Origin of the sequence: Helicobacter apodemus, from assembly GCF_003097575.1 — a bacterium.
In the GTDB taxonomy this organism is placed as follows: Bacteria; Campylobacterota; Campylobacteria; order Campylobacterales; family Helicobacteraceae; genus Helicobacter_D; species Helicobacter_D apodemus.
The window spans coordinates 1,324,112-1,785,484 of sequence record NZ_CP021886.1; the positions used below are offsets into that span (position 1 = coordinate 1,324,112).

A 461,373-nucleotide genomic window follows, 5' to 3' on the forward strand; every position below is an offset into this window, starting at 1 on the left:
CTAATAGTAACAACAATACCATCGGGTCTTTTTGAAATTGCTGATTGCATTAATCTTGCCAACTCCGTTAAATCTCCTGTTGGGGAATTGCGATAATCTGTTTTGATATTTAGTTCTTTACCCGCATCTTGAAAACCATTTTTCACAACATTCCAAAAAGGATCAGTATCCTTCCCACCACTAATAAACACGATATTGACATCCTTTGCTAAAGCCATACAACAAAATATGCTAACTATTAAAAACTTTTTTAACATCACTAACACTCCTTATCACTATTTAAAAATAAAATGTTATTGTTATTATGATAGAACTTCATAAATAAAGAAAAGTATTTTGAAAATTTGTAACAAACTTGATTTGTGGCAGTGTATTTTTGTAACATATATTTTTGATAATATTAAGATTTCTTTTATGTATATTGTCAATTTTTTAACATTTAAACTATAGTTTTAAAACACAAATACTTAAAAAGGGAGAATGTCATAAATACCATATATTCTTTATTGAAATTTGCCAAATAAAAATAGTTTGACATACTTTATTTGGTATTCATTGAAGTGCTTTATGTATCACAAAAATAGATATTCCTAAAATTAAAAATATATTTAGCAATAAAGAAATGAGATGAATAATTTTTATAGGATGCTAAGTGAAATTTTATTAAAGTTTTCATGACTTTAAAGAATATTAAAGGTTTAAGAGAAATAACTTAAATTATTTTAAGGGCAATTTCAATACAAAGTATTTTTGCAATATTTTAATTTTAAGGATGTGATTCTTATGGAAATTATCAAAGCATTAGTCAATGGAAATTTTATTGAGAGCCAAACAAAGCAATTTGTTGATGTGCTATCTCCACTCACTCAAGAATGTATAGCCAAAGTTCCTTGTATGCTAGAAGAGGAGATTAATGAAGCAATTAAGTTCGCTAATGAGGCTTATTTACAATGGAAAAATACGCCTATTATGGCACGAACAAGAGTTATGTTAAAATACCAAGCATTAATAAAAGACAATTTAGAAGAGCTTGCTACAATTCTTTCAATGGAACAGGGTAAGACTTTTGATGATGCTAAAGGCGATTTGACACGTGGCTATGAAGTTGTAGAATTTGCTTGTTCTGCACCCACTTTAATGATGGGAGAAACCATTGAAAATGTCGCAAAAGAAATGAATACATTTTCTTATAAACAACCTTTAGGCGTATGTGCAGGAATCACACCTTTTAATTTTCCGGGCATGATTCCTTTATGGATGTTTCCTTTAGCTATTGTCGCTGGTAATGCTTTTATATTAAAACCTTCTGAAATGGTTCCAAAAACTGCTATGAGATTAGCTGAATTATTTTTAGAAAGTGGAGCACCCAAAGGATTATTACAAGTTGTCCATGGACAAAAAGAACAAGTAGATATGCTTTTAGAACATCCTCTAATAAAAGCTTACTCCTTTGTAGGCTCTCCAAAAGTCGGAGCCTATATTTATTCAAAAGCTACTCATAATCTTAAAAGAGCTCAAGCTTTAGTTGGGGCGAAAAATCATATGGTAATTATGCCTGATATTGATGAAACACAAGTAATTAACGCTCTAATTGGTGCTTCAATGGGTGCAGCTGGACAAAGATGTATGGCTATATCCGTTGCCATTTTTGTTGGTGATTCTAAAAAATATATTCCACGCCTAATAGAAAAACTAAAAGCTATTAAACCCGGTGCTTGGAATGATCCTAATGCAGCTTATGGTCCGCTTATTACTAAAGCATCTCTTAAGCGTGTAAAAGATCTAATTGAAACAGGCATTAAAGAAGGAGCAAACCTAATACTAGATGGTCGAAATATTCAAGTTGAAGGTTATCCAGATGGAAACTGGCTAGGTCCTTGTGTTTTCGCTCAAGTAAAAACACATATGGAGATTTACAAAAGAGAGATTTTTGCTCCTGTCTTATGTATCATAGAAGTCAATAATATCTATGAAGCTTTAGAAATTATTAATCAAAATGAATTTGGTAATGGCACTTCAATTTTTACGAATTCACTCTCCTGTGCAAATTACTTTATAAAAGAAGTAACTGTAGGGCAAGTCGGGGTTAATGTACCTATTCCTGTTCCATTACCTTTCTTTTCATTTACAGGTTGGAAAGGTTCATTTTATGGAGATTTACACGCTTATGGAAAACAAGCGATTAATTTTTATACCGAAACAAAAACTGTTACGCAAAAGTATTTCTTGGAAGAAAACAAGGAAGATATTGTTTTCAATTTTCAAGAAAATCACTCTAAGTAATAAATTATGTTTTATTATCAATATATTCATTAAAGGGTATTATTTTTATGTATGGAGATTCTGCTTTAAGTTTAGTTGTTCCTCTTTGTGTGATTGCACTTGTATTTATCACCAAAAGAGTAGTTTTGTCTTTATTTATTGGTATAGCTATAGCCGGTGTTATGGTAACTTATCATAACGCTACCACAAATGGGAATTCGTTTAATATTGGTAGTCTATGGGATGTGCTTGTTTATATTTATAAAAGCATTTCTAGTGTTTTTTATAGTTTTGATGAAACTGGTAATATTCAATGGGAAAGTTCTAATCTCTATGTATTTGGCTTCTTAATCATCTTAGGAATCATCACACAAATGATAGCCTACTCTGGAGGAATAGCCGCTTTTGTGCAATGGGCAAGGAATAAAGTCAATACCGCAAAGGGTTCAGAATTTTTAGCTTTTATTGCTGGTATTGTAATTTTCATTGATGATTATTTTAATGCTTTAACCGTTGGACAACTCACAAAGTCTTTAAATGATGCTAATCACTCTACACGTGAGAGACTTGCTTATATTATTGATTCAACCTCAGCCCCTGTATGTATTTTAATGCCTATTTCAAGCTGGGGAGCCTATATCTTAGGAATAATGGCAACATTAGGTGAAGGGCAAGATTTTTTTGTTTTGCTCTCAAGTATCTGGGGGAATTATTATGCTTGGTTTGCTCTTTTTGCAGTTTTTTTGACCATTTATTGGCAAATAAATCTCCCTGCTATGAAAAAATACAAAAATAGAGGAGTTCGTGACTTTCTCTCTACCACCCAAAAAGAAGGTAGTCATATAGGATTATTAATTATCCCCATTTTTGCTTTAATTGGTTTTATTACACTTTTGATTTTATGGACAGGCTATAAAGAAAGTGGTAAGCTTGATTTATTGGAAATGTTAGCAAATACTCAAACAGGATTCTCTCTCTTTTGGGGCGGATTTGCAGCTTTAGTCCTTAATCTTTTAATTTCGTGGAAATATTTAGAAAAAAGAGCCTTCTTCCCTATTTTCAAAATAGGCACTTATTCGATGATTCCGGCAAGCTTTATTTTGGTGCTTGCTTGGAGTATTGGTCCAGTTATCAAAGGAGATATGCAAACAGGAATCTACTTAGCCAATCTTACAAAAGTCTGGCTAGAGGGCGGGGTAGGCTATGCTTCTGTAGCTATTCCTTTAGCAGCTTTTATTATCTCTGCATTTATTGCATTTTGCACGGGCACAAGCTGGGGAACTTTTGCAATTATGCTACCTATTGGTTTAAATTTAGCAACCACTAATAATGTAGAATTTGCATTTGTAATGTCTGCTGTGCTTTCTGGTGCTGTTTATGGAGACCACGCTTCACCTATTTCAGATACTACAATATTATCAGCAACAGGTGCAGGTTGTTCGGTAGAAAGCCATTTTATCACACAATTGCCTTATGTAAGCACAACCGCTTTAGTAGCTTTTGTTAGCTTTGCTATAGCAAGTTATTTTAATTCCATTCTATTAGGCTATGGATTGGGTGTTTTACTATTATTGGGAATTTTTGGATTGTATAAGAAAGCCTACGCTTAATTAAACAAGCAAATTGGTTGCGCCTTTCAACCAATAGCGTAAATTTATAATAACAAAGAATTTTTCACGCTAAAGCTATAAGGTGTATCCTCTAATGTGCTTTTGAGATTTTCTAGCACAAAGTCTTTGAAACTCTCGCTTGTGAGCATTGGAACTCTTTTATCTTTTGAGATTCCTGCGGTGTATTATAATTTTTGCATTAAAGTAATTAAGATATGGATTTAAGCTGATTTTGTATCTCCTCCTCTGTAAGATATATGCCAATGATTCTTTGTAGGCTGCTACTATCGCCAAGTTTGATAAGCATATCTCCATTGCCTGTGAGCTTTTCTGCTCCTGTTTCATCTAAAATAATTTTAGATTCTTTATAGTTACTAACCTTTAGGGCGATTTGACTAGGCAGATTTGAGCGCAAAACTCCAAGTGTGTTGAAATCTGGTCTTTGCGAAGCTACGATAATGTGAATCTTGCTCTCTCTACCCTTAACGCCCAACCTTTTAAGAAAATGCAAAACCTCTTTATCTTGCATAATGAGGTCATTTACCTCATCAATGATTAAAATTTTATATGAGAAATTATCCCAACTTTGACCTTGCTCGTGGGCTGCATAGCGAAAATCCATTTCCTTTGCAAGAGATTCTACAAAAGCATTTGCGCTATCTACATCACCTAAAATCTCTATATTTTCCCTGCCACTAAACTCTGCAAAACTTGCTCCCGCCTTTGGGTCAATGATAAAAATCTCAATATTTTGATTGCGCAATAAACACAAAAGTATGTTTTTTAAAAGTATACTTTTTCCACCTCCTGTTTGTCCTGCTACAAGCAAATGTGGCGCAGCTTTTAAATCAAAGCAAACAGGCTCTTTCTCCACACTCATTCCGGCAAAAACGCCAAGTTCAAAATTTTGCTTATGCAAAACTTCTAAGCCTTGCTTAAATTCGGACAAACCAAGTTTTCGCCATTGCTCTTTAGGCTTTGAAATCTGCACACTATATGTTCTACTGATGCCCTTAACTTGCTCAATACAAATGCTCTGCCCTAACTCACCATCAAGATATTGACTTTTTGTTTTAAAGGCTTGAATCTTAGCAGAATCCAAAAGCTCAATTTTGCAAATATGATGCCGATAGGAATCCTCTTCATTTATCAGTCTAATGCCAATTCCTTGTTTTTTGAAATAATCTTGCAGTTTAGGAAAGTAACCCGCATCATTGTTTTTGAGATTTTCTTTTATTTGCCTCTCTTGCTTAAAAGATAAAGATAAATTATCCAAACACCATTGATAAAAGCAATCACTTGATTTATAGGTATTATCAAGCTCATAAAGCCCCCTTTGAATATAGCGACTTAAAATCTTCAAATATTCTTTTTCATCACTGAAAATATCTTTTTTCTCCCTATCTAACTCCTCTTTGTGCTTGATATACAGCATTGAGCGAATGAGCAAATCAAAATCCTCTTTTTTGTCCTTGCCCTTGCCTGTGATTTGCTCTAGGTGATATTCTTTGCCTCTCTCTCCCTCTAGCCTTTTGCGTTCCCAATCTGGAGATTCTAATGGCAAACAAGGTACATTGAGTGCCCAAGCTAGAGCCACTCTTAAAGCAAAATATTTTGAAAAATCATTTTCTTCTTTGAAGTCAAACCCTTCTCTCACTCTACTTATCACAAGTTCTTCGCGATGATTTGTATTAAAATCTGCCATTTTCTCTCCTTATAAAATTTCTTCTTTTCTTGCCCTTTTAATAGTGGCGTGTTTTCTATCTGCTTGGTTATCTATCTTATAGAGTTGCGCAAGGTAACGCTCTGCATATCCATATTCCCTCTCTCCCATTTCTCCACTATGGGGCAGAATAATCACCTGTGCATTGCTCGTATAATAATTTTGTATAATTCTTGCCCTATTTTCCCTATCTATCCTGCTTAGTGGTGTATCAATGATAATGGGTAGATTAGAGTTTGATAATTTGCTTAAAGCCCAAAAAATCGCAATCGCTAGAATCTGCTTTTGCCCACTGCTTTGATTTTCTACAATAATAAGTTCTCCATTTTCATCTTTGAGTGTTATTTCAAAATCCTCACGAATGCTTAATTCCTTGATATTATCATTGGGTAAAAGTTTTTGATAATTTTCCAAAATAAGTGAATGCAGCTCATCTCTTAGCTTATCATTCAACTTTTCTCTATATTGAATTAAGCTAGTTTTTAAAGATTCCAAAATCCTTAACTTACTATCAATGCGCTCTGTATTGATATTTTGCTTTAAAGAATCAATCTCTTTATCAAGCTGTTCTTTTGTTGATTCTAATTTTCTTAAATCATCTTTTAACCTTTCTTTTTCCTCCTCTTTTTGGGATTTTTCACTCTCTAATGCGCTTACTTCCTCTTTGAGTGCTTTTTGTTTTTCTCTTGTGCTATCATCACTGCTTAATTCATCTATGTAATTTTTTACTTGTGCGAGTTTATTTTTTGCGCTTTTTATCTCTTTTATATCTTGTGTTAAACCCACATTTTCAAGTCTTGCTAAAGATTCTCTTAATGGCATAAGCATATTATGCGTAATAAAAGAATGGGCAAATCCCTTGCTTTCTAGCTTATTTGGAAATTTATCTATAATCTCTTCTATGCTTTTTATATCAAGTGCTTTAAACAACTCGCTGTTTTCAAGCTCTTCATTCATAAATGCTTTAAATTCAGGTAAAAGCCTTTTAAGTGTTTCAATATCACTTGCAGAATTGTTTGATTGTAATTTTTGTATTTGCGCTCTTAAATCTTGCAAAAGTGCTTCGTTACTTACAAAAATCACACTTTTTATGCTTTCCTTTAATCTCTCTTTTAAAGCAACAAGTTCTTTATCCAACTCATTTTTTTCGCCAATAAGCTCTGCTTGTTCTTTGCTAGAATCTGCACTTAGTTTTTCAATCCTTTTTTGTGTTTGTGTTATTAGGCTAGACTTTTCCTCAATAAAATGCTCAATGCTTTTAAGTTTTTCTCTGTTGTGGCTCAAGTCTAACTCACATTTTTGTCTATCTTGTATTTTGTCCTCAAGTGCGTGTTGTTGCTCTTTGCTCGTTATTTCTCTTGTCATTAGCTCATCTTTATAATTGTGAATTTGTTTAATGAGCGTATCTAATGGCTTAATTTGCAATATTTCCTCAATTTTTCCTTGAAACTCTTTGCGCAAATTATTACTCAATTCTCCCAATTCCTCGCCATCAAAAAAGAAAAATTCTGTTAAATTTGGAGGTAAAATTGTGCCAATTCTCTCTTGTGCTTCTTCGTCATTCAAAATTTCTTTATCAAGATTTAATATTAATTTTTCCTCAATTTCACCATAAACATTTGTAAAAGCACGAGTGAGGACAAAGCTTTTATCTCCCAAAGTGCCCTCAAAAGAGATAAAAAAATCCTCTAATCCCTCTTTTGTCGCTGCTTTGTTTAAGATTCCAGCCCAAGTTTTTGAATCGCCTCTAAGTAATTGTCTAGTCGATTTAATATGCGGTGCAAATCTTTGGATAACATTTGGAATCTCTGCTTCTTTCACACCAGCACCCAAAAAAAGCAATTTCGCGCAACGGATAAAGCTTGTTTTGCCAAAGCCATTATTGCCATAAATGCAATAGAGATTCTTTCCCTCAACCTTTTTAAACTCTATCTCCACTTTTCCATAGTAAGCAAAAAGATTGGAAATGGTGATTTTTGATATAAACATTTATGCCTCCTTTCTTTGCTTGCTTGTTTTATCTTCTACAAGCTTTTCTATTTCTTTCTTTATTTTGCTTGAAGCATTATTTTTACCCCTTAAACCTGTGGTATTATAAATGTCTATACAAGTGCTAATGAGATTCTCTAGCTCTTTAGAATCCAGCCTGTCTGCCACTTCTGCCAAAATCTCCTTATGCAAAACCCTGCTTTGTTTTAATTTTTCATCTTTCATTCGTCCTACCTCCTGTGCAAGTTGTATTGCTTTATTTTCAAAATCAAATTCCTTGTTCCACTGCTCTTGTATCGCATAAATTTGTGAATCTGTGATGAGCCTACTGCCGCCATTTTGTATAAATTCTTGCTCTGTTTGCAAAAGTCTTTTTAGAATCTCCACACGAATATGGCTTAAAAATGGACCAAGTCCTCCAACCTTATACACCGCTCTGCCATCGCGTTTATAATCTGCCCTTGCATTGCAATCCTCCCTTAAATCTTTAATGTAATTTCTAAATTCATTGAGGGGTTTTAGATTCTCCTCTCCAGATTCTATAAAACCCTGCATTGATTTATCCTCACTTACCACCGTGCATACCCAGCAACCAAATCTTGAGCCACCACAACTGCTTTGACTTAAATCTGTGATAAACTGACACTCCTCACCACTTGCTTTGGCATAGAGCAAAAATAATTCGCTATGGTCTTTGTCCCACAAAGGCTTATGTGTGCTAAGATACGCCCATACTTCATCGGTGTTCCACTCTGCAATGGGTGAAAAAGTAAGCGTATCGGGGAAGTCGTGATGTTGGGAATAACCCTCTTCGTTTAGGATTCTCTTTTCTATGGATTTTTTACGATTGCTTGATTCTGCCTTTCTTGAACCTAGTATCAAAAGAGCCGAGCCATATTTTTGTGTGATTTTAGCAACTTCTGCTTTAGTTGGAGTGATTTTCAACCTATCAGTGCACCACCGAAAAGTCCTTGTCGGGCTAGGGTAACCTTTGCCAATGAGATTGACCCAAAAATCATCTTTCAAGCTTGGGCTAACTTGCAGGATTTCAAAGGGGATATTGTTTTTCTTTGCGTGGGAGTTGATAGAATGGATTACTTCTTTTAAAAATCTATCAATATGTGGGGCTTCTACAAGCGTATTTGAAGCAATGGCATAAGTCTGTCTCCTTTGATGTGGTTGCAAAGAGACGAGCATTTCATAGACAAGTTGCAACGCACAAGTAGAATCCTTACCACCGCTAAAAGCAACAACCCAAGTGCGCTTTGAGGCAAGAAATTTAGTTTGTAGTTCCTCTAAGGTAGATTGAATGAGTGAAAATTTATTTTTAGGATTTTGTGGGCTTGAGATAGGCTCAAAGCCATTTTCAAAGGCTTCCATTATCCCGCATTCTAAATAGTAAATGGTATTTAAGGGATAGAGTGAGATAAAATTTTGGTTTTGAATGATATTTTGGGCTAGGGTTTTAGATTTTTTAGAGCTAAAGCAGACGATGAGGAGAGGCTTGATAGAGGTATTTTTACCCCCCCCCCCCGCTAAATGCTCTAAAGATTCTATGATTTCTCCCTCATCTTTTGCGTGGAATGAACCTTGTAATTGTGCGCTCAAAAAGGCTTGGGTTGAACGAATATCAAATATATGAAAGTGGGGCAATCCATTTTCTTGCAACAAAGAAAGCGATAAGCCTTCAGCAATAATATTTCCCATTTTCACGCCTCCAAAAAGTGTATTATAACATTAATCATCTAAATTACGCATATTCTAGTGGCATTTCACTGCTTGATAGCTTTTGTAGATTCTTTCTAACTTTAGTAACTAAGTTTTGTATTCAAATCTTTCTATATAGCTACATTAGAACATCTTAAGGTTGTGTTTGTTGGGTGCGCAAAAGCTCCTTTTCATATTCACTCGGTGGATAGAGTAAAATAGTTGGACGCCTACAAATAACTGGAAAGGAATAGGCGGTGGAAGAAAGTGTGCTTACAAATACAATGGCTCGACTAAACTCTTCTTCGTTTAATCGCGGTTCATACTCGTAATATACAAAATTCTCCCTCCCTATAAGTTCTCTCACAAAATCATCCTCTAAATGCTTACATTCGCAATGTGATGGGTCTGGCTTAAAAAGCACACGGAACCCCTCATCCAAAAGCATATTAATAAGATTGTGGAATCCCTGCAATAGATCAGTATAAGGCGTGGAGGATATAAAAACTATCGTATCCCTCACAATATCATGCTTCACTTGCATTTTGCTCTGCTTATCAATACTTGGATAACCCCCTTTGATAAAACGCGGGGAGGGATTTGGGAATATATCATAAAACTTCTGTCGCTCTAGCACTTTATCATAAATACTATTAAAATGGATATTGATATAAGAAGCCCAATTAAAGGAGAGATTCTGTGCTTCGCAGTAGCTTCTAGGCAAAAGCAGAGCATTATGTAACTGCTCCATACTTGTAAAAATCTTTAAACTCTTAACTGCACTATTTACCTTAATCGCATCGGCTTGTTCAATCAAAAATGGAAAAAAATCTAAAGCTTCTAAAAACTCAAATTCAGCAACAATATAATCCTCTCCACTTTCATCTAATTTGGCTTTAAGTCCGTTAAACCAACGACTTGAAAAAGCAATTATATAGATAATTTTAAAGCCACACATTTTTAGCCTCTCTAGTATGTCCCCTAAGTGTTTTTGCTCTAATTCATAACCATTTTAACATTATCGCAATGAGTCGTTTTTCTCCTGCAAACTTTGTTTTGAAGTGTGTATTTATGCGATTTGCTATTAACTCTATGCCATTAAAACATTCTGTAATGCCACATTCAAGAGCGTTTTGTAACAATATGTCAAAATAATTAGGTGATGAGAGTAGAAGCTGTGCGTGATTCTCGTTTATTGCTTGTATGATTTTGAGTGCATTGGATTTTAGGGAAGTGGATGATTCTTTATCGTCTAAAAACTCGTAGGAGTGAGTATTTATATTATTCTGCCCCCCCCCCCGCTTGGATAAATAAAATAGTGCATCATTACTCCTTTATATTAATATGATTCTATCAAAAGAAACTTGAATGCAATTGTAAGGTATTTTCTTGCTTCATTCTAGTTCCTTTTAAAAATTCATTATAGAAATATCACAACTTTAGATCTACTTTTAAAATCTAAAAATTCAGATTTAGTTGCCAGATTAAATAAAAAAATACAAAAACTTAAGTATAAGCTCTATCGCAAAACTTCTCCTAAAAATAAAAAATTTATCATTAATGTTGGTATTAGATAATGTTACACTTATAACCCCTTTAGTTAATCCACTGCTTTTAGACAATAGCAAAGACTTTCAAAAGTTAAAAGAATAATCTCCTAAGAAAGTGAGGATAATATCACCAATTTTTCGAGACAAGAATCTTAATATTTTGCAAACAATGGTTTCTTTATATTAGTATCGCTTTTATTGCGATTTTTTTCTATTTTCTCTTAAATGGTTAAAAGATGATACATTAGAGAAGTTATGATAAGTATTTTTCGGGGATTTTTATGTTTGCAGCCTTTTGCGCTTTATGTCTTTATACCCCTATTATAATTTCTAATCCAAAGGATTAAACCATCATTTCACAAACATCACAACTTAAAGCTTTATACTAACTACAAACATTCCACCAAAACTACAATATAAACATTTTTACTTTCATCCAAACTTAAAGAATTTTGTTTATTTTCTCTGTTTGCAAGAATACTTCTGCTTACTTTAATAAAAAGCTTACAAGAAAAAATCAAACAAAGACCAGGCAATCTTTATAAAACCTCATTGCACCTCTAAGCTTCCCATCATTCCTAAATCTTCGTGCTCTAAGATATGGCAATGATACATCCGTATGCCTTTGAAGTTCTGCACCATTCTTAGCCGCACTTCTTCATTAGGACGCACATTGATTGTATCCCTTAAACTTCGAAATGGTGCTTTTGTTACTATCCCATTGAGCTTTGAACTTATAAGTTCAAATTGTGTGCCATGTATGTGAAAGGGGTGGTCCATATCAGAATCATTAATAATAACCCACTCCTCCACTTCATTAAGCTTAGAATACAAATCAGTGCGTTTAATATCAAAGCTTTTTCCATTAAGTTGAAACATTGAAACCAAAGCTGTTTTAATTTCTTTTTCATTGTTATCGTTTAAGCCTTGCATTGCTACCATATTTGCTTCACTCATTATAATTTCTTTAAAGGCCTTTGGGGGTTTAAGTGGCTCGAATTTTCTCAAAGTTTGAGGAAATTCGTTAAGAGTGTATTGTAAAGAAATATCCGCAAGCACAAGACTATTTTGGCTTTCTTTAGTAAGCATTTTATTCCTATTGTAATAGAGACTTTCAAGTTTAAATTTGCCTTTTTGTGTAGGTTTTATAAGCACTTCTACACGTGAAGCAGGATTTAAATAAATCTCCTTAAGCGTTTGGGCTTGTTCTAAAAGTCCTCCATCTGTCCCAACAAGGATAAATTCTGCTCCTTGAATACGCAAATTAAGATAACGTGCAGCACAACAATTATAAATGCGGATTCGTTGAATTTCGTTACAAATTATTTGAGGTTGAAACTGCCCATTAATTAACACAAATTCTCCCTCTCGTCCATCCACCCAATCAGAAAGAGTATTTTCAGGGATTTGAGCTTTTTCATCAAGACGCAAATCACTTATCATTAAATCCTGTTCTTTTAAATGCGATAAAACATCTTTTTTTGCTTTAACGACAAAAACTCCTGCCAAACCTCTAGCAACTTGTTTTGAGGTTAAATAATGTGGGTGCGGATGATACCAATAAGTGCCTGCTGAATTTTCAGGTAACTTAAAACGATATATTCTTTCTCTATTTGGTAAAATAGGATCGTGCGGGTTCCCGTCTTGTTCAGGAGACACAGGAAGCCCATGCCAATGAATGGTTGTAGCTTCTTTAAGTTTGTTTTTTACGAGAATTTCAACCGTATCGCCTTCATACACTTCTATCTTAGGTCCTGGAACCAAGCCATTATAAGTAAAGCAAAGCGTTTTCTTACCTTTAACGAATTCTTTTTCACTTTCTGCAATTATTATACTTGCACGAAAAAAATTTTTCTCTTTGCTTTCATTTTCCAAAAGTTTTAAGGGAGCTAAATTTTCTCCACTTAGAAAGACTTTTCGATTTAAAAGCCTGGTATTATCTGGAGCAAATTGGATAAAAGAAGTATCAATATCACCCATATTCATAGCACCCATATTGTGTGTCATAGGCATATTCATCATATTTTTCATATTATGTTCTGACATCCCGCTTGCTGCATAACCTAAAGAAGCACTTGCTAAAGTAAGGGCATTAAACTGCAAAAATTGCCTTCTATTCATTGTTTTCTCCTTATATATTTTGATTTTTTCAAGAAATTTTTATTATAAATATTTCACTTAAACATTAGGTAAATATTTTTAAATTTAACTACAATTTATTCATTTTACTATAATTGCAATTCCAAGGAAAAATATACCAACTACCAACCTAATATATCAAACAATTTTAGTCGCTTATTAAATTCTTTTATGGTAAAATATTTATAGTTGTCTCACTACTAGAATATTTGTTTTAGCTGCTTGTTAAATTCTTTTATGGTAAAATTGCTAAGTTATTAGGCGTTATCCCCGTTGGGTTTTAGCTGCTTGTTAAATTCTTTTATGGTAAAATTTAGTCCATAACACCATCAACAATGTAGAGTTTTAGCTGCTTGTTAAATTCTTTTATGGTAAAATTCTACGTGTGGAGATGAGTTCTCGTAAAAGGTTTTAGCTGCTTGTTAAATTCTTTTATGGTAAAATTTTAACTTGTTTGAATAAAGGACAAACAAAGTTTTAGCTGCTTGTTAAATTCTTTTATGGTAAAATTAAAGGTTAGTACAAATGATGGTAAAATATGTTTTAGCTGCTTGTTAAATTCTTTTATGGTAAAATCTTAAGCTTATATTATTCAAAAGCTTCTAAGTTTTAGCTGCTTGTTAAATTCTTTTATGGTAAAATAAGTTGAATATCTATACCCTTTTCTTTAGAGTTTTAGCTGCTTGTTAAATTCTTTTATGGTAAAATTAGATGTGTTTTTTGAGGCTAGATATTCTGTTTTAGCTGCTTGTTAAATTCTTTTATGGTAAAATTTCTATTTGTATTTTTGTTTGCGAGTGTTTGTTTTAGCTGCTTGTTAAATTCTTTTATGGTAAAATACATTATTTTAGAATGTCTAAAATGTTTATGTTTTAGCTGCTTGTTAAATTCTTTTATGGTAAAATCCATATTGTTATAACTATCATTCAAAGACAGTTTTAGCTGCTTGTTAAATTCTTTTATGGTAAAATTAAAAGCCAGAATAAACGATTGTTTTTTTAGTTTTAGCTGCTTGTTAAATTCTTTTATGGTAAAATAAGGCAATCGTGGGTTAAAAAACGCTGCAAGTTTTAGCTGCTTGTTAAATTCTTTTATGGTAAAATTGGGGGACTAAAATCCCGGGCATTACTGTTGTTTTAGCTGCTTGTTAAATTCTTTTATGGTAAAATACACTTTCCAAATTATCGTATTTTGCGGTATTTGAAAGACTTTAAGGGTGTAAAATATCCTAAATGAGTGATTTTTAAGAAAATCTAAGATATAATCCTAAGGAATTTAACAAGCGGCTAAAATAAGGGAAGTGAGCTTCCTGCAGGGTTAAGCTAACACAAGGGTGTTAGCCTAGTTAATCCCTAAGCTCACCCGTTTTATTTTTTAGCAAAGATTATCTCCTACTTAAAAAGTTGATTTATTTTCTCTAAAACATTCTTTAATTGCAAATCTTTTAGTGTCAAAACCAACCTTCAAAAAAGCGTAAGTTGTCTTGGTGCATTTGCTTTTTCGTTTTCACTTCTACCGCCTAGCAATAACCGCATATTATCAAATTGTTTTTCAGTAAGGATTAATGCCCTAATATGCCCTTTGGGAGGCACAATCAAACCTACCTTATCCAAATAATTATTGGCACTTGCTACACCTTTGCAGATTCTCATATACACGCTATATTGCAACATCATAAATCCATCTTTGATAAGACTCTTACGGAATCTCGCATAATCTTTACGCTCTTTCTTGCTACAAGTTGGCATATCAAACATCACTAACACTCTCATAAATTTTTCTTCCATCACTCTTTTCCTCGCAAAATAGCGGCAGTCTAAGCTTAAGATTTTCTCTCTCAAGGCATTTCACTACACTTTGCGCACTCACCACACCCGCGCGAGTAAGTGGATAAAGCTTATTTTCTATCATAACCGCACTCTGCAAAATACTTACCAGCTTTACGCGATTTTGCAAACTTAAGCTCTCCTCTAATTCCCCAACTTCAACCATCTGCACGACAACAGAATCCGCAAAGATTCTATAAGGTTCTATCAAATCATCTGCTAGATTAAAAGCATTAAACTGATTTTTATGATTGAATCCTAGTGCAGGATTTAGTCCGCTTACACAAAGGCTTCTTGTAATCACTCCTCGCATAATTGCATAAGCGAAATTTAGTGCAGCATTTATCGTTCCCATTTTGCCATTTTCAAAGATTTGCACCTTGCGGGAGAAGTTTTTGCCAAAAAGAGCCTTGAAATAAATTGCTGCGGCTTTAGCTTCGTTATTGCTTGAATCTCCTAAATTCACACTTTTTGCTAAAGATTCTAATTCCTCACTTTCTTTTTTGTTTTGCATTTTTAGCAAAAAGGCTTGATTATTAATTTTTGCCTTCACTATTTGCTGCCACAAAATCGCCTTTCTTTGTTTGCTCAAGTTAATTTGGGATTGCAACACGCTAAAACTTCTAAAATGCCCTAAAAATGGCATAAATAGCCCACTTGGTAGGTGGGATTCATCGCAGGTAAAAACAACGATTTTATGCAGAGCAAACGCATTTAGCAGTGCATTAGTAAGCGTGATTTGATGAGATTCTAACATCACGCACAAAATATCCACAAGCGGAATCTTTACATTTTCTTTGTCCTTTTGGGCTATGCAAAGATGTTTGTCTTGTAGGCTTAAGTAAGCAGGTGTGCTTAAAAATAAGGTGCGAAAGGCTGAATCAAACATTTCTCGCCCTCCTTATAGAATCTTAGCCTTTTCGTTTAAGACTGCTTTTGAGCTTAATCCCTTGGCGAGATTCAGGCACTGCCTTTTGCACTTTTCCCAAAGGAGAGACTTGCCATTTTTCAAAGATTTCAAGGTTTTGGATTGATATTAAACTCTTATCTAATATTTTTTGATTATTTTCAAGCTTCACTTTAAATATTTTTTCTTGATTGCCATTTAAATTGTCTGCCCTATTATCGTGCTTGACAATTTCTATTGAAGCACCAGAAGTTTTAAATCTTTTAAAATAACAAAACTCCGCCTCTTTCATTTTCTTTTTCTTCACCTTAATTAAATCGTCTTTAAAAAGACTAAAGCAAAAATCATAGTCAGAATCCATTTCTATCCAATCTTTAATTACGCCGTCTTCATCTTTACCTGTGGCTACTGCTTTATTGGGCCATTCTCCGAATGCAAAGTCCATTGTGTAGATTGGCACAGCATAGAATTTGCCTTCTTTGTGTTTAAAAATATCTACACGCACCATTGCACCATTACTCACAATTTTTGTGCCTATTCGGCGGATTTTCCCAAGATCAATCGCCCTTTGCACACCCTGTTTCCCGCCATAACTTTTTAAAAGTTTTTCGTCCTCAAAAGAATAGAATGTCTCCTTGTGTAACGCCCCTCTAGCCCTTTTTCTAGGAGGTTTGGAGACAAAAATAGAATCAAGTTTTTTTAGCACCTTATCTCTAAAATTCTCACAAGGCTCAAAAAATGCTTTTTTAGCTTTGTATTCCGATTCTGCAATTTGCTTAGCATAGAATTTTGCTTTATTTTGTTCTTGATTTTTCCTAAAATTTGCAAATGCTTGAATCATTGTATCATTTACATAAGCTAAGATGATTGCATCCACTGCGTGGTGGAGGTGATTGTTTCTATCCTTATCGCCCAAGCCCCAATAATGCCGCAAGGTTGCAGTCAAGCTTCCGCTTACCACCTCTATATGCACACTGCTACCCTTTTCTCCTGTGATGGTTACTTCATTTTCCCTTAAATCTTCAAATTTTAGGCAATGATTCGTCCATTGACTTGCTAATCTTGCAATATAGCCTGTATCAACGATATTCCTTGCAAGAAATCCGCCCTCTTTATCCTTAAAGTTTGTATTGCTGATTCTTCTCTGTTTTTGTTTAGGGAGTTTTGCGCTAAGGCTTAGAATCCTATCCCATTTCTCTTTATCACTTCCAAAGGCTTCAAAGGGTGTTTTATTAAGCTTATTTTGATTTTCTTTTGAAAAAACAAGCACCTTATTCATATAGCTATCATCAAAACTGCGTGAGTAAGGATAAATATGGTCAATTTGTAGCTTGTTAGAATCCTTTAAATCCTCCGTTGTAATTTTCTTGACACTATACGCACAATATTCCCCTTGCTCTATCCAAAGCTTCATTTTAAGAATATTTGCACCATTAAGACGCAAGTCTAATTTCTCACATTGTTTGATTGCATTTTGGTTTGCTTCAAAATGTTCTCTTTGTTCCTTTTCATATTTTTGCCTCTCTTTTGCACTTAGTTTTGCTTCACGCGTAAATTCTAAATGAATCTTATGCACTTTTCCATATTTTTTTAAAAGTGCGTTTAGCACCTTCCGATACTCACTTAATGCCCTTGCCACAACAGGATTTGCTAAATAGGGTTCATACTCTTTTAGTGGGATTAAAAACTCGCCCTTTTGCTTATGCTTTCTATGCTCTTGCAATCCTGCCTTTTTCACCGCCTCATCATAGCGCAACCCCTCACGCATCAAGGGTAGGATCTTATCAAGTGCCTTCAGGCTTAAATCAATATGTTTTGCAAAATTCAAATTACTTAGGGCTTCTACTTGCTCCTTGCTTAATGCGGGATAGTTTCGTAATCTTTCAGCTAAGTTTTCTTTGCTTTTAATGAGGGCAATATGAGTAGCAATCAAATCTAGCTCTTTTCTATCAAAAGATTCAAGACTCACCTCTATTGTTTTTTTCGTTTTCTTGTTAGCTTTTTGTTCAGTCTCTCCACCCATTGCTTTTTTAAAAGCTTTAAGATTCTTTAGCTCAATAAACTTTGCCTTTTCCGCTTCTTGCACTCCTTTGGTATAATCTAGTTTAGGATCTTTAGCAAATAAAATTGACTCATTAAGTTTAAGGATTTTTCGCAATTCTTTATAACTCATCTCGCCTTTATCAAGCACGATTTTTAGAATCTCTTGAATCTTATCTTTGCCATAGGTTTCACCAATACCAAGATTCTTACTTTTTTCCTCAAGGTTTTTTAAGGTGTTGATAATGCGTGTGAGAGCAACAAATTCCATAACACTTAAGGAATCTTTGGGTGCGCGATTTTCATTTTCATAAAATACACATTTGCCGACTTTATCTTCAAAACTCTTTAAATCTCTTTGGTAAAAGGCTGTTTCCATAATTGCAGAGGCAAAATCTAGCTCTTTTGTCTTATTGTTTTCGGTAGCAACCTTATAAAGCTTCTCACTAAAGGGGAATCCAAATTCTCTTTGCTTTGCAAAAATAAACTCTAGCTCATCTTTTAACCATTCTTGTCGCATTGTGTGCTGATAATTGTTGGTTGTATTACGGATTCTTTGCCCTTTGTCCTGAAACTCTTTATAGAGGTATTTACCAACCAAAAAGATAGTTTTATTATTAGTTTCATCATTGGTTTGATAATTGATTTGATAATTTTTAAGTAATGTTTCATTTTGATACAACGCCTTTAGCACTTTCTCTTGCTCTTTTTTAGAATCTCCATTTGTTGTGGTAGATTCTTTTTCTTGTGGGACTTTTTCTGCTGCCTTTTTTGCTTTCTCCTCTGCTTCTAAATCGCGTTTTGCGTGTTTGTTCCCATAGCCACGATGTTTGGCAATGTGTAAAATCACCCGCGCTAAGTCTTTAGGCTCTAACTTTTGCTCCAAAGCAAGAGAGCGCAATTCATAGGGGCTTTTGGTATCTTTGGTTGTCTCATATGCCTTTGGTAATTCCCCATCATTTGCAAAATAATCGCTTAAATTTAGCCCAAACTCTTTACAAAGCAATCTTTTAATCACATTAAGCCTAACTTTTCTCCGTGCTAATCTTCGTCTAACCCCTCGTGCTTCTCTACGCGGAGCAGCAAGTGAATCACCATTTTCTGGATTCTCCGCTTTAGTGAAGATTCTCACCCCACAATCTTTTAATTTTTCTCCCTCTACATAAGCCCAACCAATGCTTGTAACGCCTATATCAAAACTTAAAATTTTCACCTGTAAACCCCTTTTAGATTAAATTCATCAATAATACAATAAATACCATTAATAATAACTCTTAATTTTTCTATTAAACCTATTACCCTAAATATCAATAACCCACTACAAAAATCAATAAAAGTGAATTTATTCCCTTGCTTTGCCCGCTATTATAAACCGCAAAGCATTAAGCTTTATAAATCCTGCCGCATCCTTTTGGTTATACACAGAATCCTCTTCAAAGGTGCTATAAGCCGCATTAAAAAGCGATCGCTTAGATTTCCTGCCAAGAATAGTTACATTCCCCTTATAAAGCTCTAATCGCACTTCCCCCTCTACCTTTTGTTGTGTTTTATCAATTAAGGCTTGTAAAGCCTCTCTCTCTGGGCTAAACCAATATCCATTATAAATCAAACTCGCATATTTTGGCATTATTTCATCTTTCAAATGCGCTTCTTCTCTATCAAGACAAAGGGATTCCATAGCACGATGTGCTTTAAGGTAAATAGTCCCCCCCGGCGTCTCATAACAACCCCTAGACTTCATACCTACATAGCGATTTTCGACTAAATCTAACCTCCCTATACCATTATTCCCGCCTAATTCATTAAGTTTAGCCCAAAAATTTGCTGGACTTAAAGCCTCTCCATCAATAGCCACTCCATCTCCATTTTTAAAGCCAATAGTAATAATAGTTGGGGTATCGGGTGCATCTTTTGGTGAGACGCTCCAACGCCACATATCTTCATTAGGTGCGACATTAGGATCTTCTAAGATTTGCCCCTCATAACTAATATGCAATAAATTTGCGTCCATTGAATAGGGGGATTGATTTTGTTTTTTTTCTATAGGAATCCCTGCAGATTCCGCATAAGCAAGTAATTTCTCACGACTATTTAAATCCCATTCTCTCCAAGGAGCGATAATCTTAATATCTGGCTTCAAAGCATAAGCCCCAACCTCAAAACGCACTTGGTCATTTCCCTTACCTGTCGCTCCGTGTGCAATAGCATCCGCTCCTACTTTTGTAGCGATTTCTACCAATCTCTTAGCTATCAATGGACGCGCAATGCTTGTCCCTAAGAGATATTCACCCTCATAAATAGTATTTGCCCGAAACATAGGGAATACAAAATCCCTAATAAACTCTTCTCTCAAATCTTCAATAAAGATATTTTCGCTCTTGATTCCTAGCTTCTCTGCCTTTGCTCTTGCGGGTTCTACTTCTTCACCTTGTCCAATATCAGCAGTAAAGGTTACCACCTCACAATGATAATTATCCCCAAGCCATTTTAAAATCACACTCGTATCAAGCCCCCCACTATAAGCAAGAACTACTTTATTAACCGATTGCTTCATTTTCACTCCTTAAAAGTTTTCATAATTATATCACGAACGATAAATTAATATTCTTTTGGCTACAATTATACAAAAACAAGGAGATAGATGCGGATTGACAAATTCCTCAATGCAGTAAATATAACAAAACGACGCACCATCGCTCAAGATATGATAGACAATAAAGTTATAAAAATAGCTGGAATCCCTGTTAAAGCAAGTCGCAATGTGAAAGTTGGAGATATTATTGAAATTGCTTATTTAGAAAAATCAAGATTTTTTGAAGTGTTGCAAATCCCCTCCCAAAAAACTATTAAAAAAGAAGAATCTCCTCTTTATTATAAAGAGATTCAAAAACCCAATTAAGGAAAGATTATGTTTTATTGTGCGGGAGATATAGAGACTTTCTCATTTGCAAAACCCATTGGCATAGGATTAATACAAAGTAGCATTCAGCTAACTTATTCTATTTATAAGGATAAACCTAATGAAATTATTTTCATTGGAACTTGTGGTTGTTATGATGATTCTAAAAGCCTTTTAGAGGTTTTTGAATCTAAAAGTGCTAGTAACATCGAGTTATCCTTTTTACAACAACAATCCTACACACCTTTAGACAACTGCATTACCCTAGAAAGTGTTTCACATGAAACACTATCACAATCAACCCCCATAAAATCATCAACTCTAGCAACTACATTAGCACAGATAATCAGCTAACAAAAAATCTACTAAAATTTGGAATTGCTTATGAAAATATGGAGTTTTTTAGTATCTTACAGGTAGCAAAGTATTTTAATTTACCCGCTCTTGGAATATTTTGCTCTACTAATCACATTCATAAAGAATCGCATCAAGAATTTCTAGCCAACCATAAAATAGCCATGAAAAAAATAGAATCCTATGTTAAAGACAGACAAAATGGATAAACTCTATATTTTTAACTACACTTTAGAAGAATTTGCAAAATCCCTCAAAGAGCATTTTCCCGCATTTAGAGCCAAACAAATTTACCACTGGCTCTATGTGCATTATGAAAGCCACTTTGAAAATATGGTTAATCTACCCAAAGACTTAAGAGAGTTTCTAGCACAAAACTATACAAGCACATCTACAGCCTTATTAAAAAAGGAAGAAAGTAAAGATGGGAGTATCAAATACCTCTTTAAAACCTATGATAATCATAGCTATGAATCGGTGCTAATAAGAATGAAAGAGGATAAATTTACGCTTTGCCTTTCCTCACAAATTGGTTGCAAAGTGGGCTGTAGCTTTTGTCTCACTGCTAAAGGAGGATTTATCCGCAACCTAGAAGCAGGAGAAATGGTTTATCAAGTTTTTGCTATCAAAAAAGACCAAAACATTCCACCAAACAAGGCTATTAATATTGTTTATATGGGTATGGGGGAACCTTTAGATAATTTAGAAAATACCGCAAAATGTATCCGAATATTATCCGAGCTTGATGGCTTAAATATCTCACCGCGTCGTCAAACTATCTCTACTAGCGGAATCGCACCAAAAATCAAAAAATTAGGGGCTCTCAATCTAGGAATCCAACTTGCAATTTCTTTACACGCTGTTGATGATGATTTACGCACAGAGCTTATGCCCATCAATAAAGCCTATAATATCCAATCTATCATTCAAGAAATCTCAAACTTCCCTCTTGATAGCAGAAAACGCATAATGTTTGAATACCTCATAATTGATAATCTCAATGATGATTTAAAAAGTGCGAAAAAGCTCGTAGCCTTGCTTAATAAAATCAAGGCTAAGGTCAATCTCATTTATTTCAATCCTCATCAAGGAAGCCCCTATAAAAGACCCAGCAAAGAAAAAGTAGAAGCCTTTAGAGAATATCTCCTCCAAAAGGGACTTTTATGCACCATTAGAGAATCCAGAGGCTTAGATATAAGTGCTGCTTGTGGGCAACTTAGAGAAAAAGTGCAAGAGCAAATAGAAGTCAAGGTATAGACAAAATGAGTAGCTTAGATATTGTTTTGGTGATTTTTCTAACTTTTGTCTTTATCATAGGAATGGGAGCCTTTTTGTATTATGCTTATAAAAAATAAACCCTTATAATTATAAAGAAGCCAATGCATAAACAATAAGCTATCTAACACTTCATACCGCTTAAATACTAATCTAATCCTAATTTTGGGCTTCCACCTATGTTAAAAAAGGCACAAGACGAATTTAGACTGCTTAAAATAATTGCATTGCCCAATTTATAGAATATATTTAACATCAAGCCTATTACTTTTTATCTATTTCTACGCTATGACAAACAATTGCTTAGATTCCCTGCATAATATTATTTTCATATTACAACAAGCCTTATGATAAACCCTTATAAATTCTAAAAATCCCCATACAAATAAGAAAAAACTATAAAGAGCATAAAAGCTATCACCACTAATACAAACAAACACAAATAATCTTTATTTTTGCATAGCATAAAGGATTCTATAAGGCTACCAATAAGGCTTTCTAACATTACCAACGCCAACCGTGTATTCCAACTCCACTATTAATTGGATGTCTTTCATTAAAAGCACCCCAAGTGGTATATCTAATCCCCCAACATTACACCTTGCTTTATTCCCCAAGCTACAATAGGTGCGATTCTATCTTGTTGCATTCTTTCCACAGCTTCATTAGCATTGGCTACACCAATAAACCCTAAAGCAAAAATTGCAGTTAAAAACACTTTTTTCATTAGAATCTTCTTTAAAAATATTTTGTTAGGCTTCAAACTCTAATATGCACTAACTTAAAAAGTATTAAAATAAAAATTTTTCTTAAAAGCCTTAAGATTCTTTTTATAGGCTTGTTTATTTTTGTTACAAAAAAATAAATGGAACACCCTTTGCTTATAATTTCTACAATACTTCAAAGGGGCGATAATGAAAAAGATCTTTCTTATACTTTTAGCAATATCTAGCTATCTTTTAGCCAGTGATGAATTAAACATTGATAATCTTTTCAAAAAACAATTAGGATTAAGGAGCATTACAAACTTTTCTTTGCTTAGCACAGGAAATTCAAATTCCTATGCCCTCTATCCCACCCTTTCAATCCAAGGGGATACAACGATATGGAAAGATACTAAGCAAATCTCCCTCAATCAAACCTTTATTTACACCTTGACACCAAAATTTGATGTTTTAATATCTGGTGGAGGAAGTTACGCAAGGAGAGAATACACAAATGCTTTCAATGGCAATTTTTCAAACGAAAATAATTTAAGCTTTGATTCCCTATGGCTTGGATTAATTTATACTTTTGATAGTGTTGCAGATTTTGTGCCACAAGTTAAATTTCAAAGTGCAGTAATACAGAGAGAAACAGCCATAGAACACACAAAAAATTTCTATTGAAAATCCCAAAATTTAGAGATGGCTCTAAGAGAATATAGCGACCCTGTAGTGTATTCTGCCTATGCAGGGGTTGGATACAATCAAGATAGAAAGTTTAAAATGGGCAAGATTGATTATGGGAATAGCATTTATATCGGGGGAAATCTCTCTATTATCTTAAGCCCAAAAATCACTTTAGATTTAGGAGTAGAACAAAGATTCCAAACAGAGAGGAAGATTAATGAAAATCAAAGTTCGGAATTGCGTTCTATCCCCACCCTTTCTTTAGGTTCCACCTATAGCCTAAATGCTACCAACAGCGATTTCTATTAGTGGTAGCTTTGGGGGAAGTTCTGCTGCACCTGATGCGATTTTTGGCTTCAGCCTATGGAAAAAATTTTAAAAATAACCCTTAACAAAAGGTAACAACATAAAGACTTTTAAAATGATAAACCCAAAAAAGAACTTTTTAAGATTGGTTCCATTATAGTGAGATTCAATCTTAATAATTTCAAAGGAGATTCAAAATGAAAAAACTTTTCAATGTAATGGCTATTCTAAGCTTCCTTTCTATGGTTGCTTTTGCAGAGGATTTTTTAGCAAAGGTTACTAATGGTGCCTTAAGTGATTATGATGAGGGTGTGAGACTTTTGAGTGCAGAGGAGGAAGGAAAAGTTGTTGGGGGAATATATATATACAGACCATTTGATCGTAGAATATCAAACTATGGTTTTCCAGTGCGATATACGGTGTATGGAGAAATAGACCTTTTTGGCGACAAAGTCAATCGAAACAACCCCATAGAAGTTTTAAAATTTAAGCGAGATACTTATCAGAATGGACGACATCTTGGACTTAGACAAGAATATCGTCCGCAAGCACGGAGTGATGCTATTGGAGTTACTTGGGGACAAGTAAAGCAAATTTATGTGCAATCTAACTATCACTACTCTAGAAGTGTTCCTTTCAATCACAAATACACTTACAGCGTATTCTACACTTTGGTAGGGAGCAATAAACTTTATGAAGCTTATACTAAAAAAGCAAGAGACTTAGCAAACTTCTATCAATTTAGGGCTAAGCACGCCTTAGATTCTAAGAGATACTAGGAGGTCCTATGCGTGTAGAAAATAGAACGAACCCTTTAGGTTATTTAACAAACAATGCAACCCAAAGCAGTAATTCTAATGATTCCTTTGCAAAGATGCTAGAGAAAAGTTCAAATCTCTACTTACAAGGGGACTTCAATCCCGCTTTATCCCTCTTTAATCCGATGAAAAACAATGAGGATACTATAGATAAGGTGCAAGAAGTTAAAATTGATAAAGAAAGGATCAACGAATTAAAAAAACAATTAGAGGCGTTAAAAAAAGAAAATAGAAGGAGGAAAAGCCCAGAGGAAACAAGCCTAGAGGAAATGATTAAACAGAATTTTGAGATTACACAGCTTAGTATGCAGATTGATTTATTACAGGGCATTGCTTTTGGAAAATACAGCATAGATGAAAAGGGCTTTATGGGAGAGGATTTTAATGCTGCCGCTGGACTTCCGCTAGATTATAAAATTGTTTATAAAGATTTAGGTGAATTTTATTATGATAACACCAGTCATTATGATTCTGACTATAAAGAAATTGATATGGCAAAGACACTCAAGAATGCGTTTGCTTCTTTTCAAGATTTCGTTGGTGATTTAAGCCAAAGTAATGCGATGCTTAAGCCCGATGAGGTGAGAGCGTTACCCCATAGATATATCTATACTTTAGGTTCTAGTAGAGAAAATAGCAAACCTGTTATGCAATTAAATCTGCAAGAAAGTAGAAAATTTATGGAAGTGTGGGACAAAATCGGGAAAACGGGTATTTCTGTTCCATTCTCTATTCATCATGGCTTAATAGATATTGATGAAATACTCCAACAGAGACAAGACCATAGATTCCACATAGAAGAGCGTTACTTTGAGGGAGATAAAATCTCTATGAGTGGGCTATTGATAATGTCTTTCCTAGGAAATGAAATCGTTGGGGAACATTCGGATTTTTTCTATGAAGTAGAAGAATATAACAAACTTCTCGATGCTCAAATACAAAAAACAAAGAAATTTCCCAATACTTATGTGATTAATTATGATATAGATGAGAGATTTTGGGATTTGTTAAATGGTAAAATCTCTGTAGAATCCCATCTACAAGAATTGGTAGATTTAGGTTATACACATAATGGCACGATTAACTGGGGCGAAGATAAAGATAAATTTTTTAATGCTTTATCGTCATTTCTAAAAGTCTTTCAAGAGATTTTAGATTCTCATTCGCTTAATGCACAAGAGCTTCAAGCATTAAACAAGCAAGAGTCTTACCAAAGCACACAGATCAAACAAGATTCCAAAGAATCTAAACCCTATGAGGCTAAAACCCAACAAGAAAAAATGAATACTTTTTTAAATAATTTATTAAAGGTGAGCTAGATGGAATCCCTTTCTTTAAGTTCAGCCCTTAACAAAAGGTAACAACATAAAAATTTTAAAAATAATAAACTCAAAGAAAAGAGCTTTTTAAGATTGGTTCCATTATAGCGAGTTTCAATCTTAATAATTTCAAAGGAGATTCAAAATGAAAAAACTTTTCAATGTAATGGCTATTCTAAGCTTCCTTTCTATGGTTGCTTTTGCAGAGGATTTTTTAGCAAAGGTTACAAATGGTGCCTTAAGTGATTATGATAAGGGTGTGAGACTTTTGAGTGCAGAGGAGGAGGGGAGAGTTGTTGGGGGATACAGCTTTACTAGGGATCCTCTATATGATCATTATGGATATGGTAGATCCTATGCGTATGTTGTAACTGATAATTTAGATAATCCCCATAGTGTGGCTAGAGAATTTGGCTTCAATGGCTTAATTGTAGCACAATATAGATATATGAGTGGGCAAAAACAATATTATTTAACTTATGCTACTCCTAGTGGTAAAACTTATGAATTTTGGCAACATTATCGCAATGCACAGGAAGTGTTAAAGCAATTTAAAGCCCAGTATTAATATTAGGAGGATAGAATGAAAGTTTCAAGTCATAATGTTTATAGCTTTAGCCCTAGTACTATAAATCAAGCTACTAATGGGAAATCTCAAGAGATTCTAAAGCCCAATGTTACTACACAAGAAGTTTTAGATACTTCACATTCTGTGGATACTAAAAATCTTATGGTGAAGCATTCCCTATCCGACTTTATCCAATATATACCTAATAGCCTAACTACTATAGAACATAAAAAGACAGATATAGTAGCAGAGTTATTAAAAGATGAATTACTCATAAGAAATGCTAAGACAAACAAATCCCAAATACAAGAGGTAAGCACACAAAATGAGTTTTATGGTTATAGTGTAGATAAGCAAGGTTATCTAGGAGAGGATTTTAATGCTGCTGCTGAACTTCCAAGTGGGTTTAAATTGCATAAAAGCACCTTAGAGGAAATCATTAGAATTGGGACAAGGAATTATGGAGGATTGGCTACTGGATTGTTCGACCCTAATTTAACCAATGAAGAAGTATTCAAACATATAGATATAGCTAACACCCTTAAACAATACTATAATGTCTTTACACAAATTATGCCAGAAATCAAAGAATCTTATTCTGCAGGGGAAATTGAAAAACTACCCAAGGGTTTTAGTGATAAAAGATATATGGCAAATGAGCCTGGGATAGAAGATCTTGAGATACTGAAAGCATTTAGCACCATGAGAAGTTGGGATCATTTTAAAGTTACTAATCTTTATAATAGAGAGACTTTTAGGGAAGCTAAAGTTTTAAGCTCTCAATTACAAAGCATTGGTTTAAACCTAAGAGTATATGAACTTAACTTTTCTGCAAAAGAGATGAAAAACTTAAACTTCTATCCACAAAAAGATACAAATTTCTCCCAAGAAGCCTTATTTGTAAGCTTCCTAAACTCACAATATGCTGAGATTTTAGGTGGAGGCAAAACACAATTTACGGAGAAGATAGAAAATCGCTTAAATGAGATACTTAGTGAAAAAGTTAGCAACAGGAGCAAAAAATTATCTTTAGAAGAGATTAACCTAAGAAGACAAGCCTTACAAAGCCCAGAGAAGCTCAAAGAACTCATCAAGTTTAAATTACAAGATTCTATGGAACTTTTGGGAAAATCTAAGATTTTTACACCTAATGAGATTGCTGCAAACTTTGGAGGTGTTACAATGGATATTTATGCCTTTACACAGCTTGGACATTATCGCTCTAGCTTAGATTCTATGGCAACAGGCATTGATTTAACGATGAAATTTACAAAAGCAGTGCATAATAATTGGACTATTAGCCAACAAGATATTCATAACTATACTCAAGATTTATACAAAAGGGTGCAAAATTTCTTGCATCAAACCAATGCATAGTGGAAATAAAATTCAACCCCAATAACAGAGATTAACGATGAAAAAACTTTTAAAGGGAATCACTATCGTGGCTTTTCTTTTTACTGCAACCTTTACAAATGCAGAATTTATCGTGCAATCCTATCAAACAATAAAAAACAAAAGGGTAGTTAGGCAAAACTATGAAGAATCTTGTGGTGCTTCCTCTCTTGCTACATTGCTAAATATCTTAGACAATAGAAACTTAACCGAGTTAGAAGTTTTAAGGGTAATGAACGAAAAAATAAATACCGATATGGTAAGCTTCACAGAGCTAAAAATAGCCCTCCAAAAGCTAGGCTTTGTAGCTAATTCCTACGCTTTAAATAGAGAGATTTTAGATAAACTTACCAATATTCCTCTGCTTGTCAAAATTGAGGATGATCCAAGATTCCCTCATTTTGTCGTTATTATTAATCACAAAGGTAATTATCTGCAAATCCTTGATCCAAGCTATGGGGAATATATCAGCTCTAAGAAAGAATTTTATAGTATATGGGATAGAGATAAAAAAGGTGGATATGCTTTAATCATAGCACCCAAGAAGTCTTTAAATGCTTTTGATTTAAAATTTCCCCATTCACTCAATTTTACTTTTTCGCCTTTTAGTTTGCATTAAATTCAATCTCAATCTTTTCTATTGCCTTAAACACTTCTTTAAAACTTCCGCTAAAGAGTAAAGCCAAAAATCGCATCAGGTGCGGCAGAACTACCACCTAAAGAAGCACTAAGGGATACGGCTGTATAGGAATAAGTAGAACTTAGTGTAGCGATAGAACGCGATTGTGAATTTTGCTATCCATTAATCTTTTGCTTAGAGTCTCTGTCCTACCCCTAAGTCTAATGTGATTTTTGGAGACGATAGAAAATACACCACAAGGTCGCTATATCCTCTTAAGTTTGCTTCTTAAGTTTTGAGATGTTAAGTAAAAGCTTTTATACTCATTGACTGCGATTTCTCTTTGTGCTACTGCACTTTGAAATTTAATGTTAGCATTCCCTGTACTTAGGATCTGCAAGCTTGTAATGCTTCTTAAGTCCAATTTGTTTTTTGAAAAGATTATCAATATTAATTCATCTGACGCTAAAAGCGGCAAAAACTAGACAAAAACTCCCAATGATATTTTTTAAACATTGAATCCTCCAAATCAAAATTACATATAGTAACTTTTATTCTAGTTTCAAAACAAATATTTGATAAGAATCTTTGGTTTTGGTTAGAATAGACGATATTTAATTAAGAATATAACAATGTTTAAAAAGCTTTTTAGTGTTGCAATAATAAGGGGATAAGGACAATCTAATCAGGGAGCAAAAAAGGGCTAAAAAGAAGATTTTAAAATCCTTTTAAGACTTTACCCTAAAGAATGCTTGTATTTTATTTTCCCTTTAAACTTAAGCTTGTAAAAAGTTCCCTTTTAGGATTTAATGCTTATAATACCAACAAAAAAGGCTTATAAATGTCAAAAATTCCTTATGATTTTAGCCAACAAAGCACGACTTTAGTCCATATTTGTTGCAGCGTAGATAGTCATCACTTCCTTACCCAACTTAAAGAAAAATACCCCCAAAAAGCATTTTGCGGATATTTCTATAACCCCAATATCCACCCTTATGAAGAATACCTTATGCGTTTAAAAGATGTGCAAAGAAGCTGTGAAATGCTAGGAATCCCACTTATTGAGGGAGAATATGATTTACAAGAGTGGTTAAAGGGTGCTAGAGGATTAGAAGATGAGCCAGAAAAGGGAGAACGATGTAGTTATTGCTTTGATTATCGTTTAGAAAAAAGTGCGAAAATAGCCCAACAAACCCATTGCATAGAATTCACCACAACCTTACTCGCAAGCCCTATGAAATCCCAAAATGAGCTATTCTCACAAGGTGAAGCCATAGCACAAAAATACCAATTAGGATTCCTCCCCATTGATGTTAGGAGCAATGGAGGCACACAAATACAAAACCAACTTGCTAAAGAAGCAAACCTTTATCGCCAAAACTATTGTGGTTGTATCTTTGCTCTCCAAAAGCAAAGAGAAGCGGCAAATAAAATACCCCTAGAGCTACTCTCTAGTCTTAATACCCCAAAGTCTTCAAGCAATCTCCCCGCATTGCGTTTAAAAATATTCCAAACTCGAGAGGAGTTAGAAAAATCCAATAAACCCTACCAAAGCATTAAAAGAAAAATCTTGCATTACCAACTTATTCAAGGCTTATTAACGCAAGAAGGCAAAGCTATCCCTAGCTTTATCTGTAATTATTCCATGCTCTCTAAAAAAACAAAAGCAAAAATAGAATTTTGGGATAATGGGATTGGTTATGCTAATAAAGAGGGGATTTTGTTTTTAGCATTTGAACCTTTGAAAGAATACCTTGCTAAAGAAAACTTCCACCAACTCCTAAAAGAGGGATTAGCCACACACAAACAAAGCGATTTGCGGCATAAACTCTATCCTTATGGATTCTTCACCTCCCCCATTATTATCCTACAAGAAGCTTTCATAGGAAATTTTACGCTAGAGATACAATCTCATCTACAAGAGGAAGTTTTAGAAGACTTCATCCCCTCTAACGCCAAGAATCCTCTTATCTTTAAATAATATTTACAAAAAATATATTACAATTTCTCATTTTATAAAAGGATTAACATTGAAAAAAACCATTACCCTATTAACCCTCATTCTAACACTAGCAAATGCTGATTTTGAGACTAATTTTAAAAAGAGCATTAAAGAGCTAACCGATATTGATGTACAAGTGCAATTCAAAAAAGAGCTAGTCAGCTTCCCCTCATCATTTTTTGTAATTGGCAAAACAAAAGGAGGCGATATTTTCCCTGTGATTGTCAACAAAGAGGGAAATTACTTCATTGGCTTAAGCAATGTCTTAAATCTAAGCCAAGCTGATTCTGCCATGATTAAAGAAGAAATTACTAAGGCTACTTTAGTTAAAGAAGAGCAAGATACTTTAGCCCTAAACAAACTCTTTAAAAGCTTCAAAAAGACAGATTTTGTTTATCTTGCGGGGAATGGCGAAAACTTGCCAACGAAATTTGTTATAACAGACCCTGATTGTCCCTATTGTAGAGAACATTTAAAAAATATAGAAAAAGACCTAGAAGAGTCTAATCTGAAGCTAATTTTTGCTCCAGTGCATGATAAAAAAGCTTTTATCAAAGCTCAACTCATAATGCAAGAAATTGCAAAACTTCCTAAGGCTAACACCCAAACAAAAATTAATATTTTAAGAAAATATTATCAAGACTTTGAGCTAAATAACCAACAATTGAAAACGGATTATTCACAAATTACCGCCAATACAAAAAAAATCTTTGATAGTGGAATAGTTCGTGGAGTTCCTTTTATCTTTGAAGAAAGATAAATGCCTATCCTAGCTTCTTTAGATGTCCTTATAGAAGAGAACATCACCCTAACATTAGGGGGAAACTGGAATTATAAAATCTCCAAATCTCTCCTCTGCAAACTTAATAAAATCCCAACCAATAAGCCCATAATAATCCTTTTGCAAAAGGATTTTGATTTAGATTTTTGTGGAGGAGAGATTCTAAATATTTGGCTACAAAACCCTCAATTAAAAATTATTAAAAATGAGCTTTTAGACAACCCAAAAAGCAAAAAAATCCTTACCATCTTACAAGATAATCAACTCACAAACAACACTTCACCTAAAAAATCCTCTAACAAGATTACAATACTGCAAAGTCTATTGCACAATACGCTCTTTATTGTAGGTTTCATAGGAGAAATTCTTTATACGTTAGGCTTCATAAGCTTTAAAAATATCCGCCTAAAAGCAATTTTATACCATATACAAGAATCTTTGATTAAAGCTATTGGCATTGTGAGTTTAGCTTGTTTTTTAATTGGCATTGTTATAGCCTATCAAGGCTCTATCCAATTAGAACAATTTGGTGCTAATATTTTAATCGTAGAGATGAGTTCCATATTAACCTTACGTGAAATGGCGCCTATTATTACCGCAATTATCATTGCTGGACGCAGTGCTTCTGCCTTTAGTGCAGAGATTGGTATGATGCGTGCTACTCAAGAAATTGATGCGATGAAAACGATGGGCTTTAATCCCATAACCTTTTTGGTTTTGCCCCGAATATTAGCGCTTTGTTTAGCCTTTCCTCTAGTTGTTTTTATTGCTGATATATTTGGACTTTTAGGTGCCATATGTATTAGTCAATTAGAGCTTAGCATCAGCTATGGGCAATTTATAGAGAGATTGTTAGATAACGTTAATATCAAGCATTTTTGGGTTGGTATTTTAAAAGCACCGTTTTTTGGCTTTATTATATCATTGATTGGTTGTTATCACGGATTTATTGTAGCTAAAGATACAAGAAGCATTGGAATCCATACAACCAAAAGCGTAGTGGAAGCGATTTTTTGTGTGATTGCTTTTGATGCGATCTGTGCGATGATCTTAACAGAGGTTTTCTAAATGGAAGCAATTATAGAAGTAAAAGACCTCACGACTAAATTTGGAGAAAGGGTTATTCACGATAATATTAGTTTTCAAGTCTTTAAAAAGGATATTTTTGCGCTTTTAGGAGGAAGTGGAAGCGGCAAAAGCACCCTTTTAAACACGATGATTGCTTTAAATCAACCTGCTAGTGGTGTAGTGAAAATTTTAGGCAAAAATATCTTAGAATTAAACCCTCAAGAACTACTAAATATGCAGTTAAATTTTGGAGTATTATTTCAATTTGGCGCACTCTTTAGCTCACTAAATATCCTAGATAATCTCACATTGTCTTTAAGGGAATATACAGCACTGCCACCAAAAGCCATAAAAGATATAGCGATGATGTGGCTTAAGCAAGTAGGTTTAAAGCAAGAAGTTGCAGACCTCTATCCTAATGAGTTAAGCGGGGGAATGATAAAAAGGGTGGGGCTTGCTAGAGCCTTAAGCTTAAGTCCTAAAATCTTATTTTTAGATGAACCAACAAGCGGATTAGATCCAAAAGGTGCTAGAGAATTTGATAATCTCATTAAAGAATTAAGGGATTTATTGGAGCTAAATGTTGTAATGATAACACACGATATGGATAGCGTGAAAGGAATAGTTGATAGAATGATTATTTTAAAAGATAAAAAAATATTTTTTGAAGGCTCTTTAAAAGAATTAAGCCAACAAAGCGATTCTATTGATTTGTTTTTATACCAAATTTAGGAGGAATAATGGAATCACGATTAAATTATATTGTAATAGGTGCATTTTTCTTATTCTCACTCATAGCTCTAAGTAGCTTTATTTTTTGGTTTGGTAAATATGACAGAAGTATTGATGAATACAATCCCTATTATTTGTATGCTAAAGAACTCCCAAAAGGCATAAGAATAGAAACCCCAGTTAGATACCTAGGGATACCTGTAGGATTTGTAAAATCTTATAGGATTGTAGATAATAATGTAGAAATTATTTTATGGATCAAAAAAGACATCATAGTCCATAAAAACTCAAAAGTAATGGTAGAAGCACAAGGATTAACTGGTGGAAACTTCTTTGCACTCTCTCAAGGAGATGGTGCTCCCTTTAGGGCTAATGAAAAAGCAGTTTTAAACCTTGAAGCCAATTGGATAGAAAAAATCAGTGATAAAACCCAAATTGCTATGGAGCAATTAGGCATTAGTCTGTATAAATTTAATAATCTCTTAAATGATGAGAACATAGAGAATTTTCATACAATCCTTAAAAATCTTGCCATTGCTTCAAACAACCTCAACACAACCCTAAGCACGATAGAATATGAACTCAAAGACTTTGGCAAAACAAGAGAGCAATTTGAACAAACCTTGCTTAGAGGGGATTATAATCTTAGAGTTTTACTTACTCCTTTGTTGGTTAGCATAGAACAAAACTCTAAAACACTCCAACAACTACTTTTAGAAGGCAAAGAAACTTTGCAATCCCTAGAAAAATCTCCCACTGACTTTTTATTAGGCACTAGGAAAGAGAAATTAGGACCCAAGGAATAGGCAGATTGAATACAGCATTAAAACAAAATAAGCACAAAAATATAAAAATGTTACAATCTAGCCTTAAATAAATCCTAATATATAAGAGAAATTATGCATACTTTAACAACTTATCTTACACAACTTCAAAATATTAACCCACAGACTAAAGAACAAACTCACCGCATACATTTGCAAATTTTTTTAGAATCCTTAAAAGCAAATCTACGCAACAAAGACTTACAATCTCTCCATATCAAACACGAGCCAAACAACAACAAAAAAGGCAGAGGTGCACCTGATTTTCTTATCCAAAATCAAGGCTTGGTGATTGGTTATATTGAAAATAAACGCGATTTGGGAATATAAAATCGGCGGCTATGCTGTGCTAGATAAATATCTCAAATCCCATAAAGGCGAGGAGATAGACTATAAATATTTTGAAAAAGTCATCCAAAGCTTATATAAAAGCTTGAAAATACAAGCACAAATCGCTAAAATCACATTATTAAAGGAATAAAAATGCTAAAACAAATTTTTACCGCCTTACTAATACTCCTTTTTAGTGGTTGCTTAAATCGAGAATTACCCCCCATAAACCATTATGAACTATTCATTAAAGAATCCTCTAACACTTGTAAAAGCTACCAAAATTATCAATGGCTAGGGGTTGAAGTAGCCCAAAAGATTAATAGCAAAAATATAGCCTATAAAGAAAGTCCTAATAAAATAGAATATTTTTCTAAAAATCAATGGATTACTAATCTCTCTGATATGCTAAATACCCTCATTCCCCAAATAGCAAAGAATCATTGTATTGCTCTTTTGCAAACCCCAAATATTCCCAAATCCTTAAAAATTTCAGTTTTTGATTTACATTTTGAAGACTCTCAGGTCTTCTTTAACGCACAAGGCATCACACTTAAAAATAATGTAACCTATTCTTTACCTATAAGGACAACTATTAATGTCAAAGAAGGGGGATTTGAAACCATTATTGAAGCGATGAATAAAGCTATTGTAAATAGCCTTAATGATTTTTTTAAAAGCATTCAATGATGTATTATGAAATCTCCTTAGAGAACCTGTGCTTTGAAACCATTATAGGAATTTTACCCTATGAGCGAGTAAATAAACAAAAAATCCAAATAGATTCTTATTTTACTTATTACACACATTCAAAAAATGACTTTTTAGATTATTGTCTATTAAAAAACTTCTTACAAGATTCTTTTAAACAAAATTTCAATCTACTAGAAGATGCTTTAAGGTATTTTTTAGAAGAAATCCCCAAAAAATTCCCACAAATTACCTATTTTTGCATTAAAATTACAAAATTAGAAATTTTTAATAATTGTAAAGTTTCTATGCAAATCCAATATCCAAAGGAACAAAATGGAATTAACAATCAATCAAGAAGCTCCACTTTTCACACTACCTAATCAAGATAATGCAGAAATTTCCCTTAAAGACTTTAGAGGTTCTTATGTTATTGTCTATTTCTACCCCAAAGACAAAACACCCGGTTGCACCACAGAAGCTTGTGATTTTAGGGATAATTTAAAAGACTTTCAAAACCTCAACGCCATTGTGCTTGGTATTAGTCCTGATAGTCCCAAATCCCATCAAGGTTTTATAGAGAAAGAAGATTTAAACTTCACGCTTCTAAGCGATACCCACAAAGAAGTCTTAAAGCTCTATAATGCGTGGGGGGCTAAAAAGCTCTATGGCAAGGAATATGAGGGAGTGATACGTTCAACCTTCATCATCAACCCAGAGGGAAAAATAGTTGCGATATGGAAAAATGTCAAAGTTAAAGGACATATTAATGAAGTTAAAGAAAAGTTAGAATCTTTACAAAACCAATCACCAAGTTAAGACTTCTTTTTTAATTTTATTTAGGCTATCAATTGCCTCCTTAAGCCTTGAAACTTCATTATCAATTTGTTGAAGATTCCAAGCACCTAAGCCCTCTGGTATATCTTGTGAGCCTCTTTTTATCATCACATAATCCACGAAAGAAATCTTTGCTAATCCTAAAAGCAAAGTAATCTCCGCTTGCGCCTCTTCAATTTCTCGCAAAATGCCATCAATGCGTTCAAACATCCATACTCCTTGGTTACCTACTCATAATACCTTTAAAAAGCATAAAACCGCAAAAATCAACTACTTTAAATATACTGCACAATTTTTTCTAAGTTTTGTCTGCTCTTTGGGCGATTTGCGTTTTTATCATTATCCCTATAACCAAATGCGACCATAACACAAACACCAAAATGCGTAGTATCCATAATCCCCGCATCGCTTAAAATCTTATTAGCACCCTCTTCATTAAAGCCCTCAATGGCACAAGAATCAATGCCTAAAGCCGCTGCAGTTGTTAGCATATTAGCCAATGCTATATAACACTGCTTTCCAGCCCAATCAAAAATCTTTCTATCATCCTTTAATAATGCAAATTCCTCTGCTAAAAATCGATGAAAAAACTCTTTTTTAATCTTTTGAATCTCACTAGGAAGCTTCTGCACCTCTTCTACCATATACTGAATATAAGCACTATCTGCGACTAAATCTACCTTTTTTCTAGCAAGAATAACAACAAACTCACTAGCATTGTCTAAAGCATTTTCTCCACCCCAACATACAGGCTTTAAAGCATTTTTTAACGCCCTATCGTTAAGAACAAGAAATCTCCAAGGCTCAAATCCAAAGGATGAGGGGCTAAGTCTAGCAGACTCTAAAATGACCCCAAAATCTTCTTGTGAGATTTTTTGAGTAGGATTAAATCTTTTGCACGCATAACGAAAATTAAAAACCTCTAAAAGCTTATTTCTTTCTATCATCTAAAATATCCTTTATTATTCTCTTTTATCAACACAAATAATAGGATAATAATAATATCTAAATCTCTCTTAATATCAACAAAGCGGCCCCCGCCCCTAGATTATCCCAACTACCCACAAAATGCTTCTTCAATTAAATCACAAATAATATGTGCCATAAGCAAATGCATCTCTTGAATCCTTGCAGTATCATCACTAGGGGAGATAAGCAAAATATCGCATAGCTCTTTCATTACTCCACCATCTCTACCGCTAAACCCCAAAGTTTTGCACCCCATTTCTTTAGCAAGTTTTAAAGCATTGACTACATTAGCACTCTTCCCACTAGTAGAAATACCCCATAACAAATCTCCCTCCTTTGCTAAGGCTTCCAATTGTCGAGAAAATACGAACTCATAGCCATAATCGTTACCAATGGCACTTAATGCACTTGTATCTGTTGTTAGGGCAATAGCAGCTAAACCTTTTCGTTCCCTTTTATATCTGCCTGTAAGCTCTGCGGCAATATGTTGAGAATCCGCGGCACTACCACCATTTCCACAGATGAGAATCTTCCCACCATTTTTTAAGGTTTGTATAGCACTATTAGCAGCTATCTCTATAGAGGGAACTAAATTTGTCATAGCATTTGCGACCTTAATATGAGCGTTTATTTCATCTAAAATATGGCTTATCATAATATTTCCTTGATTAACTAAATGCCTTTATTGGTTGGTATCATAGCAAAATTTATGAAAATTTGGGTAATTTTTATACAGCAGAAAGAGACAATCTTAAAAAGATTGTCCCCCATAATAAAAACTTAAGAAGCTTGTTTAATTTCTTATTTAAGTTTGTAGTATTTGTTATTGTAATTTCTTATTGATGTTATCTCTTAAAACTTATATTTAAGTCCTGTATTTATGCTTAAATAAGTTTCATTAGTGGAGTTAGATTTACCCACTAAGATTTGCTTGATACCTCCTCCGATATTTAAAGAGAGATTTTCTTTAATATAAACATTCCCCCCAAAAGTAAGTTGTCCATAAGTCTTTTTCTTTTCATCATTACTGATTTTAAAGACAGAAGTAGAACCTGCAAATCTTGCTATATAATCATCCCCATTATTAACAACATATTGCTCTAGCTTAGGAGTGATATAAAGATAAGAGTTAGCCCCAAAGTATTTCCTAGCCTCTAATCCTGCTTCTAAGCTTAGAGCATTGTTTGTTAAAGAGCGAATCTTTTTAGCTAAAGGGGTTCCGCTTTGTGCATAATTAGGGGTGAAACTATAATAGTAATTCACGCCACCAAAGGGTTTAATAAAAAATGCATTAGAAATTTGGAATACTTTTCCTATGCTTCCATTAAAGCCAAAGAGCCTTCTTGTAAAATCTGCAGAATCTGTTCCTAAGGAATTATAATCATATTGCTTAATGGGGCTAAGTTGTGTATAGGCTTTTCCACCTACTTCCCAATCTTGTGCGAATTTTATGAGAGTATAAAGCCCTAATTGGTAGTTATTGCTTTGTTGCTTATTAATTATGCTCTTAAGGGTAGAGTTTGCATAAGTAAAGTATCCACCAAGTAAGAGATTAGTATTAATGTTTCTATCAATCCCTGCAGTGATACCATAAAGTCCCCCATCATTATCCCCAATGATATTTAATCCCCCAAAGGCATTTGCCCAAAGACTAGATTTATACGCATCATAATAACTATAAGCTGCATCACTACTTAAGGCTGCAAATCGTTTAGTTTCTATATAGGGATTATTAAATCTTGCAATTCTATCCCCAATTGCCATATCATTAGCCACATTAATAGCCCCTAGTTGGCTAGAAGCATTAGAAGTTTGTGTGGCTACTTGTCCTTGTGTTCTTGTATCTTTAAAGAAGGAGAATTTATTAACTTTATCGCTAGTTTTACTATCATTTATACCATTACTTATAGCTTTTATTAGAATATCATAATCGATACTAGAACTGATAAGAGAATCTAAAATGCTTAATGCTTCTTGCGTGTTTCCGCTTTGGGAGATGGAAACTTTAACCTTCTCATCATTCTTTAAGTCGGCTTTTGTTTTACTAGATGTAGATGTGTCTTGTGCCATAGCGGTATAACCTGTGATAGCACTTAAAGCACTAAAACTTATTAAAGTTCTTGATACCATTGGTGAGATTTTCATTTATACTCCTTAATTTATTTAATAAAATTATAATTTTACCCTCCCCCCCGCTGAATATTTGATTAAATCCTGCCTTTTTGTGAAAATTTTTAAAAATTGTGGGATTTGGTAATGTTTAAATGAATATAAAAACATTACAAACTCTAATATCAAGTGACTTGTAGTATTTCTTATTTGCAGTATTTCTTAAAACCTATATTTAACCCTGTATTTATGCTTAAATAAGTTTCATTAGTGGAGTTAGATTTACTAGCTTAAATTTACCCGTAAGGATTTGCATTATACCTAATAGAAACTATGGTTAATACCTTTGTTTATGGGCTAACGCTTATGCAAGTTAGTCCCTATAAAATCTCTATTTAGGGATTTACAACATTCAAACACACTAAAGCTCCCACTTGCAGGGTCTAGCACTAAATCTCCCTCACTCGTGCAAGATTCTATCAACGCCTTTTGTAAGCCTTTTGGTTTGCTATGCGGGTGTAGCTTTAGCTCCTCACTTAGTATCTTTTCGCTCCATATATCGCGTATGCTATGATTTTTCCAAGTGTCTTTAGCTTTAATCGGGGCTTTTTGTAAGATAAGCAAATATTCACATTGTTTGCGTGTGCGATACCCCATACCCATTTTGCCCTTATCCCAAGTGATTAAATCTACAATGTGTAAATTTGTCCCTTTAAGCCAACCCTTAATGCCCTCGCATAAGTGAAACTTATCAACCCAAAGCATTAAATAGCAACTATTCTTTAGAACTCGATCAATCTCTGTGATAAATTCTATAATTGTCTCATTACTCATTTGGTGGAGTGTTGCTCTGCCTTTTTGTCTCTCTCCCTCATTGCCATACTTCATTTTATCTAGCACACCTCTATACTGCGGGTCAAAAAAGCATAAATCCACGCTTTGAGATTCTAGGCTTTGCATAAGCCTTAGTCCATTGATTGTGAGTTTGGTATTTTTTTTGATACGCATAGCATTGTCCTTATCTAATGAGTAAGCTTTTGATGTATTTTGCGAGATACGACCGATATATGCAATAACTCATCAATTACAAAATCAATATTTTTTTCGCAGGCTAAACTCCTTTGTTTATCAATATCCGCCTTATTAATACTCAAAAGACGACAAAATTCTTCTCCATTCATTGCCTCTGTTTCTGTAATACAAGATTTGAATCCACTCACAATTTTTGTTTTATCATTTTGATTAAACATACAAACTTTAATTTGTGTTTTCCAAGGGTAAGGAACTTTATTTGCAAGTGCCTTAGAATAGGTTTTAAGATTTTGCACCTCACCTTTAGATTTTTTCGTATCAAAATTATCACCATCTTTAAGTTCTATAACATACAAAAAGTGTTGAGTGCAATCTACGATAATATAATCTGGCTCTATAACACTTTCCATATTTAAATAAGTAGTAATGTATTGCTTGATAACTTTTTTATTGATAAGAAAAATACCTTCCTTAAGAGAATTATCAAATATTTTCGGTATATCATTTGGTGGCAAACTAGGTGCAACAGAAACTATATAGTTTTCTAAAAATGTGCCGGCACTAATAGAAGTAGCGTGTATTCTACTTATTAATGCTCCAAGGTCTTCATCACCAAGTAATCTTGAATATGCTCCGTCTTTTCGTCCCTCTCTAGTTTTTTCTACAAGAATCTTGTCGATTAGTTGCTTCATCTCCCCTCCCCAAAAACCCGCTTAAAAATTGCATCAACATTTTTTGTATAATAACCATACTCAAAGCATTCCTTGATAGCTTCCTCGCCAATAAGCTCCACTAATTCAGAATCTGTAAGCAAATACTGCAAATATAAGCTTTCCCCTTTTTCATTCACCGCTGCCTTACCCTCTTGTAAATCCTGCCACACTTTCATCGCGTTGCGTTGCACGATTTTATACGCATCTTCACGCGATACACCCTTTTTAGGCAATTCTAATAGAATCCTTTGTGAAAACACAAGCCCACCGGTGAGGTTAAGATTTTTCATCATATTTTTAGGATAAACAACAAGCTTTTCAATCAACCCCTTAAGGCGATGAAGCATAAAATCCGTAGTGATAAAGCTATCAGGCAAGATAAATCGCTCCACGCTACTATGGCTAATATCACGCTCGTGCCAAAGGGCGACATTCTCCATAGCAGGAAACGCAAAAGAGCGTATCATACGACAAAGCCCCGTGATATTCTCACTTAGCACCGGATTGCGCTTGTGTGGCATTGCACTACTGCCTTTTTGCCCTTTTTCAAAATATTCCTCCGCTTCATACACCTCTGTGCGCTGCAAATGCCGCACCTCAACAGCAATTTTTTCACAACTACTAGCCAAAAGGGCTAAATCACTCATTAATCTTGCATATCTATCCCGCTGAATGACTTGATTACTCACAGGCGCGGCTTTCAATCCTAAATCCTTGCATACAATCTCCTCTAGCTCCATAGGTGTATGGGCGAGATTTCCCATTGCGCCGCTTAGCTGCCCCACAGAAATGACTTCTAAAGTAGATTCTAAAGCCTTTAGATGTCGCCCTAACTCATCATACCAAATCGCTAAAACAAGCCCAAAAGTGATAGGCTCTCCGTGGATTCCATGAGAGCGTCCAACCATAAGTGTATCTTTGTGTTCCATTGCCTTTTTTTTAATCACTTCACGCACCTGCTTAATATCCTCTAAAATAATCTTTAAAGAATCCCGCATTTGTAACGCCACAGCAGTATCAATGCAATCACTCGAAGTTATCCCATAATGCACCCAACGCGATTCTTCACCCAAAGATTCCGCAACACTTGTAGTAAAGGCAATCAAGTCGTGTTTAGTAATTGCCTCTATTGCATCAATACGCGCAATATCAAATTTCGCATTTTTGCATATTTTTTCACAATCACTATCAGGGATTAGACCTAGCTTATTCCACCCACGCACTAAAGCTTTTTCTACCTCTAGCCAAGCAGAATATTTAGCATTTAAATCCCATAAGCTTTTCATTTCTTCTCGCGCATATCGCTCTACCATCGAATCTCCTTTATCTTGATTTTACTTTTATAATTTAACCTCATCTCTTGCAATATTTGCACTTCGCTTTTTAGATTCCATTCTTGCGTGGTTTCATCAAAAGTTGCTAGTTTTGGAAGTGTTTTGGTTATGCTATTACCCTCGCCTATATCTACGAGATTCCTTAGTAAAAACTCTACAATTTCTTTTTCACTAGTCAAACAAGCTCCCTTGTGTGCCTTTTTTGTCTTTTAATCGCCATTCGCCTGTTTCATAATTTGGCGTGGCAATATCCTCCAAAATCTCTTTAATAAGTTCATCGCTAGGGCTTACGCCATTTTTAAGCAAAGGGATAATCTCTAAGCAAATATCATCAAAATAAGCCTTTTTGCCTTGTCTTTCCGCACCGCACAAATAAGAAACTAAGAAATACCTTGCTCTTTTCTCAAGTGAGATTTTATGACTTTTAAATTTTTCACCCTTTTTGATATGATACTTGCCACTTGTTTTATCAAGATCAAAATGCTGATTAAGCAAAACAGCTAAATCTGTGCATTCATCGCCTAACTCGTGCAAAAATCCAAGCTCCATCCCCTTAATAGTAATTTCTGCGTGAATATCATCAAGTGTTGCACCATTATCCCTTACGATGATGGCTTCTGCGTGATTTAATGCAAAGACTATAACATCATCGCCCAAATCCTCTTTTATTCTAGCCTTTGGATTATCCACCTTTTTAAAATACATTACAAGTTGTCCGCTAAGGACTGAAAATTTATATTGTCTTTTCTTAAAAGTTGTTTGTCCATTGTTTTGCCTTACGCTACCAACATATTCAAAGCCGATATTTTGTGCCTCATCTATTAGTGTTTGGAATAATGGATAATCTTGGTGCTGGAACACAAAGGCTAACCAACGATTCCACTTCAGCACACGATACATTTCTTTAAGGCTTACTATCATTAGTACGTGGTATTCCTCTCTACTCTTTTCTAAACTCCCCTTTTCTATGCACTCTTTTTCTTTTAAGGCGTTATCCACAGGTAAATCTAGCCAGACATTCCACATCGTGCTTAAATCCAAATAGGGAATCTTCGCACCATAAGGCGGGTCGATATAGATGAAATCTATACTTTGGGTTTCTATCTCTTTTAAGTCTGTGGCGTCTGCTTGAAAGATTTTTTCTCCATCGGTTCTATCAAGGATAGAATCTTGTTTTTCTATATTTTTCCTTTGGTTTATCATCGCACCGCTAAAGTCCTTAATTATGCCCTTTACTGGATAAAAATAGCTTTGGCAAAATAAATCACTTGGGGCATATTCCAATTCTCTTTTTCCTTTAATGACACGCTTAATTTTCTGTCTATAAATTACTGCAGTATCTAAAAAATGAGGAATTTTTGCAAGTCTATAACGACCATAAAATGCAAAATAGTTACCTGCACTCCCTTTGCGTGATTTAGTTTCGTGATAAGTCAAATTTATTAAACTCAATGTATTATAAAACGCCAACATCAAAGCATAGCGCAGATTCCTTTTGTGGATTCTATTTTCTTTACTCCCACTTGGTGTCGTGTGCTTGAAAATAAGCTTTCTTAAAAGTGCAAGCTCGGCAAGTTGAGTTTTGCTAAAAAGCCCTAATACAGAATTTACATCGCTTCCCTTTGGCAAAATCTCATCTTGGGGAATCCAAAGTATGCTATCTTGGCTTTTTTGCGTGGCGACTTCTCCAAACTCGCTATCTAGTGCATTAGGATAATATTTCGCATCTCTTAGAATCTGCCTTGCCTCTTTTTCATTTTTAGGCTTAAGATTCTCAAACCCTTTTAAAATCTCTTCACTTAAGTCTAGCAACGCACTTAAATCCACTTTCACGCTTAATGCCTTTGTCATAAAAATGCTTAGAGGGTTTAAATCGGTGTGAATTCCGATTCTGCCTTGCATCATCTCTTCAATCGCAGTTACGCCACTTCCCCCAAAAGAATCTAGCACGACATCACCCTCATCGGTGAAGTTTTTGATATTTTGGGTTACAATATCCCAACTTTGACGCGTGAAATAGGCGGTGCAGCCAAAATAACGCGCCTTTGCTTGTTTTTTGGGATTTGTAATTGCCCTTGGTAGTTCCCTGCTTAAATACCAACTATCAGGCTTTTTGGACGTTTTAGAATCTCGGGCTAGAGTTTGCTTGAGCGATTCTGTGGGAGCAGTAAGGTATTGCTTCAAAAATGCAAAACTATTGTTATATTGAGGCAAAGCCGAAATATCTTTTTTAGATTCTTCGGCTAACCCCTCAGAATGACAATTCAAAGAATTAAACAACTCCTCGCAAGAAAATTCCCTTAAAAGATTCTGCCCATTGGTCTCAAAAAGGGTGAAGCTTCTGCCATTACAAAGTGCGTAAAATGGAGCTTTCAACTCGGGGTTGATTGCGCAATAAAATGCTTGTCGCCCTGTTTTACTTTGTGTGCTAATCTCTACTTTTGGGACTTTTGCATCTAGCACACAATGCGGCTTAGAATCCACATACAACACATAATCAGGGAAGCACATAAAAGTGATTTTTTCATTACCGCCTGTTATTGTGGGGCTTGTAAGCTTTAGTGATAAAGCCATTTCTAGCTTAGAGTTTTTTTGCGATTGCTTAGAATCTTTTAGCACAAAGCCTAATTCTTGCAAAAATGGTGCGATAATAAACTCCCGCACAGAATCCTCTTTAAAGTCCTCATTCTCTAAAGTGGTAAAATCAAAAGTATTCATTTGCTATCTCCATTCAAATCTACACAAAGATAACAAAATCAAGGCATTTTCCACTTCTTTCTCTATCATAGAATCTCCTCTTCCATACATGAAGTAAATTCTAACAAAACTTATCTAAAGGGATTTGTAAATCCTAAGGGCTTTTTATAAATATTAAATGACTTTTAAGCATCTTAAAGAATTTGTTTTTTAGAGCTTTTTGCTTATAATACTCTCTTTATAACCCCGCTAAAAAGTTGCCAAATGCCCTTTATAAGACAAAGATTCTCTATCCAAACACCTATAAAAGCCTATCAATTTTTAATCCACAATCTAGGGCTTAGTATGGCTAAAGCCCAATCACACATTAATAAAGGAAAGGTTATTTATAAAGGTAAGCCCCTTAATAACAATGAAAAAAATAAAATTCTTGAAGATTATGTAGAGATTATTCTTTTCAAACCTCTATCCCAAGGTCTAAAACCATTTTTTGAAAATGAAGATTTTGCACTCTTTAACAAACCCGCCCAAATGCTAATCCACCCAAAAGGGAATTTTCATCATTATAGTCTTATCGATGAGATAAAGTTCCATTGCGGCAAAGAAGCTACACTTATTCATAGAATCGACAAAGAAACTAGCGGATTAGTTCTTGTTGGAAAACACCAAAATGCTATTAAAGCCTTAGGAGAATTGTTCGCTAAAAGAAAAATTGTAAAAGAATATTTAGCCCTGACAAAAGGACAAATTCCCTATGAAGCCTTTTGTATAAACTGCCCCATAAGCACACAAAAAAGAGGCGAGGATTTAAGTATCCGCTCCCTTTATCTAGGACAGATTCCACACAAAGAAAACCTATCTTTTAAAACAGCAAAGACTACCTTTGAAACCCTAGGGCATTATGGAGATTCTACCTTACTTAAAGCTATCCCTATTACAGGGCGAACACACCAAATAAGAATCCATCTCTTAAGTGCGGGATATCCTGTATTAGGAGACCCTCTTTATGGTTGTGAAGATAAATATGCAAGAGAATATTTAACCCGTGAATTTATTAGCGAGATTGAATCAATCCCTTTAAGTCCAAAAAAAAGATTACAATATTTTCATAGCACACGATTAATGCTCCACGCTTATAGCTTAAGCTTTACTTATAAAAGCCAATCTTACCATTTCAAAAGTCTCCAAAACTTTGAAATAAAAAGCGAATATTCTTAGAATATTCCTACAATTTGTGTAGCGATCTTATCCTCTAAGACTTGCACGACTTCATCAAATTTCAAATTTAGCTTTGTAGCCTCTGCTAACATTGAAGTCTGTTTTTGGGAAAAATCCGATTTAAAAACTTGCTTATCATAGTTTATTTGGTCGTCATTAAGCTTACCACCACCTTGCGTAGGAGCTACATCTCCAGCAAAACTATTAAAAAACCCGTGCCTTCTACCATCTTTAACTTCTGCTTGTTGATTAGCAGTTGCGTTAGTGCGAGTCGTTCCACCTTCAATCTTTTGTTGGATATTAATATCCACCTGCATTTGAATGATTGTATCCTCCATAAGCTTTCCTGCTAATGCTCCAACAGCAGCTCCCAATAACCCGCCAACAACAGTTCCTGTAGCAGAGCCATGGTTATATGCTCCAACCCCAGCACCCGCAACTCCTCCAACTGCTCCAGCAGGTGCTGCATTATTTTCTTTTTTCACATCAACATAAAGCACATTGACTTGCAAAATATAAGTAGCCTTTTGGGGATCATCAGAGATGCTATAACCCTTTGCTAATAATTCCTTAATAATCTTATTCTCTAAATCTACTTTCTGTCCGCTCGTATTATGGGTAGAAACAAAAATATTCTTTTTATCCTTAGAAACTGGGTCGATAAAAACACTTTGACTCATTGTTACTTTGCTTTGTATTTGCGTTGTTAAACAACCACTTAATAATACAAGAGCCGCTAAACCTAAAATTATTCTAATCATAAAATTCTCCTTAATAAATTTGCAATTTCTTTAGCGTGATAAGTAATAACAATATCCGCCCCCGCCCTCTTAAAACTCACCATTGTTTCAAGCAAAACGCGTTCATAATCAATAATGCCTGCTTTTTGTGCGAATTTTAGCATCGCATATTCACCACTAACATTATAAACCGCTAGAGGCAATAAAGTTCGCTCTCTAATATCCCGCACAATGTCTAAATACGCTAAAGCAGGCTTTACCATTAAAATATCGGCCCCTTGCTTCTCATCCTCTAAACTCTCCAAAATAGCCTCTCGCCTATTGGCTGGATTTTGCTGATAGCTTCTCCTATCTCCAAAAGATGGTGTGCTTTGGGCAATATCCCTAAAAGGTCCATAATACCCACTTGCAAACTTCGTAGAATAACTCATAAGCGGTATATGACTAAAACCCTTAGAATCTAAAGCCTTTCGCAAACTCTCAATCATTCCATCCATCATTCCACTAGGTGCGATCAAATCTGCCCCGCTTTGGGCTAAGATTAAAGCCTGCTGATTAAGTATCTCTAGGGTTAAATCATTATCCACACTTTGCAATTTAGGGTTTAAAATCCCACAATGCCCGTGATCTGTATATTCACAAAAACATAAATCAACGCATATGAGTAAATGAGGAAATTTTGACTTTATACTACGCACAGCTTGAGGGATAATACCCTCTTCACTCAAAGCTTCACTCCCTATACTATCTTTAATCCTTGGAATCCCAAATAACATAATAGCGTTTATCCCTAAAGCTTCTAAGGTCTCGCATTCCCTTAAGATATTATCAAGACTTAGTTGAAAAACATCAGGCATACTCTCAATGGTATTTTTAATATTTTCTCCATAGGTAACAAATAAGGGATAAATCAAATCTTGCGTATGGATATTATTCTCACTTACAAGAGTGCGTATATTAGGATTAAACCTTAATCTCCTTAATCGCCTAAACATAGAACTTCATTTCCTTTTTGAAACTATCTCCTGCAAGATTACATTTTTTATAATAAAATTATTCTTATTATTCCAATGAAAATACTCTAAAACTAATCCTTGTGTATCTAAGATACTTTGAATGATATAAATCCCAAGCCCTAAACCACCCCTTTGGTCAGATTTTTTATTTTTAAAAAATGGTTTAGAAAGATCTTGCAAGCTATAAGGCAGTGGGGGAGCATAGTTTTTAATGATTAAGTCCTTCTCTTTAACTTTTACTTCCACTTTACCTTTACTTTTATATTTCAAAGCATTATCCATAAGATTTTTTATCGCTAAAGCAATCATTTCTAAATCCACATGCAAAATAAAATCCTCTTTAGGTAAAACAAATAATTCTTCGACCTGCTCTTTATCTAACAAAAGCATAGTAAAAACTTGATTTAAAATATTACTTAATTGATAATCTTGCTTATCTAAAGAATAATTATGGGAGCTTAATTCTTCAATTTTAGCAAACTCATTAATAAGTAAATTTAAACGTTCAAACACAGAACAAAGTCGCTCTTTATGCATTGGATTATCAATCATCTCTGCAGTAATTCTACCCTTAGTAATAGGGGTTTTTAGCTCGTGCATAATAGTACGCAAAAAAAGATGCCTAGATTGGTTAAGGGCATTAATCTTTTGCACCGCATTATCAAACTCCCTAGCTAATTCCCCTATTTCATCATTTTGATAAACTTTACACGAAATACCCATCTCCCCATTAGCAAACTTTTTAATTTCTTTGCGTAAAGTCTTTAGCGGAAGAATACTTTTAATAACCAATACAAACAAAAAAATTACAATAAAAAAAGCAACAATAATAATGATATAGTAATTAAAAAGCCTATTCATATGAAAATCTCCATAGAGTTTCCACTCTCTGGGAGTTTGCAAAAGCAAATAAACATTATTTTTCTTTTTAATAATCTTAGCAAGCACTTCATGATTCAAATAAGGCACCAAATACATTTGAAAACCCTCCAAGACTTTAGGGTCTTCAATAAGCTCTAAATCAAGATCATTAAGATATTTTTCAATCAACTCCATATCTCCTCTAAAATGGACAAGTTGATGAATAGTGGCTAAAAATTGTGTATATTTTAATTGATTCATTTGCATTTCTTTTTCAATTTCTTTATTTACAAAATAATAAGAAAATGCACCAAGTCCAAGGATAGCAATGACAAATAGGATAATAATTTTTACAAAAATGGAATTAATCATTATCTTTTAATTGCAACTTATAACCAATTCCACGCACAGATACAATATACTTCTTTTCATTTTTTTCTATTTTAGAACGCAATCTCCCAACAATAACATCAATACTCTTATTACCAGAATCAGGACTAATAGAATCAGAATGAGAGGCTATAGATTCTCTTGTTAGAGCTTGATTTTTATTTTCTAACATAAAACTCAAAATTTCATATTCTGCTTTGGTTAAATCTAATAATTCATCATAAAAATAGATTTCTCTACTTCCCTTATTCAAAACAAAAGGATAAGTAGAAAGCCCTAATTCATCGCTTTTTTTAACTAGATTATAACGACGAAGCACACTATGGATTCTAGCTACCATTTCTTTGGGATCATAAGGTTTTGAGAGATAATCATCAGCACCATATTCTAATCCTAAAACTTTATCATTAATATCATACCGTGCAGAAGTTATTATTATGGGGATATTCTTTTCTTTTGCGACCCTCTTGCAAACTTCAAGACCATCTAAATTTGGGAGTGTTAAATCTAAAAGGAGGATGTCAAAATGTTGAGTATTAATTGCACTCATACCCGTATATGGTTCATCATAATTGGTAACATTAATATTATGAGCCTTTAAATATTCGCTAAGAATGATCGCTAATTCTAAATCATCTTCTATCATCAGTACTTCTAGCATAACGTTTTCCCTACAAAAAGGAGGATTGGGTATTTAGGGGGTTCATTAAAAATTTAGGAAAACGCCCGCTAGAACTGATAATATTTTCAAAGAACTTACTCACACTAAGTGTCCTTAAACAAAGGAGGAGTGGATGAAAAAATCTTATTTCTAAGAAAAAAACAAACTTTCGTTTGTATCTCAATTCATCCAATTGAGATAGTGAAATTATAAAAAAAGAAAGTAAATCAAGAGTAAATAAAAAAACTTTTTTCATTTTGCATTCTTTTTTTCATCAATAATAGCTAAAGTAAATTCTAAAAAATTCAAAATCATATCCACTTTGTTTTCAATATTTCTATTATTTGGAGACTGCAGCCCCTCAAATAAAACTAAAATTCTCTCTTGAAGTGTATTAAGAAATTTTTCCTCATCTAAATAATGTTTTTTAAGAATCTCCTTTAAAGCTTCAACATCTTTAAAATTAAGCTTTTCTATTTTTCTTTGATAAGGTTTCAATACTTCTACCTCCTTTAAAGATTCCTCTTGTGTTGGCGAAACATCAAGTAATTCATCTCTTTCTAACTTCATTTCTTTTAAAGGCTTCTTTAAATTTGTATCCATCTCTGCTAAAGTTTGTAAAATCGCTTCTTTTAACTCCATACTTGTAATAACCACCTTTCAAACTCATTAAACTCTACTTCACTATCCATTTGCACAAATAAATTTAACATTGCTACATCCGCCTTTCCATAACTTTTACGATCACTCATTAATCGCCTTAAAGCAATTTTTGCTTCTGCATTATTAGGATCTCCTTGTAAAATGGTTTTATAAATTTCTGTGGCTTCGTGCTTATATCCTTGAATCTCATAAATACTTGCAAGTGTTAATGTTTTCATAATCTTTTGTCCCTTTATGCAGAAATTGTAGCAAATTTAAACGATAATTTCCATCTAAATTTTTCTTAATTTTGCTATTTCATCACGCAACCTAGCAGCCTCTTCAAACTCTAAAGCTTTTGCGGCTTGTTGCATTTTTTTAGTCAGCTCTTTAACCATTTTCTCCCTTTCAGCCTTTGGCATTTTCTCTTTATTTTTAGTTCTTTCATAAAGCATTCCTAAATCCTGCATTTTCAAATCCTCATCAAGTTTTCTTGAAACACTTTGAGGCACAATATTATGCTCTTTGTTAAAAGCCTCTTGCTTATTCCTCCTATAATCTGTTACCTCCATTGCTTTTTTCATAGAATCAGTGATTTTGTTAGCAAAGAGCAAAACTCTCCCATTGACATTCCTAGCAGCTCTCCCCATTGTTTGGATAAGGCTTGTCTCGCTCCTTAAAAACCCCTCTTTATCAGCGTCTAAAATAGCAACTAAAGAAACCTCTGGCAAATCTAACCCCTCACGCAAAAGATTAATACCCACTAAAATATCAAACTCTCCAAGCCTTAAAGCCCTAATAATTTGGTTACGTTCAATAGCATCAATATCAGAATGCATATAACGCACTTTTAATCCTAAATCCACATAATATTTAGTTAGTTCCTCTGCCATTTTCTTTGTCAAAGCCGTTACAAGCACGCGTTCCCCCTTTGCAACAACCTTTTTAGCTTCATCATAAAGAATCTCCACTTGATTATCGCATTCTAAAACCTCATAAAGAGGATCTAACAATCCTGTTGGGCGAATAAGCTGCTCGGCAATATGATTTTTACTTAATTCTAGCTCCCTTGAAGCGGGAGTAGCAGAGACAAAAAGAAAATGCGGGGCTTTTTGTATAAACTCTTCATACTTAAGCGGACGATTATCCAAAGCACTAGGCAGTCTAAAGCCATATTCTACAAGCACTTCTTTACGACTCCTATCTCCAGCATACATACCCCCAAACTGCGGTAAGCTTACATGAGATTCATCGACAATGAGTAAATAAGGTTTATTTTTTTGCTCGAAATAATCCAAAAGAGAATAAGGAGTTTCACCGGGCTTTTTACCCGTTAGATGCCTAGCATAATTTTCTATTCCTTTACAAATCCCTGTGGCTTGTATCATCTCTAAATCAAACTCTGTGCGACTTTTTAGCCTCTCATATTCAACCATCCTACCCTCTTTTTTAAAAAAGCTCAAACGTTTATGTAATTCCTCCTCAATCCCCTTTAGAGCAATATTCAATCTATCCGCACCCACAATAAAAGGATTTGCCGCATAAAGCACAAAAGATTCTACTTTTTTTAAGGGCTTTTTATCGATACTATCCAAAAAAGTAATAGATTCTAATTCATCGCCAAAAAACTCTAAACGCACGACCTCATCTTCACTATAAGCAGGATAAATATCAATAACCTCCCCATTGACACGAAAATCTCCCCTATCAAAAAAATTATCATTGCGTTTATACCCCATATCCACAAGCCGCAAAAGTAAAGATTTTTGAATATAGCTACTTCCAACCTCAAATTTTTCTATCATTTCTAAATATTCTTTAGGATTCCCCAAACCATAATTTGCCGAAACAGAGGCTACAACGATACTATCATCATACGCCAAAAGCGAAGTGGTAGCAGAAAGTCTTAATCGCTCTAATTCCTCATTGATACTTGAATCCTTTTCAATAAATAAATCTTGACGCGGTATATAAGCCTCTGGTTGGTAATAATCAAAATGAGAGATAAAATACTCCACATGATTTTTAGGAAAAAACCCTTTAAACTCGCTAAAAAGCTGTGCTGCTAGGGTTTTATTATGTGTCATAATAAGCGTTGGCATTTGAATCTTTTGAATAATCTGTGCCATAGTAAAAGTCTTGCCACTTCCTGTAACACCAATAAGCGTTTGATACATACTTCCGGATTTTATAAAACCACTTAAAGTTTCTATGGCTTGGGGTTGGTCTCCTGCTGGGGAATAAGAAGAATTAAGAATAAATTTTTGCATCCCATACTTTCTAAAAATAATTTCATCAAATTATAGATTTTAATGCTTATTTCTCACTTACAAAACCACCAAAGATAAATTTTTAAATACCCTAAATGATAATCTAAACTATTCTTAACCAAATAATGTTAAAATGTAGTATTTATTTTTTAGGGATACAAAATGGAAGAGACACAAAACATTTCTAACAAATTACTACAAAGTATTGATGATTTACTCAATGAGCTAAAAAAAGTCCGCGAGGAAAATCAACAATTACGCAAGCAAATCGTGCTACTAAAAGCAGAAAATGAAGCAAAAAATTCAGAAATTAGTTCGCTTTATGATGAAATTAGTGCTAAAGAAAGAGAGCTAGAATCGGTATTAAGCAAAATCCAAAATGTTCTTGGTCAATAATGGACAATACCTTTCGTGTTTGCATTACGGGTCGCTATTATGAGATACCCACAAGTGATATTTCAGCCACTACCCTAGAAGCACTCCATAAACTAACAGACGAAAATGGTTCTATCAATCCTCGCGATTTACTAAAGGCTTTTTTAGAGGCTTCTGAAATTTCTAATACCCTACAAAATGCAATAACACAAGCCCACACAAAAATACAAACCATAAAAAACACGGACAATATTTCTTAACATTGTTTTATTATCTCATTGCACTGCTTAAACAAAAATCTCCACTTTTAGCTTATGAGAGCATAACTCCTTTAAACATTGGTGAGGTCGTAGAAGTTCCCTTGCTTAAAAGAAGCCTTAGGGGCGTTATCCTAAAAGCAATCCCAAAGCCTAACTTTGAGTGCAAACCCCTAAAACCCCTAAAAGAATATTTTTCACCCTCACAATTCCAGCTTGCAGAATTTATCGCAAATTATTATTGTAGCAGTTATGCTTCAAGCTTTGGGGTTTTCATACCCTTTAGACAAGACTTCATACAAGACTTCCCCTTCCTTAGTTTTGAAGTCAAACCCCTAAATGAAAACCAAAGTAAAGCACTAAACTTTATTAACTCCAACCAAAGCACCCTTTTATTTGGCGATACAGGAAGTGGCAAAACAGAAATTTATATCCACTTACTCAACCAAACCCTACAAAAGGGTAAAAACGCTATTTTTCTTATGCCCGAAATTGCTTTAACCCCACAAATGGAAAAACGTCTTAAAGCCATCTTTGGCGAATACATAGCCTTTTGGCATTCTAAAGTTAGCACGAAAAAAAAGCAAGGAATTCTTCAAAGGCTCAAAGAGGGCGAACTTAGAATCCTAGCTGGCTCTCGCTCAAGCTTCTTTTTACCCCTTAGCAAGCTTGGGCTAATCATCGTAGATGAAGAACACGATGACGCCTATAAATCTGCCTCCTCCCCGCGTTTAAATGTGCGTGATACCGCCCTATTCCTCGCACAACAAAACCATATAAAAATCCTTTTAGGAAGTGCCACCCCCTCACTAAATACCTATTACAAAGCCCTACAAAAGCAAAACATCTTCCGCCTCAAAGGCTCTTTTTATAACTCCCAAAAGGAATTTATCTTTTGTGAAAGCCACGATTATTTTCACCCCCTTATTATAGAAAATCTCACAAAAAATCTAGAATCCAACAAACAAGCTATCGTTTTCTTACCTACAAGGGCGAACTTCAAGCATTTGCTTTGTAGCCATTGTGGAGAAACGATACAATGCCCATATTGCAGTGTTTCTATGAGTTTGCACAAAAAAGATTCTAGCCTTAAATGCCATTACTGCCATTATGTTAGCCCACTCATATCCACTTGCCCTTCTTGTGGTTACGAACTAAAAAGCCTAAGGATTGGCACACAAGAGTTTGCCAAAGAACTCTCTACCTACTTACCCAATGCTAAAATCGCTTGTTTTGATAGGGATTCCATTACGACCCAAAAACAACTTACCCAAACTCTAGAATCCTTTAATCGGCACGAAATTGATATTTTAGTAGGCACACAAATGCTCTCCAAAGGGCATGATTACCATAAGGTTGCTTTAAGCGTTGCTTTAGGCTTAGACTATCTCCTAAAGGGGAGTGATTATAGGGCAAGAGAAAAAACCCTCGCTTTAATGTATCAATTAGCAGGGAGAAGCGGCAGGAAAGAAGACGGCAAAGTCATCATCCAAACTTTACAAAAGGACTTTTTTCAACGATACTTACAAGATTATGAAAACTTTCTACAAGAAGAGCTACAAATGCGGCAAAATCTCTATCCCCCCTTTGTGCGTCTAGCCCTTATTAAAATATCCCATAAAAACAAAGAAAAAGCCCATTTGCTTATGCAAAAAGCACTATCCACCCTCCCTCCGCACAAAAAAGTAGAAATTGTAGGCTATGGTGATGCCCCCATTGAAAAGATTGCGAACAAATGGAGATGCGTTATCTTATTGCGAAGTATAGAATCTAAAGCCTTGCATAGTATCTTAAGAAGCTTAAGCGATTTCCCTTGTGAAATAGACATTGACCCCCTAGATTTCACTTAAGCACATAGGCTTTAAACCGCTCACCCCTTTGTTTATAAGAACTAAATTGGTCTAAACTAGCAGCAGCAGGAGAAAGCATAGCAACGCTTTGTAAATTATGATTTTGTTTAATAGCATTAACCGCATTTTCTAAAGTATGGCAAAGAGCACAAGGTTTTTGATACCTTTTTGCTAAAGAAGCGATTTTCTCCGCATTAGAGCCAATAGCATAAAGGCTAATCTCCAAATCCTCCATAGCCACAAAAAGTGGGGTTAAATCCGCACCTTTATCATCTCCCCCTAAGATAAGATAAAGAGGCTTATCCTCATAACATTTAATCGCCTCTAAAGTCGCTTCCACATTCGTCCCCTTGCTATCATCCACCCATAAACGATGCGAACCATCATAAAACTCTTCGATTTTATGTGCCCCGATTTTAAAGGTATTTAACAAATCATAGTCCAAAATATCAAAGAGTATCTTAGTAGCACTTAAGGCAAGCAGACTATCTAGCAAAAAAGGCTCTTTAAAAGCAATGCGTTGCGTATCTATCCCAAAAGTCTCCGCAAGACTTTGAGAATCTTCATAAAAAATAAGTGTAGCAAGAGAGTTTTTAGCATAAGAGTGGTTTTCAAACACTTTAGGCAAAATAGCAATCTCCTTATCCCTTAAACACAAAAGAGGCTTAAGCTTATCCTTAATATAATCCTCATAGCTACTATGCCAACTAATATGATCCTCTGAAATAGGCAAAAGCAAATACAAATTAGGTTTAGCCCTATGGGTGTAATGCAAGGTAAAAGAACTAGTCTCTAAAACCCAAATGGACGCATTAAGGGACAAATCCGCTAGAGGTTTGCCTATATTACCACCACTAATAGCCCCTTTATGGGCTAAAAGAAAGGTTAGCATTTCTGTAGTCGTGCTTTTTCCATTGGTTCCACTAATCCACACACTAAAGGGCATACAATGGCTAAAAAAATCATATTCACTCATAGGATGACTAGCAGTAATAAGGGGATTATTAGGCGGGATACCCGGACTTGTAACAACTTTAGCATTAGGGTATTTTTCTAATACTTCTAAAAGCCTACAAGGAGGGAGCAAAGTATTACCAAAGCGATCTTGACTTTCTTCTTTAAAATTATCATCAAAGATAAAACAAGGGCTAAACTTCCTAGCAATAGCTTGATTAGTTAATCCAAATCCTAGCAAAATCAGCATAAACACTCTTTAAAAATAAAGTATTATACCCTAATTAACTCACCCCACCCTCCTTTAAAAGTTAAATTAAGAATTAAATTAATTTTAATGGTATCGTATTGGTTACTGCAAAGAGCATAGAAAAGACCAAAAAGAGCATTAAAATTTTTCATTGTAGAATCCTTTGTAATAATTTGTGAGATTATAAAACAAAACAAGTTTTTTTGTAAGCTTAAAAAAAAGGGGGGGTTAATTATCATAGCTATACTGTAGAAAGTTTGTTTATTAAAAAGAGAATTTATGTCTTTAGAGTTCTTTTTGAGTTTTATTTAGTATTATTAAAACTTTTTTATTTCAATCTTCTAGTTTTAAGTATAAAGAATCTTAAAAGAGTAGGATTTCTTGTAATAAATGATGACTACTTAGTATTTAGGATTTTATTAAGTAGTGAATAACTCATTCTTATGTTTCATTTGTAGATATTCTAAAAGCAAATGATTCCCCTCATTAAAATTCGTATGAAAGGAGATCTTTTGGATTTTTAATTCTTGCCTTAATAAATTTTGGGTATTAAAAAATATAGCCCTTGCTTGGTATTTATCCAGCAAATTTTGCTGTGGAAAACTTTTTTGGGGTTTAAGGGTTTTAGGTTTTTGGGGTTTGCTTAAGGAAAATTGCTGCTTTTTTTCTTGTGGTTTAGAATAAGTTGGGGTAATTTTATAAATGCTAGTATTAATTTTAAATGCCATTTCAATCCTTATAATCCTTAAAAACTAGAAGCAAAAATTATTCCTTACATTCTTAAATTTTTAATCTCTGCAAACTACCTTAGTTTCAAGGTTAAAAGTGCAATAAGATTACTCATTAAAGCAACAATCCAAAAACGCACGATAATCTTACTTTCACTCAATCCTTTTTCTTCAAAATGATGATGCAAAGGTGCCATTAAAAATATTTTTTTACCCCGCGTTTTGTAGCTTCCAATTTGTAAGATTACAGAAAGTGCCTCAATAACAAAAACAAACCCAATCACAAAAAGTAAAATCTCATTTTTCGAAATAATTGCCATATAAGCGATAAATCCTCCCAATGCTAAACTCCCACTATCTCCCATAAAAACTTGAGCGGGATGGCAGTTATACCATAAAAAGCCTATTAAAGAACCCACAAGAGCCGCAGAAATAATCGCCACTTCTCCACTTCCAGCAACCTTAGGCCACAAAAGATAATCGCTTAAGCCAGAGTTTCCTGCAATATAAACAAAAATCCCTAAGGAAGTGAGTGCATAAATAGAAGGAATGGTTACTAAGCCATCTAAACCATCGGTTAAATTCACCGCATTAGTTGTCGCAACAAAGACTAAAATCCAAAAGATAATACTAATTGCTCCCCAATGCCAAAGCGGATTTTTGATAAAAGGCACATAAAAAGAATCTTCAAAACCTACCATATATAAGCCCAAAGCTAATAAAAAAGCACTCAGTATTTGCAAAGAGAATTTAACCTTTGCATTCATTCCAGCATTTTTTTTGCGTAAAACTTTGGATAAATCATCTTTAATACCAATTAAAGAAAAAAAGACAATACACAAGATTCCTAATATCACATAAGCATTATCTAGCTTCGCACAAACCAAAACCCCTATAAGTGTAGAAAAGATAAAAATAATGCCACCCATAGTAGGAATATTAGTTTTTTGTTTATGATTCTTAGGAACATATTGTGAAATAGGTTGGTTTGCCTTTTTATTCCTAGCCCACAAAATATATTTTGGCATCAAAATAAGCACAAGAATAAAAGCAATAAAAAACGCACCAGCAGCTCTAAAGGTTATGTATTGAAAAATATTAATACTAAACAGAGAATAAAAATAATAAAGCATTACCCTAAAACTTCAAAAAAGATTTAAAAAACTTAGGATAGGATTTTATCTAAATAAACTTTAAAAATGGGAACGTTATGAAAACAATCTTAATTATAACCGATGGTATTGGTTATAGCAAACAAAAAAAATATAATGCTTTTTTTAATGCGAAAAAACCAAATTATGAGAAATTCTTTAAAGAAATTCCTTTTGGGATGATAAAAACTTATGGGGATTTTGTAGGGCTTCCAGATGGACAAATGGGGAATTCAGAAGTGGGACATATGTGTTTAGGGAGTGGAAGAATCCTTTATCAAGATTTAGTAAAAATTAATAAAGCCATTGAAAATGGAAGCTTATTAAATAATCCAGCTTTAGAAGTTTTACACTCTAAAAAAAGGATTCATTTAATAGGACTTATGAGCGATGGAGGGGTGCATTCTCATATTAATCATATTTTAGCCCTTGCTTTAGGGTTGCAAAAAGACTTTGAAATTTATCTACACCTTATTACCGATGGGAGAGATGTATTACCACAAAGTGCTTTAGGTTTCTTAGAAAAGCTACAAAATGCTATTGTGAATAAAAATATCAAAATCGCAAGTTTATCAGGGAGATTCTTCGCTATGGATAGGGATAATCGCTGGGATAGGATAGAGAGAGCTTATAATACGATAGCTTTAGGAGAAAATTTCATAAACACTTCACCAAAAGAATACCTACAAAATCAATACCAACAAAAAATTTTTGATGAATTTATAGAACCTGCTTGTTTTATAAAAGATTCTATCCAAAAAGAGGATGGCATTATTTTTGTTAATTTTAGGAGCGATAGAGCAAGAGAGATTGTAAGTGCTTTAGGCAATAAAGATTTTCAACACTTTCAACGCAAAGATTGGGTAGAAGTTCCACTCGTTACAATGACTCCTTATGACAAGACTTTTGATTTTCCTATTCTTTTCCCTAAAGAAATCATTACCAATACCCTAGCAGAAGTTATTTCTAAACATAATTTGCGACAATTCCACACCGCAGAAACTGAAAAATACGCACATATAACCTTTTTTTTCAATGGTGGATTAGAAGAGCCTTATATCAATGAAACAAGAGTTCTAATCCCCTCACCCAAAGTAAAAACCTATGATGAAAAACCCGAAATGAGTGCAAAAGAAGTAGGTGATGCGGTTTTAAAAGCCATCGAAGAATCTTATGATTTTATCGTTGTAAATTTTGCTAATGGGGATATGGTAGGACATACAGGAAACTTTAATGCGGCTATTTTAGCAGTAGAAGCGGTCGATAAAGAGCTTGGCAGAATCTATAAAAAGGCAAAAGAACATAATTATGCCTTTGTTTTAACAAGTGATCATGGAAACTGCGAGGAAATGCAAAATGAAAAAGGAGAAATCTTGACTAACCATACTATTGGCGAAGTATGGGGATTTGTCGATGCACCTTGCGTAACAAAAGTTAAAAATGGAGGCTTAAATAACATCGCACCAACCATTCTAAAACTCTTAGAAATTGAGATTCCCAAAGAAATGGATGAAGCATTATTTTAGATAATTTCCCTACTCTTTGCTTAAAAAATTGATAATTTTTGTTAAAATGTAACACTATTATTTGAGGCAGATTCATAATCCCCTCCCGTAATATCTATTAAACTATCTACGAATTTTTCCTTTTTAATGATTTGAATGATGTCTTTTAAATAATCTCTCAACTCAGCACTTAAAGTAGTATTTAATTGAAGTTCTTTTATTTGTTTTTAGAAACTACTCTAAAAACACTTTATTTCAAGTAAAATATATCCCTCCTTACATTTTGCTTAATTTTACTCAATAAATTTATTTTAGCAGAGTCCTATGCCTTTATATTGATACACAAAAGCAAAGACCCCACACTTAAGAGATTAGCTATAAAGTTATAGGTTTTAGGACTTGGTAAGTTATTTAGAGAGTTTGATTAGTAATATAAATAATACATTAAATGACTCTTTGTTCCTTTTTTTGAATCAAACGGACAATATTAGGAATATGTTTATAAAAGATAACAATAGTGATTAAAACAAGAGGCGTATGCGTATGGATATAAGGAATATCAGGATGTAGAATAAAACTTATTCCAACTCCAAATAATACTCCAAATAAGGAAGCTAAAGAGGAAATTTTAAAAAACTTTCCAATTAAAAACCAAACAATTAAACCTAAAATCGCTTCTAATGGTAAAAATACACCAATAACCCCCACACTTGTAGCAACCCCTTTTCCACCTTCAAATTTCAAAAAAGGAGAAAAACAATGCCCAATTACTGCTAAAAAGGCTATCATCCATTGTGCCTCATAAGTTAATCCCATAGATTTTGCAAATAAAAGCACTAAAATTCCTTTGAGAGCATCACTTAAAATTGTTAAAAAAGCGACTTTTTTTGCAATTTCTGGTTTTTTTTCTTTTAAAGCTCTTAAAACATTCGTTGCACCAATACTTCCACTTCCTACTTTAAGGATATTAATTCCACCAAAAATCTTGCCATATAAAAATCCAAAAGGAATCCCGCCCACTAAATAAGCTAAAACATAAAAAATCCCATTAATACTCGTAAAAAAATCTATTATTATTGTCAAAACAACCATTATAAATCCTAAAAATTATTTTTATTTCTTTAACAACTAATATCCTTAAACATCTAAGTGTTTTACATCTTTAGCGTGTGTTTGGATATACTCTCTCCTTGGTTCAACCTCATCTCCCATAAAAAGTGAAAAAATATCACTGGCTTGTATTTCATCGTTTATCTCTACCCGGATTAAACGACGATTTTCAGGGGTCATTGTAGTTTCCCAAAGCTGCTCGGGATTCATCTCTCCTAATCCTTTATATCTTTGGATATAAGCTCCTTTTTTACTACTCTCTTCTATAGAATTAAGCAAATTAATAGGATCTTTACCCTCTAAAAATCCTAAATCCCATTCTTTAAGCTTATTAAAAACTAAATACGCTTCTTCAAATAATGGATGAGAAAAAAGCTCTTTATCAATTTTTATATCTACTAAACCTACATCTGTTTGCACATATAAATGAATTTTTTCTTCATCAAGTATTTGGTTTAAAATATTATAATTTAAAGCTTGTATTTTTTGTAAAATCGCCTGGTATAAGGCTTGGTATTCTAATTGTAATAATTCCTTATTTTCAACTAAATAACGTATCACTTCAATAAGAGGAAAACGTTTTTGTAAGTGGTTAAGGGTTAAACGATAATGAGCAACAATTTTAAAAAAATCTATCAAATCCTTTGTCCCAATGCCTCTAAATTCAAAATTTTCAATCCCATTTTCTATTAAATATTCACTTAAAGCTTTCTCATCTTTAAGATAAATTTCTTTTTTGCCCTTTTTAAAACGATAAAGCGGTGGTTGAGCAAGGTATAAATACCCCGCTTCAATAATCCCTTTTAGGTATCTAAAGAAAAAAGTCATCAAAAGTGTTTGGATATGGCTTCCATCTACATCTGCATCTGTCATAATGATAATTTTGTTATAACGAATCTTTGTAATATCAAAATCCTCACCAATCCCACAACCAAGAGCAATAATAAGATTCTTAATTTCTTCAGACTTTAAAATTTTATCTAAACGACTTTTTTCTACATTTAAAATCTTTCCTTTTAAGGGCAAAATGGCTTGAGACACCCTATCTCTCCCTTGTTTAGCAGAACCACCAGCAGAATCCCCCTCTACAAGATAAATTTCAGAAATACTTGGGTCCTTGCTTTGGCAATCCGCAAGTTTTCCAGGTAGTGTGCCTACGCTAAAATTCTCTTTTTTACGCGTTAATTCTCTAGCCTTTTTAGCAGCCTCTCTACCTCTTGCTGCAAGTAGAGCTTTTTCCATAATTGCTCTTGCTTCATTAGGATTTTCTTCAAAAAATTTTACAAGTTTTTCAAAAGTGAGTTTTTGCACGATAGGACGCACAAAGGAGCTACCTAATTTGCCTTTGGTTTGTCCTTCAAATTGCGGGTCAATAACCTTCACAGAAACAATGGCAATTAGTCCCTCACGAATATCATCACCGGTAATTTTAAAATCTTTTTCTCTAGCATTAGCATTAGCTTCAATATAATTTGTAATAGCCCTTGTTAATCCTGTGCGGAATCCAGTCTCGTGGGTGCCTCCATCATTAGTTTTAATGTTATTAACAAAACTTAATACTCTCTCTTCAAAACCATCATTATAAGCAAGAGCAATTTGCATTTCTACATCATTTTCTAAACCTTCAAAACTTATGATAGAAGAGATAAGATTTTTTTTATTTAGATCCGCTACAAATTGGTTTAAACCTCCATCAAAATGATAAACTTCTTTAAATCCATCCCTTTCATCTATGAAATAAATGGTGATTTGTTTATTTAAATAGGCGAGCTCTTTAAATCTCTTAGTTAAAATATCCCTTTGAAAATCTATAACTTCAAAAATTTCATTATCAGGAATAAATTCAATAATCGTCCCACTTTCTTTACTATTCCCAATGATTTGTAATTCATCTTGGGGGATTCCTTGTTGGAAGTTTTGTTGGTAGGTATTGCCATTTTTATAAATAGTCATTTGTAAATTTTTTGAAAGTGCATTAACAACAGAAACCCCAACTCCGTGTAATCCACCAGAAACCTTATAAGTCTCTTGGTCAAACTTACCCCCAGCGTGAAGCACTGTTAGAACAACAGTGGCTGCAGGAATCTTTTCTGTTGGGTGAATATCTACAGGAATCCCTCTTCCATTATCTTTAATAATAGCACTGCCTTTTTTTGTAAGGGTAATATGGATTGTATCACAATAACCAGCCATTGCTTCATCGATGGAATTATCAACAACTTCATAAATTAAATGATGAAGTCCATTAATATTAGTATCTCCAATATACATTCCAGGACGTTTTCTAACTGCTTCTAAACCTTTTAAAACTTTAATACTACTTCCAGAGTATTGTTTATTTTCCATTATGTTCCTTAAGAGCTTAAAAATTTTATAAAATAATTGGCATTATGACGGTTGAAAAGTTTTCACTCTTTAGCATAAAAGGATTATTTTTACCATTTAAATACCAAGTAAATTCCACGGTATTAATTTGGCTTAAAAAATCTAAAACATGGCGAGAGTTAATACCAATTTCAATATCTTCATTTAAAGGTAAATTAACTTCTATTTGGGTTTTAGCTTCTGAATTATCTTGGCTTAGGGATTCAAATAAAATTTCATTAGATTTAAAAGTGATTTTAACATCATTAGTTACAGAATTAATAACTTTAATGCTTTCAATAATAGCTGATTTAGAAAGTGTAAGCTCTGTTTGCACCTCTTTAGGAATTATTCTTTCATAATCAGGGAATTTCCCATTAATTAAATGGGAAAAGAAAATGTAATTTTGGGATTTTATAATAAGGTTTTTTTCATTATAGAAAAGTTCTATATTATCCGAAAAAAGTCTTTGGATTTCTGTAATGGCTTTTTTTGGAAATATAAGGGCTAAATTATTTCCTGTGGCATTTTCAAATTTTATAATAGCTAAACGTTTAGTATCAGTTGCTATGAAATTGTAAGAATATTCTCTAATGTCAAGTAGAGCACCATTTAATTCTCTTTTTTGGTTATTAATGTCAATTACAGGAAAAATTTTTTTCATAGAAGTAATAAGTTCTAAAGAGTTAATTTCTAGTTTTGGTAAATTTTCATATTCTGGAAATATTGGGAATTCTTGAGCATTAAAAGTTGCAAGTTTAAAAGAGCTTTTATTTTGTTGGATATGAAGATTTTCTTCGTTTGTGTAGATATTAACTTCCCCATCTTTTAAATGTTTAATAATATCTAGAAGTTGTTTTCCATTAGCTGTTGCTATTCCTTGTTCTTTAATAGTTAAAGAATCTGTAATAGTGGATAGGCCTATTTCAAAATCAGTTGCTTTGCAAATAAGCTGATTATTTTTAGTTTCTAGATAAATGTGCGAAGTAATTTGACTAGAGTCTTTTTTATCTAAAAAAGGTTGTAAGGAAGTGAGTATATTATCTAATACACTATTTTGTATGGTAATATTCATAAAAGCTCCTTTAAATATTAAAATTTAGAAGTATTAGTAGGGAACTTGAAAAGTTGAATAACTTTATTAAATTTCCTAAATTCAATCTCAATTTTTTAAATGTTTGTTTGTAAAGTTTTTCACATTTATTCAACATATTCTAGCAAAACTTTGTTTTTTAATGGATTAATTTTGTTTAATTTTGTTTTTTAATTCTTCAATAATAGTTTTTAAATTTCCATTTTTATTAATTTCATCTTGGATGCTTTTCATAGCTTTACTAATAGTGCTATGGTCTTTCATACCAAAAAAGTTCGCTAAATAGGGCATAGAATTAGGTGTGAGTGTTCGTGCTAAGTAAATGACTATTTTTCTGGCTATAACGATATTTTTAGAGCGGCTTTTGCTCCTAATTTCTGAAGGTTTTATATTAAAGTATTTAGAGACAGTTTCAATAATGCCCTCTAAATTGATATTTTCTTTTGATTCTTTGATATATTCTTTTAAAATATCTTTGACAAAATCAATAGTAACTTCTTGAATATTTGTAACATTAATAGAAAAATTTAATTTTACTAAAACACCCTCAATTTCTCGGATATTGTCATTAATATTTGCAGCAATGAAATTAATAACTTCTGGATTTAAAATAATCCCATCCAATTCACATTTTGCATTAATGATATTAATTTTAGTTTCTAATTCTGGAGGTTGAATATCTGCTAATAATCCTGAAGTAAATCGTGTTTTTAGCCTTTCTTCTAAACCATCCATATTTTTTGGAGGTCTATCTGAAGTTAAAACAATTTGTTTATAATTTTCTTTTAATTCATTAAAAGTATGAAAAAATTCTTCTTGGATTTGATTTTTCCCACTTAAAAATTGAATATCATCAATTAAAAGATAATCGCAAGCACGATATTTTTGCCGGAATCTTTCCATTGAATTATTACGAATATGGAGTAAATAATCATTAAGGAATTGCTCACTTGTTGTATAAATAACAATTTTTCCAACAGAAGCATTAGCATTCCCAATGGCATTTAATAAATGTGTTTTTCCTAATCCAGTGTTTCCATAAATAACTAAAGGATTATAAGAAGCACCTTGATTTTGTGCAACCGCTTTTGCAACATTAAAAGCAAAACTATTAGAATTTCCAACAATAAAAGAATTAAAAGTTAAAGAGGGATTTAAATTGGTCGCAACATTAATCTTTTTTTGGTTATTTGTAATTGCCTTTTTTGCAGTTTGGTTATAAACTTCTATAATGACTTCGGGTTTAAAGCCATTTTGTATTTCAAATAAATGTGTGATTTTATGGATATATTTTGTCCTAATAAAGCTTGCGATAAAAATATTAGGAGCATTAAAAATGATTCTATCATCACGAGAATATTTTTCATTATAAATAATTTGGCTAATATAATTTTCAAATTCAAAAGGTGAAATTTCTTTTTTAAGTTGTAATAAAATAGGGTGCAATTTATATCCTTTTATTTCACATCTGTGAATAAAATGTGAAAAACTAATGAAAAATACTAAAATAATTTTATAATTGTAACGAAGAGTTATTAAAAGTCTTATGGTATTATTCTAAAACTTTTATAAAGGATATTTTCTTAAATCATTTTATCCTTAATAAAAATGAAACTATCTAAGATAAAGGGAAGTTTTGAATATCTTAGGCATTGATCCTGGAAGTAGAAATTGTGGTTATGCCATTTTAGCCTTAGATAAAGGCTCTCTAAAACTTCTTGAAGCAGGTTTGATTAAAATTAAACAAAGAATATTACAATACCAAATTTTAGAATTTGTAGAAGGTATTGATTTGGTTTTAAAAAATCATAAAATCCATTCTGTAGCGATTGAAGATATTTTTTATGCGTATAATCCAAAGACTGTTATAAAACTTGCCCAATTTAGAGGAGCCTTGAGTTTAAAAATTTTGCAAGAATTAGGGAATTTTGCTGAATATACTCCTTTACAGATTAAAAAATCTCTAACAGGAAATGGAAAAGCTAAGAAAGAACAGGTTGCTTTTATGGTAAAAAAATTTTTAGGCATTAAATCTGAAATTAAGCCTTTAGATATTACTGATGCTATTGCTATTGCTATTACTCACGCACAAAGACTAAAGTTTGAAAAAAGGAATTTTGATGCAAATTACACTTCTAAATTGTAATGAACTTTCTATTTGTTCGCACGCCATTAGAACTTGTTGGCAAAGCTTTGAAAGAGGAGATAATGGTGGAGAAAAGGATAAAGAGCTTATTGATAGAGTAGGGAATAAATTTAAACATGCTTCTACTTTAGAACATCTTTACTATACTTTTTATATACAAGGTATTTCAAGGGCAACTTTACAAGAATTAGCAAGACATAGAATTGCTTCTTTAAGCGTAAAAAGTAGTCGTTATACTTTAAAAGAATTAAAAAATGAAGCAAGTTTTTTGCCTATTGATTCGAATAATCTAAAAAGAGCAGAGAAATTTTTAGTTTTTACTTCTAATGCTTTAGTCAATGAGGCATCTGTTTTTGCCTTAGAAAATTTGCGGAATCTTTTATTGCAAAATATTAGTAATGATTTAGCAAAATTTGCAATGCCAGAATCTTATAAAACAGAGCTTACTTGGAGCATTAATGCTAGAAGTTTGCAGAATTTTTTAAGTTTGCGGAGTTCTAAAAGTGCACTTTGGGAAATTAGAAAACTTGCTTTAGCAATTTTTGATACAATTCCACAAAACCATCAATTTATTTTTAAAGATTTTATGGAGGAGATAAAATGAAAGTTTTAAAATTTGTCGTATTATTTTTTTGTTTGCTAACTATGCAATCCTTTGCTAATAATTTGACATTAGGGGTAGATTATATTATTTTAGATAAACCTTTAAAAGATTCTCAAAATAGCGTTATAGAGCTTTTTAATGTTGGTTGTCCTCATTGTGCCTATTATAATGGATTGTTACCAATGATTTTAGAAATGCTCCCACAAGATACGAAATTTTTACCTTATCATTTAACCACAGCAAGTAGATTCCACAAAGAATTTTCTGATATTGTTGTTGTAGCTTTATTGAAAGATAAACATAATAATACTGATACAAAATCTCCTAATGCTCTTTATAAAAAAGTTTTAAATTATTATTTTAATGCTATCCACAAAGAGAGAAAAAATTGGAAAAATGCACAATTATTTTTAGAAGATTCTTACCCTTTAATAAATGTTAATCAACAAGAATTTCAACAACTTTTAAACTCTAAAGAGGCTAAAGAAATATTACAAGCTATGCCAGAAGCTATGGCATATGCTAGTATTCAAGGTGTTCCTAGTTTTATCGTTAATGGTAAGTATATGATTATGTCGCGAAATATTAAAAGTTTAGAAGACTTAATTTTTAAAATTAATGTTTTATTAGAAAAATAATTTTATTTTTTCTTTTCATCATTGATTTTACGCACTTTAATTAAAACTTCAACCATTGCTTGATAAAGGGATTGGGGAATCTCTTTATCAATATCTACATCTTTATAAAGTGCCCTTGCTAGGGGAGGATTTTCTATAATGGGTATTTCGTGTTCTTTGGCAATTTCTTTAATCTTTTGGGCTAAGAAATCTATCCCTTTAGCAAGCACTCTAGGTGCTTTTTCTTTAGTATTATTATAACGTAAGGCTACTGCATAATGTGTGGGGTTAGTTACTACAACATCAGCATTTGGAATATTTTGCATCATCCGTTTTTTAGCAGCTTGAAACATTAAAGAGCGAATCTTTCCTTTGATTTGTTGATCCCCTTCTTGGTTTTTAAATTCATCTTTAACTTCTTGTTTAGTCATTCTTAGGGATTTATAATATTGATAACGTTTAAGAAAATAGTCTAAAGTCGCCATAATTAAGAAAAAAGTTAATAAAATCGCAATAAGAATAAGGGCTTTATCTTTAAACCAAATCATTTGTTCCCCAACAGGAAAAAGTGAGATAGTGGTAAGCTCTTTTATAAAACTTAAAAATACAAAAAAAGCAATAACAAAAGCGGTTAGGACTTTAAAAGTAATTAAAAAACCATCTAGGAGTTTTTTCATAGAAATAAGATTTTTAAGTCCAGAGATAAAATTGAGTTTTTGTAACTTTGGTTGGATGGCTTTTGTTGTTAGTAAAAACCCGCTTTGGAAGATATTTGCTACTATTCCAGCGATCATTAAAGAGGTAAAAATTGGTGCAAGCAATAATAACATTTGAAAGGCTAATGAGATAGCTAAAGACATAGCGTTATTGCGTGAAAAATCTTCGTTAAAATAGCTATAAACATTTTCAAAGATATTACCAACGCCTTTAATCCAAAAGTTAAAACATAAAAAAACTAATATAAGCCCTACGACTAACCCTAAAAAGGCATTAACATCTGGGCTTTTTAAGACATTACCCTCTTCTCTTGCTTTTTGAATTTTACGTGCAGAGGGGGCTTCGGTTTTTTCTTGTTCATCTGCCATTTATTATGTCCTTAATTGCTTGTTGGTAGTCTTTTGGGTAATTTAAATTGCTACTTTCTTGATTGCTTATTTTAATAAATTCTAAAGATCCCATATTTTTTAATAAGTCCATTAGCTTATAGTTGCCCTTTTGAATTTGGGAGTTAATAAGGGATAAGGAATCTTTGGGATAGATTCCAATAAGTGGATGAATCTTTGCATTTTTTGCAAAGGTCGCGTTTTGGTGTTGTTGAAAAGATTTTATAATTTTTAAAACAGAATTTTTCTGTAAAAAAGGTGTATCTATAGAGATAACAAAAATATTTTGTTGCAAGGTTTCTAAGACACTTTTTAGCCCAAAAATGGGTGCAAAAGTATTTTCATTATCTAAAATGGTTGGGATATTATAATCATTACTGATAGGGGTTTTGCTAGAGAAATATAAATCTTTAAAAATTTGACAAAAGTTTTTAGCTTGAAAATTCGCCAGACTCTCTCCAAAGAAATCCAAATTTTGCTTTAATATACCCATTCTTGAGCTTTTTCCACCAGATAAAATAATACAAGTTAGCAAAATTGTCCTTTAAAGTTTTAGCAAATTATAGCTTTTTTTAATATTCTTAAGACTATGATTTGCAATAAAATTTTAGGAGTTTTATTGTTAGTAGATAGCTTTGGACGCACTATTGATTATATACGCATTAGTGTTACACAACGTTGTAATTTTCGTTGTGTTTATTGTATGCCAAATATTCCTATGAATATAGGAAGTGAAGAAGAGGATGTGCCTTTAGAGGGCGTATTAAGTTTTATTAAAGTTGCTATTAATGAAGGAGTGAAAAAAATACGAATTACTGGAGGAGAACCACTCCTCAGAAAAGGTATTGTAGATTTTATCGCACAAATTTATCAATTAAATCCAGATATTGATATTGCCCTAACAACTAATGCTTATCTTTTAGCTCCTCTTGCAAAGCCTCTAAAGGAAGCAGGATTAAAACGTATTAATATTTCTTTAGATTCTCTAAAGAAAGAGACGATTCAATGTATCTCTAAAAGAAATGGATTAGAAAAAATTCTACAAGGCATTGAGGCTGCTAAAAAGGAAGGGTTTTTGATAAAACTGAATATGGTTCCTTTAAAAAACATTAATGACGATGAGGTTTTGGATATTTTAGAATATGGAATGCATTTATGTGTTGGTGTCCGTTTTATTGAATTTATGGAAAATGCTCACGCTAAAAATGATACAAAAGGATTAAAGGCAAGAGAGATTTTAGAGAAAATTGAGAAAAAATACACTTTTAAACTATTACAACAAGATATTTTTGGACCTGCTACACTCTTTGAGATTACACAAGCACAAGAATCCTATATTTTTGGAATTATCGCTCCTCATAATGATGACTTTTGCAAAACTTGTAATAGGATTCGCTTAAGTAGTGAAGGTAAATTAATACCCTGTCTTTATCACGAAAATGCTATTGATATTAAAGAAGCAATGTTGTATGGGGATAGTCAAGAGATATTAAAAAGCTTGAAGCTTTGTATAGAAAATAAACCAGAAAAAAATGATTGGAATGAAAATCAAACTTCAATGCGTGCGTTTTACAAAACAGGTGGATAAAATCACAAAATAAAGTTTAATAATTATTAAATAATAATAATTTTCTTTTAATAATTATTTAAATATAATTTCATTAGCTTTTATTCGTAAAAGTGATATAATAAAACGAAATTTTAATAAGGAGTTTATATGAGTAAAGTTGTTCCAATACTTAAACAAATTCAAGCAGATTCTGCAGTTTTTTATATCAAATTGCATAATTATCACTGGAATGTAAAAGGAATGGATTTTCATCCTGTGCATACAGCATTAGAAGGTATGTATGATGATATGGCAGATTTGATGGATGATATGGCAGAGAGGATTTTACAAATTGGGGAGAAACCTTATGTAACAATTAAAGATATGCTTTCTCATAGTAAGATTAAAGAAGAGAGTAAAACAAGTTTTGATTCCAAAACTATTGTAAAAGCTATTCTCCCAGATTATGAATATTTTTTAAAATCTTTTAAAGAATTATCAGATGCCGCAGGAAGCACAAATGACAAAGCAACAACTGCCTTAGCAGATGAAAAAATTGCAACTTTAGAAAAAGCAATTTGGATGTTAAAAGCCCAGCTTGCCTAAACTTTAGCACCGCTTTGGTGCTTGTGTTAATCCCCCCCCCTTTTTTTTTAAAAAAAATCATAGTTTGTTAATAATACTTCTATAAATTTATTTAGATTATTTATTTAAATAATAGTTATTCTTAGTATTAATAAAAGTTAAAGAATTGTTTTGTTACATTTCCACATAGAATCATCGTTAGATTTTTAAAGGGGTAATTAATGAAAAAATTTTTAAATTTTAGTATAGCGTTATTAGTCGGGGGGGGGGCCATTTGTAGCTTAAATGCCGCAGAAACTTACAGGTTAGATTCTTCAGTTGTAAGTGCTAGTGGTTTTTCTCAAGATTTAAAAGACGCTCCAGCAAGTATTTCTGTGGTTACAAAAGAAGAGCTGCAATCCCGACCCATTAGGGATATAGCAGATGCCATTAGAGATGTCCCAGGAGTAGATGTTACAATGACAAAACTTGGGACTTATACTTTTAATATTCGAGGCTATGGCTCAACTTATGTTTTAGTGCTTATTGATGGCAAAAGAACTAATACTGTAAGAGGATTTCAAAATAATGGTTTCGGGGAGGCAGATAATGCCTACCTCCCTCCTATTTCTATGATTGAGAGGATTGAAGTGATTAAGGGTCCAGCTTCCACACTCTATGGTGGTGATGCGGTAGGTGGTGTGATTAATATCATTACTAAAAAGAATCCTAGCCAATTCACAGGTTCAATCTCATTAGAAACTCAAGCCCAACAACATTATAATGTTTATGGTCATATGCGCGGAGTCAGTGGATATATGGCGTTTCCTTTATCTGAAAGTTTATCCTTATCCTTAAGAGGTTCTCTAAAAAGTAGGGAAAAAACTGAATTAAAATGGCCTACATTGACTAATCCTAACAATCCAAATTCTATCTATGCTAGTCATTCTCCCGGAGCTTTTAATATAGGCAATATCGGAGGAAGGTTAAATTGGAGCTTAAACCCACAAAATAACCTTTATCTTGATGTGGAGCATTATACACAAAAGACAGATACTAATAACACTTCTGGAGCACTTATTTCTTCGCATAGAAAATTTTATAGAAATGGAATAGTCCTTAATCACGATGGCTCTTATGGATTTGGCACAACCAATACTTATTTGCAAGCAAATTTAACCAAAGAAAAAGGAAGCTCTTCTAAAAATTATCAAACCAATGTTACAACCCAAGGTGCAAGAGTAGAAAGTCAAGTGTATGTTGCAGAAAGCAGGGCGGTTGTTCCTCTTGAGTTAGCAAGTTTTGGTGGAACGACTTTAAGTATGGGAGTGCAGTATTTGTATGAAAACTTTAAAACCTTTGCCGATAATGCAGGAGTGCTTAAAGGCAAGAATCAAGACCAAAATACTATATCTCCTTATATGGAAGCAGAATATTTTGTAACGGATAATCTCATTTTAACAGGGGGATTGCGCTATACACAGAGCAATTTATTTAGTGGGGAATATATTCCTAGGGGTTATTTGGTTTATAATATTACAGATTGGGTAACTCTTAAAGCAGGTATTGCTAAGGGATATAAAACACCTGAAGCGAAACATTTGAGCAACTCTGAATTTAGTGCAGGAGCTTATGGGAATCCTAACTTAAAGCCAGAATCTAGTCTTAACTATGAAGTAGGAATGATTTTTGATATTTTCAATTATGGAAATGCAAATATTACAGCATTCCAAACAAACTTTAAAGATGAACTATCTTCTGATACCTATACCGATGGAACTACTTTACCTAATGGGATTGTTTGTAGTAATAATGGATCAGATTGTAGTTACCGCATTAATAGGGGCAAGAATCAAGTAAGGGGCTTAGAGGTTGGGTTAAATAGTGCTACTTATAGAGGGTTTAGTGCTACGGCAAATTACACTTATACGATGAAAAAATACCAAGATGGTGTAAAAAATGCCTTAGGAGGGGATAGGGTAGAGAATATCCCTAAACATATTGCAATGCTTAAATTAAACTATAAACAAGGAAAATTTAATAGTTTTTTAAAAACTACGGCACGTTTAGATACTATTGCTATTTCTAAAGGTGGTGGTCGGAGAGCAATACCTGGAATGGATAAATATAAGGATTTTTGGGTTGTAGATTTAGGAATGAGTTACAAAATGACAAAAAATTCTAGCATTAGTGTGGTGGTTAATAACCTCTTAGATAAAAACTTTTTTCTCCCTTATGAATATAAATCTGGAAGGAATGGAATTGCTTATGCCAATTCTTACCAAGATTATACAGAACGTAGGAATTTTTGGATTAATTATAAAATGGATTTTTAGGGTTTTTTATGCGATTAATTAAAAATAAAACTTGGATGCAAATCCATCTATATGTTAGTTTGTTTTTTATACCTATGGCACTTATTTATGCCATTACGGGATCTTTATATATTTTTGATATTCGTCAAAATGCTGGAGCAGAAATTTCAGAAATCAAAGTATTTCAAGATATACCAAAAGGAGAAGAGAGAGCTGTTATGTTAGCGACATTAGAGGCTAATGGTTTAAAAATACCCAAAAAAACAGAAGTGCGTTTAGCAAGGAATTCTATAATTATGGGAACTTTAAAGCATCAAGTAATACTTAGTAAAGACAAAGATGGTGGGTATATTTTGCGAAGTATCAATAGAAATTTGTATGGAGTGTTGTTATTATTACATAAGTCTGCTGGGAAATATTATTTTGATATTTTAGCGGTTGGATTTTCTATAGCCTTGGTTATTTTGTATCTCTCTGGTCTTTTTATGACCGCATTTTGCAAAAAAGATAGAAAAGGTTCTTTGATTGCCGTTATTTTAGGATTTGTTATCACTGCTTTAGCGGTTTATTATAGTATTTAATAGAATTGCTAAAAACCCAATTCTTTATAAAGGGCTATGGCATATCTATCCGTCATTGAGGCGATATAATCTGCACATATTCTATGGGTTTTTGCTCCTTGCTCTATTTTAAGTTGTAAATCTTTAGGCAATAGGGCGGTATCATTACTTAAGCATTCATAGAGCTTTTTAATGCAAAGTTTTCCCATAAACATTTTTTTATAAATCTCTTCGTGGCGGTAAAGATGTTTAAAAAGAATTTTTTTAAGAATCTTTATCTCTTTTTGTATGCTTTTTGTATGGGTTATAGGTAAAGGGCTGTGGGACGGATAAACAAAGCATTGTGGAGTTGTTTGTTTAAAAGATGGATTATGCTCTAACAAATCATACACAAGCAAGGTAATAAGTCTTGAAGTGAAGCGGTGGCGAAAAATAGATTCTTTAAAAGAAATTTTTTCCTCCTTTTGCACATATTCTATGCAGCTTTTTACAAGAGTGCTTTCTGCTAGGGTGTCAAAATCAATAAGGTGGTATTTAATTCCATCATCAATATCGTGGCTAATATAAGCGATTTCATCGGATAAATCTACAATAATAGCTTCTAGGCTTGGGTGGAAGTTTAGCTTAAAAGTTTCTTTATAATAATCACTTAAAAAGGGTTTTTCATAAGGATAAGAATGCTTGAGTATGCCCTCTAAGGTTGCAAAACAAAGGTTTAGTCCATTAAAGTTTTGGTAACGTTTTTCTAGGTTTGTAACCACCCTAAAAGATTGAAAGTTATGCTCAAATCCACAACTATATCCATCAGCTTTTAAGACTTTATCAAGTTCATCTCCTCCTGCGTGTCCAAAGGGTGTATGCCCTAAGTCGTGGGCTAAAGCAATGGCTTCTGCTAAATTTTGGTTAAGCCCTAAATGGCAAGAGAGGGTTCTAGCAATTTGGCTAACCTCTAGGGAGTGGGTTAAGCGGGTGCGAAAATAATCCCCACTAGAGTTTAAAAAGACCTGTGTTTTGTATTCTAATCTCCTAAAATAAGAGCTATGAATAATCCTATCCCTATCTCTACTAAAGGCATCTCTAAAATCCTCCGTAGAAGGGTAAAAACGATAATGGGGTTGCATTGCAATCCTTGTTTTTGTTTTTATTTTATCGCCTTTATGCTAAGATTTACGAAAAACTTAAGGAACTTTTATGAATGTTTTTGAAAATAATGCTTTTAAAGTCTTAATGCAACCTTTTGGGGAGTATCAGACAAATTGTTATGTAGTCTTTGATAAAAATACTCAAGAATCTTTGATTATTGATGCGGGGATTAATGCTATAAATTGGGTGTTGCAAAATGTTAAAAAGCCATTAGCGATTTTAAATACGCACGGACATTTTGATCATACTTGGAGTAATGCTGCTTTAAAAGAATATTTTGCACAAATTCCTCTTCTTTGCCCCTTTGAAGATGCTTTTATGCTTAAAAGTGATTGTTTTAGCACGGGATTGCCCTCATCAACGCCGGATATTTTAGTGGGTGCAAAAGAGGGAGAAAAAATAGAAGAAAAGATGGCAAATATCCAAAATCTTAATCGTAAAAACTGCTATAGCTTTAATAATTTTTCTATAGAGTTTATTTGCTATCCCGGACATACTCCGGGTTGTAGTGTGATTATCCTATCCCATAAAGAGGCAGAGGAGAAAATAATGTTTAGCGGGGATTTTATTTTTTATCGTTCTATTGGTCGTAGTGATTTTCCTTATTCTTCTTCAGAGGTGATGAAAAAGAGTTTAGAATCTTTTTTGAACTTTGAAGAAAATATGCCTGTTTTTCCCGGACACGGAGGCAGCACAGATGTGTTTTCAGAAAAGGAGAATATCCCTTATTGGTTGGCTAGGATTTAATAGCGTATAACAAGATAAAAAGTAACATTTTTGAGATTTTTTATCATTAAAATAAAGTAAATATTTTTTTATCCCTGCTAATTGCGATAGAATTAGGGCATATTAAATTTTTAAATGAGATTTAGGGAGCTTTGTGGTTGCTTATTTGCCCTTAAAAGAAATTACTTTTTATTCACTAGAGATGAATGAACAAAGACTGAATAAAGAGTGTTTGCGTGATAGTTTGGAAGAGCAGATTTGTTTAATTTTTGGTTTAAAGCGAGATCGTGAGTATTTTTTAAGCTTTAATAATGCCTTAAGTCCTAATTTATTCCATTGTATTGTGGCTTGTGTAGATAATTTTACTCAATATATTACTAAAGAAACTACATTTTTAACTAATCCTATTTTTTTAACCCAAGCTTTTTTACCCAATGATAAAGACTTTAATGTTTTTATTCTTGCAGATTGTATTAATCCCTTAGAGTTTGGCATTATTGTTTATTATCAAGAATCTATTGTTTTTTTAGATATTTTAGAGCATAAAAAAATTATGGAATCGCTTGATAAGATAGAGCAAGAAATAACCAAGGATTTTTATCTTTGGTGTGGAAGTGATAATCTAAGACAGGGTTTAAAAGGGTATATTAATAGAGAGATTGGATTGGTTGATGTTTATACACAGGAGCTAAATTTATTAAATCACCCTAAAGTGTTAAACTTTATTACGACTAAAGAGAGCACTCCCTTTTGGAGACAAAATATAGGAAAACTAGTTTTAGTGAGTGCTGTGGGAATGTTTTTGGGAATGGGTTATCCTTTGGCTTTAGAGTTTTTGACGCTCTTAGAGAAAAGACACAATGAAGATTTAAAAAAACAAATCCAATTACAACAATTAGAATACCAAAGATATAGTGGGAATGAAAAGGATTTTAAAGCATTGAGCGAGAAATATTTTGAGCTTCAAGAAAAAATAGCGTTTAATGAAACCTATTTGCAGAAGTTTATGCCTAAACAATCTCTTATGGTATTTTTTACAAAAGCTCGTGAATCTTTAGAGAAAAATAATATTAAAATTGCTTATTTTCATTATTCTCAAGATACTTATGAGATGCTGCTTATGGGAGAATATACTTTAGAGTTTATTGAGTTTTTAGAGCAAAAGGGGTTAGGAGTTTTAGAAGCCTTAGAGCCTATTTCGTCTTTTTATTTTGTGAGGCTTAAGAGTTGGTAGGGTTTTTAGAGCTATTAGAGATATGGATTAAGCAAAGAACTCTTAGGGAGAGGATTTTACTTTTTTGCTTTTGTTTTTTTGCCTTTGCTATGCTTCCTTTGTGGGGGTTGTTACAAAGGGCGGAATCTTCTTGGTATTATCAAAAAACACAATCTAAAGAGCTTCAAAGTTATTTATCCCAATTACAAAAGGAGTTTTTAAAAGTTGTTGAAGAAAATAATATTCACCAATTAGAACAAACTATTGCGGATTTAGAGGTAACTTTATCCGCACAAGAGAAACAAAAGTTTCTCATCCAAACAAATTCTAGTGTTATTACACAATTTAAGTTATTTGCTCAAGAATTTGCTTTAGAGAGGTTTATTTTAGCACAAGAGAAACAAATATTTTTAGAGGGGAGTGGAACTTTTAAAAATGTTTTTGGGTTTCTTTTTAAAATGGAAAGTTTTTTTAAAGCTTTAAAAATCATAGATTTTTCTATTTATCCTAATGCTAATAATTTAGATTTTATTATGCAAATAGAGCTTTTAGATGTTAAGGAAGAGTTTTGAGGAGATATGCTTTTTTGCTTATTGCGTTGCAAGTTTTGAGTGAAGAGTTTTTTTCTTATGATCCCTTTTTTTATGAGGATAGGGATTTTATTAAATTGTTAGGAATTATGGATGAAAAAATAAATCTTAATGGAAAATGGTATCAAGTAAAAGATGCTTTTGAGGGATTATCCATTAAAAAGATTGAAGGAGATTGCGTTATTTTGGGCGAAAAGAAAATTTGTTTGATGAAAAAGAGGTTTTTGGAGGAGTAGTATGCGATTTTTGTGGATTATATGTTTTTGTAGCATTGTCTATGGAAATTGTGAAAATCGTTTATTTAATCTCTCCTTAGAAGATGCAAGTGTTAAAATTATCGAAGTTTTAAATGAATTTGCTAAAGAATGTTATTTTAGTGTTATTTATAAGGATTTACAAACGCAAAAAAGCCTTGATAAGCTTTTGCCATTAATAAATTTTAAGCAAAAAAACTTAGATTTTGTTTTTGATTTATTATTTGGTGTGGCAAATTTACATTATACATATGAAAATAATCTTTTAACCTTGCAAATAGAAAAAATAAAAACCTTTAAAATTAACTATGTTGGCACTAATAGACAAGGTTCTAGTAGCACTTCAGTGTTTATTAATAATGATGAAAATTATGCAAATGCCTATAAGGATTCTATGGCACAGGGTTTGAGTAAGTCTGGTATTGATATTAGCAGTGAAGATGGTTTTAATTTTTGGGATATGATTGAAGAGGAGATTTTATCGCTTTTAAATAAAACACAAAAAGATTCTAGTGTGATTGTTAATAGAGGGGCTGGATTAATTAGTGTTAGGGCAGATAAAGAGAGTTTGCAAAAAGTTGAATCTTATATTCAGAGTTTGCACCAAAGGCTACAAAAGCAAGTTTTAATTGATGTGAATATTCTAAGTATCTCCCATAATCATAATAATACAACAGGGATTAATTGGAATGAATTATATAATTTGCAAAACTTCGTAATACCTTCATTTACTCAAAATCCTAATTTTGGAGGAAGCGGAGAGGTTGGGAATGTTAGCGGATTGAATGTAGTTGGCGGGAGTGGTAAGGATTTGGTTTCTTATGGGATAAATATTTTTTCACAAGGGTTAAGCTTAGAGCGGATTATTGAATTTTTAAAGACTTATGGCAAAGTTCAATCTATCTCTAACCCAAAGATTCTAACGCTTAACAATCAGCCTGCTATGATTAGTGTAGGGGATATTTTACGTTATAAAAAAAGCTCTATTTACCAAAATATTAACGCACAAACAACCCTTACTAATGTAGGTAATGAATACCCAACCATTTTTGCTGGGGTTTTACTTGATGTTACGCCTTTGGTTTTTGGTGATGAGATTATGCTTAAAATTAACCCCTCTATTACTAAAACAAGGGAGAATAAGTTAGAGTTGCCAAGTAATGCTTTTGAAACCCCACCTAATTTAACGACTAATCAACTCTCTTCTATTGTAAGGGTTAAAAATAACCAAAAGATTATTTTAGGGGGACTCATTTCGCAAAATATTTCTAAAAAAGAAAATAAGATTCCCCTCTTAGGAGATATTCCTCTTCTCAAAACCTTCTTTTCTTATTCTCAAGATATTCAAAATACCGAAGAGATTGTTTTTATTATAGAGCCAAAAATCATTAATGAAGATTGGGTGTTTAGTTTAGAATCTTTAGGTTATAAACTTATAGAGGAATAGCAATGTTAAAACTAGCATTTATTTGTGTAGTATGTGGTTGTGTTATGCTCTTAGGAGTATTTTTTGATAAAAAGCCTTTTAAGCCTTGTTTGTATGTAGCAGCACAGACTTTAAATATAAGAGAGTCTCCTAATATGCACGCAAATATTGATGGGAAACTTTATAGTAATGATGTTATTTGTGAGTATTTTTCTATTCAAAATGGTTTTTTAGAAACAAAATTAGGTTGGGTATCGTTGAAGTATTTACAATTAAGCCCAATAATAGAGCATAAAGACTTAATCCAAGAAGAATCTAAAATGGCTTTTAAAACAGAGACTAAGAATCTTAAGAAATTTTCTTTTAGTAGCATACAAAAACCCACTATGCTCTATGAGGCTCAAGAATCTTTAGCAAATGCAGATTATAAGCGGGCAAAAACCCTAGCCTTGCAAATCAACCAAGCAGATCCTAAAAATATAAAAAGTTGGGAGATTTTTATAAAAAGTGTGTATTTAGAGGGCAATAAAGAGGAGGCTATTTCTATTTTAGAGCGGTTTTTAGTGCATTATTATGATGAAAACCTTGCTATGCTTTTAGAGAAAATGCAAAAAGGGAATAAAATTTAGTGAAAACTTTTTGTTTAGGGGATATTGAAGCAGAAGCGGCTTTGCTGTTAAATACAGAGCAAATAGAGTATTTTCAAGCAATAATTGTTAAAAATGATGATGAGAAATTATTTGTTGGATTAAAAAACGCTGATGAATTTAAATATCACGATTTCTTTAAAAAGCATTTTAATGCAAAAACTTTAGAGTTTGGGAGAATTAGTAGGGAGGATTTTAATAAAGCCTTATTGTGGTTAAAGTTAGAGGAGCGATTAAAAAGGCTTTTGTCCCAAATTTTTGATGAGATTCAAAAGGTTTCAGAGGGCAAAAATTCTAGTATTTTAGAGTTAGTTACATTAATTTTACAAGAGGGAGTATCTAAGAGGGCTAGTGATATACATTTTCAAAAAGATTTTGAGAATTGTCGCATTTGTTTTCGCATTGATGGTGTTTTAATAGAGCGATTTAGTTTTCAAGGATGGGTTTTTGCTCCCCTTAGCTCTTCTTTAAAATTATTAGCTAATCTTAATATCACAGAGACTACGATACCTCAAGATGGGAGATTCTCTTTAGAATTATTAAAAGAAAATTCTAAAAGAGTGTTAGACTTTAGGGTTTCTGTTTTGCCCTTAATTGAGGGAGAGTCCATAGTTTTGAGAATCTTAGATAAGCAAAAGACGTTTTTCCCCTTAGAGGATTTAGGTTTTTTACCTCTACAAATGGAGAAAATTAAGCGACTTTTTTCACTTCCTTATGGATTAGTTTTTATAACAGGTCCTACTGGGAGTGGTAAAAGCACGACAATGTATGGGATTTTAAATATTATTAAAGATAAGAATCTAAAAATAATCACCCTAGAAGATCCTGTGGAATATCGGCTTCATAGGATTGCTCAAGTGGTAGTTGGGCAAAAAATGTCTTTTGTTAATATTTTAAAAAATGTTTTGCGGCAAGATCCTGATGTGATAATTCTAGGGGAGGTGCGGGATAGAGAAACTTTACAAATAGCCATTCAAGCAGCTTTTACAGGGCATTTAGTTTTTGCGACTTTGCATACTAATGATTCTTTAGATACGATAGTGCGTTTGTTGGATATGGGGTTAGAGCCTTATTTTATTGCTCAATCACTAAGTGGAATTATTGCTCAAAGACTTATAAGAAAGCTTTGTGTGTGCAAGGTTTTAGAGGATAATTCTTTTGTTTCACGAGGTTGTGTAATTTGTAATAACACCGGATATAATGGGAGAGAAGTTATTGCGGAGGTTTTAGAGATGGATAAGGTTTTAGAGGATTTTATTTATCAGAGGATAGATAAGCAGAGGGCTTTGGAGTTGTTAAGGCAGAGGGATTTAGATTTTAGTCTTTATCAGCAAGGATTAAAAAAGGTAGAGCTTGGAATTACCGATTTAAAAGAAGTTTATCGGGTTGTTAAATAATGTGTTTTTTGGTACGTTTTAAAAAAGAGGGGAGAATCTATACACAAAGATTTTATGCTATGGATGAAAAATCCCTTTATGCAAGATTGCAAAAAGAGAAGGTTTTTGTTTTAGAGATTTTGCCTAAAGGGAGCTTTTTAGAGGACATAATGATTCTTAATCCTCCTAAACTTAGGGAGCTTATTAGTGTATTTTATCAATTAAAATTGGGCTTAAGTGCAAAGATACCCTTATTATCTGTGTTAGAGGATACTATTTTGCAAATCCATAATCCTCTTTTAAGGCTAAAATTTAAAAAAGTCCTTTTTGGGCTACAAAAGGGTAAAACATTACCGCTTTGTTTTTTAGAAGCAGGCTTTGAAGATTTTATTTGTTCGATGATTGAAATAGGGCATAAAAGTGGAAAACTTATTGAGGCTTTAGAGTTTATTATTTTAGGGCTAAAAAATCGTCAAAAAAACCAAAAGCTTTTTAAAAAAATCTTATTCTATCCCTTGTTTGTTAGTATGGTTATGGTGTTGGTGTTCTTGGGGATTACGATTTTTGTCCTCCCACAATTTGAATCTTTGTTTTTAGATTTTCAAGCACATTTGCCTTTAGTGAGTAGAAGTTTATTATTTATGCACTCTTTAATTATGCAATGGGGAATGGGGATTGTTTTTGGGATTTGCTTAATAAGTCTTATTGGGATTTGGTTTTATAAGCATTCTATTTTGCTTCAAGAGAAGTTTTCTAAACTCGCTTTATCTTTCCCTCTTTTAGGAAGGGTTATTTATCATTATACAATGAGTCAATTTTTGCTAAGTTTTTATTGGCTTTATCGGAGTAAAATTCCTTTAGAGCAGGTTTTAAAAATCTCTTCAAAAGGTATTGAAAATACTTATTTGAGGCTTAGGGTAGAAGATATTTATGGATATATCTTAAAGGGGGTTTGTATAGCAGAGAGTTTTGAGAAAAGCGGCATTTGGGATAGATTGACTTTAGGATTAATCCATAGTGCTAAAGATGAGGAGGGGTTTTTAGAAGCCTTAGAAGTTATATTAGAACTTCATAAAGAGGAATTACAAACCAGAAGCGAATCTTTAATGGCTGCTTTAGAACCTGTGATGATTGTATTTTTAGGACTGCTTGTATTATGGCTTGCTTTGGGGATATTTTTGCCCCTTTGGGAGTTACCCTTACAGATGAAAGCATTTTAATGAAATTTGCACCAAATTCTTTTAGGGCATTTTCTCTTATAGAGTTATTGATGGCTTTAAGTATGGTTAGTTTTAGCTTTATCTTTTTTGCTAAGGTTTTATTGCAAGAAGAATCTTCTAAAGCTCAATCTTTAAAAATACCTATTTGTGATACCCTTAAAAAGCAGTGTGTTTATCATTTATCTGCCAATAAATCCCTCCCTCTTATTAATGTCCAATGAAAAAATTTAAAGCCTTTAGCCTTGTTGAGGTATTAATTACTGCTTTAATTGTTGGAATAATAGCAGGAATAAGTGGAAAGAGTATTTTAGCTATTTATGCAGATTATCAAAGTAGCGAGCAAAAGTATTTGTTAGAAATTTCTTTACTTAATACTATGGCACAGATACAAAAGATTCTTCAAAAAGCTGTTTTTGAAAGTATTTTCTTGCAGGATAATACTCTAGAGTTTTTAGAAAAAAGCAATCAATGGGTGAATCTTGGGGATTATTCTTTGCCTTGTTTTAGCTCTCTTATTGCTAGGGCTACAATGAGTAATACTTTAGAGCTTGCAGTTTTACCGCTTAATCAACAATTTCAGGAGCGTCTTAATGCCTTATGCACTCTTTATTCACAGCCCTTTGAATTATTGTTTTTATGCCCTAATAATAGTCCTAGAGATTACTATACTCCTAAATTTAGAGCAAAAATATTGTCCCAAAATGCCTATGAAATCATTACACAAATACCAGAATTTTTAATAAATAATGCTTCCCAAACATTCTTTTCAAAGGTTTATCTCCTAGATTCTAAGAGGGCTCATAAAAAAATTGTTTTAAAGGATAATCAACTCTTTTTATTCTCTGATAAATCCTACCTTTTAGATGATTTTATAGAGAGTATGGAGCTAGAGAGGGTAGAATTTGGATTTAAACTCACACTTTGTAAAGAGCCTAAAGATTTACTTTGTAAAAGCCATATTATTTTAGAGGAGAGTTTTTGAGGAGGGGTTATATTTTGTTTTCTTTTGTTTTGCTTATTGTGGTGGGTGGAATGATATTTTTCTTAAGTCTTAAAAAGACTGCTTTAATCCAAAGTATTTTGCAAGAAAGCCAAAGTCAAGTTTGGCTAGTGTTGCACATGCAGAGTTTTAGGAATGTTTTAAAAGAAAAACTTCAAAATCAGCAAATTGCTTTCTCTAAGTCCAATTTTGCAGAATTTTCTATGCGTTTTGATAGGGTTTATCATTATAAAGCTATTCTAACAAGGGTTGAAAATACTTTGGGGAGTGAGATTTATTGGGTGGATATTTTGGGAACACAAGAGGGAGCATCACAAAAATATTCTATGAGTTTTCAAAGTTTTCTTTATTGGTAATGTCGTAATTTAGCAACATTTTTCAACATTAAATCAAAGAATAAATTATGCACTTTTGCCCTCTCTTTGCATTTATCTTAATTTGTGGTGCTTTAAACTAATCAACATATGCCTTAAGAATGAATCTAGGTGATGATAGAAAATATAGAAAAGCATATTTTAATTTATTTTTATGAATAAGCTTGATTTATGGGGGTAAGCAAGTATGAGTTCGGACTAAAATGCAAAGTTTAAGTTTTTAGAATCCTATCCATACATTGACAATTAAAAATTCTTTAGTTAATGTTTGAAACTTTAAAAGAAAGGAATTCTTATGCAATGGAATAAATTTGATACGCGTTGGATGCTCTCACTCTTTGGCACAGCAGTAGGAGCTGGGATTTTGTTTTTACCCATTAGAGCTGGAACAGGTGGGTTTTGGCCTGTAGTGGTTATGACTTTATTAATTTTTCCTATGGTGTGGTTATCCCATAGAGCCTTAAGCCGCTTTGTTAATGAATCTAAAAGCACAGAGCATGATATTACTCACGCTGCTGAAGAATATTGGGGAAGGGGAGTAGGCTTTTTTATTACCATTTTGTATTTTTTTGCGATTTATCCTATTTGTTTAGCCTATGGCGTTGGTATTACTAATACCTTTGCAAGTTTTTTCGTGCATCAGATGCAATTAACTAGTTTTTATGATACAGAAACTTTAAACCTTTATCCAAGCGTTAGAATGGTTTTAGCCTTTGTATTGGTAAGTTTAATGATGAGCGTTATGGTTTTAAAAGAAGAATGGGTAACTAAAGTTTGCAATATCCTTGTATATCCTCTTTGTTTTGTGTTGTTCGCCTTTTCGTTATATTTAATCCCTTATTGGAAGCTAGAGATTATTCAAACTTCTCCAAGTATTAAGGAGTTTGTTGAGGTTGTATGGCTTACTTTACCTGTGCTTGTTTTTGCTTTTAACCACTCTCCTGCTATTTCTACCTTTACGCTAAGTGTTCGTCGTAAGTATGGTAAAGATTCTGAAAATAAGGCTAATCAGATTCTTTTTAGAACCTCTATAATGTTGTTGGTTTTTGTAATGTTTTTTGTTTTTTCCTGCATTTTATGTTTAGAGCCTAATGATTTTCAAGCAGCAAGAGAGGCGAATATTCCTATTCTTTCTTATTTTGCTAATAAGTTTGAAACACCCATTATCGCTTATGGTGCCCCACTTGTTGCTTTTTTGGCAATTGTTTCTTCATTTTTTGGGCATTATTTTGGTGCTTATGAGGGATTAAATGGAATTGTGCGGAAAGGGCTTAAAATATTTGGGTTTAAAGATATTTCTATAGGGAGTATCAAGATTTTTAGCACACTTTTTATGTATATCACTATCATCATTGTAAGTTTTATTAATCCAAGCATTTTAGGTTTTATTGAGGATTTAGGGGGTCCTATTATCGCAGCAATTTTATTGATTATGCCAATTATTGCGATTTGGAGTGTTAGTAAACTTAAGAAATATAAGAATCCTCTTTTAGATATTTTTATTTTTATCACGGGGTTTTTGACTATTGCTAGTATAGTATATAAGCTTTTTTAAAGTATTTAAAATAAACTTAAATTAAGTTATAAATAAGACAAGTTTGTTATAATCCTCGCTTTAAAACTAAATCCAAACAAAGGGTAAATAATGAATATTACCAAAATGGCAAAAGCCAACGAAATCAAACGCGATTGGATCGTTCTTGATGCAGAGGGTAAAATATTTGGTCGGCTTGTTGCAGAGGTTGCGACACTTTTAAGAGGTAAGCATAAGCCTTGTTATACCCCAAATATAGATTGTGGAGATTTTGTTGTTATTATTAATGCACCTAAGGCTAAATTTAGTGGAGTAAAACTTGAAGATAAAGAATATTTCACACATTCAGGCTATTTTGGAAGTACAAAATCTAAAACGCTTAAGGAAATGCTAGAAAAACATCCAGAAAAGCTTTATAAATTAGCGGTTAGAGGAATGCTTCCTAAAACAAAATTAGGTAGAACAATGATTAAGAAATTAAAAGTATATTGTGATGGCAATCATCCCCATAGTGCACAAGTATCAAAGTAAGGACAAATAATGGCAAAAATTTATGCAACAGGAAAGAGAAAAACAGCAATTGCTAAAGTATGGCTAACTTCAGGGAGTGGAAAATTAAGTATTAATCAGACGAGTCTTAATAATTGGTTGGGAGGACACGAAGCTATTAAAATGAAAGTTATGCAACCCCTGCTTTTAACTAAACAAGAAAAAAGTGTTGATATTATTGCTGTAGCAATGGGGAGTGGATATTCTGCACAAGCAGAAGCCTTAAGGCACGGAATTGCTAAGGCACTTGTAGCTTATGATGTGAATTTTAGAGCCATTCTTAAGCCAAAGGGTCTATTAACAAGGGATTCAAGGGTTGTTGAGCGTAAAAAATATGGAAAAAGAAAGGCAAGAAGAAGCCCACAATTTTCAAAACGATAATCAAGATTCAAGCTTTGCTTGGATTTTACCAATATCCTTTTTCTTACACAAAATCCTATATCTGCCTATTTCATTAATGACACAAAAGAATTATGCTAATAAAAATTTTACAATAATTTAAGAGTCCTAGTATGAGTGAAAATGTATGGAGTTTTGTAGGTGCTCTTTTAGAGAAAATTTAATAAATATCAATTTTTTTGTGGGATGGGGTAATGCAATTAATTTAATGCGACATTCTTTGTATTATGAGGAATCTCTAGTGGGTTGGGTTCTAAAATGCTATAAAAGGATATTTTATTTCAAAATGTAAAATTTATAGAGTGAGTAGTTTGGAATTTAGATAAAATGGTAATTTGTTTTGTACATTAGATTGAAATAGAAAATTAAGGAAATTTTTTAAAAATCCCATCTAAAAAGTAACTTTAATTGTATTAAAGAGGGTTTAAACTACCCATAAAAATTGTCACAATTCAGGGACGATTCTTTAAGGATTGAGTCGAGAGTTTTTGGTTTTAGAGATAGATTTCTTAGGATAATGAGGCATTTAGGAAGTATTCTAGCTAATTGCAAAATTATTAATTAGGGGACAATGGCTTTAAGAATAAAATCTTGCGGTAGTGTGGATATAGAATCTCCTATCTAATAATAGGTAAATCCTTAAAAGAGATAAGCCTAAATGTTTTAATAAAAAAGGGCGGGGATAATATCATCGTTTAAGGTTTAGGATGGAGTTTTAGATTGATGAATAGATTTTTCTTAATTGGGAGAGGAAATAATCGCTATCAACTTTTAGGGCAGTAGCAAATTTCTGCAAAGTATTATTTGTGGGGTTTGTTTTTCTTGTTTCAAGTTTTTTATGTTTTGCATAGATTTCACTATACTTTGTCAGCTCATCTTGTGTGATACCAAGATTATTTCTAACTATTTTTATTTTTCTCTCAAATTAGATTTCTCTATGTAAAGTGTTTTGATAGAAAAACCTTAGAATCCACTTTGGATTCTAATAGAAAATAACATTAACAAGGATTGAGGGATAACGTTTTAGTTTCTTAAAGAGTATTTTTCTTAAAGAATTACGGATTTCATTTTCCATAGCTTTTTGGTTGCTATAAAGTTCTTTTTTACAATTTTTTACAAAAAGCTCAAAGAAATCTTCAATTTCTTTATTAAAATTCATCGTGTCTTTATTAGAGATAATCCCCATAGAGTAGATACGAGGTCTTTGGATAAGAGAGTTTTTTGCCTTATCAATTTGTGCAGTTACTACGAGAATACCATTTTCTGCAAGATTTTGTCGATCTAGGACAACATCATTAGTAACTATCGCACTAATTTGGTTATCAATATAGGTTTTTCCTGTTTTTACACTACGCACTTTGCGTAAGTAATTATGTGCAACTTCTATTTGGTCGCCATCTTCCATAAGATAAATATTTTTTTCATTAACACCACAAGAAATAGCGGTTTCTTTATGCTTTAGGATATGGTTGTATTCCCCATGGACGGGCAAGAAAAACTTAGGTTTTACAAGTCTAAGCATAAGCTTTTGTTCTTCTTGTGCAGCGTGTCCGCTAGTATGGATTTCTCCAAAATCTTGATAATAAACTTTTGCTCCTGCTTTGTTAAGGAAATTTAAGACATTAGAAATTGAACCTTCATTGCCCGGAATAGCCTTGGCTGAAAGGATAATAATATCTGTGGGTTTGATTTTAATATGCCGATGTTCATCTGTTGCCATACGATAGAGCGCACTCATTGTTTCTCCTTGGCTACCTGTGGTAACGATTAATACCTCTTCATCGGGGTATTTGGCTACTTCGTGGGCTTCTATAAAAACATTTTGTGGGATTTCAATATAGCCTAATGTTCTAGCAATTTCTAGGTTTTTCTCCATAGAGCGACCTATAACAGAAACCTTTCTTCCATATTTGATTCCGTGTTGAATGGCTTGATAGACACGATGAATATTAGAGCTAAAAGTGCTCATAATAACGCGTCCTTTGGCACGCGAAAAAAGTAAATCAAAAGCTGGTCCTACGCTTGCTTCACTAGGTGTATAGCCTGCTTTGTGGGAATTAGTAGAATCGCTAAGTAGCAATAATACCCCTTGTTCTCCATAATAAGCGATTCGATTTAAATCTGTGGGATAGCCATCAATAGGCGTGTGATCAATCTTGAAATCTCCGGTGTGAAAGATTAGTCCAGCCTCTGTTTTAATAGCTAATGCACTAGAATCTACAATAGAATGGGTAATATGAATCCATTCAATTTCAAATTCTCCTATTTTGATGGGCTTACGTTTCTCAATAGGTCTAAAGAGGGAGCGGAATCGCTTTAAGCCATGTTCATCAAACTTAGATCCAATAAGTCCTAAGGGTAAAGAAGTCCCATAGATGGGAAATTGGTATTTTTTAAACAAATAAGGCATTGCACCAATATGGTCTTCATGGGCGTGAGTAATGATGATGCCAACAATTTTGTCTTTAATGGCTTCTAAATAACTAAAATCTGGCACTAAAATATCTACACCGTGCATGTTATTATCAGGAAAGCTCATTCCTGCATCAATGATTATAGCCGAATTTTGTGTCTCAAGCACTGTCATATTTGCACCAATCTCACCTAATCCTCCTAGTGGAGTGATTCTTATTTTTCCATTAGGATTAAACTGCACTTGTGAGTGTATAGATAAAGAGCTTTGGTGAATCTTTGCATTAATTTCAACATTTTTTTTCAAATCCACATTGGATTGTTGCGTATCTTTGTTGTTGTAATTTTTATTGTAGGGTTTGGATTTATCATTATTGGGGTTTTGCCCATCTCCTTTTTTATTGTATCGCCCTTTTTGGTTTGGAATACCATCGTTTTTCTTTTCTTTTGGGCGGGGTTTGAAGTATTTTTTGTTTTGCTCTTTGTAGTCTTTTGAAGCATTATTTCCTTTTTGTGTTTCTAGTTTATTTTCTTCCATAGTTCTGCCTTTATAGGAATTTCAAAAGTTGGTGATAAAAGAAAGTATCAATCTCGTGAGGTCTTTTATTAATGCCAATACCAAGCTTTTGCAAGCATTCTAGAATCTTTGCCTTTTCATAGCTTTTTGCAAGATTATTAAAAAGCGTTTTTCGTGGCATATTAAAGGCTATTTTTAATAATTTTTCTAATTTTTCCAAAAAGTCTTTTTCTTCATATTTTGTTTTTGTGAGTAAAAACACTGAAGAAGTAACTTTAGGGGGCGGATTAAAAGATTGTGGAGAAACATCAAAAAGTAATTTTGCTTCCCCTATACTTCTAGCCAAAACGGATAATGCACTAAAATCACTTTCGCCTGTATCTGCACAAAACTTTAATGCAACCTCCTTTTGTGCCATTACTAAAAACCCTCGGCACATAGAATCTTTTATCGCTTTTATTATAAGTGGTGTTGCGATGTAATAGGGGAGATTAGAGATGAGAAAATAAGGTTTTTCTCTTAAATTCTCTTTCTCCCATATTTGTAATATATCACCCACTTCTAATTGTAAAGCCCTCACGCTTAATGCTTGTTTGAAACGTTCCTTTAAATAAGGAACCAACTCCTTATCGACCTCATAAGTAGTGATACTTCCTAAGCTTAAAAGCTTATTTGTTAGATCACCTAAGCCAGCCCCAATTTCGATAACTTCAAGGGTGTTTTGTAGTTTGGGAATGGATTGGATTATCTGTGTTAGAACACTCTCATCTTTCAAGAAATTCTGCCCAAAATGCTTTTTTGCAAGAATCTTATTCATTTTGTAAAAAACCTTGAAATTAATGCGACATTGTAGCATTTTTTTATTAAATTAACATTTTTTGATAAATCCACTTTGTAAAATACAGATTTTTGCACTTCTTTTAAAATCATCAAATAGCTCTATAATAACCATATCAGTTGGAAAACTCACAGGTTTATTAGCAATTTTGCAACGCAAAAACCCTAAATCATCAAAAAGTATTCTTCCACCCTCATATTCCCCGCACCCACCTTTTGTTCTAATGTTGCTTATTTTATAACGTTTTTGTAAGGATAAATCCCCCTCTCTTAAACCATTAGCAAATTTGGTATTATTGTAAGTATAAACGCTTAAATACTTATTGTCAAAGGGATTTCTAGCTATTTCAAAAGAGTCCATAGGTCTATTATCAAAATTTTTTGTTTTAGCCTTTCTAGCACTATCGCTAAAGATGGAATAAGCCCAACCAATATTTTTAAGATTGGTAAATTGTAATCTCCAAAAGCTATCTTCAAAATGTTTTCTTTCTTCTTGACAAGAATCGCTTTGACAAAAGGGGGCTTGATGGATAGTCTTTGTCGTGTGAAGTGCAAGGTATTTTGTAAAATGTAAATGGTTAATAATCTGTTCTTGTGCTTCTTTTAGGTGGGATTTTGGGTAGGCAATAAGGGCTATGGAGCTAAAAATACTAATAAGGGATAAAACTAATAAAATCTCAAAAAGGCTAAAGCCATTAAAGCGGTGTTTCATAGCTTTGAGAGGCAAAAAGAATGGTATCGCGCAAAAGCATTAAAGGCTTGCTAAAAAATAGCCCAAAAGTGAAAGCTAATAAGACAATAAAAGTTATAATAAAGGGGGCTTTATAACGCATTCTAAATTGAGGTAACCGCACTCTAAGCCCACAGAAATAAAGTTTTGTCATTAGGGGTAAGCTAACTATTAATAAAGGGGCAAAAGAGGGTATATCGACTTTTTGTCTTAAAGAGAGTAACAAAATAAAGCACAAAGTGGTTATGGAGATATACCAAATAAGCGGTTTATTTTGCGTATTTATAAAGCGATAAAGCACATAGAGAAAATAAAGAAAAACTAAAGGAGAGAAAAGAAAGAGCAAGTATGCACTAGTGTCTATAAAATATCCTCTAGGGTATCCCCCTATATTTAAACCAAAAAGATACATATTTAAAGCAAAAAATGCAAGGGAGGAGAGGATTAAAAAAGTATCTTTTTTAGAGATGCCATAAAAGATAAGTGCTAAAAAAACTAGTGAAAAGCTTTTATCAAGTATTGCCATTATAGCGAGTAACCAGTAGGGAATCTTTTGACTTTTTTGTTGCAGTAAGCACAAAAGTAAGGGAAAAAAGATGATGACTTGTCCTTTTAAAAACATTATTATATCAAGATTAACACCGGGCAATAATAAAAATAAGAGTGTGCAAAAAAGTGCATCACTAGGACGCTTTAAGAAATTTTTGGAAAAGACAAAAAGCAAAAGTGCATTACAAAAATGAAGGAATAAAAAAATGCTCCTAAAAGTAAATTCATTGAAGCCCATATATCTAAAAGTTTCTATTTTGTAAGTTTCAATACTAAGAATATTGCTAAGAGAAAATATCAATAAAGCATCTAAAAAGAGTAAAATCCCTAAGTAAAGATAAACCTTCTTTTCTTCCAAATTTGACCTTCAAGATTCTGTAAATTTATAGCCATTAAGTAATAAAGCTTTGCGGATTTGTTCTTGGTGTTCGGCTCCTTTTGTTTCTAATCTTACAGAAATATTGGCATCTCCATAGACTAAAGAAGCAGAGACTCTATCAAAATCTACTTTTACAATATTAGCTTGGAGATTAGAAAGTAGATTACTTAGACGTTCTAAACTCCCGGGTTTATCAATAAGTGTAACGCTAAAGCTCATTTTGCGATGAGAACGGACTAGTCCTTTTTCTATGATAACCCCAAGCATATTTACATCGATATTCCCACCACTTAAGACAAGCCCAACAGATTCTTTTTCTTTGATGGTAAATTTATGGTGCAAGAGTGCGGCAACTACACTTGCACCAGCACCTTCTACAACAAGTTTTTGTTTCTCTAAAAGGTATAAAATCGCATTAGCAATTTCCTCGTCATCAACCATTACAATCTCATCAACGCTCTCTAAAATATAATGAAAGTTCTTTTCATTGACATCACGCACTGCTATGCCATCAGCGATAGTTCGGACATCTTTTGTGCTTTGAATACTTTTTTGATAAAAGGAGTGATACATTCCCGGTGCTCCTTTAGCAACAACTCCTATAATTCTTGTGTTAGGAAGCATTTGTTTATACACGGAGGCTATCCCAGAAATTAATCCACCACCACCAACAGGGACAACAATAGTTGTTAAGTTGTTTTGGTCTTCTATCATTTCTAAAGCAATCGTTCCTTGTCCGGCTATAACTTCATCATCGCTAAAGGGATGAATGAAATGAAGCTCATTTTCTTTAGCATAATTGATTGCATAAGCATAAGCTTCATCGTAATTATTGCCATATAAGATAGCCTCTGCCCCTAATTCTTTAACCCCCATAACTTTTAGTAAGGGTGTAGCCTCTGGCATTACAATCACCGCTTTTATGCCATAGTGTTTTGCGCTATATGCTACGCCTTGGGCGTGATTACCAGCACTTGCCGCAATCACTCCTTTTAACCTTTGGGATTGGCTTAAAGTGGAGATTTTATTAAAGGCACCCCTTAGTTTGAAAGAGCCGGTGTTTTGAAGATTTTCTTGTTTAACATAAACTTGGGATTGGCTAATTTGACTAAGTTTTGGAGCAAAAGCAAGTTTTGTATGTTGGGAGATACCCTCTAAACGCTTTTTAGCATCAATAAACTTAGCTAAAGCAATCATAAACATAGCCTTTCATATTCAAGCTTAATACAAGTATTTTCAAGATAAAATAGATTATTTTGCTCTAAAATATCTTTAGCCTCTTTACTTTGTAATCCTAATTGAATCCATACGCATTTAGGTTTGTTAGGAAGCCCTATAATTTCTTTAGCGATTCCTGATAATGCCTCACTTTTTCGGAAAATATTGAGTATTTCTATTGCTCCATTTTTTTTGATAGATTCTTCACTAAAGGCTTCTTGCAAAGAATGATGGGCTTGTTTGCCTAAAATTTCTCCCCCTTTTGGATAAATAGGGATGATGTTAAACCCTTTTTGGAGGAGATATTTAGCAACTTGATGGCTTGTTTTTGTAGAATCAGGAGAGAGTCCTAAAATGGCTATGTTTTTTGATGTCTCTAGAAGTGTTTTTTTGAGATTGTCTTGCATATAGTTGTCCTAATTTGTGATTTTAAGCTTTTTATAGAATTTTAAAAATATTGTAACAAAAAATTCTAATAATATTATCTTTAATAGTGATAAAATTAAAGAAATAATGGCTAAACTAGGCTATAATTGAAAATATTTTGGTTGTTTAAGGAAATGAAAATGGCGTTAAGCACAGAAGAGCTAGAAAGGTATAATCGGAATATTTTATTAGAGGGTATGGGGGAAGAAGGTCAGCAGAGATTAAAGAGGGCTAAAGTTTTGGTAGTAGGTGCAGGTGGGCTTGGATCTCCTGTGTTGTATTATCTAGCAGCAGCGGGTGTAGGTGAAATTGGGATATGTGATGGGGATGTTTTAGATTTAAGTAACCTTCAAAGACAGATTTTACATAATACGCAAGATTTACAAAAAAATAAAGCACAATCTGCTAAGGAAAAGCTAGAGATTTTAAACCCAACCCTTAAAATTAATACTCATAAAGAGCGATTAAATGTGAATAATATTTTAGGGATTTTGAAAGATTATGATTTAGTGATTGAAGCCACAGATGCTTTTGTTTCAAAGTTTTTAGTCAATGATGCCTGTGTTTTGGCGAATAAAGTTTTAGTAAGAGGGAGTGCTTTACACTTTTGCGGACAGGCTATGAGCATTAAACCCAAAGAGAGTGCTTGTTATGCTTGTCTTTTTGATAAGCCCCCTAAAGGAGCTGTTTTAACAAGTGCTGAAGTAGGGATTTTAGGTTCAGTAGCAGGCCTTTTTGGTTGCATTGAAGCTAATGAAGCTATTAAAATACTTACAGGGGTTGGCAAACCGCTTTTTAATCAATTGCTAAGCTGCGATATTAGAGATATGGAGTTTAGAAAAATTAATGTAAAACGCAATCCTTGTTGTAGAGTATGTGGAGAGAATGGCTTAAATGCTCTTGATTCTAAGTTCTATACTTAGAATTATCGGAGTGTTTCTATATAATATCCAATATCCTCCATATCTTTTTTGGTGTAACGTTGGGCGATTTGGTTTTTAATAAAACGTGATTGTCCTTGAAAGGTTTGGTTTTGGTAGTTTTTAAGTTCATCGGCAATATCTGTGGCTTTCCAAGTGTTAATAGGGGGCTTATTAGCAACAGAAACTTCTGCATTTTTTCCATGACAGGTCGCACAATCTCTTCGAAAAAGCTTTTCCCCGTTTTCTAAATTCGCTTGTTTATTGGTAGAATTAACTTTACCTGTGCCAATTAAGCTTTCTAAAAAATTTTTTTCTTGTAGGGTTAAATCCTCATCTTCACGAATAACTTGAATATCTTTTGCACCTAGATTTTTAGAATATTTTTTTAAGATAGCTTTAATTTCTTCTCCAAACTCACCTTTGAGTTCAAAGCAAACACAATCTTCAGCATTTAAAAAACTAAGGCATACAATAACCCATAAAAAGAATTTTTTCATATATGTGCTCCAAAAGATTTTAAAATAATTTTGCAATTCTGCCAAAAAAATATTTAATTTTTTATTTCTATATCTTACAATAATTAAAAGCTACTTTAGGTAGGATATTTTATAATTCTAGTTGCCTGAGTGAAACGTAATTTTATTTTGGGTCCAACACATTGAGTAGTGCTGGTCATATAGACTTCTTTGTGTGATGGTGTTTTCGTTATTAGTCTCTTAAGTTGAGATGAGAATCTGCCGCCTAATAAGAAGCTTATGATTGGAATTTTTGCCATTTATGGGCTTACACGAATAGAACGTTCACTTGGGTTTTTAATTTTTAAAGTTTTTAGGTTAAAGATTTTAAAGATTAAAAACAAAGGTGAAATATGGAGATTGTGATTGTTGGAAGTGGTGGTAGAGAATATGCCATTGGTTTAGCATTACAAAAAGAATGCAGGATTGATGGAATCTATTTTTATCCCGGCAATGGCGCAACAGAAAAATTAGGGAAAAATATTAACTTTAAAACCGATAAAGATTTTGTAGAATTTGCAGTAAGGCAAAAAATAGGGCTTGTTGTAATAGGTCCTGAAGCTCCTTTAGTAGAAGGTTTAGCGGATAGATTAAGAGAAAATGATATTTTAGTTTTTGGTCCTAGTGCGAAGGCTGCTAGATTAGAGGGTTCTAAGGTTTATATGAAAGAATTTGCAAGAAAATATGATATTCCAACAGCAACATTTTTGCAAACACAAGACTATGCAGAAGCTTGTAGGTTTATAGAGTCTTTAAATCTTCCTGTTGTTCTTAAAGCAGATGGTTTATGTGCGGGTAAGGGCGTAATCATTGCTCAAAGTTATGCAGAGGCAAAAGCTACCGCTAAAGAGATGCTAAGTGGTAAGGCTTTTGGGGATTCTGGTCGAAAAATCGTGATTGAAGAATATTTAGAGGGTTTTGAATTATCCGTCTTTGCAATGTGTGATGGTAAGGATTTTATACTTTTGCCTGCTGCACAAGATCATAAACGACTATTAGATGGTGATAAGGGTCCTAATACTGGAGGAATGGGGGCTTATGCTCCATCTTCTTTGGCAACTCCTGCACTCCTTGAAGAAATTAAAGAGACGATTATTGATCCTACTTTAACAGGTATGGAAAGAGAGGGAAATCCCTTTAGCGGTGTTCTTTTTTGCGGTATTATGGTGGTGAAAGATAGACCTTATTTGTTGGAATTTAATGTCCGCTTTGGGGACCCAGAATGCGAAGTATTAATGCCTTTATTTAAAAGAGGGCTTTTAGATTGTTTTATGGCTTGTGCTAAGGGTGATTTGCAAAAAATTGATTATGAATTAGAGGAGAATGTTTGCGTTGGTGTGGTGGTTGCTTCTAAAGAATATCCTTATAAAAATTCCAAAAAAGAAAAAATTACTTTTTTAGATACTGCTACTCCTTTGGAAAATGCTTCTATCGTTTTTGCTGGGGTAGAAAGAGGTGGAAAGTATCTTTTAGCAAGTGGTGGAAGAGTTCTTGTATGTGTGGGTAAGGGTAGAAATGTCAAAGAAGCGGCTAAAAATGCTTATGGAATAGTGAAAACTATAAAGTTTGATGGAATGCAGTTTCGTAAAGATATTGCCCATCAGGTGTTGGAGAAATAATGAAAGTAGAGCAAATTGAAGAAATACTTGCAAGAGAGGAGCTACAAATAGCTCCCTTATGGAAACGATTTGTTGCTTTTGTAATTGATGAATTACTTATAAGTATGATAATAATTGGGATTGCTTGGGAGGCGATCTCGCAAAACTCTCAAGATATAGAAATTGTCTTAAAGATTGTATCAGATTATACATTCTCAATGCTTGGGATTGCTCTTGTTTATCATTGGCTTTTTGTCAAACTTTATGGGGCAACAATAGGCAAAATGGTAGTTAGGATTAAGGTTATTGAAGTGGCTCTTTTAGATAATCCTAGTGTTATGCAATCCTTTTTACGCTCTTTAATTAGATTATTAAGCATAATCTTGACTTATATTCCTTTTATATTCATTCTAAGTAGTAAGATTTATCAAGGTTTGCACGATAGAATTGCCAATACTATTGTTATAGAGATTAAGTAATGTTTTTGAGAAAAAGTGCTTCTTTAATTGCCCTTGCAACCCTTATAACGATGTCTAGCATTATAAATGCTAGACCTTCTATTAAGCATTTTGGTAAAAATCAAGAAGTTGTTTTTGAGTTTTTAGCCGATGATGTGGAGTATGATAAGGCACAAATTATAGGAAAAGGCAATGTCACTATTATCAATTTAGATTATTTTGTAACGGCTAATAAAGCCATTTATGATACACAAACAGGAGAAATAACGCTTATAGATAGTGTTAATGCCTATAAAGGAAATTCGCTTTATTTAAAGGCACAAAAGGTGAAGATTAAAATCCAAGAGGATTATTCTTTTTTAGAGCCTTTTTATTTGCAAGAGTTACAAAGTGGTTTATGGGTAGATTCTAAGAGTGCGGAATTTGATGGTAGTGTTTATCAGCTAGAAGATGCTACGCTTTCAGCTTGTAGTGTACATAACCCTATTTGGAAGATTCAAGCCTCACAAGGGGAATATGATGCTAATAAAGAGTGGTTAAAAGTGTGGCACCCTCGTTTGTGCGTGTATGATATACCTATTTTGTATTTTCCTTATTTATCTTTTTCAGCGGGTTACCAAAGGAAAAGCGGTTTGCTCTATCCAATAGTTGGGAATTCTCGTAATGATGGTTTGATTTACTCACAGCCCATCTTTGTTGCTCCAAATAATTGGTGGGATATGACTTTCTCTCCACAGATTAGGACGAAAAGAGGTGTAGGATTTTATGATGAAATTCGGGTGGTTGATGATAAAAATCAGATTTTTTGGTTAAATTTTGGAATTTTTAGAAATACGGATAGTTATCAAAATACTTATAATTTAGAAAATCAAGAACATTATGGAGTGCAGTTTGAATATTCACGCAAAGACTTATTGACAAAATCGCATAATTATTTCCGTGAAGATGGTTTATATGCAGATATTTCTCAAATTTCTGATATTGATTATTTTAAAACTCAAACAGAGAGGGTAAGGGAGAGGGCAGATTTACAAGGTAGTTTGCTTACTTCGCGTTTAAATTATTTTTTAAAAAGCGATAATGATTATATAGGGCTTTATGGTAGATATTATTCTGATTTAGAAAAAACAAGCAATGCAGAAACTCTGCAGACATTGCCAGAGATTCAATATCACCGACAAATAGATAGTATTTTAGTGGATAATTTTTATTATTCCTTTGATTATGGTGTGAAAAATTATACAAGGCCCATAGGTTATCGTGCGATTCAACAAGAAGCGAGATTGCCTTTTATTTATACGCAAAGTTTATTTGATGATTATATAAATGTTTCTGTATCGCCAGTATTTTATGGAACAATGGTAAATTATAGTAATACTTCTAGTTTGCATTTAGAAAATGGAAGATATTTTAGCCATCATTATGTTTTTAGTGGGGATATGGATTTGGTAAAAAAATATACTAATTTTGGGCATACTCTAAACTTGGGCTTGCAATATACATTGCCTGGAGCTGATAATAAAAAGGGAAGCTTTACGGATTTTTTTGAATTGCCCGGAGATAGACAGGAGTTTTTATTAAGTGGCTCTCAATATTTTTATGATTTAGAGAATGTTTTATTATTATCCCATAGAATTAGTCAGGCTTTTTATTTTGAGGGTGCTAATCAACGCGTAGGGGAACTTCAAAATGAAGTCCAGTATTTTTATAATCATCGTTGGAGATTTTTAAGTAGTATTTTTTATTCCCATTCAAGAGGTAAAATATCTGAGGCTACCCATCAAGTTGAGTATAAAGAGGATTTTTTAACAGGAACATTTAGCCATTTTATTCGTGAGCAATTTGCTAGAAATGATATTGTAAAAGGGAGATTTGGAGAGGCAAATTATATTAATGCAGGATTTAAAAAAGAATTTGAAAATTTTAATTTATATGCTAATGTTGGTTATGATTATAAAGAAAATTATTTCAAGACTTGGCAAATTGGTATTGATACAGAAATTCGGTGTTTTGCCTTTGGGATTAAATATGTCAATACAATCAATCCTGTGCTAACCACTAGAGGGGCTGAAGCAAGAAATGATAAGCATGTTCTTTTAACGGTTAAGTTTATACCGCTTTTAAGTAGTGATGTAAAGATTGGTAATTAAGAAGGGGTAAGGATTTGGATTTGTTAGGGAACTCACAGCATTCTCCAAGACGTAAGATCTTTTTTGAGAATCGTGAAGATGCTTTAGCGAAGTTGTTAAATAATTTACCTCTAAATTTTTTTCTTAAAGAAGATTGCGTAGTAGTAGGAATTTCATTTGCGGGAGTTTATTTTGCTCACAAATTAGCACAAACCATAAAGGCCCCTTTGGCTGTTCTTTTTACTGCTTCTATTTATGCTCCTAATAATCCAGAATGTGAAATTGCTATGGCAACAGAAACTAAAGATGTTGTTATTAATGATTCTTTAGTAGAATCTTTTGGGATTAGTTTGGATTATGTTTATGGTGAAGTAGAGAGGCAATATGACGATAAAATGTTGCCTCTAATTTATCAGCATCGTAAAGGGAATCCTCTGATGTCTTTTAAAGATAAACATGTTTTATTGGTTGATGAAGGTATTGATAGTGGCATTACTGCTTTTGCGTCAATTAAATCTATGGTTACCCTGCAAGCTAAAACAATTTATTGTGCAACACCTGTAGCTCCTTTAGAAGTTGCTAAAGCCATTGAAGAGACAATAGATGGTGTTTTTTGTCTTTATAAATTAAAAGATTTTGTAGATGTTGGGTATTATTATAGGGATTATACAGAAATACCTGTATCTATTATTGAGGAAATTTTTACCCAAATACAATAGCCTTAAGGAGAAATAATGCAAGCGGTGAATCTATCATTTTTAAATCAGCAAGAAAAATACACTTTTGATACTTTTGCACAATCAACAAGCGGAAGCGTATATTATCAACAAGGCAATAATGTCCTTTTAGCTACCATTGCTATTGATACTGATGAGATTGTAGAAGAGGATTTCTTGCCTTTAACTGTGCAATACATAGAAAAAGCTTATGCCGCAGGAAAGTTTCCGGGTGGTTATGTAAAAAGAGAGGCTAAACCTGGTGATTTTGAAACCCTAAGTGCTAGAATAGTAGATAGAAGTTTGCGTCCGCTTTTTCCTAAAGATTATTGTTACCCTACACAAATTACGATTTTAGTCTTAAGTGTAGAGTCTGATGCGGATTTACAAATTTTAGCTTTAAATGCTGCAAGTGCGGCACTTTTTGTTTCAGAAATACCCATTAGTATTCCTGTTAGTGCTGTGCGTATAGGTAGGATTGATGAAAAGTTTATTGTTAATCCTAGTGCCAAAGAATTAGAGCGAAGCACTTTAGATTTATTGGTTAGTGGGGCTAATGAAGATTTATTGATGATTGAAATGCGTAGTTTTGGAGGTATTCAAGCCAAAGAAAATTCTAATCCTCTTAATCTCACTAATACATTTTTAGAAAATGAATTGGCTTATTTTAGTGCGAATGAAGTTGATGAAGAAACAATTTTAGAAGCTTTAAGGTTAGCACAAGAGATGATAGTGCAAAAAAATAAGCTTATTATTCAGCATTTTTCTCCTTTTCTAAAAGCAGCTATCAGTTTAAAAGAGGGTAGAAAAAATTTTGTATGCGATAAAATAGAATCTTATATTAGGCAAAACCATTTAGAAGAATTAAAGGCAGTAATTTATTTGCTTAGTAAAACAGAACTTAATAGTAAGCTTAATGCTTTTGTAAAGAAAATATTGCAAGAGTGGAGGGAGAAAAACCCACAAGATATAGAATATTTACAAGAAAGAGCCTTAGAGACAACTTTGAGGATTAAAAAAGAAATTGTGCGAACTATGATATTAAAAGAGAAAAAAAGAGCGGATGGGAGGAGGCTTGATGAAATCCGCCCTATTAGTATCCAAACTAATATTTTGCCTAATGCACACTCTAGTGCACTTTTTACAAGGGGGCAAACCCAAGCTTTGGTTGTAGCAACTTTAGGTGGAGAAATGGATGCACAAAGTTATGAGTTATTAACCGATAAATGTTCCTCTAAAGAGAGGTTTATGGTGCATTATAATTTTCCTCCTTTTTGTGTTGGGGAGGCAAGTAGTGTATCAGCACCTGGAAGACGAGAGTTGGGGCATGGAAATTTAGCAAAAAGAGCCTTAGAATCTAGTCTTATAGAGGGAAGATTCAAGACTATTCGTCTTGTTTCTGAAATTTTAGAATCTAATGGTTCTTCTTCTATGGCAACGGTTTGTGGAGGTTCTTTAGCTCTTGTAGCAGCGGGTGTAGAATGCACTAGTTTAATTGCAGGAGTGGCTATGGGATTAGTTTGTGAGGGGGAAGAGTATGCAGTTTTAACAGATATTATGGGCTTAGAAGATCATGATGGTGATATGGATTTTAAAATAGCGGGTTCAAAAAATGGTATTACAGCTATGCAAATGGATATTAAATTAGCGGGATTAAATATAGAAATCTTAAAAGCAGTATTATTCCAAGCCAAAGAGGCAAGAATGCGTATTTTAGAAATTATGGAAGAGGCTAAAAGCAACATTGTTTTAAATGAATCCGTGTTGCCAGCTTTAGAGGTTTTTTCTATCCATCCAAGCAAAATCGTTGAGGTTATAGGACAAGGAGGAAAAACCATTAAGGAGATTATTGAGAAATTTGAAGTTGCTATTGATTTAAATCGCGATAATGGGGAAGTGAGTTTAAGTGGGAAAAATAAACAAAAAGTTTATGATGCTAAAGAATATATTTTAGGAATTGTCAATAAAGAAAAAGAAGAGAGATTTAATCCTTGGGAAGTTTATAAGGTAGGAGATGTTTATACAGGGAAGATAAAAAAAATCGTGGAGTTTGGGGTATTTGTTGAGTTACCGCAAGGGTATGATGGATTATTGCATATTTCAAGAGTTGTGAATAAGGGTGAGGGGAAAATTTCTGATTATGTAAAAATTGATGAGGAGATAAAAGTAGAAGTTTTATCAGTGAATAAAAATAAGGTAGAGCTTGATTGGATAAGGGGATAATTTTTATTAAAGTTTTAGTAAAAATACTATAATATGTGTGCTTACAAAGCAATAAGTAGGGGATAGATCCGAACAGGCTTTGAAATATTAAGGAGAAAATATGAAAAAGTTACTTTTGGCTTTCTTTGCATTAGCAAGTGTTGTGTTTGCCGCTGATGGTGAAACATTATTATCTTATTCTGTAGAGGGCGAAACCTTATTGTCTTATTCTGCCATTGCTGCAGGTATTGGTTTGGGTATTGCTGCATTAGGTGGTGCGATTGGTATGGGAAACACAGCTGCTGCTACAATCTCTGGTATGGCTAGAAATCCGGGAATTGGCGGTAAATTAATGACAACAATGTTTATTGCTTTAGCAATGATTGAGGCACAAGTTATTTATACACTTGTTATAGCACTTATTTTACTCTATGCAAACCCGTTTTTGGCAATTTTAGGTTTGTAGGATTCAAGGAATCCTTGAATCTATCACTCTTGCGCTGGTGGTGGAATGGTAGACACACCATCTTGAGGGGGTGGCGGGGAGACCCGTGCGAGTTCAAGTCTCGCCCAGCGCACCATATCTTTTCTTTTATCTTTCTTTGTTAAATATTATTTATAAAATTTTATACATTTTCACATAAGCTTTAAATTTTTATAAACAATAATAAAAGTGTTTCTTATTATTAAATAATTATGCTATAATCGTCAAAATATTTTATAAAAATAAGGATTATTAGTAAAATGGAATTTTTGAAAGAAAGCGTCGATTACGCAATTTTTGGAATTTTAGGAATTATGGGGTTTATCGCACTTTGGCTTAGTATTGAGAGGGTTATATTTTTTGCAAAGATTGAATTTGAAGAATACCCTACTTTAGAATCTTTTGAAGATTCTATTACTAAGCATTTAACAACACTTTATATTATTTACTCTAATGCACCTTATGTAGGTTTATTAGGGACAGTTATAGGGATTATGATTACCTTTTATGATATGGGATTAAGTGGGAATATTGATACCAAAGGAATTATGACAGGTTTATCTTTAGCACTAAAGGCAACTGCATTGGGGCTTGCTGTGGCTATTCCAACATTAATTGTTTATAATGCCTTTTACCGAAAGGTTACACTTCTTAGTAATCTTTATAAAACAAGGAATAGCGATGTTAAAGATTCCTAAAAATGAATCCTTAAATATTGTCCCTTTTATTGATATTATGCTAGTTTTATTAGCAATTGTTTTAAGTGTTTCTACTTTTATTGCTCAAGGAAAGATACCTATTGATTTGCCGCAGAGTTCTAATTCTATACCTAATCAAGACGAAAAAAAGATTCAAATCCTTATTGATAAGGAGAATAAACTTTATTTAGAGGATACTTTGGTGGATTTAGAAACCCTTAAAAACGAGTTAGTAAATCTTAACCCTAAAACTTTAGTAGAATTAAGGAGTGATAAGGATGCTAAATTTGATACTTTTGTCCAAATTATTGATATTTTAAAAGGAAAGGCTCATGAAAATTTCAGTATTGTTACACAACAACAATAGAATATTACATTCTTTTCTCCTAGCAAGTGGAATCTATGGACTCCTTGCTTTTAGTATTTTTTATGTGAGGGAAAATTTTATACTCAAAGATGTGGGTTTGCAGAATCAAAGTATTGCTATTTCCTTAAATCAATTTATTCCTAATACTCCACAAATGCAACCTCAAGCCCCAATGCCTCCACTTAAACCTATAGATAAGATTAAGCCTTTACCTAAGAAAGCTAAACCAAAGCATCATCGTAAGGAGGCTAAAATGGTTCAGCCAATTCCTAAAGAAGTTGTAGAGCCACAGATTCAAAAGGTTGCCACTAATCCTAATCCAACCCTTACAAATGCTGCACCTACTACACCCCAGATGCTAACTTTTGGTAAAAATAATGATCCCCTTTTACTGGCTATTAAACAGGCTATTGATAAGAATCTTCATTATCCAAGAAAGGCTAGAATGATGAGGGTGGAGGGTATTGTTACCCTAGAATTTACTTTGCTTGCAAGTGGGGGAGTTCAAAATGTCAGGATTATAAATTCTTCAGGAAACCCTATTTTAGATAAATCGGCTTTAAGAACTATTTTTGATTCGCAAGAGAGTTTTCCGCTGGTGCAAAATAATATGATTATCCAAATCCCTATTCAATATCACTTAAAGAGCTAAAAACTCTTTAATGTTTTTGACTATCCCTTCAATTAATGCTTCTTTGCTTTGCTCATACCCCCAAGCATTGTGAGGGGTAAGTAATAGTTGATGGGCAATGCTTTTATCTAATAAGGGGTTATTTTCTTGCATAGGTTCTTTAGTAAATACATCAAGCCCTACATAGAATCTTTGTTGCTTTAGCACTTGTGCTAAATCTTCTTCATTGACAATCCCGCCTCTTCCGATATTGATTAAAATACTATTTTCTTGCAGGAGTGAGAGATTTTTTGCGTGCAGTAGATTTTGTGTCGTTGGGTTTAAAGGTGCGTGGATAGAGACTACAAAGCTTGTTCTTAAAAGCTCTTCTAAGGGTAAGGATGGGTAGTCTGTATTGTTATTTTTGCCACTTGTTGAGTAATAGCACACCCTAGCACCAAAAGCTGATGCTAATCTAGCAACCTCTTTTCCAATAGAGCCTAGTCCAATGATTCCCCAGTTTTTGCCATTTAAAAGCTCCAGAGGTAAAGAAAGATTTGTAAAAAGAGGGTTGTTAGCATATTCTTTGCTCTTTACATAAGAATCATAAAAGGGTAATTTGGCACAAAGCCCTAATGCTAACATTAAAGTATGTTGTGCCACACTCTGAGTAGAATATCCCGCAACATTTTTCACAGCTATACCCAATGCTTTTGCGGCTTCTAAATCTACATTATTGGTTCCTGTTGCGGTAATACAAATAAGTTTTAAATCTTGCTTGAGGGCTTCTAAAATCTCTTTATTTAAAACTACTTTATTACTAAGGATGATATTAGCTCCTTTAGAGCGTTGCAGGGTTTCTTCGGGTTTGGTCGTGGGATAGGCAGTGTAAGCTCCAAAAGATTCAAGTTTTGATTGGATATTACTCTCCCCTAAACTTAAAGCATCTAAAAATACGATTTTGTTTTGCATTGGCTATCCTTTTGGTATAATTTGGACTATTTTACTACAAAAAGGAAAAAAATGCGTAATCATTCTAGAATCGTTTCTGTTTTGCTTGATTCGCTTCCCTATATTAGGCTTTTTAGGGGTTCTAAGATTGTGATTAAGTATGGGGGTGCTGCACAAATTAACCCCCATTTAAAAGAGCAATTTGCTATTGATATTGTTTTGCTTTATATGTTGGGGATTAAACCTATTATTATCCACGGTGGAGGAAAAAGGATTAATGAATTATTAGAAATGCTGCAAATTAAAAGTGAGTTTATTAATGGGCTTAGGGTAACGAGTATAGATGCTTTAAAGATTGTTGAAATGGTGCTTAGTGGTGAAATTAATAAAGAAATTACGGCTTTTTTAAATTTTAATGGTGCAAATGCCATTGGTATTAGTGGAAAAGATGCTTCTTTGTTACAGGCTAGAGAAAAAGATAATGGGAAATATGGTTACACAGGAGAGATTACAGAAGTTAGGGCAGAAGTGATTGATAATCTCTTAGAGCAAAATCTTATTCCTGTGATTGCTCCTATTGCTAGTGGCGAGGAATCAGGACATCCGGGGTTTAATGTGAATGCAGATAGTGCGGCAAGCTCTATAGCAATTGCAACCAAAGCTAAAAGAGCTATTTTTTTAACAGATACTAGAGGGGTTTTAGGGGAGGATAAAGAAATTTTAGAGAGTTTGAAACTCCAAGATGCTCAAGAATTAATTACAAAGGGTGTGATTGTTGGAGGTATGATACCTAAGGTGGAGGCATGTTTGGAATGTGTAAAGCAAGGTGTAGAAAAGGCACATATTATTGATGGCAGAGTTCCACATTCGCTTTTATTAGAGCTTTTTACCTCTGCTGGAATAGGAAGCCAGTTTATAGCAGAGTAGAAAATTTTTAGATTTATTTTAGGGATATTAAGCCTTTAATATAAGAGCATTTAAGGGAGATAATTTAGAAGTATCTCTTAGGATTATTGTTTTAATCCTAAGAGAGTGTTGAGAATCTGATCGGCTGTAGTAACAGATTTAGAGTTTGCTTGGAAACCTCTTTGCACGACAATAAGTTGCGTTAATCCTCTACTAAGGTCTGTATTACTCATCTCTAATTTAGAAGCTTCTACAGCTGCCCTACCTCCTGTTCCAGCTGTTCCTATGGTAGCTCGTCCAGAATTTGGACTTTCTGAATAGAGGTTGCTCCCTGATTCTTGCAAACCTTCATAATTTGCAAATGTTGCAATAGCTACTTGGGCTAAAGCGAGATTGCGTCCATTGTTAAAAATGCCTATCATTGTGCCCGTTTTATCAAAGTAGAACTCTTTAAATTGTCCTGATGGATAGCCATCTCCATTAACATTTGTAGCCGCAGACTCTGAACCTGTGCTTGTAAGCCCAGAGTGTCCTCCTGCTGTCCCAAAATCTAAATTAATATTTTGCGGAAAAGCCGCTCCATTGTTAGGTTTAAATTGGATAGTAGAGGGGTTAAACCCTAGTAATTCGCCTTGATCCCCAAAGGTTACACTACCCCCTTCTAAGATATTCGGTCTTTGTGCACTAGCCCCAAGTAATTCGGCAGGTTCTGGAACGGTAACTTTCCAACTCCATTCTTTATCCCTAACTTTGGTGAAGTCTATGGTTAAATTGTGTTTATTCCCAAGGCTATCATAAATGGCAATCGTTGAAGCAAACTTAGCCATTCTTAAGCCACCAGAGGTTGTAACATTTCCTCCTTCTACTAATACCCCTGTATTTAAGGCTTTCATTTGATTTTTGAAAAGAACATTCGTAGTTGTCAACGTATCATTATAAGCAGAGACAAATATGTTAAGGTTATCATATGCAGGTTGGGTTAAACCAGTTCCTATACCTATTGCATTGGCACTTGCATTAAAACCATCTTGTTTATTTTCAATCGCAAATTGCCCACTATTATTGAGTATTACTTTAACGCTAAAAGTTGATTGCACAAAAGTTCTATTAGCAGCGGCAGCCGCTGCTGCAGCGGAATCTCCCCCAAATTGTTTCACCTTGTTTGCATCTTGTTGTAACAAGGCTCTTAGATCTTCTGTCGTGCGGAAATTTCCAGAGGCAGAATCCGCGTCTGTTTGTTGAGTGTAGGTGTATCTAAAGGCAGTAGTTACAGCAATAGTAGAGCTATCGGTAAAAGCTGTTCCACCTGTGATTTTAGCCCTTATATTTTTTTTGCTTACATCGCCATCAATTTGGTTGGTATTTTGCAAGATAAGTTGTCCGCTTCTAATAAGGGCTTCTACCCCAGTCTTATCTTTTTGGTTATTAATGGCTACTTGTGCAGTCAGTAAATTTGAAGATCTAGAAGTTTGTGGATTATTTGTCCAAGTAATATTGACTTCATTAATGGTAATAGTAGTAGAACCCACATAAGCACTATCAATTCTTAGGGGTTGTGAAGTAGCGGTTTGATAGCTTACCCATATGCCTTGACTTTCTTGTAGGCGCATTGCTTCTCCCGCATCATTAAACATAACTCCCATATCTTGTTCAACTTCAAGTTGTCTATCTTTCGTATCATAAATTCTATCTAAACTGCCGGCTAAGTAGTTATTGGTCGCTGTGCTATCTAGTGAGCTTGGGAGGGTAGTATGCTCTGTTTTTACCCCACTTGTTAAATTAATAGCTCCTGTAAGATTTCTAGTCGCTTTTGCTGGGATAGTAAGGCGAGGGTCAATGGTGATGTTTCCAGTGGGTCTAGTAGAATCGACAGTTCCTGCACCCGATGAATTAGATGAGCTAATTTCCCCTAAATCTCTAAGCCAACCTTGAACTATGTATCCACTTGTTGTTACAAGGTTTCCCACCGCATCAAAGGAAAATCCTCCATCTCTTGTATAAAGATGAGATATACCTCCATTTCCACTTACTACAAACATACCATTTCCTGTTAGTGCTAAGTCTGCCTTTCTGTTAGTGTTTTGTAAAGATCCTTGTGAGAAAACTTTTGTTGTGGTTTCTATCCCTGTTCCAAGTCCTACAGAATAATCATTAACACCACCAAAACCTGCATAGGGAACCGTCGCACCGCGTTGAGTTTGGACAATCATAGTAGAGAAATCTGCACGGGAGTATTTAAAGCCATTTGTATTGACATTGGCAATATTGTTAGATTCGACATCTAATGCAACTTGATGAGCCTGCATACCGCCGACTCCTGACCATAGAGATCGTAACATTTGCAATCCTTTCTATAAAAAGTATTTTGTGGTGAGTAAAGCAAATAGTATTCCAACTTTGTAGTGTGCTTAAAGGCGATAGATTATGTAGGGGTTAAGAGAAATTTTTAGATAAAAGAATTTGTGAAATCTCTTGAGTGCTGCCACAAAAATGTTCTTGAAATTGTGTTTTATTAAAGGTTTTTTGCCGTTTTGCTAGTTGTAAAGTATGGGTTGTAATGAGTGATTGTAAATGCTCTTTTAGAATCACTCCTTTTAAAAATTGTCCTACTTCTTTAATCCCTATACTTTTAGCCCATTGGTGGGTATTTCCAAAGTCATTTAAGAGGGTTGTTGCTTCCTCTATAAGACCTTTTTGTAGCATAAGATGTGTTCTTTTTGTAATGTTTTCTTTAAGTTCTTCTTTGCATAAGAGTATTTCATAAATTTCGCAATTCTTTAAAAGGGGTATTGGAGGATTTTGTTGAAAATATTGTGTAGGGGTTAAAGAGGTGCCAAAATAAATCTCTAGGGCTTTATTGGTGCGGTAGGCGTCATTGGGATGGATTTTTGTCGTCTTATCTATAGAGTTTAGATACATAAAGCGGGATTCTTGTGTTGGGAATCCCTTGATTTTTTCTTGTATTGTTATTTTTTGCTCTTGGGTGAGTTTGGGGAATGTTGAGAGACCCTCTAAGAGCATTTTTAAATAAAAACTTGTTCCACCAACAATTAAGAGGTTTTTTTGATAGTTTTTTGCATAGGCTTTAGCCCTTTGGTATTCTTGAATAAAAATTTGTGCATTATGTGCTTCTTTTGGGTGTAAAACATCTATGCCAAAATGGGGTATTTCTCCTCTTTGCTCTTTAGAGGGTTTTGCAGAGGCGATATTGATTTGTTGGTAAATGCTTAAAGAATCTAAAGAAAGTATAATGGCATTTAATCTATTTGCAAGATTTAAAGATAGGTCGGTTTTGCCAGAGCCACTTGCTCCTAAAATGGCAATTTCTCTCAAGCAAAATTCTTAGAAGCTAAAATGGCTTCAAAAAAGGCATTCCTTAGAGCATTTTTTTCTAGACTTGCTATTCCTTGAGCAGTAGAGCCTCCAGGACTCATTACGCTTTCTTTTAAAAGTGTGGGATGTTGGGCTTGAAGCAGTGTTCCAAAGCCATCAAATAATGTTTTAACTATTTTAGTGGCTTGCTCTCTAGTTAGTCCATTAGTTACTCCAGAATCTATCATAGATTCTGCAATAAGGGCTAGAAAAGCTGGGGAGCAACCACTAAGAGCTGTTGCTATTGGGAATAATGTTTCTTCAAGCCAAATGCAGCTCCCAATGGCATTGAAAATTTCAAAGGCTTCGTTTTTGTAAGATTTATCACCGCATAAACTTGTAATAGATTTACCAACACTAGCACAAACATTAGGCATTGCACGGATATATTGTTGTGATTTTATGGTTTTTTGTAGGGCTTCTAAGGGGGTGGCATTTAGTATGGAGTAAAGACATTTTGCTTCTCCTAGGAATTGAAAGCTATGAAGTGCACAAGGCTTTATACAGAGTAAGACTTCTTGGTTATCTATTTCAATCTCTTGGGGAGTATGCTTGGGGGTTGCTTGGATTGGTAGGCAGAAGTCTTCAATCTTTTTAGAATCTCTGCCACACACCTGTATTTGAAACTTTCCTTTTAAGCCCTCGCAAATGGCTTTTGCCATTTTTCCATAGCCTATAACAAGGAGTGTTTTCATATCTTAGCATTAAAATCAAAAAACTTTGAGATAGGTTCTGATAAGCCAAAATTTTCATATCTAAAACTCTCTAAAATGACTTGAGCCATAGTGAGGTTTTCAAAGTTAAACAATAAGGGTGCTAGGAAATTTACCGTAGATTCTTCAATAGGTTCTCTAATGCAGACAATGTTTAGTATCGCAAGTTTGGTATTTGCTGGGTCTATATTGGTTTTTCCTGGTAATTCTAAAAGTGCTTTAATGGGAGAGGGAATTTCAAATTGATAATCTGTTCGCATTGTGTAAGGATTAACTAAAGTAAAAGAAATCCCATCATCTCCGCAACTTTTTAGTTGCATAAAAGTTTCATCATCTTTTGCAATTTTTTCTAATGTCATTTTTTGGATATGCTCAAATCCTAAGATTGGAGATTTTACTAGAAATTCCATACGCTTGAACCTTGTAAAAATCATTTTAAAGAATAAAATTTTATACCAATATTCTAGCGTAATAAAAGCAAAAAATCAATTTTTGTTTAGAAATTTATAAAACCTACATAGAACTTAAGTTATAATTGCAAATAAATCCAAAAAATATTATTGATATATTTTAGGCAAAAAATATCATTTCTCATCTCTATTTTTAAGGAATAAAAATGATGAAGTTTTTTAAAATTTGTTTTTTGAGCATAGGTATTTTAATAGGTTTTATAGGACTTAGTGCTTGTTCTTCAAAAACTAATAGTGGTTTAGCCCTTGATGAGATTAATAAATCTGCAGATTATTGGTATGAAAATATGCTTAAAGAAATTCGTAATGGGGATTTAGAGAAAGCAGATAGTTACTTTGTTTCTTTGCAAAGTGAGCATTTAAACTCTCCTTTGCTTTCTGAAGCAATGCTTATTTTGGGTAGGGCTCATATGCAAGCAGAGGAGTATCTTTTAGCAAGTTTTTATTTTGATGAATTTATTAAACGTTTTGGAGATGAAAAGAATATTGATTTTGTAGAATTTTTAAAATTGCAGGCAAATTATTTTGCCTTTGCAAAACAGCATAGAGACCAGCAACTTTTAATAGATTCTATTAAATTAGCTGAAAAGTTTGGTGAAAAATATCCTTATTCACGTTATCGCCCATTTTCGGATATGATATTGCTAAGACTTCAATTAGCTAATCTTAGTTTGGAAAAAGAGATTATAAGGGTTTATAAAAAGAAAGATAAGGAACAAGCTGTCGAATACTATCAGAAAAAAATTGATGAAAATGCTTGGATGAAAGATATTTTTTATCAAGAAGCAAAGTCGCCTTGGTATCAGAAAATCTTTGAATGGTAGGAAATATGCAATTAGAACGTTATGGAGAATTCCCAAAGCAATTACCAATAATTATTGAAGAGGATATGTTTTTGTATCCTTTTATGATAGTCCCTCTTTTTATTAGTGATGAGGAAAGTATTAAAGCTATAGATGTAGCAATAGAGGGTGGAGATAAACTCATTTTTATTACAGCTTCTAAAAATAGAGACAATGATGAGGAAGAATCCTTTTATGATGTTGGTGTAATTGGCACTATTATGCGTCGTGTTGTATTGCCAGAGGGAAGGGTAAAGATTCTTTTTCAAGGTTTAAGCCGCGGAAGTATTTTAGGAATTGTTTCTAAAAGCCCTTTGGTGGGAGAAATTGCACCTATTCTTTCAAGCAGTTATGATGCCAGTCGCGTTGAAGCGATTTTATCGGTTTTAAAAGAGAAGTTACGCACTCTATATAGTGTCTCACAGATGTTTCCGCAAGATTTATTAAGGAGCATTAATGAGACTATGGATCCCAATCGTGCCGCAGATTTAATCGCTAGTGCAGCAAGGCTCAAAAAAGACCAAGCTTATAAAGTTTTTAAAGAAAATGATCCTGAAGAACGACTTGTAACGCTTATTGATATTATTATGGAAGAGATTAAAGCCCAACAGATTCAAAAAGAAATTAAAAATAAAGTTAATTCTCAAATGGAAAAAATTAACAAAGAATATTTTTTGAAAGAGCAATTAAAGCAAATCCAAAAAGAGCTTGGAGTAGATAATAGCAAAGATGTTGAAATAGAGGAATATAGGAAAAAATTAGAGGGTTTTAAGGATATAATGAGTAAGGATGCTTATAAAGAGATTACTAAACAAATCAATAAGCTCTCTAGAATGCATCCTGATAGTGCAGATGCGAATTTATTGCAAAATTATATAGAACTTGTTTTGGAGATTCCTTTTGGGAGCTATTCTACAAAGACTTTAAAAATAGCAGAAGTAGAAAATCAGCTCAATAAAGATCATTATGCCTTGCAAAAACCCAAAGAAAGAATTGTTGAGTATTTTGCTGTGCGAGAACTTCTTGCTTTAAGGGGGCAGAAGAAAAATGATTCTAAGGGAACGATTTTGTGTTTTTATGGACCTCCGGGGGTTGGTAAGACAAGCCTTGCTAATTCTATTGCCATAGCCTTAAAGCGGAAGCTTATTAGGATTGCACTTGGTGGTTTAGAGGATGTTAATGAGTTAAGGGGGCATAGACGCACTTATATTGGGGCAATGCCCGGTAGAATCGTGCAAGGATTAATTGATGCCAAGGAGATGAATCCAGTCGTTGTTTTAGATGAAATTGATAAAATTCATTATTCTTTTAGGGGAGATCCCTCTTCGGTATTGCTAGAGATTTTAGATCCTGAACAAAATAAAGAATTTAGAGATTATTACACAAATTTTAGCTTAGATTTATCCCAAGTTGTTTTTATCGCTACTGCTAATGATATTACACAGATTCCAGCTCCTTTGCGTGATAGGATGGAGTTTATTAATATCAATAGTTATACGCCAAGCCAAAAGGAGCAAATCGCTAAAAAATACCTTATTCCACAAGAGTTAAAGAAACACGGCTTAAAAAACTTTGAAATTTCTTTTACTTTGCCCGCTATTAAGGTTTTGATTGAGAAATATACAAGGGAAGCAGGGGTTAGGAATCTAAGACGCAAAATCGCACAAATCTTGCGTAAAGTTGCTAAAGAGATTCTTAGGGGCAATCAAGAAAAGATAACCATTACACCCAAAAACATAGGAAATTATCTTGACAAAATTGTTTTTGAGTTTGAAAATGCTGATAAGAAAAGTGAGGTAGGGCTTGTCAATGGTTTAGCTTGGACAAGTGTTGGTGGAGATGTCTTAAAAATTGAGGCTTTGAAAATTAAAGGCAAGGGGAGTTTAAACCTTACAGGAAATTTAGGCGATGTGATGAAAGAGAGTGCCAAAATTGCTTACTCTTATGTGAAGTCCTTAATTGATAGTGGAGAATTAAAGGTTGATAAGACATTAATTGCGATAGCCCAAAAGAATAAAAAGCCAGAGATTGAAACAAGCATTTATAATTGTTTTGATATTCATTTGCATGTGCCAGAGGGTGCTACACCAAAAGATGGTCCAAGTGCGGGAATAGCCATAGGGAGTGCTTTAGCCTCCATTTTTACTAATCATCCCGCTAAAAGTACATTAGCTATGACAGGAGAATTGACTTTGCGGGGGAAAGTCTTGCCTATTGGTGGATTGCAAGAGAAGCTTATTGCCGCGTATAAAAGTGGGATGAAAGAAGTGCTAATCCCTAAGAAAAACTTTGAGAGAGATATAGATGAGATACCCCAAGAAGTTAAAGAGGGATTGCAAATATATCCTGTTGAGCATTTTAAAGAAGTCTTAAAGTATGTTTTACGCTAATGCAAAGTTTCTTGCCTTTTAAATTAGATTCTATAATTTGCGGGATTGATGAGGCAGGGAGAGGTTGTATAGCAGGTTCGCTATTTGTATGTGGGGTAGTTTTAAGCCAAAATATTCCCCTTGCCCTAAAAGTGCAATTAAAAGATTCTAAAAGCCTCTCTGAATCTAAACGCAATATCTTAGCCCCCCTTATTCAACAATTTAGTGATTTTTATTTAGTGAAAAAAACATACCAAGAGATTGATGATAAGGGCTTATCTCTTTGTCTTAAAGAGGCTTTAAAAGAAATTTTGCAGAATTTAGAAGCTTCACAATATATTTTTGATGGAAATTGCAAATTTGGGGTAGATTCGTTACAAACGCTTATAAAAGGAGATAGCAAACTCTCTTGTATTAGTGCAGCAAGTATTGTGGCAAAAAATGCTAAGGATAAAGAAATGCGAGATTTAGATACCCTCTATCCCCAATATGGTTTTAAGAAAAATAAAGGCTATGGAAGTAAAGCCCATTTAAAGGCTATCAAGGATTATGGTTATTGTGCCATTCATAGAAAGAGCTTTAAGCTAAAATCGCTAATGCAAAATTCTAATGAGACTTTATTTGGTTATAATATTTAGGTATTGAAATTTAGGAGTGAAAAAGGTGGAAGATTTAAAGCAAATGGATTTAGATTATGTTTTGCATACTTATGCACGCGATTATACGCATTTTGTGAAAGGTAATGGGGCTAGATTGTTTGATGAGAGTGGGAGAGATTATATGGATTTTGGTTCGGGCATTGCTGTGTGCAGTGTGGGGTATGGGAATGAACGTTTAGCAAAAGCTATTAGCGAACAAGCTTATAATCTTATTCATACTTCTAATCTTTATGGTATTGAACCCCAAGCAAGACTTGCTAAAAGGCTCGTAGAATTAAGCGGTTATGATATGAGGGTGTTTTTTGCTAATTCTGGAGCGGAAGCTAATGAGGGAGCATTAAAGATTGCAAGAAAATTTGGGGAGCAATTAGGGGGGATTAAACGTTACCAAATCATTACTTTAGATTCTTCTTTTCACGGACGCACTATTAGCACCTTAAAGGCTACTGCACAGAGCAAAATGCACGATTATTTTGGTCCTTATCCCGATGGTTTTGTGTATGCTAAGGATTTAGCAGAAATTCCCTCTAAGATTAGTGATGTTACTTGTGCGGTTTTGTTAGAATTAGTGCAAGGTGAGGGAGGGATTACTCCTTTTAAGAGGGAGGAGATGCTGTATTTAGAGAAGTTTTTAAAAGCAAAAAATATTCTTTTAATGATTGATGAGGTGCAAACTGGCATTTACCGAAGTGGAGAGCTTTTTGCTTCACAAAAATATGGGATAAATCCTGATGTTATAACCACCGCAAAGGGCTTAGGTGGGGGTGTTCCTATTGGTGCTGTAATGACAACTTTGAAAGATATTTTTGTCCCTGGTGAACATGGAAGCACTTTTGGCGGGAATTTTTTATCTACTAGGGCAGGTTTAGAGGTTTTAGAAATTTTAGAAGAGGAGAGAAGTAGCGGGAGATTAGAGAGGACAATAACATATTTTAAAGATAAATTGCAGGATTTGCAAAAAAGCTATCCTGAAATATTTATAGAAGAAGTAGGCTTGGGATTAATGCGTGGTTTGAGAATGCGTGATGTGGAATCTTTAGAGAAGTTTATAAAAAAGGCAAAGGAAAATCGTGTTTTAATCCTTAAAAGTGGTAAAAATACTGCACGATTCTTGCCTCCTCTAACTATTACTTTAGAAGAGATGGAGGAAGGGTTTAAGCGATTAGAGGAAGTTATAGGGGATTTGGGGTAATTTAAATTTCCTCTAAAGCTTTGCTTAAGTCAATATGGCAATAACCTTGAGGGTTTTTCGCTAAATATTTTTGATGATAGGATTCTGCAAGATAAAAATTTTCTAACATTCCTATTTCTGTTTGAATCTGTTGGGTTAAGGTTTTTTGTAGAGTATCAACGAAACTTTGAATTTCTTTAAGCATAGTTAAATCTTGTGTGAATATGCCAGAGCGGTATTGTGTGCCAAAGTCATTACCTTGATAATTAAGCGCAAAAGGGTCAATAATGCTAAAAAACCGCTTTAAAATCTCATCTAGGCTTAAAATGCTCTCTTCAAAGATAAGTTCTAAAGCCTCTGTGGCACCTGTTTGCCCTGTGCATACTAAGGTATAATTAGGGCTTGGTATTTTAGAGTTTGCATAGCCTACTTGAGAACTTACCACACCTTTTAGTAAATCAAAATATCCTTGAATCCCCCAAAAACAACCACCTGCTAGATAAATAGTTTGTTGCATAGAAGTCCTTTTCTTTACTTAATTTTTACTCAATCTTGCCATTAGATTTTACTTTATCTTTCTATAATGTAGAATGAAATTTTAAGCTTTAATGCTAAGTTTTCAATGGATTGTATTTATATTGATTAAGGAGAGAGAATGCAAAAGATATTTTTAAGTCTTGCTTTAGGGATATTTTGTCTCGCACAAGAAAAGATTATAATCGCTCATAGGGGAGCAAGTGGCTATTTGCCCGAACATACTTTGGAGGCTAAAACATTAGCCTATGCTATGAATGCTAGTTATATTGAACAAGATTTAGTAATGAGTAAAGATGATTATTTGATTGTGATTCACGATTTATATTTGGATAAGGTAAGTGATGTAGCCCAAAAATTTCCAAATAGAGTTAGAAAAGATGGGCATTATTATGTGATTGATTTTACTTTAGAGGAGCTTAGAAGTTTGCGTGTGAGTGAGGCTTTTAATGCCAAAGAAAAAGAAAGAATCCCTATTTATCCCAAGAGATTTCCTGTGGGTAAATCGTATTTTACTTTGCATACATTTGAAGAAGAGATTGAGCTTATTGCAGGATTAAATCAAGTCTTTAATAAAGATATAGGCTTGTATGTGGAAATTAAAAAGCCTTGGTTTCATACTCAAGAGGGAAAAGATATTGCTAAAAAGACTTTAGAGGTGTTGAGGCGGTATGGTTATACTACTAGAAATAGCAAAGTGTATCTGCAAAGCTTTGATTACCCTAACTTACTTTATATTAAAAAAGAGCTACTGCCTAAGATGAATATGGATTTAAAACTCATTGCCCTAGTAGATGAACACCCCTCTAAAGAAACTTATGAATTTATCAAAGGAGAGTGGAGGGCTTATGATTTTTCTTATTTTATGAGGGGTGAAAACTATCCAGAAATTGCAAAAAATGTTGATGGGTTAGGTATTTGGAATAATTTAATTTTTGATATTACAAAGAGTAAAAAGGGGGCTATTGTGCCTAATAATCTTGTCAAGAATGCCCACTTAAATGGTTTGGAAGTGCATACTTATACCGCTAGAAGTGATGCTCTGCCTAAGTTTGCTTCTTCTTTGGAGGAGCTTTTAGAGGCGATTTTGTTTAAAGCAGGAGCGGATGGGATTTTTACAGATTTTCCAGATACCGCTTTGAGATTCTTACAAGAGAGAGAAGAATAAGTAGCAAGAGATGTATGGAAGCGAGAATTAATAAATTAGGAGATGAAGATTTGGTGGTTTGAGATAGGGATAAAGGAGAGAAGTCCTAGAAGAAACAGAATCATTTAGTTATTTAGTATTATAAAACTTGACAATAATAGACTAAGGTTATATAATACCGCTAAAATAAATTTCAAAGATAGGAGTGTCTTATGAATCTTTTAGAAAAATTTACCAATGCCTTACAAGAGACTTTAGAGCAAGGAGTATCTTTGGCATTGCATAATAAAAATCAAGAAATTGAATCTATCCATTTGTTTTGGGCGATGCTTGCTCATTCTAATTCTTTGCTTAATCAAGCTCTTAATCGCTTAAATGTTGATAATGTAGCCTTGGAGCTAGAGGCGAAGAGCATTGCTAATAATTTACCCAAAAGCTCTTCTGTGATGAAAGAAAATCTCAAAATTTCTAAAAGTTTAAATGAGGCTTTTAATCTTGCTGAAGGTCTTGCTACAAGTAATGGGGATTCTTATATCGCAGTAGATAGTTTTATCTTAGCGGGTTTGCAAAATGAAGTGATTAAAAATCTCTTTAGTAAATACCTTGATATTAATGAACTCAAGAAAGTTTTGGAAACTATACGCGCTGGGGCAAAGATTGATTCACAAAGTGGGGATGAGAATTTAGAATCTTTAGAGAAGTTTGGGATTGATTTAACTAAGAGGGCTATAGAGGGGAAGTTAGACCCTGTTATTGGGAGAGATGAGGAAATTACCCATATGATGCAAATCCTTATACGCAAAACCAAGAATAATCCTATTTTATTGGGCGAACCAGGAGTTGGTAAAACCGCAGTTGTAGAGGGGTTAGCACAAAAGATTATCAAAAAAGAAGTGCCGCTATCTTTGCAAAATAAAAAAGTCATAGCTTTAGATATGAGTGCTTTAATTGCAGGAGCAAAGTATCGCGGGGAGTTTGAGGATAGGTTGAAAAAAGTTATTGATGAGGTGAAAAAAAGCGGAAATATTATTTTATTTATTGATGAGATTCATACCATTGTAGGTGCAGGAGCTAGCGAGGGTAGTATGGATGCTGCTAATATCTTAAAACCTGCTCTTGCAAGAGGGGAGCTTCATACCATAGGGGCAACGACCCTTAAAGAATACCGCAAATACTTTGAAAAGGATACTGCATTACAGAGGAGATTCCAGCCTGTGTTGCTCAATGAGCCTAATGTTAATGAATCGTTGCAGATTCTAAGAGGGATTAAAGAGAAATTAGAAGCACATCATAATGTAAGTATCACTGATGGGGCTTTAGTTGCAGCGGCTAAACTTTCTAATCGTTATATTACTGATAGATTTTTACCTGATAAGGCTATTGATTTAATCGATGAAGCCGCAGCAGAGCTTAAAATGCAAATTGAATCTGAACCTAGTGAGTTAGCCAAAATCAAACGCATTTTAGAAACTTTGCAGGTAGAAAAAGAAGCCTTGATGATGGAAAAACAAGAAAAGAATAATGCAAGAATTAGTGAGATAGAAAAAGAACTTAGTGATAAAGAGGAGCAGAAAAAGAATTTAGAAGCACAATTTGAAAATGAAAAGCAAGTTTTTAACGCTATAGCCCAAATTAAAATACAAATTGATTCTTTACGCACAGAAAGTGAGCTTGCTAAACGCAATAGCGATTTTAATAAGGCTGCAGAAATTGATTATGGGAAAATTCCAGAGTTACAGAAGCAATTAGAAATGCAAAATGAAAAATGGAAAAAAATGCAAGAAGCAGGGACATTATTAAAAAATGCCGTAACCCCAGAATCCATAGCAGGAGTGGTTAGTCGTTGGAGTGGAATCCCTATTAAAAAAATGCTTCAAGATGAAAAAGAGCGAATTTTAAGGGTTGAGGATGAGCTAAAAAAAGATGTTATAGGGCAAGATAGGGCATTGCACGCTATAGCAAGAGCAATAAAACGCAATAAAGCGGGTTTGAGTGAATTTAATCGTCCTATTGGAAGCTTTTTATTTTTGGGACCAACGGGGGTTGGTAAAACAGAGAGTGCTAAGACTTTAGCACGATTCCTCTTTGATAGTGATAAGAATCTCATTAGGCTTGATATGAGTGAATATATGGAAAAACACGCAGCTAGCAGACTTGTAGGTGCACCTCCAGGATATGTAGGCTATGAAGAAGGAGGGCAGCTTACAGAGGCTGTGCGTAGGAAGCCTTATAGTGTTGTGTTGTTTGATGAGATAGAAAAAGCTCATCCTGATGTATTTAATATGCTTTTACAAGTGCTTGATGATGGGAGATTAACCGATAATAAAGGCGTGGTTGTTGATTTTAGGAATACGATTATTATTTTAACGAGTAATATCGCTAGTGATAAAATTATGGAGATTAACAATGAGGAGCAAAAGCAAAAGGCTGTAAAAGAGGCATTGAAGGCTTATTTTAAGCCCGAGTTTTTAAATCGTCTTGATGATATTGTGATTTTTAATCCTTTAGGTTTAGAGCAAATTACGCATATTATTGATACTCTCTTTAAAAATATTCAAAAGAAAGTTTTGGAGCGAGATATGCGTATTACACTTGAAGAAAGTGCTAAAGAATATATCGCAAAAGTAGGGTTTGACCCAATATATGGTGCAAGACCTCTTAAAAGGGCTTTGTATGAGCAAGTAGAGGATGTTTTAGCGGATTTGATTTTAAAAGGTGAGATTAAAGAAGGGAGCAACATTAACTTTTATGCAGAAAATGGAGAAATTAAAACAAGAATCTCTTAAGATTCTAAGCAATAAACAAAAGTGTCTTTAATGCTAAACTTTGTTAAAAAATGCTACAATGCTAAGACTTTAATTTAGTAAGTTTTTTAAGTTTAGAATAAAAAGGCATAGAATGTTTAATTATAAAACTTTTCGTCCTTTGATATTTAAAAGCAATCCAGAGACTGCTCATAGTGTTTTAGAGTTTTTATGCAAGATTGCACCAAAAATTCCTTATCTCCTGCCTTTTTTAGCCCAAAAATCTTGCATAGAGGATACCTTATTAATACAAGAGATTGATGGAATGCGTTTTTATAATCCGGTGGGTTTAGCCGCTGGATTTGATAAAAATGGGACAATGATAGAAACATTGAGTGCTTTAGGCTTTTCTTTTTTAGAAATTGGGGCTGTTACCCCGCTTCCACAACAAGGTAATCCTAAGCCTCGCTTATGGAGACATACTTTTGAAGAATCTTTGCAAAATGCTATGGGATTTAATAATGATGGAACACAAAGTATTGCTAGTAGGATAGCAGAAGTTTATCCCTTTTGCATTCCTTTAGGTATTAATATCGGGAAGAATAAAGTAACTCCTCAAGAAAAAGCCATAGAGGATTATTGTGCCTTAGCAACAAATTTTCAAAGCATTAGTGATTATTTAAGTATTAATATTTCCTCGCCCAATACACCAAATTTGCGAGATTTGCAAAATCAAGATTTTCTTAAAGCTTTATTTTTGGCATTAAGGGAAATTTATTCTAAACCCATTTATCTGAAAATTTCTCCAGATTTAGGGCTAGATGATATTTTAGGACTGATTGAAGTATCCATAAAAAGTGGTGCGAGTGGGGTTATAGCAACTAATACCACTACCGATTATTCCTTGGTGAAAAATCCTCAAAATTTAGGTGGCTTAAGCGGTAAAGTCTTAAGCTCTAAAAGTGCTGAAATTTTGAAAGAAATTGGCAAAGTTTATGCTAAAAAAACAACGATTATTAGTGTAGGAGGGATTTTTGATGCTAAAGAGGCTTATAAACGCATTGCCTTAGGTGCAAATTTAGTTCAAGTTTATACAGGTTTAATTTTTGAAGGTCCTTTATTGGCTTGGAGAATCAATCAAGATTTAAAAGAATTATTAAATAGTGAGGGATTGGATAATATTTCTCAACTAGTAGGGGTTGATTTATAATGCGGAGTTTTTTGATATTTTTTACTTTTTTAGGAGTTTTAATGGCACAGAGTAGTTTTACTTCTTCACTTCCTAAGCATTACCAAAGTGTTTTAAAAAATGGTTTAGAAGTTGTAATTATCCCTCTTAAAAATGGAAGTGGGGTTATCTCAACCGATATTTTTTACAAAGTAGGAAGTCGTAATGAGATTATGGGGAAAAGTGGTATAGCACATATGTTAGAGCATTTAAACTTCAAATCCACTAAGAATCTAAAAGCCGGTGAGTTTGATAAAATCATTAAAAGTTTTGGGGGTGCTACTAATGCCGCTACAAGCTTTGATTATACGCATTATTATGTGAAATCAAGCACACAGAATCTAGGCAAATCTTTAGAGCTTTTTGCGGAAGTTATGCAAAACCTTCAATTAAAAGATGAGGAGTTTCAGCCAGAACGTAATGTGGTTTTAGAAGAGAGGCTTTGGCGAACAGATAATAATCCTATGGGGTATTTGTATTTTAGGCTTTTTAATACAGCCTTTGTTTATCATCCTTATCATTGGACTCCTATTGGCTTTATAGAAGATATTAAAAATTGGACTATAGAGGATATTAAGAGCTTTCATAAAACCTATTATCAGCCAAAAAATGCAGTGATTGTAATTGCGGGGGATATTGATGAAAAGGTAGCTTTAAAAGAAGTCAAAAAGCATTTTGAATTGATTAAAAATTCAAAAATAGAGATTCCTACATTTTATACAATAGAACCAAAACAAGATGGGTTAAGACGAACAACGGTGCACAAGCAAAGTGAGGTAGAGATTCTAGCTCTTGCTTTTAAAATACCTCCTTTTAACCACAAAGACCAAATTGCTCTTAGTGCATTAAGTCAAGTTTTAAGTGGTGGTAAAAGTAGTGTATTAATGCGTGAGATTGTGGATAAAAAAAGACTTGCTACAGAAATTTATGCTTATAATATGGATTTGCTTGATGAGGGTGTGTTTTTGTTTATCGCTTTAGCAAGCCCTAATGTAAATTTAGAAAAACTAGAAAAAGAGATTATGGCACAAATCCGCTTTATTGCTAATGGCAAACTTAAACAAAGGGATTTAGACAAAGTTAAACTTAATATGAAGCTAAGTTTTCTTGATGGGTTGCAATCTAGTAGCTCTGTGGCGAATTTATTTGGGAGTTATATCGCAAGAGGAGACTTGCAAGCTTTATTAGAGTTTGAAGAAAATTTTGAAAGTTTAAAGTTAGGAGATATTGTTGAGGTGGCTAAGAAGTATTTTGTCCCCTCTAATTTAAGTGTCGCTACTTTAGAGAAGTGAGAGGGAAGTTATGGAATTGCAAAACCAAGTTATTGGGGCTATGACTGCTTTAGTTACTCCATTTAAAAAGGGAAAGGTTGATTTAAATACCTATGAGAAGCTCATTCAAAGACAAATTAATAATGGCATTGATGCGATTGTTCCTGTTGGAACTACTGGAGAATCAGCCACATTAAGCCATAATGAGCACAAGGAATGTATTGAAGTCGCCATTAAAGTAGCTAAAGAAAATAGATTGAAGGGTTTAAATATTAAAGTTTTAGCGGGTGCGGGTAGTAATTCTACGCAAGAAGCCCTGGAGATTGCTAGATTTGCACAAGATTATGGTGCTGATGGGATTTTATGCGTTACCCCTTATTATAATAAACCTACCCAAGAAGGACTTTATCAACATTATAAAACTGTTGCTAATGCTATTGAAATTCCTTTAATGCTTTATAATGTCCCTGTACGAACAGGTGTTAGTTTGGAGACGCCAACGATTTTAAGATTATTTAAGGAAGTGAGAAATATTTATGGGGTTAAAGAAGCTAGTGGAAGTATTGAGAAAATTATTGATTTAAATATGAATGCTAAAGACTTAGTCCTTGTAAGTGGAGAAGATGTTTTAAATTATCCTATACTTTGCTGTGGCGGTCTTGGTGTTATCTCTGTAACTTCTAACCTCCTGCCTAATAAGATCGCTGAATTAACCCATAGTATTTTAAAACAGAGGGATTTTGATAAAAGCCATAATCTTAATAATGAGCTTTATATTATTAATAAAGCACTCTTTTGTGAGAGCAATCCTATTCCTATTAAGGCGGCAATGTATTTAAGCGGATTGCTTGAAAGTTTGGAATATCGTTTGCCATTAGTCGCCCCAAGTGTAGAGAATATGAAATACTTAGAGGAAATTTTGAAAAATTATGAGGTTATACAATGAAAGAAAATTTTAGAGGTAAAACATTAGTGATTAGTGGTGCTACAAGAGGTATTGGAAAAGCAATTTTGTATCGTTTCGCAGAGCAGGGTGTGAATATAGCATTTACTTATAATAAAAATGAAGAGGAAGCACAAAAAATCATTAATGATGTGCAAAATAAATATAGTGTAAAAATAAAAACCTATCCTTTAAATGTCTTAGAGCCAGAAACTTACAAAGAATTGTTTTTAACAATTGATGAAGATTTTGAACGCGTGGATTTTTTTATTAGTAATGCTATTATTTATGGTAAAAGTGTAGTAGGGGGATTTGCTCCTTTTATGCGTTTAAAGCCAAAGGGTTTAAATAATATTTATACCGCCACTGTTTTAGCTTTTGTAATAGGTGCTCAAGAGGCTGCAAAACGAATGCAGGTAGTAGGAGGAGGGAGTATTATTTCCTTAAGCTCTACAGGGAATTTAGTGTATATGCCAAATTATGCAGGGCATGGTAATTCTAAAAATGCTGTTGAAACAATGGTGAAATATGCGGCTATGGAATTAGGTGAGTTTAATATACGCGTTAATGCAGTAAGTGGAGGTCCTATTGATACAGATGCACTTAAGGCATTTCCAGATTATGCAGAGATTAAGTCAAAAGTGCAATCGCATAGTCCCCTTAATCGTATGGGGAAGCCAGAGGATATTGCGGGGGCTTGTTTATTTCTCTGTGATAACAATTCTAGTGCGTGGATTACGGGGCAGACGATTGTTATTGATGGAGGGACAACTTTCAAATAAATGTGGAATATTCAAAAACTCCCTAATATTTTAACGATCCTTAGAATATTTTTTGCCTTTTTGTTATTATGTATTATGCTTTATGGGCAATACCTTTTGCCTCCACCCATTCACCCTACTTGGATTAATTATTTTGCTTGTTTGGTGTTTTGTATCGCAAGTATTACAGATTTTTTTGATGGTTTTATTGCTAGGGAATACGAAGTAACAAGTAGTTTTGGTGAGATTTTTGATCCTTTAGCCGATAAGCTTTTAATGTTAGCAGCATTTATTGGGCTTTTGGTATTAGGCAGAGCAGATGTATGGGCTGTTTTTTTGATTTTAGTGAGAGAATTTTTTATTACAGGTCTTCGCGTGGTGGCTGCTACTAATGGCGTTAAAGTTATCGCTTCTAATTTAGGAAAATATAAAACAGGTTTGCAAATTACTGCTGTTGCCTTTTTGCTTATGGATTATTCCTTTGCTCCAGCGACTTTATGGTTAGCGGTTATTCTCACGCTTTATTCAGGCTATGATTATGTTAAAGTCTATATACTTTCGCGCTAAAGGATTCTAATGGGAATTATTGGTTCAATTTTAGTTTTATCGTTTTTGGTTTTTTTTCACGAATTGGGGCATTTTTTAAGTGCAAAACTCTTTGGGGTGAAAGTAGAGGCTTTTAGCATAGGCTTTGGTAAGCAAAGGATTTGGAGGAAGGTTATAGGGGAGACAGAATATTCTTTGCGTCCCATTCCACTTGGTGGATTTGTGCAGCTTAAAGGACAGAGTGATATAGACCCTAAAATGCGTAATTATGATAAAGATAGCCTTTATGGCATTGCAAGTTGGAAAAGGCTTGTTATTTTAGCAGCAGGTTCTTTTTTCAATTTACTCTTAGCCTTTTTGCTCTATGTAGCAATAGCTCTTATAGGGCAAAATGAGTTAGCACCCGTGATTGGAAAAGTAGAGCCAAATATGCCAGCAAGTGAGGCGAAGTTAAAAGTAGGTGATGAAATATTAGCGATTAATGGAATTTCTATTAAAACTTGGGGAGAATTAAGCAGGAGGATTGAAGAATCAAAGGGGAGTTTAGAGGTTATTTTTTTGCGGAATCATCAAGAATATATTACAACCATTACTCCACAAATAGGTCAGAGTAAAAATATCTTTGGAGAGGTTATATCGCGTCCTTTATTGGGAATTGTTGCATCAGGAGAAATAAGAGTTGTCTCTTATTCCTTTTTTGAGAGCATTCCTTTAGCCTTTTTAAAAACTATAGAGGCTAGCACACTTATTTTGCAGGGTATTGAGAAAATCATTAGTGGTATTGTGCCTATTAGTGAGGTTGGGGGGGTTGTTTCTATTGTTTCTATTACTAAAAAAGCCACAGAAATTGGGATTGTTACGCTTTTTGCTTTTAGTGCTTTGATTTCTGTGAATTTGGGGATTTTGAATTTGTTGCCTATTCCTGCTTTAGATGGTGGGCATATCATCTTTACCTTTTATGAGATGATTACTAAGAGGATTCCAAGTGTTAATACCCTCTATCGTCTTACAATGGCAGGGTGGATAGTGCTTTTTGGTCTTATGGGGCTTGGATTATATAATGATATATTAAGAATTATCAATGGCACAATGCCTTTTTAAAGTGAGAGATAATGAAGCTTTTATGGGCGGGTATAAATCTTGTATATGTGGCGATATTGTTAAATGGTTGCTTATACCGCAATGAGTGCGGGTATTCTTATTTTTATTGGGAAGAGAAAAGCTATTATTATGATTCTCAAGGGAATTATCGCGAAACTTGTCCAGATAATGTAATTTATAGGGAAGATGCACCTAGGAATCACGATAGTTTAATGGATTTAGATGCTCCAATCTATTAGAGCAAAACGCAATTTAGCCTTAAGTTTTAAAAATAATATCGCTTTAATGCAATCTTTAGAGCTTTTAGGACAAATCCCCAAGGAAGAGTTAGAGGGGGCTTCTTTAAGGATAGGGGATTTTATAGAAGTATCTTTGCCTGCTTTAAGCAAAGATACCCAAACCCTTATATACAATGTTGCTACCTCTCTTATTCCTTGGCGTAAAGGACCTTTTAAGATTCATCATTTAACAATTGATAGTGAATGGAATAGTGCGATTAAGTATAATCTTTTAGAGTCTCATTTAAACCTTCAAAACAAAATTGTTGGAGATATTGGTTGTAATAATGGCTATTATATGTTTAGGATGCTTTCACAAAACCCTAGATATATAGTTGGCTTAGATCCTATTGCACTTTGTAAATTACAATTTGATTTTATGCAATTTTTCATTAATGATAAACGGATAAAATTTGAGCTTTTAGGTATAGAGGATTTGCCATTTTTAGGAATTTCCTTTGATGTTTTGCTTTGTCTTGGAGTGCTTTATCATAAGAAGAGTCCATTAGATTGTATTAAAATGATTTATAATGCTTTAAAACAAGGTGGAGAAGCCATTTTTGATAGCATTATAATTCCGGGTAAAGAAGAAATTTGTCTTTGTCCAAAGGGGAGTTATGCGAAGATGAAAAATGTTTATTTCATCCCCACACTCTCTACTTTTATCAATTGGTTGGAGCAATGTGGGTTTAAAGAGATTAAACATATTGCCACCCTTAAAACAGAAAGGCTAGAGCAGAGAAAAACTCCTTGGAGCAACAAAGAGAGTTTAGAGGATTTTTTAGATTCTACTTTTAAACAGACTGTTGAGGGTTATCCAGCACCACAAAGGGCATATTTAAAAGCTAGGAAATGATGCCTAGTTTTAAGGGTTTTTTGTTATAATCTAAGCCATATTTATTAGTAAGGATTCTAAATGAAAAAACTCTTAACCATTTCTACTCTAGTTGCTTTTTTAAGCTTGACCGCTTTAGCAGCCCCTTATGCGTTAGATATAGCAAAGTCAAAAGTTGATTTTCAGATTTATCATTTAAAGCTTTCTGCTGTTGATGGAAGTTTTGATAAGTTTGAAGCTGTTATTGATTATGATGTAGCTAGTAATAAGCTTAATACTTTTGAGGGGAAAGTCGCAGTTGCTTCTGTAGATACTGCTAACCAAAAACGCGATGAGCATTTAAGGGCGGAGGATATTTTTAATATTAAAAAATACCCTAATATGACTTTCAAGATGACAAAGTTTGAAAATGGGAAGATTTATGGGGATTTAACGATTAAAGGAAAAACAAAAGCTGTTGTATTAGATAGCATAATAAAGAATAATGGGAATATTTTAGAGATTTTAGCTAATACAAAAGTGAAACGTTCAGACTTTAATGTTGTGTGGGAATCTAATCTTAGAGATAGTCTTGTAAGTGATGAACTAGAGGTTAAACTTACTTTAGTAGCTACCCCAAAATAATTTTATAAGTAATTTTCTGTTCTTCTATATAGGTTACTTTAGGTTTTAAAATAACTTTTACTATCCCTATAGGGGGCTTGTAGAGATTATTTTATTGTGTTAGGATTCCTAAAAATTTAAGGAGTGTATAATGCATATGGCAGATGCTTTAATCTCGCCCCCTATAGCAGGTGTAATGTATGCCTGTTCGAGTATTGTTGGTGCCTATTGTATCAAAAAAATAGAATTGCAAGAGGATTCAAGGAAAATTGCTATGATGGGGATTATGGGAGCTTTTGTGTTTGCTACACAAATGATTAACTTTTCCATACCCGCAACAGGTTCTTCTGGGCATTTATCGGGAAGTGTTTTATTGATGGCACTATTAGGACCTTATGCCGCCTTTTTGACAATGATTAGTGTGCTTTTGATTCAATGTCTTTTGTTTGCTGATGGTGGATTATTAGCATTGGGGGCTAATATTTGGAATATGGGATTTTATGGTTGTTTTATTGGGGCATTAATTTGGAGGTTTTTTATAAGCAAGGGCATTTCTAAGGGTAAAATTATTTTTGCCTCTATCCTTGCTAGTGTTATCACTTTGCAGCTTGGTGCTTTTTCTGTCGTCTTAGAAACGCTAGCATCGGGTATTACTTCCTTACCCTTTAGTCTATTCCTTGCAGCTATGCAACCTATTCATTTGGCTATTGGCTTTGTAGAGGGACTTATAACTGCTGCGGTGCTATGCTTTATTTATGAAATGCGCACAAATGTTTTGTGGGGTGTTGAAGATGGTGTTTCTAATCATCAAAAATTTACCTTTTCTAAACTTTTTGCACTATTATCTATTATTACCCTTGTCGTTGCTGGGTTGCTTTCACTTGTAGCTTCCGAACTTCCTGATGGGTTGGAGTGGTCGTTAGAGAGAGTAACGGGAACTAGTGAATTACCCATAGAAGGCGGTATCTATGAAAGTGCTTTAGCCTTGCAGACAAGCACCGCATTGCTTCCTGATTATGCTTTTATGGATTCTGAAAATATTTTAGGGACTTCTTTTTCTGGCGTTGTAGGTTCTTTAGTTGTGTTATTAATCTGTGTATTGGGTTGCTATCTCTTTAGGGCTTTAAAGAATAGACATTATGGATAAAATATCTAGCGCATTAGAGCAAATACAAATATTTGATAGATTATCAAGAGAGGATAAATGGATTAATCGCATTCATCCTCTTTTTAAAGTAATAGTTACATTTTTTTATATTTTGCTTGTTCTTTCTTTTGATAAATACCATATTATGGGACTATTTACTATGTTGGTTTATCCGCTTATTCTCTTTGAGCTTAGTGGAATCTCACTTTTTAAAACTCTGTATCGGCTAAGGTTTTTGTTTCTATTTATTAGCTTTTTTGGGGTCTTTAATCCTTTTTTTGATACTAAGCCTCTAATGGTATGGAATCAAATCACTATTACAGGGGGAGTAGTCTCTATGATTACGCTTATTGGTAAAGGTATATTAAGCCTTTTAGCCTCTTACTTGCTTATTGCTACTACTTCTATAGAGGGGATTTGCTATGCTTTGAGGATTATGCGTGTGCCTAAAGTGCTTGTTACACAGATTTTGCTTACCTATCGTTATATTCCTATTTTTTTATTAGAAGTTAAATATACTTTAGAAGCCTATTCTTTAAAGGCATTAAGAGCAAATGGGATACATTTTAAAGTTTGGGGTTCATTAGTAGGATTAATTCTTTTAAGAAGTATTAATCGTGCTTATGAAGTGTATCAGAGTATGTGCTTAAGGGGTTATAGAGGGGAGTTTTATTCTATAAAGTATGGCAGGGTTTTGTGGATACAATCTTGGTATTTAATCGCTTGGGTGATTGTTTTGTCCTTATTTCGGAATTATTCTATCTTTGAAATGATAGGGGATTGGTTTTTGTGAATCCTTTTAATCCTTGTATTGTTGTCAATAATCTTAACTTTGGCTATGAGAAAGATAAAATCTTATTAAAAAACCTATCTTTTAATGTTTTAGAGGGAGAGAGTGTAGGTATTATTGGGCAAAATGGTGCGGGAAAATCTACACTTTTGAAGCTCTTAGTGGGGCTTGAGAGTGGTTTTAGTGGGGAAATTTCTATCAATAAAATTCCCCTAAAAAAAGAAAATTTAGCGACTATTTTGCAAAAGATAGGCTATGTGTTTCAAGAATCTAATCATCAGCTTTTTATGCCTAATGTGTATGATGATATAGCATTTGCACCACGTAATTATCAATTGCCTGAAGTAGATACACTAGTTTGTAATGCTTTAGAGAAAATAGGGATTTTACATTTAAAAGATAGGCAAACTTATGGATTATCAGGAGGAGAGAAAAAGCTTGTATGTATAGCCAGTGCTTTATCGATGAATCCAGATATTTTATTACTTGATGAACCTTCCATTACCCTTGATGCAAAAAATCGTAGGAATCTCATAAAAGTCTTAAATAATTTACCCCAGAACAAACTTATCACTTCGCATGATTTGGATTTTTTATTAGAAACTTGTTCTACAATTATAATGCTCTATAAGGGTGAGATTGTGGCTAAGGGAAAATGTAAAGAGGTATTAACTAATAAAGAGCTATTGGAGCGATATAATCTAGAGCTTCCTTTATCTTATCAAGGTCGTTAATATTGGTTTTGAGCTTGTTATAGGAATTTATCAATAGCCTTTTTAAGCTCTTCAATAACTTCGTTGTCATTAGCTTTTATGGCATTAACAATACAATGATTCATATGGTCTTTTAAAATTACTTTGGCTATTCCATTAATAGCAGATTTAACAGCAGCGAGTTGGATAAGCACTTCGCTACAATCGCGATCATTCTTTACCATAGTTTTAATAGATTCCATATGCCCTATGGCTCTTGATAATCGGTTTAATACAGCTTTTGTCTCTGTATGGATATGTTGATGGGTTTTCTTACACATTTTTTCTCCTTTATAAAAAAGTCAAATACCAAGAGACTAAAATATTAATACCCATACCTATAAGCAGAAGCGGGGTTGTGCGTTTGATGATTTCTATCGGAGGGACTTTTGCAAAACCTGCAAGAGCTAAGATGCCTCCAGCAATAGGAGAAGTTGCCCTGCCTAGAGCCGAAGCAATTTCTATAGGTAAAACTAGAGTAATAGGAGCGATACCAAGTTTTGTTGCTATATCAGGGGCTAATCTGCCAAAGGCGTTGAAAGCAGCAATGCCACTTCCCATAATCATTGCGAAGAAATAAACTAAAAAGCTTAAAATGGTAATGGTTAAAATCACAGCAGAAACCCCTAAGTTTGCAATTCCATCACCTAAAATCCCAATTCCTCCTAATGCCTTAATCCCCTCTGCAAAAACTCCTGCTGCTATAATAATGCTAACAACAGAGATAAAAATTTCACTCATTGCTTTGAGGATGACTACCATATCCTCTCCTAGTTTTTTTGCATTTTTATGCCTAATAAACTCTATAACAAAAACCAATGCAATACTCATAAAGTTTGCAGTGATAACATCAAGTTTGATTTGGAGAAAATACGCAACAAATAAAAATACGATAGGCAACCAAGGCAAAAGTATATAAAAAGTCGGGCATTGTGGATTAATAATTTCTGGAATTTCATTGTGTTCTTGTAGGCGATTTTTCGCTTTATCCCTTTTGTCTATCCAGGCAAAATAAAAAGGAATTAAGAGGGCGATAATCACGACATAGGCTAAAACTACCCAAAGCTGATAATGTAAAAATAAGCCTACAACATTGTCTTTTTGTCCTATCATATCTGCCATATTAATAGAGTTTCCATCTTTTGGTCCATAATCTAAGGCAATAAGGGATAACACACTTAGAGCAACAATAGGGCGAATCCCAAGTGCTATTAAAACAGGATAAATACAGGCAAGCAATAAAAGTAAAAGTCCAGCATAGCTTGAAATAACAATTTTTAAAGCCATACCCACAACAAAAGTTCCGCTTAAGATAAGGTATTTGTTTTGGATTTTGCTTAAGGGTTTGTTGGCTAAAAAGGCAAGTTTAGCAGATGCGTTGATATGCTTCATATAAGCTGCGAATCCTGCTACAGACATAATGATAAGCCCAACTCCTGAAAGCTGTTTTTGAAAAGTGGTAGTTATGAAAGTAAAACTATCTAAAAGGGTTGTAAAAAAAGTTATTTCTTCTGCATTTCTTTGGGTTTGTGAGGGTATAGGTGTGCCTATGAGATAAAAGGAGAGGATTAAAAGAATAATTCCAGAGAATAAGAATACAAAAATTGGATTATATTGCTTTAAAATATAATAAGCAACAATGCTTGTTGCTAAAATGGTTGAAAATATCATTAAAATACCCATTATTCCCCTTTGCCCTCTTTTAGATTTTTAAGAATTTCTCATAATAAGACTTTGTGGAAGGTTAAAAAGATGAATAATCTCTTCTTCTTTTGCACGATGTTCTCCCTCATCCCTCTCGTGGTCAAAGCCTATTAGATGCAAGATTCCGTGAATGAATAATAAAGCAATTTCCTCTTCTAAAGAATGCTTGAGGGCATTAGCAATGCTTTGTGCATAATCTAAAGAAATAAGGACACTTCCTATGAGGGGAGAAAACTCACTTTTAAGGGGAAATGATAAAACATCAGTAATTTCATCTTTATTCCTATAATCTTTATTGAAAGATTGTATAGTTGCATTATCGACTAATAAAACTTCGCATTGTTTGTCGCTTAGGTTAGAATCTTTAAGGATTTTATCAAAGATTTTCTCTAATAAATCATAAAAATGTTTTTCTAAAACATAGGGAGTTTGGTTGTGGTAGTCGATTTTAGGAGACATTAATTTCTAACTCCACAGGGCAGTGGTCGCTTCCCATAATTTCAGGATGAATTTTTGCTCCTAAAAGTTTGCAATCAAGGCTTTTAGAGCATAGGAAATAATCGATTCTCCATCCCGTGTTATTTGCTCTTGCTTTGCCCATATAGCTCCACCAGCTATAAGCCCCCTCTAAGTTAGGGTAAAAGTATCGGAAAGTATCGGTAAAACCAGAATCTAATAAAAGCGACATTTTCTCCCTCTCTTCATCGGTAAAACCAGCATTTCTACGATTTGTTTTGGGGTTTTTTAAGTCAATTTCTTTATGGGCTACATTTAAATCCCCACAGATAATTACGGGTTTAGATTGCTCTAAGTTTTTTAAAAAGCTGCGAAAATCATCTTCCCATTGCATTCTATAGTCTAATCTTTCTAATTCCCTTTTAGAGTTTGGTGTATAGACATTGACTAAATAAAAATTTTGAAATTCCGCTGTAATGATTCTACCCTCTTTGTCGTGATGTTCTATCCCCATATCATAGGCTACATTTAAGGGTTTGATTTTGCTAAAGATTGCTACACCAGAATATCCCTTTTTTTCAGCACTATTCCAAAACTCCTCATAACCTTTAAAATCAAAAGTTGCTTGTTCTTTTTGCATTTTAGATTCTTGGATACAAAAAATATCCGCATTAATAGCGTTAAAAAAATCCATAAAACCTTTATTCATACAAGCCCTTAATCCATTGACATTCCACGAGATTAATTTCATAGTTTTCCTTTATTTCTTTGGGTGCTTAACTGCTCCATTATAGAAAGGTTTGCAGTTCTCCCCTTGTTTAGTTATGGGTTCAGCAAGAGTTTTTGCTCCCTTAGCTACCCTATCTAAGAGTGAAGTTGCGAGATTAATAGCGGTTTTAACGGCGGTTTGGGTGATTTGAATTTTAGGATTTGTAAGGGAACCTTCAATTTTTTGTGAGTATTTTGCACAATTATTCGCATCAAGTAAGCCAATATAAAAATTATCAAAAGATTGGTTATTGAGGTTGATAGCACCTTTTGCTGCAATTCTTGTTTTAGTTGTAGCAAAGGCTACATCCTTAGCGGTGGCGATACCTTTTTGAAGATCAATATTTGCCTCTAGCTCTTTGATGGCAGTTTTTGTATCAAGAATCGAATTCAATCCCATTTTTCCTAAGTCTCCCCCTTGGTAGCAGCTATTCCAAGAGGACCTGCAAGCACAAAAGCTCCAATATCAAGGAGATTGATTTGATTGGTTTTTTCATAATTATTTGCAAGTGCGTCAATATCAATACTATAAATTTCTATATTCTTTCCTTGAAGTTTTAAGAGACCATTGAGATTTTTTATCATATCTTCAAGCTTTAGGGTTAAATCCGTATTTATATTGAAAATTCCACCTTTGATAAGCTTGCCATTGCCTGTAAAATCTGCAATTTTCTTTGCGGATAAATTATTAGCGTCAATTTTTAAATGTTCATCAGCTAAAGTGAGTTCTAAATCACCAAAATCTTTATTAATTAAATAAAGCATAGGAATATTATCTGCAAACCCTGCATTGCCTTTTAAGGTAAGTTTGCCTTGAAGGGGTAATTTTAGAGGGTTGATATTGGCAATATTTGGGGTATGAAAATTGAAATTTGCACTATAGGCATTGTCTTTTGGGTTGATAAGGGCATTGCTAATTTCGAGTATTATGTCCTTTCCTGTAACATTAAGCTTGGCTTCACCTTTGCCTTGCTTAAAATTACCATCTCCATTAAGTGCAAAAATAATATCATGTTTAAATTCCATACCGCTTAAAGTGTTAAGCGTTTTTTTAGAGAGCGTCAATTCTGGTGCATTAAGGCTAAAATTACCATCAAAACTTGAATCTTTAAAATTTTCAAGGGCTGCTTTGGCATTTAAGAAGCCATAAATATCATAATTAAGGAGTTTAGAGACTTTTTGTAAATTGAGATTCTCTAATTCTAAGATAATATTGTTAGGGGAATATTCTTTCAAAAGTGCATTAGCATAGATTTTAGAATCAAATAAATCACTTTTTGTTTCAATATTCATAGCTTTAGGATTACCGGTTATAGTAGCTTCTAAAGTATTGTTGGATACTAGGTTTAAATCATTAAAGACTAAGGATTGGATAGAGCTAGAGAGGTTGGCTTTAAGGTTATAATTTAGAGGTGTAAGATTAATAGCGTTAATCTCTGCATTAAGGTTGATGTTTCCTTGTGCTTTATAGGGTAGGGCTGTAAAGTCTAAAATTTCTTTTATGCTTAAATCCTTGCCTTCAATAAGGGCATTTGTTGGTTTATAATTAGGGATATTTAGGTGGGCTAAGATAGGGTTGGTGAGTGCATAAAGTGTAAGCGTAGCTTCTTGATTGGTAATATCTTTAGATTTTAGGGCAACATTTGTAGTTACAGGAGTTTTGATTGTGAAATCATTGAAACGAATATGGTTAATAATGGTTTTTAAATTGCCATTTGTAGAATAATCTTTAAGGTTTAAGAGTAAGTCCTTAGAGGTTAGTTGAAAATAGCTTGAATTTGCCAAAATAGTTGTTAAGATGTGATTTGCCTTTGCTTCTCCATTAATAGCAAGTTTAATGGATTCTTTAGGAAGGGTTAAATTGTATTCTTTTTGCAAGAGGGTATTATTAGGAAAAATACCATCAGAGGCAATTTTGAAGCCTCCATTAGGAGAGGCGAGATTGGATATATCTAAATCTGCATTAAGGAGAATCTTCCCACTTGCATAGGAGGGTTGATTAAGAAAAGTGAGTAAGGATTGAAGGTCAATCCCTTCTTTGCTTGTGATGAAGAGTTTTTTAGGATTGTAATTTTCTAATATTGCATCAATATTAATAGTGCTTTTAAAAGCCTTGAAGTCTGCTTTGATGGCAAGATTATTAGATTTTTTTATAATTTCCCCATTAAGACTTGCTCCTCCATTTAATCTTATCCCAATAAGTTGTTCATAAAGGCTTAAATCTTTAATAACTGCACTAATTTGTGCATTTGTATTTAGGGTGAGAAGGGAATAGTCTCCGTTTAAGGCAATTTGTGATTGTTGCTTATCTTTAAGGCTAAAGGCAAAATCTCTAAAACCAAGCTTAAAATGTGTAAATTCTAAACCAATAGGGGCTTTTTCATTAGCGATTTTTGTGATAGTATTTTTTAAAAATTCATTCCCGCTATTTGAAAATAACCAAAAAATCGCAGAAGCAAGGATTATTAAAATCACTGCAAAAGTAATTCCTAAAATCTTTAGAGCCTTCATTAAAACCTCCATAATGCTTTAAGTAGTAATTTTTCGGATTCTATCTAAAATAAGATAAAATGTATGTATGAAACTCTACATTTGAAATTTTATAAAAACCAAAAAGTGCCGATATAGCTTTGTAGCTTCTTTGTCTTATTTGGTTAGATGTTAGGAAGTTACAAGTTTTAAGATAAGGAGTCTAATATGATTTCAGGAATTAATAGCGCATCTGTAGTGGCTAGTGGAAATTTAAGTGCCTTAAAAAAGGCAATTAATACAGAAGAGAATTTGATGGGTTCATTAATTAATAGTATGGAAGAACAATCAAATTTACAAACTCAAGGAAATGACTCTCCTTATCATGTTGTGCCAGCTTCACTTCCGCAAAATAATTCTAATGGGAAGCTTGATATTATGGCTTAATCCAAAACACTTAGTGTTTTGGTGCTTTTAAAGCAGTGTTAAAATGAAAATCATTGTTTAAAGTCGTATAATTTAATTTATCTCTTAAGGATTAGTGTTGCGTAGTAATAAAACCTTTCTTGTCGCAGAATTATCAGCTAATCATAATCAAAGTAAAGAATTGGCATTGAAGACGATAAAGGCGGCTAAAGATTCTGGAGCCGATGCGATAAAGCTGCAAACCTACACTCCAGATTGTATGACTTTAAATTGTGATTTAGAGTCTTTTAGGATTAAGGGAACTTTGTGGAAGGGTAAGAACCTTTATGATCTTTATAAAGAAGCGATGACTCCTTGGGAATGGCATAAAGAGTTGTTTGCCTATGCTAAGGGCTTGGGATTAATATGTTTTTCCAGTCCTTTTAGTAAAGAAGCAGTGGATTTTTTAGAATCTTTAGGAAATCCTATCTATAAAGTCGCCTCTTTTGAAATTACAGATTTGGAGCTTATTGCTTATATAGCAAGTAAGCATAAGCCTATGATATTATCAAAAGGAATCGCTACCAAAGAGGAGATACAAGATGCTATTGATGTTTGTAGGAGCGAGGGTGTAGAAGATATTACTTTATTGCAATGCACAAGCTCTTATCCTGCTCCTTTAAATGAGGCAAACTTAAGTCTTATCCCACAAATGCAAAAAGATTTTGGTGTAAAAGTAGGATTATCTGACCATACTTTAGGTGTGAATGCTGCCATAACCGCTAGGGCTTTGGGTGCTAGTGTGATTGAAAAACATTTTATTTTAAAGAGGAGTTTAGGAGGCGTTGATAGTGCTTTTAGTATGGAAGCACAAGAATTTTTAAGTCTTTCACAAGCCATTCGTGAGGTTGAAGATCTCTTAGGGGATTCTTCTTATGCACTAAGCCCTAAAGCTAAAGAGGGTAGAGCATTTATGCGTTCTTTGTTTGTAGTTGATGAAATCAAAAAGGGAGAGATTATTCAGCCCTCACAGATTCGCTCTATTCGCCCGGGATTTGGTATTGCTCCAAAATATAAGAAAGAAGTAATAGGGAAGGTAGCAGCTAGAGACTTATATGTCGGTAAGCCTCTAGAGTTTGAGGATTTTAAATCATAATTGATTCTTGTTTTTCTTGTATTTTCTTGCTTACTTCTTTGCTTAGAAATAACAAACAATCCTTGTTGCTATCTAATCTCTGTGTTGTTATGCTATTTAAGGATAATATAGCATCTTTGCAATGTTTTATAAAAAAGTTTGGTATCATTACCCCATCAAAATTAAGGAGCATTAATGAACCCAAATAGTGCAGTAGAGCGGGTTAAAAATCATCTTGCTTTTAAAATAGGAGAGGTTATAGAAAGTAATAATAGTCGGGGAGAGGGGCGTTTTATTTAGGTTATTGAAAATCTCATACCACCATAAAACATATCTTAAACATTCTTCCCCCTTAAAATATCCAAAACTAGAAACACTAAGTGATTATAAACAAGCCTTAGCCATTAAAAATGGCTTGACTTATAGATTAGGTGAAGCATTTATTTATTATTATAAATGGTGGTGGTGTGGCGGATTATGGTATTTCTTTCTTAACTTTCCAAACATTAGAGATAATTTTAGGATAGTTGATAGTCTTTCAAGGGTGTCTGAAGCAAGTGTATTATCACAAGACACTCTCCAAAGAATCAAAAAAATTGAAGCCATAGCAGATATTTTTTGGAATTCTAAGTTACAGGGTATCTCTTTTCGTGGTCAGTTGGGTCAAGATGTTATTGCTTATGTTCTAAATTGCCACAAAAAACAAGGATTCTTTGTAGATATTGGGGCACACGATGGAAAGAGTATTTCCAATACCTATCTTTTTGAGCAATTAGGTTGGAGTGGCTTTTGTGTAGAAGCAAATCCTCTTACTTTTAAGAGGCTACAACAAAATCGTAAATGCGATGTTTATAATTTAGCGGTTTATTCTAAAAACATTGGAATTACAAAAATGGCAACCTCAAAAAGTGATGTATTGGATACTCTGGAGGTCAATTTAACACTTTCTCATAAAAAGAGAATAGAAGCCAACGCGAGTATTACTTATATTGAAGTGCCTACGGCAACCTTTGATGAAATTATGGAAAACTATCCTCAAGTCTCTCATATTGATTTTATGTTTTTAGAAGCAGAAGGAGGAGAATTAGAAGTTTTAAAGGGTATTAACTTTTCTAAATACCGCTTTAGTTGCATTGCAATAGAGCATAATTATTTTAAGATGCACAAAGGGAAGTGATAAGTTTATTAAATGCTAAGGGGTATAGAATATTAATGTGGAATGGTTGGGACTATCTCTTTGTCCCCAAAGAAAATATTTATTGGAATCAGTGAGGGCGATTAGAGGGTAAAGTGTTAGAGTATTTGGTGAGAAACTTGAAAATAGAACTAGCTTGCCTCTAAAGGAAAGAAATAAGAGGATTCATCAATAGCTCAAGCTTCTTGCCTGCATTTGCCTACATTCTTGAAAAAATCATTCAAAGGAAACTAGATGAATAGATCATTATCGGGGGGGGGGGCAAAATAGGCTAAAGTTTCCTTTTGTTTTGAAATTAAAGCAAAGATTCCAGAGATTTAGGCGTAAAAATAGGCTAAATTCTAGGTTATTGCACTATGTAGAAAAGCTAACACCACCTGCATACTTAACAAAAATTGATATTCATCTAGCGGATTCTTGTAATCTAAATTGCTTTGGTTGCTCACATTTCTCTCAAATTGCACAATCAAAATTTCCAGATATTCAAGCTTATGAGAGAGATATAAAAGCCTTAAGTGCAGTTACGCAAGGATTTATAGGCAAAATACAGCTAATGGGCGGAGAACAACCGCTAAATCCAAATTGTAAAGATTTTTTTGCCCTCCACACGCAAATATTTTCCTAATGTGCTTATTTGGCTTGTAACCAATGGAATCCTGCTTCCCAAGCAAGATAAAGCATTTTGGCAATCTTGCAGAGAAAATGCCATAGAAATCCACCCTACAAAAAATATTCTATTAAGATAGATTGGGACGAAATACAACGAATCTGCAAGGAGCAAGGGGTTGTGTTTAGGTTTTTTATGGGCTCAGATAAGAAACAAAAGGTGATGACAAAAATGATTTTGAATCCTAAGGGCAATTCTAACCCCTTCCAAAGATTCATTGGTTGCTCACTCAATCAATGTGCACAACTTTATAATGGCAGACTTTACCCCTGCACTTTTACCGCTTACATTGAATATTTTAACAAGCATTTTTCACAAAATTTACAAATCACGCCTTTAGATTTTATAGATATTCACAAACCTAATCTAACTTATCAAGAGATTCTAAGCTTTATGGCAAAGCCTCTGCCTTTTTGTCGTTATTGCGATACGATGAAATGGCAGCATATTGGAGAGCGGAAAACTTCTAAAAAAGATATTTTGGAGTATTTGGAGTAAGAAACCTTGTTTGTGAATGCAAGCAAATGAAGCAATCCATTATGGCACAACAAGGAGTGATTTTAAGGTGTAATCACCAAAGATTATCAAAAGTGAATACCAAATCGCTAAACTTTAAAGACTTTATGGATTATCCCAACACAAGCATTGGGGCTATGATTTAACCTCCCCTTAAGCTTATATCGCTATAATTTCACTTCCTTTTTTGCATTTTAAAAGGGTTCTTTGAAAATTCAGCTTGATTTAGGATATTAATAGAGATAAGTTCCTTAAACTTTTAATGAAGTTAAACTAGAATTAGTAACTTAACTATTTAAAAGGTTGTATTTAAATTAAAGTTAAAGCCTTAAGTTTTTAATATTTATTAAAGGCTTAAAGTTAAACATTTAAGTTTTTAATATTCAATAAAGAAGCTTAAGAAATACAATGAAGCATTCCCTACTTCTATTGATAAAAATAGAAAACTAAAGAGACATTATCCATCTTTTTAATAAGGTAATGCTCTATTATAAAGCTTTAGTATCTCTTTTAAGAATGAAAGCATTCCAAGATTTAGCCTTAAAGAAATTTCAATAACTCAAATAGATGTAAAAATGTTCTTTAATCTTTTAATGTATTACCACATTAAAGTTAAATGATCTTTGACAACTAAGCAGGAAATTCTTAAAGAAAGACATTTCTTATTGAATTTTCTAAAATCATAATAGAGAACTCATTTATTACTTTGGTGTTTTATAAGAGTTAAAGAGATTTAAGTATCTAATTGCAATAGCTATGGTTAGAATCTTATTAGCTAGTAATTACTAGCTATTATATTATTTTAATTTAGAGATAACCAATAAAGATTTCTTAACTTCTAATGCTTGTAAAACAAAAGTTTAAACAGAGATTTTGAGATTTTAGGACAAACTAATCCAAAGCTAAGAATCTACATTAAAGCTTTTAATTAAAGAAATTAATTAGATTCTTATTCTTAATTTTTAAGAAACTTCTTAAGTTAAACTTCAAGACTTCAAGAATACTTAAAAATCCTAAAGAGTTTTTCATTATCATTGATTATCATATCTTTAATCTTTCAATGAATAACACTTTTGTTAGAAGAGTTTATGTTTAATTTATGTTTAGTTTAAACTTTGATAGGGAGAGTGGCTTACTATGTATTTAGTTTGCCATACTCCTTATCCTTAGAAGTTTATATCCCAATTAATTAAAGAGATAAACTTCTAACTTTTTTGGAGAGTTTGATCCTGGCTCAGAGTGAACGCTGGCGGCGTGCCTAATACATGCAAGTCGAACGATGAAGCTTTTAGCTTGCTAGAAGTGGATTAGTGGCGCACGGGTGAGTAATGCATAGGTTATGTGCCTCATAGTCTAGGATAGCCATTGGAAACGATGATTAATACTGGATACTCCCTACGGGGGAAAGTTTTTCGCTATGAGATCAGCCTATGTCCTATCAGCTTGTTGGTGAGGTAATGGCTCACCAAGGCTATGACGGGTATCCGGCCTGAGAGGGTGAACGGACACACTGGAACTGAGACACGGTCCAGACTCCTACGGGAGGCAGCAGTAGGGAATATTGCTCAATGGGGGAAACCCTGAAGCAGCAACGCCGCGTGGAGGATGAAGGTTTTCGGATTGTAAACTCCTTTTGTTAGAGAAGATAATGACGGTATCTAACGAATAAGCACCGGCTAACTCCGTGCCAGCAGCCGCGGTAATACGGAGGGTGCAAGCGTTACTCGGAATCACTGGGCGTAAAGAGCGCGTAGGCGGAATAGCAAGTCAGATGTGAAATCCTATGGCTTAACCATAGAACTGCATTTGAAACTGTTATTCTAGAGTATGGGAGAGGTAGGTGGAATTCTTGGTGTAGGGGTAAAATCCGTAGAGATCAAGAGGAATACTCATTGCGAAGGCGACCTGCTAGAACATAACTGACGCTGATGCGCGAAAGCGTGGGGAGCAAACAGGATTAGATACCCTGGTAGTCCACGCCCTAAACGATGAATGCTAGTTGTTGCGGAGCTTGTCTCTGCAGTAATGCAGCTAACGCATTAAGCATTCCGCCTGGGGAGTACGGTCGCAAGATTAAAACTCAAAGGAATAGACGGGGACCCGCACAAGCGGTGGAGCATGTGGTTTAATTCGAAGATACGCGAAGAACCTTACCTAGGCTTGACATTGATAGAATCCTATAGAGATATGGGAGTGCCCTTTTAGGGAGCTTGAAAACAGGTGCTGCACGGCTGTCGTCAGCTCGTGTCGTGAGATGTTGGGTTAAGTCCCGCAACGAGCGCAACCCTCGTCCTTAGTTGCTAACTATTTGGTAGAGCACTCTAAGGAGACTGCCTCCGTAAGGAGGAGGAAGGTGAGGATGACGTCAAGTCATCATGGCCCTTACGCCTAGGGCTACACACGTGCTACAATGGGAAGTACAAAAAGATGCAATATTGTGAAATGGAGCAAATCTCAAAAACTTCTCTCAGTTCGGATTGTAGTCTGCAACTCGACTACATGAAGCTGGAATCGCTAGTAATCGCAAATCAGCAATGTTGCGGTGAATACGTTCCCGGGTCTTGTACTCACCGCCCGTCACACCATGGGAGTTGTATTCGCCTTAAGTCGGAATGCCAAACTGGCTACCGCCCACGGCGGATGCAGCGACTGGGGTGAAGTCGTAACAAGGTAACCGTAGGTGAACCTGCGGTTGGATCACCTCCTTTCAAGAGAATTAACTAAATATTTGTTTATTTAGTTTATGTTACATCTTTCTTTTTCCTGCTTAGTTGTCAGAGATTGTTTGGCTTTAAAAGTAGGGGCTTATAGCTCAGGTGGTTAGAGCGCACCCCTGATAAGGGTGAGGTCGGAGGTTCAAGTCCTCCTAAGCCCACCAAAAATTGTTCTTTTTGCGATAAAGCACTGATTCTTTATTGTTTTTTTGGTTATTACCTATTTGGTAACTCCTTTCAAAAACAATTCACAATCAGCACTTTCTCATCAAAAATAACCAATTTTAAATTATCAAACTATTAAGAGAAAGAATAGAAAAACTAGATTCTCATTTAATAGTCCTCTTGGGGAATTAGCTCAGCTGGGAGAGCGCCTGCTTTGCACGCAGGAGGTCAGCGGTTCGATCCCGCTATTCTCCACCAAGAAACCTATCAATAAATATATAATCTCTCTACACCTAAGAATCTCTATAATCCAATGTAACTATTAAAAAATAATTACAATAACTATTAATTACAAATATTTCTAGATTGTAAATCGTGTATTGAATCCTTAATAACCTTTTTTAAGTGATAGTTTGTGTATTTTTTTTCTCATTTTTTATCCCTTTGATTTTTAGATAAAACTTTTAAGTTCGTTTTAATTTGTTTAGTTTTTATAATTTTTAGTAATATTATATGGGCAACTATTTCATTTGAGAATCCATTATGAAACTCTAGGGAGATATATAGGCTTGTTTAGGTCTAGTTTTAGATTGCACTATTAGAAATTAATACCTTTATTGAAAGGTATTAATTTTACTAAAACTTTATATTTCTTATTTTTTTCAATAATTGTCTTATATTTTATATTCAGCATTCTTTAAAAGAATAGTTTTTAAGTGCTACTATTTTAGTGAAAATTATGGGATAAATTTAAGAAGTCAATATGAGGAGTAAAAAATGATAGGTATTTTTAAGCCAGCAGCACATATTCCAAGAGTAAGTGAGCAAGAAGTTGATCCTATATATAAACGACTAAGAATTCAAGTTTTTATTGGTATTTTTATTGGATATGCGGCTTATTATTTTGTGCGCAAGAATTTTGGTCTTGGTATTCCTTATTTGATTGAGGAAGGTTACACTAAAGCAGAGCTTGGTTTTGCTCTAAGTGCAGTTTCTATTGCCTATGGGATTTCAAAATTTATTATGGGTTCTTTCTCGGATCGCTCAAATCCTAGAGTGTTTTTATCCACAGGATTATTTTTAGCGGCTTTAATAATGCTTATTTTAGGGATTTTTCCTTGGGCTACTTCTGCTGTTTGGATTATGTTTGTGTTACTTTTCCTATGTGGCTGGTTTCAGGGTATGGGTTGGCCTCCTTGCGGTAGAACTATGGTACATTGGTATTCTCATAAGGAAAGAGGGAGGGTTGTGTCTTTATGGAATATAGCCCACAATGTCGGAGGAGGTTTGCCTGCTCTCTTTTTTTTATGGGGTATGGCGATTTTTAATGAATGGCATGCGGCTTTTTATATGCCTTCTATTGCAGCAATTATCGTAGCTGTGATATGTCTTTTTTTAATGAAAGATACACCACAATCTTGTGGGCTTCCAAGTATAGAAGAGTATAAAAATGACTACCCCAAGGATTATGATGAGCAAAATTCAGAAAAAGAATTGAGTGCTAAAGAAATCTTTATGAAATATGTTTTTTCTAATAAATTGCTTTGGTATATAGCTATCGCTAATGTTTTTGTGTATTTAATCCGCTATGGTATATTAGATTGGTCTCCTACTTACTTAAAGGAAGCTAAGAATTTTGATATAAAGTTTAGCTCTTGGGCATATTTTTTCTATGAATATGCAGGAATTCCTGGCACACTCCTTTGTGGTTATATGAGTGATAAACTTTTTAAAGGTAATCGTTCTCTTACGGGTTTATTTTTTATGGTTTTAACCACAATAGCAGTGATTGTCTTTTGGCTTAATCCTGTTGGAAATCCCAGCATTGATATGACTTGTATGATTATTATTGGTTTTTTAATTTATGGTCCTGTTATGTTAATAGGGCTTCATGCCTTAGAGTTAGCACCTAAAAAGGCAGCTGGCACCGCAGCTGGTTTTACAGGCTTATTTGGATATTTAGGAGGTTCAGTTGCCGCTAGTGTTCTAGTAGGGGTAACTGTAGATTTCTTTGGCTGGGACGGGGGCTTTTTTATTATGGTTGGTGGTTGCTTTTTGGCTATGTTTTTTCTTTTAATAACTTGGATTAGTGAGAGAAAAAATAAAAAAGCATAAGGCTAAATTGTAAAATATAAAGTTTAAGTATTTTTAATTCTTAAAATGAGTAAAGTTTTAGCTTTTTTAGATGAAAGTTAGCGGGTTGGGTATAGATTAAAAAGTCTTGTTTTATTATCTAGATGTAAATGAAAATTTTTCATCAATAAAACAAGAAAATCTCTAGCAATAGATAAAAATATTTTTTATCTTATTTAAGAGATAGATGGCTTTATTTATTGCCCTTATCCATAAAGAAAAGCATTTTATTTAGATGAATTAAATGATTTAAATGAAAGTGGAATTCTTTATAAAGTTTTAAAACTTTATAAAGAAAATAATATTAGTATATTTAGTGGTATCAGCTTTCAATAGAGATTATATTTTTGTGGATAAGAAATATTTTAATCAAGTATTAAGTTTAATTAAAGGATTGGAAAATTGATATTGCTTTTCTTTAAAGGTTTCTTGCTCTCCTTCTCTTTAATCGCTGCTATTGGTGCACAGAATGCTTTTATTATTAAACAGGGTATAAGTCAAAATCATATTTTTATAGTTAGTGGAATTTGCTTTTTGTGTGATGTTGTTTTAATGGGATTTGGAGTATTTGGAATAGGGGAATTTTTCGCAAAGAATCCTGTTATTAATCTAACTATCGCCATACTTGGGATTTTATTTATTCTTTATTATGGGTTTCTTTCTTTAAAATCTGCCTTTTTATCTCAATCAAGCTTTGAAATTTCTCAAGGAAATAAATTATCCCTTAAAAAAACAATTTTATTGACTTTAGCCGTTACACTTTTAAATCCCCATGTATATCTGGACACCGTTTTTGTAATAGGTGCTGCTGTATTAATGTTTAGCTTTGATGAAAAAATTATTTTTGCCTCTGGAGCATTAGTTGCATCTTTCTTATGGTTTTTTGGTTTGGGGTATGGTGCTTTGAAGTTAAGTCAGATTCTTATTAAAATGACTAAAACAATAGATATTCTTATAGCAATTATAATGTTTTTTATAGCTTTCTCACTTATCCGCTATGTTTCCCTTTCATCTTCTATTAAGCTTCCTATTGTATAATTTCACTTCCATTTTTTAAAACACCATCTTTGTATTTTCAAACTTTGTCTTTAAAAAATGATGTTCTTTGACAACTTATTGTTAAAGCCTATATTAAGTAATAACTACAATCACGCATAAAACTAAAGATTGTCTTAATGGATTTACATTCATTAAGGCAGTGGCGTTAAGAATAATCATTAAAAACTCAGTTAAGCTTATAAAGGGCAGATGGTGGATGCCTTGGGTAGTAGAGGCGATGAAGGACGTACTAGACTGCGATAAGCTATGGGGAGCTGTCAAGAAGCTTTGATCCATAGATTTCCCAATGGGGCAACCCAGCTAGTAGCAATACTAGCTATGTGAGTAACAAAGAGTAGAAAGAAAGTATAAGAAATCTTTCTAATTTTTAAAACTTTGTTAAGAGACTTTAATCTTTATAGTCAGTCTTTAAAGATTATAAATACTTTTATACAATATCTTAATCTTAGTAATTTTCTAGATTAAGAATAATAAAATCTTTTCTATTCTTTGTTGCTCACAGGCGAACCTAGTGAAGTGAAACATCTCAGTAACTAGAGGAAAAGAAATCAAACGAGATTCTCTTAGTAGCGGCGAGCGAAAGGGGAAAAGGGCAAACCCAATGCTTGCATTGGGGGTTGAGGACTGCAATATCCACTAAAATACATTAATAGAACATTCTGGAAAGGATAGCCATAGAGGGTGATAGTCCCGTATATGAAAATGTATTTTTAGGTAGCAGTATCCAGAGTAGGTCAGGACACGTGAAATCCGGGCTGAAGCAGGGGAGACCACTCTCCAACCCTAAATACTACTACTACACCGATAGCGAACCAGTACCGTGAGGGAAAGGTGAAAAGAACCGCAGTGAGCGGAGTGAAATAGAACCTGAAACCATTTGCCTACAATCATTCAGAGCCCTATTGTGGGTCTCATTAAGAAATTAGAGAGGCTTGTCTTTTGAGCTAAAGATGTGTGAGTTCGCTTTTTGCTTGTGCGATAGCCCTAAGGCTAGTCTCCGTGCAAAAAACTTCACAACGCACATTTCTTATCTAAAATACTGCACTATAGGGTGTTTCTTATTTGCGAAACAACAATAGAGAGAATCTTAATCTTTAAGATTCCATTAGAGTTGAATCTTTTAATAAGAACAGCTAGAAATTCTAGCATTGTGGATAAGATGTGGGTTATCAAGAAAAAGTCGCAAGGAGTTACGTAGCGGTAATGACTAAGACTTTTTCGTAGATTCCCACAAGCCGAATTTAGCTTAATTTTTTAGTGAGACTCACAAGGGTGATGGACTGCCTTTTGCATAATGATCCTGCGAGTTGTGGTATCTGGCAAGGTTAAACCAATGTGAAGCCATAGCGAAAGCGAGTCTGAATAGGGCGTTTAGTCAGATGCTGCAGACCCGAAGCTGAGTGATCTATCCATGGCCAAGTTGAAAGTGGGGTAACACCCACCGGAGGACTGAACTCGTACCCATTGAAACGGGTTGGGATGAGCTGTGGATAGGGGTGAAAGGCCAATCAAACTCAGTGATAGCTGGTTCTCTTCGAAATATATTTAGGTATAGCCTCAAGTGATAGTAATAGGGGGTAGAGCTCTGATTGGGCTAGGGCTGCTCACCGCGGTACCAACCCCTGTCAAACTACGAATACCTATTACCGTATCTTGGGAGTCAGGCGGTGGGTGATAAAATCAATCGTCAAAAGGGGAACAACCCAGACTACCAACTAAGGTCCCCAAGTTCTATTCTAAGTGGAAAATGATGTGAAGTTACTCAGACAACCAGGAGGTTGGCTTAGAAGCAGCCATCCTTTAAAGATAGCGTAACAGCTCACTGGTCTAGTGATTTTGCGCAGAAAATATAACGGGGCTAAGATAGACACCGAAGTTGTAGATTGTGCTGATGCACAGTGGTAGAAGAGCGTTGCATACAGCGTCGAAGCCATACCGGTAAGGAGTGGTGGAGCGTATGCAAGTGAGTATGCAGGAATGAGTAGCGATAAAAGTGGTGAGAATCCACTTCGCCGAAAATCTAAGGTTTCCTACGCTATGCTCGTCATCGTAGGGTTAGTCGGGTCCTAAGACAAGTCCGAAAGGGGTAGTCGATGGAAAATTGGTTAATATTCCAATACCAATATTAGTGTGCGATGGGGGGACGCATAGGGTCAAGATGAGCCAAGTGATAGAAGTCTTGGTCGAAGGGTGCAAGTAAGAAGATTGGCAAATCCGCTTCCTTTTCCCAAACCCAACAGGCTCTTTGAAGTCTTCGGATGGATAGGAGAATCATTAAGATCGTCGTGCCAAGAAAAGCCTCTAAGTTTAGCTAATATTGCCCGTACCGTAAACCGACACAGGTAGATGAGATGAGTATTCTAAGGCGCGTGAAAGAACTCTCTTTAAGGAACTCTGCAAACTAGCACCGTAAGTTCGCGATAAGGTGTGCCACAGCAATGTGGTCTCAGCAAAGAGTCCCTCCCGACTGTTTACCAAAAACACAGCACTTTGCAAACTCGTAAGAGGAAGTATAAGGTGTGACGCCTGCCCGGTGTTCGAAGGTTAAGAGGATTAGTTAGCAGCAATGCAAAGCTTTGAATTGAAGCCCGAATAAACGGCGGCCGTAACTATAACGGTCCTAAGGTAGCGAAATTCCTTGTCGGTTAAATACCGACCTGCATGAATGGCGTAACGAGATGGGAGCTGTCTCAAAGAGTGATTCAGTGAAATTGTAGTGGAGGTGAAAATTCCTCCTACCCGCGGCAAGACGGAAAGACCCCGTGGACCTTTACTACAGCTTGGCACTGCCGATGGGAGCATTATGCGCAGCATAGGTGGGAGGCTATGAAATCTTTACTCTGGTAGAGATGGAGCCATCGTTGAGATACCACCCTTAATGTTTCTGTCTGCTAACTAGCTAGAGTTATCCTCTAGTAGGACAATGCCTGGTGGGTAGTTTGACTGGGGCGGTCGCCTCCTAAAAAGTAACGGAGGCTTGCAAAGGTTGGCTCATTGCGGTTGGAAATCGCAAGAAGAGTGTAATGGCATAAGCCAGCCTGACTGTAAGACAAACAAGTCAAGCAGAGACGAAAGTCGGTCATAGTGATCCGGTGATTCTGTGTGGAAGGGTCATCGCTCAAAGGATAAAAGGTACCCCGGGGATAACAGGCTGATCTCCCCCAAGAGCTCACATCGACGGGGAGGTTTGGCACCTCGATGTCGGCTCATCGCATCCTGGGGCTGGAGCAGGTCCCAAGGGTATGGCTGTTCGCCATTTAAAGCGGTACGCGAGCTGGGTTCAGAACGTCGTGAGACAGTTCGGTCCCTATCTGCCGTGGGCGTAGGAGAGTTGAGGAGATCTGTCCCTAGTACGAGAGGACCGGGATGGACATACCACTGGTGTAGCTGTTGTCCTGCTATGGGCATCGCAGCGTAGCTACGTATGGATGTGATAAACGCTGAAAGCATCTAAGCGTGAAGCCAACTCCAAGATGAACTCTCCCTGAAGGTCGCAAGAAGACTACTTGCTTGATAGGGTAGAGGTGTAAGCATAGTAATATGTTTAGCTGACTACTACTAATAGACCGTTTGGCTTAATTGATAAAAGCCACTGCCTTAATGAGTGTAAATACACTCCAATCTTTTTAAAGTTAGATTGATTATTACTTAAATTCTAAATATATTTTTAATAACAAATAGAAGCTTTTAAGAAAAAAGAAGTATAAAACCTTTATTGTGCTTGATAAATTATTATTTATAGAATAAAAGTAAGCCTACAAGTATTGATAATACAAATATAATTATTACTTAAAACTATAAAACTTAAGAATAAAAGAGAGATATTGTATTAAAGAAAAAAGTATTTTATTAATAGGTTTATAATGACTCTATAGAGAATAAAAATTTTTAATAAAATTTAATAAATAATTGATAGCTTAGTATAAATAAAAATTTGATATTTCAATGAAACAAACTTTCATCTATGTAGAGATTACATAGATGAATTAATACTTTCTTTAAGGGTTTAATATATTGGAGGTAAATTGAGTCTTTAACAAAATATAAAATCCCCTTATATTGTCATCTTCGTGCTAATAGAGAAGAGGTTCCACCTAGCTCCATTCCGAACCTAGAAGTTAAGCTCTTCTTCGCTGATGATACTGCAACTTTCAGATGTGGTAAAGTAGGACGGTGCGGAGATGAGAGTATAAGGATATTTTATCCCCCTTACTTTATGATTATTTCTTTATGCTTGTATCGGTTATATTGTTGTCTGTATTTGAAAAGAGTTTATTTAGACTTTATCTTATGTAGTATATCTTTGAAGTTAAACCTTTTATATAAGTCTCTATGTTTTTTAAGCTTTCTTTTTATCAATAGCTCTTAGATTTATTAATGATTAATCTTTTTAGAATTTAGAGTAAAGTTTTATCCTCTAGATTAATAGCGTTGTATTATTATCTTAATATGTTAAGCCTTCCTATCTCTTTAGTAGTTACCCTATTGTATAGGGAGTAAGTAAAAGAAATATAAGGGATAAAAGTTAAGTTTTATTAGTAGAGATAAAGTTCAAGATTTTTGTTTAATAAATAAACCTTAGAGTATTTTAAAAGAAATCTACAAATGATATAAATAAGAATAGAATTAGATAATCCTCTAATTTAACCCTTAAGATAAAAACCGAGAATCTAATATTGATAATTGACCTAAAAACAAACCCTTAGGGGATAAAGTAAGTAATACTTTATAAAGGAGTGAATCTTCTAACAAACCAATCCTAAATAAGAATAATCAAACAATACTCAAAGGCATTAAGTAAATTAAGAATAATACTTAAACCAACCCCCCCTCTTTATACTTTAAACTTAACTACTCTCTATAATCATTCTTACTCTTTATCATTAATCCTATTTAACCTTATTAAAATCCCCTCTTTATACTTTAAACTTAACTAAACTTACTCTCTATACTAAATCTTAAAGAGGATATTAAGGCTAATCAATACCAAACAATCCTTAAGCGATAAAGTAAGTAATACTAAACTATTAAATTAAAACAACCTAACCCTAACCAATACTATAAGGGTAAGTGAGCATAAGTGGTAGTGTGTGGTGAGTAATCGTTATTTTTTTTGGGGGGGTGTGAGAGTAACCAAACCCAACTAAATAACCAAACAAACTAAACCTAACAATCCTAACCAAAACTCATTAACCCCTTAAAGATAAAAGAATTTTATAAAACCTACCTAAACATTACTACCTAAAAGAGCTAACCAATACCAAACAACCCTAACCAACCAAAGAATAACCAAAACTAAATAAAACCCTTAAAGGATAAAGTAAGTAATACTAACTAAGAGTAAGTAAAATAAACTAACCTAACAAACTAAACCAACCAACTCTTAAGGAATAGAGTAAGTAGGGGTAGCGTATGGGATTGTTTTAGTTATTGTCTTTAGTGTGTTGTAGTAGCTAGGTTTTTACTTTATTTTTAGTGTGCTGTGTATTAGCTCTAATGGATAGGGGTTTTAGTTATTTAGTGGGGTGTAGTGTTGGCTGTTCTTTTTAGGCATTTTTATTTAGTGTAGTAGCTGGGTTTTTACTTTATTTTTATTGTGTGCTGTATGTTGGGGAGGAGGAGGGATAAGTATTATCTTTGGTGGGGGGTATGAGAGCAACTAAAGAGTCAATAAAGCTTAGTGCTTTTATTGTCTCTTAATCTTTGTCTCTTTTTGATTATTCTAAATGTTATTAACGCAAATTGTTTTCTCTTTAATATTCTCTTTAATATTTAATAGAGAGAGTATGGCTACCTTTCCCCTACCACATATAATTAAACTTCCCATACCCTGTATGCATAGTGGTATTCTTAGTCCCATTCATTCCATAGTTAGAATTCTTAAGTAGGGATAAGGATTAAACCCTACCACATATAATTAAACTTCCCATACCCTGTATGCATAGTGGTATTCTTAGTCCCATTCATTCCATAATTTAAAGAGAAATAAAAAGCATCATTTAAAGGAATAACTAAAGTAGTCCCTAAAGCATATTCTAAATTATCTAATTTACTCTCTCCTCCTCCATAATACCCTATATTAGAATATCTCCCTTTAGGATTATCTACATTAGGATTCATAGTCCAATCTACTCCTGCATACACTAAAGTCTTAAAATGTTTATGCCAATCACTATAAAAAGAAAGAGAGGTTTTAGTTTTAAATAAATTCATCTTATGGGTATAATTGCGTCTTGTAATAGTATTGATGGCATTACTCATCGTATAAGCTTTAGAATATCCTCCATTATAACCTAAACCTATCTCTGGAGTTAAAGTATGCTTAGTATTAAGCTTAATATTTATCCCCATATTAACATTAGCATCATAAGCATAAGATTTAGGTTCTCCTTTAAATTCTGTTTGTCCTACCCTTTCAGAAATATCATTTTGTATTAAACCAAATTGTGAAGAGAATTTAGAAAAGAGTTCATAATCTTTATAATTAAAAGGATGATAATACCTAACTCCTGCATAATAGGTTCTATTATTTAAAGCTAGAATATCTGAAGGATAAGTTTTAGAACTAAAATCATCATATCCTCCATAAATCCCATAAATATCTTTATTGTTAGGATTTAAATAACTATAACCAAAGATTACTCCTTTAGTATGTCCTTTAGAAGTTAATCCTCCATTTAAAGAAGTATTACTCTTAGAGATATAAGGAAGCATAAAGGCTAAATGATTCTTATCTTTAGTTTCACTAGATCTAAGTAAAGCATCACTCCCTAAATTATCAAAGTTTGCATAAATAGCTCCTTCCTCATAAGCCTTATTAAAGTTAGAATACACATTAGCACTTCCTTGATTATGGATTAAATTCACCGCATTCATAGCATTACCCATTACAGCATTTACAAAGTTTGCTCTAGCTTGGGTATTACTAATGAGTGTTTTTCCTAATGCTGCTGCTGAAGTCTTAGCAGCATCAACAGAAAAGCTTAGAGTTTTACTTAAAGCATCAACATTAACATTAACACTAGGATCATTGGTTTTAAATTCTGCTTTAGCAAAGACTTTAGAATTAATCTCTGCAGGATTGCTTATAGTAGTATCTTGAGAAGTATCAATATTAATAACATTTTTAGGATCTTGAACTAAAGAAGAGAGATTAGTAATATTTCCTGCATCAAAGGTAACATTAGAAACACTTACAACACTTAAATTAGTTCCTGTTATTTCTAAAGGTTTAACCTCTCCTTGAGAATTTGTAGAGACTAACCATTCTTCAACTTCTACTTTACCACTTCCATTGCTTTCTATTTTCGTAGTATCACTAACTTTACCTGTATTACTAATACTTAAACTACCACTTCCATTATTTTTAATATTAGCCCCTATACTAGCATTCCCTGTATTACTAAGGGAGAGATTTCCAGAACCAGAGTTAATAATATCTGATTGTAAGGTAGCATTCCCTTCGTTTTTAATAACGATAGGAGCATCTCCACTTACTTCAATATTTCCTGCGACCTTTGCATTATCAGAATTAGTAATACTAATAGGAGCATTACCACTAGCAGTGATAGAGCCTCCTATGCTACCACTTCCTGTGTTAGTAATGCTTAAAGGAGCATTAGAGGAAGAAGTGATAGAGCCTCCTATGCTACTATTGCCAGAGTTAGTAAGGCTTAGGGCTACATTATCTTTAGCTTCAATACTTCCTGTAATATTACCATTACCAGTATTTTCTACACTAAAGTCTTTAACTTCATCAGAGAGTGTAATACTTGCTTGAATCTCTCCTGCATTAGAAATACCTGTTTTAGCTTCTATCTTTCCTGCTATTTCAATATTACCTGTAATTTGATTATTAGGAGCTACTGCAATAGCTGATCCATTCTCACTTTTTAGTGTTGCTCCTTTTTTAACTTCTATGCCTCCAAGTTCAAGTTTTTTATTGTACTTAGGGTCTTGAATATCAATGCTAATAGCACTTTTTTGAGATTCTAAGGAGCTACCTTCCTCTAAGATGATTTTGCCTATTTTTTGGTTATCTTTACCTGCATCCACATTAGAAACAAAAAGTCTAGTAACACTAATTGCATTATCTTTTGCTTTTATAGTTCCTTTATTGATAATCGTCTCTATACTATTCCCCACCGTATAGACAATACCACTGCTATTAGCAGAACTAAGAACACCCTCATTAATGAAAGTTTTTATATTGGTAAGTTTATTACTTGGTTCTCCAAATACCACCAATGCACCCGATTGAGAGTGTGCTCCTGTTGCTTCTATCGTTCCTTTGTTGATGATGGTTTCAATTGTGCTAGCTCGCACATTAACACCTCTTCCACCTTTAATAATACCTTCATTAGTCAAGTTTTGTATGGTAGCTAGTCCTATATCTATAGCTGTGTTAGTAGGGGCATTTGTGTTTGATGCTGTGCCGGTATTTTCTATCGTTCCTTTGTTGGTGAAGTTAGTAATAGTTGTATGACTGCCAAAACTTTGTATCCGCAGATTTATATGTCCTGTACCTTTTATAGTCCCTGTATTTGTAAAATTCTCTATGGTAGTGCCATAAAGTGCAACATTTTCGGTAGTGCCACTTTGCATCAACCCACTATTGTTAAAGGTTTTAATAGTGGCCTGACTAACATTGAAACTCCTTTGTTGAGTATTTGTTATACTCCCACTATTACTAAAAGATTCAATGGTTGGTTTATTGGTAATATTAATATTATGACTCTTACTCCCACTAATTAATCCTTTATTGGTAATACTTCCTATCGTAGCATTATTTTGTATTTGGATTGCAAAGTTATTATCGGTATTAATAATACTTCCATTACTTTCAATCTCTAAGTCTTTATATTCTTTATTTTGTGTAGCAGAGACTTTGGTATTAGTAATACTTGATTGAAGGGTATTCTTATTAGAATCATTTGTTGTTAAAGGAGTACTACTATTAACTGCTGTTATCCAATTATCTTTTGCTACTAATGTATGGGGCAGAGTTAATAAAATACTTGCACAAACTAAGGAGAGGAATTTAGGGGTTTTGAAGTTGGGGTTAGAATCTAAAGAAACTTTTTTTAGGGATTTTAAAGGGTTAAAGTTAGGATTAGATTCTAAAGAATTAAACTTTAAAGATTTAAAACTTTTAGAATCTAATTGGGTAAGATTGAATTTAGAATGTGTTTTAACATTACTCTTAAAATCTAAGTTTAAAACATAATCTTTAACATTAACCTTGATAATCTTTATAGGAGTAGAATGAGGCATTATTTTGCCCCCCCCCCCAGAATTTATAATAGGGCTTACATAAAAAGATTTATTACTCATAATTTCTCCTTTTTTGCCCCCCCCCCCCTAATATATATTATATTAGGAGATTTAGGCATTTTTACTATGTATTTGTCATAAGTTATTTTTAACATTTCTAGTATAGCATAAAATTTAAATTTTTATTAAGCAAAGAGGATTATTTTTTTAATTAACTTTTAATTTTTGGTTTTTAAAAAAGGGGGGTGGGGTAGTTTAAGGTGGAATGAAATGGGCAATTAAAGTTTATAAAAGTTGTTTTGAGCAGGACCGGCATTGATTTAGAAAGTGGATTAATTAGGATTAAAGATAAGTTTGATTAGAGTTTTAGTAAATTTTTATAAAGGTTTGCGGATGAAGAAGTTGTTTTTCTTGTTTGTGGCTATTTGTGGAATGTTAGCTAATGCTGAAACTATTAAGATTGGTGTTGTATTGCCTATTAGTGGGGCTGTTGGTGGGTTTGGTGAGCTTGGTAAAAGAGGGATTGATTTAGCCTATGCTACACAAAACAAAACAAAAAATGGTGATAGTATTGAGCTTATCTTTGTTGATAATAAAAGTGATAAGATTGAATCGGCTAATGCGATGCAAAAACTTGTCTCTAGTGATGTTAGCGTAGTTATTGGTCCTATGATTTCAACTAATGCTTTAGCGATGGTAAAAATTGCGGATGATAATAGGCTCCCTCTTATCGCACCTGTGGCTACTAATGATAGGGTAACACAAGGGAAAAAGTTTGTTTCACGAATCTCTTTTGCGGATAGTTTTCAAGGGGTTATTGCTGCAAATCTAGCTTTTAGGGAATTAGGGGCTAAAAAAGCGGCTATTTTACTTGATAATAGCAGTGATTATTCTATTGGTTTGGCAAAATCTTTTAAGAGTCAATTTAAGAAGCTAGGTGGAGAGATTGTGATTGAAACTAACGCACAAGCTGGGACAAAAGACTTTAAGGCACAAATTTCTAATATCAAAGCAAAGAATCCTGATGTTTTATACTTGCCTATTTATTATAATGAGGGAGCATTAATCGCTCTTCAAGCTAAACAACTCGGGCTAAAAGTCCCAACTATTGGTGGGGATGGATTAGCCTCTAATAAGATATTCTTTGAAGTGGCTAAAGAGGCCGGAGAGGGCTATATGGTAACGGATTATTATTCTACAAGTTCTGTGCAAACACCTAAGGGGACTTCTTTTATTAAAGCGTATGAAGAGCGGTATAATGAGCCTGTAAGTAGCTTCGCTGTTATGTTTGCTGATGCCTATGGTATAGTTTTAGAAGCGATTGAAAAATGTGGAGGGAAAGATAGAATCTGTATTAATAATGCGATTCAATTTATGACTGATTATGAGGGTGTTAGTGGTAAATTTTCTTTGCAAAATGGAGAGGCTATAAGGAGTGCGGTTATTAATGAGATAAAAGATGGTCAATTAGTTTATAAGACAACTATTGAGCCATAGTTAAGGCAGTTTTTGGATATTACAACCTTTTTTCAACAATGTATTAATGGGCTAAGTTTAGGTAGTATGTATGCGTTAATTGCCATAGGTTATACTATGGTTTATGGCTGTTTGCGTCTTATTAATTTCGCTCACGCTGATATTATGATGGTGGGGACGTTTTTAAGCTTTTTTGGTATGCATAGCTTTGGATTGCCCTTTTTTGTTTCTGCTATTTTTGCTATTTTGTTGTGCGGAGTTTTGGGTGTTTTGGTTGATAAAATCGCTTATGTGCCTTTGCGGAATGCCCCTAGAATCTCTATGTTGATTACTGCTATTGGCGTTAGCTTTTTCTTGGAAAATCTTTTTAATATCCTCTTTGGTTCTACTCCTAGATTTTTTGACGCACCGCAATTTTTTTCTCAAAGTATAGATTTTTTTGGGCTTAATTTGACAATTATTACTTTGGTTGTCCCTATTGTGGCTTTGATTTTGCTTGTTATTTTGCTTGGTATTCTTTATCGCACTAAGCAGGGTATGGCTATTCGTGCTAGTGCTTTTGATATTAGTGCTATTGCATTAATGGGCATTAATGCTAATAGTATTATTGCTCTAGTCTTTGCCATTGGTAGCACTTTAGCGGGGATTGGGGGAATCTTCTATGCTATTTCTTATCCTACCATTGATCCTCTTATGGGGGTTTTAATCGGTCTTAAGGCATTTGCTGCTGCGGTATTAGGAGGGATTGGAAGTGTTGGTGGTGCGATGATTGGAGGATTTATTTTAGGTTTTAGTGAAGTTATGGCGGTTGCTCTTTTTCCAGAGTTAGGCGGGTATAAAGATGCTTTTGCTTTTTTGTTTTTGATTTTGGTTTTACTTTTTCGCCCTATTGGTATTATGGGTGATTGGAGATTAGAAAAGAGTAGGTTTTAAGGGATAATGTATAAAGTGCAAAATTTTTATAATAATTCTTTTGCTACATTAGGCATACATTTGTTGTTTTATAGTGGTGCTATTGTGGTTTTATTTGCTTTGCAAGTATTATTTAATGATTATGCTTTAAGGGTTGTCAATAATATTTTGATTTTTGTTATTTTGGCGATTAGTTATAATCTTATTAATGGTGTAACCGGGCAACTCTCTTTAGAGCCTAATGGGTTTGTCGCTATTGGTGCTTATATTACTGCCTTAATGCTTTTAGATAAGGATTTGAAATTATCAATGTTTCAGCTTGAAGATCCTCATCCTTTTATCTTGGGCTTATATACAGAATTGCTTCCTGCACTTTTTGTTAGTGGGGTGGTGGCTGCTATTATCGCTATTTTATTGTCTTTTCCTGTTTTTCGCGTGAGGGGGGATTATTTAGCTATTGTAACTTTGGGATTTGGCTTTATCATCAAGATTTTAGCGATTAATAACCCGCAATGGACTAATGGTGCTATTGGATTAAATGAGATTCCTAATGATGCGGATTCTGTGGTTGCGGGTATTGGAGGGATTTTAAAATCTCTAGCTTTTTCTTCAGATATTCCGCCATTTTTGCAAGGTTTTTTTGGAATGATTTATAGGCATTCTTTCGAGGGTGCTAATATTACCATCTTTTTTTGGAGTGGAATTATTGCTGTGGCTTCTGTTATCCTAGTTTTGCAGATTGTGTATTCTAAGTTTGGGAGGGCTATGAAAGCTGTTAGGGATGATGAGGATGTAGCCATTGCTATGGGGATTAACACTTTTAAAATCAAAACTTTTGCCTTTAGCACGAGTGCGTTTTTAGAGGGAGTGGGTGGCGGACTTCTAGCGGCTTGGCTTACCACTATTGATCCTAAAATATTTGGCTTTGAATTAACCTTTCAACTTTTAATTATTATCGTCTTAGGTGGGCTTGGAAGCACAACGGGTGCGATTTTGGGTGCGATTTTGGTTGTAGGTGGGGGTGAGTGGCTTAGGGTTTTGGATGAACCTTTAGTGTTTGGAGGGTTAGACTTGGGTGCTTATCCGGGGTTGCGGATGGTTTTTTTCTCACTTATTTTGCTTTGTATTATGCTTTTTGCTAGAGAGGGGATTATGGGTAAAAAAGAGCTATGGGATTTAAACCCTAAAAATAAATTTAAATTCTTTGTAAAGGCTCGTATTTAGAGATAATGGAAAGTCTATTAAAACTTGAAAATGTTAGTATTGCCTTTGGTGGATTAAAAGCTATTGATGATGTGAGTTGTTGTATCAAGAAAAATCAAGTTTTTGGGCTTATTGGTCCAAATGGTGCGGGTAAAACGACAATGTTTAATATCATTACTGCAAATTATAAACCCACTTGTGGGAAGATAAGTTTTTTAGGTAAAGACATTTCTAAGTATAAGCCTAATAGCATTGTTAATCTAGGGATTGCTAGAACTTTTCAAAATATTCGGCTTTTTGCCTCTATGAGTGTTTTAGAAAATGTGTTAATTGGACTGCATAATTCAGCACATTATAGCTTTTTTGAAGCAGCCTTTCGTTTTGGGAGATTTTTTAAAGAAGAGCGGAAGATTAAAAAAGAGGCCATAGAGTTTTTAGAATATTTGGGGCTTGGTGATAAGATTTATCAAAATGCTAATGCCCTAAGTTATGGAAATAGTAGAAAGGTTGAAATTGCAAGGGCTTTAGCGACAAAGCCCAAGCTACTTTTGCTTGATGAACCAGCAGCGGGGATGAATCCTAAAGAAACAGAGGAATTAGGTGAGCTGATTATCAAAATGCAAAAAGATTTTGGATTAAGTATTTTATTAATTGAACACGATATGCCCTTTGTGAATAAACTTTGCTCGGAAGTTTTGGTGCTTGATTATGGTAAGAAATTATTTAGTGGAAAACCTCAAGATGCGATTAATCATCCTGAAGTTATTGCGGCTTATTTAGGGGATTATTATGCTAAGGGTTAAGAATTTAGAGGTTTATTATGGTTTAATCGCTGCTTTAAAAGGGATTAGCTTCCATATAGAAGAGTATGAAATTATCGCACTAGTGGGTAGTAATGGTGCGGGTAAGTCTTCAACGCTTAATGGCATTATACATAGTGTGAAAACTAAGGGGAAGTGCAGTTTTTTGGTGCGGATATTACAAGAATTCCTACCCATAAGATTGTTCAAAGAGGTATTGCCTTAGTTCCTGAAGGGCGGAGAGTTTTTATGAATTTGAGTGTGGATGAGAATTTAAGAATGGGGGCTTATTGTAATGATGAAAATTTCGTTGTTATGAAAGAGAAAATGTATGGGCTTTTCCCACGATTAAAAGAACGTTATAAGCAAATGGCGGGGACTATGAGCGGGGGAGAGCAACAGATGTTAGCTATCGCAAGGGCTTTGATGGGTGAGCCGAAGCTTTTAATGCTTGATGAGCCAAGTTTGGGGTTAGCCCCTAAGATTGTGGGGGAGCTTTTTGAAATATTGCTTCAATTAAGGGATGATGGAATCACTATTTTGCTTGTGGAGCAAAATGCCTTTGCGGCTTTAAAAGTAGCTAATAGGGCTTATGTTTTAGAAAGTGGAAAGATTACTTTAGAGGATAATGCGGAGAATATACTTAATAATCCAGAGATTAAAAGGCATTATTTAGGGGGTTAAATTATTTTTTTATTAAATATTCTGTTATTTTAGCGATATAAGGGACAATTAAAAAGGCAATAAGGAATGCTATAATCCAAGCTTTGGGAAAGGCATCTAATAACCATTGCTTTAAAGAATTTTCATTCAATCCAAGGTTTAAAAAGGTTATTATTCCAGACATTATAAAACTCATACATAAAGACATTAAACTTGCAAAAATAAGGCGATAGAACTTAGCAGGGAACATAATAAGCCTTTTTGAGATATTAAAGACAATATTATTTTCTATCAAAGTAACTTATATTTTATTGAATCTTAGTGGGCGGATTGGCTTTGGGTTTATGTCTCCTCAAATAAACTTAATGCTTCTTTTAGGGAATGAATATGATGCGTTGCATTAGGGGAATAATCCTCTCCTATGTGGATTCTATACTCTATCCCTACATTTAATCCCGCAATCATATCGGTATCTTTATCCCCAATGATATAAGTTTGATAATCTTTTAAAGAGAGGTTAAAATCTCTAAGCGCTTGTAAGAGCATTCCGCTTTTTGGCTTTCTGCATTCGCACATTTCATCAGGTGTATGGGGGCAGAAATAGATTCTATCAAAGGCTATGTTTTGAGGCATAAATCCCTTTTTGCGTAATGGCATCATTAGGCAAGAAGTAATGCAGTTTTGCATATAGGTGCTTAGATGGCAAAAATCTTCTTGCGTGAAAATTTTGCGGTTAATTCCAGATTGGTTGGTTATTAGAAAGCATAAGCTATTTTGTTCTTTAAGTTTTAAAAAAAGCTCCATAAAGTAGGGAGCGAAATAAAATTCTTCGATTTTATAGCCATAAGGGGAATCTTCTAAATTTACAACCCCATCCCTATCAAAGAAAACGATTTTTCGTTTTTGCATTTAACGCACAATCCCTAAAAACTTCTGCATTCGTATCCCAAAAAGATAAAAGAGGGGAGTATTAGAGAAAGCAAAAAAGAATTTTATTGCATAATCTCCGATTATTAGCATTAAAACATTACTCCAAGGCATAACAAATAAAAAGGCGATATGAAAAAAAATCATCGTATCAATAAGTTGGGAAAAGGCGGTGCTTCCAGCACTTCTAAGCCACCATATTTTAGGGAGTTTGGATTTTATCCAATAAAAAATATAAACATCCATTTGTTGGGAGAAGAAAAAGGCAATCACACTAGCAATGGCAATCCTAAATTCTGCCAGGAATAAAGAGGGGATGAAAGCAAGTAATATTCCAATTCGCACTATTTTTAAGACTTTTGTTTTGTTATAACGTTCTGCTAATATATCTGATAATAAAAAAGTGAAAGGGTAGGTAATAGCACCATAGGTGAGAAAATCATTAATCGGGAATTGCACAAGGTAGTTAGAGGCAATGATTAAAAAGGTAAAGACAAGAGTAGAAATACTCATTACTGCTAAAGACATAAAATCCCCCATAAAAGTTCAAAATTATGATAATGCTTTATAAGACTTTATTCAAAGTCTTATAAAGCATTATCCCTTAAAGGGATAATCACTAGTTAGATTTTAAAAGGGTTTTCTACAACCTTCTTTCTATCTACAATATAAGGTATGAGTGCCATTTGTCTTGCACGTTTAATGGCGACTTCTACACGTTCTTGCCATTTTTTTGAGTTCCCTGTCAAGCGGCGAGGCATAATTTTATAACGTTCGGATAAAGAATGTTTTAACATATCAATATCTTTATAGTCAATAAAATCAATTTTTGCCTCTGTATATCTGCAATATCTTTTAGAATATCTTTTCTTTTCTGCCATATTGTATCCTTTTAAAATGGTATTTCCTCATCATTAATATCTATGACGGGTATTTCTTGTTCTTTTGTTGTATTTTGAGGTTTTTGTTGTGCGTAATTAGGGCTATTTGGTGCTGTATATTCTGATGAGTAGTTATCTTCTTGGTTGTTTCCATAGGTCTCATTAGAATTTTGGGGTCTTCCTAGCATTTGCATACTTTCTGCTGTAATGCTATGCCGACTTTTCTTTTGCCCATTACTATCCATCCAGCTCTCTAGCACCAAGCGACCCTCTATAAGCACTTGAGAGCCTCTTTTTAAATATTGATTTGCCACTTCAGCGGTTCTACCAAAGAGATTTACATCAATAAAACAAGTTTCCTCGCCTTGTGTGCCATCTTGTTTTTTGTAACGGCGATTTGTCGCTAATCCTAATTTAGCTAATGCCGAACCATTTGGTAAATATCTTAACTCAATATCACGGGTTAAATTTCCTACTAAAATGACTTTATTAAACATAATAATCCTTATAGCTCTTTAAACTTCTATTGTAGGGGATTGTTCTTTGTCATCCTCAATTTTTTCTTCTCTAGGTTCTTTATCTTTGCTTTCTTTTAAGGCGGTAGGTTTTTTGTTGTGAATAGCTCTATCAACAAGAACTTCCCACGCTTTTTGTTCTTTTTTGCTATCATATTTGATAACAATAAAGCGTAAAATATCTTCATTAATACGATAAAGACGTTCTAACTCTAAAACTAATTTGGGTTCAGCTTTAAAGTAAATCACGAAGTAATAGCCACGTTTATTTTTTTTAATCTCATAAGCAAGATTTCGCATACCCATATCTAAAGTTGCACTAATCTCACCACCATTATTTATAATCGCTGTTTTGTAAAAATCAATTTTTGTTGTGATTTCTTCTTGTGTTAAAGTGGGTTTTACCACAAACATAGTCTCATAAAAACGCATAAAACTCCTTTTGGATTCTGCCCCTTTGTAAATACAAGGAGCAAGGAATAAATAAGCCTCTATTCTATTTTAAAATTGCTTCAATTTTCATTAAAACCTTTAAAAATCCATTGCCTTTAGTTATGCCCTTAATGGATTCTTCACGCCATTTATTGAGATGATAAAATATGTTTTGGTATTGGGATTGATTAAGGCGGATAGCGAGATTCTTTTTCTTTTCTAAAAGGGCTTGGGGGAGTTTATAGCCTAAGACTTCTTCAGAGCTTAGATTCCCATAGAGCTTAATATGGGTAGCAAATAAAAAAAGGGTAAAAAAATATCTTTGGATCTCACTAATGAGTGAAACTTCTTCAAAACCTTGCTCTAAAAATTGCTCTAAATGGTGATAATAGGGTTTTTTTGTAAGTAATAATTCTAAAATTTCTTCATATGTAATACTTCCTAATCCATAACCTAAGGAATTCACAATTTGTGTATTAATCTCTTCATCAAAAATGCTATATTTTTTTAATTCTGCAAGGGTTAAACCTAAATTAAAATTTTGTTGCTCTAAAATCTTTTTTAAAAGAAAATCTGAAATTCTAAGTTCAAATTTTGTAGCATATTCCCGCAAAATATTGAGGCTTTCTTTTAAATTTGGTTTGAAAAAACGCACTTCAAAAAAATCCTGCCCTTTGAAGCTTTGAATCATTGCCTTGCAGTCTTGTGCATATTGTGCGGAGGTTTTGTTGTCTGCTTGATAAAATTCTAAGATTAAATGCCCACTTTGGGTTTTTTGTAGGGTTGCTAAAAGGGAGTCTAGCTGTTTTTTGGGGATTTTTTTATCTATTTTAATCCATACAAGTGAGGAATCTCCAAAAAGAGAGCCTTGAGAGAGACAAGAGAGGGCAGATTCATAGTCAAAATCATTAAAATAAAAACTATTTTTTTCACAACCTTGTTCTAAAAGCTTTTGTGTGATTTTCTCTCCATAATATTCTATAAGAAAAGAATCTTCACCATAAAGTAAAATAGCTCTTATAAGCGTGTTTTTAGCAAGTTTTACTTCAAGTTCTTTTTGATACATTTACTTTCTTTTGCGTGTTTTGATATTTTTTATGAATTGTTTGGCTTTTTGTTTTGCCTTCAATTTACTAGGTTTCTTTTGTGTTTTTTGGGAAAAATAATTGAGCAATTGTTTATTATCTTCATTGAGATATTCTATGATTTTTCCATAAATTTTTGTAGTGGCTAGATTAACCTCTAAGATTTGAATCCTTACTCTTTGATATTTTGTTCCGCAACTCTTTAGTGAGATTACTCTAGCACCTATTAGCGGATAGCTACTTAGGGTTACAATGGGGTTTTGGTTGTTTTGGCTATGGATAATTCCCTCATAGCTTTGCCCTATATGTTTAAAGAGATAGCGTGCAAATTTTCTATCTTGAAAATCTTGTTCTATTTTAGTTACCTCCCTTTCTTTTTGGCTTAAATCTTCACAAAGAATGGGCAGGGATTCCTTGGAATGGGGCATTTGTGTGAGTGTGATTTTTTCTTTTAAGATTCTATGGAGGAGCAAATCACTATAGCGGCGGATTGGTGAAGTAAAATGGCTATAAGCATCAAAACCAAGCCCAAAATGTCCTATATTATGGCTTGCATAGCTAGCTTGCTCCATAGATTTTATGATAAGTTTATCAACTTCTATGGCTAATTTTGCCCTTTTGGAGAGTTTTTGCACTTCTAAGATGGCTTTGTGAAAGGATTCCATAGTTTTTGGTGCCGCATTATGTTTCCAAAGCCCAAGCATTTTTAATTCTAAAAATAAAGCCTTAATGTTTTGGGGTTTTGGTTTTGGATGGATTCGGTAGATTCCAAGTGTAGAATCTTTATTAGAGGCTTTTTGTTGAAGCATTTTTGCACTTTGAATATTGGCTAGGAGCATACATTCTTCAACGAGTTGGTGAGAGAGTGTTTGAAATTTTAAAGATGCAGATTTTAATTCGGTATTTTTGTCTAATTCTAATTCTAAAGAATCTCCTAAAAAGTCAAAACCAATTTGCAAACGTTTTTTGCGTAAAGTTTGTGCTAGAGCATTAAGCTCTAATAGCATAGGTTTTAAGGGGGGTTTTATAACAGAGCTTTGCTTAGTTTGTAAAAACTCATCGACTTCCTCATAGTTTAGTTTTTGTTTAACCTTAATGAGTGCGTGTAAAAGTTCTGTATGCAAAATGGCTTTAGTGCGTTTATGTAATCTTATCTTAAAAGTCATAGCTAAACGGACTTTGCTCTCTTGTAAAGAGCAAAGATTTTCACTTAAGGCAGGGGGGAGCATAGGGATGGATTTATGAGGAAAATAAATGCTAAAAGAGCGGTTTTTAGCTTCTATATCTAAGGGGGAATTAGGGGTAACATAATGGCTAACATCAGCAATAGCTATATAAAGCAAAGAAGAGGTGGAATCATAAAAAATCGCATCATCGTGGTCTTTTGCGTTTTTGGGGTCTATTGTGCAAAAGGGTAGGTGTGTAAGATTGATCCTTTCTTTAAAGTCTTTGATTTTTACTTCTTTGGTATTTTGTGCCTGTATCTCTGCTTGGAGGGAGAAAGATTCTTGCCTTTGGTAAAGGTTTAAAGAGAGTATTTCATCAATATTGGGGTCATCTAAAGTCCCTAAAATTTCTAAAATTTCTCCATTTTTGGGATTGAGCTTTAAAAGTGTGCCTTTTGGAAGTGTTTTGAGGGATTTTTGGGAAGCTTTGATTTTATAGGGTATTTCATTGGGGATTGAGATGGCTATGCAATCAAGCTGGTATTTTTCTAAATAAGCAATAACATTTTGTTCTTTGCTCTCTAAAATAGTTAAGACCTTTGCTTTAGTCTTTTTATGGGATTTTTTTGTAAGGATTTGTGCTAGTGCTATATCCCCCTTGTTAGCGTTTTTTAAAAGCTTTTTTTCGATGATCCAATCGGGTTGGTTATGGATTTTGGGTAAGGGGGTGATGAAGCCATATCCTTCTTTGGTGAGCTCTATTTTTCCGATACAATAGGATTTTTTTAGGATATATCGTTGCTTTTTGGTTGTAAGGACATCAAATTGTTTGAGAGTTTCTAAAATATCCATAAAGGGAGGGGGAGTTTGGAATCTGTAAAAATCCCTTCTTTTAAAAGATAAATAAATTCAGTCATTAAAATCCCAATCCGATATATTATTAGAATTAAGCCCTAATTGTAGGAAAATTTCATTAAAACTTGATTAAATGGGGATTAGGGTTTTTAGTGGAATCTTGTTAAATAAGTTTGTGTTAAGGGTGCTAACTATGCCTTAACTTAAACCTTAATTAATTCTTTTTCCTAATACTCATAAAAACAATTACCTTAGTAAAAGCTAAGACTTTAAAACCGCACCAACAAGAATAAGAGACCTAGATTTGATAAACAAATCTTTCCTAATTGTCTATTTGGTTTTAAAGCCTTAGCCTTTATAGGAATCCTTAGTTTATAAATAAATTTCTCAACTACTAAGATAATTTTTGGAGAGTATCTCTATTAATATTTTTTAAAATATTCTCTAATAGTCTTAATCGCTTTAGTTTTGCTTAAAGCAAGCATTAAAAGTACCCTTGCTTTTTGGGGGTTTAGATTATTGGCACTTATAAATCCCTCTTTTAGCTCTTTTTGTGTTAATGGCACTAATCCAGCTCCAACTCGGGAACTTTTAATGACTATTATTGCTTGTTTTTTCAAAAGCCCCCTTAAGTAGTCCTTTGGGGTTTTATGGATACTTCCCGCACCGCTTCCTGCGATGATTAAACCTTCAGAACCTGCTTTTACAAAGGCTTCTATGGCGACTTTGGAGCCATCATTGCAATATGAATAGACAATATCAACTTTTGGTAATATGTCTAAATCTTGGATATTAAAGGGGGTATCTTGGGTATGGGGTTTTAGTGGTGTAGTGTGAAAAAATATCTCCCCATCTATGATATACCCCATTGCTCCAGAATTGGGTGCATTAAAGGCTTCAAGGTCTAGCGTATGGGTTTTGCTTACTTCTCTTGCACTATAGATTTTATCATTCATAACTACCATTACACCTTTATGCCAGGATTCTTTATGTCCTGCTAGAGAAATTGCATTATAAAGATTTTTAATCGCATCACTCCCTATGGCACTAAAGGGTCTCATCGCTGCTGTGAATACAACGGGTTTGTGGCTTTTAAGTACTAAATGCAAGAAATAAGCACTTTCTTCTAAGGTATCGCTTCCGTGAGTAATAACGATGCCATCAATGTTAGAATCCTTTAAAAGATTATTGGTTTTATGGGCTAGATTCAACCATATTGCATTACTCATATCCGCACTATCAATATTGGCTATTTCTTCTAAAGTAATATTAGCAATGCTTTGAAAGCTTGGGGTAGATTGCAATAAGCGTTGAATACTTATTTTGCCTATTACATAATCTTTGGTAGAGAGCATATCTATTGCCTCACCTGTAATAGTCCCCCTGTGCTTAAGATTACAATATTGGGCTTTAAATCCATTATTTTCCTTATTTTAGCTCTTAATATTGAAATTAAAGATTTTATATTTTAACAAAAATTGGGGATTTTAGTGTTATGATTTGTCTTTTAATCTTAAGCTTAAAAGGGATTTATAATGGTCAAGCAGTTTCGTAATATACATATTTATCTTAGTTTATTTTTCTTGCCTGTAGCTTTGATGTATGCACTAACTGGGGCATTATATATTTTTGGTGTTGATGAAGATAGTGGAGCGTCAAAACATACTTATACACTCAAGGCTACTATTTCACAAGGAGGAGAGATTGAAGCGATGTTAGAATATCTTAAGGCAAATGATATTGCCCTTCCAAGAGGGAGTGAGCCAAAATTAGATAAAAAAGGGTATTTGCGTATAGGCAGTGTTCATTATTTTGCGGGTATTAAAAAGTTGGGAGAAGGGACTTATGATATTATGGTATTTAAACGCTCTTTTATTGGTGATATTATTCTTCTTCATAAGGCAAAGGGGGAGTGGTATTTTAATATTTTAGCGGTTGGTTTTGGGTTTGCCATAGCCATCCTTTATCTCTCTGGGCTTATCATAACGCTTTTTAATTCTAAGAAAAATCGTTTTATTCAATATGTAACCCTTATTGTAGGGTTTATTGTGAGCTTTGTTTTAGGGACTTTTAGTGTGCTTTAGGGGTATAAATCTTTGCTTTTATTGAAGTATTGTTATTTTGCGTTTAATCTTTAGTGTTTTGTGGGTTTGCCTATTGCTAGAGATTTTTAAAAGGCTTATTTTGCATAGAGGCTTTATTAGGAATGCAGTATGCAAAATTTCTTAGTTATTTAAACCAGCTCTTAACTTTTTCTACTAATCCTTCTAAGCAGTTAATGGGGGTGGATTCTTTATAGCCAAATGATTGGTGTAAGGATTGGAGCATTTCTTTTTGTTTTTCATCAATCTTTGTAGGGTAGGTGATATTAACAACTACTATAAAGTTACCTTTTCTGCCACTATTTACGCTTTTAATGCCTTCTCCGTGAAAAATGAATTGTTGTTTGTCTTTTACCCCTATAGGAATTTTTAACTCTAATTCTTTGGTTAAAGCAGGAATTTTTATCACCCCTCCTAACATTACAAGTGTAAAAAATATCGGAACTTCCAAATAGACATCATTGTGATGGCGGATAAAATGTTCATCTTCTTCTACAGAAATTTCAAGGTATAAATCACCCCTGCTTCCATCTGGTATTATATTTCCGCGTTTTGCCACCCGAATTTGATTGTGGCTATCCACTCCCTCTGGGATATTCACTTCAAACTTTTCACTCTCTTCTTGGTAGCCTCTTCCATTACATTTTTCACATTTTTCAGCAATCATTTCTCCGCTTCCACGACATTTTGAGCAAGTTTGTGCAAAAGTCATAAAGCCTTGTGAGAAAGTCTCCCTACCACTTCCTTTGCAAGCATTACAGGTTGTGGTTTTTCCATTCTTTGCCCCACTTCCTTTACAAGAGCTACAAGCTTTTTTATAGAGGATTTCAATTTCCTTTTTGCAACCAAAAATGGCTTCATTAAAGCTTAATTGAAGTTCCACTCCTAAATCACGAGGATATTTATCTTGTCTTTGTGGGCGGGTATTAAATCCTCCGCCAAAAACAGAGTTAAAAATATCAAAGATACTTCCCTCCATATCAGAAAACCCAAATCCACTACTTTCTAAGCCTTTTTTGCCATAAGTATCATAAATTTGTCGTTTTTCCTTATCACTTAAGATTTGATAGGCTTCATTGATTTTTTTAAACTTCTCTTCAGCTTCTTTATCATTAGGGTTTCTATCAGGATGGTATTTAAGTGCCATTTTGCGATAAGCTTTTTTTACTTCATTTCCATCGGCATTACGGGATATTTCTAATATTTCATAATAATCAAATTCTTCCAAAGAGGACTCCTAAAAATGTAAGTAGCATAAAATTAAATTTGGGATTGTAACGAAAATTAGTTTTATTAGTTATTAAAAGTTTTTAGGCTAAACTCTTTTGTATGAAAGCACTCCCTGAAAACTTTGCAAAGCTTATTGAATCTTTAGAAAAACTCCCTAGTATTGGTAGAAAATCTGCTACGAGACTTGCCTACTTTCTTGCTTTTGAAGATAAATTTAGTGCCTTACAAATAGCACATAATATAGAAGTTTGTGTCCGTGAATTATGTGTTTGTGAGGAATGCTTGGGGATTAGCTCTAAGCCTATTTGTGAGATTTGTGCTACCCCTATAAGGAATAATGGAGAGATTTGCATTGTTGCTAGTCCTAGAGATATTTTTTTACTTGAGGAGAGTGGAGAGTTTAATGGTAAATATTTTGTTATTACTTCTTTAGAAAAACTTGATTTAAAAGCTTTAGAGAACAAGATCCTTAGGGATAAGGTTAAAGAGGTGATTTTTGCCTTAAGTCCGACACTTGGTAATGATAGCTTGATGTTGTATTTAGAGGATAAACTCTCGTATTTGGGGATACAATTTACTAAGATCGCTCAAGGTGTGCCAACAGGTGTAAGCTTAGAAAATATAGATCAGCTTTCTATTGTCCGAGCTTTGCAAGCACGTACCAAGATTTGAAATGTAATGAGATTCTTAAGATTAAGCTTAGCCTAGTTGCTCATAAAATAATTTCAATGCCATTGTAAAAGAAATCACTACAATAAGGGGCTTAATGAGTTTAATGCCATATTTAATGGCTGCCCTTGAACCTAGATTTGCTCCAATAATTTGTCCAATTGCCATAATAAAGCCAATCCCCCAAAGCATATTCCCACCTAGTGCAAAAAAGATTAAAGAAGCAAGATTAGTAGAAAAGTTATAAAGTTTTGCTTGTGCTAAAGATTGGGTAAGTCCAAATCCTGCAAGTGCAACAAGGGCTAAGATTAAAAAAGAGCCTGTCCCTGGTCCAAAAAATCCATCATAAAAGCCAATCCCTGCTAAAGATAGCAAAAAGAAGCCTTTGTGGAATCTCACTGCTCTTTGTTCTTCGGTGATTTTGGGTGAGAATAGAAAATAAAAACCAAAAACCATAATTAAAAAAGGGAGAAATTTTGAGAGAAAATCTGTATTAATAAATTGCACGCTAAGGGTTCCAAAAGCAGAAAAAACAAATACCAAAATAGCATAAGGCAAACATTGTTTTAAACTAAAATAACCTTTTTTGTAAAAATGCCTTGTAGCTGAAAAACTGCCAAAAGAGCTTTGAAGTTTGTTAGTAGCAAGTGCTTCAAGGGGAGAAACTCCAGCAAATAAGAGGGTAGGAAGTGTAATGCTGCCTCCGCCTCCTGCAATAGAATCTATAAAGCCTCCTATGAGTGCTACACTAAACAATAAAAGCAAGATTGAAATTTCCATTTCAAACATTGCAAAGTTCCTTTCGCTAAGATTGTATTTGTGAATTTTGTAATTGTAGCCTAAATTTTATTTGGGTAAATATTAGTTGGTATGAGATTGTGAAAGTAAGCTTTTTAAAGGATATTTAGATTATTAGAGTTTTGAGTTTGTATTTTAAGTAATATTGGGAAGTATGGGGTATGTGAGAGTTCTTTTTTGTTACTATTTGTAATAAAAAAGCTATTTACTTGGAAGTATCAAACTAGTTTTTAGTTTTATGAAAATACAATAGATTTAATCAAGTTATCAATTATTATGTTATATTTTTATAATGTTTAGCTTGATAAATATTATTTCTTAAGGACATACTATGGGAATTAAAGGTTTTGCAATGCTAAAAATTGGTTCAGTGGGAATCATTGAAAAAGAATATTTAGAGGAAGTAACTACCGGTAAAAAACTTATAATGGGACCTTTTGATGCTATTATTCGTCCTATTGCGGTAGCTCCTTGCACATCAGATTTGCATACTTGTTATGAAGGTGGGATAGGTGAGAGAACTAATATGTTTTTAGGGCATGAAGCAGTAGGGGAAGTTATTGAAGTAGGGGAATTTGTTAAGGATTTTAAAGTTGGGGATAAAGTTGTAGTCCCCGCTATTACACCTAATTGGAATGCAGAAAACGCCCAAAGAGGTTTTGCACAGCATAGTGGTGGAGCTTTGTCAGGATGGAAGTTTTCTAATTTTAAAGATGGGGTATTTGCAGAGAAATTCCATGTTAATGATGCAGATGGGAATCTCGCACATTTACCCGAGGGTGTAGATCCTGTGGATGCGGTGATGCTATGTGATATGATTACTACAGGCTTTCATTGTGCAGAAAATGCGGAGATACTTCCAGGTGAAACCGTGGCAGTTATTGGACTTGGACCTGTTGGATTAATGGCGACAGCGGGAGCAAATATGATGGGAGCAAGTGAGATTTATGCGGTAGATTGTGTGGATTTTAGGTATGAAGTAGCAAATAAGCATTATGGAGCTACACATTATATTAACTTCACAAAAGCACCCTTTCAAGAGCAAATCAATGAGCTAACCAAAGGTAGAGGCGTGGATAAAGTTCTCATTGCAGGAGGTGGGCTTGACACTATTGGTGATGCGTGCGAATGTTTAGTTAATGGGGGGATTGTTTCTAATGTGAATTATTTAGGTAGTGGAGAGCATATCACTATCCCTCGTTTAGCGTGGAATGTGGGTATGGGGCATAAGACAATTAAGGGTGGCTTAACTCCGGGTGGAAGATATAGAATGGAAAAGCTTGCGCGACTTTTGCAAACTAAAAAATTAGATGTTAAACCCATTATTACACATCCATTGGAGGGTAAATTTGAAGAGATTCAACAATCCTTAGATATGATGAAAAACAAACCTCAAGGTTTAATAAAGCCTGCGGTAAAAATTAATTGGTAAAAGGAAGCTAAATGAAAAAAGTAGTCTTGCTTGGTGCAGGTTATGCTAATATGGCTCTTCTTAAGAGCCTCCCAAGTAATGTATGGAATGAAAATGAATATGAGTTTTTGCTTATTTCTAATACCCCTTTGCATTATTTTAGTGTTCTTTTGCACGAGGTTGCAAGTGGTGTTTGTGAGGAGGAAATTACCTTGCCTTTAAATGCTATCTTACCTAAAAATGTAAAATTTATACAAGATAAAGTAATAAGGATTGAGCAAAATTTAATACAAGCAGAAAATGATACTTATGAGTATAATATTTTGGTTGTTGGCTTAGGATTCCAAAGTGATAATTTTGGAATAGTAGGCATTAAAGAATATGCAGATTCTATTGTGAATTATCAAGGTGCTTTAGCGTTAAAACAAAAGATTGTCAATGCTTTGAGAGATTATGCTGTTAAGGGTGATGTGGAGAGCTTTAAAATCGCTGTTTGTGGAGCAGGATTTACAGGGATAGAGTTTATTGGCTCTTTTGTAGATGAATTAGTGCAAATACGCAAAGAGCTTAATATTCACCAAGAAAAAATAAAGATTACTTGCATTGAAGCTATGCCAAATATTTTACCGATGTTTAATCCTAAGCTATCTAGCAGTGCTAAAACTTATCTTGAAGAGAAAAATATTACTTTTGAGTTAGGTTGTAAAATCTTAGAATGTGAAAAAGATGGCATTATTGTTGAAAAAAATGGGCAAAAAGAAAAAATTGATGCTTCGTTAATTATTTGGACTGCAGGGGTAAAAGGTAACCAAGTGATGGAGGATTCTACATTTTTCACCACTCAAAGGAGTAAAGTAGAAGTAAATGCTTATCTCCAGCCTATTAATCAGGCTAATCAAGAATTGATGCAAAATGTTTTTGTTATTGGGGATTGTGCGGCATTAAAAGATCCTTTGACACAAAGATTTTACCCCCCAACTGCACAGATGGCTATGCAACAAGGTGAGTTTTTAGCGAAGTTATTAGTGCAAAAGCTTCAAGGTAAAAATTTTTCTGAAGAATTTTCTTATAAACCAAAAGGCACTATTTGTTCTATTGGCTCACAATATGCTATTGGCTATGTTGGGAAAATGAATATTAAAGGCAAGAGTGCTCTTTGGCTAAAAAGAGCGATAGAGGCTACTTGGAAGTTTAAACTTGTGGGTTTGAAGGCTTTTAATAAAACTTTCTAGGCTTTCATTAAGAGTTAGGTTTCAAAAATATTTTTGAATCTTTTTGGATCATAATCTAGCTAGTTGTTCGTTATAATAGGAAGGTGGGCTTAGAGTTCTTAGAAATATGTTTAGTAATAAAAGCTTTATAGAAATTATTGGGTGTTTATGATTTACTTTAATTTCATGCTTCATTTTTTAAAACTTTCAAAATAGCCAATCTTTGATTTTAAAGCACAAGTCTTTGGCAAAGCATAATAAAGGCTTTTTATGTGGAATTTGTGGTATAATTTAATCATTTAGCATTAAGGAATGATTTGTGATTTTAAGCCACGAAATACCGCAAGGTTCTAAATTATATTTTGGTAAAAGTGCAAGAGCAAAAAGGAATTTAGAAAACCTCGTGAGTAAAATACTTTATGAGAATGGCTATGAAGAGATTGTAACTCCAACTTTTGCTTATTTGCAACACCAAAGAGATATACAAAATAGAGAGGTAGTAAGAACTAATAATCAGTATAATCAACAAATTGTTTTGCGTAATGATACCACCATTGATGCCATACGATTGTTAGCCCCCCATTTAAAAGAGCAAAATATTGGTAGAAAATGGTTTTATATTCAACCTATTTTTACTTACCCTACCACAGAGTTTTATCAAATTGGTATTGAAAATTTAGAGAATTGTGATATTACTTCTTTTATACAAATGTCCCTTGAAATTCTTAATCAAGTGAAAATTCAGCCTTTTTTGCAAATTACTAATGTTAAGATTCCACAAATTTGTTCGCAAATCTTTAATATCCCTTTTGTAGCTTTTGAAAAGATTGATATTAGTGTTATAGAAAATGCACATCCTTTTATGGCAAGGCTTTTAGAAGTGCAAGATTTACCTTCTATTCAAAGTGTTGTTGAAGAGATGGGGAGGGTTTCTTTGCCAAAAGTTTTGGAGCAAGAGTTAAAGATCTTATTAGAAGTTGCACGAAATTTGCAGGAGCAAAAACCTATTATATCCCCTTTATATTGTCCGGCTATACCTTATTATAATGGAATGCTTTTTCGCTTTTTTCTTGATAATCAGAACATTATTTTAGGTGGAGATTATGAGATTTTAGGACAGAGAGCTTGTGGTTTTGGGATTTATACCGATCATATTATGCTACATTTAAATTAAGGGAGAATTGTGAAAACAAAAGCGGACTTAATAGTTGGGATTCAATGGGGCGATGAAGGGAAAGGAAAAATAGTAGATTTATTAGCACAAAATTATGATTATGTTGTACGTTATCAAGGGGGGCATAATGCAGGACATACGATTGTTGTAGATGGCAAAAAATATGCCTTACACCTAATGCCCTCTGGTATTTTGTATCCTAAATGTAAAAATATTATTGGTAATGGAGTGGTTATTAGCCCCAGTGATTTAATTAAAGAGATGGGGCAGTTTAAGGATTTAGAGAATAGATTTTTTATTAGCCAAAAAGCACATTTGATCCTTCCTTTTCATAATTTTCTTGATAAACTTCACGAAAAAAACGCAAAAAAAGCTATTGGAACAACAGGTAAAGGCATAGGACCAGCTTATACAGACAAAATTGCAAGGAGGGGAATTAGGATTGAAGAATTAGTAAATACGACTTCCCTTTGTCAGAAAATTTTAGAGCAAATAGTGCAAAGAGATTTGCAGAATTTTGGGATTGAGATTCCTAAAAAAGAAGTTTTACAATCCCAATTAGACTTTTATGCTCAATCTTTATTGCCTTTTTTAGCGAATACTACGCATTTATTATGGGAAGCTATGGATAGGGGTGAAAAAATCTTGTGTGAGGGTGCACAAGGGAGTATGCTAGATATTGACCACGGGACTTATCCTTTTGTAACAAGCTCCACTACAACAGCAGCTGGGGCTTGTAGTGGGAGTGGAATTGCCCCTAGAGAATTAGGAGAGGTTATTGGGGTTATTAAGGCTTATTGCACGAGAGTTGGCAATGGTCCATTCCCCACAGAGGAAGAAGGTGAGATAGGGGTGTTACTGCAACAAAAAGGTGGTGAATTTGGGACAACAACAGGCAGAGCTAGACGTTGTGGTTGGCTGGATGCTATGGCGGTAAAATATGCTTGTAGGCTAAATGGGGTAAGTGCTTTAGCTATGATGAAGCTTGATGTATTAGATGGTTTTAAGGAGGTAAAAGTCTGTGTGGGTTATAGGGATAAACAAGGCAAAGTTTTAGAGGCTTATCCTAGTGATATTAGTGAAGTAAAACCTCTTTATAAGGCTTTTGAAGGTTGGGATAAAACGGCGGGAGTTAGGGATTTTGAGAAGCTTCCTAAAAATGCTAAAAATTATGTCTTTGCATTAGAAGAGTTTTTGGGTGTGAAAATTGCTATGATTTCAACAAGTCCTGATAGACACGATACGATATTACGCTAATGAAAACAAAATTTACTCCTTTGGTATTGTTGCAAAAACAAAAAATTGATGTTATAGAGCAGGAGATTGAGCGTAACGCACAAGCTATTAAGGGCAAACAAGAGGAAATTGATACCCTTATAGCGGAGTTTGCAACATTAAAAGAGCCAACAAGTGGAGTTTATCAAGCTTTTTTAACTTTTGTGCATCATAAAAATGAATATTATCAGAGTATTGATTATAAAATGGGTGAATTAGCACTGCTTAAGAAAAAAAAACAAGAATTGCAAGAAGCTTTTAGATTGCAAAATATTGAGCTTGAAAAAGCAAAATACCTTGATAGTTTGGAAGTTAAGAAGGTATTACAAAGGTTAAAAAAACGCGAAAAAGTAGAAATGGATGAAATTTCTGTAATGCTTTATGCTAATAATAAGGAGATTCTATGAAAAAATTTATTATTTTTATATTTATTCTAAGAGTGTTTGCAGAGGATAATCAGCACCAAATTGTTAATTGTAATATTATTTTTGAACAAAGAAAGGCAGAGATTTTAAAAGAAATTGAAAAAATTGATGAACAACAACAAGCACTTCAGGCTTTGCAGAGTGCAACGCAAAATGTCTTAAACCAAAGAGAGGAGAGTTTAAAAAAGCGGGAAGAGGGAATAGCAAGTGAGAGGAAGGCACTTGAAGAAAAAGAAGCCCTTATCGCAAGAATGGTGAAAAAAAATGAGGAATTATTAAAGCAAATTAAAGCAGAGACAGAAAGTAAAGTCAATGAGACTTATGCAGGAATGAAAGATTCAAAATCTGCGGCTATCTTAGAGAATTTACCAGAAAAAGAAGCTGCAACAATACTTTTTGGGCTTGATACGAAAACAATGAGTAAGATTTTAGCAAAGATGAATCCGCAAAAAGCAGCAACTCTTACACAGATTATTCAAAAAGGTCCTCCCTTTGGTGAGGAAGAGCAAAAGAATACTTTATAAGGACTTTATTTGTTTTTTGAAAAAATGTTGCAATTGTATAAGCAAAAAAAATTTCATTTAAGCTCTAAACTTTTAGAAATGCTAAAAGATGGGGGTATAAAAGCTAATTTTGCAGATTTGCAGGTAGGAAATAGAGGCATTTATTTTTTGCTTCCTAATGCAGGGGTTAGCAAAGTTATGCTTTACCAAGCACAGATTCAAGAATCCCTTTTTCATACCAAAGGAGAACCTTTGGTGCATCTGTGTTCTTGTGATGAAAGCAAGAAAAACTTTAATCATAAAGATTTTTTAGCCATTATTAAGATGGATTTGCGATTTTTTTTAGGCATTTATTCCCATAAGATTGAGAGAAAATTTTTCAATGATAAACCTTTAAGACTTTGTCCGCAATGTTCTGAAATTTTATCGCATTACCAAGAAAATCTTGAACTTTTTTTTAAGAGTGCAGAAAAAGATTATCATTTAGATTTTAAGGATTAGTTTTTAATCTATGATAATTATTATTATTTTATTATATTTTAAAGCAATGTTTATTATTATTTAAGCATTTAATTTTTGGAGATATTTATGAGTTTTGAATCTGTTTTGCAACATTTAAATGAGCATCATCAAGAGGATTTGAAGGATTTATGCAAGAAGTTTGATAATGCTAAAGAAGTTACCAATGTAAAAGCTATCAATGTTGATTATGATGGACTTAGTTTAGTTTATAATGATAATAAAGATTTGTATTTACCATTTCCTAGCAAAGCTACTTCAGAAACCCTTAAGGATGTAATTATTGCATTAGTTTTAAGCGCTAAGAGATCCTTAGATGTAGAATCTATTCAAAAAGAAATGCTAGAATTTATGCAGGGTTTTAAATCTGTTTGTTTAGCTTCTCTTCATCCAAAAGGTAATGTTGTATGTTCTTATGCACCTCTTATTCAAGCTTTTGGGGATTATTATATTTATATTAGTGAAATTTCTGAACATTATGCTAGTCTTTATGCTAATCCTGAGAATGTGGAAGTTATGTTTTTAGAAGATGAGAAAGAGGCACATTCTGCTATTTTACGCAAAAGAGTGCGGTTTAAAACCAATGTAGTTTTTATAGAAAGGGGAGAGTTATTTGATAGGGTTTATGATGTTTTTGAAGAACAAAATGCTTTTAATGCTTCTTTGAAAACTATCCGCAAAATGTTTGATTTTCATCTTATTAAATTAGAATTCCAAGAGGGACGATTTGTTAAAGGATTTGGTGCGGCTTATGATATTAAAAATGGAGAGATTATTCCATTAACTGATAAAAACCCTCATAAACATAAGGCTTGATTTATTTAAATAGGGTTTTTACTTATTTTACTGAGCTTGAATAGCTTTGCCCTTAAGTAAATAAATTGCTTACCACCTTTTGGTGACTTGTATAACAATCTTTTAAAGCAGTAACAATTAATATTTGCTTTAGTGAAAATACATTCATAATAATAGTATTTAGTCTTTGTAGTTAAGCATTATAAAAAGTAAATAGATGATGTAATGTGCCAGAAAAAGAAATCTTTGAGAATATAGCAGTTAATCCTAGATATGCAATAAAATCACAGAATATTTATCTTAATTTGCAACAAGGATAATGGGATAAAAACAAAGAGAGTTTAGTTTAAATCAATGGCGGCACAACAAGAAAGGATGAATGCAAATAGAGCTTTAGAGTAAGCCTTAAAAGGTAGAAATGTAAGGTTTTCTTAAATTTAAAAACTAAGATACCATACCAAATAACAATCAAAAATCTACCTAACAAATACTTCGTAACTTTAATTTTAATTAAAACGCATTCTAAAGGGCTAGTTATAAAAAATGCGATTTAACTTTTAAAAGATTGCCAGGAAAACAAAGTATCAGATTATTAAACTAAAAAGGAAAAAACTAAATTAGGAAGTAATTTAAAAGCACAATTAAGACTTAATAAAATCTATGAAAAAAGTTCTAACATAAAAAAGATAGCTATTTATACTAAATACTTCATTCTATGAGGCAAAACATAATCGCAAATTCTTTGTAAAAGTAAATCCGCAGTATGTGGAAACGATAGTTTACCTTCAAAGATGGAATATATTTGTGAAGGCTGTGTAGCTAAGATTTACAGAGATATAAATGCAAATAGAAATATCTTACAAGAAGGATTAGAGCTATTTGGACTAGGAATTAGCCTATTAGACTATAAACAAAAGCCTTATTAGTTAATAATAGTTGAAGTTAGGAAATTCTTACTTCTTAAAGTGAGTGATTTACTAAGGTGTATTTCTTGAATTTAGTTATGAATCTAAGTTAAGTAAAAATTATTTTATAATCAAAATGGGAATAGGAGATTTTTGCGAAAAATTACTTTGGTTGCTTAAGAAAATTTTATTCCAAAAGTTATCTTTACTCTCCCTAATAACCAATAAATCAAAATCTTTTGTATAGGCAATCACTTCTGTAATGGCTTCTTCATAAAGAATAATAGAGAGTTTTATATGGATGAAGCTTAGGGTGCAACCTTCCCTAAAAAGTTTATAACAAACTCCGCAAACTTTATAGCAAGTTAGTGTTATATTAATAAAACCTTTTTCATAAATCCCCCTAATGATTGATAATATCGCATTTTTCTTTACTCCAAAGCATTGGGTAAGGCAAAACTTTAATTTCTCTACCTAATTCAATCTCTGTGCAATGCTCATCAAAAATAGCTATGCTATTACTCTTTGTTAGAGGGAGGATTTCTCCAGAATTGTATTTTCCTCCTTGTGTGAGATAAAACCCATTACTGCCTATCTCTCCTAACATTGCGTTCATCCTGCTTTTAAGTTTAAAGGCATTAGAATTTTTTAAAAGGATATATTGTGGGTAATATGTATTTGCCCCACTAAGTTGCCTTAAGAAAGGAATAATCAAAAAACGCAATAAAACGGCTGCCCCAAGAGGATTGCCCGGTAGGGCGATTAGGAATTTGTTTTTAAGTTTAGCGACCATTATGGGCTTACCGGGCTTAATTTGGATACCATTTATCAAAATCTCTGCACCACATTCTTTTAAAGATTCATACATAAAATCCGCTTCACCCTTACTTGCTCCACCTGTTGTAAATATCACATCATAGGGTTTTTGCAAAGTGTTGATTAAAAGTTCTTTTTTATCCCTTAAGATTCCGCCATAATTCCCATAAAATCCAAAACTTCTTAAGGTTGCAAGAATCATTGTCGTATTAGAGTTGTGGATTTGGTAGGCATTAGAAAACTCCCAAGGCTCTTTTAGTTCATCACCTCCAGAGAAAACACCGATTTTTAGAGATTCTAATACTTTTGTATAGGCAATACCTTGTGAGGCTAGAATAGCTAAATCATATTCATCAAGCATTTCTCCTCTACTTAAGAGCTTAGAATCTAAGCTTACTTCTTCGCCCATTTTTCTAATATTAGCACCAACTTCTAAATTTTTTGGCAAGACAATAAAGTCTTTTGCGTTTAATCCCTCTTGAATTTTTTCAAAAGGAATAACACAATTAGCATTTTTTGGGATTTTAGCACCTGTCATAATTTTTATACATTCATTTTTGTTAAGTGTTGTCTCTTGCATATCCCCGGCAAAAACACTTTGCAAGATTTTAACTTTATTCCCCTCATCGGCAGTATTAACCGCATAACCATCCATTGCGGAATTATCAAAAGCAGGTAGAGGGTTTTTGCAAAGTATATCTTGGGCTAAAAACCTCCCTAGGCATTCTTGTAGCGGTAAAAACTCTTCATTGAGTGAGAAATTCTCACCCACTTTGTTTAAAAGGTTAATAGCTTCTTGAAGTGTGAGTGCTTTCATTTATCCTCCTAAAAGTTTAAGTTGTAAGTATTTTTGTGCGAGTTTTTGGGCTAACTTTTGGGTATCTCCTTGAAAGTCTATAAAGCTTATGCTTAATAATTCCCTAGCCCTCTCTTGTGTGTATCCCATAAGCTGTAAGACAAAAGAGGGGTTTAAGAAGCCAAAGAGGCAATCTTGTCCATTGATTAAGCGGATATTATCAAAAATCAAGCTTTGTATGAAATCTCTAGCTTTAATTCCCTTTAAACCTAAGCTTAAAGTATTAGCAACACTAGGATAGAAGATATAAGAATCTTCTCCTAAAAGATTTTGTAAGTTTTCAAAAAAGGATGGTGCATAGTCTTTATTAGATATTTTTTGTGTTTGCAAGGCTGATAGAAACACTGCATAGAGGTTTTCAATCTCTAAGTAGTTTCCGCTTAAACCATAGAAATCCTCCCTTTGAGATGCCATAATGCCTAAGGGGCGAATAAGCCCTAAATTCTCCCCATTGGCTAGATAGATATTTGCATTTTTGGGTAGGGGTAATTTGAGGGCAAGTGCGTAACTAATATCCCAGATACTAAAATAAGGCTTTAAAATGGTATCAAGATGTGCATTGCTTGTTAAAATATCCTCATTTAAATAAGGCACAATGAAGCAATCTGCACCCTCTGCTAGGGCTTTTTGAATAGGTATCTTTCCATCTTCTATATTAGGGATTAGCGGGATAAAAGTATTTTTTTTAAAGTGCAAAGATGCTTCATAAAGCATTTTATGAGAGCTTAGGATAAGGGCTACTTTATATTGTTTGCTTAATTTATCTAAGAGGAAGTAAAAGGATTCTACACTGAAGTTAAAGGGCTTGATGGCTTTGGTTTGAAAGAGTGCATTAAGTGCTTCTTTATCTTGTTGGATTTTTTGTAGGGCATTGGGGGTTAGGGCAAAATAATTGGGGGAATCTATGGCAATAAATTTTTGCATTAAGCTATGTTTAATGGGTGGGTTTTGCAAATAATCTAGCATAATTGATCCTTTTTAAATCTCCGCCCCTCTTTATTGATAATATTTGAAAAACTATCTAAATAATCCAAATAAGTAATTAGGTATTTTCTGCTTAGGTTTAAGTGGTTTTTTAAATTGTTAAGTTCTAAATAGCCCTCATCTTGTAGGATTTTCCGCATAAGTGCTAAGAGTTGGGATAGGCTTTGGGCGGTAATAAAAAGCTTGTGGTTTAAGCGGATAACTTTCTTTTCTCTTGTTAATTGCTTCAATACTAAATTACCTGTTGCCCTATCAATATCTAAAGATTCATATAAATTATAAGGGGCAATGGGTTCAAAACCTTGCATTTGAAGCGTTTCATAAATACTTTTGTAGAGATAATCTTGGATATTTTCTTTAAAGCTTAAGGAGATATAAAAAGATTCTTCTTTATTAAGTAGCCCCCTTTGGTGCATTGTTTCTAAAACCATTTTCGCAAAATCCTCTACAATCCACGCGTGTTTTTGACTTAAGAGGGCAGGAGAGAGGAGAGCGTTTGGGTTTTTATCAAGTATGTTGTGAATGATTTTTTCTAGGATTTGTTGGGTTTGTTTGCCATAAGCGACAAGATGTTTTGTGCTAACAAAGCAATCTTGAATTTCTGAAGCAATGTTAATGGCTTCACTTTGTGGGATACCAAAACGTTGCATTGCACTAATTAAGCCAAAACCTTTTTTGTGTGCTGATAATAAAATGCTAAAAGCAGTTTTAAAATCCTCTTTATCTAAGGATTCTAAAAAAGCTAATTTTTGCTTCTTTTTCATAGGGTCGCCAATGGGGCTTAAGATTTTTCCCCCTCCTAAGGTTTTATTTTCATCCCTTAGGATGAACCTTTCACCAAATACACTAAAGATAGCCCTATCGCATTTTAAAGTGGCGTATTTTGGATGATTTTTTAAAAATAAGACTTTACCCTTACATTTTAAGGAACCAATAAATACTAAAACTTCACTATTATGTGTTACATTTTCATAAAGATCTAAGCAAACTTCAACCGCATTAAAGCCTCTTAAATACCCTTTTTTGGTGAGTAAATATCCCCTCTTTAGTGCATTATGGGATATTCCTGCTAGGTTAATAGCAATCCTTTGTCCGCTCTTTGCTTCTTTAATAAAGGCATTATGGCATTGAATATTTTTAATCCCTAAAGACTTTTGGAGATTACAACACCATATTTTTTGCTCTACATTAAGGTTTCCATCTAAGAGTGTCCCGCTTACAACACAACCTGAACCCTTAATGGCAAATGCTCTATCAATGTAATAACGGAAGCAACCTAAGTCCCTATGAAATTTTTTGGGTAATAAAAATAATGCTTCTTTGAGTGCTTGGATACTCGCATTATCATAAATGGAGCATTCAAAGATACTATAATTTAGGTTATAGTGTGAAAACAGCTCTTTTATTTGAAGTTTTAGGGCAGCTATTGTATTTCTAGAAGCTAAATCTGTTTTGGTTAAAACAACTAAAAATTCCTTAATGCCTAATAAATAGGTGATTTTTAAATGCTCTAGTGTTTGTGGTTTAATCCCCTCATTACTTGCAATCACAAGCAAGGCATAATCCATTCCAAAAGCTCCAGCAATCATATTTTTTACAAGCCTTTCGTGTCCGGGCACATCAATAAAAGCAATATTTTTAACTCCATTGCTAAGATGAGAAAAGCTTAAATCTAAAGTTATACCCCTCTTTTGCTCATCCTCCCTCTCATCCCCCCAAAAGCCGTTTAAAGCGGCTATAAGACTTGTTTTTCCGTGGTCTATATGCCCTATACTTCCAAGGATTACATTATCTTGCATTTTGTGCCTTTAAGAGTGTTGTGCTAATAGTTTCAAAATCTTTTGTAAAAAGTGCTATTATCTCTAAAATAACTTTTTTATCCTCTAAGCGAGCAATAATACCCTCTTTTCTCAAAAAAGACTCTAATTGTTTCTCATCTTTTGTTTTAAGGGCAATACCATAAGAATCTAAAGGTTTATTAGGCATAGCACCACCTCCTATGTAACTTTTTGTTTCTATAATTTGGGGCTTAAAGATAGGGGGTATTTGTGCTAAGAGTTTTTGGGCTTTGTGTTTTAACTGCTCTTTAGTTTGCAAAAGCATTTTAGCAGTGGGTATTTTTTCATATTCCCCCTTTAGATACGCACATAAAAGTGCTTCTAGCATACAAAGCGTAAATTTATCCACCCTTAGCATTCTTAAGAGTTGGTTTTGTTTAAGCTTGGTGATATATTGTGCTTTACCAAAAATGATACCCGCTTGTGTCCCACCTAGAAGTTTATCTCCACTAAAGCTTACTAAAGAGGGTTTTAAGGCGGCAATTTGCTCTAAACTTGGTTCAAATTTTTTTAAATATTCACAACCGGGTATCTCCAAATACCCACTACCTAAATCATAATAATCTAAAAGATTTTTTTCCTTAGCGAGTTTTATTAAATCCTTATAAGCAGCTTCTTTGTAAAAGCCTGCAATTTCATAATTAGATTTATGGGCTTTGAAAATCATAGCGGTATTTTCATTAATGGCTTCTTGGTAATCTCGTAAATAGGTTTTATTAGTCGTGCCAACTTCTTTTAAAATAGCCCCTGAATCTTGCATTACTCTAGGGATTCTAAAGTTTCCTCCTATTTCTATAAGCTCTCCCCTTGAAACAATAACCTCTTTGTTTTTTGCAAAAGTGTTCAAAATCAAAAAAACCGCTGCGGCATTGTTATTGACAATTAAAATATCCTCCGTTTGCAAAAGGGTTGTGAATAGCTTTTTTAGGTGGATAGTGCGCTCACTCCTTATCCCTTGTTGTTCGTCATATTCTAAGTTATTATAAGCACTTAATGTTGGGATGATTTCTTCTAAGAGTGTTGATGAGAAAACACTGCGTCCTAAGTTGGTATGCACGATGATTCCTGTTGCATTAATAAGGGGTTTAAGGGATTTTTTGCTTAAATGCAAATATTCCTTAGCAATATGCTCTACACACGATTCAAAGCTTAAAATCTCTCCGCCTTTTAAGAGATTTTTGCGATAATCTTTTAAAAATTTTTGGATAAGGGGTTTTAAGACAATGGGATTATAAGCACTTAAGGCTTTAGTGTTGAGTAATTTATCGGTTTTTGGGATTTGTTTGAGGAGATTTTCCATAGAACTTCTTCATAAAATAAATTCTTAATACAATAACTTAAAATCACTTTATTTTTATTAAAAAAGTGTAATGTTTTCTAGCCATTGTATTTGATAATCCTCATTTTCTTTAGCTTTTGAAAGGATTAAGGCACTTAGGCAAAAGGGCAAGTCTAGCTTCTTTTTTTGTAAATAATAAGTAATGCTTTTTTTGAGATGTTTGAGTTTTTGTGGGTTAATATTAAAAACAGGTTCAAATCCTACCCCGCTTTTTACCTCTACAAAATATAAAACTTCCTCATTTTTTGCGATAATGTCAATTTCTCCAAAAGGAGAGAAAAAATTACACTCTATAATCAAAAATCCTTGCTTTTGCAAAAAATTACAGGCTAAAGATTCTGCTTCTTTGCCCTTTTGTGTTGTGTTTTTCATCTTTAGGGCTTTTCAATCCTAATCATCACCGGTTTTGCTTGGGTAACTTCTAGGTTGTGGATTTTCTCTAAAGCATTTCTGATTTTAGATTCTGTGCAAGTATGTGTGGATAAAAGCAAGGTGGAATGGTTTTTAAGTTTAGAGGGGGATTGCAAACAAGTGTTAATAGAAATTTCCTCTTCCCCTAAAATGGTCGCAATTTGCGCTAAAACGCCGGGTTTATCAAGCACTAAGACTCGTAAATAATACGCACTATTTATCTGCAAAAAAGGCTTTAAATGTAAATTTTTTTCAATAGAGTTTTTAAACCCTAGCATTGGGGAGCTTTTAGTTCGCGCTATTTCAATAATATCTGAAATCACTGCACTAGCGGTTGCATCTCCTCCTGCCCCTGCTCCATAATAGAGTGTTTCTCCTACACTATCTCCTACGACACTAATAGCATTCATTACGCCATCGACTTTACCAATCATAGCATCTTGAGGGATTAGAGTGGGATGAACGCGTAATTCTACCTCTTCGCCATTTTTTTTAGCGATTCCTAAAAGCTTAAGATGATAGCCAAATTCTTTTGCAAAGGTAATGTCTTCTTGGGTAATTTCTGTGATTCCTTGTGTTAATACATCTTCTGGCTTGGCATTAATGCCATAGGCAATACTTGCTAGAATTAGGAGTTTATGCACACAATCAAATCCCTCTACATCAAAGCTAGGGTCGCTCTCTGCATAGCCTAATTCTTGTGCTTCTTTAAGGACTTCTTGGTATTCTACTCCCTCATTTTTCATTTTGGTTAGAATATAATTACAAGTGCCATTAATAATGCCATAAATGCTTAAAATATGATTAGCCCCTAAGCCATCACGTAAAGCCTTGATAATAGGAATCCCGCCTGCAACGCTTGCTTCAAATCCTATGGGTAAATTCCCCGCAATTTGCTCTAACTCATAGCGATGATAAGCAAGCATTGCCTTGTTGGCTGTTACAAAGGCTTTAGATTTTTTTAAGGCTTTTTTTGCGATTTTAAAAGGCTCTTCAACACCACCTGCTAACTCGACAATAATATCGATATTCTCATCTTCTAAGATTTCCTCCACATTATTGGTAATAGGGAAGTCAAACTCTCCTCTCACTTTAGAGGCATCTCTTATCACCGCTTTTTTAATGAGAATATTGCAACCTGTCCTTGCGGCAATCAATTCTTGATTATTTTTAAGTATCTTTGCGACACTGCTACCTACAACCCCTAATCCTACTAAACCTATGTTGAGTTGTTTTTTTTCCATTATTTCTCCATTATTTTAATAAATTGTGATGCAAAAGCCTAAAATTTGCCATTTCTTCATATTTTGTGCTTGAGATTCCATAATTTGCATAAGGATTGATACTAATTCCGCCTCTTGGGGTAAAATCTCCTAAAACCTCTAAATATTTAGGCTCTAAAAGCTTGATTAAGTCTTTTAAAATGATATTCACGCAATCTTCGTGGAATCCACCCTCATTACGGAAGCTAAAGAGATAGAGCTTTAAAGACTTAGATTCCACCATTTTAGCTTGGGGAATATAATTAATTCTTATAGTGGCAAAATCTGGTTGTCCTGTTATGGGGCAGAGGGTGGTAAATTCTGGACAAACAAAATCTACCCAATAATCCCTGTCTTGGTGGGCATTTTCAAAAGTTTCTAAAAGATTAAAATCATAATTGAAAGTATAAGAAGTTTTTTTTCCTAAGCTTTTGAATGGAATCTTTGTTTTCATAACATAATGCCTTTAAAGTAAAAGGCGATTGTAACAAATTAATACTAAATTCTCTCCAAATCAAATCGACTATAAAGGGAAAGTATGGTTTCTTTTTCAAGCATTTTTGGATCTATTTCTATACCTATAGCTTCATCGTTAAACTCTTTTAAGGGTAAAGCATTTTTAGGAATGCCCTCGCGTCTCTTTTTTATATTAGGGAAATGATAGTGGCAAAGCTCAGAGCGATAAATTCGACTATAAGAATCCTCTATTTTGGCTTCATAGGAATGATAATCTCCTTGCAACGCTTCAAGTTGGGATTGAGTGGGTTTGCCCTTTAGGATTTGTTCTCCCCAATCTTGAAGTTTTGGGGAGAGTATGCGTTCATAGTATTTAAAGTTGTGGTTGTATCTTAGAGTTTGATCCCCGGCTCTATTATAATAACCCCTCCCTGATTTACTGATATATATCTCTTCCCATTGTATATAAAAATCCATCCTTGAGAGTGTAAGAATATCGGTGTTTTTCTTTAAGAGGTAAAGACTTTTAAAAAGTTTTTTAGCATCATAGATATGATCCATATCAAGCTTGATAAACCATTCTCCTTGTGGGATAAAACTCAAAATATAGTTAGAGTAGTAATAAAGTTTATTTTCCTCTTTTTTAGGATTTTTAATTTCCACATTATAGGGGTATTTTATCGGGATAAAGCTTGGATAGGTTTTACAAAATTCTAAAATAATTTCTTCACTCCCATCATCACAATCATTATAGCCAATCACTCCTCTTTGTATAGCCGGAAGGATAGAATCTAAAGACGCCCTTAGCGTCCTTGCTTCATTTTTTACCCTTATATACCCCCAAGGATTAAGCGGGGATTTGGGATTGTTGGCATTGCTATCCAAGCTAAAGAAGCCATAATGCCTTATTTTGCCCCCCCCCCCCGCCATTATTTATTAAAGCATTTAGACTTAGAGCCTTGGAGGATTGTAGGGTGTAGGGTTTAGAAGTTTTTGTTGCACTAGAGATTGTCAGATTTTCTTGTGTTATAGCCAAGTTTTGCTCTCTAGCAAAATTGAGGGCTAAAAAATCCTCATTGCTAAAGCTATTTATCTTAGAGCAAATATCAGGAGGGAGAAAAGAATCTACTTTATCTAAAGTGATAGTAAAGATTCTATTTTCTATCCTTTGGCGAATCTTTTGACGATAAGATTTGATGGGGATAAAGGCACAAATAAGTTTAGCAAAATAACGTTTGAAGTATTGCAGCATAATAGATTCTTAGAAAAATGGTAATTTCAAAGTGATGCTAATAATAATGGCATTGATAATATCAATAAAAAATGCCCCCACTAATGGCACAATAATAAAGGCAATATGGCTCATTCCATAATGCTGTGTTATGGTTTGTATATTTGCCATAGCTGTAGGAGTGGCACCTAGTCCAAACCCACAATGTCCAGCAGCTAGAACTGCCGCGTCATAGTCTTTACCACAGAATCTGAAAGTAATGAAAATCGCAAAGGCTACCATAAGGATAACTTGAATGGAGAGGATTGCAAACATAGGAAGTGCTAAAGCAACAAGTTCAGAGAGATTAATAGTCATTAAAGCAAAGGCTAAGAAAAGCGATAAACTTACATTTCCAATCACAGAAACCTCTCTATCAAAGACTTGGTGTATTTTAGTCAATGATAAAAGATTACGCAAAATTGCTCCGATAAATAAACACCATACAAAAGTCGGTAGGGTAAAAGAAGAGCTTTTAAAATATTCAGAAAGCAAAGTGCCTAATAATAACGCAGTGGCAATTAATGCTAAAGATTGCACAAAAGAGGCTGCAGTGATTAAACGTTCTTTTTCTGGCTTTTCAAATCCTTTTGGCGAAGATTCTTCATTTAAATAAGGAGTGGTTTGTAGATGATATTTTTTCACAAGATAATGGGAGACTGGACCCCCAATAAGCCCTCCTGCGATTAAACCAAAGGTTGCACAAGCAAGGGCGACTTCTAAACCCGCATCAAAATTATAAGGATCAGCCTTAAATATCTCTGCCCAAGAAGCTCCAGTGCCATGCCCCCACTCATTGTAATAGAGCCGCCTAAAAGTCCGATTAGTGGATTTATACCCATAAGTTTTGCTATAAAGATTCCTATAATGTTTTGTAAAAAGAGCAGGAGAGCGACACACATTAGGAAAATAAAAAGAATCTTCCCTCCTTTTCTAAGTGAAGTAAAATCAGCACTTAAACCAATACTGGCATAAAAGGTTAACATTAAAGGCTCTCTTAGGGAGTCATTAAAACTAAATTTAATCCCACTATATTTTAATAAACAAAAGATAATTATGGCTATGATAATACCCCCAACAACAGGTTCTGGGATATTATAATCTTGCAAGAATTTACTCTTACTTATCACCCATCTCCCAAGCAGTAAAACACCTACTAAGGCAACTAAAGTAGCATAGAAGTTTAGATTTATTACCATAAAAATTCCTTAAAATGTGCATTGTAACACAAAAGAATTTAAGTAGGCTAAAGCGGATATGCCCTTTAGTAAAGGCAGCTATGAATTTCTAATGACCTTAACTGCTTCTACCATATTTTTTAAACTAGGTTTTACCTCTTCCCATTTTCTTGTTTTTAATCCACAATCTGGATTGATCCATAATTGCTCTTTGGGTAGCACTTCAAGTAAGGCTTGAATTTGCTTTTTTATCTCCTCTGTATTTGGGATTCTAGGGCTATGTATATCATAAACACCCGGTCCTACTTCGTGCGTATAACCCACCTCTTTAAAGACTTTTAAAAGCTCATTTCCGCTTCGTGCAGTCTCTATGCTTATAACATCGGCATCTAGAGCTTCTATGGTTTTAATAATATCATTAAACTCACTATAACACATATGGGTATGAATCTGTGTTTGTGGTGAGGCTATGGCAGTTGAAGTTTTAAAGCATTCTAATGCCCATTTTTCATATTCTTTAATATTCTCTTTCCTTAAAGGATAACCTTCTTTAAACGCTGCTTCATCCACTTGAATAATAGAGATTCCTGCTTTTTGCAAATCATCAATTTCATCAGCAATAGCAAGAGAGATTTGCTCACATACTAAATGGCGAGGTAAATCATCTCGCACAAAACTCCAATTAAGAATCGTTACAGGACCTGTTAGCATACCCTTCATTACCTTTTTGGTAAGACTTTGGGCGAAGGTTATCCACTCTATTGTCATAGGGTTCTTTCGCTCTACATCACCATAAATAATAGGGGGTTTTACGCAGCGACTTCCATAGCTTTGCACCCACGCATTAGAGCTAAATACAAAGCCTTCTAACTGCTCCCCAAAATACTCCACCATATCATTTCTCTCTGGCTCTCCATGCACTAGCACATCAATTCCAATACTTTCTTGAAACGCTACGCAATCCTTAATGTATTCCTTAATGCCCTTTTCATAGGTTGCTTTATCAATATTGCCTTTTTTATAATCTAGTCTTAATGCTCTAAGCTCTGGAGTTTGCGGGAATGAACCAATGGTAGTAGTAGGTAAAATAGGGAGATTGAGGGCATTTTTTTGTAACTCTAATCGCTCTTTGAAATTCATATTTCTTTGTTTTAAAGTGTTTTGTTGAATCCTATTGCGGATTTTTTGGTTATTGGTCTTAAGCGAGTTTTTCCTAGAAAGTATGGTCTTAGCATTTTCCTCTAAAGATTGTTTGGCGGCTTTTTCACCCTTAAAGACAAGTTCTAAAGTCTTTAATTCTGCTATCTTTTCTTTAGCAAAACTAAACCAAGAGAGGATTTCACTTTCAATGTTATCCTCCCCCTCTTTGCTAAAGGGCAGGTGCAAAAGAGAGCAAGAGCTGCTTATTACAATGCGTTCTTTTGGGATAAAAGCGTTAATAGAATCTAAAAGGGCTAATTTAGATTCTAAATCCGTTATCCAAATATTGCGTCCATCAATCACCCCTGCATAGAGGACTTTATCACTTTTAGCAAGTGCTTCTAGGCTTTGTTTGTTTTTCTCTCCATATACAAAATCAAGCCCTATACCATAAATATTGGTCTTTAGCAAAATTTCTGTAAGTTCGCAACTATGTTCAAAAAAGGTGCTCACAATTACCTTAATGCCTTTTTGGCTAATTTCATTATAAACGCATTCAATCATTTGGCTATTATAGATACTTTCTAAATTGTTTGCTACATTCAAACCTTTAACAAAAATAGGCTCACTAAATTCAATCATTACTTCACCAAGTGTTGTGATTTGCTCGATGAGTTCTAAATAGGCTTTTTTAAGCTTGTCAAAGATTGCTTTTGTTTCCCCTTGCGTGATTTTACTTAGGGCAAAAAAGGTAAAAAGTCCAATAAGTTGGATTTTTGGTTTATAGCCTAAGCTTAGGGCTTCTTGGTATTGTTTGATAATCTTATTAGCATTGGCTTTATAATTATCCTCATCGCTTAACTCTGGCACGACATAATGATAATTAGTGTTAAACCATTTTGTCATTTCGCAAGCTACGCCTACATTATGCCCCCTTGCCATTGCAAAATATCCCTCTAATCCGCTTAAATCTTTGAATCTCTTTGGCTTTGCATTAAGGGCATAGGCTAAATCTAATACATTGTCATAGAGGCTAAAGTCATTGACACATACAAAATCAAGCTCTTTTTGTAGCTCCCAATGCTTTGCCCTTAAATCTTTTGCAACTTGTTGTAATTCCTCCTCATTGCTCTTACCACTCCAAAAACTCTCCAATACTTTTTTTAATTCTCTGTTTTTCCCAATGCGTGGAAATCCTAAAATATTACTCATTTTTTTCCTTGTTGTAATCAATATGTAAAATCGCATTATACTACTTTTTTATAAATACATATCGTATTTTTGTATAATTAATAGATTTTATAATCTAAGGTTACAAAATGTAAATTTATGGATTTTTAGAATCATTGTTTTAAGGGTTTTTAAGCTTTAGTTATTTTAGATTTTTAAGAAATTATGAAGTAATTGTTTGCCTTGAGATTGTAAAATAGATTCAGGGTGGAATTGTATGCCATAGAGTGGAAAATGTTTATGCTGGATTATCATAGGGATTTTATGATGATTTTTGGTAATAAATCCTAGCATTTGGCATTCTCCAAGTTTAGATACATATAAAGAATGGTAGAGGGCTACTTTAAAGGGCTTAGCAATATTTTGACAAAGTTTATTAGGGATAAACTCACAAAGCATACTCTTAGCGTGTAGAGGCGTATCCATTTGTTCCACTTCGCCCCCATAGACTTCAGCGATACATTGCATACCTAAGCATACTCCAAGTGTTTTTTTGTGGGGGAAGTTTCTAAGAATGCTTAAAGATATTCCGGAATCTTTAGGTGAGCCAAAACCTGGCGAGATAACAAGATGGCTAAAAGATTCAATAAATGTTTTTTCAACACTAGCGTCATTTTTGATAACTTTAGTCTTCGCCCCTAAGGTTAAAAAGTAATAATACAAATTGTAAGTAAAAGAATCATAATTATCAATTAGAAGTATTTTTGCATTCATTGAGTGTAACCTCTATAATTCCTCTTAAGGAGTTGATACAAAAGATTCTTTCTGCCTTTAAAATATCTTTTTTCCATAAAATTCTTTCTTTAATAAGTTTAGAATCTAAAAGAACTTGCCGCATACAACCTCTCAATAAGCCACTTTCTTTAGAGGGAGTTAGTAGGATATTATCTTTTAAAATTACGATATTGCTTCTACTGCCCTCTGTAATCTCTCCTTTTTCATTGCTATAAATATAATCAAAGATTGTTTGATTAAAAGATTCTTTAAAATGCTCTCTTAGAGTGGTTTTATGATAGAGCAAGTCGTTATGGGAGTGAATATAATCTTTAGCAAAAGCGACTTTGTGAGAATAGATAGGGGTATAGGGGATTTGCTCAAAAAATATTTCTTTGCCTAATAAAAGACGCAAAATAGAGGGGTTGGAATCCCTTTTAAGAAAGGGTAAAAGTGTATCGGGGATACTCTCCCAACCCTCTTTAGATAAAAGTGGTTCAAAGATTTCAAAGTTTTTTAGTGTATCAAGAGGATTTTTTAAGCTTTGGTAGGAATCTTCTAAGATTTTAGGATAATCAAAGCCCAAATCCTTTGCACTTTTTAAAAGTCTTTTTAAATGGTAAGAGAGCAAAAAGGCTTGATTATCCCGCACAAGAATTGTCTCTAAAAGTTTAAAATTATGGGGAAAAAGGAATTGGGATTTTAATTGCAATTCTTTAAATTCCTCCTCCCACTTAGAATCCCACACTATTCCACTCCCTACACCATAGCGATAAAAGTCCTCCCCTTGGTATCGTATAAGGGTTCGTATGGGGACATTAAAACGGGCTTTATTTTTGGTAATAACACCTATGGCACCACAATATACTCCTCTATCTCTAAGTTCTAGGTTTTGGATAATCCCCATCGTGGATTTTTTGGGTGCTCCTGTGATAGAACCACAAGGGAATAAAGCACTAAAGATTTCATAAAGGGACTTGTGAGGGACTTTTGCTTGAAGTTTTGAGACCATTTGGTGAAGTGTAGGATAGGTTTTAATAGTTAGGAGGGATTTGATTTTTAGGGTATGTAGTTTAGCAATTTGGCTAATATCATTGCGTAATAAATCTACAATCATAATGTTTTCTGAAATACTTTTAGAATCTCGTTTTAAATTTTTTTTATTTTTCTTATCCTCTTGTTTGTTTTCGCCCCGTTTAATCGTCCCTTTCATTGGCTCTAAAGTAATCTTGTCTTTTTTAAGCTTAAAAAAAAGTTCGGGAGAGAGGGAGATAATCTCGACAAAGGGGGTTTTAAAATAGGCTTTATAATCTGTATCTTGCATACAAAGCAAAGCTTTAAAAATCTCTAATCCCTCACAATGGCTTTGTAAATGTATCTCTTGTGTGAGATTGACTTGGTAGGTATTCCCCGCTTTTAGATGGTGCTTTACTTTTTCAAAAGTATGTTTGTAAAGTTCCTCATTAAGTCCTTGTTTAAGGGTGGGATAAAATAAAGCTTTGCTTTTTAGGGATGAAGCAAGGAGAGGAGAGCGTCTCTTAAAAAGGATAAATTCTAATAAAGGCTTTTTATGCTCTTTTTGCTCTTGCAAGGCAAATAAACCTGCTTCATAACTAACATACCCAACTAAATAACCATATTTTGCATATTTTTGTATTTTTGTAAAGCAAAGGGGTAAGTCCTTTTTGCTAAAAGCAAAAATATGCTTGAGAGGTTTAGAATAAACATAATTGCCAAAAACTACCATTTAAAACTTAAATTCATTAATTTTAGCTTCAATCTTTTGTGATTGGCTTGAAAGCTCCTTAGAGACACTAGAGATTTTATCCATTTCTTGAGAAATGTTTTGTAAATATTCATTTAACTCTTTGTTGTTGTTTAAAAGTGAGTTTGCTTCGTTATTAAGCTGCTGTGAGCTTGAAATTGTTTCATTAGCAAGGGAGCTTACGCCTTGTATGCTTTCATTAACCTTGTTGATATTTTCTTGAATTTGGTGGGAATTATCTACAAAAGAAAAAAAGTTTTTAGAATTTTGTGAAATTTGTGTGCTAACATTACTGATAGACTGCGTGATGATATTAATGGTGGTATCAATTTCATTGAGGGATTTTTGTGTTCTCTCTGCTAATTTCCTTACTTCATCGGCAACCACTGCAAATCCTCTCCCGTGATCCCCTGCTCTTGCTGCTTCAATGGCTGCATTAAGGGCTAAGAGATTGGTTTGGTCTGCAATATCAACGATAGCCACTAAAATGTTTTTGATATTTTCTGCATCTTGGGTGAGTGTTGCAATATCTTCGACTAATGCTTCTTGGTTTTGTGCATCTTGTGCAATGCTTTGTGAAAAATTCGCAATAGAATTTTTTGTTTCATCTAATTGGGATTTTGCTCCTATAATATCTGTCATTGTATGGGTCGTTTTTTGGATATTGATTGCTAGTGATTCCCCAACTTCTTTGCCAATTTCATTAGAATAGTTAGAAAGTTTAAAGCTCTCTTGTGTGTAACCTAAGACATCTTTTGCTCCTTTGAGTAAATCTTGAGAAATTTGGAGATTGTGCTTACTTTGTGCGTTTAGTTCCATAAAAATTTGTTTAATAGTCTGCAAAAAGTTTTGGATTGCTTGATACATAATGCCAATTTCATCAGAGCTTTTTTTGAAAGATAGGGTTTTGCTAATATCTTTAGTTTTATTCATATAAACTAAGAATTCTAAAATTTTTCTAATCCGTGAAGTGATGTTACAAACAATAAGATAACCTATCCCTAAGGTTGAGAGAATAACTAATGCTAAAACAATACCTAATCCTATAAAATTAATAAAGTTTTTGGATTTATTATTTGAAACTGTCGAGATGAGATTATTAGCAAGATTATCTTCAATGTTTTTTAAAATATTAATTTTAAGGGTAATGGTATCAAACCAATAAGCCTGTGAAATACCAAAATTACCAGTTTGTGCCTTTTCAATAGCGATTTTGCGTATCCTTTGCACTTCTTGGAAGCTTGGGTCTTTTATGGCTTGTTGGTAAAATTCTAAATTTTCTTGTGTGCTATAGTGTATAAAATTTTCTAAATAGATATTTTGTGCTGTTATTAGGGCAATAAATCGTTGGTATAATCCTTCTGTAAATTTGTTAGCCCCTAAGACATTAGATAAAATAGCCCTTTCTTGTCCAGAACTTTCTTTAGCGTTAATAAAATCAATAAAAGCTATTAAAGAGCGAACCACTACATAATCTCTGCTGATATTTGCTACTTCTGTAATATCTCCTATGAGGCTTGAAATAGTCTGTGTGTAATAGCCTAAAACCTCTCCAACTGCCATATTAAAAGAATCAACCCCCTCCCGGAATCTTTGTAGGTTTTCTAATTGTTTTAAGGAATCCTTTAAAGAGTTTTGCAACATTATTGGATAATCCCTAAAGTTAAAAGATTGTAAAAAAGTTTTTAACTCCATTACTTTTTTATCGGTTAATAATCTTTGCTCTAAGAGCATTTTTTCAAAGTCTTTATCTTTTGTCCCTAAGTAACCTGCAGAAGCTCCCCTTTCTTTTTGTAATTCGTGGATAGTCCCACTAATATTTGCAGAAAGTAAAATACCCTTCTCTAAAAGTTCGATTCGGACATATTCTTTATAGCTATTTTGGATTAGAAAGATCGCAATACAAGTAAAAATAACTAAAGGAATACATAAAAGTAATAACATTTTTGTGCGGATTTTAAGATTAGAAAATACCATAATTTCTCCTTTTTGTTTGGTATTTGAATATGCTTAATGCAATAAGTAAGCTAAAATTTTGAAGAGTTCTCTATATATTCTTCATAGCTCCCTCTAAAGTCTATGATTTCATTATTTTCTTTAAATTCTATAATGCGGTTAGCAAAGGCATCAATGAGTTCTCTATCGTGACTTATGCAAATAATATTCCCATTATATTTATAGAGGGCTTCACCTAAAGCAATAATGGCTTCTAAATCAAGATGATTAGTGGGCTCATCTAGCACTAAAAAATTCCCTCCCTCTAGCATTAGCTTAGAGAGCATTATGCGGTGTTTCTCTCCGCCGCTTAAACGACCTACATTTTTTTCTTGTTCCTCACCATTAAAGAGCATTCTTCCTAAAGCATTGCGTATCTCTCCGGCTTCTTTTTTCTTATCAAATGCCCTAAGCCATTCATAAAGACTTTCTTCTCCTGTGATAAGCTCTGTAGTATTTTGTGGAAAATAACTCCTTTTTATGGTTGCTCCCCATTTTATACTTCCTGTTTTTGGTGCTAGATTCTCACAAATTAATTCACAAAAAGTGCTTTTTCCGATCCCATTGCGTCCAATAAGGGCGATTTTATCCCCGGGAAGTATTTTTAAATGCAGATTCTTTAAAATTTCTAAATTTTCATAGGCAAAACTTAGATTTTCAATATCTAAAGCCTCATTTCCAATATTGCGTTCGGGTTTAAAAAGTATGCTAGGTTCTCTTCGGCTAGAGGTTTGCAGATTTTTTATATCAAGTTTTTCAAGTTGCTTTTGTCGGCTCGTGGCTTGTCTTGCTTTAGACGCATTAGCGGAAAATCGAGCAATAAAAGATTCTAATTCTTCTTTTTCTTTAAGTTTTTTATTGCGTTCCATCTCTTGTTGTTTGGCTATGAGTGTGCTAGCAATATACCAATCATCATAATTTCCGCTAAACTCCCGTACATTTTGAAAATCTAAATCTAAAATATGTGTGCAAACACTATTTAAAAAATGCCTATCGTGTGAGATAACCACTAAGGTTCCTTCGTGCCTTTTGAGTTGTTCTTCTAAGTAGGCAATAGCATTTAAATCTAGGTTATTAGTGGGTTCATCTAAAAATAAAATATCGGGCTTGGGAAAAAGCACTTGGGCTAAAAGCACTTTAAACTTATCACCCCCTGTTAGGGTTTTCATTAATTCTTTATGGATAGAGGAGGGGAATCCTAAATCCTCTAAGATTTTTTGGATTTGTATATCATACTCATAAGTGGGGTCTTCCTCTGCACAGATAGTTTCAAGCTCTCCTAATCGCTCATTAGTTGCATCGCTAAAATCTCCGCTTTCATACAAGCTTTCTTTTTCTTTGATAGCATCATAAAGCCTTTTATTACCATATAAAACACAATCTTCAATGCTAAAATTTTCAAAGGCAAATTGATTCTGTCCTAAAACACCAATCCTTGCATTGGGGGCAAAAGCAATATTTCCATTGGTGGGTTCTATTTCTTGGCTTAAGATTTTTAAAAAGGTTGATTTTCCTGCTCCATTAGCCCCAATTAGCCCATATTTTTTGCCTTTGTTAAGCTTCAAGTTAATATCTTCAAAAAGTTTTTTGGTGGCATAGTGCATACTTAAGCCTGTGATTTGAATCATAAAATGCTCCTACTACTTTAAGGTTTTGATTTTTTCAATAATAGCGGTGCTACTTTTGCCCTCTATATAGTCTATTAAGACGACTTCTTTAGCGATATTACTGCCTATTATTTCTTGATTTAGATAATCTTTGCCCTTAACTAAAATATCGGGTTTGATTTTTTTAATAAGCTCTAAAGGGGTTTCTTCCTCAAAAATAATCACAAAATCTACACATTCTAAGGCACATAGCATAGCTATTCTATCATATTGCGAGTTAATGGGGCGATTCTTACCTTTAAGGGCTTTAATAGAATTATCACTATTTAAGCCAATAATGAGTAAATCCCCTAAATTTTTCGCCTTATTTAAGTAATCAATATGCCCTAAATGCAAAACATCAAAACAACCGTTGGTAAAAATAATTTTAGATTCTAAGTTTTCTAGGGCTTTAATGAAATCCTCTAAGTGGGTAGGGCTAATGTATTTATCCTTATAATTTCTTATCCTCTGTGGCGTGTTTTGGAGTTGTAAGCAAAGAGGAGATTCTTTGTGTTTATTCTCTTGGAGGGTTGATAAGAAATGGCTATCAATAAATTGGGAGTTAAGGAGATTATTTTTTCTTAAATAAGTGACAATCTCCTCTTTGGAAGCTGTGGCGGAGCCGATTTTATTCACAACAACCGCTGCTGCTGCATTAGCGAAATAAACACTTTGGAGAATATTTTTTTGCAGGGAGAGCATATAGGCTAGGGCAGCAATAACCGTATCTCCAGCACCGGTTACATCAAAGACTTCTTTAGCCACTGTTGGGATTATTTGTAGGGTTTTATCTAAGATAGCTATGCCATCCTCACTTAAGGTAATTAAAGAAAATTCTAAATCACATATTTGTTTTAATTTTTTGGCGGTTAAAAGTAGGCTTTCTTGATCGCAAATGGAGATATTTGTGGCTTCTTTAGCCTCTTTTTTATTAGGGGTTAGGAGTGTAGCCCCGCGGTATTTTTGATAATCTTTACCTTTTGGGTCAATTAAAATCTTAATTTTAGATTTTTTCGCAAGAGTGATAAGCTCTTGTGTAAGCTTAGGGCTTAAAACGCCTTTTTGATAATCTGAAAGTACAATGCAGTCAATTTTGTGATTTTTGATAAGTTGTGTGCTAAAGTCTAAGATAAAAGATTCTCCTTTTTGGTCAATGCTTTCTTTATCCTCTTTATCGACGCGTAAAACTTGTTGGTGTGCGGCGATGATTCTTGATTTTTTGGTTGTGGGGCGATTTTTATGAATATAAATGCCTTGTGTGTGGATATGGAGGGCTTGTAATTGATATTTTAGTTTCTCTCCTGCTTCATCAGTCCCTATCATTCCGCAGATAAAAACCTCTGCCTCTAAAGCCACTAAATTATTAGCGACATTACAAGCACCCCCTAAACTTAAGGTTTCTTTGGTTACCTCAATCACTTGCACGGGGGCTTCAGGTGAGATTCGCTCACAATTTCCCCAAACATAATGATCTAAGATTAAATCCCCAATAACTAGAATCTTTGGCTTCAATTACCAGCCCTTTAGATGAATATCTTGGATTTGCCCTACATAGTCTTTAATGCCATCCTCTAAGGAGAATTTAGACTCATAGCCTAGAAATTCTTTAGTGAGTGCAATATTAGCTTGTGTATGGGTTTGAAAAAAATTATAGGGATTATCAAAATATTCCACTTCAAAATCCCCTAAATGCTCTCTAAGAGAGGCTACTATATCATTATAACTCCTAGCCTCTCCACTTCCTACATTATAAACCCCGCTTTTTTTAGCCCTCATTGCTTTAATATTAGCTTGAATAACATCTTTAATATAGACAAAGTCGCGTTTTTGCTCCCCCATTTTAAAGAGCCGAACTTTTTTACTTTTTAAGGCTTGTAAGCCTAATTGTAAAATCATAGAAGCGGTTTTGCCTTTGTAAAATTCATTTTTGCCATAGACATTAAAATACCGTAATCCTACGATATGCAAGAAAGGAAAGCTTTGTGCGTATTTACTCGCTAAATTATCCATCATAAGTTTAGAAAATCCATAAATGTTTTGGGGAATCTCACCGCTTCCTATATTATTGGGAGCTGGGGTATTGCCATATACACCAGCACTTGAGGCATAAATCATCTTAGAATGTGTTTTTAAGCATAATTGCAATAGATCTTTAAAGGCATTGACATTGCTTCTTAAAACAGTCTCTTGATTGCTAATAGTAGTATCAGAAATAGCTGCTTGGTGAAAGATATAATCAAACCTATTTTCTTCTAATCGTTCTAAATCTTGTTTATTGTTAATATCACCAACAATTACTTCACCATTAAAACCTAAGAGATTCTTAAAATGCCCTAGAGATTTAAGATTACCATTACTAAAAGTTTCTTCATTTCTAAAGCAATCAAAGACGACTACTTTAGCCTTAGGGTGGTATTCTTGAAAATACAATGCTAAATTAGAACCTATAAATCCTGCTCCTCCGGTGATTAAAATATGCTTTCCCTCTAAGGTATCGCTAATATATTGCATACTCATCCTTAAGTCTATTTTGTCTTTGCATTATAACAAAAGTTTAAAATATTTATATCTTGAAGTAGGCAAGATATAAATTGATAATTTTCTTTAAGTAAAGAATTGATAGAAAGTAGAGACTTTATGTTTAAATATTTTAAGATATTAAAACTATAAAGAGTGTATCAAATATTATAGAGTGTTTCTATTATACCCAAAACTTATATTCTCCCTTGTATTAGAGTTACTATAATAAACAATTTTTTATATTAATTGGTATAGCTTAAAATTATTATGTAAAACTTATGTGTTTTTAAGTAGCATATCAAAATAAACTTCTTTATAAGGATCGAATATGAAAAATGATGAGGTTATTAAAAAGTTTCGGGATTTTATTTCTTTAAGGAATAGAGTTTCTTTAATATTGTCGCTTGTTATCTTAGTGTTCTATTATACTTTTATAGTAAGTGTTGGTTTATTTCCAGAAGTTCTTGGGTATCGTTTAGGACCTAGTGCAATTACGCTTGGAATTATCGTTGGTATTTGCTTAATTGTTACTTGTATCATTGCAACAGGAATTTATACTTTCTTTGCTAATGTATATTTTGATAAAGCACAAGAAGAAGTATTACAGGAGTTAGAGGGTAGTAGTTTATTAGAGGATCTAAAAGAAGGTAAGATTACTTATTATAAGGATAATAAATGAAAAAAATAATAGCATTTTTAAGTATTTTTAGTAGCTTGTGTTTTTCAGCAGGAGTTGATGTTGGTGAGGTTGTCAAGACACAGTTTAACCCAACTGCAGTTATTATGTTTTTAATCTTCGTTTTAGCAACTTTAGGAATTACTTATTTTTCTAGTAAAAAAAGTCAATCTGCAAGTAGTTTTTATACTGCTGGAGGGAATATCACAGGACTGCAAAATGGGACTGCCATAGCAGGGGATTATATGAGTGCCGCTTCATTTTTAGGCATTACCGCTCTTGTTTTTACCAATGGGTTTGATGGGTTAATCTATTCCATCGGGTTTTTGGTTGGTTGGCCTATTATTTTATTTTTAATTGCGGAGAAGTTTAGGAATCTTGGCAGATTTACCTTTACTGATATTGCTGCTTATCGGTTAGATTCAAAGCCTATTAGAATCTTATCTGCAGTATCGGCTTTAAGTGTCGTTAGTTTTTATCTTATTGCTCAAATGGTAGGTGCTGGGCAGTTAATTCAAGTGCTTTTTGGGCTTCCTTATGCGGTGGCGGTTATTTTGGTTGGGATTTTAATGATTTGTTATGTAACTTTTGGTGGGATGCACGCTACAACTTGGGTGCAAATTATTAAAGCCATTTTACTCTTAAGTGGGGCTACTTTTATGTCTTTTATGATTTTGTATCTTACAAAATTTGATTTAACCTATTATTTTTCTGAAGCAATAAAGAATCATCCTCAAGCTGAGGGTATTATGAGTCCTGGTGGATTTATAAAAGATCCAATTTCGGCTATTTCATTAGGGCTTGCATTGATGTTTGGAACAGCAGGATTGCCACATATTTTGATGCGATTTTTCACGGTTAAAGATGCTAAAGAAGCAAGAAAATCTGTTTTTTATGCTACTGCCTTTATTGGGTATTTTTATATTTTAACTTTTATTATCGGATTTGGTGCGATTGTGTTATTGCTTGGGAATCCGGATTATACCAATGCAGATGGGACTTTTAATGGCATTGCGAATATGGTTGCTATTACTTTAGCAGAGGCTATAGGGGGAGATATTTTCTTAGGATTTATTTCAGCGGTTGCTTTTGCGACTATTTTAGCTGTTGTCTCTGGACTTGCTATCTCTGGGGCAGGAGCTATAAGCCACGATTTATTTGTGAATGTTTGTAAAAATGGTGTATGTGATCAACAATTAGAGAGAAAGGTAACGAAAATTGCTACTATTGGTATTGGAATTGTTGCTATTATTTTAGGAATGATTTTTGAAAAGCAAAATGTAGCTTTTATGGTTGGTTTAGCATTTGGGATTGCTGCTAGTGTTAATTTTCCCATACTTTTATTAAGTATTTATTGGAAAAATCTTACAACAAAAGGTGCCTTTTATGGAGGCTTAATTGGCTTAATTGTTGTCTTAGCTCTTGTGATTTTAAGCCCTAGCATTTGGGTAAAGAGTTTTGGCTTTAGTGAAGCAATTTTCCCCTATAATCATCCAGCAATTTTCTCTATTCCTTTGACTTTTATCCTTATTTATATTATCTCTAAACTTGATACTTCTAAACGGGCTGAAATTGATAAAAGCGGATTTAATGCGCAGGATTTTAGAGCTCAAACAGGTATAGGTATTAGCGAGGCAGTTTCTCACTAATATCCCCCCACCCCCTTATTTGGGTAGTTTTAAGTATTTATTTAGTTCTCAAAATATAAAATCATAGCCTTATATTTAAGATTTAAGGGGTAGTTGTGAAAATTATTCTTTCTTTAATTTTTCTATTTTCTTATGTTTTTTCCACAGAAATTATCAGTGCGTGGAATGTAAATGCAGGCAAGATTAATCCTCACCTTTATTCTCCTAATCAAATGTATGCACAAGTAATGGTTTATCAAGGGCTTGTTCGTTATACAGAAGAGGGGATAAAGCCAGAAATAGCAGAATCTTGGGATATTTCTAATGGGGGCAAAACCTATACTTTTCGAATTAAGAAAGATTTGAAATTTTCTGATGGAAGTCCTTTAGATGCTTATGCTATTCAATCAAACTTCGATGCAATTTTAGAAAATAAATCTAGGCATTCTTGGCTTGGTATAACTAATAAAATTAAAAGTTATAAAGCTCTTAATCCTCTTGTTTTTGAGTTAGAGCTCAATAGTCCTTATGTTGCAGTTTTAAATGAGCTTAGTCTGCCGCGTCCTTTTAGGATAATCTCTCCAGGGGCTATGATTAATAAAAGTACCAAAGATGGAATAAAAGCCCCTATTGGTAGTGGTCCTTTTATGCTAGAAGAAAGTGTGCTTGGTGTGCGTGATGTGTTTGTTCCTAATCCTTATTTTTCAGGCAAAAAGCCACAAATTTCTCGCCTTGTGATGAAAATTCTTCCCGATGCCCACGCTAGAATTTTAGCTTTTGAAAGTGGTGCTTTGGATATTTTAGTGGGTAGAGATTCTATTTCAAGAGAGAATTTTAAGCGACTTAGCCAAAACCCTAAATACCAGATGGTTACTTCTAAACCACAAGGGACTTTTCAGATAGTTCTTAATGCTTCAAGGGATAGACCAACTTCTAATAAGGATTTAAGAAAGGCTATTATTATAGCTGTGAATAAGAATCTTATTTGGGAGAAAATATTATTGCAAATTGACCCAAAAGCAGATTTTTTATTTAACCCTCTCCTACCATTTTCTAATGTTGGATTAGAGAAGGTTCCCTTTAATGTAGCAGAGGCTAAGAAACTTTTAAAGGACAAAAAGTTTAAACCCTTAGAATTTGTTTATATCGCTAATAATCCTACACAAAAGGCGATTGCCGAAGCGGTTGCTTTGGATTTAAGTAAAATTGGTCTTGAAGTTAAATTAATTGCTAGTGAAATAATTAGTTTTTATCAAAGCCAAAAGAATGGTAATTTTGATTTAATTTTCAATGATACTTGGGGTAATCCTTATGACCCTCATTCTTTTATTGCATCAATGCTGGTTCCAACACACGCAGATTTTACGATTCAAAAAGATTTAACCAACAAAAAAGATATTGATGCAAATATTTATAGAATCTTAAACGCCTATGGAGACAAGGAATTGCAACAAGAATATACCAATCTACTTACTGCTTTGCACCAAAGTGATATTTATTTGCCTCTAGCTTATACTCTTGTTTTAGGAGTATATCGTAAAGACAAAATACAATCTTATCATTTTGGAAATATGGAGAGTGAGTTTTTGTTTGAAGAGCTAGAGATACGGAAAAAGAGAGAATAATGTTTAAATTTATAGGGCAGAGGATTTTGTTTTTAATCCCTATTTTACTAGTAGTTTCTTTTATTGTCTTTGCGATTTTGCGTCTTAGCCCTATTGATCCTGCTTTTGCTTACCTTACCCAATCCCAAATTCCTCCAACACAAGAGGCACTAGAAATTGCTAGGGAGGAATTAGGTTTGAATTTGCCTTTTTATCAACAATATGGGATATGGTTAAAAAATATTTTGCACTTAGATTTTGGAATCTCTTATGTAACAAAACGTCCTGTCTTAGAGGATATTTTGTATTATTTACCTACAACCTTAAATCTAGCTTTTTTGTCAATGATTGTTGTAGTGATATTTGGGATTGCATTGGGTGTATTAGGAGCTATAAAAAAAGATACCATTATCGATAGGGGGCTTGGGGTTTTTGCCTTTATTGCTGTTTCAACGCCAAGTTTTTGGTTAGGGTTTTTATTGATTTATGGTTTTACTTTGAAGCTTGGTATTTTATCCCCTTATAAGGATTTCTCACCAACAAGTTATATTTTACCAGTTATTACTTTAAGTTTAATGTCTATAGCGATTAATATGCGTTTGATGCGCGTAAGCTTTTTAGAACACCAAAGTCAAAGAAGCGTTTTATACGCTTATGCTAGGGGATTGTCTCAATATACAATTCATAAACATATCCTTAAAAACTCTATTTTACCTATTGTTACTTCTTTGGGAATGCATTTTGGTGAGCTTTTAGGTGGGGCTGTGATTGTGGAGATTCTCTTTGGAATGCCCGGTTTTGGGAGATATGCTGTAGGGGCAATTTATAGCCACGATTATCCGGTTATTCAAGCTTTTATGCTTTTGATGGTAGTGGTTTTTATAGTGCTAAATTTATTGGTAGATATTGCTTTAGCGTATCTTAATCCAAAGATACGTTATAAGGAAGTTTAAATGCGTTTAAAAATTGCTTTGTTTTTGAGTGTTACTTTAATTTTTATTGCTATTTTTGCACCCCTAATATTTCCTCATAATCCTAATATAGGGGATTTACAAATGCAATTTTCTCCACCTAGTAGTGAATATTGGCTTGGGACTGACCATTTAGGGAGGGACATTTTAAGTCGTTTGGGCTATGGAGCAAGAATTTCCTTTTTTAGTGTATTATGTATTAGTTTTTTGATTGTTATAAGCTCTTTTAGTGTGGGGATGATTGCCGGATACAAGGGGGGAGTAGTCGATAATATTTTAATGCGTATTTGTGATGTATTTTTAACTTTTCCAACTTTTGTTCTTGCTTTGTTTTTTATCGCTATTTTAGGTGTTGGTTTGGTGAATGTGATTTTAGCCATTGCTCTTACCCATTGGGCTTGGTATGCAAGAATGGTTAGGAGTATTGTGTTAGAGGTGCAGACGCAAAACCATATAATGGCTGCTAAAATGCTAGGTGGCAGTGAATTTAAGATTTTATGCCAACATATCTTGCCGGTGGTTTTTGTGCAGATGATTATTCTAATTACCTTAGATTTTGGGCATATGCTCTTACATGTTGCGGGATTATCTTTTTTGGGACTTGGTGTGCAAGCCCCCTTAGCAGAATGGGGAGTTATGATACAAGATTTTGCACCTTTTGTTATGGAATACCCGCATTTGATGGTTTATCCGGGGTTATGTATTTTTATAAGTGTTGCGATTTTTAATACTTTAGGGGAAGCATTGCGGGATAAATATGCTTTAGATACTTTAAAGGTGGCATAATGATTAAAATAGAAAACTTATCTTTAAAAAGTCCCTACAAGCAGATTTTAAAAAATATTTCTTTTACAATGTCAAAGGGTGAGAGGATCGCTATTTTGGGTGAGAGTGGAAGCGGGAAAAGTTTGCTTTTGAGGGCTATTTTAGGGATATTGCCCCAAAATATTTTTTTAGAAGGACAAATTAGCAATAATGCAAAAAATGGCGTTATTTTGCAAAATCCTGCGAGTTGCTTTGATGGTATTTATACTCTAAAGGTGCATTTTCTAGAAACACTTAAAGCCCACGGTATAGATTTAAAAGAGCAAGAGTGGGGGCTAGAATCGGTAGGATTAGCAAGGGATGTCCTAGAATCTTATCCTTTTGAGTTAAGTGGGGGTATGCTTCAAAGGGCGATGATTGCTTTAGCACTTTGTATTAATCCTAATTTTATCTTTAGTGATGAAATGACAAGTGATTTAGATTGTATCGGTGTTAATGAGATTATTGATTTATTTTTGTCTTTGCAAAAACAAAAAAATTTTGGAATCTTATTTGTAACACACGATGTATTTTTAGCCGCTAAAGTTGCAGAGACAATGATAGTCTTAGATAAGGGAGAAATTGTAGAATATGGAAAAGTGCGAGAGATTTTAAACGCTCCAAAAGCTAGAAAAACTAAAGAATTATTTGATGAAAACCAAAAATTATTCCAAACACCTTGGGGAGATTTTAGTGCAAGAGTTAATTAATGTTAAGGAAGTCTCACAATATTATAAAAAGGGTAATTTTTTCTCTAGAGCCCCCCTGAATATGGCTTTAAACAAAGTTAGTTTTTCTTTGTTTGAAAATAGAAACTTAGGAATTTTGGGTAGGAATGGGGCAGGTAAATCTAGCCTTGTAAGAATCTTATTAGGATTAGAAAAGCCAAAAAGTGGTCAAGTAACTATACTTTCTAAAGAATATTTTAAAGGGGAGGATAGGGAGTTAAAAAAATCTATTCAAGCGGTTTTTCAAGATCCTCAAAGCTCTTTAAATCCTAGATGGAGCGCTAGGGAATGTTTATTAGAGGGGTTAGCAAACTTTAAAATGCTAAAAAATGCTAAAGAGCAGAGTGAAGAGTTAGCGGATATTATAGAGTTAAGAAAAGATTCTTTAGATAAGAAAAGTTCAGAATTTAGTGGTGGGGAACAACAAAGAATCAACCTTGCAAGGGTTTTAGCATTGCGACCTAAAATATTAATTTTAGATGAGGCACTTTCTAATTTAGATGTGCATTTGCAAATGAGAATGATTGAAAAACTTAAGAGTTTGCAAAAGCAATTCCAAATGACTTATATTGTAATTTCTCACGACTTACGCATTGTTTTACAGCTTTGTGGGGATATTTTACTCCTTAAAAACGGACAAATTGTTTTTAGAACCAATAAAGAAGAGGGGATATACAAGGCTATTTCAAGAGAACAAAGAGGAGATGGAGAGAATTATTTTTATGAATTTTATCAAGCAAGTTTTCAGCATTTGGTTTTTGATTAGGTTTGATGGTTACAAGTTAAAGTATGCTATAATGAGGAAAATTTCTCATTAAGGATAAAATAATGATGCCAAGTGTGCAACAATTATTGATTGTTTTATTAATTATTATTGTTTTATTTGGGGCTAAGAAAATTCCAGACTTAGCTAAAGGATTAGGTTCGGGGATTAAAAACTTCAAAAAGGCGGTTAAAGAAGAGGAAGAAGAGGTAGCCACTAATACTAAAATTGAGCAAGATAAAAAACAAGAAAATGCTTCAACTACTACTAATGCTGAGAACACTAAAGTTTAAAAATGTATCCAAGCCTTAAAGCTCTTATTAGCCAGACTTTAGATATTGAATGTTTTTTAGAAAAACCAAAAGATAGGAAATTTGGGCATTTTGCTTTACCAACTTTTAGCCTTGCTAAAACTTTGAAGAAGAATCCTCCAGAAATTGCACAAGATTTTGCTAAAAAATTAGCAACTTTAGCAGAGATAATAAACATTAATGTTGTGGGTGGATATGTGAATTTTTCTTTAAGTGATGGCTTTTTGCAAGAATGTGTAAAGAATTTTTTAACTCCAAAATTTTTAAAAAATACAAAAGAAAAAATTTTGCTTGAATATGTGAGTGCTAATCCGACAGGTCCTTTACATATCGGACACGCAAGAGGAGCAATTTTTGGCGATTGTTTAGCGCGTTTTGGTGAGTATTTAGGATTTGAAGTTGTTAGGGAATATTATATTAATGATGCGGGCACACAAATAGAAAATTTAGGACGTTCTATTTATATTGCCGGAAGACATTTATTTTTTAATGAAGCTTATAACTTACCAGAGGATTGTTATAGAGGTGAATATATTTTAGAGTTAGCAAAAGAAGCAAAAGAGCATTTTGGTGAAGAATGCTTTGAGTCGGAGAAAAATATTGCGGATTTAAGTGTTTTTGGCAAAGATAAAATGTTAGAAGAGATACAGGCTAATTTAGCACAGATTGGAATAGTATTTGATAATTTTGTAAGCGAAAAGACACTTTTTAAGGAATGGGATAACACATTAGCACAATTACAAAAAGGTAATGGAGTTTATGAGCTAGAGAAAAAAATATGGATAAAATCTAGTGAATATGGGGATGAAAAAGATAGGGTGATTGTCCGAGAAAATGGGGAACCTACTTATCTTGCTGGAGATATTATCTACCATAGGAATAAATTTAAACGCTCTTTTGATAAATACATTAATATTTGGGGGGCTGATCATCATGGCTATATTGCTAGAATAAAAGCGGCTATAGAGTTTTTAGGGTATGAGAGTAAAAATTTAGAAATATTGCTCTCACAAATGGTAGCTTTGCTAAAAAATGGTGAAGCTTATAAGATGAGTAAGCGAGCGGGTAATTTTATTTTATTAAAAGATGTGGTAGAGGAGGTTGGTTCTGATGCTTTGCGTTTAGCTTTTTTAAGTAAAAAAGCCGATACACATTTAGAATTTGATGTGGAGGATTTGAAAAAGCAAGATTCTTCTAATCCTATCTATTATATCAATTATGCACACGCTAGGATTCATACACTCTTTGAAAAATCTCATCAAGATTTTCAAAGTTTTCAAGGGCAGTCTTTAGAGGGCATTACAGAATCTTTGCGTGATTTATTGGTTTTAGCTTTGAATTTTTCTAAGGTTTTAGAAGATTCTTTTAGCCAAAGGGCTCCCCAAAAGATGGTGGAATACTTGCGTATGCTCTCTTCAGAGTTTCATCATTTTTATAATGAAGAAAAAATTTTACACACAGAAAATGAAAAGCAAATTTTAAGTGTTTTAAAGATTGTAGCACAAGCTCTTTTTCAAGGATTAGAACTTTTGGGTGTGCAAGCAAAGACAAGAATGTAAAGGATCATAATGAATGTTGCAGTAATTTTTCCTGGTCAAGGTAGTCAAAGTATAGGGATGGGAAAAGATCTTTATCAAAACTCACAAGAAGTTAAAGTGCTTTTTGAACAAGCAAGTGATATTTTGCAAGAAAATATGGCTAAGCTTTGTTTTGAAGAAAATGATAAATTAAATCTAACACAATATACACAGCCTGCAATCTTGCTCGTAAGCTATGCGATTTATTCTTTGATATTGCCTAAAATAAAAGGCAAAATAGGTTTTGGTTTAGGGCATTCTTTGGGAGAATTTAGTGCTTTATGTGCTAGTGGTGTTATTGATTTTGATAATGCTTTAACCTTAGTTAATCAAAGGGGAGATTAATGGAGGAGTGCTGTAAAAATAAAACCGCTGGAATGATGGTTGTTTTGGGTTTAGAAGACCCCATTTTAGAAGAATTTTGTGATAAAAAACGTAATATTGGTTTGAAAGTATGGTGTGCCAACTATAATGCGGATGCACAAATGGTATTAGCCGGAGGCAGGGAGGATTTATCAAGCCTTGAAGTTGAAATAAAAGGACTAGGAGCTAAGAGAGTCTTAATGCTTCCTATGTCCGTAGCTAGCCATTGTCCTATTTTAGAGGGAATGCGTGAGGATTTTGCGGTTATTTTAGAAAGTTCTTTAAAAGATTCTTTTGGGTTTTCTATTATCTCTAATGTTAGTGCAAAGCCTTATAATAAAAAGGATGAGGCTTTGAGATTATTATCTAATCAGCTTATTTCCCCGGTGCTTTATAAGCAATCTATTCGTGAAAATGATAAGGAAGTTGAGATATTTATAGAATGTGGAGGAAATGTATTAAAGGGCTTAAATAAGCGGCTTACTTCCAAAGAGACACTTTCTTTGCAAAATTATCAAGAAGTGCAAGAATTTTTAGATAAGGATTTTTAATGAAGGTTGGTATTTTAGGTGCGATGGATGAAGAAATAATGCTTTTATTGGAGCATTATAAGGATTATGAGAGTATTTGCTTTGGTGGAAATACTTTTTATAAAATTAAACAAAATGGAATTATTATTGCAAGTAGTCGTATAGGCAAGGTTTTCTCTGCTCTTAGTGCGTCTATAATGATTTTGCATTTTGGTTGTGAGGGTATTATTTTTACTGGTGTTGCAGGGGGAGTTAATCCAGAGTATAAAATTGGTGATTTAGTCTTAGGCGTAGAGTTAGCACAACACGATGTAGATATTACCGCTTTTGGGCATCCTTTTGGATTCTTATCAGGAGGGAAAGTTTTTACAAAAACCGATGAAAAACTCAATAGTATTGCTAAAGAAGTCGCTAAAAATGAAGGTTTTAGGATGTATGAGGGAATTATTGCCACAGGGGATCAATTTATTCATAATTCTGAACGCAAAGAGTGGATTAAGCATACTTTTAAAGCCGATGCTATAGAAATGGAAGGTGCTAGTGTAGCAGTAGTGTGTGATAATTTGCAGATTCCTTTTTGCATTTTGCGTGCAATTTCCGATAATGCTAGTGATGAAGCTTTGGTAAGTTATGAAGAGTTTTTAGAAGAAGCTGCAAGAAAAAGCACACGACTTGTTATTAAAATGCTAGAAAAAATGGGATTATAATGTATTTGGTTTTGGTGCGTCACGCTAAAGCTGAAGATAGGGAGAAATGGAATGCAAAAGATGATTTAAGACGACCTTTGGTAAAAAAAGGTGTTAAACAGGCTAAAAACATAGCAAAATATCTCAAAAAATACTCTATTGATGCCATAATTTCTTCTTTAGCCATTAGGGCTTCTGATACCGCTAAATATATTGCAGCTTATCAAAAACAAAGCACTTTCTTTTTAAGTCCTTCTTTGAATCCAGAAATAGGTATAGAGGGTTATATTAAACATAAAGAAGAGATACAACAAGATTGGGAGGTAGTGGTTATAGTGGGACACGAGCCTTTAATTGGTGAATTTGTGCGGCACCTTTGTGGGGAAGTATCTTTGAAGATAAGTAAAGGCTGTGTAGTGGAATTAGAATATAAGGCTAATAAATGGCGATTAGTAGGTTTAAAGAATTTCAAGGCTTGATATGTTTGTAGGCTATTTTCCAGATATTTTAAGAAAATTTAAAAAAAGTGAATCTTTGCTAAAGGTATGTAGTTATCTCAATGAAGCTTTAGATGAGGAAAGTGAAGTTTATCATAGGATTACACATTTAGGAGCTAATGAAAGTTTGGAAGTGTATGTAGATGAGGGGATTAAATCTATCGAACAAGCTTATTATACAAAGTCTCCCAAAGAGGCATTTTATGAGAGCCATCAAGAAATGGTAGATTTTCAAATGCTACTAAAGGGCAGGGAGATATTCTTTGTTGCTCCTCATAGCCTTTGTGAAATAAAGAATCCTTATAATAGAGATAAAGATTTAATAGAATATTATCCAAGTATCTATGCTTCAACCTTGCTACTTTTTAGGGGTAATCTAGCAGTTTTTGAAGCAAATGATGTGCATGCTGGTGGGATTTTTATTAGCCAGAGTGAGCTTGTGCGAAAAATTGTTGTGAAGATTCCACAAAAACTTATTAAGTTTAATTTTTAATTATTTAAAAAGTATAGTGCCTAATCGCACACAATTACTTCCGCATTTAATCGCAAGTTCAAAGTCTCCGCTCATTCCCATACTTAGTGTTTGTGCGCCTATGGGGAGTAGCTTTTCATAAATCTTATAAGTCGTTTCAAAACTTTTTTGAATGATTTTTGTATCTTGAGTATGTGCTCCAATACTCATAATTCCGGAAAGCTTGATATTAGGGAAATTCTGAGAGATTTGGTGGTATTTTTCAATGGCAACTTCAGGCATAAAGCCACTTTTATTATTTTCTTTTGCACTATTGATTTGTAAAAGTGTCCGTAAAGTTTTGTTTTCTTTACTTAGTCGCTTTTGTAATTCTTCTGCGAGACTTAGAGAGTGTAGGCTATGGAGCATAAAGGGTTTGATTTTTAGTAGCATATTAATTTTATTACTTTGTAAAGTGCCAATGAAATGCCATTCTAAGGGGAGAGATTCTAAGAGTTGGGATTTTTGGTTTAAATCTTGCACTTTATTTTCTCCAAAGGCTCTTTGTCCGCATTGATAAAGGGCTTGTATTTGCTCTGTGGTAGAATATTTGCTAACTGCAATTAGTCTAACAATTCTATGTCTATCTACAGCGATTCTTGCTTTTTCTATCCTCTCAATGGCATCAAGGAGATTTGTATTAAAATCCATAATTATCCTTTTTAAGTTATTTTACAAAAGCCATACCTAAAAATCTCTCACCTAATAAACCCGGCTCAAGAAGTGTCCGAATCTTAGCAGAGTGTTTCATAAAAGATTGCAATCCATATTTAGCAATATACCATTCCCCAACTTTATCTAAACCCATATCTACTAAGGCTCTATTTTGCCTATGGCAAAAAAGCTTTTTTGCACCTATGGTTTCAAAGTAGTTATTCCAAATTGTAAAATTAACATCATAGGTTATATCACATTTGTTAAAAGATTCTAAAAAGCTTTTATCATATTCTGTGCTTTTAGGAGAAATGAATAGATTTTTTGTTGAGTGTTTTTCAAAAAGTCGTAAAGAAAACTCATTTCTTGTTTCTAAGCTTCCATAATCAAAGGTTAAAAACATCCAATTTTTCGCACAATTATTGCAGTTTTTGATAAATTCTTCTATATATAAAGGAATTTCAGAAATCTGCAAATGAAACTTTTGTGCGATTTGTTCTATGGGTTTTGGGGCTTTTTTGAAACTTAAAATATTATCCTCTATAAAAGCTATTTGTCCTTGATAATAAAGTTCGCAAGGAAAAGCATCCAAAAGTTCATTGCTACAATAAAAAATAAAATCATAATGCAGGGATTTAATGGATTGAAAATCCTCTACTATTAAGAGGTTTTTAGAATCTATTTTTTGCAAAAAAGTTTGATTTTGTATGTTGTGTAGGGACTTAAGTGGTTCTAAAATCAGAAAATCAATTTTATGAAAGTTTAAAAAATTTTCTTTTAAAAAAAAGGCAATATCACTTATTAAATTGCCCCTTTCTGCACCAATTTCTACAATGGCAATCTTTTGGTTTTGAAGAGAGTTTAATTGTGCTTGCAGATAATAGCCCAAGGTATAGCCAAAAAATTCACTTACACTTATGCTAGTGTAAAAATCCCCTTCTTTGCCAATATGCAAATTTCTATAATAGCCACTCTCTCCATAAAGCCATTTTTGCATAAATTCACCAAAACTCTGCATTAGAGATTTTCCATTTTTTCTTCTAGCTCTAAGTATTGCGTAATTTTCTCTTCACATAGGGCTTTTTTGTTTTCATATTCTAAAGCTAGGGTTGTTAAATCGCTATTTTTCTGTGGTGTATAAAGTTCTTTTTCTAAAAGTTTTAATTCTTGCTCTAAAGATTCAATCTCTTTGGGTAATAGCTCTAAAAGTCTCTTTTCATTATAACTTAGCTTAGTTTTATTTTTTGGTTTTTCCACTTTTGTTTTTTGAAGTTCTTTAGCAATATTGGTGTATTCTTTAAGCTCATTTTGAATTTCTAAGTATTCGCTAAAGCTACGATGGGATTCTTCAATTTTTTTATCTTTTAGGATAAAAAGTTTTTTAGCGATTTTATCCACAAAATATCGGTCGTGGCTTACAAAGAATAAGGCTCCTTGAAAGCTTTGTAAGTATTCTTCTAAAATATTGATAGTGGGAATATCTAGATCATTAGTGGGTTCATCAAGTATTAAACAATCATATTCTTTGCTAAAAAGTAATGCTAAAGCTACACGACTTTTTTCTCCACCACTTAATGCACCAATTTTTCTATCTAAAAATTCTTTAGGAAAAAGGAAGTTTTTAAGGTAGCCAAAAATATGCAAACTTTTGCCTTTGACTTCTATATGGTCTCCCCCAAAAGGGCAAAAGGTTTCTAATAAATCTTTAGAATCATCAAGCATTTCACGATGTTGGTCAAAATAGCCTATTTTAAAATCCCCCCTTTGGAGTGTTCCATAATAGTTTTGTGCTCTCCCTAAAAGGAGTTTTAAAAATGTGCTTTTGCCTACCCCATTTTTACCAACAATAGCGACTTTATCAGTGTTTAAAATCCGAGTAGAAAAGTTTTTAAAGAGGATTTTATTCCCCATTTGCATAGAGATATTTTCTAATTCAAAAAGCATTTTTTTGCGGTTTGTTCCTTCAAGTTGGTTAAAACGTTTATGCTCTCTCTCCAATTCTAAACTCATTTTTTTGATAAGGGAGGGATTTTTCTTTGCTTCTTCCCTTAGTTTTAAAATCCTTTCTTTTCTGCCCTCATTGCGTTTTACTCTAGCTTTTACCCCTCTAGCTAACCATTCTTCTTCCATTCTTAGGTGTTTTAATAAAGTTTGGTGGCTTTTTGATAAGCTTTTTAGTAATGCTTCTTTGGCTTTTAGATAATCCCCATATCCTCCGTTAAATTCACGGATTTTACAATCCTCTACTTCAATAATGCGGGTAGCGATTTTATCGATAAAATACCTATCGTGGCTAATAAAAACAAGGGTGTATTTTTCTTTAAGTAATAAATTTTCTAAAGACTCTACCATTTCTACATCTAAATGATTAGTGGGTTCATCTAGGAGTAAAATATCGGGTTTTATAAGTAGCAAACAGGCTAAGGCTACGCGTTTTTGCTCTCCCCCGCTTAAATATTCTACCTTTTGGTTCTCTAACTCCTTTAACTCAAAGGTTTCTAGGATTTGTTGAATCTTGTTTTCTAAGTCCCAAGCATTATGGTGTTCAATGAAGTTTGATAGTTTTGAGTGTTTTTTTAAGAGTTCTTTATCATAAGGAGCATTTTGTAGAGATTTTGCTATTTGCTCTAAGGATTGCTTTGCTTGATTAAGTGTTGTAAGAGCTTGTAAAACACTCTCTTTAGTTGTCGATCCCTCTTGAAAATTTGGTTTTTGGGCGAGCGTTTGAATCTCTAAATCCCCTTCTAGGATTCTCTTTCCATAATCTGCTTCTAATTCCCCATTAAGGATTTTTAAAAGGGTGCTTTTTCCCGCTCCATTTTTGCCAATGATAGCTACTCTCTCCCCTTGGTGAATATGTAAGGAAATATCTTTTAAAATAGGTTTATAATCAAAGGCTTTAGAGATGTTTTGTAAGGAGATATTAGCCACTTTTTGCCTTTTGTGTTAAAAAATATAAACCCAATGCACCAATGATTAAAGATAGGAGTTGTCCTTGCGTTAGCCAATTAAATGCTATAAAGCCAAGTTGTAAGTCAGGTTCTCTGAAAAATTCTGCAATAAAACGGGCTAAAGAATACAAAATAATATATAAAAGTCCAATTTCCCCAACAAAATGAGCTTTTTTGCGGTATAAAAATAAAATAACAAAAACAACAATCCCCTCTAAAAATGCTTCATATAACTGGCTTGGGTGCCGTAATACACTATCAACATAGATTCCTAAAGGATTTGTAGTTTCTCGTCCTACTAATTCTTGATTTAAAAAGTTTCCAATTCTACCAAAGACATAGGCTAGAGGGATACTAAGTCCTGCTAAATCAGCAAAAAGCCAGAAATTCACTTTTTTTATTTTTGTAAAGATAAAAGAAGCAATTAAAAATCCAATTACAGCTCCATGAAAGCTCATTCCGCTAATACCTATGAAATTTCCATTCCTATCAAAGGGATTAAATATCTCCCAAGGATGGCTTAAATAATAGAATGCAAAAGGATCATAAAATACAATATAGCCTATTCTAGCACCCAAAATTACGCCAATTTCTACCCATATAAAATAACTATTTAATAGCTCTTCTTTAATGGGGTAAGCGTCTTTTTTAATAAAAAGTTGTGCGATAAATAATGCTAAGAGTAGGGCGGCAACATACATAATCCCATACCAGCGAACAGAGATTCCAAAGAGACTAAAGGCAACGGGGTCAAAAACGTTATAAATATTATTCCATACTTCCATTAATAACCTTAAGGAATTTATGCAAGCCAAGTTTTAAAAAGTTATTATACAAATAAGAGTTTTCAATATAAATTATGAAATTAAAATTATTTTTTTTAGCAAGTTTTAGCCAATATCCTAGAATATACAAATTGATTTCTTTAGCATTAGGAATATTAAAAATTACTTCTAACTCGCCCCTTTTTCGTTTTTTTTCTAAAAGACTTTTTAGTTCACTATAATCACTCATATCTTTTAATTTACCCCGTAAGTTAAAAGTATTTTCATTAATCTTTTGTAATTTCATTATATTTCCTGCGTATAAATAATCTTGCAAAAGATTCTAACAAAATTAAAAGAAAATTCGAAGATTTATAGCAGTAAATATAGAAATTAACCCCCAATTTAGAATCCCCATATCATTTTTATTCCATAAAGTTTTTAGGATTTTATATTTGGTTCATATTTTTATAAGAGTATTAGGCATAAGATTCTCTAGTATTGAAAAAAGCTCTAATTGTTATTGTGGTTTTCTTATGTGTTTTTTAAATCCTCCCCCCATTCTCTTAATTAACCAACAACATCTACTTAATACCTAACTATCTCTGTATCCCCTTTAATCTTTAATATTCACTTAATACTTACTCAACACCTAACTTAAATAAATACTTAATATCTCCTCTAATCTTTAATATCTACTTATTAATCTTTAACACCTAATATCTCCTTTAATCTCTACTCTTTGCTCTACATTAATACCTAACTATCTCTGTCCCCTTTAATCTTTAACACCCAAGACTTACTTAATCTTTAATCCACTTAATCCACTGACTTACTCATCTATCTACCTAATCTTAACCAAACAATCTTCTTTGAAATTCAATCAATCATTTATCTAAAACCTAATAGAACATTTATAACTCCTTTAATCCATTAATCCGCCCCTTAATCTCATATTAAGCTATTTTTACTATAATTTCACTTCCTTTTTTGCATTTTAAAAGGGTTCTTTGAAAATTCAGCTTGATTTAGGATATTAATAGAGATAAGTTCCTTAAACTTTTAATGAAGTTAAACTAGAATTAGTAACTTAACTATTTAAAAGGTTGTATTTAAATTAAAGTTAAAGCCTTAAGTTTTTAATATTTATTAAAGGCTTAAAGTTAAACATTTAAGTTTTTAATATTCAATAAAGAAGCTTAAGAAATACAATGAAGCATTCCCTACTTCTATTGATAAAAATAGAAAACTAAAGAGACATTATCCATCTTTTTAATAAGGTAATGCTCTATTATAAAGCTTTAGTATCTCTTTTAAGAATGAAAGCATTCCAAGATTTAGCCTTAAAGAAATTTCAATAACTCAAATAGATGTAAAAATGTTCTTTAATCTTTTAATGTATTACCACATTAAAGTTAAATGATCTTTGACAACTAAGCAGGAAATTCTTAAAGAAAGACATTTCTTATTGAATTTTCTAAAATCATAATAGAGAACTCATTTATTACTTTGGTGTTTTATAAGAGTTAAAGAGATTTAAGTATCTAATTGCAATAGCTATGGTTAGAATCTTATTAGCTAGTAATTACTAGCTATTATATTATTTTAATTTAGAGATAACCAATAAAGATTTCTTAACTTCTAATGCTTGTAAAACAAAAGTTTAAACAGAGATTTTGAGATTTTAGGACAAACTAATCCAAAGCTAAGAATCTACATTAAAGCTTTTAATTAAAGAAATTAATTAGATTCTTATTCTTAATTTTTAAGAAACTTCTTAAGTTAAACTTCAAGACTTCAAGAATACTTAAAAATCCTAAAGAGTTTTTCATTATCATTGATTATCATATCTTTAATCTTTCAATGAATAACACTTTTGTTAGAAGAGTTTATGTTTAATTTATGTTTAGTTTAAACTTTGATAGGGAGAGTGGCTTACTATGTATTTAGTTTGCCATACTCCTTATCCTTAGAAGTTTATATCCCAATTAATTAAAGAGATAAACTTCTAACTTTTTTGGAGAGTTTGATCCTGGCTCAGAGTGAACGCTGGCGGCGTGCCTAATACATGCAAGTCGAACGATGAAGCTTTTAGCTTGCTAGAAGTGGATTAGTGGCGCACGGGTGAGTAATGCATAGGTTATGTGCCTCATAGTCTAGGATAGCCATTGGAAACGATGATTAATACTGGATACTCCCTACGGGGGAAAGTTTTTCGCTATGAGATCAGCCTATGTCCTATCAGCTTGTTGGTGAGGTAATGGCTCACCAAGGCTATGACGGGTATCCGGCCTGAGAGGGTGAACGGACACACTGGAACTGAGACACGGTCCAGACTCCTACGGGAGGCAGCAGTAGGGAATATTGCTCAATGGGGGAAACCCTGAAGCAGCAACGCCGCGTGGAGGATGAAGGTTTTCGGATTGTAAACTCCTTTTGTTAGAGAAGATAATGACGGTATCTAACGAATAAGCACCGGCTAACTCCGTGCCAGCAGCCGCGGTAATACGGAGGGTGCAAGCGTTACTCGGAATCACTGGGCGTAAAGAGCGCGTAGGCGGAATAGCAAGTCAGATGTGAAATCCTATGGCTTAACCATAGAACTGCATTTGAAACTGTTATTCTAGAGTATGGGAGAGGTAGGTGGAATTCTTGGTGTAGGGGTAAAATCCGTAGAGATCAAGAGGAATACTCATTGCGAAGGCGACCTGCTAGAACATAACTGACGCTGATGCGCGAAAGCGTGGGGAGCAAACAGGATTAGATACCCTGGTAGTCCACGCCCTAAACGATGAATGCTAGTTGTTGCGGAGCTTGTCTCTGCAGTAATGCAGCTAACGCATTAAGCATTCCGCCTGGGGAGTACGGTCGCAAGATTAAAACTCAAAGGAATAGACGGGGACCCGCACAAGCGGTGGAGCATGTGGTTTAATTCGAAGATACGCGAAGAACCTTACCTAGGCTTGACATTGATAGAATCCTATAGAGATATGGGAGTGCCCTTTTAGGGAGCTTGAAAACAGGTGCTGCACGGCTGTCGTCAGCTCGTGTCGTGAGATGTTGGGTTAAGTCCCGCAACGAGCGCAACCCTCGTCCTTAGTTGCTAACTATTTGGTAGAGCACTCTAAGGAGACTGCCTCCGTAAGGAGGAGGAAGGTGAGGATGACGTCAAGTCATCATGGCCCTTACGCCTAGGGCTACACACGTGCTACAATGGGAAGTACAAAAAGATGCAATATTGTGAAATGGAGCAAATCTCAAAAACTTCTCTCAGTTCGGATTGTAGTCTGCAACTCGACTACATGAAGCTGGAATCGCTAGTAATCGCAAATCAGCAATGTTGCGGTGAATACGTTCCCGGGTCTTGTACTCACCGCCCGTCACACCATGGGAGTTGTATTCGCCTTAAGTCGGAATGCCAAACTGGCTACCGCCCACGGCGGATGCAGCGACTGGGGTGAAGTCGTAACAAGGTAACCGTAGGTGAACCTGCGGTTGGATCACCTCCTTTCAAGAGAATTAACTAAATATTTGTTTATTTAGTTTATGTTACATCTTTCTTTTTCCTGCTTAGTTGTCAGAGATTGTTTGGCTTTCACTCTTTACTTTTTATAGCACTTAATGTATCTTTTTTAAAAATATTAGAGTAATTCTGATTCAAAAAATCTTAGTTGAAAATTCAAATATCACAAAGTAAATGGCGAAAACTTTGCGTCTTCAATGATTAAGTTATCTTAAATGCAAATAAATGATATATTATTTAGAAAAATTTGGAAAATAATCGCTAGAATACGAACTTATGAGGGGTTTTATAATTATTGCCATAGGAATAAAAAAATTAAAGGAACTTCTTAGAGTAATGTAAAAATATGAAAACATCTTTAATTGCAATAATAAATGGAAAGAGGAAAAATAAGGAGAAATAAAAAAGCTCTATGATTGCAGTGATTGAGCTAAACTTGAAAAAATTATAAACAATCTTGAATATTCATTTAAAAGAATGCAAGAATAAATTTATCTTGGCATAAATATAAGATATAATGACTAATATAGTTTTTAAGCTACTGCTTTAGGCAACATTTAGAGTAATGCTAGATTAATTTGTAGTTTATTATGGATTACCCTTTAAAACTTATCAAAATATGGCTTTTAGTGTATTGTGGGTAAATCATAGAATAAATCATTATAAAGTTTTGATTAAAATTTATTAGTTTGATTATTAAATTATTTTTTATTTTCAGCTATAATGTTTTTATATTTTTTTAATAAAAAATTTTATAAACTTTATTATCAAAAACAATTCTTATAATTGTTTTTTTGGTGAAATTTCTTCAACATAAATGATAAGGATATAAAATGCAGATTTGTAAAATAACTATGAGTTTAGCTGTATCAGTGATTATTGGGTGCTTACAAGTTGCTAATGCTGCAATGGATTTGACAAAAGACGCAGAGAAATATAGACAATATGTGATTGGGCAAATTGACCTACTCTTATCAGATACTGAAAGATTTGTTGGGGCATTAAAAAAAGGAGATGTTAAACAAGCAAAGGCGATTTATCCCATTGCTAGGATGTATTATGAACGCAGTGAGCCTATAGCAGAGAGCTTTGGGGAGTTGGATGCTCGTATTGACGCACGTTTAGCAGATCTTCAAGAGGAGGGTAAAAATGAAAAAGATTGGAGCGGATTCCACAAAATTGAAAAGATTTTATGGGAAAAAAATACAACAAAAGGAACGGAGGCAATAGCAGATCAGCTTTTACTCGATATTAAAGAACTTAGAGCAAAAGTTCCGACGGTTGAAGTAGATACAGAATTAATGCTAACTGGGGCGGTAGATTTACTTAATGAAGTTTCAACAAGTAAAATTACAGGTGAGGAAGAGATTTTTTCTAAAACAGACCTTTATGATTTTCAAGCAAATATAGATGGTGCTGAAAAGATTTATGAGCTTCTTCGTCCGCATTTATTACAAAAAGATAAAAAATTAGCTAATGAAATTGAAAAACAATTTAAAGCAGTCAATACGCTTCTTGCAAAACATAATCGTTCTAAAAAAGGCTATGATTTTGTGGGTTATGATAAGCTCTCATCAACAGATATTAAAGAGCTTGCAGAGGCGGTGAATAAACTAGGAGAACCTCTTTCAAAAATGGGCGTAATCTTAGAATAAGGGAAGTAAATGAAAAATTTAGATCGCCGAAGTTTCTTAAAAGGTATTGCGATAGCTACAGCTGGGGTTTTATCCCCTGCTATTGCAGATTCAAAAACCTATTCTTCAAGAACTCCTACTATAAAAAATCCTTATTCATTTTTTGGCATACACCAACAAGGTATTGCTACACCACCGCAAAAACATATTTATTTCTTAGTGTTAGATTTACATACAAATTCACGCTCTGATATTAAAGAGGTTTTTAAGGTTTGGACTACCTATGCAAGTAAATTAACATTAGGTGAAAATGTTGCCCCTTATAGTAAAAATACTCTTATTCCTACTTTAGATACGGGAGAGGCAGATTCTCTTAATCCCTATAATCTTACACTGACTTTTGGGGTATCTGTTAGTTTTTTTGATAAATTGGGTTTAAAATCCTCTCGTCCTAAATTGCTAAAGGATTTACCACATTTTCCAAGGGATCAATTGCGTGAGGAATTTAGTGGGGGAGATATTTGTATCCAAGCTTGTGCAGATGATCCACAAGTAGCTTTTCACGCTGTGAGGAATCTTGTGCGTATAGCTAGGCTTAAAGTTACAATGAAATGGTCTCAAATGGGCTTTAATTCCTATGAAAATAATGATACCCCACGCAATTTATTTGCTTTTAAAGATGGGACGGTAAATCCTAGTGCTAATGAGCTTGATAAAGTCGTTTGGGTAAAAGATGGAAGTTGGCTTGATAATGGGAGTTATTTGGTAGTTCGTCGTGTGCAAATGCATCTTGAAACTTGGGATAGAACACATTTAAAAGCACAAAATGATACTTTTGGGAGAAAACGCGATTCTGGTGCAGCCTATGGTAAAAATGAGGAGTTTGAAGAAGTTGATATTACAGCTATGCCTGAAGATTCCCATGTGTTTTTAGCTAAGACAACAGGAATGCAAATATTGCGTCGTTCATTTTCTTTTGCAAGTGGTATAGATCCTCGCACTGGGCAATTTGATGCGGGATTATTATTTATTGCGTTCCAAAAGGATCCTATGCAGTTTATTGCGATTCAAAATGCCTTAGGTAATATTGATAAAATGAATGAATATATTACCAATATTGGGAGTGGGCTTTTTGCTTGTTTTGGTGGAGTTAGTAAAAAAAATGGAGATTATATAGGGAAATCTCTTTTGGGTTGATTAGTCCATTATTTAGGAGTTTTTCTATGATGAGATTTGTTTATTTGCTATTTTTTTTGTTGGTGCCTCTGCAAGCTTCTAATGTACAGGTGAGCGTCAGTCATTTATTTATAATGATTTCTGATGCTATGGAAAATGCAAAAAACGCTAAAGTTGAGGAATCTATACCGATTTTAGAGAATTTTAAGGATAATTTCTACGCAATTCCAACGCATAATTCAGTAGCGGGTGTAGAAGTTAGCAAGGTTTTAGAAATTGCTATAAAAAATCCTAATTTACAGATTTTAGAATCTCTTTCTAGTGCATTACTTGCCTTTGAAAAAGAGCAAAATCCCATAGATTACGTGGCAAAAAGGAAGCAGTTTGAAAAACGGGTTTTGCCTGTTTTCTTGCAGTTTGAAAAGGCAACTATAGAAAAAAATACAGAAGAATTACCGATACTTTATAAGAGATTTTATGATACTTGGCAGAGAAATGAACGCGTGGTAGGCGATACAAGTCCTGGACATTATGGACAGATAGAAACTGCTCTAACACTCTATCGAGTGGCTATGGTTAGTGAAGTAGTGGATTTTGAGATGATGAATTTACAGCTCCAAAAAATTGGTATTGCTTTGAGAGAGTTTATTTCTGGGAATGTTTTGCAGGCACAGAGCTTAGAGGGTTCGCCACAAACACTCTCTGAAGGTTTGGAGCTTTTGCGTAAGGCTTTTAGAGAGTTTTCGCAAAACCAAGATCTTGCAAAAGATTCTATTCTTACCTTTATGGCACAATGGCCTATATTTGAAGGTGAAGTTCGCACAAGAGATAGTGGCTTGTATAATCGTATTGAATCAGAGCTTCCAGAGATTGTTGCACGGGGCACAACACAAGAAAATCTTGATCGTTTTGAAAATCTCCTTCAATCCCTAGAGGCACTTGATATTAATGCAGAATTTACCGCCTTTGATTCGGGGATTATTTTATTGCGAGAGGGAGTAGAGGCACTTTTGATTATTATGGCATTACTTACTGCTTTACAAGCAGCAAATCAGCCTAAAGGGAAAGTGTGGGTAATAGGAGGAGCTGTGTTTGGTGTGTTTTCAAGCTTGATAGTGGCTCTTGCTTTGGTGCAGCTTTTCCCTATTGCTGCAGCAGGGACAAATCGTGAGATATTAGAGGGTGCAGTAGGCATTGTAGCGGTTGTAATGATGGTATTTGTGGGTGCTTGGCTGCATAGTAAATCTAGTGTTACGAGTTGGCAGACTTATATCTCAAGCCAAATGGGAAAGGTACTTGCTCAAGGAAGTTTGTTTGGATTAGGCGGACTTGCATTTTTGGCAGTATTTCGTGAGGGTGCAGAAACGATACTTTTTTATGCAGGTATGATGCCTCGCATTACTATGGGATCTTTTTTGAGTGGCTTTGGGTTTGCGTGTTTGGCATTGGTTGTTATTGCGTATTTGATGAAAGTTTTTGTCCAAAAATTACCTATCCATTTGATATTTTTAGCGATGAGTTGGCTTATTTATGTGCTTGGATTTAAGATTTTAGGGGTTAGTGTTCACGCTTTGCAGCTTACTAATATTCTTCCACTTGATATTTTACCTCTTCCTAATGTCGCATTTTTAGGATTTTATAATAACCTGCAAGGACTTGTTGTGCAGTCTGTATATATTGCCATAGTTGTGCTAGTTATGATATGGCAAAGACGAAAGGGTTAAAGATAAGGGAGATCTTTGTTTTGTAGCGATTTTATGCGATATACAATTTATAATACACCTAAGAGATATTTTCTCTTAGGCTAAGGATTATTTTTCGATAGCTTCCACTTCTATATTTAAATCAATATCTTCACCCACAGTAAGTGCTGAAGTGCCCGAAGCAAATTTGAAATCGGAACGTTTGATTTTCCCATTTAATGAAAATCCTACCCTTTCTTTACCATCTTTGCCTTTTGCCATACCACCAATTTCAGTATCTAAAGTTATATTTTTAGAAACTCCTGCTAAGGTTAGAACTCCTGTCATTTTACCTTTTTGGTTATCAACTTTTTCATATTTTTTCATTACAAAAGTCATATCGGGATATTTTTTTGCTTTAAAAAAATCATCTTCTCGTAAATGTTCATCTCTTGATTGATTGTCTGTATTGATAGAAGCAGTTTTAATAATAGCCTCAAGTTTTTTAAACTCGCTACTTGTAGGATCAAAATCAATCATTGCTGAATAGTCATTAAATTTCCCTTTCACATTACTGATTTGTAAATGTTTAATTTTAAAACCAACATCTGTATGAACCTTATCTAAATTATATTCTTTAGCAAGGATACTTGTGCTTAGTACAGAGATAGCTACTAATGAACTAAATAAAACTTTTTTCATTTTATTTCCTTATAATAGTAATTTTGTGGAATAATTATACCAAATAATTATTATTTGTAAAACAAATTAAAAATCTCATTATTTAACTTAACTTCTAACTCTTTAGTATCCATTGCTACTTTATTTTATGAAGTATCAAAACTTTAGGATTATTTAATAAGGATTTCTTAATATGTTTGAGTGAAGAGAATGCTTATTTGCTTATGTAAAATATAATTTAATCCTTAGAATAATATTTATTTAATCTTTTTTTCTAGTTTAAATGCCTTAAAATTTATTATATTTATCAAATAAATACTAAGAAACTAAATAAAATGAAATATAAACTCAATTAAAAATGGCTACTCATTTAATACAATATATTCATTAATAACTGATTCCACAAAAGCAACTATTTTATATTCTTTAATTTTATCAAAGCTTATAAGTCCTTGTTTTATTCTTCTTGTGATGAATCCTGCCCTCGCATTGTTGTTCATTCCCCTTAGATTTCTGAATTAAGTGTAGTAAAAAATATTTTCTCCCACCTGCTAATATTTTTGTTTCTGTATTAGATTACACCTTAATGGCTTTTAATGTTTTAGGCTAAATTTCACGCGAAATGGGAAAATTTTATATTCTGAAGAGTAAAAAACCCTCCTTAAGATACTTGCGGCACATAGTATCTTTAGAGGCTCTGCTGTGTTCCCACCCTGAAGCATTATCCAAAGAGGCTATTGCACAAGTCTCAAAAAGGGCTATAAAATGATAAAGTTTTTTAGATAAAACTTTAATAAAGCCACAAATTACTTCATACAGGAAATACACGAATGCTAGAATCTAAATTCTCTTGTAAAACTGATTCAATAGCAAAAAGCGTCCCTGTAGAACCACTTGCACAACCACTGCAAGCACCAAGATAGCGGATATATACATCTGTATAACCATCACTTGCGTTTTTCAACTCTATAATCTCCATATTACCCCCATCCATCATAAGCATAGGGCGAATCCTCTCATCTATAACACCTTCAATAGATTTAATTTTCTGCACCAAAGTCATATCGGCAAAGGCTAAATTCCCTTTGCTCTCTAAATCTGCTTTACTTTTTAGGGATTCCTCTTCCATTTCTGCACGAACTTCACGCAAAATATCTACCAAGTAATATTCTCTCTCCTCGTGCCCTCCTGGTTTTACACAACTTTTACAAAATGCTCCTGCTTTGGTATATTCTGTAATTTCCTCAACGGTTTTTAAATCATTAAGCTTAATAACTTCCTTTAAAGTTCCTAAACTCACTCTAGCACATTCACAAACTATAATTTCATCCTCAAAATCTTCTGGATTCTTACCTAAATATAAAGCTGCTGCTTTTTTAATAACATCATATGCCATAACAGAGCAATGCATTTTTTGTCCCGGAACTGCTGGAATATCTGGATCATCCCTTAGGGCTTTTTCTACATCAATATTAGTAATTTTCACAGCCTCTTGAACTTTTTTCCCTAAACATAGTTCCACCATCATATCGCTACTTGCAATAGCAGTCCCACAGCCAAAACTTTTAAATTTCGCATCTACAATGGTATCTTCAGAATCTACCAACCAATAAAGCCTTACAGCATCTCCGCAAGCTTCTGCTCCATAATCAGCTATAATAAGCTTCAAACCTCTTTTATCTGCCTCTTCTTGAGTAATAACTCCAAGATGCGTAGGATTATCCATCCTTTCACTAACTTTTTTAGAATACGCATCCCACAATGCACCACCTAATAATTCATTTTTTGCCATTGTCTCTCCTTTAATAACTGCTTGAAATTGCTCTTAAACGTTTAATAGCCTTTTTAAAAGCATCAATAGTATAATCAATCTCTTCTTCTGTATTAAAACGGCTTAAAGAGATTCTAACTGCTGTATGTGCTAACTCTTTATCTGCCCCAATAGCAGTCATTACAGGATTTGCTTCCAAATCCTCACTCGCACAAGCACTACCTGTAGAACAAGCAATGCCATATTTATTTAAATCCCAAAGCATAGCCTCACCCTCTACCCCGCGAATACTCACTAAAATAGTGTTAGGCACCCTTAAAGACCTATCTCCAACTACAAAGACATCTTCAATTTTTAAAAGCTCATCTTCTAGTTTATCTCTTAAGCGACGCACATTATTACGTTCAAAATCCAAATGTAAAGTTGCTTGTCGCATAGCCTCGCCCATAGCAACGATATAAGGAACATTTAAAGTCCCACTTCGTCTTCCACTCATATGCTCACCGCCGTGAAAAAGAGGGGTTAATTCTACACCTTTTCTAATATAAAGTCCTCCTATTCCTTTAGGTCCGTGAAACTTATGTGCACTAAAACTTAAAAAATCCGCTTGAATCTTTTGCACATCTACTGGAATCTTCCCAATAGCTTGCACCGCATCGGTGTGGAATAAAACACCTCTTTGTTTGCAAATAGCACCAATCTCTTCTAAAGGAAAAATAATGCCTGTTTCATTATTTGCCCACATTATACTTACTAAAGCAGTTTTTTCTGTAATAGTAGATTTGAGTGCTTCAACTTGTAATACTCCATTTTCACCAATAGGCAAATAAGTAACCTCAACGCCTAAATCTTCTAAAAACTTACAAGTTGATAATATAGCTGGGTGCTCTACTTCTGTAGTGATGATGTGATTTTTCTCACCAAAACGCAAAATATCAAAATACACACCTTTTAATACCCAATTATTACTTTCTGTCGCACAGGAAGTAATAATAATATCATCTTCATCTCTAGCATTAATCCCTTCATAAAGGTGATTAAAAGATTCGCGAATAATACTATGAATCTCTGTCCCAAAAAGATGCAAGGAATTAGGGTTTCCATATTTCTCACAGAAATATAAATCCATCAACTCTTTTGCCTTTGGGTCTAGCATCGTTGTAGCATTATTATCCAAATAAACCCGTTTATTAGGTTTTGCCATTTATTATCCTTTCAAATCTCTATGTATAATTATAAATTTTTATATTATGCAATAATTGCTTTTAGCTTTTAACTTAAAAAAGCTTAGAATATTTTGAAAACGACTAAAATCTTTAAAAATTTATAAAAAAATATTTTACTTTTTTTTAAAAATTTTATATAAGCCCCACATACACAGCAAAACAACAAAAATACTCACCCAAGTTTCATCTAATCCAACAGGCTTTGTGAGGTCAAAAAAATCTTCAAACATTAAAGACTCTTATGTTTTAAAACTTCACTACAACGCAAACAAGTATCCCCCTTACTCTTTGCAATATACTGCCAACATCTAGGGCATTTATACCCTTTTGCTCTTGCTAAGATATATTCCTCCTCCTCTAGCATAAAACTTCCTAGCACTTCGCTTTCAACTTTTTGTGTTACAGAACTTACCATAAGCCAAATATTTAGCTCTGGAAAATCTAAAGTTTTAGGTAATACTAAATTAATCTCAAGAGTGGATTTTATTTTAGAATCCTTTTTTAAACTATCAATTTGCTCTAAAAATGCACTTCTTAAGGCAAGTAAATACGCAAAATCTTGCTTAGGACTCTTTAAAGTAGGTAAAGGTGTATAGAGTATTTCAAAAACATCACTATTAGCACTTATACCACAAGATTCTAAAAGTGCTAGGCTTTGCGTATGGCTTAAAGCTTCATTAATCGTATAGGTTAAAATAGGTGCTAAAAGCCCAAAGAGCCTACCACCAATAAGTGCCATAACACTTTGTGAAACCTTCCTTTCTTTAGAGATTGGTGCGTTACAATAGAGGTTATCTTTACATAAATCCAAATAGATTCCGCTTAATTCATTGCTTAAGAAAAAAATTAATTCTTGCAAACCTTTAGAAAATTCATAAGCCTTAAAATATCCATTGACAACCTCAAAAGTTTCTTTAGCCCTCTGTAAAATCCACAAATCAATCGCATTAAAATGCTCCATCTCTAAGGATTCTAACCCATTAGTATTTGCTAATAAAAATCGAATGGTATTGCGTATTTTGCGGTAATTCTCCCCAACTTGCTTTAAAATATTCTTAGAAATCCTTTGATCATTTTGGTAATCGCTCATAGCTACCCATAATCGTAAAATTTCACTTCCAAATTCCTTTAGAGCATCTTTGGGGGCAATCACATTTCCCTTAGATTTACTCATTTTCTCGCCCCTCTCATCCATCGTAAATCCATGCGTTAAAATGCTTTTATAAGGGGCTTTTTCATTAATTGCACAACTTACAAGCAAAGAGCTATGAAACCAACCCCTATGTTGGTCGCTTCCCTCTAAATACATACTAGCAGGGTAAGCTCCACTCTCATATCGGCTATTTTGCAATACCGCCCTCCAAGTGCTTCCACTATCAAACCAAACATCTAAGATATGATGAATCTTCTCATAATACTTAGCATTCTCCCTATATTTTGGGGCTAAGAGCTCCTCTACACTCTTGCTCCACCAAGAATCACAACCTTCTTTTTCAAAAATACTCGCGATAAAATCCAAAACTTCATTATCTAATAACACCTCCCCACTTCGCTTATCCCTAAAAAACGCAATCGGAACCCCCCAATCCCTTTGTCGTGATATGCACCAATCAGGACGATTTTCAATCATCGTATAAAGCCTATTTTTGCCATGCTCTGGATAAAAGATCGTTTGATTAATTGCCTCTAAAGCAATCTCTCGCAAGGTTTTACCCTCCTTGCTAAAGGGTTCATCTAATACTATAAACCACTGCTTGGTAGCACGAAAAATAATGGGTTTATGAGAACGCCAACAATGGGGATAAGAATGCTTAATCTTTTGGTGTTTTAAAAGATTGTCACTTAAAAGCTCAAAGATTCTTTTATGCGTATCAAAAACAAATTGCCCTACAAATTCCTTAGGATTAAAAAATAATTTTTCTCTTATTAGAGTCTCATCATAACAACCCCTATCATCTACAGGCATTAATACAGGAAGATTATATTTTAATCCAACAAAATAATCATCCTCCCCGTGTCCTGGTGCGGTATGCACACAACCACTCCCCTCACTAGCTGCGACATGTTCCCCTAATACAATCGTTGAATCTCTCCCATTAAGCGGATTAATAGCGTGTTTATTTTCTAAAATGTGTGCTTTAAAGGTTTTGACAATTTTATTTTCAACCACTCCTTCTTCAAAAAGCTTCTGCACTGCAGAGGTAAGAATAATTTTATTATCACTAGTTAGGGCATATTCCTCATTAGGATTAAGGGCAATTCCACTATTGGCAGGTAAAGTCCAAGGCGTTGTCGTCCAAATTACACAATAGGCTTTTTCAACCTCTAAAACTTCTAGTGCATCTTTTTGTAAAGCAAAGGCTACATAAATCGAATCGCTTTCCTTTTCCTCATATTCTACTTCCGCCTCTGCTAAAGCTGTTTGACAAGCCCAACTCCAATATACAGGCTTATTCCTTTCTTTTAATAAGCTTTTTTTTGCAATTTCACAAAGTGCTTTATAAATATCTGCTTCAAATGCAAAATCCATCGTTTTATAAGGATTATCAAAATCTCCAACTACCCCAAGTTCTAAAAATTCTGCACTTTGAATCCCTACAAATTCCTCTGCGTGTTTTCTACAAAGCTCTCTAATTTTCACCTTAGGAAGTAAATCTTTTTTTTCTTTTCCTAATTTTTTCTCTACTTGTTGCTCTATAGGAAGTCCGTGGCAGTCCCAACCGGGGGTATAAAAAATCTGCTTCCCTTGAAAATAATGGTATTTATTAATAATATCTTTTAAGATTTTATTAAGTGCGTGCCCAATATGTAAATGCCCATTAGCATAAGGGGGACCATCGTGAAGATTAAAAGTTTCCTTAGCGTTTTGACGATTCTTTAGCATTCTTGCATAAACTTTATTTTCTTTCCATTGCCGATAAGTTTTGGGTTCATTTTGAGGCAAATTTCCACGCATAGGGAAACTTGTAGCGGGTAACTCTAAAGTATCTTTATAATCCATAACAATCCTTAAAACAAGCAGGTTAGATTGTTATATTGTATCTTATAGACTTTTAAAAAAGCATTATTTATGCGAAATTTAAGGTTTTTCATTAAGGCAAGCAAAATATTAAATTATTTCTGTCTAAATTTAAAAGTTTTTTTATTAAATTTTCGCTTAAATTCCCAAATCTTAAAAACTTTTAAAAAGGATTCCTTTATTATGGAAGATTTAAAACAAACCTACCCTGATTCTCTCCCCTACCACCAAGGGGGAAAAATCCAAGTTATGCCAAGTAAATGTTTAGAAAATGAACACGATTTATCTTTAGCCTATTCTCCCGGTGTCGCTGTCCCTTGTAAAGAGATTCAAAAAGACCCTAATCTTGCCTATGATTACACCACAAAAAGCAATCTTGTAGCGGTTATCTCCAATGGAACTGCCGTTTTAGGGTTAGGTAATATAGGAGCTTTAGCGGGAAAACCTGTTATGGAGGGAAAGGCTGTTTTATTTAAGAAATTTGCAGATATTAATGCTTTTGATATTGAAATAGATGAAACAAATCCCGATAAATTTGTAGATATTGTCCGCTCCATAGCACCTACTTTTGGTGGCATTAATTTAGAAGATATTAAAGCTCCAGAATGTTTTTATATTGAAAAACGACTAAAAGAAATTTTAGATATTCCTATTATGCACGATGATCAGCACGGAACCGCTATTATCTCTGCTGCGGGTATTATTAATGGAGCAAAAATTGCTAATAAAGATATTAAGGATTTAAAAGTGGTAGTCTTAGGTGCTGGTGGGGCTGCTATTGCTTGTGCGAAAATCGCTAAAAAACTTGGGGTAAAAGAGATCATTATGTTTGATAGTAAAGGTGCCATTACGACTCATAGAAAAGATTCGCTCAATAGTTTTAAAAAGGAATTTATAATTAATAAAGAGATTAATAGTTACCAAGAAGCTCTAGATGGTGCTGATGTCCTCTTGGGGTTAGCAAGAGGAGATACCCTAAAGCCTAAAGATATTGAAAATATGAATAAGAATCCTATGATTTTTGTTATGGCAAACCCCATTCCAGAAATTGACCCCCTACTTGCTAAACAAACTAAACCTGATGCAATCATTGCTACTGGAAGAAGTGATTATCCCAACCAAATTAACAATGTTTTAGGTTTCCCTTATATCTTTAAAGGTGCATTAATAGCTAGAGCAAAATGTATCAATGAAGCGATGAAATTAGCTGCAGCTAACGCTCTAGCAGAACTTGCAAGAGAAGAGATTCCTACGCAACTAAAAGCAGAATTAGAAAAAATCCATCAAAGAAAATTTGAATTTGGCAAAGAATATATCATTCCTTCACCTTTTGATACAAGACTTAAGAGTTTTATTTCTAATGCCGTAGCTCAAGCTGCTATTGATAGCGGTGTTGCAAGGATTAAGAGCATCTAATGGAAGATTTTTCTTATAAGCTTATAATGTTTGGCTTTAGTGCCCTTTGTGAAGATTTAGAAGAAGTTAAACGTAGGCTTTCTCTCTATCCAAAAGAACGTTATGAGCTAGAAAATAGTGATGAGTGTTTTTTAATTGATTTAAATACTAAAGAGCAATTCCCTATCATCCTAGAAAATGGAAGATTTGTGATTAAATTTGATAAATAAAATCGCAAATCTTCTTTACTCTTCCTTTTAAAAATATTTTCCCTTTTTCTTCTTTGAGGTATAAATTTTCTCCACTAGCTGGATTAAAAAGGGTAGAGTTAGAGACTTTTCCTTGCTTAAAAAGATAATAAAACATAGCTGCCATCCCCGTTCCACAAGCTAAAGTTTCATCCTCTACACCCCTTTCAAAAGTCCTTGCAATCACCCTTCCTTCGTCCAACTTAGCAATATTCACATTCGCATTATATTTATGACGCAAACTTTTTAAGTCTTCTTTGCTAAGATTGGCATTTTCACAAACTAAATGAGGCACTCCCGTATCAATAAGCCACCATTTTATATTAAACTCTATAATATCTTTTTGCAAAATTACAGCTTGGGTTAATTCACTCTCCACCATATCTTCTTGTAATTCCACATTAATTACACCCGCTTTTGTTAGAATCTTTTGCTTTTGTGCGGCTAAACCAAAATCTCTAGCATACATTGCAGTTGCCCTTGTGCCATTTCCACACATATTAGGCTGACTACCATCGGAATTATAAAATTCCCATTCTATATCATAAATATTATGGGGCTTAAGCACGATTAGTCCATCTGCACCAATGCCCTTTTGGCGATGGCAAATTATTTTGGCAATATCACGATAAGAATTTGCTTGGTATTTAAAAGTGTGTGTAAGAAGAAAATCATTTCCGCTTGCAGAATATTTACTAAAAAACACAGATATTGCCTCCCTAACAAAGTGCTGCTATCAATATTAAAGCCTAGAAGTTCCCATTAAATCTAATAGAATATTTCTAGTTTTTAAATCTTTTAAATAAAGATAGTAATTTACCCTAATAACACATCAAGACGATTTTGTAAATTTTGTGTATTAAAGGCATTAGCATATAAAGCCGCATTTTCTTTAAGTTTGGCAGTATTTAATGCATTATAATTCTCTGCTAAATCATTAGATTGCAAGTTACTCTCTGCTGCTTTTAAATTGACAATGGTATTCATACTGGTATTAATTCCAGATTGCACTCCATTCATAGCAGCACCAATATCAGCTCGTTTTGAATTAACATTATTGATAAAATCCAAAATACTTTGTTGGTTATTTACACTTAAAGAATCGGTATTAGGGGCTTGCAAGTTAATACTTTGTGTTCCATTGCCTGTTACAAAACTCATTTGTCCGTTAAAAACATTTTTACCATTAAAAGTGGCTTGACTTACAGAATTATTCATAGATTGCGTAAGGGTGGCTGCTTGATTTTCAATCATAGCTCTTTGGGAACTATTTAAAGCAGGATTCCCTAAAGCTACAGATAGCTCATTAATCTTAATAGCGGAATCAGTAATGGTTGATAAGGCTCCATCGGCAATTTGCATTACTCCTAAGGCATCATTAGCATTCCTTATGCTTTGAGACATTGAATTAGCTTGTGCTAAAAGTTCATTAGCAATAGCTAAAGAAGCACCATTTGTAGCATCAATAGGACGATCTGAGGCAATTTTTTTTAATGCTGATTTTTCTTCTTCCTTTGCTTTATTGAGACTAGATAAAGCTTCATTATTTTGTGTATTACCAATTTTCATTGTATTCTCCTTAAATCCTAAGATTTACTTCCTTGCTTTTTATAGGTTTTAAGCATTTTTTGTTCCATTTCCTAATTTCTCTTCTAAGTATTTTGTATGGATAATGCCTCTTTTAAAATCGTCATTTTTCATCATATTTTGATGAAATTGTATGGTAGTTTTTATGCCTTCAATACAAAACTCTCCCAAAGCACGTTGCATTCTAAGAATAGCTTCATTACGATTTCTGCCCCATACAATGAGTTTGCCTATCATTGAATCATAAAACATAGGCACAATATATCCGGCATATGCATGTGTATCAAGTCGTATATTATTACCTCCAGGAGCAATCCATTTCGTAATTTTACCCGCGGAAGGGTAAAATTTAACAGGATCCTCTGCAGTTATTCTACATTCAATCGCACAACCTTTAAATGCAATTTCTTCTTGTTTAGGCAATGTTTCACCCTCCGTAATTCTTATCATTAACTCAATAATATCCAAACCACTTACTAATTCACTTACGGGGTGTTCAACTTGCAATCTTGTATTCATTTCCATAAAATAAAAATTCTGATTAGAATCTAATAAAAACTCATAAGTTCCAGCACCTACATATTCAATAGCCTTAGTTGCTCTAATAGCGGTTTCTAAAAGTTTCTCTCTTATATCTGCTTGCAAGGTTGGAGCAGGAGATTCTTCAATAAGTTTTTGATGCCTCCTTTGTAGCGAACAATCTCTCTCGCCTACATGTAAAACATTTCCGTGTTTATCTGCTAATATTTGCACTTCAATATGTTTGGGTTTATCAATAAATTTCTCCATATAAATAGTGCCATCACCAAAAGCACTAATAGCTTCACTCTCTGCTGCAAGATAAGCATTAAACATACTAGCTTCACTCTCTACAATACGCATTCCTCTTCCCCCACCCCCAGCGGCAGCCTTTAAAATAACAGGATAACCAATCTCTTTTGCAAGACTTAAAGCCTCTTCTTTACTCCTAATAGGACCATCACTTCCGGGAATTACAGGAACTCCTGCATTTTTCATAACTTCTTTTGCCTTGCTTTTATCGCTCATTAAAGCCATCACATCAGCATTTGGACCAATAAATTCAATATCGTGATATTTACAAATCTCTACAAAATTTTGATTTTCACTTAAAAACCCATATCCGGGAAAAATAGCATCCGCATTAAAAAGTTCCGCAGCAGAAATTATCGCTGGGATATTAAGATAACTTTCACTAGACTTATCTCCTCCAATACAGACTTTAGCATCGGCTAAATCCAAATAATAAGCATCTTTATCTGCAGTAGAATAAACCGCAATAGCTTTTTTACCCATCTCCTTAATTGTGCGAATGGCTCTTAATGCAATTTCTCCACGATTAGCAATTAAAATAGTATGGATTTCTTTTTGTTTAGGCATTAGAGCTTCTCCACAATAAATAGAGGGGAATTATACTCCACGGGTTGTGCGTCATTAGGGATAATTTCTTTAATTACGCAATCAAATTCTGCTTCAATCTCATTCATAATCTTCATCGCTTCAATAATCGCCAAAGTTTGCCCTCTTTTAACCTTATCACCAACATTAACATAAGCTGGAGTATCAGGAGATGGACAACGATAAAAAGTGCCTACCATAGGGGAATTAATACTCTCTCCACTTGTGGTTGGAGATGAAGTTGCTACAGGAACCTCTAAAGGAGTGCTTTGCGATGTTTCTTGCAAGGTAGTATGAGAGGCAAGAGTAGGAGATTCTAAAATAGCTTGTCCTAATGCCTTTTTTTCAAGTTTAATTTTAGCATTTTGCTTGGTAATACTAAGTGTGCTTAAACCACTTTCATCAAAGATCTTAATAAGCTCTTTTATTTCCTTAAAATCCATATAAAAACCTTATCTATCAATAAATTTCACAAACACTTTTTTGGAGTGTTAATTTATCTGCTATAATAGCATAAATTCAATAAAAAATAGCAAGGAAGAATATGGGACTTAAAGAGGATTTATGGATAAGAGAAATGGCTCTAAAACACAAAATGATTGAACCTTTTTGTGAAGATCAAATAGGTCAAGGGGTAGTAAGCTATGGATTATCAAGTTATGGTTATGATATTCGCGTAAGCAATGAATTTAAAATTTTCACAAACATTAATGCAATGGTGGTAGATCCTAAAAACTTTGATTCTGCTAATGTGGTAGATTTTATGGGTGATATTTGTATTGTCCCCCCAAATTCTTTTGCACTTGCAAGAACCATTGAATACTTCAAGATTCCACGCAATGTTTTAGCGATTTGCTTAGGCAAAAGCACTTATGCACGATGTGGCATTATCGTAAATGTTACACCCTTTGAACCAGAATTTGAAGGACATATTACTATTGAAATTAGCAACACCACTCCACTTCCTGCAAAAATTTATGCTAATGAGGGAATTGCACAAGTATTATTTTTAGAAGGAGATAGGAGTTGTGAAGTAAGCTATAAAGATAAAAAAGGCAAATATCAATCCCAAAGAGGTATCACACTCCCAAAGATTCTCCCTTAAATTATGAAACTTCATAAATCTCTTTCTCCTCTTTTTAAAACCTCACGATTATGATTTAAGTTTTTCTATTTCTTTAATATAATGTTGTGTTTTTCTCTATTTGATTTGCTAAATCATTAACAAGCAACCAAGCTAATTTTCAAAACAACTAAGGGTCTTTTATCCCTATAATTTTGCCTCTAAATTTCCATTTAGAAAACCTGCAATACAATTTTTATATTTTTTAATAGGATTATCAATCCTAGAATTTAAGAAAGATTTTATAAGCAATTTTTTCTAAGGTTCTACGCAATGCATTCCAATATATCATAGCTCCACCTATAAGCCCTATAATGCTCCCAATGCTAATATCAAGCACTCTTGCTTGAATAATAGCATCTGGGTCATAATGCATAAAACTACTAATTTCTGCTAAATAAGTAGAATATGGGGTTAAAAAAACCATTGCTAAGGCATAATTTCTAACCACACAAAATTCTGCACAAAACATCAAAACCATCATCAAAAGGGCAAACTCAAAAGGTGTAAAAGTAAAGTGCAGAAAAATATAAGCTAAAATTACACCAACAATTGTCCCTAAAATTCGCTGGAATTGTTTAATCCAAATCTGTTTAAAGGTTACCGCAGTTAAAACCGCTGCACAACTAACGCCCACCCAATATCCCCTATCTAACTCTAAAAATCCTTGTAAAACCATAGAAAAACTTACAAAAAAGGCAATAATGATTGGGTCAATAATAATAACACCAAAACCAAATTCCCCAATCTTTGGGATAGGCTTTGTAATATGGGATTTAAAGATATAGATAACACTTAGAGCATACAATAAGACCATAACATTTGCAACCATCGTTCCTAATGCTACAAGACCAATAGCCATTGGATAATCTTCTACCTTCAAAGGAATATAAGTCCCCAGAATCATCGCAAAAGTAAAAAAGAAGAATCCCGGAGCCCCTATGCTAAAATATCGCACGACTTGCGCACTTATCATTGTAACTAAAAATGTAATAATAGGGATAAGAGAGGGAAAAGTATTGCCGATAAGTCCCAAAGTAAAAGAAGTAATAATACCAAAAGCACAAGCCATACAAAGAATCATTTTATGATAAAGGGGAGTATCTGGAACATATAAAAAAATATTTGCCCCAATAATTGCTATTAATCCTAAATCAGAACGACCTAAAAAAGCTGCAACAAATAAAATTATCGCTATTCCAAGTCCGGCAAAAAATGGCATTTGCCATAACCTATCACTTTTGTTCCAACTAAAGATTAATTTTGCCCCATTATAAAGTAGTCCTAAAAACTTCATACTACTCCTTTAAAAACGCAATTATAACACTTTATAGGGTTTCTATAGAGTGTTTCAAACTTTGCTATAATCTTAAAATACTTTATTAAGGAGAGAAAATGTCAAAAATCATCGCAAGTAATTTTAAAACCAACCATACAAGAAAAACGACTTTAGCATTTTGTAATCACTTAGAGAATTTTTTAAATCAAAAAAACATTCCTCATCAAATCAGACTTTTTCCTCCAAATACCGCTCTTTTAGACAATCATTTTAAAAACTTTAAAATCGGGGCTCAAAATGCGTATTTTACAAAAAATGGCTCTTTTACAGGAGAGATTGGGGAAGAGCAGTTAGAGGAATTTGGGATACAATCCCTCCTTATAGGGCATAGCGAAAGACGAGAATATCTAGGAGAAACACAAGTATTTTGTGCAAAAAAATTTGAATACTTCAGTCAAAGAGATTTTGAAATATTTTATTGTATTGGGGAATCCCTTTCAACAAAAAAAGAAGGATTAGAGAAAACTTTAACATTTTTACAATCCCAACTTCAAGGGATTGATTTAGATTATCCCAAACTCTTAATTGCCTATGAACCAATTTGGGCTATTGGGACAGGCATTAGTGCAACTTTAGAGGAAATTACACAAATCCACACATATTTGAAGCAAATTTTAGGTAGAATCCCTCTTTTGTATGGAGGAAGTGTAAAATCCCAAAATATACGAGAAATATTCAAGATTCCAAGTGTTGATGGTGTGCTTATAGGAAGTGCAAGTTGGGAAATTGAAAGCTTTAAGCAAATTTTAGAAAATTCCTTAGAGAAATAATCTATCCAAGATTCATACAAACAACAAGGAAACATTAATGGACGCACAACTTATAGGTCTTGCTGTTGAAACTTATAAAATAACGCTTATTCTTTCCCTTCCTATGTTGTTAGTTGGTTTAGTAGTGGGTTTAATGATTAGCATATTCCAAGCTACTACCCAAATTAATGAAATGACTCTGACTTTTGTCCCTAAAATTTTAGCAGTTATTATTGTAATAATTTTTACAATGCCCTGGATGCTAAATATGCTCATAGATTTTACAACCAAAATCTTTAATATGATTCCAACCTTTATCTTTTAATGTTTCAAAGATCCATTGATTTTAGCATTTATTCTAGTGCCAAAATAGGCACTCTACACACTATTAATATCATAGAAACTCCTCAAGACTATTTTCAGCTTTTGCAACACTCCATTCCACAAATTATAGGTAAAGCTAATAATCTCCTCATTTCCCCATTAGCAAAAAATCTCATTTTGCTTAACAAAAATTTTGATTATATTAAAGATTGTGGAGATAGCTTAGAAGTAGGGGCATTAACTCCTAGTGGAAAGCTTTTTTCTTATGCTAAAAAGCACAACTTAAGAGGTTTTGAAATTTTAGGGGAATTACCAGGAAGTATAGGAGGAATTATCAAAATGAATGCGGGTTTAAAAGAATATGAGATAAAATCTACTCTCTTAGGAATCCTTTCAATTAAGCATTCTCATAGCTTAGAATTTACTGCTGTTGAGGATTTGCATTTAAGTTATCGCAATAGTGAAATTAACACATTAATCTTTGCAGGGATTTTTAAAAAGGAAAAAGGATTTGATTTAAATTTAGTAAAAACATTAAAAACTATGCGTAGCAATCAACCAAAAGAACCTAGTTTTGGGAGTTGTTTTAAAAATCCCCCAAATAATTATGCGGGGTTCCTTATTGAAAGTATTGGTTTAAAGGGTAAGAAATTTGGGAAAAGCAAAAGTTTATATTTTAGCCCAAAACACGCTAATTTTCTCATTAATGTAGGAGACTCTAGCTTTGAAGAAGCCATAAATCTTATTAACCTTGCAAAAGAAGAAGTTTATAAAAAGCACAATATCTTATTACAAGAAGAAGTGAAAATTCTTCAATAATTAAGATTGTTTTCTCACTTCTTTAATTCTTGCAGATTTACCACTTCTAGTGCGTAAATAATAGAGTTTTGCCCTTCTAACACGACCTATTTTAAGCACCTTAATGCTCTCAATGCTATCAGAATAAATAGGAAAAATCCTCTCAACACCTATACCATTTGCACCAATCTTTCTAATAGTAAAAGTTTTTCCTGTTCCCACTCCACGCAAAGAAATACAAACACCTTCAAAATTTTGGATCCTTGTTTTATCTCCTTCAGAAATTCTAATACCAATTTTTAGAGTATCGCCTGCTTTAAATTGAGGAATCTCTTTGCCCTCAATTTGTGTATCTTCAAAGTGCTGAATATATCTATTTCTCATTTTTTAACCTTTGTTGATATTGCCAATAGAGGTCAATCCTATGAAATTTAGTTTTTGCCTCTGCTATCTTTAATTTTAAATCGTTGATTTTAATATGATTTCCCTTTGAATACTCTGAAGGGATAGATAAACCTTTAAAAATATGGGGTTTTGTAAAATTTGGTGATTCCAACAAAGAAACTTCATAACTCTCCCCAATCAAAGATTCGCTATTTCCTAAAACTCCCTGTATTTGCCTAGAGATGCTATCACAAAGACATAATGCAGCTAACTCACCGCCTGTTAAAATAAAATCTCCTATGCTTAAAACTTCATTAGCATAAACTTCAATTAACCTTTCATCAAAACCTTCATAACGCCCACAAACAAAAGTAATATGAGACTTTTTGGCTAATCGTTTTGAATCTTTATGGTTAAAAGTTTTACCGCAAGGGGTTAAAAAAATTATATGGGTTTGGGGATGTTTTTTTAAAATAGAATCTAAAGCAAGGCTTAAATGAATGGGCTCTAAAAGTAATCCAGCCCCACCACCTACTTGATAATCATCAACTTTAAGATAACGATTTTGACTAAAATCTCTAGGATTGCAAAATTCCACACCAATTTTTTGACATTTCAAAGCTCTATGAAGAATAGAATCACTAAAATAAGATTGAATTAAATGTGGAAATAAAGTTACAAAGATAAATTCCATTAACTATTTTCTAAAATATCTTTACAAAATTGCGTATGAATATTTTTTGGATTACTCGCTTCTACTTTTAGAATATATCTTTTGGTATAAGGGATTAAAAAATATTTAGGATAACTTTGTTTTTGGAGTTCATCACTTGTTTGTATCCATAAAAAATCTTCTTTACAAAAACGTTCGACCTCTTGAACTCTACCCAAAACCTCATCATTTTCTACAATAAAGCTGCCTATAATATCAAACCAAAAATATTCCTCTTCCCTTAATAAGCAATATTGCTTTGTAGCTTCTTGTGTGGTATAGAGGATTAAGTTGGTAATTGTTTTAGCGCTTTCCTTAGAATCAATCCCGACAAATTTTGCGATGGAGTTGATTGGATCATAGGCTTCTATGGTTAATTCTCCATTTTTTGTAAAATAAGAAATATCCTTTTGTAATGTCTCTGGAAAATCGCTTAAGAGATGTAAAAGAACCTTGCCTTTAACACCCACAGATTTACCAACCTTCCCAACACTTACCCAATCTTTTTGTATAATATTTTTTTTCATTCTTGCGATTTTACAACAATCCTATAAGAATTACCCTCTTTTGCTTTTAAACCTAAAATAAAGGTTTTAATAGCACCTATCATCTTACCATCTTTACCAATGAGTTTTCCAGCATCTTGCATTGAAGAAATAATCTCTATCTCATAAAAATTAGGTTCTAACTCTTTCTTAGTTACTTCAATTTTTTCTGGTTGCGTAGCGATTTTTTGCACATAATCTTTGATAAAATGTTCTACCATTATTATTTTGTAATAGTTTTTACCCTCTCACTCATCTTAGCACCAACTTTAACCCAATATTCCAAACGTTCTTTATCAAATTTTACAATAGATGGCTCTACTAAAGGATTATAATAGCCAATAGATTCTATCCAACCACCATCACGTTTTTTTCTACTATCTGTTACTACAATCCTATAAAAAGGCTTTTTTTTGCGTCCCATTTTTGTTAAGCGGATAACTGTTGCCAAAGGTTACTCCTTAAAAAACTAAAGTATCACAGATGATAAATCTGTTGAAAAAAGAAATTATTTCTACTTTCAACAGATTTATTAAGCCTAACGCCTTAGTTGTCCCATTTTAGCGTCTTTCATTAGTCCCATTAAATCCGCCATACCCCCTTGTTAGAAAATCTCTTTGCCATTTTAGCAGCATTCTCAAATTGCTTTAAGAAGCGATTCACATCACTTACATCTACACCTGCCCCAAGTGCGATACGTTTTTTACGACTCCCATTAAGTAAATCTGGATTATCTCGTTCTTTAGGGGTCATAGAAGCCACCATTGCTCGCATCTGTTTAATTTCCTTAGAATTATCTAAATCAACATCTTTTAAAGCACTTGCTACATTACCAAGACCTGGTAACATCGAGATAATAGACTGCATAGAACCAATTTTTTTAACATTATCAAGTTGTGTCAAGAAATCATTAAAAGTAAATTTCCCCTTTTTAATCTTTTTAGAAATATCTTTAACTTCTTTTTCGCTAATAACTGCTGCTGTTCTCTCTGCAAGGGATTGAATATCCCCAGCACCCATTAAACGACCCACGATTCTATCAGGGATAAAGACTTCTAAATCTACAATCTTTTCCCCTACTCCAATAAATCGGAGTGGGATACCTAATTGATGAGCAATAGATAAAGCAATACCACCTTTGCTATCACCATCAAATTTACTTAAAATAACGCCAGTTAAATCCATTTTTTGGTGAAATAATGCAGCACTTTTGACACCATCTTGACCGCTTAAGCTATCAACTACATAAAAAACCTCATTAGGATTAATAGCTTCTTTAATGGCATACAACTCATTCATTAAAACCTCATCAATAGCCAAACGTCCTGCACTATCCACCAATAAAACATCATAAAGCCCTTCAATAGCCTTTTCCTTAGCTCTTTTAGCAATCTCAATAGCTGTCTTATGCTCCTCATAATAAAAATCAACTTCTACTTGAAAACTTAATTGCCGTAATTGTTCCACAGCTGCTAATCTTTGTAAATCACAAGCTGCGAGTAAAACCTTTTTTTGTCTTGTCTTCAAATAATGAGCTAATTTCGCCGTTGTTGTTGTTTTCCCACTTCCTTGCAAACCAGCCATCAAAATAATAGTAGGAGGTTTTGGCGCAAAGATAAATCCATAATTACTAGAAGTCGTTAAAATATTTACTAAAGATTCTCTTAATGCCTTTAAAAAATTATCTTTACCAATACCTGCTAACTTAGTTTTTTGCTCTATTTCTTCTAAAAGATGCTTTAGGACTTTATAATGCACATCAGATTTTAGAAGTGATTTCTTAAGTTCTTCTAAAGCTTTTTTTAAAGCTTTCTCATCGTCTTGAAAACGAATTTTATTAATGGCACTTTGAAAGCTCTCTGTAATAACACCAAACAATTTTATAAACCTCAAAACTTTAATTGCGTATTTTACTCTAGCCCACATTCTATAATAAATGAACTTTAAAAGGAATAAAATTTTTCAAAATTATTGCTATCTCAAAGTAATTAATTTCTCCTAACACAATTTTGGAAAATTTTTATTGACAAAAAAAGTAATTATTTATAGAATAGCGGCGTATAAAAATAGTTTAATTGTTATAATTTTATATTCTCTTGTAGGAATTGCTTTAAAGCTTTAAAATAAGCAGTTTCTGTATCTAAATTTAAGGTTTAAGCTATGTTTGAAAAAATTTTAAAACAAAATAATTTAAAAATTACCCCTCAACGAATGGCTATTTTAAAAGAAATTGAAAAAAATGGACATATTAGTATTGAAGAAATTTATGAAAATATTAAAGAAACTCATCCTTCAATGTCCCTAGCAACGATTTATAAGAATCTAACTTCTATGCAAGAGGCTCGTATCATTGTTGAAGTAAAATTACCCAATCAAAAACAAAAATATGAATTCATTAAACAACCGCACATTCATCTTGTTTGTGAAAAATGTGGGAATATCCAAGATATACATTTTGATTCTTCTATCAAAGCTTTACAAAAAATTTGCGAAAAACAAACACTTTATAAAATTAAAGATGTTTCTGTAGCATTGTTTGGAGTTTGTCCGGAGTGTCAATAGTTTGCTCTAAGTCAAACTATTAATTCCTCTTTAGTCCATTGACAGTCTGTAGCATAGAATCTGCAGTTTGAATTGATTTTGAATTTGCCTCATAGGCTCTTTGTCCTACAATCAAATCCGTCATTTCTTCAACTAATTTCACATTGCTTTGCTCAACAAAACCTTGTCGTAATTGACCAAGCCCATTTAATCCTGGAGTTCCTGTTACAGGATCTCCTGAAGCATTAGTGTTTAAAAAAAGATTATCCCCTAAAGCGTGAAGTCCTGCGGGATTAATAAAATTAGCTATTTCAATTTGCCCTAATTCATTAGTTTGATTATTTTCTACAACACTTACAGTTCCATCTGCTCCGATATTTATTTGCGTAGCTTCACTAGGAATAGTTATATTAGGTACCAATAAATAACCTTGTGAATTAACCATTCTCCCTTCATTATCCCGCTTAAAAGATCCATCTCTTGTATAAGCAATCGTCCCATCAGGTAATTCTATTTGAAAAAATCCTTCCCCTGTAATAGCAATATCAAGCCTTTGTTCTGTATTTTTAAAATTTCCTTGAGAGAATATCTTTTGCACCGCACTTGGGCGAACACCTAAACCCACTTCCATACCAGTAGGAGAAAGAGTAGTTTCTGAAGTGCTAGAACCAGCATATTGCAAGACTTGATGGAATAAATCTACAAATTCTGCCCTCTCTTTTCTAAACCCATAAGTATTAACATTAGAAATATTATTAGAAGTTACATCAATTTGTAATTGTTGTGCTAACATCCCAGTAGTCGCGGTATAAAGTGCTCTCATCATTGTAAAATCCTTTTTATGCTTTTGTGGCTAATTTTGTAATAGCTTCAGTGTTTAGCTCATCCATATGTGTTTTTAGTACCTTAGAATAAGCCTCTACTAAACGATTGGTTTCAATTAATCCCGTCATTTCATAGACGACATTGATATTACTTTTTTCTAAAAATCCTTGCCTAACAGCTCCACTTTGCCCTAAGAACTCCATTTCATTATAACGTTCTTCTGGATATTGGTAAAGATTATCACCCACTTTTTTTAAATATTTTGGATTTTCAAAAGAAACCACAGCTAAATTTGAGAGTAAAAGTGTTTCATTTATCTCTTCATTATTTAAAGAACGTGTAAAGATATTCCCATTTGCATCTACCTCCATTTGAATACCATTGATAAAATCAATATATTGGGGAGCATCGATATATTCACGCGGCAAGACAGGAAAACCTTCTTTAGTTACTAATCTACCTTCTTCATTGAGTGTAAAAGAGCCATCACGTGTAAAACGAATCCCACTAGGAGTTTCAACCATAAAATAGGCATTTTCTCTCCCTAGTGCAAAGTCAAGGGCATTCTCTGTCATCATCATTCCACCTAAAGCCCTATCGGTAAATTCCTCAACAATCTGTGGGACACGATTCAAAGAACGATTATAAAATTTTGCAGCATCTTTAGTTTGCTCTTTAATTGGAAGAAAATCTTTATGTTGCTCATAAAGTCGTAAAAAATCACCAATTACAACATCATCTCGTTTAAAACCTGTTGTATTGGCATTAGCAATATTATTAGCAATCACATCAAGACGATTAATTTGCGTTGCTATACCACCAACAGAGCTATAATATCCACCTTGCATACTAAAAACCTTTTCATAAAATTCATCGAGTCTAAAGCAATAGTTGTTCCATCTTAAAAAGTAATATACTTCAAAGAATCCTTAGCATTTTGACAATCTTGTTTTATTTTGCAAATCTTAATCCCACATTCTTCAAAAACCTTTGCGGTATTTTTACAAGCCTTTTTCACAAGCACAATCTTACAATCGTGGATAATCTCCCCTAAAACATTATGTTCATTTTTATGGGCTATTTGCTCCTCTTTACTCATATCTTCATCTTTATGCGAACAACCCCCACTAGCTTCTACATTCCCACGAGGATTTTGCCTTAATTCTACAAAATCAATCTTCTTAAACATTCCAGAGCCTTTTTGCTCAAAAATAGCAAAAAATGGGGTATGCCCAGTATTCCCAAAAATATCTAATTTTTCATCATAAACGGGTATAGCAATTTTCATTTTCTCTCCTAATTATAAACGTTAAAATTCTACAATAAATTTTACAAAAATTTTTCTAGAAACTTTCTTGCAAAACTTAAAGAAAATTAAATTCTTACATTTTTCCTAAAAATTTTGCTTTGAAATAGGTTAAAATCTTCATTTATTTTAAATAATAAATTATCAAGAGCTAGAGTAAATAGTATTGGCAGAATCTACATTTATTTTAGTAAATATTTTAGGCGGTTATATGGATAACTTAGGACTTTTGGGGCTATTTTTTGTTTGTGCCTTAGCAAGCAGTCTCTATCCTTTAGGTTCAGAAGCTTTTGTCATTGCCTTTTTGGCTCTTGATTATGCGTGGATTTGGGTATGGATTGTCGCAACACTTGGCAATACATTAGGTGCATTAAGCACCTATACAATCGGATATTTAGGGGATTCTCTCTACCTTAAATATTTTAAAAACACGCACCAAAAAATCCACCGCTATGCAGATAAGATTCAAAAAAGAGGCTTTCTCTATGCTTTCTTTAGTTTTTTACCCATTTTAGGTGATATTTTTGCACTTGCTCTGGGTGTGTATCGCTATTCTATATTCAAAGCTATTGTGTTTATTGCTCTTGGTAAAGCGGTGCGGTATTGGGTGCTTATTTATTTGTATAACAAATATACACAAATTTTTTAACTACCGATAATTCCGCCATCTTTTTTGGTAATTTGCACGATTGTGCTTCTAGGTGTAGAATCTCCACCATCTGGATAATGACTTGGAGCAAGTTTTTCTCCGGGATGTTGGATTCCTACAAACATTGTTTTATAATCTTGACTAAAAGCGATTCCTGTAACTTCGCTTGCAATAGGGGCAGTTAGAAATCGCTTAATCTCTCCTGTAGCTGGGTTAGCACAGAGCATTTGATTATTCCCCATTCCTGCATAATCCCCCTTGTTAGAATAATCACCATCGCTTTGAATCCAAAGCCTACCAAACTTATCAAATTTTAAACCATCGGGCGAATTAAACATATTCTCACTAGTGATATTGCTTGTCCCCTTACGCAAATCATTGGGATATCGCATTGGGTTACCAGCAAGTAAGAAAATATCCCATTTAAACTTAGTGTTTAAGTGATTCTTACCCTTTGGATTCCAACGTATAATTTGTCCATAGATATTTTTTTCTCTAGGGTTTGCCGCATCTGCCATTTCGCGTTTTTTATTATTAGTTAATGTTGCATAAACAAATTCTCCCTTAGGATCAGCAGCAATCCATTCAGGACGATCCATTGGTGTGGCACCAACAATGCTTCCTGCAAGACGCGTATTGATTAAAATATCTGCTTGGGAATAAAATCCATTTGTGGAATCTAGTCCATTTTGACCATAATTTAATGCAATCCATTCCCCCTCCCCGCTTAAATTTTCTCCTTGTATTCTTGCAACATAGAGAGTTCCCTCCTCTAAGAGATTCTTATTTTTCTTAGGATTTTTAGAATCAAATTTTTCTTTAGAGACAAATTTATACAAAAACTCATCAGCCTCATCATCACCCATATAGGCAACAACATAACCCTCTTTGCTTAAGATAATCTCAACATTTTCGTGTTTGAATCTCCCTAATGCAGTGCGTTTCATAGGAGTGGAATTAGGATTATAAGGATCAATTTCTACAACCCAACCAAACCGATTAGGTTCATTAGGGTTTTTAGAAATATCAAAACGGCAATCAAGCTCCCAACCATAATTACTCCTAGCTTTCATTCCATAACGTTTTTGACTTTGTGTAAATTGATAATTAGAATCGCTTGCCCCGAAAAAATTATCAAAATTTTCTTCACAGGTTAAATAAGTTCCCCAAGGAGTTTGCCCATTTGCACAATTATTGAGTGTCCCTAAGATTAGCTCACCTTTTTCGTCCGCTTGAGTTTGCATACTCTTATGCCCCTTTGCCACCCCACTAATTTGCATAGGTGTATGTGCTGTAATTCTCCGATTATAAGGAGAATCCAACACAACCTTAAAAAAATTATTTTTTGTTTGTTTTATCTCAAAGATGCTTACCCCTAACAAGTTTTGTGTATAAGCAACCTTACTAGAATCCATATTTTTACCATTATCACTAAAAAGCCATTCAGGATTAATATATTCATTATTGACAACTAAAATATACCGATTGCTATTTAATGGAAACAATGCCATACCATCGTTATTATCACCAAAAACTCTTGTAGCATTTATAATCCTATTTTTATCTATAATTTTTTTCTCACTCCAAGGCATTGCATCACTAAATAAAGGATCGCCAAAGCTAATAAGTGGTTTTACCTCATAGCCCTCTGGGACGATTACTGCATCTTGTGTGCTAGCTGGAAGTGCCTTAAATCCTATTAAATGATTCTCTTTTGCCCCCAAAGGTAATACCCCAAAAAAGCTAATATAAGAAAATGTCACAGAGCTTGTCTTTAAAAAATCTCGTCTTTGCATACAAAATCCTTTTTTGTAGTTTTAAGATACAAAATTATAAAACAGCTTTGTAAAAAGAAAAAATACAATAAGTAAAATGTTTGTAAAGTTAGGGGAATTTTAGCTTTTTATTTCTCAACCCAATCAAAAAGATTCTGTTCTAGCTCGTGGAATTGGAATCGTTCTTCAAATACTTGAGTATTCTCACCCAAAATTAAAGCAAAATTATAATGCTTCTCTAAAAGCAACCCAAACAATTCCTCTTTATCTGCATAACTATAGACTTCTCCATAAGGTGCGTAAAGCTCGTGATAAATATTAGGAACAAATAGCATTAATTTTGCCCACTTTGCATACATCGTAAAATAAGCAAGATATTGCTCATAAAGTTTAACATCCTCACAAGCCAAAAGCACACGATTAGTAGCTCCAGGTTTTGAAATAAATCCACGTTCATCAAGGTAGAGGGGTTTAAAGTTTGAAATTCTTTCTAATTTATTTAAATCTACAGATAAAGAATATTCTTCAGCAAAATTCAATACTCTTGCTAGGAGTTGAAAAAAAAGTTTAGGTAGAGGGAGTTCATAATCCATAGAATGATAAAAAATCTTTATTCCAAAGAGGGAATAAGAAGTTACCATAAAGGGTAATAATTCTTCATTAATTTTTTTATTAGAAAAAACTTGAATTTCTTCTTGTTTTTGCAATTTCTCCTGATAAGCTGAAGGCAAAAGGGCTAATATATAAACAGATGGTGTCTCTAAAATATGATTTATTAATGCAACTAAAGAACCATTAAAAAAACTCAAATTCTCCTTTGGAAGAAATATTTGTGAGCTTAATTCATATTCATCTTGTGAGAGGGAAAATAATATTTTATTATAAATGATTAGATAATGACGCAAAATCCTAAATAATGCTTCCTCTAAATTCTCTACACTAATCCAAGCTACTTCCTCATCACTCATGGCTATTTCACCACTAAAGAGGATTCCAAAAGCCCCCTTTTGAATAGCCATTTCAATATCTTTTTCATCATTAGCAATAAATAAAGCACCTTTTTGAATCGATTCTATTTCATAACAAAATTGACTAAAAAAAGAAATGCTAGGCTTATTTAAAAGTGTTCCAAAAGTGATTTCAACAATTTCATTAACACTAATTTGTATCCCTTTTTTATTCATTAATTGCTCCACTAACTAATTTGGCTTCCATTTTTCTTTATAGCCTGTGGTTGTATTAAACTTAAGCCATCATCGTCGCTAACTGCTAAAATCATTCCTTCACTTAATTCGCCCATTAACTTCGCTGGTTTTAAATTAGCCAATACACACACTTGCCTACCAATCAAGTCTTGAGTAGTATAATAAGATTTAATCCCAGCTATTATCTGACGCTCTCTTTCTTCACCCAAATCTACTTGTAACTTTAAAAGTTTTTCACTCTTTGGCATAATCTCTGCACCTAGAATAGTTCCAACCTTAATTTCTATTTTAGAAAATTCTTCTTTAGTAATGAAATGTTGGGTTTTTATTTGCTTTTGTTTTTCTTCTAAAAGAGGTGTTTCAATCTTAGGAAAAAGAGCCATAATAGGCGTTAAAACCATTTCTGATATAATTTGGTTATTCTTAATAAACTCTAAATAATGCTTTGATTCTAAGGGAATATTGAAAACATCAAGAATCTCCTTAGCAGTTTTTGGCATACAAGGAGAGAGACAAAAGGCAGCTTTAATCAAAAGATTAGCAATAAACACTAAAAGCTCTGCGACTTCTTGCATTTTATCTTCTTTAACTAATCTCCAAGGCTCTTTTTTTGCAATCATGCCATTAGCAAGAGCAAAGATCTTCCAAAGCTCCTCTAAATAACGATGAATTTGCACTTCTTGGATGAGTGATTCTAACCCCATTAAAATTTTATGGATACTTTCTAATTCCTCTTTATAATGTGCTTTGAAAGCTTGAATATCAACCCTTAAATGGTTGTTAAAATATTTTGCACTCATCCCTAAAAGACGATTAAGGAGATTCCCTAAATCATTGCTTAAATCAGCATTTATCCTCTCTATCAAGGCTTTTTGTGAAAAATCTCCATCTTGTCCAAAGGGAACTTCGCGTAATATAAAATACCTAAAACAATCCAAACCATAAGCATTGACAATTTCTTGTGGATTGACCACATTGCCTACGCTTTTACTCATTTTAGCACCATCTTTTGTCCACCACCCATGTGCTGCAATATGCCTAGGTAAAGGTAACTCTAAACTCATTAAAAACGCAAGCCAATAAATCGCGTGGAATCGTAAAATATCTTTCCCAACGATATGGTAATTAACAGGCCAAAACTCCATTTTATCATCTGACTCATTCTCATAACCTAAGGCACTCAAATAATTAATTAAGGCATCTAACCAAACATACATTATATGCTTTTTAGAATCTTTATTAGCAATTTCACTAGGAAGCTTAACCCCCCAATCAAAACTTGTCCTTGTAATAGATAAGTCCTCTAAACCATCTTCTATAAATCTTATTACCTCATTATAACGCGATTTTGGAAAAATAAAATCACTATGTTGCTTATAAAACTTCAAAAGTCTCTCTTGATAAGCACTAAGTTTAAAAAAATAGCTCTCCTCTTTTACTAAAGTCGTCTCTTTCTTGCAATCTGGACATCTTCCACCCTCTATAAGTTGGGATTTTGTAAAAAATGCTTCGCAAGAGATACAATAATTCCCTTCATACTCACCCTTATAAATATCCCCTCTTTGATGCATTTTCAAAAATGCTTTTTGTGCGGTTTGAATATGATAAGAATCGGTTGTGCGGATAAATTTATCATAACTAATCCCAAAGCTTTCCCAAATATCTTTAAATCTCTTAGAAATCTCATCAACATATTCTTTAGGATTCTTGCCCTTTTTAGCGGCTGCTTGCTCAATTTTTTGTCCATGCTCATCGGTTCCTGTTAAAAAAAAGACCTCTTGCCCTAATAGACGATGGAATCTAGCTAAAGCATCAACAATAATAGTTGTATAAGCGTGTCCAATATGGGGAATATCATTTACATAATAAATAGGTGTAGTAATATAAAATTTAGAACTCAAAGCTTCCTCCACTTCCTTTATTCATACTTAAATAAACAGCATCAACATAGGCGTTTCTTGTCTCACAATTTAGTAATTCCTTACAAACACTACAGCTTCTTATATTGTGCTCCCTTTGACAATCTTGTAAAGAATGTATTTTTGTATCTAAATTCCGCATTACTAAATCTTCAAAACTCTCTTTTTTATCACAACCCACTGCATCATCACAAAGGAAACAACTTGTTATTTTATGCTTTGCTTGACAATCTTTTAATTCTTTTAATGCTTCTTTAAAATTATCATCTCTTGACAATCTCTATCTCCTTATTACTCCCAAAAAAACAAGGTGTTGTATCGTGTAAATGATTTGGAACTAACTCTAAAAGCCTTTGCTTGCCATCAATGGCTCCTCCTCCTGCGTTTTCAAAAATAAAGGCAAAAGGAAAGACCTCAAAAAGCATTCTTAATTTTCCTTTTGGGGCATCGGTTGTAGAAGGATAAGAAAACAAGCCACCACCTTTTATCAAAATATGGTGCAAATCAGGAACCATTCCTCCACTATAACGCAAACGATAACCTTTTTGAAATAAATTATTCATTTTATCTTGATGTGTCTTGCTCCAGTATTTCTGCGTTCCACCAGGAGCATTAAGCTTACCTTCTTCTTTTAAAAACAAGGTTTTTTGAAGTTTAAAATCCTCTCCATTAAAGACAAAATAATCAACACCTTCTTTAAGTTTAGAGGCAATGCCTACTCCAATCACCATTCCATAGACTATATAAGCTGCCCCGACAAGATTTTTAGGCAAAAACTCTCCACGATAAATGCCAAAAATACTCCCAACACTTAAATTTGCTCCCATTAGGGAAGAGCCATCAAGGGGATCATAAGCAATTTTATAAATTCCATTATTATGAAGTTCTATGCCCATCTCTTGTTCTTCACTACAAATTTCTTTCACACATTCTAAAGCCTTAAAAGCCTTGTGTAAAATTTCATCGGCTAAAACATCGGCTTGTAATTGCAAATCACCGGTTGAATTTTTTGATTGGGTGGTTTCTCCCATATTATTTCTAAGAATCTGATAAATATGTAAAGAAGAATCTTTAATGGTAGTAAAAATTTTTTCTAAATCTTGTGCTAGATTATCTTGCATAGATATTTAACTCCAAAATTAAAATTTCAAAATTATAGCTAAAAATAATTATTTTATAGTTTTTTCATTATTATTCACTAATAATTAAAAAGGTGGAATTATTATCTGCTACAATTTCTACATTATTATTGATTAAATCCTAAGGAATTTTTATGTTAATAGCCCCTAGTATTCTTGCGGCAAATTTTGGAAAACTTGAAGAAGAAATCAAAGCTATTTGTGAATGCGGTTGTGATTTAGTGCATATTGATGTTATGGATGGGCATTTTGTCCCCAATCTTACCATAGGTCCAGTTGTAGTAGAATCTGTTGCTAAGGCTTCCACTAAGCCCCTTGATATTCATTTAATGGTGCAAAACAATAATTTTTTTGTGGATTTATTCGCCCCTTTTAAGCCTAAATATATCTCTTTTCATATTGAGGAGGAGAAACATTCAAACTCTCTTGCTCAAAAAATTAGAAACTATGGAATCTCTCCTGCTATTGTGCTTAATCCTCATACAAGTTTAGATAGTATTTATTATCTCTTAGAATATATTGATATGGTATTAGTAATGAGTGTAAATCCCGGTTTTGGGGGACAAAAATTCATCCCCAATACCTTAGATAAAATCAAAGAACTAAAGGATATGCTTGAAGTGCGTAACCCAAATTGTCTTATTGAAGTAGATGGTGGGGTTAGTGATGAAAATATCTTAGAGTTAAAAAAAAGTGGGGTAGATATTGCAGTAGCGGGGAGCTATATCTTTAGTGGAGATTATAAAGAAAGGATAAAAACTCTAAGGGTATAACTAATGGGAAGTTTTTGCTTTTATTGTTTGATTCTATACTCTTTAGAGATACAAAGAGAATCTTTACCAATTTCTACATAGGCTTCTATCTGATACCGCCCTAAACTTTCAACACTAAAACTAGGGCTTTGCCATAATCCATCTACAAATTCCGCCTTTCCTAAATCCCTATCTTCTCTAGCAGTATGAGGACGAGTGAGATAAAAATTAACCTTAGCATTACTTTGTATCGTTCCATTTTCTTTTGAAGTTATCCTAATAAAAGCCTGCCGAAATTCCTTTGAAGTTTGCTCTCTTGCACCCTCAAAGTTAATAACATATTTTTTTAAAAACTCTGCTTGCAGTTTTGTAATTTCATTGATATTTTCATCAACATCTTGTGAACTTCTTTGACACATTCTTTGCAATTCAACAGGATTTGTAATAGCAGTTTTAATAGTAAGGACAATCAAGCCTACAACTACTAAAGCAAATAAAAAAATTCCTAAGGGCCAATAATTTTTATTCATTTACTTTTTCTTAAGGATACAAATGCAAATACAATCAATAAAATAAAAAGCATTAAATAAAGTATCATTTTAGTAGTTAATTCAACTCCTTTATTGGTAGTAGAAAAACTATGTTTTAACTCCACTTTATGGAACTGGGCTATTCTATCAGCAATATCCATAAAACCATTTAATAGGAATGCCGAAATGTTTTGTTGGGTAAGCTCTTTATCAGAATTTGGAATTAATGGCACAATATAATCCCAATAGACTTCTTTTTTGTCAAACATTTTAGCACTATCCTCTGTGGTGATAATATCAATTTTTTTTTCTTTTTTAACAAAAAATAAAAGAATATAAGGGTTTTTAAGATCCTTTTTGTAGAGTAATTCTTTCTCTTGAAGATTCATCCCCTCTAAATCCTCAAGAGCGACAATATACAAGCTTACACCCGTCTTTTCATAAACTTCATTAGCTAAAACTTCTATAAAATCTGCGGTTTTATCTAAAATTTGATTTTGATTATCTAAAACATAAGATTTGCCATACAAACTTATAGAAAAAAATAGAGCAAAAAACCCTATTTTTAACTTATAGTTCATTGATTAACCAATATAAAGAAGCATATCAGGAATAAATGCAACCGCTATAGAAACTATGATTATAACAATATGTGCTGCAAACAAAATTTTCTCTAAACTGCTAAAGCGAATCATTATTTACCCCTTATTGTATCTTATAATGTTTAGCATTATCCATACTCTTTTTTTCTAATGCACTAGGATTTTCAATAATATAAGGATTATTAACTTGATTTTTTTGCGTTGTTATAGCTAAATAGCCTAAAACAAATACAATAACTAATAATAATGCTACAGAAAGAAAATACCCACTAAGTCCATTAATTCCAAATAATCCATTCATTAAACCACTCCTTAATTTTTATCTGAATAAATAAAATATCCTAATGCTTCTTTTTGGATATCTGTTAGCATTTGGTTTTTAAAAGATGGCATATTCCCTATATGCCCCTTTTTACCCTTTTCTAAAACTTCAGCAACAAAAGTTATGGTTCCATATTTGCTTAAATCTGGAGCTAATCCACCCATACCTTTTCCATCTTCCCCGTGACAAGCACTACAAGTAGCAATATAAAGATCTTTTCCTCTCTGCACTAAATCGGGATATTTTGTCTTCTTAACATCAGAGATTTCAGCCATTATATAAGCAGCAATGGCTTTTTGGGATTCTTCATCATTGGCAACTTCTGGGGATAATTGATTAATAGGTGGCATCTCACCTAGTGGATAATCTAAACCTTTACTCCCTATTTTCATAGTTAAAATAATTCCTTCTTCTCTACCCCAATCTAATAAATTTGCTGCTACACCATTAATACCCTCTGTTGTAATTCCGTGGCATTGGGAGCATTGCACTAAAAACAAATTCTGTCCCATTTTAACAAGTATTTCTGTATCAGCATCTTTCCATTGCTCTTCAAATTTAGCATTATAAGCTTTAACCTCTTGATTATATTCACCAATTTGTGAATAAGAATTTAGTGGATATCCTACAAACCAATACCATAATGCCCAAATAATAAGCACCAAATAAACCAATCCCCAACCAACTGGAATATCATTTTTAAATTCTTTAATTCCATCCCAATCTTCGCTTGTCAGCTCACCTTCAGCCTTACTATTTTTCATTTTTCTAATATAGCTACCAGCAATAAAAATAGTCAAAGCCAGGATTAATATTGCACCAACAAGTGCGAGTTGATTTACACTATCACTTAAGTTAAACCATTCCATTTAGCTTTCCTTTTTTCCTTCTTTTTTGTTTCTAATTTCTATGAGATTATCCTCTAAGTTATCATCTAATGCAAGTCTTGCATATTTTTCATAATCAATCTTTCCACTCTTTTGGCTTTTATATAAATGATACACATAAGTATAAAGTAAAATAACCAACAAAAGCGTTATAAACCAATAAGCATAACCTTGAATGATTCGTATAGTCTCATAATCCACTTTAATTAGCCCTTCTTTTTTGTCCCAAGCTATTTAAATAAGCAATTAAAGCGACAATTTGCCTAATCTCTCCTCTTTGTAAAGCAGCTTTTATTTCTGGATCTTTCATATCTTCAACAATTAATTGAGCTTCTGCTAAAATTTCTGCTCTACTAGTTTCCAAATCTCCTAATTTAGGGTTATTTTCTGTATCATAAGGCACACCAAACACAACTTTTTGCGTATAAGCCTCTGCATAAGCAGTATCAACATCAATGTTTTTCTTATAAAGATGAGGGTAAGCTGGCATAATGGAGCCTGGAACAATACCAGCAGGATCTAGCATATGTTGCTCGTGCCAGTCTGTTGTTCTATAATCCCCAACACGATGCAAATCAGGACCAGTTCTCTTTGAACCCCATAAAAAAGGTCTATCATAAGCATATTCTCCACTAAGACTATAAGCACCATACCTGTCAGTTTCTGCTTTAAAAGGACGAACAAGTTGTGAGTGGCAAGCATTACAGCTCTCTGTAATGTAAATTTGACGCCCAGCGGTTTCAAGCAAAGTATAAGGTTTTAAATTTTCTGTTGGACGTGATGCTTTTGCAAAATCAGGAAGTATCTCTACCAATCCTGCAATGGAGAATACTAATAAAAATACTACCGTAAAGAAAAATGGGTTTTTTTCTAACCAATGAAACATCTAATCCTCCTTTACGCTGCCATAGGAGTTGCATAATTTGGCTCTCTTTCAAGCTCTCTACTTGCAACAATTGTCATAATAATATTATAAGTAAATATAATAAATCCTAAGAAATATAAGGCACCGCCAATAGCCCTAATAACATAATAAGGCATTAGCACCGTAACGGTATCAATAAAAGAATAGGCTAAAGAACCAAACTCATCGGTGGCTCTCCACATCATACCTTGCGTGATACCTGCAATCCACATACTCGAAAAATATAAAACAATCGCTGCACTTTGAATCCAAAATTGAATATCCATAAGATTTTTAGAGTAAATCTCACGTTTAAATAATCTTGGCGTCATATGATAGCAAGCTGCAATAATTGTAAAACTAACCCAACCAAGTGCTGCATCATGCACATGCCCTATAATCCAATCTGTAAAGTGGGCTAAAGCATTGACAGATTTAATAGATTGAATAGGACCTTCTAAGGTAGTTAGCATATACCAAGTTGAAGCAAGGATTAAAAATTTAATCAAGGGAGATTCTTTTAATTGATGCCATTGCCCTTTCATTGTTAAGAGCATATTAATCGCCGTTCCCCAAGAGGGTAAAATCAAAACAACAGAAAAAATTGATCCCATTGTTTGCATCCAATCTGGAACCGTTGAATAAATAAGGTGATGGCTTCCAGCCCAAATATACACAAACATTAATCCCCAAAACGAAAATAAAGTAAGCTTATAGGAAAATATAGGTTGTCCGGATTCTTTAGGTAAAAAGTAATAAATAATACCAATAATTCCCGAAGTAAAGACAAAAGCAACAGCATTATGCCCAAACCACCATTGAATCATAGCATCATTAGTCCCTGCATAGAAAGAAATGGAATGCAATATAGAACCTACACCAGAGACAAAATAAGTAGGTATAGAAAGATTATTAAAGATATAAAGTGCAGAAATTGCAACAAAAGTGGCTATGAAATACCATAAAGTAATATAAATTGTCTGTTCTCTCCTTAAAGCCATAGAACCAAAAAGACTAAATCCCCATAAAACCCAAACGATAACCACCAAAAGATCTAAAGGCCAAACAAGTTCTGAATACTCTTTAGATTGTGTTAATCCAGCAAATAAACTAATAACTGCTAAAATCATTAAAAGGATATAAAGACAGAAATGCAAATATCCAATAAACCTTAAAAAAGGATATTCATTATAAGAGATCTTTAAAACTCTTTGTCCTACATAATACCAAGTAGCCCAAATACCACTTAGTGTAAAACCATAAATAATGCCATTTGTATGCAATGGTCTAAGTCTTCCAAAGGTTCCAAACTCACCTGCTAGATAATTAAGATTTGGGAACGCCATTTGAAAAGCGATAATAACACCCAATAATAATCCAACAATGCCAAATGCGACAGTTGCAAAAAGAAATAACTTTGCAATGGAGTAATCATACTCTAATGCAGAATTTGATTGCATATACGCTCCTTTCCTACAAAATTTCCCCTGTTTCTAGAGAATAAACTTGCTATTTTATTAAAAAAATAATAACCCCTAGCTTAAAGGAGGGATGATAAGATAGTGAAACTTGGATAAAGGATTAAGAGTTAGCTTCTTTTGAATCATCTTCTTTATCTTTTTCGTCTTTTTCATTAGCAGCATAAGGATTAAATTTATCTATCCACTCAGTATATTCAGTTTCAACAATATCAGTTTGACGCAAATGACCAATTTCACCCTCTTTTACAATCTTAAAAGTAAGGGCATTATTGACTTGAGGCACAATAGTATTAAATAATCTTTCAACTTCGTGTTCGTAAGCCCTAAATTTTAATAAAGTTTCTTGTCCTTGCGAACTCCCGCGTATAATCACACTTGCGTGAAAAGCTGCCTCATTAATATCTTTTAATTTTTTTTCGCCGATATACCATAAATTAGTAAGATTATTATATTCTTTTAAGGCTTCTTTATATTCTTCTAAAGTCTTATCACGTTGCTTTAGGGTATCTGAAGAACCCTTTGGGACTGGTTTATTAGGGTCTTGATTTTTTACCGCATACGCCTTAGATTGTGAGGTAAATAAATAATTACGTAAATTAGTCATTTTTTGACGAAAAAAACGCATTTTTTTTCTCATCTCATCAACTAATCTTATATAGCTAAGCCTGTCCCGATGTAAAAAGACAAAGTTTTCTGGGTCAACTTCTAAAATATTAAAATCCCCAACAATATTATCAGTTACTAAAGAATAACGAGTATAAACTTGATTGCTAGAGCGTAATTCTTTAATATAGACATAATCTGCCTTAATAACACCACCTGCAGAAGCATTAATAAAAGCAAATCTTGCTTCAACCTTGCCTTTCTCTAAAGAATCAATGACAACGGTATGTGCTTTAACATTACCTTGATGTGCGGCAATAAAACAAAAATCTGCATAAATAGTAGATTTAGAATCAACAACACTATTAATTTTCACCATTTTATCAGCTTGCACTTCTTGGATACTATCAAAACTATTAGAAAGAACCAAATTATCAGTAATTGCATAAGTATAAGGTCCAACTTCTTTTAAAAACCCATCTTGTGCTGCAAAAAACTTAATACCAACTTCATCTTCTCTATGTATTCCATTTTTTATCTTTATAGGGCAAGGAGCAATTTTCTCATCAAGAGTGATTTTTTCTCCTTTTAAATTCCTTCCTGCCTTAGAGGGTATTGGTTTAATATATTCGAATAATAAATCCCCTTTTTTAAAAGTCATTAAAAAATTTTTTGTTGTTATAGTTCGTGAAATATTTGAATAAGCAAAATCCTTTTCATCAAAACAAAAATTTAAACTTTCCTCTTTTTTCGGTGTTGGAGCAACACCTACTGCTACATTTAATAAAACTTTTACAGGATGAGCATCATTAATAACTTGTTTTACAAATTCATTAATTTGAAGTGCTAGATTTTTGTACTCTCTAATCTTTATTAAATATCCATTAAGCAACATTGTTTTATAAAGCAAATGATAAATATCAGCCTTTAAGGTATGATGGAATACTAAAGGGGATCGGCAAGTTAAAATGGCATCAAGACGATACTTTGGGACTTCTTTTAATTCAAAATAAAATTCTTTCTCTGTTTCTGGAAATTTATAAATATCTATGGTATGAAGCTGCTTAATAACTACATCAGCAGTATAATTGGAATCTTTATTAAATATACGCGTATCAGTAACTAATTTTGGAATATTATCATCATTTGTAATACATACAGTCTGTGTATCTAATAAATCAAAATCAAGCTTTACCCCCAGCTCTTCTTCTTTTTGTGATAGGAACAGAGGAATATTATCAATTCTATTAAATCGTATTTTTTCAAGCATTACTAGTTATTTTTCTTATTCAATATAATATTGTTTTAGTAAATCATCAAATTTGTTTTCATCTTTTTCTAATTCAGTATCAAGCTTAATAATGGGATTTTTACAAGTAGTGCAACAAATATAAGAATGCTCTCTTTGTAATTCTTTATCTAAAGTATCACAAACCTCATGAACTTTTAAATGGCAAAGGCAAATATAGCGGTGCTTAACCTCATTAGAAATATCATATGCTTCATCTAATATTTTTGTCTTTTGTTGCAAGTTATAAGGCAATTCATTAATCTCTGTTAAACAATTCCGAAAAGATTCTATTCTCTTATCTTCTTCTAATATATGTTTTAAAAGCCAATGATCAAGAAATTCAAAAAGTTTTACACTCGTTTTGTCAATATCATTAAAGTTAGAAACAACTGCTTTAAGATTTTTCATAAAAACCATATGAGAAGCACGATGCTCCTTAAAAAAGGGATAATTAATACGTTTCATATACTCTTCTTCATCTTTTATATGCTCTTTTGCATAAATTAGAAGTTTTGAAATCAATAGTTTTAATTTAGCTTCCTTAACGGCAGGCTCCATATTAATAATAACTTTTGCTAAACCTACATATTTCATCAATTCTTGGTGTTGAGCATCAAGATGATGATTCTTAATGCTATAATCTGGACTCCACTCTACCATAAGTAATCCTTGTAAAATTCAATAATGTATTAATGTATTAATGTATTAATGTATTAAAGCCTTAAAGCCTTAAAGCCTTAAAGCCTTAAAGCCTTAAAGCCTTAAAGCCTTAAAGCCTTAAAGCCTTAAAGCCTTAAAGCCTTATGTAGGCAAACAATTAATGTTTATTATTATACCATATTTATGTTTATGCTTTGAAATATATTTAATAAATTTCTACAACCTTTTTATAAAACTCTTCAAACCTGCCTTGAAAAATAGCTTCTCTAGCATTCTTTGCTAAGCTTAAATAATAAGCTAAATTATGAATACTTGCTAATCGAAAATAGCTCATTTCTCCCGCTCTAAAAAGGTGGTGTAAATAAGCCCTTGTATGATTGGTGCAAGTATAACAAAAACATTCTTCATCTAATGGTTTTGTATCAAGCTTAAACCTGGTAGATTTAATAGCAATCTTTCCCTCACTAGTAAAAAGAGTCCCATTCCTTGCATTTCTTGTTGGCATCACACAATCAAACATATCCACGCCCCTTGCAATAGCTTCTATAATATCTCTAGGTGTTCCAACTCCCATTAAATAACGCGGTTTATCTTTTGGCAAAAATGGAAGTGTAAATTCTAGCGTTTCATACATCATTGCATTAGATTCCCCAACAGCCAACCCTCCAATGGCATATCCATCAAAATCCCCCATTGAACCTAAATCTTTTGCACTTATTTCTCTTAACTCCCTATCAACTCCCCCTTGATTAATAGCAAAAATATGATTATTAAACGCTCTCCCTTCCTCCTGTGCTTGGTATTTCTTAAAATTATGGTATTGAATAGATTCTTCTGCCCAAAGACTTGTTTTATTAATAGATTCTAAAATCCTCTCTCTTGGGGCTGGCAAACCCACTAAATCATCTAAAACCATCATAATATCACTATTTAAATTGTATTGAATATCTAAGACTTTCTTGGGGGTAAAAAAATGCTTGCTCCCATCAATATGGCTTTTAAACAAAATTCCCTCATTAGAAACTTTAACATTATTAGAGAGGCTAAAAGCTTGAAATCCTCCACTATCGGTTAAAAAGTTTTTAGGGAATTTACTAAAATTATGCAATCCTCCTAATTGCTTAATAACTTCATCATTAGGACGCAAATAAAGATGATAAGTATTAGCTAAAATAATGGGGGCTTTTAGGGCTAATAAATCCATAAAGTCTAAAGCTTTTACACTTGCTTGTGTCCCAACAGGCATAAAAATAGGTGTTAGAACTTCTCCGTGGGCTAATTTTAACATTCCAGCTCTAGCGTTACCACAGACTTGCTGTAAATTAAATTCCATTTTTAACCTTTTTTTGCTACATTTTCAAGATTTTTTGATAAGGCTTAAGAATGAGAAAAGTGCTTTTAATTTTAGATGGAATTGTAGCAAAAGAATTTGTAGCTACCCTTACTCATAAGCATTTTGATAAAAACTCTTATATCTTTGTCTCTTTAGATAAAGAACTTTTGCCCGCTCATTCAAAACATAATGAGACTTACCAATTTGACCCTTGCTCTTCGCACCGATTAAAAGAGATTTTAACGCCCCAAATCACAGATTGCTACATCATTACAGACCAAGTTCAAGAAAGAGCCATTATTTACACAATTATTCGTAAATTTAGCAAAAATATCCAAATTCACCTCTTAGGCAAAATACCTTTAGATGAAGAGGATAATCACCTTATAATGATTAATGAAGCAGCCTTTTTAAGTGCAAAACTCTTTGAAAACTTTCCAAACACTCCAAGGATAGCAAAAAATATCGGACTCCAAGAGGGTGAAATTATGCAAGTTAATGTTCCCTTTGGTAGCCCTTATGCTTATCGTCCTTTTAGTATTATAAAGCAAAAAAAATGGAAAATTGCAGCGATTTATCGCTCTAATGAACTCATCTTACCAAAATACTCTACTACCATACTCCCTAATGATTCTTTGCTTTTAGTCGGTGATCCAACAACACTTTGGGATATTTACTGCCGAATCAAAGAAGAAGTAGGGCAATTCCCCACACCTTTTGGGAAAGATATTGTTTTATATATTGATATGCTCCATTGCCAATACCTAGATTCTTGCATTCAACAAACCTTATGGCTTTTTAATAAGTTTAAAAATAAACGATTGTATTTGTGTTTTTTTAACGCTAATTCTTTTGAAAAGCTTGAATCTTTAAAAAACAATCCTGCCTTAAATAAAGACAATATTGCTTGGGGTGTAGAATTTTATGAAAATTCGCTTATAAAAATTATTCAAAAAGATAAAAAAGTTAAAAATATTGGATTAATTTTGCTAGAAAGCTCCCTTTTAAAAAAATACCAAACTTTTCTCTTTAGTCTAGGGATTCCTCTACTTAAACTTAACAATACCGCCTTAGATAGCCTTAAAACTAGTGTTGTTATTATCCCAAAAAACACAGAAGAAGCCGAAAAAATCTCCTCTGTGGTTTTTGATTTTTCAACGCAAATAGGCTTACAAATAAAACTTTATGATTTTGATCCTGATGGAAACTACCACAAAGAAGCCATTAACTATTATGAACATACTGCAAAAATCTTTGATAAAAAAATAGAAATTTTACGCTCTAATACGATAAACCCAATATTTTGGCTTAATAGAGAAAAACAGATTCTACAAATCCTCCCGCTTAAAAATACCAAAAAATCCATTTGGTCATCCCTAACAGATGCAGAGAGCCTAAGTATTAAGCTCTCTAATATACCGCAGCTTTTTATTCCCTTATCTATTTAACTATTGCATAAGCGTAATAAGCTCATTAATACTTGCCTCATAGCTAAACACCTCATTATGATCTTGCTTTAAATAATTTTCCATTCCCTCTTTTTTGCTAATGGCTTCATCTAATTCTTTATCACTTCCCGTTTGGTAAGCACCAATACGGATTAGAACTTCATTTTCTTTTAACAAAGAATAAAATCTCCTAAACTTCCTTGCTGCTTGTATGTGTTCTTGTGTGGCAATATCATTCATTAATCTTGAAGCGGAATTTAAAATATTAATAGGGGGATAAATACCAAAATCTGTCAAGTTTCTATCTAAGAGGATATGCCCATCTAAAATACTACGACTTTGATCGGCAATAGGATCACTCATATCATCCCCCTCTACTAAAACCGTGAAGTATGCGGTAATAGAGCCTTGATTATTTTCTTTCCCTGCTCTTTCCATAAGTTGTGGCAATAATGTTAAAACAGAGGGTGGATATCCTTTACTTGTAGGTGGCTCACCTAAGGCTAATCCAATCTCTCTTTGTGCCATAGCAAAACGCGTTACAGAATCCATCATAAAAAGCACATCTTCACCCTTATTTTTGAAATATTCTGCAATACTCATTGCGGCAAATGCACCATATTTACGCATTAAAGGAGAGTCATCGCTTGTAGCTACCACTAAAACGGTATTAGTTAAGTCTCCCCCTAAATTTTTCTCTACAAATTCTGGGACTTCCCTTCCTCGCTCACCAATTAGGGCAACCACTTTAATCTTAGCACTTGCACCCCTTACTATCATCCCCATTAAAGTAGATTTTCCAACTCCACTTCCGGCAAATATTCCAAGCTTTTGTCCTTTTCCACAGGTTAAAAGCCCATCAATACTTTTAACCCCTACATTAAAAACCTCATCAATCATTCCTCGCTTCATAGCAGCAATAGGAGGGCGAATAATAGGCATAGAACCCTCTGCTCTTAATTCTCCCTTGCCATCAATAGGTTCTCCTAAAGGATTAATTACCCTCCCTAAAAGCTCATTCCCAACAGGGATTTGTAATCCTTTAGTATTAAGATACACCTTATCTCCAACCTTAGTGCCTTCAACAAAAGAAAAGGGCGTGATTTTAAAACTGCTCTCCTCTAAAGCACTTACCATCCCTATGGTAGCATTATTATCTTCATTAACGATTTTTACAATATCACCAATGCTAGGGGATAAGCCATTAGCTAATAAGAATCCTTGCTCAACTTTAATAATAACACCAAAAGAGGGGGAAAGATTAAGTCTATTTAACTTTTCTTTGATATTTTCTAATGCCATTTGCACTCTTTATTAACAAAATCACGATGAAGTAAGATTTTAATATATTTTTATTAAAATTCTTCTATAAAAGCAATAAGGACAATCATGGCAACAATTAGTGTATTTGGAGGTGGTGCTTGGGGGAGAGCTTTAGCCTCTGCTTTTAGGCATAAAAATGAGACTTTTATCATCTCAAGAAAAAACCTTAATCTCCCTTATCAAATCACTCAAGAAGAAGCACAAAAAAGTGATTTTTTCATCGTTGCAATATCCTCTAATGTTCTGCCCTCTTGGCTTAGCACTTCTCCTTTACCAAAAGATTCTAAGATTTTAGTCGCATCAAAAGGCATTACTAATGGGCTATTTGTGAGTGATATTTTTGAAAAGTTTTATGCCCAAGCAACACCTAGTTTTTTAGCAGGACCTAGCTTTGCTAAGGAAGTTTCAGACAGCTTACCTTGTGCGCTTAATATTCATTCCTACAAATTAGAATACGCTAAAGAATGGCTACCTTTATTCCCAAATTTTATCAAACCCTATGCTAATGATGATGTAATTGGCGGAGAGATTGCTGGGGCTTATAAAAATGTTATTGCTATTGCTAGTGGGATTTGTGAGGGTTTAAAGCTTGGTAATAACGCAAAGGCTTCCTTAGTGGCTAGAGGATTGGTAGAAATGTCTCGCTTTGGTCAATTCTTTGGTGCTAAAGAAGAGACTTTTTTAGGATTATCAGGAGCTGGAGATTTGTTTTTAACCTCTAATTCTACCTTATCAAGAAATTTTCGTGTGGGTCTTGGATTATCTGAAGGTAAATCTTTAGAGAACATTTTAAAAGAAATTCAAGAGATAGCTGAGGGGATTTATACCGCTAAAGAAATTTATTCCCTAGCACAAAAGCACAATATTTATACCCCTATTGCCAAGGAAGTTGCTTTAATTATACAAGGTAAAAATCCCAAAGAAAGCCTCTTAGCATTAATGAATCGTTAAAAACAAACTAAACTTCTCTATAAGCTCAATTTCTTTTAAATCCTATGCAACCCCTCTAACAATTGTGCCACTACAATAAACTCCTCGCTAGATTGTGTGGCAATATCTTCACTTAAAGTTGCAGTTTCTAATTTTGTTAAAATCTCCCCACTAATACTTACTACCTCTTTAACCTTTGCTTGAGTTAGAATCTGTGTTTTTCCAACAAATTTTTCTAATCCACCAATTAGCATAATGACTTAAAAGATAAGCCATTTTTTGGATACGCATCCTTTGATTGCTAACAGTATCTATTTTGAAGTATTAGCCTCTAAATTTTATCCCCATAAAGCTTATTAGAGAGGTTTAATTCTCTATGGAGCTTTTAAAAATATCCATTTATCAAAAATAGAATCTAATTTGGCTTATGATTATCGCTAAAGCACAAAATATCAAGATTAGTTTCAAACTTCTTTAAAGCAGGATAAATGTGTAAAATCCTTGCTGTTTTGAAAATTTATTTTAATGATAAATTGCCAATTGCAATAGACTAGTCGTAATTTTTGCTATCTTATATCTTGTTTAAAAATCATTTGGAGTTTATCTTCATCTAAAATTTCAATTTTACCTACTTTATTAGTCTGTATAATCCCTTCACGATGAAGTTTTTTGAGTATTCTTGAGGCTGTTTTGAAAATTTATTTTAATGATAAATTGCCAATTGCAATAGACTAGTCGTAATTTTTGCTATCTTATATCTTGTTTAAAAATCATTTGGAGTTTATCTTCATCTAAAATTTCAATTTTACCTACTTTATTAGTCTGTATAATCCCTTCACGATGAAGTTTTTTGAGTATTCTTGAGAGGGTTTCTGGCTGAATATTCAAAAATGCCGCACTTTCATTCTTTCTATGAATATTAAAATTCTTTAAATGAAATTTTAAAGCATACGCTACTTTAGCTGTGCTATCAAAAACTAATTCTCTTTGAATAAGCTCTTCATATAAAGTCATCTTTTTTAATAACTCTTTAAAGAAAACTTGCAAGATTTTTGGATAATCCCCCAAAAGAATATTAAATTTTTCCGCTTCAAAGCAAGCGACAAGGGATTCCACTTTGCATTCTACATTCGCAAAAGATTTTGTCTTAAAGTCTTGCTTATAATCAATCAAAAATCCTTCTTTTAAAAACCCTAAAAAAATTTCTCCATCAAAACGATTAACTTTATAAATCTTTGCTTCACCTTGTAATAAAAAATAAAGAGAGGAGATTTTCTCCTCTTCATAAAGAATAAGCTCTCCTTTTTGGTATCTTTTTATCCGCATAATTTCTTTTAAAGCTGAAATTTCCTCTTTAGGCAAAGAGCTAAAAGGATAAAAACTCTCTAAAGCTTCCAAAAAATTACTCCATCAATACCCTTTTTTGCAGCCTCTTTAATCTCTTCTTCTTTGCTAATTACCAACAAAACTTTAGAATCAAAGAGATAAGTCTCTGCTAAGTGCTGCAAATCTCTTGCTATTTGTAAATCTCTAGTCATTAAAAACTTTGCTCCTAGATTCACTAGCAATAAAGCCTTAGTAATATCTGTTACCATAGAGGCATACTCTACATTAGCTTCAAAACAAAATTTTGCTAACTCTAAATTTTCGTCTAATATCAAAAAATCTGTAGGCAAAGAATTTTGAATATCCTCTTTACTTTTTATTAAAACAAGCTGCAAAGGCTTAATAAAAGGATGATTTAAAATAAGCATTATTTTCCTTTATTTTAAACAACATTCTTTAGAGCAATAATATTTACCACTTTGGATAATAGCCTCTTTACTTGAGACATAAATCCCACATTTTTCACATTCAACCATAATTTCTTCTTGTTTTTTAGGGCTTTCTTTTCTATGGGGTTTGCGGATAAAAAAGTAATAAATGCCTACAATCAAAGCCAAGATTAATAACCATTGCATAATGATTCTCCTTTGAATACAAGATAATGCCTTAAGCCTCTTTGGTATTGCTTAAATTCTAAAGATTCCATCATTTCAGTTTGAACCCTACTTCCTTTATAAAGCAATATTAAAGTTTCCTTATGGATTAAATGCCTAACCTTTGTTACAAAGGAAGAAAGCTTAAAAGTCGCCCTAGAGGTTATGAAATCTATGTTTTTATGATACCTAGTTTCCTCTACCCTTTGACGCAAAATTTCAAAATTCTCTAAAGCTAATTGTGCTTTTAAATTTTGTAAAAAAGCGGCCTTTTTAGCATTAGGCTCACACAAAATCACAGGTATTTTTAGGACAATTCCAAGAGGGACTGCTGGGAATCCATTCCCGCTTCCTACATCAAAAAGCATCTTTTTTTCTGTTAGATTAAGGGTTTGAATGCTTAGAGGATACAAAGAATCCTCTATATTCTTTAAGATCTCTTTAGAATCTCTAGCTCCACTTAAACTATGAATTTTATTCCATTTTTGTAAAAACTCCTTATAAGATTCTAGCTTTTCTAAGCTCTCTAAAGGTAATGCTAAATTCATAATATTAACATTCCATCGCCATAAGAATAAAAACGATACTGCTCTTTAATCGCCTCTTTATAAATCCTTTGCATCTCCTCTAATCCAACAAAAGAAGCTACAAGCATTAGAAGTGTAGTTTTAGGTAAATGAAAGTTTGTTAAAAGCGCTTTAGTTAATAGCGGCTTATTAGGTAAATGCAAAAATAAATCGCATTCTCCACGCCCATATCCTGTTAATCCAAAATATTCTACTACTCTAGTAGCTGTCGTGCCAATAGCAGTAATATGGGTAGCTTCAGAAATTTTTTGCTGGCTTTCTTGAGAGATATAAAAAGATTCCTTATGGATTTTATGCTCTAAAATATTATCAACACTCACACCCATAAAAGTTCCAGCCCCTATATGCAAGGTTACATAAGTGTGTTTAAAGTTTTGGGTTAAAGCATTAAAAGTTTCTTCACTAAAATGCAAAGAAGCCGTTGGAGCAGCAATAGCTCCTAGGTGTTTAGCAAAAACTGCATTATAATCCTCCCTATCTTGTATTTTAGTTTCCCTTTTAATGTAAGGAGGGAGAGGGATATGCCCATATTGCTCTAAAAAAGCAAAAAACTTTTCTTTTTTTAAAGGCTTTAAAATCCCATCTTCCACTTCAAAAAATCTCACCTCTTTAAACCCCATTCCCTTATCTTTTATAATCTCTGCAATAATATTCCCCACAAAGGCGATTCTTGCTCCCTCTTTAAGTCTCCCCTTACATTGTAGCAAATAAGAATTACTCTCTAATTCCTTATGAAAAAGTGCTTCAATCTTTGCCCCCTGCTGACCTATTTTAGAATCTTTTAATACCTTTTTTCCATAGAATCTAGCAGGAATAACTTTTGTATCATTAAAAACTAAAAGTGTATCTTGAGGCAAAAAACTAGCAAAATTCCAAAAATTACTATGAATGATGCTTTTATCCCTGCGGTTATAAACTAAAAGTTTAGCGTTTTCTTTAGGGTTTTCAGGATATTTAGCAATAAGCTCTTTAGGCAGTATATAATCATAACTTTGCAAAGATAATACATCCACTATATTTACCTTACTCTTGTGCTTCCTTATAAGGATTAACCATTTTTGCGATTAATATAGAAAGTCCATAAAGCAAAGTTAAAGGAATTGCCATTAAAAATTGAGAGAGTATATCAGGGGGCGTTAGAATAGCCGCTAATACAAAGATAAAGACAATGGCGTATTTGAAATATTCTTTTAATGTCCTATCCGTAATCAACCCAATTTTTGCTAAAAAGAAAGTTATAATAGGCAGTTCAAAAGAGATTCCAAAACCTACCATAAGCTTTGCAAAAAAGCTTACATACTCTCCAATACTGGGTAATGCGGTAAAAAGCTGAGTTCCAAAGTTAATCAAATAGGTAAAGCCAATAGGAAAAGCCACATAATACGCAAACGCACAACCACATAAAAAGAAAAAAGTCCCAAAAATCACAAAAGGGACTACCATTTTTTTCTCATTGTCATAAAGACCTGGTGCTACAAAAGCCCAAATTTGATAAAAAATAACCGGCAATGCAAAAATGAAACCACTAAAAAAAGCCACCTTTATAGCAGTAAAAAAAGCTTCCCCTACTTGTGTGAAAATAACACTTTCTTGACCATTAGGGAGTGCAACACTAAGAGGTGTTATCATCCATTCTAAAATAATCTCCCAAAAATAAAAAGAGACACTAAAAGTAACCATTAAAGCAATCGTAATATTAATAAGACATTTACGCAAATCTTGTATATGAGGCTTTAAATCTTCAAGCATTTTTCTCCCTATCACCTAATATAAATAGTAATATCAAACCTCTATTTTTTTTAATTCTTGCTCTGTGGCTAACACTTCTTGAATAAACACATCAATAAGTTCAGATTCTTTATATTTACCGACAATCTCACCCCTTTTGATAATTAACCCATCTCCATTACCAAAAGCAATAGCTACATCAGCGTGTTTAGCCTCTCCCAAAGCATTCACTGCACAACCCATAATAGAAAGCTGCATAGGGGTTTTTATAGTTGGCATTCTTTGTTTAATCTCTTGGAGTAAAGGCACTAAATCCGCTTGTAATCTCCCGCAAGTTGGGCAAGAAATATAAGTAATACCCTCTTTTTGTCTGCCACTATAACGCAAAATAGAACGCGCTACCTCCACTTCTTTTTCTAGCTCCCCAGTAATAGAAACCCTCATAGTATCGCCAATACCCTCTAACAAAAGCCCACCAAGAGCCATAGAACTTTTAATCATCGAAGATTCTAGATCTCCTGCTTCTGTAACCCCTAGATGAAAGGGATAATCCACAAGAGGGCGAAGCATTCTATAAGCCTCTAAAGTCCTCTCCACATCACTAGCTTTAAGGGAGACTTTAAGATTGCTAAAACCAAAATCCTCTAAAAGCTTGATATTATAAAGTGCAGATTCCACCATTCCCTTAGGAGTAGCACCATATTTATTTTCAAAAGCTCTCTCCAAACTTCCCGCATTGACCCCTATTCTAATAGGTATATCTCGTTGCTTACAAGCATCCACAACCGCTTTTATTTTCTCTTTTGAACCAATATTTCCGGGATTTATACGAATGCAATCCACACTCTCTGCGGCAATAAGTGCAAATTTATAGCGAAAATGAATATCAGCGACTAAAGGAAGGGAGATACAAGTTTTTAATTCTTTTAGGGCTTTAGCGTCCTCCTCATCACTTACTGCTACACGAACAATATCGCAACCTGCAAACATTAAGCGATCAATTTGCTCTTTAGTTGCTTTTATATCTGCAGTCTTTGAATAAGTCATACTTTGCACAGAAATTGGTGAATTCCCACCTATTTTTACTCCTCCAACTTGTATTTCTCTAGTAGGGTAACGATTAGAAGTTTGCATTATTTATTCCTATATTTGGTTTTCACAAGATTTCATAAGATTGCAAAGGTTGATTATCAATACAAAGTAAAGAGATTGCAACTATGGTATTTAAATACCCCTTTGGATTTCCCTCATAGGAGATGCCCTCAAGCACATCTAGTAGCCCTAAACTCTCTGCTACTTGCTTTAATTCCTCATCTTTACCATAGCGGTCAATATAATGCCTAAAACTTTCTCTCCAATTAATGTTTTGTGTTTCATTCTCAGCACTAGGGGCATTTAATTTAAACTCTGCCAAATAAGCTACTTTTAGCAATGAGGCAATTTTATCACGAAAAGTTTCAACATTAAGATACTCCGCTAAAGCATTAAGGGCAGATTCTCCCTCTCCCTTAAGTGCATATTCAAAAGCCACTTTAACACTGCTCTTAAATTCATCATAAAGATTTTTGGACTCTTGTAAAGAATAGAGCTCATAATTAGCTTCTATCATAGCAAAAGCCTCTACAAGTCGTCTTTCTTTGCAAAGATCTATAAATGCGTTTTTATTTTCAATGGTTTTAATTTTCTCATTAGCAATGCTTGCAAATGGAGCCATAGAAGCAAGTAATCCGCAAAGATCTAAAGCTTTAGCATAATTTGCTTGATTCTCTAAGGCATTAATTCTTTGTAAAATCTGCTCCCCTATATACAAGGCATTTTTATAAAGCGATGTTTCTTTTAAAAAACTAAATTTTTCACAAATCTTGAAATATTCCCCATAATTCCTTGCTTTATATTCCGTTTCAGCGCGTAAAAATTTACTGGTATTATTTAAAAGCATAGTAATCATTTCTTTTTTAGACTTAACATTTACAAAGATTTTTAACAAAGCTTGAGCCTTAGGAAGGTTTAACTTATGATCTGCAATAAGAAGTTTCTTAGCCCCCGTAAAACATTTCTCCCATAAATCCTCTAATTCCCCATAAGCAACCGTATTTTGAATATAAGGATGTTGCTGCGCTAATGTATAAGCTTGCCCATAATTTTTTGCCTCAATAGCATCCATAAATTTTGCCACACTTTCTTTTTGTTGCCAATAATAATCAAATTCCTCTTTTTTCTTTTTATCACGCATAAATGGCTCTACAAGTGTTGTTGCTTCCTCTATATTATTCTTAGCTAACAAATCAATAGCCCGCCCTAAAGTTTCTTTCCATAATGTTTCAACTTTTGTAATATATTCATTTAAAAGCTGCAAGAAAATATTTTTTTCTTGAAGAATTTTAATAGCAGCTTTTAAATCACTCTGCTCTAAAACTTTTAACATTTCCTCTTTAGTTTCTTCCATATCAATAATTTCAATAACCCCATCACTATACCCTATATAAAGCATATTTTCAGAAACAAACATAGCAGTAACACCTATGTGTTTTAAGATAATGCTATCTATTAAAGTATTAGTAGAAAGGTGCATTATGCGTAAAATATTATCCCTCCCTGCTACAATAGCAAAATCCTCATTGGGTAACTTCCTAGTAATAGTAAGCCAATATTTGCCTAACAAGTTCTCGCTAATAATGCTCTTTTTTAAAATATCATAAGTAATAGTCTTGCCATCTCTAGTAACACAAAAAATTTTTGTATTATTATCATAAAACACTACATCTTCAATCACAGAATCAAAATCCATATGGGCAATTTGCACATTCTTTAACAAATTTACAATAAAGGTATCTTTATTAAAAGAGCCTGCAAATAATAACTCCTCATCTTCACTAAACCTAAGGGAAGAAATCGCATCAGAGACAGGGGGAAAGCTAGTAAGTAATTGACAATTCTCACCAAAATATACTAATACTCTTCCATCTTGTCCTCCAACAGCAATATATCTATCTTTTGGAGAGAATACTATATTAGTAATGGGTAGTTTTTGCCAAGTTAAGGAAGTAATAGGAGCGATATTTTTTCCTACATTTAAAACAATGCCTTCGTTATTTTTAGTAAAACCAACAACTATCCTAGAAGTTTCATAAGAGATAGCAACAGCTTTACTAAAATGATGCAGAGGTTCTAATTTTTTTGAAAGCTGTAAAGTTTTATCAATGACTTTATTTTCTAACAAAAAGGTTGAAATATTATAAAAATTATCAATGCAAAGAATAGAAGTTTTATTGGTAGAAAGCCCAAGAACACTGCCAATAAGTTTTAATCTTTTTTTGATAGGAAACATAAAAATTCCTTAATTTCTCACTACCTAAATACTGCAAGAAATATTACTTTGCTTTTTGTAAAAAACTTCTTAACAAGAAATGCTAATTTAAGTTATAACATAGCACAATAAATCTTTATTTATAAAAGCTCCTTATCTTTTCATCAAGTGGGGCTAAAAGCTTATAAAATGCTGGCACAATCAGTAAGCTTAAAAACATAGAAAGGGATAATCCGCCAATCATCGCAATCCCCATAGGGGATTTTATTGCACTCCCAGCACCTGCACTTAAAGCAAGGGGCAACATTCCAAAAATCATTGCAAAAGTGGTCATCAAAATAGGACGCAAACGCAATTCTCCAGCCTGTAAAATAGAATCTTCTAATCCCATTTTTTCGGCTCTTTTTTGGTTGGCCACATCAATGATTAAAGTCGCATTTTTCCCCACCAATCCCATTAAAAGCAATAATCCCATAATGCTAAAAAGGCTTAAAGGTTCATTGCTTAAAAATAATGCCAAAAAAGCTCCAGTAAAGCTTAAGGGTAAAGTAACCATAACAATAAAAGGCTGCAGTAAAGATTCATATAAAGCCGCTAAGATAAAATAAATAAGGATAAAAGCACTCAAACTTGCGGTAATAAAAGCAGCATTAGTTTCTTTTAAATATTTTGCATAACCCTCAATTTTATAATTTACACCCTTATCTAACCACTCTCCCTTTTGCTCCTCAACAAACTTTGTAGCTTCCCCTAGGCTAATGCCATCACTTAAATTCGCATAAATCATCACACTTCTTTGCCTATCATAATGCTTAATAGAAGTAACTCCGCTAATCTCCTCTATGACTATTAAACCACTTAAAAACACATTTTCACCCTTAGCATTACGCAAACTTAGAGACTGCAAGTCTAAAATTTGACTTTTTTGGGGGGAGAGCAAAACAATATCATATTCTTTCCCATTTTCGCGATAATAAGAAATAGCCCCACTTCCACTAAAAGCATTATTTAAAACAAGAGCAATTTCTTTAGCACTAAACCCATATTCACTTGCTATTGCACGATTAATAATAATCCTATACTCGGGCGTTTTATCCTTAATATCTGTATGTATATCGAGGAATTTTCCGCTACTTTGCATAAAATCTAAAAGCTTTTGCAAACTTTGCTTAAGACTCTCATTATCCAAAGAATACATTGCCATTTGAAAAGGAGAATCATCCTCTCCTAAGCTAATTTGAGGAATTTCAATAATAGTAATATTGATATTAAAATTTTTAGCAAATGCCTTATAAGAATCCCGCAAAGATTCTATGATTTGCTTTTGTTTCCTCTCCCTTTTATTGTAAGGCACTAAACGCACATAAATCTTTGCTTCATAAACCTTTTTTTCTGATGTAAAGCCAATGTTTAAAAGGCTATATTCTACTTCTTTAATATTTTCTAAAAACTTTTGAATCTCTAAACTTTGTCTTTGCATCTCCTCTAGCGAGATTCCCGGTTTTGCAAGGATTTTTATATCAAACTCTGCCTTATCCTCTGCAGGGAGAAACTCCACCCCAAGTCTAGTAATTAAAAACAAAGAAACCACAAAAAGACTAAAAATACCAACAATGACCAAAATATATCGGGCTAAAACCCATTCCAAAAGACGAATATATAAAATCTCTAATGCCTTAAAGTATTTCTCACTTTTGTGATAAAAAAGGCTTTTTTTAGCATTAGCAATTCTAGCACTAAGCATAGGGATAAAAGTAATCACAACCCCATAAGAAATAAGAATAGCCGCTACAAGTGTAATACTAAAGGAAGTAAAAAACCTCCCTACTACACCACTTAGATTAGCAATAGGAAAAAACACCGCTAAGAGCATTGCAGAAATAGCAATTAAAGCAAAGCTAATTTCTTTTACCCCTTCATAAGCAGCTTCTAGCTTTGATAACCCAAGCTCTAATTTTTTATAAATATTTTCAATAACTACAATCGCATCATCAATAATAATACCAATAGCTAAGGTAAGGGCTATCATAGTAGCGAGGTTTAAAGTCATTCCAAAAAGCTGCATACAAGCAAAAGTCCCCAAAATAGAAGCAGGGATACTAAGACTTGAAATAAAAGTAATCCTTATATTCCTTAAAAAGAAAAAAACAATAAAAACCGCTAAAAACGCCCCTAAGATTAAATCAAATTCCACCGCATTAATGCTATCTTGAATATAAGAAGTAGTATTCCGCACAATTTTTATGGAATACTCTGCATTTTGCTCTTGCAAAATGGGTAATAACTCTTGCACTGCTTTAGCAATTTCTATCTCATTAGCTCCGGTGATTTTTTGAATCTCTAATAAAATACCCTCATAAGTATCACCCTTTAACCCAAGCGAAGAAAAGCTCCTAGCCTCTTGTGTAGAATCTTCAACCCTAGCAATATCACCAAGCTTAATGTTGTTAGCGACAATAATATCCTCTAATCCTTGAATATTCTGTGCATCTGCCTTTGTTACAAGCCTCCACTCTCTTTGCTTATCAACAAGCCTCCCACCATCAATTTCAATATTTTGCGTAGAAACTGCATAGGCAATATCATTAAAAGAGAGATTATATTTATTTAAAGCACCCAAATTAGGGTATATTCTAATCTCTCGCTCTAAAAACCCTACAAGATTGACTTTCCCCACTCCTTTAATACGTTGCAACAAAGGCTTAATGTTTCCATTAACATAAGTATGAAAGGCTAAAGTTTCTTGCGTATTAGCAGAAGACTCTTTAGGGGTAATAAACAAAGAAATAATAGGAGCTCCCCCAATATTAACTTTCTCAACAATAGGAGATTTTACTTCACTCCCAAAACTCACGCCTGAAACCTTATCACGCACATCATTAGCCGCTATTTCAATAGGTTTTTCTAGCTCAAATTCCGCCGCTACCACACTAACACTATCCGCACTAAGGGAAGTAATTTTTTTAAGCGATTCTATACCACTAATGGCTTCTTCAATTTTATCGGTTATTTTTCCCTCAATAATTTCTGGATTAGCCCCGGGATAAAAAGTCGTAATGGTGATGATGGGAACATCTACATTAGGATAGAGGGAGATACTAAGATTCCTTAAGGCATTCACGCCAAAAAACACCAAAGCTAAAACAAACATCAAAGTAGTAATAGGTCTAGCAATGGCAATTTTAGACATTCCTACTCCACAATAAATCCATCACCAAAAGTCCCTGAAGGAATTTCTACATCCATTATCAAAGCCTCCGCCATAGCTTTTTTGCTCTTTGTATTAATACTAGGATAAATCTTGTTTAACACTAAAGGTATTTCTTGCTTCTCTCCATTAAGAGAGATGATGAATTTATCTCCCACCTTGACTTCTTGAAAATACTTTGAATCAAATTCTAATATAGCCTTTTTGTCAAAAGTTTCTAAACCCAACAATGGAGAGCCACCTATAGCCTCACCAACTTCTACATTTTTAGCAACAATCACTCCACTAAAGGGTGCATAAAGGGTTGCATTATCTAGCAATTCCTTTTGCAAAGCATAATTAGCTCGTGCTTTTTTTAGTTCAAAACCACTCGTGTAATATTCAGTTTTGATTTTTTCTAAAGTGTTCTTATCAAGTGCCATTTGGGATTTCTGGTAACGTTCATATTGGTGTGTGATAAATTGGTATTTTTGTTCTAAAGCCTCCATTGTAGCCTTAGCAATTTGTAACTTTTGATAAAGTTCTTTTGTTTTAAGCTGTAAAAGCCTATCCCCTTTTTCCACCTTATCTCCAACCTCTACAAAAATAGATTCTACAATCCCACTACTTGCAAGGCTTAAAGTAGCACTTTGGGAAGCTCTCACGATAAAGGTTGCATAAATTCCCCTCTCTATACTCTCTTTACCAACAACAGGTAAAAACCCTAATAAAACAACAAAAATATTCAACCACCGCATAACCAGACCTTATAAATAATCACTTAATTTTTCCCCATTCTTAAAGAGAAATTCTGCCTTTTTAATCTCATAATCAAAACGGGATTCCTCATAAAAAGATTCCGCATTTAATAATAAAGAAAGGGATTTAAGGTATTGGGTATAATCAATAAGCTCTGCGTTAAACTTTTCTTTAGCATAGGCATAAGCAATATTTGCAGAATCCAAACTAGATTTTGCCCATTTTATCTTTTCTTTAGCACTATTTAGGGCATTTTTAGCGATAACTTGCTCCCTTTTTTGTAAGTCCTTTTGGTAAAAATATTCCGCATTTGCAGCTAATGCTAAAAACTTAGAAGATTCCCTTTGCCTAAAAGTTGCAAGGGTATCAAAAATAGTCATAGAAATATCAATCCTAAACACATTTTGGTATTTAGGTTCTTGCAAGGCTAAAGGAAAAGGGAGTGTAGGGATATTCCTATGGTGATAATCAAAATTGGTGTAACGATTATAAAAGGTAATGGTTGGGAGATAAGTATATTGTGAAGTTGTGGCTTCTATACCTTTAACTTGATAAAACTTAGATTGCAAAGCAAAGGTATCACTACTTGGTTTATAAACCTCAATGCTCTTTAACTGCGTATTAGGGTTTAAATCCTCCACTTCCACTCCGCTTAAAAGGCTTAAACGCTCCTTATAAGCCCTTAAAGCGACATTAGCACTTTCTAATTGATAAGCATTTTGTGAAAATTGTGCCTTAATAGCTTCTAAAGTATCTTTGGAAGTAAGCTCTGAAAAAACAAGTATTTGGTATTTAGCAATACTCTCTTCTAGCTCTTTTTGTTGGTGCTTTAAAGCATTGATTTGAGATTCTACACTTAGGGCTTGAAAATAAGTTTGGATAATTTGTAGATGAATCTGCTCTTGTGTTGCTTGTGTTTGGAATTTAGAAGATTGTATTTGATAATCTACACTAGTAAGCTTCCCCTCTCTTTTTAGCCCATCAAAGAGTAACCAAGAAGCTTCTAAATAAACACCATTAGTATTTTTAGGATAGAAAATATCAGGATTTTTAAATTCTGTATAAGCATAGCCTATTTCAACCTTTGGTAAATAGCCTGCATAAAGAGCTTGTTTTTGAGAGTGCAAAGCCTTTGTTTGGTATTCTTGTGCTTCTAAAAGAGAGTTTTTGGAGGATTGATAAAGAAGTTCTTTTAAGCCCTTAGCTTCTAAGATTACTAAAAGCGACAAAAGGCAAAACCATACCCGTAACAACAACCTAAACTCCTAAATATTTCTTACATTATTACGAAAATTTACTTAAATTTTTAAAAATAAAGGGGGATTCAACAAAAACACATTAGCATACATTTTTATTTAAAGGTAGGCTATGGAAGTTGCTTTATATTTACATATTCCTTTTTGTGATAGCAAATGTGGTTATTGTGCTTTTAACTCTGCTGCCAATCAAAATCATCTCAAAACCTCTTATATGGAAGCACTCCATAAACATTTGCAGCGTCAAATACAATATTTACAAATCTCTCAATTCTCTTCTGTTTATATCGGTGGGGGACGCCTAATGTCATTGATTCTAGTTTTTATAAACCTATCTTTGAAACCTTGCAACCTTATATCTCAAATAATAGTGAGGTCAATATTGAAGCTAATCCTAACTCACTAACTTTGCAATGGCTTAAAAGTTTAAAAAGTCTTGGGGTTAATCGCTTAAGCCTAGGGGTGCAAAGCTTCTTTGATAAAAAGCTACAATTCCTAGAGAGGATTCACCAAAAGGATTGCATTGCTAAAGCCTTTGAAATAATCCAACAAGCAAGAATAGAAAATGTAAGCTTAGATTTGATTTATGGCACTCCTTTTTGCACAAAAGAAATTTTAGAGCTAGAATTAGCACAAGCTTCACAAATGCCAATTAATCACCTCTCTGCTTATCAATTAAGCATTGATGAGGGGAGTAAATTTTTCTTACAAAACAAACAAGAAAGAGAGGGTGAGTTTGAAGGATTCCCTAGCATTGGGCATTTTATTAAGTCTTATTTACAATCTTGTGGATTTTATCAATATGAAGTTAGTAACTACGCAAGGGATTATCGTTGCAAACATAATCTTAATTATTGGGAGAGAAAGCCTTATTTAGGAGTTGGTGCAGGTGCGGTTAGTTGCATTAATGATATAAGGAGTTATACACAAAAAGATATAAAAACCTATATCCAAGAAAAAAACCAAGATAAAGAAAGCAAAGAAGTTTTAAGCCCCCAAGATATAGAGCTAGAAACTCTATTTTTAGGGTTTCGCTCTTGTGTTGGAGTGGCAGAAAAGAAAATTACTCAAACCAAACATTTAAAAATACTCTTAGAAGAAAAAAAAGTTGAAAAAAGGGGCGATAAAATCTATGCAAAAGATTATTTTCTAAGCGATTCTCTAGCACTTTTTTTACAAGATTAGCCCACCATTAGATGCACTTAGGCATAAAATGCAATTAACTTGTGCTATGGTTTAATAAAGGTAATCCCTGATTGAAGTTTTAAAATATTAGAATCCTTAAGGAAGTTTAGATTATCTTATCCTTTATTAAATATTAAGGCTATCTTTTTAGCTTTGCAAAGGTTTTAGATTCTACACATAAACTTTAAGTTTAGAATCTAAAGAGTTTTTAGGGGTATTTATTTTTCCAAATCATTAATGTTTATTGCACATTCCTCTCCCTCTTGACTTTGGATTAACTGCTCTAATGCTTCAATGTTTTCTTTGAAGCTTACCAGTGCGTTTTCTGCCTTTAAGCCAATCATCAAGAGTCTATAAACCTTTGGGCGATCTTTTTTCCACTTCCTCAAAGTTTTCACATTAATATCTAATCTACCTGCAAGATCGCGTTGTGTCATTTCAAACCTCTTAAATTTTGCAAAAATCTATCCTTTATCGCTTTAAAACACAACAAGGTAAATTTAGGACTTTTTAATTATAAAAAGAGTAGAAATAGGATTTAATTTTTATTTTCTAGGTTAAAAAATGCAAAAAACTCTCAAAGAAAAGCATAATATTATCTATGGAGATTTAAACCAACAAAAGAATCACAAAGTAAATTTTGTAGGCTCTCATAATATTTTATATTTCGCAGGGGTTAGTTATAACATCAATATCACTTTTTATGGCAATAATAGCTTAGTTTTCATTGGAAATAATATCCGCTTCAATGGCACGATAACAACTACCACAAATGGAGTTTGCTATATTGGTGATGATTCTACTTTTAATGGTGTAAGTATTAAAGTCTATGAGAGCAAACATATCATTATTGGGAATGATTGTATGTTTTCGTGGAGTATTTGGCTTAACACTTGCGATCATCATTTGATTTTTGATTCTAATAATTTCCAAAGAACAAATTTTAGCAAAAGCATTTATATAGGAGACCACATTTGGTGTGGACAAGAGAGTGCAATACTTAAGGGTGCATTTATCCCAAGCGGTAGTATTATAGGGGCTAAAAGCGTGATTGGTGGCATAAAAGAATCTAATAGCATTTATGCAGGAAATCCCGCACTATGTATCAAAGAACATAGATTTTGGGTACGCGATGATCCAGTATATGAGCTTTGGACACAAGAGCAAACTACACTCCATGCCCAAAGAGAAACAAATGATTTTTACTATATTTACCAAAAAGATAAATTCCTCTCTCCCAAATCCTTAGAAGCAAAGCTGCAATCCCTAGATAATGCCTTAGAAAAACTAGAATTGCTCTATGATTGCCTCTATTGCAACCGTTCTAAAAACCGCTTTGCTTATTTTAAAGATTGCGACCTCAATACCCCCTTGCCACCATTTCCTAAATTATTCCATAAGATAACTTTTACCACTCCGGATATAAATCCCCCTACACAAAAACATTTACTCACTGGAGCTGCAAACAGGGCAAAAAATCATCTAGCCTATAAATTAGGAAGTTGCTTAATCCTAAACTCTAAAAGCCTCTTAGGATATATCAGAATGCCCTATGCTCTTAGCTATCTAAAAGCTCAACATAAAATGGAGCAAGAGAAATACCAAAAAAACCTTACGAAAAATCCCGCCGCCAAGCTTCCTAAACTGGAATCCTATGCAGATTACAAGGAAGCTTTAAAAGAAAAACAATGCTTTACTTATAAGCTTGGAGAAATGCTTATAGAAGCGGATAAAAATTGGTATAAAGGAGGGTATTTAAGATTCTACTTCTTAGTAATACCTAGATTAAAAAGAGAATTTCAAGAAAAACAAAGGCAAAAGCAAAAATAAAATTTCCTTGTAATAGCTCATTCTAAGACTTTAGCTAAATCTAGTAAAAGCCTTTGACTTACCTTTTGTTATTTTAAGGGTAAAAGGTAAAGAATTCCCTTTTTAGTATTAAGTCCATTTATCCACCTCCTCATACATTTTTGTAAGCTTAAACATTAAAACTCCACTATTGAAATATTTTAATAAATGCGAAATATCAGCTTTATTTGCTCTTAGAGGGGGTAAAACTCTAAGATTTCACTTTTTCTAGGCACAAGAATTCAAAAATTTAAACAAAGCTTTCTGCTTCAAATTTATTTATTTGTTCCTAATATTTAGCTTAGGGCTAAATCCTGTTTAAATTGGAGCAATCTTTCACTTTGATTATCAAGTGCTCTAATGATGATAACCCCATTATTTGTGCTTATACCGACATTTAAAGAGCTATTTTGGATTTTTTGTTCTAAGGATTGGATATTTATAGTATCATCAAATATAATAATACTTAAAATATGGGTATATTCATCAAAAAGGCAAGGATTTTGTAAATCCATTTCTGCAGGCTTAAGGTGCATATTTTCAAAAAATACCAAATTATTGTCTTTATAAATACAAACCTTTGAGCGAAACTCTAAAAAATCAAATATTTCACCACAAGCTCTAGCACATAAGATTTCACTATAATGTAATTTAGCATTTTTATAAAGATAAATATCCATTGTGTTTTTAAAAGAAGCATTTTTAAAAAGCAATGTGGGTAAAGGGGCATAATCTAAAAAAGCATTTTCTTCAACTATGATTTGTGTTTGTTTGCTGGCATAACCACCTTGTGTATCGTGTATTTTTTCATAACTTTGTGAAGTTAATCTTATCTTACTTTCTTTGCCAATATGTATAGCAATATCTTGTTTATCATCTTTAAGTAGCCCAGCAGATACGGATATAAGCATAATTTCAGCCATATCTCCATCTTCTAATGGGCTTATTATTTTTAAGGGTGGAGTAAAAAACATCCCATCAATGATATTTTTACCATTTAACCCTTTTTTGGTTTTAAGCTTTAAAATACTCTCTTGTGCAAAGCTACTCATAGACAATCTTCTAAAAGTGCGTATTTTTTTATCCATTCAATCACCGCATCAACTCCCTTTTGAGAGCGGATATTAGTGAATAAAAATGGCTTATCCCCACGCATTTTTTTAGTATCTGCTTCCATTATGCTTAAATTTGCACCCACATAAGGGGCTAAGTCAATTTTATTGATAATAAGCAAATCTGAACGCATAATACCTGGACCACCTTTTCTTGGGATCTTATCTCCTTGTGCCACATCAATAACAAAAATGGTAAAATCCGCTAATTCTGGACTAAATGTCGCACTAAGGTTATCCCCCCCACTTTCTATGAATAAAATCTCAATATCTGGGAATCTCTCCTGCATTTCTTCTATGGCTTCAAGATTCATAGAAGCATCTTCTCTAATAGCGGTATGAGGGCAACCACCTGTTTCTACTCCTATTATTCTCTCACTAGGAAGCACAGAGTTTTTACTCATAAACTCTGCATCTTCTTGTGTATAAATATCATTGGTAATAACCCCAAGGGAATATTGTTCATTCATCTTGCGTGTGAGGGATTCTATAAGGGCAGTTTTGCCACTTCCCACAGGTCCGCATACGCCTATCTTTACCATATTTCTCCTTTATGACATATATAATCTTGTGGGTAAATATTGATGTTGCATTGCTTTAATTTCATTTGCAATAGCGTTATTACACAAATCTTGTTTTTTAAGACACTCTAATTTTTGGCATAAAATATCAAATTCCTTATGTAAAGAAGCTAAAATTTCTTGCCCATCACTTTGTGCAAGCGGAATGAGTTTTACGCAGTTAGTTAAAGCTTGAGAGCTTTGGGCATATAAATAATGGCATAAAGAATCTTGATAATTTAATCCATAAGCTACACAAAATACACTATAGGCAACCACATAAATAGGATTCTTGCTTGCTTGTGTATAGGCTGTAAAGAATGCTTTTTGCTCTAATTTCATAGCATTAATAGTTTTTATAAATCGCAGTCCTAATTTTCGTATGGCATTTAAAACTTCTCTTGCAGAGGTTGCTGCTGCAATAATAGATTCTATTTCAAAAATTTCCTCTAAACAATGTGCTTTTCTAATAAGCTTTATGGCTAATAAATCAGTATATAACATTTGTGTGTGCAAATAAGCTTTAAGATAATCTCTAGCATCATATTTATTTTTTATCTTGCCTAATTGTACATAGCTTTCTAATCCAAAAGAATGCGTATAGCTACCTATGGGAAAAAGTGTATCATTGATTTGTAAAAGCAAAAAGTTCAATTTATTCCTTTTTTGTAATTTTGATAGAAAAATGTTGGCTTTGAATAATTTTTGGCTCACTTGCAATAGGATAGGTAATATTGATTCTATCTTTAGAATCTAGCACACACCATTTTTTTTCAAATGCGATACCTTGCCTTTGGAGGATTCTTTGTAATGGCTTTTCAAAGGGTGCTTGAAACTCCATTGTGGTTTTATTGCAAAAAAGTGGTATATGCAAATTCCCAATCTCATAGCATAATCTAGCCATAATATGCCAATGCGTTGGTTGCATACAAAGCACCCAAGTAGGCAAAATAGAGATAATGATTGCTCTATTTTCATCTAAAAAAAGAATATCTCCATTATTTAATCCACATTCTGGTGCTTGAATAAGCTTCATCGCTATAACTTGCCCATTTTGTGAGCTTAAACGTGCAATTTTTTTTCTTGTATCATACCAAGCCATTTGCACTTCATCAATCTCTAAATGCGTTGCATCTATATCTTTAATGTTGCCAATAATATGTTCTACTTGCATCAGTGCCAATATCCTATAAGGATAAGCCACGATGGAATCCAAGCGGTGAAGATTCCCTCTGCAATGGCTAAATAAGGCATAAATTGAAACTCAATTTTTACAACACTCTCCCTCCAACCCCACAAAACACGCCAAATAAACCCTATAAAAGCAAACCCGACACCCACTTTTTTGCTTTTAAGAGGGTTTAAATAAGCCACCGCCCCCACATTAAAGCACCATAGAGGGGGTAAAAGATAGATAAAGCCCAAAAGCCATCTTGCAAAGATATTCATCATAGAAGCACTTTTGCCATCAATACAAGTAAAGCGACAACACCATTATTCATTAAAATAATAGCCACATCCATTAATAATGCCTAATATTGACACCCTAAAATAAGCTATAAAGTTGCCCTAAAGAGACTTTATCAACAAATTTAGAAGTGATTTTTTTACCCTTTACACTGACTTCATAGGTTTGCGGATTGACTTTAATGGGTGTAACAACATCATTAAATTTCATATCCTTTTTGGTAATCTTGCGACAATTTTTAACAGGCAAAAGGATTCTTTGAAGCCCAAATTTTTCTTTAATATTTGTATCATAGGCAATTTTTGAAACAAAAGTAATTCCACAATCATATTTTGCTTTTCCATAGCTACCAAACATTGGTGCATAGACAACAGGTTCTGGAGTGGGAATAGAAGCATTACAATCTCCTATTTTTGCCGCTACAATCATTCCATTTTTTAAAATCATTTCTGGCTTTACACCAAACATACTAGGTTTCCAAAGCACTAAATCTGCAAATTTACCCACTTCAACAGAGCCTACATATTCTGAAATTCCATGAGCAATAGCTGGATTAATGGTATATTTTGAAATATATCTTTTAATTCTAAAATTATCATTTTCCCCGCATTCCTCTTTTAAAGCCCCAAATTCATTTTTGCACTTATCCGCAGTTTGCCAAGTCCTTATGATGACTTCACCCACTCTACCCATAGCTTGAGAATCTGAACTTGTAATGGAGAAAATCCCCATATCGTGGAGTGTATCTTCTGCAGCAATAGTTTCTGGGCGGATTCTACTATCAGCAAATGCCACATCCTCTTTAATTTTTTTATCTAAATGATGGCATACCATAAGCATATCTAAATGTTCATCGGCGGTATTTTTTGTAAAGGGAATTGTAGGGTTTGTAGAGGCAGGTAGGATATTTAGCTCTCCTGCAGCCTTAATAATATCTGGAGCGTGTCCTCCACCCGCACCTTCAGTATGGAATGTGTGGATAGTTCTCCCCCTAATTGCTCTCATTGTGTCTTCAACACAACCTGCTTCATTTAAAGTATCTGTGTGAATAGCCACTTGCACATCATATTTTTCAGCGACATTTAAAGCGTGGTTAATCGCAGCAGGAGTAGAACCCCAATCCTCGTGAATTTTTAACCCCAATGCTCCAGATGTAATTTGCTCCTCTAATGCCTCCTCATTAGAGCTATTACCTTTGCCTAAAAACCCTAGATTCATAGCATATTCTTCAGCAGCGCGTAACATTTGTTGTATATTCCATTTTCCGGGTGTGCAAGTAGTAGCATTTGTTCCAGCTGCGGGTCCTGTGCCTCCACCAATCATTGTTGTTATACCACTATAAAGTGCGGTTGGGATTTGTGTAGGAGAGATAAAATGGATATGTGTATCAATCCCACCTGCTGTAAGTATTTGTCCCTCCCCTGCTATAACCTCTGTTGCTGTGCCTACAACCATTGTTTGGAATACATTATCTTGAATATCAGGATTCCCAGCCTTACCAATGCCTACAATTTTTCCATTTTTGATGCCAATATCTGCCTTATAAATCCCTGTATAATCAATAATCATTGCATTGGTAATAACAACATCAAGTGTATTTTCATAAACGCTTGCACTTTGAGCCATACCATCGCGGATAGTTTTCCCGCCACCAAATTTAATCTCTTCGCCATAAGTCGTATAATCTTTTTCGATCTCTGCGAATAAATTTGTATCCCCTAGACGCACTTTATCCCCAGTAGTTGGTCCATACATAGAAACATATTGTTTTCTTGAAATCTTTATCATATCCTATCCCTATCCGCCTTATTGTTTTGATTTATTGGAGTATTGCTTAAGTCATTAAATCCAATAATCTTTTGTTTGCCTCCAAAATCAATCAGATTTACGCTTTTTTCTTCACCAGGTTCAAAACGGACAGAAGTGCCAGAGGCAATATCTAAACGTTTGCCATAGGCTTGTTTTCTGTCAAATTCTAAGAGTGTATTGACTTCAAAAAAATGAAAATGAGAACCTACTTGTATGGGTCTATCGCCTTTATTAGAGACTTTAATGCTTATAGATTCTTTATTGGCATTAAGGATAATATCCTCATTTTTTAAGATATATTCCCCAGGAGTAAGTTTGCCATTATCCTCAATGGGATTATGGATTGTTACAAGCTTTGTGCCATCAGGGAAGCTTACTTCTACTTGCACTTCATCAACCATACTTGCCACGCCATCCATTACTTCATTAGCTCTAAGAATCTCTCTACCAAATTGCATTAACTCTGCTACGCTTTTGTTTCCTTCTCGGGCAAGCTCCATAACCTCCATACTAATAAGGGCTATGGATTCTACATAATTGAGTTTAATTCCGCGTTCTTTACGCGATTTAGCTAATACTCCGGCATAATGGAGCATTAGTTTGTCTAATTCTTTAGGCATTAATCTCATATTATCTCCTCATATTTTTATATTTTCTCTAAAAGAATTTAAGAATTGTAAAAATTTATGATAAATGCTTACTCAATAATCTAGGATTTCAAAAATCTACTTATATCTTAAATACCAAATTTAAGGTATATCAATTACATAAAACTTATTTTAATAATTCCAAATACAACGAGATTATAGAAAAAAATTCATTATATCGGAATTAACAATACCGCAAATATTCTTTTTCTTGACACTTAAAGTTTGCTTGATACTGCCTAATCCTTATACTTTGTAACTTTTATGCAGTTTTGATACTTAAAATACCTTTATTATTTGTAATCCTCTTACTTACAATTCTTAAATAATTTAATTTATCTTGCTCTTAAAACTTGAATGTATTAAAAATGCCAAGAAAGCTATAAGTTGCTATTCCTTATCCCTCCTCACAAATCCTAAGAAACTCTTGATAATATTTCCAAGAATCTATAATATGGGGAGATTGCGATTTAATAATTTCAATATCTCCTTGAACTTGCTTTTTAAATTCTAAGGCAAGTTTTGGATGATTTTTAAAATAGTTTAATATATCTTGTTCGCTAAAAAGATTGTCTTGAATATTTTTGATATAACCCCTTAATGCACTAAAATATTTCTCAAAATATTCTTGAAGCAATCGCAATAAAGTTTTATTTTCCATTAATACTCTAAATTCCTCTTGCTTAACATACAAAACAAGATTATCTTGTGGTGCTTTAACCTTTATAGAATTCATTATATTTATAAGCTTATTATCGTGATTTGGATGCAATTGATAGGTTGTAATCAATACTTGTATTTCTTGTATGTGTTTATCAACATCTTTTGTATCCACTCTTAAATTACAAGGCAGCATTATTAAACCCTCATACCGATTAACCTTACCACTAAAAGCTTTGGAATTTTGTGGAAGATTAAAATGTAAGATTTTAGATAATTGCATAAAAGTATAAAAAGCCCTCTCACCACTAATTGCATCAATAGGGATAAAATAAACTTTAGAAATGGCATTTTTGAGCCATTTTAATCTTAACCCAAGTCCTCCCAAGTCTCCCCACATTAAAGAAAAATTATTCCCCTTGAGGATATTAATATCGGGTTTATTTTTATAAGCTCCACGATAATAAATTTGCGGAAATGATATTTCATCCTTTAAAGAAAAATTTTTAAACTTAAGTTTAGACTCTGTGCTAGCAATATGATTAACACCTGTTTTTAATCGACTAATATAATCTCTAGTAATACTAAAAATGGGAACTTTTTTATCTAGCAAATTCCCAAATTTTTCCGCACCTTTTTGCCAAGCATTAAAAGAAAATATAATATTTTTACTCTCTAAATAATTTTGATATAAATAAATATACGCACTTTTGTATTCTTTAAACCTCCAACATAGTGTGCAAAATTCAATCCCCTCACAATAACCAAAAAAGAATTGTGTTGCTTCCCCACCTGCAGAGCTATTATAAAGCCAAATACCATTATACCCCCCAACTAATGGCAAATTCAAATCCCAAGCAAGGGAAGCAGGAATACTCTCATAACTTAAATTAGCATAAGGTTGTAAGGATTCTTCATTCTTAGATTCTACATTTTCACTATCTCTATCCCCTATCCCTTTATTTATCTCTGTTTTTACTTCTACTAATTCCTCACTATTCTCTTTTTGATTTTGTATCTCTTGTTGCTTACTTATTTCTTTAATAATCCCTTTTATATTTTGCGTTTCTTTCTCTTTAGTTTCTTTACTTTGAATCTCTACTTCTTTACCTTCTTTAGTTTCTCTATTTCTATCCTCTTTAATCTCCTTACTCTTTACCTCATTATTGCTTTGTATTGTTAATGCTACTAATTTCTCTTTATGTTTTACCTCTTCACTCTCTCCTCTAATCCTCTCTTTTGTATGACTTCCACTTATTCCATTATCTTTACTCTCCTTATCCCCCATCTCCTTATTGCTTTTAATCTCTTTGCTCTTTATCTCTTCTTTACTCTTAGAATCTATAAAGACATTGGTATTACTTTGCAATTCTCCATCTTGAGACTCTTTACTTTCAGTCTTTATACCTTTAATTCCTTTACTATTACTTTGCGTTTCTTTCTCTTTAGTTTCTTTACTTTGAATCTCTACTTCTTTACCTTCTTTAGTTTCTCTATCCTCTCTATCTCCTCTCCTTTGTAATTCTCCTCCATCCTCACTTCTACCTCTATCCTCTCTTTGAGATTTTACTTCTATGCTTTCTTTCTTATATAATCTCTTAGGATTAAGTAAAGGGGGATAAGGATGATTAGTCTTTATATATTGTTCTTTAAATTCTTTAGATTCTAACCATTCTAAAATCTCCTCTTTGTATTTTAAAAGAAAAGGTCTTTGTGTATAAAAAGGTATTTGGTTAAAAAGGTGTAAAAAGAAAGTTTGTGTTGTTTTAGAATCTGAAGCATTATAAAGATGTTTTAAAGCTTTTAAAAAAGAAAGTGTCTGTAAAAGAGATTCTTTAGGGATAAAGCAATAAGGTAGATTAAATACTTTTAGTATAGCTTTATATTCTTGGTGCAGCTTGTAAATGTGTTTAGCTTCTTTTATTTTCTTGTTTAATGTAAAATATCCTCCTTTATACCAAATCTTATCTGCTTTACTTAATGCCTCTCCTAATAGATAGGCTAAATGGTATTGAAAGCAGAGAGATTGTTGATAATCTTTACAATCTTGTAAAGATGGATATTTAAGATTAGGAAAGAGTTGTATAGTTTGTTTATAGAATTGCTGTTGTTTTTTATGGGTTTGTTTGATTTTATAAAGACAGAGGAGAAGTTTTAAAAAGGCAAAAGGAATAAGAGAAACTAAATAAGTGTTATTTTGCCCCCCCCCCCACAGATTAAAAGAAGAATAAGTGTTTTTAAAAGATTCTTGTTGGTAAGAGAGATTAGCACATAAAGTATGATTAGGGATTATAGGAGTTTGAGATTTTTTAATTTTATTGTTATGTTTTAAGTTTTCTTTTCTTTGCTTATCATAAGTAATTAAAGCTAAACCCAATTTATAGATTAAATGGTTTTTTATTCTTTCTTTTGCAGAGTTTGGATTAAAAGAGGACATAGAGAATCCTTATAGGATTAGTATTTAAGTTATTAGGGTTATTAAGATTGGGATTAAGATTATTAAAATAGGTGTTATTCACTAAAGAATCCTTTAAAATGAAAGTTAATAGAGAGATTAAGCATTAGTTTATTCATTACAGATTCCTTAATTAGGGTTTATTACATAGGCTAGTTTAATACTCCTTAAGACTTTCACTAGCTTTTATATTTATTTTACTTTGTTTATTTAGTGTTTTTGCTTTAATTAGTTAGTTTAATTATTATTAATTTTTAAATTTTGTCTTAGGTTCTTTCCACCTAGTGTAATCCACCTCGTGTAGCTTATGATTCAACATATAGCCCTTTTCCTTTGAATTGCTAGGAAGTCTTGCAATACAAGAGGATAAAGCATTAAAACGCAAAAGGTGTTTTTATTGTTTTTTCCTCTTGTTTAGAGTGTTATACTCCAACTATTAGAAATAATAGTGCATTATTAATGCAGTAACAATTAACATTAGAGATAATCAGCATCTAAACTTCTAATGGGTAAAGTTTTAGAGAGCAAATAAACACAAATAGGTTTTGTAAAGCTTTTAACTTTTTTCCTTCAAAAATTTCTTTGCTTTAGAAATTCTTAGTAGTTAAAATTATTCTACCCTCTCACTCAACCCGCTTTTGGGATACAAGTTATCCTGGGTTGCCGGGAGGGGTGGGATTATCTACGCTTGTACCCATTGTTTTAATGTTAATTTAAATGGTGTAAGGAGAAATTATGAAAACTTCATTTACTAAAAAAGAGACTATTCTATTATTGCCCCTTATAAAAGAGAGATTAATTTACAAACCAGATTTGTGAGAAATAGAAGCAAATGCACACGCAAAGTCAAAAGAGTTTAAATGAGTTAATTATATGTATGGAATCATCTTGCATTAAGCTGTATTAAGAAAAATAATATGGATACTGTTAAAATCACATTTAGTACAGATAAGGATTTTAAACAAATGCTTGATGATATTAAGTGTGATTATAATTTGAAACCTATTTCAAATATCATTAAAGATGCTTGCTGTGAAAGAGTATAAGTATAGATTAGAGTTAGAGCAATAGCACAATACTGCAAAATTAGCAGATAGTGATCCAATCTCACTTCTATCTGTAATCATTGATGATAATTATCTAGCTAGTCAATTTATGCGACTTGTTGTTTCTATTACAACTTGGAGGGATAAGTTTGCTTTATTACCATAGATAGTGCAAATACAACCTAATAACATACAGTTTATTTAATGTATCAGGTTTTAATATTTAGCAAGGCTAGATACCTATCTACAAAACGATTCTAGAGCAAAATTGGTATCGTAGAGAATAGCACACTAATTGCGATATAAAAAACATTAATAAGATCTATCAATCCTAATTTACATAAGTTTCTTTAACTAATTTAATAACTACTCTGCTTAGACAATAAACCCAAACCTCTAACTGGGATACTTCTATCCCAACTTGGGCTGTATGTAAGTATTTTAGTGTTAGCTACTTAAGAAAAGCAGTGATAAAATCAAAGACTTTAGGTTGGAGGATAATTATTAAGACTCCTAAACCTATTGCATAGAACTTCATCTCTTGCCTAAGAGAGCGATAATTAGCTCTAACTTCTGCAATTTCTTTTTCTACTTTTGCAATTTCTTGCTTCAACTCTTGCTTTACTCCTGCAATCTCCGCTCTAACAAAATCTTTCGTAGCTAATTCTCCTTTTAGCTTTTCAACTACTTCTTCTCTTATTAACTCAGAGGAGATTCTATTATCTCTTTTAACTTCATCGACAATAGCAACAATATCATTTAAAACTTCTTGTTGTTCCTCTTCTTTATAGCTTTTTTTAATAAGCTTCATTATTAAAGCTATTGTGCTTTGTGAAATAGTATGATTGGGTTGTATAACTTGCATCATATTTCCTTGCATATTAATTCCTTAATTCTTTCTATTATACCACAAACTCTCTATTCATCATTACAAGTTAGTAATGACTGCAAGACAATCTATGGATAATTGTATAGCTTAAAGCACCTAAAACTGATACTTAGAGTAAAAATACTCTAAGAAAGGATTCTTATATTCCCACAAGGGAAGTAATAATCCCTTGTTGGAATATTTAATATTAAAAAGTCTCTTAGGTTTTATTTCAATCTAAAGGAAAGTAAATAAATCACTCTTGCTTAGGCAGTAAGAGTTTTATTGCTTATAAGATTGATAAAAGCCTAGAGGGTTTAGATTTAAAACAATAAGAACTAGAAAGGTATGCCCTCTCCAGCATCAGTATTGTTTTGATTGACTTGTGGCTGTCCTTCATAAACTGCATTAGGTTCATTATCAACAACTACTTCAGAAGTATTAGCATCTGCTTTTGCACTATTGCCACCAAGCATTTGCATACTTTCTGCTGTAATGCTATGCTTACTTTTCTTCTGTCCATTATTATCCATCCAAGTATCTAATACCAAACGACCTTCAATTAACACAGAAGAACCTTTTTTAAGGTATTGATTAGCTACTTCAGCAGTTCTACCAAAAAGATTCACATCAATAAAACATACTTCTTCTCCTTGTGAGCCATCTTGCTTTTTATAGCGGCGATTGGTAGCAAGTCCTAGTTTAGCTAATGCACTTTGATTGGGTAAATAACGCAACTCAACATCACGAGTTAAATTTCCTACTAAAATAACTTTGTTAAACATTTCTATCCTTTAAGATAAATTTAGACAAACTAAAGTTGCCTTTAAAAACAAACACTAAAGGTGGAATTTGCTTGTAAAGACCACCTTAGAGTGCTTCTTAAAAATTACAGACTTATATTCAAAAAGAAAATCTACACTAGGAAATCCTTGTTCATTCCTCTATGACAGAAATGCTTTTAAAAACATAAGCACCTTAACAAACTTAAAATCTAAAAAAGAAATTCCTATGAAGTGTAAAACTCCTTTAGGCAGAAAGACTTAAAAGATATAAGTATCCCAAAAAAACCAAGTCTTAAATAAATCTACACTCTGGAATATCAACATCAACCCCCTATAGTAGAAAAGCCTTTAAGACTTTTAAAGTTTTCAGGTATTATTAAATTAACTAACTAGGCGTTAGTGATAATTTTTAATTTATCTTTATGTTCTGCATAGTTGGCAACACTATACACGCCTTAAATCGTAATTAAAATACAAGGCTTTTTGCCTTTATGAATTTTTTACGATTTAAGAGCTGCTCTATGTCACCATAGAGAACGGACTATATCTTCACTCTAAAAAAGAGTGTCCCTCCGCTTGGACTGTCTTAGTAATTCCTCATTCTCTCTTATACTATTATGCTTCTTCTTTCTTACTCTCTTGTGTTTTAGCTTTTTTAGTTTTAGCTTCTTTTGTCTCAATAGATTTTTTAATCTCTTGTCTTAAAAAGAAGTTTTCTATACCACGACTTTTGCCATTATTGACTAATAATTCTTTACCATACATATTTGCTTCTGTAATTTTTGTATAAATCTCATCAACAAGTTTAATCCATTTTTCCATATCTTTTGCACTAATTTTATCACCCAAAAATTCCTTAATGTAGAATCTAGTGCATCTGTTGCCCTTAATTCTCTAAAGATTTTTATAGTATTTAAAGACTTAAGGACAAAGACTTCTGCATTAATGTTCTTTTCAATTGTTGCAATCTTTTTAATATTGTTAGAGTCCCATTAAAGTCTTACTAAAGTTTAAGTGTAGAATTATTTATAAAACCACCCTTTGAGGGGTTTTATTATCAAATTCTATGGGGGTAGCTTTACTTAATTTTGTAGGGTAGCTTTAAGTAAAGATTTGTAGGGATTTAAGGAATATAAATTTAGAAGGTAAGATGGGGTAAGAAACTCCAAACGACCTAAAACCAAACACCCCAAAAACTAAATAAACCCAAAAAAACTTTGAAACTTTGAAAGCCAACCAACTAAACCTAAAAATATAAAAAATGATAATATTTTATATAAATTCTAATGAACTTTCAGTATTGTTTAATTTTTAATGGGGTAGAACTGAGCACTTAAATTTAGATTGATTGGTATTAACGGGGGGGGGGGCAATTATGCTTTTACGCAGCTATTTGACAATTTCCTTAGCCACTTCTGTAGCCTTAGGTTATGGCTTGAGCAATCATTGTGCCAGCCAAAACCAACTTGTTGGGGAGCTTGGAAAATGTATTGCCAACGCAGAAAACCCAGCTGGGACTTGTAGGCTTACAACACCCACTACACTAATATCTCAGCTATTTGTCCCTGCTAACGTTTCTAGAAAAGGCAATGCTGTTGTTACCTTGGAGTTATATCCCACTAGTAATTTAAATTCTTAGCAAGGGGGTGGCTTACTAGATTCTAGATTCTTTGGTGAATTTGCACATGAACCCCTTGTAAGCTTTGGCTTAGGTTTGCAAAAAGCCCATGTAAAACTTTATAGTAAAACTGATAGAATTGGTAAAAACACCGCTATATGGCTACGTAAGATGGGTTTATAGATGGTATCAGGAGTTCTGGCACCTCCGTCACATCCAAGCTATACAATGAGGGTAAAATCAATACTATCGAAAATGTTGGGAAAGCAAACCTAGAGAATAAATCACAATTGCCGGGAATATCTCTACCCAAGTTACTAACTCTAGAAGCATAAGTAATTTTAAGAATGATGGAGGCTTAAGGGTCACATTTAATAATACAGGGATTATCAATACCTTAAGCAATACTAATAGCATCAATAGCTTAAGCAACGCTGGAAGCATAGGCAGCTTTAGTAATGCTGGGACTTTAAAGGATGGATTTGATAATAAAAGTAGTGCTACTTTAACCAACTTTAGCAACTCTAGAAAGGCTGGGAACTTTAGTAATGAAAATGGTGGGAATATCACAAGCTTAAGTAATAATAGCATCCAGGAATGCTTAGCAATACTGGAACCTTAAATGGTGTGCTTGACAATCAAGGAAGTCTAGCTAATGTTAGTAACACAGGAATTGTAGGAATACTTACCAATAAAGGAAGGTTTTATCTCCCATGATAAGTCTAATGCTCAATTTAAACATAGTAATAATGCAGACTTTAATTTAAGATTTTTAACCGATTCTTATTATGGAAGTGCAAGAATAATAAAAAAATTAGGAGGAACAGATACACAATCTCTTTATCTTAATATCCAAACAAAAGGCTCTTTTGGGAAAAATAATATCTCTAATACTAGAGGAGAAGGAAAAGTAAAATCTTATTCTTATGCAGCTAATGGGAATTTAACTGCAGAATTTTTTGCTGATGATCCACAACAATCTATAAAGGTTACCTTAGGGGGAGGATATGAGGGAAGTTTCATAGGAGGCTTTTCTATGAATTATGATCCTAATATCTTTTATAAGTCTTCTCTTATAAACTTTAATGTAATTACATAAAAATTATTAATTCCAAACTATTTCATAAATAAAGGACAAAGAGAGCCACAACTTATTGCAATGGCTCTACAATCTTATACAAAAACTCCACAATGTTATGAATTATTTACTAAAAGAACTAATTTAGAATTTTAGGAGGTAACTATGCAAGATAAATATGAATTAAGAGTTACACTTACAAATAGCACAGCCATTAATATCTTAAAAGAGCTTAATAACTATGGATTAAAGCGTAAAATCATAGAAAGTGCTATTATAAAGTTTGCAAAAGGTAAGGCTACAATACAAATAGATTTAGATAATCAAGACCCTAAGAGTAAAAAAAGAATCTAAAAACTTGAAAAAACAATCCCAAATTAAAGAAACTCTACCACATAATCAATCAATCCCACAAGCTCCAACACCCAAAAAAGAGATTCTACTTTCTAAAAGTGTTACAATAAAGCAAAGAAATGGAACAAAAACCCATAAAAGAAAGTAATAAGGATTGTTTTATGTCTGACTTTGGGAATAATGTTGGAGGTAATAAATGTTAGCTAAAACACATATTACCTTTGCTCTCTCTTTAGCTTCAGTAGGTGTTTTTATAATACAGCCATTTATACCTATTGAAAGCACCCATTTATTAATCTTTTATTTTGCAGTAGCCTTTGGGGCAATCTTCCCTGATATTGATGAACCACATTCTAAAATAGGTAGAATGTTTATAGGGGTATCTCACTTAATGAATGCTATTTTTGGGCATAGGGGATTTACACATAGTTTGCCTTTTATTATTATCTTAATCCTTTTGTTAATGGTGCTATGTAATTTTGAGAGTGTTAGGACATTTATAAATGGCTTTTATGAAAATGCTTTAGTATTTCTAGTAACTGGATTTATTCTAGGTAATCTTTTGCATATAGTTGGAGATATGATGACCTTAAGTGGTGTGCCAATCTTTTTGCCTTTTAAAAGTAAAAAGTATTTTGCACTTCCTAAAGTCTTAAGATTTAGAACTAGCGGATTAGCCGACCAAGTAATTGCCTATATCTGTGGAGCATTGTTTCTTGGGATTAATGTAATGATAAATCCTAATATGGTGCATTCTTTAAAGGGGGTGTTGTGAGCACCCCTTAAAGAAGCCTAAAGTATCATAGAGGCAAAAGGCTAAGTATCTATCTTTTAAAGCCCCTCTTTAAGGGATTAATTGCAAAATATTTTTAATTGCATTTATTAGAATCATATTCCAGAAATAAACTTTACAAAACTTTTACAATACTTACACATTCTTTTTTACATTCCCTTTTTATACTTTTGTTATTACTTTAATTAAGGAGTTATCTTATGAAAAAAACTATTTTAGCTTTATGGCTGTTAGCTTGTCTATCCCTTAATGCTTTAGCGGAAAATATTTATCCTATTTCAAGGGAAATGGGTTCAGGGACTAGAGGTGCTTTTGTGGATATTTTTGGAATCCACAAAACTATTAATGGCAAAAAAATCGATGCTATTTCTCCAAAGATAGAAATTACAAATTCTACAGGTATCATGCTAACAAGTGTTGCAAACTCTAAAAATGCTATTGGTTATATCTCCTTAGGGGCTTTAAATAATACTATCAAACCTCTTAAAATTGATGGTATAGAACCAAGCATACAAAATATTACAAACAAAAGTTATACTATTTCAAGACCTTTTAATATCGTTACAAAAAGTATAAATCCTTTAATAGAGGATTTTTTAGCCTATAGTTTGTCTAATGAAGCAAAACCTATTATAGAGAAAGCGGGTTATATTTCTTTAGCCAAAGGAAATTTTCAAAGTAAGAATCCAAAAGGTAAGCTCATAATTGCAGGTTCAAGCTCGGTTACTCCGCTTATGGAAAAACTTAAAGAATCCTATGTCAAAATTAATCCAAACGCAGACATAGAAATTTCACAATCTGATTCTACTATAGGAGTAAATTCTGTGGTAGAGGGAATTGCCGATATAGGAATGGTATCAAGAGAAGTTAAAGAGAGTGAATTAAAAAAGGGCGTAAAGCCTCAAGTATTAGCTATTGATGGATTAGCAGTTATTGTCAATCAACAAAATCCTATTACTGATCTTACCAAAGAGCAGGTGCGAAAAATATTTTTAGGAGAAATTACGACTTGGGAACAAGTGCAATGATAAAAGAAAGAATCGCACAAGGAATATTTGCCATTTTTGGCTGTATTTCTATATTCTGTGTGATAATGATTTGTATATTTTTATTTGGAAATGCCATTCCTACACTTTTTCATATAGGGATTTTAGAGTTTATTTTTGGTTTTGATTGGTACCCCACTGAAGATATTTTTGGAATATTCCCTATGATCATTGGGAGTATTTATGTGAGTGCTTTAGCCATTTTTATCGGTGTCCCTATAGGTGTTTTTAGTGCGATTTATCTATCCGCTTTTGCCTCTAAAAAAACCAAGCTTTTTGCAATGCCTGCTATTGAATTATTAGGTGCTATCCCCTCTGTTGTTTATGGATTCTTTGGACTTGTGATAATAGTCCCTTGGATAAGTGGTACCTTTAATGGGGTTTCTGGGAAAAGTGTCTTAGCCGCTGCATTAATTTTAAGCATTATGATTTTACCTACGATTATCCTAATCTCTAAATCCGCTCTTGATAGCGTTCCAAAGTCCTATTATGAGGGGGCTTTAGCCTTAGGGGCTAGCAAAGAGCGAAGTGTGTTTTTTGTCAGTCTCTTAGCGGCTAGAAGCGGTATTTTGTCTTCTATTATTTTAGGGATTGGGAGGGCTATTGGAGAAGCTATGGCAGTAATTATGGTAGCGGGTAATCAAGTGCAAATTCCGCATAGTCTTGTTGATGGAGTGCGAACCCTCACGACAAATATTGCCCTTGAAATGGGATATGCGACAGATTTGCATAGAGAAGCTTTAATTGTTAATGCTGTTGTCTTGTTTGTCTTTATACTCCTTATTAATACAAGTCTTAATCTCATTAAAGAAAAACAATGAAAACAAAAATCGATAAATTATCCTTTTGTCTCTCTTTGGTTGCCAAGTTCTCATTATTGACCACCTTAGGTATTTTTGGAATCTTAATAGGATTTATTTTTTATAAAGGGATTTTGCATTTCTCTCCTAGTCTCTTTGAATGGGAATATAATTCTCAAAATATCTCTATGCTACCGGCTCTTATTAATACCTTAAATATGGTGGCATTTTCTATATTTTTAACAACGCCCATTGGGGTTTTTGGTGCGATTTTTCTTAATGAATATAATAGTAAGAAAAATAAACTCCTCTATGTTATAAAGATTGCTTCGGATACGCTTTTGGGGATTCCTAGTATTGTTTATGGTTTATTTGGTTATCTAGCTTTTGTGATTTATTTTGGCTTTAAAATAAGCTTTTTGTCGGGAGTATTAACTTTAAGTCTTATGATTTTGCCCTTGATCCTAAGAAATTCTCAAGAAGCCCTAAAATCTGTCCCCATAGAATTGAGAGAAGCAAGTTTAGCACTTGGTGCTGGAAAGTTACGCACCATTTTTATCGTAATTCTCCCTGCTAGTATCCCTATGATTTTAGCTGGAATACTTTTAAGCATAGGGAGAGTAGTAGGGGAGAGTGCTGCATTGCTCTATACTTCAGGGGGTGTGGCAAAAATAGCAGGGCTAACAGATTCTGGACGAACCCTTAGTGTGCATATGTATATTATTTCTAGTGAGGGACAATATATTAATGAAGCTTATACCACCGCTATGGTGCTAATAGTGATAGTGCTTGTTATAAACTTGTTAGCAAATTACATTGCTAAAAGACTAACCAAAGGATAAAAATGCAAAAAATTTGTTTTAATATTAAGAAAATGAATCTTTATTATGGCTCTTTTTGGGCTTTAAAAGATATTAATATGGAGATTTATAAAGACAAAGTTACGGCTTTTATAGGTCCTAGCGGTTGTGGTAAATCGACTTTTATTAAAAGTCTTAATCGTATGAATGATTTAATAGAGGAATGTAAGATTAAAGGAAAAATACTCTTTGAAAATAAAGATATTTATAAAGATATTCCCATTAATACCTTGCGTAAAAAAGTGGGAATGGTTTTTCAAAAGCCTAATCCCTTTCCTATGAGCATTTATGATAATATCGCTTTTGGTCCAAAGACGCACGGGATTAAGAAAAAGGCAAAGCTTGATGAGGTTGTTCAAGCTTCTTTAGAGGATGTTGGGTTATGGGAGGATTTAAAAGATAAATTAAAAAGTAGTGCTTTAAGCCTTAGTGGTGGGCAGCAACAAAGATTATGTATCGCAAGGGCAATAGCAACTAATCCTGAAGTGCTTTTAATGGATGAACCAACAAGTGCGCTAGATCCTATTTCTACTGCAAAAATTGAAAAACTCATTTTGCGTTTAAAAAAAGAATATACGATTATTATCGTAACCCATAATATGCAACAAGCATTAAGAATCTCCGATAAAACCGCATTTTTCTTGCTTGGGGAGATGATAGAATATGAGGATACACAAAAAATATTCCAAAAGGCTAAAAAGCAAAAGACGCGTGAGTATATTGAGGGAAGATTTGGTTAATATGTTAAAATTGTATTAAAACTTAGGATATGCTTTGGTTTATGTTTTAGAAGATGATAAAGCTATTTTAGACATTGTGCTTTATGCCTTAAAATCTCAAAATATTGAAGCAAAAGGCTTTAGTAATTTTACGCAATTACAAGTTGCCCTAAAAGAGGCTATTCCACAAATTTTAGTATTAGATTGTTTATTGCCCGGGATGAATGGCTTTGAAATTTTACAGAGGATAAAAAGTAATCCTAATACTCAAAAAATCTCTGTTTTAATGCTAACAGCCTTAGATAGTGAGATTGACAAAGTTAAGGGCTTAGATTATGGGGCAGATGATTATATGAGTAAGCCCTTTGGTGTTATGGAGTTTTTAGCAAGGATTCGTGCTATTTTGCGGCGGAAGAATGGGGATAAAGATGAAATTGTTTTTGAAAATTGCATCTATTCTATTACTAATCATCAAGTCAAAATTAATAATAAGCCTATTCCCCTTACCTTAAAAGAATTTGAACTTTTAGGGTTATTTTTGAAAAATCAAGAAAGGGCTTTTAATAGAGAGGAGATTTTAGAGGCTTTATGGGGGTATGATTATGGCACACACAGCAGGACTTTAGATATTCATATTAAAACATTGCGGCAAAAATTAGGCGATTTTGGTCATCATATCCAAACTATACGCGGTATGGGTTATAAGTTTTCTAAAGATTAAGATGCAAAGAAGAATCTTTTTTTCTATTTTTATAGGAAGTTTAAGCCTTTTGCTTCTTGCTAATGCCTTTTTGCTCTTTAGCTTAGAATTGTTTTTTCAAAAGGAAACTTTAGAGGATTTAAAAAATCAATCCAAATCTTTAATAGAGCAATTACCGCAGGATTTAACCCAGTTAGAATCGCTTGTTAAACCCCTTCAAGATTCCCATTATAGAATAAGCATTATCGATAAAAATGGCAATGTTCTCTACGATAGCTTTAGCAAAGTTTTAGAAAATCATAGCAGTAGAGAGGAAATCCAAAATGCCTTGCTTAATGGAGGGGCTACAAGTGTCCGTTATTCTAATACACTAGGGGCTAAAACACTTTATTATGCGGTGTTTTTAAAAGAAAGGGAGATTGTTTTAAGAGTGGCTAAAGAGCAAAAATATGTTAAAGCTTTATTTTTTAAGCTCCTACCCTTTTTCTTTGTAGAATCCTTTTTAGCACTACTGCTTTGTTTCTTTCTAGCTAAAGTCTTAGCAAAGGCTATCTTAAAGCCTATTTTGAAAGCTAATTTAGAGGATTTAAAAAAAGATTCGCTGTATTTTGAGCTTCATAGTTTTGTGAAAAAAATCAAATCTCAAAACAAAATTATCAAAACCCAACTTAAGCATTTGCGTCAAAAGCAGCAAGAAATGCTTTTATTAGCAGAACATATGAGTGATGGGTTAATTTTACTTAACCAACACGGAGATATTCTCTCTACCAATAAAAGCGTTAATAAGTATTTTAAAAACCTCTCATCTTGCACTATAATCTATGAGCTTAAAGAATCGCATTTTTTGAAAATCTTGCTTAATCTTTTAAGGGATTTTAAAAAACATAAACAAGAGGAAAGCAAGACTTTGCAAATGCAACTTTGTAATTTTGAATGTGAGGTGATTTTTACCCCTATTTTTGTGAAAAATAAATGTAAAGGAATGGTCGTTATTGTGCGGGATATTACACAGACTAAACTCGCACAAAATTTAAGAAAAGAATTTAGCGCTAATGTAACGCACGAGTTAAAGACTCCTTTAACCTCCATACTTGCTAGCTCTGAAATGTTGAAAAACAATCTTGTAAAAAAGGAGGATATACCCCAATTTATCGACAAAATATTTGCAGAATCTACAAGATTGCTTGTAATGATAGATGAGATTTTAAAGCTTTCATTCTTTGATGAGGGGGGAGCAGAATATTTACAAAAGCAAAAAATATCTTTAAAGAGCAATGTGTTAAAGGTTGTTAAGCATTTAAAAATGATTGCTACACAATATGAAGTTGAAATTCTTTTAGATTTACAAGAGGGTTATATCTTAGGGGAGAAAAGCTTAGTAGAAAACCTTATTTTTAATTTAGTGGATAATGCGATTAAATATAATAAAAAAGGAGGCTTTGTTAGGGTTTCTTTGCATAATTTAGGGGAGAAAATAAGACTTAGCATACAAGATAGTGGGATTGGTATCCCAGAGCATCTCCACCAAAGAATCTTTGAGCGATTTTTTTGTGTGGATAAAAGTCGCAGTAAGCAATTAGGAGGCACAGGGCTTGGATTATCGATTGTAAAATCCGCTGTTGCTTATCATCAAGCATATTTAGAGCTAAAGAGTGAGGTAGGAAAAGGGAGTGAATTTATCCTAGAATTTAACAAGATAGCATAGGGGGTAATTCCTAAGAGCATAACTTGCCCATCTTTAAAGAGTATAAAAGCTTCTTGGTGAGTTTGGCATAATCCATAGATTGCCCTTTGGAATAGAGCTTGTTTCATAGCTTGTAAGCTAGAGGGGTGAGTGTTTAGAATCTTTTAAGGAGCATAAAAAATCATAAAGCTTCTTGGTGAGTTTGGCATAATCCATAGATTCTAATGCCCTTTGGAATAGAGCTTGTTTCATAGCTTGTAAGCTAGAGGGGTGAGTGTTTAGAATCTTTTGGAGGGTGGCTTTTATATCTTGTTTGTTAAAATCACTAAAAAACGCACAATTGCTATCAAAAAGCCTTACATATTCGGGTAAATCATTAATAAGTGGAATGATTCCAGCACTTGCGTATTCCATAGTTTTAAAAGGGGAGCTAACACTATAAAGAGGGGTATTTGGGATTAGCCCTAAACCTATATCATAATGCGGTAGGGTTTTTAGCATTTCAAGCAGTGGCAAGGGAGGATGCAAAGAGATTCTTTTATCTTGTGCGATAAGGGTTTGTATTTTTTGCACTTCTTCATTAGCACTTCCTGTGAAAATATCTAAGATAAAATCCCCTTTACTTTCAAGGAAAGCCGATAAGACTACCCCTAATTGTCTATTTTTATCAATCGTGCCTGTATAGAGGAATTTAAGGGGAGTATTGCAGGTATGCAAATTATTGTTTATAGCTTCTCTATCACAATTTTCAAAGTCTATTCCTCCCGGGAGCGTGAAAATGGGAATGGGGAGATTAGGTTGGAAAAGCTCTGCTAGTTGAGGGGTCATTGTAAGGTAGGCGATACATTGCTTAAGGATTCTTTGGTGGAGGAAAAACTTAATTTTATATTCTAGGCTTTTACGCAAGAGTGCCTTTTTTTCTATTCTTGCTTCATAGATTCTACGATAGTCATGCGGAAAAGTCTCCCAAAAAATCACTTTATTGTGGGCTTTTAAGATTTGTTTAGCCACGGGATAGAAATTCCTTACAATGATGAAGTCATAATTATCAAGGTTGATATTTAATTTACCTAAAAGTTTGACAAGATTCCTATGTTTTACTCCATAGGGTAAGATATACATAGGGCATATAGAAGAGTTTTCTTGAAAAACTTTAGAATCTTTATGGAAATAAACAACTTCAACTTTTGCGTATTGTAAAAGGTATTTTTGGAAAATAGCAAGAATCTGGTTATTGGATTGCTGGTATTGCTTATCGGTAATACATAAAATTTTCATCATTTCTCTTTAAAATAAAATTTCTTTGTATGGAAAATTCCTCTTATTTAATTTTCTCATTGAGGATTTCCCTACATTGAAAGTTTCTTCATATGTTTAAGGCTTCTTGCCATTTAGGCTTTATTGCCTTTTTGCTAAACCTCTCTAACACAATCTCTCTTGCTTCCTCTCCCATTTTTTCTCTTAGAAGCTTATCTTCCATTAGTAATTGGAGCTTTAGAGCAAATCCTTGCAAATCCTTATCAGGGATTTTAAATCCACTTTTTTCTTGGATTATCTCACTGGGACCATTTGGCACATCAAAACTCACAGAGGGAAGTGCATAAGAGCCTGATTCTAAGAGCACCATAGGGAAGGCTTCATAGTGGCTACTTAGTGCGTAGATACTAGCTTGGAGATATTCTTCTTGGATATTTTTGGTAAAGGGTTTAAGGATAATAGAATCTTCTAATTCCAAAGAATGGATTTTTGCTACAATTTTTTCTTTTAACTCCCCATCTCCTATAAGATGAAGTTTCCATTCTTTTAAATGAGGGTTTTTATTCACGATAAACCAAATATCAATAAGCCGCAAAAAACCTTTTTCCTCGGAAAATCTCCCGACAGATAAAACCACTTTTTGTGTGTGATTGGTGGTAGTATTAGGCAAATCATTTAAGAAATTAGGGATAACTTTAATATGAGGATGGAGTTTTGAAAAAAGATGGATTTGTTTAGAGCTTAGAATAACTAAAGTATCAAAAAGGCGGATTCTAGGTGGAAGTAGTGGGGATTTGTGGAGATATTTCTTAAAACCTGTTTCGAAATTCCCGTGATAGAGGCGGATATAAGTAGTGTTTTTGGCTTTAAAGAAGGGGAATAAAAGCTGATGAACGATAACAAAATTTTGTGAATCTTTAGGGAGTAGTTTGTTGAAGCGGTAGGAAAACTTGAGTTTATCTAAAAAGCTTTTGGTGCAAAAGTCGGGATAGAGTTTCTTAAAATGAATAAGACAAACCCCTATGGGCATTTCAAAGGCTGGGGATTCTTCTAAAGTTGTGCAACTAATAATTGTAATTTTGTAATCTTTGGCTAATAAATAACAAAGATTGCTTACAACACGATTAATCCCGCCCACACTTGAAATATTCTTAACTACCATAAAAATATTTTTCACTAAAACTCCTTTTTGTTATGATTTAGCTTATTGTATTGCATTTCTTTTTAGAAATCTTTTAAGCTATAATTCTTTTCAATGTGAGCTTAAAGGAGTATAAATGAAAGGCGTGATTTTAGCTGGTGGAAGTGGGACTAGACTTTATCCTGCAACTTTAATGCTCTCTAAGCAGCTTTTGCCTATTTATGATAAGCCGATGATTTATTATCCACTCTCTGTGCTTATGTTAGCCCATATTAGAGAAGTTTTGATTATTTCTACTCCTCAAGATATACCGCGATTTCAAGAGCTTTTTGGTAATGGGGAGTGGCTTGGAATGCATATTGAATATTGTGTGCAAGAATCTCCTGATGGTTTAGCGCAAGGACTTATCTTAGCAGAGAGCTTTTTAGGTTGTGAGGATATAGCCTTGATTTTAGGGGATAATATTTTTTATGGGCAAGGATTCTCCCCTATGTTAGTAGAGGCAAGAGAGGAAGCGAAAAAGGGCATTGCGACAATTTTTTCTTATCGCGTCAAAGACCCTAGAAGCTTTGGCGTAGTGGAGATAGATTCTAGCGGTGGAGTCGTGAGCTTAGAGGAAAAACCTAGTAATCCTAAAAGCCATTTTGCGGTTACCGGCTTGTATTTTTATAATAATGCAGCAATTAATATCGCAAAATCTCTCAAACCAAGCCTAAGAGGTGAGCTTGAAATAACTGATGTCAATATTGCATATTTAAAAGCAAAAAGGCTTAAATCCCGAATCTTAGGGAGGGGCTTTGCGTGGCTTGATACTGGCACACACGATAGTTTGTTAGAAGCAGGGGAGTTTGTTCGGACGATTGAATTGCGGCAAGGTTATAAGATTGCTTGTTTAGAGGAAATTGCTTACCATAATGGTTGGATCAATGAAAAGGAGCTTTTAAAAAGGGCAGAAGCTTTAAGTAAAAGCGGTTATGGGCAGTATCTCTATGGGCTTTTAGATTAAATGGATTAAAAATAAGTGTTTCACTCTAAGAGGATGGAAATGAGAAATGTCTTAATTACAGGTGGGGCGGGGTTTATTGGGAGTAATTTTATCCTTTATTTTCTGCAAAAATATCCAAATTATCGTTTAATCAATGTAGATTTACTCACTTATGCGGGGGATTTAGAGAATCTACAAGGTGTGGAACATTATGAAAATTATGCTTTTATAAAGGGTGATATTTGTGATAAGGATTTTATTGAAAATATTTTTACACATTATGCGATTGATTTCGTTATTCACTTTGCGGCACAATCGCATGTAGATAATTCTATAAAAAATCCTAGTGCGTTTATAGAAACAAATATCAATGGGACTTTTAATTTGCTCCATACCGCGTATTTAAGCTGGTTTGACGCTCCTAATAAACCCAAAAAAGACAAAGAGCATTGTATATTTCATCACATTAGCACCGATGAGGTTTTTGGCTCATTAGGAGAGAGTGGCTATTTTAGTGAATCTACTCCCTATGCACCAAACTCGCCTTATTCTGCTTCTAAGGCAAGTAGTGATATGTTAGTTAGGAGTTATCATCACACTTATGGGTTAAAGACTTTTATCACAAATTGCTCTAATAACTATGGACCTAAACAACACGATGAGAAGCTTATCCCTACGATTATCCGCAATGCTTTAGCGGGTAAAGGAATTCCCATCTATGGTGATGGGCAGAATATCCGAGATTGGCTTTTTGTAGAGGATCATTGCAGGGCGATTGATGCAGTGTTTCACTCCTGTTACTTTGGTGAGAGTTTTAATATTGGCGGGAATTGTGAGCGCACCAATTTAGAGATTGCTACACAAATTTGCTCTATTTTAGATTCTGCTGCACCAAAAGCAAATGGAGAAAGTTATCAAAACCAAATCACTTTCGTGCAAGATAGGGCAGGACACGATAGGAGGTATGCAATAGATTCTATTAAAATACAGAAAATGTTAGGTTGGAAACCTGAAGAGAATTTTGAAACTGGGTTAGAAAAAACCTTAAAATGGTATTTTCAAAAATATAAAGTATAAGAGAGGAATAATGAAAATCTCGCAATTATACCAAAAAATAAGGGTGATGTATTACCAATATATACTTTCTAATACAAGAATTCAAGGGGATTTTAAGATACTCTCGCCCACCTTATTTTATACCCTAAAGGGTGGGCAAATCTGTATTGAAAATGAGGTGTATTTAGGATATTTCCCCTCACCTTACTTTTATAGTGGCTCTAATCACATTGATGTGCGGGGGGGGGGGTTGTAGTGATTAAAAGAGGAACTTATCTTAATAATAATTTTTGTCTCATTGCTAATAAGTGTAAAATTGAAATAGGAGAGGATTGTTTTATTGGTGTGAATTTTCAAGCGATTAATTCGGATTTTCACGCTCTTAGTATCCAAGAGAGGAATAATGAAGCGTTGGTTAAAAGTGCGGATATTATTGTAGGAAATCATTGCTTTATTGGCAATAATGTGAGTATTCTTAAAGGTGTGCGTTTAGGAAATGGTTGTGTAGTGGGTGCGGGAAGTGTCGTTACGCAATCTTTTGCGCCTAATTCTTTAGTTGCTGGGAATCCGGCAAGTTTAATAAAGACAATTAATCAGGAGGGGGAGTAGTGAAGTATGAGATTATAGATTTTAATGTATTTTTGGATCAAGATTCTGCACTTGTGCCATTTCAAAATAACGCAAACTGCCCTTTTGAGATTAAAAGGGTGTTTTATATCTTTGGTGCTGGTGAGGATACTATAAGAGGAGAACACGCTAATAGGCATTCACAGTTTTTGCTTATTGCGATTAAAGGAAGCTGTAAGGTATGTGTGGATAATGGATTTACAAAAGAAGTTATAAGTTTGCAATCACCAAAGCAAGGGCTATACTTAGGCAAAATGCTATGGAAGCAAATGTATGATTTTAGCGATGATTGCGTGCTGCTCGTGCTTAGCGATTGCTATTATAATGCAGATGAATACATTAACGATTATGAGCAATACCGTATGATAGTGCGGGGGGGGGGGGTAATATGTAGAGAATTACCTCTTGTGGCTTAATGAATTATGCTTTATTGCCTTTGCGGATTTTTAGTGATGAGAGAGGGAAGCTAGGCGTATTAGAATCTTATAAAGACATGCCTTTTGCGATCAAAAGAATGTATTATATCTTTGATACCTCCCCCTCTTTTGACAGAGGCGGACACGCTCATAGGGAGCTAGAACAAATTGTTTTGTGCTTATGTGGGAGTTGTGAGTTTGTGCTTGATAATGGGAGTTTAAGGGAGAATGTCAAGCTTAACTCCCCAGAAGTTGGTTTATATATTGGTAAAAATATGTGGAGGGAGATGAAAAACTTTTCTTATGATTGTAGGTTGGTAGTCTTAGCAAGTGATTATTATGATGATCGTGAGTATATTAGGGATTATGCGGAGTTTATAGAATTCATTAAGGAGATTAAATGCAAGGAGTGATGATACACCCCCTCTCTGATGTGCAGAGTAAAAATATAGGTGCAAATACAAAGATTTGGCAATTTTGCGTGGTGCTTCCTAATGCGGTGATTGGGGAGAATTGCAATATTTGTTCGCATTGTTTTATAGAAAATGATGTGAAAATTGGCAATAATGTAACGATAAAATGTGGTGTGCAGGTGTGGGATGGAATCTTAATAGAAGATGAGGTTTTTATCGGTGCAAATGTAAGCTTTACAAACGACAAATATCCTCGCTCTAAAGTCTATCCTAAAGAATTTCTAAGGACAATTATCAAAAATGGAGCAAGTATCGGGGCAGGAGCCGTGATATTACCGGGAGTTACTATTGGTGAGGGCGCACTCATTGGAGCAGGGGCTGTTGTGAATAAAGATGTCCCACCCTTTTATAAGTTCATTTCTAAAAGAGAAACTACTCTTGCGCCTATTGGTAGGTTGGGGGGGGGGGGTAAATAGTCCTCTTTTTGTTGCTTTTTTAAGCATTTCTAATAATTCCTTTTATGCTCTTAAGTCTAAGCAATGCTTTGAAAACTTTACTAGTTATAGTGCATTTATTTGTTTCTATGATAAGAAAGAAGCTTTATTTTATGCGTATGGTTTCCAACAGGGTGAAAAATCTAAAAAATACCTTAGAGATTCTAAAATAAATAATATTCTTAAATCCCCAAAAGAAAAATCCTTGAACTTTATTATCAATGCCATAACTAAAGGGGTAGCGTGATGAATACTTATTCCTTTCCTCTCCTTGGCAAACATATTGCCTTGCGTTTGGTGCAGCTAAGTGATGCGGCTTTTATTTATGCTTTACGCAATGATAAAAAAGCAAGATTCTTAACACAAATTATAGGTGGTGTTCAAGCACAAGAGCAATGGATAGTAGAATATAAAAAGCGTGAGGCTTTGGGGCAGGAGTTTTATTTTATTATACAAGGGGGTGAGTCCCTCGGCACTATTAGAATCTATGATTTGAAAGAAGATAGTTTTTGTTGGGGAAGTTGGATTATTAAAGATTCCTCACCAAGTTATGTGGCTATAGAATCGGCACTTTGTATTTATGAGTTTGCTTTCAATACTCTAGGTTTTAGGCAAAGCCATTTTGATGTGCGTAAAAATAATGTAAAGGTCGTTGCGTTTCACCAAAGATGTAAGGCAAGGATTGTAAGAGAGGATTCTAAGAATTATTATTTTAACTTTTCTAAAGAAGATTTTGCCTCAATGCAAAGGCATTATGCTAAATATTGCATATTGTAATATTATTAGCTAGGGGGATTGTAAATTAGCGGTGAAGTGGTTAAGTTTAGGATTAGGGATGGATTTAAGATTATTGTAAAGAAAGAGCAATATTTAAGGTATTATGGTGTATTATTTTAAAAAGATTTAGGCTATAAATAGAGGTTAAAGCAAGTTGCTTTAAATTTATCTCTAAAGAGTAATATTTTTATTAAAAGACTAAAAAGGAGTGAATAAATATGCAACCCAATGGTTTTCAAATTAAAACAATTCAGTTTAAAAAACTTGATTTTGAACGCGTAGAGGAATTAAGAGAGGAAATTGACCTTGATTGTGATTCGGCTATTAGTGCAGTTGCTAAAAAGAATGCTGAAAATGAATATGTTATCCAATTAAATGTAAATTTGTCTTTTAAGCAAGGAGATATGGAGATATTTTATATTAGACTAGTAATGATTGGCACTGTTGAGGTGGGTAATGCTTTTAAGGAATCTTTATTAAATAATGCTGTGCTTATAATGCAGTTTTATTTGCAACCCATAGTGGAGCAAATGATAACTATAGCAAAACTTCCTCCATTAGATTTGCCCTTTATAGATTTTGGAGAATTTGAAGTAAAAATTGAGAGTTAAAGTCTAAGAGTTATCAATAGACTTTAAAGTTATTAGTAGATTGCATTCCATTCTTTCCATTCTTAAGGATAAAGTCTTTTTGCAAGGCAGATACAAAGTTGCTATGAGTAGTGTTGAAAATCTTGTATAGAAAAATGTTAGAAGAACCTGCTTTTGAAGTTTCTATTGTTGTGATTCCTGATATTGCAAGGGAAGAGAAAAATATGTTTTATCAAATGGAAAAAACCTCTAAGAGCCTATCTAGTTATCCTAATGTTTTGCAATCTTATAATGTTGAACAAAAGATATTTATGGATTTTAGCGACAAATTTGATATGGTGTGTTTTGCTAATCCTTATGCTACTATGACCTATACCTTTCATATCCCCTATGGCTTTACGGGAAACTTGAAATATGATTTAAGCATTTTTTCTTCTTTAGAATATAGCCTCTTATGGAGAGTTTATGTGGAAAATCTTAGCAATAAATCCCTTATTAAGGAATATCAAGCCATTGATGCAGAGAATCTTTTGTTTCTAACACTCTTAAGGCATAAAATTTATGAAACTCTCAAAGGGGAGGATACGCAAGCCTTTATAGACAATTATCTCTCTAAGATTGAAAAAATCCCTAATATAACTTACCAAGAGGGTGGAGATTATTTTGAAACTTTTGCGACTTCGGATGCTTTAATCCACGATTGTGGTTCTTTCATTGCAGAGTATCTCTATACCGATAAGCCAGAAGCTTTTATTTTACAGAGTCAAGAAGTTATTTCTAGGGAATTTACAGCCTTAGGGACAGAGGTTTTGAAACATTGCTATCTTGTTTCCACATCTCAAGAAATATTAGCTTTTATAGATTCGGTGGTTATAGGGGGGCAAGATACTAAAAAGCAATCGCGACTAGATTTTGCTAATAAAGCAATAAGGATTAATTACCCTCAAGCCACAGACTATTGTTTGAATGATATTAAGAGAAGTTTATTAGGGGCTTGAGTGGGATTAGTAACTATACCAATGAAAAAGAGTGCTTATGCCTAAAATTTCTATTTTATGCCCATCTTTTAATCACGAGAAGTTTGTTGGGGATTTTATAGAATCTGTGTTAAATCAGACCTTTAGAGATTTTGAACTTATTATTGTGGATGACTGCTCCACAGATAGGAATGTAGAGGAGATAAAGAAATTTAAAGATTCCCGTATTAAACTTATTGTGCATACATTTAATCAAGGTATTAATGCGAGTTTAAATACGGCTTTTAAACATTCAAGGGGGGGGTTTTGCTTTTTTGTGCGAGTGATGATAAATTATACCCCAATGCCTTAGAGATTATGTATAGCCAAATGCGGTTGCAAAATGTTCTTGCACTTTATACCAAATTACAAGTTATTGATGAAAATAACCATTTCGAGGATAAAACTATTCTTCCTAGAGAAGATTCACGACATAGGCTTTTACATCGTCTTTTTATGGAGGATAATTGCCTAACATCTCCGGGAATGTGTATTAAAAGAGAAGCATTTATTCCTCTTTATCCTCTTAATGAGGCAATGTGTAATCAACAGGATTGCCAAATCCATATTTTACTGCTTTTGCAAGGTGAAGTAGGGTTTGTAAAAGAGTTTTTGGTGCAATATCGGAGAATGAGTCCTAAAGCTAAAGAGAAAAATATTAGCGTTAAAGATGATATAACCTTAAGAAGAGTTGATTTAGAGATAGGCTTATTAATGGATACTTTTTTAGCCTTTAAGGATATAGGGTTACTTAAAGAAGTCTTTAAGGAGGAGATTGGAAGATCAGGATTAGAGCCTTATGAGGATACTTTGGAATTTTTCTTAGGGTTTATGGCATTGCAATCCCCGCATTATGTAAGGAAAGTTTGGGGGTATCATCAAATTATGCGTTTTTTGAATACTGCGGGCTTTAGGGTTTTGAAAGAGCGTTATAATTTTACCTTTAAGGATTATTTAGCCCTTATGCAATATATAGGAGCGGATAAAGTTTTTAATAAATACCAAAAATATAAAAAATCTTTAAATTTTGCTTGTGTGGCTTTAGGAATATCTTTGGCCATTAATATAGCATTGTGGGTATTTAGGGGGTAGGAGTGAGAGATAATCTTGTGATTATTCGTGTGGATGGGGGGATATGTAGTCAAATAAGTTTTGTTGCACTTGGGAGTGCATTTGAAGCTAAGGGTTATGAAGTGCAATATGATTTAAGTTGGTTTGAAGAGCAAGGAATAGGGGCTTATAATCCTAGCAATGGCTATGATAAAGTCTATAATGTGAGTTTTGATATACCTAAGGCTTTCCCTACACTCCCTATAAAAATAGCAGAAAAAACAGAAGCAAAGCATTATAAGCGATTTTATTTTGCTAATAATGATAATATTATTACTTTCCCCCGCCTTTGTATGTGGGGGGATATTTGGGGCGGCATTTTGATGGGTATTTTAAAGAGCTTTTTAGGCAACATTTTATCCCCAAAGAGAGCGAGCAAAGAGACACTGCCTTTGCTAAAGTGAAAGAGGAGATATGTTCCTCTATGGCTTGTGGTGTGCATGTGCGTAGGGGAGATTTATCGGGGTTTCATCCTGTTTATGGTGAGCCTACTGCTTTAGAGTATTTTACAAAGGCGATTTCTCTTATAGAAAGTATCCAACCAGAAAGTGTCTTTTATATCTTTAGTGATGATGTAAAATGGGTAAAGCAACATTTCCCCCCTATTTTAAAAGATAGGAAGTATAGAATCTGTGATGTTAATACACCAAGTGAGGGCTATTTGGATTTATATCTCCTTAGTCTTTGTAAGAATCTTATTGGCTCTCAGGGGTCTTTGGCTATGTATGCTAAACTCTTCTCACCGCATAATCCGCTTTTGATTTGCCCTAAAATTAGAGATTGGTTATTTAAACAAGAACCAAATGTAATGTTTGTGAATTGGGGGGAAGCAATGCAATTACAACCTTTAGAATTAAATTCTACAATTTCTTATGCCCCCCCCCACACTATCTGCCAAAAACAAATTCCGATTATGGCTTTATTATCGCCTAAGACGCAAGTTATTAGCTAAAGGAGTGATTAAGTGATACCCTTTTTAGATTTAAAAAAGATTAATCATCGCTTTGAAGCAGAGTTTCAAAAGGCTTTCAAAGAGGTATTATCAAGTGGTTGGTATATAAAGGGCAAACAACATAATGCTTTTGAAAAAGAGTTTGCGGATTATTGTGGGAGTAAATATGCTATAGGTTGTGCTAATGGATTAGATGCACTAAATCTTGCTATTAAGGCGTTTGGGTTTGGGGTGGGGGATGAGATTATTGTCCCTGCTAATACTTATATTGCTTCTATTTTAGCAATTACGGATAATGGTTGCACGCCTGTGTTGGTAGAACCTAACTTGCAAACTTATAATATTGATGTAGAGAGGATAGAATCAGCAATTACTTCACACACAAAGGCGATTATGGTCGTGCATCTCTATGGGCAAGTTGTCGCTATGGAGAGGGTGTGGGAGATTGCTAAAAAATATCATTTAAAAATTATTGAAGATTGCGCACAAGCCCACGGGGCGATGTACCAAGGCAAAAGGGTGGGGACATTAGGGGATATAAGTGGATTTTCCTTTTATCCGGGTAAGAATCTTGGAGCATTGGGTGATGGGGGAGCAGTTTGCACCAACATTTTAGATATTGCAGAGAAAATAAAAGCCTTAGGGAATTATGGCTCACATATTAAATATGAAAATCTCTATGCTGGGCTAAATTCAAGGCTTGATGAGTTGCAAGCTGCTTTTTTAAATATCAAACTTAAAAGGCTTGATGCAGATAATAACAGACGCAGAGAGGTTGCAAAGTATTATCGGCAAAATATTAATCATTGCGATATTATATTGCCCCAATGTGAGGATGAGGAAGGGCATGTGTGGCATTTGTTTGTGGTGCGGTGTGGGAGCAGGGATAGGTTGCAAGAGTATTTAAGGGGCAGAGGCATAGAAACCCTTATCCATTATCCTATCCCTCCGCATAAGCAACAAGCTTATAAGCAGTATAACCATTTAAGTTTTCCACTCACAGAGCAAATCCATAATGAAGTCTTATCACTCCCCATAAGTCCTGTGATGAACGATGAGGAAGTTAAGGTGGTGGTAGAGGCTATTAATGGCTTTAGGGGATAATTAGGGGAATGTGAATGTGGTATAATGTGCGATTTTAAAAGGGAGAAATATGAAAACAATAATCGTAAATTTTAAAAATAAAACTGGTGTTGAAAGTGTTATTGATACTCTAAATTTAGAAAAATATCCTTTAAATTTATAAACTTACAAGAATTTAGCGTAGTTGAGTTTTTTGGGGATTTCCAAAATGCCATAATGAAATTAAAAGAATCCTAGAAACTACTTGCGGGGGGGGGGGGGTAATTGATAGCCTTTAATTATCCCCTAGTAGAAAAAGAAGGGCGTAAAGTCTGTGAAAAATTTTATGATTCTATCGGTAGGGATAAAGTGAGTGTTGGGGATGTGCATAAAAAATCTTTAGAGCAGATATGGAATGGAGAGGTGCTAAACACATTAAGAAAAGAGTGCTTAGAGTAAAAATATGAGAAATTTAAGATTTGTCAAAGTTGCATCGAATGGGCGAATAATAGAATGGAAGAGGATGGAAGTGGCAGGAGCAATGGCATAGTCCATCGTAAATAAGGAGTGTAAATGCAGTATAAAATTGTGCAGCTCACCTGTGGCTTAGGGAATCAGATGTTTCAATATGCTTTTGCTAAGAGCTTAGAATATCATTTGCAAATACCAATTTTACTAGATAAATCTTGGTATGAGGCAGAGTATGCTATGCACTTTGGTTTGGACATTTTTAAGATTGATTTGCCCTATGTCACACGAGAGCAGATGGATGATGTGAAAGAAAAAATAAATTATTTTGAGAAAAAGCCTAAGATAATAAGGAGTATTCTAAAGCGATTTGGGTTTCCTAGAAGCACTTCTAGTTCTGCTTTTGAATATAGAGCGGAATATTTAAAACCTAATTCTTTTATATATTTTAAGGGCTTTTTTCAAAACCCTCTTTATTTTCAAAGTATTTCTTCACAAATTAACAAGATATTATGCCCCCCCCCCCATTAAAAGTGAAATAAATAAGCACAAACTTCAATAGATTTTATCCTCTGGCAATAGCGTTTTTATCCATATTAGGAGAGGAGATTATCTCACACACACTTGGGAGATAGATTTAGAGTATTATAAAAAGGCTGTGACTTATATTGTAAGCAAGGTAGAAAATCCGCATAAAATCATCATCGCTCCAACCCCTTGGTTGCTCGGTAGTGATGCGATTATTTGTAAGGATTGGGTTAAGATAGAAGTAAAGGGAGTAAGCTAATGAAATACTCCTTAAAAACTTTTATTAACAATATAAGGTATCTTGCAAGGTATAATTTAAAAGAAATCGATAGCAAGATTCAAAGTTTTCCTAATTTGAGTAATTTTGCAGATTTATTACGCGATGAGATTAAAAACGATTTTGATAAAATTCAGCCTCCAATGGTTGAAACAAGTTTTGAGACTTTGCAAATTTTGCTAGAAACGCAAAAAAGCTTTATTCGATTTGGTGATGGGGAATATATTTTAATGAATGGGGGAAGCATAGGATTCCAAAAATACGATGAGAATCTTGCTAGAGATTTTGAAGCAATTATTACTTCAGAATATGAGAATCTCCTTATAGGCTTAGGCTATGGTTATTTTCATATACCGACTAAACAATGGCGTAATTCGTGGTTTAAATACACTTGGGTGGTGAAAAATTACCCTATTATTAAAAAATATCTTATTCCTAATAAAGAATATGGTTCAACAGATATTTCACAAATCTATGCAGGATATAAAGATTATGATTTCAAGCGGCATTATGCTATGCTTAAAGCACTTTTTACTGATAAAAAAATCCTTTTAATTTGCGGTGATAAGGTTTTAGCTAATGTCGAACATAATCTTTTTACACAAGCCCAAGAGATGTCTATTATCTATGGTGCAGCCAAACACGCTTATGCGGAGATTAGCACACTTAAAGAGGAGATTCTTAAATTTAATAAAGATTGGCTGCTTATTTTTGCTTTAAGACCTGCGGGTAAGGTTTTGGGGTATGAAATGTTTAAGCTTGGTTATCGTGTGCTTGATATTGGGCATAGCATTAAAGACTATGATGCTTATAAACGCGGGGTGAGAATGGATAAGGAGGGTGTATCTAAGTTTTTTGCCCCTGATGAATAGTTTGCCAAATTTCAAAGACTTGGATGGAAGTAATGGGGGATTGTTGTTGAATCTCTTTATGGATTGCTTTATCTTGTAAAATCCCGGTAAGTTTTGGTTCTGCCCCTATAAATAAAGCAATGCTTGGAATCCCTAAGGCTCCACATAAATGCATTGGTCCTGTATCACCTGTGATGAGGCAATGGAGACTTTTCAAAAAATAGGGCAACTCATCAATAGGGTATTTTCCACAAACATTATGGATTCTTGCAGAGTAATTTTGGGGGAGAGAAGCATAGATTTTATCGCAATATTTCCTTTCTACTTGTGTGCCTGTTAAGAATATCTCTAAATCTTTTTGAGCGTTTAAAAGCATAATAGCAAGGTTAGCAAAGTTTTCTATCCCCCACTCTCTAGCAACCTTGCTTGTTCGCATTTGGAATCCTATTCTTTGCTTGTTTGAGGGAGGGGCTATAAAGTTATGGTATTTAGAGGAGAGTTTCATTTGGATATTATCGTATTTTTCTAAAGTAACAAAGGAGAGAGTTTCTAACCTTGTTAAAATCAAATGCTGCAAGGGAATGCGGGTTAATTTAGCAGAGAGTAGATTTTCCATTGCATTATTTCTTGAAGTTTTAAGGATGTATTTAGCTCCACTAAAAATGGCTGTTGGTATATCTTGGGGACCATTACTATGAAACATTAAAATCAAATCGGGTTTTAAAGAGCGCATTTTAAGGATATTACCAATAAAGCCTTTATAGCCTTTGTTGTAAATTAAAAAATTATCTACATACTCATAATCCCTAAAGAGAGGGTAGATTTTTTTAGCGATAAAGAGAGTGATTTTAGCTTGGGGGAATGCTTTTCTTGTTTGTATAATAGCAGGGGTGCTCATCAAGGTATCCCCTAAAGCAGTATTGGAAAAAAGAATAATATTTTCTATATTTTCAAGTTTGGTGGGTTTGGGTAACTTGGTAATAGGGAATTTTTGTAAATAGAGCTTGACTAAAGAATTAACAAAGAAAGTATAAAGTCTTTGCATCATTATCCTGCTAAATTAAGAATCTTTTAAAGAATGCACGAGGGCATTTTGTCTATCATTTGTGTGATAGTAGAACAAGCAAATTAACCCTAACAATGTCTTTAGAAACAAAATATTATTTTCTCCTAGAGTGTTTCATAGAATCAAAGGCAACGGCTACGATGATGATAGCACCTTTGATGATGTATTGCCAGTATGGGCTTACACCAATATAGGTTAAGCCATAGTTAATCACTGTAAGGATAATAACCCCTATGATAACTCCTGATATTCTTCCAACTCCTCCATAGAATGAAACTCCACCAATAACACAAGCAGCAATAGCGTCCATTTCATACATAAAACCTAAATTATTAGTCGCAGAGCCAATACGACCAGCTTCTAAAAACCCACCAAAAGCATAGAATGCACCTGATAAGGCATAAACAATAATGAGTGTTAGTGCGACATTTACTCCAGAGACTTTTGCAGCTTCAGTGTTTCCTCCAACAGCAAATAAGTTTTTACCAAATTTTGTTTTATTCCATAAAACCCACATAATCATCGTGCAAATGGCTGCATAAATAATCAAATAAGAAATAGTAAATCCTCCTATATTAAATGCCCCTTGCGCGAAATTGGTATATCTTAAGTCAAACCCTGAAATAGGAGAAGCCCCAACATAATCATAATAAAGTGAGTTTAATCCATAAACAATTGTCATAGAACCCATTGTAACAATGAAGGGATGAAGTTTTAGAAATGCTACAACAACACCATTAAATGCGCCCACAATTGCTCCAATGGCGACAATAACACAGATAACTAATAAAAGAGGAAGCTCACCTAATTCGGGGAATACTTTATTAGCATTTGTTGTAGCTTGCAATAAAGTCGCAGAGATAACTGCCGCAAGTCCAACTTGCCTACCTGCAGAAAGATCGGTTCCTGTGGTAACAATAAGTCCAGCAACTCCAAGGGCTATAATCACTTTAACAGAAGATTGCGTTAAGATGTTTTGAAGATTTCTAATACTTAAGAAAGAAGGCTCTTTGATGATGATAGCAAGGAGTATAGCCAATAAAACAAGATACAATCCAGATTGGATTAAAATTTCTTTAATATCGATTTTTCCTTCTTTTGTCCTTGGTAAGTTCATAATAGCTTTCCTTTATTTATATTGAATTTAGAGATGTTTTGCGGCAAGAGAGAGTATTTCTTCTTGTGAGGTTTGTTTGGTATTGACAATACCAGCAACCCTCCCATTACTCATAACAAGTATCCTATCCGTAACACCAAGCAGTTCAGGCATTTCTGAAGAGATCATAATAATACTCTTATCTTTTTTAGCAAGCTCTATCATAAGCTGATAAATTTCATATTTAGCCCCAACATCAATGCCTCTTGTTGGTTCATCAAGCATTAATACCTCTGGATTAGTCAAAAGCCATCTACCTAAAATCACTTTTTGTTGGTTTCCTCCTGATAGAGTTCCTATTTGTGTCCTTTGGTTAGGAGTTTTTACTCTCATACTCTCTATTACCCATTTGGTATCATTTGCCATTTGCTTATTGTTTAAAAATCCTAAAAATCTACTTTTATAAGAGTTTATATTAGATATAATGGAATTAACTTTAATATCTAGCATACTAAATATGCCCGTAACTCTGCGCTCCTCTGTAACAAGCGCAAAGCCATTTTTGATAGCTTCACTAGGCGTTTTATTTTTCACAACCTTTCCATTTAAAGTAATAGTGCCTGTTGCCTTTTCTCTAATACCAAATAAGGTTTCTACAATATCCGTTCTTTTAGAACCAACAAGCCCTGCTATTCCTAAAATCTCTCCTTTATGTAGCTCAAAGCTTACTTCTTTTAAGGAAGGTTGATGAAGGGCTGAAAGATTTTCAACTTTGAGTATGACTTCTTTGACTTTATTATCTTTTGGTGGGAAGCGATTTGTAAGATCTCTACCAACCATCATATTAATAATCTGCTCTGTTGTAAGATCCGCAACGGATTGACTTGATACCCATTTGCCATCTCGCATTATTGTAATATCATCGGCAATTTCTTTGACTTCTTCCATTTTATGAGAGATATAAACAATGCCACAGCCCTTATCTCTTAATTTATTGATAATTCTAAATAAATGTTTCACTTCTATTTGGGTAAGTGATGAGGTAGGCTCATCCATAACTATAATCTTTGCGTGAGAGGAAACAGCCTTTGCTATTTCAATCATTTGTCTTTGTGAGACAGAAAGCTCTGCAATTTTTAAGTGAGGATCTATATCAATATCAAGATCTTTAAAAATTTCAATGGTTTGTGCATACATTTTTTTCTCATTGACAAAAGGTCCTTTCATTGGGAATCTTCCTAACCAAATATTATCTAGCACATTTCTTTGTGTTACTTGGTTTAATTCTTGGTGAACCATTGAAACGCCATTATCAAGAGCTTCTTTTGCGGATTTAAAGTTAATCTCTTTGCCATCAAGATAAATTTTTCCCTTATCTTTTTTATAGATACCAAATAGGCATTTCATTAAAGTGGATTTGCCAGCCCCATTTTCCCCCATAAGAGTATGCACGCTGTGAGATCTTACTTTAAGATTGACACCATCAAGAGCTTTAACACCGGGAAATTCTTTAGAAATATTATCCATTACTAATAAGTAGTTTGTCGGTTTCATAGATTTACTCTTTTTAGCTTATATCTTATAGAGAAAAAAGGGGGTTGCACTCCCCATTATTGAATTTAGGTGGTTTATTGTTAAAGTTTTATTTAAATTGGGAGACATTGCTCTTATCGATCCCAATGCTTGGCACTAATAGGACTTTATTGTCAAGAACTAAATCAGTTCCATCTGTAGCAGGTTTTTTAGCAGCTAAATTGATCGCTATATTAAAAGTAGCCTTTCCTTGTCCTTTAGCGTCATTAAGAACTGTGCCTGCCATTTCCCCAGATTCGATTTTAACTAAGGCTTCAGGCAAGGCATCAACGCCAAATACAGGTAAAGACTTTCTAAATGCTTTTATAGATTCAATAGCTCCTAAAGCCATTGCATCATTATTAGCGATAATAACTTCGATTTTATCTCCATTGGGTCCTGATAGCCAAGCATCCATTTTATCCTTAGCCATAGCGGTATCCCACATAGCTGTATCTAGGTATAACTCTTGAACTTTTATACCTAAATCTTTAAGAGCTTTGATAGAATAAACAGTCCTTGCTTCAGCATCTGGATGTCCAGGCTCTCCTTTTAAAATAACATATTGAATTACCCCATCTTTGTTTAAATCAAGAGCGGGATTATCTTTCCATAATTTAGCAATTAACTCGCCTTGTGCTATTCCTTGTGCATTAGGATCAATTCCGACATAGTAGGCTTTATCATACGAATCTATAACTGATTGTGCAGGTTTTTTGTTATAGAATACTACAGGCACTCCTTCAGCCCTAATTTTTTCTAAAACTGTGGCTCCTGCTGCAGGATCAACAAGATTAATAGCTAAAGAATCCACGCCTTTTGATAGCATAACATCAATTTGATCATTTTGTGTGGTTTGACTATTTTGAGAGTCATTCATTTGTAAATCAACGGTATTAGCAACTTTGCTTGCCTCATCATTAATTACTTGTCTAAACAAAGCAATAAAATTGTCATCATATTTATAAGCTGTAAATCCTACTTTTAATTTTTCAGATGTTGTTTCTTTGTTGCCTCCACAAGCTACAAGCCCTATTGCTAAAATGGCTCCTCCTAAAAAAATGCTAACCTTTTTCATAAGCAATTATCTCCTTAAGAAACTTTTATAAAATAATCTTTGATTGTTAATATACTTGTTAATTTATATTTTGTCAATACACTTTTATATTTATTTAGTAAAACGATTGAAAATCAATAATGTTTTTACGCACATTATCTTTATCATTATCCTGCTATGGCACAAGCTCTAGTTTCGCGGATAACATTGACTTTAACTTCTCCGGGATATTGCACTTGAGATTGTATTTCTTTAGCGATTTCTCTAGCAAGCAGATAAGATTCCTCATCATTAATATCTTCGGATTTTACAATTACGCGTATTTCCCGTCCTGTGTTGATAGCATAAGCGTGTAATACACCCATTTTAGAAAGTGCAATTTGTTCCATTTCACTTACTCTACGCAAGTAGCTCTCTAAGACTTCGCGTCTAGCTCCAGGACGTGCAGCAGAGATAGTATCAGCAGCACATACTGCAAAAACTTCGATACTTTTAGCTTCCTCATTTCCGTGATGTGCAAGGATTGCGTTTAAGACGGCGGGATGCTCATTATAACGTTTAGCGATTTCCGCTCCTAATTCTACATGTGTGCCTTTATATTCGTGTGTTCTTGCTTTGCCTATATCGTGTAAAAGTCCAGCACGTATAGCAAGGAGACAATCTCCGCCAAGTTCTCCAGCAATTATTCCTGCTAAATTAGCAACTTCTAAGGAGTGTTCAAGGGCGTTTTGTCCATAACTTGCCCGATAACGCAAACGACCAATGAGTTTTTTAATCTCTGTATGGATTCCACTTAATCCTAAATCTAAGGTAATTCTCTCTCCTTCTTCTAATATACTATTTTCAAACTCTTCAAAGCATTTTTGATAAACCTCTTCAATCCTTGCAGGTTGAATCCTGCCATCTTCAATAAGGTTTTGTATGGCTTTTGCTGCTATACTCCTGCGGTAGAGATTATGGGAGCTAATGGTAATAATTCCTGGTGAATCATCAATAATAATATCTACTCCACAAGTCATTTCTAAAGCCTTAATATTGCGTCCTTCTTTGCCAATAATTTTAGCTTTGAAATCATCACTTGGTAGGGCAATGATTTGAGTAAGTCTTTCTGCGGCAAATTCTCCTGCAAAACGAGTAGTGGCTTGTGCTAGAATATAATTTGCTTTTGCTTTTGCTTCTTCTTTTGCGTCTTCCTCATATTTTCGCATGAGTTTAGCAGCATCTATTTTAGCCTCTTCCTTAATCTTTTCAAAGAGTAATTCTCTTGCCTCTTCTTTAGAGAGGTGGGTAATGGAGCAGAGCAATCGTGTGAGCTCTTGAAGCATAGATTGATATTTGCTTTTTAAAACCTTTAAGGCTTCTTGCTCTTCATTGAATATATTTCTATCTTTGTTGAATAGATTTTTTTCTTGCTCTAACTTATAATATTCCCTCTCTAATTTTTGATTTTCTTTTATTTTGATTTTTTCAAGTTCTAAAAGATTGTTTTCGTGTTCTTTGGTAATTCTTACACTCTCTTTTTCAGATCTCCGCTTAGATTCTAATTCTATTTCTTTTGCTTTTATTTTTGATTCTTGTAAAAGTTTGTTGGCTTCATATTCTATAGCTTTTGCTTTAGCCTTGTATTGTTCTAAAAGTATTTTAGAATTAGCCGCTAAAAGTTTTCGTGAAAAGAGGTAACTTCCGCCTCCAGCAACAAGTGCGGATAATGCGGAGCTTACAAACATCCATGTTATCATACTTATCCTTAGGGCATAGAGCAACAAAGGGTGTGATAAGGGAATTTCCCTTAATATCGTGGTATTGTGTAATATTTAAAGAGGAATAAAAAATCCCACGACAAATAAAGAGGATTCTTGGAATCTTTTTTTGTGTATTAAAGAATCTATCATACATGCCTTTGCCAAAGCCTATGCGTTTAAATTGATTATCTATTCCAATGACAGGGATTATGGCTATATCTATAAGGTTTATTTTTCTATAAGAGTTGCTTGGTTGCAAAACCCCAAATTTTTCTCTGTGCAATGGAAGCCTAAATTTTACAATTTTAAAGCTGATATCCCCCATAAAAGGTAAAAATATTTCTATATTTTTTTGCTTTCTTAGGGTTTTTAAGACTTTTTTGCCATTAAATTCAATTGCTAAAGGATAATAAAGTAGGATTTTAAGAGGTCTTTTTGTTTTTTTTCTTAAATGCTGTATTTCTTGACTTAAGATTATTAAGAGATTTCTTTGGAGTTTAGAATCTAAGAATATCTTGTTTTGAGCTTTAGAGAGTTTTTCTAAGCTTATTTTGCAATATTTTCGAAATTCAGATTTTTGAGATTCCATAGCCTGCCTTGCTAAGAGATACTTTTAAGGGATTGAAAATGCTATTATAATTTCCCCAAAAAACCAATAAAGGGCGGAATAAACATTAAATTTTACTAGACTTACCCTTGAGTGCAAAGCATAAAGTTATAAAGACACCTATTTGTAGCAATAATAAAAGAAAATGTATATTATAAACTTGTGTTTGTTTGTCTTCTATGCCCCAAGATTCTAAGATGTTGTAAAAGATAAAGGCGACAATTAATCCTAATAAATAGCCTGCTTGTTTATATTTATCAAAAGAAGAGAAAAGTGTTTTTTGTGAAAAGATAAATGTTTCACTCCGCACGAGATAATCTCCAAAAATGAAGCTAATTTGATAAATCCCATAGATAAATAAAGCTCCATAAAAAGTATTTGGAAAAAGCAGAAAAGCTAAAATATAGCAAAAGGGTAGAATTTCGATAAAAAGAAGAATCCTTTTATAGGGTTTTATACTAATGAGTTTAACATAAAGGAGCGTTAAAAGCCACGCTCCAACGCTTAAACTAACTCCACCTAGAGAATAAACTTTAGGAGGAATTAATGCGTAGATGGTAAAAATAGTTCCTAAGGCAGTCCCTACAAAGAAGGAGTTTAAAAATTTGTAGGTAAGATAGGCTTTGAGTGAAAATTCTTGTTGGCTTTCCATTAAAATTGGTATTTCACTCCTGCACCTAAAGTTGTTTCAAATTCATAAGGATAGTAACTATTGCTGACTTTGATAGCGTTTTTATGTTGTGTAAGATTTTTAACAAAAGTATAAACTTCAAAATCCTTTAAGTGGTAAGTGATACTGACATTAAGACTTTGAAAGTTTGGCATTTTTTCTAAAACATTATTAAAATCATTGTAATCATAAGCTCTTGAAGCATATTTATAAGAGATTCCTAGATTAAGGTTTGGGAGTAAAAAATAATTTGTAGCTATATTAAAAATATGTTTGGAAATGCCCGGAATGTTCTTGCCTTTGTAGTTATAACCTGCATTATCTTGCGTGGTAGCATCGACATAGGCATAGGCTAAAGTGCCAGAGAGATTTTCCCTAAAATGTGTGGTGAATTTTAGCTCTCCGCCTACTCTTTGGGTTTTACTAAGGCTTTTGTTTTGGAATGTTTGGGGTTCAAAATAAGCTTCATCTTTGCCTAAAATATAAAAAATATTCCCACTTAATTCATGGATTCCAAAAAGAGTTTTAGAGCCTATTTGAAAAGTATCAAAGGTTGCTGTATGGATAAGGGTGTTGAGGTTACCTCTAAGATCAAACATAAAATCTACATTTGGCACAACAAAACTTCGAGAATAAGAGGTGAAAAAAGAAGTTTGGGGGTTTAAAGCATAGTTTAATCCAAGTTCTCCGCCTATTAGATTATTGCTAAGTTTAGTGGCGTTTTTTGATGAAACTCTTTGCGTATTTATCCCAGCATTTAATGTAAGGTCTTGTAAGTATTTCTCTCCATAAAGATACAAAAGGGATTCATTGACTTCAGCAAGCAAAGTAGCATTTTTGCGTTGATTGGTTTTTACATCGACTCCAAATTCTGTAAAATAAGAGCTATTTTTGTATTGGGTGTTGAAGTTTGCGTATAATCCCTTTCCTTTGTGCTTACTAGAAAAGTTAATAAATTCGCTTTCATTAGAGCTTCCTCCAATATTAATATCTGTTATAAATCCATTATTAGCAAAATAGGTTAAACCCGTATTAAAATATGTATCCCAACGTCTTTGGTGAGTGAATCCATTCCCTGCTTGTTGAGGATTTGTATTAAATTGTTCTTTACTCAAGGGATTAGCGTATTTAATCGCATATTTAGAATAGTTGGTTTGGGCTTTAAGTAGTAAGGAATTATCGGCATAGTAAATAAGCGAGATACCCCCATTTTTGTTATAGCTCCCATCTTTTTCTTCAGAATTTGGCATAATATTTCTTGAACCCTCTGTGTGATAGTATTGTCCAAATGCTCCAATATTTAAAGTATCGCTAGTATAATGGGAGGAGAATTGCGAGTTTAGGGTGTCGTAATTTGCATAACTTAGATGTAAAGTATTTTTTGCTTTGGTTGTGATTTTTAGGATTCCGCTAACTGCACCATTGCCATATTTCGTAGTGCCTCTACCCCGAATAATTTCTATTTTAGAGATAGAATCTAGGGGAATTGCAGAAAGAGAGATAGCAGAGGAATCAATATTATTTAATCTTATTCCATCAACAATAATGGCAAGATTTTTATGCCCATTGATGCCAAATCCTCTTAAATCAACACTTTGAGTATAGGGGTTACCATAATTTGTCTTAATATTTAAAAGGGAGTGAGATTTTAAAAAGTCATAAATATTTTGAGTATTGGATTTTCGGATAGTTGCTTCATCAAATGTTTCTTTAAAATCTTGATTGTCTGTGAGAGTATGATTATGTAGGATAGAAAGGTTTAAAGGTCTTTGTGAAGAGGATGATTGATTTTCTAAAGTTGCGCTTTGACTTTGTGCTAAAAGTATGCTGTGAAGTGCTAAAATAGCCACAAGAGAAAGATATTTTTTTTGAAAACCTCTAGGTTGTAAATTATGTTTTTTCATAAAGTTTGCTCCAAAATTTTGATTAAGTATTTCTTAGATGAATAATTAAGAATTTTGCATTTTACTACAATTTACAAAGTATTGACAAGCAAGTTTAAAAGTAGTAGAATTACAATTTTTTAGTCGCTGGTGTAGCTCAGTTGGTAGAGCAGCTGCCTTGTAAGCAGCAGGCCGGGGGTTCGAGTCCCTTTACCAGCTCCATAATTTTTCAGTGTTTGACCAGTTCAATCTGTGGTGAGATACTCAAGTGGCCAACGAGGGCAGACTGTAAATCTGCTGGTTCTACCTTCCGTGGTTCGAATCCACGTCTCACCACCATAGCCTTGCGGGAGTAGCTCAGTTGGCTAGAGCATCAGCCTTCCAAGCTGAGGGTCGCGGGTTCGAGTCCCGTTTCCCGCTCCATATCTGGGAGCTGATTCTACTTGAAATCATTCTAATCAGCAAACACTATTCTATAAAAATAGATTTTGATAATGCCCATATAGCTCAGTGGCAGAGCACTTCCTTGGTAAGGAAGAGGTCGGCGGTTCAATCCCGCTTATGGGCTCCAGTTTTTCAAAAGTTGTGATAGAATTGTAGAAAATGTTACAATTCTTTTAATGTTAAAATTGGTAAAAGTAGTGTAAAATGAGAACTATTTTAAACTTAAAATTTTAGGAGAAACCTATGGCAAAAGAGAAATATGTCAAGAATAAACCCCATGTAAATATTGGAACAATTGGGCATGTTGATCATGGTAAGACGACTTTAAGTGCTGCAATTTCTGCTGTTCTATCAACAAAAGGTCTTGCAGAGATGAAAGATTATGATAATATTGATAATGCTCCAGAAGAAAAGGAACGTGGTATTACCATTGCAACTTCACATATTGAATATGAGACAGAAAAAAGGCATTATGCACATGTTGACTGTCCAGGACATGCTGATTATGTAAAAAATATGATTACAGGTGCTGCACAAATGGATGGAGCTATTCTAGTTGTTTCTGCAGCTGATGGTCCTATGCCTCAAACTAGAGAACATATTTTGTTGTCACGGCAAGTTGGTGTCCCTTATATTGTCGTATTTATGAATAAACAAGATATGGTAGATGATGAGGAATTACTTGAATTAGTTGAAATGGAAATTAGAGAGCTATTATCAAGCTATGAATTCCCAGGTGATGATACTCCAATTATTGCAGGTTCTGCTCTTAAGGCTTTAGAGGAAGCAAAATCAGGGAATTTAGGTGAATGGAGTGAAAAAGTTATGAAACTTATGGATGCTGTTGATGAATATATTCCTACTCCTGCACGTGAGACAGATAAGACTTTCTTAATGCCAATTGAAGATGTTTTTTCAATTGCTGGTCGTGGGACAGTTGTTACTGGAAGAATCGAAAGAGGTGTTGTAAAAGTTGGGGATGAGATTGAAATTGTAGGTATTCGTCCAACACAAAAAACCACGGTAACCGGTGTTGAAATGTTTAGAAAAGAGCTTGATGCTGGTGAGGCTGGAGATAATGTTGGTGTTCTTTTAAGGGGAACAAAGAAAGAAGAAGTAGAAAGAGGTATGGTTCTTTGTAAGCCTGCTTCCATTACTCCTCACAAAAAATTTGAAGGTGAAATTTATGTTCTTTCAAAAGATGAAGGTGGAAGACATACTCCATTTTTTAATGGTTATAGACCGCAATTTTATGTCCGCACTACAGATATTACGGGTTCTATCACATTACCAAGTGGTGTGGAAATGGTAATGCCTGGTGATAATATTAAAATTACTGTGGAGCTTATTAATCCTATTGCGTTAGAAGAAGGAACGCGTTTTGCAATCCGTGAAGGTGGTAGGACAGTTGGTGCTGGTGTTGTTACAAAGATTATTGAATAGGTTAGATAATGGCTAAAGGTAATCGTGTAAAAATTGGACTTAAATGTTCTGAGTGTGGAGACATTAATTATAGCACCATAAAAAATGCAAAAACACAGACGGAAAAACTGGAGCTAAAGAAATTCTGCCCGAGATTGAATAAACATACAATCCACAAAGAAGTAAAGCTCAAAAGTTAGAGAGTTTTTCTCTAACTTTTTATAGGTCAGTAGCTCCAATGGTAGAGCGTCGGTCTCCAAAACCGAATGTTGGGGGTTCGAGTCCCTCCTGGCCTGCCATTTTGGAATAAAGAGAGACAGCAAGACTATGAAAAAATTAATTACTTATTATAGAGTATCTAAAGAGGAATTATCAAAGGTAATTTTTCCTACAAAAGAGCAGGTAAGAAATGCTTTTATCTCTGTTTTAATTGTTGTTACAATAGTTTCTTTGTTCTTAGCATTGGTAGATTTCATTCTTGGTAGTGTTGTTTCTAATATTTTATAAATTAGGATTTATTAATGGCATTGTATTGGTATGCAATTCAGACATATTTTGGTAGTGAGCAATCTGTAAAACGTGGGATTGAGAATCTTGTAAAAGAGCATCATCTTCAGGAAAGACTAACAGATATTGTCGTGCCAACAGAGGATATTATAGAAGTTAAAAATAATAAAAAAAAGATTAGTGAGCGTAGTCTCTATCCCGGATATGTTTTTATTAGGGTAGATCTTGATACAGCTTTATGGCATACTATTCAATCATTACCTAAGGTTAGCCGTTTTATTGGGGAAGCAAAAAAACCAACGCCATTGAGTGAATCAGATATTAGTCATATTATTGAGAAAGTAAAAAATCGTGCAGCACCTAAACCAAAGATTATTTTTGAAGCGGGTGAAGTTGTAAGGATTATTGAAGGTCCTTTTGCGAATTTTACAGGAATTGTAGAAGAATATGATATGGAACATAGAAAATTAAAACTTAATGTTTCAATTTTTGGTCGAAGTACTCCTATTGAAATACTTTATTCACAAGTGGAAAAAATTGTTTAATCACTAAAGACAAGGATAAGTTATGGCAAAAAAAATTATTGGTGAGCTTAAGCTTCAAATTCCTGCTGGAAAAGCTAATCCATCACCTCCTGTTGGTCCAGCATTGGGACAACGTGGTGTTAATATTATGGAATTTTGTAAAGCTTTTAATGAAAAAACAAAGGATATGGGAGATTTTAATATTCCTGTTATTATTACGGTCTATCAAGATAAAAGTTTTACATTTATTACTAAAAAACCTCCCGTTACGGATTTGATTAAAAAAGTGGCAGGTATTCAAAAGGGTTCTGATAATCCTTTGAAAAATAAGGTGGGTAAATTAACAAAGACTCAAATTCTAGAGATTGCTAAGACAAAAATGGATGATTTGAATGCTACTTCCCAAGAGGCGGCTATTAAGATCGTTGAAGGAAGTGCTAGAAGTATGGGTATTGAAGTTGTAGATTAAAAAGACGCGTTGGAGTATAAAAAATGGCGAAAAAATTAACAAAAAGAATGCAAAATTTACTTAGTAAAGTAGATTGTAAAAAGATATACGATATTACAACCGCTTCTGCAAAAGTGAAAGATTTAGCTTCTGCTAAATTTGATGAAACCATTGAAATTGCATTAAGTTTGGGTGTAGATCCTAGACATGCTGATCAAATGATTCGTGGTGCTGTTGTTTTGCCCAATGGGACAGGTAAAAGAGTTCGTGTTGCGGTATTTGCAAAAGGTGCAAAAGCAGATGAAGCAAAAAGTGCAGGTGCAGATGTCGTAGGAGATGAGGATTTAGCAGAACAGATTAAAGGTGGAGATTTAAACTTTGATATGGTTATTGCAACTCCTGATATGATGGCTTTGGTTGGAAAAGTAGGTAGGATTTTAGGACCAAAAGGTCTAATGCCAAACCCCAAAACTGGAACTGTTACTATGGATATTAGCAAGGCAGTGAGTAATGCAAAAAGTGGTCAGGTTAATTATCGCGTTGATAAAAAAGGTATTATCCATGCACCTGTTGGGAAAGCAAGTTTTGATTCTAAAAAAATAGAGGAAAATATTATTGCTTTAGTTAAAAGCATTAATAAGCAAAAACCTGCTACCGCCAAAGGCAAATATATAAAAAATGCAACTTTATCATTGACAATGAGTCCATCACTTACTTTGAATTCTCAAGAGTTAATGGATATGAAATAATTTATTCTTGTTTTTATCTTAGGCTAATGACTATAGGGGCTTTTGCTTAAAATCTACCCTATATAAGTCTTTCGTCTGAAAGGAGGTTGAAAGTGACAAAAGTAGAAAAAACCACTCTTATTGAGAGATTAAGTGCAGATTTTAAGGGTTCTAATGCCATTGCTATTTGCGATTATAAAGGCTTAAGCGTAAAAGAGCTTGAAGCTTTAAGACAAAGTGCAAGAGAATCTAATGCAAAGGTGCAAGTTATTAAAAATACTTTAGCGACTATTGCTTTAAAAAATTCTGGAATTGAAGATTTAGATCTCAAAGACAATAATATTTTTGTTTGGAGTGAAGATCAAATTTCTCTTGCAAAAATAATTTGTAAGTTTTCTAGCTCTATTAATGGAAAACTTGTGATTAAATCAGGTTATTTTGAAGGAGTTATTGTTGATTCAAAACATATTGAAGCAGTTTCTAAATTACCTTCAAAAGAAGAACTTATTGGTATGTTGTTGTCCATTTGGACTGCTCCTGCTCGTTATTTCGTTGCGGGATTGGATAATTTACGCAAACAAAAAGAAGCAGAATAATTTAAATTTTAGGAGAATGCTATGGCAATTTCAAAAGAAGAAGTTTTAGAGTATATTGGGAATTTATCGGTTATAGAGCTTGCAGAGCTTGTAAAAGATTTTGAAGAGAAGTTTGGTGTTTCAGCTGCTCCTACTGTTGTAGCAGGTGCTGCAGTAGCAGGTGAGGGTGCAGCTGCAGAAGAAAAGACAGAATTTGATATTATTTTAACCAATAGCGGCGATAAGAAAATTAATGTTATTAAGGTAGTGAGAGAGGTTACAGGACTTGGATTAAAAGAGGCTAAAGATGCCGTGGAGAATACTCCATTTACTGTTAAAGAAGGCGTTAAAAAAGAAGATGCAGATGCTATCAAGGCAAAATTTGAAGAAGCAGGTGCAAAAGTCGATATTAAATAGTCTTTGGGGGCTTTAGTCCCTTTATAACATTTTTCTTCCAAAATTCTACATTGATATATGAGGTAATAATTATGCCAGTAAGTTTAAAATCGGGAAATAGATTAAGAGTTGATTTTACAAAGATTCCTCAAAATATTGCCGTTCCTAATTTGTTGCAGTTGCAAAGGAATAGTTATGATGCTTTTTTAAAAGCACAAGATGCTGGAGATTCCGGAATTGAAAAGGTTTTTAAATCTATTTTCCCCATACACGATACGCAAAATAGAATTAGTCTAGAGTATGCAGGTTGCGAATATGGCAAACCAAGATATACTGTTAGAGAGGCTATGGAGAGAGGTTTAACTTACTCAATTCCCTTAAAGATAAAAATTCGTTTAGTGCTTTGGGAGAGAGATGAGAAAACAGGTGAGAAGCTTGGCGTTAAAGATATAAAAGAGCAAAGTATTTTTGTCCGAGAGATTCCTTTAATGACGGAGCGAACAAGCTTTATTATTAATGGAGTAGAACGTGTTGTTGTTAATCAACTCCATAGGAGTCCGGGAGTTATTTTCAAAGAAGAAGAGTCTTCTAGTGCTTCTAATAAGCTTGTTTATACCGGACAGATTATCCCTGATAGAGGTTCTTGGCTTTATTTTGAATATGATGTTAAAGATACGCTTTTTGTCCGTGTCAATAAGCGTAGAAAAGTGCCTGTAACTATTCTTTTTAGGGCTTTGGGTTACTCCAAACAAGATATTTTAAAAATGTTTTACCCTCTTTTGGAGATTAAAAGTAAAAATGGGAAGTATTTTATCCCCTTTAATCCAGAAGAATTTATAGGACGTGTAGAGTTTGATATTAAAGATACAAAGGGAAATTTAATTGTTGCAGCAGGTAAGCGTTTAACCGCTAAAAAAGCTAAGACTCTTCAAGAGGAAAAGCTCAATATGATTGAATACCCTAATGATATTTTAATGAATCGTTATTTAGCAGAGCCTATTTTAGATAAAGAGAGTGGAGAAATTCTTTTTGATACTCTTACTTTACTTGATGAGAGTAAATTAAAAAAACTTCAAGAATTAAGTATTAATCATTTTATTATTGCTAATGACTTAGCAGCTGGAGTTGATGCTTCAATTATTAACTCTTTTATTGCTGATGCAGAATCTCTTAAACTCCTTAAACAAACAGAAAAAATTGATAATGAAAATGATTTAGCAATGATTCGTATTTATAAAGTTATGCGTCCAGGAGAACCAGTTACTAAAGATGTGGCTAAACAATTTATTCAGCAATTGTTTTTTGATCCTGAACGTTATGATTTAACGCCTGTTGGTCGTATGAAAATGAATCATAAGCTTGATATTAATGTGCCTGATTATGTAACGGTTTTAACCTATGAAGATATTATTAAAACGGTGCGTTATTTAATGCATGTTAAAAATGGGCAAGGAAGGATTGATGATAGGGATCATTTAGGAAATCGTAGAATCCGTGCTATTGGTGAGCTTTTAGCTAATGAGTTACACACGGGATTAGTCAAAATGCAAAAAGCTATCCGTGATAAACTCTCTACTATTAGTAGTGGTTTAGAAGAGCTTATGCCTCACGATTTAGTCAATTCTAAAATGATAACAAGCACTATTTTAGAGTTTTTCACCGGCGGGCAGCTTTCACAATTTATGGATCAAACCAATCCTCTCTCTGAAGTAACGCATAAAAGGAGATTGTCGGCTTTAGGAGAGGGTGGTTTGGTAAAAGAGAGAGCAGGATTTGAAGTGCGTGATGTGCATCCTACACATTATGGAAGAATCTGTCCTATTGAAACCCCAGAGGGGCAAAATATCGGTTTAATTAATACGCTCTCTACTTATGCAAAAGTTAATGAATTAGGCTTTATTGAAGCACCTTATCGTAAGGTTGTGAATCGGAAAGTAACTAATGAGATTGTGTATTTAACCGCTACTCAAGAAGAGGGTGCAGTTATTGCTCCAGCAAGCACCATTTTAGCAAGTGATGATAGTATTAAAGAGGATATTATAGAAGTGCGTAAAGATGGTGAAATTATCTTAATGGAATCTTCTAAAGTAGATTTAATTGATCTTAGCCCTAGGATGGTTGTTGGGGTAGCGGCTAGTCTTATCCCATTCCTAGAACACGATGATGCTAATAGGGCTTTAATGGGGTCTAATATGCAACGTCAAGCTGTGCCCTTACTTGCTCCAGAAGCACCAGTAGTGGGAACAGGGATTGAAAAAATAGTATCGCGTGATTCTTGGGAAGCTATTAAAGCAAAACGTGATGGTGTTGTAGAAAAAGTGGATTCTAAGAATATTTATATCTTAGGTGAAGATGATAGCGGAGCTTTTATTGATCATTATTCTTTACAGAAAAATTTAAGAACGAATCAAAATACTTGCTTTTCGCAAAAACCAATCATCAAAGCAGGAGATGTTATCAAAGCAGGAGATGTTATTGCCGATGGTCCTAATATGGACCAAGGAGAGTTAGCATTAGGGAAAAATATTCGTGTTGCTTTTATGCCTTGGAATGGATATAACTTTGAAGATGCCATTGTTGTAAGTGAGAAGTTAATTTGTAATGATACTTTTACTTCTATCCATATTTATGAAAAAGAGATTGAAGCAAGAGAATTAAAGCACGGAGTAGAAGAGATTACAAGAGATATTCCAAATATTCGAGAAGAAGAATTATCGCATCTTGATGAAAGTGGCATTGTAAGGATTGGGACTTATGTTAGTGGAGGAATGATTCTAGTGGGGAAGGTATCTCCTAAGGGCGAAGTGAAGCCAACTCCTGAAGAGAGATTATTGCGTGCTATTTTTGGGGAAAAAGCAGGGCATGTTGTGAATAAATCCCTTTATTGTCCCCCTTCTTTAGAGGGAACGGTTATTGATGTCAAGATTTTTACTAAAAAGGGCTATGATAAAGATAAGCGAGCTATTGCTGCTTATGAGGAAGAGAAAGCACGATTAGATTTAGAGCATCACGATAAACTCTTAATGCTAGATAGGGAAGAGAGTCTAAGAATAAGCTCTATTTTGTCTAAAGAAAAATTAACAAGTAATGCAAAAATTGCTGATAAAGAGTATAAAAAAGGAAGTGTAATTCCTAAAAAAGAACTTGAAAGTGTCAATCGTTTTGCAATGGCTACTTTGATTAAGAGTTATTCTAAAGATATTCAAAGTAAATATGATGCCCTTAAAGGTAATTTCTTGGAGCAAAAGAAGAATCTTAGCCAAGAACACGAAGAGAAGCTCTCTATTATTGAAAAAGATGATATTTTGCCAAGTGGCGTTGTAAAGCTTGTTAAAATTTATGTTGCTACTAAACGTAAGCTTAAAGTTGGGGATAAAATGGCAGGTAGGCATGGAAATAAAGGGATTGTTTCTAATATTGTCCCAGAAATGGATATGCCTTATACTGAAGATGGTCGTCCTGTTGAGATTGTCTTAAATCCTTTAGGTGTTCCAAGTCGTATGAATATTGGGCAGATTTTAGAGGTGCATTTAGGTCTTGTTGGGAAGCAATTAGGGGAGCAGATTGCTTCTGTTTTTGAGATTGAAAAAAGTAAGTGGATTACGACTTTACGAGAAAAAATAAAAGAAATTGTGAAACATTCTAATATGCAAATTTCTAAAGCTTTCTTAGAAAATTTAAGTGATGAAGAGTTAATAGCTTATGCGAAAGATTGGAGTAAGGGAGTGAAATTTGCTACTCCAATTTTTGAAGGAGTTAATGCGCAAGAATTTGAAAAACTTTTTGAACTTGCTAAGATTGATACAGATGGTAAAACCGAGCTTTATGATGGACGCACCGGTGAGAAAATGATAGAACGTGTTAATGTTGGTTATATGTATATGTTAAAGCTTCACCATCTTGTAGATGAAAAAGTCCATGCAAGAAGCACCGGACCTTATAGCCTTGTTACCCAGCAGCCAGTAGGGGGTAAAGCACTCTTTGGTGGGCAGAGATTTGGGGAAATGGAAGTTTGGGCTTTAGAAGCTTATGGTGCAGCCCATACGCTTAAAGAAATGCTAACAATTAAATCTGATGATGTAGAAGGAAGGGTTAAAGCTTATAAAGCTATTACAAGAGGAGAGGCTGTTAAGGAATCTGAAATTCCTGAAACTTTTTATGTTTTAACTAAAGAATTACAAAGTTTAGCACTTGATGTGAATGTTTTTGTTAAAAATAAAGAGGGGATTAACGAAAGTATTACTATTAAAGAGGAAGATAGACCTAGCGATTTTAACGCTTTTCAATTACTCCTTGCAAGTCCAGAGAAAATTAGAAGTTGGAGTAATGGGGAAGTTAAAAAGCCAGAAACTATTAATTATCGCACTTTAAAACCAGAGCGAGATGGATTATTTTGTGCAAAAATCTTTGGACCTACTAGAGATTATGAATGTCTTTGTGGAAAGTATAAAAAAATGCGCTATAAGGGCGTGATATGTGAGAAATGTGGAGTTGAGGTAACAAGCTCTAAAGTTCGTCGCTCACGTATGGGGCATATTGAGCTTGTAACTCCTGTAGCACATATTTGGTATGTTAATTCACTGCCTAGTAGAATTGGAACACTCTTAGGTGTAAAGATGAAAGATTTAGAGAGGGTATTGTATTATGAAGCTTATATCGTTAAGCAACCCGGTGAAGCATATTATGATAATGAAAGCACAAAACCTGTTGCAAAATACGATGTTTTAAATGAAGAACAATACCAAAGTCTCTCCCAAAGATTTGAACATACGGGATTTATTGCACAAATGGGTGGTGAAGCCGTTAAGGAATTATTAGAAGGGCTTGATTTAGTGGATTTAATTGGAGAATTAAAAGAAGCCATTAAAGCAACTAATTCAGAAGCTAAGAAAAAAACCATTATTAAACGTTTGAAGATTGTAGAGAGTTTTGTAGTCTCTGGCGAGCAAAATCGTCCTGAATGGATGATGCTTACAGTATTACCTGTATTACCTCCAGATTTACGCCCTTTAGTTGCATTAGATGGAGGGAAGTTTGCTGTTAGTGATGTCAATGATCTTTATAGAAGAGTGATTAATCGTAACCAACGTTTGAAGCGATTAATTGAGCTTGATGCACCAGAGATTATTGTTCGGAATGAAAAAAGAATGCTACAAGAAGCAGTTGATGCCCTTTTTGATAATGGTAGAAATGCCAATGCGGTTAAAGGAGCTAATAAGCGACCTTTAAAATCACTTTCTGAAATTATCAAAGGAAAACAGGGAAGATTTAGACAGAATCTATTAGGAAAGCGGGTAGATTTCTCGGGACGCTCTGTTATTGTTGTGGGACCAAACTTACGAATGGATGAATGTGGATTGCCTAAAGGAATGGCTTTAGAGCTTTTTAGACCTCATATTTTAGCTAAACTAGAAGAGAAAGGATACGCTACAACGCTTAAACAAGCCAAAAAGATGATTGAGCAAAAAAGCAATGAAGTATGGGAGTGTTTGCAAGAAATTGTTGCGAATTATCCGATTATGCTAAATCGTGCTCCAACTTTACATAAGCAGTCTATCCAAGCATTTCACCCTAAACTTATTGATGGTAAAGCCATTCAATTACATCCTTTAGTTTGTGCTGCCTTTAATGCAGATTTTGATGGAGACCAAATGGCGGTACATGTGCCTTTATCCCAAGAGGCTATTACAGAATGTAAGCTTTTAATGCTTAGTTCTATGAATATCTTGCTTCCAGCAAGTGGTAAAGCTGTAACTGTTCCTAGTCAAGATATGGTATTGGGGCTTTATTATTTATCTTTGGAGAAAAATAGCTCTAAAGGAGAACATAAACTATTCTCTGATATTGACCAGATTCTTGTTGCACTTGAAAATGATGTCGTAGAAATTGGTTCTAAAGTGCGTGTGTTAGTAGAGGATAAAATTATTAACACCACGATTGGTAGGATGATTTTAAAATCCATTTTGCCTGAATTTGTGCCTACACATTTATGGAATAAAGTCTTAAAGAAAAAAGATATTGCAACTCTCATTGATTATGTTTATAAAGAAGGTGGAGTTGGGATTACTGCAAGCTTCTTAGATGATCTTAAAAATTTAGGTTTTAAATACGCCACAAAAGCAGGAATCTCTATTTCTGCTGATGATATTATTGTTCCTAATAATAAAAACAAAGTTGTAGAAGGTGCTAAGAAAAAAGTAAAAGATATTCAAGCTCAATTTAGTGCTGGTTTATTAACTGAGCAAGAAAGGTATAATAAAATTATTGATGTTTGGACAGATACTAATAATGCCCTAGGTAATGAAATGATGAAGTTAATTGAAGAGGATAAATCAGGATTTAATTCTATTTATATGATGGCAGATTCTGGGGCTAGAGGTAGTGCTGGACAAATACGGCAACTCTCTGCTATGAGAGGATTGATGGCAAAGCCTGATGGAACTATTATTGAAACGCCTATCACTTCTAATTTCAAAGAAGGTTTAAATGTGTTAGAGTATTTCATCTCCACCCACGGTGCAAGAAAAGGTTTAGCCGATACCGCTCTTAAAACCGCTAATGCGGGTTATCTCACAAGAAAGCTTATTGATGTTAGCCAAAATGTTAAAGTTGTTATGGATGATTGTGGAACCAATGAGGGTATAGAAATTACTGATATTACCGTTGGTAGTGAGTTAATAGAGCCATTAGAGGAAAGAATCTTTGGACGCATCATTGCTGAAAATATTATAGACCCAATTACAAATGAAGTGCTAATTAGTGAGGGTGTAATGATTGATGAGGAAAAGGCTAGAAAAATCAAAGAAGCAGGAGTTAAATCCGTAATTATCCGCACACCTGTTACTTGTAAAGCAGAAAAAGGCGTATGTGCTAAATGTTATGGATTAAACTTAGGGGAGTCTAGAATCTCTAAAGTAGGTGAAGCTGTAGGAGTGGTTGCTGCTCAATCTATTGGAGAACCCGGGACACAATTAACCCTAAGAACTTTCCATATCGGAGGAACTGCTAGTAGAAGCCAAGAAGAGCGTCAAGTTATCGCTGATAAAGAGGGATTTATCCGTTATTATAATGTGAAAACTTATAAGAATAGAGAGGGTAAAATTATCGTTTCTAATAGGAGAAATGCGGCAATTTTACTCGTAGAACCAAAGATAAAAGCTCCTTTTGAAGGGGAATTAAAAATTGATGTTGTGCATGATGAGGTTATTGTCTCTGTAGTGGGCAAAAACGAAACCGCTAAATTTGTTCTAAGAAAGAGTGATGTAGCAAAACCTAATGAGTTAGCTGGAGTAACTGGAAAAATAGAAGGGAAGTTTTACATTCCTTATGTAAATGGACATTATGTGAGGGATGAGGGAAGTATTGTTGATATTATTAAGGATAGCTGGAATATTCCTAACCGAATCTCTTATGCTAGTGAATTAAAAGTCGAGGATAATGCCCCTATTACACAAAAGATTTATGCCAAAGAAAGTGGTATTGTTAAGTATTATTACTTGCAAGGCGATCATTTAGAACGTTATAGAGCGTTGAAAAAGGGTGAAAAAATTACTGAAAAAGGTTTATTTGCTGTTATTGCGGATGAATATGAACAAGAGGCGGCAAGGCATTATATTGCTAGGGATTCTATTATTGAAGTAGAGGATAACCAAAGAGTGGACAAGGGTATGCTTATTGCTAAACCAATTAGTGATGAACATATTGTCATTGCGGATTGGGATCCTTATTCTAATCCAATTATTTCTGAAGAAGCCGGGATTATTAAATTTGAAGATATTATACCCGGTCTTACAGTTTCAGAGCAAACTGATGAACTAACAGGACAAACGAGATTAGTGGTTAATGAGTATATTTCAAGTGCTTATAAGCCAACTTTGGTTTTATCTACGGATACAGGAGGATTAATCCGTTATACTCTTGATCCTAAGACTGCTATTTTTGTTAAGGATGGAGCTAAGGTTGAAATGGCGGATATTTTAGCTAAAACACCTAAAGCCCTTGTTAAATCTAAAGATATTACAGGAGGACTTCCTAGAGTATCAGAGCTATTTGAAGCAAGGAAGCCCAAAGAACCTGCTATTTTAGCAGAGATTGATGGGGTAGTGAGTTTTGGGAAGCCTATTAGGGGTAAAGAAAAGATTGTTGTTACTGCTAATGATGGCAGGATTGCCGAATATCTCATTGATAAATCTAAACAGATTCTTGTCCATGAGGGTGAATTTGTTCACGCTGGAGAGGCTATTACAGATGGCGTGATTGCAAGTCAAGATATTTTGCGTATTGGTGGAGAGAAAGAGCTATATAAGTATATTGTTAGTGAAGTGCAGCAAGTTTATCGTCGTCAAGGGGTAAGTATTGCTGATAAACATATCGAAATTATTGTTTCTCAAATGTTAAGACAAGTAAGAATCTATGATAGTGGTAATACTAAATTTATTGAAGGTGATTTGGTAAGTAAACGTCATTTTAAAGAAGAGAATATGAGAATCATTAAAATGGGTGGTATTCCAGCTATTGCTGAACCTGTGCTTTTAGGTATCACACGTGCAGCTATTGGAAGTGATTCGGTAATTTCAGCGGCTTCTTTCCAAGAAACAACCAAAGTCTTAACTGAAGCAAGTATTGCCGCTAAAATTGATAATTTAGAAGATTTAAAAGAAAATATTGTTTTAGGACGTATGATTCCAGTAGGAACAGGGATTTATAAGGAAATGAAAATTAAGGTGAAAGAAAACTTGCCATAGGTTATTTAAGCCTTAATTTAAGTAGAAATAAAGTGTGATTTGCCTATAATCCCTTTCATTTTCTCTATTAAAAATTTCATAGGAAGGAAGACAAGTGCCAACTATTAATCAATTGATTAGAAAAGAGCGTAAAAAAGTTATTAAGAAGTCAAAATCTCCGGCTTTGGTGGTTTGCCCTCAAAGAAGGGGAGTTTGTACGCGTGTTTATACAACAACACCTAAAAAACCTAACTCTGCCTTAAGAAAAGTAGCAAAAGTGCGATTAACAAGTGGATTTGAAGTGATTAGTTATATACCAGGTGAAGGGCATAATCTACAAGAGCACTCTATCGTTCTTATTCGTGGAGGCAGGGTTAAAGACTTACCAGGTGTTAAGTATCATATTATCCGCGGAGCATTGGATACAGCAGGTGTTGCAAAACGAAGTGTTTCACGTAGTAAATACGGAGCTAAAAAAGCTAAAAGTGATTCTAAAAATTAAAGAGAGGTAATAATTAATGAGAAGGAGAAAGGCACCCCAAAGAGAGGTTTTAGGTGATCCTATTTATAATGATATTGTAGTAACAAAATTCATTAATAAAATGATGTATGATGGTAAAAAAAGTGTTGCGGAAAAGATTATTTATGCAACCTTTAATAGAATAGAAGAGAAGACTAAAGAGAAAGGGATTGAAATTTTTCAAAAAGCTTTAGAGAAAGTAAAACCCCTTGTAGAGGTTAGAAGCAGACGTGTAGGTGGGGCTACCTATCAAGTGCCTGTAGAAGTTCGTCCTGCAAGACAACAATCTTTATCTATTCGTTGGTTGTTAGATTCTGCAAGAAAACGTAATGAAAGAACAATGATTGAAAGATTAGCTGGTGAGCTTATTGATGCAGCCAATGAAAGGGGTGCAGCTTATAAGAAAAAAGAAGATGTGCATAAGATGGCAGAGGCTAATAAAGCATTTGCACATTATCGTTGGTAATTTGGTAATTATGATAAAGAGGTTTATAGCCTCTTAAGATATCTCTACAAATACTTAAAGAATCTCAAACTTTATTATCCCAAAGGATTAGAAAATGGCAAGAAAGACTCCATTAAATAAAATTAGAAATATTGGAATTGCTGCGCATATTGATGCGGGTAAAACAACTACTTCCGAGAGGATTTTGTTTTATACAGGTGTAAGCCACAAGATTGGTGAAGTCCATGATGGTGCAGCAACAATGGATTGGATGGAACAAGAAAAAGAAAGAGGAATTACTATTACTTCCGCGGCTACAACTTGTTTTTGGAAAGATTACCAAATTAATCTTATTGATACTCCTGGGCATGTGGATTTTACTATTGAAGTTGAAAGATCTATGCGTGTTTTAGATGGAGCAGTAGCAGTCTTTTGTTCTGTTGGTGGTGTGCAGCCTCAAAGTGAGACGGTTTGGAGACAGGCGAATAAATATGGTGTCCCAAGAATTGTTTTTGTTAATAAAATGGATAGAATTGGAGCGAATTTCTATAATGTTGAATCCCAAATTTCTACCCGATTGAAAGCAAAACCTGTCCCTATTGTTATCCCTATTGGTGCAGAGGATAGCTTTAAGGGGGTTATTGATTTAATCACTATGAAGGCTATTGTATGGAATGATGAATCAATGGGTGCTAAATATGATATTGAAGATATTCCAGAAGATTTAGTAGAAAAAGCTAATGAATATCGTGAAAAAATGCTTGAATCTGTAGCTGAACAAGATGAAGCCACTATGGAAAAATACCTTAGCGGGGAAGAATTAAGTGTAGATGAGATTAAGGCGGGGATTAAAAAGGGTTGTTTAAGTATGGATATTATCCCTATGCTTTGTGGTTCAAGCTTTAAAAATAAAGGCGTTCAAACGCTCCTTGATGCTGTTATTGACTACTTACCTGCCCCAACTGAAGTAGCAGATATTCGTGGTGTAGATGCCAAAGATGAAACCAAAGAAATTAGTGTAAAATCAACAGATGATGGTGAATTTGCTGGGCTTGCTTTTAAGATTATGACAGATCCTTTTGTTGGACAACTTACTTTTGTGCGTGTATATCGTGGAAGTTTAGAATCTGGAAGTTATGTTATAAACTCTACAAAAGGCAAAAAAGAACGCGTTGGAAGACTGCTTAAAATGCATTCTAATAAGCGAGAAGATATTAAAGAAGTCTATGCGGGAGAGATTTGTGCTTTTGTGGGATTAAAAGAAACATTGACGGGAGATACGCTTTGTTCAGAGAAAGAATCTGTAATTTTAGAAAGAATGGAGTTTCCAGAGCCTGTTATTTCTATTGCGGTTGAACCAAAAACAAAAGCCGATCAAGAAAAAATGGCTTTAGCTTTAGCAAAGCTTGCCGAAGAAGATCCTAGTTTTAGAGTGCATACGGATGAAGAATCTGGACAAACTATTATTTCAGGTATGGGGGAACTACATTTAGAAATTATTGTTGATAGATTAAAACGTGAATTTAAAGTTGAAGCTGAAGTTGGGCAACCCCAAGTGGCATTCCGTGAAACTATCCGCCAAAGTGTTGAGCAAGAATGCAAATATGCTAAACAATCCGGAGGGCGAGGACAATATGGGCATGTATTTATTAGGCTAGAACCACAAGAACCGGGTGCAGGATATGCATTTATTAATAATATTTCTGGAGGGGTTATTCCTAAAGAATATATCCCAGCAGTTGATAAAGGGATACAAGAGGCTATGCAAAATGGGGTTTTAGCGGGTTATCCTGTTGTTGATTTTAAGGTTACTTTGTATGATGGAAGTTATCACGATGTGGATTCTTCAGAAATGGCATTTAAAATAGCAGGTTCTATGGCTTTTAAAGATGCTTGTCGTAAAGCTAATGCGGTTTTATTAGAACCTATGATGAAAGTAGAAGTAGAAGTGCCAGAGGAATATATGGGAGATGTTATTGGCGATCTTAACCGACGAAGAGGGCAGATTAATTCTATGGATGATAGGATGGGATTAAAGATTGTTAATGCTTTCGTGCCATTGGCTGAAATGTTTGGGTATTCTACAGATTTGCGTTCGGCTACACAAGGTAGAGGGACTTATACAATGGAATTTGATCACTATGGCGAGGTGCCTAGTAATATTTCTAAAGAAATTATGGAGAAAAGAAGCCGATAGGATTCAAATATCATTGATAGATATATTCTTTGGTTAGTGGAAGTTCGTTATTTGCACCTTTACTAATAAGTAATTGGAATAAATCAATACTTCCTACTCTAAAGGCTGAAGCACAACTTTTAAGATATAAACTCCACATTCTAATAAATTTTTCATCATAGAGCAATCGGACTTTATCAAGATTTTGCGTAAAGTTTTTATCCCATATATCTAAAGTCTTGGCATAATGAAATCTTAGGCTTTCTGCTAATAAGAGATGGTAGTCAAATTCACTAAGTATGCTAATAACTTCCCTTAAGGAGGGTAAGTAACCTCCTGGAAAAATATATTTATCTATCCAGGCATTAGTTTCTCCTTCAAACATAACCATAATAGAATGTAGTAGAAAAATTCCACCAGGTTTCAAAACTTCTTTGCTCTTAGAGCAATAAAGGGATAAATTCTTTGCCCCAACATGTTCAAACATCCCCACTGAAACAATTTTATCAAAATATTCTTTTTCTTGTAGGTCTTGATAGTTTTGTAGGCGAATTTCCACAAGATTTTCAAGTTTGTGAGATTTTACTCTCTCCTTAGCTTCTTTATATTGTTCTTCTGAAATAGTAATGCCTGTAACTTGCACTCCATATTTTTGTGCAGCTATAATAGAGAGCCAACCCCAACCACAACCAATATCTAGTAATTTTTCTCCGGGTTTTAAGTTAAGCTTTTTTAAAGTGTGTTCTATTTTATTAATTTGTGCTTGATAAAGCGTATCTGTTGGATTTTTAAAATACGCACACGAGTAGCTTTTGGTCTCATCAAGCCAAATTTTATAGAAATCATTGCCTAAATCATAATGGCTTTTGATATTTTTACTCTCTTTATTTTGATGAATTTTGCTTGAAATATTAGGATTTTGATATTTTTTGAGATATTTTCTATTGGAGTGAAGATAAATAATTCTAGCAATTTCATCATAATCTCCTTGAATATCTATTAATCCCTCCATATAAGCTTCTGCAAAAGTTAAGCTTAAGTCTTTTGAAAGAAGTTTAAAAGGAATAGGTTGGTGAAGAATTAAAGAAAACTTTGGTTTATTATTCCCTATTTTTACAGTTTCTCCATCCCAAAATTTGATGGCATAATTGCCAAAATTCCATTGTTTCATAAAGCTTTTAATAAAAAATTTTTGTAACATTTAAATCCCCAGTTAATAAATTTTTTTTGTTAATATAAATTTCTATCGAAATTTAGCATATAATTAATAATTATAATATAAAAGGAATTTACAAATTTTTAAAGTAGAAGTGATAATCTAAAAATGTCAATGATTGCCATTCTTTGAAGATACAAAGAGAGTTTTAAACTTTAAAAATTAGGATAGAATATAAGTTCTATAAATTTAAGGAAGATTAATTGGATTTTATTGTTATTTTATTGCTCTTAGCAGTAGTAGTGGTAGTTATTTTGGGAATATTTTTTATAAAGGTAAAGATGCAAAATATTTTATTACAACAAGAAAAAGAAACTCTTTATAGGAATATGCAAGATTTAGAGAATATACGCGTTAAACTTAATGAGCAGATACAGCTTAATATTGCTTTAGAGACCAAATTAGAGGGTAAAGATGAACAATTGCTGAAAATGCAAAAGGATATTTTGTGCGTAAAAGAGGAATATAATCAAAAATATCAAGCCTCACAGGCTGCGTTTGAAACAGCCTTTCATCAATTAGAGATAAATTATAAAGATTCTTTAAAGATGCAACAAGTTGAGCATAAAAAAATACAACAAGATATGCAAGAACAATTACAAAATTACTTCAAAGAGCAAAGTAAAAATATCCTAGCACAAAATCAATTAACACTTAATACCGATTCTAAAAAGATTTTAGAAGAAATTTTTAATCCTATTAAACATAAAGTTGAAGAATATTCCAAAAATCTTATTCACAATGAGGCGACTTTAAAGACAAATATTGAAAATATGTTTAGATATTCACAAAATATTGGGGAAAAAGCGGATAATCTCGCTATTATTTTAAAGGGTGATAAGAAAATAAGGGGAAATTTTGGAGAGTTGCAATTGCGCAATGTTTTAGAACAAAGTGGTTTAAGAGAGGGGGAGCAGTATCAAATCCAAGAGTCTTTTAATGATGAGGGAAAAAAATTTGTCCCTGATGCAGTAATTTATTTAAGCAAAGAACGAAGTATTGTTATTGATTCTAAATTTAGCTTACCAGATATTTTACAGACCGATAAAGTGGATATTTTAAGTAGCGAGATTGCTAAAAACCTTAAAAATAGAATTGATGAATTAGCAAAAAAACCTTATGCCAATGTTGCTAATGCTTATGACTTTGTTTTATTGTTTATCCCCTATCAAAATATTTTAGATTTAGCTTTAGAATTTGATAATGCCCTTTATCAATATGCTTACCAAAGAAAAGTTTATTTAACCACACCAAATACTCTTTTTATGGCATTAAAAACTATAGAGATTACTTGGATAAAGATTCAAAGTGATGAAAATATTATGAAAGCTTTTTTAGATATTGGGAGGTTTTATGATAAATTTGTGGGTGTTTTAGAGGATTTTGAAAAAATAAAGAGAAATGCGACAACCCTACATAATACTATTGATGAAATGGATAAAAAGCTCTTAAGCGGGAATGGAAACTTAGCAAATAGATTTGATGCCCTTAAAGCACTTGGTGCAAAAACGCAAAAATCTATTACAAGTGTTTATAAAAAAGAGTATTTAGAAGTTTAAGTCTCTAAAGGCTTTTTTTTCTCTCTTCCAAACGTTCTTGTTCAGAGATATTTTGTGCAAGATTATCCCAACGCAGTTTCGTTCCACCTAAGATATGAAAATGTAAGTAAGGAATCTCCTGTCCGCCATCAATACCTACATTACTAATAATTCGGTAGCCATTTTTATCTAAACCTAAGATTTTTGTAACCTCTTGAATAAAAGCAGTGTATTCTGCCATATCTTGAGGGGGGATTTCTTGAAAATCCTTAGCGAATTTTTTAGGAATAGCTAATACATGTATAGGGGCTTTTGGGGATATATCGTGAAATGCTAAAAATTTATCATTTTCTAAAACTTTATTACAAGGCAGATCCCCTTTTATGATTTTTTCAAAAACAGTCATAGTAATCCTTTAAAACCAAAATATTTACTAAATTTTACCTTATTTTATTAAAGTATTAATATAATACTACCAATTATTAAGCGAAGTAAATATTTTTTTAAATACAATAATTTTAAATTTTTAAATTAGGAAAGAGTTGTGGAGGAAATATTTTTAAAAATAGAAAATGCAAAAAATACTGCAGAGTTAGAAGAAATACGTATTTTAGTATTAGGAAAAAAAGGAAGTTTAACTGCTAAATTTGCAGAACTTAAAAATTGTGAGGCTTCAGTTAAAAAAACATTAGCCAAAGAATTAAATACCTTAAAAATAGATTTTGAGAGGGCTTTAGCGAATAAAAAAGAATGGCTATCAATGCAAGAGTTAGAAGAAAAGATAAAACAAGAAAAAATTGATGTTTCTTTGTTTAATGCTTCTAATTTAAGGGGAGCAAGTCATCCTATTATGTTAATGTTGGATAAAATTGTAGGCTATTTTGAGAGCATGAATTTTGCGGTTAAGATGGGTCCCTTAGTTGAAGATGATTTTCATAATTTTGAAGCCTTAAATATTCCTTCTTATCATCCTGCACGTGATATGCAAGATACCTTTTATTTTAAAGATAATAAGCTTTTGCGAACGCATACTTCTCCTGTGCAAATCCGCACAATGGAATCCCAAAAGCCTCCTATTCGTATGATTTGTCCGGGAAATGTTTTTCGTTGTGATTATGATTTGACGCATACCCCGATGTTTCATCAAGTTGAGGGGTTGGTAGTGGAAGAGGGTAAGGATTTTGTGAGTTTTGCAAACCTTAAATTTATCCTAGAGGATTTTTTGAAATATATTTTTGGCGAGGTTAAAGTGAGATTCCGCTCAAGTTTTTTTCCTTTCACAGAACCAAGTGCGGAAGTGGATATGAGTTGTATATTTTGTAGGGGTAAGGGTTGTAGAGTCTGTTCGCATACAGGTTGGTTAGAAGTTTTGGGATGTGGAAGTGTTGATGATAATGTGTTTAAAGCAGTGGGTTATGAAAATGTAAGCGGATATGCCTTTGGTTTAGGGGTTGAGAGATTTGCTATGCTTGCATTTAATGTGCCAGATTTGCGGTCATTTTTTGAAAGTGATTTAAGAATATTGGAGCAATTTAAATGAAATTTACTAGAAGTATTTTTAAAACCATTTTGCCTTTAGATAATATTAGTAGTGAGGTAATTTGTGCTACTTTAGATAAAATTGGATTAGAAGTTGAAAGTTTTGAGAAATTAGTTGCTCCTAAAAAAGTGATTGTAGGTAAGATTCTAGCTTGTAAAAAACACCCCGATGCACAGAAGCTTAATGTTTGTGAAGTAGCTATTGGGGGTGAGGAGGGGGAGTATCAAAGCCTTCAAATTGTTTGTGGTGCTAAAAACGCTAGAGAGGGAATTTTTGTAGCTGTGGCATTAGAAGAGGCAGTTTTACCTCAAATGACTATTAAAAGAGCAATTTTAAGGGGTGTTGAGAGCTGTGGAATGCTATGCTCTAGCATTGAGATAGGTTTTCCTAAAATAAATGATGGCATTATAGAGTTAGACAATAGTCTTGGGGAGTTAATTATCGGTAAGGAACTCTTAGAGTATGATGCTTTTAATGATGAGGTCTTTGAAATTTCTATTACTCCAAATCGCGGAGATTGTATGAGTATTATCGGTATTGCAAGAGAGTTAAGTGTAGGATTAAATTTAGAAATGCAACCTTTAAAAATGCCAAAAACTTCGGAGAACTCTCCAGGAATTGGTAGGGTCTTGCAAATTACAACGAATGAAAAATACGAATCTTCTTTAATGTATAAAGCTATTGAATTACACTCTATTCCAACTCCTTGTTGTGTAGCTTTGTTTTTGGCTTATAATGAAGCCTTAGAAGAGGATTGGTTGAGTAATGTATTGGGGTTTGCGACATTTTATAGTGGGGTTATTTTAAACGCTTATCCGCAGGATTTTTGTAGGCTAGAAGATAAAGATGGAATTGATAAAATGCTTTTAAAGTTAAAAAAAGATGAATTAGGCTTTGAGAGTATTTATTATAAAGATAGAAAACTATCTACCATTGGTGTAGAATCTTTTTCTTATAAAGGCTTTAAGCACAATAAAGACAAAGAATTTGTTGTCTTAGAGGCTAGTTATATCCCTCCGCAAATCATTGCACAAAAGGTTTTAGAAGCTAATATCAAGGTTGATACTAAAATCTTTCAAAGAGTTTCAAGAGGGAGTAATCCGGATTTAAAACTCGGACTTGATGTTTTTGGAAGTTTTTTAAATGATGAGCGAATAGTTTTTTATACTGATACACAAGAACTATTAAAAGTTATTAAAAGAGAATCCATTACCATTGATATTTTATTATTATCTAAAGTAATTGGTTGTGTGTTAGATAAAATTACTATTGTGAATATTCTAAAGGCGTTAGAATTTAAAGTAGAATTACCTGCGGATGAAAATTTGCTTATTGCTACACCACCACTTTTTAGGCACGATGTTATCGGGTTTCAAGATATTGCAGAAGAAATCATCCGTTTTGTAGGTATTGATAATGTGCCAAGTCAGCCTTTATCTTTTGTGCAGAATAATCAAATTAATGCAGAATCAGAGTTTTATCATTTTCAAAGAAAATTAAGTAAAAAAGCTATTGGTGTTGGTTTTAATGAAGTGGTGCATTTTGTTTTTCATAATAAAGAAATGTTAGAAAAATATGGTTTTGAGACTTTAGAGGATAAATTAGAGCTGTTAAATCCCATTACGCAAGATCTTAATACTTTACGCTCTACCTTGCTTATGGGGTTAATTCAAGCAGCAGTTTATAATAAAAATAATGGATTTAGTGCTATTTCTTTTGCAGAAATTGGTTTTACTTACAATAAAAAACGGCAAGAAAATATCAAAATGGCTTTTTTGCAAAGTGGTCTTGTTTGCCAAGAGCATTATCCTAAGACCAAAGGTATCAAGGCAGACTTTTTTGCTTTTGCCGATAGAATCTCCTGTGTTATTGGAGAATTTACCTTGCAAGCCTTTCAAAGTAATATAAAAATTTTTCACCCTAATCAATGTGCAAAGATTTTTAGAGGCAAAAAGGAAATTGGTATTCTTGCAGCTTTGCATCCAGCACTAAGAGAGTCCTTTGGATTAGAAGAAACTTATTTATGTGAGCTAGACTTAAAGTCTCTAAAAGATGAGTTACCTAAGGTTGAGCGGTATTCAAAGTTTCAAAAAGTTGTACGTGATTTAAGTATTCTTATGCCTAAAGAGATTCCTTATTATAAGCTTAAAGAAACCATACAGCAATTAAAAATTCCGCATATTTTGAAATTTTATCCCCTTGATGTTTATAGGGATAAAAGTTTAGAGGATCAAATAAGTTTGACAATCCGCTTTGAGATTCAATCCTATGAAAAAACTTTAGAAGAAAAAGACATCATCGAAGTTATGGAGAGGGTTTTAGCGGTGCTTAAAACGAAGCATAAGGCAGAATTACGATGAGGATAAAGGTATCCCCAAGTGTTGGATTTAAGATAGATCTTTCAAAGATTGCCCCGGATAAGTCTATTTCTCATCGTAGTGTTATTTTTTCTTTACTTAGTTATAAGCCTTCATTTGTAAAGAATTATTTACAAGGCGAGGATACTTTAAATACCCTAGAGATTGCTAAGAAGTTAGGCTTGGTTGTAAAAGAAGAAAAAGATGGGCTAATCTTTATCCCCCCAAAACAGCTTAAAGAACCTAGTGAAATTTTAGATTGTGGGAATGCAGGAACAGCTATTCGCTTGTATTTAGGTTTATTGAGTGCTAGAGAGGGAATGTTTGTTTTAAGTGGAGATTGCTATTTAAATGCCCGTCCTATGAAACGCGTTGTAGAACCTTTAAGGCAAATAGGGGCGAGCATTTTTGGAAGAGATGGGGGTAATCTTGCACCTTTAGTTGTGATTGGAAAGCCTCGCTTAAATGCCTTTAATTATGTTAGTAAAATCGCCAGTGCACAAGTAAAATCTGCTTTAATTTTAAGCGGACTTTATGCTAAGGGGGAATGTAAATACACAGAGCCACAATTAAGCAGAGATCATAGTGAGAGAATGCTTATGGGTATGGGTGCAAACTTAGAAAGCAAGTTAAACCCTAATGGTGCTTTAGAGCTTAAGATTTTTCCTCAAAAAAACCCTCTAAATCCACTTGAAATTGACATTCCAGCAGACCCTTCTAGTGCATTTTTCTTTGCTTTAGCTATTGCTATTACCCCCAATTCTCGTGGGATTTTGCGTAATGTCTTACTTAATGCTACAAGGATTGAAGCCTTTAGGGTTTTAGAACAAATGGGCGTGCATATTACTTATAGGGAGTATGCTTCTACTTATGAAAGCATTGGTGATATAGAGATAAGCTCTCCAAACTATCTCAAGGCTATAGAGATTCATCAAAGAATCGCGTGGCTTATTGATGAGCTCCCTGCTTTAGCTATTGCTATGGCTTGTGCTAAAGGTGTGAGCAAAGTAGGTAATGCTAAAGAGTTAAGGGTGAAAGAAACTGATAGAATTGTAGCAATAGTTAGGAATTTGCAGCTTTGTGGGATAGAGGCAAAAGAGTTAGAAGATGGTTTTGAAATTTGTGGGGGAGACTTTAAAATGTGTGAAGTTCCTAGTTATGGAGATCATCGCATTGCTATGAGTTTTGCTATTGCTGGATTAAGAAGTGGAATTACTATTACTCAAGCAGAATATATTAATATCTCTTTCCCTAATTTTTTAGAAATTTTAAATGCTATAACACAAGTTGAGGTTGATAATGAAAGTTAAATTAGCTAAAAATTATGGATTTTGTTTTGGTGTTAGACGAGCTATAAAGCTTGCTGAATCAAAACCTAATGGAATTACACTTGGTCCTCTTATCCATAATGCAAAAGAGATTGAACGCTTGAAAGAAAATTTTAATGTCGTAGTTAATGAAAATATTCAAGAGATACCTAAAGATTCAGAAGTTATTATCCGAACTCACGGAATTCCTAAGCAAGATTTAGAACTGCTTAAACAAAAAACAAAAAATATTACTGATGCTACTTGTCCTTTTGTAACAAAGCCTCAAGAAATTTGTGAAAAGATGAGTGCAGAAGGGTATCAAATTATTATCTTTGGAGATGAGAAGCACCCAGAAGTAAAAGGAGTTATGAGTTATTGTAAAAATACACCATTAGTGATTGAAGATTTAATGGCTTTAAAAAATAGCAAAATTCAAGAAAAAGTAGCTCTTATTTCACAAACTACAAAGAATATCGAATCTTTTTTACAAATTGTAGATTTCTTAGTGCGAAATTGTGCAGAATGTCGCGTTTTTAATACGATTTGTAATGCAACTTTTGATAATCAAGAATCCGCAAGAAATCTCGCTAAAGAAGTTGATATAATGATAATTGTTGGCGGTAAAAACTCCTCTAATACTAAGCAACTTTATAATATTTCTAAAGAATATTGTAAAGATTGTTATTTGATTGAGGATTATTTAGAGTTACGCAAAAGTTGGTTTGATGGTAAGAAACTTTGTGGTGTTAGTGCTGGTGCTTCAACACCTAATTGGATTATTGATAAAGTTGTGCAAGATATAGAAAAATTGTAATTAATACTTTTAAAAGACTATTTTAGTTAAAATAGTTAAATTTTATTTAAAAAGGGCGTAAGGTATGGCTGGCGTAAATATGCAGGAATTAGAGAAAATTGAGATTGAAGAAGATTTTGCTTCGATGTTTGAACAATATGAAAAAAAAGAGAATGAAAAGGTTTCACAAGGCGAGATTGTAGCAATTGAAGGGAATTGTGTGATTATTGCAGTTCCAGGAGAGAAGAAAGAAGGGAATATTTCTATTGAAGAAATTAAAGATTCAGAGGGGAATTTATTCTTTAAAGTAGGGGAATTGTTGCCAATTGTTATTACAGGGAAGAAAAATGAGCAACCTATTGTTTCTTACAAAAAAGCAATACGTAAAGAAAAAATTGCAAAATATATCAAAGATTTAGGTGAGAACTATAAAGATAAAATTATCGAAGGTGTTGTTATAAGAAAAAATAAGGGCGGATACATTGTTGAAAGTGATGGTATAGAGTTTTTTATGCCAAAATTTGGAGCAGCCTTTAAAGATGGTAGTAAGGTAGAGGGTAAGTCTATTAAGGCTTGCATTGTAAATGTAAAACCCGAAGAAGATAGCATTATTATTTCAAGAAAGCGATTATTTGAAATTGAAAATTCTACTAAAAAAGATGCGATTGATAACCTTTTAAAGCAAGAAGGGATTTTAGAGGGAAAAGTTAAAAAGATTACTAGTTTTGGTATGTTTGTAGATGTTAATGGTGTTGAAGGATTAGTGCATTACACAGAAATTAGCTATAAAGGACCCGTTAATCCTTCAAAACTCTATAAAGAAGAAGATGTTGTTCCTATTAAAGTTCTTTCTTATGATAAAGAAAAACGTCGTTTAGCTCTTTCTATTAAAGAAACTACAGAAGACCCTTGGAGGGAAATTGAAAAAGAGCTTGAAGTAGGGGATGCTATTAAAGTTACAGTTAGCAACATAGAGCCTTATGGAGTCTTTGTCGATTTAGGAAATGATATTGAAGGTTTTTTGCATATTTCTGAAATTTCTTGGAATAAAAATATTCAAAACCCAGAAGAGTTTTTAAAAACCGGACAAGAAATTGATGTAGAGGTTATAGAAATTAATACCAAAGAGAGACGTTTAAGGGTATCACTTAAGAATCTCTTAGATAAGCCTTTTGATAAATTCGCTAAAAAATATAAAGAAGGTGATATTTTAAAGGGTTGTGTTGCGACTTTGACAGATTTTGGAGCTTTTATTAAATTAGATAATATTGATGGTTTGTTACATAATGAAGATGCCTATTGGAACAAGAATGAGAAATGCAAAGATTTAATGAAAGTTGGCGAGGAGATTGAAGTAAAAATTGCTAAAATTGATAGAAAAAAAGAAAGAATTTCTTTAACTCGCAGAGGAATTATAGCCTCCCCAGTAGAAGAGTTTGCTAAAAAATATTCAATAGATAGTGAAATAAGCGGTATAGTCAGAGATATAAAAGATTTTGGTATTTTTATTAAAATTGATGATGAAGTAGATGCTCTTATTAGGAATGAAGATTTGCCACCCCTTAAAAAGGAAGAGATTCAAGTTGGTGATAGTATTAATGGTGTGATTTCATTGCTTGATTGTGCAAATAATAAAATTCGCGTTTCTATTAAAAGATTAGAAAAGCAAAAAGAGAAGGCAAAATTGAAAAATTTTAATGATAATGTAGATAATAAAATGACTTTAGGGGATATTATTAAAGATAGAATTTCTTAATAGAATATAATATGCAAGTAAGAGTATTGATGACTATTTTAGCCTGTTTTATCTTGATTACATTGCTTGTGCTTATTCGTAAATATATAGATGCAATAAATGTTGCTTTGCCTGTTTTTAAACCCTATGAGTTAGCTGTTGATAATAATCAGCCAGAGTTTGCCAATGTTTCAGATTGGGTGAATAAACTTTCTAATAAGAGTAGTAGCCCATTTATTTATCCAGCTCCAGTTTTGCAAGTTAAATTACTCCTTGAAGATGATATTCTAGAAAGTCATGAAGAAGTTTTTAGGGTTTCAGTAGGGGCGATTGATGATTATCAGTTTTTTTGCATTAATCAAGTATTTAGTAGCCATAAAATTAAATATTCCTATTATAAGGTGGGAGATAATATTTGGTTAGTAGTATTAACAAAAGATGAAAATTATCTTCGTAGTGTTTTAGATAAGCTAAAATATTATGAAATTAATTATATCTTGGCTAAAGCCTAAAAGTGGAGTGTTAGAGATGTCAAAATTCACAATTATTGTCTGCGATCATATTCATCAAAGTGGTTTAGAACTGTTAAAAAAAGATAAAGAAGTGGAGATGCTAAATTTAGCGACTTTGCCAAAAGATACATTAAAAAAAGAATTACATAAAGCAGATGTAGCAATTACTCGGAGTTCAACAGATGTAGATATAGATTTTTTAGAATCTGCTCCTAAACTTCGTGCTATTGTTCGTGCTGGTGTTGGCGTGGATAATGTAGATATTGAAAGTTCTAGTAAAAAAGGTGTTATTGTGATGAATGTCCCAACAGCTAACACTATTGCGGCGGTAGAACTCACTTGTGCACATATTTTAAATGCTGTAAGGAGACTGCCTGAAGCTAATGCACAATTAAAAAATGAACGCAAATGGAAACGTGAAGATTGGTATGGAACGGAATTAAAGGGTAAAAAATTAGGCATTATTGGATTTGGAAATATTGGTGGTAGAGTAGGAAAACGTATGAAAGCTTTTGAAATGGAGGTTATTACTTATGACCCTTATATTAATGCCACAAAAGCTACAGATTTAGGTATTGCTTATACAAAAAACTTTGATGATATTCTAGCTTGTGATATTATCACCATACATACACCGAAAAATAAAGAAACTATTAATATCATTGATAGAGATGAAATTACAAAAATGAAAGAGGGCGTAATTTTAATTAATTGTGCAAGAGGTGGATTGTATAATGAGGAAGCACTTTTTGAAGCTTTACAATCCCACAAAATTCGTTTTGCTGGAATAGATGTTTTTACTAAAGAGCCTGCTATTTCTAATAAACTTTTAGATTTAAATAATATTTATGTAACCCCTCATATTGGAGCAAATACTTTAGAATCCCAAGAAAAAATTGCTATTGAAGCAGCAAAAGCGGCTTTAGAGGCTGCAAGAGGTTCTAGTTTCCCTAATGCTCTTAATTTACCTGTTAGAGAGAATGAGTTACCACATTTTGTAAGGGGATATTTGGAGTTAGTGCAGAAAATGGCATTCTTTGCCATTCAGATGAATAAAGATGAGATTCGCTCTATTCAATTAGAAGCACAAGGTGAGATTAAAGAGCATCTCTCTTCCCTTTCCACCTTTGCATTAGTAGGTATTTTAAATGCTACATTGGGGGATAAGGTCAATTATGTCAATGCTCCTTATGTTGCAAAAGAACGTGGTATTGAAGTGCAATTGGAGGGAAAAGAATCCCAAAATGTTTTTAAAAATCAGGTTAAACTTACATTATTGACGCAAAAGGGAGAATTTAGTGTAAGTGGGGCAGTATTTAATGAGGATACTTTAAAAATAGTAGAAATTAATAAATTTTCTTTAGATATTAAACCAGAGGGCAAAATGATACTTTTTAGGAATAACGATACTCCTGGTGTGATAGGCTTTATTGGGAGTATTCTTGCTAAACATAATATTAATATAGCGGATTTTCGTTTAGCACGTTATAAAAAAGAGGCTTTAGCTGTGATTATCGTTGATGATGAAGTGGAATCTAGAGTTTTAAAAGAGCTTTCAAATATTGATGCTTGTATTAGTATCCAATACGCTGTTTTATAGGTATTTTTGATTCAGTGTAATTTGAGTTAAATTATGTATAATTGTGGGCTATTTTGTAGCCGGGGTGGTGAAATTGGTAGACGCGCTAGACTCAAAATCTAGTGGGGGAAACCCCGTGTCGGTTCGATTCCGACTCTCGGCACCATATCTAAAATCTTTGTTTTGTTTTTCTAAAAGTGTTTATCTTTTGCATTAATTTTTTAATCTACCAAGTTTTTGTATTAAGTTCATCGTAGTATTTAATTTTTTCTAAAACTCTTTGTAATCTAGTGCCACAATCTATTCTTAATCCTTATTTATTGTTGGAATAAAAAGATGTTAAAAATTTTTAGAATACATAGGCAACAAAATATTAGCTTGAAAAAAGCAAAATATTCAAGCAGGGAATGAAGAAAAAACTTATAACTTAGCTTAAGCATCAACAAAGATAAGTCCTCCTATCAGAAGGATTCCTAACTTAATAGAGTTTGGGACAAGATTGTTTAAAAACTAAAGGATGAAAAAGATTTAGACGAGTGGAAAGTATAATTTGTTTTGATATACTAATTATTACCTATTAAACCATAAAAGGATATTTATGCAAGAGCTAATCACTTCTAAGCAAATACAAAGTGCTTATAAATTAATGAAGGAATTGCGTCCCCATTTAAGCTTAGAAGAATTCACAACCAAAGTAGTGCATCAGCAAAAAAGTATGCAATACCGCCTCTTTGTCTCTTATAGCCAATCACAAAATATCATCGGGCTTTGTGGGGTAATGCCATTTTTTGTCCTATACCGTGATAAATGCCTATATATCTGCGATTTTGTCATTGCCTCACATTTAAGAGGGCAAGGCTTGGGACAGAGATTTTTACAAGAAATTGAAGAAATGGCAAAGAAAGAGGGTTATTTGCAAATAGAATTAAGCTCAAGCTTCAAAAGAGAGGAGGCACATCGTTTTTATGAGAAAAAAATGAATTTTCAAAAAACAAGCTATGTATTTGTAAAGTCTTTAAAATGAAGTCAAAGTTATACCCTTAAAGTTGCTTTTACTCCTTTTAAGCTTATGTTTTATACCTTGTAATCTTTACAGAACATAAACCCTTACTCCATAAATATATCTAACCCACTTTGCAGAGCATAAGGCACAGAACTACCGTGACTTTGCCCATTGAACTCAATAAACACGATATTTCTAGGGTTGGGTGCATTGGTTTGCAAATCCCATATAAGACTTTCTAGCTTCAATGCTCCTTGCATTTTTTTAGAATTTTTCTCCAAACTTCCACGCGTAAAAATTATAGAATCTGGATAATCCCTTAGTTTTAAGGGTAAAGATAGAAATTTTCCCTCTCCCCACCAAAGTGATGGTGAAGCACATACATAATGTGTAAAGCTCTGTGGTTTAGATAAAAGTGTATGCAACACAAAAAGACCACCAAAAGAATGCCCAAAAAGTAGCTCCTTCTGAGGCACACCAAATTGTTTATGGATAGAGGGCTTAACTTCTTGTATAAGAAAATCTAAAAAACTATCTATTCCGCCCCCACCGCTAAATTTATCTTGCAAGTATTCAGGAAGCAAAGGTGTATAATCATAAGTGCGTAATGCCCTATCATAGGCTAATGGACTATAGTGTCCGACTCCTATGATAATAGGCAATGCTTTAAAGGGCTTAGTAGATTCTTTTGTAGCTATTTCATTAAGTAGTAAAGGAAAAAATGCATTGCCATCAAGCGTATAAAATACACTCTTTTTATCTGCCTTATGTTTTGGGATGGCAATATGGATATTATAAAATCTCCCCTGTATATTTTGCATACGCGTAGTTTCTATGCTAAAAAGATTTTTTGCCTCTTGCATAAGGGGTGGAATCTCTTGTGAGGGAGCGGCGAAGACATTACCAAAACATATACAAATAAATATTAAAAGAATATAACCTTTCATTCCTTATCCTTATTATCTAAACTTTTTGTACTTTGTGCTTCCTTATTTTTTATACCTTTTTACAATGTCTTTAAATCATAAGCCCACGCAACCACAATTCGCACAGGTAATTAAAAGCTTAAGTGTATTCTAGCACAATCGTGTAGATACTTCAATTTAGCTTAAAATTTGATCAAAGCAATGCTGTACTTTATGGCAGAGATTTTTACAAGAAATTGAAGAAATGGCAAAGAAAGAGGGTTATTTGCAAATAGAATTAAGCTCAAGCTTCAAAAGAGAGGAGGCACATCGTTTTTATGAGAAAAAAATGAATTTTCAAAAAACAAGCTATGTATTTGTAAAGTCTTTAAAATGAAGTCAAAGTTATACCCTTAAAGTTGCTTTTGCGTTCTGTTTTTATTTCAGCCTTTGTAATAGCTTGTTACTTGTTGAGGCGATGCAAATTTGCTCTTTAAATATGGATTCATAAATTTTTGTATTTCTAGTAAAAAATTTCTTTATTATTTTAGTGTTTTTTGTGACTATTTATCTGCTAGTTATGGGATTTATAAAGTTTTAGAATCTCCGTGCTTTAAAAATGGGGCAACATTACGATTACATAAGGTATTTAAAATGAAATTTGTATAAATTTGCTAAAATAACCACTCACAAATTTATAAGGCAAAAAGTAAAATGATTTTTGAAAAGCAAGATTATCAGCAAGAATGTATTGAGAATATTATTACTCTTTTAGAAAACTTCAATTTCAAACACCAAAGTGCAGAGAATCTAAAAGATTGCTTTGCAAAGTTTCATACACAAATCCCCATAAAAGCCCTAAGTAATAAGTTGAATATTGATATTTTAATGGAAACAGGCACAGGCAAAACTTTTACTTATCTTAATCTTATTTTTGAGCTCCATAAAGTCTATAAGCAAAATAAATTCATTATCTTTGTTCCACGTAAGGCGATTTTAGAATCTGTTAGACAAAATATCCGCCTTACCAAAGATTATTTTTACAACCAATACAAACACCACCTCAAAATCTACACTTATGAAGGGAGTAAATCCCAAAGTGCAATTATCAATCACTATATTAAAAATACCGATGAATTATCTGTGCTTATCCTCACTAATAGTGCAATGGACAAAAAAGACAATATCCTCAATAAAACAAGCGAAAGCCTTTTTGATACAAAAAGCATTTTTGAAAATATTGCCGCGCTGAATCCTATTTCCATTATTGATGAGCCGCATTTGCTTAAAGGCGAGGCATTTAATGCCTATTTTAGCAAGGTTAAAACATTGTATTTTCGTTTTGGTGCAACTTTTCCACAAGATAATGATTTTAAGTTAAGCAATGTTGCATATTGTCTAGATTCTATTAGTGCGTTTAGAAAATATCTTGTGAAGCAAATCCGTGTACATACGATTTCTAAAGATAGTCAAGCTCCCTTTTTGCTTGTTTCTGATGGCAAAAGCGCGAAACTTTCATTTTTAAAAGCGGGTGTAGAAAAGAGTGAAACTTTTTATAAAGGAGCGGATTTAGGGAGACTAGATTCTAGTTTAAGTGGTGTAAATATTGTCAAAACTACTAAAGATAAAGCCTATTTAAGCAATGGAGATATATTAGAAAAACTAAAATCTTATAAACTCCAAGATTCCGAGATTACCACCTTACTTAAAAAAGCTATAGACTTACATTTTGAAAAAGAAGCCATTTTGTTTGCTCAAAATATCAAAGCCCTAAGTCTCTTTTTTATCCCAAATATTGAGGATTTTAGGGAGGTAGAGGGCAAGGGTGCACCTTTTATCAAAAACGAATTTGAAAGGCTTTATAAGCAAAAACGTAAAGAAATTTTATCCAATCCACATTTACCCCAAAACTACAAAGATTATCTAGCGAAAGATTTTGACGAAAGCGGGAATTTACGTGTTCATCAGGGTTATTTTAGCGGTGATAGTCAAGGAATTGCAAAGAAAAAGAACACCAAAGAAAACATTGAAGCCAATGATATTAAAATGATTTTAGAGCAGAAAGAAAAGTTGCTTTCTTTTGATACTCCTTTGCGTTTTATTTTTAGTGTGTGGGCGTTGCAGGAGGGTTGGGATAATCCTAATATTTTCACGCTTACAAAACTAGCACATTCTAGCAGTGATACAAGCCGCCACCAGCAAGTAGGGCGGGGTTTGAGAATCTGTGTAAATAGCGAGGGCAAACGCATTACAAACCGCTATTTAAATTCTAATGATAATGCCTTTTTTGATATAAATTATCTTGATATGCTAATTAGTGGCGAGGAGCTAGGCTTTATAGAGGGATTGCAAAATGAAATTATGGAATCTAGCTTTGTCTTTGGTGGGGATTTTATCGATGGCAATGTCTTAAATGAAATGATAAAACACAAAGAAAAAAGTGATGATTTTATCTACTTACTAAGGAGACGATTAAAAGTTATTGAATACAACGAGGAAAACAATACCTATAAAATTATCTCCCCTATTTATGAAGCGATAAAAGACAATGTAGAAGCAAAAGAGATTTTAGGTGATGATTTTGCGTGGGTGCTAGAGCAATTTAAAGAGCCAGAAAATAAACACAAACAGGTAGAAAATGCAAATATCCCGCAAGAAAAAGTGAAAATCCGCAAAGAACTAGCCAAAGACTTTAAAGAATTATGGCACGCGATAAATGCCAAAGTGCAATTGACCTACCACAATATCCATAAACAAACTCTTATTAACTCTATCACAAAAGCATTTAATCAAACTAAAATTGAAAAAGAATCTATCACCTATGAGTGCAAAATCTATGACGCTACACAAAATAAAATCATCGTTGCAGATTCTGCCACGCTAAAAGACAAAAACTATAAAAAAGCCTTACAAAAAGACATATCCGCACTTTTGCTTGATTTTGCTAAAGATTCACATTTACCACTTAAGCTTATATACGAAATTTATAACGCACTCAATCACGAGAATTTTTATAATTCACCCAAAAAAGCTTTTGCCACATTAAAAAGTATCATCGCAGATTCCCTACACGAAAATCTACTTTCTTGCGTGAGTTATGAATTTTGTCAAAATGCGTTTTCCAATGTAGCATTTGAATTTAGCGAGAACGACCCGCTTTATACGCGTGAGGGTGAGCCAAAAGAGGAGATTTATAAGCATAAGTTAGGTAGATATGAAAGCAAAGATAAAGAGCCAAGTGATAAGTATCTTTATGATAAAGCCATTTGGGATTCTAAAATTGAGGAGGAAGTGATATTAGAAAATGTGGAAAATGTTGAGCATAAAAGCATAGAAGTTTTTGCAAAGCTTCCTAAATTTAGCATTCCCACTCCCTTTAAAGCATATCAGCCCGATTTTGCGTATTTGTTAAAGGACAAAAAGGGGCAAAAAATATTTTTTATCTGTGAAACAAAGGGCTATAATAAAGAGAGCGGTATTCCCACAGAGGAAAAATGTAAGATTGACTATGCCAAGAGATTTTTTGAATCCTTGCAACAAAACCTCAAAAACACCAAGGTGATTTTTACCACACGCATAAATAAGCAATCTTTGCTCGATACCATAAAAAGCACATTAAAGGATAAGTATGATAGATAAAGACCAAGTAGCACAAAAGGGTATAAAAATCCTTGATAGTAAAGATACCAATCCACTTGAAGAAATGCTAAAAACACACTTCCCACAGAGCATAAGAGAGGGGCAAGTAAATCTCAATGCCATTGCCGCACTATTAGGGAAAGATATAAGCAATCTACAAGGCTATGAGCTAACTTTCACAGGCAAAGGCTTAGCAAACGCACTTTATACCACCTCTTGCCAAAAAGTGCTCAAACATAAAGAAACATTTTGTTATTCTGAATCTGCTTTAGCAGGTGAAGAATCTCAAAATCAATCGCACAAAGTGCAAACCTCTAAAAGCGTTGTCGGGGTGGAGGGAGAGTTTGAGAGGGAGGAGGGAGCGACTTCGCAATTCAAGCCCCTCCGCCCTTTCATAAAAGAAGATTCTAACAATAAAGAGGTTTTGACTTTTTCAAATTTAGGCAATGCCACCCAAAATACCCTTATCATAGGCGATAATCTTGACGCACTCAAACTCCTCAAATCCGCTTATAGCGAAAAAATCAAAATGATTTATATTGACCCACCCTACAACACAAGAAATGATGATTTTATTTATCCCGATGATTTTAGGGCAGATTATAAAGCAATTTTACGCGAGGTGGGCTTACTTGAAATAGATGAGGAGGGTAATGAGGTAGAATCTGAAACCTTGCAATTCTTTCGCAATATCACAGGGAGCAAATCCCATAGCGGTTGGCTTAGTTTTATGCTTCCACGATTGAAACTTGCAAGGGATTTGCTTAGAGAGGATGGCGTGATATTTATTAGCATTGATGATAACGAACAGGCAAATTTAAAACTGCTTTGTGATGAGATTTTCGGGGAAGAAAACTATATAGAAACATTTTTATGGAATAAAACACAAACACCGCCTTCTGCTTCAAATAAAACTAGAAAAACACACGAGTTTATTTTATGTTATCAAAAATGTAAAGATACTCAAAAAATGATTGCAAGATTTTCTGATGGAGGAGATGCGCCACTTTGGAACGAAACAAATTCTGAAAGAATTTTAAAATTTCCCAAAGATTTTGTTTATTCAAATCTAGAAGATGGAGTATACAAAAAAGGAATTAGGGATAAAATAGAACTTTTAGATAATGTTGAAGTGAAAAATGGGAAAATCATAAATAACTTTAGGCTTAAAGGGCATTTTCGTTGGAAACAAGAAACATTAAATGAGGAAATAAGTAATAATGTATTTTTAGTTGTAAAAAGCGATAAATTTTCTATTCGTTATTGTAGAGATGGTGAAAGAATTGTTATGCCTACAAATGAAATTTCTAAACAGGATAATGTAGGAACCAATGAAACAGCTTCAAATGAATTACTAAAATTGTTTGATAATAAAAAAGTTTTTAATTTTAATAAACCCGTGAGTTTAATCAAGTATTTAATTGCCATGTGCAGTAATAATTATTTACAGATAGCTTCAAACGACATTATCCTAGACTTTTTCGCCGGCAGCGGCACAACAGCACAGGCAGTAATGGAACTCAACGCAGAGGATAAGGGCAATAGAGAATGTATTTTGGCGCAGATTGATGAGCCAATCAAGGAGGAGAAAAACAAAGTCGCCTATGATTTTTGCAAAAATGAGCTAGGGAGTGAAAATCCTACAATTAGTGATATTACGATAGAGAGAGTGAAACGAGCAGCAAAGAAAATAAATGCTAATATGTGCTTGAATGTTTTTACCTTAGAATCTAAGCCAAAGCTTATAAGTGATAAAAAAGGCACACTTGCTCTCACAACAAATACAAATTTAAGTGCATTAGATAAAGCAATTAATCTAGCCTTATCTGCGGGTAAAACCCTAAATAAACCACTAGAATCCATAATAGAAAACAAGCTTTATAAATGCGAGGATTCCTACTTTTGCATAGAATGTGATAAAGGAGTGCTTGAAACTTTGGCAAAAACAAGTGATGAATATATTTATTTAGATGGTTTTGCGGATATAGATCTAGAGCATTTCCTAAATTTTGAAGTGCAATTTAAAGAGCGACTAAATATAGTGTATTAAGTTTTTCTTGATACATTAAAAGCAATCTTGGTATTGAATAACAATCTTGCCGAGAGATTGACAATATTTCATTAATAGCTTGTGAGTTTTAGAGTTTTAACTTAGTTCTTATTCTCTTGGCATATACATCATAATGCAAATACCAAGGAGTGCCAAACCTCCCCCTAGTATATCCCATATATCGGGTTTAAAGCTATCAAATTTCATCGCCCAAAGTATAGAAAATACAATAAATATCCCCCCATAGGCTGCATAAACTCTCCCAAAGTCTTGTGCTTGCCAAGTTGCTACTATTCCATATAACCCAAGAGCGATTAATCCACCTAATCCTAATAAAAAACTTTTATTTTCTTTAAGCCATAGCCAAACTAAATACCCTCCACCTACTTCTAAGAATGCAGCAAGGATAAAAATAAGGAGTGATTGAAGCATAGCTAACTATCCAAAGCCATTTTTAAAGAATTTGGTGTTTGTGGGGGATTTTTGTTATTAAAGGCATTTTGTTACTAGGGTATAAATGCCCCCTAATCGTTGCAGAATCTCTAAAAAAATCTTGTTTGTTTTGTGGGTTGGGAAAATTATTCATTGTTATGCTTGTAGGAATGTTTTTAAAGGAAGGGATGGCATATTTTTCATTGTGTTAAAAATTCTTTAATAATTAATTGGATAGAGATACCAAAACAAATACATATTACAAAGGGTTTGATGATTTTTGCACCGTGTTTAATGGCAAGTTTTGCACCAAGAGTTGCACCAATAGCTTGTCCTATACACATTACTATTCCCAAAAGCCATAAGACATTCCCACTAAGGATAAAAAATACAATCGAAGCAATATTAATACTAAAGACAATAGAGCGTGAATGGGCTAGAGCTTTGCTTAGTCCATATCCCCCAATGCTTACAAGCATTGTTAGGGTAAGCGTCCCAATCCCAACCCCTAAAAATCCACCATAAAAACTCACCAAAGCACAGAGGCTATGAAATAACACTTTATTGGGAGATTTAGCTCTATCTGTATCACTAATTTTGCGTGAGAATAAAAAATATGCACCAATTGTTATCATTACAAAAGGGAGGATTTTTGAGAGAATTTCAACTTTTACAAATTGCACACTAATTGCCCCAGTGCTTGCAAATAGCATTGCAATAATAATACATAAACGGCTAGATTTTATATCCACTAAACCTTGAGAATAATAATGTGCCGCTCCTGTAAAAGAGCCAATGCAAGCTTGAAGTTTGTTGGTTGCAAGAGCAATTAGAGGGTTGATACCGCTTAATAATAAAAGCGGCATTGTAATCATTCCCGCCCCTCCAGAGAGAGAACCAACTAATCCTCCAAAGATGGCTGCAATAAATAAAATAAAATACCAATAAAGGGCTATATTTTCAAAGCTTTGTGAGTTGAGTAAATCTAATATCATCTTGCCTCCATTTTGCTAACGATTATAACACATTTGCTACAAGTTTTAGCATTTATTAAGCTTTTAAAAGTAAAGTTTTATGAGTTTTATACAGGGCTTTGGTAAGTAGGTTTTACTTAATAGAGTTCTATTAAAAGATTTATTGCTAAGCGTTTTTTGATAGATAGTCTAAAAATTTATATTCTTTAAGAGGAAGATTTAAGGGAAATAATGAAAATTTATGTTGTTGGTATCCATACAGATGTAGGGAAGACACACTTTAGTGCAGCTTTTTGCAAAGTTTTTGGCTATGATTATTTTAAACTTATTCAAGCGGGTGAGCCTAAGGATAGTGAGTTTATCCATAAATTTAGCCCCGCAACGCATATTTTTAAAGAAGGAGTTTTTCTCAAAACTCCCGCTTCACCTCATAGGGGTAAGAGACTTGAAAGACTTAATTATAAGGGTTTAGATATTAATCTCCCTAAGAGTGAAAATTTACTTATAGAGGCTGCTGGAGGGCTTTTTACCCCACTTGATGAGAGTGCAACAATGTTAGATTATATCAGCACTTTTAAGTATCCTTGTGTGTTAATAGGGAAGTATTATTTAGGAGCGATTAATCACACTTTGCTTTCCTTAGACGCGTTAAATCAAAGGCAGATTTCTATTAAAACTTTAGTAATGATGGGTAAAAAAGAGGAGGATTTTGATAGTTTTATAAACTCTTATGCGAAAGTAAAGATTGTGCATTTAGATTTTTATAAGGATAAGATAGAAACAAATGCGTTTAAAAAAGCATTTAGCTTTATCTTAGAATAGGTTTTAAGTCAATTGCTTTTGCTTAAAGAATTAGGAGATTCTTAACTAAAGCTAATTCTTGTAGCTAAGAGTGTTTATCCCCTAATAGGTTAATTCCTAACCTAAAGATTTCAAGCTACACTCTAAGATGCTAAAGTAGTGATTAACCTTGCTTGTATAGGCTAAAGCTTGGTGGTAAAAATATTAAGGCGTAAAAAAGGGGCGGTATAAAGAGGGAGAATCTTATAAGTTCATTGGGTTGGTAGGGATTGCAAGGAGTGCTTGTTGGGGAGTCTTTGTATTGTAAGGTAAAGAATAGATTGAGGGTATTCAATGTTTTTAAGGATTGATAATTTTAAATCCTATGGTTTCTTTAATCTCATAGCTTGAGCTTACAAGCATATAGAAGTTAATGTTTTTATAGGAGAGGTTTAGGCGGTAAAATGCCCCTAAAAACTCTTTTTTGAGGAGTTTTGCTTGGAATTCCTCCCCTAATTCTAACTCGCTATAAGCAAAAATATAATTTTTCTTAGCAATCCACGCAAAGAATCTATCCTCTAAATCAAGGGTTTCTTCTATGATATTAAGATTGGGTAAGATCTTAGCTGTATTCTTACTTGTGGGACAAAAAAATAGTTCTCTTGGGCTGTTAAAATCAACAATTTTCCCTCTGTCTAAAAGAGCGATTTTATCGGATATATCATAGGCGTCCTCTATATCGTGGGTTACCATAATTGCTGAGATTCCTTGATTTTTAATGAGTTTTTTTAGTTCTATCCTTAAATCATTTTTTAAATTTTGGTCTAAATTTGAAAAGGGTTCATCAAGTAAAAGTAAATCACAACCCCTAGCTATAGCTCTTGCAAAAGCTACTCTTTGGGCTTGTCCTCCTGAAATTTCATCGATTTTTTTATCTTTTAAATCAAAAATTTCAAAAGTATTTAAAAGCTCATCTAGTTTTTTAGATTGCTCTTTTTTGGGTAAATCATAAAGGGCAAAGAGGATATTATTTGCTACATTTAAATGGGGGAATAAAGCATAATTTTGAAACATCATTGCCACCTTAGCTTTGCATTCATAATATTCATAAGAGGAGGCTTTTTCAAGTTGAGCAATAATTCTAAGTAAAGTGCTTTTGCCTCCTCCACTGCTTCCTAGAATGCTTAAAATTTCACCTTTTTGAAGTTCTAAATTAATTCCTTTTAAAATAGGGAGTGTGGAGAAATTTTTGACTAAATTTTTAATTTTTAACATTTTATTCCTTGCTTAATTTTTGAATCCAAAGTATTACTAATAAAGACAAAATCACAATACAAAGTGAGGGTAGAGCTGCATCGTAAATCCTCTCATCACTGGCATACCAAAAAGCTTTTACCCCTAAAGTTTCAAAGCCAAAAGGAGCAAGCATCCTACTTAAAGGAAGCTCTTTAATGGTATCAATAAAGACTATGATAAATGAAAGCCATAAAAAATGTTTTAAAAGTGGTGTGTGGATTTTTAAAAATAGTGTTTTATAACTAGGATTAATAAATAAAGAGGCTTCATCACTTTGGGTGTGGATTTTGTTATACCCTCCCTCTAAGGAGTAAATAGCGGTGGCTAAAAATCGCACCATATAAGCAAAGATAAGCACAAGCAAGGAGTTTCCAAGTAAAGCAAAGCCAAAAATATTGTTTAGTATTATAAACATTATCATTACGCCAATACCAATAGCAGCTCCGGGAATCGCATAGCCTAAAGAGCTTAGTTTTATAATACAAATAGAAAACCAATGGCTTTTTGAAACCCTTGCGACAAAACTTAGAAAATAGGCTAACAAAGTCACAATGAGAGCTGTTATACCCGCTAAAGCTAAAGTTTTAATTGCCATTATATAAAATTCACTCTCAAAAATTTTCGTATCTTGTAATCCCCAATATAGTAGCCAAATAAATGGTAAAATAAAGCCAATTAGGGCAATGATAAAACAATACAAAGAAGCAAGAGAGGCTTTGTATTTACTAAGTTTTCTTTTTTGGATAAAGATTTTTAAGTTTTGGTTGAAGCTGTATTTGCGTTTTGTTTTGTTTTGGTATTCTAAATACATCACTAAAAAAACAAAAATCATCAAAAATCCAGATAAAACCGCAGAAGAATACGAATCATTTAAGTCATACCAAAGTTTAAAAATCCCTGCTGAAAAGGTATCAACTCCATAATATGCACTTGCACCATAATCACTTAAAGTCTCCATAAAAACAAGCATTAAGCCAGACATTATTGCTGGTTTTGCAGTAAAAATTGCAACTTTAAAAAAAATCTTAAATTCAGAGTAACCTGTAGTTTTTGCGACTTCTATGAGTTCTTTAGCTTCACTTTGAAAAGCGGTTTTTGCAAACATAAAAATATAGGGGAACAAAGAAATACTTAAGACAAAAATTACGCCATAAATATTAAAAAAATTTATCCTAAAATGAAAAAGCTCATAAAAAACCCCTTGATAATCCATAATCCCAACATAAATAAATGCTAGGATATAAGCAGGAATGGCTAGAGGTAGGATAAGGAGTTTTTCTAAAATATTAGAGAAATAAAACTCAAAATTTGCTACTAAATACGCAGAGCTTACGCCTATGATAAAGCTAAGGCTTAAAACGCCTAATAAAACTAAAAAAGTATCTTTAAGGAATTTTATAAAAAGATAAGAAAAGAAATGATTGAGATTTTCTTTGATTGTTAAGATTTCATTAGAATCTTGAGTATTCAAGTTTTGAAAAATCACATATAAAAGCTCAGTAAAAATACTTAAGAGAGGAAGAGATAAAAAAAGGGCGAGTAAAATTGCCCCTGTTTTTGAAAGGTTTAAGGAGTAGGGCATTATCTAAAGCCTACTTCATCATAAATTTTTACAGCTTTTTTAACATTTTTAGCAATATCACTAACAGGAAGTTGGTCTTCTTTAAAACTTCCAAAATCTTTAACGGTCTGACTTACTTCTACATCGTTGCGGATGGGAAATTCATAATTGATATTTGTAAGAATTTGTTGAATCTCTGGGGTTAGCATAAATTCCATAAACTTTTTAGCCTCTTTTTGATTTTTACTAGATTTAGTCATAGCAATACCACTTACATTAATATGAGTGCCTCTGTTGTCTTGGTTTGGGAATATTATACCTAAAGCATTGCCTACTTCTCTATCTTTTTCATTTTTGGAATTTTTCAAAAGCCCTATATAGTAAGTATTCATCACAGCAAATTCAGCTTCTCCTGCAAAAACCTGTCGTGCTTGATCCCTATCTCCACCTTTTGGGGGAGTTGCAAGGTTATTAAGCACACCTTTTGCCCATTCTTTTGCTTTTTTTTCTCCATCATTGGCTATGATAGAGGCTAGTAGGGTTTTACTATAAGGTGCAGTTGCACTCCGCATAACAACTTTTCCTTTAAATGCATCTTTAGCCAAATCTTCGTAGTTTTTAAGTTGGCTTATATCTGTGTTTGCGTTTTTATTATAAGCAATGATTCTTGCTCTTTTAGTAATAGCAAACCATTGATTATCTTTGTCTCTAAGATGGGCTGGGATTGTTTCTTCTAAGAATTTAGATTTTACAGGAGCTAGAATACCTGAAGTTTTTGCCTCATTGAGATTAGAAACATCCGCAGTAATAAAAATATCCGCTGGAGAGTTTTTTCCTTCAAGCTGCATTCTTTTAATAAGCTCTGAAGCCCTTGCTTGAGTGTGATTAACCTTGATACCTGTTTGTTCTTCAAATTTTTTGATGATTTCAAAATCTGCATCATAATGCCTAGCCGAATAAATGTTTAATTCAGCTGCTATTAAGGAAGCACCTATAAAAAGTGCAAGGAATAGGGATTTTTTCATTTCGTTTCCTTTTAATTTTTGGATTTTCACCTGCTAATCGTAATTTAAATTAGCTGAATAAATGATTAAAATTATCAAAATTAATTTTATGAGTTATTATCACTTTATATTTTGAGTTTAAAAATTGCTTTTTAATAAATATTCTTTGGATGAAATAGTATAGAGGATTTATGCTTAAAAATTTCATTTTTTAGTGTTGCTAGAAATCATAGGTGAATGAGATTCCTAATTAATGCAATATCTTTAAATGTAAATGAATATAAAAGTTTTACTTTAGAGCTAAAAATAGTCTTTGCTACATAGCCTTACATTCGCGGATAAATGAGTTTTTCATTAAGATAATTTGGCTTTGATATTGTTTTTATTTTAGGGAAAGTTTTTCAATACAATTACCTTAATAAGCACAAACTAGGATTTTTAAGATGAGGTAATAGAATAAACTTTAGCAGGATTAAATCCTGCTGTTTATATGGAAGATTATTTTGCCTTTGCACTAAGAGTGATTTCGACAATTGACCAGCTAATTCCAGCGTGTCCAGGAGCAGCTTTAGCTAAATCTATTAAGGCTTGTTCGGAGTTTTTAAACGCAAATAAGTCTAATACTCCTTTAGCTTCAAACTTTCCATCTTTTATAGTGTAGTGAAGACCTACAGTTTCATACTGACCGCCAATACTCACTTTAGCAGTCAATGAACCTTGATTGTCTCCTTCAATAACATTGGTGATTTTTACATCAACATCCTTACCACCATTAAGAGTTTTGAAGAAAACATTGACAATGTTATTTGTAATAAGTTCTACTCCCATATCAATGTTTTTTGGAGAGAATGTTGCAGTAGCTCCATTTAGTAGTCCTTTGATGCTGCTTTCATCTTTTCCAAAGGTGTATTTAGGGTTTTTAACGGTTCCAGCAGTGGCAATCATATTAGCAGTTTTATAACCTTCAAAATTGATGGTTAAAGTATTTTTATCAATACTAGCTGCGTTTAAGTAACTAAATAAAGATGCAGATAATACCGCACTTACAAGAAATTTTTTCATAAATTTTCCTTAAATATAAATTTTTGAATAGGTATTATATCTAATTTTAGTAGAATAAAACAACCCAATAATAATTTTTAATGAATATATTTTGTTCAATAGGGTAAATTTTACATTTTGTAATAGATTCTAATAATTTAGGTTTTGCATATAGCTAACAATAGCAGCATTTCTATTGGCGTTTGAATTTTCTTGATTGGGGTTATTTGGTGTATCTTGATTTTTATTAGAAACTTCTTTGCCTTTTGTTTGCTCTTGTGTAAGCTCTATTTTGGCTTCAATTTCCATTTGCATAGCACTTGCAGCAACTTTGTAATCTTGAGGGCTAGGGTCAGATGGAGCCATAGCTGCTGCGATGATTTTTCTAGCATTAGCAATAGTTTCTTGGGGAGTGTTTCCTTTATCCATTGAGATAGGCACTTCTCCAGCAGTAGCATACATTTTACCATCAGGTCCTCTTGTATAGCTAAAAGATGCTCCACCTGTTACTACTCCGCTACCAGCTGCAATATGAGCAGCTTCGTGAGCCCTTACATTCCTATCAATTTGTTCTAATTCACGCACTTGTTGGATTTGTGATTCATTAAGTTTTTCACCATTGATAGCTTCTAAGTTTTCCTGATTGGGGATAGAATCTTCTGTAGAGTTTTGTGCTAAATCCTCTTGTAAAGGCGTTTCTTGTGTGTTGGTATCTTGTGGTGAGGATATGGTTTTATCTTGCAATCTTAAATAAGGATCGCTATAAATGCTACCAATTTGCATTATACCCCCTTAGTTTATCCTTTATAATTATGGATAAATTTTACAAGATCTTGAATGTTTTCCTTTGGTAAATCAGGTAACACTCCATGCCCTAAGTTAAAAATATGTCCTTTATTCTCCATTGTATCTAATATTTCCTTAGCACCTTTTAGCATAGAATCTTTATTATAAATCCTGCAAGGTTCTAAATTCCCTTGTAAAACATATTTTTCCCCTAAAATGTCTTTTGCTCTCTTTATAGGGGTATTCCAATCCACACCAAAAACATCAAATTCCCCATCAATTTGTTCTAAGGCACCGCAGATTCCTTTGGGGAATAAAATAACAGGGATATGGGGATATTTTTTCTTAATAAAACTTGCTATTTCTTTGCAGTAAGCAAACCCAAACTCTAAATAAGCCTCTGCTTCTAAAGCCCCCGCCCAAGAATCAAAAACCATAACCGCATTAACTCCAGCTTGAATTTGCATTTCTAAGTAGTTTTGGAGATTATGAGTAATTTTTTTTAGAAGTTGGTGCAGAAAATAAGGATTGGTATAAAGGATTTTTTTGGATTTGTGGTAAGTTTTACTGCCTTCCCCTTCAATCATATAGGTTGCTAAAGTCCAAGGTGCTCCACAAAAACCAATTAAGGCTTTATCTTCTGCTAAAGATTCTCGTGTGAGGCTAATGGTATCATAGACATAGTTTAATTGTAAATGAGAATCTTCACTTAAAGCTATTAAATCTTTTTCATTTTCAATAGGTTTAGCAAACTTTGGTCCCTCTCCTACTAAGAAATCAAGCTTCATTCCCATTTCCATAGGAACAACCAAAATATCACTAAATAAAATAGCTGCATCAACCCCTAAAATATCAATGGGTTGAAGTGTAACCTCACTAGCTAATTTTGGGTTTTTGCAAAGGGATAGAAAGTCTCCAGCTTTCGCCCTTACCTCTTTGTATTCCTTTAAATAACGTCCTGCTTGTCTCATAAACCATACTGGTGTATAAGGAGTTTTTTTTCTGAAACACGCATCAATAAAAATCATTCCTTATCCTTGTTAATGCTTAGAATCTTTATGGAGGAAATATAGCCCAATTGCTAAAGCCAAAATAGCTATTGCAAAGAATAGCATATCTTCAGTAGTCTTCATTCCCATATTTAAAACTTTAGAAAAGAATGCTACAATAAGTGCCATTACAATTACTTTGGCTAGTTTATCTTTGAGTTGATCTAGGGTATGTATTTCTAAGACTCTTGAGCTATTTTCATCCTTAATTTGAATTTTAGAGATAAATAATTCATATAAGCCAAAGGCAAAGATTAATAGCACCACAGCAATAAGGTATAAATCAATAGCCATAATAATGGTATTGAGTAAGATATTATGAATATCAAGATCTTTAGCTAATGTCCCAACATAATATAGATAAGTGTCTTTTGCAGCCTTTATAATATCAATGCTTGCTACAATAAAAAGTAATATAGAACCAACTAGCGATAAAATCACTGCTAAAATTACAAAAAGTCTAGCATTCCACATAAGTTTTTCAAAACAATGTTGTAAAAGTTGCAAGTAACTATCCTTAAAAAATTAGATTGAATTATTTTAAGATTATAGCATAGCAAACCTAAAAATTAATTAGCTGCTCTTTGGGTATTTTTAAGTATTGGAGGTGTTTTCGCAAATTTTATTACTATTTTTAGAGCTTTATAATCTATATAAATGAATCCTGTGAAATATAAAAATAAATGGAAGTAAAAACCCATTTTTGAGATATTTTCATTTATTAATTATAACTTTTATTAATAATTATTAAAGATTTTAATTTTGTTAAAGATTTTTTGTCTTAGAATATAACATTTTAAATTTTACTAAGGATAAAAATATGAAAAATTCCATTGAAAGTGAAGGGCAAATAACTGAAAGTAGGCGTGGATTCTTTACTAAAGTTGGAATAACGCTTTTAGGTGTTAGTGCTTTATCATCTCTAGGTAATTTTGCAGGGAGTGTAGCATTAGCTAATGAATTACCTGCATATCGTTTAAAAGATAAAAAAATGCTGAAGTATCACGGAGAGAAACCATTAACAGCAGAAACTGAAATTTATGCCCTTGATACAGATTTTACAAAGCCAGAAAATTTCTTTGTTAGGAATAATGGAGAGCCACTTTCAATGGATAAAATCAAAGCAAGAATGCAAAAAGGTTGGACATTAGAAATTAGTGGAGAGAGTGTAAAAGAACCAAAAACTTATACTTTAGATGAGTTAAAGAAGAAATTTAAGCATTATACTTATGCCCTAACACTTGAGTGTGGCGGTAATGGAAGGGGTGAGGTTATCCCTAGCACAAAAGGGACGCAATGGGGATATGGTGCGGTTGCGTGTGGTAGATGGACAGGTGTTAGAGTTAGGGATGTGTTAGAGGATTGCGGAATTAAGGATAATGCTGTATATATTGGTTATTATGGAATAGATATAAAATTAACTGGAGAGGAAGAATCACCAATTAGCAGAGGTGTGCCTATTAAAAAAGCTTTAGAGGATGAGACCTTAATTGCTTGGAGTTATGAGGGCAAAGATATTCCTTGGATAAATGGATACCCTCTGCGGTTAGTTTGTGGTGGATACCCTGCTAGTGCAAGCGGTAAATGGCTATCAAAGATTGTTGTTAGGGATAAGATTCACGATGGTGCAAAAATGCTAACTTCTTATAAGGTTCCTGTAGAGCCTGTGAGACCTGGAGATTTTAACTATAAAGGTGAGATGAGAATTATAGAATCTATGCCCGTTAAATCAATCATTACTAATATTAAAAATGAAGATAAAATTAAAGCAAAAAAAGAGTTTGAAGTTAGAGGAAAGGCTTGGGCTGGTGAGCTTGAAGTTGATGAAATTTATGTGAGTGTGGATTATGGAGTTACTTGGATTAAAGGAGAAGTGCAAAAACCCGTTAATAGACTAGCTTGGCAAAAATGGAGCACAAAAGTCAAGATTCCAACAAAAGGTTATTATGAAATATGGGCTAGGGCTGTCGATAGTGAGGGCAAGAGTCAACCTATGGTGTTAGCGCAATGGAATCCTAATGGGTATTTAAATAATGCTTGCCATAGAGTAAATGTTATGGGGGTATAAAATGTTAAAAAAAGTCATTGTTTTCATACTTTTTAGCCTCTCTTTCTTATTAGCTGAATATAAAATTAATCCCGAGAATGGGCTGATTATTGATGAGAATGTCGAACTTATTGAAAATAACTGCTTAGCTTGTCATAATTCTAGCTTGATTGTTAATATGAATGTTAATAGGGAAGCTTGGATAGCAACTATTCGATGGATGCAAGAATCAGAGGGGTTATGGGAGATTCCTGCTGATGATGAAAATAAGATTTTGGATTATTTAACGAAGCATTATGGAGAAAAATATAATACAAGAAGGCGTTTGCCTCTACCTGTATTATTAGAAAGATAAGATGTTATCTTTATATATGCACTAAAAGATATTAGAGGTTTAAGCACAAATATTTTATCTCTAAATATTCTTCTATCCCATATTTTGAACCTTCTCTACCAAGACCACTTTGTTTTATCCCCCCAAAAGGGGCTATTTCATTAGAGATTAATCCTGTATTAATCCCTACCATACCATATTCTAAAGATTCTGCGACACGCCATTGACGCTTATAATCTTGTGTGAAAAAATAAGCGGCTAATCCAAATTCCGTATCATTAGCATTAAAGATTACTTCCTCTTCGCTTTCAAATTTAAAAATAGGGGCTAATGGTCCAAAAGTTTCTTCTTTGGCGACTTTCATCTGTTGGGTTACATCTTTTAATAAAGTGGGTTGAAAAAAATTTCCTCCTAGATGATGGTTGCTTCCACCAACTAAAAGTTTAGCACCCTTTTGTAGGGCGTCATTAATATGTTCTTTAACTTTTAAAAGAGCTTTTTTATCAATTAAGGGACCTTGATTTACTCCATCTTCTAAACCATCTCCGACTTTGAGGGTTGGTATTTTATCTATGAGGGCTTGGCATATTTTGTCATAAATTCCACTTTGGATATAGATTCTATTAGCACATACACAAGTTTGTCCGCTATTTCTAAATTTAGAATCCATAATCCCATTAATGGCGTCCTCTAAATTTGCGTCATTAAAAACAATAAAAGGTGCATTACCTCCTAATTCTAAGCTTAGTTTTTTAATGCTAGAAGCACATTTTTGATAAAGCAGTTTTCCAACTTCTGTTGAACCTGTAAAGCTTAGTTTTCTAATGTCATTGCTTTGGCATAATACATCACTAATTTCTGTGGAATCTCCATTAACAACTATAAAGCAGTCCTCTAAGATTCCTGCCTCTTTAGCTAAAATTGCTAAGGCATAAGCACTAAGGGGAGTTTTAGAGGCGGGTTTTACAATAATAGCACAACCACTAGCAAGGGCAGGGGCAATTTTTCTAGTGATCATTGAGGAGGGAAAATTCCAAGGAGTGATAGCCGCACATACCCCAATAGGTTGTTTGAGTATTAGGAGTTTTTGTCCTTTTATTTTAGGGCTTAAAATATCCCCATCAACTCTTCTAGCTTCAGCGGCAAACCATTTAACAAAAGAGGCTGCATAAGTAATTTCTGCTTTTGCTTGTGCTATAGGTTTGCCCTGCTCTTTTGTCATAATTTCTGCTAAAAAATCCTTTGATTGTAGAATAAGTGAATAAAATGTATAAAGTCTATCACAACGTTCTTCTGCTAACATATCCGCCCATTGCTTTTGTGCTATTTTGGCTTTTTGGATAAGGTTTTGTAAATCTTGTTTATGCGTGTTTTTGATATAGGCTAAAATCTCTCCATTAGCAGGATTAACAACTTCAAAGCTATCTTTTTGTTTATCTTTAAAAATATGGGGATGATTAAATAAATCCATGAAAACTCCTTTGAAACATCTTATTCTTTTTCTTGTAAGTTTTGGTTTAAAATCAAAGAAAATTAATAAATTTTTTCTAAAATACTAAAAATGCTTTTCGCAAGGTGAAAGAATGAGAAAAATAGTTTTTATTTGTTGTTTGGGATTTTTCTTTTATGCGTGTTCTAGCACAGATTATACGAATCGCTCACGATTTATGTTGCTTGATGAAAAAGAGGAGAAAGCCTTAGGCGAGCAAAGTGCAAAAGAAATTCTAAAACAATCTAAGCTTAGTTTTAATAAAGCACAAAAAGAAATGGTTGAACGCGTAGGGTGGAAAATAGCAAATGTTGTTAAAAGAGAGGATTTTGAATGGAAGTTTTATTTAATTGAAGAGGACCAAAAAAATGCCTTTTGTTTGCCAGGAGGGAAAGTATTTGTTTATACAGGCTTAATGGGCATTATTGATAGTGATGATGAATTGGCGGTAGTTATCTCTCATGAGATAGCTCACGCTCTTTTGCGTCATGGTGGGGAGAGGATGAGTATGCAAACGCTTACCCAATTAGGTGGGAATATTTTAGGTGCTATTGTGGGAGTTCAAGCTCCAGCATATAGTTCGCTTATTAATCAAGCTTATAACTTAGGGAGTAATGTAGGAGTGATTTTGCCCTTTAGCCGCTCTCACGAATTAGAAGCTGATAAATTAGGTATTTTGCTTCTGCAAAAGGCGGGATATAATCCCCAAGCAGCCTTAAGCTTTTGGCAAAAGATGTCCGAAGATAGCAATAAAGGATCGGATTTTTTCTCTACACATCCAAGTGATTCTAAAAGGATTGAGGCTATACAAAATCTCTTAAAAGACAACGATTAAAAAGTGTAGTTCCTTATTTTAGTTTAGATAATTTGTAGTAATTATGGAATTAGATTTTACTATTAACTTTAATGGTTTTGGTGTAAATGGTGTGAGTATTGTGAAGGATTGTTCTAACCATAAGAAAAAGAAATAAATGCAAGGCATAGTAGCTTAGGTGATTTTATGGGTTACCCTTATATTAACTTTAGGATTAATGAGGAAAACTTTAGATGTATTAGTTGCCTCTAAGGAGACTTTTAAACCCGATTTACTTTATTAGTAACTAAATCTTAGTTACTCTTTTCTCTTATAGAGAAAAGAGGTTTAAGCTAGAAGTGCGACTACCCCAAAACCTAATGCGACAGAGAGGAAAATTGCTAAAATACCAGGAATCAAAAAAGCGTGATTAAAAACATATTTACCAAGTCTTGTAGAGCCTGTATCGTCCATTTGCACAGCACCAAGTAGGGTGGGGTAAGTGGGTAAAACAAAAAGTGCAGAAACTGCAGCAAAAGAAGCGACAATTATATAAGAATCACCTGGGTTTGCAGCACTTATGCCAAGTGCTGCAATAACAGCAGGGGTAATGGCTTTTGCCGTTGCAGCTTGTGAATAAAGCAACATTGCCGCAAAGAAAAAAACTACAGCTAATAAGCTAGGAATTTTTCCAACCCAAACAGAAGCTAAATCTTTAATTGTATCAATATGACCTTCTACAAAGGTATTTCCAAGCCACGCTACACCTAAAACACATACACAAGCAACCATACCGGATTTAAACACGCTTGTATCAGCAATCTTGCCCGGCTCTATTTTACAAAAAATCACAATAAAAGTTGCGACAGAAAGCATAAAGCTCATAATCGCGGCATCTCTAGGAACAATTACAGGGTCAATATAATTTTTTACAATACTGGCTAAAACAGCAAGACTTGAATCACTTGCAATAAGAGAATTTACATAATTAAGCATAGGCAAACGAACAACATCAGAGATGGTTGTTGCATAAAATACAACCACCAAAACACCAATTAAGAAAATAAGCACCGATAGTTTAGCACCTTTTTTAAGCTCTGTTTGTTGTATGCCCAATGGGGCTTTTACCAATCCTTTAGCAAGCCTTTCTTGATAAACAGGATCCTTGCTTAAATCCAAACTTGAAAACATTGTAATGATAAAGGCAGTAAGCATACAACCAATAAAAGTCGTAGGAATCCAAATTGCGAGCAAAATAGGATAACTCCATCCTAGTGGTTCTAATACTCCACTCATATAAACTACTGCCGCACTTACAGGACTTGCGGTAATGGCAATTTGACTAGCAACAACAGCAATAGAAAGGGGAGCACTAGGTTTAATGTTTTGCTCTTTTGCTACCTCTACAATAACAGGAATCATTGAGAATGCTGTATGTCCAGTTCCTGCTAAAATTGTTAAAAAATAGGTAACAGTTGGTGCTAGATAATTAATATATCTTGGATTAGAACGTAAAATTTTTTCTGCAATTTGCACGAGATAATCTAGCCCACCAGCTAATTGCATAGCAGAAATTGCCCCAATAACAGACATAATAATTAAAATAACATCCCAAGGAATGTTACCTGGTTTCATTCCTAAAGCAAGCCCTAAAATAACAACTCCAATTCCACCGGCATAACCAATACCAATCCCACCTAAACGAATACCGATAAAAATAGCACCTAAAAGAACAATAATTTGAAGCGCAAAAACAATTGTTTCCATAAAAACCTCTTTATTTTTTTGCTTTCATTTGAGGATTTAGCATATTCTGTGGATCTAAAATCTTCTCAATTTCTTCTTTGGGTAAATATCCTCTTTCTAAACAAATATCTCCTACAGCTTTTCCTGTTTGTAGAGCTTCTTTAGCAATGCTTGCTGATTTTTCATAGCCTAAGATAGGATTAAAGGCGGTAACAATGCCTATAGAGTTTAAAACCGATTTTTTGCAGGCTTCTACATTAGCATTTAGTCCTTTGATAGCCTTTGATGCTAGGGTTTTCATAGCATTTTCTAAAAGTATTAAAGAGTTAAATAGTGCATAAGCAATACCCGGTTCAACCGCATTTAATTCAAATTCTCCTCTTTCGGAGCATAGCATAATCGTTGTATCATTGCCAATAACTTCATAGCAAGCCTCTTGCACAACCTCGCAAATGACTGGGTTAACTTTTCCGGGCATTATTGAGCTTCCTGGTTGCATTTTTGGGAGATTAATTTCTCCTAAACCACATCTTGGACCTGAATTCATAAGTCTTAAATCATTCGCAATTTTGTTTAATCGCACAGCGGCAGTTTTTAAAACTCCACTTACAAAAACAAAATCTGCGGTATCTTGTGTCGCAGCAATTAAGTCTTCTGCGGGTTTAAAATTCCCACCGGTAATTTCATTAAGTTTTTTTTCAACAATATTTTTATAATCAGGATGGCAGTTAATCCCTGTTCCAATAGCAGTTGCACCCATATTTAAAGTGCTCATTACTTCTTTTGCGTATTGCACCCTTTCTAAATCACTTTTAATATAACTAGCAAAAGCATTAAAAGTATTCCCTAAAGTCGTAGGCACTGCATCTTCAAGCTCTGTTCTGCCCATTTTAATTACATCTTTAAATTCTCTAGCTTTATTTTCAAGTTCTGTTTTTAATGCTTCCATAGCTTTAGTTAAATCACTAAGCTTGTTCCAAGTTGCTACTTTTATAGAGCTAGGATAGGTATCATTAGTAGATTGCCCTAAGTTTGTATGATCGTTTGGGTGTAAGAATTGGTATTCTCCCTTTTTATGTCCCATACTTTCAAGAGCTATGTTTGTTAAAACCTCATTAACGTTCATATTTGTGCTTGTTCCAGCACCACCTTGTATCATATCTACGACAAATTGCTCTAAAAATTCTCCTTGAATTAATCTATCAGCAGCCTTTGCTAGGGCATCAGCTTTAGTAGAATCTAAAACTCCTACTTCTTTGTTAGCTAAAATGGCAGCTTTTTTAATTTGTGCAAAAGCTTTGATGAAAAAAGGATAATCTTTTAATTTTCTCCCACTCATTTGAAAATTATCAAGTGCTCTAAAAGTTTGCACTCCATAATAGACATCATCAGAAATCTCTAATTCTCCAATAAAATCGTGTTCTTTTCTAGTTCCCATTTTAATGAACCTTTCTTTATGATATGGATTTGAATCTTAGAGCTTCTTAAAAGTTTAAGATTCATTGTAATAATACTACTCTTAAAAACATTATCAAAGTATTATTCTTAAAAACTATATTGCGAAATTTATATTCTTATAAGCTTTTTAAGATTCCGCTTTTCTGTTCCTTTAGAATAATCCCAAATACTACAATGCTAGCACATAATACCCCTAAGGGGTGGGCACTCATTATGCCTTCAAATCCGTAGAATTTAGGTAAAACCAATACAAAGCATAAAGTAAACAAGAGGGTATAGGATAAGGTAATGATAAAAGAAATAAAGGTTTTTTGGATAGATTGGAAAAAGGTAGCACTTACAAGATTTATTCCCAAGAGTATAAAATTCATAAAATAAAGATTCATTGCCTTTTTTGTCTCTAAGGACAATAGGGCATCTCTTGAAGCAATATTATCTTGCAAAAACCAAGGAATAACAAAAGAACCAAAGCTATAAAAAGCAATATATAAAATAATCCCCACTAAGAGACTAAATTTCAAACTAAAGTAAAAAACCTCTTTGACTCTTCTTAAAAGATTAGCTCCATAATTAAAGCTTGAAATAGGTTGAACTCCTTGAGCGACAGACAATAAAATTGTAAAAGGGATAATACTCATATACATTACAACGCTATAAATAGAAATGCCTCTATCTCCAGCAATATTCATAATAGTATGGTTAAAAATAAGCATCATAATACTCATACTAATTTCTGAGCTACTTTGAGGAATACCATTTTTGGTTGCATTTAAAAGTGCATAAACATCAAAAGCCCTGATTAAAAATAAATTTCCTTTTTTTCGTAAGAAATGTTGTAGTAAAATACAAGTTCCAATGCTATGCCCTAAAATAGTGGCTAAAGCAGCTCCACCAATGCCAAAATCAAAAACAAAGAGGAATAGATAGTTTAAAAGAATATTCATACAAGAACCAACAATCATTGCCACCATTGCTAGAATGGGTTGCTTATCATTGATGGCAAAAATATCTAATGTAGGGTGCAGAACAATCACAAAAGCACCTAGATAAATAATTTCTGTATATTCTTTTACTAAAGGAAGTAAAATTGCGCTAGCCCCTAAATATAAAGCGACAAAGTCACTAAAATAATAAAGCGTAAATCCTCCTATAATAGAAGTAAAGAGAGCAAAATAAAAAACAGAGCTAAAGATAATCCTTGCCCTAAATGCTTTGCCTTTACCTAAAAAATAAGAACTCATTGCTGCTCCACCTACACTAAAGAGCAATTCAAAAGCAATAAGCACAGGAAAAATAGGCCACGCAATTCCAATGGCTGCTAGTGCATTTTCTCCTAATTTTTTACCCACAAATATTCCATCAATGGTAGAATAAGTAGATAGAGCAAGCATAGCCACTAAAGAGGGAATAAAATAAGATAAGAAAAGTCTAGGTATGGGTGTTGTTTTGAGGTTTAATTTCTTCATAAAATTCCCTTTTATACCCTATAAAGTTTTTGCAAATTCTAAGGAGGAGTGGATACTTAAATGAGGAGAGAGTAAGATTTTAGCCCTTGCTCCTAAAGATGTTTTTGTATATTTTAGGGTTGTTTTTCCAATACATAGTGCGGTATAGTCTTTTTGCCATTGAAAGTTTAATAAAAAAGCTTCCACAGATGATGGTGCGCTGAAAAATAAAATAGCATCTTTTTGAGGCATTAACTTTTCTTTTTGTGTTTGACTAAGTTTGATAGGTAGGGTTTCATAAAGGATAGATTCTAAAAGGTGAATCTGTGCATCTCCTAGTATTTCTACTAAAGAAGAAGCGATTTTTTTAGCCCTTATAAAAAGAGGTTTTTTGCCCTTTAGCTGATGTTGCAATTCCATAGCAAAAGAATCCCCATAAGATTGCGTCCCTATAAATTTCGCTTTTACCCCAAAATGTTCTAAAGTTTGATTGCTACCTTTGCCTATCACATAGCAAGGAATCTTATGCCATTTCTCACCAACATTTTCTTCAAGGGCAAAAATGGCGTTTTTAGAGGTAAAAATGAGGCAATTACATTGCTGTAATTTTAAAAAGAGTTGTTTATCTTGAAGTTTGTTAATTTCTAGCAATTCTAAAAGGTTTATAGAGTTATCCAAATTTGCTGCCGTATTTCTTTTTGTGATATAATAGACTTTTTTCATTACTTTAAAATTCTATCAAATTTTACCCTTTTAAGGCAAGATTACAATGTATGTTAAAAACAAAAGCTTGGCGATTCCTTTTAGGTTTCTACCTAATCAAACCCATCAATTTTTTGAAGATTTTATTGTTATTGATTTGCGTTCTCGTGGATATTTTTTGATTAGTCATATTCAAAATGCTCTTAATCTATCCTCCCTTAAACGTATCGCATTCATCGCACAGGAAAATAAAGATAAGAAAATTTTACTTTATTGCCATAGTGGTTCTAGTGCAGCAGAGTTTGGGAGTGAGCTTGTTAAGCAGGGATTAAATAATATTTATTATTTTGATGATAATTATTTTAATATTCCTAAAGAATATTTACAAAGCAATTCTTAAGTTTAAAAAATGTAGAAAAATTCGATATACTTCTGAATTTTAAGATAATTTTAAATTACATAAGGTTTCAAAATGGATTCCATTTTAAGAGTAGAGGAAGCTATTAAGGCTATTAAAAAAGGTGAGATGATTATTGTTATGGATGATGAAGATAGGGAGAATGAAGCGGATTTGGTTTTAAGCGGAATCTTTAGCACACCTGAGAAAATTAATTTTATGGCACAAGAGGCTAGAGGGTTAATTTGTGTTTCTATTACTAAAGAAATTGCTAATGCATTAGATTTACCCCCTATGGTAAGTCATAATAGTTCTAATCATGAAACCGCTTTTACAATTTCTATTGATGCTAGAGAAGCAAAAACAGGAATTTCTGCCTACGAAAGAGATTTAACGATTAATCTTATGTGCAGACCTAATGCAAAGCCAGAGGATTTTGTGCGTCCAGGGCATATTTTTCCCCTTATTGCAAAAGAGGGTGGAGTGCTAGAGAGGACAGGACATACAGAAGCTAGTGTAGATATTTGTAAATTAGCGGGGTTAAAGCCTATTAGCGTGATTTGTGAGATTATGCGAGAGGATGGTTTAATGGCAAGAACGGGGGATAAGTTTTTAAGTGAATTTGCTAAAAAGCATAATCTTAAGATTCTTTATGTCTCTGATTTGATTGAATATCGTTTGCGTTTTGAGCAGCTTATATCAGCGATTTGTGAAGAGGAGAGTGAATTTTTAGGGCATGAGGTCAAAAAAATACAAACTAAAGATCATTTAAACAGAATCCATACGATTTTTGCCTTTAAAGAAGCAAAAGTGCCGTTGGTGAAGTTCCATATTATTAGACCAGATTTAGCCTTTTTAGAGGATGAAACTAGCTATAATGGTGTTTTAAATGCTGTTAAAAGGCTTCAAGAAGCAGGAGGGTATTTAATCTTTTTACAAACAAAAGACCATAAAGATATTAAAGATTTAGGTATTGGAGCCCAGATTCTAAAATCCTTAGGCGTAGAAGATTTTAGATTGCTTAGCACTTCACATATGAATGAATATGCGAATTTAAGTGGTTTTGGTCTTAAGATTTTAGAACAGATTAAGGTTTAAATTATTTAAAACATTGCTTCAAAAGCTCTATAATGCTCCCAAGAATCCACAATATCTCGTCGGTATTTTTTAATATCTTGTAATTCATAATCTAAAAATTCTTTTAATTCCCTCTTTAAAAGTGGATTGGTAGCCACTATTTCTAAAATATCTTTTTCTTTAAGTTTAGCTTGATTGTGCCTAAGAGTAGCTTCTTGCATTTCTAAGAGAATATTATTAATATAGTTAATAACTTGAGAAAAAACCTCTAAATTGCTTTTGAGTATTTTTAAGTCTTTAGGGTAGATAAGTAAGTGAATATTGAGATTTTGGGGTATAGAGAAAAACTTATTAATGGATTTTTGGGATTGGAAATGGATTGCTTGCTGGTAAGCGGTTATGGTAATTTCTATATTATGGGAGCTTATAGGAATAGTGATAATAAGGGGTAAAAATAAAAAAGACAAAGCATCATATGCCTTTTCTTCATAAAACGCCTTATCTTCTTCTTTAGGTTGTGGGAAACCAAAGGAGTGGGATAAGGTCTGCATTGTCTTAAAAGCCTTTTGTTGAGATAGCTCTTGTAAATCTATATAATAAACTTTATTTGCCCCCCCCCTGTAAATAATTTTGTAATACTATAAAGCTTAAAATGTGCCATTATAATAAAGAAATGGGTCAGATAAATTTTAGGATGTTTTAAAGCTACTGTTTTAACCTGTAAATCGCCTAATGTTAGAGCCCTGAAAGTCTTTTGGTTAAAAAAGGTTTTGAAATCATCAAAAAGTTTAAAATGCACTTTTATATTATAAGCTTTATCGGAGTTTGTATGATTGAAAGCGGTTAAGAATAAAGAAAAGGGGTCTCTTACAGGCACTAATAAGGGGATGTTTTTGTGGATTCTAGCAAGAAGCTTTTGGGTATTGATAGTATCAAGATAATGGGTAGGTGTGAAATTTAGGGCTTTATAGGAATTGGGACTTAGAGCGTGAAAAAAATATTTTGTATAATAGATTTTTCTATGCCTAGTAAAATCACCTAATTTACCAAAATTGCTATTTAAAGACACTCCACATTTAGACAAAAAGGACTGAATCGCTATACTTCCACAAGCGTAATTTGCAATTAATAAGAAATGATAGGTTTTAGGTAGAGGGAGTCTCCAAATTATTGGAGAAAGAAGACAATAAAATTTATCTTTAATTTTATAGATTCTTTTATTAATGATATAGTTTATACACGCTCTCAATCCCTCTTTTTCATAAATCTTTCTAGTTAGTGATTGTTTCATTATATCCCTTAATTGGAGATTCCGCTTAATATAGGAACAAACGAGCAAATCTCTAGCTCTTCTTTGTTGGTTAAAGTTCCATTGTGTTTGCAAAATCGCGTAATGATTTGTTTGTCTCCTTGTTGCAAAGGAGCTACTAAAATACCTCCTTCTTGAAGTTGATGGATAATAGCAGGGGAGATTTCGTGAGTTGCGGCTGAAAAGAGGATTCTATCATAAGGTGCATAGGCACTCCAGCCATTTTGCCCATCATCTAGCTTGGTGTTAATATTCTTTAAGTTGCAGTGTTTAATCCTAACTCTTGCTTCATTTAAGAGTCTCTCAATGCGTTCAATACTAAAGACTCTGCGGATAAGACAGCTAAGGATTGCTGCTTGATAACCACTTCCACAGCCAATTTCTAAAACATTATCTGCACCTTCATATTGTAAGTATTCTGTCATTTTAGCCACTGTTAAAGGAGAGCTAATCCATTGATTGGCACCCATAGGAAGTGCATCAAGACTATAAGCAAGGTAGGCAAATCCATTAGGGGTAAAAATTTCTCTATCTATGCTTAAAAATGCCTGTTGCACTTTTTGGCTAATAGGAAATTCTTTAAGAATCTCACGCACCATATTCGCAGTTTTGAGACTTTGCATTATAACCCTATATTCATAAATTTACGCACTTTTGTAATATCATCAAAGTTTGCTTTATAGTTTATGATTTCCTTTAGATCATCATTAGTAACATACCCAAAAGGCGTAATAATACAGCTTCCTTTTGCCATAGAATCATTAGCTCCATTGCTTGCCATTACAAAGCTTTGTGTCGTGATAGCAAGAGCTTTTGTAAGGGTTTGAAAATGATCTTTTCTTTCTTTTGCCCATTGTGCGGGGACAAATATTAAATCACATCCCTTTAAACGTTGCCATATTTCAATAAAACGCAATTCAAAGCAATTGATTGCTCCACATTTAAGTCCATCAAGATTAAAGGGTGTAATTTCTTCTATATCACCAGCTTGAAAATGTAAATGTTCATCGCCTAATGGAAAAAGTTTATGCTTATTTTGTAGATGGAGTAAATCCCCTTTGTGGAAGATTTTTAGGGTATTATAAAAGCCTTTATGGTATTGTTCAATCATTGATAAAACAATGGTTCTATCAAGGGATAATTTCAAAAGCACTTCTGTAGCCACTTTAGCAAATTCAGAGGCTTCCTCCATCCTTTGGTAACAGAAGTTTGTTAAACAAACTTCAGGGGCTAAAATAATAGATTGTGCTTCGCAATTTATAATAAGACTTTTTAGGTGTGCAAGATTTTCTTCAAAGTTTTGTTTGGTTTTGAATTGTAGGGTATAAAGACCTCTAGAAATCATCAAAGTTAATACTCCCTTTTGCGTAATTTGTAACATTTCCTTCAAAGAAATTTGTTTTTTGTTCATTAAATGAGCTAAAAGATTCTACCCATTTAATAGGATGTTTAGCATTATAAATTTTAGGGAATCCTATGCGAGCTAGTCGAATATCTGCAAGATAGCGGACATATTCGTGAATAATTTCACTAGTAAGCCCTAGAATTTGTCCTTGTGTAATATAATCCCCCCAAGAAGATTCTACTTTAACCGCTTCTTTAAACATTTCAATTACTTCTTCTTCTAAATCTTTAGTAAAGATATGTGCCATTTCTTTTTTAAGGGATTTTATCATATTTTGGAATAATAATAAATGGGTAACTTCATCCCTTTGAATAAAGCGAATCATTTGTGCACTTCCTAGCATTTTACCACTTCTTGCAAGGGTGTAAAAAAAGGCAAAACCTGAATAAAAATAAATCCCCTCTAAGATTTGGTTAGCAAACATTGCAAGGACTAGAGTTCTCTCTGTTGGGTCTTTAGCAAGTTGTTCATAAACATTGGCAATATAGTCATTTTTGCTTCGTAGTTGCCCATCAGTGCGCCACATTTCATAAATTTCATCAGTATTTGCAGAGATAGATTCTACCATAACAGCGTAACTTTGGGAATGGAGGGCTTCTTCAAAAGCTTGACGAACCAAGATTAAATTAATTTCTGGGCTTGTAATGTAGGGATTGACATTGTCAATGAGGTTATTAGTTTGGAGTGAATCCATAAAAATAAGTTGGGCTAAGGCTCTATCATAGCCTATTTTTTCCTCACGCGTTAGTCCCTCAGAATAATCGCGTTTATCTTGGGTCATATTGACTTCTTCTGGGAACCAAGAATTGGCAAGCATTACTTTCCAAAGGTTGTAAGCCCATTGGTATTTAATTTTATTGAGTTCAAAAATGCTTGTGGGATTACCACCAAAGATTCTGCGTTCATTTACGCTTTCTTTGGAGTTTGGGTTATAAATTTTTTTTCTATTCATCATAAAATACCTTTGGTTTTTTTAAGTTGGGATAATATAGACTCTTTTTTATAATGAGGATGTAAATGGAATGGAATAATAAAAAAATATTTCATAAAAAATACTTAATACTAAAGTGGTAAAAATGGTGAAAATAGCAAAGCTTCATATTGATGGTATGCATTGTAGTGCGTGTTCGGCAAGTATTCAAAGTAATCTTGAAAAAAACTCTAGTATTCTAAATACCAAAATTAATGCCATTAGTGGCAAAGCCAAAATTTCTTATGAAGAATCCCAAATTTCCGAGCAAAAAATTATAGAGCTTATTACTTCTTATGGATTCCCTGCCTCTAAGGATAATAGTAAAGAAAGAGAGATGGCTTATATTCAAGGATTAAAAACGCGTTTATTAGTAGCCATTCCCTGTTTTCTTGTTATTTTTGTTTTACATATGGGAGGATTCCATAGCTTTTGGAGCTCTGCAGTGGAGCTTCTTTTGGCAAGTGTTGCACAAATTTATTGTGCAATGCCTTTTTATAAGGGTTCAATGAGCTTTTTTAAAACAAAAGTTGCGGATATGAATGTATTAATAGCCTTAGGTACTAGCGCTGCATATTTGTATTCTGTTTATTTATTCTTTAGTGGAGCAAAAGGATATTATTTTGAAGGCTCTGCTTCGGTGATTTGTTTTGTGCTTTTAGGGGAATACTTGAAATCTAAGGCAAAAAAAAGTGCTAGTGAAGAATTAGAAGTTTTAGCAAAGATTTTACCCCCTAAAGCAAGACTTTTAAAAGAGGATAAAAAAGAATGGGTTGCAATTAATACCATAAAAAAAGGTGATAAATGTTTAGTGGTTAGTGGAGAGAAAATACCCCTTGATGGCAAAATCATACAAGGAGAAGCGGAGGTAAGTAGTGCACATATTAATGGTGAAGAATTGCCTAGTGTTTTAAGGGAAGGTAGTGAAGTTATAGGTGGAAGTGTTGTTATAAATGGGGAGATTATTGTGGAATCTTCAAAAGATTCTAGTGATTTTTTTGTTTATGAAATGTTAGATTTATTAGAGTTATCCCAAACACAAAAACCTCCTATTGGAATCTTAGCGGATAAAATCGCTTCTGTTTTTGTGCCTTGTATAGTTTTACTCGCATTAGTGGCTTTTTTATTTTGGTTGCAAGAGGGTTTTGCTTTTGCTTTATCTATCGCTGCTTCTATTTTAGTAGTATCTTGTCCTTGTGCTTTAGGTCTTGCTGTGCCTTTAGCCATTGTTTGTGCAAGTATGCGGGCAAAGAGGAATGAAATTTTGATTAAATCCCCGGATGTTTATGAAAAAGCTAAACAAATTAAGTTTATGGTTTTTGATAAAACAGGCACTTTAACAAAAGGAGAAATTATCGTGCAAAAGGCGGATATTTTTGGCGATAAGAAAGAGATTTTATCACTCTCTAAAGCTATGCAAGAGGATAATCCCCACCCCATAGGAAAAGCAATTTTAGAATATACAAAAGAATTTACTACCCATGTAGTTTTGCAAAAGAAGGAATACCTTATCACTAAGGGTGTTAAAGCAGTCTTTAATCAAGAGGAATATTATTTAGGTTCATTAGCTTGGATACAAGAAATTCTTGGCAAAGAGGATATTGTTAAACAAGAAGAGGGTGTAGTTGCCCTTTGTAATAAAAAAGAGCTTTTAGCGGTTTTTTATTTAAAGGATTCTTTGAGGAAAAATGCAAAGGAAGTCATTGATTGTATTAAAAATCTAGGAATTGTGCCTGTAATTTTAAGTGGAGATAATTTAGCAAGTGTAGAAAAAATAGCTCAAGAATTGGGTATTAAAGAATATTTTGCCCAAACAACGCCTTTGCAAAAAAGTCAAAAGATTGGAGAGCTTAAAAAATTAGGAGGAGTGTGTTTTGTAGGGGATGGCATTAATGATGCTTTAGCTTTAGAAGAATCAAGTTTTGGTATTTCTTTTGCAAGTGCAACAGAGTTGGCTAAAGAAATAGGCGATGTTTTGCTATTGAAAGATGATTTAAAGGGCATTGTTGAGGTGTTTAAAATTTCTTTTGCGACTTTAAAGAATATTAAAGAGAATTTATTTTTTGCCTATGTTTATAATGTGGTTTTAATCCCTATTGCAGCTGGGGTGCTTTATCCTTTTGTTGGTATTGTTTTACAACCCTCACTTGCTGGAGCAGCTATGGCATTTAGTTCTGTTAGTGTTGTGCTTAATGCCCTTAGAATCTCAAGGTTAAAGTTATAATGGGTATCTTTAAAAAGGCTTTTTTAAGCCTTGTAATAGGGGTTAAAGTTGGCTTTGGGTTAGAGTATTTTATCTTAGAGGAACAATATCTCTTTAAGGATACTAAGGTTTATGCAAAAGATGTCTTTAAGGAAGCCTCTGAAAATTTCTTGCTCTTTGAGATTCCCAAAAACGCTAATGTTTTTCAAATCAAAAGCTCACAATTAATAGAAAAGTTTGAAAATGTTGGAATCCATATTGGTGCTAAATCCCCCATTGTAACCTTTAAAAGAGAAGTTGGGGGGAATACTGATGGGATTAAAGCCCATATTGCGGGGCTATTTTTTCAACAATACCAAAACAATAATATCAAAATCCATTCTATTACCCTAGAGCAAATCACCGCTACGAATTTTAAAGAAGAAAATATTAAAACCATTGATTTTTCTACGCAATTATTAAAACGTAAAGAGGGGACTTTTAATATTGTTCTTAAAGAGAGTGAGAGAGAGAAAAAGGTATTTTTTAGGTATTTTATTGATGCAACCTTAGAAGGCATTGTATTACTTAAACCTCTTAGTGGGGGGGAGAGTATTAATTACCAAAATGCAAAGGTTGTTGAGATTGCTTTAGATAAAATTAGTAGCGCGTTAATGTCAAAAAGTCAATTAGGTGAGGTTGCGGTGCGTTCTTACACTCCAAAAGATATATTAATTACAGAAGATAGGTTAGTAAAGCCAAGAGTTGTCAAAAAGGGAGATAAAATACTTGTAGATATAAAAGAAGAGGGGGTTGTTTTAGAGTTTTTCTTAGAAGCACAAAAAGATGGTGGGATTGGTGATGTGATAAAAGCTAAAGACTTAGAGAATAAAAAGGCTTATGAAGTTAAAATACAAAGCAAGGGGCGGGGAGAATTGTTATGAAACGCATTATTGTAGGCATTAGTGGTGCTAGTGCAGTGAATTTGGGGTTTAGATTCTTAGAAATTTTACCTTTAGAGATAGAAAAATATTGCGTAATCTCTAAAAGGGCTAAAGAGGTCTTAAAAAAAGAAAACCAAGCAATTCCGCAAGAAGTCCCCAACACTATTTATTTAGAGGATTTAGATTTAGGGGCTTGTATCGCAAGTGGTTCTTTTATCTGCGAAAGTATGGTTGTTATTCCTTGCTCACAAAATACCTTAGCAAAAATAGCCTATGGTATTTCTGATACCTTAATTACTAGAGCCGCAAGTGTGATGATTAAAGAAAGACGCAATCTCCTTTTAGCGCCAAGAGAAATGCCCTTTAGCACCATTGCCTTAGAAAATATGGCAAAACTCTCACAAATAGGTATAATTATAGCACCACCTATTTTTGGTTATTATGCCGGAAGTAGTTTAAAAGAAATAGAAAATCTTGTTTTAGGGAAGTGGTGTGATATATTAGGCATTCCTTATGCTTATAAACGTTGGGGAGAGGGAGGATTAGAAGAATCTTTGAAAGAGCAAAGATAAGAAATATCCCCCAAATATTAGAAAGCCAAAGAGTATAAAGGCTAATATAAAAGCACTTTTACTTGTTGCGATGAGTTTTTTGAAATGTATTTGTAAGCCTAAAGCTCCCATTGCTGCGACAATACAAAGCACGCTTAAAAATTGCAAAGAGCTTATAAGGGATTGAATAGTAATAGTTCCTAAAATAGGAGTTGCTTTATGGGGGCTTAGAAATGTATGGAGCATAATAGTACCTAAGAATAAGAATGCAAAATAAGGGATTTGTATAGTTTTGGTAGTAGATTGAGTGTGTTTTGTAGCATAAAAAGCCATAAAGAATAAAAATGGTACAAGCATAATTACCCGAATCATTTTAATGATAATAGCAGTATTAGCAGCCTCTTGTGAAAATCCTCCCATATCCTTAGCTATCTCTGCTGCACCTACTACATTGGCAACTTCGTGTAAAGTCGCTCCCATAAAAAATCCCATAGAATTTTCATTAAGTTGGGGAATAAGGTCAGAATAAAAGGCTATGGGGTAAGAGAACATACCTATAAGACCAAAAATAACGATACAACTAATAGCAATTATTCCTTTAAGAGAATCAGATTTTAAGGTTGATTCTAAGGCTAAGATTGCAGCTGCACCGCAAATCGCACTACCTGCACCCACTAGCATAGAAGTTTCTTTATCAAGTTTTAAAACTTTAATGCCAATAAACAAAGAGATTAGAAAAATGCTAATAACTACCATAAAAGCAGCTATTAATCCTAATAAACCAACATTTCTAAGTTCATCAAAAGTAATAAAAAAACCATAAAGGATAATGCCTAATTTAAGAAGTTTTTTCGCACTAAAATGCACCCCATTTCCTAAAATTTGCTGGTATTTGAAAAAAAGCGGAGATAAGCATACCCCTATTAAAATAGCAATGGCTGTAGGTGCTAGATGTGTTGTATTATGAATGGCTGGAATACTTGATAAATAGGTAGATAAAGCAACAATGCCACCAACTAATAAGAGACCTTGTATATTGTGAGTGAAAAAAGTTTTAAGAGAATTCATAATAGCTCCTTATAAATTTTTGGAGGTATCATATCCTTTTTTTATAAATAATAAAAATATATTAATATTATTAAAATCATAAAAAATATAGATTTATTTAAGAGAATCCCAGTATAATGCTAGTTTTAAAAGGAGAGACTTTAATGAGAATGAAAGATTTAGAGATTTTTTTGGATATATTAAAGACCAAAAGCCCTACACTCACTGCAGAGAATTTTAAAACTACTCAACCTAATGTTTCTATTATTATTAAAAATATTGAAAACACGATTGGTAGCTCTTTATTTGAACGTTTAGGCAAACGTTTGCTCCCTACTTCTAAAGCTTTGTTATTAGGTGGATTATGGCTTGAAGTGGTAGAGGGTTATTATAAAAGTTTAGAAGTCATTGGTGAAGAGGGAATGTTTTTGGGTGAGATTCGTATTGTTTCGACACATACTATCGGGGAATATTTTTTACCTCAGATTTTATATGAATTTGCTAAAGAATACCCTAAGGTTAAGGTTATTTCGCATAGCCATAATACAGGGGAGTGTTTGAATCTATTAAAAAAGGGGGAAGTGGAGTTAGCACTTATAGAGGGTGAAATTACTAAGGAATATGCTAAAAGTGAGGGGTTAATTGCAGAAGTGTTAGGGAAGGATGAATTAGTTGTGGCAAGTAATGATTTTATTTTAGCCTCTAAGCCAAGATATATTGATGAGCTATTAGACAAAAAATGGATTCTTAGAGAATATGGCTCTGGATTGAGGGATAAATTTTTGAACGCTTTAGGGGATATGGGTAAAGAAATTCCCGTTTTTTTAGAATTAGATAGAACGAATGCTATTAAGGATTTAGTGATTACTAAGGGTGCAATTTCTGTTTTTTCTAAAATTGCTATTACAAAGGAGATACAAGAGAAAATTTTATTTCCTATAGAGATTATTAATGTTAATTTAGAGAGAAATTTATATAGTTTGAAACGTTCTACCCAGCTTTCTAGTGCGCTTTTATTGAAATTTGAAGAATGTTTAATAGAGGCTTTTATGGCTATAGCCAAATCTTAAGTTAAGCTTACAAATCTCTTAATATTCATTTGTGCATAAATTCTAGTTTTTAAATATTACTTTTTATTGGTTTCCGCCAATCCTAAGCGTTAAAATAATAGCTTTAATCACTAAATTCCATATTAATATTGTTTAAACCTTAGCATTAAGGGATTTCATTAGCTTAGCCTTAACCTACTTTCCTGTAACTTCTTTTGGTTTTCCTGACCTTTGATAAAATTCTAGTTGAGTTACTTTATCTTTAAACTCTTGTGATTCTTTTATCACTCTATCAGGGATAGCAATATTATCATCTTTGTATTGTATTCCCTCCTGTGAAGATTCAAGAGCTTTGAGGTAATAATCATTTAAAGCATCTTTCATTTCTTTTGCCTTTTCTTGAGATGTTTTTTCTTTAGAGTTATTTGTCATTGTGAAGTTGTTTTGACTTTTTTTATTTTCTTTTTTATCGTATAAGGAGAGGGGGGTATCTTCTAATGCACCACTATTAACAGCATACATTAGCATAATACCTTCTTTTTTAAACTCTCCTTTTTCATTTTTATAATCTTGCATTAATAATGCCTCAAAATCCTCTTCATTGAATGCTCCCTTACTTGCCTTTGTGCTTTGTATTATTTCTTCTTTGGTGTAATATTCTTTATCTTCTTTAAGGAGGGTATTGAATTCTTTATTAGCAGCAGAAATTCCAGCGATTAAGTCGATGGTTTTATAATTAGAATGGATTGAAATTGTATAAAAATCATTGAAAGCTTGTAAGACATTTTTATGAATCTTATAATCACTAGGTAAATTAGCAGCTTTTAAAAACTCCTCTCCCATAAAGCCATATTCATCTATACTATAACCTTCAAAGGCGTTTTTAAAATTATTATTGTTTAGAGATATTCTATTTTTTTCAAAATTAGCCAGGTTTGGAGTATTTAAAAAATCTTGCATTTGACTTGTTGCTTTGGAAGTAAGTAATTGTTCTTGCTTTAAGGTGTTTTTAAAGCTAAGGGGGTTGGAGTCTAATCTACTTTTTCTAATACCTTTACCTATGACATTACCACCTCCAAGATAATCAAAAGCATAGGAGTGAGAATTGGACTCTAAGAATACATCAAAATTCGCTGGTTCTACTATATGTTTATTTTGTTTTTTATACTCATTAGAAACAGAATACTCACTCTGCATTTCTAAAGGTTTGTAATTTATTGTGTTTGTTGTCATAATCTATCCTTTTTAGATAATTATGCATCCTTGCAAAAAATTTTAATCCTTTATTGTGTAGTTAAAGTTTTTGTAGCTCCCTCATTTGTGCTAGTGCTAGATTCTTTAAGCTTTCTTGATAATCATTGGGGTTAAGTTTATCTCCTAGAAGTGGCATTGGACCTTTTATCTCTTCCCCACTTTCTGATCTTGCTAACATATTAGCAAAACTTGTAGAATTATCTGGAACAATAAAATCACTAGAGAGAGTAAATAGCGTATGATTGAGTGGAGTAATGTTTGAATTAATATTTTCCATAGTAATCCTCCTAATAGTGAGAGTATTTATATTGACTATCTATAAATTGAAAAGATTGCATTGAGGCACTAAAGGGTATTTCCCTAAATTCTTTTGTATATAGATTATATCCTGCTAACCAAGTCCATTCTACTTGACTTTGGTAATACCTTTTAACATAAGCTAATGCTTCTCCATAATGTAGCTTACTTGTCGCTTCTTGAATCAATCTACTATCGTAATTTAAATCACTTTTTTCTACAATATAGTATTTAGATACTAGAGTGGGGGTTATAACATGACCACCAATTTGGTATAATCTCCCCACAACCTTACTCATCTCCTCATCACTAAGTGCTTTAACGCCTAAAGAGTTTTCATTAAATTTTCCTTGAGTAGCAACAGCAATAAAATCTAATTCTTGTGCAGAAAGTGAGCTTATAAATCCTAAACTTACTAATAAAGTTAAGAATAACTTTTTCACAATACCTCCTTTGATCATAATAAACTTCAAGCAAATCTTATTCCCATAAGGGATTCTTTATTGCTTACAAAGAATGTTTTATAAAAGTAATAAGCTTATAAGAAAGACCTTATAAGAGATTTGAAATTTTCCAATTTAAAGAATGTTTTACTAAAGTTAATGTTTATACATAGGGGGATTAAAATCCATTAAATGTATTAATACTTCTGTAATATTCTTTTAGATTAATAATACTTTATTGATTTATTTTTTATTTGGGTTTTTAAGTATTTTAATTATGCATCCAAGCTATAAATTTAATGCTTTATAAAAATAAAGAAACCCTTAAGAGGCTTCATCATTTATACGCACTTTTCTAATCATTTTATTAATGAGTTCATCAATTTCTTTTAGATTATTTTTAGCAATAATAGGCTTTAAATCAGATTGTGTTTCTTGTGTATTTTCTAAAATCTTCAAATAGACTTCATCAAGTTGATTAAGCATTTCCTTTTTTAATTCTTCAGGTGTTTTTGGTTTTTTTGTAGTATCTTCTTTATTGGGACTATAAGAGCTTGGCATTCCTCGTAAAAACTTACCATATTCACTAAGCTTAGTAAAAGGAGATTCTGCTTTTGCAAAGGTATCCATTACAAAAGCATAACTTAGCATAATACCTTCTTTTTTAAACTCTCCTTTTTCATTTTTATAATCTTGCATTAAAGGTGTATTAAAACCAAAATTGAAACTAAATTTCTCAAAAGAATCTTTAAACATATGTTTAATTTCATCTTCAGAATAGGCTTCTTTAGAATCAAATTTTCCTTGTGTAAGGCTTTGTATCTCTTTATAGGCATAGGAGAGACCTGCGATTAAATCTATAGCTTCAAATTGTGCTTGTGGAGTGGTTTTAGAATCTATAAAATCTGGTGTTGTATAAAAATCATTGAAAGCTTGTAAGGCATTTTTATGAATCTTATATTCATTTGGTAAATTAGCAGCTTTTAAAAACTCTTCTCCCATAAAGCCATATTCATCTACAGAATAGCCGCCAAAACCATTTGATGTTTGATGAGATAATTGAGAAGTATTTTTTAAAACCAATGTATCTTCTAGCATACCCGGGAACAACAAATAATTCATAGCTGTAGCTAAAGAATTAGGTCTATAAATGCCATAAATTTCCGCTCCAGCAGGTGCTGATTTTGAGAGGTCTTCAAATATTTGGTTATGGGGGTGTGTTTCGTAGTCAATCCTTGTGTTTGTTTGCAAGATTAATGGCTGATAAATGTTGGAGTGAATTTGCATACTACCACCTTTGAAACTTATCGGGGGTTGTTTGGTCTAAATGTTGAAAAATTCTAGTAGAAGCAGAGATAAATGATAAATCTCTATTATACCCAGTACTTAATGCCAACAATGGCAACCACGCTCCCTCTGTGGTTTTCATCTCTTCATTAGAGAGGGCTATTAATTCTAAAGGTTTAGAATCTTGTATAAAAAGTGATTCTATTTCTTGTTGTGTAAAACTATCTTGTGCGAAAGTCAAAGTAGAAAGAAAAGTAAAAGAAACTAAAAAACTAAATATTGTCTTTTTCATAATGAACCCTTTAAAGTGTAATTTTTAATAAAATTATTCTATTTTTAACGATATTAAAATAATCTTAAGGTGAGAAAGGGAATTAAAGATAAAGTTATGTAAAGTATAAAAGTAACACTTACCTTAATCAAGTAATGCCATTAATAATATTGTAAGCCCCACAAAACATAGGTTTATAAGAATATAACCTGACGCTTTAGAGGGATATTGAAAATTATTTTTATAAAGCCATTCTACAGAAAAATAGCGGGGTGCTTCATTTTTATAAAACCAATAAAGACAAACAAATATTAATAGCACGACAATAAAGGTTATTATACTATGCCACAAACTAGCTTTTTGATAAGGATAAAACCATAAAGTAACAATCCCAATAATGGCATAACTACTTAATAGAACACAGAAGCGAGTATTTTTATGATTATTTTTCACTAAGTCCCTACCATCCCACTCTTGTTACAAATTTTCCAGCACCAACTCCACCAATTACTCCTATGGGTGTTCCCAATCCCATTCTAATAGCACCAATAGGGTTCCTACCAAACCATATACCTCTCACAGCCCCTAATGCCACAGCTCCTCCAAAACCCCACCAATTCCAACCTTGATTCCTGCCAAATTAAGAAGATATACCTTAATCATAATTAAAAAAAACATTAAATCACCGATAAAAGATTTTAAGTTTTATTAATGGACTTCTTAAAGAAAATTATTAAAACTAATGCGACACAGCCTAATATAACAAAGATTAGATTAAGTATATCACTATCAAATCTAATACTCATCATTAGGAATGTTAAGAGTAAATAAGCATAAAATCGCTTGTAAGTAAAATCATCTAAATGGCATAAAACATACAACGAAAATAGAGAATAAATATAAAGCATTATATTAGCTATATCCGTTATTAAGGTTGGTTCATGCATACAATTACCAGAATTTCCAAGGTCGCCTAGAATAAACAGGATCTTTTGGTCCTAGAGCATTTAAATAAGTCAAATTAGTAACTGTTAGACTCATTCCAACCCTTAAATGCTAACAATGGTACCCACGCTCCCTCTGTGGTTTTCATCTCTTCATTAGAGAGGGCTATTAACTCTAAAGGTTTAGAATCTTTTATAAAAAGTGATTCTATTTCTTGTTGTGTAAAATTGCTATTTTGTGCGAAAGTAAAAGTAGAAAGAAAAGTAAAAGAAATTAAAAAAGTAAATATTGTCTTTTTTATAATGAACCCCTTAAAATGTAATTTTTAATAAAATTATCTTATTTTTAACTCTATTAAAATAATCTTAAGGTGAGAAAGGGAATTAAAGATAAAGTTATGTAAAGTATAAAAAGTAACAATATTTTAGAAAAGAAATTCTGTCCATATGGGATAGAATAAACAAAAAACAATGGATAAAATTACTTTTTTCTTTATCAGGATAGTTTGCATTTACCAAATATTCATCAAAGAGTATTTAATTAAGATCAACAAAATATTACCTTACAACAATTTAAGAATAGAAATATGTAAAAATAACATAGGGCATGGATTAGAAATCCCCACAAAACTTAATAAGTTTATCAAGATATTTTAACTTTAAATTTCAAAAAATTTTACCCAAAAACTATAAATACACTTTTATTTCTATGATAAGATTATTAAAATTTATTTTTGAAGGGAATATTCTATGAATATAACAAGGAGAGACTTCTTAAATGGTATGGCTGTTGCGGTAGTTGCCGGTATGTCTCCACTAGAATTACTCTATGGTAAGGAGCAAGCAACGCATATAAACCAAAAAATTCTCAATCAAGATAACGTCTATCCCCCCTCTCTAACAGGACTTAGAGGAAGTACAAATGAAAGTTATGAATTTGCACATATGCTACGTGATGGAGAAAAATTTGATTTTAATTCCCTTGCTATTGAAGAAAACTATGATCTAATTGTTGTTGGGGCAGGAATTAGTGGTTTATGTGCGGCTTGTATTTATCAAGACAAAGCAGGAAATAAGAAAAAGATCTTAATTCTTGATAATCACGATGATTTTGGCGGACACGCAAGAAGAAATGAGTTTCACTTAAAAGATAGGATGATTTTAAGTTATGGGGGAAGTGAATCTCTGCAGTCTCCAAAAACACTTTATTCGCAAGAAGTTATAGAATTTTTGGGTGGTTTAGGGATTAATATTGATGATTTAGCTAAAAAGTTTAATGTTAATTTTTATCCTGATTTAAATTTAAGTCGTGGCGTTTATTTTAATAAAAAAGATTTTGGGCAAGATAAAGTAGTAAGTGGGAATCCTCGCAGAATCATTTGTGATGATATTCCAAAAGATAGAATTAATGGTAGATCCTATAAAGACTTTATCAATGATTTCCCTATGCCTAAAAAAGATAGAGAAGATTTAATCGCTTTTCACGAAAACCCTAAAGATTATTTAGAGGGTATGAATGAAAAACAAAGGATAAAATACATTACTACAACAAGTTATAGAAACTTTTTAAGGGATAAAGTTAAACTATCCCCCATAGCTATTTCTTTCTTTGAGGGAATGACGGACGATTTTTTAGCTCTTGGAATTGATTCTATCTCTTGTGAGGATGCTAGAGGATCATTTTTACCCGGTTTTGATAATCTAAAACTTCCTCCTTTAGATAAAGCAGCAGAAGCAGAAATTAATGAACCCTATATTTATCATTTTCCAGACGGAAATGCGAGTATTGCAAGATTAATGGTAAGAAAGCTAATTCCTGCTATAGCACCTGGAAAAAGTGCTGAGGATGTAATTTTGGCAAAATTTGATTATTCTAAACTTGATTTACCCCAATCTCCAACAAGAATCCGATTAAATAGCACGGTTATTAATGCAAAAAATACTAAAGATGGTGTGCTAGTAACTTATGCAAGTGGAATTGATAAAAAACTCCATAAAATCTTTGCAAAAAAAGTAATTATGGCAAACTACAATAGCTCTATCCCTTACATTATCCCTGATATGCCCAAGATTCAAAAAGCAGCACTTTCTTTATGTGTTAAAACCCCTTTAATTCACACCAAAGTGATTATTAGCAACTGGGAACCTTTCATTAAACTAGGAGTGCATGAAATTTATTCTCCAAAAATGTTTTATGCTAGAACTAAATTAGATTATCCCGTTAACATGGGTAATTATGAGCATCCAAAAGATCCTAAAAAGCCTATTTGTCTCCATATGGTTGGTTCCCCTATGGTATTAAATCAAGGGATTACCGATGGTGATACAATGGATGCTAGAGAGCAATCAAGGTTAGCACGTCATCAACTCTTTAATATTCCTTTTTCAGATTTAGAAAAAATGATTAGAGAGCAATTGCAAAGTATGCTTAATAAAACAGGATTTAACCACCAAAAAGATATTCTAGCCATTACGCTTAATCGTTGGGGGCATTGCTACTCTTACACACTAAACACACTTTATGATAATGAAGAAGAAAGTGAAAAAGCCATACTAGAAGCAAGAAAACCTTATGGAAACATTACTATTGCAAATTGCGATGCAAATTGGGATGCCTATGCTCACGTAGCCATTGAACAAGCAATGAGAGCCGTAGAAGAATTAGGATAGCTCTTGATTCTTTTTTGCGAAGTTTTACTCTTTTAATATGAAGACTATATTAAAAAATCCAAGCTTTGTGTGTAATGAAAGATACAAAAAATTGCTTAATAGCAATAATAAATAAGAGGAGAAAATATTAAGAGATGAGCAACTAAACTTGAATAATGAAGCTATGGCAAAAGCAAATTAAAAATCAATAAAAACGAAATTTGTAAAGATAACCCCAAAAAGTCTAAATTAGATAGATTTAATACATTGTTACAATTTATTTAAATTTCAAATAAATTTTGGGTTTGTCGGCTACCTTCTAATAGAGAATTAAAATATAAGATTTTACAAGTATTTTCTAATAAAGCAGTCATTTTAGAAAGGGATTGCAAATTCCGCTCATAAGCATATACTCCATAGCCTTTTATAACCATAATTTTTGTATCATTTTCCCTAAAATAACGATTAATCTCTACATCCGCCCTTTCATACCAATTATCATAATCTTTAGGATTATACACATCAAGAGCACCCAAGATTCTCGACCCAAAATAATCTTTAGGGACAATCTTATCATAACTTAAAGTATAAGCCGTAGTAAAAGGAGGCATTCCATAAGCAATATACTTAGCATTAGGGAGATTTTGATACAACAGAGAATGGATAAAAGCATCGATACTTGCTCCATTCCAACGATAATCCCTTTTATGATAAAGTGTTATTAAAGAATCCTCATTTAAATCATCAAAAATCGCTTCTTTTTTGTTGATTAAAAAATGCCCCTCTTCGAGTTTAGCAGAAATAGAACCCTGAAAGATTCCAAAAAAATTTTTTCTAAACATTGCTAAAGAAATTTTTTGAAGTTCAAGTAAAATATTTTTTTTCATTTTCTGTTCTTAATCCTCAAAAAGAATATTGACTTGACTAATAAAATCTAAGGGATCTATTTGAACCCCCTGTACTGAAAATCCAAAATGCAAATGAGGACCGCTCACTCTTCCACTATCTCCACTTAGAGCAATTAAATCTCCCTTTTTTACTCTATCGCCTGCCTTTACCTTTAAAACACTGCAATGATAATACATACTAAAAATTCCCTCTCCATGATCAATAACGACAGAATTGCCCGCCAAAAATCTCTCCTTTGCAAGGACTACTTTACCATTATTACTTGCATGAATAGGCGTTCCAATTACCGCCCTAAAATCTGTGCCACTATGATAACTGCTAATTTCACTATTAAACACTCTAGCATTACCATAAGCACTTGTTATTTTGCTTTTTATAGGATAAATAAAAGGCTCCCTCCAATAACGTTCCTTGCTATAAACTGCATAAATCCCTTGGGCTTCTTTGTATTCTCTTTGTATTCTCTCTTGATTTTCTTTATTAGGTTTTACTTTAGCAGGTGAAGCATAAATTTCCTCTTTTTTATAATCTCCCTCTTTAATCTTCAAAATTCCTCTATTTTCTAAAGGTATGCTAATGGATTTGGTGCGATAGGGAATGCTAATAAGGGAAATTTTTTTGGCAGGATTCTTAGGATGTGCCACCCAAATATAAATTTTATTTAAAATCTTTAAAGGTTGCGGATTAGTTTCTAAAGTTTCTAAAATAATCGTCTTACCATTCTCTACAACATATTCACTCTGTGCTAAAAGCCATAAAGGTAATAACAAAATACAAACCATTCTTAGCATAATCCCTGCCTTTAGAATCAATAATATATAGTGTGAAAACCTAAAGAATATCAGAGCTTTACTTACAAAATAATTTAACAAAGTAATAAGCCCAATAAAAAGCTATTTTTAGAAATATTAAATTTATATTATTAAGAAAGTTTAGCTTATTTTGTTAATTTAACTTGACATTATAAGACTAAAGTTATATAATTTTGCTTGAATTTTGCAAGAATAATTGCTAAAATTCCCATTGAAGTTACCATTCTTAGTTTTAAGGAGTATCATTAAATGCAAGAAAATGAAAATTCATCTATAGATTCTTCACAAATACAAGAAGAATGCCAAACACAAGAAACAGAAAATGCACAAGAGGAGGATTCTCAAGAATCCCTTAAAAACAAAATTAAAGAATTAGAAGATCAATATCTCCGAACCTATGCAGATTTTGAAAACACTAAAAAACGTCTTATACGTGAAAAAGATCAAGCATTAGAATATGCTTATGAAAAAATTGCTAAGGATTTACTATCAAGCATTGATACTTTAGAGATTGCCCTAAAAAGCATTAAAGACTCTAAAGAAAATCTACAAGAAGGTGAAATTATAGAAAAAATTGAGGAGGGCATTGCATTAACCTTAGACAATCTTTTAAAAACTCTTGCAAAACACGGGATTGAGCCAATCCTTGCTAGTGGAGAATTTGACCCTAATTTCCACGATGCGATTATGCAAGTGCAAAGTGATACACACAAAGCAGGAGAAATTGTTGCAGAGATGCAAAAAGGGTATAAATACAAAGAAAGAGTGCTAAGACCTTCAATGGTTAGCATAGCAAAAGCTTAAATTAAAAGAAAGGATATATTATGGCAAAAGTATTAGGAATAGACTTAGGAACAACTAATTCAGCGATGGCGGTTTTTGAAGGCAATGAATCAAAGATTATTGCTAACAAAGAGGGAAAAAACACTACTCCATCGGTAGTGGCTTTTACCGATAAAGGAGAGATTCTAGTAGGAGATCCCGCTAAAAGACAAGCTATCACCAATCCGGAAAAGACTATTTATTCTATCAAAAGAATTATGGGGCTTATGAGTAATGAAGAAAAAGCACAAGAAGCCAAAAAGAGACTTCCTTATAAAGTCGTAGATAGAAATGGTGCTTGTGCGATTGAAATTGCGGGGAAAGTTTATACACCTCAAGAAATTTCTGCAAAAATTTTAATGAAATTAAAAGCTGATGCAGAAAGTTATCTAGGAGAAGAAATTACAGAGGCTGTTATTACTGTGCCTGCATATTTCAATGACGCACAACGAAAAGCTACCAAAGAAGCTGGAACGATTGCGGGATTAAATGTTTTAAGAATCATCAATGAACCAACTTCTGCAGCTCTTGCTTATGGGCTTGATAAAAAACATTCCGAAAAAATTGTAGTTTATGACTTAGGTGGTGGGACTTTTGATGTTACAGTGCTAGAAACTGGGGATAATGTAGTAGAAGTCTTAGCAACAGGCGGAGATGCCTTCTTAGGTGGTGATGATTTTGATAATTGTATCATTGATTGGGCTGCAAGTGAGTTTGAAAGCGAAAATGGGATTAATCTCAAAAATGATGTTATGGCATTACAGAGATTAAAAGAAGCCGCTGAAAATGCCAAAAAAGAATTAAGTAGTGCTCAAGAGAGCGAAATTAATCTCCCTTTTATCACCGCAGATTCTAGCGGACCTAAACATTTAGTCAAAAAACTTAGTCGTGCGAAATTTGAATCCCTTATTGAGGGCTATATTGACCAAACCATCAACAAAATTGGTGATGTAATAAAAGATGCGGATTTAAGCAAAGGTGATATTGCAGAAGTCGTTATGGTAGGAGGTTCTACAAGGATTCCAAAGGTGCAAGATAGAGTTAAAGACTTTATTGGCAAGGAGCTTAATAAATCTGTGAATCCTGATGAAGTCGTAGCCATTGGTGCGGCTATTCAAGGAGGTGTTTTAAAAGGTGATGTTAAAGATGTTCTCTTACTTGATGTTACCCCTCTTAGTTTAGGCATAGAAACTTTAGGCGGAGTGATGACAAAAATCATTGAAAGAGGCACAACCATCCCTGTTAAGAAAAACCAAGTATTCTCAACTGCTGAAGATAATCAACCAGCTGTTACTATCCAAGTCTTACAAGGAGAGAGGGAATTAGCAAGAGATAATAAAGTATTAGGGAATTTTGAATTAAGCGGAATTCCAGCAGCCCCTAGAGGTGTGCCACAAATTGAAGTAACTTTTGATATTGACGCTAATGGTATTTTAACCGTATCGGCTAAAGACAAAGCAACCGGAAAGGCTCAAGAAATTAAAATCACAGGCTCTAGCGGATTATCTGATAGTGAAATAGAAAAAATGGTTAAAGACGCTGAATTAAATAAAGAAGATGACCAAAGAAAAAAAGAAGTGATTGAAATTAGGAATCAAGCCGATAGCCTAGTTTATCAAACACAAAAAAGTCTTGATGAGATGAAAGATAAAATTGATACTGCAGAAGCAGAAAAAATACAAAATGCCATTAGTGCATTACAAGAAACATTGAAAAATGATAATGCCACAAAAGCAGAAATTGAAGCAAAAATCAAAGAGCTTACTGAAGTAAGCCACAAACTTGCTGAAGCTATGTATCAAAAAGATAATCTCAATCAACAAGCTAACCCGCAAAATAACAAGAAAAAAGATGACGATGTAATTGATGCAGAGGTTGAATAAACCCTGCAAAGAAACAAAAGATTCTTAGTAACTATCTATTCTAACAATCCATAAAATGGCTTATTGACCTATAAGGGAATCGTCAGCAGGAATTATTTGTATTGACGGTAAGCCCAAATCTTGAGGTGGAATAAATCCAAAATAATATTTACAATCCACACTAGCAATATACTCAAAAATATCTCTAAACTCTGTCCTTTCAAAGGAAGTATTTAACCAATAGATATATTCTACCTCGATATTAAGAGGAGATAAGAGTTTTTCATATTGTTTTTTGTAAAAATCGCAAATTGACAATTTGTTCATAAATCTGCTTAAAATCCAAATAATGTGTGGGTTGAAAAGAAAAATTTCGGAATCTATTATTAATAATATAAAAAGTGTTACCAACATAAATACTATCATCGGGTAAATAGACTTGAGAAGCTCTACCACCCCAATAGACATTTTTAGTCACTAAGAATAAATAGAAATTATTTTGTTTGTAAATTTGCGCAATGACTTCTTTTTTATCAGGCATAAAAACAGAGATATAAAAAGCACCACTAATATCTGGGAGACTATTTTCTACTTTTATATATCCACTTTGTGCTAAATAAGTCGCTAAATCTAGCTTAAGTTCATTAGTACTTACCATTAACTGCTTTATATGTAAAGGCATTATCCCCTCGCTTAATATTTGCTTAAAAACGGATATTTTTAGTGATAAGCTACCTATCTAAACCCCATCTCCCTTTGGCTATCAAAATTACTATTCATCTCTCTTTTAATCTCTGTGATAAAACTCTCTATAGTAAAAAGTGGCTTTTTGGAACTTGCAACATTATAAGCGGTATTTTTAACCACCAAAGCAATCTGTCCTCCAGTAAGTGCAAATTCCGCTAATTTTTTGGCATTAAAGTCTTTTTCAAAAGGTGCATTTTTAGGCAAAAGCCTCTCCCATAATAATACCCTCTCTTCAAAATTAGGCTTTTTGAAAGCAATCTTATAATTAAAGCGTCTAGAAAATGCTGTATCAATGGTTTCTAAAAGATTGGTAGTAGCGATTAAAATCCCATCAAAATGTTCAATTTGTTCTAAAAAAATGTTTTGCATTTGGTTATGCATTTTCTCCGCTCCACCCCCGCTTGAAGTTGTCCTAGTGCTTAAAAACTGGTCAGCCTCATTTAGCAATAAAACTGGTGATAATTTACTCTTTAGGCAAATATCTTGATAAGTTTCAAAAATCTTACGAACATTTTTTTCGCTCTCCCCTACATACATTGATAAAATCTTCGAACAATCAAAGCTCAACACAGGTTTTTTAAACGACTTGGCAAGTGCTAGAGCAGTGAGAGTTTTTCCTGTCCCTGCGGGTCCATAAAAAATGATTTTTGCTTCAATACCGCGACTTTTTTCCTTAATCCCCCATTGTTTTAGAAGTTTTAAAACTTCTATATTAACTTGCTTTAACAAAACCTCTAAAGTGTCTCTAGTCTCTTGGTTTAATACGACTTTATTAAGTGAGATTTTAGGTTTTAAATATTCAAAAATCTCCTGCTCTTTAACTAAAGATTCTAAACTAATCCTTTGTTTTTTGGTATCAGCTTGTATATGTGTGATTTTTTTTAAAATACCATCGGGGATAAAAAATGTACGAGATACTCCCCCAAAGGGATTAAAAATCTCATCATAATCAATAAAACCCTTTTGGACTAGCTTACTCCCATCATCTAATAAAGAGCGATTCTTTATCCTTTCATAATCATTAATGCTTACCAAATTAATTAAAGAGTTTAAATCCCTAACCTCTGTTTCTTTTCCGGAATATTCCTCTTTTAGCAATGCTAAAAATAATATTTTTTCTTCTTTATTAAAATTATTTTCCCTAAAAAGCTCCTCTAAGGGTAATTTTTCTTTAGTGATTTTTACCCTTAATTCTATCCTTTGTTGTAGTAATTGCGACTTTTGTAACATTTTATTTAATAAAGGTGAGGGTTTTTTGTCGTTTTTTAAAGGCATTAATCCCCATAAAACTTGAATGAGTAAAAATTGGTCTTTTAGGTATTCTAAATGATTAGCATAAGGGATACTTTGGGGCAATTTTGGATTAATACTACCTCCTTCTAAAATTTTCAAAAAATTTGAACTCAAAGAAAAGCTTACATTAATAAGCTCTAATAAAATAATCTCTGCCCCAGCACTTTTTAAAAAATTATTTTGCGTAATCCATCCTAATTCTAAAAGATTTTTAAAATAAGGCAAGTATTTAAGAATTTCATATTCTTTAGGTGCAAAAAGAAAATTAATCATATCAATACATAAAATCTCATCATTACCCTTTAAAACCTCACCACACATATAACGCAAAATTTCTACCTCCTCTTTGGAGCATTTTAAATAGGGGAATAATGTGCTTTTAGTAATAGGCTCAGTTTGCATAAAATTGAGTAAAGGCTTCATCAAGTTTTCCTTGTGTTTAAAATGCAGGCAATAGGTATAAGGGCTTAATAGATTGACTAAAGTAGTCGCTATTTAATATTTGAGGAAAGGTATATTCTGCCTCTTCCCTTAGCTCTTCAAAATTTTCCAAAAAAATTTCACCATTTTTACGGACAAAATAACTCTTTCCATAAGCCCTAATAGGAGAATTTCCATTAAAATCAAATCCGCTTGCCGCTAAAATCTCTACCCCTTTAGTCATCGCTAAAGTTTTAGCAAAAATATAAACCAATTTTAATGCCATAAAACTTCCAGGACCATTAATGAAAAAAAGTGTTTGGATTTTTGGGTATTTATCACATACTTTGACAAACAAAGGCAAAAGACAATCACTTAATTGCCCTTCCATTTGAAAAGATTCTAAGAACCTCTGTTTATCATAAACCCCTATTTTTAGAGGCTTACTAGTAGAAAAAACTAAGAGATTATATTCTTTCATAAGCATAATCATAAGTTTGTTCAATATCGCCTAATTCCATAATTTCATAAGACTTATCCTCGCTAAGGAGCTTTTTCGTGAGGAGATGATTAAGTTTATGGCTCCCCGCATAAGAAATATAAGCCCCCAAAAGAGGGATTCCAAGCAAGGACATATCCCCAATAGCATCTAAAATCTTATGGCGAACAAACTCTTCTTTATAACGCAACCCCCCCTGATTTAATATTCCATTCTCATTAAGCACAATAGCATTATCCAAAGACCCTCCCAATGCTAAACCTTTAGAGCGTAAATACTGAACTTCTTTTAAAAATCCAAAAGTCCTAGCTCTTGCAATCTCTTCTTTATAGTTTTTTGTAGAAAAATGAAATTTATATTTTTGTGTCCCAATAGCGGGATGTGGAAAATGAATAGAAAAGTCAAAAATACATTCTTTATTAGGCTCTAAGCGGACAAATTTATCATTATCTTTAACCTCAATAGGTTTTTTGATTCTTAGAATCTTTTTATTAGAATTTTGTTGCTCTATCCCTGCTTCTTCTAAAAGCATGCAATAACCAATACTGCTACCATCCATAATAGGTACTTCTTCATTATCTAAAACAATCCTTAAATTATCAATCCCATAAGAATGCACCGCAGAGAGCAAATGCTCAATAGTAGAAACCCTATATCCATCTTTGGCGATCACTGTTGCCATAGTTGTATCTACTACACTCTCTGGCTTTAAAGGGATATTAACACCCACATCATTACGAAAAAAGTGAATTCCGCTATTTTCTGGAAGTGGCTCTAAACGCATCTTCACAGGCACACCCTTATGCAAACCAATGCCAACAACTTCCACCGCTTTTTTAAGTGTTTGCTCTCTCATTACAAATCCTCTATTATAATTTCATTATTCTTCTTATAAATTTTTTTAGCTCCATCACTGAATTTTTGTTTTTCAATAACCTCGCCACCAAAGACGATATTTCCTTGCTTAAGTGAGGTAACAATAAGATACTCTCCATTACAAGAAATATCTCCATTAACTTCCCCAAAGGCTTGAATATTCCCTTGAGATTGTATCAAGGCACCACTATTAATGCGTCCAAAAATAGTAATATCACCCTCATTCCTAACCTCCTCTCCACTTCGTATAGTTCGGTGAATAACAAGCGTATTGACTTCTTTTTGTGAAGAGGTTTTTTCTACTCTTTCTATTTTAGAGAGTTCTTTATTACTTTTTGAATCCCTTAAATTTAAGCCTTTTTTATAAGATTGTTCAAAGAAATTAATTTCTTTAGAACATAGGAATTTCCTTAATTCTTCACTTAAAATGTAAGTAAAGACCAACAAAAAACCCTGCAAAAAAATAGAATTTTTATTTAAATACTCCATAATTTCCTTATCTTCTCCTTGTGAGCACACAAAAACCTTTAAATTCTTTTGTCTTATTTGGAGCATCATTATTCCTATAAATTGTTAATAATCCCTTTAGCTTCAGCAATAACTTTTGTAATATTATTTTCAATCCATTTTGAATCCATCCATTCAGCTATCCATACTTCATGCCCCTGCACTAAAACTCCAAAATGCAAATGATCGCCTAATGATAAACCTGTGCTACCTGTATTGCCTATAATAGCTCCTCTCTCTACCCTATCACCAATTCCTACTAAGGACTTTGTTAAATGTGCATAAATAGAGGACAACCCAAGACCATGATAAAGCACTAAAGTATTTCCATCAATCCCAACAAAGGCATCAAGGACAACCTCGCCTTGATTACTTGAAATTATAGGGGCTTGTTTAACACTTGCTAAATCTAAACCCATATGGTGAGAATAACTCACGACTTCCCCTTGATAAACAAAAGTGCGATGATCCCCAAAACTAGCCATTACTGCAGCATTTTTAAGGGGAGAGAAAGCATAGATTTGAAAATCTTCTATTTTTTCTAAAGGAAAATTAGTCGCCGCTTGCATAATATATTTTTCGCTATAGCTCCTTATATCCTCATTAATATATTTAAAAATAGAAACTTTATCAACAAAACTCGCTAAAGTCCTCTCTCCTATCTCCTCTACTAAACTTGAAATTTTGCCATCAATAAAAGAATCGGTTAAGGAAATAGTAGTTTTTTTATATTCTTTTTTAACTGCAAAAAAATTAATAGAAGCAATACTTACATTACCTGCTGTATCACTAGCATAAATCTTTGCATTAAAAGTTGGATTATTTTTAGGCCAAGCCAATAAAGAAATATAATACCCCTGTTTGTAAAATGGTTGCGGAATGAATTCATTTTCGCCATTAGAGATTCTAATTTTGTCTAAATTCTCATCTTCAGCCCTAAAAATCACTAAAGCACTCCCACCTTGTGTAATCCTATAAGAATTGGATACAACCGCTAATTGTGGCTTTTTAGTATCTATTAAAATAGGAATATTCTCTAAAGTTTTATTGCCACTAAAAAAGTTCCATTTGCTCTTATCAGTTACTTCAACAATAAGATTTAAAGATTGAATATCTTTTGTAGAAATATTTGGCTTCTCTATAGCAAGACAAATGCCATTCTCTACTTCTTGATCCACAAAAGAACATTCGCTTAGAGAAGCCATTTTAGCTAACAAAAAATGTTTTTTTGAATCTATTTCATAAGATACTTTATGATCCTTAATACCCGTATCATCCTTTAAATAAATAAAAAAATCTCCATTGAGATTCCAGCTAGGGTTTAAGGAGGTTTTAACCACTGGTTTATTTCTTTCAAAATCCTTAGAAGAAAGTATAAAAAGCCCTCCTCCTAAAAAGAAGATAATAAGGATTAATCCGATAATTTTTACAAAACCACTTTTTGATTGCACTTCCATAGTCATTCCTAATTTTAATCATTTCGAGGAATTATAGCTCAAATACCTAACTTTTGGGTATAATTTATATGGATTTTTCGTTAATTCAGGGTTTCACTCTTACAATAATTTTAGCAAAATTCATTAAAAAGGTCTTATCATTAATTTTTTTACTCTCCTCTATCAAGCCCTAAAAGCAACAAGTGCTGAAGAAAAATGTGTTCTTGTGCAAGATATTTACACGCATTTTTATTCACTAAAATTTGTCGATGAACCCATCTTACTGCTTCAAAAGCCCACTTTTGCGAACTTTTGCACTATTCTCCCAAAACATAAAGTCCCGCAAGGAAAAGTTTTAAAAACAGATTTAAATTTTGCACATCTTTTACACTCTATTGCACACATTGAATTTTGTGCTATTGATTTAGCCCTTGATTGTGCGTATCGTTTTAGAAATTTACCCTTACAATATTATTTTGATTGGATAGAGGTTGCTAAAGAAGAAGTGCAACATTTCTTAGCATTACAACACCTTTTAAATCTCTTAGGGTATCAATATGGAGATTTTGGAGTGCATACCACACTCTTTGATTGTATGCAAAATTGTAATATCTTGCTTGATAGAATAGCTATAATTCCTAGAGGTATGGAAGCCATTGGATTAGATGTTAATCCTTTTCTTTGTGCAAAAGTTAATGCTAGCAAACACCCCATTAAAGAGGAATTATTAAAAGTTTTAAACACTCTTTTAAAAGAAGAAATCTCCCATGTATCTAAAGGAGACAAATGGTTTCATTATTGTTGCAATGTAGAAAAAATCCCGATTAAGGAACATTCTAAAACATATTTTGATATTTTGCAAAAGCATCATTTTTCTTTCCCTAAAGCAAATTCCCTATTAAATGCTAAAGCACGTCTTAAAGCAGGATTCACACAAGAAGAAATAGAATATTTAGAGCAAAATCACTTAAAAAATATCCAGATAAAATAAACATGCCACACCCAAAAGAATCCTATAGATTCCAAAAGGGATAAAGTTAAAATGGGCAATAAATCCCAAAAAAAGCTTCACCGCTATTAAAGCGGCAAAAAAGGCTACAACAAACCCAATAAGAAGCAATAACAAATTATCCTTATTCAAAAACTCATAATTTTTATATAAACTATAACCACTTGCAGCCATCATAGCAGGAAGTGCTAGTAAAAACGAAAATTCTGTAGTTACTCTCCGATTACAACCTAGGAGCAACCCACCAATAATAGTAGCCCCACTCCTTGAAGTTCCAGGTATCAATGCTAAAGCTTGAAAACACCCAATCCATAAAGCTTGTTTATAAGAAATTTGCGAGATTGCTTGAATATAATGCTCTTTTTCTTTATAAAAAATCTCCACTACGATAAAGACAATTCCTCCTATAATTAACATAATAGCAACTATTAGGGGATTAAAAAGGGATTTAATAACATTATAGAAGAGAAAACCCAAAATCCCAGCAGGTAAAAAACCTATTATCAATTTCAGCCATAAATCCAAACTATTCTTATAAAGCTTTTCCCAAAAAACAAAAACAACGGCTAAAATAGAACCCAATTGAATAACAATTTCAAAAACCCGATGAAAAGAATCTTCAGGGATTCCCAATAACTTTGAAGTCAAGATTAAATGCCCTGTTGATGAAATAGGTAAAAACTCTGTTAGCCCCTCTATTATTCCTAAAATTACAGCATTAATAAAATCCATTTTCTACCTTGTGTAAATGTGTAAAAATGTGAGAATTCTAACACATTTAAAAAGTTTTACAAAATATTCAAGCATAGAATAAAAAAATAAAGTATAAAATAAGCAATTGACTTCAATTTGGGAGTTCTTTATGTTTAAAAGAATCTTAATTGCTAATCGTGGTGAAATTGCTGTAAGGATAATCCGTGCCTGTAATGACTTAAGCATTGAATCTATTGCCATTTATTCACACGCTGATAGAGAAAGCCTACATGTTAAAATGGCAACTCATACTTATGCCATTAGCGAAGATCCTATTAAGGGCTATTTAAACCCCGATTTAATCATTGAAGCTGCTAAAGCACTTGAAGCCGAAGCTATCCATCCCGGATATGGCTTTTTAAGCGAAAATGCACTTTTTGCTAAAAAGGTAAAAGAGGCAGGGCTTGTATGGATTGGTCCAAATAGTGAAGTTATCGCTAAAATGGGGGATAAAAATGCAGCTAGGAATTTAATGGTAGCCAATGGAATTCCTGTAGTCCCCGGCACTGAACCCCTTAATACTTTAAGTATGTATGAAATTTATAAAATTGCTAATAAAATTGGCTATCCCATTATTCTTAAAGCAAGTAGTGGTGGAGGTGGTAGAGGGATACGCGTAGTGTGGAAGGAAGAAGAATTAGAAGCCTCTTTTAATGCTTGCAAAAGAGAAGCTCTAACTTTCTTTAAAAATGACGATGTTTTTATGGAGAAATATATCCAAAATCCCCGCCATATCGAATTTCAAATTTTAGCCGATAATTATGGCAATGTTATTCATCTTCTAGAAAGGGATTGCTCCATCCAAAGACGGCATCAAAAACTCATTGAAATTGCACCTTGTCCAACTATTAGCTCTGATTTAAGACGTAGAATGGGTAGTGTCGCTGTTGCAGCGGCAAAAGCAGCAAAATATACAAACGCAGGAACTGTAGAATTTTTAGTCGATGATGGCAATGATTTTTATTTTATGGAAATGAATACAAGAATCCAAGTAGAACACGGAGTAACAGAGGAAATTACGGGTTTAGATTTAATCGCTAGGCAAATTAGAATCGCAAGTGGGGAGATTTTAGATTTAACACAAAGTGATATTCACGCTCAAGGCTATGCCATTGAAGCTAGGATTAATGCAGAGGATGTGCATAATGATTTTATACCCAATCCCGGGACTATTACTGCTTATTACCCCTCACTTGGTCCTTTTGTCCGCGTAGATAGCTATATTTATAAAGATTTTACTATTCCTCCATTTTATGATTCAATGGTGGCAAAGCTCATTGTCAAAGCTGGAACCTATGATTTAGCCATCAAAAAACTTCATCGTGCTTTAAATGAGTTTAAAATACGCGGGGTGAAGACTACCATTCCTTTTCTTATTAATATTTGTAATGATAAGGATTTTAGAAAAGGCAACTTTGATACCTCTTATTTAGAAACAAAAATCAATGACTTACTACCTCAAGAAAGTTTTGATGAGAGTGATTTAATTGCAGCTATGGCTGTTGCTTTAGTTAGCAATTTTGAAGAATAATCCTTTCATTTCATCTTTAAACTACAGATTGCTCTTTAAAGATTCCTCTTACACAGCCTTAACCCTTCACTTTTTGTATTCCAAGGGATACAAAATTCCATAAACTCTAGCTAAAAGCAAATGCCTTATAGGAGGATTTTAAGAATCCGCAAACAAAAACACCATAAAGTTCTCAAATCCTCTTATTACAATACTAAAATAAACTATCACTTCTTGCAAAAGTAAAAAGCTCATAAGTCTTTTGTGTCGCAATTCTCCCTCTAGCAGTGCGTTCTAAAAACCCATTAATCAGCAAATAAGGCTCAATCACATCTTCAATCGTCCCCTCATCCTCACTCATTGCTGCTGCTAGGGTGCTAAGTCCAATAGGACGCCCCCTACTCTCACAAATAATCTTTAAAAAACGTAAATCAAGCTCATCAAAACCATATTCATTAACTCCCAATTCATTCAAGGCATATTCAGTTCTCTCTTTGGTAATAACCCCCTCTTCTGCTACTTCTGCAAAATCTCTAACCCGCTTTAAAAGTCTCAAAGCTATTCTAGGAGTCCCTCTTGAACGTTTTGCAATCTCTAAAGCACCCTCTTTTAAACATTCCTTTTGCAGCTTAATAGAAGCGATACTAACAATTTTTGCTAACTCCTCTTGCTCATAGAATTGCATACGAAATTGCATACCAAATCTATCACGCAAAGGGTTACTAATCATCCCCGCTCTTGTTGTCGCACCAATTAGCGTAAAATGGGGTAAATCAATCTTGACCGTTTGGGCAGCTGGACCACTGCCAATAATAATATCTAACCTAAAATCCTCCATAGCCGGATATAAAATCTCTTCAATGGCTGGAGAGAGCCTATGAATCTCATCAATAAATAAAATCTCACCCTCACTTAAATTTGTCAAAATTGCGGCTAAATCTCCCGCCTTTTCAATCATAGGGGCTGCGGTAACCTTGATAGAAGTATTCATCTCACTGCTAATAATATGTGCTAAAGTCGTTTTTCCAAGCCCTGGAGGACCAAATAATAAAATATGATCTAAGACTTCTTGACGCTTTTTAGCTGCATTGATAAAAACTTGTAAATTTTTCTTTAATTTTTCTTGACCAATATAATCATCCCAAGTGGAGGGACGAAGCCTAACCTCCTCTTCATTCTCTAATGCCATTTTTTCTATTTCAACAATTCTCTCCACTTCTAAAAACTCCTAATAACTCTCATCATCATTAGGAAAATCTCCGCTCTTAATATCTCTAACATATTCTTTTAAGGCATTCCTAACAAGTTCTGCCCCTTTTAAATACTGACGCACAAATTTGGGTTTAAAATCCTCAAAAAATCCAAAAGTATCGCTCCATACTAAAACCTGTCCATCAACATCCCTACCACTCCCAATTCCAATAACAGGAATCCCAACATTTTGTGTAATTTGCCTTGCCACTTCAGCCTTAACCCCCTCTATGAGGATACTAAAGACACCACATTCTTCCATAACTTTAGCCGTTTCTAATAGCTCTTTTGCACTCTTTGTATCCCTTCCTTGAATCTTATATCCGCCCTCAAACCTCACAAAATGGGGCTTCAATCCAATATGAGCCATAACAGAGATTCCATTTTTTACCAAAAACCTAACTATATCACTAGCCTCTATACCCCCTTCAATTTTCACTGCTTGGGCGTTAGTTTTTTTATAAATTTCAATACACCAAGCTAAAGTTTCTTGAGGATTCGCTAAAGCCCCAAAAGGTAAATCACACACCACTAAACTTTGCTTTGCTCCATTACAAACTGCTTGTGTGTGATAAATCATACTTTCAAAATCCGCACTTAAGGTATCACAAGCCCCAAAAAAGCTCATACGCAAACTATCCCCTACTAATATCATATCTACCTCTCCATCAAAAATCTTAGCAAAGAGGGCATCATAAGCGGTTATCATTGTAATTTTTTCTTGATTTTTCTTTTTTTTAATTTGCGCGATAGTTATAGATTTTATAGAACTTTGAATGCTCATTACTAACCTCCATTTATAAAGAAAATTTTACTATATTTTAGCAAGATTTATGCTACAATCTAAGCCCTAAACTTTCAGGGGCTGATTTGAATTTCGACAGGATTTAGATGGCTCTAGCTGCATGCCAACTTGCACGAAGTTGTAAAACCCGTGCATTAAATATAAACGCAAATAACGCAAATTACGCTCCAGCTTACGCTAAAGCTGCGTAAGTTTATTTAACCTTTGGGGCTATTTTTGGTAAAGATTCTAGCTATTTTCCAAAAATATCATTTATGCTAGATGCAATCTTGCCTCGCCAAAGCAAGATGAAGTTTTGGCTGTCTTTGTGAATGATTTTAGGAAGTTTTGCTTCACAAAAAAGATTAAAACCCTAAAAAGCATGTAATCCAGCAGTGTTGGTCTAATTTTTGGACTGGGGTTTGATTCCCCACAGCTCCACCAAATCTTTATTTAATTTATTAATGCTACCTTTTGTAATTTCTTAATTAAAACATTCTTTCATTTTAAAAGAATCTTTTCTCTTGGAATGAAATTTGCTAGGATAAAAATTGTTAAATTATACAAAGTGAGGTATTGTGAAAAAGTTATTCTTAACTTTATTAGTAAGTTTAGGATTTATAAGCTCACTTTCTGCACAAGAATTAGATTTTATTGCTGTTGCTACTCAAGGAAAGTTTAATGAAAACTCTTTAGGGGTTAAAGCACTTAGTGATGAGGAGATGAGTAAGGTTGTGGGGGGAATGCAAGAAGCTAGAATCTACCCCTTGTTGATAAGGGTTGGAACAAGCTTAATGATTACTAATTTAACTTATTTGAATGCTCCTAGACCTCAAGATCCTGTTTATTCTGGGCGACCTTGGAAATTCTGGTAATTGTATGCATGAACCAACCTTAATAACGGATATAGCTAATATAATGCTTTATATTTATTCTCTATTTTCGTTGTATGTTTTATGCCATTTAGATGATTTTACTTACAAGCGATTTTATGCTTATTTACTCTTAACATTCCTAATGATGAGTATTAGATTAAGTATATCACTATTAAATCTAATACTTATACAAAAAGAAAAAGCTATAGCAAAAGTGCAAACCTAAAAATATTTTTAATTGTTAGGTTTTTTACAAATTATCTATCCAAGCTTTAAATATTATTTTTTAAATGCAGTAACAACTAATATCTTATTGTTGCAAATCCTCTCTTATAGCCCCATTGTGTTATCTACAATCTTTATGATTTACATAGGCAGGTATTATCAAGGTTCAATGACAAAGCGTGCTATTTTGGCTCTAATAAATGGCAGAATCCTTGCATTTATTCTAAAGGGAATCCTTTTTTATTTTCTCATTCAATGGTTTGTAGGATATTCTTTAAAAAATCCCAATGTTTTATATGTAATTGCAGATTATACTTCTTGGATAGTTAATATTTTTACAGATATAAATACAAACACTGAAGGGTTATATAAATACTATTATGTTTATGTTATCCCTACTTTAAGAGATACAGCTCTAAAAATTATCTTAACTATGATGCTATTTGCAGTATTTCCTTATCTCACAATTTTCTTTAAAAGCTCTATCAATCGCTCAAAAAAATACAAAATCAAAAAAGAATACGAAAACTACTAAGGAGCAACAATGACAAAAGAAAAGACTACAATAGAAGTTGAAACAAATTTAGAGCCTATGAGAGATATAGAAGCAGAGAATCAATACGCATTATTTATGCAAAGAAACAATGATGAATTATTCTCTATTATAGAGTGTTTAGAGTATTTTAATCCCTCTATTGCTAAAAAGCTTAATCTAGTTGGAAGCATAAGTGCAAGGCTTGGTGGTATTTTAGGAATCATAGACGCTGAATTTTATTTAGCAGGATATTACGCAAACCTTAGCCTTTTATCTATGCAAGATTTAGCTTTTAAAGCTGAATTTTTAAACGATAAAGAGTTTGAAACCTATAAAAGACATACTATTCTTTCTAGTGAGTTTTTAAAACACAAAGGTTTATTAAAAGCTTCTAATTATGCTTTAAATCATCACGAAAAACCTGATGCTAGTGGATATTTTTCTAAACAAAGCTATCCTATGGAATCTGCACTTATAAATATCGCAGATGTTTTTGAAAATTGTATAAGCTTAAGTTTTCATCGCCCAAAATATACCCTTGATGAAGCATTAGAGAAAACTTTATCTGTTTATAGCAATGAGCTTATTTTAAATAAATCCCAAATCCTAGAGATAGAACAAGAACTTGTAAAGATTTATGATGAAGCAAAATGAAAAAACCCTAATAGGTAAAGGCTTCTTATTAGATGATAAAAAACAAAATAATTTTATAGAGATTTATCAAGACGATGATAATAGACCCAATCATACCTTTGTATTTGGTTCAACAGGAGTGGGGAAAACAAGATTATTAGAAGGGATTATGGAGCAAGATATTAGAAAAAATCAAAGCGTTGTTATTATTGACCCCAAAGGAGATATTGCGCTATTTTCTAAAATGGTGCAAATTGCTAAAGAATGTGGCAGAGAAAAAGATGTAATGTTTATTAGCTCTATATTCCCTGAGTATTCTTTAAAAATTAATCCACTTAATAATTATTTCATCGATGAGGAAATTATTGCTAATATCGTAAGTGGTGTTCCAGCACAAGATGAATTCTTTTTGAAAGTCGCACAAGAAACAACAACTGCTATTGTCAAAGCCTTAAATATTTTACGCAGGATTAATAATAACAATGAACCACTAACCTTTGAGGAAATAGCACAAAGGGCACATTATAAAGGGATTAAATCCCTACAAGATGAGTTAATAGAAAGTGTTAATGATGACCCATTGCTGCTTAATGATAAGGAGAGCATTAGAATTTTAAACCTCTTAGAGCAAATCCTCTAATAATGGCTTTTATTTTGAAATTTCTGCGATTTTATTAGTCATTAAAATCAATATCCAAATAAAAAATAACTATATTATGTTTTGATAATTCAAGCATAGGATCATCAACACTTTTTAGATTCTCTACATTTCATAAGTTAGGCTTAGGTATATCTATATTTTTTTAGAATACATTATAAAATTCTTGCTAAATAATTTTGTTATTATAAATGGCAATAACATTCTTTCTAATTATATTTATTACCTTTATTGTTTGGTATTCTAGCCATCGCATTTATGCTTTGAATTGTAGCTATTCGTATTCCATTTTACCTTCTTAACAAAATGAAAAATAAATATATAAAGCAATACACAAGTTTATATGCTTAAATATTTGTAAATAACAATATATTTAATTAAAGCCACTCTAATAAACGCAGTTCAAATCCATCGCAAAAGGATATATTGCCTGATTGCAGCTTATGTGTTGGTTTTCCTCTCTTTTAAGCTTCATATATTCTTTTCTACCACCTTTAGACCCTCCATTTCCTTAAGTGCATTTTTAAGACTTATGCAAATTTCCTCGCTTAAATCTTTTGGACTTGGTAGATTCTCCAAATCCTCTAAACTCTCATCTTTTAACCAAAAAATATCTAAATTCATCTTATCGTGCTTCTTAATCTCCCCAATGCTAAAAGTGCGGAATCGCTCACTTTCCTTGCGATTTTCCATTGCCCCCACGCAAAAACTTGCCTCAAACTCCCTCAAATGTTCCGCACTCAAAGGGCTTGTTACAAGGCTTAGATTCATATTTGTACGCATATCATACACCCATACTCTTTGCGTGGAATCCTCGCTTGTTGCGACTTTGTCAAAAAACAGCACATTTGCTTTCACGCCTTGTGCGTAAAAAATCCCAGTAGGAAGCCGCAAAATCGTATGCAGATTAAAATCCTCTAAGAGTTTTTTGCGCACCTTCTCCCCCGCTCCCGCTTCAAAAAGCACATTATCGGGTAGCACCACCGCCGCTTTGCCTCCGATTTTTAAAAGATTCATAATGTGTTGCAAGAAATTCAGCTGCTTATTAGAGGTTGTGGCGAAAAAATCCTCGCGGTTGTATTCGTCCTTTTGGCTTTTCACCTTGCCATTTTCGGCTAGAATCTTAGTTGCCGACTTCTTGCCAAAGGGCGGATTGGTTAGCACCCTATCAAACCGCCGATTGCCTAACTCACTCAGAGAATCCCCGATTTCTATAATGCCTCCCTCGCCCCCGATTCCGTGCAGATACAGATTCATCGCACACAAAGACGCCACTAAGGGAGTGATGTCCTTGCCATAAAGCCTCTCATTTCGCAAGCGTTTGAGTTCCTCTTTGTCCTTTGTCTGTGCTTTCATCGCCTCATACGCACTTAACAAGAATCCACCCGTCCCACACGCAGGGTCGCATACCTCCATATTGGGCTTTAGCTCCATTAGCCCCACGATAGAATCTATTAGCACACGAGGAGTGAAATACTGCCCCGCTCCCGCTTTGGTTTCTGTGGCGTTTTTGGCAAGCAGTCCCTCATAAATCGTGCCTTTTATATCTACATTCAAACCTAGCCAAGTCTCACTATCCATAAGCACAAAAAGCTTTTTGAGATTCGCGGGTTCTTTGATTTTGTTTTGCGCGTCATTGTAGATAAGCCCTATCACGCCCTCACTCTTTGCAAGTTGCGCGAGTGCGGCATTATACGCGCTCTCTAGCTCTAGCCCATCTAGGTTTATGAGCCGCTCCCATTTGCAGTTTGCGGGGATTTTGCTACTCTCTCCGATACTCTCCCGCTCACTTTCCATTTTCAAAAACAGCAAATAACTTAACTGCGCGACATACTCGGTATAACTCACGCCACTATCGCGCAAAATCGTTGCGAAATTCCACACTTTCGCGACAATCGCTTTTTCACTCATTTTTGCCCTCTCCCGCATTTTGATTACACATTTTCATAGCCTCTTTAATCCTTATAAATATCCTTTCTATGTCCTATATGGATTACACAAACAAGCAATACTTCTTCACTTTTAAGATAAATAATTCTAAAATCCCCTGCTCTCTTTCTAAACTTACCCTTATGGCGACCTTTGAGGGCTTTATCTCCACTAAAATTACCCTGCTCTAAATCCTCAAGTTTTGATTGCAAAAGCCTTTGGTTTTTTGGATTTTGCTTAGCAATAATACTTTTTGCATAATCAGCAATTTCCAAACGATACATTAATCCCAACCTAATTGCTTTTTAAACTCATCATAGGGTATTGTTTTTCTTTTTCCCTCTTTAATCTCATCTATGACTTTATCACTTATCATTTCGTCCATTCTGTCTTGATATGCGATAATTGCTCGTTCTATCAAAGCGGTGCGCGTGAGATTCATTTCCTTTGCAGTATAATCAAGCGTTTGTATCAAATCCTTATCAAGCCTTATATTAATCGCACTTTTCATATCTCTCTCCTCTGCTTTTGTATCTACAATTATAGATACAGATTCCTTAAATCTTTATCAATGTTTTAGTTTCTTTCCACAATATGTTAATTTTCTCTCATTTTTTTAACATATCCTTACATTCTGTTAAAAATCAAGTGGAATCTTAACATATCAACTCACCCTTAAAGGCTTGGTTTAGGAGCAAGGATTTGAGTTTTTGGAGATTTTCTAGGCTCTCATTCACAAACTGCGCCAACTTCTCCAAATGCGCAAATTTGGATTCTAAAATCTGCACGATTTGATTTTGGGTTGCAAGGGGTGGGAGAGGGATAGGGAGTTTTGAAAAATTTGTAGCGGAAATTTCTTTAAAGGTTGTCCCACTTGCGACACTTTCTGCCAATCTTTTAGAATGCAATAAAAAATAATAAATATATTCACTGCTCACATTGTTATTAGGGATTAAATTCTTAAACCCTTGATTTGTGCATAAAGAATTTGAGGCAATCGCAACATACCCAATAGGTGCTCTTGATGAAAAAAGAATAGAATTTGGAGGCAAAAGTCTAGCCGATGAGTTTTTTAAACCTTGTTCGCTAAGATTTCTTTTTCCCTTTGAAATATATTTTTCTTTATAACCTGATAAGTCTGCGGGTGTAATCCAAGCAATTTCTCCATCAAAATTATCTTTATTGCTTGTGGAGGGAGTGCCACCAGAAACAACCTTACCTATCTCCCCGAGTGTTTTAACTTCCCAACCTTGTGGAATTCCTTCCCTTATGAGAGGGTGGAGGGGCTTGAATGGCGAAGTCGCTCCCTCCTCCCTCTCAAACTCTCCCTCCACCCCGACAACGCTTTTTAAGGTTTGCACTTCATTTGATTGATTTTGAGATTCTGTGAGTTTGCCGCTAAAGGCGCAGTGGAGCAAAGAGGATTTAAGGCGCGGAATGTTTGTTTGAACCGCCCTAAGATGACGCACCGCCTCATCAATGTGTGCAAAGGCATTTTCTAGCTTTTTCACTATGGCTTTTTGCACCTCAAGAGGTGGGAGGGGGATTTTGATTTGCTTGAATGTCGGAATCGTTAATTGAGGAATACTAGAACCTTCGCCCTTTGGGATAAAAAATTCAAGCGTATATCTTAAAAATTCTAAATTTAATATATTTTCATTTGGTATAGCTGAAATCAACCTAACGACAGGAAAATAAGGCTCATATCTTACGCACACAAACCCTATTGTTCCCCTTGCTGAAATCGTAACAGCAGGTTTTTTAATGGTTGCTGTATCAGTATATCCAAGCAATCCATCGTTTGAAATCCCATTAGCATATATCGGTATTTTATTTTCTTGCGTTTTTATTGCAGTAATATTATTTGGTTTATCTCCACCAGCAGAAATACTTTCGCATACTTCCCCAAGCATTTTAACTTCCCAATCTTTTGGAATATTGTTTATCATTATTTTCCCAATCCATCATAAAAATATTTTAATATATACTCATCAAAAGCGTCAAAATCATTGTGGGTTTTAAACAAATTTATTATTTTTTCAACGCTTGATTTTTTAAATGTTTTTAAAGCTTCATCAATCTTTAAATCATTATTTTCAAAGTCAATAAAGTTATATTTGTGCAATTTCTTTGATAACATTCTTGGCAAACCGAATTCTTCTAAGGTATAGACAACAGAGGGAAGAAATGCGTTAGAAAGTTTGCTTACAAATGGAGAAATATCTGCAGCAGTAGAAAATAATGCTTGAGCTAGGATATTCATATCAGCAAATAACGAGGAAACCTTAAAAGAAATATGGTTTTCCACTTGAAAAAAATCATCTAATGAAATACTCATCTCGTTAAGTAGATAAGGTATATCTTTATTCCAATTTAATGATAATTTTTTGATTAATTCCACCATATTAGGATTTTGTACATTTTGAATATGAAAAATGGGTATTTTTGCCATTTTAGCCAAAAGCCCCCATTGTGTTGGTTCATCGTTTAAAAGATATTTAAAAGCATTTATATCAAAATCTTTACTCTTGAGTAGTTCTACAAGTTTGATTATAGTTTCTTTTTTATTTTTTAATTTTGATAATTTTCTTAGTTTATTATACTGCTCCTTTCCCATAAGGTTAATCATTTTTTCTTTGAAAGATTTGATTTCTTCTTGTTTATCATTTGGAAGCTCTTGCCCTATTTCTTCATCTGTTAGCATAGAATCTACTTGGACTTCTATTTCCAACACTTCCCTATCTTGACTTGGTGGCTCTTCAAACAAATAAACATTCCCTACGAAATATTTAAACATTCTTCCACTTCTCCCTATGATATTTCTATAAGTAAAGCTATCAAGCTTTGTGTTGCCTTTTAATTTATTCCATAAAACAAGGTTCTTTGCTGGAATATTGATACCCTCTATCAATGATGAAGTTGATATAATCGTTTTCAATCCATCTTCTTCTTCAAATAGTTTAACTTGAATCTGAGAAAGGCATCTATGAAGTTTGCCATGATGAATACCTGTAAATCTTTTTAATGCTTCTACTAAATAAAATTCTCCATAATGATTTAATAGCCATTTAGAAAAATCTAGCAATTTTTTAGGTATTACTTTATTTTCTTTTAAACTCATTATTTCACCACATACATTTTTTATTTCATTTTGGCTTTTTGTATAAATGAGTGTTTTAAAATTTTGACTAAGCACTTCAAATAATTTTGAACTTTTATTAAAATCGTTTTCCTTATAACTTTGAAAAATATCAATAAATACCGTATTATTAGAAATTGGAATAAATTCCATATCCTCAGAAAAAATATTTTGCTGACTTATTTCATCAATATTGGGGCATAAATAATATTTTTGTGAAACAATTTTTGAGTATTTCAATATAGTATGTTGTAATATAGAAGACCTATCTTTATCATACTTTGATGATATTTTATAAAACTCATCTACTATAAATAAATCCAAGCTTTTTTCTCTAAGATTCTCAAAATATTCTAAAGCCCTTTCTTGCGGAAAAATAAAAATATTTTTATTTTGTAATTCAGAACCGCTAGTTGTAATAATATGATATTTACCACCAAATTTTAGCGTTAATCTTCTTCTTGTCTCGTCCATAAGCGAAATAGTTGGAACGATAATTAAAATATTGCTTGGTTTTTTAATGGCGATGAGTGCGTCAATAATAAAGCTTTTTCCAAAACTTGTAGGAGCTGAAAGAATTAGATTTTTCCCCTCCAATAATTGTTTTAAAATCCTTGATTGTTCTCTATGCAATATCTTTGGTTCATTCTCTCCTACATCAGTCTTGAAACATTCGCACACGAGCCTATCTGAAAATATGGCTGTATCTTGATTAATATAAGGATATATTCCAACCTCTCTAATTAAGTGGTTTAATACAGGGGGATAAGCTTGTTTATCGCCAATTTTATCAAGTAATCTAAAAAGCTCATTGGCTTTTTCTTTTTCATCAAGCGTGTAGATTTTTTTGCATTCATCAAAAATTTGTTCGTTAGTCATCATTGTCTATGTGCCTCAAAAATTTTATTGATTTGTGCTACTAATTCTTCTTTATTATGAATTGGAAAAATTATAATATGAAATTTAATATATTCAATCAAAGGTATATCATTAAGTTTGCTAATAATCTTTTGCGATAAATTACCGCATTGTTTCTTATGGAATTCAATAATTAAATTTTTATAATTATCATTAAGACAAACTGAAGGGTTTTGTAAATGCTGTTTTGTCATTTCGCACTCATAAATAATAGAAATAGGTATATGCAAGATTTTTTTCATCTCATCTAGTGAAGTTCTATCATTAAGTGTCTTTTTTAGCTCTATCATTAAAGGCTTCTTTGAATCATCAACATCACTTAAATAATCCTCAATATCATTCAAATTCATTATTAAAGATTTTTCCTTTTTTAATTTATCAGTAGCCAAAAGTTCATACACAGATTTTACCGCTTCATTAATAGAGCCTGTTATATCATTATAAATTTTTGATTCTCCAAGCCATATATGATAAGCATTTTCTTCTAATTCTTCTAAGGTTATATGAACACTATCTGCACCTTTTGCGTTATCATTAGGGTTTTGTTTGTAGAATATTTTTGGAACAACTGGTAAAGCATTGTAATAGTTTTTCATAATACCATATAAAAAAACTTCTCCAATTTCACCTCCTGAGTTATCAATGTGCATTTTAGAAATAGCTCTTTCTAATATATCGCCTTCATTTCCACTCAACGCATCTCTTTCTTTTTTATTTAAGGCAACTTCTTTTAGATTATTTATAATAAAATTCCTAAATTTCTTGCTCCTCCATTGATTGCTCTCAAAATCATTAACAAGAGATAGCATAGCGTGATTTGCTGAAGTATTTATAAGCCGCTCATCAATCAAAACCTCAAAATCTACCTTATCCTTGTCTCTATATTTTGTAAAAGTATAATTGTCCATTTTTTCCTCCTACCCCACCAATGCCAAGTTTAACCTTTCTTGTCCCCTGCTAACTCTCGTAACTTCTCTACCAAAACCACCACTTGCGTATAAGGAGTTTGCCTTTGTGCTTCATTTTGGCTATTGATTTCTTTAGCATAGTTGATGGCGGTTTCTAGGTGTTGTGTTATGATTTCTTTAAAATCATAATCTTTAGCATAATTTTTCACATTTTTCCTAAATGCTTTTTCCTCTTGCACTTCTTTGCAGGGGCTGCCTCCACTTATCCCAAAAATCTTTTTTGTTTTGTTAAAATGCAACAAAATCCAAAATTCAAAGCAAGGGTCTGAAACAATCGTTTGAATTATCGTATTTTTTACCATATTTAACGCCTTATTAAAATCTCTGTGCCTATCTCTGTCAAAGACACAATAGATTGCATCGTATTCATTGGGATTTTGTTTTAATTTTTGTTTTGCATATTTCACAACGCTACTTGGTGAGGGGTTAGAATCTGGGTCAATGATGATATTTGCATTTGTAAGGTTGAGCTGTTTTTTGAGAGTTTCAAAATAATTTTTCTCTGTTTTTTCTCCCTCGTAAACGATTAAAATAACTTGTTTAGGCGATAAATTTTTGGTATTTCTTTTGTGGGACTCTTGCGCTCCAGCTTTACGCTTCTTCAACAAATCATCTGTTCCCATTGGAATCCTTTAAATTTGTCCCAAATTTGGCAAAGCACCAAAACGTCCTAAAAGATAGGATTTCTCAAAGTCTATATTCTCTCTTAAGCCTTTAAAATCACTCATAGCATAAAGCTTCGTTGCTTTGTTTTGTTTCTCACAAAAATAAATTTGGTCTTTTCTAAAAATATCTTTATCCAAAATAGATGTTTCGTGTGTGGTAAAAATCAGTTGGGCATTGTTTTTGTTGATATTTTCATTATGAAAAAGATTGATAATAAACTTTGTCATTAAAGGGTGGAGGTGATTATGCAGTTCATCTATAATCAAAATTTTACCATTTTGCAAAGTGTTAATAATAACACCCAAAAATTCAAAAAACTTTTTTGTCCCATCGGATTCTAATACCATATCAAATTCAATAGGTTGTCCTTGTTGGTTTAAATGCACGGCTTTAACCCTTGATTTTTTTGCCTTACCGCTAGAATCTATACTTATTGTTTCATTAAACAAATCCCAAGAGACCTCTTGTGTGTTTGCCTCCTCTTCTTTAAGAATTAAATTTTCAATATCAAAATCTACCGCTTTTAAATATTTTGATATTTCCTGTGGATTTTGCTTAAGAATATTAATAAAATCACCTAAACCAGAGATAGAACTCATATTAAACTTACCAAGAAACCAATCAAAAACGGGTCTAAGCTGCTTACTATTAAGCTGAATTGCGGTAGATAAAAAGAGTGCATTTTCTCTTGTAGAGTTTTCCCACAGCTTTTTTTCACCCAAAAACTTTGAGCCAAACTCATACTTATATTTATCATTCTTTGTATCATACGCCCTTAAAAACCATTGTTGCATTCTGCCATTAGGATAGGCAAAGAGCCATTCCTCTAAAATCTTTTTTCGCGTAGCGGTGAATCCATATCTATATTTCACATTTTCTGCTATAAAAGATACTTCAAATTCTGATGGCTTCTCTTTATCTCTTCCAAGCAAAAAGGGCATTAAAGGAAACTCTGTGCCTCTTTGCATCGTAGCACTTTGTAATACTATTGCTTTAATAACATCTATAATTTTAATAATATTAGACTTTCCCGCCGCATTTGCTCCATAAATTGCCACACTCTTAAGCAAAGTAAGATTATCTGCTTGAAAAGTATTTCCTTTAAGTTGTTTATCATTACTTGCAACAAGACTTAAAACCTGCTCCTCTTGTATGGAGAAGCAATTTTTCATTTTTAATTCAATCAACACTTAAAATTACCTTATAAAATGATATAAATTTATATTATATACTATTTTAAATCAATAATTTGTTAAAAAATTGTAAATTTTACATCTAAAATAATATTTATATGGATTTTTACCCCACCAATGCCAAGCTTAGTTCCTCTACAAGACCAGGCAAAGAATCCTTAAAAATCGCTTTTGCTCTATAAATCCCGCCCAAGTCCGCGCAAATCTCTTGAATATCCTTAATTTCCGCATAGCCATTTGCGATAATGTATTCTTTGATAAGCTCCAAAAACTCCTCTTGCTCGGGGCTAAATGTAATGCCCCTTTTCTTACATCGCCCACGCCACAGATTATAACGCGCATTCGCCCCAATCGCAAAATCTTGCAACTCTATATCCATTTTAAGTGCGTAACGCACAAGGGAGATAAGGTTGGTTAGGTTTTTGCTAGGATTCTTACTCACTTTGCCCTTATCACGCAGTTTATACGCATTCCATAGGCTTGGAATATCCATAGAATCTTGCTTTAGCTTATGTGCTAACTCTGCAATCACCTCATAAGTGAGGTGGCGGTTTTTGTAATTTTGCGAGTAGAGAATACTTAGGGCGGCGATTTCATCTCTATGCTGCAAAATAAATTCATTAAATTGCGCGATGAGATTCTGTGCCTTTTGCGTGTCAAATTCTGCACTAAGCACAGAATCTTGCGAGGTTTCATCAATATAGATTTTGCTCTTTTTTGCCAACTCTAAAAGCAATTTGCAAAATGTATCGTTTGTGAAAATCTCTAGCGGGTTGCTTTGCGGTTTTTCTTTAAGGCTAGATTCTTCGCCCGTTGAGATTCTTCGGGCTTTGCCCTCAGAATGACAAAGAGGAGATTCAGAATGACAAGGAAAAAGCTCGGAATGACAAGAGAGATTAGGCACAGAATGACAAGATTTGCAATGCAAAGAATCCGCAAATGCTAAAATCTCTTTTGCAAGTGCGCAAAGGCTTTTGCCGCAATTAAGCTCTTGCAAACGCGCATTATCCTCCTTGCTTAAGCTTAACTCTAAGCGCGTAAGCCTTGAAGCAAGGCTTAAGAGGGTGTCTTTGTCATATTCTCCTTTTTCCAAACCCTCGCGCACCTGTTGCAAAAGCTCTTTTAAGCTTAAGCGTTTCCTGCGCTCTAAGGGGCGTGAATCAATCTTTTGAGATTCACTCACGCCCACCGCGTCAATCACATAAAAACGCGTCTTGCAATCCGCGTTTGGCGTAACCGCCCTTAAATCGTCATTATGGATACTACGCACCCCGCGCCCAACCATTTGCGCATAATAACTCGCCGATTTGACATCACGCATAAAAATCAGCACTTCTAAGGGTTTAATGTCTGTGCCTGTGGCTATCATATCCACCGTAACTGCGATTCTAAACTTTTTGGAATGCCTAAAAGCGTTGATAAGTTCTTGTGGGTTTTGATTGCCGATGTTGTAGGTAATTTTTTGTGCAAACTCATTGTCTGCATTAAACACTTCTCGCGCGAGGCGCACGATTTCCTCTGCGTGATTATCATCTTTGGCAAAAATCAAAGTTTTAGGCAAGGGGATAGGCTCTCTTTCAGGGAAAAGCTCGGTAAAAACTTTGTTTTTATAAGTCTCTAAAATCGTGCGGATTTGGCTAGGAACAAGCACGGAGCGGTCTAAATCTGCTTTGGAGTATTCTAAATCCTCTTCTAAGCTCTCATAGCTGATTTTTCGCGTGTCTTTATCGCGGAATGGCACTTGAAATTCTGCATTTGCTTCAATAATGCTTCCTTGCTCGCTAATTTGGGTTTTAATCCTAAAGATTTCATAGCTCACATTGACTTTATCAAGAATGGATTTTTCTAAGTCATATTGCGCCACAATATTTTGGGCAAAAAATCCTAAAGTATGCTTAGAGGGTGTCGCACTAAGCCCGATAAGAAACGCGTCAAAATACTCTAGCACCTGTCGCCACAGCCCATAAATGCTGCGGTGACATTCATCAATGACGATAAAATCAAAGGTATCAATGCCAATTTGGGGATTATAGGTAACTTCTTTTGTCTCTTTATCCTCATTTTCAAAGGCGGAGTGTTCCTCGTTTGCGCTATCAAACTCACTCTCTCCGCACAAAATGGAATACAGCCGCTGAATTGTCGTAATCACAATTTTAGATTCTTTGGGAATGTGATTTGTCTCTAAATGCACCACATTATAAATCTCGCTAAAATGCCGCTTATCTGGGCTTGGGCTGAAATTGTCAAATTCTTTTTTTGCTTGTTTGCCAAGATTGTTCCTATCCACAAGAAACAAAATGCGCTTTGCCTTTGCTATGCTTAGGAGGCGATAGGCAAAATTACAAGCGGTAAAGGTTTTACCCGCACCGGTTGCCATTTGGATTAAGGCTCTTTGTTTGTTTTGTTTCAAAGATTTTTCTAAGCCCTCTATGGCTTCTTTTTGACAATCTCTTAGCTTTTTAGAATCTTGGTTGCTTAGTGGCGGGATTTGTCGGATTCTATCACGCAAAGAATCGAAGCTAAGCTTATCCAAAATCTCTTTTGGTGTGTGAAAGGCAAAAATCCTTCTTGCGCGTGGGCTTGGTTCGCGTAAATCTGTGAAATAAATTTCACTCGCATTGCTCATATAAACAAAGGGTAACATACCTTGATAAGAGGGAATATGTGCTGGGAGAGTATGAGTATAATTTTTAGCTTGATTTTCCGCCCCGCTTAGAGACAAAGAAAATTTTTTTGCCTCTATCACTCCACACGCTTTGCCCGCGACAAAAAGCATATAATCCGCCCTTGTGCCATTTTCTAGGATAAATTCTTTTATGGCGAGATTGTGTGCTGCATTGGATGTAGAATCCCCTAAAGTGCAATCCTTAAAATCTCTTAACTCAAATCCCGCTAGCGATAAAAGCTTATCAATCTCTTTTCTTGCTTTTTGCTCTGGCTTTAAATCTTGTTCCAAACCTTATCCTTTTTCTCTTTGCCTTATCGCATTTTACAATAAACTTAAAAGTTATGTGCAAGGAATCGTAACTATTTCTTGGTAAAATACCATTCAAGAAACGCAAGTATAATAGAGCTAAAAGGAGTTCCCATAAAGAATAAGCATTATTTTTTAACAATCTTGTTTGCAGTGGTATTTTTAGCAACTTCTAGCCTTGCAAGTCAAAAGGATATAATGCAAAAACAAGCACATATAAATCCTTATTTAAAATCTTGGAGCGACATAGGGGAATTTTTACAGGAACAACACCAAAAACTACTAAAATAGATAATTTTGGTAGTTTTATCCCATTTTTGGGACCAGGTGATATTGATGATATGGGGAATGTTTGTTACGACAATAAAGGATTATCCCAAATAGGCTTACAAGAAGCAAGAAAGATTCAACCAAATTCTATCCTTGTAGCTTGTATTGGAGGAATTGGCAAATCTTGTATAGTTGATAGAGAATGCACTTGTAACCAACAAATCAATATTATTGCTCCTTATAGTTGCATTTATTTTAGAATGCTTTATTATTCTATCAATAGTCAATATTTTCAAATTTTAATGCAAAAAAATTCCACAGGAACTGTAATCCCAATTATAAATAAAACACTTTTTGAAAACCTTTCAATCCCTCTACCTCCTCTAAAAGAACAAGAATATATCACCCATACTTTAGATACACTCTTTACACTCACTAAGGGTTTAAAATGTGAGTAATACTTATCAAATTTGTAGCCTATCCTTATATGTAATGTTAAAAGATGGCTCTAATTTTTCGTGAATGAACCCTGTTAAATTGAGACATCTTATTTCTTTTATTTCGCATATGAAATTATAAAATTATTATCCACTTCTCTATGTAGTTTATCTGTGATTATTTCATTAAATGGTGTTGCTATAAGATTATGAGGTTTTAAAAAATTTTCAAATACTAATCCTTGCGAAACACTTTTACATTCATTCTCTACTTCTTTGATTAATAAAAATTCTTTTTGATTGAAGCCCTCACTTAAAAATCTTTGTAATTCCCCCTTTTTATCAAAGGGTAGATAATATCTCACAAAAGCAATTAAAGAGCTTGTATCAAACAGAATTTTATTCATAGATAAATCTCTCTAAATTGTCATTTTTGATATATCTTTTAAAATGAGTGCATATTATGTATTCACTAACTACTCCCTCTAAAAACGCATTAATAAAAATATCTTTTTGTAAAGGTGAGAGGACAGGAATAGGCGGTTTAAATTTCTTATTCTCTTGATTCTTTTTATTTTCTTGTTTTTTTGGTTATATTCATTTTGCAAATCTTCTTTGAGCTGTTTGTATTTTGTCCATTGTATTTTATTGGTGTTAGCAAAGTGGTAAAACAAGGCAAGTCTGCTAATATGTTTTTTTACTGATAATTCTTGTATTGCTTTATTTTCAAGGTTTATTGCATTTGAGGGGATATTTTTTAGCTCATCTAAACTTTCGCCAAGCAACAAAGCAAAGGCGAATTGATTGCACCAAACCTCCTCACTATTTGGGTTTTGTATAAAGATATTTTCATCAATATTTTCGTTATTTAAAAGATAATGCCCCAATTCGTGTGCTAAAGTAAAAATTTCCCTTTTTCGTCCCTGCTGCTTTAGCATAATAGCATTTGATTTGATAAAAATCCGCATAAGTTGCTTTTGTATTTTTTATTATGGGATTCTATATTTTCCAAAACTAGAATGTTTTGCTCTGCAAGATTATCAATAAAAGATTCTAAAAATTGTTTATCAGATAGCTTTTTTGTAGGGAGCAAAAACTGCATTTGCTTAGCAACTTCAAGTGGGGAATCTTGTAATGCAAAACTTTTAAGCTTACGTGCAGTAAATGAAAAATCTCCGAGCTTTGCCAACCCACTAATATAATTAATTTCTTTTTCATATTGAGTGATAAACTGCTTATCTCCAATCTCTAAATTCTCTTTAAGATTATCTTTCCTAAACAAAATACTTGATTCTTTTGTATTTAAAGGAGAGGGATTGGTATAGAAATCTAAGCCCACTTGAAAGATAGTATCAATGGCTTTTAGTGTTGTTTTGTTTAATGGCTTACTCAAGTCAATTTTTTTGAATAGCCTTTTGTAAATCTTGTTTTGAGAGATTAAAGAGCTTAAGCAAATACTCTAATCGTTGTGGATTGATACTTATTTGAACTGCTTTTGCCATTTTGCCTACACTAATAAAAATATTTTAGATTGTATCAAAATATAATGAATTAGAAAATAAATTTCACTTCACGCTTAAACCTTTAGTAAGTGCAAAAAGTGTATCAAGGGTTTGGACGATTTCTTTTTGCTCCGCTAGAGGCGGGAGGGGGATTTCTAAGTTTAAAAACAAATTTCTATCTAAATGTGGAATCGCAACTCCCTTTTTATTGCCTTTAAAAAAATCTTTGTAGCAAAGTAAAATATAATCCATAAATTCAACTTTTGCTATTGCAGAAAAATCAAGTTTTTTTAGTGTGCTTCCTAAAAATCCATCTTCTTTAGCGACAAAAATTTCGCCAGAATTTTCTCCATCCATTAAAATTAATCTATCGTTAGCAGAAACCATATTCCCACCATTAGTTAGACTTTTATCACCTCCGTTTCTTAGGTATTTAACATCTAAAATAGGCAAGTCTTTATTTTTTGTAAGGGGGACAAGTGGCTCTACTTGCGAAGCGTTCCCCTTATCCCCCTTACAATCCCCCAAACCCCTAGCACACTGATTATTTTGCAAATCAAAATTTATCGGTATTATTGGCTCTCCGCTTACTATTTCTACTATATCCCCCAATCTCACCCACACCCAAGAAGGAGGAATAGGAAAGGGTGGGGTGGAAGCATTGTCTTTGTATTGAAAATTGCTCTTTTCAATACTTCTTTTTATAATGTTCTCCCCAAGTTTCTAAGGAGTGTAACACTACATCTAGGCTTTTTCCTAAGGTCGTAAGGCTATATTCCACACGTGGAGGCACTTCTGCATAGATTTTACGCTTTATAATCTTTGCCTCTTCTAGCTCTCGGAGGTTTTGTGTAAGCACTTTTTGAGAGATATTTTGATTTTTTGTTACACTTACAGATTTTTTAAGCTCACCAAATCGCTTCGTTCCATTAAGTAAATCCCGCACAATGATGATTTTCCATTTATTGCCAATGAGATTTAAAGTAGTCTCGATTGGACAAGGTGAAATATATACATTCATTTTTACCTCCTTACTCATTCTTGATATTCTAAAATTTTCAAAAATTATAACATAAGTATATCCCTATATACCATAATAGTATTAAAAATAATACTATATGATAAAAAATATCTTACTTGCTTTTTAATACCAAGTTCTATAAAATTACAAAGTTGAAATTCCCTATTCACATTTTAAGATTTAAAGGAGATATAATGAAAGAGGCTTTATTACTTCAAGCACAATACAATCAGTTTGCTAATGCTAATATGATTGCAATTTTTAAAAAAGCTTCAAAAGAATTACTTTATAAGGATTGTGGATTATATTATGGCAGTATAATGCAAACAGCAGAGCATATTCTCTGTAGTGATATAGGTATTATGTTAGGAAGATTTAGAGCATTTTCTTCCAAAACCTTAGAGGAAGTGGAGGCAATTTTGCAAACTCTTAATCCAGATCATAGATTGCAAAGTGCAATTTATGAAGATATAGAGGCATTTGGGAGATTGCGAAGTCAAGTAGATAGCAAGATTATCACGCTTATAGAATCTATTGAGGATTTTAAAAGTGTGGATACACTTACCTTTCCTGGTGTGGAGTTTAAAAAGCCTCGCGGATTCTTTATCTTAGCACTTTTAAACCACGCAACCCATCATCGCGGACAGATTGCAGGAGCACTGGATATACTTAATATTGAAAATGACTTTAATGGAATGCTTGGAATGTAACGTTATAAATAGATTGCAATTAAGGAATTCGTAGAGATTGCCTTTGAAAATACCAATGTAATAATATTACTTTTATTTTCTGCAATTTTATATCTTTCCATATTTTCTAAGTTCAAATATGGAATAGAAATTTTTAGGTGCTACAAATATTCTAAAAATTTATAAAAGCCTAAAATGGCTTCTTTATAGATTATTATAAAGCATTTAAAGCAAAAATGGAACAAATTTCCCAAGGTTTTTACAATATCCTTTAAGCACCTTTTCAAGGAATGTTGATGATTGAGCTTTTACTTACTTATACCCTAGCAGTTTTCTTACTCATCATAACTCCAGGTCCTGTGATTGCACTCATTATACGCAATGCTTCACTTTATGGATTTAAAACAGGATTTTTTACAAGTATAGGGGTAAATCTTGCCTCCTTAATCTTACTAATAACCGCTATTGCCATAATTTTAGGTATATTAAAAGTTTCTCCTCTTATATTATCCCTACTTAGCCTTTTAGGCTGTGTATTTATCTTTTATTTAGGGGCTAGTTCCCTTTATGACACCTTTAAAAGTTATAAAAACCAATTATCCTCTAAGATTCCTACACCACTCAATGAAAAAAATTGTAAAAAAACCTTAAGTTCTAGCTTTTTAGAAGGATTTGGACTTGCTATTGGCAACCCTAAAGATATTATATTCCTAGTAGCGTTTTTCCCACAATTCATTCATATCACTAATTCTATTACTCTAAGCTTAAGCATTTTAGTAACTATATGGGTCGTCCTTGATGTTGGTATTCTTGTTGGCTATGTTTTACTCACGCAAAAAGCTATTTTTTTCAAATACCAAAATATTATTGGGATTATGAGTAATATTATTTTAATATTTGTTGGAGTATTTGGGGGTTATTATTTACTCCATTCTTTGAGCCTATAATTTCCTTAATAGAGTTAAATAAGTTATATTATGGCAAAGACTAAAGTCTAAGATTCCTTAATTTATGCAAAGGTTTAAAGACAGGTTTATTTTTTACTATCTCTTAATAATCTGTATTTTATAATACAAATCGACAACAATATTAAAGTTTAATCAAAGGAATATCAATGCCACAAGAACAACCAATGCAAGAAATTCCAAATAAAAAGTTAAGCTCTCTACCTGTAAGCTTTTTTGGTGCGTGTATGGGGTTAAGTGCAATGGGTGTAGCGTGGTATGCAATGTCAAATTTTAGCTTACTTTATTCCACAGATTCTCAACATAATTTAACCTATATTCCCCAACCCTCTTTTATTATCTCTCCTTCTTTTGCGGATATGCTTTCGCTTATTTTTGCGCTTCTAGCCATTGTTGTTTTTATTATGTTAAGTATCGCTTATACCATAAAGCTCATTACAAGTTTTGAAAGTTGCAAACAAGAGTTTCTCTCTCCTATAACGCGTCCATTTTTTGCCACTATTTGTATCACTCTATTGCTTTTGCCCTTCACTTTGCAAAGACTTGAAATTCCTGAAATAATAAGCTTTATAATATGGATAATGGGTGCAATATCAATGCTCATCTTTAGTGTGCATATTGTTCAATTTTGGATTTGCCACAAATTTGAATTATCTGATATAACTCCTGCTTGGATTATCCCTGTTGTAGGATTACTTGATTTACCGCTTGCATTGCCGCTCTTTTCACAATTTGATGTAATGCCTGATGTTGGGTTTTTAATATCAATATTTTGCCTAGCAGTGGGCTTTGCTTTTACAATTTTGCTTTGCACGCTTATCTTTGCACGCATTGTATTTTTTGCCAAGCTTCCTGATAAGTTAATGCCTACTTTAGTTATTTTACTTGCGCCTTTTGGTGCTGGTGTTGGAGCATATATGGTTTTTATTTCTATGCAAGCACTTACATTAGGAGAGAATTCTTTAGGATTTCTTGCAATGGATTCTACACCCTATATCCTCTTTTTAATTGGTTTGTTTCTTTTCTTTGCCTTATTGCCGCAAATTATCCAAATCAAAAAATGTTGCCCTTTTAGAATCTCTTGGTGGGCGATTAGCTTCCCTTTAGCGGCAATATGTATCGCAAACATAAGGATTAATACAGAAATTTTAGAATTCCCAAAATCTTTTGCTCTCTTAACTTCTCCCTTGATTAATATTGAAACAATATTTTCATTTTTTTCAACAAGCCTATTAATCTTTACAACACTAGTATTTATATGGCTTATTGTGCGGACATTAGTTGGGCTACTAAAAGGAGAATTGCAAAATCTCTCGTAAAAGTCAATAAGTCTTTAAGGATTGCAAGAGTTTTTTGTATTAAAAAAGGGGTAAGAATATAATAATTAGACTTTCTAAAGATTCTTAGAGAATCTTTGGGTAATTTTAAGCCTTTAGTTTGGCAAGGTATTCCGATAAAGGGAGATTATCCGCATTAGCACTAAAAATACAAAAGGCTTCTTCTATCTTAGCACCTAAATAAGCAAAAGTATGATTAATGGGAGAGAGAAGTGTATTAATACCATAACCATGATGACCATCATAGCTTGACTCTTCCCCGTGTGCTGTGGTAATAATGCTAAAAGTTTTATCTTGTAATAATTTAGGATTAGAGCTATAGAGAATAGCGGTTAGCACTCTATCTTCCCATTCTTTCATAAGTGAGGGTGTGCTAAACCAAAAAAGTGGAAATTGAAAAATGATTTTATCAGCCTTTTGTAAAAGTGTAATTTCAGATTCTACATTAATGCTGTTATCTTTATAGGTTGTGCTAAGATTATGGATTGTGAGATTATCAAGAGATTTTGCAGCCTCTAAAAGGGCTTTATTGATCTTAGAATCCTCCCAAAAAGTATGGGCAAAAATAAGAAGTGTTTGCATAAAATTCCTTATTGATAAATTTTTTAAATTAATGAAGTTATGATTGTAGCTATTTAATAGTTTAAAGAAGCTTAGAATCCTTAGTATTAAAGCCAATAACAAAGGTAATTTATGAATACTCTTAATACTTAAGGAGAGCTTAGTTTAAATAAAAGATTAACCCTAACTGGCTTAATCTATAAAAATTAAGCATTTTTTCTTACACTTATAAAGAATAGGATTCATATAAGCCTTGCAACAAATAATAACCCCCAAATATCCCAACAATCATCAAAACAATATCACTAACAATCCCAATACCATTCTTATACCGCAAGAAAATAACCTTTTGCATAAGAATGGCATAACTCATAAGGATAGAAAAATCAAGGAGAATCCATATTGCAACCAATAGGCTTAAGCTTAGAGTAATAGAAGGGCTTATGTGAATAAATTGTGGAAAAAATGCCATAAAAAATATAATGTCTTTGGGGTTACTAATAGCGATGCCAAAACCCTCTAAAAAGCTAGAAATAAAGGTTTTTTTAAGAGTATTTTTACCAAATTTTTCTTGTGTATTTAAATCTTGAGAGGATTTGTTTTGATGGCTTTTAAAAGTTTGATAAAGGGAGCTAGCCCCTAAATAAAAGATAAATACACAGCCTAAAAGGCTAAGTAGAGATAACACAAAAGGGGAAACTTGAAAGACGCCCAAAATCACAGCAATAGCAAGGGTTATTAAAATTAGCGAAGCGAAATTTGTCCCTATACTCGTAAACAGTGCTACTTTAAACCCATAAAGTGAAGCATTACGCAAAACAAGTGCAACCACAGGACCAGGAGTAGCGATAAGCAAAAAGACCGCTAAGATATAGGCAAATAAAACTTCAAGCATTAAAACTCTTTTTGAAAACTTTTAAAGGGCATTGTAAAAATGTTTGCTTTTTATCCCCCTTAGCCACATTATCAAAATTTTCTCTAGGATTTACTACAAATGTAATAAAATCCCCTAAATTCCTATTTTTAAAAACTTGATGATGAGGGCAGCTTATATTAAAAAATAATTCCACTGCATTAAAACAAAAACTCCACATAGAATCATTTGGATCTGCAGGAATATGCTCTAGCCATTTTTTGGTATCGTTATTATGTAGAAATTGAAGTTGTTGCCACGCAAAAGTTTGCTCTTTAAAAAGGCTAGTAAAGGAGTTTTGAAAAAATACCACCAAAGGATTATAGAGTCTTTTATCAATGGGAGTAATTTTTACAAATTCTGTGTATTCCCTCATACCTTTTATGAATGTTTTGGGTTGGCAAATAGGGACAAACAAAAATAAGATACCTTGAAGTTTATAGGCTTTAAGTGCGAAAATACAAGGAAACTCTGGATTTTGCATATTATTTTCAAATCCCTTCAAGGCTTCTTGTTCCCAATTTTGAGATATTTTAGTATTTTGTGCTTTTAAGATTCTAAACTCCATATCCCTCCCTTACTTTAGTAATTCAAATAAGTTTTAGATAATAATCAACAAAACTTTAATTAATGTTTAAGCTTTTAAAATTCTTTGGGTAGGGATTAGCTATTTAATACCTTGAATAAAACATAAACTTTCTAATGAAACACCCTATCACATTGAAGTTTATAACACAAACCCTTTATATACAAAAAGATTACAAGCCATAAAAGTTAGATTTTGCAAACCCCTTAGCTTTGAGTAAATCTTTAACTTCCTTTTAAAATTACCTCCTAATCTTAGAGATTTATGCTAGTAACGCAACTTGCTTAATGACTTTGCTATAATTTTCTTACTTATTGTTTAAAAGGAAGTCTATGCTCTATTATATTATCGCCTTTTGTATGGGGATAGCTATTGCTATGCAAGCCCCTATTAATGCCTCTTTAGCAAAGGTTTTAGAAAACTCCCCCATTAATGCTGCACTAACCTCATTTATTATAGGCTCTATTTGTCTTTTAATTATTGCTTATTTGCAAGGCTCTTTGAATCTCTTTGCCCTTAAAACACTCTCTATACAAAATTTATGGAAACTCTTAGGGGGTGTCTTGGGGGCATTTTTTGTCTTTGGGACGATTTTACTTGCCCCTAAAATTGGGTTAATTAATATGTTTTTACTAGCCCTTGTAGGACAGCTTTTAATGAGTGTTATTTTGGATAATATAGGAGCTTTTGGGCTAGTCGCCAAACCTATTACATTACAAAAAATACTAGGTTTAGGCATTATCATCATTGGGCTTTGTGTTTTCTTTTCTAAAGAGCTTAAATTAAATTTCATATAGCATTATTAAATTTCTGTAAAAATAGTTTTGCTCTATGTGTTTTAGGTGCATTAAAAAAGGTTTCTGGAGGGGATTGCTCTAATATCTTTCCCTCACTCATAAATATCACTTCATTAGCAATCTTTCTAGCAAAATTTAGCTCGTGTGTTACAAGAATCATCGTCTTATCCTTAATCATCTTTATAACATTTAAAACCTCTTCAACAAGCTCTGGATCTAAGGAACTAGTAGGCTCATCAAAAAGCAATATCTCGGGATTAAAAGCTAAGGCTCTAGCAATCCCTATTCGTTGCTGCTGCCCTCCACTTAACATACTTGGATAATACTCCGCCCTCTCCCTTAATCCTACCATATCTAAATACTTAAAGCCTATTTTATTAGCCTCGACTTTACTATACTTATGCACACTAATAAGAGATTGCGTAATGTTTTCTAAAGCGGTTTTATTGGCAAACAAATTATAATTTTGAAAAACCATTCCAACCTTTTTACGCACCTTTTGTAAGTCTCCTTTATGAATCTTTGCAAAATCAATGACTAAATCCTGCATTTTCATTATCCCGCTATCTGGGCTTTCAAGCAAATTAATACATCTTAACAGGGTGCTTTTACCGCTTCCACTTGGACCAAGTAGGGCATAAACTTTGTTTTTTTCAATTTTTAAACAAATATCCTCTAAAACCCTCTGTGTTTGAAAACTTTTCTTTAAATGTAGTATTTCTATCATTTAGCACCTACAATCTTTTTATATTTTCTTACTCTCCTCTCTAAGAGTGTAAAAATCTCCTCTAAAATACTACTAATCCCCAATAAAACAAAGCGGCAATAATATACACTTCTAAAAACTTAGAACTTCTATCAGCTTCAAGTGTAGCAAGACCCATAATTTCTGGCACAGAGGCTGCAAAAACCAAAGAGGTTTCTTTAATCAATAAAATAAAAAAATTTAAAATATTTGGCAAAGCCACTAATAAACCTTGGGGTAAGATAATTAAATACAAAGCTTGAATAGTCGTTAAACCTACGCTATAACTTGCTTCTAATTGCCCCTTATCAATACTTAAAATCGCACTACGAAATATCTCACTCAAATAAGCAGAACAATAGAGGGAATACACAAGATACATAAAATAAATTGCACCGATATTAGAAATGTCAATGTTTAGCCCATATTTTTGATTAAAATACCTTAGCACAAGAGGAATCCCATAATAGGCTAAAAATATCTGCACCAATACAGGAATCCCACGAAAAAATGAAATATACAATGTAGCTACTTGATAGAAAAAAGGGATTTTATAAATCCTAATAAGGCTTAACACTAATCCAAAAATAGAGCCTAAGATAAATCCTACAACTGCTATAGCAAGGGACAAAGGAACTCCCTTAGCGATAGCTGGAACTGCACTTAGAGCATATTCAAAATCAAAAAGCTGCATTATTGGCTTTGATCAACACCAAAAAACTTGATAGAAAGCTCACGAATCTCTCCTTTCTCTTTGGCTTTCTCTAAGGCAGCATCAATTTTCTCTATAATATTTTTAGACTTTTCCTCATTCCTAAAAATAAAATAAACATTACTTTCTTGTATCCTGCCATCTAAAATTTTTAACTTCAAATTCTGCTCTTTAATAATATCTGCAATACTAGCAGGATCGTTTAAATGCACATCAATACGTTTATTGACTAAATCCTGCAAAAGAGGGCTTAAATCCTTATAATAGCGTATTTCCAAAACACCTCCATTCTCTTTATTCCATTCTTCTAAAATTTTTGTATGCACCGAACCAACCACACATCCAGCAATTTTACCCTTAAAATCCTTTGGGGAATTGATAGCATCCTCATCCTCCCTAGTAATAAACTGTGAGGTTGAAACAAAATAATTTTGATTATTAAATAAATACCGCTCTTCTCTCTCTGGTGTTTTAACAATTTGATTAGCCAACATATCAAATCTACCAGAATCTAATCCTAAAAATAAAGCACTCCAAGGGGCATAATTAAATTCAAAAGACAAAGTGGGATCAATCTTTTCTAACACTCTTAACACTTCTACATCATATCCTGTAACTTTACCCTCTTTATCCACATAGCTAAAAGGCTTATAAGCTCCCTCGCTTCCTACTTTAACCTTAGTAACATTTTGCAACTGCTCATCTTTTATACTCTCTGTGCTACAACCTATAACCAAGATTAAAGGCATAATAGCTATTAAAAGCACTCTTTTCATCATCTCTCCTATATTTTATCTAAGGCATTGCTTAATGCGTCTTTTAAATCCTCTACATCTTCTAATCCAATAGATAATCGCAGTAGATTCTTAGTAATATTTAATGCCTTTTTAACTTCCTCATCAACACTTCCGTGGCTCATATAATAAGGACTTCCAAAGAGACTTTCTGCCCCTCCTAAACTCTCCGCTAAAATAAAATGTTTAAGGTTTTTAGCAAAAACTTGCACTTGTTGATATTCTGCTTTTAAATAAACACTCACAACACCGCCAAATAAACCATTCATTTGCTCTTTTGCAAGTTCGTGTTGGGGATGTGAGGGGAGTCCTGGATAAATCACCTTTTCTATCTTATTATGAGATTCTAAAAATCGTGCGATTTCTAAAGCATTACTACAATGCCTCTCCATTCTTAATGCTAAAGTTTTTAACCCCCTAGCGTGTAAATAAGAATCAAAAGGAGCAAGAATCATACCCGTAGAATTAGAAACAAAACGCAATTGTTCATATAAAGAATCATCGTTTAAAACAACCGCTCCCCCTACACTATCACTATGTCCATTAATATATTTTGTCATACTATGCAGAACAACATCAGCACCTAAATCTAAGGGTCTTTGTAAATAAGGTGTAGCAAAGGTATTATCCACTACAGTTAAGATATTATGCCTCTTAGCTATTGCACAAATAGCTTTTATATCACAAAGCTGCAAAAGCGGATTTGTTGGGGATTCTAACCAAATCATTTTAGTGTTACTTGTGATGTTAGATTCTATATTTTCTAGTTTTGTCATATCAAGGTATTTGACTTTAATATTAAAATGATTAAACACTTTACTTAAAAGTCGCCTTGTCCCCCCATAAATATCATCAAAACAAAGAATTTCATCATCAGACTTTAAGAAACTTAACAAACTAACGCATTCAGCTGCCTGACCGCTTGCATAACAAATCGCATATTTTGCATTCTCTAAAGCCGCTAACTTGCTCTCTACAACTTCCCGCGTAGGATTGGTTAATCTAGAATATCCAAACCCCTTAATAGTATTTTCAAAATCTGGTTTTGCAAAGGTGCTTGCTAGATGGATAGAGCTTATAACATCACTTGAGGTTTTACCACTTAAATTAGGCTCTTCAGCAACAAATACGGCTTTTGTGCTAAACTTCATAATCTTCCTTTCTTAATAAATTTAACTTTAATAAAATTCTACTATTATTTCTTTTAAAAAGGCTTTTATCTAAAGATACACCCTAAAATACTCCTTAAAAAGACTCTATTTTCTTAAAAGTGAGACAAATTTACTTTATTGGTAGTTTAAGATAAAACCTCAATAATCCAAATGTTACTTTTATAGAAAAAACGAAAGAAAAAATAACAAAATTATTACAGCTTAAAACGCAATATGTTAAGCTCAAATCACTTTTATTCTACAGATTTATAGATATAAAGAGGACTTTAGGCAATAAATTATAGTCAAAAGGGTATTTATATATTTGTTTAAGGAGCAGAATATGCAAGAAAAAAATCATCTCTTAGAAGAAGCCATATTACCTGTGTGGAATAACCAAAGAACAATAGGCTTCATAGGTTTTATTTGGATGTGGATAAGTATGGCAGTTATTATCGCTACTTTTTCGCTAGGAGAGACAGGCATTAAGTCTATGTCCCTTTTTGAAGTTTTTAGCATGATTTTCATTGCCAATGTAGCTATTGCTATTATTATGACTCTTGTAGCAGATATTGGTATAGAACATGGACTTTCTTTTGCGGTGTATTTACGAGCCCCATTTGGGATAAGGGGCACACATTTCCCCTCCATTGCAAGAGGTATTGGAGCATCAATATGGTTTGGGATTCAAACCTATTTGGGAGCCTTAGCCTTAAATGGAATTTCCCAATACCTACTAGGTTTTGATAATTGGTTTATATGGTATGTGCTTTTTGGCATTATTCAAATAGTTAGCACAGGTATGGGGATTAGGGCTGTGGAGGTCATTACTTCAGTGGCAGCACCTTGTATTATTGCCGTAACGATTTGGATGTATTTCACATTAGAAGAGCTAGCACAGATTAAGGGCGTTAATATCTGGACTTTTGCAGGTAGCGAAAATATTAATCTCTTTGTCTTTTTCTTTGCAAATATGTCCTTTTGGTCTGCTTTAGCCATAGATATTCCTAATCTCACGCGTTTTTTAAAAACCCAAAGTGGTGCAAAAAACTTTTTTAAAAGAAACAAAAATGTCTTTATAGCACAACTTATAGCACTTCCAGCTACACAGGCTTGGATAGGTGTTATTGGAGGTATTTCTTTTTTAGCAGCAGGACTTTGGAATCCTATAGAAGTTATACAGGCTAATGGCACAGGGCTTACAATGATTGTTTTGCTTGTTATGGTGATTTTCTCTCAATGGTCTACTAATGCCCCTGCAAACCTTATCCCTGCGGCTTTAGCCTTTGTTAATGCTGGAGCACCTAAGATTCATTATTTCACCGCTGTTGTGTTTGCAGGTATCGTTGGGACTATCATTATGCCTTGGCTCATCTTAGATAATCTCTTTGTTTTCCTTGGCTACTATGGTGCAGTCCTCTCTGGTATAGCAGGAATCATCATCGCAGATTATTACATTATCCGCAAAAGAAAAGTAAATGTCCCTCATCTATACCTCTATGATGGGCAGTTTGTCTTTTATAAAGGCTTTAATTTTGCAGGTCTTTTAAGCTGGTTAATTGGAGGGGGTTTAGCCATTTATTTTACGAGCTATGCTTTTTTAGTAGGTTTTTTTGTAAGCCTCATTGTCTATGTTGTATTAATGAAAGTTTGGATTATACCAAGATACACGCAAGCAGAAATTACAAGTAAGGATGATAGCTTTCTTGGGACAAGTGTGGGTATGAATTGGGTCTATGATAATAAAAATGAGAAATTTCAGAGGGTCAAGACAGAAAATCTTAGTCTAACTTCTAGAGAGGATAGATAGATTAGAATCTTAAAAGAATTTTGCCCCTTAAGGGGGATGATGAGGAATTACAAAGAACTTAGCTATAATTCCACAAAATTTCCCTAAAGGTTAGAAATGGATTATGATGTTTTAGTTATTGGGGGCGGTCATGCCGGTATTGAAGCCTCTATCATAGCGGCTAAAATGGGTTGTAAAACACTTTTATTAACCATTTTAGTAGAGCAAATTGGTGCTGCAAGTTGCAATCCTGCTGTTGGGGGACTTGGTAAAGGGCATCTTGTTAAAGAAGTAGATGCACTTGGTGGAGTTATGGGATATATCACCGATAAAACAGGGATTCAATTCCGCACTCTTAATGCCTCAAAAGGTCCAGCCGTGCGTGGGACAAGAGCTCAAATTGATATGGATAGGTATAAAATCTTAGCAAGAGATTTATGTTACCAAACACCAAACCTAGAAGTTTCCCAGCAAATCGTAGAATCCCTTATTATAGAAAAAGACGCCATTAATGGTGTAAAAACCAATATTGGCAAAATCTATCGGGCAAAAAAAGTGATTTTAACTACAGGGACATTTTTAAGGGGTAAAATTCATATTGGGGAGAATACTTCTAGTAATGGACGTTCTGGAGAGCCTCCTGCTATGGAACTTGGCAAATGTTTAGAATCTTTAGGGCTTGAAATAGGGCGTTTAAAAACAGGAACTTGCGCGAGGATTAAAGGAAGTAGCATTAACTTTGAATGTTTAGAAAAACATTATGGCGACACCCCAACCCCTTATTTTAGTCAAGAAACCACTAAAGAATTAGGGGAGCAAACATTTGCCCCAACCCAACTACCCTGCTATGTAACCTACACTAATGCTAAAACCCACCAAATCATTCGCGATAATTTTCATCGCACCCCTCTTTTTACAGGGCAAATTGAAGGTGTGGGTCCAAGATATTGCCCAAGCATTGAAGATAAAGTTTATCGCTTCAGCGATAAAGAGAGACATCAGCTATTCTTAGAACCCCAAACATTGGAGGCTAATGAATATTATATTAATGGCTTAACAACCTCTCTACCCTTTGATGTTCAAGAAGCAATTATTCATAGTATTGAAGGTTTAGAAAATGCAGAAATTGTGCGTTATGGTTATGCTATTGAATATGATTATATTAATCCCACAGAGCTAAAACATACATTAGAAACAAAAAAAATAAAAAATCTCTATTGTGCAGGGCAGATTAATGGAACAACTGGCTATGAAGAAGCAGCCGCTCAAGGAATCCTAGCTGGTATCAATGCTGCCTTAAGTGCTAAGGGTAAAGAACCTATTATCCTTAAACGCAATGAAGCTTATTTGGGAGTTATGATTGATGATTTAGTTACTAAAGGGACAAAAGAACCTTATAGAATGTTTAGTTCCCGTGCAGAATATCGCCTCTTGTTGCGTGAAGATAATGCGATTTTTAGACTTGGGGAATTAGCCTATAAATTAGGTTTAATGCCACAGATAGAATACCAAAGATTACTTAAAGATAAGCAATGCATACAAGAGGGATTAAAATGGCTTAGGGAGACTTCTATAACCCCAACACTAGAAATTCTAAATCTCCTACAATCCTTAAAAGAAGAAAAAATTAGCGATAAAACAACTTGGCAAATTATTTTTAGCCGCAGGAGTTTTGATTTATCTAAACTCCTACAAATTTCTACACTCATTCCAACGCCTTTTAAATCCTTTTCACTCCGTGCTTTAGAGCAAATTCTAATAGAAGCAAAATACGCAAGCTATATCCAAAAGCAACAAATGCTTATTGATAATATGGATAAAATGTTAAGCATTCAAATTCCGGATAATTTTAACTATGAAATCCCAAGTCTTAGCCTAGAAGTTATAGAAAAACTCAAGAAATTCACCCCAAAAAGTCTTTTTGAAGCTAGTGAAATTAGCGGTATCACACCTGCTAGTTTAGAGGTTCTACAGCTTTATATCCATCTCCACCATAAAAACCTCGTTAAAACCTCATAAGTTTTTGCATTTTTTGCACTCTTAAAAAATTCCTAAAATCCCGCTCTTTTTTATCCATAGGATACATCCTATTCCACCTCTGCATTAATTGACGCTCTGTTTTAGAGAGCCTTATTTTATAAGTTTTTTCCATATACAAATAACTCCTAGCAATCCAACCCTTAGAATAATTTGCTGGATAAAATTCTTTGTCTTTGAAATTTGCATAAACTTTACATTGTCCATATTGATTTAAAAGCCATCTTTTAGGGGCTTCTCTAAAGGGAAGATTCCCCCTATCGGCATTTATCTCACCAATAACAGGAACGATATTTTGCAAATCTCCCTCCATTTTCTTAAATAAAGAATCATTGGCACATTCCCTCCTACCTCCTCTTTTCCAACAAGCTAAATGTTTGCCAAAGGTATGTGCTGGCATTATATGTTCTAGCTCTATTTGTCTAGCCCTTAAGTTGATTTTACCCTCTTTAGTGTATCTGTTTCTAGGGGTATAAGAGGGGCTAGGAATAATCTGGAAGCTATTTTTCACCCACCTAAAAGGGGTGTTACAATAAAAATCCCTTTGGTAATGGGGATTATCTTGTAAAAACTGGATTAAAGTAGTCTTGGCTGTAGCAAAAGAATCCGCTAAAGAAATTTGCAAGATCACTAAAATACTCACCAAGAAACGCATATTCTACCTTTGAACTAAACTTTTTTGTTTATGGACTGAAATCCTGAAATTTGCATTTAGTAAAACTTTGTTGATAAAAGCTAAGTATCCTGCTCTTGTTTGTGGAATTAAGATTTAAATATATATTATTTTTCATCATATAAGGCTTTTAAACACTTATTCAAAGCAATTTTATGAGGAATATCTATAGCTATAATTTTTGAAACATTTTCAATTTCCAAACAAGGATTAGCCACTTTGGTAAAAATAACAGAATCCCGCACCTCTTTTTGCTTTAACAAATAAGGTATAAAACCCGCTAAATAAGCACTATAGAGCATAGAAGAATTTTGCGAATAAGTCGTAATAATACAATCCCCTGAAGTCATTTCAAAAAGCTTTTTAAAATACTCATAAGTCCAAAGCATTTTATTCTTTTTAGGGCTAAAGGCATCTTGAAAGACAATATCAAAACTTCCTTTTAAATGCGTTAAAGTCTCTCTAGCTTCTCCTAAATGCAGATAAACCTTAAGTTTTTTCTCCTCATAATATTGTTCTGTGATGAGTTTGTTTAAAATATGCTTATCTAGATTCTTAGGGTAGTTATAAGCATTAAGTGATGCAAGGAGTGTTTTATCTATCTCTGGAGAGTGAATCTCCCAAACACCCTTATATCCCCTATCTCTTGCATAGCTTATCAAGGCAAGTGTGTTATAACCTAATCCAAAACAAATATCTAAAACCTTTAAAGAACCTTTATAGAAAGCATAAGCAAAACTTGGGTAAATATGTTTATGCATTGTTTCTTTTAAAGCACCATCGCGGAGATTATGATAATGCTCACCAAAATATTGATTAAAGAGTGTAAAGCTTGAATCTTGTGTTAAAACTTCTAACAAGATAATTCCATAGTCTCTAAAATTTTCTTAACAACTTCTTGTGGATTTGCCGCTTTATAAATTGGGCGTCCTACGACAATAAAATCACTCATTGCTTCTTTGGCATCTTGCAAATTCGCTACCCTCTTTTGATCTCCACTTCCCTCACCAAAAGGTCTTATAGCTGGTGTTAAGGTCAAAAAATCCCGACTAAAAGTTTGTTTAATCTGTAAAGATTCTAGACAAGAACACACTATGCCATTTACTCCAACGCTAGAAGCCATTTTTGCAAACTCTAAGACTTGGGAGGGAATATCCCTATGATAGATTTCAAAAAATGATTCTTCATCAAAGCTTGTTAAAGCACTAACTGCCATAACCAAAGGAGGATTTTCAATAACTTCTAAACGTTCCATAACTTCACGCATACCCACTCTACCACTACTAGCGTGTAGAGTAACCATATCAACGTCAAGCTTAGCGATTTCATCAATGCTATCACCCATTGTATTAGGAATATCATAAAGCTTCAAATCCAAAAAAATCTTAAAGGCAGGATTAATGGCTTTAATAGCATGCAAAAATGCTTGTCCATCGCGTATAAAGCTTCTTAATCCAACTTTAACCCAAATCCCATAATCCCTTAAAAGTTCTAATAAATCAAGATTTTCTTTTGCACTTGCTAAATCAAGAGCAACACAAAGCTTCACAATCTCTCCTAATCCAACAAAAAGAGTTCTAAGGGATATTTTTTGCCAACGCTTTTTAAATCCAAATAGGCACGAATCTTTAAAAACTCATTTTGGGGATAAGTATTTAATCGTTCTTTAGCTTCATCAAGCATTTCTAAATCTAATAAAACATAAAAATACGCCATTTCAGCTTTCTCATCCTCATTTGCTAAGTTTTCAAATAAACTAACCCATAAACCCGGCTCATAACATTTTTTGATTTTTTGTGCTAAATGCAAATAGTCTTCTTTGGTATATTCTACTTCCTTGCAAAGTTTAGCAATTTCTTCATTATTAAGTTGGATTTTTTTAGCATAGCACATTCCAAGCATTGTATCGGCTAAATCTTTATTCATCTTTACTTCACTAAGAAAATGCTTAATATCCTTAGTAGCACCCTTATCAAGAATCTTCTTAAACGCTGCTTGCTTATATTCATTGTCAAAATGCGATTTTTTTAAAACCTCTAAAGCAAATTTTTCATCATTTTCAATTTGATTAAAAGTATTTTGACGGATAAAAGAGGAATTATTAGGGAGCGAGAAACGTTTAAGATTCACATCTTTTCCTTTCTTTAAATCCCCTAAAACTTCTAAAAGCTCATCTAATCTGCTCTCACCACTTTTTGCTAACACTCCCTCTTTAACACCAAAAATAAGATTATCGAGTAAAATAGAAAGCCTTTTATAGCAATCCATACTTGGTTGCCTAAGGGATACTTTCTTATCTAAGAGTTGATTTTCAATCTGTTCTAATAAAAGCTTATAATCATTTTTATATTTATTTTCTCTTCTCCACATCCGATATATACCACCAAGACGCAAACACACAATAATGATAAAAAACAATAAAACAGGAATAACAAACCAAATTGCTAAAGGTAATGTAATAGTATATGGACTAAAAGGTATATGATAAGTATATCTCTCTCCACTTAAAGAATAAACATACAATCCCAAAAGCACAACAAAGACTAGCAAAGCTCCTAAATAATATTTCCATTTCATACTTTATCCTTTAGATCTTTTTCAACAATTTCTCGGCATACTATACAATATTTTGCGTGGGGTTTTGCTTTTAATCTCCCAAGTGCTATATGTTCATTACACATTTCACAAATCCCATACACTCCATTTTCTATTTTTTCTAAAGCTATCTCAATATATTCTAATTCTCGATGATGCTTTTGAAAAATTGACTTCTCTAAAGTATTTTCTGCACTCATTGTCGCATAATCCGCTTCATCTCCTTTTATATTACGCATTTGTTCGACATTGCTTTGGTGTTGAGCATTATGCTCCAAAATCGCATTCTTCTTAGCCAACAAAATCTTTTTAAAACTCTCTAACTTATCTTGATGCATAACTCTCCCTTTCACTTATGATAAGGATGATTGTTTAACAAACAAAAACCCCGATAAATTTGTTCACTCAATACAATTCTTGCTATACTATGACTAAAAGTTAATGATGATAAAGAAACACATAAATCACACTCGTGTAAAAACCCCTGTTCTAATCCATAAGCCCCTCCAATAAAAAATACAATCTCTGCCTTATCTTTTAATATTTCAGCAAACCCAAAGGTATCTAGGTTTCTTCCCTCTGGAGTGAGTGCAACCTTATAAGAAGTTTCTTTAAAAACTTTAAGAAATGCTTGTGTATAAGCCCTTTTTGCTTCTATTTCATTATTTTTTTGACCATCCTTAATGTTTTTGCAAAACATATTCACAAGTTCCATTTTGACTCCAAAATAAGAGACTAGACGTTTATACTCTTCACAAAGATGATTGCTTAGAGCATCTTTTGCAATATAATAAACTATTACCTTAATCAAGGATTCACTTTAAAATATTCTAAAAGCTGTGCAAGGGTGCTTTTCATCTCTTTGCGTTGCACTATCATATCAATCAATCCGTGTTCTAACAAAAACTCCGCGGTTTGGAATCTTGGCGGTAAATCCTCCCCAATAGTCTGCTTAATCACTCTAGCACCAGCAAATCCTATCATTGCTCCAGGCTCTGCCATAATAATATCACCCAAAAAGGCAAAAGAAGCACTAACGCCCCCCATTGTAGGATCACTAAGTATAGAGATAAAAGGCAATCTCTCTGCACTTAAAGCATTAAGGGCTGCAGAGGTCTTTGCCATTTGCATTAAAGAATAGGTAGATTCTTGCATTCTAGCTCCACCACTTGCACTTATGATAATTAAAGGGATTTTTTTAGCAATAGCACGATTAATAGCACGCACGATCTTTTCACCCTCTACAGAGGCTAAAGATCCCCCCATAAAGTTAAAATCAAACAAAACTAATTCAACTTCTATTCCTTCAATTTTGCACTCACCGCTAACAATAGAGCTGGGTCGCCCACATTTTTTTTGGTATTCCTCAATCCGTTTTTTATAGCTTTTTTTATCAACAAATTTCAAAGGATCATTAGGGGATAATTCTTTATCATATTCGATAAAGCTGCCTTCATCACAAAGCAAAGCGATTCTATCATCAAGGCTAATTCTCATGTGGAAATTACACTTGGGGCAAGTATGGAATTGCAATACTACCTCCTTATAATAGGTGAGTGCATTACAACTAGGACATTTCACCCAATGACTAGGGGCTTCTTGGGGAGTAGCTCTTTCATCTTTCGTAAAATTTTTAAAAAAATCTGCAAATCCCACTTACACTCCTTGCACAACATACTAAAGCCCTAATCATAATATATTTTTTTTTAATATTGATTAAAATCAAGGAGACTTTATTACGCCATTCACTCTATTTATCTTTATATAATCGGGATTTAATCCACCTCCTTACAAATCCTAAGAAACTCTTGATAATATTTCCAAGACTTTAGAATATCAGGACGATTCATTTTAAGATGAGCACAATTTTTATTAATAGCATTTTTTAAATCCTTACGCAATTGTCTGCTTTGACAAACATAATAAATTTCATCACTCTCACTTACCAAATACTTATTTTGTCTTATGGTTGTCTCTTTCAAAACCTTCACAAACTCCTTTAAATAATCCCTTGTTATCTCTAACAACATCTTATGTTGCATTAGTGCCATTTTGTCGCTTTGTGTTTTTACAAAAAACATTATATCTTCATTTAAAAACTCCAAAAAGTCCTTTGGAAACAGGTCTTTTGTAATATCCAAAAAACTAGGATTAGCTAATGCAGAATCACTAATGTGAATCTTGATTCCACCCTCTTTTGTTAGGCTTTGAGGATCATTTTTAGTTGTTTTTTTCAAATCATCATAATGTGCGATTAAACATCTAGGGAGATTGGGATAAAATTTCCCACGAAAATTTTGCTTTGTGAGACTAGAAATACTATTCTCATCAAGATTCCAGCCAAAATCATCGGCTAATTTTCTAGCACTACTAACAAGCACATTAGGATATAAATTTAAAACATCTAAGTAATAAGGAAAGAATCCATTTTCAATAAAAATACGCAAAGTATTTGAACTACAAGCCCCACTAACCATACTATTGAGACGGGTAATATCAGGCTTATCAACAGATTTGCCATTGCTATTGAGATAAGTAACACCAAAAAGATTTTTAATTTCATAGGTAAGATTTAAGTTGTGTAACATTCTTTTATTAAATTCAGAATCCCAATGATTAATAGCACTTTTAAAGACGCTAAAGGGATCTCTTGTCATTGCTATAATTGTTTTTGTTTGTAACAAAGAGCAAAACTTATGGCTATCTCTACCCCCTAAATGTTGCGAAAGCACTAGCATAGGATTTTTAAAAGGATTTTCTAAAAAACGAATATATGTTGGAGGTTTAAAGAATACAAAAGTGCGTATATTTATTTATATCAAAATTATTTAGAGAGTAAAAATATTATATTTTCTTTTAATGCTTGGCAAAAAGGTGCGGAAAAATTTGGGAATTTGCTAGATAAAAAAGTTCCCATTTTTAGTATTACTAGAGATTATATTAGTCGATTAAAAACAGGTGTTAATCATATTGCTAGCACAGAGTCTAAACTTAAGTTTAAAAATTTTTCTTTAAAGGATGAAATATCATTTCCGCAAATTTATTATCGTGGAGCTTATAAAAATAAACCCGATATTAATATCCTCAAGGGGAATAATTTTTCTTTAATGTGGGGAGACTTGGGAGGACTTGGGTTAAGATTAAAATGGCTCAAAAATGCCATTTCTAAAGTTTATTTTATCCCTATTGATGCAATTAGTGGTGAGAGGGCTTTTTATACTTTTATGCAATTATCTAAAATCTTACATTTTAATCTTCCACAAAATTCCAAAGCTTTTAGTGGTAAGGTTAATCGGTATGAGGGTTTAATAATGCTGCCTTGTAATTTAAGAGTGGATACAAAAGATGTTGATAAACACATACAAGAAATACAAGTATTGATTACAACCTATCAATTGCATCCAAATCACGATAATAAGCTTATAAATATAATGAATTCTATAAAGGTTAAAGCACCACAAGATAATCTTGTTTTGTATGTTAAGCAAGAGGAATTTAGAGTATTAATGGAAAATAAAACTTTATTGCGATTGCTTCAAGAATATTTTGAGAAATATTTTAGTGCATTAAGGGGTTATATCAAAAATATTCAAGACAATCTTTTTAGCGAACAAGATATATTAAACTATTTTAAAAATCATCCAAAACTTGCCTTAGAATTTAAAAAGCAAGTTCAAGGAGATATTGAAATTATTAAATCGCAATCTCCCCATATTATAGATTCTTGGAAATATTATCAAGAGTTTCTTAGGATTTGTGCTGATGCTAATATTATCTAATCCCCCCATTATCTGCTATAATAATTTCTTTATTTTTATAGTTTATGTTTAAGATTAATTGACTTTTATCTTCTAAAAGAGAGTCTTTAAAGATAGGAGAATTTTAATCCAAATAAAAAGAGAATCTTTATTCAAAGAAAGCAATGAAGCTAAAATAAACTAAAGCAATTAAAGAAAACATTAATGATAAATAACAAAATTAATAAACATCTTAACAATAAGGAATCCTTGAATGTCTCACTCTGACCCTAACTTTAATCCAAACAGCCCCAACCCCTATAAAGATTCCCCCCTTAATTCTTTTAACCTTTCCTTTAGAATAAAAAACCATTTAGCATACCAATTAGGTTCTAAACTTATAGATTACGATAAACAAAGAAAGCAACACTTAATGCTAAAGAATAACAATAATCCTTTCCTTAACCTCTATAACTTTATAAGAGTGGGGGGGGGGGAATATCTTTATTAATTTGCCTTTATAAAATAAAGCAAAGGCATAAAACTAATACAAGATTCTACAACCAAGCCCTTGAAGTATTCCCACAACTTAAAAATCCTTCGCTTTCTTCCTATCCTGCTTTAGAGGTTATAAAACTTAAAAATCATCTTTCTTATAAATTAGGAGAAGCTTTTATCTTAGCTAATAAAACTTGGTATAAGGGAGGATATTTAAAACTCTACACTAATCTTAAAAAAGCCAAAGAAGACTATAAAATCTTTCAAAAACAAAAAGCTTTTTTAGAATCTTATGCTTTTATCTTTAATGCTATTCCGCTTAAAAAATTAGAAATACTCATCAAAGATTTACAAACTAATCCTTATCCTTTAGAAAGATTAGAACTTATTATTGCAAAGGCTAGGGCTATTAACTTTGAAGTGTTATTTTCTAAACATTTAAATTTTCTTTTAAACCATTCTCAAATTATTTTAGAATGGTTAGAATCTAAAGAATTTAAAGAACAATATATAAAGACTAATCATCCTTATCCCCCTTTACTTAATCCTAAGAGATTATATAAGAAAGAAAGCATAGAAGTAAAATCTCAAAGAGAGGATAGAGGTAGAAGTGAGGATGGAGGAGAATTACAAAGGAGAGGAGATAGAGAGGATAGAGAAACTAAAGAAGGTAAAGAAGTAGAGATTCAAAGTAAAGAAACTAAAGAGAAAGAAACTCACAATAGAAAAGGGACTATTAAAGGAATAAGTAAGCAACAAGGAGATAATACACAAGAGAATTTAAAGCCTTATGCAAACTTAAGTTATGAGAGTATTCCTGCTTCCCTTGCTTGGGATTTGAATTTGCCATTGCCCGCTACATTTTTGTGGATTACACCACATGGTGCTGGGGCTACCGCTTTTTATAGGTATCTCATTAGGTGTTGTGGGGTTTCGTGTATCTTGCCTAGGATTGAATTAGATGGGAAAGGAAAATATTGTAATAACTATAGACCTATCAACAATGGAGAGGCTCAAGTAATTAGTATTTCTGAATTTGTCTATACAAAAGATTATGATAAATATTTATCATTATTTAATCAAAATTTACCTATCGTCTTTACTATAAGAGATCCAATAGGATTGATTAAGCATGTTTATGGGAGAGATGCTAGAGGTTTCTTTGCCGCAAATAAAAGAAATAAAACCAAATTTAATTTGACTCATAATTGGCATAATTATTCAGACTTTTTGAAACCAAGCAAGAGAAGTATGTATGATGATGACTTTAGATATATGAAACGTTTTTGTTTTATTTATAGCGCATTGATAAAATATTTTAATACTCGTAACATTTATTATATTGATATGAGTGAGATAAGCCAACAAAGAGCATTTGAAACTATGACTAATTTAGCTCATAAATTTGGATTTAATCCACCAAGCGAAGAAAGTAAGATGATTTTTAAGATGAAAGAATTTAGAGGATATATTAGGTATTTGCTCCCCTTAAGATTATATGCAAACAAAGCAGATATTCCAAATTTATTTAAAAAAGATCAAGAAAATAAAGAAAACTTTTTGATTGATGAAAAAAATAGTGTGGTTTTAACGCTTAATCGCCTACAAAATGATAAAAATGTTATTAATATTTTGCCCCAAATTATCCAAAATGATTTATGTAATGATATGGGGGTTTATGTGAGTAAAGAACATTTAGAAATTTTAGAAAATGATAAAGAATTTTATAGTGCTACAAAAGAGTATTTAAAAGACTTTTGTGAGGCTATTAAAGAAGAGCTTGATAGGACAGAGGAGATGATGCTAAAAGAAAAGGATGTTTTGGAATATTTGAGAGATAATACAAAAGTAAAAGAAAATCTAAAGGCTATTTTAGATGAGGAGTTAATCCATATTAAGGAAGTAAGACCTGATATTCTAAAATCTTGGAAATATTATCAAGAGTTTGTGAAAATGTGTGAAGAGGAATAAGGAAGTGATTTAAGAGTGGGTATTAGGAGGATTTTGGTATAATCTGGGCTTAAATTTGTATGAAGCGGGGTAAAACTCGTTAAAGATTAATAAAAATTAAGGGGTGGTAATGGCATTAAAATTTCTCTCTAAAGCACAGAATCTTAAGCAGCTAAAGCCTCTTTTAAAGAGTGCGGAAATTTTGCCCTTAGTTATTACTAAAGCTAAAGATAGGCAAAAGGCTCTTTTAGCAATACAAGCTTTAGGGAGTGAATATGTTATCATAAGGAGTTCTTCTTGTAATGAGGATAGTCAAGAGTGCTCTAATGCAGGAGCTTTTTTAAGTCTTGCAAATATCAAGAATGAAGAATCTTCTTTGCTTAAGGCTTTAGATGAAGTAGCGGATTCTATGCCTAATGAGGAGGATGAGATCCTCATTCAACCTATGCTTAAGAGTATTACACTTTGTGGAGTGGGGTTTAGTGTCGATAAAGAAAATTTTTCGCCTTATTTTTGCTTGCAATATGACAAAAGTGGTTCTAGTAGTGGTATTACTGATGGCACTTCTAAAGAGGTAGTAAGTTTTTTTCATTATCGTTTTGCAGAGTGCAAGAATCCACGAATGCAAAAAATTATCGCTTTGATTTTAGAACTTGAATCTTTATTTAAATGCAATTATTTAGATGTTGAATTTGCTATGACTAAAGACTCTAAGCTTTATTGTCTGCAAGTGCGTCCGCTTGTAATGAAAGATAAAATTAACCTCTATGAATTTGTTCCTTTAGAAGCTTTAAAACGACTTCAAAAACGTTTTATAAATCTACAAAAACCTGCTCCTGATGTTTATGGAGAGAGGGCTATTTTTGGCGTTATGCCTGATTGGAATCCCGCTGAAATTATTGGGCTTAGACCTAAACGATTAGCTTTGAGTTTGTATAAAGAAATTATTACCGATAATATTTGGGCTTATCAAAGGGATAATTATGGTTATCTAAATCTCCGCTCTCATCCTCTAATGCACTCTTTTTTGGGTATTCCTTATATTGATGTGCGGTTATCTTTTAATTCCTTTATTCCTAAAAGTTTAGATAAAAAAATTACCAAAAAGCTCGTGAATTATTATTTGCAATCTTTAACAACAAGCCCCCATTTGCACGATAAAATAGAATTTGATATTGTTTTTTCTTGTTATGATCTTAATACCCCTAAAAAACTTCAAAAATTACTTGACTTTGGATTTAACGAAAATGAAATTAAAAGGTTGGAATTTTCCCTTTTAGAGCTTACAAATTCTATTATCAAGCATAAAAAAGGGCTTTATTTAAAGGATATTAAAAAGATTAAACGATTAAAGGCTTATTATGAGGAAATAAAAGAATCTCCTTTGCCGCTTATTGATAAGATTTATTGGCTTATTGAGGAGTGTAAGAGGTATGGGACGCTTCCTTTTGCTGGAGTTGCTAGAGCGGGATTTGTAGCGGTATCTATGCTTAATTCTTTGGTTGAAATTGGGTTTTTTACCCCTGCTTTAAAGGAGAGTTTTTTAAACTCTTTAAAGAGTGTAAGCAAGCAATTAAGTGAAGCCACAAAGAATCTTAATAAAACTAATAAAGAAGAGTTTTTGAAAGAGTTTGGGCATTTAAGGGCAGGGACTTATAATATCCTCTCCCCGCGTTATGATGAAGCTTTTTTGGATTATTTTAATGATGTTTCTAATGTGGAAACTCAAAAGCAAAGGGAGATTCAAGGAAGATTTTGCTTGAATGATAAACAGAAAAAAGAGCTTGATACTCTGCTTTGCGAAAATGGTTTAGAAGTTAGTGCAGAGGAGTTTTTGAAGTTTTTGCGTTTAGCTATTGAGGGTAGGGAATATGCGAAATTTGAATTTACCAAATTATTATCGCTTGTGTTAGTGTATATCGGAGATCTTGGGCAGTATTATGGGATTAGTAAGGAGGATATAGCACACTTAGATATAAAAAATATTTTGTCCCTGTATTCTTCGCTGTATTCTAAGAATCCAAGAGAGAGATTTTTAGATGAGATAGAGCGGCATAAGGAGGAATATAAGATTACTCAAGCCCTTAAACTCCCTTCTTTACTTTGTGATGAGGAGGAGATTTTTAGCTTTTTTAGTGGCGGGGCTGTAGCAAATTTCATTACCCAAAAAAGTATTACTGCCTTAGTTGCTTTAGAAAAGCAAAAGGATATAAAGGGGAAAATCGTGCTTATTTATGCCGCAGATCCCGGATATGATTATTTATTCGCTAAAGAGATTGCAGGATTTATTACTTGTTATGGTGGGGCTAATTCTCATATGGCAATTCGGGCATCAGAGATTGGATTACCCGCAGCTATTGGGGTAGGGGAAGAGGCTTTTAATCAATACTTGCAAAGTAAGAAATTGACCTTAGATTGTCAAAGTGGGCAGATTTTATGTCTTTTATAGGGATCTCCCAACGATTGGTTGAAAATACCGATTATGTTGAAATAAGGGAGGCTTTGAGTTTAGAGTGGGGGGAGTTTTTTAATAAGCATTTATTAGGGTATTTACCTCTACCCCTAGATTACAACATAGATTTTTGCCAATATATTCCATTTTTAAAAGCAGTGATTTTAAGTGGGGGGAATGATTTATCTATGTTTAACTCAAATCCTCTTTGTCAAATGCGTGATATTTATGAGCGTAAGATTATTGAAGTTTGTATGCAACATAATATTCCACTCTTGGGTATTTGTCGTGGGGCACAGATGATTGCTAGTTATTTTCATTCGCATTTGCAAAAGGTGCTTTGCCATATAGGGGAGCATAATATTACAGAAATTAGCACTAAGCGGCAGTTTTGGGTTAATTCCTTTCATAATTATGGGATTAGGGTGTTAGGGGAGGAATTAGAGGCTTTAAGCCTAGCAGAGGATGAGAGCATAGAATCTTTTAGGCATAGGAGATTGCACCTCTATGGTATAATGTGGCATATAGAGCGCAAAGGAGGAATGGATGGGGATAATACCTTTTATCAATGGAGAGCTTCTTTTAAAGGGGGGATATGAAAGTAGTTTATGCACCAAGTTTTAGGGGTTCTATGGATGATTTGCATACAAATGTTGTTTGCGGGTTTGAGATTGGGGTTTTAGAGAGCTTATGTGAGATTGTCGGGGATAAAGGGGAAGTTCTCTATTTTCCCCATACACAGACTCCAAAAACCTATCATACAACAATCTTAGAAGCTCTTAAGGGTTGTCCTATTTCCCACATTAACCAAATGCAAAAGGCAAAAGATACGGATGTATTAGTGAGTGATTTTAGCAATCGTATTTTTGAATATTCTTTGAGTTTTGCTAAACCAAGCATTGTGTTTTTAAGCGGTATTACCGGGATTAGTTTTAATCAAGATAAATTTTATAAACTCTTGCAAGATTGTGCTTATTTTGCTTTTAGTTTGAAAGACTTAAAAGATATTTGCAAAACTTTAGATTTTAAAGCTAAGACAAGAGAGATAGAGAGCTTTTTACAGAGGGATTTCTTATGAATATACAAGAGCAAATTAACGCCTTTATCTCTCAAGCTACCTCTAAGATTCAATCCTATTTAAGTAATGAGAGAAAAAATATTTTAGTGATTGCCTATTACCCTACTTATCGCAAACATTTTGGGGGTTTAATTAGTAAATTAAAGCGGGATTATAATGTTATTACCATTGTGGATAGAATCTTAAATGATGAATTTGAAAGTAGTGCTAATGCGAATGTTTTGTTTCCTTATCGGGTTATTGAAAATGGAGAGATTTATTATTTAAATGCAGATATTCCTAATATTGATTTGATTTTAACTGCGGATGAAGTTGGGTATGAGGGGGGTAGGATTGATAGGGAATTTTTGAGTAAGAGTGCTAAACGCATTTATTTTCCTCATAGCCTCATAGAATCTACGGGGAATCCCCTTGTTTTTGATTATATCCTCTCTCCTACAAGTATTACAACACAGGCTTATAAGAAGCATAAAAAAGGTGCGAAAATCTTAAATGCAGGTTATCCTAAATTTGATAAATCTTTAGAGGAATATCACGAAACACCCTTAAATACTATTACTTATGCACCGCTCTTGCGTTATGTGGATGAGAGTAATAATGTTTATGTGAATCTCTTTACAGGTTATGAAAATAATTTGGTGGAATGGTTATTGGAAAATACCCATTACCAAATATCTTATCGTGCATATCCTTTGAATGTCTATGCTAATCACGGATATTATCAGCTTATCAAAGAGAATTGGAGGAATGAGGAGAGGGTAAGCTTTGATGAGGCATTAGGGAGCGGGTTTTATAATTTTAGTGATTTTGTGCTAAGTGATTATTCTAGCAGTGCTTATACTTTTGCTCTAACGACTCTTAAACCTTCCTTTTTTTATAAACCCTACAAAAGTAATTCTAATCTTGAAAAATACATCCCTTATGTCTGTGGGGAGGGGGGGGGGGATATGCTAGGAGATTAAAGGAATTAAAGAGGCAAATAGAAACTTGTGATTTCTCTAAAATGCGTTTAAAGATTGAAAATTTTAGAGAAGAGATTGTGTTTAACATCGGCAAATCCGAAAATTATATTTTAGAATCCATAGAGGATATTTTGAAAGGAAAAATATGAAAGCCCTTATTCTAGCTGCTGGATTTGGTTCAAGGCTTATGCCCTTAACACAACATAATCCGAAGTGTATGGTGGAATATCAAGGTAGAAAAATACTTGATTATGAAATTACCGCTTTAAGGGAAGCTGGAATTTCAAAAATAGCGGTTGTTGGAGGATATTTATTTGAGGTTTTAAGCACTTATCTTCAAAGTAATTTTGCTATTAAGGAT

The 461,373-nt window shown here is 33.4% G+C and carries 440 protein-coding genes, 9 tRNA genes, 4 rRNA genes, 2 other RNA genes, 10 pseudogenes and 1 CRISPR repeat array (2 of these 466 only partly in view); of the genes and pseudogenes, 231 read left to right on the forward strand and 234 right to left on the reverse strand.

The window, feature by feature from the left end:
- A protein-coding gene (locus CDV25_RS06545) for a sugar ABC transporter substrate-binding protein (protein ID WP_108911270.1) crosses the window boundary here: on the reverse strand, nucleotides 1-257 show its 5' portion. Its footprint begins 658 nt before the window's first position; only the first 257 of its 915 coding nucleotides appear in the window; its start codon is at nucleotides 255-257; its stop codon lies beyond the left edge, outside the window.
- 526 nt (nucleotides 258-783) lie between these two features.
- Here CDV25_RS06545 and CDV25_RS06550 point away from each other — a divergent pair.
- Nucleotides 784-2,283 (forward strand): CoA-acylating methylmalonate-semialdehyde dehydrogenase, encoded by a 1,500-nt coding sequence (locus CDV25_RS06550; protein ID WP_108911271.1) that lies wholly within the window; start codon nucleotides 784-786, stop codon nucleotides 2,281-2,283.
- 47 nt (nucleotides 2,284-2,330) lie between these two features.
- Complete coding sequence (locus CDV25_RS06555) at nucleotides 2,331-3,872, forward strand: Na+/H+ antiporter NhaC family protein (protein ID WP_108911272.1); 1,542 nt, start codon at nucleotides 2,331-2,333, stop codon at nucleotides 3,870-3,872.
- Between the two features lie 208 nt (nucleotides 3,873-4,080).
- On the opposite strand, the gene CDV25_RS06565 is transcribed toward CDV25_RS06555, so the two are convergent.
- The 9 genes from CDV25_RS06565 to CDV25_RS06605 all read right to left on the reverse strand — a co-directional run bounded on the left by CDV25_RS06565 (nucleotide 4,081) and on the right by CDV25_RS06605 (nucleotide 20,307).
- The gene (locus tag CDV25_RS06565; protein ID WP_108911273.1) at nucleotides 4,081-5,577 is read right to left on the reverse strand and encodes an FtsK/SpoIIIE domain-containing protein; all 1,497 of its coding nucleotides are present in this window, start codon (nucleotides 5,575-5,577) and stop codon (nucleotides 4,081-4,083) included.
- A gap of 9 nt (nucleotides 5,578-5,586) precedes the next feature.
- Nucleotides 5,587-7,584, reverse strand: a complete 1,998-nt coding sequence (locus CDV25_RS06570) for an AAA family ATPase (protein WP_108911274.1) — start codon at nucleotides 7,582-7,584, stop codon at nucleotides 5,587-5,589.
- Nucleotides 7,585-9,291 (reverse strand): DNA phosphorothioation system sulfurtransferase DndC, encoded by a 1,707-nt coding sequence (gene dndC / locus CDV25_RS06575; protein WP_108911275.1) that lies wholly within the window; start codon nucleotides 9,289-9,291, stop codon nucleotides 7,585-7,587.
- Between the two features lie 154 nt (nucleotides 9,292-9,445).
- Nucleotides 9,446-10,249 carry a hypothetical protein gene (locus tag CDV25_RS06580; protein ID WP_108911276.1) on the reverse strand — a complete coding sequence of 268 codons (804 nt, stop codon included), beginning with the start codon at nucleotides 10,247-10,249 and terminating at the stop codon, nucleotides 9,446-9,448.
- Nucleotides 10,250-11,390: 1,141 nt separating this feature from the next.
- The gene (locus CDV25_RS06585; RefSeq protein WP_108911277.1) at nucleotides 11,391-12,962 is read right to left on the reverse strand and encodes a multicopper oxidase family protein; all 1,572 of its coding nucleotides are present in this window, start codon (nucleotides 12,960-12,962) and stop codon (nucleotides 11,391-11,393) included.
- A 163-nt stretch (nucleotides 12,963-13,125) separates the two neighbouring features.
- Nucleotides 13,126-14,150: direct repeats of the CRISPR family, unit length 37 nt; unit sequence GTTTTAGCTGCTTGTTAAATTCTTTTATGGTAAAATT.
- 293 nt (nucleotides 14,151-14,443) lie between these two features.
- Nucleotides 14,444-14,767 (reverse strand): CRISPR-associated endonuclease Cas2, encoded by a 324-nt coding sequence (gene cas2, locus CDV25_RS06590; protein WP_239056332.1) that lies wholly within the window; start codon nucleotides 14,765-14,767, stop codon nucleotides 14,444-14,446.
- Nucleotides 14,730-15,695, reverse strand: coding sequence for a type II CRISPR-associated endonuclease Cas1 (gene cas1 / locus CDV25_RS06595; RefSeq protein WP_108911278.1), 966 nt, complete (start codon nucleotides 15,693-15,695; stop codon nucleotides 14,730-14,732). The genes cas2 and cas1 overlap by 38 nt, the downstream gene beginning before the upstream one ends.
- A 22-nt stretch (nucleotides 15,696-15,717) precedes the next feature.
- Nucleotides 15,718-18,966: a type II CRISPR RNA-guided endonuclease Cas9 gene (cas9, locus tag CDV25_RS06600; protein ID WP_108911279.1), complete on the reverse strand. Its 3,249-nt coding sequence runs from the start codon at nucleotides 18,964-18,966 to the stop codon at nucleotides 15,718-15,720.
- Nucleotides 18,967-19,095: 129 nt separating this feature from the next.
- The gene (locus CDV25_RS06605) at nucleotides 19,096-20,307 is read right to left on the reverse strand and encodes an argininosuccinate synthase (protein ID WP_108911280.1); all 1,212 of its coding nucleotides are present in this window, start codon (nucleotides 20,305-20,307) and stop codon (nucleotides 19,096-19,098) included.
- Nucleotides 20,308-20,394: 87 nt separating this feature from the next.
- On the opposite strand from CDV25_RS06605, the gene CDV25_RS06610 reads away from it, so the two are divergent.
- The 4 genes from CDV25_RS06610 to rlmN are packed head-to-tail and all read left to right on the forward strand — an operon-like array spanning nucleotide 20,395 to nucleotide 22,263.
- Entirely contained in the window at nucleotides 20,395-20,652 is a 258-nt protein-coding gene (locus CDV25_RS06610) for an RNA-binding S4 domain-containing protein (protein WP_108911281.1), read from the forward strand.
- 9 nt (nucleotides 20,653-20,661) lie between these two features.
- A complete protein-coding gene (locus CDV25_RS10610; RefSeq protein WP_239056333.1) occupies nucleotides 20,662-21,006 on the forward strand; it encodes a hypothetical protein in 345 nt (114 codons plus the stop codon).
- 38 nt (nucleotides 21,007-21,044) lie between these two features.
- Nucleotides 21,045-21,215: a hypothetical protein gene (locus CDV25_RS10615; RefSeq protein WP_239056334.1), complete on the forward strand. Its 171-nt coding sequence runs from the start codon at nucleotides 21,045-21,047 to the stop codon at nucleotides 21,213-21,215.
- Nucleotides 21,208-22,263, forward strand: a complete 1,056-nt coding sequence (gene rlmN, locus CDV25_RS06620; protein ID WP_108911282.1) for a dual-specificity RNA methyltransferase RlmN — start codon at nucleotides 21,208-21,210, stop codon at nucleotides 22,261-22,263. Before CDV25_RS10615 ends, rlmN begins: the two co-directional genes overlap by 8 nt.
- A 598-nt stretch (nucleotides 22,264-22,861) precedes the next feature.
- Here the strand turns inward: rlmN and CDV25_RS10235 are convergent.
- Nucleotides 22,862-23,008 carry a hypothetical protein gene (locus CDV25_RS10235; RefSeq protein WP_162550471.1) on the reverse strand — a complete coding sequence of 49 codons (147 nt, stop codon included), beginning with the start codon at nucleotides 23,006-23,008 and terminating at the stop codon, nucleotides 22,862-22,864.
- A gap of 187 nt (nucleotides 23,009-23,195) precedes the next feature.
- On the opposite strand from CDV25_RS10235, the pseudogene CDV25_RS10330 reads away from it, so the two are divergent.
- The 16 genes and pseudogenes from CDV25_RS10330 (at nucleotide 23,196) to bcp (ending at nucleotide 35,943) form a co-directional block, all read left to right on the forward strand.
- A pseudogene (locus tag CDV25_RS10330) lies at nucleotides 23,196-24,051 on the forward strand (hypothetical protein).
- Between the two features lie 124 nt (nucleotides 24,052-24,175).
- The gene (locus CDV25_RS06635) at nucleotides 24,176-24,757 is read left to right on the forward strand and encodes a hypothetical protein (protein ID WP_108911218.1); all 582 of its coding nucleotides are present in this window, start codon (nucleotides 24,176-24,178) and stop codon (nucleotides 24,755-24,757) included.
- A gap of 8 nt (nucleotides 24,758-24,765) precedes the next feature.
- On the forward strand, nucleotides 24,766-26,115 hold the full coding sequence (locus CDV25_RS06640; RefSeq protein ID WP_108911219.1) for a Cj0814 family flagellar-dependent secreted protein: 1,350 nt from the start codon (nucleotides 24,766-24,768) through the stop codon (nucleotides 26,113-26,115).
- A gap of 145 nt (nucleotides 26,116-26,260) precedes the next feature.
- On the forward strand, nucleotides 26,261-26,683 hold the full coding sequence (locus tag CDV25_RS06645) for a hypothetical protein (RefSeq protein ID WP_108911284.1): 423 nt from the start codon (nucleotides 26,261-26,263) through the stop codon (nucleotides 26,681-26,683).
- Between the two features lie 15 nt (nucleotides 26,684-26,698).
- Nucleotides 26,699-28,060 (forward strand): Cj0814 family flagellar-dependent secreted protein, encoded by a 1,362-nt coding sequence (locus CDV25_RS06650; protein WP_108911285.1) that lies wholly within the window; start codon nucleotides 26,699-26,701, stop codon nucleotides 28,058-28,060.
- 37 nt (nucleotides 28,061-28,097) lie between these two features.
- Nucleotides 28,098-28,697: a C39 family peptidase gene (locus tag CDV25_RS06655; RefSeq protein WP_108911286.1), complete on the forward strand. Its 600-nt coding sequence runs from the start codon at nucleotides 28,098-28,100 to the stop codon at nucleotides 28,695-28,697.
- Nucleotides 28,698-29,538: 841 nt separating this feature from the next.
- On the forward strand, nucleotides 29,539-30,678 hold the full coding sequence (locus tag CDV25_RS06665) for an epoxyqueuosine reductase QueH (protein WP_108911287.1): 1,140 nt from the start codon (nucleotides 29,539-29,541) through the stop codon (nucleotides 30,676-30,678).
- A gap of 49 nt (nucleotides 30,679-30,727) precedes the next feature.
- The gene (locus CDV25_RS06670; protein ID WP_108911288.1) at nucleotides 30,728-31,459 is read left to right on the forward strand and encodes a DsbA family protein; all 732 of its coding nucleotides are present in this window, start codon (nucleotides 30,728-30,730) and stop codon (nucleotides 31,457-31,459) included.
- Nucleotides 31,460-32,548, forward strand: a complete 1,089-nt coding sequence (locus CDV25_RS06675; RefSeq protein ID WP_239056335.1) for an MlaE family ABC transporter permease — start codon at nucleotides 31,460-31,462, stop codon at nucleotides 32,546-32,548.
- Nucleotides 32,549-33,280: an ABC transporter ATP-binding protein gene (locus CDV25_RS06680; protein WP_108911289.1), complete on the forward strand. Its 732-nt coding sequence runs from the start codon at nucleotides 32,549-32,551 to the stop codon at nucleotides 33,278-33,280.
- Nucleotides 33,281-33,288: 8 nt separating this feature from the next.
- Nucleotides 33,289-34,086, forward strand: coding sequence for an MlaD family protein (locus CDV25_RS06685; protein WP_108911290.1), 798 nt, complete (start codon nucleotides 33,289-33,291; stop codon nucleotides 34,084-34,086).
- A 93-nt stretch (nucleotides 34,087-34,179) separates the two neighbouring features.
- Nucleotides 34,180-34,434 (forward strand): hypothetical protein, encoded by a 255-nt coding sequence (locus CDV25_RS06690; RefSeq protein WP_108911291.1) that lies wholly within the window; start codon nucleotides 34,180-34,182, stop codon nucleotides 34,432-34,434.
- Nucleotides 34,397-34,585 carry a hypothetical protein gene (locus CDV25_RS06695; protein ID WP_162550473.1) on the forward strand — a complete coding sequence of 63 codons (189 nt, stop codon included), beginning with the start codon at nucleotides 34,397-34,399 and terminating at the stop codon, nucleotides 34,583-34,585. The genes CDV25_RS06690 and CDV25_RS06695 overlap by 38 nt, the downstream gene beginning before the upstream one ends.
- Before the next feature lie 2 nt (nucleotides 34,586-34,587).
- Nucleotides 34,588-35,124, forward strand: a complete 537-nt coding sequence (locus CDV25_RS06700) for a hypothetical protein (RefSeq protein ID WP_108911293.1) — start codon at nucleotides 34,588-34,590, stop codon at nucleotides 35,122-35,124.
- Nucleotides 35,121-35,507, forward strand: coding sequence for a dihydroneopterin aldolase (locus CDV25_RS06705; RefSeq protein WP_239056336.1), 387 nt, complete (start codon nucleotides 35,121-35,123; stop codon nucleotides 35,505-35,507). The genes CDV25_RS06700 and CDV25_RS06705 overlap by 4 nt, the downstream gene beginning before the upstream one ends.
- Nucleotides 35,461-35,943, forward strand: a complete 483-nt coding sequence (bcp, locus tag CDV25_RS06710) for a thioredoxin-dependent thiol peroxidase (RefSeq protein WP_108911294.1) — start codon at nucleotides 35,461-35,463, stop codon at nucleotides 35,941-35,943. Before CDV25_RS06705 ends, bcp begins: the two co-directional genes overlap by 47 nt.
- Here the strand turns inward: bcp and CDV25_RS06715 are convergent.
- The 9 genes from CDV25_RS06715 to CDV25_RS06755 form a co-directional block, all read right to left on the reverse strand.
- Nucleotides 35,932-36,171, reverse strand: coding sequence for a DUF2443 domain-containing protein (locus CDV25_RS06715; protein ID WP_108911295.1), 240 nt, complete (start codon nucleotides 36,169-36,171; stop codon nucleotides 35,932-35,934). The genes bcp and CDV25_RS06715 overlap by 12 nt on opposite strands.
- A gap of 65 nt (nucleotides 36,172-36,236) precedes the next feature.
- Complete coding sequence (locus tag CDV25_RS06720) at nucleotides 36,237-36,908, reverse strand: NAD(P)H-dependent oxidoreductase (protein WP_108911296.1); 672 nt, start codon at nucleotides 36,906-36,908, stop codon at nucleotides 36,237-36,239.
- Between the two features lie 110 nt (nucleotides 36,909-37,018).
- Nucleotides 37,019-37,585: a D-sedoheptulose 7-phosphate isomerase gene (gene gmhA, locus CDV25_RS06725; protein WP_108911297.1), complete on the reverse strand. Its 567-nt coding sequence runs from the start codon at nucleotides 37,583-37,585 to the stop codon at nucleotides 37,019-37,021.
- A 197-nt stretch (nucleotides 37,586-37,782) separates the two neighbouring features.
- On the reverse strand, nucleotides 37,783-39,075 hold the full coding sequence (locus CDV25_RS06730; protein ID WP_239056337.1) for an autotransporter outer membrane beta-barrel domain-containing protein: 1,293 nt from the start codon (nucleotides 39,073-39,075) through the stop codon (nucleotides 37,783-37,785).
- Between the two features lie 321 nt (nucleotides 39,076-39,396).
- The gene (locus CDV25_RS06735; protein WP_108911298.1) at nucleotides 39,397-40,047 is read right to left on the reverse strand and encodes a DNA-methyltransferase; all 651 of its coding nucleotides are present in this window, start codon (nucleotides 40,045-40,047) and stop codon (nucleotides 39,397-39,399) included.
- 14 nt (nucleotides 40,048-40,061) lie between these two features.
- Complete coding sequence (locus CDV25_RS06740) at nucleotides 40,062-40,763, reverse strand: hypothetical protein (protein ID WP_108911299.1); 702 nt, start codon at nucleotides 40,761-40,763, stop codon at nucleotides 40,062-40,064.
- Nucleotides 40,760-42,097: an adenylosuccinate lyase gene (purB, locus tag CDV25_RS06745; protein WP_108911300.1), complete on the reverse strand. Its 1,338-nt coding sequence runs from the start codon at nucleotides 42,095-42,097 to the stop codon at nucleotides 40,760-40,762. The genes CDV25_RS06740 and purB overlap by 4 nt, the downstream gene beginning before the upstream one ends.
- Nucleotides 42,091-42,297, reverse strand: a complete 207-nt coding sequence (locus CDV25_RS06750) for a hypothetical protein (protein ID WP_108911301.1) — start codon at nucleotides 42,295-42,297, stop codon at nucleotides 42,091-42,093. Before CDV25_RS06750 ends, purB begins: the two co-directional genes overlap by 7 nt.
- Entirely contained in the window at nucleotides 42,290-44,836 is a 2,547-nt protein-coding gene (locus CDV25_RS06755) for a DNA methyltransferase (protein ID WP_108911302.1), read from the reverse strand. The genes CDV25_RS06750 and CDV25_RS06755 overlap by 8 nt, the downstream gene beginning before the upstream one ends.
- A 243-nt stretch (nucleotides 44,837-45,079) precedes the next feature.
- On the opposite strand from CDV25_RS06755, the gene CDV25_RS06760 reads away from it, so the two are divergent.
- Nucleotides 45,080-46,033 (forward strand): RluA family pseudouridine synthase, encoded by a 954-nt coding sequence (locus CDV25_RS06760; protein ID WP_108911303.1) that lies wholly within the window; start codon nucleotides 45,080-45,082, stop codon nucleotides 46,031-46,033.
- Here CDV25_RS06760 and CDV25_RS06765 read toward each other — a convergent pair.
- The 7 genes from CDV25_RS06765 to uvrB form a co-directional block, all read right to left on the reverse strand.
- The gene (locus CDV25_RS06765) at nucleotides 46,030-46,794 is read right to left on the reverse strand and encodes a complement resistance protein TraT (protein ID WP_108911304.1); all 765 of its coding nucleotides are present in this window, start codon (nucleotides 46,792-46,794) and stop codon (nucleotides 46,030-46,032) included. The two genes, CDV25_RS06760 and CDV25_RS06765, sit on opposite strands and share 4 nt — an antisense overlap.
- Nucleotides 46,791-47,768 (reverse strand): porphobilinogen synthase, encoded by a 978-nt coding sequence (hemB, locus tag CDV25_RS06770; protein ID WP_108911305.1) that lies wholly within the window; start codon nucleotides 47,766-47,768, stop codon nucleotides 46,791-46,793. The genes CDV25_RS06765 and hemB overlap by 4 nt, the downstream gene beginning before the upstream one ends.
- 6 nt (nucleotides 47,769-47,774) lie before the next feature.
- Nucleotides 47,775-49,022 (reverse strand): ArsS family sensor histidine kinase, encoded by a 1,248-nt coding sequence (locus CDV25_RS06775; RefSeq protein WP_239056338.1) that lies wholly within the window; start codon nucleotides 49,020-49,022, stop codon nucleotides 47,775-47,777.
- Nucleotides 49,015-49,701 (reverse strand): response regulator transcription factor, encoded by a 687-nt coding sequence (locus CDV25_RS06780; protein ID WP_108911307.1) that lies wholly within the window; start codon nucleotides 49,699-49,701, stop codon nucleotides 49,015-49,017. Before CDV25_RS06780 ends, CDV25_RS06775 begins: the two co-directional genes overlap by 8 nt.
- Before the next feature lie 252 nt (nucleotides 49,702-49,953).
- Nucleotides 49,954-50,343 carry a CiaD-like domain-containing protein gene (locus CDV25_RS06790; protein ID WP_108911309.1) on the reverse strand — a complete coding sequence of 130 codons (390 nt, stop codon included), beginning with the start codon at nucleotides 50,341-50,343 and terminating at the stop codon, nucleotides 49,954-49,956.
- Nucleotides 50,334-50,582, reverse strand: a complete 249-nt coding sequence (locus CDV25_RS06795; RefSeq protein WP_204161837.1) for a tetratricopeptide repeat protein — start codon at nucleotides 50,580-50,582, stop codon at nucleotides 50,334-50,336. The genes CDV25_RS06790 and CDV25_RS06795 overlap by 10 nt, the downstream gene beginning before the upstream one ends.
- Nucleotides 50,583-50,636: 54 nt before the next feature.
- Nucleotides 50,637-52,613, reverse strand: coding sequence for an excinuclease ABC subunit UvrB (gene uvrB / locus CDV25_RS06800; protein WP_108911311.1), 1,977 nt, complete (start codon nucleotides 52,611-52,613; stop codon nucleotides 50,637-50,639).
- A gap of 162 nt (nucleotides 52,614-52,775) precedes the next feature.
- Between uvrB and CDV25_RS06805 the strand changes: the two genes are divergently transcribed.
- The 3 genes from CDV25_RS06805 to CDV25_RS06815 are packed head-to-tail and all read left to right on the forward strand — an operon-like array spanning nucleotide 52,776 to nucleotide 55,095.
- On the forward strand, nucleotides 52,776-53,009 hold the full coding sequence (locus CDV25_RS06805; protein WP_034554813.1) for a hypothetical protein: 234 nt from the start codon (nucleotides 52,776-52,778) through the stop codon (nucleotides 53,007-53,009).
- Nucleotides 53,009-53,248 (forward strand): hypothetical protein, encoded by a 240-nt coding sequence (locus CDV25_RS06810; protein ID WP_034554812.1) that lies wholly within the window; start codon nucleotides 53,009-53,011, stop codon nucleotides 53,246-53,248. The genes CDV25_RS06805 and CDV25_RS06810 overlap by 1 nt, the downstream gene beginning before the upstream one ends.
- A gap of 2 nt (nucleotides 53,249-53,250) precedes the next feature.
- Nucleotides 53,251-55,095, forward strand: a complete 1,845-nt coding sequence (locus CDV25_RS06815) for a primosomal protein N' (protein ID WP_108911312.1) — start codon at nucleotides 53,251-53,253, stop codon at nucleotides 55,093-55,095.
- Here the strand turns inward: CDV25_RS06815 and murD are convergent.
- The 3 genes from murD to mraY all read right to left on the reverse strand — a co-directional run bounded on the left by murD (nucleotide 55,088) and on the right by mraY (nucleotide 58,160).
- Entirely contained in the window at nucleotides 55,088-56,299 is a 1,212-nt protein-coding gene (gene murD, locus CDV25_RS06820; protein ID WP_108911313.1) for a UDP-N-acetylmuramoyl-L-alanine--D-glutamate ligase, read from the reverse strand. The genes CDV25_RS06815 and murD overlap by 8 nt on opposite strands.
- Nucleotides 56,300-56,718: 419 nt before the next feature.
- Nucleotides 56,719-57,027, reverse strand: coding sequence for a hypothetical protein (locus CDV25_RS06825; RefSeq protein ID WP_108911314.1), 309 nt, complete (start codon nucleotides 57,025-57,027; stop codon nucleotides 56,719-56,721).
- Between the two features lie 74 nt (nucleotides 57,028-57,101).
- Complete coding sequence (mraY, locus tag CDV25_RS06830; RefSeq protein WP_108911315.1) at nucleotides 57,102-58,160, reverse strand: phospho-N-acetylmuramoyl-pentapeptide-transferase; 1,059 nt, start codon at nucleotides 58,158-58,160, stop codon at nucleotides 57,102-57,104.
- Between the two features lie 77 nt (nucleotides 58,161-58,237).
- On the opposite strand from mraY, the gene gpmI reads away from it, so the two are divergent.
- Nucleotides 58,238-59,704, forward strand: a complete 1,467-nt coding sequence (gene gpmI / locus CDV25_RS06835) for a 2,3-bisphosphoglycerate-independent phosphoglycerate mutase (protein WP_108911316.1) — start codon at nucleotides 58,238-58,240, stop codon at nucleotides 59,702-59,704.
- A 423-nt stretch (nucleotides 59,705-60,127) separates the two neighbouring features.
- On the opposite strand, the gene plsY is transcribed toward gpmI, so the two are convergent.
- The 4 genes from plsY to dnaA all read right to left on the reverse strand — a co-directional run bounded on the left by plsY (nucleotide 60,128) and on the right by dnaA (nucleotide 65,696).
- Complete coding sequence (gene plsY, locus CDV25_RS06840; protein WP_108911317.1) at nucleotides 60,128-60,775, reverse strand: glycerol-3-phosphate 1-O-acyltransferase PlsY; 648 nt, start codon at nucleotides 60,773-60,775, stop codon at nucleotides 60,128-60,130.
- A 45-nt stretch (nucleotides 60,776-60,820) separates the two neighbouring features.
- Nucleotides 60,821-63,139: a DNA topoisomerase (ATP-hydrolyzing) subunit B gene (gyrB, locus tag CDV25_RS06845; RefSeq protein WP_108911318.1), complete on the reverse strand. Its 2,319-nt coding sequence runs from the start codon at nucleotides 63,137-63,139 to the stop codon at nucleotides 60,821-60,823.
- Between the two features lie 25 nt (nucleotides 63,140-63,164).
- Nucleotides 63,165-64,232, reverse strand: coding sequence for a DNA polymerase III subunit beta (gene dnaN, locus CDV25_RS06850; RefSeq protein ID WP_108911319.1), 1,068 nt, complete (start codon nucleotides 64,230-64,232; stop codon nucleotides 63,165-63,167).
- Nucleotides 64,233-64,397: 165 nt separating this feature from the next.
- Nucleotides 64,398-65,696, reverse strand: coding sequence for a chromosomal replication initiator protein DnaA (dnaA, locus tag CDV25_RS06855; protein WP_034553579.1), 1,299 nt, complete (start codon nucleotides 65,694-65,696; stop codon nucleotides 64,398-64,400).
- A 190-nt stretch (nucleotides 65,697-65,886) separates the two neighbouring features.
- Between dnaA and ruvC the strand changes: the two genes are divergently transcribed.
- From ruvC to CDV25_RS06870, 3 genes are read left to right on the forward strand one after another with little or no spacing between them, the layout of a single operon-like run.
- Nucleotides 65,887-66,396 carry a crossover junction endodeoxyribonuclease RuvC gene (ruvC, locus tag CDV25_RS06860; RefSeq protein ID WP_034553578.1) on the forward strand — a complete coding sequence of 170 codons (510 nt, stop codon included), beginning with the start codon at nucleotides 65,887-65,889 and terminating at the stop codon, nucleotides 66,394-66,396.
- Nucleotides 66,371-67,000: an FAD-dependent thymidylate synthase gene (gene thyX, locus CDV25_RS06865; protein WP_108911320.1), complete on the forward strand. Its 630-nt coding sequence runs from the start codon at nucleotides 66,371-66,373 to the stop codon at nucleotides 66,998-67,000. The genes ruvC and thyX overlap by 26 nt, the downstream gene beginning before the upstream one ends.
- A complete protein-coding gene (locus tag CDV25_RS06870; protein ID WP_108911321.1) occupies nucleotides 66,997-67,638 on the forward strand; it encodes a thioredoxin domain-containing protein in 642 nt (213 codons plus the stop codon). Before thyX ends, CDV25_RS06870 begins: the two co-directional genes overlap by 4 nt.
- Nucleotides 67,639-67,640: 2 nt before the next feature.
- Here the strand turns inward: CDV25_RS06870 and flhB are convergent, their stop codons facing one another.
- The gene (flhB, locus tag CDV25_RS06875) at nucleotides 67,641-68,702 is read right to left on the reverse strand and encodes a flagellar biosynthesis protein FlhB (RefSeq protein ID WP_108911322.1); all 1,062 of its coding nucleotides are present in this window, start codon (nucleotides 68,700-68,702) and stop codon (nucleotides 67,641-67,643) included.
- Complete coding sequence (locus CDV25_RS06880; RefSeq protein WP_108911323.1) at nucleotides 68,692-69,255, reverse strand: molybdenum cofactor guanylyltransferase; 564 nt, start codon at nucleotides 69,253-69,255, stop codon at nucleotides 68,692-68,694. The genes flhB and CDV25_RS06880 overlap by 11 nt, the downstream gene beginning before the upstream one ends.
- Before the next feature lie 84 nt (nucleotides 69,256-69,339).
- Between CDV25_RS06880 and moaA the strand changes: the two genes are divergently transcribed.
- The 4 genes from moaA to CDV25_RS06900 all read left to right on the forward strand — a co-directional run bounded on the left by moaA (nucleotide 69,340) and on the right by CDV25_RS06900 (nucleotide 73,729).
- The gene (gene moaA / locus CDV25_RS06885) at nucleotides 69,340-70,308 is read left to right on the forward strand and encodes a GTP 3',8-cyclase MoaA (protein ID WP_108911324.1); all 969 of its coding nucleotides are present in this window, start codon (nucleotides 69,340-69,342) and stop codon (nucleotides 70,306-70,308) included.
- A gap of 129 nt (nucleotides 70,309-70,437) precedes the next feature.
- A complete protein-coding gene (locus CDV25_RS06890; RefSeq protein WP_108911325.1) occupies nucleotides 70,438-70,875 on the forward strand; it encodes a Dps family protein in 438 nt (145 codons plus the stop codon).
- Between the two features lie 200 nt (nucleotides 70,876-71,075).
- Nucleotides 71,076-73,169 (forward strand): TonB-dependent receptor domain-containing protein, encoded by a 2,094-nt coding sequence (locus CDV25_RS06895; RefSeq protein WP_108911326.1) that lies wholly within the window; start codon nucleotides 71,076-71,078, stop codon nucleotides 73,167-73,169.
- Between the two features lie 8 nt (nucleotides 73,170-73,177).
- Nucleotides 73,178-73,729, forward strand: coding sequence for a hypothetical protein (locus tag CDV25_RS06900; RefSeq protein ID WP_108911327.1), 552 nt, complete (start codon nucleotides 73,178-73,180; stop codon nucleotides 73,727-73,729).
- Nucleotides 73,730-73,737: 8 nt separating this feature from the next.
- On the opposite strand, the gene CDV25_RS06905 is transcribed toward CDV25_RS06900, so the two are convergent.
- Nucleotides 73,738-74,829, reverse strand: coding sequence for a deoxyguanosinetriphosphate triphosphohydrolase family protein (locus CDV25_RS06905; RefSeq protein WP_108911328.1), 1,092 nt, complete (start codon nucleotides 74,827-74,829; stop codon nucleotides 73,738-73,740).
- Between the two features lie 70 nt (nucleotides 74,830-74,899).
- Between CDV25_RS06905 and CDV25_RS06910 the strand changes: the two genes are divergently transcribed.
- The 14 genes from CDV25_RS06910 to rpsI all read left to right on the forward strand — a co-directional run bounded on the left by CDV25_RS06910 (nucleotide 74,900) and on the right by rpsI (nucleotide 86,141).
- On the forward strand, nucleotides 74,900-75,598 hold the full coding sequence (locus tag CDV25_RS06910) for an MBL fold metallo-hydrolase (protein WP_108911329.1): 699 nt from the start codon (nucleotides 74,900-74,902) through the stop codon (nucleotides 75,596-75,598).
- Between the two features lie 133 nt (nucleotides 75,599-75,731).
- Nucleotides 75,732-76,811 (forward strand): hypothetical protein, encoded by a 1,080-nt coding sequence (locus CDV25_RS06915; RefSeq protein ID WP_108911330.1) that lies wholly within the window; start codon nucleotides 75,732-75,734, stop codon nucleotides 76,809-76,811.
- Entirely contained in the window at nucleotides 76,805-77,362 is a 558-nt protein-coding gene (locus tag CDV25_RS06920) for a hypothetical protein (protein WP_108911331.1), read from the forward strand. Before CDV25_RS06915 ends, CDV25_RS06920 begins: the two co-directional genes overlap by 7 nt.
- Nucleotides 77,359-77,616 (forward strand): hypothetical protein, encoded by a 258-nt coding sequence (locus CDV25_RS06925; protein ID WP_239056339.1) that lies wholly within the window; start codon nucleotides 77,359-77,361, stop codon nucleotides 77,614-77,616. Before CDV25_RS06920 ends, CDV25_RS06925 begins: the two co-directional genes overlap by 4 nt.
- 1 nt (nucleotide 77,617) lies before the next feature.
- A complete protein-coding gene (mshL, locus tag CDV25_RS06930; RefSeq protein ID WP_034553642.1) occupies nucleotides 77,618-79,081 on the forward strand; it encodes a pilus (MSHA type) biogenesis protein MshL in 1,464 nt (487 codons plus the stop codon).
- Between the two features lie 2 nt (nucleotides 79,082-79,083).
- A complete protein-coding gene (locus CDV25_RS06935) occupies nucleotides 79,084-79,689 on the forward strand; it encodes a tetratricopeptide repeat protein (protein ID WP_034553643.1) in 606 nt (201 codons plus the stop codon).
- Nucleotides 79,689-81,104 (forward strand): GspE/PulE family protein, encoded by a 1,416-nt coding sequence (locus tag CDV25_RS06940; RefSeq protein ID WP_239056340.1) that lies wholly within the window; start codon nucleotides 79,689-79,691, stop codon nucleotides 81,102-81,104. The genes CDV25_RS06935 and CDV25_RS06940 overlap by 1 nt, the downstream gene beginning before the upstream one ends.
- Nucleotides 81,104-82,303 (forward strand): type II secretion system F family protein, encoded by a 1,200-nt coding sequence (locus CDV25_RS06945; protein WP_239056341.1) that lies wholly within the window; start codon nucleotides 81,104-81,106, stop codon nucleotides 82,301-82,303. Before CDV25_RS06940 ends, CDV25_RS06945 begins: the two co-directional genes overlap by 1 nt.
- Nucleotides 82,303-82,524 (forward strand): hypothetical protein, encoded by a 222-nt coding sequence (locus CDV25_RS06950; protein WP_108911333.1) that lies wholly within the window; start codon nucleotides 82,303-82,305, stop codon nucleotides 82,522-82,524. Before CDV25_RS06945 ends, CDV25_RS06950 begins: the two co-directional genes overlap by 1 nt.
- Nucleotides 82,521-83,285, forward strand: coding sequence for a PulJ/GspJ family protein (locus tag CDV25_RS06955; RefSeq protein ID WP_108911334.1), 765 nt, complete (start codon nucleotides 82,521-82,523; stop codon nucleotides 83,283-83,285). The genes CDV25_RS06950 and CDV25_RS06955 overlap by 4 nt, the downstream gene beginning before the upstream one ends.
- A gap of 14 nt (nucleotides 83,286-83,299) precedes the next feature.
- The gene (locus tag CDV25_RS06960) at nucleotides 83,300-83,659 is read left to right on the forward strand and encodes a hypothetical protein (RefSeq protein WP_138155076.1); all 360 of its coding nucleotides are present in this window, start codon (nucleotides 83,300-83,302) and stop codon (nucleotides 83,657-83,659) included.
- 313 nt (nucleotides 83,660-83,972) lie between these two features.
- A complete protein-coding gene (locus CDV25_RS06965; RefSeq protein ID WP_108911335.1) occupies nucleotides 83,973-85,232 on the forward strand; it encodes an SLC5/6 family protein in 1,260 nt (419 codons plus the stop codon).
- Nucleotides 85,233-85,322: 90 nt separating this feature from the next.
- Nucleotides 85,323-85,742: a 50S ribosomal protein L13 gene (gene rplM / locus CDV25_RS06970; protein WP_034553650.1), complete on the forward strand. Its 420-nt coding sequence runs from the start codon at nucleotides 85,323-85,325 to the stop codon at nucleotides 85,740-85,742.
- Nucleotides 85,743-85,751: 9 nt separating this feature from the next.
- On the forward strand, nucleotides 85,752-86,141 hold the full coding sequence (gene rpsI, locus CDV25_RS06975) for a 30S ribosomal protein S9 (protein ID WP_108911336.1): 390 nt from the start codon (nucleotides 85,752-85,754) through the stop codon (nucleotides 86,139-86,141).
- 1,000 nt (nucleotides 86,142-87,141) lie between these two features.
- Here the strand turns inward: rpsI and CDV25_RS06980 are convergent.
- The 6 genes from CDV25_RS06980 to CDV25_RS07005 are packed head-to-tail and all read right to left on the reverse strand — an operon-like array spanning nucleotide 87,142 to nucleotide 93,208.
- The gene (locus CDV25_RS06980; protein WP_108911337.1) at nucleotides 87,142-89,109 is read right to left on the reverse strand and encodes a ribonuclease J; all 1,968 of its coding nucleotides are present in this window, start codon (nucleotides 89,107-89,109) and stop codon (nucleotides 87,142-87,144) included.
- Between the two features lie 10 nt (nucleotides 89,110-89,119).
- Nucleotides 89,120-89,905, reverse strand: a complete 786-nt coding sequence (gene rsmA / locus CDV25_RS06985) for a 16S rRNA (adenine(1518)-N(6)/adenine(1519)-N(6))-dimethyltransferase RsmA (RefSeq protein ID WP_108911338.1) — start codon at nucleotides 89,903-89,905, stop codon at nucleotides 89,120-89,122.
- A gap of 51 nt (nucleotides 89,906-89,956) precedes the next feature.
- Nucleotides 89,957-90,637, reverse strand: a complete 681-nt coding sequence (locus CDV25_RS06990) for a pilus assembly FimT family protein (RefSeq protein ID WP_108911339.1) — start codon at nucleotides 90,635-90,637, stop codon at nucleotides 89,957-89,959.
- The gene (locus tag CDV25_RS06995; RefSeq protein WP_108911340.1) at nucleotides 90,621-91,562 is read right to left on the reverse strand and encodes a hypothetical protein; all 942 of its coding nucleotides are present in this window, start codon (nucleotides 91,560-91,562) and stop codon (nucleotides 90,621-90,623) included. The genes CDV25_RS06990 and CDV25_RS06995 overlap by 17 nt, the downstream gene beginning before the upstream one ends.
- Before the next feature lie 9 nt (nucleotides 91,563-91,571).
- The gene (ilvA, locus tag CDV25_RS07000; protein WP_108911341.1) at nucleotides 91,572-92,780 is read right to left on the reverse strand and encodes a threonine ammonia-lyase; all 1,209 of its coding nucleotides are present in this window, start codon (nucleotides 92,778-92,780) and stop codon (nucleotides 91,572-91,574) included.
- On the reverse strand, nucleotides 92,777-93,208 hold the full coding sequence (locus tag CDV25_RS07005) for a CoA-binding protein (protein ID WP_108911342.1): 432 nt from the start codon (nucleotides 93,206-93,208) through the stop codon (nucleotides 92,777-92,779). Before CDV25_RS07005 ends, ilvA begins: the two co-directional genes overlap by 4 nt.
- A 159-nt stretch (nucleotides 93,209-93,367) precedes the next feature.
- On the opposite strand from CDV25_RS07005, the gene CDV25_RS07010 reads away from it, so the two are divergent.
- On the forward strand, nucleotides 93,368-94,150 hold the full coding sequence (locus CDV25_RS07010) for a HesA/MoeB/ThiF family protein (RefSeq protein WP_108911343.1): 783 nt from the start codon (nucleotides 93,368-93,370) through the stop codon (nucleotides 94,148-94,150).
- A 2-nt stretch (nucleotides 94,151-94,152) separates the two neighbouring features.
- Here the strand turns inward: CDV25_RS07010 and CDV25_RS07015 are convergent, their stop codons facing one another.
- Entirely contained in the window at nucleotides 94,153-94,647 is a 495-nt protein-coding gene (locus CDV25_RS07015; protein WP_108911344.1) for a c-type cytochrome, read from the reverse strand.
- A 371-nt stretch (nucleotides 94,648-95,018) separates the two neighbouring features.
- Here CDV25_RS07015 and purD point away from each other — a divergent pair, with 371 nt between their 5' ends.
- The 10 genes from purD (at nucleotide 95,019) to CDV25_RS07065 (ending at nucleotide 103,969) form a co-directional block, all read left to right on the forward strand.
- Entirely contained in the window at nucleotides 95,019-96,284 is a 1,266-nt protein-coding gene (gene purD, locus CDV25_RS07020) for a phosphoribosylamine--glycine ligase (RefSeq protein ID WP_108911345.1), read from the forward strand.
- Nucleotides 96,284-96,742 (forward strand): RDD family protein, encoded by a 459-nt coding sequence (locus CDV25_RS07025; RefSeq protein ID WP_108911346.1) that lies wholly within the window; start codon nucleotides 96,284-96,286, stop codon nucleotides 96,740-96,742. The genes purD and CDV25_RS07025 overlap by 1 nt, the downstream gene beginning before the upstream one ends.
- Nucleotides 96,742-98,871 carry an LPS-assembly protein LptD gene (locus CDV25_RS07030; protein ID WP_108911347.1) on the forward strand — a complete coding sequence of 710 codons (2,130 nt, stop codon included), beginning with the start codon at nucleotides 96,742-96,744 and terminating at the stop codon, nucleotides 98,869-98,871. Before CDV25_RS07025 ends, CDV25_RS07030 begins: the two co-directional genes overlap by 1 nt.
- A 20-nt stretch (nucleotides 98,872-98,891) precedes the next feature.
- A complete protein-coding gene (locus CDV25_RS07035; protein ID WP_108911348.1) occupies nucleotides 98,892-99,569 on the forward strand; it encodes a phosphoribosyltransferase in 678 nt (225 codons plus the stop codon).
- A gap of 15 nt (nucleotides 99,570-99,584) precedes the next feature.
- A complete protein-coding gene (locus CDV25_RS07040) occupies nucleotides 99,585-101,789 on the forward strand; it encodes a polyribonucleotide nucleotidyltransferase (protein WP_108911349.1) in 2,205 nt (734 codons plus the stop codon).
- A gap of 100 nt (nucleotides 101,790-101,889) precedes the next feature.
- Entirely contained in the window at nucleotides 101,890-102,234 is a 345-nt protein-coding gene (locus CDV25_RS07045) for a F0F1 ATP synthase subunit C (protein ID WP_108911350.1), read from the forward strand.
- Nucleotides 102,235-102,265: 31 nt separating this feature from the next.
- Nucleotides 102,266-102,349, forward strand: a tRNA-Leu gene (locus CDV25_RS07050).
- A gap of 163 nt (nucleotides 102,350-102,512) precedes the next feature.
- On the forward strand, nucleotides 102,513-102,950 hold the full coding sequence (exbB, locus tag CDV25_RS07055) for a TonB-system energizer ExbB (protein WP_108911351.1): 438 nt from the start codon (nucleotides 102,513-102,515) through the stop codon (nucleotides 102,948-102,950).
- Entirely contained in the window at nucleotides 102,934-103,317 is a 384-nt protein-coding gene (gene exbD, locus CDV25_RS07060; protein WP_108911352.1) for a TonB system transport protein ExbD, read from the forward strand. Before exbB ends, exbD begins: the two co-directional genes overlap by 17 nt.
- A complete protein-coding gene (locus tag CDV25_RS07065; protein WP_239056342.1) occupies nucleotides 103,283-103,969 on the forward strand; it encodes an energy transducer TonB in 687 nt (228 codons plus the stop codon). The genes exbD and CDV25_RS07065 overlap by 35 nt, the downstream gene beginning before the upstream one ends.
- On the opposite strand, the gene CDV25_RS07070 is transcribed toward CDV25_RS07065, so the two are convergent.
- The gene (locus CDV25_RS07070; RefSeq protein ID WP_108911353.1) at nucleotides 103,958-104,899 is read right to left on the reverse strand and encodes a D-2-hydroxyacid dehydrogenase; all 942 of its coding nucleotides are present in this window, start codon (nucleotides 104,897-104,899) and stop codon (nucleotides 103,958-103,960) included. The two genes, CDV25_RS07065 and CDV25_RS07070, sit on opposite strands and share 12 nt — an antisense overlap.
- Before the next feature lie 51 nt (nucleotides 104,900-104,950).
- Between CDV25_RS07070 and argB the strand changes: the two genes are divergently transcribed.
- On the forward strand, nucleotides 104,951-105,805 hold the full coding sequence (argB, locus tag CDV25_RS07075) for an acetylglutamate kinase (protein ID WP_108911354.1): 855 nt from the start codon (nucleotides 104,951-104,953) through the stop codon (nucleotides 105,803-105,805).
- An 83-nt stretch (nucleotides 105,806-105,888) separates the two neighbouring features.
- Here the strand turns inward: argB and flgE are convergent, their stop codons facing one another.
- The 4 genes from flgE to fliW form a co-directional block, all read right to left on the reverse strand.
- Nucleotides 105,889-108,123 (reverse strand): flagellar hook protein FlgE, encoded by a 2,235-nt coding sequence (gene flgE, locus CDV25_RS07080; protein ID WP_108911355.1) that lies wholly within the window; start codon nucleotides 108,121-108,123, stop codon nucleotides 105,889-105,891.
- A 94-nt stretch (nucleotides 108,124-108,217) separates the two neighbouring features.
- Entirely contained in the window at nucleotides 108,218-109,117 is a 900-nt protein-coding gene (miaA, locus tag CDV25_RS07085; RefSeq protein ID WP_108911356.1) for a tRNA (adenosine(37)-N6)-dimethylallyltransferase MiaA, read from the reverse strand.
- The gene (locus CDV25_RS07090; protein ID WP_108911357.1) at nucleotides 109,114-109,851 is read right to left on the reverse strand and encodes a pyrroline-5-carboxylate reductase; all 738 of its coding nucleotides are present in this window, start codon (nucleotides 109,849-109,851) and stop codon (nucleotides 109,114-109,116) included. Before CDV25_RS07090 ends, miaA begins: the two co-directional genes overlap by 4 nt.
- Entirely contained in the window at nucleotides 109,848-110,279 is a 432-nt protein-coding gene (fliW, locus tag CDV25_RS07095) for a flagellar assembly protein FliW (RefSeq protein WP_108911358.1), read from the reverse strand. The genes CDV25_RS07090 and fliW overlap by 4 nt, the downstream gene beginning before the upstream one ends.
- 206 nt (nucleotides 110,280-110,485) lie before the next feature.
- On the opposite strand from fliW, the gene bamD reads away from it, so the two are divergent.
- The 4 genes from bamD to CDV25_RS07115 are packed head-to-tail and all read left to right on the forward strand — an operon-like array spanning nucleotide 110,486 to nucleotide 115,401.
- Nucleotides 110,486-111,163 (forward strand): outer membrane protein assembly factor BamD, encoded by a 678-nt coding sequence (bamD, locus tag CDV25_RS07100; RefSeq protein ID WP_034552719.1) that lies wholly within the window; start codon nucleotides 110,486-110,488, stop codon nucleotides 111,161-111,163.
- Between the two features lie 5 nt (nucleotides 111,164-111,168).
- Nucleotides 111,169-113,571, forward strand: a complete 2,403-nt coding sequence (gene lon / locus CDV25_RS07105; RefSeq protein WP_108911853.1) for an endopeptidase La — start codon at nucleotides 111,169-111,171, stop codon at nucleotides 113,569-113,571.
- On the forward strand, nucleotides 113,571-114,188 hold the full coding sequence (gene rnhB / locus CDV25_RS07110) for a ribonuclease HII (protein WP_108911359.1): 618 nt from the start codon (nucleotides 113,571-113,573) through the stop codon (nucleotides 114,186-114,188). Before lon ends, rnhB begins: the two co-directional genes overlap by 1 nt.
- A gap of 43 nt (nucleotides 114,189-114,231) precedes the next feature.
- A complete protein-coding gene (locus CDV25_RS07115; protein WP_108911854.1) occupies nucleotides 114,232-115,401 on the forward strand; it encodes an aspartate aminotransferase family protein in 1,170 nt (389 codons plus the stop codon).
- A 1-nt stretch (nucleotide 115,402) separates the two neighbouring features.
- Here the strand turns inward: CDV25_RS07115 and msrA are convergent, their stop codons facing one another.
- Nucleotides 115,403-115,897 (reverse strand): peptide-methionine (S)-S-oxide reductase MsrA, encoded by a 495-nt coding sequence (gene msrA, locus CDV25_RS07120; RefSeq protein WP_034552714.1) that lies wholly within the window; start codon nucleotides 115,895-115,897, stop codon nucleotides 115,403-115,405.
- A 138-nt stretch (nucleotides 115,898-116,035) separates the two neighbouring features.
- Here msrA and glpQ point away from each other — a divergent pair, with 138 nt between their 5' ends.
- The 14 genes from glpQ to CDV25_RS07190 all read left to right on the forward strand — a co-directional run bounded on the left by glpQ (nucleotide 116,036) and on the right by CDV25_RS07190 (nucleotide 130,042).
- Nucleotides 116,036-117,082, forward strand: coding sequence for a glycerophosphodiester phosphodiesterase (gene glpQ / locus CDV25_RS07125; protein ID WP_108911360.1), 1,047 nt, complete (start codon nucleotides 116,036-116,038; stop codon nucleotides 117,080-117,082).
- Nucleotides 117,083-117,273: 191 nt separating this feature from the next.
- A complete protein-coding gene (locus tag CDV25_RS07130; RefSeq protein WP_108911361.1) occupies nucleotides 117,274-119,847 on the forward strand; it encodes an ATP-dependent Clp protease ATP-binding subunit in 2,574 nt (857 codons plus the stop codon).
- 112 nt (nucleotides 119,848-119,959) lie between these two features.
- The gene (locus tag CDV25_RS07135) at nucleotides 119,960-121,015 is read left to right on the forward strand and encodes a quinone-dependent dihydroorotate dehydrogenase (RefSeq protein ID WP_108911362.1); all 1,056 of its coding nucleotides are present in this window, start codon (nucleotides 119,960-119,962) and stop codon (nucleotides 121,013-121,015) included.
- A gap of 41 nt (nucleotides 121,016-121,056) precedes the next feature.
- The gene (locus CDV25_RS07140; RefSeq protein WP_108911363.1) at nucleotides 121,057-122,325 is read left to right on the forward strand and encodes a M16 family metallopeptidase; all 1,269 of its coding nucleotides are present in this window, start codon (nucleotides 121,057-121,059) and stop codon (nucleotides 122,323-122,325) included.
- Between the two features lie 16 nt (nucleotides 122,326-122,341).
- The gene (gene dapA / locus CDV25_RS07145) at nucleotides 122,342-123,250 is read left to right on the forward strand and encodes a 4-hydroxy-tetrahydrodipicolinate synthase (RefSeq protein WP_432805896.1); all 909 of its coding nucleotides are present in this window, start codon (nucleotides 122,342-122,344) and stop codon (nucleotides 123,248-123,250) included.
- Nucleotides 123,247-124,029, forward strand: a complete 783-nt coding sequence (locus CDV25_RS07150) for an enoyl-ACP reductase (protein WP_108911365.1) — start codon at nucleotides 123,247-123,249, stop codon at nucleotides 124,027-124,029. The genes dapA and CDV25_RS07150 overlap by 4 nt, the downstream gene beginning before the upstream one ends.
- A complete protein-coding gene (gene pgsA / locus CDV25_RS07155; RefSeq protein WP_108911366.1) occupies nucleotides 124,030-124,575 on the forward strand; it encodes a CDP-diacylglycerol--glycerol-3-phosphate 3-phosphatidyltransferase in 546 nt (181 codons plus the stop codon).
- A gap of 9 nt (nucleotides 124,576-124,584) precedes the next feature.
- Entirely contained in the window at nucleotides 124,585-125,655 is a 1,071-nt protein-coding gene (gene rseP, locus CDV25_RS07160; protein ID WP_108911367.1) for an RIP metalloprotease RseP, read from the forward strand.
- 11 nt (nucleotides 125,656-125,666) lie between these two features.
- Complete coding sequence (locus CDV25_RS07165; protein WP_108911368.1) at nucleotides 125,667-125,894, forward strand: hypothetical protein; 228 nt, start codon at nucleotides 125,667-125,669, stop codon at nucleotides 125,892-125,894.
- Complete coding sequence (cmoB, locus tag CDV25_RS07170) at nucleotides 125,878-126,789, forward strand: tRNA 5-methoxyuridine(34)/uridine 5-oxyacetic acid(34) synthase CmoB (RefSeq protein WP_108911369.1); 912 nt, start codon at nucleotides 125,878-125,880, stop codon at nucleotides 126,787-126,789. Before CDV25_RS07165 ends, cmoB begins: the two co-directional genes overlap by 17 nt.
- A gap of 60 nt (nucleotides 126,790-126,849) precedes the next feature.
- Complete coding sequence (locus CDV25_RS07175; protein WP_108911370.1) at nucleotides 126,850-127,392, forward strand: YceI family protein; 543 nt, start codon at nucleotides 126,850-126,852, stop codon at nucleotides 127,390-127,392.
- Between the two features lie 130 nt (nucleotides 127,393-127,522).
- Nucleotides 127,523-128,518 carry an energy-coupling factor ABC transporter permease gene (locus tag CDV25_RS07180; protein ID WP_108911371.1) on the forward strand — a complete coding sequence of 332 codons (996 nt, stop codon included), beginning with the start codon at nucleotides 127,523-127,525 and terminating at the stop codon, nucleotides 128,516-128,518.
- Nucleotides 128,511-129,311: an energy-coupling factor transporter transmembrane component T family protein gene (locus tag CDV25_RS07185; protein WP_108911372.1), complete on the forward strand. Its 801-nt coding sequence runs from the start codon at nucleotides 128,511-128,513 to the stop codon at nucleotides 129,309-129,311. The genes CDV25_RS07180 and CDV25_RS07185 overlap by 8 nt, the downstream gene beginning before the upstream one ends.
- On the forward strand, nucleotides 129,308-130,042 hold the full coding sequence (locus CDV25_RS07190; protein WP_204161838.1) for an energy-coupling factor ABC transporter ATP-binding protein: 735 nt from the start codon (nucleotides 129,308-129,310) through the stop codon (nucleotides 130,040-130,042). Before CDV25_RS07185 ends, CDV25_RS07190 begins: the two co-directional genes overlap by 4 nt.
- 17 nt (nucleotides 130,043-130,059) lie before the next feature.
- Here the strand turns inward: CDV25_RS07190 and CDV25_RS07195 are convergent, their stop codons facing one another.
- From CDV25_RS07195 to CDV25_RS07215, 6 genes are read right to left on the reverse strand one after another with little or no spacing between them, the layout of a single operon-like run.
- Nucleotides 130,060-130,341 carry a metal-sensing transcriptional repressor gene (locus CDV25_RS07195; RefSeq protein WP_034552676.1) on the reverse strand — a complete coding sequence of 94 codons (282 nt, stop codon included), beginning with the start codon at nucleotides 130,339-130,341 and terminating at the stop codon, nucleotides 130,060-130,062.
- Nucleotides 130,342-130,351: 10 nt separating this feature from the next.
- A complete protein-coding gene (dcuC, locus tag CDV25_RS07200) occupies nucleotides 130,352-131,743 on the reverse strand; it encodes a C4-dicarboxylate transporter DcuC (RefSeq protein WP_108911373.1) in 1,392 nt (463 codons plus the stop codon).
- Nucleotides 131,744-131,770: 27 nt separating this feature from the next.
- The gene (ybeY, locus tag CDV25_RS07205; RefSeq protein ID WP_108911374.1) at nucleotides 131,771-132,223 is read right to left on the reverse strand and encodes an rRNA maturation RNase YbeY; all 453 of its coding nucleotides are present in this window, start codon (nucleotides 132,221-132,223) and stop codon (nucleotides 131,771-131,773) included.
- Nucleotides 132,213-132,971: an exodeoxyribonuclease III gene (locus CDV25_RS07210; protein WP_108911375.1), complete on the reverse strand. Its 759-nt coding sequence runs from the start codon at nucleotides 132,969-132,971 to the stop codon at nucleotides 132,213-132,215. The genes ybeY and CDV25_RS07210 overlap by 11 nt, the downstream gene beginning before the upstream one ends.
- Before the next feature lie 9 nt (nucleotides 132,972-132,980).
- Complete coding sequence (locus tag CDV25_RS10620) at nucleotides 132,981-133,388, reverse strand: AsmA-like C-terminal region-containing protein (protein ID WP_239056343.1); 408 nt, start codon at nucleotides 133,386-133,388, stop codon at nucleotides 132,981-132,983.
- A 5-nt stretch (nucleotides 133,389-133,393) separates the two neighbouring features.
- Nucleotides 133,394-135,499: a hypothetical protein gene (locus CDV25_RS07215; RefSeq protein WP_239056344.1), complete on the reverse strand. Its 2,106-nt coding sequence runs from the start codon at nucleotides 135,497-135,499 to the stop codon at nucleotides 133,394-133,396.
- A 186-nt stretch (nucleotides 135,500-135,685) separates the two neighbouring features.
- Between CDV25_RS07215 and CDV25_RS07220 the strand changes: the two genes are divergently transcribed.
- Together CDV25_RS07220 and pseI are read left to right on the forward strand one after the other, a co-directional pair.
- The gene (locus CDV25_RS07220) at nucleotides 135,686-135,904 is read left to right on the forward strand and encodes a hypothetical protein (protein WP_034555393.1); all 219 of its coding nucleotides are present in this window, start codon (nucleotides 135,686-135,688) and stop codon (nucleotides 135,902-135,904) included.
- A 97-nt stretch (nucleotides 135,905-136,001) separates the two neighbouring features.
- Entirely contained in the window at nucleotides 136,002-137,018 is a 1,017-nt protein-coding gene (pseI, locus tag CDV25_RS07225; protein ID WP_108911376.1) for a pseudaminic acid synthase, read from the forward strand.
- Here the strand turns inward: pseI and CDV25_RS07230 are convergent.
- Nucleotides 137,008-137,190: a hypothetical protein gene (locus CDV25_RS07230; RefSeq protein WP_108911377.1), complete on the reverse strand. Its 183-nt coding sequence runs from the start codon at nucleotides 137,188-137,190 to the stop codon at nucleotides 137,008-137,010. The genes pseI and CDV25_RS07230 overlap by 11 nt on opposite strands.
- 2 nt (nucleotides 137,191-137,192) lie before the next feature.
- Here CDV25_RS07230 and CDV25_RS07235 point away from each other — a divergent pair, with 2 nt between their 5' ends.
- The 12 genes from CDV25_RS07235 to rrf all read left to right on the forward strand — a co-directional run bounded on the left by CDV25_RS07235 (nucleotide 137,193) and on the right by rrf (nucleotide 149,628).
- Nucleotides 137,193-137,297 carry a sugar transferase gene (locus CDV25_RS07235; RefSeq protein WP_108911378.1) on the forward strand — a complete coding sequence of 35 codons (105 nt, stop codon included), beginning with the start codon at nucleotides 137,193-137,195 and terminating at the stop codon, nucleotides 137,295-137,297.
- Between the two features lie 4 nt (nucleotides 137,298-137,301).
- On the forward strand, nucleotides 137,302-138,174 hold the full coding sequence (locus CDV25_RS07240) for an FkbM family methyltransferase (protein ID WP_162550474.1): 873 nt from the start codon (nucleotides 137,302-137,304) through the stop codon (nucleotides 138,172-138,174).
- 367 nt (nucleotides 138,175-138,541) lie between these two features.
- Entirely contained in the window at nucleotides 138,542-138,817 is a 276-nt protein-coding gene (locus CDV25_RS07245; protein ID WP_108911380.1) for a radical SAM family protein, read from the forward strand.
- 177 nt (nucleotides 138,818-138,994) lie between these two features.
- On the forward strand, nucleotides 138,995-139,357 hold the full coding sequence (locus tag CDV25_RS07250; RefSeq protein WP_108911381.1) for a hypothetical protein: 363 nt from the start codon (nucleotides 138,995-138,997) through the stop codon (nucleotides 139,355-139,357).
- 26 nt (nucleotides 139,358-139,383) lie between these two features.
- Nucleotides 139,384-139,521 (forward strand): hypothetical protein, encoded by a 138-nt coding sequence (locus tag CDV25_RS10240; RefSeq protein ID WP_162550476.1) that lies wholly within the window; start codon nucleotides 139,384-139,386, stop codon nucleotides 139,519-139,521.
- A gap of 1,065 nt (nucleotides 139,522-140,586) precedes the next feature.
- Nucleotides 140,587-142,083 (forward strand): 16S ribosomal RNA (locus CDV25_RS07255).
- A 93-nt stretch (nucleotides 142,084-142,176) separates the two neighbouring features.
- Nucleotides 142,177-142,253: transfer RNA gene (locus tag CDV25_RS07260), tRNA-Ile, on the forward strand.
- A 183-nt stretch (nucleotides 142,254-142,436) separates the two neighbouring features.
- Nucleotides 142,437-142,512, forward strand: a tRNA-Ala gene (locus CDV25_RS07265).
- Nucleotides 142,513-143,031: 519 nt separating this feature from the next.
- A complete protein-coding gene (gene glpT / locus CDV25_RS07270) occupies nucleotides 143,032-144,369 on the forward strand; it encodes a glycerol-3-phosphate transporter (protein ID WP_108911382.1) in 1,338 nt (445 codons plus the stop codon).
- 420 nt (nucleotides 144,370-144,789) lie between these two features.
- Nucleotides 144,790-145,425, forward strand: coding sequence for a LysE/ArgO family amino acid transporter (locus tag CDV25_RS07275; RefSeq protein WP_108910959.1), 636 nt, complete (start codon nucleotides 144,790-144,792; stop codon nucleotides 145,423-145,425).
- Nucleotides 145,426-145,614: 189 nt separating this feature from the next.
- Nucleotides 145,615-149,029: ribosomal RNA gene (locus tag CDV25_RS07280) — 23S ribosomal RNA — on the forward strand.
- A gap of 483 nt (nucleotides 149,030-149,512) precedes the next feature.
- A 5S ribosomal RNA gene (rrf, locus tag CDV25_RS07285) occupies nucleotides 149,513-149,628 on the forward strand.
- 1,722 nt (nucleotides 149,629-151,350) lie between these two features.
- On the opposite strand, the gene CDV25_RS07290 is transcribed toward rrf, so the two are convergent.
- The gene (locus CDV25_RS07290) at nucleotides 151,351-154,779 is read right to left on the reverse strand and encodes a hypothetical protein (protein WP_108911383.1); all 3,429 of its coding nucleotides are present in this window, start codon (nucleotides 154,777-154,779) and stop codon (nucleotides 151,351-151,353) included.
- A gap of 333 nt (nucleotides 154,780-155,112) precedes the next feature.
- Between CDV25_RS07290 and CDV25_RS07295 the strand changes: the two genes are divergently transcribed.
- The 5 genes and pseudogenes from CDV25_RS07295 (at nucleotide 155,113) to CDV25_RS07315 (ending at nucleotide 159,794) form a co-directional block, all read left to right on the forward strand.
- Nucleotides 155,113-156,216, forward strand: a complete 1,104-nt coding sequence (locus tag CDV25_RS07295; RefSeq protein ID WP_108911384.1) for an ABC transporter substrate-binding protein — start codon at nucleotides 155,113-155,115, stop codon at nucleotides 156,214-156,216.
- 12 nt (nucleotides 156,217-156,228) lie between these two features.
- Complete coding sequence (locus tag CDV25_RS07300) at nucleotides 156,229-157,128, forward strand: branched-chain amino acid ABC transporter permease (protein WP_108911385.1); 900 nt, start codon at nucleotides 156,229-156,231, stop codon at nucleotides 157,126-157,128.
- A 6-nt stretch (nucleotides 157,129-157,134) separates the two neighbouring features.
- The gene (locus CDV25_RS07305) at nucleotides 157,135-158,331 is read left to right on the forward strand and encodes a branched-chain amino acid ABC transporter permease (protein WP_108911386.1); all 1,197 of its coding nucleotides are present in this window, start codon (nucleotides 157,135-157,137) and stop codon (nucleotides 158,329-158,331) included.
- A 5-nt stretch (nucleotides 158,332-158,336) separates the two neighbouring features.
- Nucleotides 158,337-159,113 carry an ABC transporter ATP-binding protein gene (locus tag CDV25_RS07310; RefSeq protein ID WP_108911387.1) on the forward strand — a complete coding sequence of 259 codons (777 nt, stop codon included), beginning with the start codon at nucleotides 158,337-158,339 and terminating at the stop codon, nucleotides 159,111-159,113.
- Nucleotides 159,100-159,794, forward strand: a pseudogene (locus CDV25_RS07315) (ABC transporter ATP-binding protein). Before CDV25_RS07310 ends, CDV25_RS07315 begins: the two are co-directional and overlap by 14 nt.
- 1 nt (nucleotide 159,795) lies before the next feature.
- Here CDV25_RS07315 and CDV25_RS07320 read toward each other — a convergent pair.
- The 9 genes and pseudogenes from CDV25_RS07320 to CDV25_RS07360 all read right to left on the reverse strand — a co-directional run bounded on the left by CDV25_RS07320 (nucleotide 159,796) and on the right by CDV25_RS07360 (nucleotide 167,057).
- Complete coding sequence (locus CDV25_RS07320; RefSeq protein ID WP_108911388.1) at nucleotides 159,796-160,023, reverse strand: DUF2798 domain-containing protein; 228 nt, start codon at nucleotides 160,021-160,023, stop codon at nucleotides 159,796-159,798.
- Between the two features lie 92 nt (nucleotides 160,024-160,115).
- The gene (locus CDV25_RS07325) at nucleotides 160,116-160,682 is read right to left on the reverse strand and encodes a D-glycero-alpha-D-manno-heptose-1,7-bisphosphate 7-phosphatase (RefSeq protein ID WP_108911389.1); all 567 of its coding nucleotides are present in this window, start codon (nucleotides 160,680-160,682) and stop codon (nucleotides 160,116-160,118) included.
- Complete coding sequence (locus CDV25_RS07330; protein ID WP_108911390.1) at nucleotides 160,683-161,228, reverse strand: queuosine precursor transporter; 546 nt, start codon at nucleotides 161,226-161,228, stop codon at nucleotides 160,683-160,685.
- A gap of 95 nt (nucleotides 161,229-161,323) precedes the next feature.
- The gene (rpsR, locus tag CDV25_RS07335) at nucleotides 161,324-161,581 is read right to left on the reverse strand and encodes a 30S ribosomal protein S18 (protein WP_034553761.1); all 258 of its coding nucleotides are present in this window, start codon (nucleotides 161,579-161,581) and stop codon (nucleotides 161,324-161,326) included.
- Nucleotides 161,582-161,592: 11 nt separating this feature from the next.
- The gene (locus CDV25_RS07340) at nucleotides 161,593-162,078 is read right to left on the reverse strand and encodes a single-stranded DNA-binding protein (protein ID WP_108911391.1); all 486 of its coding nucleotides are present in this window, start codon (nucleotides 162,076-162,078) and stop codon (nucleotides 161,593-161,595) included.
- Between the two features lie 18 nt (nucleotides 162,079-162,096).
- A complete protein-coding gene (gene rpsF / locus CDV25_RS07345; RefSeq protein ID WP_108911392.1) occupies nucleotides 162,097-162,528 on the reverse strand; it encodes a 30S ribosomal protein S6 in 432 nt (143 codons plus the stop codon).
- 64 nt (nucleotides 162,529-162,592) lie between these two features.
- Nucleotides 162,593-163,594 (reverse strand): hypothetical protein, encoded by a 1,002-nt coding sequence (locus tag CDV25_RS07350; protein ID WP_108911393.1) that lies wholly within the window; start codon nucleotides 163,592-163,594, stop codon nucleotides 162,593-162,595.
- Nucleotides 163,595-165,631 (reverse strand): RNB domain-containing ribonuclease, encoded by a 2,037-nt coding sequence (locus CDV25_RS07355; RefSeq protein ID WP_239056345.1) that lies wholly within the window; start codon nucleotides 165,629-165,631, stop codon nucleotides 163,595-163,597.
- Nucleotides 165,632-166,056: 425 nt separating this feature from the next.
- Nucleotides 166,057-167,057, reverse strand: a pseudogene (locus CDV25_RS07360) (asparaginase).
- Between the two features lie 112 nt (nucleotides 167,058-167,169).
- On the opposite strand from CDV25_RS07360, the gene CDV25_RS07365 reads away from it, so the two are divergent.
- On the forward strand, nucleotides 167,170-167,718 hold the full coding sequence (locus tag CDV25_RS07365; protein WP_108911395.1) for a hypothetical protein: 549 nt from the start codon (nucleotides 167,170-167,172) through the stop codon (nucleotides 167,716-167,718).
- Between the two features lie 145 nt (nucleotides 167,719-167,863).
- Here the strand turns inward: CDV25_RS07365 and dnaJ are convergent, their stop codons facing one another.
- Entirely contained in the window at nucleotides 167,864-168,964 is a 1,101-nt protein-coding gene (gene dnaJ / locus CDV25_RS07370) for a molecular chaperone DnaJ (RefSeq protein WP_108911396.1), read from the reverse strand.
- 101 nt (nucleotides 168,965-169,065) lie between these two features.
- Here dnaJ and recR point away from each other — a divergent pair, with 101 nt between their 5' ends.
- A complete protein-coding gene (gene recR / locus CDV25_RS07375; RefSeq protein ID WP_108911397.1) occupies nucleotides 169,066-169,638 on the forward strand; it encodes a recombination mediator RecR in 573 nt (190 codons plus the stop codon).
- 27 nt (nucleotides 169,639-169,665) lie between these two features.
- On the opposite strand, the gene CDV25_RS07380 is transcribed toward recR, so the two are convergent.
- A complete protein-coding gene (locus CDV25_RS07380; protein WP_108911398.1) occupies nucleotides 169,666-170,424 on the reverse strand; it encodes a TSUP family transporter in 759 nt (252 codons plus the stop codon).
- A gap of 340 nt (nucleotides 170,425-170,764) precedes the next feature.
- Between CDV25_RS07380 and CDV25_RS07385 the strand changes: the two genes are divergently transcribed.
- The 8 genes from CDV25_RS07385 to CDV25_RS07420 all read left to right on the forward strand — a co-directional run bounded on the left by CDV25_RS07385 (nucleotide 170,765) and on the right by CDV25_RS07420 (nucleotide 177,767).
- A complete protein-coding gene (locus CDV25_RS07385) occupies nucleotides 170,765-171,865 on the forward strand; it encodes an NAD(P)-dependent alcohol dehydrogenase (RefSeq protein ID WP_108911399.1) in 1,101 nt (366 codons plus the stop codon).
- An 11-nt stretch (nucleotides 171,866-171,876) separates the two neighbouring features.
- Nucleotides 171,877-173,076: an NAD(P)/FAD-dependent oxidoreductase gene (locus CDV25_RS07390; protein ID WP_108911400.1), complete on the forward strand. Its 1,200-nt coding sequence runs from the start codon at nucleotides 171,877-171,879 to the stop codon at nucleotides 173,074-173,076.
- A 298-nt stretch (nucleotides 173,077-173,374) separates the two neighbouring features.
- Nucleotides 173,375-174,229 (forward strand): ATP phosphoribosyltransferase regulatory subunit, encoded by an 855-nt coding sequence (locus CDV25_RS07395; protein ID WP_108911401.1) that lies wholly within the window; start codon nucleotides 173,375-173,377, stop codon nucleotides 174,227-174,229.
- A gap of 9 nt (nucleotides 174,230-174,238) precedes the next feature.
- Entirely contained in the window at nucleotides 174,239-175,486 is a 1,248-nt protein-coding gene (locus CDV25_RS07400; RefSeq protein ID WP_108911402.1) for an adenylosuccinate synthase, read from the forward strand.
- Nucleotides 175,486-175,911, forward strand: coding sequence for a flagellar export protein FliJ (locus CDV25_RS07405; protein ID WP_108911403.1), 426 nt, complete (start codon nucleotides 175,486-175,488; stop codon nucleotides 175,909-175,911). The genes CDV25_RS07400 and CDV25_RS07405 overlap by 1 nt, the downstream gene beginning before the upstream one ends.
- Nucleotides 175,908-176,453: a MotE family protein gene (locus CDV25_RS07410; RefSeq protein ID WP_108911404.1), complete on the forward strand. Its 546-nt coding sequence runs from the start codon at nucleotides 175,908-175,910 to the stop codon at nucleotides 176,451-176,453. Before CDV25_RS07405 ends, CDV25_RS07410 begins: the two co-directional genes overlap by 4 nt.
- Nucleotides 176,454-176,462: 9 nt before the next feature.
- Nucleotides 176,463-176,933 (forward strand): hypothetical protein, encoded by a 471-nt coding sequence (locus tag CDV25_RS07415; protein WP_108911405.1) that lies wholly within the window; start codon nucleotides 176,463-176,465, stop codon nucleotides 176,931-176,933.
- A gap of 87 nt (nucleotides 176,934-177,020) precedes the next feature.
- The gene (locus CDV25_RS07420; protein ID WP_108911406.1) at nucleotides 177,021-177,767 is read left to right on the forward strand and encodes a HugZ family heme oxygenase; all 747 of its coding nucleotides are present in this window, start codon (nucleotides 177,021-177,023) and stop codon (nucleotides 177,765-177,767) included.
- Between the two features lie 1,287 nt (nucleotides 177,768-179,054).
- On the opposite strand, the gene CDV25_RS07435 is transcribed toward CDV25_RS07420, so the two are convergent.
- The 17 genes and pseudogenes from CDV25_RS07435 to rfaD form a co-directional block, all read right to left on the reverse strand.
- A complete protein-coding gene (locus CDV25_RS07435) occupies nucleotides 179,055-180,284 on the reverse strand; it encodes a molybdopterin molybdotransferase MoeA (RefSeq protein ID WP_108911407.1) in 1,230 nt (409 codons plus the stop codon).
- Nucleotides 180,285-181,289, reverse strand: a complete 1,005-nt coding sequence (locus CDV25_RS07440) for a nitrogen fixation protein NifS (protein ID WP_108911408.1) — start codon at nucleotides 181,287-181,289, stop codon at nucleotides 180,285-180,287.
- Nucleotides 181,283-183,106, reverse strand: a complete 1,824-nt coding sequence (selB, locus tag CDV25_RS07445; RefSeq protein ID WP_108911409.1) for a selenocysteine-specific translation elongation factor — start codon at nucleotides 183,104-183,106, stop codon at nucleotides 181,283-181,285. The genes CDV25_RS07440 and selB overlap by 7 nt, the downstream gene beginning before the upstream one ends.
- On the reverse strand, nucleotides 183,096-184,445 hold the full coding sequence (gene selA, locus CDV25_RS07450; RefSeq protein ID WP_108911410.1) for an L-seryl-tRNA(Sec) selenium transferase: 1,350 nt from the start codon (nucleotides 184,443-184,445) through the stop codon (nucleotides 183,096-183,098). The genes selB and selA overlap by 11 nt, the downstream gene beginning before the upstream one ends.
- Nucleotides 184,446-184,502: 57 nt before the next feature.
- Complete coding sequence (locus CDV25_RS07455) at nucleotides 184,503-184,856, reverse strand: YraN family protein (protein WP_108911411.1); 354 nt, start codon at nucleotides 184,854-184,856, stop codon at nucleotides 184,503-184,505.
- A 2-nt stretch (nucleotides 184,857-184,858) separates the two neighbouring features.
- Nucleotides 184,859-186,139, reverse strand: coding sequence for a homoserine dehydrogenase (locus CDV25_RS07460; protein ID WP_108911412.1), 1,281 nt, complete (start codon nucleotides 186,137-186,139; stop codon nucleotides 184,859-184,861).
- A 10-nt stretch (nucleotides 186,140-186,149) separates the two neighbouring features.
- Nucleotides 186,150-186,611, reverse strand: a complete 462-nt coding sequence (queF, locus tag CDV25_RS07465) for a preQ(1) synthase (RefSeq protein WP_108911413.1) — start codon at nucleotides 186,609-186,611, stop codon at nucleotides 186,150-186,152.
- Nucleotides 186,612-186,655: 44 nt separating this feature from the next.
- Nucleotides 186,656-187,525 (reverse strand): annotated as a pseudogene (locus tag CDV25_RS07470) (beta-1,4-N-acetylgalactosaminyltransferase); the annotation flags it as partial.
- The gene (locus CDV25_RS10765) at nucleotides 187,500-187,865 is read right to left on the reverse strand and encodes a hypothetical protein (protein WP_108911415.1); all 366 of its coding nucleotides are present in this window, start codon (nucleotides 187,863-187,865) and stop codon (nucleotides 187,500-187,502) included. The gene CDV25_RS10765 and the pseudogene CDV25_RS07470, both read right to left, overlap by 26 nt.
- Nucleotides 187,866-187,874: 9 nt before the next feature.
- Nucleotides 187,875-189,082, reverse strand: a pseudogene (gene gltS / locus CDV25_RS07480) (sodium/glutamate symporter).
- 78 nt (nucleotides 189,083-189,160) lie between these two features.
- Nucleotides 189,161-191,413, reverse strand: a complete 2,253-nt coding sequence (metE, locus tag CDV25_RS07485; protein WP_108911416.1) for a 5-methyltetrahydropteroyltriglutamate--homocysteine S-methyltransferase — start codon at nucleotides 191,411-191,413, stop codon at nucleotides 189,161-189,163.
- A gap of 165 nt (nucleotides 191,414-191,578) precedes the next feature.
- The gene (locus CDV25_RS07490; RefSeq protein WP_108911417.1) at nucleotides 191,579-192,145 is read right to left on the reverse strand and encodes an anthranilate synthase component II; all 567 of its coding nucleotides are present in this window, start codon (nucleotides 192,143-192,145) and stop codon (nucleotides 191,579-191,581) included.
- Nucleotides 192,120-193,892: a bifunctional chorismate-binding protein/class IV aminotransferase gene (locus tag CDV25_RS07495; RefSeq protein ID WP_108911418.1), complete on the reverse strand. Its 1,773-nt coding sequence runs from the start codon at nucleotides 193,890-193,892 to the stop codon at nucleotides 192,120-192,122. Before CDV25_RS07495 ends, CDV25_RS07490 begins: the two co-directional genes overlap by 26 nt.
- Complete coding sequence (locus CDV25_RS10770; RefSeq protein ID WP_108911419.1) at nucleotides 193,893-195,887, reverse strand: methyl-accepting chemotaxis protein; 1,995 nt, start codon at nucleotides 195,885-195,887, stop codon at nucleotides 193,893-193,895. It abuts the gene before it with no gap.
- 50 nt (nucleotides 195,888-195,937) lie between these two features.
- Complete coding sequence (locus CDV25_RS07505; protein WP_108911420.1) at nucleotides 195,938-197,533, reverse strand: ABC-F family ATP-binding cassette domain-containing protein; 1,596 nt, start codon at nucleotides 197,531-197,533, stop codon at nucleotides 195,938-195,940.
- Nucleotides 197,534-197,545: 12 nt separating this feature from the next.
- Nucleotides 197,546-199,066 carry a D-glycero-beta-D-manno-heptose-7-phosphate kinase gene (rfaE1, locus tag CDV25_RS07510; RefSeq protein WP_108911421.1) on the reverse strand — a complete coding sequence of 507 codons (1,521 nt, stop codon included), beginning with the start codon at nucleotides 199,064-199,066 and terminating at the stop codon, nucleotides 197,546-197,548.
- A complete protein-coding gene (gene rfaD / locus CDV25_RS07515) occupies nucleotides 199,067-200,065 on the reverse strand; it encodes an ADP-glyceromanno-heptose 6-epimerase (RefSeq protein WP_108911422.1) in 999 nt (332 codons plus the stop codon).
- Between the two features lie 337 nt (nucleotides 200,066-200,402).
- Here rfaD and CDV25_RS07520 point away from each other — a divergent pair, with 337 nt between their 5' ends.
- From CDV25_RS07520 to CDV25_RS07580, 13 genes and pseudogenes are all read left to right on the forward strand, one after another.
- Nucleotides 200,403-200,753 (forward strand): DUF485 domain-containing protein, encoded by a 351-nt coding sequence (locus tag CDV25_RS07520; protein WP_108911423.1) that lies wholly within the window; start codon nucleotides 200,403-200,405, stop codon nucleotides 200,751-200,753.
- Nucleotides 200,750-202,399 carry a cation acetate symporter gene (locus CDV25_RS07525; RefSeq protein ID WP_108911424.1) on the forward strand — a complete coding sequence of 550 codons (1,650 nt, stop codon included), beginning with the start codon at nucleotides 200,750-200,752 and terminating at the stop codon, nucleotides 202,397-202,399. Before CDV25_RS07520 ends, CDV25_RS07525 begins: the two co-directional genes overlap by 4 nt.
- Before the next feature lie 95 nt (nucleotides 202,400-202,494).
- Nucleotides 202,495-204,003 carry a nickel ABC transporter substrate-binding protein gene (nikA, locus tag CDV25_RS07530; RefSeq protein ID WP_108911425.1) on the forward strand — a complete coding sequence of 503 codons (1,509 nt, stop codon included), beginning with the start codon at nucleotides 202,495-202,497 and terminating at the stop codon, nucleotides 204,001-204,003.
- The gene (locus CDV25_RS07535) at nucleotides 204,003-204,935 is read left to right on the forward strand and encodes an ABC transporter permease subunit (RefSeq protein ID WP_108911426.1); all 933 of its coding nucleotides are present in this window, start codon (nucleotides 204,003-204,005) and stop codon (nucleotides 204,933-204,935) included. The genes nikA and CDV25_RS07535 overlap by 1 nt, the downstream gene beginning before the upstream one ends.
- A complete protein-coding gene (nikC, locus tag CDV25_RS07540; RefSeq protein ID WP_108911427.1) occupies nucleotides 204,936-205,739 on the forward strand; it encodes a nickel ABC transporter permease subunit NikC in 804 nt (267 codons plus the stop codon). It begins immediately after the preceding gene.
- Complete coding sequence (locus tag CDV25_RS07545) at nucleotides 205,739-206,467, forward strand: ABC transporter ATP-binding protein (RefSeq protein ID WP_108911428.1); 729 nt, start codon at nucleotides 205,739-205,741, stop codon at nucleotides 206,465-206,467. The genes nikC and CDV25_RS07545 overlap by 1 nt, the downstream gene beginning before the upstream one ends.
- Nucleotides 206,451-207,251 carry an ATP-binding cassette domain-containing protein gene (locus CDV25_RS07550; RefSeq protein WP_108911856.1) on the forward strand — a complete coding sequence of 267 codons (801 nt, stop codon included), beginning with the start codon at nucleotides 206,451-206,453 and terminating at the stop codon, nucleotides 207,249-207,251. Before CDV25_RS07545 ends, CDV25_RS07550 begins: the two co-directional genes overlap by 17 nt.
- Nucleotides 207,252-207,313: 62 nt before the next feature.
- Entirely contained in the window at nucleotides 207,314-207,541 is a 228-nt protein-coding gene (gene tatA, locus CDV25_RS07555) for a twin-arginine translocase TatA/TatE family subunit (protein ID WP_034555244.1), read from the forward strand.
- Between the two features lie 2 nt (nucleotides 207,542-207,543).
- On the forward strand, nucleotides 207,544-209,118 hold the full coding sequence (gene argS / locus CDV25_RS07560; protein ID WP_108911429.1) for an arginine--tRNA ligase: 1,575 nt from the start codon (nucleotides 207,544-207,546) through the stop codon (nucleotides 209,116-209,118).
- 9 nt (nucleotides 209,119-209,127) lie between these two features.
- A pseudogene (fabD, locus tag CDV25_RS07565) lies at nucleotides 209,128-210,050 on the forward strand (ACP S-malonyltransferase).
- Nucleotides 210,050-210,736 (forward strand): 5'-methylthioadenosine/adenosylhomocysteine nucleosidase, encoded by a 687-nt coding sequence (locus tag CDV25_RS07570; RefSeq protein WP_108911430.1) that lies wholly within the window; start codon nucleotides 210,050-210,052, stop codon nucleotides 210,734-210,736. Before fabD ends, CDV25_RS07570 begins: the two are co-directional and overlap by 1 nt.
- Nucleotides 210,736-211,194 carry a SixA phosphatase family protein gene (locus CDV25_RS07575; protein ID WP_034555012.1) on the forward strand — a complete coding sequence of 153 codons (459 nt, stop codon included), beginning with the start codon at nucleotides 210,736-210,738 and terminating at the stop codon, nucleotides 211,192-211,194. The genes CDV25_RS07570 and CDV25_RS07575 overlap by 1 nt, the downstream gene beginning before the upstream one ends.
- 1 nt (nucleotide 211,195) lies before the next feature.
- Nucleotides 211,196-211,705, forward strand: a complete 510-nt coding sequence (locus CDV25_RS07580) for a NanQ anomerase/TabA/YiaL family protein (RefSeq protein ID WP_108911431.1) — start codon at nucleotides 211,196-211,198, stop codon at nucleotides 211,703-211,705.
- On the opposite strand, the gene CDV25_RS07585 is transcribed toward CDV25_RS07580, so the two are convergent.
- The 5 genes from CDV25_RS07585 to CDV25_RS07605 are packed head-to-tail and all read right to left on the reverse strand — an operon-like array spanning nucleotide 211,706 to nucleotide 216,399.
- The gene (locus CDV25_RS07585; RefSeq protein WP_204161839.1) at nucleotides 211,706-212,374 is read right to left on the reverse strand and encodes a YggS family pyridoxal phosphate-dependent enzyme; all 669 of its coding nucleotides are present in this window, start codon (nucleotides 212,372-212,374) and stop codon (nucleotides 211,706-211,708) included.
- Between the two features lie 16 nt (nucleotides 212,375-212,390).
- On the reverse strand, nucleotides 212,391-213,395 hold the full coding sequence (locus CDV25_RS07590; protein ID WP_108911433.1) for an SAM-dependent methyltransferase: 1,005 nt from the start codon (nucleotides 213,393-213,395) through the stop codon (nucleotides 212,391-212,393).
- Nucleotides 213,395-215,308 (reverse strand): ribosomal protection-like ABC-F family protein, encoded by a 1,914-nt coding sequence (abc-f, locus tag CDV25_RS07595; RefSeq protein WP_108911434.1) that lies wholly within the window; start codon nucleotides 215,306-215,308, stop codon nucleotides 213,395-213,397. The genes CDV25_RS07590 and abc-f overlap by 1 nt, the downstream gene beginning before the upstream one ends.
- Nucleotides 215,301-216,113 (reverse strand): prolipoprotein diacylglyceryl transferase, encoded by an 813-nt coding sequence (gene lgt / locus CDV25_RS07600; RefSeq protein ID WP_108911435.1) that lies wholly within the window; start codon nucleotides 216,111-216,113, stop codon nucleotides 215,301-215,303. The genes abc-f and lgt overlap by 8 nt, the downstream gene beginning before the upstream one ends.
- The gene (locus CDV25_RS07605) at nucleotides 216,097-216,399 is read right to left on the reverse strand and encodes a hypothetical protein (RefSeq protein ID WP_034554975.1); all 303 of its coding nucleotides are present in this window, start codon (nucleotides 216,397-216,399) and stop codon (nucleotides 216,097-216,099) included. The genes lgt and CDV25_RS07605 overlap by 17 nt, the downstream gene beginning before the upstream one ends.
- 1,707 nt (nucleotides 216,400-218,106) lie before the next feature.
- Here CDV25_RS07605 and CDV25_RS07610 point away from each other — a divergent pair.
- The 4 genes from CDV25_RS07610 to CDV25_RS07625 all read left to right on the forward strand — a co-directional run bounded on the left by CDV25_RS07610 (nucleotide 218,107) and on the right by CDV25_RS07625 (nucleotide 224,149).
- Nucleotides 218,107-219,603, forward strand: a 16S ribosomal RNA gene (locus CDV25_RS07610).
- An 845-nt stretch (nucleotides 219,604-220,448) separates the two neighbouring features.
- Complete coding sequence (gene efeO / locus CDV25_RS07615) at nucleotides 220,449-221,270, forward strand: iron uptake system protein EfeO (RefSeq protein WP_108911436.1); 822 nt, start codon at nucleotides 220,449-220,451, stop codon at nucleotides 221,268-221,270.
- Nucleotides 221,271-221,279: 9 nt separating this feature from the next.
- Nucleotides 221,280-222,446 (forward strand): iron uptake transporter deferrochelatase/peroxidase subunit, encoded by a 1,167-nt coding sequence (gene efeB, locus CDV25_RS07620; RefSeq protein ID WP_108911437.1) that lies wholly within the window; start codon nucleotides 221,280-221,282, stop codon nucleotides 222,444-222,446.
- A 26-nt stretch (nucleotides 222,447-222,472) separates the two neighbouring features.
- A complete protein-coding gene (locus CDV25_RS07625) occupies nucleotides 222,473-224,149 on the forward strand; it encodes an FTR1 family iron permease (RefSeq protein WP_204161840.1) in 1,677 nt (558 codons plus the stop codon).
- An 87-nt stretch (nucleotides 224,150-224,236) separates the two neighbouring features.
- Here CDV25_RS07625 and CDV25_RS07630 read toward each other — a convergent pair whose 3' ends face one another.
- The 6 genes from CDV25_RS07630 to ileS form a co-directional block, all read right to left on the reverse strand.
- Nucleotides 224,237-224,809, reverse strand: a complete 573-nt coding sequence (locus CDV25_RS07630; protein WP_108911438.1) for a YceI family protein — start codon at nucleotides 224,807-224,809, stop codon at nucleotides 224,237-224,239.
- 341 nt (nucleotides 224,810-225,150) lie between these two features.
- On the reverse strand, nucleotides 225,151-225,288 hold the full coding sequence (locus CDV25_RS10245) for a hypothetical protein (protein ID WP_162550479.1): 138 nt from the start codon (nucleotides 225,286-225,288) through the stop codon (nucleotides 225,151-225,153).
- A gap of 156 nt (nucleotides 225,289-225,444) precedes the next feature.
- Nucleotides 225,445-225,542, reverse strand: an RNA gene (gene ffs / locus CDV25_RS07635) — signal recognition particle sRNA small type.
- Nucleotides 225,543-225,599: 57 nt separating this feature from the next.
- Nucleotides 225,600-226,580, reverse strand: a complete 981-nt coding sequence (locus CDV25_RS07640) for an iron-sulfur cluster assembly scaffold protein (protein ID WP_108911439.1) — start codon at nucleotides 226,578-226,580, stop codon at nucleotides 225,600-225,602.
- A 10-nt stretch (nucleotides 226,581-226,590) separates the two neighbouring features.
- Nucleotides 226,591-227,763, reverse strand: coding sequence for a NifS family cysteine desulfurase (locus tag CDV25_RS07645; RefSeq protein WP_108911440.1), 1,173 nt, complete (start codon nucleotides 227,761-227,763; stop codon nucleotides 226,591-226,593).
- A 251-nt stretch (nucleotides 227,764-228,014) separates the two neighbouring features.
- Nucleotides 228,015-230,786 carry an isoleucine--tRNA ligase gene (gene ileS / locus CDV25_RS07650; RefSeq protein ID WP_108911441.1) on the reverse strand — a complete coding sequence of 924 codons (2,772 nt, stop codon included), beginning with the start codon at nucleotides 230,784-230,786 and terminating at the stop codon, nucleotides 228,015-228,017.
- 201 nt (nucleotides 230,787-230,987) lie between these two features.
- On the opposite strand from ileS, the gene CDV25_RS07655 reads away from it, so the two are divergent.
- Both CDV25_RS07655 and CDV25_RS07660 read left to right on the forward strand, forming a co-directional pair.
- On the forward strand, nucleotides 230,988-232,220 hold the full coding sequence (locus tag CDV25_RS07655) for a malic enzyme-like NAD(P)-binding protein (RefSeq protein ID WP_108911858.1): 1,233 nt from the start codon (nucleotides 230,988-230,990) through the stop codon (nucleotides 232,218-232,220).
- Nucleotides 232,220-232,429, forward strand: a complete 210-nt coding sequence (locus CDV25_RS07660; protein WP_108911442.1) for a hypothetical protein — start codon at nucleotides 232,220-232,222, stop codon at nucleotides 232,427-232,429. Before CDV25_RS07655 ends, CDV25_RS07660 begins: the two co-directional genes overlap by 1 nt.
- Here the strand turns inward: CDV25_RS07660 and dapF are convergent.
- The 4 genes from dapF to accB form a co-directional block, all read right to left on the reverse strand.
- Nucleotides 232,413-233,153, reverse strand: a complete 741-nt coding sequence (gene dapF / locus CDV25_RS07665) for a diaminopimelate epimerase (protein WP_108911443.1) — start codon at nucleotides 233,151-233,153, stop codon at nucleotides 232,413-232,415. The two genes, CDV25_RS07660 and dapF, sit on opposite strands and share 17 nt — an antisense overlap.
- A gap of 110 nt (nucleotides 233,154-233,263) precedes the next feature.
- Nucleotides 233,264-234,016 carry a flagellin gene (locus CDV25_RS07670; RefSeq protein WP_108911444.1) on the reverse strand — a complete coding sequence of 251 codons (753 nt, stop codon included), beginning with the start codon at nucleotides 234,014-234,016 and terminating at the stop codon, nucleotides 233,264-233,266.
- A gap of 48 nt (nucleotides 234,017-234,064) precedes the next feature.
- Entirely contained in the window at nucleotides 234,065-235,432 is a 1,368-nt protein-coding gene (locus CDV25_RS07675) for an acetyl-CoA carboxylase biotin carboxylase subunit (RefSeq protein ID WP_108911445.1), read from the reverse strand.
- A complete protein-coding gene (gene accB / locus CDV25_RS07680; RefSeq protein WP_108911446.1) occupies nucleotides 235,432-235,893 on the reverse strand; it encodes an acetyl-CoA carboxylase biotin carboxyl carrier protein in 462 nt (153 codons plus the stop codon). Before accB ends, CDV25_RS07675 begins: the two co-directional genes overlap by 1 nt.
- Nucleotides 235,894-235,994: 101 nt before the next feature.
- Between accB and dcd the strand changes: the two genes are divergently transcribed.
- On the forward strand, nucleotides 235,995-236,555 hold the full coding sequence (dcd, locus tag CDV25_RS07685) for a dCTP deaminase (RefSeq protein WP_108911447.1): 561 nt from the start codon (nucleotides 235,995-235,997) through the stop codon (nucleotides 236,553-236,555).
- Nucleotides 236,556-236,796: 241 nt separating this feature from the next.
- Here the strand turns inward: dcd and CDV25_RS07690 are convergent, their stop codons facing one another.
- Complete coding sequence (locus CDV25_RS07690; RefSeq protein WP_108911448.1) at nucleotides 236,797-237,870, reverse strand: FUSC family protein; 1,074 nt, start codon at nucleotides 237,868-237,870, stop codon at nucleotides 236,797-236,799.
- A 98-nt stretch (nucleotides 237,871-237,968) separates the two neighbouring features.
- On the opposite strand from CDV25_RS07690, the gene CDV25_RS07695 reads away from it, so the two are divergent.
- Genes CDV25_RS07695 through CDV25_RS07705 form a run of 3 tightly spaced genes read left to right on the forward strand, consistent with a single transcriptional unit; the run spans nucleotide 237,969 to nucleotide 239,804 of the window.
- A complete protein-coding gene (locus CDV25_RS07695; protein ID WP_108911449.1) occupies nucleotides 237,969-238,682 on the forward strand; it encodes a triose-phosphate isomerase in 714 nt (237 codons plus the stop codon).
- A 37-nt stretch (nucleotides 238,683-238,719) separates the two neighbouring features.
- Nucleotides 238,720-238,986, forward strand: a complete 267-nt coding sequence (gene fliQ, locus CDV25_RS07700; protein ID WP_034552406.1) for a flagellar biosynthesis protein FliQ — start codon at nucleotides 238,720-238,722, stop codon at nucleotides 238,984-238,986.
- On the forward strand, nucleotides 238,986-239,804 hold the full coding sequence (locus CDV25_RS07705) for a UDP-N-acetylmuramate dehydrogenase (RefSeq protein ID WP_108911450.1): 819 nt from the start codon (nucleotides 238,986-238,988) through the stop codon (nucleotides 239,802-239,804). The genes fliQ and CDV25_RS07705 overlap by 1 nt, the downstream gene beginning before the upstream one ends.
- Here the strand turns inward: CDV25_RS07705 and rplS are convergent, their stop codons facing one another.
- The 6 genes and pseudogenes from rplS to ffh all read right to left on the reverse strand — a co-directional run bounded on the left by rplS (nucleotide 239,805) and on the right by ffh (nucleotide 243,302).
- Complete coding sequence (rplS, locus tag CDV25_RS07710) at nucleotides 239,805-240,167, reverse strand: 50S ribosomal protein L19 (protein ID WP_108911451.1); 363 nt, start codon at nucleotides 240,165-240,167, stop codon at nucleotides 239,805-239,807.
- Nucleotides 240,157-240,861, reverse strand: a complete 705-nt coding sequence (gene trmD, locus CDV25_RS07715) for a tRNA (guanosine(37)-N1)-methyltransferase TrmD (RefSeq protein WP_108911452.1) — start codon at nucleotides 240,859-240,861, stop codon at nucleotides 240,157-240,159. Before trmD ends, rplS begins: the two co-directional genes overlap by 11 nt.
- Nucleotides 240,861-241,406 carry a ribosome maturation factor RimM gene (rimM, locus tag CDV25_RS07720; RefSeq protein WP_108911453.1) on the reverse strand — a complete coding sequence of 182 codons (546 nt, stop codon included), beginning with the start codon at nucleotides 241,404-241,406 and terminating at the stop codon, nucleotides 240,861-240,863. Before rimM ends, trmD begins: the two co-directional genes overlap by 1 nt.
- The gene (locus CDV25_RS07725; protein WP_108911454.1) at nucleotides 241,403-241,645 is read right to left on the reverse strand and encodes a KH domain-containing protein; all 243 of its coding nucleotides are present in this window, start codon (nucleotides 241,643-241,645) and stop codon (nucleotides 241,403-241,405) included. Before CDV25_RS07725 ends, rimM begins: the two co-directional genes overlap by 4 nt.
- A gap of 2 nt (nucleotides 241,646-241,647) precedes the next feature.
- Nucleotides 241,648-241,875 carry a 30S ribosomal protein S16 gene (rpsP, locus tag CDV25_RS07730; RefSeq protein WP_108911455.1) on the reverse strand — a complete coding sequence of 76 codons (228 nt, stop codon included), beginning with the start codon at nucleotides 241,873-241,875 and terminating at the stop codon, nucleotides 241,648-241,650.
- 87 nt (nucleotides 241,876-241,962) lie between these two features.
- Nucleotides 241,963-243,302, reverse strand: a pseudogene (ffh, locus tag CDV25_RS07735) (signal recognition particle protein).
- A gap of 282 nt (nucleotides 243,303-243,584) precedes the next feature.
- On the opposite strand from ffh, the gene CDV25_RS07740 reads away from it, so the two are divergent.
- Nucleotides 243,585-243,986 (forward strand): Fur family transcriptional regulator, encoded by a 402-nt coding sequence (locus tag CDV25_RS07740; RefSeq protein ID WP_108911456.1) that lies wholly within the window; start codon nucleotides 243,585-243,587, stop codon nucleotides 243,984-243,986.
- 19 nt (nucleotides 243,987-244,005) lie between these two features.
- Here the strand turns inward: CDV25_RS07740 and flgG are convergent, their stop codons facing one another.
- Genes flgG through CDV25_RS07755 form a run of 3 tightly spaced genes read right to left on the reverse strand, consistent with a single transcriptional unit; the run spans nucleotide 244,006 to nucleotide 246,078 of the window.
- Nucleotides 244,006-244,791, reverse strand: a complete 786-nt coding sequence (flgG, locus tag CDV25_RS07745) for a flagellar basal-body rod protein FlgG (protein ID WP_108911457.1) — start codon at nucleotides 244,789-244,791, stop codon at nucleotides 244,006-244,008.
- Between the two features lie 13 nt (nucleotides 244,792-244,804).
- Nucleotides 244,805-245,638, reverse strand: coding sequence for a flagellar hook-basal body protein (locus CDV25_RS07750; RefSeq protein WP_108911458.1), 834 nt, complete (start codon nucleotides 245,636-245,638; stop codon nucleotides 244,805-244,807).
- Nucleotides 245,639-245,691: 53 nt separating this feature from the next.
- Nucleotides 245,692-246,078: a NifB/NifX family molybdenum-iron cluster-binding protein gene (locus CDV25_RS07755; protein ID WP_108911459.1), complete on the reverse strand. Its 387-nt coding sequence runs from the start codon at nucleotides 246,076-246,078 to the stop codon at nucleotides 245,692-245,694.
- Between the two features lie 229 nt (nucleotides 246,079-246,307).
- Between CDV25_RS07755 and CDV25_RS07760 the strand changes: the two genes are divergently transcribed.
- A complete protein-coding gene (locus tag CDV25_RS07760; RefSeq protein WP_108911460.1) occupies nucleotides 246,308-246,745 on the forward strand; it encodes a YqaA family protein in 438 nt (145 codons plus the stop codon).
- Here the strand turns inward: CDV25_RS07760 and CDV25_RS07765 are convergent.
- From CDV25_RS07765 to CDV25_RS07785, 5 genes are all read right to left on the reverse strand, one after another.
- Complete coding sequence (locus CDV25_RS07765; RefSeq protein ID WP_108911461.1) at nucleotides 246,742-248,541, reverse strand: PhoX family protein; 1,800 nt, start codon at nucleotides 248,539-248,541, stop codon at nucleotides 246,742-246,744. The two genes, CDV25_RS07760 and CDV25_RS07765, sit on opposite strands and share 4 nt — an antisense overlap.
- A 107-nt stretch (nucleotides 248,542-248,648) precedes the next feature.
- A complete protein-coding gene (locus CDV25_RS07770; protein WP_108911462.1) occupies nucleotides 248,649-249,704 on the reverse strand; it encodes a hypothetical protein in 1,056 nt (351 codons plus the stop codon).
- Nucleotides 249,705-249,715: 11 nt separating this feature from the next.
- Entirely contained in the window at nucleotides 249,716-251,626 is a 1,911-nt protein-coding gene (gene metG, locus CDV25_RS07775; protein WP_239056346.1) for a methionine--tRNA ligase, read from the reverse strand.
- Nucleotides 251,616-251,921, reverse strand: a complete 306-nt coding sequence (locus CDV25_RS07780; RefSeq protein WP_108911464.1) for a hypothetical protein — start codon at nucleotides 251,919-251,921, stop codon at nucleotides 251,616-251,618. Before CDV25_RS07780 ends, metG begins: the two co-directional genes overlap by 11 nt.
- Entirely contained in the window at nucleotides 251,908-252,765 is an 858-nt protein-coding gene (locus tag CDV25_RS07785; RefSeq protein ID WP_108911465.1) for a class 1 fructose-bisphosphatase, read from the reverse strand. The genes CDV25_RS07780 and CDV25_RS07785 overlap by 14 nt, the downstream gene beginning before the upstream one ends.
- 152 nt (nucleotides 252,766-252,917) lie before the next feature.
- On the opposite strand from CDV25_RS07785, the gene rpe reads away from it, so the two are divergent.
- Nucleotides 252,918-253,556: a ribulose-phosphate 3-epimerase gene (gene rpe, locus CDV25_RS07790; protein ID WP_108911466.1), complete on the forward strand. Its 639-nt coding sequence runs from the start codon at nucleotides 252,918-252,920 to the stop codon at nucleotides 253,554-253,556.
- Between the two features lie 20 nt (nucleotides 253,557-253,576).
- On the opposite strand, the gene CDV25_RS07795 is transcribed toward rpe, so the two are convergent.
- The 10 genes from CDV25_RS07795 to tgt form a co-directional block, all read right to left on the reverse strand.
- Nucleotides 253,577-254,065, reverse strand: coding sequence for a hypothetical protein (locus CDV25_RS07795; RefSeq protein ID WP_108911467.1), 489 nt, complete (start codon nucleotides 254,063-254,065; stop codon nucleotides 253,577-253,579).
- Nucleotides 254,062-254,646 carry a hypothetical protein gene (locus CDV25_RS07800; RefSeq protein ID WP_108911468.1) on the reverse strand — a complete coding sequence of 195 codons (585 nt, stop codon included), beginning with the start codon at nucleotides 254,644-254,646 and terminating at the stop codon, nucleotides 254,062-254,064. The genes CDV25_RS07795 and CDV25_RS07800 overlap by 4 nt, the downstream gene beginning before the upstream one ends.
- A 124-nt stretch (nucleotides 254,647-254,770) precedes the next feature.
- Nucleotides 254,771-254,968, reverse strand: a complete 198-nt coding sequence (locus CDV25_RS07805; protein WP_034552362.1) for a DUF4006 family protein — start codon at nucleotides 254,966-254,968, stop codon at nucleotides 254,771-254,773.
- A gap of 11 nt (nucleotides 254,969-254,979) precedes the next feature.
- Nucleotides 254,980-255,858: a c-type cytochrome gene (locus tag CDV25_RS07810; protein ID WP_108911469.1), complete on the reverse strand. Its 879-nt coding sequence runs from the start codon at nucleotides 255,856-255,858 to the stop codon at nucleotides 254,980-254,982.
- On the reverse strand, nucleotides 255,859-256,077 hold the full coding sequence (locus tag CDV25_RS07815; RefSeq protein ID WP_034552357.1) for a cytochrome c oxidase, cbb3-type, CcoQ subunit: 219 nt from the start codon (nucleotides 256,075-256,077) through the stop codon (nucleotides 255,859-255,861).
- A gap of 1 nt (nucleotide 256,078) precedes the next feature.
- Nucleotides 256,079-256,762: a cytochrome-c oxidase, cbb3-type subunit II gene (ccoO, locus tag CDV25_RS07820; protein WP_108911470.1), complete on the reverse strand. Its 684-nt coding sequence runs from the start codon at nucleotides 256,760-256,762 to the stop codon at nucleotides 256,079-256,081.
- Nucleotides 256,763-256,773: 11 nt separating this feature from the next.
- Complete coding sequence (gene ccoN, locus CDV25_RS07825) at nucleotides 256,774-258,240, reverse strand: cytochrome-c oxidase, cbb3-type subunit I (protein WP_108911471.1); 1,467 nt, start codon at nucleotides 258,238-258,240, stop codon at nucleotides 256,774-256,776.
- A gap of 121 nt (nucleotides 258,241-258,361) precedes the next feature.
- Nucleotides 258,362-260,134, reverse strand: a complete 1,773-nt coding sequence (locus CDV25_RS07830; RefSeq protein WP_108911472.1) for a flagellar assembly protein A — start codon at nucleotides 260,132-260,134, stop codon at nucleotides 258,362-258,364.
- A 15-nt stretch (nucleotides 260,135-260,149) separates the two neighbouring features.
- The gene (locus CDV25_RS07835) at nucleotides 260,150-260,815 is read right to left on the reverse strand and encodes a bacteriohemerythrin (protein WP_108911473.1); all 666 of its coding nucleotides are present in this window, start codon (nucleotides 260,813-260,815) and stop codon (nucleotides 260,150-260,152) included.
- Between the two features lie 205 nt (nucleotides 260,816-261,020).
- Entirely contained in the window at nucleotides 261,021-262,148 is a 1,128-nt protein-coding gene (tgt, locus tag CDV25_RS07840; RefSeq protein WP_108911474.1) for a tRNA guanosine(34) transglycosylase Tgt, read from the reverse strand.
- 50 nt (nucleotides 262,149-262,198) lie between these two features.
- Here tgt and CDV25_RS07845 point away from each other — a divergent pair, with 50 nt between their 5' ends.
- The gene (locus tag CDV25_RS07845; protein ID WP_108911475.1) at nucleotides 262,199-263,596 is read left to right on the forward strand and encodes a hypothetical protein; all 1,398 of its coding nucleotides are present in this window, start codon (nucleotides 262,199-262,201) and stop codon (nucleotides 263,594-263,596) included.
- Here CDV25_RS07845 and fliI read toward each other — a convergent pair whose 3' ends face one another.
- Nucleotides 263,597-264,898 carry a flagellar protein export ATPase FliI gene (gene fliI, locus CDV25_RS07850; protein ID WP_108911476.1) on the reverse strand — a complete coding sequence of 434 codons (1,302 nt, stop codon included), beginning with the start codon at nucleotides 264,896-264,898 and terminating at the stop codon, nucleotides 263,597-263,599.
- Nucleotides 264,899-264,985: 87 nt separating this feature from the next.
- Between fliI and CDV25_RS07855 the strand changes: the two genes are divergently transcribed.
- Entirely contained in the window at nucleotides 264,986-265,870 is an 885-nt protein-coding gene (locus CDV25_RS07855; RefSeq protein ID WP_108911477.1) for an NAD(P)H-dependent glycerol-3-phosphate dehydrogenase, read from the forward strand.
- Between the two features lie 35 nt (nucleotides 265,871-265,905).
- Here the strand turns inward: CDV25_RS07855 and CDV25_RS07860 are convergent, their stop codons facing one another.
- The 13 genes from CDV25_RS07860 to CDV25_RS07920 all read right to left on the reverse strand — a co-directional run bounded on the left by CDV25_RS07860 (nucleotide 265,906) and on the right by CDV25_RS07920 (nucleotide 278,652).
- Nucleotides 265,906-266,103 carry a hypothetical protein gene (locus CDV25_RS07860; protein WP_108911478.1) on the reverse strand — a complete coding sequence of 66 codons (198 nt, stop codon included), beginning with the start codon at nucleotides 266,101-266,103 and terminating at the stop codon, nucleotides 265,906-265,908.
- 312 nt (nucleotides 266,104-266,415) lie between these two features.
- Entirely contained in the window at nucleotides 266,416-266,547 is a 132-nt protein-coding gene (locus tag CDV25_RS10945) for a helix-turn-helix domain-containing protein (protein WP_432805897.1), read from the reverse strand.
- A gap of 49 nt (nucleotides 266,548-266,596) precedes the next feature.
- Nucleotides 266,597-267,247, reverse strand: a complete 651-nt coding sequence (locus CDV25_RS07870) for a Crp/Fnr family transcriptional regulator (RefSeq protein ID WP_239056347.1) — start codon at nucleotides 267,245-267,247, stop codon at nucleotides 266,597-266,599.
- Nucleotides 267,235-267,603: a hypothetical protein gene (locus tag CDV25_RS07875; protein ID WP_108911479.1), complete on the reverse strand. Its 369-nt coding sequence runs from the start codon at nucleotides 267,601-267,603 to the stop codon at nucleotides 267,235-267,237. The genes CDV25_RS07870 and CDV25_RS07875 overlap by 13 nt, the downstream gene beginning before the upstream one ends.
- A 9-nt stretch (nucleotides 267,604-267,612) precedes the next feature.
- Nucleotides 267,613-267,810 (reverse strand): PP0621 family protein, encoded by a 198-nt coding sequence (locus CDV25_RS07880; protein WP_194145564.1) that lies wholly within the window; start codon nucleotides 267,808-267,810, stop codon nucleotides 267,613-267,615.
- Complete coding sequence (gene rsmG / locus CDV25_RS07885; RefSeq protein ID WP_108911480.1) at nucleotides 267,795-268,376, reverse strand: 16S rRNA (guanine(527)-N(7))-methyltransferase RsmG; 582 nt, start codon at nucleotides 268,374-268,376, stop codon at nucleotides 267,795-267,797. The genes CDV25_RS07880 and rsmG overlap by 16 nt, the downstream gene beginning before the upstream one ends.
- Nucleotides 268,373-269,428: a tRNA preQ1(34) S-adenosylmethionine ribosyltransferase-isomerase QueA gene (gene queA, locus CDV25_RS07890; protein WP_108911481.1), complete on the reverse strand. Its 1,056-nt coding sequence runs from the start codon at nucleotides 269,426-269,428 to the stop codon at nucleotides 268,373-268,375. Before queA ends, rsmG begins: the two co-directional genes overlap by 4 nt.
- Before the next feature lie 10 nt (nucleotides 269,429-269,438).
- Nucleotides 269,439-270,164, reverse strand: coding sequence for a twin-arginine translocase subunit TatC (tatC, locus tag CDV25_RS07895; RefSeq protein WP_108911482.1), 726 nt, complete (start codon nucleotides 270,162-270,164; stop codon nucleotides 269,439-269,441).
- 33 nt (nucleotides 270,165-270,197) lie between these two features.
- A complete protein-coding gene (gene ispG, locus CDV25_RS07900) occupies nucleotides 270,198-271,277 on the reverse strand; it encodes a flavodoxin-dependent (E)-4-hydroxy-3-methylbut-2-enyl-diphosphate synthase (protein WP_108911483.1) in 1,080 nt (359 codons plus the stop codon).
- A 22-nt stretch (nucleotides 271,278-271,299) separates the two neighbouring features.
- Nucleotides 271,300-273,471 carry a WD40 repeat domain-containing protein gene (locus CDV25_RS07905; RefSeq protein WP_108911484.1) on the reverse strand — a complete coding sequence of 724 codons (2,172 nt, stop codon included), beginning with the start codon at nucleotides 273,469-273,471 and terminating at the stop codon, nucleotides 271,300-271,302.
- A 115-nt stretch (nucleotides 273,472-273,586) separates the two neighbouring features.
- On the reverse strand, nucleotides 273,587-276,640 hold the full coding sequence (locus CDV25_RS07910; protein ID WP_108911485.1) for an efflux RND transporter permease subunit: 3,054 nt from the start codon (nucleotides 276,638-276,640) through the stop codon (nucleotides 273,587-273,589).
- 2 nt (nucleotides 276,641-276,642) lie between these two features.
- Nucleotides 276,643-277,395: an efflux RND transporter periplasmic adaptor subunit gene (locus tag CDV25_RS07915; protein WP_108911486.1), complete on the reverse strand. Its 753-nt coding sequence runs from the start codon at nucleotides 277,393-277,395 to the stop codon at nucleotides 276,643-276,645.
- A 9-nt stretch (nucleotides 277,396-277,404) separates the two neighbouring features.
- Entirely contained in the window at nucleotides 277,405-278,652 is a 1,248-nt protein-coding gene (locus CDV25_RS07920; protein ID WP_108911487.1) for a TolC family protein, read from the reverse strand.
- Nucleotides 278,653-278,997: 345 nt separating this feature from the next.
- Between CDV25_RS07920 and hemW the strand changes: the two genes are divergently transcribed.
- Nucleotides 278,998-279,837, forward strand: coding sequence for a radical SAM family heme chaperone HemW (gene hemW / locus CDV25_RS07925; RefSeq protein ID WP_239056348.1), 840 nt, complete (start codon nucleotides 278,998-279,000; stop codon nucleotides 279,835-279,837).
- A gap of 218 nt (nucleotides 279,838-280,055) precedes the next feature.
- Here the strand turns inward: hemW and CDV25_RS07930 are convergent, their stop codons facing one another.
- The gene (locus tag CDV25_RS07930) at nucleotides 280,056-280,274 is read right to left on the reverse strand and encodes a transcriptional regulator (protein WP_108911488.1); all 219 of its coding nucleotides are present in this window, start codon (nucleotides 280,272-280,274) and stop codon (nucleotides 280,056-280,058) included.
- 127 nt (nucleotides 280,275-280,401) lie between these two features.
- Between CDV25_RS07930 and CDV25_RS07935 the strand changes: the two genes are divergently transcribed.
- Complete coding sequence (locus CDV25_RS07935) at nucleotides 280,402-281,667, forward strand: acyltransferase (RefSeq protein ID WP_108911489.1); 1,266 nt, start codon at nucleotides 280,402-280,404, stop codon at nucleotides 281,665-281,667.
- 314 nt (nucleotides 281,668-281,981) lie between these two features.
- Here the strand turns inward: CDV25_RS07935 and CDV25_RS07940 are convergent, their stop codons facing one another.
- The 10 genes from CDV25_RS07940 to CDV25_RS07985 all read right to left on the reverse strand — a co-directional run bounded on the left by CDV25_RS07940 (nucleotide 281,982) and on the right by CDV25_RS07985 (nucleotide 293,095).
- A complete protein-coding gene (locus tag CDV25_RS07940; protein ID WP_108911490.1) occupies nucleotides 281,982-282,737 on the reverse strand; it encodes an urease accessory protein UreD in 756 nt (251 codons plus the stop codon).
- On the reverse strand, nucleotides 282,734-283,339 hold the full coding sequence (gene ureG, locus CDV25_RS07945; protein ID WP_108911491.1) for an urease accessory protein UreG: 606 nt from the start codon (nucleotides 283,337-283,339) through the stop codon (nucleotides 282,734-282,736). Before ureG ends, CDV25_RS07940 begins: the two co-directional genes overlap by 4 nt.
- Before the next feature lie 9 nt (nucleotides 283,340-283,348).
- Entirely contained in the window at nucleotides 283,349-284,011 is a 663-nt protein-coding gene (locus CDV25_RS07950) for an urease accessory protein UreF (RefSeq protein ID WP_108911492.1), read from the reverse strand.
- A gap of 1 nt (nucleotide 284,012) precedes the next feature.
- Nucleotides 284,013-284,531 (reverse strand): urease accessory protein UreE, encoded by a 519-nt coding sequence (gene ureE, locus CDV25_RS07955; protein ID WP_034554322.1) that lies wholly within the window; start codon nucleotides 284,529-284,531, stop codon nucleotides 284,013-284,015.
- On the reverse strand, nucleotides 284,531-284,809 hold the full coding sequence (locus CDV25_RS07960; RefSeq protein WP_108911493.1) for an AmiS/UreI family transporter: 279 nt from the start codon (nucleotides 284,807-284,809) through the stop codon (nucleotides 284,531-284,533). The genes ureE and CDV25_RS07960 overlap by 1 nt, the downstream gene beginning before the upstream one ends.
- Nucleotides 284,810-284,903: 94 nt before the next feature.
- On the reverse strand, nucleotides 284,904-286,613 hold the full coding sequence (gene ureB / locus CDV25_RS07965; RefSeq protein WP_108911494.1) for an urease subunit beta: 1,710 nt from the start codon (nucleotides 286,611-286,613) through the stop codon (nucleotides 284,904-284,906).
- The gene (ureA, locus tag CDV25_RS07970) at nucleotides 286,610-287,263 is read right to left on the reverse strand and encodes an urease subunit alpha (protein WP_108911495.1); all 654 of its coding nucleotides are present in this window, start codon (nucleotides 287,261-287,263) and stop codon (nucleotides 286,610-286,612) included. The genes ureB and ureA overlap by 4 nt, the downstream gene beginning before the upstream one ends.
- 415 nt (nucleotides 287,264-287,678) lie before the next feature.
- Entirely contained in the window at nucleotides 287,679-290,378 is a 2,700-nt protein-coding gene (locus CDV25_RS07975) for a DUF2972 domain-containing protein (RefSeq protein WP_108911496.1), read from the reverse strand.
- A gap of 1,515 nt (nucleotides 290,379-291,893) precedes the next feature.
- A complete protein-coding gene (locus CDV25_RS07980) occupies nucleotides 291,894-292,322 on the reverse strand; it encodes a hypothetical protein (RefSeq protein WP_108911497.1) in 429 nt (142 codons plus the stop codon).
- Nucleotides 292,323-292,648: 326 nt separating this feature from the next.
- Nucleotides 292,649-293,095, reverse strand: a complete 447-nt coding sequence (locus CDV25_RS07985) for a single-stranded DNA-binding protein (RefSeq protein ID WP_108911020.1) — start codon at nucleotides 293,093-293,095, stop codon at nucleotides 292,649-292,651.
- A gap of 67 nt (nucleotides 293,096-293,162) precedes the next feature.
- Here CDV25_RS07985 and CDV25_RS07990 point away from each other — a divergent pair, with 67 nt between their 5' ends.
- Nucleotides 293,163-293,357: a hypothetical protein gene (locus CDV25_RS07990; RefSeq protein ID WP_108910611.1), complete on the forward strand. Its 195-nt coding sequence runs from the start codon at nucleotides 293,163-293,165 to the stop codon at nucleotides 293,355-293,357.
- Between the two features lie 353 nt (nucleotides 293,358-293,710).
- Here the strand turns inward: CDV25_RS07990 and CDV25_RS07995 are convergent, their stop codons facing one another.
- A complete protein-coding gene (locus tag CDV25_RS07995) occupies nucleotides 293,711-293,944 on the reverse strand; it encodes a hypothetical protein (protein ID WP_108911498.1) in 234 nt (77 codons plus the stop codon).
- Between the two features lie 526 nt (nucleotides 293,945-294,470).
- On the opposite strand from CDV25_RS07995, the gene CDV25_RS08000 reads away from it, so the two are divergent.
- From CDV25_RS08000 to CDV25_RS08045, 9 genes are all read left to right on the forward strand, one after another.
- On the forward strand, nucleotides 294,471-294,734 hold the full coding sequence (locus CDV25_RS08000) for a hypothetical protein (protein ID WP_162550480.1): 264 nt from the start codon (nucleotides 294,471-294,473) through the stop codon (nucleotides 294,732-294,734).
- Nucleotides 294,735-295,956: 1,222 nt separating this feature from the next.
- Nucleotides 295,957-296,145, forward strand: coding sequence for a hypothetical protein (locus CDV25_RS08010; RefSeq protein ID WP_108911501.1), 189 nt, complete (start codon nucleotides 295,957-295,959; stop codon nucleotides 296,143-296,145).
- A gap of 196 nt (nucleotides 296,146-296,341) precedes the next feature.
- Nucleotides 296,342-296,920 carry a metal-dependent hydrolase gene (locus tag CDV25_RS08015; protein WP_108911502.1) on the forward strand — a complete coding sequence of 193 codons (579 nt, stop codon included), beginning with the start codon at nucleotides 296,342-296,344 and terminating at the stop codon, nucleotides 296,918-296,920.
- A 218-nt stretch (nucleotides 296,921-297,138) separates the two neighbouring features.
- Nucleotides 297,139-297,966 carry a substrate-binding domain-containing protein gene (locus CDV25_RS08020; protein WP_108911503.1) on the forward strand — a complete coding sequence of 276 codons (828 nt, stop codon included), beginning with the start codon at nucleotides 297,139-297,141 and terminating at the stop codon, nucleotides 297,964-297,966.
- On the forward strand, nucleotides 297,963-298,805 hold the full coding sequence (gene pstC / locus CDV25_RS08025) for a phosphate ABC transporter permease subunit PstC (protein WP_204161884.1): 843 nt from the start codon (nucleotides 297,963-297,965) through the stop codon (nucleotides 298,803-298,805). Before CDV25_RS08020 ends, pstC begins: the two co-directional genes overlap by 4 nt.
- The gene (gene pstA / locus CDV25_RS08030; protein ID WP_108911504.1) at nucleotides 298,802-299,626 is read left to right on the forward strand and encodes a phosphate ABC transporter permease PstA; all 825 of its coding nucleotides are present in this window, start codon (nucleotides 298,802-298,804) and stop codon (nucleotides 299,624-299,626) included. The genes pstC and pstA overlap by 4 nt, the downstream gene beginning before the upstream one ends.
- A gap of 2 nt (nucleotides 299,627-299,628) precedes the next feature.
- The gene (gene pstB / locus CDV25_RS08035; RefSeq protein WP_108911505.1) at nucleotides 299,629-300,384 is read left to right on the forward strand and encodes a phosphate ABC transporter ATP-binding protein PstB; all 756 of its coding nucleotides are present in this window, start codon (nucleotides 299,629-299,631) and stop codon (nucleotides 300,382-300,384) included.
- Between the two features lie 34 nt (nucleotides 300,385-300,418).
- Complete coding sequence (locus tag CDV25_RS08040; RefSeq protein WP_108911506.1) at nucleotides 300,419-301,084, forward strand: response regulator transcription factor; 666 nt, start codon at nucleotides 300,419-300,421, stop codon at nucleotides 301,082-301,084.
- Between the two features lies 1 nt (nucleotide 301,085).
- Nucleotides 301,086-302,768, forward strand: coding sequence for a sensor histidine kinase (locus CDV25_RS08045; RefSeq protein ID WP_108911507.1), 1,683 nt, complete (start codon nucleotides 301,086-301,088; stop codon nucleotides 302,766-302,768).
- 117 nt (nucleotides 302,769-302,885) lie between these two features.
- Here CDV25_RS08045 and CDV25_RS08050 read toward each other — a convergent pair whose 3' ends face one another.
- The gene (locus tag CDV25_RS08050) at nucleotides 302,886-304,025 is read right to left on the reverse strand and encodes a glycosyltransferase family protein (RefSeq protein ID WP_108911508.1); all 1,140 of its coding nucleotides are present in this window, start codon (nucleotides 304,023-304,025) and stop codon (nucleotides 302,886-302,888) included.
- Nucleotides 304,026-304,113: 88 nt separating this feature from the next.
- Nucleotides 304,114-305,181, reverse strand: coding sequence for a glycosyltransferase (locus CDV25_RS08055; RefSeq protein WP_108911509.1), 1,068 nt, complete (start codon nucleotides 305,179-305,181; stop codon nucleotides 304,114-304,116).
- A gap of 100 nt (nucleotides 305,182-305,281) precedes the next feature.
- Between CDV25_RS08055 and rfbA the strand changes: the two genes are divergently transcribed.
- From rfbA to CDV25_RS08145, 19 genes and pseudogenes are all read left to right on the forward strand, one after another.
- Nucleotides 305,282-306,151: a glucose-1-phosphate thymidylyltransferase RfbA gene (gene rfbA, locus CDV25_RS08060; RefSeq protein ID WP_108911510.1), complete on the forward strand. Its 870-nt coding sequence runs from the start codon at nucleotides 305,282-305,284 to the stop codon at nucleotides 306,149-306,151.
- Between the two features lie 39 nt (nucleotides 306,152-306,190).
- A complete protein-coding gene (rfbB, locus tag CDV25_RS08065) occupies nucleotides 306,191-307,207 on the forward strand; it encodes a dTDP-glucose 4,6-dehydratase (protein ID WP_108911511.1) in 1,017 nt (338 codons plus the stop codon).
- A 10-nt stretch (nucleotides 307,208-307,217) separates the two neighbouring features.
- On the forward strand, nucleotides 307,218-307,442 hold the full coding sequence (locus tag CDV25_RS10335; RefSeq protein ID WP_204161841.1) for a hypothetical protein: 225 nt from the start codon (nucleotides 307,218-307,220) through the stop codon (nucleotides 307,440-307,442).
- The gene (locus CDV25_RS10340) at nucleotides 307,442-307,795 is read left to right on the forward strand and encodes an acyltransferase (RefSeq protein WP_204161842.1); all 354 of its coding nucleotides are present in this window, start codon (nucleotides 307,442-307,444) and stop codon (nucleotides 307,793-307,795) included. Before CDV25_RS10335 ends, CDV25_RS10340 begins: the two co-directional genes overlap by 1 nt.
- The gene (locus CDV25_RS08075) at nucleotides 307,795-308,229 is read left to right on the forward strand and encodes a sugar 3,4-ketoisomerase (protein ID WP_108911512.1); all 435 of its coding nucleotides are present in this window, start codon (nucleotides 307,795-307,797) and stop codon (nucleotides 308,227-308,229) included. Before CDV25_RS10340 ends, CDV25_RS08075 begins: the two co-directional genes overlap by 1 nt.
- The gene (locus CDV25_RS08080) at nucleotides 308,229-308,642 is read left to right on the forward strand and encodes a sugar 3,4-ketoisomerase (RefSeq protein ID WP_108911513.1); all 414 of its coding nucleotides are present in this window, start codon (nucleotides 308,229-308,231) and stop codon (nucleotides 308,640-308,642) included. Before CDV25_RS08075 ends, CDV25_RS08080 begins: the two co-directional genes overlap by 1 nt.
- The gene (locus CDV25_RS08085) at nucleotides 308,642-309,118 is read left to right on the forward strand and encodes an acyltransferase (RefSeq protein WP_108911861.1); all 477 of its coding nucleotides are present in this window, start codon (nucleotides 308,642-308,644) and stop codon (nucleotides 309,116-309,118) included. The genes CDV25_RS08080 and CDV25_RS08085 overlap by 1 nt, the downstream gene beginning before the upstream one ends.
- Nucleotides 309,081-309,383 carry a hypothetical protein gene (locus CDV25_RS08090; protein ID WP_162550482.1) on the forward strand — a complete coding sequence of 101 codons (303 nt, stop codon included), beginning with the start codon at nucleotides 309,081-309,083 and terminating at the stop codon, nucleotides 309,381-309,383. Before CDV25_RS08085 ends, CDV25_RS08090 begins: the two co-directional genes overlap by 38 nt.
- Complete coding sequence (locus tag CDV25_RS08095) at nucleotides 309,383-309,913, forward strand: GNAT family N-acetyltransferase (protein ID WP_108911515.1); 531 nt, start codon at nucleotides 309,383-309,385, stop codon at nucleotides 309,911-309,913. The genes CDV25_RS08090 and CDV25_RS08095 overlap by 1 nt, the downstream gene beginning before the upstream one ends.
- Before the next feature lie 218 nt (nucleotides 309,914-310,131).
- Nucleotides 310,132-310,524 carry a protein-export chaperone SecB gene (locus CDV25_RS08100; protein WP_108911516.1) on the forward strand — a complete coding sequence of 131 codons (393 nt, stop codon included), beginning with the start codon at nucleotides 310,132-310,134 and terminating at the stop codon, nucleotides 310,522-310,524.
- A 113-nt stretch (nucleotides 310,525-310,637) separates the two neighbouring features.
- Nucleotides 310,638-311,501, forward strand: coding sequence for a hypothetical protein (locus CDV25_RS08105; RefSeq protein ID WP_162550484.1), 864 nt, complete (start codon nucleotides 310,638-310,640; stop codon nucleotides 311,499-311,501).
- A 37-nt stretch (nucleotides 311,502-311,538) separates the two neighbouring features.
- A pseudogene (locus CDV25_RS08110) lies at nucleotides 311,539-312,611 on the forward strand (glycosyltransferase family 2 protein).
- 2 nt (nucleotides 312,612-312,613) lie between these two features.
- A complete protein-coding gene (locus tag CDV25_RS08115) occupies nucleotides 312,614-313,033 on the forward strand; it encodes a hypothetical protein (protein ID WP_108911518.1) in 420 nt (139 codons plus the stop codon).
- Nucleotides 312,937-313,581, forward strand: a complete 645-nt coding sequence (locus tag CDV25_RS08120) for an alpha-1,2-fucosyltransferase (protein ID WP_162550486.1) — start codon at nucleotides 312,937-312,939, stop codon at nucleotides 313,579-313,581. The genes CDV25_RS08115 and CDV25_RS08120 overlap by 97 nt, the downstream gene beginning before the upstream one ends.
- Nucleotides 313,582-313,593: 12 nt before the next feature.
- Complete coding sequence (locus CDV25_RS08125) at nucleotides 313,594-314,685, forward strand: DegT/DnrJ/EryC1/StrS family aminotransferase (RefSeq protein ID WP_108911520.1); 1,092 nt, start codon at nucleotides 313,594-313,596, stop codon at nucleotides 314,683-314,685.
- Between the two features lie 243 nt (nucleotides 314,686-314,928).
- Complete coding sequence (locus CDV25_RS08130) at nucleotides 314,929-315,102, forward strand: SPASM domain-containing protein (protein ID WP_108911521.1); 174 nt, start codon at nucleotides 314,929-314,931, stop codon at nucleotides 315,100-315,102.
- Nucleotides 315,103-315,216: 114 nt separating this feature from the next.
- On the forward strand, nucleotides 315,217-315,642 hold the full coding sequence (locus tag CDV25_RS08135; protein WP_108911522.1) for an O-fucosyltransferase family protein: 426 nt from the start codon (nucleotides 315,217-315,219) through the stop codon (nucleotides 315,640-315,642).
- Between the two features lie 127 nt (nucleotides 315,643-315,769).
- Nucleotides 315,770-315,898: a hypothetical protein gene (locus tag CDV25_RS10775; RefSeq protein WP_269149105.1), complete on the forward strand. Its 129-nt coding sequence runs from the start codon at nucleotides 315,770-315,772 to the stop codon at nucleotides 315,896-315,898.
- The gene (locus CDV25_RS08145; protein WP_108911524.1) at nucleotides 315,898-316,788 is read left to right on the forward strand and encodes a GT-D fold domain-containing glycosyltransferase; all 891 of its coding nucleotides are present in this window, start codon (nucleotides 315,898-315,900) and stop codon (nucleotides 316,786-316,788) included. Before CDV25_RS10775 ends, CDV25_RS08145 begins: the two co-directional genes overlap by 1 nt.
- Here CDV25_RS08145 and CDV25_RS08150 read toward each other — a convergent pair.
- The 8 genes from CDV25_RS08150 to CDV25_RS08185 all read right to left on the reverse strand — a co-directional run bounded on the left by CDV25_RS08150 (nucleotide 316,763) and on the right by CDV25_RS08185 (nucleotide 326,481).
- Nucleotides 316,763-317,815 (reverse strand): glycosyltransferase family 9 protein, encoded by a 1,053-nt coding sequence (locus tag CDV25_RS08150; RefSeq protein ID WP_108911525.1) that lies wholly within the window; start codon nucleotides 317,813-317,815, stop codon nucleotides 316,763-316,765. The genes CDV25_RS08145 and CDV25_RS08150 overlap by 26 nt on opposite strands.
- Nucleotides 317,816-317,927: 112 nt before the next feature.
- Nucleotides 317,928-318,950, reverse strand: coding sequence for a galactose/methyl galactoside ABC transporter permease MglC (gene mglC / locus CDV25_RS08155; protein WP_108911526.1), 1,023 nt, complete (start codon nucleotides 318,948-318,950; stop codon nucleotides 317,928-317,930).
- A gap of 27 nt (nucleotides 318,951-318,977) precedes the next feature.
- Complete coding sequence (gene mglA / locus CDV25_RS08160) at nucleotides 318,978-320,483, reverse strand: galactose/methyl galactoside ABC transporter ATP-binding protein MglA (RefSeq protein ID WP_108911527.1); 1,506 nt, start codon at nucleotides 320,481-320,483, stop codon at nucleotides 318,978-318,980.
- A gap of 88 nt (nucleotides 320,484-320,571) precedes the next feature.
- The gene (gene mglB / locus CDV25_RS08165; RefSeq protein ID WP_108911528.1) at nucleotides 320,572-321,579 is read right to left on the reverse strand and encodes a galactose/glucose ABC transporter substrate-binding protein MglB; all 1,008 of its coding nucleotides are present in this window, start codon (nucleotides 321,577-321,579) and stop codon (nucleotides 320,572-320,574) included.
- 146 nt (nucleotides 321,580-321,725) lie between these two features.
- Nucleotides 321,726-323,297: a ribonuclease Y gene (gene rny / locus CDV25_RS08170; RefSeq protein ID WP_108911529.1), complete on the reverse strand. Its 1,572-nt coding sequence runs from the start codon at nucleotides 323,295-323,297 to the stop codon at nucleotides 321,726-321,728.
- Complete coding sequence (locus CDV25_RS08175; RefSeq protein ID WP_108911530.1) at nucleotides 323,206-323,889, reverse strand: 5-formyltetrahydrofolate cyclo-ligase; 684 nt, start codon at nucleotides 323,887-323,889, stop codon at nucleotides 323,206-323,208. Before CDV25_RS08175 ends, rny begins: the two co-directional genes overlap by 92 nt.
- An 85-nt stretch (nucleotides 323,890-323,974) precedes the next feature.
- Complete coding sequence (locus CDV25_RS08180; protein ID WP_108911531.1) at nucleotides 323,975-324,559, reverse strand: hypothetical protein; 585 nt, start codon at nucleotides 324,557-324,559, stop codon at nucleotides 323,975-323,977.
- The gene (locus tag CDV25_RS08185; RefSeq protein WP_108911532.1) at nucleotides 324,559-326,481 is read right to left on the reverse strand and encodes a TonB-dependent receptor; all 1,923 of its coding nucleotides are present in this window, start codon (nucleotides 326,479-326,481) and stop codon (nucleotides 324,559-324,561) included. The genes CDV25_RS08180 and CDV25_RS08185 overlap by 1 nt, the downstream gene beginning before the upstream one ends.
- 125 nt (nucleotides 326,482-326,606) lie before the next feature.
- On the opposite strand from CDV25_RS08185, the gene CDV25_RS08190 reads away from it, so the two are divergent.
- The 17 genes from CDV25_RS08190 (at nucleotide 326,607) to fusA (ending at nucleotide 343,389) form a co-directional block, all read left to right on the forward strand.
- A tRNA-Thr gene (locus CDV25_RS08190) sits at nucleotides 326,607-326,682 on the forward strand.
- Nucleotides 326,683-326,714: 32 nt separating this feature from the next.
- A tRNA-Tyr gene (locus CDV25_RS08195) sits at nucleotides 326,715-326,799 on the forward strand.
- A gap of 7 nt (nucleotides 326,800-326,806) precedes the next feature.
- Nucleotides 326,807-326,883, forward strand: a tRNA-Gly gene (locus tag CDV25_RS08200).
- Between the two features lie 73 nt (nucleotides 326,884-326,956).
- A tRNA-Thr gene (locus CDV25_RS08205) sits at nucleotides 326,957-327,031 on the forward strand.
- A 116-nt stretch (nucleotides 327,032-327,147) separates the two neighbouring features.
- Nucleotides 327,148-328,347, forward strand: a complete 1,200-nt coding sequence (gene tuf / locus CDV25_RS08210; RefSeq protein WP_034553869.1) for an elongation factor Tu — start codon at nucleotides 327,148-327,150, stop codon at nucleotides 328,345-328,347.
- 8 nt (nucleotides 328,348-328,355) lie between these two features.
- On the forward strand, nucleotides 328,356-328,526 hold the full coding sequence (rpmG, locus tag CDV25_RS08215; RefSeq protein ID WP_034553870.1) for a 50S ribosomal protein L33: 171 nt from the start codon (nucleotides 328,356-328,358) through the stop codon (nucleotides 328,524-328,526).
- A gap of 23 nt (nucleotides 328,527-328,549) precedes the next feature.
- A tRNA-Trp gene (locus CDV25_RS08220) sits at nucleotides 328,550-328,625 on the forward strand.
- 28 nt (nucleotides 328,626-328,653) lie between these two features.
- Entirely contained in the window at nucleotides 328,654-328,833 is a 180-nt protein-coding gene (secE, locus tag CDV25_RS08225; RefSeq protein WP_034553871.1) for a preprotein translocase subunit SecE, read from the forward strand.
- Nucleotides 328,834-328,853: 20 nt separating this feature from the next.
- On the forward strand, nucleotides 328,854-329,378 hold the full coding sequence (gene nusG, locus CDV25_RS08230) for a transcription termination/antitermination protein NusG (protein WP_194145536.1): 525 nt from the start codon (nucleotides 328,854-328,856) through the stop codon (nucleotides 329,376-329,378).
- A gap of 22 nt (nucleotides 329,379-329,400) precedes the next feature.
- On the forward strand, nucleotides 329,401-329,826 hold the full coding sequence (gene rplK / locus CDV25_RS08235) for a 50S ribosomal protein L11 (protein WP_108911533.1): 426 nt from the start codon (nucleotides 329,401-329,403) through the stop codon (nucleotides 329,824-329,826).
- A gap of 23 nt (nucleotides 329,827-329,849) precedes the next feature.
- Entirely contained in the window at nucleotides 329,850-330,554 is a 705-nt protein-coding gene (gene rplA, locus CDV25_RS08240; protein ID WP_108911534.1) for a 50S ribosomal protein L1, read from the forward strand.
- Nucleotides 330,555-330,646: 92 nt separating this feature from the next.
- Complete coding sequence (gene rplJ / locus CDV25_RS08245) at nucleotides 330,647-331,129, forward strand: 50S ribosomal protein L10 (RefSeq protein WP_108911535.1); 483 nt, start codon at nucleotides 330,647-330,649, stop codon at nucleotides 331,127-331,129.
- A 21-nt stretch (nucleotides 331,130-331,150) separates the two neighbouring features.
- Nucleotides 331,151-331,525: a 50S ribosomal protein L7/L12 gene (gene rplL, locus CDV25_RS08250; protein ID WP_108911536.1), complete on the forward strand. Its 375-nt coding sequence runs from the start codon at nucleotides 331,151-331,153 to the stop codon at nucleotides 331,523-331,525.
- 71 nt (nucleotides 331,526-331,596) lie between these two features.
- Complete coding sequence (locus CDV25_RS08255; RefSeq protein WP_204161843.1) at nucleotides 331,597-340,248, forward strand: DNA-directed RNA polymerase subunit beta/beta'; 8,652 nt, start codon at nucleotides 331,597-331,599, stop codon at nucleotides 340,246-340,248.
- Nucleotides 340,249-340,342: 94 nt separating this feature from the next.
- Nucleotides 340,343-340,729 (forward strand): 30S ribosomal protein S12, encoded by a 387-nt coding sequence (gene rpsL / locus CDV25_RS08260; protein ID WP_034552244.1) that lies wholly within the window; start codon nucleotides 340,343-340,345, stop codon nucleotides 340,727-340,729.
- Between the two features lie 16 nt (nucleotides 340,730-340,745).
- Nucleotides 340,746-341,213, forward strand: coding sequence for a 30S ribosomal protein S7 (rpsG, locus tag CDV25_RS08265; RefSeq protein ID WP_108911537.1), 468 nt, complete (start codon nucleotides 340,746-340,748; stop codon nucleotides 341,211-341,213).
- 94 nt (nucleotides 341,214-341,307) lie between these two features.
- Nucleotides 341,308-343,389: an elongation factor G gene (fusA, locus tag CDV25_RS08270; RefSeq protein ID WP_108911538.1), complete on the forward strand. Its 2,082-nt coding sequence runs from the start codon at nucleotides 341,308-341,310 to the stop codon at nucleotides 343,387-343,389.
- 10 nt (nucleotides 343,390-343,399) lie between these two features.
- Here fusA and CDV25_RS08275 read toward each other — a convergent pair whose 3' ends face one another.
- Nucleotides 343,400-344,569, reverse strand: a complete 1,170-nt coding sequence (locus CDV25_RS08275; protein WP_108911539.1) for a class I SAM-dependent methyltransferase — start codon at nucleotides 344,567-344,569, stop codon at nucleotides 343,400-343,402.
- A gap of 218 nt (nucleotides 344,570-344,787) precedes the next feature.
- Between CDV25_RS08275 and CDV25_RS08280 the strand changes: the two genes are divergently transcribed.
- Entirely contained in the window at nucleotides 344,788-346,143 is a 1,356-nt protein-coding gene (locus tag CDV25_RS08280) for a DNA recombination protein RmuC (protein WP_108911540.1), read from the forward strand.
- Between the two features lie 4 nt (nucleotides 346,144-346,147).
- On the opposite strand, the gene CDV25_RS08285 is transcribed toward CDV25_RS08280, so the two are convergent.
- Nucleotides 346,148-346,528: a histidine triad nucleotide-binding protein gene (locus CDV25_RS08285; protein WP_034552235.1), complete on the reverse strand. Its 381-nt coding sequence runs from the start codon at nucleotides 346,526-346,528 to the stop codon at nucleotides 346,148-346,150.
- 138 nt (nucleotides 346,529-346,666) lie between these two features.
- On the opposite strand from CDV25_RS08285, the gene pheS reads away from it, so the two are divergent.
- From pheS to CDV25_RS08330, 9 genes are all read left to right on the forward strand, one after another.
- Complete coding sequence (pheS, locus tag CDV25_RS08290; RefSeq protein WP_108911541.1) at nucleotides 346,667-347,662, forward strand: phenylalanine--tRNA ligase subunit alpha; 996 nt, start codon at nucleotides 346,667-346,669, stop codon at nucleotides 347,660-347,662.
- On the forward strand, nucleotides 347,659-350,022 hold the full coding sequence (gene pheT / locus CDV25_RS08295; RefSeq protein WP_108911542.1) for a phenylalanine--tRNA ligase subunit beta: 2,364 nt from the start codon (nucleotides 347,659-347,661) through the stop codon (nucleotides 350,020-350,022). The genes pheS and pheT overlap by 4 nt, the downstream gene beginning before the upstream one ends.
- Nucleotides 350,019-351,329, forward strand: coding sequence for a 3-phosphoshikimate 1-carboxyvinyltransferase (gene aroA / locus CDV25_RS08300; protein ID WP_108911543.1), 1,311 nt, complete (start codon nucleotides 350,019-350,021; stop codon nucleotides 351,327-351,329). The genes pheT and aroA overlap by 4 nt, the downstream gene beginning before the upstream one ends.
- Nucleotides 351,319-352,143 carry a 4-hydroxy-3-methylbut-2-enyl diphosphate reductase gene (locus CDV25_RS08305; protein WP_034552227.1) on the forward strand — a complete coding sequence of 275 codons (825 nt, stop codon included), beginning with the start codon at nucleotides 351,319-351,321 and terminating at the stop codon, nucleotides 352,141-352,143. Before aroA ends, CDV25_RS08305 begins: the two co-directional genes overlap by 11 nt.
- A 64-nt stretch (nucleotides 352,144-352,207) precedes the next feature.
- Nucleotides 352,208-353,878: a 30S ribosomal protein S1 gene (locus CDV25_RS08310; protein WP_239056349.1), complete on the forward strand. Its 1,671-nt coding sequence runs from the start codon at nucleotides 352,208-352,210 to the stop codon at nucleotides 353,876-353,878.
- A gap of 29 nt (nucleotides 353,879-353,907) precedes the next feature.
- Nucleotides 353,908-354,369: a hypothetical protein gene (locus CDV25_RS08315; RefSeq protein WP_239056350.1), complete on the forward strand. Its 462-nt coding sequence runs from the start codon at nucleotides 353,908-353,910 to the stop codon at nucleotides 354,367-354,369.
- A gap of 16 nt (nucleotides 354,370-354,385) precedes the next feature.
- Nucleotides 354,386-355,969 (forward strand): phosphoglycerate dehydrogenase, encoded by a 1,584-nt coding sequence (gene serA / locus CDV25_RS08320; protein ID WP_108911864.1) that lies wholly within the window; start codon nucleotides 354,386-354,388, stop codon nucleotides 355,967-355,969.
- 58 nt (nucleotides 355,970-356,027) lie between these two features.
- Nucleotides 356,028-356,114 (forward strand) — tRNA-Leu (locus CDV25_RS08325).
- 432 nt (nucleotides 356,115-356,546) lie between these two features.
- A complete protein-coding gene (locus tag CDV25_RS08330) occupies nucleotides 356,547-356,972 on the forward strand; it encodes a GNAT family N-acetyltransferase (protein ID WP_108911545.1) in 426 nt (141 codons plus the stop codon).
- A gap of 83 nt (nucleotides 356,973-357,055) precedes the next feature.
- Here the strand turns inward: CDV25_RS08330 and CDV25_RS08335 are convergent, their stop codons facing one another.
- On the reverse strand, nucleotides 357,056-357,898 hold the full coding sequence (locus CDV25_RS08335; protein WP_108911546.1) for an alpha/beta hydrolase: 843 nt from the start codon (nucleotides 357,896-357,898) through the stop codon (nucleotides 357,056-357,058).
- A gap of 223 nt (nucleotides 357,899-358,121) precedes the next feature.
- Between CDV25_RS08335 and CDV25_RS10780 the strand changes: the two genes are divergently transcribed.
- The 3 genes from CDV25_RS10780 to CDV25_RS08345 all read left to right on the forward strand — a co-directional run bounded on the left by CDV25_RS10780 (nucleotide 358,122) and on the right by CDV25_RS08345 (nucleotide 363,545).
- Nucleotides 358,122-358,253 carry a GNAT family protein gene (locus tag CDV25_RS10780; protein ID WP_269149107.1) on the forward strand — a complete coding sequence of 44 codons (132 nt, stop codon included), beginning with the start codon at nucleotides 358,122-358,124 and terminating at the stop codon, nucleotides 358,251-358,253.
- 317 nt (nucleotides 358,254-358,570) lie between these two features.
- Nucleotides 358,571-361,495, forward strand: coding sequence for a restriction endonuclease (locus CDV25_RS08340; RefSeq protein WP_108911547.1), 2,925 nt, complete (start codon nucleotides 358,571-358,573; stop codon nucleotides 361,493-361,495).
- The gene (locus CDV25_RS08345) at nucleotides 361,485-363,545 is read left to right on the forward strand and encodes a site-specific DNA-methyltransferase (protein WP_239056351.1); all 2,061 of its coding nucleotides are present in this window, start codon (nucleotides 361,485-361,487) and stop codon (nucleotides 363,543-363,545) included. The genes CDV25_RS08340 and CDV25_RS08345 overlap by 11 nt, the downstream gene beginning before the upstream one ends.
- Before the next feature lie 108 nt (nucleotides 363,546-363,653).
- Here the strand turns inward: CDV25_RS08345 and CDV25_RS08350 are convergent, their stop codons facing one another.
- The 3 genes from CDV25_RS08350 to CDV25_RS08355 are packed head-to-tail and all read right to left on the reverse strand — an operon-like array spanning nucleotide 363,654 to nucleotide 364,972.
- Nucleotides 363,654-363,977, reverse strand: a complete 324-nt coding sequence (locus CDV25_RS08350) for a YnfA family protein (RefSeq protein WP_108911548.1) — start codon at nucleotides 363,975-363,977, stop codon at nucleotides 363,654-363,656.
- A 22-nt stretch (nucleotides 363,978-363,999) separates the two neighbouring features.
- Nucleotides 364,000-364,131, reverse strand: coding sequence for a hypothetical protein (locus CDV25_RS10785; RefSeq protein ID WP_269149108.1), 132 nt, complete (start codon nucleotides 364,129-364,131; stop codon nucleotides 364,000-364,002).
- 46 nt (nucleotides 364,132-364,177) lie between these two features.
- A complete protein-coding gene (locus tag CDV25_RS08355) occupies nucleotides 364,178-364,972 on the reverse strand; it encodes a TSUP family transporter (protein ID WP_108911549.1) in 795 nt (264 codons plus the stop codon).
- Between the two features lie 210 nt (nucleotides 364,973-365,182).
- Between CDV25_RS08355 and bioD the strand changes: the two genes are divergently transcribed.
- A complete protein-coding gene (gene bioD, locus CDV25_RS08360) occupies nucleotides 365,183-365,773 on the forward strand; it encodes an ATP-dependent dethiobiotin synthetase BioD (protein WP_108911550.1) in 591 nt (196 codons plus the stop codon).
- A 318-nt stretch (nucleotides 365,774-366,091) separates the two neighbouring features.
- On the opposite strand, the gene CDV25_RS08365 is transcribed toward bioD, so the two are convergent.
- The 7 genes from CDV25_RS08365 to CDV25_RS08395 form a co-directional block, all read right to left on the reverse strand.
- On the reverse strand, nucleotides 366,092-367,006 hold the full coding sequence (locus CDV25_RS08365; protein WP_108911551.1) for an ABC transporter ATP-binding protein: 915 nt from the start codon (nucleotides 367,004-367,006) through the stop codon (nucleotides 366,092-366,094).
- 1 nt (nucleotide 367,007) lies between these two features.
- Nucleotides 367,008-368,609 (reverse strand): ABC transporter permease, encoded by a 1,602-nt coding sequence (locus tag CDV25_RS08370; protein WP_108911552.1) that lies wholly within the window; start codon nucleotides 368,607-368,609, stop codon nucleotides 367,008-367,010.
- Nucleotides 368,609-369,613 carry a Fe(3+) ABC transporter substrate-binding protein gene (locus CDV25_RS08375; protein ID WP_034552201.1) on the reverse strand — a complete coding sequence of 335 codons (1,005 nt, stop codon included), beginning with the start codon at nucleotides 369,611-369,613 and terminating at the stop codon, nucleotides 368,609-368,611. Before CDV25_RS08375 ends, CDV25_RS08370 begins: the two co-directional genes overlap by 1 nt.
- A 477-nt stretch (nucleotides 369,614-370,090) precedes the next feature.
- Nucleotides 370,091-370,654, reverse strand: coding sequence for a hypothetical protein (locus CDV25_RS08380; protein WP_108911553.1), 564 nt, complete (start codon nucleotides 370,652-370,654; stop codon nucleotides 370,091-370,093).
- A gap of 129 nt (nucleotides 370,655-370,783) precedes the next feature.
- Nucleotides 370,784-371,416, reverse strand: a complete 633-nt coding sequence (locus CDV25_RS08385; protein ID WP_108911554.1) for a putative metalloprotease CJM1_0395 family protein — start codon at nucleotides 371,414-371,416, stop codon at nucleotides 370,784-370,786.
- Between the two features lie 14 nt (nucleotides 371,417-371,430).
- Nucleotides 371,431-372,447: a uroporphyrinogen decarboxylase gene (gene hemE / locus CDV25_RS08390; RefSeq protein WP_108911555.1), complete on the reverse strand. Its 1,017-nt coding sequence runs from the start codon at nucleotides 372,445-372,447 to the stop codon at nucleotides 371,431-371,433.
- Between the two features lie 12 nt (nucleotides 372,448-372,459).
- Entirely contained in the window at nucleotides 372,460-372,942 is a 483-nt protein-coding gene (locus CDV25_RS08395) for a YqhA family protein (RefSeq protein ID WP_052087242.1), read from the reverse strand.
- Between the two features lie 346 nt (nucleotides 372,943-373,288).
- Between CDV25_RS08395 and sorA the strand changes: the two genes are divergently transcribed.
- Together sorA and CDV25_RS08405 are read left to right on the forward strand one after the other, a co-directional pair.
- Nucleotides 373,289-374,536: a sulfite:cytochrome c oxidoreductase molybdopterin oxidoreductase subunit gene (sorA, locus tag CDV25_RS08400; protein ID WP_108911556.1), complete on the forward strand. Its 1,248-nt coding sequence runs from the start codon at nucleotides 373,289-373,291 to the stop codon at nucleotides 374,534-374,536.
- Between the two features lies 1 nt (nucleotide 374,537).
- Nucleotides 374,538-374,870: a cytochrome C gene (locus CDV25_RS08405; RefSeq protein WP_108911557.1), complete on the forward strand. Its 333-nt coding sequence runs from the start codon at nucleotides 374,538-374,540 to the stop codon at nucleotides 374,868-374,870.
- A gap of 31 nt (nucleotides 374,871-374,901) precedes the next feature.
- Here CDV25_RS08405 and CDV25_RS08410 read toward each other — a convergent pair whose 3' ends face one another.
- Complete coding sequence (locus CDV25_RS08410) at nucleotides 374,902-376,320, reverse strand: NAD-dependent succinate-semialdehyde dehydrogenase (RefSeq protein ID WP_108911558.1); 1,419 nt, start codon at nucleotides 376,318-376,320, stop codon at nucleotides 374,902-374,904.
- A 112-nt stretch (nucleotides 376,321-376,432) separates the two neighbouring features.
- Between CDV25_RS08410 and CDV25_RS08415 the strand changes: the two genes are divergently transcribed.
- On the forward strand, nucleotides 376,433-377,173 hold the full coding sequence (locus CDV25_RS08415; RefSeq protein WP_108911559.1) for a M48 family metallopeptidase: 741 nt from the start codon (nucleotides 376,433-376,435) through the stop codon (nucleotides 377,171-377,173).
- Between the two features lie 306 nt (nucleotides 377,174-377,479).
- Here CDV25_RS08415 and CDV25_RS08420 read toward each other — a convergent pair whose 3' ends face one another.
- The 4 genes from CDV25_RS08420 to CDV25_RS08435 all read right to left on the reverse strand — a co-directional run bounded on the left by CDV25_RS08420 (nucleotide 377,480) and on the right by CDV25_RS08435 (nucleotide 382,503).
- Nucleotides 377,480-378,898, reverse strand: coding sequence for an anaerobic C4-dicarboxylate transporter (locus CDV25_RS08420; protein WP_108911560.1), 1,419 nt, complete (start codon nucleotides 378,896-378,898; stop codon nucleotides 377,480-377,482).
- Nucleotides 378,899-378,908: 10 nt separating this feature from the next.
- Nucleotides 378,909-380,315 (reverse strand): aspartate ammonia-lyase, encoded by a 1,407-nt coding sequence (locus CDV25_RS08425; protein ID WP_108911561.1) that lies wholly within the window; start codon nucleotides 380,313-380,315, stop codon nucleotides 378,909-378,911.
- 136 nt (nucleotides 380,316-380,451) lie between these two features.
- On the reverse strand, nucleotides 380,452-381,801 hold the full coding sequence (locus tag CDV25_RS08430; protein WP_108911562.1) for an MATE family efflux transporter: 1,350 nt from the start codon (nucleotides 381,799-381,801) through the stop codon (nucleotides 380,452-380,454).
- A gap of 18 nt (nucleotides 381,802-381,819) precedes the next feature.
- Nucleotides 381,820-382,503: a uroporphyrinogen-III synthase gene (locus CDV25_RS08435; protein WP_108911563.1), complete on the reverse strand. Its 684-nt coding sequence runs from the start codon at nucleotides 382,501-382,503 to the stop codon at nucleotides 381,820-381,822.
- Between the two features lie 46 nt (nucleotides 382,504-382,549).
- Here CDV25_RS08435 and CDV25_RS08440 point away from each other — a divergent pair, with 46 nt between their 5' ends.
- Together CDV25_RS08440 and CDV25_RS08445 are read left to right on the forward strand one after the other, a co-directional pair.
- Nucleotides 382,550-382,882, forward strand: a complete 333-nt coding sequence (locus tag CDV25_RS08440; protein WP_034553132.1) for a rhodanese-like domain-containing protein — start codon at nucleotides 382,550-382,552, stop codon at nucleotides 382,880-382,882.
- A gap of 72 nt (nucleotides 382,883-382,954) precedes the next feature.
- The gene (locus CDV25_RS08445; protein WP_108911564.1) at nucleotides 382,955-383,977 is read left to right on the forward strand and encodes a bifunctional 3,4-dihydroxy-2-butanone 4-phosphate synthase/GTP cyclohydrolase II; all 1,023 of its coding nucleotides are present in this window, start codon (nucleotides 382,955-382,957) and stop codon (nucleotides 383,975-383,977) included.
- A 5-nt stretch (nucleotides 383,978-383,982) separates the two neighbouring features.
- Here CDV25_RS08445 and CDV25_RS08450 read toward each other — a convergent pair whose 3' ends face one another.
- From CDV25_RS08450 to CDV25_RS08470, 5 genes are read right to left on the reverse strand one after another with little or no spacing between them, the layout of a single operon-like run.
- The gene (locus CDV25_RS08450; protein ID WP_108911565.1) at nucleotides 383,983-384,507 is read right to left on the reverse strand and encodes a DUF2972 domain-containing protein; all 525 of its coding nucleotides are present in this window, start codon (nucleotides 384,505-384,507) and stop codon (nucleotides 383,983-383,985) included.
- A gap of 38 nt (nucleotides 384,508-384,545) precedes the next feature.
- The gene (locus tag CDV25_RS08455) at nucleotides 384,546-385,247 is read right to left on the reverse strand and encodes a hypothetical protein (protein ID WP_108911566.1); all 702 of its coding nucleotides are present in this window, start codon (nucleotides 385,245-385,247) and stop codon (nucleotides 384,546-384,548) included.
- Between the two features lie 8 nt (nucleotides 385,248-385,255).
- Nucleotides 385,256-385,888, reverse strand: coding sequence for a protein-L-isoaspartate(D-aspartate) O-methyltransferase (locus CDV25_RS08460; protein WP_108911567.1), 633 nt, complete (start codon nucleotides 385,886-385,888; stop codon nucleotides 385,256-385,258).
- Nucleotides 385,888-386,610, reverse strand: coding sequence for a carbon-nitrogen hydrolase family protein (locus CDV25_RS08465; protein WP_204161886.1), 723 nt, complete (start codon nucleotides 386,608-386,610; stop codon nucleotides 385,888-385,890). Before CDV25_RS08465 ends, CDV25_RS08460 begins: the two co-directional genes overlap by 1 nt.
- Nucleotides 386,600-387,625, reverse strand: coding sequence for a ribonucleotide-diphosphate reductase subunit beta (locus CDV25_RS08470; RefSeq protein WP_108911568.1), 1,026 nt, complete (start codon nucleotides 387,623-387,625; stop codon nucleotides 386,600-386,602). The genes CDV25_RS08465 and CDV25_RS08470 overlap by 11 nt, the downstream gene beginning before the upstream one ends.
- Before the next feature lie 121 nt (nucleotides 387,626-387,746).
- On the opposite strand from CDV25_RS08470, the gene CDV25_RS08475 reads away from it, so the two are divergent.
- From CDV25_RS08475 to CDV25_RS08485, 3 genes are read left to right on the forward strand one after another with little or no spacing between them, the layout of a single operon-like run.
- Nucleotides 387,747-389,864 (forward strand): heavy metal translocating P-type ATPase, encoded by a 2,118-nt coding sequence (locus tag CDV25_RS08475; RefSeq protein ID WP_108911569.1) that lies wholly within the window; start codon nucleotides 387,747-387,749, stop codon nucleotides 389,862-389,864.
- A complete protein-coding gene (flgA, locus tag CDV25_RS08480) occupies nucleotides 389,864-390,766 on the forward strand; it encodes a flagellar basal body P-ring formation chaperone FlgA (protein WP_108911570.1) in 903 nt (300 codons plus the stop codon). The genes CDV25_RS08475 and flgA overlap by 1 nt, the downstream gene beginning before the upstream one ends.
- Nucleotides 390,763-391,338, forward strand: a complete 576-nt coding sequence (locus tag CDV25_RS08485) for a UbiX family flavin prenyltransferase (protein WP_108911571.1) — start codon at nucleotides 390,763-390,765, stop codon at nucleotides 391,336-391,338. Before flgA ends, CDV25_RS08485 begins: the two co-directional genes overlap by 4 nt.
- Here the strand turns inward: CDV25_RS08485 and CDV25_RS08490 are convergent.
- A complete protein-coding gene (locus CDV25_RS08490; protein ID WP_108911572.1) occupies nucleotides 391,309-392,385 on the reverse strand; it encodes a putative sulfate exporter family transporter in 1,077 nt (358 codons plus the stop codon). The two genes, CDV25_RS08485 and CDV25_RS08490, sit on opposite strands and share 30 nt — an antisense overlap.
- Before the next feature lie 143 nt (nucleotides 392,386-392,528).
- On the opposite strand from CDV25_RS08490, the gene CDV25_RS08495 reads away from it, so the two are divergent.
- The gene (locus CDV25_RS08495) at nucleotides 392,529-393,434 is read left to right on the forward strand and encodes a LysR substrate-binding domain-containing protein (RefSeq protein WP_108911573.1); all 906 of its coding nucleotides are present in this window, start codon (nucleotides 392,529-392,531) and stop codon (nucleotides 393,432-393,434) included.
- 174 nt (nucleotides 393,435-393,608) lie between these two features.
- On the opposite strand, the gene CDV25_RS08500 is transcribed toward CDV25_RS08495, so the two are convergent.
- From CDV25_RS08500 to CDV25_RS10790, 7 genes are all read right to left on the reverse strand, one after another.
- On the reverse strand, nucleotides 393,609-394,646 hold the full coding sequence (locus tag CDV25_RS08500; protein WP_108911574.1) for a Cj0814-related protein: 1,038 nt from the start codon (nucleotides 394,644-394,646) through the stop codon (nucleotides 393,609-393,611).
- A 61-nt stretch (nucleotides 394,647-394,707) separates the two neighbouring features.
- Nucleotides 394,708-394,944, reverse strand: coding sequence for a hypothetical protein (locus CDV25_RS08505; RefSeq protein ID WP_108911575.1), 237 nt, complete (start codon nucleotides 394,942-394,944; stop codon nucleotides 394,708-394,710).
- Nucleotides 394,945-394,954: 10 nt separating this feature from the next.
- Nucleotides 394,955-395,407, reverse strand: a complete 453-nt coding sequence (locus CDV25_RS08510) for a hypothetical protein (protein WP_108911576.1) — start codon at nucleotides 395,405-395,407, stop codon at nucleotides 394,955-394,957.
- A gap of 324 nt (nucleotides 395,408-395,731) precedes the next feature.
- Entirely contained in the window at nucleotides 395,732-396,694 is a 963-nt protein-coding gene (locus CDV25_RS08515) for a Cj0814-related protein (RefSeq protein ID WP_108911577.1), read from the reverse strand.
- Between the two features lies 1 nt (nucleotide 396,695).
- Nucleotides 396,696-396,986 (reverse strand): hypothetical protein, encoded by a 291-nt coding sequence (locus tag CDV25_RS08520; protein WP_108911578.1) that lies wholly within the window; start codon nucleotides 396,984-396,986, stop codon nucleotides 396,696-396,698.
- Nucleotides 396,987-397,109: 123 nt separating this feature from the next.
- A complete protein-coding gene (locus CDV25_RS08525) occupies nucleotides 397,110-397,418 on the reverse strand; it encodes a hypothetical protein (protein WP_108910927.1) in 309 nt (102 codons plus the stop codon).
- A gap of 7 nt (nucleotides 397,419-397,425) precedes the next feature.
- Nucleotides 397,426-397,560 carry a hypothetical protein gene (locus CDV25_RS10790; RefSeq protein ID WP_269149109.1) on the reverse strand — a complete coding sequence of 45 codons (135 nt, stop codon included), beginning with the start codon at nucleotides 397,558-397,560 and terminating at the stop codon, nucleotides 397,426-397,428.
- A 1,099-nt stretch (nucleotides 397,561-398,659) separates the two neighbouring features.
- On the opposite strand from CDV25_RS10790, the gene CDV25_RS08535 reads away from it, so the two are divergent.
- The gene (locus CDV25_RS08535) at nucleotides 398,660-400,579 is read left to right on the forward strand and encodes an NAD(P)-binding protein (RefSeq protein ID WP_108911580.1); all 1,920 of its coding nucleotides are present in this window, start codon (nucleotides 398,660-398,662) and stop codon (nucleotides 400,577-400,579) included.
- 260 nt (nucleotides 400,580-400,839) lie between these two features.
- Here the strand turns inward: CDV25_RS08535 and CDV25_RS08540 are convergent, their stop codons facing one another.
- Together CDV25_RS08540 and pgp3 are read right to left on the reverse strand one after the other, a co-directional pair.
- The gene (locus tag CDV25_RS08540) at nucleotides 400,840-401,445 is read right to left on the reverse strand and encodes a class II aldolase and adducin N-terminal domain-containing protein (RefSeq protein WP_108911581.1); all 606 of its coding nucleotides are present in this window, start codon (nucleotides 401,443-401,445) and stop codon (nucleotides 400,840-400,842) included.
- Nucleotides 401,446-401,454: 9 nt separating this feature from the next.
- Nucleotides 401,455-402,258: a peptidoglycan metallopeptidase Pgp3 gene (gene pgp3 / locus CDV25_RS08545; RefSeq protein WP_108911582.1), complete on the reverse strand. Its 804-nt coding sequence runs from the start codon at nucleotides 402,256-402,258 to the stop codon at nucleotides 401,455-401,457.
- Nucleotides 402,259-402,528: 270 nt separating this feature from the next.
- On the opposite strand from pgp3, the gene grpE reads away from it, so the two are divergent.
- Together grpE and dnaK are read left to right on the forward strand one after the other, a co-directional pair.
- On the forward strand, nucleotides 402,529-403,083 hold the full coding sequence (gene grpE / locus CDV25_RS08550; RefSeq protein WP_034554363.1) for a nucleotide exchange factor GrpE: 555 nt from the start codon (nucleotides 402,529-402,531) through the stop codon (nucleotides 403,081-403,083).
- A 20-nt stretch (nucleotides 403,084-403,103) separates the two neighbouring features.
- Nucleotides 403,104-404,984 carry a molecular chaperone DnaK gene (gene dnaK / locus CDV25_RS08555; RefSeq protein WP_108911583.1) on the forward strand — a complete coding sequence of 627 codons (1,881 nt, stop codon included), beginning with the start codon at nucleotides 403,104-403,106 and terminating at the stop codon, nucleotides 404,982-404,984.
- 262 nt (nucleotides 404,985-405,246) lie between these two features.
- On the opposite strand, the gene CDV25_RS08560 is transcribed toward dnaK, so the two are convergent.
- The 6 genes from CDV25_RS08560 to CDV25_RS08585 are packed head-to-tail and all read right to left on the reverse strand — an operon-like array spanning nucleotide 405,247 to nucleotide 410,762.
- Nucleotides 405,247-405,645, reverse strand: coding sequence for a hypothetical protein (locus tag CDV25_RS08560; protein WP_239056352.1), 399 nt, complete (start codon nucleotides 405,643-405,645; stop codon nucleotides 405,247-405,249).
- A gap of 53 nt (nucleotides 405,646-405,698) precedes the next feature.
- Nucleotides 405,699-407,426: an ATP-binding protein gene (locus tag CDV25_RS08565; RefSeq protein WP_034554359.1), complete on the reverse strand. Its 1,728-nt coding sequence runs from the start codon at nucleotides 407,424-407,426 to the stop codon at nucleotides 405,699-405,701.
- Nucleotides 407,427-407,442: 16 nt separating this feature from the next.
- Nucleotides 407,443-407,904 carry a hypothetical protein gene (locus CDV25_RS08570; protein WP_239056353.1) on the reverse strand — a complete coding sequence of 154 codons (462 nt, stop codon included), beginning with the start codon at nucleotides 407,902-407,904 and terminating at the stop codon, nucleotides 407,443-407,445.
- Nucleotides 407,891-408,778: a UDP-3-O-acyl-N-acetylglucosamine deacetylase gene (gene lpxC, locus CDV25_RS08575; protein ID WP_034554357.1), complete on the reverse strand. Its 888-nt coding sequence runs from the start codon at nucleotides 408,776-408,778 to the stop codon at nucleotides 407,891-407,893. Before lpxC ends, CDV25_RS08570 begins: the two co-directional genes overlap by 14 nt.
- Complete coding sequence (locus CDV25_RS08580) at nucleotides 408,778-409,353, reverse strand: septum site-determining protein MinC (RefSeq protein ID WP_108911584.1); 576 nt, start codon at nucleotides 409,351-409,353, stop codon at nucleotides 408,778-408,780. Before CDV25_RS08580 ends, lpxC begins: the two co-directional genes overlap by 1 nt.
- 8 nt (nucleotides 409,354-409,361) lie before the next feature.
- On the reverse strand, nucleotides 409,362-410,762 hold the full coding sequence (locus CDV25_RS08585) for a M23 family metallopeptidase (RefSeq protein WP_108911585.1): 1,401 nt from the start codon (nucleotides 410,760-410,762) through the stop codon (nucleotides 409,362-409,364).
- A 205-nt stretch (nucleotides 410,763-410,967) separates the two neighbouring features.
- On the opposite strand from CDV25_RS08585, the gene CDV25_RS08590 reads away from it, so the two are divergent.
- Entirely contained in the window at nucleotides 410,968-411,732 is a 765-nt protein-coding gene (locus CDV25_RS08590; protein WP_238700785.1) for a ferritin-like domain-containing protein, read from the forward strand.
- Here the strand turns inward: CDV25_RS08590 and CDV25_RS08595 are convergent.
- Nucleotides 411,709-412,482, reverse strand: coding sequence for an undecaprenyl-diphosphate phosphatase (locus CDV25_RS08595; RefSeq protein ID WP_108911586.1), 774 nt, complete (start codon nucleotides 412,480-412,482; stop codon nucleotides 411,709-411,711). The genes CDV25_RS08590 and CDV25_RS08595 overlap by 24 nt on opposite strands.
- A gap of 130 nt (nucleotides 412,483-412,612) precedes the next feature.
- Between CDV25_RS08595 and CDV25_RS08600 the strand changes: the two genes are divergently transcribed.
- Complete coding sequence (locus CDV25_RS08600; protein ID WP_034554695.1) at nucleotides 412,613-414,034, forward strand: acetyl-CoA carboxylase subunit A; 1,422 nt, start codon at nucleotides 412,613-412,615, stop codon at nucleotides 414,032-414,034.
- A 193-nt stretch (nucleotides 414,035-414,227) separates the two neighbouring features.
- Here the strand turns inward: CDV25_RS08600 and ruvB are convergent, their stop codons facing one another.
- Both ruvB and panB read right to left on the reverse strand, forming a co-directional pair.
- Nucleotides 414,228-415,229 carry a Holliday junction branch migration DNA helicase RuvB gene (gene ruvB, locus CDV25_RS08605; protein ID WP_034554696.1) on the reverse strand — a complete coding sequence of 334 codons (1,002 nt, stop codon included), beginning with the start codon at nucleotides 415,227-415,229 and terminating at the stop codon, nucleotides 414,228-414,230.
- 12 nt (nucleotides 415,230-415,241) lie between these two features.
- Nucleotides 415,242-416,048 carry a 3-methyl-2-oxobutanoate hydroxymethyltransferase gene (gene panB, locus CDV25_RS08610; protein ID WP_108911587.1) on the reverse strand — a complete coding sequence of 269 codons (807 nt, stop codon included), beginning with the start codon at nucleotides 416,046-416,048 and terminating at the stop codon, nucleotides 415,242-415,244.
- Between the two features lie 77 nt (nucleotides 416,049-416,125).
- On the opposite strand from panB, the gene ssrA reads away from it, so the two are divergent.
- The 5 genes from ssrA to CDV25_RS08635 all read left to right on the forward strand — a co-directional run bounded on the left by ssrA (nucleotide 416,126) and on the right by CDV25_RS08635 (nucleotide 418,956).
- Nucleotides 416,126-416,492: a transfer-messenger RNA gene (ssrA, locus tag CDV25_RS08615) on the forward strand.
- Nucleotides 416,493-416,626: 134 nt separating this feature from the next.
- On the forward strand, nucleotides 416,627-416,923 hold the full coding sequence (locus tag CDV25_RS08620; protein WP_108911588.1) for a hypothetical protein: 297 nt from the start codon (nucleotides 416,627-416,629) through the stop codon (nucleotides 416,921-416,923).
- Nucleotides 416,924-417,161: 238 nt separating this feature from the next.
- Nucleotides 417,162-417,683 (forward strand): hypothetical protein, encoded by a 522-nt coding sequence (locus CDV25_RS08625; protein ID WP_108911589.1) that lies wholly within the window; start codon nucleotides 417,162-417,164, stop codon nucleotides 417,681-417,683.
- 9 nt (nucleotides 417,684-417,692) lie between these two features.
- Nucleotides 417,693-418,337 carry an HD-GYP domain-containing protein gene (locus CDV25_RS08630; RefSeq protein ID WP_108911590.1) on the forward strand — a complete coding sequence of 215 codons (645 nt, stop codon included), beginning with the start codon at nucleotides 417,693-417,695 and terminating at the stop codon, nucleotides 418,335-418,337.
- Entirely contained in the window at nucleotides 418,324-418,956 is a 633-nt protein-coding gene (locus tag CDV25_RS08635) for a helicase HerA domain-containing protein (protein WP_239056354.1), read from the forward strand. The genes CDV25_RS08630 and CDV25_RS08635 overlap by 14 nt, the downstream gene beginning before the upstream one ends.
- A 489-nt stretch (nucleotides 418,957-419,445) precedes the next feature.
- On the opposite strand, the gene CDV25_RS08640 is transcribed toward CDV25_RS08635, so the two are convergent.
- The 10 genes and pseudogenes from CDV25_RS08640 to CDV25_RS08685 all read right to left on the reverse strand — a co-directional run bounded on the left by CDV25_RS08640 (nucleotide 419,446) and on the right by CDV25_RS08685 (nucleotide 430,743).
- Nucleotides 419,446-420,885 (reverse strand): type I restriction-modification system subunit M, encoded by a 1,440-nt coding sequence (locus CDV25_RS08640; protein WP_108911868.1) that lies wholly within the window; start codon nucleotides 420,883-420,885, stop codon nucleotides 419,446-419,448.
- 44 nt (nucleotides 420,886-420,929) lie between these two features.
- Nucleotides 420,930-421,187: a type II toxin-antitoxin system RelE family toxin gene (locus CDV25_RS08645; RefSeq protein WP_108911592.1), complete on the reverse strand. Its 258-nt coding sequence runs from the start codon at nucleotides 421,185-421,187 to the stop codon at nucleotides 420,930-420,932.
- Nucleotides 421,187-421,414, reverse strand: a complete 228-nt coding sequence (locus CDV25_RS08650) for a ribbon-helix-helix protein, CopG family (RefSeq protein WP_034361444.1) — start codon at nucleotides 421,412-421,414, stop codon at nucleotides 421,187-421,189. Before CDV25_RS08650 ends, CDV25_RS08645 begins: the two co-directional genes overlap by 1 nt.
- A 145-nt stretch (nucleotides 421,415-421,559) precedes the next feature.
- A complete protein-coding gene (locus CDV25_RS10640) occupies nucleotides 421,560-422,264 on the reverse strand; it encodes a restriction endonuclease subunit S (protein WP_239056449.1) in 705 nt (234 codons plus the stop codon).
- Between the two features lie 27 nt (nucleotides 422,265-422,291).
- Nucleotides 422,292-422,840, reverse strand: a pseudogene (locus tag CDV25_RS10645) (restriction endonuclease subunit S); the annotation flags it as partial.
- An 11-nt stretch (nucleotides 422,841-422,851) separates the two neighbouring features.
- Entirely contained in the window at nucleotides 422,852-424,924 is a 2,073-nt protein-coding gene (locus CDV25_RS08665; protein ID WP_108911593.1) for a DEAD/DEAH box helicase, read from the reverse strand.
- Complete coding sequence (locus CDV25_RS08670; RefSeq protein ID WP_108911594.1) at nucleotides 424,921-425,868, reverse strand: HamA C-terminal domain-containing protein; 948 nt, start codon at nucleotides 425,866-425,868, stop codon at nucleotides 424,921-424,923. Before CDV25_RS08670 ends, CDV25_RS08665 begins: the two co-directional genes overlap by 4 nt.
- A gap of 29 nt (nucleotides 425,869-425,897) precedes the next feature.
- Nucleotides 425,898-426,551, reverse strand: a complete 654-nt coding sequence (locus tag CDV25_RS08675) for an RloB family protein (protein ID WP_108911595.1) — start codon at nucleotides 426,549-426,551, stop codon at nucleotides 425,898-425,900.
- 9 nt (nucleotides 426,552-426,560) lie between these two features.
- Nucleotides 426,561-427,784, reverse strand: a complete 1,224-nt coding sequence (locus CDV25_RS08680; RefSeq protein ID WP_108911596.1) for an AAA family ATPase — start codon at nucleotides 427,782-427,784, stop codon at nucleotides 426,561-426,563.
- 109 nt (nucleotides 427,785-427,893) lie between these two features.
- On the reverse strand, nucleotides 427,894-430,743 hold the full coding sequence (locus tag CDV25_RS08685; protein ID WP_108911597.1) for a type I restriction endonuclease subunit R: 2,850 nt from the start codon (nucleotides 430,741-430,743) through the stop codon (nucleotides 427,894-427,896).
- 254 nt (nucleotides 430,744-430,997) lie between these two features.
- Between CDV25_RS08685 and CDV25_RS08690 the strand changes: the two genes are divergently transcribed.
- A complete protein-coding gene (locus CDV25_RS08690; RefSeq protein ID WP_162550488.1) occupies nucleotides 430,998-431,489 on the forward strand; it encodes a restriction endonuclease subunit S in 492 nt (163 codons plus the stop codon).
- A 98-nt stretch (nucleotides 431,490-431,587) separates the two neighbouring features.
- On the opposite strand, the gene CDV25_RS08695 is transcribed toward CDV25_RS08690, so the two are convergent.
- From CDV25_RS08695 to rrpB, 5 genes are all read right to left on the reverse strand, one after another.
- Nucleotides 431,588-431,875, reverse strand: coding sequence for a hypothetical protein (locus CDV25_RS08695; protein ID WP_108911599.1), 288 nt, complete (start codon nucleotides 431,873-431,875; stop codon nucleotides 431,588-431,590).
- A gap of 78 nt (nucleotides 431,876-431,953) precedes the next feature.
- The gene (locus CDV25_RS08700; RefSeq protein WP_108911600.1) at nucleotides 431,954-432,436 is read right to left on the reverse strand and encodes an ImmA/IrrE family metallo-endopeptidase; all 483 of its coding nucleotides are present in this window, start codon (nucleotides 432,434-432,436) and stop codon (nucleotides 431,954-431,956) included.
- The gene (locus CDV25_RS08705) at nucleotides 432,400-432,861 is read right to left on the reverse strand and encodes a hypothetical protein (protein WP_108911601.1); all 462 of its coding nucleotides are present in this window, start codon (nucleotides 432,859-432,861) and stop codon (nucleotides 432,400-432,402) included. Before CDV25_RS08705 ends, CDV25_RS08700 begins: the two co-directional genes overlap by 37 nt.
- Before the next feature lie 172 nt (nucleotides 432,862-433,033).
- Entirely contained in the window at nucleotides 433,034-433,582 is a 549-nt protein-coding gene (locus CDV25_RS08710) for a restriction endonuclease subunit S (RefSeq protein WP_162550489.1), read from the reverse strand.
- A gap of 76 nt (nucleotides 433,583-433,658) precedes the next feature.
- Complete coding sequence (gene rrpB / locus CDV25_RS08715) at nucleotides 433,659-433,991, reverse strand: MarR family transcription factor RrpB (protein ID WP_108911603.1); 333 nt, start codon at nucleotides 433,989-433,991, stop codon at nucleotides 433,659-433,661.
- A gap of 194 nt (nucleotides 433,992-434,185) precedes the next feature.
- Between rrpB and CDV25_RS08720 the strand changes: the two genes are divergently transcribed.
- The 3 genes from CDV25_RS08720 to CDV25_RS08730 all read left to right on the forward strand — a co-directional run bounded on the left by CDV25_RS08720 (nucleotide 434,186) and on the right by CDV25_RS08730 (nucleotide 436,964).
- Complete coding sequence (locus CDV25_RS08720) at nucleotides 434,186-434,701, forward strand: DinB family protein (protein ID WP_108911604.1); 516 nt, start codon at nucleotides 434,186-434,188, stop codon at nucleotides 434,699-434,701.
- Between the two features lie 275 nt (nucleotides 434,702-434,976).
- Complete coding sequence (locus CDV25_RS08725) at nucleotides 434,977-435,627, forward strand: LysE family translocator (protein ID WP_162550491.1); 651 nt, start codon at nucleotides 434,977-434,979, stop codon at nucleotides 435,625-435,627.
- A gap of 167 nt (nucleotides 435,628-435,794) precedes the next feature.
- Nucleotides 435,795-436,964: an SLAC1 family transporter gene (locus CDV25_RS08730; RefSeq protein WP_108911606.1), complete on the forward strand. Its 1,170-nt coding sequence runs from the start codon at nucleotides 435,795-435,797 to the stop codon at nucleotides 436,962-436,964.
- 105 nt (nucleotides 436,965-437,069) lie between these two features.
- Here the strand turns inward: CDV25_RS08730 and CDV25_RS08735 are convergent, their stop codons facing one another.
- The 3 genes from CDV25_RS08735 to CDV25_RS08745 all read right to left on the reverse strand — a co-directional run bounded on the left by CDV25_RS08735 (nucleotide 437,070) and on the right by CDV25_RS08745 (nucleotide 439,024).
- Nucleotides 437,070-437,564, reverse strand: a complete 495-nt coding sequence (locus CDV25_RS08735; protein ID WP_108911607.1) for an NAD(P)H-dependent oxidoreductase — start codon at nucleotides 437,562-437,564, stop codon at nucleotides 437,070-437,072.
- 205 nt (nucleotides 437,565-437,769) lie between these two features.
- Nucleotides 437,770-438,438, reverse strand: coding sequence for a LysE family translocator (locus CDV25_RS08740; protein ID WP_108911608.1), 669 nt, complete (start codon nucleotides 438,436-438,438; stop codon nucleotides 437,770-437,772).
- Nucleotides 438,431-439,024, reverse strand: coding sequence for a YqcI/YcgG family protein (locus tag CDV25_RS08745; RefSeq protein ID WP_108911609.1), 594 nt, complete (start codon nucleotides 439,022-439,024; stop codon nucleotides 438,431-438,433). The genes CDV25_RS08740 and CDV25_RS08745 overlap by 8 nt, the downstream gene beginning before the upstream one ends.
- A 350-nt stretch (nucleotides 439,025-439,374) precedes the next feature.
- Here CDV25_RS08745 and CDV25_RS08750 point away from each other — a divergent pair, with 350 nt between their 5' ends.
- A complete protein-coding gene (locus tag CDV25_RS08750) occupies nucleotides 439,375-439,839 on the forward strand; it encodes a DMT family transporter (protein ID WP_108911610.1) in 465 nt (154 codons plus the stop codon).
- On the opposite strand, the gene CDV25_RS08755 is transcribed toward CDV25_RS08750, so the two are convergent.
- The 4 genes from CDV25_RS08755 to CDV25_RS08770 all read right to left on the reverse strand — a co-directional run bounded on the left by CDV25_RS08755 (nucleotide 439,832) and on the right by CDV25_RS08770 (nucleotide 443,241).
- Entirely contained in the window at nucleotides 439,832-440,566 is a 735-nt protein-coding gene (locus CDV25_RS08755; protein WP_108911611.1) for an amino acid ABC transporter ATP-binding protein, read from the reverse strand. The two genes, CDV25_RS08750 and CDV25_RS08755, sit on opposite strands and share 8 nt — an antisense overlap.
- Before the next feature lie 61 nt (nucleotides 440,567-440,627).
- Entirely contained in the window at nucleotides 440,628-441,278 is a 651-nt protein-coding gene (locus CDV25_RS08760) for an amino acid ABC transporter permease (protein ID WP_239056355.1), read from the reverse strand.
- A complete protein-coding gene (locus tag CDV25_RS08765) occupies nucleotides 441,278-442,072 on the reverse strand; it encodes a transporter substrate-binding domain-containing protein (protein ID WP_239056356.1) in 795 nt (264 codons plus the stop codon). Before CDV25_RS08765 ends, CDV25_RS08760 begins: the two co-directional genes overlap by 1 nt.
- Before the next feature lie 8 nt (nucleotides 442,073-442,080).
- Nucleotides 442,081-443,241, reverse strand: coding sequence for a trans-sulfuration enzyme family protein (locus tag CDV25_RS08770; protein WP_108911613.1), 1,161 nt, complete (start codon nucleotides 443,239-443,241; stop codon nucleotides 442,081-442,083).
- Nucleotides 443,242-443,584: 343 nt separating this feature from the next.
- Between CDV25_RS08770 and CDV25_RS08775 the strand changes: the two genes are divergently transcribed.
- A complete protein-coding gene (locus tag CDV25_RS08775; RefSeq protein ID WP_108911614.1) occupies nucleotides 443,585-445,051 on the forward strand; it encodes an NCS1 family transporter in 1,467 nt (488 codons plus the stop codon).
- A 96-nt stretch (nucleotides 445,052-445,147) separates the two neighbouring features.
- Nucleotides 445,148-447,049, forward strand: coding sequence for a tRNA uridine-5-carboxymethylaminomethyl(34) synthesis enzyme MnmG (gene mnmG, locus CDV25_RS08780; RefSeq protein ID WP_108911615.1), 1,902 nt, complete (start codon nucleotides 445,148-445,150; stop codon nucleotides 447,047-447,049).
- On the opposite strand, the gene CDV25_RS08785 is transcribed toward mnmG, so the two are convergent.
- The 8 genes from CDV25_RS08785 to CDV25_RS08820 all read right to left on the reverse strand — a co-directional run bounded on the left by CDV25_RS08785 (nucleotide 447,036) and on the right by CDV25_RS08820 (nucleotide 453,073).
- Nucleotides 447,036-447,722 carry an endonuclease gene (locus CDV25_RS08785; RefSeq protein WP_108911616.1) on the reverse strand — a complete coding sequence of 229 codons (687 nt, stop codon included), beginning with the start codon at nucleotides 447,720-447,722 and terminating at the stop codon, nucleotides 447,036-447,038. The genes mnmG and CDV25_RS08785 overlap by 14 nt on opposite strands.
- Before the next feature lie 125 nt (nucleotides 447,723-447,847).
- Nucleotides 447,848-448,600 (reverse strand): MnmC family methyltransferase, encoded by a 753-nt coding sequence (locus tag CDV25_RS08790; protein WP_108911617.1) that lies wholly within the window; start codon nucleotides 448,598-448,600, stop codon nucleotides 447,848-447,850.
- Entirely contained in the window at nucleotides 448,594-449,289 is a 696-nt protein-coding gene (gene pyrF / locus CDV25_RS08795) for an orotidine-5'-phosphate decarboxylase (protein WP_108911618.1), read from the reverse strand. Before pyrF ends, CDV25_RS08790 begins: the two co-directional genes overlap by 7 nt.
- A gap of 8 nt (nucleotides 449,290-449,297) precedes the next feature.
- Nucleotides 449,298-450,317: a hypothetical protein gene (locus CDV25_RS08800; protein WP_108911619.1), complete on the reverse strand. Its 1,020-nt coding sequence runs from the start codon at nucleotides 450,315-450,317 to the stop codon at nucleotides 449,298-449,300.
- Entirely contained in the window at nucleotides 450,314-450,673 is a 360-nt protein-coding gene (dksA, locus tag CDV25_RS08805; RefSeq protein ID WP_108911620.1) for an RNA polymerase-binding protein DksA, read from the reverse strand. Before dksA ends, CDV25_RS08800 begins: the two co-directional genes overlap by 4 nt.
- A gap of 11 nt (nucleotides 450,674-450,684) precedes the next feature.
- Entirely contained in the window at nucleotides 450,685-451,146 is a 462-nt protein-coding gene (locus tag CDV25_RS08810) for a 23S rRNA (pseudouridine(1915)-N(3))-methyltransferase RlmH (RefSeq protein ID WP_108911621.1), read from the reverse strand.
- A complete protein-coding gene (accD, locus tag CDV25_RS08815) occupies nucleotides 451,143-451,991 on the reverse strand; it encodes an acetyl-CoA carboxylase, carboxyltransferase subunit beta (protein WP_108911622.1) in 849 nt (282 codons plus the stop codon). The genes CDV25_RS08810 and accD overlap by 4 nt, the downstream gene beginning before the upstream one ends.
- 119 nt (nucleotides 451,992-452,110) lie before the next feature.
- Complete coding sequence (locus tag CDV25_RS08820; RefSeq protein ID WP_108911623.1) at nucleotides 452,111-453,073, reverse strand: DUF2972 domain-containing protein; 963 nt, start codon at nucleotides 453,071-453,073, stop codon at nucleotides 452,111-452,113.
- Nucleotides 453,074-453,229: 156 nt separating this feature from the next.
- Here CDV25_RS08820 and CDV25_RS08825 point away from each other — a divergent pair, with 156 nt between their 5' ends.
- From CDV25_RS08825 to CDV25_RS08860, 8 genes and pseudogenes are all read left to right on the forward strand, one after another.
- Nucleotides 453,230-454,114 (forward strand): DUF2972 domain-containing protein, encoded by an 885-nt coding sequence (locus tag CDV25_RS08825; protein ID WP_108911624.1) that lies wholly within the window; start codon nucleotides 453,230-453,232, stop codon nucleotides 454,112-454,114.
- Nucleotides 454,115-454,597: 483 nt separating this feature from the next.
- Nucleotides 454,598-454,768, forward strand: a pseudogene (locus tag CDV25_RS10955) (DUF8374 domain-containing protein); the annotation flags it as partial.
- Nucleotides 454,769-454,990: 222 nt separating this feature from the next.
- Nucleotides 454,991-456,541, forward strand: a complete 1,551-nt coding sequence (locus CDV25_RS08835) for a DUF2972 domain-containing protein (RefSeq protein WP_108911626.1) — start codon at nucleotides 454,991-454,993, stop codon at nucleotides 456,539-456,541.
- 109 nt (nucleotides 456,542-456,650) lie between these two features.
- Entirely contained in the window at nucleotides 456,651-458,969 is a 2,319-nt protein-coding gene (locus CDV25_RS08840) for a PEP-utilizing enzyme (RefSeq protein ID WP_108911627.1), read from the forward strand.
- On the forward strand, nucleotides 458,957-459,571 hold the full coding sequence (locus tag CDV25_RS08845) for a gamma-glutamyl-CDP-amidate hydrolase (protein WP_108911628.1): 615 nt from the start codon (nucleotides 458,957-458,959) through the stop codon (nucleotides 459,569-459,571). Before CDV25_RS08840 ends, CDV25_RS08845 begins: the two co-directional genes overlap by 13 nt.
- On the forward strand, nucleotides 459,568-460,050 hold the full coding sequence (locus CDV25_RS08850) for a hypothetical protein (protein ID WP_108911629.1): 483 nt from the start codon (nucleotides 459,568-459,570) through the stop codon (nucleotides 460,048-460,050). The genes CDV25_RS08845 and CDV25_RS08850 overlap by 4 nt, the downstream gene beginning before the upstream one ends.
- The gene (locus tag CDV25_RS08855; RefSeq protein ID WP_239056357.1) at nucleotides 460,047-461,012 is read left to right on the forward strand and encodes a CDP-glycerol glycerophosphotransferase family protein; all 966 of its coding nucleotides are present in this window, start codon (nucleotides 460,047-460,049) and stop codon (nucleotides 461,010-461,012) included. Before CDV25_RS08850 ends, CDV25_RS08855 begins: the two co-directional genes overlap by 4 nt.
- 145 nt (nucleotides 461,013-461,157) lie before the next feature.
- Nucleotides 461,158-461,373: the 5' portion of a phosphocholine cytidylyltransferase family protein gene (locus tag CDV25_RS08860; RefSeq protein ID WP_108911630.1), read on the forward strand. 543 nt of this gene lie beyond the right edge of the window; the window shows 216 of its 759 coding nt (coding positions 1-216); its start codon is at nucleotides 461,158-461,160; the stop codon falls past the right edge of the window.

Excerpts from the sequence above, each read along its gene's own strand:
- CDV25_RS06550 (WP_108911271.1), top strand. The coding sequence starts at position 784 with ATGGAAATTATCAAAGCATTAGTCAATGGAAATTTTATTGAGAGCCAA.
- CDV25_RS06555 (WP_108911272.1), top strand. The coding sequence starts at position 2,331 with ATGTATGGAGATTCTGCTTTAAGTTTAGTTGTTCCTCTTTGTGTGATT.
- CDV25_RS06565 (WP_108911273.1), bottom strand. The coding sequence starts at position 5,577 with ATGGCAGATTTTAATACAAATCATCGCGAAGAACTTGTGATAAGTAGA.
- CDV25_RS06570 (WP_108911274.1), bottom strand. The coding sequence starts at position 7,584 with ATGTTTATATCAAAAATCACCATTTCCAATCTTTTTGCTTACTATGGA.
- dndC (WP_108911275.1), bottom strand. The coding sequence starts at position 9,291 with ATGGGAAATATTATTGCTGAAGGCTTATCGCTTTCTTTGTTGCAAGAA.
- CDV25_RS06580 (WP_108911276.1), bottom strand. The coding sequence starts at position 10,249 with ATGTGTGGCTTTAAAATTATCTATATAATTGCTTTTTCAAGTCGTTGG.
- CDV25_RS06585 (WP_108911277.1), bottom strand. The coding sequence starts at position 12,962 with ATGAATAGAAGGCAATTTTTGCAGTTTAATGCCCTTACTTTAGCAAGT.
- cas2 (WP_239056332.1), bottom strand. The coding sequence starts at position 14,767 with ATGGAAGAAAAATTTATGAGAGTGTTAGTGATGTTTGATATGCCAACT.
- cas1 (WP_108911278.1), bottom strand. The coding sequence starts at position 15,695 with ATGTTTGATTCAGCCTTTCGCACCTTATTTTTAAGCACACCTGCTTAC.
- CDV25_RS06605 (WP_108911280.1), bottom strand. The coding sequence starts at position 20,307 with ATGAAGCAATCGGTTAATAAAGTAGTTCTTGCTTATAGTGGGGGGCTT.
- CDV25_RS06610 (WP_108911281.1), top strand. The coding sequence starts at position 20,395 with ATGCGGATTGACAAATTCCTCAATGCAGTAAATATAACAAAACGACGC.
- CDV25_RS10610 (WP_239056333.1), top strand. The coding sequence starts at position 20,662 with ATGTTTTATTGTGCGGGAGATATAGAGACTTTCTCATTTGCAAAACCC.
- CDV25_RS10615 (WP_239056334.1), top strand. The coding sequence starts at position 21,045 with ATGGAGTTTTTTAGTATCTTACAGGTAGCAAAGTATTTTAATTTACCC.
- rlmN (WP_108911282.1), top strand. The coding sequence starts at position 21,208 with ATGGATAAACTCTATATTTTTAACTACACTTTAGAAGAATTTGCAAAA.
- CDV25_RS10235 (WP_162550471.1), bottom strand. The coding sequence starts at position 23,008 with ATGAAAAAAGTGTTTTTAACTGCAATTTTTGCTTTAGGGTTTATTGGT.
- CDV25_RS06635 (WP_108911218.1), top strand. The coding sequence starts at position 24,176 with ATGAAAAAACTTTTCAATGTAATGGCTATTCTAAGCTTCCTTTCTATG.
- CDV25_RS06640 (WP_108911219.1), top strand. The coding sequence starts at position 24,766 with ATGCGTGTAGAAAATAGAACGAACCCTTTAGGTTATTTAACAAACAAT.
- CDV25_RS06645 (WP_108911284.1), top strand. The coding sequence starts at position 26,261 with ATGAAAAAACTTTTCAATGTAATGGCTATTCTAAGCTTCCTTTCTATG.
- CDV25_RS06650 (WP_108911285.1), top strand. The coding sequence starts at position 26,699 with ATGAAAGTTTCAAGTCATAATGTTTATAGCTTTAGCCCTAGTACTATA.
- CDV25_RS06655 (WP_108911286.1), top strand. The coding sequence starts at position 28,098 with ATGAAAAAACTTTTAAAGGGAATCACTATCGTGGCTTTTCTTTTTACT.
- CDV25_RS06665 (WP_108911287.1), top strand. The coding sequence starts at position 29,539 with ATGTCAAAAATTCCTTATGATTTTAGCCAACAAAGCACGACTTTAGTC.
- CDV25_RS06675 (WP_239056335.1), top strand. The coding sequence starts at position 31,460 with ATGCCTATCCTAGCTTCTTTAGATGTCCTTATAGAAGAGAACATCACC.
- CDV25_RS06680 (WP_108911289.1), top strand. The coding sequence starts at position 32,549 with ATGGAAGCAATTATAGAAGTAAAAGACCTCACGACTAAATTTGGAGAA.
- CDV25_RS06685 (WP_108911290.1), top strand. The coding sequence starts at position 33,289 with ATGGAATCACGATTAAATTATATTGTAATAGGTGCATTTTTCTTATTC.
- CDV25_RS06690 (WP_108911291.1), top strand. The coding sequence starts at position 34,180 with ATGCATACTTTAACAACTTATCTTACACAACTTCAAAATATTAACCCA.
- CDV25_RS06700 (WP_108911293.1), top strand. The coding sequence starts at position 34,588 with ATGCTAAAACAAATTTTTACCGCCTTACTAATACTCCTTTTTAGTGGT.
- CDV25_RS06705 (WP_239056336.1), top strand. The coding sequence starts at position 35,121 with ATGATGTATTATGAAATCTCCTTAGAGAACCTGTGCTTTGAAACCATT.
- bcp (WP_108911294.1), top strand. The coding sequence starts at position 35,461 with ATGGAATTAACAATCAATCAAGAAGCTCCACTTTTCACACTACCTAAT.
- CDV25_RS06715 (WP_108911295.1), bottom strand. The coding sequence starts at position 36,171 with ATGTTTGAACGCATTGATGGCATTTTGCGAGAAATTGAAGAGGCGCAA.
- CDV25_RS06720 (WP_108911296.1), bottom strand. The coding sequence starts at position 36,908 with ATGATAGAAAGAAATAAGCTTTTAGAGGTTTTTAATTTTCGTTATGCG.
- gmhA (WP_108911297.1), bottom strand. The coding sequence starts at position 37,585 with ATGATAAGCCATATTTTAGATGAAATAAACGCTCATATTAAGGTCGCA.
- CDV25_RS06730 (WP_239056337.1), bottom strand. The coding sequence starts at position 39,075 with ATGAAAATCTCACCAATGGTATCAAGAACTTTAATAAGTTTTAGTGCT.
- CDV25_RS06735 (WP_108911298.1), bottom strand. The coding sequence starts at position 40,047 with ATGCGTATCAAAAAAAATACCAAACTCACAATCAATGGACTAAGGCTT.
- CDV25_RS06740 (WP_108911299.1), bottom strand. The coding sequence starts at position 40,763 with ATGAAGCAACTAATCGACAAGATTCTTGTAGAAAAAACTAGAGAGGGA.
- purB (WP_108911300.1), bottom strand. The coding sequence starts at position 42,097 with ATGGTAGAGCGATATGCGCGAGAAGAAATGAAAAGCTTATGGGATTTA.
- CDV25_RS06755 (WP_108911302.1), bottom strand. The coding sequence starts at position 44,836 with ATGAATACTTTTGATTTTACCACTTTAGAGAATGAGGACTTTAAAGAG.
- CDV25_RS06760 (WP_108911303.1), top strand. The coding sequence starts at position 45,080 with ATGCCCTTTATAAGACAAAGATTCTCTATCCAAACACCTATAAAAGCC.
- CDV25_RS06765 (WP_108911304.1), bottom strand. The coding sequence starts at position 46,794 with ATGATTAGAATAATTTTAGGTTTAGCGGCTCTTGTATTATTAAGTGGT.
- hemB (WP_108911305.1), bottom strand. The coding sequence starts at position 47,768 with ATGTTTAGGCGATTAAGGAGATTAAGGTTTAATCCTAATATACGCACT.
- CDV25_RS06775 (WP_239056338.1), bottom strand. The coding sequence starts at position 49,022 with ATGATTAATTCCATTTTTGTAAAAATTATTATCCTATTTGTCATTGCT.
- CDV25_RS06780 (WP_108911307.1), bottom strand. The coding sequence starts at position 49,701 with ATGCTAGAAGTACTGATGATAGAAGATGATTTAGAATTAGCGATCATT.
- CDV25_RS06790 (WP_108911309.1), bottom strand. The coding sequence starts at position 50,343 with ATGGAGTTAAAAGAAGCGATTTTACAAACTTTAGCAGAGATGGATACA.
- CDV25_RS06795 (WP_204161837.1), bottom strand. The coding sequence starts at position 50,582 with ATGAAAACATTAACACTTGCAAGTATTTATGAGATTCAAGGATATAAG.
- uvrB (WP_108911311.1), bottom strand. The coding sequence starts at position 52,613 with ATGCAAAAATTTATTCTTAATTCTTCTTATTCCCCAGCAGGAGACCAA.
- CDV25_RS06805 (WP_034554813.1), top strand. The coding sequence starts at position 52,776 with ATGGAAGAGACACAAAACATTTCTAACAAATTACTACAAAGTATTGAT.
- CDV25_RS06810 (WP_034554812.1), top strand. The coding sequence starts at position 53,009 with ATGGACAATACCTTTCGTGTTTGCATTACGGGTCGCTATTATGAGATA.
- murD (WP_108911313.1), bottom strand. The coding sequence starts at position 56,299 with ATGCTGATTTTGCTAGGATTTGGATTAACTAATCAAGCTATTGCTAGG.
- CDV25_RS06825 (WP_108911314.1), bottom strand. The coding sequence starts at position 57,027 with ATGGCATTTAAAATTAATACTAGCATTTATAAAATTACCCCAACTTAT.
- mraY (WP_108911315.1), bottom strand. The coding sequence starts at position 58,160 with ATGCTTTATTATTTTTATTCTCTGTTTAGTATTAATATTTTTCAATAC.
- gpmI (WP_108911316.1), top strand. The coding sequence starts at position 58,238 with ATGAAAACAATCTTAATTATAACCGATGGTATTGGTTATAGCAAACAA.
- plsY (WP_108911317.1), bottom strand. The coding sequence starts at position 60,775 with ATGGTTGTTTTGACAATAATAATAGATTTTTTTACGAGTATTAATGGG.
- gyrB (WP_108911318.1), bottom strand. The coding sequence starts at position 63,139 with ATGGAAAATAAACAATACTCTGGAAGTAGTATTAAAGTTTTAAAAGGT.
- dnaN (WP_108911319.1), bottom strand. The coding sequence starts at position 64,232 with ATGAATATTACCATACAAAATAGTGTATTAGATAATATACTCACTTCC.
- thyX (WP_108911320.1), top strand. The coding sequence starts at position 66,371 with ATGCAAATTACACTTCTAAATTGTAATGAACTTTCTATTTGTTCGCAC.
- CDV25_RS06870 (WP_108911321.1), top strand. The coding sequence starts at position 66,997 with ATGAAAGTTTTAAAATTTGTCGTATTATTTTTTTGTTTGCTAACTATG.
- flhB (WP_108911322.1), bottom strand. The coding sequence starts at position 68,702 with ATGGCAGATGAACAAGAAAAAACCGAAGCCCCCTCTGCACGTAAAATT.
- CDV25_RS06890 (WP_108911325.1), top strand. The coding sequence starts at position 70,438 with ATGAGTAAAGTTGTTCCAATACTTAAACAAATTCAAGCAGATTCTGCA.
- CDV25_RS06895 (WP_108911326.1), top strand. The coding sequence starts at position 71,076 with ATGAAAAAATTTTTAAATTTTAGTATAGCGTTATTAGTCGGGGGGGGG.
- CDV25_RS06900 (WP_108911327.1), top strand. The coding sequence starts at position 73,178 with ATGCGATTAATTAAAAATAAAACTTGGATGCAAATCCATCTATATGTT.
- CDV25_RS06905 (WP_108911328.1), bottom strand. The coding sequence starts at position 74,829 with ATGCAACCCCATTATCGTTTTTACCCTTCTACGGAGGATTTTAGAGAT.
- CDV25_RS06910 (WP_108911329.1), top strand. The coding sequence starts at position 74,900 with ATGAATGTTTTTGAAAATAATGCTTTTAAAGTCTTAATGCAACCTTTT.
- mshL (WP_034553642.1), top strand. The coding sequence starts at position 77,618 with ATGCGATTTTTGTGGATTATATGTTTTTGTAGCATTGTCTATGGAAAT.
- CDV25_RS06935 (WP_034553643.1), top strand. The coding sequence starts at position 79,084 with ATGTTAAAACTAGCATTTATTTGTGTAGTATGTGGTTGTGTTATGCTC.
- CDV25_RS06945 (WP_239056341.1), top strand. The coding sequence starts at position 81,104 with ATGTGTTTTTTGGTACGTTTTAAAAAAGAGGGGAGAATCTATACACAA.
- CDV25_RS06950 (WP_108911333.1), top strand. The coding sequence starts at position 82,303 with ATGAAATTTGCACCAAATTCTTTTAGGGCATTTTCTCTTATAGAGTTA.
- CDV25_RS06955 (WP_108911334.1), top strand. The coding sequence starts at position 82,521 with ATGAAAAAATTTAAAGCCTTTAGCCTTGTTGAGGTATTAATTACTGCT.
- CDV25_RS06965 (WP_108911335.1), top strand. The coding sequence starts at position 83,973 with ATGCAATGGAATAAATTTGATACGCGTTGGATGCTCTCACTCTTTGGC.
- rplM (WP_034553650.1), top strand. The coding sequence starts at position 85,323 with ATGAATATTACCAAAATGGCAAAAGCCAACGAAATCAAACGCGATTGG.
- rpsI (WP_108911336.1), top strand. The coding sequence starts at position 85,752 with ATGGCAAAAATTTATGCAACAGGAAAGAGAAAAACAGCAATTGCTAAA.
- CDV25_RS06980 (WP_108911337.1), bottom strand. The coding sequence starts at position 89,109 with ATGGAAGAAAATAAACTAGAAACACAAAAAGGAAATAATGCTTCAAAA.
- rsmA (WP_108911338.1), bottom strand. The coding sequence starts at position 89,905 with ATGAATAAGATTCTTGCAAAAAAGCATTTTGGGCAGAATTTCTTGAAA.
- CDV25_RS06990 (WP_108911339.1), bottom strand. The coding sequence starts at position 90,637 with ATGAAACACCGCTTTAATGGCTTTAGCCTTTTTGAGATTTTATTAGTT.
- ilvA (WP_108911341.1), bottom strand. The coding sequence starts at position 92,780 with ATGATTGCTTTAGCTAAGTTTATTGATGCTAAAAAGCGTTTAGAGGGT.
- CDV25_RS07005 (WP_108911342.1), bottom strand. The coding sequence starts at position 93,208 with ATGCAAGACAATCTCAAAAAAACACTTCTAGAGACATCAAAAAACATA.
- CDV25_RS07010 (WP_108911343.1), top strand. The coding sequence starts at position 93,368 with ATGGCGTTAAGCACAGAAGAGCTAGAAAGGTATAATCGGAATATTTTA.
- CDV25_RS07015 (WP_108911344.1), bottom strand. The coding sequence starts at position 94,647 with ATGAAAAAATTCTTTTTATGGGTTATTGTATGCCTTAGTTTTTTAAAT.
- purD (WP_108911345.1), top strand. The coding sequence starts at position 95,019 with ATGGAGATTGTGATTGTTGGAAGTGGTGGTAGAGAATATGCCATTGGT.
- CDV25_RS07025 (WP_108911346.1), top strand. The coding sequence starts at position 96,284 with ATGAAAGTAGAGCAAATTGAAGAAATACTTGCAAGAGAGGAGCTACAA.
- CDV25_RS07030 (WP_108911347.1), top strand. The coding sequence starts at position 96,742 with ATGTTTTTGAGAAAAAGTGCTTCTTTAATTGCCCTTGCAACCCTTATA.
- CDV25_RS07040 (WP_108911349.1), top strand. The coding sequence starts at position 99,585 with ATGCAAGCGGTGAATCTATCATTTTTAAATCAGCAAGAAAAATACACT.
- CDV25_RS07045 (WP_108911350.1), top strand. The coding sequence starts at position 101,890 with ATGAAAAAGTTACTTTTGGCTTTCTTTGCATTAGCAAGTGTTGTGTTT.
- exbB (WP_108911351.1), top strand. The coding sequence starts at position 102,513 with ATGGAATTTTTGAAAGAAAGCGTCGATTACGCAATTTTTGGAATTTTA.
- exbD (WP_108911352.1), top strand. The coding sequence starts at position 102,934 with ATGTTAAAGATTCCTAAAAATGAATCCTTAAATATTGTCCCTTTTATT.
- CDV25_RS07065 (WP_239056342.1), top strand. The coding sequence starts at position 103,283 with ATGAAAATTTCAGTATTGTTACACAACAACAATAGAATATTACATTCT.
- CDV25_RS07070 (WP_108911353.1), bottom strand. The coding sequence starts at position 104,899 with ATGCAAAACAAAATCGTATTTTTAGATGCTTTAAGTTTAGGGGAGAGT.
- argB (WP_108911354.1), top strand. The coding sequence starts at position 104,951 with ATGCGTAATCATTCTAGAATCGTTTCTGTTTTGCTTGATTCGCTTCCC.
- flgE (WP_108911355.1), bottom strand. The coding sequence starts at position 108,123 with ATGTTACGATCTCTATGGTCAGGAGTCGGCGGTATGCAGGCTCATCAA.
- CDV25_RS07090 (WP_108911357.1), bottom strand. The coding sequence starts at position 109,851 with ATGAAAACACTCCTTGTTATAGGCTATGGAAAAATGGCAAAAGCCATT.
- fliW (WP_108911358.1), bottom strand. The coding sequence starts at position 110,279 with ATGGAATTTCTAGTAAAATCTCCAATCTTAGGATTTGAGCATATCCAA.
- bamD (WP_034552719.1), top strand. The coding sequence starts at position 110,486 with ATGATGAAGTTTTTTAAAATTTGTTTTTTGAGCATAGGTATTTTAATA.
- lon (WP_108911853.1), top strand. The coding sequence starts at position 111,169 with ATGCAATTAGAACGTTATGGAGAATTCCCAAAGCAATTACCAATAATT.
- rnhB (WP_108911359.1), top strand. The coding sequence starts at position 113,571 with ATGCAAAGTTTCTTGCCTTTTAAATTAGATTCTATAATTTGCGGGATT.
- CDV25_RS07115 (WP_108911854.1), top strand. The coding sequence starts at position 114,232 with ATGGATTTAGATTATGTTTTGCATACTTATGCACGCGATTATACGCAT.
- msrA (WP_034552714.1), bottom strand. The coding sequence starts at position 115,897 with ATGCAACAAACTATTTATCTAGCAGGTGGTTGTTTTTGGGGGATTCAA.
- glpQ (WP_108911360.1), top strand. The coding sequence starts at position 116,036 with ATGCAAAAGATATTTTTAAGTCTTGCTTTAGGGATATTTTGTCTCGCA.
- CDV25_RS07130 (WP_108911361.1), top strand. The coding sequence starts at position 117,274 with ATGAATCTTTTAGAAAAATTTACCAATGCCTTACAAGAGACTTTAGAG.
- CDV25_RS07135 (WP_108911362.1), top strand. The coding sequence starts at position 119,960 with ATGTTTAATTATAAAACTTTTCGTCCTTTGATATTTAAAAGCAATCCA.
- CDV25_RS07140 (WP_108911363.1), top strand. The coding sequence starts at position 121,057 with ATGGCACAGAGTAGTTTTACTTCTTCACTTCCTAAGCATTACCAAAGT.
- CDV25_RS07150 (WP_108911365.1), top strand. The coding sequence starts at position 123,247 with ATGAAAGAAAATTTTAGAGGTAAAACATTAGTGATTAGTGGTGCTACA.
- pgsA (WP_108911366.1), top strand. The coding sequence starts at position 124,030 with ATGTGGAATATTCAAAAACTCCCTAATATTTTAACGATCCTTAGAATA.
- rseP (WP_108911367.1), top strand. The coding sequence starts at position 124,585 with ATGGGAATTATTGGTTCAATTTTAGTTTTATCGTTTTTGGTTTTTTTT.
- CDV25_RS07165 (WP_108911368.1), top strand. The coding sequence starts at position 125,667 with ATGAAGCTTTTATGGGCGGGTATAAATCTTGTATATGTGGCGATATTG.
- cmoB (WP_108911369.1), top strand. The coding sequence starts at position 125,878 with ATGCTCCAATCTATTAGAGCAAAACGCAATTTAGCCTTAAGTTTTAAA.
- CDV25_RS07175 (WP_108911370.1), top strand. The coding sequence starts at position 126,850 with ATGAAAAAACTCTTAACCATTTCTACTCTAGTTGCTTTTTTAAGCTTG.
- CDV25_RS07180 (WP_108911371.1), top strand. The coding sequence starts at position 127,523 with ATGCATATGGCAGATGCTTTAATCTCGCCCCCTATAGCAGGTGTAATG.
- CDV25_RS07185 (WP_108911372.1), top strand. The coding sequence starts at position 128,511 with ATGGATAAAATATCTAGCGCATTAGAGCAAATACAAATATTTGATAGA.
- CDV25_RS07195 (WP_034552676.1), bottom strand. The coding sequence starts at position 130,341 with ATGTGTAAGAAAACCCATCAACATATCCATACAGAGACAAAAGCTGTA.
- dcuC (WP_108911373.1), bottom strand. The coding sequence starts at position 131,743 with ATGGGTATTTTAATGATATTTTCAACCATTTTAGCAACAAGCATTGTT.
- ybeY (WP_108911374.1), bottom strand. The coding sequence starts at position 132,223 with ATGTCTCCTAAAATCGACTACCACAACCAAACTCCCTATGTTTTAGAA.
- CDV25_RS07210 (WP_108911375.1), bottom strand. The coding sequence starts at position 132,971 with ATGAAATTAATCTCGTGGAATGTCAATGGATTAAGGGCTTGTATGAAT.
- CDV25_RS10620 (WP_239056343.1), bottom strand. The coding sequence starts at position 133,388 with ATGGGATTGAATTCGATTCTTGATACAAAAACTGCCATCAAAGAGCTA.
- CDV25_RS07215 (WP_239056344.1), bottom strand. The coding sequence starts at position 135,499 with ATGAAGGCTCTAAAGATTTTAGGAATTACTTTTGCAGTGATTTTAATA.
- CDV25_RS07220 (WP_034555393.1), top strand. The coding sequence starts at position 135,686 with ATGATTTCAGGAATTAATAGCGCATCTGTAGTGGCTAGTGGAAATTTA.
- CDV25_RS07230 (WP_108911377.1), bottom strand. The coding sequence starts at position 137,190 with ATGCTCCTTAATTTTGATGGGGTAATGATACCAAACTTTTTTATAAAA.
- CDV25_RS07235 (WP_108911378.1), top strand. The coding sequence starts at position 137,193 with ATGAACCCAAATAGTGCAGTAGAGCGGGTTAAAAATCATCTTGCTTTT.
- CDV25_RS07250 (WP_108911381.1), top strand. The coding sequence starts at position 138,995 with ATGGGCTCAGATAAGAAACAAAAGGTGATGACAAAAATGATTTTGAAT.
- CDV25_RS10240 (WP_162550476.1), top strand. The coding sequence starts at position 139,384 with ATGAAGCAATCCATTATGGCACAACAAGGAGTGATTTTAAGGTGTAAT.
- glpT (WP_108911382.1), top strand. The coding sequence starts at position 143,032 with ATGATAGGTATTTTTAAGCCAGCAGCACATATTCCAAGAGTAAGTGAG.
- CDV25_RS07290 (WP_108911383.1), bottom strand. The coding sequence starts at position 154,779 with ATGAGTAATAAATCTTTTTATGTAAGCCCTATTATAAATTCTGGGGGG.
- CDV25_RS07295 (WP_108911384.1), top strand. The coding sequence starts at position 155,113 with ATGAAGAAGTTGTTTTTCTTGTTTGTGGCTATTTGTGGAATGTTAGCT.
- CDV25_RS07305 (WP_108911386.1), top strand. The coding sequence starts at position 157,135 with ATGTATAAAGTGCAAAATTTTTATAATAATTCTTTTGCTACATTAGGC.
- CDV25_RS07310 (WP_108911387.1), top strand. The coding sequence starts at position 158,337 with ATGGAAAGTCTATTAAAACTTGAAAATGTTAGTATTGCCTTTGGTGGA.
- CDV25_RS07320 (WP_108911388.1), bottom strand. The coding sequence starts at position 160,023 with ATGTTCCCTGCTAAGTTCTATCGCCTTATTTTTGCAAGTTTAATGTCT.
- CDV25_RS07325 (WP_108911389.1), bottom strand. The coding sequence starts at position 160,682 with ATGCAAAAACGAAAAATCGTTTTCTTTGATAGGGATGGGGTTGTAAAT.
- CDV25_RS07330 (WP_108911390.1), bottom strand. The coding sequence starts at position 161,228 with ATGTCTTTAGCAGTAATGAGTATTTCTACTCTTGTCTTTACCTTTTTA.
- rpsR (WP_034553761.1), bottom strand. The coding sequence starts at position 161,581 with ATGGCAGAAAAGAAAAGATATTCTAAAAGATATTGCAGATATACAGAG.
- CDV25_RS07340 (WP_108911391.1), bottom strand. The coding sequence starts at position 162,078 with ATGTTTAATAAAGTCATTTTAGTAGGAAATTTAACCCGTGATATTGAG.
- rpsF (WP_108911392.1), bottom strand. The coding sequence starts at position 162,528 with ATGCGTTTTTATGAGACTATGTTTGTGGTAAAACCCACTTTAACACAA.
- CDV25_RS07350 (WP_108911393.1), bottom strand. The coding sequence starts at position 163,594 with ATGTATCAAAAAGAACTTGAAGTAAAACTTGCTAAAAACACGCTTATA.
- CDV25_RS07355 (WP_239056345.1), bottom strand. The coding sequence starts at position 165,631 with ATGGATATTTTAGAAACTCTCAAACAATTTGATGTCCTTACAACCAAA.
- CDV25_RS07365 (WP_108911395.1), top strand. The coding sequence starts at position 167,170 with ATGGTCAAGCAGTTTCGTAATATACATATTTATCTTAGTTTATTTTTC.
- recR (WP_108911397.1), top strand. The coding sequence starts at position 169,066 with ATGAAAGCACTCCCTGAAAACTTTGCAAAGCTTATTGAATCTTTAGAA.
- CDV25_RS07380 (WP_108911398.1), bottom strand. The coding sequence starts at position 170,424 with ATGTTTGAAATGGAAATTTCAATCTTGCTTTTATTGTTTAGTGTAGCA.
- CDV25_RS07385 (WP_108911399.1), top strand. The coding sequence starts at position 170,765 with ATGGGAATTAAAGGTTTTGCAATGCTAAAAATTGGTTCAGTGGGAATC.
- CDV25_RS07390 (WP_108911400.1), top strand. The coding sequence starts at position 171,877 with ATGAAAAAAGTAGTCTTGCTTGGTGCAGGTTATGCTAATATGGCTCTT.
- CDV25_RS07405 (WP_108911403.1), top strand. The coding sequence starts at position 175,486 with ATGAAAACAAAATTTACTCCTTTGGTATTGTTGCAAAAACAAAAAATT.
- CDV25_RS07410 (WP_108911404.1), top strand. The coding sequence starts at position 175,908 with ATGAAAAAATTTATTATTTTTATATTTATTCTAAGAGTGTTTGCAGAG.
- CDV25_RS07420 (WP_108911406.1), top strand. The coding sequence starts at position 177,021 with ATGAGTTTTGAATCTGTTTTGCAACATTTAAATGAGCATCATCAAGAG.
- CDV25_RS07435 (WP_108911407.1), bottom strand. The coding sequence starts at position 180,284 with ATGAAAGCACTCACACTTCAAGAAGCTATTAACCTTTTAAACAAAGTG.
- CDV25_RS07440 (WP_108911408.1), bottom strand. The coding sequence starts at position 181,289 with ATGCTAGATTATTTGCAAAACCCACCCATTAAACATAGCTTAATGCAA.
- selB (WP_108911409.1), bottom strand. The coding sequence starts at position 183,106 with ATGCAAGATAATGTAATCCTTGGAAGTATAGGGCATATAGACCACGGA.
- selA (WP_108911410.1), bottom strand. The coding sequence starts at position 184,445 with ATGGAAAATCTCCTCAAACAAATCCCAAAAACCGATAAATTACTCAAC.
- CDV25_RS07455 (WP_108911411.1), bottom strand. The coding sequence starts at position 184,856 with ATGAAAAACACAACACAAAAGGGCAAAGAAGCAGAATCTTTAGCCTGT.
- CDV25_RS07460 (WP_108911412.1), bottom strand. The coding sequence starts at position 186,139 with ATGGAAAAAAAACAACTCAACATAGGTTTAGTAGGATTAGGGGTTGTA.
- queF (WP_108911413.1), bottom strand. The coding sequence starts at position 186,611 with ATGAAAACAAAGATTCCATTCAAAAGCTTAGGAAAAAAAACTTCTTAT.
- CDV25_RS10765 (WP_108911415.1), bottom strand. The coding sequence starts at position 187,865 with ATGCTGCAATACTTCAAACGTTATTTTGCTAAACTTATTTGTGCCTTT.
- metE (WP_108911416.1), bottom strand. The coding sequence starts at position 191,413 with ATGAGTAATATTTTAGGATTTCCACGCATTGGGAAAAACAGAGAATTA.
- CDV25_RS07490 (WP_108911417.1), bottom strand. The coding sequence starts at position 192,145 with ATGAATGCAAAAATACTTCTAATTGATAATTATGATTCTTTTACTTAC.
- CDV25_RS07495 (WP_108911418.1), bottom strand. The coding sequence starts at position 193,892 with ATGGTAGTTTTTGGCAATTATGTTTATTCTAAACCTCTCAAGCATATT.
- CDV25_RS10770 (WP_108911419.1), bottom strand. The coding sequence starts at position 195,887 with ATGGTATTTTCTAATCTTAAAATCCGCACAAAAATGTTATTACTTTTA.
- CDV25_RS07505 (WP_108911420.1), bottom strand. The coding sequence starts at position 197,533 with ATGATTCAAATCACAGGCTTAAGTATGCACTATGCCACCAAAAAACTT.
- rfaD (WP_108911422.1), bottom strand. The coding sequence starts at position 200,065 with ATGCAATATATTAGCGATACCTTAGAGGGAAAGCATATTTTAATCACC.
- CDV25_RS07520 (WP_108911423.1), top strand. The coding sequence starts at position 200,403 with ATGAAAAATGATGAGGTTATTAAAAAGTTTCGGGATTTTATTTCTTTA.
- CDV25_RS07525 (WP_108911424.1), top strand. The coding sequence starts at position 200,750 with ATGAAAAAAATAATAGCATTTTTAAGTATTTTTAGTAGCTTGTGTTTT.
- CDV25_RS07535 (WP_108911426.1), top strand. The coding sequence starts at position 204,003 with ATGTTTAAATTTATAGGGCAGAGGATTTTGTTTTTAATCCCTATTTTA.
- nikC (WP_108911427.1), top strand. The coding sequence starts at position 204,936 with ATGCGTTTAAAAATTGCTTTGTTTTTGAGTGTTACTTTAATTTTTATT.
- CDV25_RS07545 (WP_108911428.1), top strand. The coding sequence starts at position 205,739 with ATGATTAAAATAGAAAACTTATCTTTAAAAAGTCCCTACAAGCAGATT.
- tatA (WP_034555244.1), top strand. The coding sequence starts at position 207,314 with ATGATGCCAAGTGTGCAACAATTATTGATTGTTTTATTAATTATTATT.
- argS (WP_108911429.1), top strand. The coding sequence starts at position 207,544 with ATGTATCCAAGCCTTAAAGCTCTTATTAGCCAGACTTTAGATATTGAA.
- CDV25_RS07570 (WP_108911430.1), top strand. The coding sequence starts at position 210,050 with ATGAAGGTTGGTATTTTAGGTGCGATGGATGAAGAAATAATGCTTTTA.
- CDV25_RS07575 (WP_034555012.1), top strand. The coding sequence starts at position 210,736 with ATGTATTTGGTTTTGGTGCGTCACGCTAAAGCTGAAGATAGGGAGAAA.
- CDV25_RS07580 (WP_108911431.1), top strand. The coding sequence starts at position 211,196 with ATGTTTGTAGGCTATTTTCCAGATATTTTAAGAAAATTTAAAAAAAGT.
- CDV25_RS07585 (WP_204161839.1), bottom strand. The coding sequence starts at position 212,374 with ATGGATTTTAATACAAATCTCCTTGATGCCATTGAGAGGATAGAAAAA.
- CDV25_RS07590 (WP_108911433.1), bottom strand. The coding sequence starts at position 213,395 with ATGCAGAGTTTTGGTGAATTTATGCAAAAATGGCTTTATGGAGAGAGT.
- lgt (WP_108911435.1), bottom strand. The coding sequence starts at position 216,113 with ATGGAAGTATGGAATAATATTTATAACGTTTTTGACCCCGTTGCCTTT.
- CDV25_RS07605 (WP_034554975.1), bottom strand. The coding sequence starts at position 216,399 with ATGAAATTACAAAAGATTAATGAAAATACTTTTAACTTACGGGGTAAA.
- efeO (WP_108911436.1), top strand. The coding sequence starts at position 220,449 with ATGCAGATTTGTAAAATAACTATGAGTTTAGCTGTATCAGTGATTATT.
- efeB (WP_108911437.1), top strand. The coding sequence starts at position 221,280 with ATGAAAAATTTAGATCGCCGAAGTTTCTTAAAAGGTATTGCGATAGCT.
- CDV25_RS07625 (WP_204161840.1), top strand. The coding sequence starts at position 222,473 with ATGATGAGATTTGTTTATTTGCTATTTTTTTTGTTGGTGCCTCTGCAA.
- CDV25_RS07630 (WP_108911438.1), bottom strand. The coding sequence starts at position 224,809 with ATGAAAAAAGTTTTATTTAGTTCATTAGTAGCTATCTCTGTACTAAGC.
- CDV25_RS10245 (WP_162550479.1), bottom strand. The coding sequence starts at position 225,288 with ATGAACAACAATGCGAGGGCAGGATTCATCACAAGAAGAATAAAACAA.
- CDV25_RS07640 (WP_108911439.1), bottom strand. The coding sequence starts at position 226,580 with ATGGCAAAAAATGAATTATTAGGTGGTGCATTGTGGGATGCGTATTCT.
- CDV25_RS07645 (WP_108911440.1), bottom strand. The coding sequence starts at position 227,763 with ATGGCAAAACCTAATAAACGGGTTTATTTGGATAATAATGCTACAACG.
- ileS (WP_108911441.1), bottom strand. The coding sequence starts at position 230,786 with ATGGATTATAAAGATACTTTAGAGTTACCCGCTACAAGTTTCCCTATG.
- CDV25_RS07655 (WP_108911858.1), top strand. The coding sequence starts at position 230,988 with ATGGAAGATTTAAAACAAACCTACCCTGATTCTCTCCCCTACCACCAA.
- CDV25_RS07660 (WP_108911442.1), top strand. The coding sequence starts at position 232,220 with ATGGAAGATTTTTCTTATAAGCTTATAATGTTTGGCTTTAGTGCCCTT.
- CDV25_RS07670 (WP_108911444.1), bottom strand. The coding sequence starts at position 234,016 with ATGAAAATTGGTAATACACAAAATAATGAAGCTTTATCTAGTCTCAAT.
- CDV25_RS07675 (WP_108911445.1), bottom strand. The coding sequence starts at position 235,432 with ATGCCTAAACAAAAAGAAATCCATACTATTTTAATTGCTAATCGTGGA.
- accB (WP_108911446.1), bottom strand. The coding sequence starts at position 235,893 with ATGGATTTTAAGGAAATAAAAGAGCTTATTAAGATCTTTGATGAAAGT.
- dcd (WP_108911447.1), top strand. The coding sequence starts at position 235,995 with ATGGGACTTAAAGAGGATTTATGGATAAGAGAAATGGCTCTAAAACAC.
- CDV25_RS07690 (WP_108911448.1), bottom strand. The coding sequence starts at position 237,870 with ATGAAGTTTTTAGGACTACTTTATAATGGGGCAAAATTAATCTTTAGT.
- CDV25_RS07695 (WP_108911449.1), top strand. The coding sequence starts at position 237,969 with ATGTCAAAAATCATCGCAAGTAATTTTAAAACCAACCATACAAGAAAA.
- fliQ (WP_034552406.1), top strand. The coding sequence starts at position 238,720 with ATGGACGCACAACTTATAGGTCTTGCTGTTGAAACTTATAAAATAACG.
- CDV25_RS07705 (WP_108911450.1), top strand. The coding sequence starts at position 238,986 with ATGTTTCAAAGATCCATTGATTTTAGCATTTATTCTAGTGCCAAAATA.
- rplS (WP_108911451.1), bottom strand. The coding sequence starts at position 240,167 with ATGAGAAATAGATATATTCAGCACTTTGAAGATACACAAATTGAGGGC.
- trmD (WP_108911452.1), bottom strand. The coding sequence starts at position 240,861 with ATGGAATTTATCTTTGTAACTTTATTTCCACATTTAATTCAATCTTAT.
- rimM (WP_108911453.1), bottom strand. The coding sequence starts at position 241,406 with ATGAAAAAAAATATTATACAAAAAGATTGGGTAAGTGTTGGGAAGGTT.
- CDV25_RS07725 (WP_108911454.1), bottom strand. The coding sequence starts at position 241,645 with ATGGTAGAACATTTTATCAAAGATTATGTGCAAAAAATCGCTACGCAA.
- CDV25_RS07740 (WP_108911456.1), top strand. The coding sequence starts at position 243,585 with ATGTTTGAAAAAATTTTAAAACAAAATAATTTAAAAATTACCCCTCAA.
- flgG (WP_108911457.1), bottom strand. The coding sequence starts at position 244,791 with ATGATGAGAGCACTTTATACCGCGACTACTGGGATGTTAGCACAACAA.
- CDV25_RS07750 (WP_108911458.1), bottom strand. The coding sequence starts at position 245,638 with ATGCAAGGTGGATATTATAGCTCTGTTGGTGGTATAGCAACGCAAATT.
- CDV25_RS07755 (WP_108911459.1), bottom strand. The coding sequence starts at position 246,078 with ATGAAAATTGCTATACCCGTTTATGATGAAAAATTAGATATTTTTGGG.
- CDV25_RS07760 (WP_108911460.1), top strand. The coding sequence starts at position 246,308 with ATGGATAACTTAGGACTTTTGGGGCTATTTTTTGTTTGTGCCTTAGCA.
- CDV25_RS07765 (WP_108911461.1), bottom strand. The coding sequence starts at position 248,541 with ATGCAAAGACGAGATTTTTTAAAGACAAGCTCTGTGACATTTTCTTAT.
- CDV25_RS07770 (WP_108911462.1), bottom strand. The coding sequence starts at position 249,704 with ATGAATAAAAAAGGGATACAAATTAGTGTTAATGAAATTGTTGAAATC.
- CDV25_RS07785 (WP_108911465.1), bottom strand. The coding sequence starts at position 252,765 with ATGCAAGATAATCTAGCACAAGATTTAGAAAAAATTTTTACTACCATT.
- rpe (WP_108911466.1), top strand. The coding sequence starts at position 252,918 with ATGTTAATAGCCCCTAGTATTCTTGCGGCAAATTTTGGAAAACTTGAA.
- CDV25_RS07795 (WP_108911467.1), bottom strand. The coding sequence starts at position 254,065 with ATGAATAAAAATTATTGGCCCTTAGGAATTTTTTTATTTGCTTTAGTA.
- CDV25_RS07800 (WP_108911468.1), bottom strand. The coding sequence starts at position 254,646 with ATGAACTATAAGTTAAAAATAGGGTTTTTTGCTCTATTTTTTTCTATA.
- CDV25_RS07805 (WP_034552362.1), bottom strand. The coding sequence starts at position 254,968 with ATGAATGGATTATTTGGAATTAATGGACTTAGTGGGTATTTTCTTTCT.
- CDV25_RS07810 (WP_108911469.1), bottom strand. The coding sequence starts at position 255,858 with ATGGAATGGTTTAACTTAAGTGATAGTGTAAATCAACTCGCACTTGTT.
- ccoO (WP_108911470.1), bottom strand. The coding sequence starts at position 256,762 with ATGTTTCATTGGTTAGAAAAAAACCCATTTTTCTTTACGGTAGTATTT.
- ccoN (WP_108911471.1), bottom strand. The coding sequence starts at position 258,240 with ATGCAATCAAATTCTGCATTAGAGTATGATTACTCCATTGCAAAGTTA.
- CDV25_RS07830 (WP_108911472.1), bottom strand. The coding sequence starts at position 260,134 with ATGCTTGAAAAAATACGATTTAATAGAATTGATAATATTCCTCTGTTC.
- CDV25_RS07835 (WP_108911473.1), bottom strand. The coding sequence starts at position 260,815 with ATGGTAGAGTGGAGTCCAGATTATAGCATTAAGAATCATCATCTTGAT.
- tgt (WP_108911474.1), bottom strand. The coding sequence starts at position 262,148 with ATGGAATTTAATTTACAGCAAGTCTGTGGTAACGCTAGAGCTGGAATG.
- CDV25_RS07845 (WP_108911475.1), top strand. The coding sequence starts at position 262,199 with ATGAGAAAAGTGCTTTTAATTTTAGATGGAATTGTAGCAAAAGAATTT.
- fliI (WP_108911476.1), bottom strand. The coding sequence starts at position 264,898 with ATGGCATTAGAAAATATCAAAGAAAAGTTAAATAGACTTAATCTTTCC.
- CDV25_RS07855 (WP_108911477.1), top strand. The coding sequence starts at position 264,986 with ATGGCAACAATTAGTGTATTTGGAGGTGGTGCTTGGGGGAGAGCTTTA.
- CDV25_RS07860 (WP_108911478.1), bottom strand. The coding sequence starts at position 266,103 with ATGCTAATTGGTGGATTAGAAAAATTTGTTGGAAAAACACAGATTCTA.
- CDV25_RS07875 (WP_108911479.1), bottom strand. The coding sequence starts at position 267,603 with ATGCTTATTTTAAATCATCCTTTTATTAAGCCTTTGCAGCTTGTTTTA.
- CDV25_RS07880 (WP_194145564.1), bottom strand. The coding sequence starts at position 267,810 with ATGCAATGGTTATTAATCTTGGCTTTGATTGTAGGCATTTATTACTTT.
- rsmG (WP_108911480.1), bottom strand. The coding sequence starts at position 268,376 with ATGAATTTAGCATTACCTTTAGAGAGCTTAGAAAAGCTAGAATCTTAT.
- tatC (WP_108911482.1), bottom strand. The coding sequence starts at position 270,164 with ATGCTTGAAGATTTAAAGCCTCATATACAAGATTTGCGTAAATGTCTT.
- ispG (WP_108911483.1), bottom strand. The coding sequence starts at position 271,277 with ATGCAAACTTCTAATCGTTACCCTACTAGAGAAATACAAGTTGGAGGA.
- CDV25_RS07905 (WP_108911484.1), bottom strand. The coding sequence starts at position 273,471 with ATGTTTCCTATCAAAAAAAGATTAAAACTTATTGGCAGTGTTCTTGGG.
- CDV25_RS07910 (WP_108911485.1), bottom strand. The coding sequence starts at position 276,640 with ATGTCTAAAATTGCCATTGCTAGACCTATTACTACTTTGATGTTTGTT.
- CDV25_RS07915 (WP_108911486.1), bottom strand. The coding sequence starts at position 277,395 with ATGCGGTGGTTGAATATTTTTGTTGTTTTATTAGGGTTTTTACCTGTT.
- CDV25_RS07930 (WP_108911488.1), bottom strand. The coding sequence starts at position 280,274 with ATGACACAACGCGATCTTGCAGGTAGATTAGATATTAATGTGAAAACT.
- CDV25_RS07935 (WP_108911489.1), top strand. The coding sequence starts at position 280,402 with ATGCAAAAAACTCTCAAAGAAAAGCATAATATTATCTATGGAGATTTA.
- CDV25_RS07940 (WP_108911490.1), bottom strand. The coding sequence starts at position 282,737 with ATGAGTAGCTTTGCACAAGAGAGTATTTTAAAGCTTAAAACCAAAAAA.
- ureG (WP_108911491.1), bottom strand. The coding sequence starts at position 283,339 with ATGGTAAAGATAGGCGTATGCGGACCTGTGGGAAGTGGCAAAACTGCC.
- ureE (WP_034554322.1), bottom strand. The coding sequence starts at position 284,531 with ATGCAAGTAGAACATATTATTGGCAACATTAAAGATATAGATGCAACG.
- CDV25_RS07960 (WP_108911493.1), bottom strand. The coding sequence starts at position 284,809 with ATGATGAATATCTTTGCAAGATGGCTTTTGGGCTTTATCTATCTTTTA.
- ureB (WP_108911494.1), bottom strand. The coding sequence starts at position 286,613 with ATGATAAAGATTTCAAGAAAACAATATGTTTCTATGTATGGACCAACT.
- ureA (WP_108911495.1), bottom strand. The coding sequence starts at position 287,263 with ATGAGATTAATGCCTAAAGAATTAGACAAACTAATGCTCCATTATGCC.
- CDV25_RS07975 (WP_108911496.1), bottom strand. The coding sequence starts at position 290,378 with ATGTCCTCTTTTAATCCAAACTCTGCAAAAGAAAGAATAAAAAACCAT.
- CDV25_RS07980 (WP_108911497.1), bottom strand. The coding sequence starts at position 292,322 with ATGCAAGGAAATATGATGCAAGTTATACAACCCAATCATACTATTTCA.
- CDV25_RS07985 (WP_108911020.1), bottom strand. The coding sequence starts at position 293,095 with ATGTTTAACAAAGTTATTTTAGTAGGAAATTTAACTCGTGATGTTGAG.
- CDV25_RS08000 (WP_162550480.1), top strand. The coding sequence starts at position 294,471 with ATGCTTTTACGCAGCTATTTGACAATTTCCTTAGCCACTTCTGTAGCC.
- CDV25_RS08010 (WP_108911501.1), top strand. The coding sequence starts at position 295,957 with ATGCAAGATAAATATGAATTAAGAGTTACACTTACAAATAGCACAGCC.
- CDV25_RS08015 (WP_108911502.1), top strand. The coding sequence starts at position 296,342 with ATGTTAGCTAAAACACATATTACCTTTGCTCTCTCTTTAGCTTCAGTA.
- CDV25_RS08020 (WP_108911503.1), top strand. The coding sequence starts at position 297,139 with ATGAAAAAAACTATTTTAGCTTTATGGCTGTTAGCTTGTCTATCCCTT.
- pstC (WP_204161884.1), top strand. The coding sequence starts at position 297,963 with ATGATAAAAGAAAGAATCGCACAAGGAATATTTGCCATTTTTGGCTGT.
- pstA (WP_108911504.1), top strand. The coding sequence starts at position 298,802 with ATGAAAACAAAAATCGATAAATTATCCTTTTGTCTCTCTTTGGTTGCC.
- pstB (WP_108911505.1), top strand. The coding sequence starts at position 299,629 with ATGCAAAAAATTTGTTTTAATATTAAGAAAATGAATCTTTATTATGGC.
- CDV25_RS08045 (WP_108911507.1), top strand. The coding sequence starts at position 301,086 with ATGCAAAGAAGAATCTTTTTTTCTATTTTTATAGGAAGTTTAAGCCTT.
- CDV25_RS08050 (WP_108911508.1), bottom strand. The coding sequence starts at position 304,025 with ATGAAAATTTTATGTATTACCGATAAGCAATACCAGCAATCCAATAAC.
- rfbA (WP_108911510.1), top strand. The coding sequence starts at position 305,282 with ATGAAAGGCGTGATTTTAGCTGGTGGAAGTGGGACTAGACTTTATCCT.
- rfbB (WP_108911511.1), top strand. The coding sequence starts at position 306,191 with ATGAGAAATGTCTTAATTACAGGTGGGGCGGGGTTTATTGGGAGTAAT.
- CDV25_RS10335 (WP_204161841.1), top strand. The coding sequence starts at position 307,218 with ATGAAAATCTCGCAATTATACCAAAAAATAAGGGTGATGTATTACCAA.
- CDV25_RS08080 (WP_108911513.1), top strand. The coding sequence starts at position 308,229 with ATGAATTATGCTTTATTGCCTTTGCGGATTTTTAGTGATGAGAGAGGG.
- CDV25_RS08085 (WP_108911861.1), top strand. The coding sequence starts at position 308,642 with ATGATACACCCCCTCTCTGATGTGCAGAGTAAAAATATAGGTGCAAAT.
- CDV25_RS08095 (WP_108911515.1), top strand. The coding sequence starts at position 309,383 with ATGAATACTTATTCCTTTCCTCTCCTTGGCAAACATATTGCCTTGCGT.
- CDV25_RS08100 (WP_108911516.1), top strand. The coding sequence starts at position 310,132 with ATGCAACCCAATGGTTTTCAAATTAAAACAATTCAGTTTAAAAAACTT.
- CDV25_RS08135 (WP_108911522.1), top strand. The coding sequence starts at position 315,217 with ATGCAGTATAAAATTGTGCAGCTCACCTGTGGCTTAGGGAATCAGATG.
- CDV25_RS08145 (WP_108911524.1), top strand. The coding sequence starts at position 315,898 with ATGAAATACTCCTTAAAAACTTTTATTAACAATATAAGGTATCTTGCA.
- CDV25_RS08150 (WP_108911525.1), bottom strand. The coding sequence starts at position 317,815 with ATGATGCAAAGACTTTATACTTTCTTTGTTAATTCTTTAGTCAAGCTC.
- mglC (WP_108911526.1), bottom strand. The coding sequence starts at position 318,950 with ATGAACTTACCAAGGACAAAAGAAGGAAAAATCGATATTAAAGAAATT.
- mglA (WP_108911527.1), bottom strand. The coding sequence starts at position 320,483 with ATGAAACCGACAAACTACTTATTAGTAATGGATAATATTTCTAAAGAA.
- mglB (WP_108911528.1), bottom strand. The coding sequence starts at position 321,579 with ATGAAAAAGGTTAGCATTTTTTTAGGAGGAGCCATTTTAGCAATAGGG.
- rny (WP_108911529.1), bottom strand. The coding sequence starts at position 323,297 with ATGATAACATGGATGTTTGTAAGCTCCGCATTATCCGCACTTGTTGCT.
- CDV25_RS08175 (WP_108911530.1), bottom strand. The coding sequence starts at position 323,889 with ATGGAATCTCAAAAATCTGAATTTCGAAAATATTGCAAAATAAGCTTA.
- CDV25_RS08180 (WP_108911531.1), bottom strand. The coding sequence starts at position 324,559 with ATGGAAAGCCAACAAGAATTTTCACTCAAAGCCTATCTTACCTACAAA.
- CDV25_RS08185 (WP_108911532.1), bottom strand. The coding sequence starts at position 326,481 with ATGAAAAAACATAATTTACAACCTAGAGGTTTTCAAAAAAAATATCTT.
- tuf (WP_034553869.1), top strand. The coding sequence starts at position 327,148 with ATGGCAAAAGAGAAATATGTCAAGAATAAACCCCATGTAAATATTGGA.
- rpmG (WP_034553870.1), top strand. The coding sequence starts at position 328,356 with ATGGCTAAAGGTAATCGTGTAAAAATTGGACTTAAATGTTCTGAGTGT.
- secE (WP_034553871.1), top strand. The coding sequence starts at position 328,654 with ATGAAAAAATTAATTACTTATTATAGAGTATCTAAAGAGGAATTATCA.
- rplK (WP_108911533.1), top strand. The coding sequence starts at position 329,401 with ATGGCAAAAAAAATTATTGGTGAGCTTAAGCTTCAAATTCCTGCTGGA.
- rplA (WP_108911534.1), top strand. The coding sequence starts at position 329,850 with ATGGCGAAAAAATTAACAAAAAGAATGCAAAATTTACTTAGTAAAGTA.
- rplL (WP_108911536.1), top strand. The coding sequence starts at position 331,151 with ATGGCAATTTCAAAAGAAGAAGTTTTAGAGTATATTGGGAATTTATCG.
- CDV25_RS08255 (WP_204161843.1), top strand. The coding sequence starts at position 331,597 with ATGCCAGTAAGTTTAAAATCGGGAAATAGATTAAGAGTTGATTTTACA.
- rpsG (WP_108911537.1), top strand. The coding sequence starts at position 340,746 with ATGAGAAGGAGAAAGGCACCCCAAAGAGAGGTTTTAGGTGATCCTATT.
- fusA (WP_108911538.1), top strand. The coding sequence starts at position 341,308 with ATGGCAAGAAAGACTCCATTAAATAAAATTAGAAATATTGGAATTGCT.
- CDV25_RS08275 (WP_108911539.1), bottom strand. The coding sequence starts at position 344,569 with ATGTTACAAAAATTTTTTATTAAAAGCTTTATGAAACAATGGAATTTT.
- CDV25_RS08285 (WP_034552235.1), bottom strand. The coding sequence starts at position 346,528 with ATGACTGTTTTTGAAAAAATCATAAAAGGGGATCTGCCTTGTAATAAA.
- pheT (WP_108911542.1), top strand. The coding sequence starts at position 347,659 with ATGAAATTTACTAGAAGTATTTTTAAAACCATTTTGCCTTTAGATAAT.
- aroA (WP_108911543.1), top strand. The coding sequence starts at position 350,019 with ATGAGGATAAAGGTATCCCCAAGTGTTGGATTTAAGATAGATCTTTCA.
- CDV25_RS08305 (WP_034552227.1), top strand. The coding sequence starts at position 351,319 with ATGAAAGTTAAATTAGCTAAAAATTATGGATTTTGTTTTGGTGTTAGA.
- CDV25_RS08310 (WP_239056349.1), top strand. The coding sequence starts at position 352,208 with ATGGCTGGCGTAAATATGCAGGAATTAGAGAAAATTGAGATTGAAGAA.
- CDV25_RS08315 (WP_239056350.1), top strand. The coding sequence starts at position 353,908 with ATGACTATTTTAGCCTGTTTTATCTTGATTACATTGCTTGTGCTTATT.
- serA (WP_108911864.1), top strand. The coding sequence starts at position 354,386 with ATGTCAAAATTCACAATTATTGTCTGCGATCATATTCATCAAAGTGGT.
- CDV25_RS08330 (WP_108911545.1), top strand. The coding sequence starts at position 356,547 with ATGCAAGAGCTAATCACTTCTAAGCAAATACAAAGTGCTTATAAATTA.
- CDV25_RS08335 (WP_108911546.1), bottom strand. The coding sequence starts at position 357,898 with ATGAAAGGTTATATTCTTTTAATATTTATTTGTATATGTTTTGGTAAT.
- CDV25_RS10780 (WP_269149107.1), top strand. The coding sequence starts at position 358,122 with ATGGCAAAGAAAGAGGGTTATTTGCAAATAGAATTAAGCTCAAGCTTC.
- CDV25_RS08340 (WP_108911547.1), top strand. The coding sequence starts at position 358,571 with ATGATTTTTGAAAAGCAAGATTATCAGCAAGAATGTATTGAGAATATT.
- CDV25_RS08345 (WP_239056351.1), top strand. The coding sequence starts at position 361,485 with ATGATAGATAAAGACCAAGTAGCACAAAAGGGTATAAAAATCCTTGAT.
- CDV25_RS08350 (WP_108911548.1), bottom strand. The coding sequence starts at position 363,977 with ATGCTTCAATCACTCCTTATTTTTATCCTTGCTGCATTCTTAGAAGTA.
- CDV25_RS10785 (WP_269149108.1), bottom strand. The coding sequence starts at position 364,131 with ATGAATAATTTTCCCAACCCACAAAACAAACAAGATTTTTTTAGAGAT.
- CDV25_RS08355 (WP_108911549.1), bottom strand. The coding sequence starts at position 364,972 with ATGATATTAGATTTACTCAACTCACAAAGCTTTGAAAATATAGCCCTT.
- bioD (WP_108911550.1), top strand. The coding sequence starts at position 365,183 with ATGAAAATTTATGTTGTTGGTATCCATACAGATGTAGGGAAGACACAC.
- CDV25_RS08365 (WP_108911551.1), bottom strand. The coding sequence starts at position 367,006 with ATGTTAAAAATTAAAAATTTAGTCAAAAATTTCTCCACACTCCCTATT.
- CDV25_RS08370 (WP_108911552.1), bottom strand. The coding sequence starts at position 368,609 with ATGCCCTACTCCTTAAACCTTTCAAAAACAGGGGCAATTTTACTCGCC.
- CDV25_RS08375 (WP_034552201.1), bottom strand. The coding sequence starts at position 369,613 with ATGAAAAAATCCCTATTCCTTGCACTTTTTATAGGTGCTTCCTTAATA.
- CDV25_RS08380 (WP_108911553.1), bottom strand. The coding sequence starts at position 370,654 with ATGAAAAAATTTCTTGTAAGTGCGGTATTATCTGCATCTTTATTTAGT.
- CDV25_RS08385 (WP_108911554.1), bottom strand. The coding sequence starts at position 371,416 with ATGCAAATTGGTAGCATTTATAGCGATCCTTATTTAAGATTGCAAGAT.
- hemE (WP_108911555.1), bottom strand. The coding sequence starts at position 372,447 with ATGATTTTTATTGATGCGTGTTTCAGAAAAAAAACTCCTTATACACCA.
- CDV25_RS08395 (WP_052087242.1), bottom strand. The coding sequence starts at position 372,942 with ATGTGGAATGCTAGACTTTTTGTAATTTTAGCAGTGATTTTATCGCTA.
- sorA (WP_108911556.1), top strand. The coding sequence starts at position 373,289 with ATGAAAAATTCCATTGAAAGTGAAGGGCAAATAACTGAAAGTAGGCGT.
- CDV25_RS08405 (WP_108911557.1), top strand. The coding sequence starts at position 374,538 with ATGTTAAAAAAAGTCATTGTTTTCATACTTTTTAGCCTCTCTTTCTTA.
- CDV25_RS08410 (WP_108911558.1), bottom strand. The coding sequence starts at position 376,320 with ATGGATTTATTTAATCATCCCCATATTTTTAAAGATAAACAAAAAGAT.
- CDV25_RS08415 (WP_108911559.1), top strand. The coding sequence starts at position 376,433 with ATGAGAAAAATAGTTTTTATTTGTTGTTTGGGATTTTTCTTTTATGCG.
- CDV25_RS08420 (WP_108911560.1), bottom strand. The coding sequence starts at position 378,898 with ATGGAAACAATTGTTTTTGCGCTTCAAATTATTGTTCTTTTAGGTGCT.
- CDV25_RS08425 (WP_108911561.1), bottom strand. The coding sequence starts at position 380,315 with ATGGGAACTAGAAAAGAACACGATTTTATTGGAGAATTAGAGATTTCT.
- CDV25_RS08430 (WP_108911562.1), bottom strand. The coding sequence starts at position 381,801 with ATGAAGAAATTAAACCTCAAAACAACACCCATACCTAGACTTTTCTTA.
- CDV25_RS08435 (WP_108911563.1), bottom strand. The coding sequence starts at position 382,503 with ATGAAAAAAGTCTATTATATCACAAAAAGAAATACGGCAGCAAATTTG.
- CDV25_RS08440 (WP_034553132.1), top strand. The coding sequence starts at position 382,550 with ATGTATGTTAAAAACAAAAGCTTGGCGATTCCTTTTAGGTTTCTACCT.
- CDV25_RS08445 (WP_108911564.1), top strand. The coding sequence starts at position 382,955 with ATGGATTCCATTTTAAGAGTAGAGGAAGCTATTAAGGCTATTAAAAAA.
- CDV25_RS08450 (WP_108911565.1), bottom strand. The coding sequence starts at position 384,507 with ATGCAGACCTTATCCCACTCCTTTGGTTTCCCACAACCTAAAGAAGAA.
- CDV25_RS08455 (WP_108911566.1), bottom strand. The coding sequence starts at position 385,247 with ATGAAACAATCACTAACTAGAAAGATTTATGAAAAAGAGGGATTGAGA.
- CDV25_RS08460 (WP_108911567.1), bottom strand. The coding sequence starts at position 385,888 with ATGCAAAGTCTCAAAACTGCGAATATGGTGCGTGAGATTCTTAAAGAA.
- CDV25_RS08465 (WP_204161886.1), bottom strand. The coding sequence starts at position 386,610 with ATGATTTCTAGAGGTCTTTATACCCTACAATTCAAAACCAAACAAAAC.
- CDV25_RS08470 (WP_108911568.1), bottom strand. The coding sequence starts at position 387,625 with ATGATGAATAGAAAAAAAATTTATAACCCAAACTCCAAAGAAAGCGTA.
- CDV25_RS08475 (WP_108911569.1), top strand. The coding sequence starts at position 387,747 with ATGGTGAAAATAGCAAAGCTTCATATTGATGGTATGCATTGTAGTGCG.
- flgA (WP_108911570.1), top strand. The coding sequence starts at position 389,864 with ATGGGTATCTTTAAAAAGGCTTTTTTAAGCCTTGTAATAGGGGTTAAA.
- CDV25_RS08485 (WP_108911571.1), top strand. The coding sequence starts at position 390,763 with ATGAAACGCATTATTGTAGGCATTAGTGGTGCTAGTGCAGTGAATTTG.
- CDV25_RS08490 (WP_108911572.1), bottom strand. The coding sequence starts at position 392,385 with ATGAATTCTCTTAAAACTTTTTTCACTCACAATATACAAGGTCTCTTA.
- CDV25_RS08495 (WP_108911573.1), top strand. The coding sequence starts at position 392,529 with ATGAGAATGAAAGATTTAGAGATTTTTTTGGATATATTAAAGACCAAA.
- CDV25_RS08500 (WP_108911574.1), bottom strand. The coding sequence starts at position 394,646 with ATGACAACAAACACAATAAATTACAAACCTTTAGAAATGCAGAGTGAG.
- CDV25_RS08505 (WP_108911575.1), bottom strand. The coding sequence starts at position 394,944 with ATGGAAAATATTAATTCAAACATTACTCCACTCAATCATACGCTATTT.
- CDV25_RS08515 (WP_108911577.1), bottom strand. The coding sequence starts at position 396,694 with ATGCAAATTCACTCCAACATTTATCAGCCATTAATCTTGCAAACAAAC.
- CDV25_RS08520 (WP_108911578.1), bottom strand. The coding sequence starts at position 396,986 with ATGAAAAAGACAATATTTAGTTTTTTAGTTTCTTTTACTTTTCTTTCT.
- CDV25_RS08535 (WP_108911580.1), top strand. The coding sequence starts at position 398,660 with ATGAATATAACAAGGAGAGACTTCTTAAATGGTATGGCTGTTGCGGTA.
- CDV25_RS08540 (WP_108911581.1), bottom strand. The coding sequence starts at position 401,445 with ATGAAAAAAAATATTTTACTTGAACTTCAAAAAATTTCTTTAGCAATG.
- pgp3 (WP_108911582.1), bottom strand. The coding sequence starts at position 402,258 with ATGCTAAGAATGGTTTGTATTTTGTTATTACCTTTATGGCTTTTAGCA.
- grpE (WP_034554363.1), top strand. The coding sequence starts at position 402,529 with ATGCAAGAAAATGAAAATTCATCTATAGATTCTTCACAAATACAAGAA.
- dnaK (WP_108911583.1), top strand. The coding sequence starts at position 403,104 with ATGGCAAAAGTATTAGGAATAGACTTAGGAACAACTAATTCAGCGATG.
- CDV25_RS08560 (WP_239056352.1), bottom strand. The coding sequence starts at position 405,645 with ATGCCTTTACATATAAAGCAGTTAATGGTAAGTACTAATGAACTTAAG.
- CDV25_RS08565 (WP_034554359.1), bottom strand. The coding sequence starts at position 407,426 with ATGAAGCCTTTACTCAATTTTATGCAAACTGAGCCTATTACTAAAAGC.
- CDV25_RS08570 (WP_239056353.1), bottom strand. The coding sequence starts at position 407,904 with ATGAAAGAATATAATCTCTTAGTTTTTTCTACTAGTAAGCCTCTAAAA.
- lpxC (WP_034554357.1), bottom strand. The coding sequence starts at position 408,778 with ATGAGAGAGCAAACACTTAAAAAAGCGGTGGAAGTTGTTGGCATTGGT.
- CDV25_RS08580 (WP_108911584.1), bottom strand. The coding sequence starts at position 409,353 with ATGCTCCAAATAAGACAAAAGAATTTAAAGGTTTTTGTGTGCTCACAA.
- CDV25_RS08585 (WP_108911585.1), bottom strand. The coding sequence starts at position 410,762 with ATGGAAGTGCAATCAAAAAGTGGTTTTGTAAAAATTATCGGATTAATC.
- CDV25_RS08595 (WP_108911586.1), bottom strand. The coding sequence starts at position 412,482 with ATGGATTTTATTAATGCTGTAATTTTAGGAATAATAGAGGGGCTAACA.
- CDV25_RS08600 (WP_034554695.1), top strand. The coding sequence starts at position 412,613 with ATGTTTAAAAGAATCTTAATTGCTAATCGTGGTGAAATTGCTGTAAGG.
- panB (WP_108911587.1), bottom strand. The coding sequence starts at position 416,048 with ATGAGCATTCAAAGTTCTATAAAATCTATAACTATCGCGCAAATTAAA.
- CDV25_RS08630 (WP_108911590.1), top strand. The coding sequence starts at position 417,693 with ATGACAAAAGAAAAGACTACAATAGAAGTTGAAACAAATTTAGAGCCT.
- CDV25_RS08635 (WP_239056354.1), top strand. The coding sequence starts at position 418,324 with ATGAAGCAAAATGAAAAAACCCTAATAGGTAAAGGCTTCTTATTAGAT.
- CDV25_RS08640 (WP_108911868.1), bottom strand. The coding sequence starts at position 420,885 with ATGAGTGAAAAAGCGATTGTCGCGAAAGTGTGGAATTTCGCAACGATT.
- CDV25_RS08645 (WP_108911592.1), bottom strand. The coding sequence starts at position 421,187 with ATGTATCGTTTGGAAATTGCTGATTATGCAAAAAGTATTATTGCTAAG.
- CDV25_RS08650 (WP_034361444.1), bottom strand. The coding sequence starts at position 421,414 with ATGAAAAGTGCGATTAATATAAGGCTTGATAAGGATTTGATACAAACG.
- CDV25_RS08665 (WP_108911593.1), bottom strand. The coding sequence starts at position 424,924 with ATGATGACTAACGAACAAATTTTTGATGAATGCAAAAAAATCTACACG.
- CDV25_RS08670 (WP_108911594.1), bottom strand. The coding sequence starts at position 425,868 with ATGGACAATTATACTTTTACAAAATATAGAGACAAGGATAAGGTAGAT.
- CDV25_RS08675 (WP_108911595.1), bottom strand. The coding sequence starts at position 426,551 with ATGGGAACAGATGATTTGTTGAAGAAGCGTAAAGCTGGAGCGCAAGAG.
- CDV25_RS08695 (WP_108911599.1), bottom strand. The coding sequence starts at position 431,875 with ATGAATAAAATTCTGTTTGATACAAGCTCTTTAATTGCTTTTGTGAGA.
- CDV25_RS08700 (WP_108911600.1), bottom strand. The coding sequence starts at position 432,436 with ATGCGGATTTTTATCAAATCAAATGCTATTATGCTAAAGCAGCAGGGA.
- rrpB (WP_108911603.1), bottom strand. The coding sequence starts at position 433,991 with ATGAATGTATATATTTCACCTTGTCCAATCGAGACTACTTTAAATCTC.
- CDV25_RS08720 (WP_108911604.1), top strand. The coding sequence starts at position 434,186 with ATGAAAGAGGCTTTATTACTTCAAGCACAATACAATCAGTTTGCTAAT.
- CDV25_RS08725 (WP_162550491.1), top strand. The coding sequence starts at position 434,977 with ATGATTGAGCTTTTACTTACTTATACCCTAGCAGTTTTCTTACTCATC.
- CDV25_RS08730 (WP_108911606.1), top strand. The coding sequence starts at position 435,795 with ATGCCACAAGAACAACCAATGCAAGAAATTCCAAATAAAAAGTTAAGC.
- CDV25_RS08735 (WP_108911607.1), bottom strand. The coding sequence starts at position 437,564 with ATGCAAACACTTCTTATTTTTGCCCATACTTTTTGGGAGGATTCTAAG.
- CDV25_RS08740 (WP_108911608.1), bottom strand. The coding sequence starts at position 438,438 with ATGCTTGAAGTTTTATTTGCCTATATCTTAGCGGTCTTTTTGCTTATC.
- CDV25_RS08745 (WP_108911609.1), bottom strand. The coding sequence starts at position 439,024 with ATGGAGTTTAGAATCTTAAAAGCACAAAATACTAAAATATCTCAAAAT.
- CDV25_RS08750 (WP_108911610.1), top strand. The coding sequence starts at position 439,375 with ATGCTCTATTATATTATCGCCTTTTGTATGGGGATAGCTATTGCTATG.
- CDV25_RS08755 (WP_108911611.1), bottom strand. The coding sequence starts at position 440,566 with ATGATAGAAATACTACATTTAAAGAAAAGTTTTCAAACACAGAGGGTT.
- CDV25_RS08760 (WP_239056355.1), bottom strand. The coding sequence starts at position 441,278 with ATGCAGCTTTTTGATTTTGAATATGCTCTAAGTGCAGTTCCAGCTATC.
- CDV25_RS08765 (WP_239056356.1), bottom strand. The coding sequence starts at position 442,072 with ATGAAAAGAGTGCTTTTAATAGCTATTATGCCTTTAATCTTGGTTATA.
- CDV25_RS08770 (WP_108911613.1), bottom strand. The coding sequence starts at position 443,241 with ATGAAGTTTAGCACAAAAGCCGTATTTGTTGCTGAAGAGCCTAATTTA.
- CDV25_RS08775 (WP_108911614.1), top strand. The coding sequence starts at position 443,585 with ATGCAAGAAAAAAATCATCTCTTAGAAGAAGCCATATTACCTGTGTGG.
- mnmG (WP_108911615.1), top strand. The coding sequence starts at position 445,148 with ATGGATTATGATGTTTTAGTTATTGGGGGCGGTCATGCCGGTATTGAA.
- CDV25_RS08785 (WP_108911616.1), bottom strand. The coding sequence starts at position 447,722 with ATGCGTTTCTTGGTGAGTATTTTAGTGATCTTGCAAATTTCTTTAGCG.
- CDV25_RS08800 (WP_108911619.1), bottom strand. The coding sequence starts at position 450,317 with ATGAAATGGAAATATTATTTAGGAGCTTTGCTAGTCTTTGTTGTGCTT.
- dksA (WP_108911620.1), bottom strand. The coding sequence starts at position 450,673 with ATGCATCAAGATAAGTTAGAGAGTTTTAAAAAGATTTTGTTGGCTAAG.
- CDV25_RS08820 (WP_108911623.1), bottom strand. The coding sequence starts at position 453,073 with ATGCTAGTGCTTTCGCAACATTTAGGGGGTAGAGATAGCCATAAGTTT.
- CDV25_RS08840 (WP_108911627.1), top strand. The coding sequence starts at position 456,651 with ATGGCATTAAAATTTCTCTCTAAAGCACAGAATCTTAAGCAGCTAAAG.
- CDV25_RS08845 (WP_108911628.1), top strand. The coding sequence starts at position 458,957 with ATGTCTTTTATAGGGATCTCCCAACGATTGGTTGAAAATACCGATTAT.
- CDV25_RS08850 (WP_108911629.1), top strand. The coding sequence starts at position 459,568 with ATGAAAGTAGTTTATGCACCAAGTTTTAGGGGTTCTATGGATGATTTG.
- CDV25_RS08855 (WP_239056357.1), top strand. The coding sequence starts at position 460,047 with ATGAATATACAAGAGCAAATTAACGCCTTTATCTCTCAAGCTACCTCT.